The following is a 446,296-nucleotide window of genomic DNA, read 5'->3' as shown; positions in this document are numbered from 1 at the left end:
CAGGGCGACGGCGGACGGGGAGTGCACGTGCACGACGGCCTGGTGTTCGGGGTTCTTGAGGTACATCGCGCGGTGCAGCGCGACCTCCTTCGACGGTGCGGGGCCGGCGAGCAGCGTGCCGTCGGGGGCGAGCACCGACAGGTCGTCGACGGTGAGCGACCCCAGCATCGTGCCCGTGCCGGTCATCAGCAGGCGGTCGCCGTCGCGGACGCTGACGTTGCCCGAGCTGCCGGGGCTGAGGCCGGCGGCGACGAGGGCCCGCCCGGCCTCGACGAGTCGTTCGACCGCGGTCCGTGCGGTCACGTCGGTCACTGCGGTCACGAGAGGGCCTCCCAGGCGGTCGAGAACAGGTCGGCGGCACCGAAGTTGCCGCTCTTCAGGACGAGGGCGACCGGTCGGCCGTCGCTCGTCGTCGCGGCGCTCCAGCAGACGCCCGGGCCCAGCGGTGGCCCGATGACCAGGGCGGGTGCCCCGAGTGCCGTCACGACGGCACCGCTGGTCTCGCCACCGGCGACGACGACCAGCCCGACCGTGCCGTCGGCGACGAGGTCGTGCACGAGGGCCGACAGGACGGACTCGACCACGGACGCGGCGGGCGGAGTCGAGGTCGACGGGCCGCGGGGGCCCGCCGCCACGACGTCGGACGGGTCGCCCACCGAGTAGACGACGGGGACGGAGTCGGCGTCGAGACCGCGCACCCAGTCGGCGAGTGCCGCGATCTCGGCCGCGGGGTCGGTCGTGGCGGCCGAGAGGTCGACCTTGCGCGTGGGGTGGGTGGCCGCCGCGTGGGCGATCTGGCCGCGGGTGGTGGCGGACGCCGACCCGCACACGACGAGGCGACGCCCGGTCACGTGCGAGAACTCGGCGGGCAGGGCGGGTGGTGGGGCGTCGTCGGCACCGACTCCGAGGGCCAGGCCCGCTCCGCCGCTGAGGAGGCGGTGGTGTGCCGTCGCCCGGCCGATCGTCTCGAGGTCGGCGTCGTCCACGGCGTCGACGACGAGGTAGCCCGACGGTGCGTCGTCGAGGGTCGATCGGAGGGCGTCGACCCCGGCGCGGACGTCGTCCAGGTGGATCTCGGTCACGGGGGTCGGTGTCTGGGGTGCGAGGAGGTCGCGCAATCTCGAGCGTGTCATGGGCGTCAACGGGTGGTGACGCATCGACGAGTCCTCGAGGAGGTCGTCGCCGACGAAGAGGCGTCCGTCGCGGACGGTGCGGCCGTTCGCGGGGAACGCGGGGACGACGATCGCCCGGTCGACCCCGAGCCGGTCGCGGAAGGCGTCGAGGACGGGCCCGATGTTGCCCTCGTCGGTCGAGTCGAAGGTCGAGCAGTACTTCAGGGCGAATCGTCCGGCGCCGGCCTCGACCAGCCAGGCCAGGGCGGCGGTCGACCGATCGACGGCCTCGTCGACCGGGGCCGTGCGGGTCTTCAGGGCGACCACGACGGCGTCGACGCCTGCGTACGTCGCCGGCTCGACGGCTGCGGGGGCGACGACGACCACGGTCTCGAGGCCGCGGCGGCGGAACCCCGAGGCGAGATCGGTGGCTCCGGTGAAGTCGTCGGCGACGGCACCTATCAACATGCGGGACCTCTCGGTGGCGGGCGGGCTCACGGTGCCGCCGTGTCGGCGTCGCGAGCACGGACAGTCTATGTGACTATTTGGTGCGATGTTTGACAATTTGATAAGTCTCGCTACAGTTGCCATGCTCGCCCGGGCCGCTCCTGGCCTCTTGAACGAACGGGAACAACGGTGATCCTCCACTCGACGACGTCTCGCGCGACTCCGGTCCGCGTCCTCCTCACCGGTGCGAACGGTGGGTACGGCCGCACACTGCTCGACCAGCTGCGCCGGCTGCCCGACCTGACGGCCACGCAGCTCGTCGACCCCGACGTCGCCGGGGTGACGGCCATGCTCCACGAACTCGGAGTGCCCGCCTCGTCCGTCGCGACGCCGTCCACGGCAGCGGCCACCGCCGAGGCGGTGTCGGCCGGCTCGGTCGCCGTGATCGCCGACGCCTCGGCCGTCGACTGGGACGGTGTCGACGTCCTCGTCGAGGCCACCGGTCGCATCGAGGCCGGGCACCGCTACGCCGACACCGCTCTCGAGCGCGGCGTGCACGTCGTCATGGTCAGCAAGGAGGTCGAGTCGGTCGCCGGCGTGGCGCTGAGCGCCAAGGCCCGGGTGGCCGGCCTGCGGTACCTGCCCGGTGACGGCGACCAGCCCGCGAACCTGCTGCGTCTCGTCTCGTGGGTGCTCGAGTGCGGTTTCGACGTCGTGGCCCTCGGCAAGTCGGGCGAGTACGACCTCGAGTTCGACCCCGCCACGGGCGTCGTCGACCAGGCGGGCACGACCATGGACGCCCCGGCCCTCGCGTCGTTGCTCGACCTGGGCGAGGACCCCCTCGCCACCGTCGAGGCACGTGCCGCCGCGGTCGCCGACCTCAAGCGGGCGGCGGCCGCCGACTCGTGCGAGATGAACGTCGTCTCGCTCTACACCGGCGCCCACGCCGACGTCGAGGCGATGCACTACCCCGTCGCCCGCCCGGACGAGCTCGCCGACCTGTACACGGCACGCGAGGACGGCGGTCTGCTCGACCGCACCGGCGTCGTCGACGTCTTCTCGATGCTCCGCCTGCCGGGCGAGGCCAGCTTCGCCGGCGGCGTCTTCGTGATCGTCCGCACGGGGGACCCCGTCACCTGGGAGACGCTGCGGGGCAAGGGCCACGTCGTCAGCCGCGACGGCCGTCACGCCTGCATCTACTGGCCGTACCACTTCATGGGCGTCGAGACCCCGCTCAGCATCGTCGCCGCGGTCGACGGGACGTCGCGCCTGCCCGAGCCCCGGCAGCACACGGTCCTCGCGGCCCGGGCCGGCGAGGCCCTGTCGGCCGGCACCGCGTTCCGCGTCGAAGGCCACCACCACGAGATCGCCGGTGTCGCACCCGTGATCGTCGATCCCGACGACGACGGGATCGCCCCCTACTACCTGCTCGGCGGCGCGCGACTCGTGGCCGACGTGGCCCCCGGCGCCCTCGTGCGACTGGACGACCTCGCCGACGTTCCCGAGGCGGCGCTGGCGGCCTACCGGGCCGGGCTCGCGCTGGGTCGCTGACCCGCGCCTCCTCGGCCTTCCCCCCCCCGACCCCGTGACACCCCGAACCAGGAGATCGACGACGATGCCCTTCACCCCCGACCCGACCGACCCGACCCCGGCGGCGACCTCATGAGCGTCGAGCTCGTCGCGCTGATCGTCCTCGTCGCCGTCTTCGCCCTCTCGGCGATCCGCAACGTGCACATGGGCGCCCTGGCGCTCGTCGCCGCCCTCCTGGTCGGCGTGCTCGTCGTCGGCGAGAGCCTCGACGACGTCCTCGGCGGCTTCCCGGTCGACGCCCTGCTGATCCTGCTCGGCATCACCTACCTGTTCGGCATCGCCCGCGAGACCGGCGTGGTGGACTGGCTGGTCGACCGCTCGGTCGGACTGATCGGCGACCGCGTGGCACTGATCCCCTGGGCGATGTTCGTCATCGGCACGCTCGTCGCGTGCCTCGGGACGTCGCACGCCGCCTTCACGATCGTGCCGATCGCGATGAGCCTGGCGCACAAGCACAAGATCCACTCGACGATGATGGGCATCGTCATGAGCTCGGCGATCGTCGGCGGCGCCCTGGCCCCGACGAGCATCAACGGCATCACGGTCATGACCGTGGCGCGGGCCTCGGGCATCCCGTACAACCCGGGGCTGATGTTCGGCCTCTCGGTCGGCGTGAACACGCTCGTCGTGCTGGTCGCCTTCTTCCTGTTCGGTGGTCGCGAGCTCATCGCCCGGACCCGGGCGGCGGGCGTCGCCCGGGCCACGGTGGCGGCCGGCGGGACCGACGGCACCGGCACCTCCGTCACCGGTGGTGGGCACGGTCAGGGCGGCACCGCCGTCCTCACGGAGCCGGCCACCGCCACCCGACTCGGCGCCTACCAGCTCGTCGTGCTCGTGAGCATCCCGGTGCTGATCGTCGGCTTCTTCACGATCACGTTGCTCGACGTCGACCTCAACCTCGGTGCGGTCGCGCTGACGCTCGCCGTCTTCCTCGCCTTCCTCAAGCCCGACGTCGGCCGGGCGTCGCTGGCGCGCATCGACTGGAACACCATCCTGTTGCTCGGCGGGATCATCACCTACGTCGGCGTCCTGACGCGGCTCGGCGCCATCGACCAGCTCGGCGAGGTCGCCCGCTCGGTCTCGTCGCCGCTGCTCGCCGCGTTCGTCATCTGCGTGATCGCCGGACTCGTGTCGGCCTTCGCCTCGACCATCGGCATCCTGGGTGCGCTCATCCCGCTCGCCGTCCCCCTGCTCGTCCCGGGCGGCGGACTCGAGATGACCGGCTTCATCTACGCCCTGGCGATCTCCGCCTCGCTCGTCGACTGTGCCCCGTTCGGCACGACCGGCGCGACCATCGTCGCCTCGGGCGTCGAGGAGGACCGACCGCGCCTCTACCGCCACCTGACCCGATGGGGCCTCTCGATGGTGGTCATCGGACCGGTCGTCACGCTGCTGGCGTTCGTGGTGCCGTTCCTCTGGGCCTGACCGGTCGGGCCTGAACGGCCGGGCCTGACGGCCTCGAGGACGCAGGAGGCGCGGGTCGCGTGACCCGCGCCTCCTGCGTCCCCGATTTTCTCGCGACGTCACCCAAACGGGGGAGGCGTGCGGCTCCGAAGACATGCCCGGGTGCCCCTGGGCGCCCCGTGCCCGACCGACCCCGTCGCGGCACGACGTCGGCGGCCCGAACCGCCGGCACCGTCGGGAGCCCGAACTCCCGGCACGGTCGGGAGCCCGAATTCCCGGCACGGACTCTGGTGTCAAGGACGACACCGGGGTCTGCGGGGGTTCGTCAGGCGAAGGCCAGACGCAGCCGGTCGATCACGATCGGGTCGACGTCGGCGACTCGGCAGATGAGCGGGTCCCGCTCGATCAGGCTGAGTGCGGCACGGATGCGACGACGTTCGGTGTCGGTGACGTCCGCCGCCACTCGATCTCGGCGCGAGACGAGCGACCCGAGGGTGGCGATGTCGACGAGGTGTCGCGTGTGGTCGTCTCCCGGGATCTCGACGGCGGCGGCCTTGGCGAGGAGCGCGCCCTGCAGGGTCGGCCGCGGGACGACGCCGTCGCGGCCGTTCACCCGGACCTCGACCGGGAACGTCCGGTGGACGGCACCCTGCGCGCCGGGGGCGGCGAGGGTCGTTCCGCCGGTGACACCGCGACGTGACGACGCCCGTTCGCCGAGGAAGCGGGGGATGAGGACGTCGATCTGCGCATCGCCCCGTACCCAACGGTGCTGATGTCCCTCGAAGCTCTGGCCGTCCGCCACGAATCCGCAGTCGCGGAGGACCGTCGTGAACCGCAGCAACATCGTCGGATGGGCCCGCACGTCGAGCACGGTGTCCGCGTCGTTCGTCGGTCGGGCGGACACGTCGACCCTCGCTCCCAACAGTGCGACTGGACCATCTGGCCGCCGACGACGGCCCAACCGGCCGGCAGGTGGGCATGCACCTCGAAGAGGGCGTGCCACGCCTCGGCTTGGGCGGTGCGTAGCGCAGGGGCGACGATCAGCGTGAGCCCTCGAGGATCAACCTGTCGGCCGCGGCCCGTTCTCGTGGCCCGGTGCTGGTCGCGAGGTCGGCGATGAGGGCACCCAACGGCAGCGGGCGCGGTGCCGCATCGTCGTGGACCCTGAGCGTGACGTTCGGTCGGCGGGACCGGACGAGCAGGTACTCGAGGACCACGGCGTCGAGGTCGGCAGCGGACACGTGCGCCTCGAACCTGCCTCCGTCGTTCATGCCCGATCGGTCGTCGCTGCTGCCCCCGGCAGTCAGTCGGGCGTCCGACCGGAGATCCGGCAGGTCGGCTGCAGGAGCCTCGAACCCGAGGGCGGTCGGGTACGCCGTCCGCAGCCAAGGGGCGAGCCTGGCGGACGGCCTCGCCTCGAGGCGGAGCTCGGCGACACGGGCGGTGGTCCGACGGCGCTCACTCGACGAGAGGCCCTGGGCCCAGCCGGGGTCGTCGGAGAGCCGTGCCACGAGGGCATCCGCGGACCGACGCGAGAGCGGGCGACCGGGGAGGTGCCGATGGGGAAGGGCATCGTCGATCAACCACCGTCCGCCGACCCACCGGGCGTCGAGGAGCCCGGCTGCCGCGGCCGCCTGGGCGCGCCGGATCGAGATGTCGTGCTCTCTCGCGTACTCGGACGCGCTCACCTCGGCCATGGTGACCACAACCATACGTGAACGCGAACCATTGTGGAACCCCGAGCCTCACCGCCGCGGCGGCCCCGTCGTCCCGCGCACCACGAGCCGGGTCGGCAGCTGCACCTCGGGCGCGGCCGGTTCGCCGCCCTCGAGCATCGTGAAGAGCATGCCCGCCGCCGCGCTGCCGAGCCGCTGCATGGGCTGCTGCACGGTCGTCAACGGCGGCGACTCGCGTGACGCCTCGGGGATGTCGTCGAACCCGACGATGCTGAGGTCGTCGGGCACGCGCAGGCCGAGGTCGAGGGCGGTGCGCAGCAGGGCGATGGCCGAGAGGTCGTTCGCGGCGAAGACGGCGGTCGGCCGGTCGGCACTGGTCAGCAGCGAGCGGGCCGCCTGGCGCGAAGCCGTCAACTCGAAGTCGCCGTTGCGGGTCAGGCCCGGGTCCCGCGTGATGCCGGCCGCCCGCAGCGCCTGCACGTAGCCCGCCTCGCGCAACGACGCCGACCGCAGGTCGGGGCGCCCGGCCAGGAAGCCGATGCGCCGGTGACCCAGGCCGAGCAGGTGCTCGACGGCGAGCAACGCGCCGCCGCGGCTGTCGGCCTCGACCGACGGCAGGTCGGTACGCCCGGTGTGCGGGTCGACGGCCACCACGGGGATGCTCGCGGCCGTCGTCAGCACGGACGGCGTGACGAGGATCGCCCCGTCGATCAGCGTGCCGCTCAGCCGACTGAGCGAGCGACGCTCCCAGCCGGTGTTCTCGCCGCGGTGCGCCCCGCTGTAGGCCAGCAGGTCGTACTCGGCGCCCCGCGACCGCACGGCCGCCCCGACGCCCTTGAGGACCTCCGAGCTGAACGGCTCGAAGTCGGCGACCAGCACGCCGATCACCCCGGTGCGGCGGGCCCGCATGCTGCTGGCCACCAAGCTCGACTCGTAGCCGAGCTCGTCGACCGCCGCCATCACGCGCTCGATCGCCCGGGCCGAGACGCCGTAACGGCCGTTGACCGCCTTCGACACCGTCGCGACCGACACCCCGGCCGCCCGTGCCACGTCGTGGATCGTCACCCGTGCCGTCATCACGTCGGCAGCCTAGCCCGACGGAAATGGTTTTCGAAAACGTTTGACACCGTCCCGGACATTTTTGACACTGAGGCCATGCCGCGCATCGGAGCACGGCACGCTCGGCCGACCACGGCCGCTCAACGAAGAGGAAAAGGTGGAACCATGACCACATCTCGACGGCTCCTGGCCGGGTCTGCGGCCCTGCTGATCGGAGCGGGACTGCTGACCGGCTGCAGCACCGGGGGCGGGGGCGGGTCGGACGACGGCACGCTCACCCTCTGGCAGAACTCGACGACCGGCCCCGGCCAGGACTTCTGGACGGCGACCGCGGCCGACTTCGAGAAGGCCAACCCGGACGTGAAGATCGACGTCCAGACCGTGCAGAACGAGGACTTCGACAGCAAGCTGCAGACGGCCCTCAACTCGGGCGACGCTCCCGACGTGTTCCTCCAGCGCGGTGGCGGCAAGCTGCAGGCGATGGTCTCGGCCGGACAGGTCAAGGACCTCACCGACGTCATCTCGGACGACGCGAAGGCCGACATCAGCGAGGGCACCTTCGGATCGGGTTCGGTCGACGGCAAGGTCTACTCGATGCCCGTCGCCGTCCTGCCCGGTGGCTTCTGGTACAGCCAGGACCTCTTCGACGCGGCCGGCATCACCGAGGCCCCGACGACGATGGACGAGCTCGACCAGGCCGTCACCGCCCTGAAGGGCTCGGGCGTCTCGCCCGTGGCGCTCGGCGGCAAGGACGCCTGGCCCGCCGCGCACTGGTACTTCTTCTTCGCGCTGCGCTCGTGCAGCTCGGACGTGCTCGAGCAGGCCGCGACCGACCGCGACTTCAGCGACGACTGCTGGGTCAAGGCCGCCGAGGACCTCGCCGACTTCCGCGACACCGAGCCCTTCAACGACGGGTTCCTCACGACGGCCGCCCAGCAGGGCGCCGGCAGCTCGGCCGGCCTGATCGCCAACCACCAGGCGGGCATGGAGCTCATGGGTGCCTGGAACCCCGGCGTCATCGCCTCGCTCACGCCCGACCAGCAACCGCTGGCCGACCTCGGCTGGTTCCCCTTCCCCGCCGTCGACGGCGGTGACGGCGAGACCGGCGCCATCATGGGCGGGGTCGACGGGTACTCCTGCTCGGCCGGTGCGCCCGACTCGTGCGTCGACTTCCTGAACTACCTGGCGACCCCCGACGTGCAGACGGCGTACTACAAGGCCTTCAACGCGCCTCCCGTCAACACGGTCGCCCAGGAAGCCGTCACCGAGCCCTACCTGCAGGACGTGCTCAGCGCCTACAACGACGCCCCGTTCGTCTCGCAGTGGCTCGACACCGTCTACGGCCTGAACGTCGGCAACGCGATGAACGTCGCCGTGGTCGACCTGCTCTCGGGCGACGGCACGCCGCAGCAGTTCGTCGACGCCGTCGACGCCGCCGCCAAGAAGGCGTAGAGGTCGGATCGTGAGTCTCCGCGAACCCTCCGTGCGGCCCGCCGCACCCTCGCGGCCTCACGCCACCGCCGGGGGCGAGGCACTCGCCTCGCCCCCGGCGGCCTCCCGGGCCGTGTCCCGGAAGGGGCGTGGCGCCCGCGGCCTCGAGATCGCCCTGCTCGTCGGCCCCGCCCTCGTGGTGTTCCTGGCCTTCGTGGTGTTCCCGATCGTGATGGCCGCCTACTACGGCTTCTTCAGCTGGTCCGGCTTCGGCCCGCCGACCGACTTCGTCGGGTTCCGCAACTACGTCACGATCTTCCTGGACCCGACCTTCCTCGACGCGTTGCGGCACAACGCCACGATCGTCGTGCTCTCGCTCGTGCTGCAGGGCCCGGTCGCCATCGGCCTCGCGTTGCTGCTCAACCGCAAGCTGCGCGGTCAGTCGCTGATCCGCGTGCTGATCTTCGTTCCGTACGTCATCAGCGAGGTCGTCGTGGGCACGGGCTGGAGCCTCATGCTCCAGGGCAGCGGCGCCGTCAACGACCTGCTCACCAAGGTCGGCCTCGGTTCGCTCGCGACCGACTGGCTCGCCGACCCCAGCATCGCCATCTGGACGCTGCTGGTGATCATCACCTGGAAGTACGTCGGCTTCGCCGTCATCCTCTTCCTCGCCGGACTGCAGGGCGTGCCCGAAGAGCTCAGCGAGGCCGCGGCGATCGACGGCGCGAGCTGGTGGCAGATCCAGCGCCGCATCACGCTGCCGCTGCTCGGCCCGACCCTGCGCATCTGGGCGTTCCTGTCGATCATCGGCTCGCTGCAGCTGTTCGACCTCGTCTACATCATCTGGGGTCAGTACATCGCGGCGACCGCCGGCACCTCGACCATGGCGACCTACATGGTCGCGAACGGTCGCACCTCGGGCAGCTACGGCTACGGCAACGCCGTCGCGGTCGTGCTGTTCCTCATCTCGCTCGTCGTCGCCCTCGTCTACCAGCGCTTCGTGCTGCGACGCGACACGGCCGGGGCCGTCACGACCTCGGCGACCACCGCAGGAGAAGAACGATGACCGCCTCGACCCTCACCGCGCCTCCTCGGGGCCGCGGGCCTGCCGCCACCGGTGACCGACCGCCGAAGCGCAGGAGGCGCGGCATCGCCGATCCCGGACGCGGCGTCGCGTACGTGGTCGCGGCGGTCGTCATCGTGGCGATGCTCGCGCCCGTCGCGTTCATCGTGATCGGCGGCTTCCGCACCAACGCGCAGATCACGACCGACCCGTCCGGGTTCCCCAGCCCGTGGCAGGTCGGCAACTACCTCGACGTCCTGACCGGCGGCACGTTCTGGCGACAGGTCGGCAACTCGCTGATCTCGGCCGGGGCGACCACGATCGGCACGGTCGCGCTCGGCCTGGCCGCCAGCTACGTGCTGGCCCGGTACCGCTTCGCCGGTCGCGGGGTGCTCTACGCGCTGTTCGCGGCCGGGCTGATGTTCCCGATGACCGTCGCGATCACCCCGTTGTACCTCGTCATCCGCGACCTCGGGCTGACGAACTCGCTGGCCGGCGTCATCCTGCCGCAGATCGCCTTCGCCCTGCCGACGACGATCATCATCCTCGTGCCGTTCCTCCGCGCGATCCCCGACGAGATCGAGGAGGCCGCGTTCATCGACGGCTGCAGCCGCCTCGGGTTCTTCTTCCGCATGGTGGTGCGGCTGTCGCTGCCGGGCGTGATCACCGTGGGCATCCTCGCGTTCATCGGCGCCTGGAACTCGTACCTGCTGCCGCTGTTCATCCTCAACGACCCGTCGACGTTCACCCTGCCGCTCGGCGTCCAGGCGTTCTCGTCGCAGTACTCGGTCGACACGGCCCGGGTGCTCGCCTTCACGGCGTTGTCGATGCTGCCCGCGCTGATCTTCTTCAGCCTCTTCGAACGCCGCATCGTCGGCGGGCTCACCGGGGCGGTCAAGGGATGACCGCCACCGACACCGTCACAGACCAGGAGGCGCGAGCCGAGATGACCGACACCGCCCACCGACCGCAGGCCCTCACGGTCGGCGAACCCCGCGCCTCCGACCGGGTGGCGTCGCTGCTCGCCGAGATGACCCTCGACGAGAAGCTCGGCCAGCTGGTCGGCTGGTGGGTCGACCAGGGAGCCGAGAACGTCGCCCCGATGCAGGGCGAGATGGCGACGTCGGGCGACTACGTCGAGGCGACCCGCCACGGGCTCGGGCACCTGACGAGGGTCTACGGGACCAGGCCGGTGGACCCGGTCGAGCGCGCCTCCTGGTTGTGGCGCGAGCAGCGCCGTCTGCGCGACGAGACCCGGCTGGGCATCCCCGCGCTGGTGCACGAGGAGTGCCTGACCGGACTCGCCGCCTGGCAGGCCGCGACGTTCCCGACGCCGCTCGCCTGGGGTGCGTCGTTCGACCCCGAACTGGTCGAGCGCATGGCCCGGCTGATCGGCGGATCGATGCGCGACCTCGGCGTGCACCAGGGTCTCGCCCCCGTGCTCGACGTCATCCGCGACACCCGGTGGGGCCGGGTCGACGAGTGCATCGCCGAGGACCCCTACGTCGTCGGCACGATCGGCACCGCCTACGTGAAGGGACTGCAGGCGGCCGGCGTTCACGCGACGCTCAAGCACTTCGTGGGCTACTCGACCTCGGCGGCGGGGCGCAACCACGCGCCGGCGCAGGTCGGGCCGCGGTTCGTCGAGGACGTGCTGCTGCCGCCGTTCGAGATGGCCGTGCTCGACGGCGGGGTGCGCTCGGTGATGAACTCGTACGCCGAGATCGACGGGGTGCCGGTCGCCGGGACGCCGTCGTACCTGACCGACGTGCTGCGTCGGCGGTGGGGGTTCGACGGGGTCGTCGTGTCGGACTACTTCTCGGTGGCGTTCCTGCAGGTGATGCACGCGGTGGCGGCCGACCGGGGCGAGGCCGCGGCGCTGGCCCTCGAGGCCGGCATCGACGTCGAGCTGCCCACCGGCGACGCCTACCTCGAGCCGCTCGCCGAGCGCGTGCGGGCCGGGGAGGTCGACGAGGCGCTGGTCGACCGGGCCGTCCTGCGCGTGCTCGCCGAGAAGGAGGAGCTCGGGCTGCTCGACGAGACGTTCGAGACGCCGCCGCCGACCTCGATCGACCTCGACTCGGCCGAGCACCGGGCGGTCGCCCGCCGCCTCGCCGACGAATCGGTCGTCGTGCTGACCAACGACGGGGTGCTGCCGCTGGTGCCGGGCGTCGTCGGTGCGGCCGGTGCCGCTGCCGCTGCAGGTGCCGGCCCGGCCTCGGTCGCGGTGGTCGGCCCGAACGGTGACAGTGCCGAAGCCCTGATGGGCTGCTACTCGTTCGTCAACCACGTGCTGGCGCACCACCCCGGCGTGCCGCTCGGCATCGAGTTGCCGACCGTCGCCGAGTCCCTGCGCACCGAGCTGTCCATGGCCGACGTCGTGGTCGAGGCCGGCTGCGACGTCGAGGGCGACGACCGGACACGGATCGCCGCTGCGGTCGACGCCGCCCGCGGCGCCGAGGTGGCCGTCGTGGTCGTCGGCGACCGGGCCGGCCTCTTCGGGCGGGGCACCGTCGGTGAGGGCAACGACGTCGAGAGCCTCGAGCTGCCCGGGGTGCAGCGCGAGCTCGTCGAGGCCGTCGTCGCCACGGGCACGCCGACCGTCATGGTCGTGCTCTCGGGGCGGCCGTACGCCATCGGCTGGGCGGTGTCGGGTGCGGGGGCACCGGCCGCCGTCGTCCAGGCCTTCTTCCCGGGGGAGGAGGGCGGGGCCGCCGTCGCCGGCGTCCTGACCGGCAGCGTCGAGCCCTCCGGGCACCTGCCCGTGTCGCTGCCGCGGTCGGCCGGGGCGCAGCCGTTCTCGTACCTGCACCCGATCCTCGGCGGACCGTCCGAGGTGACGAGCGCCGACAGCACGCCCGTGCTGCCGTTCGGGCACGGGCTGTCGTACACCTCGTGGCGACGCTCCGACCTGCTCGTCGACTCGGCCGAGGTGCCGGCGGGCGGCTCGTTCGTCGCGTCGGTGACGGTCGCCAACACGGGCGACCGTCCCGGGACCGACCTCGTGCAGCTCTACGCGCACGACGTCGTGGGCTCGGTCACCCGGCCCGTCGCGCAGCTGCTCGGCTACGCGCGCGTCGCGCTCGACCCCGGTCAGGAGGCGCGGGTCGTCTTCCGCGTCCCCACCGCCCGTCTGGCGCTGACCGACCGGCAGCACCGACGGGTCGTCGAGCCCGGTGACGTCGAGCTCTGGGTCGGCGGCTCGTGCGCCGAGCGCGAGACCGAGGCGGCCGTGCGCCTGACGGGCGACACGTACCCGGTGACGATCGCCGACGAGCGCATCGTCGGCGTCGAGATCGAGACGTCCGTCGGGAGCTGACCCGCGCCTCCTCGGGTGGCCGACCCGCGCCTCCTCTGCCCGTGAACCCCGTTCCGTGCGATGAACCACGAACCTTCGTGGTTCATCGCACGGAACGGGGTTCGTCGCGGTGAGGCGGGAGCCGTGGCGGATGGAGGAGCGAGGGGAACGAGACGGGCAGGAGGCGCGGGGCGGCCCCCGCGGTCAGGGGGCAGTAAGGCGACATGTGTAGCCTTACGGCGGTCGCGCACCGCTGCGCGGCCACTGGCCCGGCGCCGCGTCGGGCCCACCGAACGAGAGAACCGGAGCCCGTCCCATGGAGCGTTTCACCGACAAGGTCGTCCTCATCACCGGCGGAGGGTCCGGCCTCGGCCGGGCGACCGCCGTCCGCGTCGCGAGCGAGGGGGCGAAGCTCGCCCTCGTCGACGTGTCCGAGAAGGGCCTCGCCGACTCCCAGGCCGCCGTGCTCGAGGCCGTCCCCGCGGCCGAGGTGCTGACCGTCGTCGCCGACGTGTCGAGCGAGGGCGACGTCGCCCGCTACGTGTCGGCGACGGTCGACCGCTTCGGCCGCATCGACGCGTTCTTCAACAACGCGGGCATCGAAGGCAAGCAGAACCTCACCGAGCGCTTCGGTGCCGACGAGTTCGACAAGGTCGTCTCGATCAACCTGCGCGGGGTGTTCCTCGGTCTCGAGAAGGTGCTCGGCGTCATGCGCTCGCAGGGCGACGGCGGTGCGGTGGTCAACACCGCGAGCGTCGGCGGCATCCGCGGGGTCGGGAACCAGTCGGGCTACGCCGCGGCCAAGCACGGCGTCGTCGGCCTGACCCGGAACTCGGCCGTCGAGTACGGCGAGTTCGGCATCCGCGTCAACGCGATCGCCCCCGGCGCCATCTGGACGCCCATGGTCGAGGCCTCCATGCGACAGATCGACGCCGAGAACCCCGAGAAGGCCGCCGAGCAGTTCATCCAGATCAACCCGACCAAGCGCTACGGCAAGGCCGACGAGATCGCCTCGGTCGTGGCGTTCCTGCTGTCGGACGACGCCACCTACGTCAATGCGGCGGTCGTGCCGATCGACGGCGGGCAGTCCGCGAAGTACTGATCCGTACCCGGCCGGCCGGCCCGCGCCTCCTCGGGGCGCCGCCTCGTGCCTCTCCTGCTCTCGAACCCCGTTCCGTGCGATGAACCCACCTTCTTCGTGGTTCATGGCACGGAACGGGGTTCGTCGCGGAACGGCAGGTCGAGCCGGCCGTGCGGGAGGGTCGGCGCGGGGTGCGGCCCGCGTCAGCGGACGGTGACCTGCACCGGCTTCGAGACGCTGGTCGAGACCGTGCTCGCCCCGGCGTACGAGGCCGACAGCGAGTAGGTGCCCGCCTGCGCGAACTTCGCGACCGCGACGGTCACCCGCCCCGAACCCGTGGCCGACAACGTCGCCGTGCCGACGACCTTGCCGCCGGCGGTCACGGTGACGGTGCCGGTCGGGTTCGGGACGCCCGCGGCCGAGACCGTGACGGTGACGCTCGAGGCGGTGTTCTTCTTGACGGCGGTCGACCCGGGCACGAGGGCGCTGGTCGACGTCGCCTTCGTGACGGTCATGCTGGCCGTGCCGCTCGTCGACGACGTCAGCGAGGCGTCGGCCGGCGTGAAGGTCGCGACGAGGCGGTGGGTTCCCACGGTCGTCGTCGAGGGCAGCGCGTAGCTCGCCTTGCCGCCCGAGACGGCGACCTGTGCCACGCGGGTGCCGTCGAGCGACACCGAGACCGTGCCGGTCGGCACGACCCCGCCGACGCCGGTGACGGCGACCGTCACCGTCACGGGGGTCGAGCCGTAGGCCTGGGTGCTGCGGTTCAGTGTCAGCGAGGCCGTCGTCGCCGCTTTGTCGACCGTGACCGGGACGACCGTCGAGTCCGACGCGGCCTGGGCGGCCGAGTCGGGGACGAAGGAGGCGCGCAGCGAGTGGGCACCCGCGGCCGTCGTCCCCGGCAGGGTCACCGCGGCGCGTCCGCCGGCCCCGACCCGTACGGAGCCGACGACGGTGGTGCCGTCCCGCAGCGTGACCGTGCCGACCGGGGCGGACCCGTCGGCCGTGGTGACCTGCGTGGTGGCCGTGATGCGCGTGGTGGAGCCGTAGGTCTGGCGGGTCCGGTCGACCGTCAGCGCGCTCGTGGTCGTCGTGGCGGGAGCCTTCTTGGCGGCCCCGGCGAGCGTGACGTCGAGCACCGCGCCTCCCGACGGGGTCATGGAGCGGACCGACACGGTGAAGCCGGCGTTCGCACTCGTGAACGACTCGCCCGCGTCGAGGTGGGTGTCGCGACGGCTGGGGTCGCGCTTCGCGTCGAGACCGACGGCCAGGGCGACGGTCGACACCGTGCTGCCCGAGAGGGTGAGCGGTCGGAGCACGCGGACGCTGCCGGTCGCCTTGTCGCTGGTGAGAGCGCACCGGGTGAAGCCCGACGCGACGAGCGCGCAGGACGCCGCCCGGCCGCCGAACTCGGCGCTGGTCGCGTCCGTACCGGTGGCGGTGCGGTACTCGACGTAGTAGTCCTGCCCGCTGAGCGGATCGACGACCTTGAGGGCGCGGCCCTTGGCGGTGCCGTCGAGCGAGGTGACGGTGATCTGCCGGGTGGTGCCGGCCCCGCTGAGCGTGGTGACGTCGGTCAGGAAGCCGGCGCGGACGCGCTGCACGGACGACAGGTGGGGTCGGGCCGACGAGACCGAGTAGCCCATGATGTCGAGGAAGTCGCCGTACTCGAGCACGGGGCAGGCGGCGGGGGTGTCGGTCGACGTGGCGTAGCGGTAGTCGCTGGCGGCCCCGTCGAACGAGGTCGTGCTGCGGCACATTCCGGCGCCGGCGTGGCCGAAGCCGAGGTTGTGGCCGAACTCGTGGAGCAGGACCGGCACGCCGAGCGCGGTGCCCGCGCCGTACGAGCTGAAGACCTCGCCGCCGTCGCCGCCGACCGTGCCGAAGGCCGTCGCCGTCGTGCCGCAGGTCTCGCGGCTGAGGACGATCAGGTGCTCGTTGGTCCCGGCCCAGGCGTACTTCGCGAACCGACCCCCGAAGGCCGAGGTGTGGACCGTGTTGAGGACGGTGGCGGGGACGCACGAGGCCTGGTCGAGCGGACGGGTCTCGATGCCGGCGAGCGTCACGTTCACGGTGTGGCCCGACTCCTCCCACCAGTAGTCGTGCAGCTGCGTGACGGCGGTGCGGACCGAGGCGTCGTCGGGCGGCGTGGCGGAGTCGTCCGAGGTGGCCGCGGTCACCGTGGCGATGCTGACGTAGACCGGGTGGTTCGTCACCCCGGCCGCCGGCGACACGGCGTCGTCGGTCTGTGCCTTGAGGAGGGGCGCGGCGGGCACCTTCACCATGTCGCGGGACAGGTCGGCCGCGACGCCCGCGGTGACCGTCGAGGCGGCGGACGTCGACGCGGAGGTCGAGGCCGCGGCCGTCGTGACCGGGACCGTGCCGGCCGAGACGGACGAGGGGGCGGCTTGGGCCGGTGCGGACACCAGGGCGGTGAGCACGAGGGCCGCGGCGGCGGCGGTGGCCGCGAGACGGCCGGTCGGGAACGAGGGCATGCAGGACTCCAAGAGGTCTCGGAGGCGCGAGTCGTCACCGAGGATGTGCTGCTCCGGCGGACGTCGGGGAACGCCGGAGGTCCTGCCGCCTCGGCGGACGTCGGGGAACGCCGAGGCAGCAGGGCTCGCCGGCGGACGTCGGGGAACGCCGGAGAGGTGACGGCAGCGAGCCGTCGGTGGGGGTTCATACCCACGAATGGAACTCAACCACCCCCGTCCGCCGGCGCGGACCCCCCGTACGAGTGGGCGGGCACCCCCAGAACAGGACCGTTCGGGACTTCCGTGGCCGCGCCTCCTGCCTGGGCGTCAGCCCTGACGAACCGGGGGTTCGGGTATATCGTCCGGGTATCGTTCGACCCCGTTCCACCCTCGAGAAGGAGAACACCATGAGCAGCACGTCAGCACCCGGCACCTTCGGATTCGGCACCGGCCTCGACGGCATGTGGCAGGCCATGGAGCAGCTCCGCTCGACATTCGACCGCCGCGAGGGCACCCGCGCCCCGCGGGGCGAGGTGCGTGCCGCGATCCTCGCGCTGCTGGCCGAACGCCCGATGCACGGCTACCAGATCATCCGCGAGATCGACGAGCGCAGCGGCGGCGACTGGAAGCCCAGCGCCGGGTCCGTCTACCCGACCCTGCAGCTGCTCTCCGACGAGGGGCTCGTCGCCGCGGAGGAGACCGACGGTCGCAAGGTCTATTCGCTGACCGACGCCGGCCGCGCCGCCGCCGGGGTCGACCCGTCGGCACCGTGGGAGCCCGAGCGCTCTGCCACCGGCGACCGCTTCCGCGCCCTGCCGAAGGCCGGCGTCGAGCTGGCCCGCGCCACGGCGCAGGTCGGCCGGACGGGCTCGCCCGAGCAGGTCGACGAGGCGGTGGCGGTGCTCGACGAGGCCCGTCGTCGCATCTACTCGATCCTCGCCCGAGACTGACGAGGGTGGCGTCGACCGACCCCTCCGCGTCCAGTCCTCCGGTGCGTGACCGGGCCGGTCGCGCGCGCTACCGCCGCATCCTGCGGTTCGCCTCGCGGCATCTCGCCGTCACCTGGTGGTTCGAACTCGTCCTGCCCCGCTTCGGTCTGCGGCGTCTGGCCGAGCGGACCCGGGCCCGCCGCATGCGGCGCTTCGCCCGGGGATTCCACGTGCTCGCGCTCGACCTCGGCGGCCTGATGATCAAGGTCGGCCAGTACCTGTCGTCACGCCTCGACGTGCTGCCGCCCGAGATCACGAAAGAACTCGAGGGGCTGCAGGACGAGGTCACACCCGTCCCTTTCGCGGGCATCCGCGCCCTGGCCGAGGCCGAGCTCCGCCGACCCCTCGGGCAGGTCTTCGCGACGGTGGCCGAGTCTCCCATCGCCGCCGCGTCGCTCGGCCAGGCGCACCGCGCGACGCTCGGGCCCGCCGACGCCGCCGACACGGGCCTCACCGCCGTCGTGCTCAAGGTGCAGCGGCCCGGCATCGACGCCGTGGTCGACGTCGACCTGGCGGCACTCCGTCGCGTCGGCGGCTGGCTCAGCCACGTCCGACTGGTGTCGGACCGGGTCGACGCCCCCGCCCTCGTCGAGGAGTTCGCGCGCACCAGCCTCGAGGAGATCGACTACCTCAACGAAGCCGCCAACTCGGCCCGGTTCGCCGCCGACTTCGCCGACGACGACCGCGTGAGCGTGCCCGACGTCGTGTGGGAGCGCACCACGCGTCGCGTCCTCGTGCTGGACGACGTCTCGGCGATCAAGATCACGGACGTCGACGCGCTCGCCGCGGCCGGCATCGACCCGGCCGAGGTCGCGCCCGTCTTCGCCGAGGTGATGTTCGACCAGCTCTTCACCCACGGGTTCTTCCACGCCGACCCGCATCCCGGCAACATCTTCGTGACCCCCGTGCCCGACGCGGTCGACGGACAGCGACCGTGGAAGCTCACCTTCATCGACTTCGGCATGATGGGCGAGGTGCCGACGGGCACCCGGACGGGCTTGCGCAAGCTGCTGATCGCGGCGGCCTCCCGCGACGGCTCCGGCATGGTCGACGCCATGCGCGACCTCGGCGTCCTGCTGCCGAGCGCCGACACGCTCGGACTGGAGCGGGCCGTGACCGCCACCTTCGCCCGGTTCGGCGGCATGGGGTTCGCCGAGCTGCGTCAGGTCGACCCGCGCGAGTACCGCGAGTTCGCCGGTCAGTTCGGCGACCTCATCCGCTCGTTGCCGTTCCAGCTGCCCGAGGACTTCCTGCTCGTCCTGCGGGCGATGACGCTGACCTCGGGTGTGGCCAGCGCCCTCGACCCCGCCTTCAACCTGTGGGACTCGGTCGAGCCGTACGCGGCCCAGCTGATCCGCGACGAACGGGGCAACGCGGTGCAGGACGTCACGCGCCGCACCCTCGACGCCGCGACGGTGGCCGTGCGCCTGCCCGGCCGACTCGACCACCTCGTCACGCGCCTCGAGGACGGCACGCTCGAGGTGGGCAGTCCCCGGATCGAGCGCCAGCTGACTCGCATCGAGCGGACCGCCCGGCGCGTGGTCTCGGCCGTGCTCTTCGCAGGCCTGCTCGTCGCGGGTGCGGTCCTGCGCAGCGGGGACGACGTGGTCGGCACGGTGCTGATGGTCACCTCGGCGGTCCCGCTGCTGCACGCGCTCCTCGCGGGTCGCGGCCGCTGAGCCAGGGTCGGGACGATCCGGCGGGGTACGTGGCGATCCCCCTCACTGGGGACACGACGCCCCTTACCGAGATGACGATCCGTCGGTACCGTCGCCCCATCGGCACCGTGCCGAGACGACCGAGCCCCCTCCCGACAGGCACCACGGGGGCCTCGGCGACCCCCACCCGAAGGACTCCCCGACATGTCCCGATCGATCAGCCGCGCCCGCTGGACGCGCCGTGCCCGCTGGGCCGCCGTGCCCGTCGCCGTCATCGCCTCCGGCGCCATCATCTCGACGGCGTCGTACTCGGCCTTCTCGGCCACCACCTCGAACCCCACGAGCAACTGGTCGACCGGCTCCGTGCAGCTCACGGACGACGACTCCGACGTCGCCCTGTTCTCGGCCTCGAACCTGATGCCCGGCGACTCCGGGACGAGGTGCATCACGGTCACGTCGACGGGCAGCCTGCCCTCGGCCGTCCGGCTCTACGGCACCGCGGCGACCACGACCAACTCGTTGTCGTCGTACCTCGACCTGACGATCCGACAGGGGTCGGGTGCCTCGAACGCTTCGTGTGACGGCTTCACCCCGGCGAGCCAGGGTGCCCAGGTCTTCTCGGGCACGCTGGCCGACTTCGCGAGCCAGCGGACCGGCTACGCGAACGGCGCCCCCACGTGGTCACCGGCCGGGACGGCGACCGAGTCCCGCTCGTTCGAGTTCTCGTACACGCTCGGGCAGGCGACCCCGAACACCGGTCAGGACTCACGTGCGGCGATCGCCTTCACCTGGGAGGCCCAGACCCGCTAGCGCGGGAGTCGACGCCCGAACCGGAACACGCCCTCATGACGACCGTCGCGACCCCCGCCGCCGACATCACCCCGCAGGTCCGCTCCGACCTGTCGTTCTGGGGTGCCCTGTGCCTGGCGACGATCGCGCGGGTCGTCCTGACGACGGCCGTGTGCCTCCTGCTCTGGGCGGCCGTCCCGGCCCTCTGGGGCTGGTCGCCCACGACCGTCGTCTCGGGGTCGATGGCGCCCGCGATCACCCCCGGGGACGTCGTGGTGGCGATGCCCGTCGACACCGCCGACCTCGACGCGGGGCAGGTGCTGCTCGTCGACGACCCGGACCGGGCCGGAGAGCTGCGGTTGCACCGACTGGTCGACACGACCGACGACGGCTCGCTCCGGCTGAAGGGCGACGCCAACGCCGCGGTCGACTCCGGCCTCGTGTCGGCCGACGCGGTGCACGGCGTCGGCGTCCTGCTCGTGCCGTCCGTCGGGGCTCCGATGCTCTGGCACGGCGGTGATCGCGTCGCGGGCGTCCTCGTGGTGTCGCTCGCCGTGCTGCTGCTGCTCGCGGCGACACGGCTCGAACCGGCGGGCGAGGGCGTCGTCGATCCGCTCGCCCTCTCCCGCCACCGCGCACCGACGCCCCCGACGGGTCGGTCCCGCGCGGCCCGCGTCTCGGGCGTCGTGCTCACCGTGGTCGCCGGGGTGGCCGTGCTGTTCCTCGTCGTCGGCTCGAGCCACGCCGCGTTCTCGGCCACGACGTCGACGTCGAGCACCCTCGCCACGTCCCGGTTCACCTGCCTCGACCGTCCGGTGGCGGCGCAGGCGCGGTTCGCCTACCAGTTCAACGACGGCGTCGGCACGACCGCGCGCGACAGCAGCGGCAACGGGCGGTCGGGGACCCTCACCTCCGGGGCCACGATCGCCGGCGGCACGTGCGCCCCCGGTGACGGCCCCTTCCTGCGGCTCGACGGCGTCAGCGGGCAGGTCACGACGGGGCAGAACATCGACGGGCCGCAGATCTTCACCGTCGAGACCTGGTTCCGCACGACCACGACGACGGGCGGCAAGCTGATCGGCTTCGGGAACAGCCAGGCGGGATCGTCGGGTCAGTACGACCGCCATCTCTACCTGACCGACCGGGGCACGCTGATCTTCGGCGTCTACAGCGCCGGGTACTTCAGCGTGCAGAGCCCGGCGGCGTACAACGACGGTGCGTGGCACCTGGCGACGGCGACCTTGAGCCCGTCGGGCATGGCTCTCTACGTCGACGGCACGCTGGTCGGCTCGTCGACCCAGGCGGCCGCCGAGAACGCCCGGGGGTACTGGCGGATCGGATACGACGCGGTGAGCATCTCGTGGCCGTCGTCCCCGACGAGCAAGTACTACCGCGGTGACCTCGACGACACGACGGTCCTGGACGTGGCCTCGACGGCGGCCGAGGTGAGCGCGAGGTACGCAGCCGGTCGGTGAGACCCCCGACCGGGTCGAGCTGTCTCAGGCAGGAGGCGCGGGTCGGTCGGTGGAGGCGCCGTCGGTGTACCCGTCGGTCACGCCCGAGAGCAGGGAGACGACGCGTCGCGACTCCCGGTCGGACAGGCCGAGGACGCCCTCGAGGGCGCCGAGTCGGCCCCCTCCGGCCGCCCGGGCGACCGCGTTGTGCACGGCCTCGGTCAGCTGCAGGTGCTGCCCTCGACCGTCCCGGGGGTTCGTCCGCCGGACGACGTAGCCGCGGGTCACGAGGCGGGCGACGATGATCGACGCGGCCCCGCTGGTCATGCCGAGATGAGCCGCGACGTCCATCGGCCGGGCCGACATGTGGCGGGTCTCGAGCCGGGCGAGGAACTGCACGGTCGTCAGCTCACTGGCCCCGATGCCCAACTTGGACCGCAGTCGGGCCCGGAAGAGGGCCTCGGCATCTTGCAGGGCGTAGATCGCGTCGACGACACGGCCCGAGTTGGAGTCGGGATCGTGGACGTAGTCGACGGGGATCGGCGGGGGTTGGCTCATCAGGACCTCTCATGTGGTCCGCGAGCATCCGTCCGGTGACAGAGAACATCCGCAGGGGACCCATCGAAGCACATCGACGGGGCCCCTGGGGATGTCGGTCAGGAACGGTTCAGGCGACGGCGACGGATCGCCGTGGTGACGACGAGCGTGGCGCCGAGCAGCAGGGCCAGGCCGGCACCGATCGCGGGCAGCGTGGCGTCCGAACCCGTGTAGGCCAGGTCACCGCGGGGGCCGTTGCCGTTCCGGTCGGACACGGGGACCACCGGGGTCGGCGGGATGGTCGTGCCGGGCGGGGTGGTCGTGCCGGGGGGAGTCACGGTGCCGGGAGGGGTGCCGCCCTCACCCGGGGTCGGGGTGACGACGTCGGCCGGGGTGACCGTGATCGTGTAGTCCGCGGTGTCGGGGGGTGTGGTGCCGTTGTCGGCCGTGATGGTGACGGTGGTGTCACCCGGCGTGGTCGGGGTGCCCGAGATCTCGCCCGTGGTGCCGTTCAACGTGAGGCCGGCGGGCAGGGTGCCGGTGGTGACGGTGAACTCCGGTGCCGGGGTGCCGGTCGCGGTGACGGTGAACGAGTACGGGGTGCCTTCGGTCGCGGTCGTCGGGTTGCCCGAGGTGATGGTGGGTGCGACGGTCTCGGACGGGGTGCCGGTCGTGGGGCAGGCCGCGGGGACGGTGATCGTGTTCGTGTCGAGGGTCACGGCGCCGGTGCGGGCGAGGAGGCGTCCGATGACGGTGGCACCCGTGGTGGCGGTGATGGATTCCTGGGCGAGGACGGTCCCGCGGAAGTCCGCGGCAGTGCCGAGGGTGGCCGAGCTGCCGACCTGCCAGAAGACGTTGCAGGCGCTCGCGCCGCCCGAGAAGGTCATGGTGGTGTTCGAGCCGATGGTCAGCGTGCTGGCGGCCTGGATGACCCACACCGACTCGGCGCTGCCGGCGAACGCGAGGGCGCCGTTGTCGGTGACCTGCACCGCGCCTCCGGAGTAGACGCCCGGGGTCAGTGACCGGCCGGCGAGGTCGATGACGTTGCTCTCTTGCGGGGTGAGGCTCGCCGCGACGTCGTAGGCGGTGGTGAGGTCCTGCTGGGCGAGCTGGGCGGGTTCGTCGTTCACGTGCTGCACGCCGCCGACGATCACGCCGGGGCCGCCGGCGTCGAAGCCGACGACCGAGGTGCCCGGGCTGAGGCCGACGTCGCCGTTCACGACGGTGGTCCCGGTGTTCGTGACGGTCGACCCGGCGAGCACACCGTAGGTCGAGGCCGAGCCGAGGTCGACGGGGCCGTCGATCACGGTCGCGGCACTGGCGGGCAGGGCCGAGGCCACCGTGAGCGCTGCGGCGACGCCGAGGACGAGCCCCGAGCGGGCGAGGAGGGAGGTGGACGTCGATCGGGGCATGGAGCGCCACCTGACTGGAAAGAAGAGGAGGCACCTGGACACACGCGTCGGTACGTGCGAGCGTTCCCCGTTACCTGATGTATACGCGGAACAACCTGATAACACAATCTTTAAAGCAGTCCCTGACAATCTGCCCGGCGTCGTGCGGATCGGGGCACGCCTGGCGTACTAATTGGACACGCCACACCGGCCCTCTTCGGGTGAGGACCGGCCACGACCCATCGGGTGTCGTGCGGCGAGGAGGGCGGCGGCGTTCGGGTACGCGCCCCTTCCGGCCCCGTCGGTCGCGTCGCCTCGGTGACGCGGCCGGCGCAGCGGTGCCGATGTGCCCCGGACTGGGCGTCGACCGGTGCCCGTCACGGTCCGTAACGTCGATCCGTGATCCACCAGACCCACCCCGAGCCGGCGGACGCCCCGGCAGCCACCACCGCCCCGGCCATCCCGTTCGGAGCGCCCTCCGTCGCCGTCGAGCGGCGCATCGCCATCGTCGAGGCGGCCATGCGCGTCTTCACCGAGCACGCCTTCCACGAGGCGTCGTTCGCGCTGGTCGCCCAGGCCGCCGGCCTGCCCGTGAAGGTCGTGACCGACGAGTTCACCCACTGGAACGGGCTCGTGCTCGCCACGGTCGACCTCTGGGTCGGCCGCCGCACCCGTCCCCTTCTGCCCCTCGCCCGGACCCACGGCACCATCGCCTTGCTGCGGGCCATCGTCAAGGCCAACGCTGCCGAGCCCGCGCTCATGCGCCTGCTGAGTGCCACGGTCAACGTCGCGGCCACTCCCGGCCACCCGCTCGCGAGGCCCCTGTACGAGCAGTGGTTGCAGTTCTACCGGCTGATCCACTCCTCCCTCGCACAGGACGTCGAACTCGGGCGCGAGCCCGAGACGATGCAACCGGCCCGGGGCGCCGAGCAACTCGTCGCCTTGTACGAGGGGCTGCAGCTCCAGTCGATGGTCCGCCGCGAGATGGACGTGCTCGAGTCGTTCGACCGCGCCGTCACCCGTCTGCGCGCCGGGTGGGGCTCCGCCTACATGCCGCCGGCCTGGGACCTCGAGCTGGTGTGACGCCTGCCCTCGCCTGAAGGAAATCCGGGTGAACGGGGTACATCTGAGGCGTCCTCATGGACAACCCCGGTCGGTCGGCGTAGAAACGACGACACATCGCGTCCTACCAGCGTGATGAGGGGCGAACGCCCCGGTGTCGGGGACCAACCACCCCGACGTGAGACGCGACCGAAGAAGGTGCGCCGTGGATCAGACGGCCGAGACGACGACGAGGCGACCCTCCCCGCTCCGTCTCGTGCGCCTCCTCGGCTTCTCCGGTCTCGCCGCGATCGGCATGGTCGGTCTCGGACTCGTCTTCTCGTCGACGTCGGCCTCGGCCGACGAAGCCCCTTCGTCGCTCCTCGGCGGTGTCACCTCGGCCGTCGGCCAGGTCGCGGGCTCGCTCGACGCCCCCGTGGCCGCCGTCGGTCAGACCGCAGGAGGCGCGGTGTCGCAGGTCACGGACGTCGCCGTCCAGGCAACGGCCGTCGCCCCGCCGGTGCAGCACGTCGTCCAGACCGCCGCCCCCGTGGTGCCGCAGACCGTCCAGCACGTCACGGCCGTCGCGCCCGTCTCGTCCGTCGTGGCTCCCGTCGCGCAGACCGTCGACCAGGTCGTCGCGGCCGTCCCCGTGGTGTCCGCCGTCACCGGCCCGGCACCCGTCTCGACCGTGACCGACCCGGTGACCGGCGTCGTCGACGGTGGCCTCGCCGCCGTCGGCGACTCGGCGGCGGCCCCTGCCGCGCCGATCGCCCCGCCGGTCGTGCCCGAGGGCGTCACGCCCCGGCCCGGCCTCACGCTTCCCGCGAGCGACGCGCTCGGCGGTGCGGCCGCAGACGTCGACGGCCTCGGAGCCGACGTCGTCACGGCTGCCTCCGTCGCCGACGCGGCGACCGAGGCGACCGACGCGACCGACGCGGTCACCAGCCTGCGGGCGCAGATCGCCGCCGGTCCGGCCTCGGCCACCGACGCGACCACCGTGCCCCTCGCGCCCATCCCCGGCCCCACGCCGCGTCCCGCCGGTGACGACCACGGCACGCCCGCCCTGCCGTCGAGCACCGGCGGTGGCGCGAACGGTCAGGCCTCGGGCGGGGGAGCGGCCGGCGGTGCCGTCGCGCTCGACGCGACCCGCGCCTCCCAGCTTCCCGGACTCGCCGTCTCGGCGGGGTCCGCGGACGGCGACGACGACCTCCCGTCGACGCCTGCGTACGACACCGACTCTTCCCCCGACTGAGGCCGGTCGCGTCGCCCTGCAGCGTTCCCGCTGCCGGCGACATCAGCGACCCCGCCGCGACCACGCGGCACCACACACCTCATCTCTTGGAGAAGACCATGAACAAGTACGTCTCGAGAGGGCTCATGGGAGCGCTCTTCGTCGGGGGCATCTGGGCCCTCGGAACGACCGCCGCGAACGCGGCGACCACCACCGGTGACGACGGGCTGCTCTCGAGCACCCAGGTCGGCGCCGTCGTCGAGGCCCCGGTCTCGGCCCTCGGCACCGCCGTCAGCGTCCTCGGCGACTCGAGCAGCACGGCCGCGGCTCCTGTCGCCCCGGCTGCTGCCCCCGCCGAGCCGGCTGCGGCACCTGCCGCACCTGCCGCGCCGGTCACGACGACGAGCGGTGACTCGGGAGTGCTCTCGGGCACCCAGGGCATCGTCTCGGTCGACGTGCCCGTCAGCGTCGGTGGCAACGCCGTCTCGGTGCTGGGCGACTCGGCCACCGCGGCTCCCGTCGCGGCCCCGGCCCCGGCAGCACCGGTCGCTCCCGCGGCGCCCGCACCGTCCACCACGTCGGGCGACGACTCGATCGGCTCGGGCACCCAGGGCCTGGTCGACGTGACCCTGCCGGTCGCGGTCGGCGGCAACGCCATCTCGGTGCTGGGCGACTCGGCCAGCACGGGCACCTCGACCGAGGCCCCCGCAGGAGGCGCGGCTGACGCCGTTCCCGCCGGCTCGGCCACCGGCACCACGAGTGGTGACGACGGCATCCTCGGCGGCACGCAGGTCGTGCCGTCGGTGGGGCTGCCCGTGACCGTGGGCGGCAACGCGATCTCGGTGGTCGGCGACTCGGCCAGCTCCGGCACCACGACCGGCACCGGCACCACCGACGCCGGCACCGGCACCGGCTCGACCGGTGGCACCACGAGTGGTGACGACGGCATCCTCGGCGGCACCCAGATCGTGCCGTCGGCGGGGCTGCCCGTGACCGTGGGCGGCAACGCGCTCTCGGTGGTCGGCGACTCGGCCAGCACCGGCACCACGACCGGCACCGGCACCACCGGCGCCGGCACCGGCACCGGCTCGACCGGCGCCACCAGCGGTGACGACGGCATCCTCGGCGGCACGCAGGTCGTGCCGTCGGTGGGGCTGCCCGTGACCGTGGGCGGCAACGCGATCTCGGTGGTCGGCGACTCGGCCAGCACCGGCACCACGACCGGCTCCGGCACCACCGGCTCCGGCACCGGTTCGACCGGTGGCACCACGAGTGGTGACGACGGCATCCTCGGCGGCACGCAGGTCGTGCCGTCGGTGGGGCTGCCCGTGACCGTGGGCGGCAACGCGATCTCGGTGGTCGGCGACTCGGCCAGCACGGGAACCACGACCGGCTCCGGCACCACCGGCTCCGGCACCGGTTCGACCGGTGGCACCACGAGTGGTGACGACGGCATCCTCGGCGGCACCCAGATCGTGCCGTCGGCGGGGCTGCCCGTGACCGTGGGCGGCAACGCGATCTCGGTGGTCGGCGACTCGGCCAGCACCGGCACCACGACCGGCACCGGCACCACCGACGCCGGCACCGGCACCGGCTCGACCGGTGGCACCACGAGTGGTGACGACGGCATCCTCGGCGGCACCCAGATCGTCCCCTCGATCACGCTGCCGATCGACCTGTCGGGCAACGCCGTCTCGGTGATCGGCGACAGCGACGTCACGGACGGGACGACCGGCACCACGCCGACCGACCCGACCACGCCGACCGACCCGACCGACCCGGCGATCCCCGTCGACCCGGCCGAGCCGTTCGAGCCGACCGATCCGGTCGACCCGACGACGCCCACCACCCCGGATGACGACGGCGCCACCACGCCGGACACCGAGGGCACCGCGGGCATCGGCGGCACCACCGGCGCCACCGGCACCGTGCTCGTGACCGCCGCCTCGGGCGACCGCAGCGTCCTCGCCTCGGGGACCAGCGCCTCCTCGGTCCTCGCCGCCGACTCGTCGCTCGCCTTCACCGGCGGCGACACGACGGCCCCGCTCGCGGGTGGCCTGCTGGTTCTGCTCGCGGGGCTCGGCCTGCTCGTGGCGGCCCGCCGCCGGACGGATCGCGCCTGACGGTCACCCCCGTCGCTCGCTTCTGAGCGACTCCACACCGACGGTGCACCGCAGACCTGGTTCAGGGGCCTGCGGTGCACCGCCGCGTCCGGAATCGACGGGCGCCCTCGCGGGTTGCACGACACATGACGTCCGCACCCACCATCGGCATCCTCGGCGCGGGCAAGGTCGGCACCGTCCTCGCCCGCCTCGTCCACGCCGCCGGCCACCCCGTCCTGCTCGCCGGATCGGGTGACCCCGCACGCATCCGCCTGATCGTCGACGTGATCGCCCCCGGAGCCCGGGCGGCCTGGTCGGCCGACGCGGCGAGGGAGGCCGACATCGTCGTCCTGGCCCTGCCTCTCGGCAAACTCGACTCGGTGCCGGTGGACGCCCTGGCGGGCAAGGTCGTCGTCGACGCCATGAACTACTGGTGGGAGACCGACGGTCTGCGTGACGACCTCTCGGACGTCCGCACCTCGACGAGCGAACTCGTGCAGCAGCACCTCCCCGAGTCACGCGTCGTCAAGGGCTTCAACCACATGGGGTACCACGACCTCGACGAGGGGGCGCTGCCGGCGGGAGACCCCGGGCGGAGTGCGATCGCCCTGGCGTCCGACGACCGCGAGGCGCTCGACGTCGTCGCCGACCTCGTGGACGCCATCGGCTTCGACCCCGTCGCCCTGCCCACCCTGGCCGACGGCATCGCGCTCGAGCCGGGATCGCTGGCCTTCGGTGCGGACGTCGGCGCGACCGAACTCCGCGAGACGGTCCGCGACTTCTGGACCTCGCAACGCGGGCTCGCGGTGGCTCGGGCACGAGGCATGGCGAACCCCGCCGACGGGTCCGCCGAGACGGTCGAGGTCACGGCGGGGTAACGAAGTCGATGCGTTCCAATCCTTTTCGGTGACGGTGGCGAACCCTGTACATCCCCACCGGGACCAACAGACAAGGAGCTTCACCATGAACGCCTTCACTCGCAAGAACATCACCAAGACCACGCTCGGCCTCGTGGCCTCGGGTGCCCTCGTCTTCTCGCTCGCCGCCTGCTCGATGGACTCCGGTTCGTCCTCCGACACGTCGTCCTCGAGCTCGTCCTCGTCCGAGCCGTCGGCCGCCTCGACGCCCGCCGCGTCGATCGCCGACCTCAGCAACGGTGTCGACACCCAGGTCGCCGTCGACCAGTCCTTCGTCGACGCGATCACCTCGCTCGGCCTGACCCCCGGCGTCGTCGGCACCGCGACCTTCACCGACGGAACCTTCTCGTTCCCGATCACCGGCGGCAACGTCGACTACTACGGCCCCGACAGCGACGTCCGCCCCTACGTCCAGGGCGAGATCGACCACGACGGCTCCGGCCTGTCGCTGACCTCCGCCGACGGCACCGTCGTCGAACTCACCGACTTCCGCATCGACCCGGGCGAGAGCAAGCTCTACGGCACCGTCACCGCCAACGGCACCGTCGCCGCCGAGGACGCCTACCTGTTCAACCTCTGGGGCGGCACCCTGAAGCCCATCCAGATGGAAGGCGCCAACGCCGTCCTCGAGGGCACCACCGTCCACATCAGCCCCGACGCCGCCGCGCTGCTGAACCAGACCTTCAAGACCGACGCCGTCCAGGACGAGATGCTCGTCGGCGTCGCGAAGATCACCGCCGCCACGGAGTAGTACCCGTCGGGCCGGCTGCCGCCGGCCCGACCCCCGGGGCCTGGGCGTCGCCCGCCGGTCCGATCCGGTTCGTACCGGATCACGCGCGAACCCCGTTTCGAACCATGCACCCACTTTCTTCTGGGTTCATGGTTCGAAACGGGGTTTTTCGCCGTGCGTCACGAGCGAGCGCGTAGGTCAGGAGGCGCGGTCCGGCGAGAGCGCGACGACCCGACCCAGCGGCCCGGCGACGCCGCGACCCAGCGGCTCGGGCGCTATTCGACCTTCTCGGTCTGCCACTTCTCGGGTGCGCGGTCACCGTTCGGGCGGACCGGGCGGACGTCGCCCACGATGGGGATCGCCCGCTTGCGCAGCGCCCAGAGGTAGCGCACGAAGAAGTGCGTGAGGGTCGAGAGGCGGTTGCCGTTGCCGAGCAGGCTCGTGATGTGGACGAACACCCACAGCAGCCAGGCGACGGGTCCGGTCATCGTGAAGCCGTTGGGCAGCTGCACCACGGCGGCGTTGGTGCCGACCGTGGCCATGGTGCCCTTGTCGTGGTACTTGAACGGCAGGAGCTTCTTGCCGGCGAGCAGACGGACGATCTGCCCACCGATGTGCTCGCCGCCCTGGATCGCGGGCTGGGCGAGCTGCGCGAGAGCGTCGTCGGTCGCGGCGATGTCGCCCGCGGCGAAGATGCAGTCGAGCCCCTTGACCGTGAGGTCGTCGTTGACCTGGATGCGTCCGCCGTGGGTCTGCGGCACGCCCCACGACGCGACCTCGGCGTGCGCGGCGACACCGGTCGCCCAGATGACGAGCTCGGCCGGGATGAACTCGCCGTCGGCGGCGACGACGCCGTCGGGTCGGACCTCTTCGACACCCGTGTCGAGCCGCAGGTCGACGCCGCGCTTGCGCAGCACCTTGGCCGCGTACTTGCGCAGACGGGGGGAGAAGGGCTTGAGCAGCTCGCCGCTGCGGTGCACGAGGGTGATCGTGATGCTCGACGCGTCGATCTCGGGGTAGGCGTCCTTCAACGCCTGGTCGCGCAGTTCGGCCAGCGCGCCCGCCATCTCGACGCCCGTGGCGCCACCGCCGACGATGACGACGCGCACCTCGCCGCTGCCCACCGAGGCCGCCGCGTTCTCGAGCTGCGTGAACAGCTCGTCGCGGATGCGCAGCGCCTGCGAGCGGGAGTACATCGAGTAGGCGTACTCGTACGCGCCCTTGGTGCCGAAGTAGCTGGTGTTGACGCCGTTGGCGAGGACCAGGGCGTCGTAGGCGATCTCCTCGCCGTCGCGCAGGGTGATGATGCGCTCGTCGGCCCGGACCGTCGTGAGCAACCCGTGGCGGAACTCGGCGTTCGACTGCTTGGACCGCAGGCTGCGCAGGAAGTAGGTGACGTCTCCGGCGTTGAGGCCACCCGTGGCGACCTGGTACATGAGCGGCTGGAACATGTTGTAGACGTGGCGGTCGATGAGGGTGATGCGGACGTCGGCGTCTCGCAGGGACCTCATCGCCGCGATGCCGGCGAAGCCGCCGCCGACGATGACGACGTGGGGGCGGGGGTCTGCGGTCATGGGGGGTGCTCCTGCGGTGTCGATCGTGTCGTCGGATCGTCGTCGACCCCGGTTGGCCGGACCCGAGCGGCGAGTCCGCGGCGAGTTTACTCGCCTCGCGAGGCCGCCCGTACCTCCGCGATCGATGCTCCTCGCCCCGGCCGGGGGTCTTGTCGAGACGTCCGTCAGATGTTACGTTCGTCGAACTACTCGCTGATCGAGTTGCTTGTCCAGCAAGTGACACGTGCCCCCGACGGCACGCCGAACCTGATCGCAGTCGTCCCGAACCTCCCGGAGACCCCATGACCCGTACTACCCGGACGTCCCCGTCCGCCGAACCCACCCTCGACGCCCCCACCGAGCCGCAGTCCGGTGACGTCGCCGCCGTGCTCATCGCGCTGCAGCACCTGCGGTCGCAGATCGCGTTCGTCAACGACCAGATGGCCAAGCGCCTCGGCGTCGGTGCGACCGACTTCCTCGCCCTGGTGCACCTCTCGGTGCAGGGCGACACCGCACCGAAGAAGGTCGGCGAGGCGCTGGGGCTCTCGTCGGGTGCGATGACGGCTCTCGCCGACCGGCTCGAGGCCGGCGGTCTCGTGACCAGGCTGCAGCACCCCACCGACCGCCGCAGCTTCGTCCTCGCGCTGACCGACGAGGGGTCGAAGGGGGTCAACGACGCCGGCGCCACCTACGGCCGTGCCGTGCAGGAGGCGCTGCCCGCGTCCCGCAGGTCCGTCGCCGAGGCGGTCTTCCGCGACCTGGGCGACGCCCTGCGGGCGCTGGCCTGGTGACGGCGACCGCCACCGCGCCTCCTCGTCACGGGGTCGGCCGGGGGCGGGGGGCCGACGGCCTCGGCCCTGCTGTCCGGCGACCCGCTAGGGTCGGCTCGTGAGACTCTCGGTGACCTGGACGGCAGGCGACGCGCAGCACGGCATGCAGGTGCATGACGACCGCCTCGTCTACGTCCTCCGCGACACCGCCGGGCGACCCACGACCCGTGAGATCCCGGCCGGATCGCTCGCCACCGTCGACTACTCGACCGTCGGCGACCGGCCCGTCATCACGCTGAACGAGCACGACGGCACGAGCACGTCGTTCCCGTGTCCCCGCAAGATCGCCCGGGTGCTCTACCCGGCGATCAAGTGGCTGACCGTCTGACGGTCAGCGCTACGAGGTGCGCTCGAGGTCGGTGACGTGAGAGCGCCGGCGGATCGCGACCTCGCGCCTCCGGGCCTTGACCGCCCCGCGGAAGCCGACCTCGGCGACGATCGCGCCCGCGATCATCAGCGAGAAGCCGGCGAGACCGGTGGGCAGACCGAACATCGTCGGGGCGTCCCAGTCGAAGGTGAACGCCAGCACGGCCAGACCGATCGCCACGAGGGCGAAACCGGCGACCGACAGGCAGACGCGGCGGGCTCTGGGTGCACTCATCCGGTCAGCGTAGGCAACACCTGCCGCCCGGCGACGGCGTTCTCAGGGGACGCGGATCGTTCTGCCGCGTAGCCCTCAGCCTGTCCCGCGGCTCGGCGGGCCACAGGAAGCAGGATTGCACTCTGGCCGTCAGAGTGCAATCATCGTCTTCGGCCACGAGGCCCCCGGCGACGTCGCCGATCACACCGAGCGACGACACGAGGAGGCACGCGATGGTCACGGCCACGGGCAAGACGGCCCAGCGTCGGACGCGCACCCGGTCCGAGCTGACCGCCGCCGCCCGACGTCTGACAGCCGAGCACGGACTCGCGGGATTCACGATCGAAGAGCTGTGCGCCTCGGTCGGCATCTCACGCCGCACCTTCTTCAACCACTTCGCCTCGAAGGACGACGTCGTGGTCGGCATCGCGCTCGACGAGGACGACGAGACGCTCGACGGCTACGCGTCCTCGCGACGCGACCCGCGCCTCCTGCCCTTGTCGACCGTCTTCGACGATCTCGGCGCCCTCGTCGTCGAGCGGGTCGAGAACGTCGGCCTCACCCGGGGGCGGGCAGCCGACTTCAAGGCCGCCCTCGACCGCGAACCCCGCCTGTTCGGCGCCATGATGCGCCAGGGCGACGAACAGCGCCGGCGCCTCGTCTCGGCCGTGGCCGCGCACGAGGGGCTCGACGAGGGCGACCCGCGCATCGACGTCGCGGTGACGCTGCTCACCGGGCTCGTGCAACGGGCCTTCGAACGCTTCTTCTTCGCCGAGGGGCGGGACGACGAGCGGTTCGAGGCGGTCCTCGACGAGCACCTCGTCATCGCCCGCGACCTGTTCACCACGTCGGCCGCCACGCCTCGAGGCCCCCGCACCCCCTCCGCTTCCCCGACCCTCCCAGCCGACCACGACCGAAAGGCGCTGTGACCCAGCCATGACGACCACCACCGCAGCGAAGGCCGACGCGCCCTTCCTCCTGACCAAGAGGCGCATCTGGATCATCTTCGGCGCCCTCATCTCGGGCATGCTGCTGTCGAGCCTCGACCAGACGATCGTGTCGACGGCCATGCCGACCATCGTCGGCGAGCTCGGCGGCGTCGAGCACCAGGCCTGGATCACCACGGCGTACCTGCTCGCCACGACCATCGTCATGCCGATCTACGGCAAGTTCGGCGACGTCCTCGGTCGACGCAACCTGTTCCTCGCGGCGATCGCCATCTTCACCCTCGCCAGCATCGGCTGCGCCTTCGCCACCGACTTCTGGATGTTCGTCGTCTTCCGCGCGATCCAGGGCCTGGGAGGCGGTGGTCTGATGATCCTGTCGCAGGCGATCATCGCCGACATCGTCCCCGCCTCGGAGCGAGGCAAGTACCTCGGCCCGCTCGGCGCGGTCTTCGGCCTCTCCGCCATCGGCGGGCCCCTGCTGGGCGGATTCTTCGTGGACCACCTCACCTGGCAGTGGGCGTTCTACATCAACATCCCCGTCGGCATCGCCGCGTTCGTCATCACCTGGGCGGCGTTGACGCTGCCGAGCAAGAAGGCCACCGAGCGCATCGACGTGCTGGGCGTGGTGCTGCTGTCGGCGGCCACCACCTGCCTGATCTTCTTCACCGAGTTCGGCGGTCAGGACGACCACGGCTGGGGTGCTCCCGAGACCTGGCTGTGGGGTGCCGGCGTCGTGATCGCGGCGTCGCTGTTCGTGCTCGTCGAGTCGCGCGCGGACGACCCGATCATCCCGCTGTCGTTCTTCCGCAACAAGGTGTTCGTCCTCGCCACCGCCGTCGGCTTCGTGCTCGGCATCGGCATGTTCTCGGCCATCGCGTTCGTGCCGACCTTCCTGCAGATGTCGTCGGGCGCCTCGGCCGCGGTCTCGGGCCTGCTGCTGCTGCCGATGATGGTCGGCCTGATCGGCACCTCGATCCTGTCGGGCAACCTGATCACCAAGACCGGCAAGTACAAGGTCTTCCCGGTCGTCGGCACGATCCTCACCGGCATCGCCATGGCTCTGTTCACGACCCTGACCGCCGACACCCCGCTCTGGCTGATCTGCGTGTTCCTCTTCCTCTTCGGTGCGGGCCTCGGCCTGATCATGCAGGTCGTCGTGCTCGTGGTGCAGAACTCGGTCGACGCGCAGAACGTCGGCACGGCGACCAGCACCAACAACTACTTCCGCGAGGTCGGTGCCGCGCTCGGCGTCGCCATCTTCGGCGCGTTGTTCACGAGCCGGCTCACCTCGAACCTGACGGACGTCTTCACGGGCGCCGGGGCCTCGGCGGGCGACGCCTCTCAGGCCACGGCGACCCTCGACCCGGCGACGCTGAACCAGCTGCCCGAGCAGATCCGTCGCCTGGTCGTCGAGGCCTACGCAGACTCGCTCGCCCCGGTCTTCGCCTACCTGATCCCGTTCATCGCCGTGGCGTTCGTGCTGTCGCTCTTCCTGCCGCAGATCACGCTCTCCGACGTGGCGGGCATGGTGTCGCGCGGCGAGGCGCTGTCGGGCGACGAGGCCGAGCAGCTCGAGGCGGCCGAGCGAGCCGCGCAGGGTCGCGGCGCGGGGCGTGCCGCGAGGCGCGGTGCCGGGACGGCGTCGGAGGCCGCGACCGCCGGTGCGGTCGCGACCGGGGCTCCGGTCGCGCCGCTCGACGGGGCCGACGAGCGGGACGAGCGGGACGAGCGGGACGACGCCGACCGGCGGTAGTCGATCGGATCACGACACCGTCGAGTGGACGGGACACCGCGTTCTGCGACGGTGCCCTGTCCACTCGACGGTGTTCTGCGTTCGGGCAGGGGCGGACGCGGGCGCGGGGCGCCGGGTCAGACGGTGGCGGAGCCCTGGGCGGGCAGGGTCGCGGCCGCGGTCGAGGTGCGGGCGGGGGCGGACGCGAGTCGCGCCTCCTGGGCGGTGTCCCAGACGACGCCGTCGACGTCGTCCTCGCGCAGGCGCGTCGGGGTGTCGTGAGTGCTCATGGATGTCTCCTCGGGCGGGCCCGTCGGGTCGGACGCGTCAGACGATGGTGCGGCACGGTGGGGTCGTGCCGCGGCCCCCAGTTCGTGGGCTGTCGATCGATCACCGTAGCCGATCCGCACGAGGCGACGCGACCGGCCGTCGAGGACCGGCACCGCGCCTCCTCGTCGCCGTTCCCTAGGATCGTGCGCATGAGTGCGCGGGGCGGAGTTCGATGATCCACGACGTGCGGCTGGCCGGTGGCGGCGTGCGGCTCGACCCGCTCGAGGTGGCCGACGCGGCCGCTCTCTGGCCGCTGACCGACGACGCGCTGTGGGCGGGCATGGTGACGCCGCGACCGGCGAGCGTCGAGGCGTACGCCGAGCACGTGGAGGCGCAGCTCGCGAACCCGACGACCCTCGCGTTCACGGTGCGCGGCGCGGACGACGGCGAGGTGAGGGGCACGACGACGCTCTACGACCTCGTGCCGGCGCAGGGGCGGGTCGAGATCGGCAGCACCTGGTACGCCCGCGCGTTCTGGGGCGGACGGACGAACCCTGCGACGAAGCTGCTGCTGCTCGGGCACGCGTTCGACACCCTCGGGCTGAACCGGGTCGCACTGCGCTGCGATGCCCGCAACCTGCGGAGTGCGGCGGCGATCCGCCGGTTGGGCGCCGTGCCCGAGGGGGTGCTCCGGTCGCACCGGGTCGCCGCCGACGGCACCGTGGGCGACACGGCCTACTTCTCGATCGTGCGTGGCGAGTGGCCCGACGTGCGGGCCGGTCTGGAGGCGCGGCTCGCCTGAGCGGGTGGGTCGCGTAGTCGTGCCCGAGGCGGTACCTGTGCTCGTGCCCGCTACCGAGACCGCGACGTTCGCGGCGCGAGTCCGTCGGGGACGTCAGTCGCGGGTGGCCGGCGAGGCGACGCGGAGCGCCTCGAAGAGCTCGTCGGCGACGAGGTGTGCCTCGTTCGACATCAGCGTGATCGAGGCGCCACCGTCGACGTCGACCATCACCCAGCGGCCGCCGCGGCGGCGCCGGCGTTCGTCGACCGGTGTGACACGGACGTCGTGCAGGGCGGTGGCGGGCCACTCCTCGTCCGTCACCCCACGGAGGCGCGAGACCGCGTCCGGCAGGTAGCGCAACCGCGTCGTGGACAGGGCGAAGCGACCGGGGTAGGCCGCGCCTCCGGTCGGCAGGACGCGCTCGGCGAAGGTGCCCCAGAGGAGGCGCTCGCCGGCTTCCACGGGGAGTCGTCGCCAGGACGTGATGGCGAACACGCGGAGGACGAGTCCGACGAGGGCGATGGCGTACATGATGACGAAGACCGCCATCACGTACCAGAGGCCGTCCGGTCCGTCGTTCGCGTGACGCCACGACAACTGGGCGACCAAGATCACGGCCACGAGCACCTGCCAGCCGAGGGTCCACCACTGGCCGCCCTGCAGCTTCTGCTCCGAGCGGCTCCGGGGCGGGTCGGGAACGGCCTTGTCCATGAGGGACTGTCTACACCAGGGGGAGTGGCGAGCCCGTCCCGGTGCCTCCGGAGTCGTCGCCCGGTACCGTGACGGCATGCCCGACGAGACCTGGGTCGTGTTCGACGACGAGCCGAAGCAGCGCGTGCTGGTGCGGGCGATGCGGGTGTTCCTGCCCGCGATCGTGATCTTCGGGACGGCCGGTGCGTTCTTCTCGCGAGGTGGCGAGTCGATGGTCGATCTGTTCGGCCCGATCGCCGTGCCGGTCGCGTTCGTGTTCTGGGCGACCGCGGCCGCCGTCGGGTGGAACGTCGTGCTGTGGCTGAACGCCCCGTTCGCGATCGACCTCGAGGGTCGTCGACTGCGCATCCGCCATCGCGTGGTGCCGTTCGACCAGGTCGAACGGGCCGAGCTCGTGGGGCTGAGTGACGGCGACCGGGCCGGCCTGCTGCTGAAGATCGGCCGTCGTCGAGGGCCGACGGCGTCAGTGCTGCTGCGGGAGCGGTCGACGCCCGTGCTCGACGACGCCCGACGCGACCTGTTGGTCGAGGTGATCCGCGCCTCCTCGATCGCACGCCCGGTCAGCCCGCACGACCCCACCGGGAAGTTCGGGCGGTTCAACTTCCCGGGGACGCTGGACAAGGAGGGGGCCGAACGGGTCGTCCGCGACCCACCGGCGCCGGGTGAGCCCGCGCCGTAACGGCCGGCCGGCCGCCACGACTCACGCCGCCACGACCTACCCCGCCACGACTCACGCCGCCACGACCTACCCCGCCACGAAGTACACAGCCCGCCACGAGATCTCGTGGCGGGCTGTGTACATCGTGGCGGCGTGACGGCGTGACGGCGTGACGGCCGCGGATCGGTCGGACCGGGCTCAGCGGCGACGCGGGCGCAGGCGGCTGGCGACGAGCGCACCGGCCCCGGCGAGAACGGCACCGAGGGCCCAGCTCAGGGCGCCCGAGGGCTCCGACCCGGTGTAGGCGAGCGACGTCGCGCGGGCGGGCGTGACGGCGGCGACCGGACGCACCGGCAGTGCGGCCGGGGCGACCGTGCCCGGGGTCGTGGCGGTGGGCACGGTGACGGCGGGGGCGACCGAGAAGACGACCGTGTTCGAGAAGTCGCTGAACGTCGTCTGGTCGGCGTCGAAGGTCAGGGCGTCGGCCGCGAAGTCGCCCGCGGGCAGGACGAACCGGGCCGAGAACCGGCCCGTCGCGTCGACGGGGACGACCGTCACGGCTCCACCCGTCGTCTCGTAGGGCACGGGGTCGACGTCGACGAGGACGGGCTCGACCTCGTCGCTTTGCTCGTCGGCCGCGGCGGCGAACGGCGTCGGTTCGTCGTCGATCGGGGCGTCCTCGGCGTCGTACAGCTCGACGAGGGCGTAGCCGCCGGGGACGGCGTTCTCGCCGCTCACCGTCACGACGCCCGCGGTCGCGTCGACCGGGGGCTCGAGGTGGGGGGCCGCGGCGAACGGTGTCACGTCGAAGTCGGCCGAGGCCGCGAGCTCGTGGGCGTCCGAGAAGGTGACCGTGACGACACCGCCGACGGGGAAGTCCGCGGGGATGCTCACGAAGGTGCTCGCGCTGCCGTCGTCGAGGCCGTAGACCAGGAACCGGGGGACGGAGGCCCAGTCGGCGTCGCTCGGCACGCCGTCACCGGTCACGGTCACGGTGACGGGGTCCGCCGGCGTGAAGCCCACGGCGCGGACCGTGAGGACGGTACCGGGGTGTGCCTCGAAGTCGTCGCCGAAGACGACCGGCTCCGAGGCGACCGGCGCCTCGTCCGCAGGAGCCACCTCGGCCGGAGCGGCGGTCTCGACCGGCACGGCGTCGGCCGGCGCCGGGTCGTCGACGGGGGCGTCGGTGTCGGCGGGGGCCGTCTCGGACCCGGAGGCGCTGGTCGCGTCCCCGTCGGAGGGGACGGTCTCGTCGGTGCCGGTCGACGGGGCGGAGATGTCCGTCGTCGCAGGCGTCACCGTGGTCTCGGTGGGCGCGACGGCAGTGGTCGCGTCCGTGCCGGCCGTGGCCTCGGTCGCCCCGGCGTCGCCCTCGGCGGCGAAGGCCGTTGCGGGCGTGAGGACGAGGGCCGCGGCGAGGGCGACGGCGGGCAGGGCGGTGGCGGCGCCGAGGCGGCGTGATCTGGACATGGTTCCCCCGGGACGAGTGGTGCCGCGCGTCGGGCGAGCGCGGTCGGTCGACTGTAGACAGCACGGTCGGGCCGGGCGAGGGGGCGGATCGTCCACGGGGTCCGCCGTGATGAGACCGTGATGCCGTTGTCCCCCGTCCCGCGGTGATCGGGTACGAACGATGCACGATCGAGACGGCCCGCGCCTCCTCGGCTCGGTAGCTTCGACGCATGGGGACGACGACGAATCGGGTGGGGGCGGCGTTCGCGTCGGCACTCGCGGCGACGATGCTGCTGGTGGCGTGCACGAGTGGCGGTGCGGGCGGTGACGGCACGAATGCGCCGACTCCGACTCAGACGACGCCGGTGACCTCGGGGCCGGCGGCGACGCCACCGCCGGCCGCCGACTCGCCGGTCACCGAACTCGGGGTGGACTGTGCCGGCCTGCTGTCGGCCGACGTCGCAAGCGCCCTCGACGCGTCGTGGGCCCCGCGGGACTACTACGACCGCGACACCGCCATGCCCTCGGACTACGCGATCGCCCAAGAGGGCGGGCTCTCGTGCACGTGGAACGACGGTTCGTCCTCGGACGGCAAGAACAACGCCACGGGCGAGAGCGGCTACAGCGGCCTGCTCGTCCAGGCGCTTCCGCATGCCGGCGACACCTGGCCGCAGTTCGTCGAGATCTACGGCGACGACCCCGACGGCCGGTGCTACGGCGACGAGACCTCCCGGGGCTGCAGCTTCGACCAGCTGATCGGAGACACCTGGGTGTCGATCATCGCGACGGACTTCGAGTCCTCCACCGAGGCCACACCCGAGCAACGCTTCGCACCGGTCGTCGCCGGGGTGACCGAGGTCGTGTCGTCGGCCGACGTGACCGACGACCCCTGGCCGCTCGGCGGCCCGGCCCGGCCCTGGTCGTGCCTGGCCGACGCCACGCTCGAACGCGACGTCTTCGGCGCGGGCGACGATCTGTTCGTGCTGACCCCCGGCGGCGGCTGGTCGGTGTACGCCGCGGCCTGGAGCCGGGCGGTCGCCACGTCGTGCTCGATCCTCGCCGACACGACGCCCTACAGCGACGAGAGCGTCCTGACCGGTGGGGCCTGGGCCCTCGACCAGCGCCTCGAGTTCGGTCTCGTCGATGCCGACACGGCCGTGACCGTGCCCGGGCTCGCCGACGGCGACCGGGCGTACCGGTCGTGCTCGGCGACCACGTGCGTCACCGACCTCGTGCTGGGCGACGACTGGGCGCGGCTGACCGTGGACACGTCGACGGTGCCCGACGCCGAGGCGGCCGGCGGACGGCTCGCCGAGGGCTACGTCGCCCGCGCGGCGGCCTCGGCCTGACGAGCGCCGGCGTCAGCCTGACGAGCGCCCGCCTCAGCCGCCGATGAGCTCGAGGGTGATGCGGCCGGCCCGCAGGTCGCGGTCGCGCATCACGGTGAGTTCGGTGCGGATCTGGGCCGTGAACGCCGTCGTCATGGGGTTCGGCCGCCCGGAGAGCCAGAGCATCGAGAGGGCCGTGCGGGCCCAGTCCTCGGCGATCGTGACGAACCGGACGCCGGGGATCGGGATGTACGACGACAGGTAGGGCATGAGCGAGACACCGAGGCCGCAGGCGACCGTGCTCAGCATCGAGAGGTCGTTCACCGCGTGGATGGGGATGCGCGGGTTGAAACCGGCCCGGACGCACGACATGACGATGCGGTCGTAGGCCTGGGGTGCGTCCTCGCGGTTGAACATGATGAAGTCGTCGTCGGCCAGCTCGCCCAGGGGCACCGAGGTCTCGCCGGCCAGCCGGTGCGTGTCGGGCAGGGCCACGACCAGGGGCTCGAGCGCCAGCTGCTCGACCTCGAACCGGTCGTCGATCGAGCGCACGCGTGTGAAGCCCAGGTCGACCGAGCCCCGCACGAGGTCGGACAGGATCGCCTGCTCCTCGCTCTCCTCGACGAGCACCCGGGCACCCGGGTGCGACGCCGAGAACGCCCGCACCACGGTCGGCAGCAGCCCGGCGAGCACCGAGCTGATGCTGCCCACCCGCAGCGGCTGCACGTCGGCCACGACCGAGTCGAGCAGCGACTCGGTCTGCTCGATCTGGTGCAGGATGCGCTTGCCCTCACGCTTGAGCAGCTCGCCCGCGGGGGTCAGCCGCGGGGCCGTGCGCGCCTGCCGTTCGAACAACCTCGTCCCGAGCTTGGCCTCGAGCCGCGAGATCGCCTGGCTGAGCGGCGGCTGGCTCATCTGCAGCCGTGCGGCGGCCTTCGTGAACGAGAGGTCATCGGCGACCGCCATGAAGTAGGTGAGCTCTCGGATCTCCATCGTCGGCCTCTCGTCGGTCGCGTCTCATACGCAGCGGGTATCAGATCATCCCTTTTTGGTATTTGAGAGCGCAAGCATCGGCTCGATAGACAGGCTCCATGAACGACGCCACCAGCGCCTCCTCGGCACCCGGACCCCTCGACCCGTCCCTCGACGCCGACGTCATCGTCGTCGGTCTCGGCGCCTGGGGAGCCCAGGCGCTCTGGCGGCTCGCCGAGCGCGGGCAGCGCGTGATCGGCGTCGAGCGCTTCGGCATCGGCCACCCGATGGGCTCGACCCACGGCGCCACCCGGCTGTTCCGCATCGCCTGCATGGAGCACCCGGGGCTCGCCCCGATCGCGACCCGCGCGCGCGACCTCTGGTACGACCTGGGCGAGCGCACCGGACAGACCCTGTTACGTCAGACGGGTGGCGTCATGGTCGGCCCCCGCGACGGCCACGTCGTCGCCGGCACCCTGCGAGCGGTCCACGAGGCCGGACTCGAGTCGACCGTGTTCGAGCACGACGAGCTCGTCGCCCGCTTCCCGCAGTACGCCGGCTTCGGCCCGGACGACATCGGCGTGTGGGACCCCGCCGCCGGCATCAGCTACCCCGAGAAGGGCGTGCGGGCCGCCGTCGAGGTGGCCCGGTCGCTCGGGGCGACGGTGCTGACCGACACCCGGGTGACATCGATCGACCCGATCGACGGGGGAGTCGAGGTCACGGCCGGCGGACGCGTGCTGCGGGCCGCCCGCGTCGTGGTGACGCTCGGGGCCTGGACCCCGCAGTTCGTCGACCACCCGCTCGTCGCCCGCCGCACCCCGCTGTTCTGGTTCGAGGGCACGACTCCCGAGGCGACGGCACCGGGCGGCGACTTCGACCTCGCGGCGTTCCCGGTGTTCATCCGCCAGCTGCCCGACGGCACCACCCTCTGGGGTCACGGCGCGGACCACGGCGACGGCGACGGCTACGCCGTCAAGATCGGGCTCGAGGACTCGGGCGGCGCCTTCGAGGACGCCGAGGCCGACACGGTCGACCGGTACATCCACCCCGCGGCGGACTACGGCATGCTCTCGGCGGCCGTGGCCCGGGCCTTCCCGGGGCTCGACCCGACTCCCGCCAAGGCGATCGCCTGCATGGTGACGAACTCGCCCGACCGCCAGTTCGTCATCGGCCACCCGGGCGGCGACCCCCGCGTCGTCGTCGCCGGCGGCGACAGCGGCCACGGCTTCAAGCACGCCCCCGCTATCGGCGAGCTGCTCGCGCAGCTCGCCGTCGACGAAGAGCCGTTCACCGACATCGACTTCATGAGCCCGGACCGCGGCTACGACGGCACGTCCTGGCTCGACGAGGACGACCACGAGGCGACCCGCGCCGCGACAGCCGGCCCGGCCGCGGCGACCGACGCGACCGAGCGCCTGACGGTGCCGTCCTGACCCGGCCGACCCGCGCCTCCCGAACCCACCCCGCACTCCCCTCGCACCGCACCGCCTCGCACCGCCCTGACAGGAGAGAACCATGACCAGACGAACGACCACCCGCCTCACGGCCGCCCTCGCCGCGGTCGCCGCCCTCGGCCTCGCCCTGACCGCCTGCTCGTCGGGCGGCGCCGAGGCCGGCGCCTCGAACGAGCTGGGCACCATCTCGGCCGGCACGCTGCGCATCGGCACGACCGGCGACACCAAGCCGTACGCCTACACCGAGGACGGCGAGCTGCAGGGCTTCGACGTCGAGATGGCGAAGGAGGTCGCGAAGCGCCTCGGGCTGAAGACCGAGTTCGTCACCCAGGAGTTCTCGGCCCTGCTGCCCGCCGTCGCCAACGGGCAGCTCGACATGGCGGCCGCGTCCATCAGCGACACCGAGGAGCGCGAGAAGACGGTCGACTTCAGCGACCACTACTTCATCGGGTACATCTCGGTGCTGGCCGCCGACGGCTCGGGCATCACCGACGACGAGTCCTCGCTCGACGGCAAGCGGCTCGGCATCGTCCAGGGCACCATCCAGGACAGCTACGCGCAGGAGAACTTCACCGGTGCCGAGCTCGTCCGCTTCCCCGACAACAACAGCGCCGTCGCGGCGCTGAGCTCGGGCACGATCGACGCGCACTTCCTCGACTTCCCCGTGGCCGAGGAGTACGCGGCGGCGTCGAACGGCTCGCAGAGCATCGCGATCAACGTCGCCGTGCCCGAGTTCCCGGTCGGCTTCCCGATCGCGAAGGGCAACGACGCATTGAAGACGGCCGTGGACGGGGCCGTGGCCGACATCGTCGCCGACGGCACCTGGCTCGAGATCGACCAGCGGTTCTTCCCGGACCAGCCCGTGCCCGACGAGTTCCAGCCGAGCGAGTGAGCGGGGTGCGACCGTGAACTTCTCCGACGCGCTGGCCAACATCGGCCGCAGCTTCTTCGACGGCGAGGCGATGATGCGCACCTTGCCCGACATGCTCGCCTACGGGGTGTGGAACACGCTGCTGCTGGCGATCTGCGCCACGGCGATCGGCGTCGTGGTCGGCCTGCTGCTCGCCGTGATGGGCACGAGTCGTCACCTCCTGCCCCGCGTGCTCAGCCGCATCTACACCGACGTGTTCCGTGGGCTCCCCGCCATCCTGACGATCCTGCTGATCGGGACGGGCCTGTCGCCGCTGTTCAACCTGTTCACGCGGGGCAACCCGTACCCGCTGGGCATCCTGGCCCTCAGCCTGATCGCCAGTGCGTACATCGGCGAGATCTTCCGGGCCGGCATCCTCGCGGTCGACCGGGGCCAGCTCGAGGCGTCGCGCGCCCTGGGCATGAGCCACGGGGACTCGATGCGACTCGTCGTGATCCCGCAGGGCGTCCGGCAGGTGCTGCCGTCGCTGGTCAACCAGTTCATCGCCATCGTGAAGGACTCGTCCCTGGTGTACTTCCTCGGGCTGATCACGTCGCAGCGCGAGCTGTTCCGCATCGGCCAGGACGCGGCCATCACGAACGGCAACCTCTCGCCGCTCGTGCTGGCGGGCGTGTTCTACCTGATCATCACGGTGCCGCTCACGCACCTGGTCAACGTCATCGATCGTCGACTCCGCGAGGGCCGCTCGTTCGGACGGCGTCCGTCGGGCACGGTTCCGCCGGGCACCCCGCCGTCGGCCTCGGCCTCGGCATCGCCGGCACCGGCCGCAGACGCCGTGGGCGCCACCTCGGCCACGTCCGCACCCACCGCCGAACCCCTCGCCCCCGCCACGTCAGGAGCCCCTCGATGACCACCCTCACCGCGCCTCCTGCCGTGCCCTCGGTCCAGTCCGCCGGCGACCTCGAGATCCGGGGGCTGACCAAGGACTTCGGGGCCACCCGGGTGCTGCACGGCATCGACCTCGTGGTGCCCGCCGGCACGACGACCTGCATCATCGGCCCGTCGGGCTCGGGCAAGTCCACCGTGCTGCGCTGCGTCAACCGCCTCGAGGAGCCCTCGGGCGGCGAGGTGCTGCTCGACGGGACCGACGTGCTGCACGGCTCCGAGGACGCGCTGCGTCGTCGGGTCGGCATGGTGTTCCAGCACTTCAACCTGTTCCCGCACCGGACGGTGCTCGACAACATCGTGCTGCCGCTGCGTCGGGTCCGTCGGGTGTCGGCGGCCGAGGCTCGTCGGGTCGCGCTCGAACGTCTCACCGAGGTCGGGCTCGCCGAGAAGGCCGACGTCCGCCCTGCGTCGCTCTCGGGCGGCCAGAAGCAGCGCGTCGCCATCGCCCGGGCCCTGGCGCTCGGACCCGAGGTGATGCTCTTCGACGAGGCCACGTCGGCGCTCGACCCCGAGCTGGTGAAGGGCGTGCTCGCCCTGATGAAGGGGCTGGCCGGTGCGGGCATGACCATGGTCGTGGTCACCCACGAGATGGGCTTCGCCCGCGAGGCCGCCGACCAGGTCGTCTTCATGGACCGCGGCGTCGTCGTCGAGGCCGGGCCGCCGGCCCAGCTCTTCGACCACCCGCGCACCGACCGGCTGAAGACCTTCCTCGACCAGGTGCTCTGAACCGAGAGACCCGAGGAGGCGCGGTGTCGGCACGACCGGCACCGCGCCTCCTGCAGTCTCCGCACTTTTCACGTGCCCCCCGTTCGCGTACTGGACAGGGGGGTCTTGTTTCGTCGTCGAGGCGGGCGTAGCGTCCGGAGCGGGTGGCAACGACGCCACCGGAGACGAGAAGATCATGCACAGACGGATGAGGACTCTGATCGCGGCGGGGGTCGCCGCGAGCGTCGTGGGGGCGGTGGTGCCCGCGCTCGCCGCGCAGTCGGCACCGGCCGTGACCACCAGCGACCGGCCGGACTTCGGCCCGAACGTGACCGTGTACGACCCGAGCGTGCCGGCCTCGACCATCCAGGCCGACATCGACGCGGCCTTCGAGGCGCAGCTGCGCAACCCGACGGCGCAGTTCGGAGACCAGCGACACGCCTTCCTGTTCGAGCCCGGCACCTACGGCCGGGTCTTCGCGAACCTGGGCTTCTACACGGCACTGCAGGGGCTCGGCAAGAACCCCGACGACGTCACGATCCAGGGTGCGGTCAACGTCGACTCGGGCTGGAACCACGGCGACGAGAAGAACGCCACGCAGAACTTCTGGCGGTCGGTCGAGAACCTGGCCGTCGAGCCCGAGTCGGGCGTCGACCGCTGGGCCGTGTCGCAGGCGGCCCCCATGCGTCGCGTCCACATCAGGGGCGACCTCACGATGGGCCCGTCGAACCAGGACGGCGGGCAGGGCTACTCGTCGGGCGGCTACATCGCCGACAGCAAGGTCGACGGCACCGTCACCTCGGGTTCGCAGCAGCAGTGGTACACCCGTGACTCGACCCTCGGGTCGTGGCAGGGCGGCAACTGGAACATGACCTTCTCGGGCGTGCAGGGTGCCCCCGCGAACGATTTCTCGAAGAGCTACACGACGCTCGCCACGACCCCGGTCACGCGCGAGAAGCCGTACCTCTACGTCGACGACGCCGGCGACTACCACGTGTTCGTCCCTGCACTGCAGCGGGACTCGGCCGGGGTCAGCTGGCCCGACACGGCCGGCACCGACCTGCCGATGCGCGACTTCTACGTGGCCCACCCGGGGGACTCGGCCGCGACGATCAACGGTGCCTTGGCCCAGGGCCTGAACCTGTTCTTCACGCCGGGCACCTACCGGCTCGACCAGGCGATCGAGGTCACGCGCGCCGACACGGTCGTCACCGGCATCGGCTTCCCGACGCTCGTGCCGACCAGTGGCAACGCCGTGTTGACGACGGCCGACGTGGCCGGGGTGACCGTCTCGGGCCTCGTCGTCGACGCCGGCACGCAGAACAGCGACCAGCTGATGCGACTCGGCACCACGGGCTCGCACGTCGACCACGCGGCGAACCCGCAGAGCGTGCAGGACGTGTACTTCCGCGTCGGCTCGAGCATCCAGGGCAACGCGACCACCACGTTGCAGGTCAACTCGGACGACACGATCGTCGACCACATCTGGGCCTGGCGTGCCGACCACGGCGGCGCCCCCACGGGCTGGACCGTCAACCGCGGTGCGACCGGCGTCGAGGTGAACGGCGACGACGTCCTGGCCACCGGACTGTTCGTCGAGCACTACCAGCAGTACCAGGTGGTGTGGAACGGCGAGCGTGGTCGCACCATCTTCTTCCAGAACGAGCTGCCGTACGACGTGCCCGACAACGCGTCGTGGCGGAGCCCGACCGGCGAGGGCTGGGCGGCGTACAAGGTCGCCGACGGCGTGACCAGCCACGAGATCTGGGGTGGCGGCGTCTACTCGTTCTTCAACGCCAACCCGCAGGTGCGCCTGGCCCAGGCGTTCGAGGTGCCCCACACGGCGGGCGTGAAGGCCCACGGCGTCTTCACCGTCTCGCTGGGTGACGTCGGCACGATCTCGAGCGTCATCAACGGCGTCGGCGACTCGGTGCCGACGCCCGCGGGCAACACCGTCCCGAGCCGGGTGGTGACCTACCCGTGAGCGCCCGCCTCAGCCGCAAGAACCCACGCACGGACACGGATCGACGCACGACGACGAGCGGAGACATCATGAGAACCCACCAGCACCTGACGAGACGCGCCCTGACGCGACGGACCTTGACCGGCGCCGGCCTGGCCGCCGCCGCCGCGCTCGCCGCGACCACGATCGCCGCCGCACCCGCCCCGGCCTCGGCCGAGACCTCGGCCCAGCAGGCGATCGTCTGGTCCCAGGAGTTCGACGGTGGCGCCGGCAGCGCACCCGACCCCTCGGTCTGGAACCTCGAGACCGGAGGGGGCGGCTGGGGCAACGGCGAGTTGCAGAACTACACGAGCTCGCGGGCGAACTCGGCGCTCGACGGCAACGGCAACCTCGTGATCACCGCGAAGCGTGAGGGCGACGGCTCGTACACGTCGGCCAGGCTCACCACGCAGAACAAGTACACGGCGCAGTACGGCCGGGTCGAGGCCCGCATCCAGATCCCGCGGGGTCAGGGCATCTGGCCGGCCTTCTGGATGCTCGGCGCCGACCTGCCGACGAACGCCTGGCCGAGCGCGGGTGAGATCGACATCATGGAGAACGTCGGCTTCGAACCGCATCGCGTGCACGGCACCGTGCACGGCCCCGGCTACTCGGGCGGTGAGGGCCTGACCAGCACGTGGCAGCACCCGCAGGGCTGGTCGATAGCCGACGACTTCCACACCTTCGCGGTCGACTGGGCCCCCGGCTCGATCACGTGGTCGGTCGACGGGCAGGTCTACCACCAGGTCACGCCGGCCAGCACGGGCGGCGACCCGTGGGTCTTCGACAAGCCCTTCTTCATCATCCTCAACGTCGCGGTCGGAGGTGCCTGGCCCGGCTACCCCGACGGCAGCACCCAGCTGCCGCAGCAGATGAAGGTCGACTACGTGCGCGTGTACCGGTAGGCGACGACCCGAGGAGGCGCGGTGTGAGGAGGTCTCGCACCGCGCCTCCTCGCGTGCTCGCGAGACCCCGGAAACTCGCCGAGACACCCGTCCGCGCGGAAGGGTCTCGGCGAGATCCTGGGGTCTCGTCGGCTCAGCGCGAGCCTGGGGCGCCGCCGCCGCCGGGTGCGGCAGCGGCGGTGGGCCTGGTGCCCGTGTCGACGCGGACGGTCAGGGCCAGCGCGTAGCCCGACGTCGCGTCGCCGGTCACCGTAGGCAGCTGCAGCGCCCCGCTGTCGTCGCTGAACACGTTGTCGCTCGCGAGGCTCACCTGGCTCAGGTTCGCCGTCGAGCCGTCGTACTCGCTCAGTGCGTAGACGGTCCGACACGCGTCCTCGGGCAGGGCGAGCTGTGACGTGGCGATCGCGTTCGTCGAATCGGTGATCGACCCCACGTCGGGGTAGACCTCGAAGTGGATGTGCGGCCACCGCCCCGAGTAGCAGGCCGGGAAGACCGACGAGAAGGTCACGGTGCCGGAGGCGTCGGCGACCTGCACGCCGCGCAGGTAGGTCTCGTCCGTGATGCCGTCCGAGTACATCGAGTACCCGCCGGCCGCGTCGCAGTGCCAGACGTAGACGGCGACGTCGGCGAACGGCACGTCACCGTTCGCCATGTCGAGCACCGTCATGCTCAGCGTGATCGGCACCCCCGCCGCGGTGGTGCCGCCGTCGAGGCTCGACCGGATGTCGCTGCGCACGATGCCCGACCGTTCGAGCACGTCGGCCCCGTTCGACCCGTCGCCCGGGTAGGGCCCGGCGGTCTCGTCGGGGATCTCACCCGCCGGCAGCGTGGTCGCCGTGCCCGCGGACGCGCTCGGGCTCGGCGTCGCCGTGGCGGTCGAGGAGGCGCCGGTTCCGCCCGTCCCCGTGGCCGACGTGCAGGCGGCGAGCACGACGCTGCCCGCGCCGAGCCCGATCAGGCTCAGCACGCTGCGGCGCGAGACGAGCGTCCGCAGGTCGAAGGCGACGCCCTGGTCGACGACCTCGTCGTCGACGCGGTCGAGCAGTCGGCCCTCGTAGGCGGGGCCCTCGGGAGTGCGGTCGGGTTCGGGGATGCGGGTGGGACGGGGGTCGCTCATGGTCACGCTCTCGGCTCGGGGCTGGTCGCCTCGGATGGGATCGCCGTCAGCCTGACGCCGGTCCCGATGACCCGGCCCTGCGCCTCCGATGAACCACCCATGAAGGAGGCGCGGTGCGAGACCTCCTCGCACCGCGCCTCCTCCGGTGGTCGCCGAGACCCCGGGAACTCGCCGAGACACCCGCTCGCGCCGCAGGGTCTCGGCGACTTCCTGGGGTCTCGGGCTTCCGTTCGCGGGCCTCCGTCAGCCGGTGAGCGTGCGCCACCGAGACGGACCGCACGCCGTTCCGTGGTCCGGACGCCCCGCGCGGCGGCAGTGAGAACCTGGCCCTGGACGCGGCCGAGCGGGGAGTCCACACGGTGAGCGTCCGCTTCGCACCGACCGTGCACGGGGTGGGCGACCGCGGGTTCGTCGCGGCGCTCGTCGCCGTCGCCCGGGAGAAGGGCGTCTCGGCCTACCCGGGCGACGGGACGAACCGGTGGCCGGCCGTGCACCGGTCGGACGCAGCACGTGCGGTCGCGCTCGGCCTCGACCTGGCCGCGTCGTCGGAGGCCACGCGTCGCCTTCTGGGGTGGGCCCCGACCGGACCGACCCTGCTCGAGGACCTCGACGCGGGGGCGTACGGCTCGAGCCGCTGAGCGTCGCGTCACGTCGGTCGAAGACGAGAGAGGGGCACGGCCGCGGAAGAGTCCGCAGCCGTGCCCCAGATGCCGATGTTGTCGCATGAGCTTCACGGGCAGGGATGCAAGCAACACCGGCCAATGAAGACGCAAGAAACGCCTTCGACTCGTGTGACGCTACCCGCGTGCCGCCGATCGTGTTCTCAGCGTCGACGACACGGCCCGAGAGGTGGCGGGCACCTGGCGGTTCGGGGGCCAGGTGCCCGCCGATGCGCAGCCCCGTCGGGTGGGGCTGCTTGCGTCCACGAGATCAACGGGTGAGACCTCGAGGGCGCAAGTCGTGCGGCCTGATCAGCGAGGTCCGGGCTGAGGGGAGAACTGTGGCGCGGCGGACGGTGGGTGGGATCGGCCCGACGTGTACGAGAAAGATAAGGTGATCATGCCTCGGTTGTCCAGGGGTCGACCCGACCATCGACGTGGCCCCCCGTCGAGGGGGTAGCTGCGAGGCGGGACTCAGGCCGAGTTCTTGCCGCCGGCCGAGCGGGACATGCCGCCCGCTTCGCCGCGAGGGCCCTCGTGCCGGCGCTCGGACTCGGCCTGGGCACGGACGCCGGCCCCGGGGTCCGTGGCGTCGAGGTGGGCGGCGATCGCCCGATCACGGCGTCCGCGCCGGACCACACCGACGGCGGCCACGACGCCGACGGCGACGACCAGACAGACGACGACGACGGTGCTGACGTCCACGATGCTCACGGTGCCGGCACCCCCGACGAGACGACGATGATCATGGCGACGGCGAACCCCAGGACCGTCAGCCCGAGGTAGAGCCAGAGCGGCGCGGCGCTGCCGCCGACCCGGCGGCGCACGACGACGCTGCGACCGATCAGGTAGATGAGCGGGCTGAGGATCGCCCACGCCCATGAGAACGGCCTCTCGAGCCCGCGGGTCCGCAGGGTGCGGTGGTCGAGCCAGGCGAGCAGCACGATGCCGATCCAGAGCACGAGCGAGGCGATCTGGACGACGCCCAGGTCGCCGGCGTCGACGCCCGTCCGGCCCGGGACGGCCAGTTCGAGAGCGCGTCGCAGGGTCACCACCACGACACCCATCGCGACGATCGGCGAGAGCGCGATCGCGGTGACGAACGGCGTGGCCGTGAGGGCGATCCGCGGGTCGACCGCGGCAGCTCCGGTCGCGACGTCGCCCTGGCCCAGTCCTCGGTGGTCGGTCACGATGTCCCCCTCGTTCTCGGGCGGGACCCCGCCCACCCGCGGTCGGCCCGGACGTCTATGCACCGAGCGTTGCTCACCACCCTAGGGCGTCGGCCTCGACGAGGGGCCGTCGGGGGATAACCCCCGCGCGCGTCCGTGGGTTCATGTGATGTTCCGGTACCGGGCCCCGCGGCGAGGATCGTAGACATGACCGACACGACCTCCGCGACCATCGCCACCCGCGCCTCCTCGTCCACCACCATCCGTCGCCGCGGTGCCCTCGCCGCCGGTCTCGGCCTCGCGGCGCTCGCCGCCGTCACGCTCACCGGCTGCTCGGGCATGGCCGACGCCGCGACGAGCGCGCTCGGCGCCGAGCAGGTGCAGGAGCGCCACTTCGACACCGCGGCCGACGCGCCGAGCTCGGCCGACTCGACCGACGTCGCCTGGTTCCTGCCCGAGTGGGTGCCCGCCGACGCCCGCGACATCGACGTGCGCCTCGACACGCAGGAGCCCGGTTACGAGCTCTCGTTCGCGTCGGAGACCGGCCCCGACCTCGCGGGGTGCACGCCCGTCGACGGCGACCTCGGCGGCCCCGCCCTCGACCCGGCCACGCTGCCCGAACCCCTGCCGACCTCGGGGCTCGTCAGCTGCGGCGACGGGCGCGTCGTCGCCCAGGTCGACGGCCGCTGGGCCAGCTGGACCACCGTCGACGCGGTGCCCGGCGACGACGGCAACTCGACGCTGCGCCACTGATCGCCCGACGCACCCCACCGGCTCACGCCTCCCGCTCCCGCCTCCCGCTCCCGCCTCACGAACAGGAAGACCACCATGTCCCGTCCCGACCAGCCCCAGGGCGTCCCGTCCGCCCGTCCCGCCGACCCGACCCGAGGAGGCGCGGGCCCCGTCGCCCGCGTCCGGAACGTCACGAAGTCCTTCGGTCAGGGCGACGGCCGCGTCGACGCGCTGCGCGACGTCTCGCTCGACCTGCCGGCCGGGCAGTTCACCGCCGTCATGGGCCCGAGTGGTTCGGGCAAGTCGACGCTGATGCACATCACCGCCGGCCTCGACTCGGCCACCTCGGGGCAGGTGCTGCTCGGGGACACCGACATCACCGGGCTCGACGACACCCAGCTGACGTTGCTGCGCCGCCGTCGCATCGGCTTCGTCTTCCAGGCGTTCAACCTCGTGCCGACCCTCGACGTGTCGGCCAACATCGAGCTGCCGTTCCGCCTCGACGGCCGCCGTGCCACCGCCGACGAGCGGGCCTGGATCGACTGGCTCGTCGCCACGCTCGGCCTCGGCGCCCGGCTGACCCACCGCCCCCACCAGCTCTCGGGCGGGCAGCAGCAGCGCGTCGCGATCGCCCGCGCCCTCGCCACGAGGCCCGACCTGATCTTCGCGGACGAGCCCACCGGCAACCTCGACTCGAAGGCCGGCCGCGACGTGCTCGACGTGCTGCGCACCGCGTCGACCGACCACGGCCAGAGCATCGCGATGGTGACCCACGACCCGGTCGCGGCGAGCTACGCCGACCGCGTGGTGTTCCTCGCGGACGGCCGCATCGTGCACGAGATCGACCGCAGCAGCGCCGCCGAGATCTCGGGCGTCATGCTCGACCTGGAGCGTGTCGCGTGAGCGCCGGCGACCAGCTGCGTGAGCACCGTCCCAGCATCCTCGTCGCCGGTCTCGGCACGACGTTCGGCGTCGGCCTGCTCGGCGTCAGCCGCGTGCTCGAGCAGGTGATCGGTCAGTCGGCGGTCGCGGCGAGCGGCACCGTCTCGACCATGCTCGACGCCGTCGCCTCGGTCTTCGTCGGCCTCGCGCTCTACGTCGGCGCCATCGTGACGGCCAACACCTTCGCCACCGTGGTCGCCGGTCGCACGCCGACCATCGCCCTGATGCGCCTGCTCGGTTCGTCGGCGCGCGATCAGCGTCGGGCCGTGGCCCGCGAGGGTCTCGTCGTCGGGCTCGCCGGGGCCGTGCTGGGGACGCTCGCGGGTCTGGCGCTCGTCGTCGTCGCCGTGCGGGTGCTCGTGGGTCGGGGGCAGCTGCCCGACCTCGACTACTCGTACCTCTCGGTCGGCGGTCTCGTCCCCGCGGTCGCCGTCGTGCTGACCACGGTCGCGGCCGCCTGGGTGGGCTCGCGCCGGGTGCTGCAGGTGACGCCGTTGCAGGCCACCGACGCCGCTCAGGACGCTCCCGTCGGGCTGCGGTCCCGCCGAGTCGTCCGCACCGTGTTCGCCGTCCTGCTGTTCGTCGGGGGCGGTCTGCTGCTCGTCGCCGGCGTCGCGCTCGGCATGGCCGACGCCTCGGGCGTGCTCGTCGCGTTCGCCGGCGGCGTGCTCTCGTTCACCGGCGTCGTCGTCGGGGCCCACGCCCTGATGCCCGCCGTGCTCAACGCGGTCGGCCGCACGTTCGGCAGCGGTCAGGTGGCGCGCCTCGCCGCAGAGAACGCCCTGCGTCAGCCCGAGCGCAGCACGCGCGCCACGATCGGCGTCGTGATCGGCGTCACGCTCGTCACGACCCTGTCGGTCGCGCTCGAGACCCTGCGCACGTTCATCCACGCGCTCGAGGAGGACCCGTCCTACGCCGCCCAGCTCGATCAGGTCTTCACCACGACGCTGCTGATCGTGGCCGGCCTGGTCGGGTTCTCCGCGGTGATCGCCGCGGTCGGCATGGTGAACGACATGTCGTTGAGCGTGATGCAACGGAGGCGCGAGCTGGGTCTGCTGCGCGCGATCGGCTCGACCGCGGGTCAGGTGCGCCGCATGATCCTGCTCGAGGCGACGCAGATGGCGCTGACGGCGATCGTCGTCGGGGTGGTGCTCGGCGTCGTCTACGGCTGGGCCGGAGCCCAGGCGCTGCTCGGCTCGGCGAACCAGGGCCTGCTGATCGCGCCGACGCTGCCCGTGCCGCTTCTGCTCGGGCTGGCCGTGACGGCCGCCGTGCTCGCCGGGGTCGCTGCCCTCGTCCCGGCTCGCCGTGCCACGTCGGTCACCCCGGTCGAGGCGCTCGCCGCCCGCTGACGCGGGCGCGGCCCGACCGCCTAGGGGTGCATCCGCGGGTCCTCGGTCGGGTCGCGGAACATCGGCGGGCAGCCCTGCTCGACGGCCTCGGGGCGCAGCTCGTAGTGCCACGACTCGTTCTCGTAGATCTGGCAGAGGCCGTACGCGGCGCCGTTCTCCGAGAGCCACGAGGTCGCGTCCCACGAGCCCACGTCGACCGCGTCGCCGTGCACGTGGGCCGACGTCTCGGGCGTCGCCACCCACCGCGCCGCCTCGGTGCGCGAGCCGTACTCGGCCACGGCGTCGTCCAGCAGCTGCTCCTGGTACGCCGCCGACCGCCAGCCGCCGTTCACGACGACCACGACGTCGTCGTCGCCCGCGTCGGTCGTGGCGCGCTGCAGGGCGTCCAGGAGGCGCGGGTCGAGTCCCGAGACGGCCGGTACGTCCTCGTCGAACGGCGAGGTCCCGGGCGGGACGACGCCGCCCGCCTCGCCCGTCGCCTCGTCCCGACCGAGGGCGGCACCGACCGCGGCGGTCCCGAGGAGCCGGCCCGCGCCTCCTGGTCCGTCCACCGTCGCGGCGCGGGAGACCGCGACGGCCACCGCCAGGAGGACGACGAGCGAGAACGCGATCGCACCGGCGACGACGGCCAGGACGACGGCGGGGCGTCGTCGGTGTCGGGCGGGGACGGGACGTGTGGAGGGCGACGGGTCGAGGTTTCGCATGCCCCTCAGTCGACGGGATCCGCCGTTGCCGGCCCGTATGCGTTTCTCGATACGCGGACGATACGGCCCGGCTCGTAGCATCGGGACGTGCGTGTGCTGATCGTCGAGGACGAGCCCCTGTTGGCCGAGGCCATCCGCGACGGTCTCCGTCTCGCGGCCATCGCGTCCGACGTCGCGGGCGACGGCGACACCGCGTTCGAGCTGCTGAGCGTCAACGAGTACGACGTCGCCGTGCTCGACCGCGACGTGCCCGGGCCCTCGGGCGACGAGATCGCCGAGCACCTGGTCGCGACCGGCAGCGGCACGCCGATCCTCATGCTGACGGCCGCCGACCGTCTCGACGACAAGGCCTCGGGCTTCGAGGCGGGGGCGGACGACTACCTCACCAAGCCGTTCGAGCTGCGCGAACTGGTGCTGCGGCTTCGTGCCCTCGACCGGCGTCGGGCGCACCACCGGCCGCCGGTCACCGAGCTCGCGGGCCTGCGCGTCGACCCGTTCCGCCGCGAGGTGCACCGCGACGGCCGCTACGTGGCGCTCACCCGCAAGCAGTTCGCCGTGCTCGAGGTGCTCGTCGGCGCGGGTGGCGGGGTGGTCAGCGCCGAGCAGCTGCTCGAGCGGGCCTGGGACGAGAACGCCGACCCGTTCACGAACGCGGTCCGCATCACGGTCTCGGCGCTGCGGAAGCGGCTCGGAGAGCCCTGGGTGATCGCGACCGTGCCCGGCGTCGGGTACCGGATCGACGCCGACCCGGTCGGGGAGGCGCGGGCCCGTGGGTAGGACGCGCGGCCCCAGCGTCCGCCTGCGTCTGGCGCTCAGCTACGCGGCCGTCGTCGTGGTGACCGGGGCGCTGCTGCTCGGGGTGGTCTGGCTGTTCCTGTTGCGGTACGTGCCGCAGGAGGCGCTCTCGAGCTTCGACGGGTACGCGCCGAACCGAGGAGACCTGGTGCGGGCGTTCGTGCCGCGGGCCTTCGTGGCTCTGGCGGTGCTGCTCGGGGCGGGGCTGCTGGGGGGCTGGTGGCTCGCGGGGCGGCTGCTGGCGCCGCTCGACCGTCTGACCGAAGCCGCCGGCCTGGCCGCGGAGGGGTCGCTGTCGCACCGCATCGCCCTGCCCGGCCGGGCCGACGAGTTCCGTGCGCTGGCCGACGCGTTCGACACGATGCTCGAGCGGCTCGAGGCCCACGTCTCGGCGCAGCGACGGTTCGCGGCCAATGCCTCGCACGAGTTGCGCACGCCCCTCGCCATCTCGCGGACCCTGCTCGAGGTCGCGCACGACGACCCGGAGTCGGACCCGAGGGTGCTCGCAGGTCGCCTGCGTGAGGTGAACGACCGGGCGATCGACCTGACCGAGGCGCTGCTCGTGTTGAGCAGGGCCGACCAGCGGTCGTTCGACCGGTCGTCCGTGGACCTGTCACTGCTCGCGGACGAGGCCGTCGAGGTGCTCTCGCCTCTCGCCGACGCGCGGGGCGTGGCGCTCGAGGTCGAGGGCGACGTGTCGACCACGTCCGGGTCGCCGGCCTTGCTGCGTCAGGTGGTGACGAACCTGGTGCACAACGGCATCGTGCACAACGTGCCCGCAGGGCCGCACGCGGGGACGCGCGACGTCGACGCGTCGGTCGGTCAGCCGGCGGCGTGTGTGTCGGTCTCCACGGCCCCCCGAGGGGCCGGGGCCCTCCTCGTCGTCGAGAACTCGGGCCCGGTGGTTCCGCCCGACCTCGTCGCGACCCTGACGGAGCCCTTCCAGCGCGGCGACGCCCGCGTGCGGGGCGACCACCAGGGCTCCGGGCTCGGCCTGGCGATCGTCGACGCGATCGTGCGCGCCCACGACGGGACGCTCGAGGTGCGGCCCCGGGTCGGCGGCGGCCTCCGGGTCACCGTCGAGCTGCCCGCCCGACCGGGCTGACGGGCCGACGGGCCGGCGCGGTCGGTCCGCACGGCTCGGTCGAGGGGGCGCCGAGCGCCTCGAAGCAGGGCAGGCGGCATGCGGTCGGCTGCGGCGGAGGCCAGGGCCGCCCGAGGACTGAACCGACATCGCGTTTCTGCGTCGCAGAGGACCGCCGTGTGCGAAGGCAGGACCCCGTGCAGCCGCTGTCAGTGGTGGCCTGTACACATGGCGCATGATGGCTTCTCCGGCTCTTCTCGACGTGCGCCGCATCTACGCCGAACCCGCGGCGGCCGCGTCGCCCCGGGGGCAGGACGTCCTCGCGCGCTGGCCCGAGGCGATCGTCGTGCCGGTCGAGTCGCACTGGCGCATCCCCGAGCTCCACGGCGACGAGGCGAACGCCCGTCGCTGGGTGCGCATCAAGACCGAGGCGCTCGTCCTGGGCGAGAAGAAGAGCCTCGTGACGAGGCTCAACGGCCGGTCGGCCGACTTCATCGCGCCGTCGCTGTCGAACGGCTGCGCGATGGCGTGCGTGTACTGCTACGTCCCCCGCCGCAAGGGGTACAGCAATCCGGTCACCGTGTTCACGAACATCGAGCAGATCGGTCGCCACGTCGCCCGTCACGTGCACAAGCAGGGGCCGAAGCTCGAACCCAACCAGTGCGACCCCGACGCGTGGGTGTACGACATCGGCGAGAACAGCGACTGCTCTGTCGACGCGACGATCAGTGACAATGTGCGCGACCTCTGCGACCTGTTCCGCATGACCCCCACGGCCAAGGCGTCCTTCGCCACCAAATGGGTCAACCGCGACCTGCTCACGTGGGATACTCGGGGGCGGTCTCGCATCCGCTTCTCGCTGATGCCGGCCGAGACCGCGAAGGTCACCGACCTGCGCACCAGCCCGATGGCCGACCGCATCGCCGCCGTCAACGACTTCGTGGAGGCCGGATGGGAGGTCCACCTCAACTTCTCACCCGTCATCATGACGCCCACCTGGCTGTCCGACTGGCGGGCGCTGCTGCAGCAGGTCGACGACGTCCTCACGCCGGCCGCCAAACAGCAGGCGGCGGCCGAGGTGATCTTCCTGACCCACAACGCCGCCCTGCACGAGGTCAACGAGCGGTGGCACCCCAAGGGCGAAGAGCTCATCTGGCAGCCACGCCTGCAAGAGGCCAAGATCTCGCAGAACGGCGCCGAGAACGTCCGCTACCGTCGCGATCTCAAGGCCCGGGGGGTCGCGCAGTTGTCGGCCCTCGTGAACGAGATCACGCCGTGGTGCCGCATCCGCTACGCCTTCTGAGCCGGGCACGTCCCTCGTACGGAGGGGCGGGTCGCAGCGGCCGATGATGTGGTTCAGGCGCCGACGCGCCAGTGACGAAGTCGTCGCGGCGATGATGCCGCCGGTGGTGTCGGTCATCCGGTTCCCGGTGTCGCAGGCGCGTCCGATGGCCGGAACGACCGCTCGGCCGAGCTCGACGAGTGCCGGCGCGGCGCTGCCTCCTAGGGCGGCCGCGGCGGGGCGCCGGAAGTGCAGACTCCCTGAGGCTCAGTCCCGAAGGTGGTCGGGGGGTCGGCGGTCCACCCCGTCGCCTGCTCGTGTGATGCCGACTTCGTCGAGAGGGATCGCGCACGCCGAGCACTGGTTCGCCGTGAACCCCCGAGTGGGCACAGCGAGGTCGTCGCGGACAGGGAGGTGAGGCGGCGGCAGCAGAGCGGTCCTCCCGCTACCCGACGGGGAACCGCCATCCGGCCGTCCCGGCGCCACAGGCGACATCGGTCGCCGCATCGTCCGTGAACTGCGCACCCTCGGCGCCGACGTCCGAGTGCTCACCCGTCCCGGTGCCGGCAGCGTCCCGTTCGCCGACGACGATGCCATCCGTGTCGTGGAAGCCGACTACACCGACCCCGATGCCCTGCGGGCCGCGATGGACGGTGTCGACGTGGTCGTCTCCGCCCTGAGCGGTGCACGGCCCGTCATCGTGGACGCGCAACGGGCTCTGCTCGCCGCTGCGGTCGACGCCGGCGTGCCGCGTTTCAGGCCGTCGGACTACTCGGCCGACTACCGATGCATCACCCCGGGCAGCAACCGGAACTTCGAGCTGCGACGCGAGTTCCAGGCCGACGTCGACGCTGCCCCGATCTGCGCCTCCAGCGTTCTCGTCCGTGCGTTCACGGACATGCTGACCGGCCAGGCCCCCTTGGTCGTGCTCGAGCTGAAGCGCGTCCTGTTCTGGTCGGACGCCGACCAGATCCTCGACTTCACGACCGAGGACGACACGGCCCGCGTCACCGCACGGGTGGCCCTCGACGACGACGCATCGCGGTTCGTGGAGGTCGCAGGGGACCGCGTGTCGGCCAGGGACCTCGCGCGCAGCATGACGCGCATCACGGGGGCACCTACCGTGTGCAGTGGGCCGGGACGACGGGGACCCTCGCCGGCATGGCGCGGGTGATGCGCGCCACCGACTCCGTCAACACGAGACCCGGGGCCCGGGGCCCGGGGCCCGGATTCAGTTCCGCGCGTCGTCCGGGGTGCTCGCCTCATCGGCGGGTGTCTCGTCGACGTCGGGGATGACGAGCAGCTCGGAGATGCGGCGCCGGTCCATCGCGGTCACCTGGAGGCGGGCGCCGTCGATCTCGACGACGTCGCCCACGACCGCGAGGCGCCCGAGGGTCTCGATGACGTAGCCGGCGACGGTGTCGGAGGCGCTCTCGGGCAGGTGGATGCCCGTCGCCTCCTCGAAGTCCTGGAAGTTCAGGCGGCCGTCGACGGTCCCGCCACCGGCCTCGAGGTCGGCGGCGGCGAACTCGGTGTCGTACTCGTCGAAGATCTCGCCGACGACTTCCTCGACGAGGTCCTCGAGGGTGACGATGCCGTCGGTTCCGCCGTACTCGTCGACGATGACGGCGATGTGGTGGCCGTCCGCCCGCATCGAGGTGAGCGTCGGGAGGACGCGCGCCGTGGCCGGCAGGTACGAGATCGTCCGCACGATGTCGCGGACCGGCGTCGCCGGGTCCTTGGTGATCGCCTCGAACAGGTCGCGGACGTGCACGAAGCCGATGATGTCGTCGATGGACCGGTCGATGACCGGGTAGCGCGAATAGGGCTGGTCGTGGACCTCGCGGGCGGCGTCGCTGACGCTCCCGGTGCCGTCGACGGCCGTGACCTCGGGGCGAGGACGCATGACCTGGCTCAGCTGGCGGTGCCGGAGGGAGAGCACGTCGTCGAGGATGCGGCGTTCGTCCTCGGGGAGGCCTTCGTGGCTCGAGACGATGTCGCGCAGCTCTTCCTCGGTCATCTCCTCGCCCGTCTTGTGCGGGTCGCCGCCGAGCAGACGGACCACGAGGTTCGTGCTGATCGACAGCAGCCAGATCACCGGACGCATGAGGACCGCGAAGACGGCGAGCACCGGGGCGACGGCGTAGGCGAACGAGGCGTTCCGCTGGATCGCGAGCCGCTTCGGAGCCAGCTCGCCCAGCACGAGCGAGAGGTAGGCGATGAGGAGGGTGAGGACGATGGTCGCGACCGTGGAGGCGGCCTGCTCGCCGAGACCGAATCCGACGAGCACGGGCGTGACGGACGGGGCGATGGAGGAGGCGCCGTACGCGGCGGAGGCGAAGCCGGCGACGGTGACGCCGATCTGGACGGCGGCGAGGAACATGTTCGGGTCGCGCGCCAAGCCCGCGACCTTCTCGCCGCGCTTGCCGCGCGCCGCGATCGCGTTGACCTGGCTCTCGCGGAGGGTGACGAGCGCCATCTCGGTGGCGGCGAAGACGCCGCCGACCAGGACGAAGACGACGACGAGGACGATGTTGAGGAGCAGGTCGCCGTTCATCGGGCCGTGGCGGCGATCGGCCGGGAGGTGCCCGGGGTCTTCCGGGCGCCCGGACTATGGCAGTCGGACGAAGGATCTGAGGTGCGCGTCATGGACGGAGATTACCGGCAAGCCCTCCGCGTTCCCCTGGGCAACCGCCTGACAGGTGGCTAGCTGGTGGGCACCACGTCCCAGTGCTCACGGATGAGGCCGTCGTCGACGCGGAACAGGTCGGCGGCGAGCAGCGGGTCGCCGGGTTTCGCGCCGACCGCCTGGGAGAAGGTCCAGACGATGTCGCCGTCGGAGAGCGAGATGACGGACTGCTGCGCCGGGAACGGCGCGCCGCTGCCGAACAGCTGCTTCAACGCGGCCGTCCCGTTCGGGGCGACCGGGTTGTGCTGCAGGTACGCGGGGTCGAAGGCGCGGTCGAGGATCGACGCGTCGTGGTCGCGGAACAGCGTGTCGTACGCCGACACCACGAGGACGCGATTGCGTTCTTCCTGACGCTCCGACGGCGCGGCAGTCGGACGTGCCGGCCGGTACAGGTCGCTGAACATGGTGTTCGTGTTCCCGCTGGCCGGTGTGCCGGTCGGAACGGGCTGCTCGAGCGACCAGCGCTCGACGATCCGCCCGTGCTCGAGGCGGAACAGGTCGACGGCGGCATCGCCGCGTCGTTCGTCGCGCGGGTCCGGTGTGATCTGCCAGTGCACCGCGACGAGGTCGCCGTCGGCTGCGACGCGCTTGATCACTGCCTGAGCACCGGGGACGCGCGTCCGGTCCGCCGAGAACTGGGCGAGGAGTCCCTCCGGCCCGGCGGTGGTCCCTGCTCCGTGCGCGACGGCGCTCGGTGAGACGAGTTCCGCCGCGAGCCGCTGGGAGGACGTGCTGTCGGGATGGGCGAAGGTCGTGGTGATGAGCGTCCGGACGGCGCAGGCATTGCGGTGTTCGGTGGTGGTGTCCCGTCTGTCCGGGGCGGCCGTCACGGTCGGCTTCAGTGTGGTCCCGGGAGCAGCGGATGCCGGCGTGGTGACGCCGAGTCCGGCGAGGAGGGCGGCTCCGGCGAGGACGGCCGTGCCGCGGGCGAGGCGGCTGGATGCGACGGACATGAAGGCTCCTTCTGCGAGGGTCGGCGGCTGATCGCAGCATCTCAGGAAGCCCCGTCGAACGGAGGTACGCACTTTCTCGTAAGCCACTCACGTCGAGGTCGGAATCGTGGAACCGCCTGCACCGCCCGTGTGGGATCGGGACGCTCGCGGATGCTTCCCTGCGGCGTGTCCTACGCGAGTGGTGCTCACACACATCACGAACCGGTCCGGGAACGCTGCTGGCTTCCCTGCGATCGGTCGTGAGCAACCCCTTCCGTGTCGTGGCCGACGACGAGGGAAGCGAGGCCGTCCCCGCGAGCGGCGAGTCCCGTCTCAGGGGCGCCAGTCCCGGCGCTGCGCGCGGGCGGCCAGCACGATGCCGACGACGGGGAAGACGAGGTAGCCGGCCAGGACGACGAGGTGGGTGCCGTCGAGATCCGCCGAGGCCATCACCGTCGCGGCCGCGACGGCGAGGAGGGCGACGCCCGCGGAGGCGAGCCAGGCGGCTGCCTTCTCCCGCCGGGTCCAGGCCCTGGCCTGGCTGACGAAGAGGAGGCCGGCGAGCGCCCCGAGGACGGGGACCAGGAGCGAGCCGGCGATCAGGACCACGACCGCGATGATCGAGAACGTCCGGCCGGGCGGAGGCGCGTCCGGGCTGACGAGGGGAGCCTCGGTGGTCGTCTCGGCGCGGGCTTCGGCGGCGATGAAGGCCGGATCGCCGAGCTGTCGGATGCGTGCAGCTGCGGCCTCCGCGTCGAGCCCCTGGAGCTCTTCCCGGATTCCGGTGACGATGTCCCGGTGGAGGTCCGCCGGGAGCTGCCCGAGCTCGGTGTCGAGCTGGGCGAGGTAGGCGGTGGTGATGTCGGGCGTGGTGTCAGTCATGGGTGTCTTCTCCGATGAGTAGGTGGACCGAGGCGGTGAACGGGGCCCATTGGAGGCGGAAAGCGCTGAGCTGGGCACGCCCGAGCGGGGTCAGTCGGTAGTACTTGCGGACGGGGCCCGTCGCGGACGGCTGGTCGAAGGCGGTGGCGAGACCTTGGGCCCGGAGGCGTCCGAGGACGGGGTAGAGCGTCCCGATGCTGGCGACGAGACCGGCCTCGACGAGCTGTTCGGAGAGCTGCCAGCCGTACATGGGCTCTCGGTCGAGCAGTCCGAGGATGCAGTACTCGACGACGCCCTTGCGCAGTTGCGCCCCCACGTCTGCTGTCATGCATCACAAGCTACCTTGCGGTGCAAGACAGATCAAGGGGCCCCGGTGCTCGACGGCCGCCGGAGCCGCGGCCCGCGCCACGCCCGTGGAGGAACGCGTCGGAGGCGCGGGTCAGGTCACCGCCCCGTCTCGCCCTGCTGCGCGGGCCGTTCGTCGGCGAGCATCGCGAAGACGAGGGTGTCGGTCCATTCGCCCTTGCTCCAGAAGTCCTGCCGGTGGTGCGCCTCCTGCCGCATGCCGACCCGGGCCGCGAGGCGCGCGGAGGACGTGTTGCGGGCATCCATCTGCGCGGTCACGCGGTGGACGTCGTCGCGCGCGAAGGCGAGCTGCAGCGCGGCCGCGACCGCCTCGCTCGCGTACCCCCGGCCTCCGTGCTCGGGATCGAGCGTCCACCCGATCTCGAGCGTGCGCCGTTCCTGCTCCGTGCGCCACAGCGACACCGTGCCGATCACCGAACCCTCCCGCTCGACGACGAGAGCGAGTGCCCCCACGGGCTCGGCGAGCTCCGTCCGACCCAGGCGTCGTTCGAGCTGTGCCCGCCCGGACTCGATCGTCCAGGGCTCCTCCAGGAGGAACCGCGCGACGTCCGGTCGTGAGTAGATCGAAACGAGTCGACCCAGGTCGTCCTCTCGGTGCAGGCGGAGGGTCAACCGGGGAGTCGACGCCAGCGTGTCCGTGTCCATGGCCTCGATCCTCCCGCAACAGCCACCCGCCCGCCGGCCCGGCGGCCACGGCTGATGCGAGCCCGGGGCGGCCTGCCGTCTACATTGGGCCAGGCCCCCACGGAAGGAACCACCATGAGCATGGAAGGCGCGGCCTGGAGCTCGCTCTACAAGATCTCGTCCGCACGAGACGGCGGCCACGGCATCTCGCGTGAGTCCGTCCGGCGGATCATGACGTTCGCGGTGCCCTACCGGTCCAAGCTGGTGGTCTTCATCGCACTCTCCGTCGTGGGCGCCTTCCTCGCGGTCGCGACGCCGGTGCTGGCCGGCCGGGTGGTCGACGTCATCGTCGCGCGGGGTGAACTCGCGGCCATCGTGCGGCTCGCCGTCCTCATCGCGGCCGTGGCGCTGGCCGACGCCGGCGTCTCGCTCGTGACGCGCTGGTTCTCGGCCCGGATCGGCGAGGGCGTCATCCTGGACCTCCGCACGGCCGTCTTCGACCACGTGCAGAAGATGCCGATCGCGTTCTTCACGCGCACCCGGACGGGCGCTCTCGTGAGCCGCCTCAACAACGACGTGATCGGCGCCCAGCAGGCCTTCAGCGGCACCCTCTCGGGCGTCGTCACGAACGTCGTGGCCCTCGTCCTCACGCTGATCGTCATGCTCAGCACGTCCTGGCTCGTGACCGTCCTCGCCGTCGTCATGCTCCCGATCTTCCTGGTGCCCGCGCGGCGCATGGGCAGCCGTCTCGCCGCGCTGCGCCGCGAGGCCGCCGACCACAACTCCGCGATGAGCACGCAGATGACCGAGCGCTTCTCCGCACCCGGCGCGACGCTGGTGAAGCTGTTCGGCCGTCCCGACGAGGAGGCCGAGGAGTTCCGCGTCCGCGCCGCCCGCGTCCGCGACATCGGGGTCCGGACCGCGCTGCTGCAGTTCGTCTTCGTCACCGCGCTGACGCTCGTCTCCGCCCTCGCCCTCGCGCTCGTGTACGGGCTCGGCGGTGCCCTGGCGCTCGCTGGCCAGCTCGACACCGGGGAGGTCGTCACCCTGGCCCTCCTCCTCACCCGCCTCTACGTGCCGTTGACCGGTCTCGCCAACGCACGGGTCGAGATCATGAGCGCGGTGGTCAGCTTCGAGCGCGTCTTCGAGGTCTTGGACCTCGAACCGCTCATCCAGGAGAAGCCCGCCGCCGCCTCCGTTCCCGAGGGCCCGGTGAGCGTCGAGTTCGACGACGTCCGCTTCGCCTACCCGTCCGCGGACAAGGTGTCCCTCGCCTCGCTCGAGGAGGTCTCCACCCTGGACACCCGTGGCGGCGAGGAGGTGCTGCACGGCGTCTCGTTCAGGATCGAGCCGGGGCAGACCGTCGCGCTCGTGGGCACGTCCGGTGCCGGGAAATCCACGATCGCGCAGCTGATGTCGCGTCTCTACGACGTCGACAGCGGCGCCGTGCGTCTCGCGGGCGCGGACGTCCGCGACGTGACCTTCGCCTCGATGCGTCACACCCTGGGCATGGTGACGCAGGACGGCCACCTGTTCCACGAGACCATCCTCAGCAACCTGCGCCTCGCGAGGCCTGAGGCGACCGATGACGAGGTGTGGGACGCCGTCCGCCGCGCACGGCTCGAGCCCCTCATCCGGTCCCTGCCGGACCAGCTCGACACGATGGTGGGAGAGCGCGGCTACCGGCTCTCGGGAGGCGAGCGTCAGCGGATGACCATCGCGCGCCTCCTGCTGGCGCAGCCTCGCGTCGTCATCCTCGACGAGGCGACCGCCGCGCTCGACTCGACGTCCGAGGCCGCCGTCCAGGCGGCGCTCAGCGAGGCGCTCGAGGGGCGGACGGCCCTGGTCATCGCGCACCGCCTGTCCACGATCCGCAGTGCGGACCAGATCCTGGTCGTCGAGGACGGCTCGATCGTGGAGCGCGGCACGCACGACGAGTTGCTCGCTGCGGAGGGACGCTACGAGGAACTGCACCGCACGCAGTTCGCCGTGCAGAAGGACGTCGCCGCGGACGAGCAGGCGCCGAGCGCGCCGTAGCCCTACTCCGCGGGCGGCCCGTCGACGGGCGCGGTCCGACGTCGCCGCAGCACGAGCGCGGTGCCGCCCGCGAGCAGTCCGGCGGCGAGCGCACCGACCCCGGCGACCTGCCCGCCCGTGAAGGCGAGTGCTCCGTCGGCGGAGGGCCGGGCCGTGGCCGAGGGGCGCGGCGTCGCGCCCGCTCCTGCCCCGGCACCGTCCGTGGGCGCGGGGGAGGGCACCGTGCCGGGGTCGGTCGGCACCGCGGTCGGGTCGTCCGTCGGCGGCGCCGGGTCGACCTCGGCGCCGGGCACCGACCAGGTCCCGGCGGCGAAGGTCACCGGCAGCGTCGCCGCCACGACGACCGTCGACGGGATGCCCGACTCGACGACGAGGCACTCCAGCGAGAGCGTCGCTCCGCCCTCCTCGACGCCGGCGGCGACGACCTCCTCGAACGAGATCGCCATCGGCACCTCGACCGGCTGCCCCGTGGCCACCGCGACGCTCGGGGACGTGACGACGGTCGCGCCTCCCGACGTCACCGAGAGCCGGGCGGCGTCGTCCGCGGCGGCCGGGCAGCCCGCGGCGAACAGGGCCGAGGCGAACGACGGGTCGGCGCGGGCGTCGCCCGACACGATCGCGGTGCCCGCGGCGTCGCGCAGCACGAGCGGCGCGGGGTCGGCGGGCGCAGGGGCGGCGACGGCGGCACCGGGGCCGGCCAGGCCCGCGACCGCGCCGGCGGCGAGGGTCGCCGCGACGACCAGGGCCCGTCCGGAGGAGCGCGACGGGAGACGACGGACGGCAGGGACGGAGGCGCGCGAGGGGAGACGACGGACGGCGGGGACGGAGGAGGGCATCGGGACCTTCGGTGGGTGCGGTGGGCCCCCGCGGCGGGGAGCGCGCGGTGACGCCAGGACTGTCGCGCACCCGGGGGAACGGGTCGTGAACGCCGGGTGTCGTGCACGTCCCCGATCGTTGGCCTGCGGTTCAGACCCGATGCCTACGGTCAGGACGCCCGCCCGACGAAAGTGATGCCATGTCCCTCGACCCCCGCCCCGAGCAGTCCGCCTCGACCGGTGACGCGTCCTCCCTGCCCGAGGTGGACCGGAGTGCAGCCACCCGGTCGGGCGTCTCGCGCCGGACCTTCCTGGGGGCGTCCGTCGCCGCCACCGTCGCCGTCGGGGCGACCGCCCAGGGGCTCCGGGCCGCGACCCCCGCGCAGGCCGCGCCGCTGCCGTCGTCGCCCGCCGCGGTCGACCCGGCCGCGCTCTCGTGGCTGGTGTTCGACCACCACGTGCACTCGGTCTACTCGCACGACGCCAAGTACCCCATGACGACGATCCTCGACCAGGCGCAGCGCTTCGGGGTCGACGCGATCGCCTTCACCGAGCACAGCAACAAGGGCCACGCCAACGTCGGCGGGGTGTTCAACGCCGCCCGCGAGATCGAGACCGCGCGGGCGGCGCGCCCCGACCTGCTCGTGCTGCAGGGGCTCGAGTGGTACATCCCCGGCGCCGAGCACGCCACCGTGCTCGTCGCTCCCGGGCCGGCGACGACCCGCGTGCTGCGCCGTTTCGAGCTCGACCACGACGGCAAGCTCAACGGCTGGGAGAAGCCGCGCGCCGGCACCGACGACGCCGCCGAGTGGCTCGTGCACGCCACCGACGCGATCGCCTGGCTCGGCGCCCAGAAGAGCGCGGGCGTCGTCGACGACGTGATCGTCCTGGCGAACCACCCGAGTCGCCTCGGCATCGACTCGCCCGGCGAGCTCCGTGCCTGGCAGGACGCCGACCCCGAGGTGTTCGTCGGCATGGAGGGTGCTCCCGGCGCCCAGGCGGGCGCGATCGCCGCGAACGCCACCGAGCGCTCGCGGCGGGGCGAGTACGAGAACGCCCCCAGCGAGTTCTCGTTCACCGGCTACCCCGCCGAGGCCTACCTGACCCACGGCGGCTTCGACTGGACGACGGCCGTCGTCGGCGGCGTGTGGGACTCGCTGCTCAGCGAGGGACGCCGCTGGTGGGTCACCTCGAACAGCGACCTCCACCTCAAGGAATCCGACTCGACGCGCGTCGGCGACTTCCCGACCGGGCCCGGCTGGGAGGCCGGCGCGACGCTCGCGAACTTCGACCGTGCCGGCCGCCGACCCGACCCGGTCACCACGGCCACGCCCCAGAACGGCGCCGACTTCTGGCCGGGCGAGTTCAGCCGCAACCACGTCGGGGCCGTCGACCGGTCGTCCGCCGCCCTGCTCGACGCGATCCGTGCCGGACGGCTCTGGGTCGACCACGGGCACCTCGTCGCCGGGCTCTCCGTCGTGCTCCGGGCCGCCGGCGGTCAGGAGGCGCAGGCCACCCTGGGCGGGACCCTCACGGTCCCGCGCGGCACCGCCCTCGAGCTCGTGGTCGACGTCGTGCCCACGACGACGCCCACCTCGCGGGGCACCGTCCCGCGGCTCGCCCACCTGGACGTGATCCGCGGTCGCGTCACCGGGCCCGTGGCCGACCGTGACGAGCAGCGCGCGCCCGGCACCCGGGTCGTCGAGCTGCTCGACGTCGCCGACCGCTCCGCCGCTCCGTTCCGCGTCGTGGTGCCGCTCGAGCCCGCCACCGAGGACGGTTACGTGCGTCTGCGCGGCAGCGACGGCCGGGTGCACGGCGTCGGCCCGTTCGGCGCCGAGGTCGACCCCCGGGCGCCCCAGCCGTACCCGGTCGCCCCGGCCGACCCGTGGGCCGACACCTGGCTGTACGCGAACCCGATCGTCGTCAGCGTGCGCTGAGCCGACCGGGTCCCGTACCTCGGGGAACGTGCTCGTGATCGCCCGAGGTCATGCCGCGGGCTGACACCGCGGGCACCACCAGGCGCGCCGCGTGCGGCCGTCCGGGGTGGGTGGGTCGTCGCGCGCCTCGACGCGGGTGCCGCAGCGCAGGCACGGGCGTCCCGCGCGGCCGACGACCCAGTGCGTCTCGCCGCGGCGGGTCCGGCCCGTCGTGACCTGGTAGGCGCCGGGCGTCGTGGCCGAGAATCGCAGGGCGCGCGCGGCGACGTCGACGAGCTTCACCAGGTCGACCTCGCCGATCGGCGTGGCCGGGTGCACCCCGCGCAGGTAGCCCACCTCGTTGACCCAGAGGTTGCCGAGACCGGCCATCGGACGTTGGTCGAGCAGGGCGGCACGGACCGTCACGCCGGACAGTGCGGCCAGGCGACGTCGCGCCTCCTCGGGGTCCCAGTCGGGGCGCAGCGGGTCGGGGCCCAGATGGCCGGTCAGGGCGTGCTCGTCCCGGGTCGGCACGAGGTCGACGACCGGCAGGTCGACGCCCCAGAGGGTGTGGCCGTCGTCGAGTCGGGCCCGCACGCGGACCTGCCGCTGCAGCCGTGTCGGCAGGACGCGGCCGGGTCGGGTGAGGGTCCACGACCCCTGCATGCGCAGGTGCGTGTGGAGGGTGCTGGCGTCGTCGAAACGGGTCAGCAGGTGCTTGCCGTGGGTGTCGACCTCGACGATGCGTCGACCGGAGAGCGACTCGCCGGCGCGGCCGCCCGACCGCAGCTCGCCGTCGACGACGACGCGGTCGACGAGCGAGGGACGGAGGCGCGCCGCCAGCAGGTGGACGCTGTCACCCTCCGGCATGCCGCGATGCTACCCGGCGTGCCCCGGGGCGACCGCCGCGACGAACTCGATCTCGACCCGGGCGCCCTTGGGCAGGGCGGCGACCTGGTAGGCGGCGCGGGCCGGCAGCACCCCGCCGTGGAACACCTCGGCGTAGGCCTCGTTCACGACGGCGAAGTCGGCGATGTCGGTCAGCAGCACCGTCGTCTTGACGACGAGGTCGATGCCCGACCCCGCGGCCTCGAGCACGGCGGCACCGTTGCGCAACGACCGGGCCGCCTCGTCGCGGACGCCCGGCCCGGCGAACTCGCCCGTGGCCGGGTCGATCGGCAGCTGGCCCGACACGAAGACCAGGTCGCCGACGCGGACGGCCTGCGAGTACGGGCCGATCGCGGCCGGGGCCTCGTCGGTGTGCACGGCGTGGAGGGGGTTCGTGGTCATCGTCGTCCTCCCAGGACGGTCAGGGCCGCGTCGATCGCGGCCGGGGTGGTCGTGGCGTGCACGCTGAGGCGCACGCGGTCGGCGCCGTGGACGGTCGCCGTGACGCCGGCGGCCTCGAGTCGGGCTCCGACGGCGGCGGCCTCACCTGCGGGCACGCCCGCCACGACGAGTCCGGCTCGCCGTGGTCGGTCGACGGGGGAGAGCACGGGCACCCCGGCGGCCTCGAGTCGTCCGATCAGGTCACCCGCCGTGTCCGCCACGCGAGACGCGACGACGTCGACCCCCACCGACTCGAGCTGTTCGAGCGCCGTGGCCAACGCCCCCGACGCGAACGGCGACCCGTTCGTCACCGACAGGCGCTGCGCCCCGGGCAGCGGAGCGTGCGGCAGGCCGTCGTAGCGGGAGGCGCCCTCGACGCCCGTCCACCCCCCGAGGACCGGACGGAGGCGCGCGAGGGCCCGCGAGGACAGCGCCACGAACCCGGTTCCCCAGCCCGCGCGCAGCCATTTCTGGCCGCCGACGACCAAGGCGTCGGCGAGGCTCCAGTCGGCGTCGAGGACGCCGAACCCCTGGATGCCGTCGACGACGAGCAGACGGTCGCCGACGGCCTCCCTCAACCCGGCGAGGTCGGCGACGGTGCCGGTGCGGAAGTCGACCGCGCTCACCGCGACGGCCACGGTGTCGGGCCCGACCGCGTCGGCCACGCGCTCGGGCGTGACGGGCGCGAGCGGCTGCCCCGGGACGGCGGGCAGCGGCCGGACCGTCGTGAGCCCGGCCTCCTCCGAGCGCCACCACGCGTACAGGTTCGACGGGAACTCGGCGCTGCTGACCACGACCTCGCCCCGGGGCAGGCCGAACGCGATCTGCATCAGCCCGAGCGACGTGCTGCCGGTGAGGGCGACCCCGGTGCGGTCGAACCCGGTGAGGCGCGAGACCGCCGCGAGGGCACGCTCGTCCTCGGCGTGCAGGCCGGACGAGGGCACGCCGGCGCTCGCCGCGGAGGCGAGGCGGCCGATCGTCTCGACGACATCCCGCGACGGCGGCCCGTAGCTGCCGAAGTTCAGGTAGCCGACCGGCTCGGCGAACGACGCGAGGTACGCGTCGAGCGCCGAGCCGGGGGTCGTCGCCGTGCCCGAGCACGTCGCCGTGCCCGACGTCACGCCAGCACCCGCTGCAGGAACTGCTTCGTGCGGGCCTCGCGCGGGGCGCCGAGCACCTGCTCGACCGGCCCCTGCTCGACGATGCCGCCGTCGGCCATGAAGACCACGCGGTCGGCGACCTCGCGGGCGAACTGGATCTCGTGCGTCACGACGAGCATGGTCATGCCGTCGCGGGCCAGGTCGCCCATCACCTTGAGCACCTCGCCGACCAGCTCGGGGTCGAGGGCCGAGGTCGGCTCGTCGAAGAGCAGGAACAGCGGCTTCATCGCGACGGCCCGGGCGATCGCCACGCGCTGTCGCTGCCCGCCCGAGAGCTGGCCGGGGTAGGCGTCGACCTTGTCGCCGAGGCCCACCCGCTCGAGGATCTCGACGGCCTCGCGCCGCGCCTCCTTCGCCGACCGGCGCTGCACGCGGACGGGCCCCTCGAGCACGTTGCCCAGCACCGTCAGGTGCGGGAACAGGTTGAAGTGCTGGAACACCATGGCGGTGCGCGCCCGCTGCGCCGACAGGCGGCGCTCGCTCAGCTCGTGCAGCACGCCGTCGCGCAGCTCGAAGCCCATCGGCTCGCCGCCCACCCACACCTCGCCGGCGTCGGGCTCCTCCAGGCGGTTCAGCGTGCGGAGGAAGGTCGACTTGCCGGCGCCGGACGGGCCGATGATGCAGACCACCTCGCCGCTGCGCACCGTCATCGAGACGTCGCGCAGCACCTCGTGGCTGCCGTACGACTTGCCGATGCCGATGGCCTCGAGGACGGGGGCTGCCTCGTCGGCGGGCGCCGCGCCTCCTGCGGTCGTCGTGTCGGTCGTGGTCACGGGGTGCTCCTCACGAGGGGTGCGCGGCCGAGGTCGGCGGCGACTTTGCGGCGGAGGGCGCGGGCGTTCGGCGGCCCGCCGGGGCGGCGGTCCTGCCGGTCGAAGCTGCGCTCGAGGTAGAACTGGCCGACGCTCGCGACGCTGACGATGACCATGTACCAGATGGCCGCGGCGATCAGGGTCTCCATCACCTGCAGGTTGAACGAGGCGATGTTGTTCGCCGCCTTGATCAGCTCGAGGTAGCCGATGACCGACGCCATCGCCGTGCCCTTGAGCATGTTGATGAAGTCGTTGCCGGTCGGCGGGATGATGATGCGCATCGCCTGGGGCAGCACGATGCGGGCCATGCGCTGCATCGGGGTCTGCCCGATCGACTGGGCGGCCTCGATCTGGCCGCGGTCGACGCTCTTCAGCCCCGCCCGCACGATCTCCGCCATGTAGGCGCTCTCGTTGAGGGCCAGGCCGAGGAAGGCGGCGACGAAGGTCGTCATCACGTCGTTCGTGCTGACGTCGAGGAACACCACGTCCGTGAACGGCACCCCGACGGTCAGGCGCGGGAAGATCAGCGCCAGGTTGTACCAGAGCAGGATCTGCAGCAGCACGGGCAGGCCGCGGAACAGCCAGGTGTAGCCGGCCGCGAAGGCCTGCGCCACCGGGTTCTTCGAGATGCGCATCAGGGCGATGACGACGCCGATGATCACGGCGCTCACCTGCGCGACCACGGCGAGCACGATCGTGCCGACGAGGCCCTGCAGGATGATCGGCGACACCAGGTAGTACGGGATGTCGCGGTACGAGATGTCGCCCTGCGACGCCCCGTAGACGAGGGCGACGAGCAACACCACGATGACGACGGCGCTGACCCAGCGGCCCCAGTGCTTCAGGCGGACCTGGGGCAGCGGCTCACGCCCGGGGCGCTCGGGCGGGCGGGACGAGGAGGCGCGGGTCGTGTCGCCCGGGTCGGTTCCCGTCGGTCGTGCGGTCGCCACCTACTTGCCGCCGTTGACGGTGGCCTCGGTGACGCTGCCCGAGGTGATGCCCCAGGCGTCGAGTACCTCGCCGTAGGTGCCGTCGTCGATCAGCGAGTCGAGGGCCGCGGCGATGGCGTCGCGCAGAGCTGCGTCGTCCTTGTTGACGCCGATGCCGTAGGGGGCGCCGTCGATCACGTCACCGGGGACGACCTCGAAGGCCTGGCCGTCCTGGGCGGTCTTCGAGATGTAGACCGCGCTGGGCAGGTCGTTGACGATGGCGTCGATGCGGCCGGTGCGCAGCTGCGTCTGGTTCTGGCTGTCGCTGTCGGTCACCGTGATGTCGAGCGCCTCGTCGCCGTCGGACTCGCACTGCGTGCTGGTCGCCTCGGCGAACTCCTGCTGGCTGGTGCCGGTGACGACGGCGATCGACTTGCCGCAGAGCGCGTCGGGGCCGGTGATGTCGTCGGGGTTGCCCTTCTGCACCATCAGCGTGATGCCCGAGGTCAGGTAGTCGACGAAGTCGATCGCCTGCTGGCGCTCGGCCGTGTCGTTCATCGCGGCGATCGTCACGTCGACGCGGCCGGACTGCAGGCTGGTGATGAGCGAGCCGAAGTCCTGGTTCTGGTACTCGACGTCGAGGCCGAGCTTCTTGCCGACCGCGGTGATGAGGTCGTGGTCCGAGCCGATGACGGTCGAGCCGTCCGCCGCGTAGAAGTTGTTCGGCGCGGACTGGACGTTCGAGCCGACGACGAGCGTGCCCTTGTCCTTGATGTCCGCGGGCACCTGGGCGGCGAGGGCGTCGTCGACCTGGACGGCGTCGAGCAGGGCGCTCGTGTCGGGGATGGTCGACGACGAGGACGACGAGGACGACGAGGCGTCACCGGACGCGTCGCCGGGCTGCGGGGCGCTCGGGCCGCCGCACGCCGTGAGGCCGAGGGTCAGGACGGCGCCCGTGGCGACGGTGCCCCAGAGGGCGGAGCGGGAGCGGGTTCGGGTCATGGTCGAGCCTTTCGTGAGCGTCGTCGGTCATCGCAAGCTAGCCGAATGATCGGCCGGGTGAGAAGAAATTATCACAGTGCGATGATTTCGTTACATGCCGGTAACCTGGACCCATGTCGAGAGCCAGCAGCGCCACCGTGGTCGACGCGAGCCGCGTCCTGCGGGCCGAGTTCGAGCCGTACCTGCCGTTGATGGACTTCTTCGCCGAGTTGCTCGGGCCGCGGACCGAGGTCGTGCTGCACGACACGAGCGACCTGAGCCGGTCGATCGTCGCCCTGACGAACGGCCACGTGAGTGGTCGCAGCGTCGGCGGGCCGGCGACCGACCTCGTGCTCAAGGTGTTGCAGAACCACGAGCACGACGACCGCGACTACCTGGCGAACTACCTGGCCGAGTCCCGCACCGGCGGCACGTTCCGCTCGTCGACCTTCTTCATCCGCGACGCCGGCGGCGACGTCGTCGGCATGTTGTGCCTCAACATCGACGACGAGCCGTTGACCCGGGCCCGAGACCTGCTCGCGGCCATCACGGCGACGACCGGGCTGGTGAAGGGGGCGGCCCCGGGCCCGGGGTCCGACGCGGGCCCTGCCGCGGCGTCGGCAGCCATGCCGGTCGCCGAGCGGCTGAGCATGAACGTGGACGAGCTCGCCCTCGACGGCGTCGCGCGCATCGTGGCCGCCCAGGGCGTCGAGCCGCACCGCATGACGCCCGACGAGAAGGTCGCGGCCGTGCGCGAGATCGAGCGCGCGGGGGTGTTCCTGCTCAAGGGGGCGGTGGCCCAGGTGGCCGAGGCGCTGCACGTGTCCGAGCCGACGGTGTACCGGTACGTGCGACAGGTGCGCCAGGGCGGCTGACGGACGCCGTTCCCACCGAGCGGTCGCCGCCGGATCAGAGCGGGGCGATGCTCTGCAAGAACGCGAAGTGCCCGCGCAGGGCCTGCGAGCCGGCCGAGGTGAGGGCGACCCAGGTGCGCGCCTGTCCCTTGGCTCGCTGCACGCGGCGCAGGTCGACGTAGTCGGCCTCGGTCAGGGTGCGAAGGTGCTTGCTGAGGGTGGCGTCCGAGACGTCGAGGGCCTCGCGCAGCACGCCGAACTCGACCTCGCCGCCCCGCGCCAGCATCGCGCAGATCTGCAGACGCTGGGGGGCGTGGACGACGGGGTCGAAGAGTGGTTCGGGTCGGCTCACCGGGCGCCGCCGAGGGTGAGGTCGCTGCTCAGGCGGGTGCGGGCGGCGTGGTCGGCGACCGGGCCGAGGGCGGCCATGAGGACGCCCGCGACGGCGGCCGCCGTGGCGACCTGCCAGGTGGGGGCGTCGCGGACGGCGACGACGAACACCATGGCCGCGACGACGGCGACGAACGAGACGATCGACCAGGGCGCCCCGAGGGCGATGAATCGCCAGCGCTCGGGGTTGGCGCGGGTCACGCCGACCTGGCGGGTTCGCCAGCGGGCCAGCGTGGCGAGCCCGACCACGCCGAGCAGCACCCAGGCCGAACCCTCGGTGCCGGAGCCGAGACCGCCGACCATCGCGGCCACGAGCAGGCCCCGGGCGACGTGCAGCCACCATGGTGACCGGACACGGGCGGCCATCGCGGCCTGGGCGTCGGTCGCGGCGCGGAACGCCGCGACCGGGTCGACGGGCGAGGACGGGTTGTCGTTCGATTGGCTTTCCATATCGGCAACACTAAGTGTTTCCGACATGGAAAGTCAAGCGAGCCGAGCCAGGATCGCGCCGTGAGGTCTGGGCCCGGAAGCCGATCCCGTCCGCGTGTGGGTCTCGAGCACGTCGAACCCGGAGGCGCGCAGTTCGTCCGCGAGGGGGTCCGGTGCCCAGCGCCACGCGGTCGTGATCGCGTGGCCGAACGGTTCGACGGTCGACCCGGTGAAGAAACCGACGAGCAGCCCGCCGCCCGGCCGGAGGACCCGAGCGAACTCGCGGAGGGGGCTCCGGATGCTGCTCGGATCGTGGTGGATCAGCGAGTACCAGGCGAGGACTCCTGAGAAGGCGTCGGGCTCGTAGGGCAGGGCGTCGACGTCGCCCAGGTCGAACGAGACGCCCGGGTGGGTGCGGTGGGCGTGCTCGACGAAGGCCGGGACCTGGTCGAGTCCGCGCACGGGGACGCTCCGCGCGGCGAGGTGCCCCGACCAGTGGCCCGGCCCACAACCCGCGTCGAGCACAGGGCCCTCGACCGCGGCCGCCCAGGACGCGACCAGGTGCTCGTCGGCCGGGTGCACCGACGACATCGAGCCGAGGTGGTCGACGTACTCATGGGCCCGCGCGGCGTACTGCGTCCCGACCTCCGATGTCATGACCTGCAGCCTAGGAGTCGGAGCCCCGGCCCAGGGTCGCACCACTGATGTGTCGTCGAACCATCGAATGCGGTGGTTCGACGACGCATCGGTGGTGCGACCTCGACCTCGACCTCGACCTCGACGTCGACGTCGACCTCGACCTCGAGGAGGCGCGGCGCGGGTCAGGACGCGGGCTCGCGGGCGGCGGCGTCGAGCGCCGCGGCGATGCTGTCGAGCTGGGGGAGGGCCTCGGCGATCGTCTCGTCCGTGCCCGTGGTCGAGAGGACGTACTGGTACGCCTCGCGCAGCGTGGTCGTGGTGCCTTCGCCCTGGGCGGTCAGGTGCAGGAAGAGGCTGCGGCGGTCACCCGGGTGCCGGCTACGTGTGACGTGCCCCGACTTCTCGAGCCGGTCGACCACGGCCGTCGTCGCCCCCGTGCTGAGCAGCAGTTCTTGGGCGAGCGCGCCCGGGGTGAGCCCCGGGGCGTCGGCGACGGCGAGCAGGGCGGCCAGCTCGGTGTGGCCCATGCCGACGACCTTCGCGGCGTGGAGTCGGTAGCGACGGTGCGCCTCGTCCAGGGTCTGCAGGGTCGCGGCGAGACGCCGGACGGACTCCGGGTGGTTCTCCGGAGTGGCGGGAAGGTCGGGGCTCACGACAGCAGGGTACCGAGCATCGCCCCCGCCGTCGGCGAGGCAGCGCAGAACGGATGACCCAGTTCGGGGCGCGGCCACCCGCTCAGGCGACCTGGTGCACCACGTAGCTCGCGACGAAGCCGAGCACCGTCACCAGTCCCGTCAGCGTCTGCGTCTTGCGGAACGCCTCGGGGATCATCGTGTCGCAGATCATCGCGAGGATCGCCCCCGCGGCGAAGGCCATGACGAACGACTGCCCGGCCTCGGGCACCCCGCCCAGCAGGGCGTACCCGCCGAGGGCGGACAGGGCGCACACCACGGCGATGCCCGACCAGAGACCGAAGACGTACCGAGCGGACCGACCCGACGACTTGAGGTCGGCCGTGCTCGACATGCCCTCCGGGACGTTCGAGATCACGACGGCGACCAGGATCGCGATGCTGAGGGACCCGCCGCCCGTGAGGCTGACGCCTTGGACGGCCGTCTCGGGGACGCCGTCCAGCAGGGCGCCGAGCGCGATGCCCAGGCCGGTGCCCGAACCGGCCGACCCACGACGGTGGTGCTTGCGTCGGAAACCCCCGTGCTCGAGCAGCTGATCCAGGACGACGTACACGATCGCGCCGGCCAGGAAGCCGCCGAGGGTCGGCACGAGACCACCGCTGCTCGTGGCCTCGTCGACGAGGTCGAACGACAGTGCCGAGATCAGGACGCCGGCACCGAACGCCATGACGAGGGCGACGGCCTCGCGGGGCACCCGGACGAACCACGACACCGCCGCCCCGACGACGAGGGAGAGGCCCGAGAGCAGACCGGCGAGGGCGGCGAGGAGGAGCGGTGACGGCACGAGGACAGGTCTAGTCCCTTGCCGTGCAGGAGGCGCGGTGCCGGTCTCGAGGACCGGCACCGCGCCTCCTGCGGTCGCCGCTCAGTAGTCGATGCGGCCCCGGCGGTCGTGGAACTCGCCGGTCGGCCCGTCGGGCCCGAGCAGGGCGAGGGCGACGGTGGCGTCCGTGCCCTCGGTGACCGTCTGGTGGCCACCGTGACCGTTGAAGTCGGTGGCGGTGTAGCCCGGGTCGCTGACGTTCACGCGGAAGGTCGGCAGGTTCTTGGCGTACTGCACGGTCAGCACGATCACGGCCGCCTTCGACGACGCGTAGGGCACCGCGGCGACGGGGTACTCGTCGTGACCCTCCGTGCTCAGCCAGCGCGGCCAGCCGACGCCCGAGGCGACGTTGACGATCACGGGACGGTCGGAGCGGTGCAGCAGCGGCAGCGCGGCCTGGGTGACGCGGACGAGTCCGACGACGTTGACGTCGAGCACATCCTGCATCGTCTCGGGGGTGAGGTCGTCGACGCCGAACGACGAGCCCAGCACGCCCGCGTTGTTGACGAGGACGTCGAGCTCGGGCAGGGAGGCGAGCGCCGCGTCGACGCTCGCCTGGTCGGTGACGTCGAGCTGCACGGCGTGGGCGCCGAGGGCGCGGACGGCGTCGCCCGAGTCGAGGTCGCGCATGCCGGCGTGGACGGTGTGGCCCGCCTCGATCAGGCGGCGGGCGGTCTCGAGGCCGAGGCTCTTGTTGGCCCCGGTGATGAGTGTGGTGGTCATGCGTCCATGCTGCGCCCGACCTCGCCCGGGCACCCAGGCCCCGCACGACGGGAGGACTGCCGGTACCACCCTCGGGCGGCCGGGCCGGGGGAGGATGGGCGCATGAGCGAGTTCGCCGACGTGTTGCGGTCCTGGCGTGACCGGGTCAGCCCGGCCGACGTCGGCCTGCCGGCGGGGGCGGGACGCCGCACGACGGGCCTGCGCCGCGAAGAGCTCGCGGCGCTCGCGGGGGTGAGCGTCGACTACGTCGTCCGCCTCGAGCAGGGGCGGGCGACCAACCCGTCACCGCAGATGCTCCGCGCCCTGGCGGTCGCCCTGCGCCTGAGCGACGACGAACGCGACCACCTCTACCGCTCGGCCGGCGCCGCGCCTCCGTCGGCCGGGGTCGTCCCGCGCCACGTGGGGCCCGGCGTGCAGCGCATCGTCGACCGGCTCGGCGACGTGCCCCTGGCAGTCTTCTCGGCGACCCACGACATCCTGCTCTGGAACCCGCTGTGGGCCGCCGTGAACGGCGACCCGTCGCGCCTCGTCGGGCTCGAGCGCAACCTCGTCTGGCGGCACTTCACGTCCGGCCACGCGGGAACCGACTTCGACGCGCAGCACGAGGAGGACTTCGCGAGCGACCTGGCCGCCGACCTGCGGGCGGCCGTGGGGCGCTACCCGTCCGACCCCTCGCTCGACCACCTCGTGTCGCGCCTGCTCGAGACGTCGCCCGAGTTCGCGCGCCGCTGGGCCGAGGCCAAGGTGGCCGAGCACCGGGCCAGCCGCAAGACGGTGACGAACACGCCGGCCGGCCCGATCACGATCGACTGCGACGTGCTGACCGCACCCGGCGACCTGCGGATCGTCGTCTACACCGTCGCGCCCGGCTCCGACGACGAGGCGCGACTCGACCTGCTGCGCGTCACCGGGCTGCAGACGATGGCGGCGACGTCGGCCGCCTGATGCCTCGGCCCGGCCGACCGCGGCGGCCGTGGCGCGGTCAGCCCTCGCGGGCCGCCTCGCGGGCTGCGTGCCGAGCTGCGCGGGCCCGCGCCTTGATCGCGGTGACGACCTCGGTCTTGGCATCGGCGTAGGCGTTCATGTCGTCCCAGCGGCGACGGAGCAAGTCACGTTTGACGGTCGCGTAGAGCTCGCGGTCGGCGGCGTCGGTGCGCAGGTGGTCGCGCAGCAGCAGGTACTCGTCGATCGCGTCGGCACCCTGCTCGTAGACGTGCACGTGGACGCTGCGCTCGGGCGTCCGGACGAGCCGGTGCCCGGGTTCGCGCACCCGCAGCTCGTAGCCCGCGGCGAGCAGCGGCTCGAGGTAGTCCTCGTCGGCGGTGATGTCGGGCACCGCGACCACGACGTCGACGATCGGCTTCGCCGCCAGGCCGGGCACCGACGTCGAGCCGATGTGTTCGACGTCGACCTCGAGACCCGACGGGGCGAGGGCCTCGAGGACGCGCCGACGGTGCTCGGCGAACAGGGCGGGCCAGCGCTCGTCGTGGTCGTGCAGCCCGACGCGGAGCGGCTCGGGGCCCCCGACGATCTCGGTGGTCGTGACGTCGGGTCGGCGGGGCGTTCGGTCGACAGGCATCAGGAGATCCTGCCAGACGTCGTCACCCCTGGCGGGTGTTCCACCGCGGGTCCTTCTTGTTGATGACGTAGACCCGGCCGCGGCGACGGACGACCTGCGAGCCGGGGATCGCCTTGAGTGCTTTGAGCGAGTTGCGGACCTTCATGCATGCCTCCGGTGTCGGTGTCGGTTGTTAGTGAGAACCATTATCACCTAGCGTAGGGGCATGACCGACGTGACCCGCGCCTCCTCGTCCCCCCGACACCGAGGAGTCGTCCTCGTGACGGGGCAGAGCCCGTCCGCGCTCGAGCACGTGGCCGATCGGCTGGGCGGGCCGACGAGCCGTCGCGTCGCCTCGGGCCCCGACGTGCACGACGCCGCGGACGCGGTGCACCGGCTCGCGCTCGACCTCGCCCACGACCGGCAGCCGATCGACGTCGTCGCCCCGCTCGCGGCCGGAACGCCGAGCCGGGCCGCCGGGCTGCTGCTCGGTTCCCTGCTCGACTCGTCCCTGGGTCGGCCCGACGGCCGCTCGCTGCTGCAGCACGTCGTCTCGGTCGTCAGCGCGGTCGACCTGGCGGACCTCGTGCTCGGCGGCGTCGACGACCGCTTCCTCGCCGCCGAGCACGTCGTCGACCTCGTCGAGTACGCGACCGTGATCGTCCTGGCAGACACGGCCGCCGTGGCCCCGGGCGACCTGCGGACCCTCCGTCGCCTGCTCGCACGACTGGCACCCGAGAGCCGCGTGACGAGCGTCGACGCCGTGCGACGCGAGGCCCTCGAGAGCCCGGGAGGCGCGGCTCAGCTCGGTGGCGCCGCCGGCTGGATGCAGGCCCTCTCGGAACACACCCCCGACCTCGACCACGACGGCGTGATCACGACGTACACCTACCGGGACGAACGCCCGTTCCACCCCGGCCGCCTCGCCGTCGCGGTCGAGCACACCTTCGCCCCGGGCGCCGTCGGCACGGTGCTGCGCTCCCGTGGGTTCACGCAGTTCGCGACGCGCTGCGACCGCGTCGGCTCGTGGTCGAGCGTCGGGCAGATGCTGAGCCTCGACCCGACCTCGAGCCCGTCGTGGCACCCCGACTCGCCCCACGGCCAGCAGATCGCGTTCTTCGGTCTCGACCTCGACGTCGCGACGATCCGTCGAGAGCTCGACACGTGCCTCCTGACCGATGACGAGCTGCTGGGCGACCCCGCCGGCTGGCGCGACTTCGCCGACCCGTTCCCGGTGTGGAGCGGGCCGGGGGCCGGGCCGGGGCACCGGCACTAGGTTCGAGGGACGGCTCGCGGCGGGAGGAGGGGTGGCGATGGAGTTCACGTTCGACGCCGACCTGTGGCGGTGGGAGAGCAGGCGGGCCTTCTACACGTTCGTCAGCCTGCCGCCCGACGTCGAGGACCAGGTCCTGATGGTGGCCGGTGACCTGCTGCGCGGCTGGGGTTCCGTCCGGGTGGAGGCGCGGGTCGGCTCGTCGACGTTCGCCACGTCGGTCTTCCCCCTCGGTGACGAGAACGCCTACGCGCTGCCCGTCAAGCGGGCCGTGCGCGACGCCGAGGGCGTCGGGGTGGGCGACACCGTCGCCGTGAGGTTGCGCCTGCTCGACTTCTGAGCGGTCACGGAGGCCTTGACGGCGCACCCGGGCGGGTCCACTGTGTGGCTCACCACCCGTGGACCGTTCGAAGGAGAACCCCGTGCCCATGATCTTCGTCAACCTGCCCGTGACCGATCTCGGCCGCGCGAAGTCGTTCTACACGGCGCTCGGGTTCACCGTCAACCCGCTCTTCACCGACGAGAACGCCGCCTGTGTGGTCGTGGACGAGGGCCACAGCGCGTTCATGATCCTCACGCGCGACTTCTTCCAGACCTTCACCGACCTGCCCATCGGTGACCCGACCGCCGCGGCCTCGGTCGCTACGGCCGTCATGCTCGACTCGCGGGACGAGGTCGACGCGACGGTCGCAGCCGGCCTCGGCGCCGGAGGCACGGAGGCGCGCCCCGCGACCGACCACGGCTTCATGTACCAGCGCCAGCTGACCGACCCGGACGGCAACATCCTCGAGTTCGGCTGGATGGAACCGGCCGCCGCAGAGCACGGCCCCGAGGCCTACGCCCAGCAGCAGGACGCCCAGCAGCAGGGTGCCGACCCGCAGGGCGCCTGACGATCGAGTGGGCAGGAAACGTCCTTCGTGCGACCGGGAAGGACGATTTCTGCCCACTCGACCACTGCCAGGTCGTGCACTGATGCCGAGGATGGCTCATGATGGCGGCGTGGGCACACTGCGCTACGGCGCCGAGGCGATCTCGATGGACGATCGGACGCTCGGTCACGTCCAACGCGCGATGGCGGGCAAGCTGCGCAACGGTGAGGGCTTCCTGTTGACCTGGCGGCTGAGCCCCGACGAGGGCTCGGGCCGCGTGAGCCTCTGGTGCGCCCCGGGCATCCCGCTGGCGTTCCGGTACGACGAGCCCGTCGGGGCGATCGACTCGTCCGTGGTGCGATCCCTCGTCACGGCGAGCTACGAGGGCCGGGGCCACCTCGACGCTGCCGCCCTGGCCCCCGTGTCGCCAGTCGCCACGACCTGACCGGTCGACGCGGTCCTCAGCGGGCGAGCGTGTCGCGCGGGTACTCGTCGAAGCGCTCGGCGTAGGCGCCGGCGAAGCGGCCGAAGTTGCCGAAGCCCCAGCGCCGTGCGACGTCCGACACGCGGGTCTCGTTCGGCGACGCCGCCAGCAGGTCGTCCCGGACGCGGTCGAGCCGCACCTGGCGCAGGTACGCCGCGGGTGACGTGCCGAGGTGCTCCTTCATCGACGTCTGCAGGGTGCGGGTGTGCATGCCCGACGCCTCGGCGATGTCGGCCGGGGTGAGCGGTTCGGCAGCGTGGGCGTGGATGTACTCGACCGCGTGCCGCACCCGTGCGGCCTCCTGCGTCCGGAGCCCGACCGGCACGTCGACGGCCCGCCACGGGAAGAGGTCGAGCATGGCCCGGGCGAGGGCGAGCTGGGCCTCGAGCCGCACCAGCGGCGAGGCCTGCTCGGCCACGACGGCCGGCGCGCTCGACCCGACGGCGGCGCGCCAGGCCGCGACCGCCTCGGGTCGCGGGGTGACCGCGTAGTCGAACACGATGCGCTGCGACGGTCCGCCGTGGCGTTCGGCGGCGGTCTGTTCGAGGAACGCGCTGCCGACCTGCACCATGCCGTTCTTCCGCGGGGTCGAATCGAACGAGAAGGCCTCCTCGGCCGGCATCAGGAACGGCGTCGACCCCTCGCTCGTGAAGGTGTGGCCCCGCTGGTGCAGGGTGGTCCGGCCGCTGCGGTTCCACGCGACGATGTACTGCCCCGGGAAGGGGATCTCGCCCTGCATGGGGGCGGAGAACGACGAGGTCTGCAGCAGGAGTCGGTGGTCGCCCGCGAGCACGTACGCGTACTCGAACGGGCCGTCGCCCGCCTGGGCCCGGAAGCGTCGGCCCCGGTAGTGCGTCTCGAGACGGCGGGTCGCCTCGCGCAGGTCGGTGCCGCCGTCCTGGACGCGTCGGTAGGTCGACTCGGTGCCGCCCGTCAGGTCGACGGGGTGCGGGGTGACGCCGCCGGCGGGGTCCGACTCGGCATCGGGCTCGCTGGCGTAGAAAGTCGGCATGGTGGTCCTCTCGATCCGTCGTCCTGTCTCACCGCCGCGGTGAAGGACGGCACACGATGAGGACGATGCCCGAGGGCGAAACGTCACGAAATCGTCGGACTCGGGAGATCTTCGGTGCGCCCCGGCACGGCGACGGGCCGGGGAGTGCCCCCAGAAGACGGGGCGGCGGGGGCGCGAGCCGCGCGCAGCCCTCGACGACGAAGGAGGCGCGGTGCCGTCGCACCGCACCTCCTCGTCCCCGGGGTGGTCGCGTCAGTCGGCCGTGGCCACCGCGATCTCGTTCGGCGTCACGTCGAGTTCGCGCGACGACAGCACGTCGCCCGTGGTCAGGTCGACCGCGTGCACGCTGTTCGTGGCCGGCTCGGTGACGTAGCCGACGTCACCCGCGACGACGATCGCGGGGTGGGCGTCCTGCCACTCGGCCGGGCCCTCCCAGGGGGCGACGACGGGCCACGAGGCCGTGAGCTCGTTCGTGGCGGGGTCGAGCACGTGCACGGCGCCGTCGGTGCCGATCAGGTACGCGAGGTCGCCCGGGCCGCGGGCCACGCCGCGGAAGGTGTACTCGACGCCCTCGGGCAGGTCGACCACGTCGAGGGTGTCGGCGGCGGTGTCGATGAGGGTGACGGCGTGCAGCAGGTAGCCCTCGGCGTCGGGGTCGTCCTTGTGGTCGCCGACGACGATCGGGCTGGTCTCGCTGACCCACGCGTTGCCCATGCGGCCGTAGGGCTGCGAGGGGGAGTCGAGCTTGGTGATCGTGCCGTCGTGGTAGACCAGCGCGCCGTCCTCGCAGCCGAACACGACGGCCTCGTCGGCCGCGGTGCCCTCGCCGTGGACGCCCGGGCACTCGTCGCTCTGCGCGACGACCGTGCCGTCCGCGTCGCGGACCTCGATGCCCGTGCGGCCGTCGGAGTCGCCGACCGTCGTCAGGAAGGTGCCGTCCTCGAGCACGACCGAGACGCCGTGGTGCGCCTCGACGCCCTCGATCGTCTCGACCGCGGGCAGTTCGCCGTCCGCGACCGCGGCCGTCAGGTCGGCGGACTCGAACACGCTCGTGTCGCTCGTGCCGTCGGCGTAGAGGATCGTCTTGCCGCCGTGTCGGACGACGTGGCCCGCGGTGTCGGCGTCGAAGACGAGGTCGGTCAGGGCGGGCTCGGCCGAGCTGCCCGCCGCGGTGTCGAGCACCTGGAAGCCCTCGCTCGTCGTCACCATGACGTGACGGCCGTCGCCGGCGGGGTTCAGACGGGTGAACTCCTCGGAGTCGAACTCGCCGACGGTCTCGAGGGTCTCGCCGTCGAGCACGGTGACGCGGCCCTCGGACGAGACCGCGAGGCGGGGGCCGGACGAGGAGGCGTCGGTCGCGTCGGTGCCGTCGGTCGCGGTGCCGGGTCCGCCGGTCGAGCAGGCGACGAGGGTCGCGGCGACGCCGAGGGCGAGCAGCGTGCCGCCCGTTCGTCGCAGGTGGGTGGTGCGCATGGGTGTTCCTCTTTCTGGTGGGCGGGCGCTCACGGGGAGAGCCCGGTGGCGATGCGCTCGGTGTCGACGCGCATCATGGTCAGGTAGTCGGGGGCGTCGCCGTCGGCCGCGGTCAGCGACTCGGTGAACAGCTCGACGACGTCGACGTGGACGTCCGCCTCGCTCGCCAGGGCCTGCACGAGCCGGTCGGGCGACGACGACTCGGCGAACACGGTCGGGACGCCCGTCGTCTCGACGGCGTCGACCAGGTCGGCGAGGTCGGAGGCCGACGGTGCCGCGAGCGTCGTCCCGCCGGGGATCACGGCCCCGACGACGTCGAAGTCGAAGCGGTCGGCGAGGTAGCCGAACACGTGGTGGTTCGTCACGAGCGCACGACGTTCGGCCGGGATCGCGGCGAAGGCCGTGGTCATCTCGGCGTCGAGTCGGTCGAGCTCGGCCCGGTAGTCGTCGGTGCGCGCGGTGAGGGTCGCGGTGTCGACGCCGTCGACCGCGGCGAGTGCCGGCTCGAGGGCGTCGACGACGTCGAGCATGCGTCCGGGGTCGGTCCAGAAGTGCGGGTCGGGGGTGCCGGCGGCGTCGCCCTCGCGGTAGTCGAGCACGTCGATCGCGTCGGCCGCGACGAACGAGGGCACACCGGTGTCGACCGCCGCGTCGAGGTGCTGCTGCAGCCCCTCCTCGAGGCCGAGGCCGTTCGAGACGACGAGGTCGGCCGCCCGCATCCGCGCCGCCTGCTGCGCCGAGATCTCGAACGAGTGCGGGTCGGCGTCCGGCTTCATCAGGGTGACCACCTCGGCCTGGTCGCCGACGAGCTCGTCGACGACGTCGCCGAGGATGTTCGTCGACACGAAGACGACCGGGCGGTCGTCGCCGGCGGGCGCGCAGCCGGTCAGGGCCAGCGCGGCCGCGACGGTCACGGCGGCGATGCGGGCGGCCGCGACGCGGGCGATGGTGGGTCGGGCGGTGGCGAGCCCGGTCCGGTGGCGGGCGGTCGACGCTGCCGTCATCGCCCGGTCTCCGCGACGAAGGCCGGCTCGGTGGCCGTCTCGAAGCTGCGGGCGATCCGGGCGCCGTCGGCGGCGTCGATCTCGTACAGCCGCCCTTCGACCGGAGCCGAGAGGTACGCGCGCTGCTGGTCGGCGACGAGCGTCGGCGTGCGGCCCGCGGCGAGCGAGTCCGCGACGAGCGGCGCGGTCTCGGCCACGACCTGGCCGGTGGTGCCGTCGAGGACGAGCACCCGGCCGTCCTGCGCGAGGGCCAGGAGGCGCTGGTCGGCGTCGTCCACGGCGGTCACCGAGACCAGCGGGGCCGGGGCCGGCAGCAGCGTCCAGGCGCGGGCCCGGGTGTCGAGCAGCCAGACGCCCTCGGAGCCGGCGAGCCCGGCCACGGTGGGTCGCCCCTCCCGGTTGTCGAACGCCGTGGCCGGGGCCGCCGTGCCTCCCGACGACAGGGCCGTGCCGACCGGGTAGGGGATGTGTTCGACGACGAGTTCGTCGTCGTCGACGGTCGCGAGCAGCGCGCCGTCGGAGCAGCCGACGACGGCCCCGACGCGGGTCGTGATCGTGCCGGAGGCGTCCGGGCAGGCCTCGCGCAGGCCCGTCTCGTCGCCGTCGGCGGTGTGCCCGACGAGCGTCGTCGCCTCGCCGCGACCCTCGGTCACCAGGGCGTACGACCCCACGGGGACGACCAGGCCCGGGCCGGGCTCACCGTCGAGGCGGAACCGTTCGCGGAGCTCGCCCCGCGACAGGGCCTCGGTGTCGAGCAGCACCGCGTCGCCCGCGCCGGCGAAGTGCACGCCGGTCGAGCCCGAGGTCGACAGGTTCGTCGTCGCGACGGTCGCCGCGCCGTCGCCCTCGACCGTGCCGAGGAGGCGCGGGTCGGCCCGGTAGTAGTGGAAGTGGTCCACGTGGTCCCACGTCCAGACCCCGCTGTCGACGATCTCGAGGCCGCGAGAGGTCTCAGCGAAGAGGTACCGCCCGTCGGTCTCCACGGCGGTCGGGGCCCCGACCGATCCGAGCTCGACGACGCTCTCGTCGAGCAGGTCGAGGTGGGCGACCGTGCCCGACCGGTCGATCGTGGTGAGGCCGAGTCGGGGCTCGGCGAGTTCTTCGGCGCCGGCGACGGCACCGTGGCCCTCGCCGGTGGTGTCGGCGGTCGCCTCCGCGCCGGTGTCGACGTCGTCCGACGGAGTCCCCGCGGCGCAGGCGGTCAGGCCGAGGGCGAGGGCACCGGCGAGGCAGGTGGAGAGGAGGGGGGATCGCATGCGGTCCTTCCGGGTGGGCGTGGGCGTGGGCAGGGTGCGAGTGGGGGGTGCGGTCGATCAGCGGGCCGCGGCCGCGGCCCGGTCGGGGGTCGGCAGGCCCCCGGCGGCTGCCCGGGACCGACGCGTCCGGCCTCGGCCGACCGCGGCGTGGGCCACGCCCGAGAGGCCGGCGAAGGCGATGGCCGTCGCCGCGATCGAGGCGCCGGCGGCCGTGGCGGCGTGCCACGAGACGAGCAAGCCGACGGCGACCGCGAGCACGCCGATCACGGCGGCGAGGACCATCCGCGGGGGCAGACGCGTCGTCCAGTGACCCGCGGCGACGGCCGGCGCGAGCAGCAGTCCGACGACGAGCAGCGACCCGACGGCCTGGTACGAGGCGACGACGGCGAGCGTGACCAGGCCCACGAGCACGGCCTGGGCCGAGCGCGGGCCGAGCCCCAGCACGGCGGCCAGCCGCGGGTCGAGGGCGAGGGCCAGCAGGGGGCGGTGGAAGGCGGCGGCGAGGCCGACGCCGACGATCGTCGCGCCGGCGAGCAGGCCGAGGTCCGTGGAGGTGATCGCGAGGACGTCACCGAACAGGATCGACGTGGCGTCGGTCGCGAAGCTGCCCGAGTGCGAGATGACGACGACGCCGAGCGCGAGCATCGCGACGAAGAGCAGACCGATGCTCGTGTCGTACGACAGGCGACCGCGTCGCTGCAGCGCCGCGACGCCCAGGCTCATGACGACGGCACTGAGCGCCCCGCCGACGAGGACGGGCACCCCGAGCACGGTCGCGAGGGCGACGCCGGGCAGCATGCCGTGCGCGAGCGCCTCGCCGAGGAAGGCCATGCCGCGCACGACGACCCAGGTGCCGACGACGCCACAGAGGATCGCGACGAGGCCGCCGCCGACGAGGGCGCGCTGGACGAAGTCGAGCGAGAACGGCTCGAGGACGGCGGTGGAGAGGAAGGGCACGAGACACGACCGTAGCTGAGAATGAGAACGCTTATCAACTACAGTGGTCGCATGACGACGACCACCGCCGCCGCTCCCACGACCCTGGTGCGCCTCCTGGGAGTGGGCGTCTCGTTCGGTGAGCGCACGGCCCTGGCCGACGTCGACCTCGACGTGCCCGCCGGTGCCGTCACGGTGGTGGCCGGTCCGAACGGGGCCGGCAAGTCGACGCTGCTCGAGGTCGTCGCGGGCGTCCGGCCGCCGACGTCGGGCACGCGGTCGGTGACCGCGACGATCGCGTTCGTCCCGCAGCGCACGTCGATCCCGGACGGGCTCCCGGTCACCGTGCGCGACGTCGTGACGGTCGGCGCCTGGGGCCGCGTGGGCCGGTGGCGTCCCCTCGACCGTCGAGCCCGCGCCGCCGTCGACGAGGCGCTCGACCGCCTGGACGTCGCCGACCTCGCGCAGCGACCGTTCGCCGCCCTCTCGGGTGGTCAGCGGCAGCGCGTGCTCCTCTCCCACGGACTCGCGCGTGGGGCCGACCTGCTGCTGCTCGACGAACCCACGACCGGGCTCGACGCGGTGAGCGCCGAGCGCATCCGGGTCACGCTGCTCGACGAGGCGGCCCGGGGCACGGCCGTCCTCGGCGTCTCGCACGATCCCCTGCTGCTCGACGCGGCGCACCGCGTCGTCCGGCTCGAGGCCGGTCGCGTCGTGTGCCCCTGACCCGCCGAGAAGTCACGACGCGCCGCTCACGTCCAGAGCTGAGCGGCACGTCGTGCCCTCCCGCCTGGCTGCCGGGCCGCCCGCCACGAGGTGGCGCCGGCGACGAGGCGCTGGCGACGAGGAGGCGCGGTGCGGCACAGTGGCGTCGTGACCGACCGCAGACCCACGCCTCCCGTCAGCCCTGCCGCTCCCTCGTCGTCGGCCGCCCCGACTTCCGGCCCGACCCCCGCCCTGACCGTCGAGGTGCTGCACCTGACGGCCTTCGCCGACGGGCCGGGCGGGGGCAACCCGGCCGGTGTCGTGCTCGACGCGTCGGGCCTGACGGCCGCCGACATGCTGCGGATCGCCGCCGAGGTGGGCCATGCCGAGACGGCGTTCGTGGTCGACGGAGCCGTCGCGGGCGACGAGCGCCGGGTGGCCGTTCGGTACTTCTCGCCCGGTGCCGAGGTCCCGTTCTGCGGGCACGCGACGATCGCCACCGCCGTCGCCCTGGCCGAGCGTCGCGGGGTCGGAGCCTTCACGCTAAACACGGCGGTCGGCCCGGTCGTGATCGAGACGTCGCGCGGCGGAGCTCGGGCCGGTGTCGGCAGCGATGCGGGCGCCGACGCGGATGCGAGCCTCGGTGCGGGCGGCGACGCCGACGCGGGTCCGGTGACGGCGTCGTTCACGAGTGTCGAACCGGTCGTGCGCGACCTGGACCCGGCCGTCGCCGACCGCCTGCTGGCGTTGCTCGGTCTCACGCTCGCCGACCTCGACGAGCGGCGTCCGGTGCGGGAGTCCTTCGCGGGCAACCGGCACCCCGTGGTGGCGGTCCGCGAGCAGCGGGTGTTCGACGAATTCGATTTCGATCCGCTCGCGGTGCGGGCCCTGATGGACGAGCAGGGCTGGGCCGGCACGATCACGGTGATCCACGCGCAGGGTGTCGACGAGTCCGGCTCGTCCGTGGTCGAGGCGCGGAACCTGTTCCCGGTCGGCGCCATCACCGAGGACCCGGCGACGGGTTCGGCGGCCGCCTCGCTGGGCGGCTACCTCCGAGCGCTCGACCTGATCGCGCCTCCTGCTCGCGTCGTGGTGCGGCAGGGTCGGCACGTCGGGCGACCGAGCCTGCTCGTGGTCGACGTCCCGGTCGTCGGTGGCATCACGGTCACCGGCACGGCGACCCCGCTGCCCCCGCGCCGCCCCGCTGACCCGCTGCCGCGCTGACCGTCTGCCGCGCTGACCGTCTGCCGCGCTGACCGTCTGCCCCGCTGACCGTCTGCCGCGCTGACCGTCTGCCCCGCTGACCGGCTGCCGCGCTGACCGTCTGCCCCGCTGACCGTCTGTCCCGCCGCTTCCGCAACGGCGCCGGCCTCCTCCTTTCCCTGATCCGGTACGTACCGGATCAGCGAATGCGGGGGAGTCCCTCGCCGCGCAGCCAGCCGGGCCCCGCACGACGACGAACCCCGTTCCGAACGATGAACCCGGAAGCTTCCGGGTGCATTGTTCGGAACGGGGTTCGAGGGGCGTCGTGCCTCAGTCGCGGGTGAGGCGACGGCGACGGGCGATCAGGGTGCCCGCCCCGGCGAGCACGAGCAGCAGGGCCGCGGCCGCTGCCCACCGGGCGTCCGATCCGGTGAAGGCGAGCTGGCCGTCGACCGCCGCCGGGCCCTGACCCTGACCGATCGGCGTCACGCCCGCGCCGGGGTCGACGGGAGAGCCGGGCGAGCCGGGCGCACCGGGCCCACCGGGTGTCCCGGGGTCACCGGGTGCGCCGGGCTCGGCCGCCACGCCGGGGAAGGTCCCGGCGCGCAGCGAGGACCCGTCCGTGTCGTTGTCGTCCGCGTAGAACGTCTGACGGAACCCGTCGACGCTCGTCGCCGCCGGGGCGATCGCGAAGCCCTCGTTGGCCAACCCCCGGTCGGCGTTCGCCGGCGCCTCGTAGACGACGTCCTCGGCGAACGCCCCCGACTCGTCGACCGAGAACAGGGCCGTGCGGCCCGAGCAGGCCTCGTCGCAGACGACCCAGAGCGCGTCGAGGTCGGCGTCGAACTGCAGGTCGGCGACCAGGGCGAACGACGTCGCGATCGTCGCGACGCGCTCGAACGAACCGTCGTCCATCAGGGCGTACGCGTAGACCCTCGCGGTGCCCTCGACGCCGACGAAGAACAGCCCGTCACCGTGGCCGGCGTAGGTGGCCGGATCGTAGGAGGCGCCGGTCGCCTCGTCGACGAACCCCGCCTCGGTCAGCCACGAGTCGGGCACCCAGGTGATGCCCTCGAGGCCCGCGTTGGCGCCCAGGCCGGGGAAGTCCGCGGCGAGGTTCCACTCGTCGCTCGCGACGAGCGCGGTGGCCGAGCCTGCCGCCGTGGTGTCGTACCGCAGCACCGAGGGGCGGCTGACCGACCCGGACGCGTTGTTGCGCTCGGTCGACACGTAGACGCCACCGGCCGACGAGTCGTCGGCGACCGTGACGCCCTCGGCGTCCACGATGTCGGTCGCGACGCCGCTCGGGTACAGCAGCTTCTTGCCGGCGGCCCAGCCGTCGGTCGTCTGCGGCGCCCAGCCGCCAGCACCGTCGGACACGACGCGGTAGAGCAGGCCGTCGCCGTTCTGCACCGCCCAGAGCGTGCCGGGGGCCGCGGTGCCGGTCGGCTCGTAGTCGAGTCCGCTCAGGTCGCCCGTGAAGGTGTCCTCGTCGTCCAGGGGGACCTCGTCGGGTCCGCCGGGCCAGGCCAGGGGCACCGTGACGCCGGCGAAGGTGTTCGCCGTTCCCTTGGTGGCTGCCGACGTGACGGCGAAGTCGCCCGTGCCGTCCGGACCACGGCCGTAGGTGGTGGCGGCGTGCGAGGTCCACGAGTACTCGTCGGCGACGGTCGAGCCGTCCGCCGCCGTCGTGCCGTCCGGCAGCAGCAGGCGCACCGAGTCGGCGCCGCCCAGCCCGAAGTCGAAGCCGACCGAGGTGGCCGTCTGCTCGTCGAGGACGACGAACCCGCCGGGGGCGACGGTCGTCCCGGCCGGGACGACGTAGCGGTGCGTCGGGTCGGAGTCGGTCAGCACGTAGCCGCCGAGGTCGACCGACGAGGTGCCCACGGTGGTGAGCTCGACCCAGTCGCCGGGCGCGCCTCCCTGGCTCTCGACCTCGTTCACGCGCACGGGCGACGAGCAGTCGTTCGCCGCGCCCTTCGTGGTCGCGGTCGTCGTCGTGAGTGCGCCGGAGCCGTCGGGGCAACGGCCGTAGCTGACGGTGCTGTGGACGGTCCAGGCGTACGACGCCACGAGCGTGCCCGCGGTGTCGAACAGGCGTGCCGAGTCGGGCTGGCCGAGACCGAAGTCGAAGCCGACCGGGTTCGAGCCCGAGGCCTGGTCGATCACGAAGAAGGCGCCGGGCTGCACGACCGAACCGGTGGGCAGGGTGAAGGGGGTGCGGACGTCGTCCTCGTCGCGGAAGGTGTAGCCCGAGATGTCGACGGGCGCCGTGCCCACGTTCGTCAGCTCGACCCAGTCGGTGTCGTCGCCGTTCGACTCGACCTCGTTGATCACGACGTCGGTGGTGGCGGGTTCGGCCGGAGCCGGTGCCGGGGTCGTCGGGTCGGGGTCCGTCGGGTCGGTCGGCGCCGGTGTCGTCGCACACTCGTTGGCGGTGCCCCGCGTTCCCGCGGCCGTCGTCGTGAACTCGCCGGTGCCGTCGGCGCAGCGGCCGTAGGTCGTCGTCGGGAACTCCGTCCAGGCGTACGAGTCGAGCAGGGTCGTGCCGTCGGCGGCGTAGAGGCGGACGGCGTCGGCGCGTCCGAGCCCGTAGGCGGCGGCACCCCAGACGGCGTCGTCGTTCACGTCGACGACGAGGCGTGCTCCGGCGGCCAGGACGGTGCCCGCGGGCAGGGCGAGCGTGCGCGTGTCGTTGTTGTCACGCAGCACGAAACCCGAGACGTCGGTCGGGGTGGCGCCGGTGTTGAGCAGCTCGACCCAGTCGTCGGTCGTGTCGATCTCGTTGACGACGACGTCGGCGTCGGCCGCCAGGGCGGGCAGGGCGCTCGTGGCCACGAGCCCGGCGGCGGCGATCGAGCCGGCCAGGGTCAGGGCGCCGAGGCGGAGCAGGGGGGTGCGCATGCGGGTGTCCGTTTCGTCGGGAGTGGACCGAACCATCCCGGACGGAAGCGACGCCCGGGTGAACACCCCGTGAACGGCGCCGCCCCGATCCGGTCGGTTCAGCCTGACCCGGCAGGATCGGCCCGACCCGCGGGGGCTCGGCAGGACTACCGTCACGCGCATGGCATCCGAGGCGACGACCCTGCGGATGGGCGACCGCGACGTCCGCATCAGCAGTCCGTCGCGCGTCCTCTGGCCCGACCTCGGCGTCACGAAGCTCGACCTGGCCCGGTACCTGGCCGAGGTCGGCACGCCCTTCGTCGCGGCCAACGGCGACCGCCCGATCTCGCTGCAGCGCTTCGGCGGCGACGTCGACGGCGACCAGTACTTCTCGAAGAACCCGCCGCGCGGCACCCCCGACTACGTGCGAGCGGTCGACGTCACCTACCCGAGCGGCCGCGTGCACCCCCAGCTCGTCGTCGACGAGCCCGCCGCCGCGGTCTGGGCCGCCCAGATGAACACCCTGGTCTTCCACCCGTGGGCGTCGCGCGCCGAGCAACCCGATCTGCCCGACCAGCTGCGCATCGACCTCGACCCCCAGCCGGGCACGGGTTTCGGCGACGCGGTGACCGCCGCCCTCGACCTCCGGGCCGTGCTCGACGAGGCGGGCCTCACCGCATTCGTGAAGACGAGCGGCAACCGCGGCCTGCACGTCTTCGCGCCGATCGAGCCGACGCACGAGTTCCTCGAGGTGCGTCACGCCGTGATCGCGGCTGCCCGGGAGCTCGAGCGCCGCACCCCCGACCGCGTCACCACCGCGTGGTGGAAGGAGGAGCGCGGCGACCGCCTCTTCGTCGACTACAACCAGGCCAACCGCGACCGCACCATGGCGGGGGCGTGGTCTCCTCGGGCGCTGCCCCGCGCCTCCGTGTCCCTGCCGGTCACGTGGGACGACCTGCCCGGCGTCGACCCCGCCGAGCACACCGTGCTGACGGTGCCCGAGCGGCTGCAGACGCACGGCGACCCGTGGGCGTCGATGCACGAGTCGCCCGGACGCATCGACACGTTGCTCGCCTGGTGGGAGCGCGACGTCGCCGACGGTCTCGGCGAGCTGCCCTTCCCGCCGGACTTCCCCAAGATGCCGGGTGAGCCGCCCCGGGTGCAGCCCAGCCGGGCCCGCAAGCCCGCCGCCGACTGAGGCGCGAGGGCCGAGGAGGCGCGGGTCGCCACCGCGAGCACGTCGCGCTCGCCGACGCTCGCCTAGGCGAGCACCTCGCCCAGGTCGTACGCCGCCGGCACCTCGAGCTGGTCGAACCCGCACGAGCGGGCCTCGCGGTCGTCGCGCCACCGTTCGACCTGCACGGTGTGGCGGAACCGGGAGCCCTCCATCTGGTCGTACCGCACCTCGACCACGCGCTCAGGACGCAGCGGGACGAACGACACGTCCTTGCCCGACGAGAAGCGGCTGCGCTCGGTCTCGGCGTGCCGCACCTCGCCGTCGTCGTCGCGGTCGACGAACGGTGCCAACTCGTCGACGAGTTCGAGGCGGCGGGCGTCCGAGAACGCGGACGCGCCTCCGACGTTGCGCAGTTCGCCGTCTGCGTCGTACAGACCCAGCAGCAGCGACCCCACGCCCGAGCCGCTCTTGTGCACGCGGTAACCGAGCACCACGACGTCCGCGGTGCGGTGGTGCTTGACCTTGAGCATCGTCCGCTTGCCCGGAGCGTAGGAGGCGCGGGTCGGCTTCGCGACGACCCCGTCGAGCCCGGCACCCTCGAACTCGGTCAGCCACCGACGTGCGGTCGCGACGTCGTCGGTGGCCTGGCTGACGTGCAGGGGGTGACCCGCGCCTCCTGCCGTGCCGACGGCACCGCCGTCGGTGCCGACCGTGTCGAGCAGCAGCGCGCGGCGCTCGGCGAACGGGGTGTCGAGCAGGTCGCGGTCGCCCAGGGCGAGCAGGTCGAACGCGACGAACATCGCGGGGGTCTCGACGCTGAGCTTCGCGACGCGAGAGGCGGCCGGGTGGATGCGCTGGCCGAGGGCCTCCCAGTCGAGGCGTTCGTGGCCGGGCTCGCCGGTGCGCACGACGATCTCGCCGTCGAGCACGCACGGCCCCGGCAGCAGGCGGGCGAGGGCCTCGACCAGCTCGGGGAAGTACCTGGTCAGCATCTTCGAGCCGCGGCTGCCGATCTCGATCGTGAGCGGGGGCGCGGCGTCGGGGTCGTCGGTGTCGGTGTCGGTGTCGGCGGCGGCGGCGGCGCGCTCGGCGTAGACGATGCCGCGGAACCCGTCCCATTTGGGCTCGTAGACGAGCCCGCCCTCGACGGAGTCGGGCTCGGGCACGTCGGCCACGGCCTTGGCGAGCATCGGGACGATCGGTTCGGCGGCGGTCGGGATCATGCGCCGAGTCTGCTCTCGCCGGGCGCACGTGCGGCCAGACCCCGGGAAACCGCCGAGACCCCCGTGCGCGCCGAGGGGTCTCGGCGACTTCCTGGGGTGTGGGCGATCGACGCGACCAGCCGCGACCGGGTTGGATGGGCGGGTGCGTGTCTGTGTGGTCGTCCCCGTCCGAGACGACGGAGCCCTGCTCGACGCGTGCCTTCGGTCGCTCGCGCGGCAGACGCGCGTGCCCGACGAGGTGATCGTCGTCGACAACGGCAGCACGGACGACACCGTCGAGGTGGCCCTGCGGCACGGCGCGCGCGTCGTCACCGAGGCCGAGGTCGGCATCGCCGCGGCCGCCAGCACGGGCTACGACGCCGCCGCCGGCGTGGGTTCCGAGGCGGACACCCCCGCACCCGCCGACCTGATCGGCCGGGTCGACGCCGACAGCGTCCTGCCCCGCACCTGGGTCGCCGACCTCGTCGGCACCCTCGTCGACGAGCCGGACGTGCTCGCCGTCAGCACGAACGCCCGCTTCTACGACGCGCCCGTCGGTGTCGAACGCCTGCTCTCGGCCCTCTACGTCGGCGCGTACCACCTCGTGATCGGGGCCGCCCTGGCGCACTGGCCGCTGTTCGGCTCGACGATGATGATGCGCCGCACCGCCTGGCTCGACGTGCGCGACGAGGTGCACCGGCACGAGACCCTGCTGCACGACGACATGGACCTCGCCCTGCACCTCGGCGACCGCCAGCTCGCCGGCCGGGGCCGCATCGCCTACCGTCGCGACGTCGTGACGGGCATCTCGGCCCGTCCGCTCGACCCGGGCAACGCCCCGTGGCTGCGCACGTACCGGGCGCTGCACTCGTTCACTGTGCACGGCACGGACGGCCTGCCGTGGTCGCGCTGGCTGCGCGCCGACCCGGCCGGCCTCTTCACGCGGCTCGGCTGGGCGCCCTCAGCGGTGGTGGATGCGCGGGCGGCCGTGGCCGACGGCGTCGTCCCCCGGTCCGTCGACCCCGCGCCCGTGGGCACCGTCGACACCGGCTCCGGACGAGGAGGCGCGCGCGCCCCGGCCGCGGACGTCGCCTCCCACGAGGAACGGCAGCGCCAGCCCGGCCAGCAGCGAGCCGAGGCCTCCCGCAGCGAGGTCGCCGATCGTGTCGTCGTAGCCGACGAAGATCGCGGAGTCGACGAGGGTGTGGCCCGCCCACTCGCCCATCTCCCACAGGGTGCCGGCAGCCAGGCCGAAGGCGACCGTCACCAGGACTGAGCCGACGCGGGCCGAGCGACCCGCGCCTCCTCGTCCGTCGCCGTGGCCCGGCGACACGACCCAGCCGGCGCGGTGGGCGAGGACGACGAACACCGCGGCCAGAAGGCCGTTGAGCACGAAGTGCACGACCGTGTCGTAGCCGGTGATGCGGGTGTAGAGCTCGAAGACGCTGCTCCAGGCGGCGCCGAGCGCGGCGACGCCCACCATCAGGTCGAACGTCGCCCGCAGGCCGAGCATGCGGGGCACGAGGGTGCCGAGCAGGGCCAGCATCAGCACGGCGATCTCGACGACGCCCCAGCCGACGCCGACCACGACGACGCTCAGGGCGGCGAGCACGCGGACGGCGTCGGCGGCGTACTCGAGGACTCCGTGCGGGCGGCGGAGGAAGGTCTCGGCGACGGTGGACATCTCAGGACTCCTCGGGGCGGTGCTCGGCAGGACGGCGCTCGGCACGCGCGGACGGCCAGCGCACGACGGCGTGCACCGGGTCGTGGTCGGAGGGGGCGACGCCGCCGGGACGGACCCCGCCGACGCCGGCCCGATCGACGTGGGCGCCGGCGTCGACGAGCAGCCAGTCCAGGCGACGGCCGCCGGTGCGTGGCGGGCCGTAGTTCGAGTACGAGCCCCAGCCGGGGTCGAGGCGCTCGTCGGCGACCTCCCGGCTGTCGACCAGGCGACCGCGGGTCAGCTCGCGGTGCGCGGGGGAGCCGACACCGGCGTTGAAGTCGCCCATCACGGCGACGGGCCCGTCGAGGGCGTCGGTGAAGGTGCGCAGCTGCACGGCGGAGTGCCGCCGCGAGCGGGCCGAGAGGTGGTCGAAGTGCGTGACGACCACGTGCAGCCGGGCCCCGGTCGCGAGGTCGTCGAGCTCGGCGTGGACGGCCGTGCGGGGGATCATGTTGCCGTACGAGCGCGACCCGGGCACCGACGGGGTGGCCGAGAGCCACAGCGCCTCGTGGCCTACGATCTGCAGCCGGGTGGTGTCGACGTGCAGCTCGACGCGCTCGCCGCCGCGGTCGCGGTCGCGGCCCGTGCCGACCGCGGTGTAGTCGGTGCCGAGGGCGTCCGCGAGCTGCGCGGACTGGTCGGGCAGCGCCTCCTGGATGCCCAGCACCGAGGGGCGTTCGGCCTCGAGCAGGAGGCGCAGTGCCGGGAGCCGGGACGACCACCGGTCGGCCAGCGCGTGCCGGGTGCCCAGCACCTGCGGCATGCGCCGCCGCACGTTGTAGGTCATGAGGTGCAGGTCGGGGGCGCCGACCGGGCCGACCGTCGGCACGACCCGGTCGTCACCCGGCCCGGCGCTGGCGGGGGTGGCGGCGGAGGTGTCGGTCGGGGGCGTCATGGCGTGTGCGACGGTAGGCCGTCGCACACGCCACCGCCCGACTCAGCGCACGCGCTTGATGGGGATGACGGCCAGGGCGCCGAGGATCGCCGCGACGCCGGCGGCCCAGAGCATCAGGGTGTAGTTGCCCGAGCCGGCGTTGCCGATGCCGAGGAAGAACAGCGCGATCGCCGGGGCGAGCGACTGCGGCAGGGCGTTGGCGATGTTGATGACGCCGAGGTCCTTGCCCGGACGGTCGGCGTTCGGCAGGACGTCGACGACGAGGGCGGTGTCGACGGCGGCGTAGATGCCGTAGGCGAAGCCCATGACGATCTCGGCGACGTAGAAGCCCGTGACCGTCTCGGCGTGGGCCAGCAGGATCAGGCCGACCGCGAAGAGGGCGGTCGAGCCCCCCACGAAGACCTTGCGCATCTTGAGCTTGTCGCTCAGCCAGCCCGAGAGTGCGGCACTCGCCATCAACGCGATCGTGTAGAGCAGGACGCCGAAGGCGACCGCGGCCGTGGCATCGGCGACGTCCGAGATGCCGAGGTGCTCCTGCATGTAGAGCAGTCGGTAGGTCGTGAACATGAACGTCGCGAGGATGATCAGGAACCGCGACCACCAGGCGAAGGCGAAGTCGCGGTGCTCGAGCGGGTTCGTCCAGAACGAGCTGACCAGGTTGACGAAGGTGAAGGGCTTGAGCTCGTACTCGGGCAGGTCGTCGCGGGCGACGACCGCGTAGACGAGGATCAACACGATCGCGAGGACGCCCGGCGCGATGAAGAGCACCGGCAGGTTCGCGACGAAGAGCACGGCGAGGTAGGTGCCCGCGAGCACGGCGATGTTCTGAGCCAACGCGATCACGCTCGAGGCCTTGCCTCGCTGGAACTGCGGCACGTTGTCGGCGAAGCTCGCGGTCAGGGCGGCGAGCACGGCGTTGGCCGCGACCTGCGCGATGACCCAGGCGATGCCGAGCTGCAGCACGGTGGGGGCGAACGCGAGCCAGGCGAGGGCGAGCGTGAAGACGACGATGCCGCCGACGAGGTAGGGGCGGCGGCGGCCCCACCGGGTGCGGGTGCGATCGCTCAGCGCGCCGACGAGGGGGTTGGCGAGCAGCGCACCGAAGGCGCCGAACGGCAGGACGAGCCCGATGATGCTCGCCGGGTCGTCGGGGTTCAGCTGCTGCGCCTTGAGCTGCATGCTCACGTACACCGGCGAGAGCAGGGCCGCGAACAGCCCGAACTGGGCCAGCCCCAGCGCGATCATGTAGCCCCGCGACACCCTCACGGTGCTGACGGGTTGGGTGAGCACGCCCTGCGTGCCGATGGGGCCTGGGTTGGCCATGACGCCTCCTCGAGTCAAAACCTAGTCGCGCTAGGTGTTCGCAGAATACACAGCGGGTGTCGCCCCGGCAAGCGAATGCGTCGATCTCGGACGAACTTTTGTCATCGGTCGACATAAGTGACAGAGTTGGGCACAGACCACCGGAACCCCTCACGACAAAGGAGTCATTCCATGACCTCGTCACCCTCCGTTCAGCTCTACACGGTCCGGGACGCCGTCTCGGCCGACCTGCAGGGCGCCGTCGCCCGCATCGCCGAGATCGGCTTCACCCAGGTCGAGCCGTACTCGTTCGTCGAGCGCGCCGACGAGTTCGAGAAGGCCTTCGCCGCCTCGGGCGTCACCGCCCCCTCGGGCCACGCCCCCGTGATCGACTCCGACGAGCCCGAGCGCGCCTTCGCCGCCGCGGCCCAGCTCGGCATCGGCACCGTGATCGACCCGTTCATCCCCAGCGACCGCTGGCAGACCGCCGACGACGCCGCGAAGATCGCCGACCGCGTCAACGAGCTGCAGGTGCTCGCCGCCGCGTCGGGCCTGAAGTTCGGCTACCACAACCACCAGTGGGAGTTCGCGAACAAGGTCGACGGCCGTCCCGTCTACGACTTCTTCCTCGAGCGCCTGAACGACGACGTCGTCCTCGAGATCGACACCTTCTGGTCGACCGTCGGCGGCATGGACACCCCGGCGCTGCTGCGTTCGCTGGGTGACCGCGTGCAGTTCCTGCACGTCAAGGACGGCAAGATCTCGGGCGACATCGCGACCGCCCTGCCCAGCAGCGAGAGCGCCCTCGAGGTTCCCGACGCGCTCGCCGCCGCCTTCAAGAACCAGACCCCGGCCGGCCAGGGCGACGTGGACGTCGCCGCCGTGCTCGCCGCCGCGCCGCACGCGCTGCGCGTCGTCGAGTTCGACGACTACGCGAAGGACGTCTTCGACGGCGTCGCCGAGTCCTTCGCCTGGCTGCAGGAGAACGACAAGTGAGCGGCGTCGACACGACCGCCGGTCGCACGGGACGCGTCGGCGTCGGCGTCATCGGCGCGGGCGTCATCAGCGGCACCTACCTCGAGAACATGACGCGGTTCGCCGACCTCGAGGTGCTCTTCGTCGCCGACCTCGACCTCGACCGCGCCAAGGCGCAGGCCGAGACGTACGGGGTCCCGGGGCACGGCACGGTCGACGAGCTGCTCGCGATCGACGAGATCGAGATCGTCGTCAACCTGACGATCCCGGCCGTGCACGCCGAGGTCGGGCGTCAGATCATCGCGGCCGGCAAGAACGTCTGGAGCGAGAAGCCCCTCGCCCTCGACCACGAGTCCGCCCGCGACCTGCTCGCCGCCGCCGAGGCGGCCGGCGTCCGGGTCGCGTGCGCGCCCGACACCGTGCTCGGAGCCGGCATCCAGACCGCGATGCGCGCCATCGCCCGCGGCGACATCGGCCAGCCCCTCACGGCGACCACGATGTTCCACGTGCCCGGGCCCGAGTCGTGGCACCCCAACCCCGACTTCCTGTTCGCGCTCGGGGCCGGCCCGCTCTTCGACATGGGGCCGTACTACGTGACGACCCTGGTGCACGCCTTCGGCTCGGCCAGCCGGGTCAGCGCGGTCTCGTCGAAGTCGTTCGACACCCGCACCATCGGCAGCGGCCCGCGCGCGGGTCAGACCTTCCCGGTCGAGGTGCCGACGCACCACGCGGCGCTCATCGAGTTCGCGGGCGGGCAGTCGGCGCAGTCCACGTTCTCGTTCCAGAACGCGCTGCCCCGCATGGGCTTCGTCGAGATCAGCGGCACCGAGGGAACCCTCGTGCTGCCCGACCCGAACACGTTCGAGGGTGACTCGAGCCTGTGGCGCTTCGGCCAGGACGAGCCCGAGACGCTCACGGCCGCGGGGTCGACCTACGGCCGCGGGTCGGGCGTGCTCGACCTGGCCCGGGCGATCCGGGGCGGCGACGCCGAGCGGGCCAGTGGGGCCGTGGCCTCTCACGTGCTCGACGTGTTGCTGGCGATCTCGTCGGCCGCCGAGCAGGGTGCGCCGGTCGCGGTCGAGTCCGCCGTGCAGCAGCCGGTGCCGCTCGACGAGAGCTGGGACCCCTCGGCCGCGACGCTCTAGTCCGACCGGCGGCCGGGTCGGGCCTGGCCGCCGAGATGTCACGACGTGCCGCTCACCTCCGGAGGTGAGCGGCACGTCGTGTCTGCTCGGTACGGGAACGGGCCCGCCGCGCGGATTCAGGTCGCGCGGCGGGCCCGGGTCTGGTGGGGCAGCCTGTACCGTCCGCCCGGGCGGGGCGGGGCGGGGCGGCCCGGACCGAGCGGTACCGACTACGCGGTGCGGATCGAGCCGGTGGCGGTGTGGATCGAGCCCGTGGCCGTGCGGACGGATGCCGTGACGGCCGAGAGGCGACGCAGCACGCCGGCGGTGTAGCGGCCGATCGACAGGTCGCGGCGAGCCGAGGTGCTGACGTACGAGCCGGGGGCAGCGTCGGCGGCGGGCGAGCCGACGTAGGAACCGACGATCGGGGCGGCGGTCGTGCTGACGTAGCGGCCGCCGAGCGGGGTGACGGCGGTGCGGGTGGTCGTGGCGGTGGTGTTCACGGTGACTCCTCGGGGCTGGGCGGGTCGTGCTGGTCGGGGGCCCGCGATCGCTGGGATCGAGCGGGCGGTGACCGGCGGGGGAGGGCGGCGCCGAGGTGCTCGACGGTGGCCCTGGCCTCCGTCGGCGTTGTCACCACCATACGCCTTATTTTTAGTGATTCAAAACAACGCGGGCCGATCCTCGCTTTCCGGACAGGATGCCGTACCCCGACCCCTCTCAGAGCGAGGCGCCGCCGCAGACGACGAGCGCCTGCCCCGTGATGCTCCGTCCGTGCGGCCCGAGCACGAACGCCACGAGCGCGGCCACGTCGACCGGGTCGACGAGCGCGCCCAGCGGCGGCACGACCGGAGCCGAGGAGGCGCGGGCCGGGTCGGCGAGCATCGGCGTGTCCGTGGGTCCCGGTGCCACGACGTTGGCGGTGACGCCCCGCGGGGCCAGCTCGGCCGCCCAGCTGCGGGCCAGCGCGACCTGTGCCGCTTTGGTCGCCGCGTACTGGCTCTTGCCCGCGACGCCGACGGCCGTGCGGCTGCCGATCAGCACGATGCGACCTCCGTCGGACAGGCGGTCGACGAGCGCGTCGACGAGGGCGGCCGCGGCCCCCACGTGCACGGCGAACATGCCCTCGAGCGCGGCGGGGTCGAGTCGGCCGAGCGGGGCGGTGACCTGGAACCCGGCCGCGTGGACGATCGCGTCGACCGGCCCGACGTCGGTGACCGCCGCCGCGACGTCACCGGGCACCGACAGGTCGCAGCCGAGCCAGGAGAACCCCTCGCCCAGGTCGACCGCGCGCCGGCTGAGCCCGGTCACCCGCCACCCCTCGGCCGACAGGAAGCCGGCGATCGCCCGCCCGATGCCCGAACTGCAGCCCGTGACGAGGGCGTGCCGGTCGGTGCCGGGCCCGCTCCGTGTCCCGTCGTCGGCCACGGCTCAGTCCCTGACGTCCGCGCCGGTCAGCCCGGGCGCGCCGGGCAGGTCGGGCAAGCCGGGCAGGTCGGCGGGCGACAGGCGCACGTGGCGGATCGCCCGTCGGTGCCAGGTGTAGGCCACGTGCACGGCCCCGTCGCGCGTCTGCGTGATGCTCGGGTACGACAGCTCGCGGTTCAGCCCGTCGCGCGAGTTGTTCGAGAGGCACCACCCGTCGCCGTCCTCGAGGTCGATGCGGTGCGGCCAGCTGCGGCCGCCGTCCGTCGACACGGCCAACGACATCGGAGCCCGGGGCGTGCCCCAGAACGCCGTGCGGCCCGAGGCCGTCACGTGGTCCTCGGCACCGACGGCCGAGGAGGCGCGGGTCGACCCGGCCGGGACGCCCGCCGAGGTCGTCGACCCGGCCCGCGCCTCCTGCCCGAAGGTCGCGTCCGAGCCGGGCAGCACGGCCTGCTCGACGATGCCGGACTCGTCGATCTCGTCGTAGAGCCCGAGACGACGTTCGGTCGTGGCGTCGGCCCGGCGGTGGTTGTAGACGATCGCGAGGCGGCCGTCGGCGAGCGGCACCCACTGCACCGACGAGTTGTTGTTGGGCAGCTCCGTCGGTACGGGCGCCGACCAGGTGCGGCCGCCGTCGGTCGAGCGGGACTCGTGGACGGCGTCGGCCCAGCGGCTGCGGAAGAGGGCGAGCAGCGAGCCGTCGGGCAGCTCGTGCACGTTCATGTGCACGGCTCCCGTGCTGCCCGGGACGGCGACCTCACCCCACGTGGCGCCGCCGTCCCGGGAGGTCATCACCGAACTCGTGTCGTGGTCGCCCACCCACGCGTGCCCGGGGGTCGTCACGCAGCGGAAGACCGGCACGAGCAGGTCACCGGCGCGGGTGACGATGGGCGGCTGCCGCACGAAGACGCCCCCGGTCTCGTCGGCCGGGAAGAGCGTCGACGGCTCGCCCCAGGACGCCCCGCCGTCGGTCGAGACCCGGCGGCGGACCTCGGCCGAGTCCTGGTTGCCCGCCCGCTGCGCCGTGTAGAGCAGCCAGACGTCGCCCGAAGGGGCCGTGAAGAGCACGGGGTTCTGCTCGGAGCGGGCGGGGTCGTCGCTGAGCCGCACGGGCTCGGACCACACCTCGCCGTCGAGGGTCGAGAACCAGACGTGGATGTCCGAGACGCCCTCCTGCGTGCCGCCGAACCAGACGCAGGCCAGGCGCCCGTCGGGCAGTTCGGAGAGGTTGGCCGCGTGCGACTGCACCGTGGCCGTGGGCAGGTACGACCACGAGCGTCCCGCCGCATCGGGCCGCAGCCGGCCGTCGGCGACGACGTCGTCGTCCGCGCCCACGGCGCCGACCGGGACCGTGCCGCCCGCACCCGCCGCCGTGTCCTGCCTGCTCACGCCGCGCCTCCTGCGGTCGCGTCGGCGTCGTCCGTCGCGGTCGCCCGCTGCAGGTGGTCGCGCGCGGCGGCCTCGAGGTGGTTGAGGTCACCGGCGACCGTGGCGAACGTGTAGCCCGCGGCGAGCCGCTGTCGGGCGACGTCGCCGTGCGGCGTGTGGATGCCCGCGGCGATGCCCGCCGCCTCGGCCGCCGCCGCGACGCGCACGAGGGCGGCGTCGAAGGCCTCCTGCACGGCCGGGTCGCCCGGGTAGGCCCCGCCGACCGCGATGCACAGGTCGCTCGGCCCGACGTAGAGGCCGTCCAGCCCGGGCGTCGCCGCGATCGCCTCGACGTTCGCGAGACCGTCGGGCGTCTCGATCATCGCGAGCACGATCGTCGTGTCGTTCGCGTCGGCCGGCACGGGGCCGATGCGCAGGCTCGACCGCATGGGTCCGTACGAGCGGCGGCCGTGCGGCGGGTACTTCGCGCTGCGCACGGCGGACGCGGCGTCCTCGGCCGTGTCGACGAGCGGCACGATGATGCCCGCGGCGCCCGCGTCGAGGGCCTTGCCGATCGGCGTGATGTCGTTCGCCTCGACCCGCACCAGGCCGGCCGAGGTCTGCCCGGCGTCGATCGCGAGCAGGCCGGTCATCATGCCCTGGTAGCCGAAGAGGCCGTGCTGGGCGTCGAGGCAGACGTAGTCGTACCCGAGCCGCGCGATGCGCTCGGTCGCGGGCGGGGCGTCGAGGGTGATCCAGTAGCCGACCGCCCTCTCGCGGCGGCGGATCGTGCGGGCGAAGTCGCTGGCGGTGCTCATGGTGCTCTCTCTCGTGCGGTGCGTGCGGTGCGTGCGGTTCGGTCGGGGGAGGTCGGGAGGCGCGGGTCAGCGCGCGTACGGAGGCATCGGCCCCCGCAACGAGCGTCCGACCTCGTCGCAGGCCGCCACGACCTCGTCGGGCAGCGGCCCGCCGGCGATCGCGGCGACGTTGGCGGTCAGCTGCTCGGGACGCGAGCCGCCGAGCAGCACCGAGCCGACCTCGGCGCGGTACGCGACCCAGCGCAGGGCGAGTTCGACGAGGGTCACCCCGGCCTCCGCCGCGACGCCCGACAGCCGGTCGACGGCGGCGAACAGGCCGGCGTCCCAGTAGCGCTTCGTGTACATCTCCGCAAGGGCCGAGTCGCCGAAGCGCCCGTCGGCCGGCATCTCGTCGAAGCGGTGCCTCCCGGTCAGCAGGCCACCGCCGAGGGGGTTGTAGACCATCGTCTCGAGCCCGTGGACGCTCGCGAACTCGAGGTACTCGTCGTCCAGACGGCGGGCGACCAGGTTGCACAGCTGCTGGGCGACGACCGGCCGGGGCGCTCCCACGGCGTCGGCCACGCGCTCTACGTCGCCGATCTGCCAGGCGGCGTGGTTCGAGACGCCGAGCGAGAGCACCTTGCCCTCGGCGACGAGCGAGGCGACCGTCGACAGGGTCTCGTCGAGCGGGGTCAGCCGGTCGGGCTGGTGCAGGTAGAACAGGTCGAGCCGGTCGGTGCCGAGGCGACGCAGGCTGGCCTCGACGCTCGCTCGGAGCGACACGGCCGACAGCGGCGGCAGTCCGCCCGCGTCGGCGTGCGGCATGCCGGCCTTCGAGGCCAGCACGACCTCGTCGCGCCGCCCGGCGAGCAGGCGCCCGAGCAGGGTCTCGGTCACCCCGCCGACGTACGCGTTGGCCGTGTCGATCCAGCGGACGCCCGCGTCGCGCGCGGTGTCGAGCATGCGGCCGGCGGTGGCCTCGTCGACGGTGTCGCCGAAGGTCATCGTGCCGAGCACGAGCCGAGGAGGCGCGGTGCGCGTGGCCGCCTCGTCGGCCGTCTCGGTCCGGGCGGTGTCGGTCCGGGTCATGCGGTGGCTCCCAACGAGAGGCTGCGGACGACGTGGCGTGGCTTCACGCCCGTCATCGTGGCGGGGTCGAGGGCGGCACGGCGCAGCCGCCGCGTGTAGTCCTCCGCGGGCGAGGTGAGCACCTGCGCCGTGGCGCCCTGCTCGACGACGGCACCCTGCTTCATGACGAGCACGCTCTCGCTGATCTGCTGCACGACGCCGAGGTTGTGCGAGATGACGACGTAGGTGATGCCCGTGTCGACCTGGATCTCGCGCAGCAGCTCGAGCACCTGCGCCTGCACCGACACGTCGAGCGCGCTCGTCGCCTCGTCGCAGATGAGCAGGTCGGGGCTCGAGGCGAGCGCCCGGGCGATGCCGATGCGCTGGCGCTGGCCGCCCGAGAACTCGTGCGGGCGACGATCGAGCGCGGTCGAGGGCAGACCGACGCGGTCGATCAGGCGGGCCGCCTCGGTGGCACGGTCCTGCGCCGAGCGCACGCCCTTCAGTCGCAGCGGCTCGGCGACGATGTCCCGGGCGCTCAGGTGCGGGTCGAGCGAGCCGTAGGGGTCCTGGAAGACCATCTGGAACCGGTGCCTCAGGGGCCGCAGCCGCGCCTCCGACAGGGTCGCCAGGTCGGTGCCGTCGAGCACGATGCGCCCGCTGGTCGGCTGCAGCAGGCGCATGACCGCCTTGGCGATCGTGGACTTGCCGCAGCCGGACTCGCCGACGATGGCGAAGGTGCTGCCGCGGCGCACCGAGAACGACACGTGGTCGACGGCGCGGTGCGCGGTCGAGCCGCTGCCGTAGTCGACGACCAGGTCGTCGACCTCGAGGATGGTGTCAGACACGGGTGGCCTCCGGTCGGTCGGTGCTGGTCGTGGCGGGGGTGGACGGGGTCTCGTCCCAGGCGCCCAGGGTGGGCACCGCGGCGAGCAGTCCCTGCGTGTACGGCTCGGCGGGGTGCTCGACGATCTGCCGCACGTCGCCCGACTCGACGAAGACGCCGGCCTTCATGACGTGGATGCGGTCGGACACCAGGCGGGCGACGCCGAGGTCGTGGGTGATCATCAGCAGGCCGATGCCGCGCTGTTCCTGCAGTTCGAGCAACAGGTCGAGGATGCCGGCCTGCACCGTCACGTCGAGGGCGCTGGTCGGCTCGTCGGCGACGATCAGCTGCGGCTCGCAGGCCAGCGCGATGGCGATCAGCACGCGCTGCAGCATGCCGCCCGAGAGCTGGTGCGGGAACTTCTTCAGCTGGGCCGCCGGGTCGGGGATGTGCACCTGTTCGAGCAGCCGCACCGCCCGGGCCGTGACGGCGGCTCGACCGCTGGCGGCCCCGGCGATGCGGATCGCCTCACCGAGCTGCGAGCCGATCGACCGCACGGGGCTGAGCGCCGTCATGGGGTCCTGCGGGATCAGCGCGACGGCCCGACCGCGCACCGTCCGCACGGCCGAAGCGGAGGCGAGCACGTCGAGGCCCGTGATGCGCACGTGGCCCGAGACGACGGCCAGGTCGGCGGGCAGCAGCTGCAGCACACCCATCGCCGTGGTCGACTTGCCCGAGCCGGACTCGCCGATGATCGTGACGGTCTCGCCGCGCGCGATGTGGAACGAGACGCCGTCGACCGCACGCACGATGCCGTTCGTCGTCATCAGCTCGATCTGCAGGTCACGCACCTCGAGCAGCAGGTCGGGGTCGGTCGTGTCGCCGGTCGTGAGGCTCATGCGAGGGGTCCTTCCTGCTGGGCCGAGGCCGACGGGCGCAGCCCGACGAACCGACGGAGGCGCGAGGCCGTCGACCGGCGCGGCCGGTCCCGCAGGGCGTCGCCCAGCAGGTTCACCCCGACGACGAGCAGCACGATGAACAGGCCGGGGATCGTGACCATCCACCAGGCCGTGGTGACGTAGTCCTGGCCGTCCGAGATGATGCGGCCCCAGGTGGCGAACGGTCGTTGCGGGCCCGCCCCGAGGAAGCTCAGGGCGCTCTCGAGCAGCACGGCCTGGGCGAGCAGCAGCAGCACGACGAGCGTCGCCTGCTTGATGACGTTCGGCACGACGTGGCGCAGCAGGATCGTGAAGCGGTTCAGGCCGAGCGTCCGGGCCGACGAGACGTACGGCTTCTCGCGTTCGACGAGCACGAGCGACCGGGTCAACCGGGCCACCTCGGGCCACTGCGCGATCGCGATCACGAAGGTGATGACCGGGATCGACGGGCCGAACAGCGCCACGACGAGCAGCAGCATCATGAGCAGCGGCAGCGACATCTGGGCCTCGAGCAGGCGGCTGATGAGCGTGTCGGCCCAGCGCCCGTAGAAGCCGGCGATCGAGCCGAGCACGACGCCGATCGCGCCCGAGACGAGGACGGCGAGCACGCCGATCGCGAGCGAGACCTGGCCGCCGTGCAGCACGCGCGAGAGCAGGTCGCGGCCGAGTTGGTCGGTGCCGAACAGGTGACCGGCCGTGAACGGAGGCGCGAGGCGGTTGCCGAGGTCCTGGCCGTTCGCGTCGGGCAGCGGCAGGGTCTGCGCCAGCACGATCGGGATGATGACCACGAGGGCGCAGATCGCGCCGACCCAGAGCTTGACGCGTGCGGCGGAGGTCCGTCGGGCCGCCTCCGACCTCTTGAGCAGGCGCGGCGTGACCGCGGTGGGTCGCGCCTCCTCGGGGGTCCGGACGGTCGGGCCGGCGGTCGCCGGGTCGGACGGGCGTCCGGTGGTGTCGGTGCGGGTCATGCGGCACTCGCCTTTCCGAGCCGCACGCGCGGATCGAGCAGGGGATAGGCGAGGTCGATCAGCAGCTGGACGCCGACGGCGAGCAGCGACGTGACCAGCACGGTCGCCTGGATGAGGGGGTAGTCGCGGGTCTCGAGCGCCCGCACGATGAGCGACCCGACGCCGGGCCAGGCGAAGACGACCTCGACCACGACGACGCCGTTGAGCATCGCCGCGAAGCGGGTGCCGAGGGCCGTGAAGACCGGGATCGCCGAGTTGCCCATGGCGTAGCGCCAGGTCAGGGCCCGCTCGGAGACGCCGCGCGACCGGGCCACGGTCAGGTAGGGCGCCGAGAAGTTGGTCGCCATCTCGCGTCGCACCAGCCGCGAGATGAGGGCCACCTGCAGGATGGCGATCGTCACGGTCGGCAGGACGAGGCCGCCCCAGGTCGCGAAGCCCGAGGCCGGGAAGATCGGGATCACGACGGCGAACGCGCTGAGCAGCAGGATGCCGGTCCAGAAGTCGGGCATCGACTGGCCCGCGATCGCGACGACGTTGACGCCGGTCTCGCCGCGGGTGTCGGTGCGGCGGGCCATCCAGACGCCGAGCGGGATCGACACGACCGCCGCCAGCAGGATCGCCGCGAACGACAGGGTCAGCGTGTACGGCAGTCGTTCGAGGACGACCTGCACGGCCGGTGCCTGGAACGAGTACGAGGTGCCCAGGTTGCCCGTGAACAACTGCTGCAGGAACACGCCGTACTGCTGCAGCAGCGGGTCGTCGAGGCCGAACTGCTCGCGCACGGCCGCCAGTTGCTCGTTCGTCGCGAGCGGCCCGGCGTAGGCCACGGCCGGGTCGCCGGGGGCGAGGCGGATCAGCACGAAGACCGTCGACACCGTGAGGAACACGGTGAGCAGGCCCTGGCCGAGGCGTTTGAGGATGTAGGTCGCCATGGTCAGGCCCCCAGTCGGACGCTCGAGAGCGGGTACGAGTTCGACGACGCGAGCGAGAGCCGCTCGACGCGCTCGCGACGGGCGAGCACCGACTTGGGCACGAAGGCCCAGGCGCACGGCCAGGTGTCCCACGCCGCCTGCTGCGCCTCGGCCAGCCGCTGCTGGCGCAGGGTCGCGTCGGGCTCGGTCGACGCGCGGGCGATCGCCTCGGCCACGTCGGGCTGCACGTAGCCCTGGTAGGTGTCGCGGGTCTGCTCCTTCTCGGCGGTGCCCGCGTACATGCCCTGCAAGATGGTCAAGGCGAGGCCGGTGGGGGCCGAGAAGCCGTTGCCGAGCAGGTCCCAGTCGCCGGCCTTGCCCTGGCGCCATTGCAGGATGTCGCCGCCGGGCTCGAACTGCTGCAGCGTGGTCCGCACGCCGATCGCGCCGAACATCTCGACGAGGGCCTCCATGATGAAGGTGTCGCCGGCGAACTCGCCGGTCTCCCAGATGATGCGCAACGTCAGGTCGCTCGCCCCGAGCTCGGCGAGCGTGCGGCGGGCGAGGTCGGGGTCGTACGTGTACTCGCCGGTCTTCGCGTAGCCGAGCAGGCTCGGTGGCACCACCCCGTCGGCCTGCGTGACCGAGTCGGTCAGCACGTCGCGCACGAGGGCGCGGCCGTCGATCGCGTGGCTGAGCGCCTCGCGCACCCGGGCGTCGGCCAGCGGGTGCCCCTCGGGCTTGCGGAAGTTGTAGAAGATCTGGTTGATGCGCAGGCTCGAGGCCTCGTCGAGGGCGATGCCGGGCAGGCCCTGCAGCTGGGTCGCCGAGTCGGGCGTGATGGAGTCGATGACGTCGACCTCGCCGCTGCGCAGGGCGATCACACGGCTGGACTCCTCGGGCAGGAACCGCACCTCGACCCGGTCGACGCCGGGGGCCTCGCCCCAGTACTGCTCGTTGCGGGTCAGGCTGTAGGTGCCGGCGCCGCGGTTGAAGCGCGTGACGACGAACGGGCCGCTGCCCACACCGTCCTGCAGCTCTTCCGGCTTGTTGGCGGCGGCAGGCGTGATCAGGATGTTGCTCATCAATGCGTCGAGCACGGGGATCGGCTGCGACGAGTCGAGCGTGAACGTACGGTCGTCGATCGCGGTCACGGTCGGGAACTCGGGGAAGAAGCTGGCGACGAACGAGCCCTGCACCTGCTCGTACATCTGCAGGGCCGTGGCGACGTCGTCGACCGTGACGGGCGTGCCGTCCGAGTACCGCACGCCCTCGCGCAGTCGGACGGTCCACTGCGTGTCGCTCGTCGGCTCGAAGCTCTCGGCGAGCACGAGCTCGGGCGTGATGTCGGGGCCGATCTGCGTGAGCGCCTGGCGCACCGCCCGCTGCACCGTGACGGCCGCGTCGAACTGGTTCAGCTTGTTGTCGAGGCTGACCAGCGAGCGGTTGAGGGCGAGCGTCAGGGTGCCGGGCCCGGGCAGCCCGGTGGGACCGGCGCAGCCGGCGAGGCTGGTGGCGGTCACGAAGAGGCCGGCCGCGGCACCCCAGCGGAGCAGGGTGCGGCGCGACATCTCGTGGTCCGCGAACGGAACGGTCATCATCGACCTCTCGATCCAGGGGTTCGACGAGGTCGACGGCGCCCGGTCCCGCAGCGCTGCGACGCCCTCGTCCGGGCTGGATGACACTGTGCCATTGCTGCGCGTTCCGCGCAAGACCGTTGGCGCACAACGCGCAGTCGTGTCAGGATGGCCGCATCATGACCCCGATCACCGTCATCGCCGACGACCTGTCCGGCGCCGCCGAGACCGCCGAGCAGTTCCGGCTGCGCGGTCACGAGACCACGGTCTCGCTCGGCGTCCCGTCGGGACGGTCCGCCGGGGTGACGGTCGTCGACGTCGGCACCCGCGCCGGCACCGCCGAGGAGGCGCGGGTCGCGATCGACGCGCTGCCCCTGCCGGTCGGCACCCTCGTCCTGAAGAAGACCGACTCGCTCTGGCGCGGTCACGTCGGGCCCGAGCTCGAGGCCCTGACCGGCCGAGGCTACGACGTCGTCCTGGCGGGGGCGTTGCCCGCCCTCGGGCGCACGGTCATCGAGGGGCGACCCCTGGTCGACGGGCGACCGTTGGCCGAGACGCCCTTCTGGCACCTCGAACCGGACGACGCCCCGTCGAGCCTCGCCGAACTGGTCGACCACCCGTCGGTGCTCGTCGGCCTCGACGTCGTGCGCTCGGACCCGGCCGCCTTCGCCGCCCGCCTCGACGACGCGCTGGTCGGGGGAGCCCTCGCCCTCGTCGACGCCGAGACCGACGACGACCTCGCGGCCGTGGTCGCGGCCGTGCTCCGACTGACCGCTCGCCCCGGGGCCCGTCGGCCGATCGCCCTCGCGGGCAGCGCCGCGCTCGCCGCCGCTCTCGCCGACGCCGTGGCGCCGGCCGCGACCCCTGGGGGCCACGCTCTCGCGCCCGACGACGTCGGGCCCCGTGGCGGGGCCGGGCCCGTGCGACCCGTCCTCGTCGTGGTCGGCTCGGCCGCCGAGGTGGCCCGGGGCCACGCCGACGTGCTCGCCGCGAGCGGTGCGGACGTACACGTGCTCGACCCGGCGGACGACGCAGGCCGCCTCGTCGAGGTGACCCGCGCCTCCTTGTCCCGGTCGTCCGTCGCCGTGCTGACGGTGACCGCCCGGCGCCTGCCCGACCCGCTCGTCGGGTCGGCGGCCCTCGCCGAGGTCGTCGCCCGGATCGGTGCCGACGTCGAGCTCGACCTCGTGCTGACCGGCGGAGAGACCGCCCGGGCCGTGCTCGACCGGCTCGCCACGACCACCCTGCGGCCGCTCGCGCAGGTCGAGCACGGCGCCGTCCTCAGCCTCACCGGCGACGGCCGGGGCCTCACGGGCGACGACCGACTCGTCGCCACGAAGCCCGGCAGCTTCGGCGGCCCGACCGTGCTCGCCGACCTCGTCGACCTGGTGCGCCGCACCCGCTCCGGCGCCGACCCCCACGACCTCACCGCGTCGGCCGCGTCCGGCGCCCCCACGAAACGGAGAACCCCATGACCACGACGACACCCGACACGCGGCCGTTCATCGCCGTCACCATGGGCGACGGCACCGGCGTCGGACCCGAGGTGACCGTCGGCGCGCTGCTCGACGAGGCCGCCTACCGCGACGCCCGCCCGGTCGTCGTCGGCGACGCCCACCGACTGCGGCTGGGGGCCGCCGCGCTCGGCGTCGAGGCGGAGATCGTCGAGGTCGACGGCCCCGCCGGCGCCCTCTTCACCCCCGGCCGCATCAACGTCGTCGACCCGCACCTGCTCTCGGCCGACCTGCCCTGGGGCGCCGTCTCGGCCGAGGCCGGTCACGCGGCGTACGAGTACATCCGCATCGCGTGCGAGCTCGGCATGGCCGGTCTCGTGCAGGGCATCTGCACCGCGCCGCTGAACAAGGCGGCGCTGCACGAGGCCGGTCACGTGTTCCCCGGCCACACCGAGCTGCTGGCGCACTTCATGGGCGTCGGCGAGGTGTCGATGATGCTCTCGACGCCCAAGATCAAGGTGATCCACGTGACCACCCACATCGGGTTGATCGACGCCATCGCGAAGATCGAGCCCGGCCTGGTCGAGCGCACGGTGCGCCGCGGCTGGGAGGCCCTCCGCCGCGCGGGCGTCGACGACCCCCGCATCGGCGTCTGCGCGATCAACCCGCACGCCGGCGAGAACGGCCTGTTCGGCTACGGCGAGGAGGCCGAGAAGATCACGCCCGCCATCGAGGTGCTGCAGGCCGACGGCATCCGCGCCGTCGGGCCGCTGCCGGCGGACACCGCGTTCTTCCTGGGAGGTCGCGGCGATTACGACCTCATCGTGGCGATGTACCACGACCAGGGCCACGGGCCGGTGAAGGTCCTCGGCATCGAGGCCGGCGTCAACATCACCGTCGGGCTGCCCGTGATCCGCACCTCGGTCGACCACGGCACCGCGTTCGACATCGCCGGCACCGGCGTCGTGGCCGTCGGTAGCATGATCGAGGCGCTGCGCCAGGCGGTGGAGATGTCGCCCAGCCCGGCCGACGCCGTCGAGGTCGGTGCGCCGTCGGCGTGACCTCGCCCACCGCACCGAACAGGACGGCCATCGCATGAGCACCAGCGCATGAGCACCACCGCGCGAGAGCGACGCCGCGACATCGTCGAACTGGCCCACACCACGGGCCTGGCGAGCGTCGACGAGTTGAGCCGTCGCTTCGAGGTGACCCCGTCCACGATCCGGCGCGACCTGGCCGAGCTCACCCGTCGAGGGGAGATCGCCCGGACCTACGGCGGGGCCATGCCGATCGGTGCCCCCGGTGCCGAGCCGACCTTCCGCCAGCGCAACAGCGAGGCCGGGGTGGCCAAGGCCGAGATCGCCCGGTACGCCCGCACGCTGGTCCACGACGGCGAGACGCTGCTGCTCGACGCCGGCTCGTCCGTCGCGGCCCTCGCCCGGGAGGCGCGCTCGGGTCTGGTCGCGACGGTCGCCACCACCTCGATCGCCGTCATCCAGCAGCTCGCCGACTCGGACGGCATCCACCTCGAGTGCCTCGGCGGCACGCTGCGCCCGGCCAGTCAGGGCTTCGTCGGGCCACTGGCCGAGGCCGCGCTCGAGCGCCTGACCTTCGACCGGGTGTTCCTCGGCGCCGACGGCGTGCTCGCCTCGGGGCACGTGGTCGAGGCCGACCTCGTGCAGACGCGGCTGAAAGAGCTGATGTGCCGGCAGTCCGAGCGCGTCTACGTGCTGGCGGACGGGTCGAAGCTGGGTCGCGCGACGTTCCACGCCCGGGCGGCGCTGCCCGAGGGGTGGACGCTCGTGACCGACGCCACGGCCGCACCCGAGGCCCTGGCCGAGTTCGCGGACGCCGGCGTCGACGTGGTGGTCGCTCCCGCCGGCTGACGTCGCGCCCGATCCGCGACCCCGTCGGGCAGGATGGGCGCATGCCCGCACCCACCGCGTCCCTGCCCACCGCACTCGTCACCGGCGCGTCCGGCGGCATCGGCGCCGAGTTCGCCCGGCGACTCGCGCCCGACCACGACGTGGTGATCGTGGCCCGGAGCGCCGACCGCCTCGAGCAGGTGAGGGTCGAGCTCGTGGCGACCCGCGCCTCCGGGTCGTTCACGGCCGTGGTCGCCGACCTGTCGACGCCCGAGGGGGTCGAGACCGTCCTGGCGGCGGTCGGCGACCGCACGATCGACGTGCTGGTGAACAACGCCGGCGTCGGCTCGCACGGGGCGTTCGCCGAGTCCGACCCCGCCGCGGTCCAGGCGCAGGTGCACCTCAACTGCTCGCAGGTGGTCGCGCTCACGCGCGCGCTGCTGCCCGGCATGGTGGCCCGCCGACGCGGAACGGTGGTCAACGTCGCGTCGACCGCGGCGTTCCAGCCGATCCCGACGATGGCGGTCTACGGGGCGACGAAGGCGTTCGTGCTCTCGTTCAGCGAGGCGCTGCACGCCGAGGTCCGCGGGTCGGGCGTCACCGTCACGGCGCTCTGCCCGGGGGCGACCGAGACCGGGTTCTTCGCCGCGACCGGAAGCGACTTCCTCACGAGCGGTCGCCAGACGCCCGAGCAGGTCGTCACCGCAGCACTGCGGGCCGTGCGCCGCCGCCGGGCCGTCGTGGTCAGCGGGCTCGGCAACGCGATCGGCGCCCAGGCACACCGCTTCCTGCCCCGCCGGCTCGTGACCGCGGCCTCGGCCCTGATCGTCCGCGAGCGCTAGGCACCGGGCCCGGGTCGCCGGCCGCGCTTGGCCCGCACGGCGAACGCGTCGAGGGCGACGAGCACGTCGGGCGCCTCGTACAGGCGTCCGCGGCGTGCCTCACCGATCGGCCGCACGATGCCGTCGTCGACGAGTCGTTCGATGCCGGCCCGGGCGTTGTTCGTCGCGACCCCGAGTTCGCGGGCGACCGACGGCACGTCGACGACGGGCTGGCGTTGCAGCACGTCGAGCAGACGTCGACCGACCGACCCCGCGCGGGCGGTCGTGAGGTCGTCCCACTGCAGGCGGAGCCGGGTCAGGTCGGTCACGAGCGAACGGCCGTTGTGGACCGCCTCGACGGTCGCGCGGGTGAAGGCGCGGACGATCGGCTCGACGTCGCCGTCGCGATAGGCCCCGAGTGCGTCGAAGTACCCCGAGGCGTCTCGCAGCAGGCCGGCCGAGACCGGCACCGTCACCTGACGCATGACGCCCAGCCGTCGCAGCATCGAGTGGACGATCGCGCGACCCGTCCGGCCGTTGCCGTCGGGGAAGGGGTGGATGGTCTCGAACTGCGCGTGGGTCAGCGCGACGTGCACGAGGGTCGGCAGGTCGTCACGGCGGGCGAAGGCGAGCACGTCGTCCATGGCTCGCGGCACCCTCTCGGCACGGGGCGGCACGAAGTCCGCCCTGTGCGGGCTCGTTCCCGTGCCCCCGATCCACACCTGCTGATCGCGCCAACGGCCCGTGTGATGCGGTTGCTCGTCACCCAGGAGGGCCGCGTGCATCGCGATCACGGCAGCGTCGTCGAGGTCGTCGGCGAGGGCGACGGCGGCCTCCATCGCGTGGGCGTTGGCGATGACGAGCCGGGCGTTCGTCCCCGCCTTGCGGCCGAGGGCGGCGAGGGCGATGCCACGGGGCATGGCCGTGAGGTTCTCGATCTCGGAGCTCGACGCGCTCTCGCTCCGCAGCAGGATCGCCGCGAAAGGGGCGGTGAACGCGCCCACCTCGGCGTCGAAGCGGGCCAGCTCGGCGACGGCGTCCTCGCAGTCGACCACGAGGTCTGCTGGCAGGTTCGGCGCGGCGGCCTCGGCGATGATCGGGGTGACGGCGGCCTCGTACGGCCCGCGTGACCGCAGTCGAGCCCGGCGGGAGAGCGGGGCGTCCTCGTCGTCGTCCCAGGGGTGGCTCTCGTACTCGACCCGAGGCCACGAGGGCGGGGGAACCATGGGCATGCCTCCCAGCTTAGCCATGGTTAGTCGATCAAACGTCCTCTCGGCGAACGAGGGCGGCGTCGCGCGCCGCGACGAGCAGGTCGGTGAGCACCGTGCCGGTCGCCCCGCGGTCTTCGGGGTGCCACTGGACGCACCACACCGGCGCCGTGCCGTGTTCGACGGCCTCGACCGTGCCGTCGTCGGCCCAGGCCACCGCGCGCAGCCCCTCGCCCAGGCGTCCCACCGCCTGGTGGTGCGAGCTGCGCACGACCAGCGACGTCGTGCCGAGCATCGTCGCGAGCGTGCTGCCGACGGCGAGCCGGACCGGGTGGTCGACCATGCTGTCCGAGACGTCGTCCGGGTTCACGTGGCCGGGGTGCTCGAGGTGCTGCACGAGGTCGCCGCCGAGGGCGACGTCGACCACCTGCATGCCGCGGCAGATGCCGACCAGCGGCACCCGCGCCTCCACGGCCCCGCGCACCACCTCGACCTGTACCCGGTCGGCGTCGGCGAAGGTCTGGCCCCGCCCCGGGTAGTCGACGGGCCCGCCGTAGTGGCTCGGGTCGACGTCCTCACCGCCGGTGACGAGCACCGCGTCGGCCTCGTCGAGGGCGGAGCGCACGTCGCCGAGCCGGTTCGCGGGCACCCGGCGCACCGCGAAGCCGACCTGCTCGGCGGCCGCGACCACCGAGGTCGACAGGTCGTCGAGTTCACGTTCGAACGCGGGGTCGTCGCGGGCCTCGTCGGTCACGTCGAGGACCAACAGGTTCAGGAGGTGCGGTGCGGGCGAGTCGCTCATCTCGCCATCCTGGCAGCCCGGCCCGCCCCCTGCGGCGCGTTGCCGCGACGACGCGTCGCTAGTCGGTGCCGTCGATCCCGCCGAGTCGTTCGAGCACGCCCGTGAGGATCGTGCCGGCCGCGTCGGGCAGCACGTGGTGGTTCATGTAGATCGCCTCGAGCCAGGGGAGCACCTCGTCACGACCCCAGCCGACGGCGTCCCAGTCGATGCCGGGCAGGGCCTTCGTGAGCGGCTGGTCGGTCCGCGGGTCGAGCCAGGCCTGGGCGATCGGCACGGCGTCGGACGCGCCTTGGGGCGTCCAGCTCAGCGCGATCGGGTGGTCGTCGCCCTCGATGTGGTCGTGCTCGACGGCGCCCGAGCCGAGCCACGGCAGGGTGAGCAGCTCGCCTTCGATGTCGACCTCGATCAGGTCGAGCTTGCGGGGCTCCTCGACCTCGCAGACGTAGAGGTCGAAGCCGGCGTCGTGCCAGGCGGCGGCCTCGTCGACCTCGTCGAGCAGGTCGGGCATGCGGCCGTGCAGGTCGACGATCAGCCGGGTCGACCACTCGACGAGCACCCGCGTGTCGTCGACGCCGAAGGGGCTGATGTCGCTGTCGTCGCCGTTCGCGAGGTGGAAGTGGTGCTCGACGTCGCCCGAGGGCGTGGTCTCGAGGTGCACCTGACCGGTCTCGTAGCCGACGTACAGCGCGGTGATCAGGTCGTCGTCGTCGTACTCGGCGTAGAGGTTCGGCTTGCCGAGCGCGGTCGGCAGCGGCGTCTGCGCGGCCGGGCGCTGGCCGAGGTCGAGCACGGCACGGAAATGGGTGGTGGGGAGCCTCAGGCTCATGTCGGTCACGGCGTGGGGTCCAATCGGTTGCTCACGCCAGGGTAGAGGACGCGACCGCCCGTCCGCGGCCCGTCCACAGCCGAGGAGGCGCGCTCCGGGACTCCCCGGAGCGCGCCTCCTCGTGTGGTCGCCTCGGCGGCGACGTGCCTACGCGGCGACGGGGCTGCGCTGGCCGACGACCGAACCGGCCTCGGCGGCGTCGGCCGACGCGTCGGCGTCGGCGGCCGTGCTGCGGCGCACGAACTTCTTCAGCAGGACGAGCACGAGCGCGCTCACCACGGTGCCGGCGACGATCGCCAGCGCCCACATGCCCAGGTTGCCGATCGCGAAGAACACGAAGATGCCGCCGTGGGGGGCCTGCGACGTGACGCCGGCGGCCATCGAGATGGCTCCGGTCACCGCGCCTCCGACCATGCTCGCGGGGATCACGCGCAGCGGGTCGGCCGCGGCGAAGGGGATCGCGCCCTCCGAGATGAACGAGGCGCCGAGCAGCCAGGCGGCCGTGCCGTTGGAGCGCTCGACCTGCGAGAAGCCCTTGCGGTAGAGCACGGTCGAGGCGAGGGCCATGGCCAGGGGCGGCACCATGCCGGCGCCCATGACGGCGGCCATGATCATCAGCGGAGCGGGGTTGTCGCTGATGGAGCCCGCCGACAGGCCGGCGACGGCGAACGAGTACGCGACCTTGTTGACCGGGCCACCGAGGTCGATGCACATCATGAGGCCGAGGATGACGCCGAGGACGATCGCCCCGGTGCCGCTCAGGCCGTTGAGGAAGTCGGTCAGGGCGACGGTCAGGGCGGCGATCGGGCCGCCGAGCACGAGCACGAGCAGACCCGAGGCGAAGATCGACGCGAGCAGCGGGATGATCACGACGGGCATCAGGCCGCGCAGCCAGCGGGGCACGTCGGGCTTGCCGATCCAGTAGGCGGCGAAGCCGGCGAGCAGACCACCGACGAGACCGCCGATGAAGCCGGCGCCCATGAAGACGGCGACGGCACCGGCGACGAAACCGGGGGCGATGCCGGGTCGATCGGCGATCGCGTAAGCGATGTAACCGGCCAGGGCGGCGACGAGGAAGCCCATCGACAGGTTGCCGATCTGGAACGCGGCGGCACCGAGGAAGTACTGCAGGCCCTCGGGCGGCAGGTCGAACAGCGAGTAGTCGGTCAGCACCGTCGCGGCGTTGCCGGCGATCTCGTAACCCGAGAGCAGGAAGCCGAGGGCGAGCAGCAGGCCGCCACCGGCGACGAACGGGATCATGTACGAGACGCCGGTCAACAGCCAGCGCTTGAGCGACGAGCCGAAGCCCTGCTTCTCGGCGGTCGAGCCCGTGGCGGCGCCGGCGGCACCGGTCGTGCCGCCCACTCGCGCGGCGTTCGGGTCCTTCGCGGCGGCCAGCGCCTCCTTCACCATGGCGTCGGGGGCGTCGACGCCGCGCTTGACGGGGCCTCGCACGACCGGCTTGCCGGCGAACCGGCCCTGGTCGCGCACGTCGACGTCGACGGCGAAGATCACGGCGTCGGCCTCGGCGATGACGGCCGGGTCGAGCGGGGTGACCGTGCCCGAGCCCTGCGGCTCGATCTGCAGGTCGGCACCGAGGCGCTTCGCGGCGGCGACGAGGGCGTCGGCGGCCATGAAGGTGTGGGCGATGCCGGTCGGGCAGGCGGTGACGCCGACCAGCTTCGGGCGACGGGCTCCGTCGCCCCCGGCGTCGGCCGCGGACGAGGAGGCGCCGGTCGCCCCGGCCGCGGAGGTCGCGGCCGGGCCGCGCGTCTCGGCGACCTCGCCGCTGACCTCGTCGTCGACGAGCTCCACGATGTCGGCGGGCGTCTTCGCGGCGCGGAGGGCGGCGGTGAAGTCGTCGCGGATCAGGGCGCGGGCGAGGGTCGACAGCACCGTCATGTGGTCGCCGTCGGCGCCTTCGGGCACGGCGATCATGAAGACGATGTCGGCGTCGCCGTCGGGGGCGCCGAAGCCGACCGTGCGGGCGAGCCGCGAGAAGGCGAGGGTCGGCTCGGTGACCGAGGCCGACCGGGCGTGGGGGATGGCGATGCCGCCGGGGACGCCGGTGCCGACCGAGGCCTCACGCTTGATGGCGTCGTCGGCGAGCGAGTCGGCCGAGCCGGCGCGGCCCGAGGCGGCGACGCGCGCGGCCAGGGCGCGGATGACGTCGGTCGACGTGCCGCCCAGGTCTTCGTCGAGACCGACGAGGTCGGTGCTGATGAGGGATGACATGCTGTTCTGCTCCTTGGGGTTGGGCGACGCTGCTCAGAGGTGCCCGACGGCCGCGGGGGCCACCGGGACGACGTCGATGTCGTCAGGGAAGGTCTGGTCGAGGCGGGGGACGATGCTGCCGGGCAGGGCCGCGGCGGCGGCCCCGGACGCGACGGCCTGGGCGAGGCGGGCCGGGGCGGGGGCCCCGGCCGTCTCGGCGAGCAGGTAGCCGGACAGCGACGAGTCGCCGGCGCCCACCGTGCTCAGGGCGGTGATGACGGGGGCGGCGGCGAACCACGACCCCTCGTCGTCGATCAACAGGGCGCCCGCGCTGCCGAGGGTGAGCAGCACGGTCTCGACGCCGAGTTCGCGCAGGCGTCGGGCTCCGGCGACGGCCGAGGCCGGGTCGGCCTCGTACGCCTCGGGGTCGCCGCCGACGATCTCGGCGAGTTCGTCGGCGTTGGGCTTGACGAGGTCGATGCCGACGCCCGACGCGATCAGGGCCGCGAACGGCTCGCCCGACGAGTCGACCGCGATGCGCGGGGCGGTGTCACCGCAGGAGGCGCGCACGGCCCGGACGACGTCGGCCAGCCAGGTCGTCGGCAGGCCGGGCGGCAGCGAGCCCGCGAGCACCAGCCACGAGGCGAGGGCCGCGTGCTCGACGACGAGCGCGGTGAGCTCGTCCACGTGGGCGCCGAGGTCGGGGCCGAGCTCGTTGATCTTGGTGGTCGTGCCGCCGGGCTCGGTCAGGGTGACGTTGGCCCGGAGGCGCTGGTCGATCGGCAGGTTGACGGTCGGCACGCCCCGCTCGCGCAGGGCGACGAGGACCGGGTCGTCGAGGGCACCGGGCAGCAGGGCCACGGTCTCGGCACCCGAGGCCGCGAGGGCCCGGGACACGTTGACGCCCTTGCCGCCGGGCTCGTCGGTCGTGCTGACCGAGCGCTGCACCGCGCCCCGCTGCAGGGTGCCCGGCAGCTCGATCGTGCGGTCGAGCGAGGGGTTCGCGGTGACGGTGAGGATCATGCGGGTGCCTCCTGGCAGCGGTGCGGGGTCGAGCGGGGCCACGACGGGGCGGGGCGCGGGGGTCGAGGCGCTCATGCCACGATCACCTCGACGTCGGCGAGCTCGAGCGCCTCGCCCAGGTCGGGGGCGGGGAGCGCGTCGGTGACCACGGTGTCGATCTCGGCCAGGCGCGCGAACCGCACCAGCGCCTCCTCGCCGTGTTTGGTCTGGTCGACCACGGCGACGACACGGCGCCCGGCGCGGACGTAGGCCGACTTGACGGCGCCCTCGAACTCGTCGGGGGTCGACAGCCCGAAGCCGGCGCTGAGGCCGTTCGCGCCGACGAAGACGATGTCGGGCCGCAAGGCCTGGATCTGCTCGACCGTGCTCGTGCCGACGGCGGCGCTGGTCAGGCCGCGGACGCGTCCCCCGAGCAGGTGCAGGTCGACGTGGGGGCTGTGCTGCAGCAAGGCCGCGATCGGGACGGCGTTCGTGATGACGGTGAGGACGGTGCCGGGCGTCGCCGGGGTCCAGCGGGCGAGCTCGGCGGCGACGGCGGCCGTGGTGGTGCCGGCGTCGAGGGCGATCGACCCCGTGAACGTCGGGGGTACGAGGTGCGCGGCGGCCTGGGCGACCGACGTCTTCTCGGGGCTGTGTCGGGTCTCGCGCTCGCTCAGGCTGAGCTCGCTGACGCTGGAGCGGCCCGCGGCGACGGCACCGCCGTGCACGCGTTGCAACAGGCCCGCCTGCTCGAGGGCGTCGAGGTCTCGGCGGACCGTCTCGGCCGTGACGTCGAGGCGCAGGGCGAGATCGCTGACCGACACCCGACCGGCCGAGCGCAGGGCTTCGGCGATCGACTCGTGCCGTTCGGTGGCGTACATGCGACCTCCTCGTCGTCTCGCGGTGCTGCTGGTGCCGGTGCTGCTGGTGTCCGTCCGGCGGTGTCGCGCGCCGGTGTGGGCCGACTGTACGACGGTTCCACAGAGAAAACAAGACAAAGACAGAAAAACGAAGAAGAACGCAGATCGCACACCCGAGCCGGTCCGTCATGTCCGCAATGCGCACTCTTGCCGATCTGGCTAGTTCATCTAGCTATCCACCTGTCACAGTGATGGACGTACCGGTTCACGGCGGTACGGGCACCGACTTCACGGGCGGTGCCGAAGCTCCAGCAAGTTCCTCAGGTGGCGCAGGGTCACCAGAAATGAGAAGAACATGAACACCAGCAGCACCTCGCTCCAGGGCCTCGGCCACGAGCAGCTCGTCTCCCTCGTCCGCGGGACCGTCGGTTCGGCTCGCCCCTCGGTGGTCCGTCCGACCACCGGTCGCGTCGACGCCGGCCTCTACCGCCGCGACCCCCGTGTCCCGGCCGTCCGCATCGAGACCTACCCCCGTCGTCGTCGGGCCCGTGTCGCAGCGGTCGCCCTCGCCGCCCCGATCTCGGCAGCCGTCTCGGCCGTCGCCCGGGTCGACGAGCCCACCTACGCCGACTTCCTCGTGGCCGCCCCGGCCCACGCGATGTCGGCTTGAGGCAGGCACGATGACGTTCGCACAGCGCATCCTCGCCGATCAGGTCGGCGACCACGTGTCCTATTTCGACACGGCCCTCGACGACACCGACGACCTCGACTGAACGGCCCGACCATGACCCCCGCGCTTCCCTCGCTCGACACCCTCGTCCACCCCGACCTCCACGAGTACGTGGCCGACCGCTACCCCTTCGTGGCCGGTCTGGTGGACGACGACCAGATCTGACCGTCCCGGGCCCCGGCCCGGTGCACGACTTCGGACGGGCTGACGCCCGGCCCGTCGACGGTGCGTACCAGCGGCCCGCAGCGCGGGACGCCGACGAGCACCCCACGAGAGCCCCCTCGCCCCCCGGCGAGGGGGCTCTCGCGTGTCCGAGGACGCCACCCGCGGGGGAGGCGGGTGGTCCTCGGGACGGACGCCGCGCCTCCTCGGGGTCCGTAGCGTGGACGAGGTCGCACCCGTGGGGGCGACGGTGCGGCCACCCGGCCCGCGCCGACGACGAACCGAGGAGGCGCGGTGTCCACCGTCGAGATCGTCCCGCGTCACCGCCCGGGTCGCGCCGCCCGCACGCGCGAGTCCCTGCTCGACCTGCTGGCCTTCGGCCGCGCGCAGGCCCTCTCGTGCGCGTTCGCGGTAGCGATCTTCGCGGGGCTCGCCGTGACACGCGTGGTGGACGTGGGCATCCCGCGCTACGACGCCCTGCTGATCTGGTGCCTGCTCGTGCAGGTCGCGCTCGTCGCGACGCGGCTCGAGACCCGGGACGAACTGCTCGTCATCTGCGTCTTCCACGTCCTGGGCCTCGGGCTCGAGGTGTTCAAGGTGGCGATCGGATCGTGGTCGTACCCGGAGCCCGGCGTGTTGCGCCTGGGTGACGTGCCGCTCTACAGCGGATTCATGTACGCGGCCGTCGCGAGCTACATCTGCCAGGCGTGGCGACGACTCGACCTGCGCGTCGACCCGGTGCCGATGGTGGCGACCATGGCCGTCGCGGTCGGTTTCTACGTCAACTTCTTCACGAACCACTGGATCACCGACCTGCGTGGGGTGCTGCTCGGCGTCGCCGCGCTGCTGATCGCCCGGCGGTCGGTGACCTTCCGCGTGCGGGGCGTCGACCGCCGCATGCCGTTGCTCGTCTCGTTCGCCCTGATCGGGCTCTTCATCTGGATCGCGGAGAACGCCGCGACCCTGCTCGGCGCCTGGACCTACGCCTCGCAGGCCGACGGCTGGAGCCTCGTGCACCCCAGCAAGATCGGCTCGTGGATGGTGCTCGTGATCTTCAGCTTCACGCTCGTGCTGTGGCTGAAGCAGCGGAAGGGGCCGCGCCGACGGTGACGGCGTGACGGCGTGACGGCTCGACGGTCGCACCACCGTCGCGTCGTCGAACCACGCTCCCGGATGGTTCGACGACGCGGACGTGGTGCGTCCTCGCCCACGGGTCGCGGTCAGGGGGCGGCGTGACGCCCGACGCGCGTGGGGGCCGGCGCGGCCGCCTGCGGGGCGCGACCCGACACGGCCGCCGCGACCGCCGCCTCCCGGGTCTCGTACATCGTCGGCAGGTCGTGGCCCCCGTCGGCCGTCTCGTAGCTCTGCAGCTCGATCTCGGCCAGGCGGGCGAACTCGGCGAGCTTCTCGGACGACACGCTCTTCGCCTTGCGGGGGCGGGTGTTGTGCAGGCAGAACGTGCCGATCGCCTCGCCCGTCGACGAGTGGATAGGGTGCCCGGCGTAGAAGTACCCGTGGTTGAGGTCGAGGTAGGGGTTGTCCTTGAACCGGTCGTCCTTGCGGGCGTCCTCGACGATCACGGGCGCGTCGGCCGCGACGGTCACGTCGCAGAACGTCAGCTCGCGGGGGATCGACACCGGCAGCAGCTCGGTGTTGACCGCGTAGTACAGCTTCTTGCCGTCGAGCAGCGAGACGACCGCGACGTCGACGCCGAACTCCTTCTCGGCTCGGCGGGCGAGGTCCTGCAGGGTGTCCGACCCGCCGGTGCTGGCGAGCTCGACCAGCGTCTCGGCACCCGACCACTCGAAGGTCGGTTCGGGCAGTGCGCGCCGCGGACGCGCAGGAGGCGCGGTGCCGGTCGGTGGGACGGGCAGGGTTCCGGGGGCACTCTCGGGTGCAGGCGTCGGCGCAGGCGTCGTGGCAGGTGTCGGCAGCGGTGCGGGTGCCGCTGTCGAGCGCGCCGCGTCGGCCTGCTCGGCCTCGAGACGGGCGACGGCCGCCCGCGCGGCCTCGAGCCGTGCGACGACCGGGTCGACCGGAGCCGGCGCGGCCACCGACGCCGCCAGTCGGGCCACCTCGAGCTGGGCCGCGACGCGCTGGGGCACGAGGGGGGCCGCCGAGGTGCGCGGGATGTGCTCGACCGATTCGCCGCGGCGCACCACGTCGAGGGTCGGGGCGACCCGGTCGGCGACCACGGCGCCCCATTGCCGGTACATCGTCTCGCAGCCGTGCGGGCGCCCGGGCTGCAGCTCGCCCGGGGGCAGTCGGAAGTACGAGGTCGACGGGTGCTGCGAGGCGACCCGCTCGGTGATGTCGTTCATGCGCGCGGCGTGCCGGTCGGCGACCGATCCGAACGGGTTGTCGAACCGCGTCACCGAGCGGACGGGCTGCACGCCGACCAGGACGATGCGGGCGGTCGGGTGGACGCGGCGCGTCAGGTCGGTGACGAGCGACGTGACGTCGCGCTGCCAGCTGTCGAGCGGGGTGAGCATGACGGCGTCGTTGAGGCCGAGCATCACGACGACCGTGTCGTACAGGCTGAGGTCGTGGTCGCCGATCCACGAGCGGGCCGACCCGGCGTTCATCATCTCGTCGCCGATGTAGTCCACCGAGCACGCACGTCCGGTGTTCTTCGAGGTCTCCTTGGCGATCTGGCCGGTGAGCGCCTGCTCGTGGCTCGTCACGCCGAAGCCGTGGGTGGGGCCCGTGCCGATCAGCAGCACGGTGTCGGGGTCGGGGGAGTCCGCCCGGTAGGTCGGCCGACCGCGCGGAGACGGCACGTGCCGCGAGCGCGAGAGCGTCCACAGGTAGAACAGGCGCATGGCAGGCCTCAGCCGCTCGTAGCTGCGCGTCGGGTGCGCGGGTGTGTCGACCGTCCTGGTCACGTGGTGCTCCTCGGGTGTCTCTCGGTGTCTCGTCCCCCCGTCCCAGGCTAGGCAGCGGGCGTGCACGGGGCTGCCCCCAGTGCGGGTCCGCGGTGGCCCCCCTTGTGGTCGCACCCCAGCGCCGCCCCGTCGTTCCGGGGAGTGCACCCGAACCTGGACGCAGGAGGCGCGGGGCGAGCAGGCTGGTACGCGTGACTCCCGCAGACAGCACGTCCCCCGACGACGACCACGGTTCCGTCGCCACCGCCCTCGAGCTCGTGGCGGACGAGGTCGACGCCGCCGTCTCGGCGGTCCTCGACGCCGACGCCGGGGGCGATTCGGGCGGGGACGACGACACGTCCGGCCAGCTCGACGCCTTCGCCGACCTGCTCGACGACGCCGAGCGCGTCTTCGTGCACGGGGCGGGGCGTTCGGGTCTCGCCCTGCGCATGACCGCGATGCGGCTGATGCACCTCGGTCTCGAGGTGCACGTCGTCGGCGAGGTGACGACTCCCGCCATCGCCGACGGAGACGTGCTGCTCACCGCGAGCGGCTCGGGCACGACGTCCGGCATCGTCGCCGCGGCCCGCACCGCCGTCGACGCCGGGGCCCGGGTGGCCGCGATCACCACCGCCGCCGACTCGCCGCTGGCCGACCTGGCCGAGGCCGTCCTCGTGGTCCCCGCCGCCGACAAGCAGGACCGCTCGGGAGCCGCCTCGTCTCAGTACGCCGGCGGCCTGTTCGAGCAGACGGTCGTGCTGCTCGGCGACGCCGTCTTCCACGCGCTGTGGAAGCGCTCGGGCGCCGATGCCGACGAGCTCTGGCCCCGCCACGCGAACCTCGAGTAGCCGCCCCCACTTCCGCGCGCGCCGCCCTCCGCGTCGCGCCGTCGATGCGCTGTCGAACCATCCGAATGGATGGTTCGACAGCGCATCGACGGTTCGTCTCTTTCAGAGGGTGGGGGTCCTGTGGAGAACTACGACAGGGCGCGGTCACGACCGGCAAGGTGTGGGGATGATCGATTCCCTACCGCCCGTCATCCGCTCGTCCCAGCTGGGCCACGGGACGCGAGAGTCCTCCTCGGTCCGTCGCCGGATCGACCGTGGTGAGCTCCTCCGGCTGTGCCCGGGTGTCGCCGTCGAGCGGGAGGCCTGGCAGGCTGCCACGCCGAGGCAACGCCATCTCCTGCGCGTGGTCGCGCTCCTGCCCAAGCTGTCGAGCCGGGTCGCCGTCTCACACGCGTCCGCGGCGGCCGTCTGGGGTGCACCGATCTTGGGTGACTGGCCGGACCGCGTCCACGTCGCCGACCCCGCTCGTCGCACGACGCAGTCCACGCCGACGGTCGTTCGTCACGCCGGACTTCTTCTGCCCCAGGAGGCGCGGGAGGAGTCCGGGGTGCTCGTCACCTCGCCGGCGCGCACGGCTGCCGATCTCGCGTTGTCGTGGACCTTCCGGGAGGCCGTCGTCGCCCTCGACCAGCTGCTCCGCCGTCGGTTGACCACGCGGGAGGAGGTCGGTCGGTTCCTGGACGCACGCCCCACGGCTCGGGGCCGCACGGGCGCTCGTCGTGCCGTGGCCTTCGCGACGTCGGCGGCCGAGTCCCCCGGGGAATCGCTGACGCGGGTCGTCCTGCACGAGCTGGGTGCGCCTCCTCCGGTTCTCCAGAAGAGCTTTCGCTGGGGTGATCGCGGTCAGTTCGTGGACGTGGTCGACTTCTGGTGGCCCCGGTTCGGTGTCGTCCTCGAGTTCGACGGGCGGACCAAGTACGCGAAGGGCCGGTGGCGGAAGGGGCGTTCTCCGGAGCAGATCGTCGTGGACGAGAAGATCCGGGAGGACCGCATCCGCAACCGGCCCGAGGTCGACGGATTCGCTCGCACGGTGTGGGACGAGGTCATGCACCCGCCGCGCCTCGCGATGAACCTGCGCGCAGCCGGACTGCCCCTGGGCTGACGCCTCGTCGCCGGTGGTCCTGCGAGTCGGGCACCGTGACGACACCACCGATGCGCCGACGAACCATCCACCTGCGTGGTTCGACGGCGCATCGATGGTTCCGGGGCGGTGCGTCTGCCACACGTTTTACCCGCGCGAAACAATTCGTATACAAAACTGGGGCGTGCGGCAGGATTGTATGCAATCCACGCCGCACAGACCGATACCGCCCGAGCATCGGAGGCCCGATGGCCCGCCCACCCCGCCCGACCCGTTCCGCGAGCGCGTCCCGTGCCGCGAGCGCGAGCGCACCGGACGGCCGTCGCCGCCTGCGCCGAGCCCTCGCGCTCCCGGCCCTCGCCGCCGCCGCGACGCTCGCGCTGACGGCCTGCGTCCCGCAGCAGCCCGCCGGCACGAACCCGCCCGACAAGACCGACGTCACCACCGCCCCGATCGGCGACAAGACGATCGTCGAGGGAGGCGACCTGGTCATGGCGTTGTCGGCCGAGCCGGACGCCCTCGACCCCACCACGTCGTCGTCGCTCTACACGCGGTACGTCATGGAGACGGTGTGCCAGAAGCTGTACGACATCGACGCCGAGGGCGACCTGGTGCCGTTGCTGGCGACCGAGCTGCCGACGCTGTCGGACGGCGGGCTGACGGTCGACATCCCCGTGCGCACCGACGCCGTGTTCGCCGACGGGACCCCGCTCGACGCCGAGGCCGTGGTCACCACGCTGCGCCGCCACCTCGACAAGCCCGACTCGTCGCGGGCCAGCGAACTCGGCCCCGTCACCGGGGTCGAGGCCCTCGACGACGACACGGTGCGCTTGACCTACGAGCGCCCCTTCGCCCCGCTCACCGCGGCCCTCGCCGACCGGGCGGGCATGATCATGTCGCCGACGGCGCTCGAGGCCGAGGGCGACGACTTCGGCGACGCCCCGGTCTGCGTGGGCCCGTTCAAGTTCGTCGACCGGGTGCCGCAGACCTCGATCTCGGTCGAGCGCGACCCGCTCTACTACGACGCCGAGGACGTGCACCTCGACACGATCACCTACCGCATCATCACCGACGCGAGCATCCGGGCCGCGAACGTGCGGGCGGGTGACGTGCAGGTCGCCGACTCGATGTCGACGATGGACGTCGACTCCCTCATGGCCGACGACGGCCTGACGGTGCTGCAGGTCGGCTCGTTCGGCTACCAGGGCATCACAGTGAACATCGGCAACCAGGACGGCGTCGGAACCGACCCCGTGCAGATCGACACCCCCCTGGCGAGCGACGTGCGCGTCCGTCAGGCGCTGGCCATGTCGATCGACCGCGACGCGCTCGTCCAGAGCGTGTTCGGCGGGTGGAACGACACCGCCTGCTCGCCGATCCCGCCGACCAGTCCGTTCGCCACGGACGCCAGCGACGCCTGCCCGGGCTACGACCCCGAGGGAGCGAAGCGCCTCCTCGACGAGGCGGGCGTGGCCACGCCCTACGACATCGAGATCCAGGTTAGCAACAACGCCGACACGTTGCGCCTCGCCCAGGCGTTGCAGGCCCAGGTCGCCGACGGCGGGTTCCGCCTGTCGATCACCCCGGTCGAGTACTCGACCCTGCTCGACGTGCAGTCGCGTGGTGACTTCGACGCGCTGCAGCTCGGCTGGTCGGGTCGTGTCGACCCGAACGGCAACATGGTCAACTTCCTGCGCACCGGTGGCGGCAACAACTACTCGGGCTACAGCAACCCCCGGGTCGACGAGCTGCTGGCCGACGCCGCGGCGTCCATCGACGTCGACGAGCGGGCGGCGCTGTACGGCGAGGCCGTGACGCAGGTCCAAGAGGACGAACCGCTCATCTACCTGTACCGCACCCGCAGCCTGACCGCGCTGACGAACGAGGTCGCCGGGGTGTCCACCTACGCCGACGGCGTCGTGCGCCTCAGCAACGCCGCCTTCGTCGAGGGGGAGTGACCCGATGACCCGTTACCTGTTGACCCGGCTCTGGCAGTCGGCCGTCACCCTCGTGATCGCCTCGATCGTCGTGTTCTGGGGGGTGCGCCAGCTGCCCGGCGACCCGGCCCTGGCGCTCGCCGGAGAAGAGGCGACGCCCGAGCGCGTCGCCGCCATCCGGGCCGACCTCGGCCTCGACGACTCGCTGCTCGTGCAGTACGGCCGGTTCGTCGGCAACTTCGTCCGCGGTGACTTCGGCGAGTCCACCCGCACCGGCACCCCGGTCACCGAGCTGATCGGCGCCACCCTGCCGGTCACGCTGTGGCTCGCCCTCTGCGCGATCGTGGTCGCCGTCGTCGTGGGCGTCGCGCTGGGCGTCGTCGCCGAGCGGTACCGGGGCCGCTGGCCCGAGTGGATGGCCAACGCCGCTGCCCTGGTGGGGCTCTCGGTGCCGAACTTCTGGCTCGGCATCCTCGCGATCCTCTGGCTCGCGGCCGGCCTCGGCCTGTTCCCCGCGTCGGGCTACGTGCCGGTGGCCGAGAACCCTGCGAGCGCGTTCTACCACCTCACCCTGCCCGCGCTGATCCTCGGCACGAGCCTCGCCGCGGTCATCATGCGGCAGACCAGGGCCTCGATGATCGAGACGATGAAGACCGACTACGTGCGCACCGCGCGGGCCAAGGGTCTCGGTCGCGGCCGGGTGCTGATGCGCTACGGCCTGCGCAACTCGATGATCGTGGTCGTCACGATCGTGGGCCTGCAACTCGGCGGCCTGATCTCGGGCGCCGTGGTCACCGAGCGCATCTTCGCGCTGCCGGGCTTCGGCAAGCTCACGCTCGACTCGGTGTTCACCCGCGACTACCCCGTGATCCAGGCCGTCGTGCTGATCATCACGGTCGGCTACATCGTGATCAACCTGGCGGTGGACGTCCTGTACTCCGTCATCAACCCGCGCATCAGGGTAGGAGGCGCATCGTGACCGTCATCGAGACACCCACCGCCGCAGGGGCGGGGCTCGGCTCGGCGCGGGGACGCGTCTGGCGCGGCCTCGTCCGCAACAAGCTGGGCGTCACGGGCGGCGTCATGCTGCTCGTCGTCCTCGTCGCGGGCCTCGCCGCCCCCCTCATCGCCCCGTACGACCCGACCCGGGTGAACTTCGAGCTGCCGTTCCAGGTGCCCGGCACCGTGGGCTACGTGCTCGGCACCGACGACCTCGGCCGCGACATCCTGTCGCGCACCGTGTACGGCATCCGTGTCTCGCTGCAGGTCGGCGTGCTGTCGGTGCTGCTCGCCGTCGTGGTCGGCACGCCCCTCGGGCTGCTGGCCGGCTACTGGCGCTGGCTCGACGGCGTCATCTCGCGCCTGACCGACGTCATGCTGGCGTTCCCGTTCCTGATCATCGCCGTGGCGCTCGCCGCGATCAGCGGTCCGAGCCTGACGAACGCCGTGGTCGCCCTCGGCATCGCCCAGGTGCCGACGATGATCCGCGTGGTGCGCGGCGAGACGCTGCGCGTCAAGTCGACCGACTTCGTCCTCGCCGCGACGACCATGGACGCCACGGGCCTGCGCGTGATCTTCCAGCACGTCCTGCCCAACTGCGTCTCGGCGATCATCGTGCAGGCCACGGTCATCATGCCGGTCGCCGTGATCGGCGAGGCCCTGCTGTCGTTCCTCGGGCTGGGCATCCAGCCGCCGACGGCCAGTCTGGGCATCATGCTCAGCGACGCGCAGCAGTACCTGGCCAAGGCGCCGTTCGCGGCCGTCGTGCCGGGCCTCGCGATCGCCGCGATCTGCCTGGGCTTCAACCTGTTCGGCGACGCCCTGCGCGACGCCCTCGACCCCACCGCCAGCGACCGGAAGTGACCCCCTCGTGACCTACACCACCCCCGACGAGTTCGTCACCCGCCCCGACCTGCGCGGCACCTTCGGCATGACGTCGTCCACGCACTGGTTGGCGACGGCCTCGGCCCAGTCGGTCCTCGAGCGGGGCGGCAACGCCTTCGACGCCGCCGTGGCGGGCGCCTTCGTGCTCCATGTCGTCGAGCCGCACCTCAACGGCCCCGGCGGCGACCTCACAGCGATCTACGCGACGGCCGAGGCCCCCGGCGCGCCGACGGTGCTCGTCGGCCAGGGCCCGGCCCCGGCGGCCGCGACCCGTGAGCACTACCTCGCCGAGGGCCTCGAGCTCGTCCCCGGGTCGGGAGCCCTGGCCGCCGCCGTCCCCGGTGCCGTCGACGCCTGGCTGAAGCTGCTGGCCGAGCACGGCACCTGGTCGCTCGCCGACGTCCTCGCCTACGCGATCGGCTACGCCCGTGACGGCCACCCGATCGTGGCGCGCGTGGCCTCCACCATCGAGACCGTCGCCGACCTCTTCACCGAGCATTGGCCCACCTCGGCCGCGCAGTGGATGCCCGGTGGCGAGGTGCCCCGCGAGGGCGACCTGCTGACGAACCCGGCCTACGCGGCCGTCCTCGACGAGCTGGTCGCGGCCGGCGAGGCCCTCGGCCCCGACGCGTCCCGCGAGGCGAAGATCGAGGAGGCGCGGGTCGAGTGGGGCAGCGGACACGTCGCGCAGGCGATCGACGCGTTCGTCCGCACTCCGCACCGTCATTCGTCGGGCACCGACCACGCGGGTGTCGTCACGGCCGCGGACCTCGCCGCGTTCCGCGCCACGACCGAACCGGCGACGACGATCGAGTTCCGGGGTCACACGATCGCCAAGACCGGCGCCTGGGGCCAGGGTCCCGCCCTGCTCCAGGTCCTGGCGCTGCTCGAGCCGCTGGACGACGAGCTGCTCGATCCCTCGACCGCGGACGGCGCCCACACCATCGTCGAGGCGCAGAAGCTCGCGATGGCCGACCGCGAGGCCTGGTACGGCCCCGGAGACGTGCCCCTCGAGACCCTCTTGTCCGCGGACTACGCCGACGAGCGCCGCGCGCTGATCGGCGAGCGGGCGTCGCACGACCTGCGACCCGGCGACGTCCCCGGGCGCGAGCCGTTCGCCCTGCCCACGATGCGCACCGAGTACCTGCCTCCCGCGCTCAGCGAGGCACCCGCCGGCGTCGGCGAGCCCACGGTCGCGGCCCCCGGGCGGGCGCAGGCATCGGCCGCCGCACCCGCCGCGCCCGTCGCACCGGCCGAGGACGCCCCGCCGACCGGCACCGCGCCTCCTGCCGACCGTCTGGCCGAGCCGTTCACCGAGCCGACCGGCGAGACGCGCGGCGACACCTGCCACCTCGACGTCGTCGACCGCTGGGGCAACGTCGTCTCGGCGACCCCGTCGGGCGGCTGGTTGCAGTCGTCGCCGACCATCCCCGAGCTCGGCTTCTGCCTGGGCAGCCGGCTGCAGATGTCGTGGTTGGACGAGGGCACGGCGTCGACCCTCGAGCCCGGCACCCGCCCGCGCACGACGCTGACGCCCACGCTCGTGCTGAAGGACGGCGAGCCCGTCGTCGCGCTCGGCTCGCCCGGAGGTGACCAGCAGGACCAGTGGCAGCTGCTCTACCTGCTGCGCACGATCGTCGGCGGGTACACCCCGCAGCAGGCGATCGACGCCCCCGCGCTGCACACCACGTCGTTCCCCGGCAGCTTCTGGCCCCGCACCTGGGAGCCCGGAGGCGTCGTCGTCGAGGACCGCCTGGGCGACGACGTCATCGACGCGCTGGTCGCCCGCGGCCACGTCGTCACCCGCGCCGGCGGCTGGTCCCTGGGCCGGCTGTCGAGCGTCTCGCGAGACCCCGAGACCGGCGTGCTCTCCGCCGCCGCCAACCCCCGAGGAGCCCAGGCCTATGCCGCAGGACGCTGAGAACCCGACCTCCCCTCTGCTGAGCGTGCGCGACCTCCGCGTCTCGTTCGGCGACACCCCCGCCGTGCACGGCGTCGACCTCGACGTCCTGCCGGGCGAGCGGGTGGCGATCGTCGGCCAGTCCGGCTCGGGCAAGTCGACGGTGGTCGCGGCCATCCTGCGCCTGCTGCCCGGGGCCGGCCACATCACGGGCGGCACGATCGAGCTCGCGGGCCCCGACGGCAGCACCCTCGACCTCGCGCAGGCCACCGAGGCACCCATGCGCCAGGTGCGCGGCGCGCGCATCGGCCTCGTGCCGCAGGACCCGTCGACCAACCTGAACCCGTCGATGAAGGTCGGCGCCCAGATCGCCGACGCGCTGCGCACCCACGGGCTCCGAGGCCACGACGAGGTGCAGCGCCGCGTCGTCGCGCTGATGACCGAGGCGGGCATCCCCGAGGCCGAGCGCCGGGCGGGGCAGTTCCCGCACGAGTTCTCCGGCGGCATGCGCCAGCGCGTGCTCATCGCGATCGCCCTGGCCCGCGAGCCGCAGCTGCTCATCGCCGACGAACCGACCAGCGCGCTCGACGTGACGGTGCAGCGTCAGATCCTCAACCACCTGCAGACGTTGGTCGAGAGCCGCGGCACGTCGCTGCTCTTCATCACGCACGACCTCGGTCTCGCCGCCGACCGCACCGACCGCATCGTCGTGATGCTCGAGGGTCGCGTCGTCGAGCAGGGCACGCCCGAGCAGATCCTGCGTCGCCCGCAGCACGAGTACACGAAGCGCCTGGTCGCGGCCGCGCCGACGCTGGCCTCGGCCACCGCCCTCCGTCGCGGCGAGGCCGTCCTCGACGACGCGACGGACGCGAAGGAGGCGCGGGTCGACTCGATCCTGACCGTCACCGACCTGGTCAAGGAGTTCCGCCTCCGTGGTCGCCGTGGTGAGCAGGTGCGGGCCGTCGACCACGTCTCGTTCGAGGTGCCGCGCGGCACCACGACGGCGATCGTGGGGGAGTCCGGCTCGGGCAAGACGACCGTGGCCCGCATCGTGCTCGGCCTCGAGTCGGCGACCAGTGGGTCGGCACTGATCGACGGCGAGAGCATCACGGCGAGCCGGGGTGCGTCCCGTCGCGCGCTGCGTCGCCGGGTGCAGCCCGTCTTCCAGGACCCCTACGGGTCGCTCGACCCGTCGTACAGCGTCGAGCGGCTGATCGACGAGCCGTTGCGCATCTTCGGCGTCGGCGACCGGGCCTCCCGCAGGCAGCGGGTCGCCGAGCTGCTCGACCAGGTCGCCCTGCCCCGGTCGGTCGCCCAGAGCCGGCCGAACGAGCTGTCGGGCGGTCAACGCCAGCGGGTGGCCATCGCGCGGGCGCTCGCCCTCGAGCCCGAGCTGCTCATCTGCGACGAGGCCGTCTCGGCGCTCGACGTGCTCGTCCAGGAGCAGATCCTCGAGCTGCTCGGCGACCTGCAGCGTCGGCTCGGCCTGAGCTACCTGTTCATCACGCACGACCTGGCGGTCGTGCGCCAGATCGCCCACGACGTGGTGGTCATGCGCAAGGGAGCCGTGGTCGAGCGCGGTAGCGTCGACGACATCTTCTTGTCGCCCCGTGCCGAGTACACGACCGAACTGTTGGGAGCCATCCCCGGTGCCAGCCTCGCCCTCTGAGGGCCCGCCACCCGTCGTCCTCGTCGACGCCCTGCGTCGCGAGATCGTCGAGGGCACCCTCGTGCCGGGGACGCGCATCACCGAGGCCTCGGTCGCCAGCCGCCACGGCGTCTCGCGCGTCCCGGTGCGCGAGGCGCTGCGGGCGCTCGAGGCCGAGGGGTTCGTCGAGTCGACGCCCCACGTGGGCAGTCGGGTCGCCGCGATCCCGGTCGACGAGGCCGACGACCTCTTCGCCGTCCGCGAGGCCCTCGAGATCTCGACCGCACGGCGTGCCGCCCAGCGGGCGCGCGAGCTGTTCGGCGAGCCCCGCCCGCCCGAGGACTGGTGGCGGACGCGGCGCGTGCTCGGGCAGCTGCTCGACGACGGGGACGCCGCCGTCGAGGCCGGCGACCTCGACCTTCTCGTCGAGCTCAACGACCGGTTCCACGTCGGCGTGGCACACCTGAGCGGGAGTGCCACCCTGGCGACGCTGCTGCGCCAGCTCTCGAACAAGATCGAGTGGCTGTACGCGCTCGACACCTTCTCGCGGGGCAAGCGGCTCTGGCCCGACCACCGCCGCATCCTCGCGGCGATCGACGCGGGCGACGAGGCCGGGGCCGCCGAGCTGATGGGCTGGCACGTCCGCGAGTCGCGCATCGGGTTCCTCGCCCGCACCGAGCCGGCCGACCGGGTGGCCGACCTGCGGGCCACGCCGCCCGCCCTGCCGCCGACGATCCCGACGCCGACGATCCCGACGACCTGACCCGCGCCTCGTCGGGTTCGTCGGCTCAGGCGACGGGGCGGTGCCCGGGCAGGGCGTGGAGGTCTTCGGCGGCGAGTTCGGCCGCGATGGGGTCGCCGGCCTCGGTCGCCTCGCGCAGGGCGACGAACGAGTCGGCCATCGAGTCCCAGTGCAGCACCTGCACGATGTTGGGCACGCGCAGTTTGTAGGCGAGACCGTCGGTGACGTCCGTACAGACCTTGACCAGTGCCGGATTGCCGCAGTGGTCGACGTAGGTCGAGAAGAGCGCGACGGCGTGGGCGTTGAGGGCCGGGCCGTCTTCGCGGTCGAGGTCGGCGAGGCAGACGTCGATCGCCCGGACGATCTCTCGCTTGACGGCGGCCGGCAGGTTGGGGACGGCCAGGCGGACCGCCCCGCCGAAGAGCACGCCGAGGGTCTGGACCGCCTCGACGGCCTCTTCGGCCTTCGGCGTCGCGACCTTCGTGTAGCGGTTCGGGGCCATCTCGACCAGGCCGGCGCGTACGAGGTCGCCGAGGGCCTCGCGGATCGGTGTGCGCGACACCTGCAGCCAGGCGATCAGCTCGTCGTCGTGCAGGCGTTCGCCGGGCTCGAGCGTTCCGTCGATGATCGCGTCGCGGATGCGGCTGCGGACCGTGTCGCGCAGCAGTTGTCGCTCGGCGGCGGGGGGAGTGACGGGAATCGGCATGCGGCCTCCTAGATCCTCACGGGCGGGTGCCCGGCCAGCATCCTAATACGAAAACGTCGCATTTTGCCCGTTGGGCAGCGAAGTTCACATGTCAATTCCAGTGGACCGATCGGGTGCCAGGGACGACGAAGCCCCGCCTCCATGACGGGGGCGGGGCTTCGTGACTCGGGTCGGTGCGGTTACTTCGCGGCGGTGGGGGTCGCTGCGGGCACGTGCTGCGAGGCGACGTCGACCCCGTGCGCGTCGCGCAGGGTCGTCAGGGTCTGCTCGATCTCGTCGTCGCGCTGCTCGGTCGTCCAGCCGAGCGAGCCGGCCATGACGTCGGCGATCTCGGTGAGCAACTCGATGGTGACACCGCCGACGAACGCGAGGTTCGTGCGGCGCAGCACGACGTCGGCCAGGTGGACGGCGTCCTCGTGCTCGGCGAAGTAGGCGATCTCGGCCGTCGTCAGCGTCGAGTCGGCCTCGAGGGCCTGCGACGGCTGGTCGAGCAGCACCTCGATGACGTCGGAGGCGCGGGTGCCGTACCGGGTCAGCAGACGGTCGACCTGATCGCGGTCGAGCCCGTCGGCGTGGGCCGCGATCCAGGTGGTGCGGGCGCCGTCGGTGGTCGGGAAGCCCTTGCCGCCGCCGATCGCCATGCCCGTCGTGTCGACCGACCGCCCCACGCCGAGCTTCGTCGTCGCCTCGGTCGAGAGGTGGGCCGACAGGGCGCGGAACGTGGTCCACTTCCCGCCGACGAGGCTGAGGACGGTCGTTCCGGGCAGCTCGGCGACCTCGGTCTCGACGATGCGGTAGTCGCGCGACACGAAGCCGGCGGCGAGGTCGTCGTGCTTCGGCAACGGGCGGACGCCCGAGTAGCGGTAGACGATGTGGCCACGGTCGAGCTCGATGTCGGGGTAGACGTGCTTGACCAGGTCGAAGAAGTAGTCGACCTCTTCCTCGGTGCAGACCGCAGGCTCGGCCATGTCGGCCTCGAGGTCGGTGGTGCCGATGAGCACGCGCCCCTTGAGCGGGTAGATCAGGACGATGCGGCCGTCGTTGTTCTCGAAGAAGATCTCGCGACCGTTCGTGGCCTCGAGCAGCTCGGGGCTGTCGACGACGATGTGCGATCCCTTGGTGCCGCCCATGTACTGCGACTCGGCGCCGAAGGCCTTGTTGGTGAGGTCGGTCCAGGGGCCTGAGGCGTTGATGACGACGTCGGCCTTCACCGTGAACTCGGTGCCGGTGACGACGTCGCGCAGGGTCACGCCGCCGTCGGCGGTGCCGACGGCCTCCAGGTAGTTGGCGCTGCGGGCGTTGTCGCCGGCGGCCAGGCCGTCCTTCAGCACGTCGAGCGCGAGACGCTCGGGCTCGTGCACCGACGCGTCGTAGTAGGTGCCCGTGTACTTGAGCGCCTTGTTGAGGTGCGGCATCTCGGCGAGGGCCTTCTTGCGACCGAGGAACTTGTGACGCGGCACCGAGCCGCCGTCGCGCGAGAACGAGTCGTACATCGTCATGCCGACCTTGATCAGCAGCGCGCCGCGCTCCTTGGTGGAGCGCTGCTTGTGCGTCAGCATGCGCAGCGGGGCGTTCATGATGCCGCTGAAAGTCGAGAAGATCGGCATCGTCGTCTGCAGCGGCTTGACGTAGTGAGGGGCGATCTTCAGCAGACCGTTGCGCTCCTCGACGCTCTCGCGGACGAGGCGGAACTCGCCGTTCTCGAGGTAGCGGATGCCGCCGTGGATCATGTGCGACGAGGCGGCGGACGCGCCCGACGCGTAGTCGGCACGTTCGACGAGCACGACGTCGACGCCCTGGAGGGCGAGGTCGCGGAAGGTCGCGATGCCGTTGATGCCACCGCCGACGACGAGCACCTGTGCCGTCGGGCGGTCGACGATGCGCTGCACGTTGGGACGGATCGAGTCTGTCTTCTTCGACATGGTCACTGCTTCTTTCGAGATGCGATGTCAGGTGATGGTGACCGACTCGTCCTGCGGGCCGGTAGATTCATCGTCGTCCCGATGCACACACGGTGCAACGGATCTGCACGAACGTGCAAGGAGGTCCCGTTGGTCGCTGGCGACACGTCCGAACGCACGCAGGAGGCGCTGCGTGCCGCGCACCTGTACTACATGCAGGACCTCACGATGGAGGCGATCGCGCACGAACTGCAGACGTCCCGCTCGTCGGTCTCGCGCCTCCTGAAGTCGGCCCGCGAGACGGGCCTCGTCGACATCCAGATCAAGTCGCCGCTCGACCAGCCGACGGCCGTGGGCGAGGGGCTGCACCGGCGGTTCGGTGTCGTCGCCCACGTCGTCCCGGTGCCCGACCAGACGAGCGACGTCGACCGGCTCGACCGGGTCGCGCTCTCGGCTGCACGAACGCTCACGCAGTACGTCGACTCGAACATGGTCGTCGGCGTCGCCTGGGGTTCCACCGTCAGCGCGGTCAGCCGGTACCTGGTGCCCAAGGCCACGCACAACACCGTCTTCGTCCAGCTGAACGGTGCGGCGAACACCCGGACGACGGGCATCGAGTACGCCAGCGAGATCCTGCGGCGGTTCGGTCACGCGTACGGCGCCCTGATCCAGCAGTTCCCCGTGCCGGCGTTCTTCGACGACCCGGCGACCAAGCGGGCCCTGTGGCGGGAACGCAGCACCCGACGCGTCCTCTCGTTGCAGGGCGCCATGGACCTCGTCGTCTTCGGCGTCGGCTCGCGCGAGGCGCACGTGCCGAGCCACGTCTACTCGGGCGGGTACCTCGAGCAGAGCGACCACGACAGCCTCGGCCACGACCACGTGGTGGGCGACGTCGCGACCGTGTTCTTCCGCGAGGACGGCTCGTCGGCCGACATCGAGCTCAACCAGCGCGCCACGGGGCCCGACCTGGCGACCATCCGGCGCACGCCGCGTCGCGTCTGCGTCGTCGCCGGCGAGGCCAAGGTCGTCAGCGTCCGCGGTGCCCTGGCCGCGGGCCTGGTCACCGACCTGATCCTCGACGAGGGCACCGCCAGGGCGCTGCTGGCCAGCTGAGCCGGTGTCGGCCCGGACGAGGAGGCGCGGGTGGGGTACGTCGCACCAGCCGCGACCCAGCCCGCCCGCGTAGACGGGAGCGGTCGCACACCGGGCCCGCGAGGGGCCCCGAGAGGAGCATCACCATGGCAAGCACCGAACTCACCGGACGCCGCGTTCTCGCGATCGTCACCAACTACGGCGTCGAGCAGGACGAACTCGTCGTCCCCGTCGCGAGGCTGCGCGAGCAGGGCGCCACCGTCGTCGTCGCCGGCGTCTCCACCGAGCCGATCGAGACGCTCGTCGGCGACAAGGACCCGGGTCAGACCGTCCGCCCCGACACGACCATCGCCGAGGTCGACGCCGCCGACCACGACCTCCTGCTCGTGCCCGGCGGCACCATCAACGCCGACACCCTGCGCACCGAGAGCGACGCCGTCGACCTGGTCAAGGCCTTCGCCGCGGCCGGCAAGCCGATCGCGGCCATCTGCCACGGCCCGTGGGCGCTCATCGAGGCGGGCCTCGTCACGGGCAAGGAACTGACCTCCTTCGCCTCGTTGCAGACCGACGTCCGCAACGCCGGCGGCACGTGGGTGGACCGCTCGGTCGTGACCGACGTCGAGCAGGGCTTCACGCTCGTCACGTCGCGTGACCCCGACGACCTCGAGGACTTCGTCCGCGAGACCTCGACGGCCCTGGCCGCCACGGCCTGATCCGTCGTCCTCCGTCGCGGCGGGGTCGGTCGTCCCGTTCCGGGGCGACGGACCCCGCCGCGGGTCTTTAATGGGACGTCGGGCCGTCGTCGGTCCGTCCCCGGCGCTCCGGCGCCCATCCGGTCGAGAAGGAGGCGCGGTGAAGCTCGGCAAGACGCGCAAGACCCCCTCGGAACCCGCGACGCCCGATCCCGCGGCCCTCGAGCGGGCGGTCGCCGAGGGTGTCCTCATCTCGCGTGCGGCCGCCGTGGTCTCGGTGGCCAACTCGATCGTCATCCGTGCCCTCCGCGACGACGAGCACTTCGACCACGAGCGCACCCGCGAGGCCGTGCGGACCGTCCTCGGTCGCCTGGCGGCGGAACAACGCGAGCAGAACGAACGCATCGGCGGCGAACGGGCGAAGGCCCTCAAGGCCAAGGGGCGGTCGCGACACCAGCACGACTACCGGCGCGGTGACGACGACACCCTGTGGTTCCGGGAGAAGACCTACACGGCCGTGGCCGAGCGGCTGGACGAACTGCAGTCCGACGACGACTTCGTGGGCGGGATCGTCGCGGCGGCGGTGGATCGCGCCTGGGGCGACGTCGGAGCCGTGATCGTCACGAAGGTGTCGGCGGTCGAGGCGGTCGACCCGGCGTATCCCGACGAACGCGACCAGCGCCTCCGTGATCTCGTCGAGGTGGACCTCGCCGAGCTGCTCGCGCAGCCGCCGCAGGCGTCGGACGCTCCGCGCTCGACCTGACGGGTGCGTTCGTCCGTCGGCCCCCGACCTGGGGCTGTCCCGGCCCGGCGTCGGGACGAGACCATTGAGGGACACCGCTCGGCCCTCACCACGCGGAGCCCTCGTCGATCAGGCCACCGCTGTGGGAGGAACCCGGCATGAACCGTTTCGTGAGCCCGCTCGTGCGCGGGCTGATCCGACAGCGCAACCGCTGGTTCGACCGACGCCTCGGGCTGCCCCGGCCCGAGGGCGTCGCGCGGGCGCACGCCCCCGGCGTCAACCCCGATCGCGTGCTGCTGTTCGGCAGCGGGCCCGCCGTCGGGTGGGGCGTCCGCAGCCACGACCTGGGGCTCGCGGGCCATCTCGCGCGGGCGGTCTCGCAGGCCACCGGCCGTGGGGTCGACGTCGACGTCGTGGCCGACCCCGCCATGCGGACGGCGGACGCCCGGCGGGTGCTCGGGGACCGCGACCTCACGCGCTACGACGCCGTGGTCGTGGTGACCGGCATCAACGACGCCCTCGAGATGACCGACGTCACGAAGTGGCGGCGGGCGTTCGTCGACCTGCTCGTGCACATCGAGACCGAGACCGGAGGCGCGAGCAGCCCCGTGCTCGTCACGGGCGTCCAGGCGCCCAGCGAGGTGACCGTGTTCCACATCGCCGGCGGTGGCCTCGTCGACCGCCACGCGGCCGAGATGAACGCGATCATCCACGACGTCTGCTCGACGCATCCCCGGGTGCACGTGCTCATGCCCCCGTCGCCGCTCTCGGGCCACGACGACCGGGACCAGCTGATCGCCAAGTACGCCCGCTGGGGCGAGGCGCAGGCCGGGATGCTCGCGCCCATGCTCGACGCGCAGATGTCGGCCGGCGGCGGCGTGGCGCGGGCGCGTCGGCACGCCCCGCAGGCCGAGGTCGACCGCGTCGAGGCGATCAGGGCCCTCGGCCTCCTCGACACCGACCCCGAGGAACGCTTCGACGACATCGTCGAACGGGCTCGGACCCTGCTCGGCGCGAGCGGGGCCGCGTTCTCGCTCGTCACCGCCGACCGACACTGGAACAAGGCCCTCGCCGGGGGCGGTGACCGCGAGATGCCCATGGCCCTGTCGTTCTGCGCCCACACGGTCGCCGGCGGCCAGCCGTTCGTCGTCGAGGACGCCTGGGCCGACGAACGCTTCGGCGTCGAGGCGCCGGCCCGGTTCTACGCCGGCTATCCGGTCGAGAGCCCCGACGGCGTCCGCATCGGTGCTCTCTGCGTCGCCGACCCCGAACCCCGGACGGTCGAGAGCGTCGACCTCGTCATGCTCCGCGAGCTCGCCCTCAGCGTGCAGCGCGAGCTCGCGAAGCAGGCCGTCGCGCGGGCGTGACGTTGGATGTACAGAAAGATGTACACGACGTGGCGCTCCGCGCTAGTCTCGTCGTCATGGAGACCTCCATCGGAAGCTCGGACGTCCTCGCCGTGGCCGACGCCCGCAGTGGCCTCAGTCGTCTCATGCGAGACTTCCGGCTCGACCCCGACCGCCCTGCCGTCGCTGTGGGTCCCCACCGACGCCCCGAGGTCGTCATCGTGCCGTGGAGCCGCTTCCTCGAGATGTCCGAGCGCCCGACGTCGGGTCGCGCGGTCGCCTCGGTGCTGGACGAGATCACCTCGCGTGCCGGTCTCGTGCGGCGCCTGGCTGGCCTGAGCCACATCGACGCCGTGAGCGTCTTCGGGTCGGTCGCTCGGGGGACCGAGACCGACGACAGTGACATCGACCTCCTGGTCGACCCGGGGGCCGAGGCGACCTACTTCGACTTCGCCCAGTTCGAACTCGACATGGAAGCCGTGTTCCAGCGTCAGGTCGACGTCGTGTCCCGGCGGGCGCTCGACCCCGAGACCGACCGCGAGATCCTGGCGCAAGCGGTGCCCGTGTGATCTCCTCTCCCGACCGCGCCGAACGCTGGCTGGCCGACCTCGACGCGGCCCTGACGGCCTCGGCCGAGCTCGTGTCCCGGGGGCGCGAGGCGTTCGACGGCGACCCGGCGCTTCCGTTGGCGTTCGAGGCACTGGCCAACCGGGTCGGTGACCTGAGCAAACGCTTGGTCGCGTACGACGGCCAGCGGTTCCATGAGGTCGAGTTCTCACTGGCCGCCAAGAACCGTGACTTCGTCGTGCATCACTACGACCGCCTCGATCGCGAGACCCTCTGGCAGACCGTGACCCGAAGCTTTCCCCTCCTGCATTCCCTCGTGCAGCGTCATCGAGTCGCACCATGAGCGCCGAACCGCTGGTCACGCCCGACGGCCGCTACCTCGTGGTGCGCGGCCGGCTGTGGCGCCGGACCGATCCACGCCTCGACGAGGCGACCCGCGCCTCCTTGGTCCACGAGCTGATGGAGGCGCGGCGCGCGAAGAAGACGGCGCTGGCCGCGGACGACGCTGCCGCCGTCGAGGACGCCCGGGCCCGGGTCGACGCCGCCAAGACGTCGCTCGGCGAACGCGGACCGGTGTGGTGGGACGACGACGCCCCCGACGAGACCCGCCGCATGGCACGGAACACGCGCTACGCCGACTGGTTCGCCACGGCCGGGTCCGACGCCGCCACGAGTTGAACGCCGGGCCGCGAGGTGCCCTCCCCACCACGAAGTGGACACCGCGCCACGAAATGGACACCGCGCCACGACAAAACGCGGTGCAGAGTCCACTTCGTGGTGTGGTGCCGTGTGATGCGGTGGCGGGCGGGCGGCCCGCCGCGGGCTCGGCTAACGGCCTTGGCGCTTCTTGAACGGTTTGGGCTGACCCTTGACGGCGGGAGTGCGGCCCTTGCCCTTGGACGCCTTGGCCTTGCCGCCGGCCGGCGGGGGTGGCGGCGGCGTCGGGGTGGACGGGCTCGCCAACTCGTCCTCGGCGACGACCAGCGCCGCCTTGCCGGCCTTGGTCAGCCGGTAGGGCGTGGCGTCGCGGTCGAACAGCTTCGCACCGAACTCGAGTTCGAGCGCCTCGATCGACGACTCGAGCTTCTGCCGCGAGATGCCGAGCTTGTCGGCCGCGACCGGGAAGTGCAGCACCTCGGCCGCGACGAGGAAGTGTCTCAGGTGGCTCGTCTTCACGCCGTGGCGACCGAACCGGCGGAGGAGCCGCCGACCGAGTCCGCGCGGATGCCGAGGCCGTCGAGGGCCTTCTGGAAGATCGTCAGACCGCTCATGCCCGGCAGGTTCGAGATGTTCTGGTCGAGCTTCACGGCGGCCTTGCGGCCGTCTTCGCCGCTCATCAGCTGGCCGAAGACGAACTTGACGTCGTCGACCTCCATGATCGACGAGCCGACGGGGGCCCAGACCTTGGACAACAGGAAGCGCGTCAGCTTCTGCGCCTTCTTGCTCGCGAGCAGACGCTCACGGGCCTGCGAGACGTAGAACGCGACGTGGCGGGCCTCTTGCTTGGCGATGCGCTTCAGCAACTCGGCGAGGACCGGGTCCTGCTCGAGCTCGGCCATGCGCTTGTAGGCCGACACGGCCGAGTACTCGTTGGCCGCGCCCCACGACATGTGGACGGCGACGAAGTCCGAGCCGACGATCTTGCCGAGCAGGCCCTGCTTGACCGGGTCGAGGCGCTCACGCCAGCCGAGCTTGAGGCGGTTGGCCCGCAGCTGGTCGTAGTCGACCGTGATGCCGTGCACCTCGAGGATGGCGGCGAGGGCCTCGCCGTGCCAGAACTCTTCTCGGTTCCACATCGTCATGAACGTGGTCATCTCGTTCTCTTTGTGAGAAGGAGTCGTGAGCAGGTCACGGGTGTAGCAGACCGTGTGGTATTCGACGTCGGCCATGTAGCGCAGCGTCCGCAGCGAGTCCGCCGACAGCGGGTTCTTGCGGAAGTGGTCGAGGTCGAGGTCGTCCCAGCTCAGTCGTTCGGAGGTCGCGGCGAACTTGTCGATGTCGAAGGCCATGTGATGTCAGGAGGCGCGGGTTCAGACCCTGCCTCCGTCTCCTTTCGCTGTGGTGCTGCTGGTGCCGCTTCTGCCGTGGGGGCCGCTGCGAGTCCAATCGCGGATGCTCCACCTTCTTCGGAGCGCCTCGCGTGCCAGATTGCTGTCGGGGTTGACCGCGTTCGGGTGCCCGACCATCTCGAGCCAGGCGAGGTCGGCGAACGAGTCACCATAACCGTACGACCCCGAGAGATCGATGTCGTTCGCCTGGGCGTACTGGCGCAGCCAGGCGGCGCGCGCCTCGTCGACCAGCGGGGGCTGTGCGAGGTAGCCCGTGTAGACGCCGCTGCGCTGGTGCATCGTGCTGGCGACGACGTCGTCGAAGAGGTGCGCCAGGGGAGTCGTCAAGGTGTCGATCGAGCCCGTGACCAGCACGGTGCGGTGCCCGGCGGCGCGGTGCTCGGCGAGGCGGGCGAGTGCGTCGGGGAGGGTGTGGCGCAGGACCGTGTCGGCGTAGCCGCGCGACCGCACGACGCCCGAGAGCCGCGCGACGGGCATGCCCTCGTACCGCCGCGAGAACGTGCGGATGAACTCGCCGCGGTCGCGACCCTCTGCCCGCAGGTAGCGCGGCAGCGAGGTGAGCAGGCTGGCGACCTCGCCGGGCCAGGCGGCCTTGCGGAACCCGGCCGAGCGCACCCAGAGGTACTGCTCGACGATGTTGCTGTCGAGCACCGTGCCCTCGAGGTCGAACACGGCCACGACGTCGTCGCGCCGCGGCAGGGCCCGCGTGTCGGCGACGGCGGCCGACGCGGTGGGTCGCACCGAGAACGCCCGGGTCATGGCGGTGATCGACGGGAAGTGCACCTCTTGGAAGTAGGCCTCCCAGTCGACGTCCGTGACGTCGAAGCCGATGTCGGCGGGGGAGCCCGACGGGAGTCCGGCGTGCAGGGCCCGCGTGCGGCGGTCGTCGAAGATGATCTCGGACTGCACGTAGTGGCGGTAGAGGTCGGTCAGGCTCTGCAGCGACTCGAGGTCGGCCCGACGGGTCTGCACCCCGGCCAGTGCCGTGCGGGTGCGGAGCGTGCTCGGCAGTCGGGTGAGCACGGCCTCGCGGACGTCGTTGACGCGGTTCGCGGTGCGGATGGCGCCCTCGACCTTGCGCACGCCCGGGAAGTTCCAGTGCGGCGCCTCGATCGACGAGTGCTCGTCGCGGGGCAGCGGGTTCGCCGTGAAGAACGCCTTGAGGTTCTCGAACATGCGCAGGATCGAGAACGGGTTGCTGCCGCCCGAGCTGGCGTGGAAGTACTGGGGGCTGCCGGCCTCGACCGGGTTCGCGGCGACGGCGAGGATGACGTTGACGACGTAGTCGACCGGGATCACGTCGAGCACGCTGTCGGGCACACCGGGGAACTCGGGCAGCAGTCCGCGGGCGTACGACATGATCAGCGGGTCGGCGACCTTGAAGCCGTCGATCCAGCCGGGGTAGGGGTGCCGGTGGGCGCTCTCGACGATCGCCGGTCGGACCACCGACAGACGGTGCCCGGCCTCGGCCCAGAGTTCTTCCGCGGCGCGCTCGGCGAAGGCCTTGGTCAGCGTGTAGACGTCGGTCCAGCCGAGCGTCTCGGCCCGGGTGCGCCCGTAGTCGACGAGACGGGCCTTGACCCAGGCGACCCGCGCCTCCTCGGCGGCCGCGGCGACCGCCTGCGGGCCGGTCTTGCCGTGTGCCGCGCGACCCTGGGCGAGGAAGGTCCGCAGCGTCTCGGGCTGGCGCGAGGCCGCCTCGACGCGGGCGCGGGCGTCGGCCGCGGCGGCGCGTTCGACGCGCCAGTCGACGGTGTGGCCGAGCGACGCCTCGGGGAACACGCCCTTGCGGATGCCGCCGACGTAGGCGGTCGACACGTGGACGACGTGCGGGTCGGTGCCGGTCTTCCGCAGGGCCTCGTACAGCCCGACCGCTCCGCCGACGTTGGTTTCGAAGGCCTGGTCGATCGGCGGATCGAACGACACCGTCGACGCGCTGTGGATGACGACGTCGAGGTCGCCGGGGAGGTCGGGCAGGTCGCCGAGACCGCTCTCGATCACCCGGAGTCGCTCGGCGAGGGCCTTCTCGACGCCCTCGGGCCCGACGGTCTCGCGCCACGACGAGAAGACCGGCTTCTTCAGCAGGTGCCGCAGACGCCCCTCGGCCGAGGTGCCGGCCTTGGGTCGGATGAGGAGGGTGACCGTCGTGCCGGGGTGCGACGAGAGCAGACGCTCGAGGATCGCCTGGCCGACGAAACCGGTTCCGCCGGTCAGCAGGACGTGCGAGCCGCCGAGGTCGACGCGGGTGGCGCCCGGGGTCTGGTCGGGCAGCGCGAGGCCGGGGAGGGAGCTCATGCGGTCAGCTTTCTGGTCACGGCCGCCCCGACGGTGGCGTCCAGGCCCGGCAGGTCGGCCACGAGCGCCCCCACGCGGTCGGCGCGCAGGTGGCCCTCGGCCCCGCCGAACACGGTGGCGTCGAAGAAGGTGCGCTCGGAGTCGGCGCGCTCCACGGCGCCGATCGGCCAGACGGCCGTCAGCAAGGAGGCGCGGGTCATCTTCACCGAGCGGCGCGAGTCGCGCAGACGCCAGTCGGCCTCGCTGGCGAAGAACTGCTCGTGGCGGGCCTTCACGACCCGGGCGCGTTCGACGACGGTGGTCAGCGTGGGGTGTCCCGCGAGCTCGTCGAGGCGGTCGTATGCCTCTCGGAGCACCCACTCGTCGACGGCCCCCGTCGTCGTGTGGACGGCGACGATGGGGGACCCGACGGTGATGGCCTGGAGGGCCCTGGTGATCGGGCCGCGGCGCTCGACGGCCTCGGAGGCGGCATGCCGCTTCGGCCCCTCGGGCACGTCGCGGTTGCGGGGCTCGCCGTGGGCCTCGAGGACGGCGTCGAGGGCGTCGGCCAGCCAGAACTTCTCGAACGCCCACGTCACGAGGAACGCGGTGACCCTCGAGTCTTTGTGGGTGGCCGTGACCAGGAGGTTGCGCAAGTTCTCCATCGTGGCGCTCTCGAGTCGGCCGAGGTGGCGGACGAGGCGCAGGGCGTCGGGGCCGAGGGGCGCGTCGCCGAAGCCGGACAGGTCGAGGTCGGGGCGCCAGTTGCCCTGGGCCGTCCTGGTGAACTCGCGGATGTCGAAGTCGGGGTCGGCGCGCGGGGCATCTCTGGTCGTCATGACAGGTGGACCTCCGGGGCAGAAATGGACGAGGCGAGAAGGGCCTCGAACGGGTCTCGATGCGCGCAGTCTGCTCTCAGCACCGTATCGTAAGCGGCATGGCTGTAGCGCTCGTCACCGGGGGCACGTCCGGCATCGGAGCCGAATTCGCCCGCCAACTCTCCGTGCGCGGCTGGGACATCGTCCTGGTCGCGCGTGACCTCACCCGACTCGACGAGACGGCGACCGCTCTGCGCGCGCTCGGCCGTGACGTCGAGGTGCTCGCGGCCGACCTCGGCGACCGTCGCGACGTCGACCGGGTGGCCGAACGGCTGGCCGATCCGACCCGTCCCGTCGACCTGCTGGTGAACAATGCCGGTTTCGGCATGCACACCCCGCTGACCTCCACCGACGTCGCCGCGCACGACCTCGCGTTCGAGGTCATGTGCCGGGCCGTGCTCGTCCTCTCGGGTGCCGCCGCCCGGTCCATGCGTGAGCGCGGCCGCGGCCGCATCGTCAACGTGTCGAGCACCGCGGGCCTGATGGCCATGGGCAGCTACTCGGCGATCAAGGCGTGGGTGACGTCGTACAGCGAGGGCCTCTCGGTCGAGCTCAAGGGCACCGGGGTGGGCGTGACGGCCCTGTTGCCGGGCTGGGTGCGGACGGAGTTCCATCAGCGGGCCGGCATAAAGTCGTCGTCCATACCCAACGCCCTGTGGCTCAGCACCGAACAACTCGTCGTCGCGTGCCTGCGCGACGTCGACAAAGGCAAGGTGATCTCCATGCCCACGCTTCGGTACAAGGTGCTGATGGGATTGGTCCGGCACGCTCCCAAGGGCGCCGTCCGCGCCGCGTCCGGCGCGATCTCGTCGAGCCGCCGCAAGCCGGTGGAGCAGTGAGCGCGAAGAACGACGGGGAGCGGCGCCGCGAGCACGCCCGCCTCGACGCCGTGGCCCAGCGGGTCGACGACGTCCGCGCCGACGTCGCCCACCGTGCCGGTGACGTCGCCCAGCGCGCCGGCGGTGTGGCCAGCGACGTGCGCGACCGCTTCAGCTCGCGGCGGCACGCGATGGCCCGCTACGTCGCGCAGCGCATGCTGCTCAAGCCGACCATCTGGTCGATCACCGACGTGACGGTCATCGACCGCGACCGGGTCGAGGGGCTCACCGGCGGCTTCATCGTCGTCGCCAACCACTCGAGCCACCTGGACGCCCCGCTCATCCTCGGCGCCCTGCCCCGCAAACTGGCGCGTTACCTCGCCACGGGCGCCGCGGCCGACTACTTCTTCGACGTGCCGTGGCGCCGTCAGCTGACCGAACTGTTCTTCAACGCGTTCCCGGTGCAGCGGGGCTCGGGGACGCCGGCCTCCGCGGTCGACGCGACCCGCGCCTCCTCGTCCGGTGCGTCGGCCGGGTCGACGCCGCAGAGCTCCGCCCGTCGGCGGGCCGCGGCCAAGGCGGCCGCCCGCGGGCGCCAGGGGCAGCCCACCGTCAGTGCTCGGTCGCTGCTGCAACGGGGCTACCCCGTGCTGGTGTTCCCCGAGGGCACCCGCTCGAAGGACGGCACGGTCGCCGCGTTCAAGCCCGGTGCCGCCGCGCTCGCGTCCGCCTGCGGCGTGCCGGTCGTGCCCCTCGCCCTGATCGGTGCGAACATCGCCCAGCCCCGGGGGCGAAGCTGGCCCCGGCCCGGCCGACTCCCCGTCGGTGTCGCGTTCGGCGACCCGATGCGGCCCCACGACGGCGAATCCGTCACCGACTTCTCGACGCGCGTGCGCACCGAGATCCTGCGTCTGAAGGACGCCAACACCGCCCGCATCCTGGGCCCGTCAGACCCGCTCGAAGGAGAACGCCCGTGACCGACGTCCAACAGAAGAAGAGCTCCGCCGTCGACGGCGTCAAGCACATGAAGTGGTGGGGCTGGGGCGTCGAGGGCGTCGCCTTCCACCACGACGACAAGCCCGCCTTCGCCCCCTTCGTCAAGAAGATCGTGGGCGTCGAGCTGTCGCAGGGTCACGACACGGGCCTCTCGTTCGACGACCTCGACGTCCCCGCCTCGCGGGCCGGCACCGAGGTGCTCGACTCGCTCGTCCAGATCGTGGGCGACGGCCAGGTCGTCACCGACGACCACGACCGGGTCGTCCACACCTACGGCAAGAGCATCCGCGACCTGATCCGCATCCGCGCGGGGCGTCTCGACCGCGTGCCCGACGTCGTCGTCTACCCGGCCGACGAGGACGAGATCCAGCAGATCGTCGACCTGGCCGTCGCCAGCGACGTCGTGCTCATCCCGTTCGGCGGCGGCAGCAACATCGTCGGCAGCCTCGAGCCCCTGCCCGCGGAAGAGCGCACGGTCGTCTCGCTCGACATGGGCCGCCTCGACAAGGTGCTCGACATCGACGAAGACGGTGGGCTCGCGCGCATCCAGGCCGGTGGCCAGGGCCCCGACCTCGAAGAGCAGCTGAACGCCCGCGGCTGGACCCTCGGCCACTTCCCGGACAGCTTCACGCACTCGACCATGGGCGGCTGGGTCGCCACCCGCTCGTCGGGCATGCAGAGCGACAAGTACGGCGACATCGCCGACATCACGAAGGGCCTGCGGGTCGTGCGCCCCGGGGGCGTGCTCTCGATCCGCGCCGTGCCGAGCGCGTCGACCGGCCCGTCGCTGCGCGAGATGATCATCGGCAGCGAGGGGCGTCTCGGCGTCATCACCGAGGTCACCGCCCAGGTGCACCGCCTGCCCGAGAAGCGCGAGATCCTCGCCTACCTGTTCCCGTCGTGGCACGACGGCCTCGCCGCCATGCAGGCCATCGCCGAGAGCGACGCGCACCCGTCGGTCACCCGCGTCAGCGATGCACACGAGACGGCGTTCTCGTTCGCCACCTCGAAGCCGGGCAAGGGCATCTCGCAGAAGGTCACCGACCTGCTGCCGACGATCCTGAAGGCCAAGGGCTGGGACGTCGACGCCATGTGCCTGTCGTTCATCGGCTACGAGGGCAGCCCCGAGCACGTCGCCCACACCCAGAAGGCCGTCGCCAAGATCGTCAAGGCGAACAAGGGCATGAGCGTCGGCAAGGGGCCGGGCAAGCTCTACGACCAGAAGAAGTTCGACACGCCCTACCTGCGCGACTTCTTCATGGACCACGGAGGCGCGGCGGACGTCTCCGAGACCGCCGCCCCCTGGTCGAAGCTGCGCCTCGTCTCGTCGCGCGTCTACGCCGCGGCGAACCAGGCGTTCGACAGCATCGGCAAGCAGGGCTGGATCATGGGCCACCTGTCGCACTCGTACCACTCGGGGGCGTGCCTGTACTTCACCTTCGCCTTCGAGCACGGTGACGACGCCGAGGCCGAGTACGACGTGGTCAAGCACGCCATCCAGCAGGCGTTCATCGACACCGGGGCGACCGTCTCGCACCACCACGGCGTCGGGCTCGAGCACCAGCCGTGGCTCGCGCAGGACGTCTCGCCCGAGGGCGTGGCCGTCATGCAGGGGCTGTTCGACTCGGCCGACCCGGGACGCGTGTTCAACCCCGGGAAGGTGACGGGCGCGTAGTCCCGCGCCGCGCCTCCTGCGCTGCCGCCGCCCCCGGCACCGCGCCGCCGCGCCGGCCCACCCCGCCACGAGATGGTCACAGCACCGCGACTAGTCGTGGTGCTGTGACCATCTCACGGTGTTTTGCGACCGATCGTGTCTCGTGCCCAGGGGTGGCCACGCAGACGCCGTCCACAGGGAGGCGCGGGTCGGGCCCCGTGGGCGGAGGGCGCGGACAGGGTGGGGGCGTGACCACAGCGCTCCCGCCCCTCGTCTTCGCCGCGACCTACGGTTCCCAGAGCAGGCACGGCACCGCTCTGAGGCGCGATGCGCAACGCGGCCTGCTGCATCGGGTGCACCCCGGGGCTTACGTCGAAGCGGCCGACTGGGCGCGTCTCGACCGACGTGAACGGCACGTCCTCACGACGAAGGCGGTGATGGCCGGCCTGTCACCGCGGGTCGTCGTGTCGCACGCCTCGGCCGTCGCCCTCCACGGGTTGCCCAGCGTCGACTGGCCGTGGGGGCCGGTGCACGTGATCGACCCCGGCCGCGACCGCACGCAGGCGACCGCGCGAGTCGTGCGGCACCCGGGCCCGATCGATGCACGTGACACGGTCGAGGTCGACGGGATCGCGGTGACGAGTGAGGCGCGGACGGCCGTCGACAGGTCGAGGACGGGGTCCTTCGCCGACGGCGTGCTCTGTGTCGACGCCGTGCTCCGGCGCGCCGCGGCCCGGGCGGGGTGTTTCGCGGTCCCCGCGCGACGTGACCTGCGTTCGTCCGCCGGTCACCGGTCGCGCGTGGACGCGGCGGCCGACGCCACGCGCCGCCTGCTGTCCGAGCGCCTGGACGGCGAACCCGGAACCCGAGGACTCTCGAAGGCCCGCCAGGTCACGGCATTCGGCACTCCGTGGGCGGAGAACGGCGGCGAATCGCTCTGTCGTCTCGCGCTCCTCGAACTCGGTGCTCCCGAGCCCGTGATGCAGGTCGAGTTCTTCGACGGCGAGGGGCTGGCCGGTCGATGCGACTTCGTGATCGGTGACGCGGCGCTCGAGTTCGACGGCAAGGCCAAGTACGACGACGATGCGATGCGTGCGGGCCGGGTGCCGTCGGCGGTGGTGAAGGCCGAGAAGGCCCGCGAACGGCGTCTCGTACGATCAGGTGGGATCAAGGCGATCGGTCGATGCGACGCCGAGGACGTCGCGCTGCGCCTTCCCCTCGCCCGGACACTCCGAGACCTCGACGTCGAGCTCAGGCCACGGCAGAACGCCAGGATGTGGCCACACCGCCAGATCTAGGCATGGCGCCGTGACCACATCCTGGCGGCGTGCTCACATCGTGGCGGGGTGGCGGGGTGGCGGGGCAGGGACGGGGGCGCGGGGGCGGGCGTCGCCGGGGACGCACAGGGGGACGGCGCAGGGGGGCTGCCTAAGATGAGCATCGATCCGTCCGCACAGACCCCGTTCACGGAAGAGACCCGCGCATGCCCGGAATCCACGCCGACATCACCTCGGCCTTCGGCAACACCCCGCTCGTCAAGCTCAACTCGCTGCCCGCCGAGGGCGGTGCCGAGGTGCTGGCCAAGCTCGAGTTCTACAACCCGGGTGCCAGCGTGAAGGACCGCCTCGGCGTCGCCATCGTCGACGCGGCCGAGGCGTCCGGCGACCTGAAGCCCGGCGGGACGATCGTCGAGGGCTCGAGCGGCAACACCGGCATCTCGCTGGCCCTGGTCGGCGCCGCCCGCGGCTACCAGGTGATCGTCACGATGCCCGAGACGATGAGCGTCGAACGACGCACCGTCATGAAGGCCTACGGCGCGAAGATCGTCCTGACCCCCGGTCCCGAGGGCATGAAGGGCGCCGTCGAGCGAGCGAAGCAGATCGCGGCCGAGACCGAGAACGCGATCTGGGCGCAGCAGTTCGAGACCCGGGCCAACGCCGAGATCCACCGCCGCACGACCGCGCCCGAGATCCTGCGCGACACCGACGGGAAGATCGACTTCTTCGTCGCGGGCGTCGGCACCGGCGGCACGATCACGGGCGTCGGGCAGGTGCTGCACGAGAAGGTTCCCGGCGTGAAGGTCGTCGCCGTCGAGCCCGCCGACTCGCCCTTGCTGAGCGAGGGCAAGGCCGGGCCGCACAAGATCCAGGGCATCGGGGCGAACTTCGTGCCCGAGGTGCTCGACCGCTCGCAGATCGACGAGGTCTTCCCCGTCCAGCTCGACGACGCCCTGCGCGTCGCGCGCGACCTCGCCACGAGAGAGGGCATCCTCTCGGGCATCTCGTCCGGCGCGATCATCCACGCCGCACTCGAGATCGCGAAGCGGCCTGAGAACGCCGGCAAGCGCATCGTCGCGATCGTCTGCGACACCGGGGAGCGCTACCTGTCGACGGTGCTCTACCAGGACCTCGCGGACGCCTAGGGTGCAGCTGGTCGCCCGCCTCCGCGAAGACCTCGACACCGTCCGGAGGCGCGACCCGGCTGCCCGAGGACGCCTCGAGACCGCTCTGGTCTACTCGGGCCTGCACGCGGTGTGGGCGCACCGCGTGACCTCGCGACTGTGGCGTGCGGGGCCGGCACCGCGCCTCCTCGGCTCACGGTTCGCCGCGCGTGTGCTCTCGCAGGTGGCCCGCACGCTGACCGGTGTCGAGATCCACCCCGGGGCGCGCCTCGGGGCCCGCCTGTTCATCGACCACGGCATGGGCGTCGTGATCGGCGAGACGGCGGTGGTCGGTGACGACTGCACGATCTTCCACGGCGTGACCCTCGGGGGCAAAGGACGAGGAGGCGCGCTCGGCCGCCGGCACCCCACCGTCGGTGACGGCGTGATGATCGGTGCCGGGGCCGCCGTGCTCGGCGGCGTCACCGTGGGCAGCGGCAGCGTCGTCGGAGCCAACGCCGTCGTGACGAAGGACGTCCCGCCCGGGTCCGTCGCGGTGGGCGTGCCCGCGATCGCCCGGCCGCGCGCCGAGGCCTGAGCCCACCTCAGTGGCGAGGCTCCCAGCGGAACAGGCGCATCCCGGCGACGACGGCCACTGCGGCCCAGACCAGCGTGGGGGCGAGCAGCACCGGGACGACCGACAGGTCGCCGCCGTTCCAGGCGAGGACGGCGAGTTCCATGAGTCCGCCACCGGGCAGCAGACGCTTCAGCCAGAGCAGGCCGTCGGCGCCGGTGATCGTCCACCAGATGGCGACGCCGAGCGTGACCATGAAGATCGGCATGGTCGTGTACTGCGCGTGCTCGGGTGAGGTGCTGAAGCCGGCCGTCGCGAACGCGAATCCGGCGAACATGATCTCGGCGATGACCACGGCGGTGATCACCAACACCGGGCTGACCGGTGGTTCGCGCACGGCGAGGATGCCGAGCACGATCACGATCTGCGCCAGGCTGACCGCCATGGCGGGGAGCACGAGTCCCGCGATGATCCCGGTGTCGCTCACCGAACCGCTGCGCAGCCGCTTCAAGTAGAGGGACTGTCGACGGGCCGCCAGCGTCGTCGTCGCGGTGATGTAGACCCCGAGGCCCACCATGCCCACGATCTGTACGCCCGCGAGCATGCCGCCCGTGCCGTAGAGGTCGAACAGGAACGCGCCGGCTCCGAACGCGAGGGGCAAGAGCAGGGCCGAGAGCGCGACGGTGCGGTTGCGCACCAGCATCCGCAACTCGGCGACGCCGATGGCGACGGGACCCGACCTGTTCGAGGCGGAGGAAGACGTGCCGACGGGTCCGGTCGGCCCCGTCGAGGCGGGGGAGGCGGTGGTCACGGAAGTCATGAGGGGTCCTTTCGAGGACGGCGGATCGAGGGGGTCAGGAGGCACGGCTGAGGTCGCGGAACACGTCGTCGAGTCCCGACTCGTGCACGGTGAAGCGGGCCAGGGTGTGGTCGGCGTCAGCCGCCCAGCGCAGCAGCGTCGCGACGTCGCGCTGGGCGTCGTCGGTCTCGACGACCACGAGATCGTTCTCGGTGCGGGTGATCGGCAACGGGAGGTCGTCGATCGCGGCAGGGGCGACGAACCGGATGCTCGTCGTGCTCCCGGCCGTCAGGTCGGCGACCCTGCCCTCGCGGCGGATCGTGCCCGCGTGCATCAGGCCGATGCGGTCGGCGTTCTCGGCCGCCTCCTCGAGGTAGTGGGTCGTCAGGACGAAGGTGACCCCCGCCTCCCGCAGCTCGGCGACGACGGCCCAGAGGGCGTCGCGGGCAGCCGGGTCGAGGCCGGTCGTCGGCTCGTCGAGGAAGACCAGCTCGGGGGTGCCCCAGACCGCGGCGGCGAAGTCGACGCGGCGGCGCTCGCCGCCCGACAGCTGGGCGACCCGGGCGCGGGCCTTGTGGTGGATGCCGACCAGGCCGAGCACCCGGTCGACGTCGTCGTCGCGGCGCGAGACGGCGCCCGCGAGCCGCACGCTCTCGCGCACGGTCAGTTCGGGGGCGAGGCCGGAGTCCTGCAGCATCATGCCGATGCGGGGGCGCGTCCGGCGGCGATCGGTCGGGTCGCTGCCCAGCACCCGCACGGTGCCGCCGGTGGCCTCTCGATGGCCCTCGAGCACCTCGAGGGTCGTGGTCTTGCCGGCTCCGTTGGTACCGAGCAGCGCGTAGAGCTCGCCCCGGCGCACCGTGAGATCGACGCCGTCGACCGCGGTGAACGACCCGTACGAGCAGGTGAGGCCCCGTGCCGAGATCACGGTGTCGGCCTCGTCGGCCGGGTGACGGGTGACGGCCGGGCGGGGCGTGGTGTCGATGGAGTTCGTCATGGTTCCGACGATCTCGCGTCCGGCGCCGCCGTCGTAGTGCCACGGCGCCACCAGTTCGACGTGACATCGGTCACGCACAGGCGTGACATCGGGCGGGTCCGTCCGCGAGGACGCTCCGTTAGCGTGGGGTCATGTCCCGCCGCACGCTGACCGCTCGTACCGCGAGCCTCGTCACGGGCTCTCGACTCCCACCACTGGCACGCATGCGGCGCTACGTGACCTGGTCGTTCGTCGGGTTGGCAGCGTTCTACACGGTGGTCTTCGGCGCGATGCTGATCGCCGAGGGGGCGTCACCGGTGCTCGTGGTCGTCGTCGGCGTCGTGGGCGCGCTGGTCACGGCCCAGTCGTTCTTCTGGGAGCGGCGAGGCCCGTGGTGGCTCACCGTCACCACCCTGGCCGCTTCGTACGGTCTCTGGCTGACGGTGCCCTTCGGCGAGCAGAATCCCGTGGTGCTGTTCTTCTTCGGGATCACGCTCGGCTACGTCACCACGACGGCGCCGCTCACCGCCCCGCGGTGGCTGGTCGTCGGCCTCGTGCTCGCCCTGGTGCCGATCGCGCTCACCTCGGCCGACGATCCGCGCGCGGCGGTGGCCCAGCTCGTGGCCGTCGCGATCGCCGTGCTCGCGATGTACGGCGTCTGTCGGCTCAACCGGTACGCCTTCGACCTCTACCTCGAGATCGACCTCGCCCGCGAGACGCAGTCCGAGCTCGCCGTGATGCAGGAGCGCTACCGCTTCTCGGTCGATCTCCACGACATCCAGGGGCAGGCCCTGCACGTCAGCCGCCTGCAGCTGCAACTGGCCGACAAGACCCTCGACCGCGACCCCGTCGCCGCGCGCCAGCACCTCCGCGAGGCCGAGCAGTTGATCGTGCAGACCATCGCCGAGACCCGCCGTCTGGCCTACGGCGAACGCACCCTCACGCTCGCCGGCGAACTGGCCAACTCGACCGAGCTCATCCGCGCTGCGGGCATCGAGCTCGAGGTCACGGGCGTCCCTCCCGTCGGGCACCCGGCCGACGACCTGTTCGGTCACGTCGTGCGCGAGGCCACCACGAACCTGCTGCGGCACGCCCAGGCCGAGCGGGTCACCATCGTGCTCGGCCCCGAGTCGGTCCAGGTGGTCAACGACGGCGCGGCCGAACCGATGCGAGGGCTCAGCGGCCTGGCCCGCCTCGGCGAACGGTTCGGCGAGGTCGGCGGCACCGTGACCACCCGGCAGGTCGACGCCGAGTTCCGGGTCGAGGCCCGCGCGGCCGGGACACCCGCTGCGGCGCTGCGTGGGGGTGCGGCGTGATCCGGGTGCTGCTCGCCGACGACGAGACCCTGCTCCGCCGGTCGATCGCCGCCCTGCTCGACCTGAGCGACACCGTCGAGGTCGTCGCCCAGGCCGCCGACGGCACCGAGGCGGTGGCGCTCGCAGCCCTCCACCAGCCCGACGTGGTGCTGCTCGACCTCGAGATGCCCGGCATGGACGGCATCGACGCGGCGATCGCCATCCTGGGCGGACGACCCGACCAGGCGGTCGTGCTGCTGACCCGTCACGGTCGCCCGGGCGTGCTCCGGCGGGCTCTCCGAGCCGGGGTGCGAGGATTCCTGCCGAAGTCGGTCGACCCCGACGAACTCGAGAGGGTGATCGTGCAGGTGCACGGCGGCCGTCGCTACATCGACGCCGACATCTCGGCGTCGGCGATGATGGACGACTGCCCGCTGACCGAGCGCGAGCTCGACACGCTGCGCCTGACGACCGACGGGTTCTCGGTCCGCGAGATCAGCGCCCGGCTGCACCTCGCCTCGGGCACGGTGCGCAACTACCTGTCGTCGGCCATGCAGAAGACCGGCAGCTCGTCGCGTCACACCGCCGCCCGGGTCGCTCGCGAACGCGGCTGGCTCTGACGCCGGGTCCGTCGAGCGTCAGGCGTTCGTGAGCTCGCGGTCGCGCGCGACGGACGAGGAGGCGCGGCGCGGCTCCCGGGGCTCGAAGCGCCCCTTGAGCTTCAGGGCGGGCTTCTCCACGACGTGGTGCGAGAGCACCGACGTGCCGATCGCCGCCGCGAGCACGAGGACGACGCCGAGGGCACCCTGGACGTACGGCTCGAGGAGCGCGATGAAGACGACGTGCCAGAGGTAGAGCGGGTACGAGACGGCCCGTCCGAACCAGGCGACCGGGGCGAGGGACAGCACCCAGGCGACCGGCGACGACGCCGTGACGAGCCCGCCGATCAACAGCATCGAGGCGAGGCCCACCGCGGGCAGCGCGACCGCGAAGGTCACGACGCTCTGCTGCCAGCCCGATCCGATGGCGAACAACGAGCCCACGACCCCGGCGAGCCCGAGCCAGGTGGCCAGCGCGCCCCATCGGCCGGCCAGGGCGGCCCGCACGCGGTCGGACCGCAGGACGATCGCCAGCACGCAGCCCATCAACAGGGGGGCCACGTTGAGGACGGGGCTGAAGTAGACGTCGGGCGTCGCGCTGCCCGAGGGACGGTCGTACAGGAACCAGGTCGCGACGGCCGAGGCGACGACGACGACCGAGAGTCCGGCGACCAGGGCCTTGCGCTTGACCGCGACGGCGAGCAGCAGGACGAGCACCGGCGGCCAGACGAGGTAGAACTGCTCTTCCATCGACAGGCTCCACATCGGGGCGAAGACGCCCTGCGAGGTGTCGAAGAAGGCCCGGGCGATGTTGCCCGAGTAGGTCAGGGCGATGACGGCGGCCCCGACGGGGCCGAGCGTCGAGCCCTGGTAGTCGCCGACGAGCCACCACAGCGAGACTCCGACCACGACGACGGCGAGCAACGTCGGGTACAGCCGGAGCAGGCGACGGACCCAGAACCGGCCGAGCCGGATGCGTCCCGTCGAGGCGTGCTCGCGCAGCAGCAGGGTGGTGATCAGGTAGCCCGACAGCACGAAGAACACGTTGACGCCCACGAACCCGCTGCCGAAACCCGGCACGTGCAGGTGGTACAGCACGACGAGCGCGATGGCCAGGGTGCGCAGGCCGTCGAGCGGCAGGACCCGGTCTCGACGGGTGGTCGAGACGGGGCGGACGGTCGGCTCTGTGGTCGGCAGGGCTGAGGGCATCGTTGCAGTGTGCCTCACGTTTCTTGGTGCCGCCCGAACGAGGAGGCCGGGTTCGCATCCCGGCCCCACCCGCTCGTGGGCGGCATCAGGAGGGCGCTACCCGCGCTGCTGCGGGACGCGACGCGGCAGGGCGAACACCAGCACGAACGAGGCCAGGGCGAAGATCGCGCTCACGAGCATGGCGTGGGCTGCTGCGTCGGTGAACCCGGTGGCGACGTCGGCCGGCGTCCGACCCGAGATGGTCAGCGTCCCGAAGAGCACGCTGCCGATGATCGCGATGCCGACGGCCGAGCCGATGCGCTGGATGGCCGAGATGACGGCGCTGGCCGAGCCGGCGTCCTGCCGGTCGACCGTCGCCACGATGAACTGCACGTTCGGCGCGATGAAGAAGCCGTTGCCGAGGCCGGCGAGCAGCAGCGGCACCAGCAGCATCCAGTTGGTCAGGTCGGAGGCGTCGACCGTCACGAGCACGAGCCACATCCAGGTGAGGCCGACGGTGACGAGCGCCGTGCCGAGGATCAGCACGCCGCGCCCGAGCCGGGCCGCGATGCGGTTGCTCTGCGACGAGCTGATGATGCTGCCGACCGCGAACGGGATCGCCACGGCGCCCGAGGCCAGTGCGCTGTGGCCGAGTCCGGACTGCCAGAGCAGCGAGATCGTGAAGAAGATGCTGGTGAAGGCCGCGAAGTAGACGAGCGCGAGCACGACGCCCCCGGTGAACGACGGGTGGGCGAAGAGCTTCGGCGGGACGAGGGGGGTCTTGCCGCGCTTCGTGTACGCGACCTCCCACAGCCCGAACAGGGCGAGCAGCACGACACCGGCGGCGATGGTCAGGTAGGTCCACAACGGCCAGCCCTCGTCCTGCCCCTGGATCAGCGGCACGAGCAGGGCGACGAAGGCGCCCGAGACCAGCACGAGGCCGATCCAGTCGAGCCCGCGGTCGGGGCGGGGCACCGATTCGTCGCGCTTGGGCAGCAGTACCGCGGCGGCGATCAGGGTGATGATGCCGAACGGCAGGTTGACGTAGAACACGAGACGCCAGCCGTTCTCGTCGCCGAACGCCTGGATGATCAGACCGCCGATGATCGGGCCGAGCGCCGACGAGACGCCGATGACGGCACCCATGATGGCGAAGGCCTTGCCGCGCGAGCGACCGGGGAACAGCAACTGGATGAACGCCGTCACGGCGGGCACGAAGATTCCGCCGGCCAGTCCCTGCACGACGCGGAACACGACGAGCTGGGTGTCGTCCTGGGCGAGGCCACAGGCGAGCGAGGCGAGCGTGAAGAGCAGCACGCCCGTGAAGTAGACCCACTTGTGGCCGATGCGGTCGCCGATGCGTCCGGCGGGGATCAGCGCGAGGCCGAAGGCGAGCGCGTACCCCGAGATGATCCACGACAGGGTCGACTCCGAGGCGTCGAGCGTCGTGCGGATCGTCGGCAGGGCGACGTTGACGATCGTCGTGTCGAGCAGGGCGATGAACATGCCGAGCAGCAGGGCGACGAGGGCGTACCAGGCGTGACGCGGCACGCCGGCGGGCTGGCCGGGGCCGGGCCCGGGGGAGGACGCCGAGGAGGCGCGGGTCGAGGGGGCGGCGGAGGCGTCGGTCATGGGGGAGCCTTTCGGGCAGCGGCACGGGCCGTGAGGCGAGGCGAGGGGTGTGGGGCGGCACGGGGCCGGAGCGCGTGACGGCGGCGTCGGGGCGAGCGCGGGACGCAGGAGGCGCTGGTCACCGACCAGCGCCTCCTGATTTTTGCACGTTCTGCACTCGAGTGCGCACCGCCGTCACCACGGACGCCGAAGGGCCCCGCCGACTCGGCGGGACCCTTCGGGCGGAGACGGTGCCGCGGTCAGCGGCGGCCGAGGCGGCGTTCGCCTGCGGCACCGGTCTGGTACACGAGGCCGTAGTGCTCGAACACGGCGGGCTCGCGGGCGGCCTCGAGCTCGCCGTCGGTCTCGATCGACGGGGCGTCCTTGACGAGCTTCTTGGCGAACTGCACCTTGAGGTGCTTGGGGGCGACGACCGCGCCCTGCAGCGGGACGAAGACCAGGCGCGAGCGGCCGAGCAGGCCGGCCGTCACCGTGGCGAAGGCGGGCTGGTCGGCGGCGGTGTCGAAGTAGATGCTCTCGAGCGAGCCGACCTTGTCGCCGTCGGGGTCGACGACGGGCATGCCGATCCAGTCGCGGATGTTCTCGGCTTCGAACATGGGGTGCCTCCTCTGGCGCGGGCCCCGTCCGGGCCCTCGTCGTCGAGGTTAGTGGAGCGCGTCCCCCCGCGCTCAGGCGGGGACGCGCCCTCGCAGGGCCTTCTCGGCGAAGCCCCGGACCTCGTCGGTGAGCCTCAGGCGATCGGGCCCGTCGACGGCCGCGAGCAGGGCCTCGGCCCGGTCCGGATCGAGCCCGGTGAAGGCCTCTCCGATCGTCACCCCGTGCGACGGGCGCGACAGCACGGTCACCGGGTCACCGGCCTCGACGGGCCCCGCCTTCACCACCCGCAGGTACGTGCCGGGACGCCCTTCGGCGAAGAACCGCTTGACCCACTGCGTCTCGCCGAGCCGCCGGGCGAACGTGCCGCACGGGATGCGCGGCTTGGTGACCTCGAGCACGAGGGTCTCGCCCACGGCCCAGCGCTCGCCGATCACGGCGCCGGTGACGTCGATGCCCGACGTCCGCAGGTTCTCGCCGAACAGCCCCGGCGTCACCTCGCGTCCGAGCAGGTCGGCGAAATGGGACGCGTCCTCGTCGGCGAAGACGTACACCGCCTGGTCGAGGCCGCCGTGGTGCTTGCGGTCGGCCTGGACGTCCGCGCGGAGGCCGAGCGGGCGCACGTGCACGGGCCCGTCGACGGGGCGCTTGTCGATCGCGGTCACGCCGATCGTGCCCGAGTCGGGCAGCAGGGCGGACACCCGGCAGACGGCCGTGACGGAGGCGGTCGCGGCGGTGACGAGGGCGGGGGCGGCGGTCATGCCCACCATCGTGGCGGACGAGGCGACCGACGGGAAGCGCCGACCCGCGCCTCCTGAGCCCGCGTCCCCCGACCGCCCCACGACGGGTGTCACCCGATTGCGGGCTGGCTGCCCATCGGGCAACCTGCCAGGCTCGGCGCGACGAAAGGGATGACATGGTTCACGGCGGCTACGCGGTCATCGACGTCGAGACGACCGGTCTCTGGCCCGGGCGGCACCACCGGGTCATCGAGATCGGCATCGTGCACCTCGACGCCCACGGTGAGGTCGAGGCATCGTTCGAGACCGTCGTCGACCCCTCGCGCGACCTCGGACCCATCCACGTGCACGGCCTCCGAAGCGCCGACGTGCGCGGCGCGCCCCGGTTCGAGCACATCGTCGACGAGCTCTGCGACCGTCTGCGCGGACGGGTCGTCGTCGCGCACAACGCCCGCTTCGAGGCGCAGTTCCTCGCCGCCGAGTTCGCGCGCCTCGGACTGGTCTCGCCGCTCGGGCCCGACGGTGCGGGCGCCCTCTGCACGATGAAGCTCGCCCCCACGTACCTGCCCGGTAGCGGTCGGACGCTCGCCGACTGCTGCGCGGCCCTCGACGTCGACCTCTCCGTCGCCCACGAGTCCCTGGCGGACGCGACCGCGACGGCCCGCCTGCTGTCCGCGTACCTGCGCATGGGCGACGCCCAGTCGGGCTGGTGGCAGGACTGGGGCCGCTACGCCGCCCTGCAGCAGTGGCCGACCGCCGAGACCCCGCGGACCACCCCGCACCCCGGGTTCGCAGGAGGCGCGGGCGGCGCCGACGACGGAGGCCACGGTCCCGGCCGCGCGGCCTGGCGGTCCCGTCGGCGCGTCGCCCGGGTGCCCGAGCTCACACCCGACCCCTCGGCAGGCGCGGAGCCGAGGTTCCTCGAGCGGGCGACCGAACTGCTGCCCCGACTCGACCTCGGTCGTCGGCAGGACCAGTACGCGGCCATGCTCGACAAGGCCTTGTCCCACGGGTACCTGTCGACGGCCGAGGGGGGCAACCTCACGACCCTCGCCGCCCAACTCGACCTCGACGAGCCGTCGCGGGTCGTGCTGCACGACCGCTACTTCGCCTCGCTCGTCTCGACCGTGTGGGCGCACGACGTGCTCTCCGACGACGAGCGTCGGCAGGTGGACGCGGTGGCCGAGATGCTCGGCATCGCCCCGCACCGACGCGACGCGGCCCTCGTGCCGTCGGTGCTCGAGCGCGCACCCCGTCCGGCGGACGACGACGAGCTCGACGAGTTCGAGGTCATCGAGGGACTCGACGAGTCCCTCGGGGCTGCGTCCGAGCCCCGGACGCCGACCCTCGCCCGCCCCGACGTCGGTCCGCTGGCACCCGGCGCGCACGTCGCGCTCACGGGATCGCTCAGTCAGGGGCGGGACGCACTGGCGCGCACGCTCGAACGGGCCGGACTGGTGGTCTGGCCGGCGGTCACGACCGAGACGTCCCTGGTCGTCGCGGCGGACGTCGCCTGTCCGTCGGGCAAGGTGCGGAAGGCCCTGCGCTACGGCGTCCCCGTGGTCGACGAGACGCAGCTGCCGTTCGTGCTGGCCCGTTCGCGGCGTTCGCGCACCGCGGCCTGACGCCTGGGCTCGCGCACTTCGGCTCGATGCTCGGGAGCCACGAGACCCTTCCTAGAGGGCGGGATCGTCCTCGAGATGGTCTTCGGTGTCGAGTGACGGCCACCCGGGTAGCTGGTCGGTGGCTGTCTCGTCGAGCGGGTTGCGGGGCATCGGTTCCATCGGATCAGGGTTCACGGGGGGCTCCAGTCAGGCCGCCTCCGCGAGGTGCGAGAGGAGGGCGACCGGGGTCTGGGGCTGCCGGGGCCCACCGTACGCGCCTCGGGGGGCTGCGCCTAGCGCATCGGTCAGACGGTCAGGCGCTGCGCCACGACGTCGGCCGCGACCTCGACCAACGGGAGGCGGTTCGCCCGGGCGTACCGCCGGATGCGCTGGAACGCCTCGTCCATGTCGACGGACTGCGTGTACGACACGACGCCCTTGGCCTGCTCGATCACGATGCGACTGTCGAGGGCCCGCTGCAACTGGTCCCTCGTGGAGTCGATCTCGCGAAGCGCGCGCTCCTGCAGGATGCTGATCGTCGCGACGTCGGCCAGCGCCTGGGCGGCCGTCGCGTCGTCCTCGTTCAGGACGCCGGTCGTGTCGCGGAAGAGGTTGAGCGAGCCCAACGTCTGGTCGCGAAGCCGCAGGGGGATGGCGTGCACCGAGCCGTAGCCCGAGTCGCGTGCGAGGTCGGCGAAGACGGGCCAGCGCTCGTCGATTTCGCCGAGGTCGGGGACCGAGACGACCGAGCCCGTCGTGTACGACTCGACGCAGGGGCCCTCGCCGGCACGGAGTTGCAGCAGCCCGAGGAGCTTGCTGCGTTCGTTGGTCGAGGCGATCACCTCGAGCTCGCCGGTCGAACCGGCGAGGATGATGCCGGCGTCGGCGGCGTCGAAGAGGGCCGTGGTGCGCTCGACGAGCATCTGCAACACGTCGATGGTGTCGAAGCCGGTCACGAGCGAGTCCGCGAGCGTGACGAACGTCTGCAGGAGCTGGGTCTCTCTGTCGCGGTCGGTCACGGGCGTCAGCCTAGGCCGTGTCGCCGACGACCGTCGTCGTGCCTCACGAGAAGTCCAGTCGCCGCAGCACGATCTCACTGGCGATCTCGCGCAGCGCTCGACCGCTCGACCAGGCGTGGCCGCGGATGACGAGCAGGGCCTCGTCGACGCTGACGCCGAGCTGGACCATGACCATGCCCGAGGCCTGGTGCACCTCACGGGGGAAGGTGGTGGGGAAGAGGCTGTCGTCACCCGCCTCGAGGGCCTCGAGCGCCCGGGTGAGGACGCTCTTGCCGGCGATGCAGGCGAGCGTCGTGGCCTGGTCGACCTCGTCGTCGGTCAGTTCGCGGCGGTCGTCGCTGTAGAGGTCGACGGCCCCGAGGTCGAGTCGACCGTACGAGAGGGGGAAGGCGGCGACGCTCGCGACGCCGGCTCCGCTCAGGGCGGTGGCGGCGGCGGGCCACGCCTGTGGTGGGGCGGTCGCGAGATCGGGTTCGATCACCGGACGGTTCGTGCGGTGGGCCTGCCAGCAGGGCCCCTCGCCGAGGTCGAACTGGATCTCGTCCCGGCGGGCCGAGGGGGGGTCGCTCGCGCAGACCGCGCCGGTGCCCAGGGGGCCACCGAGGGTGGAGACGGCCGCTCCGGTCACGCCGAACGTGTCGAGGAAGGGCCGACACAGGTCGCTGCCCACGCCGGTGGCCCGGGCGAGCAGGGCGGCGGCCGCACGGACGGCGCTCGCCTCAGCCACGTCGGGCCTCGTGCGCGTCGCGCGTCGAGGGATGAGGTGGAGACGGGTACACGGGTTCCTCCACTAAGGCCCAGGGGCCATCGGCACGACTCTAGCGGGTCGTCGCTCCGGCAGGCGGGGGTTGGATGACGCCATGAGCGACCCCATCGTCACGCCCCGCGGCTTTTCACACGTCCGACTCACCGTGACCGACATCCACCGCAGCAAGGCCTTCTACCAGGAGCTGTTCGGGATGCGCCCGGGCAGCGACTTCAGCGACCAGATCGACGACCCGACGATCCACGACGACCCGCAGCGCACCTACGGCGGCTGCTCGTTCAGGTTCGCGGACCAGACGCTCGGGCTCCGACCCGTCGCGCCCGCCGGGGACCGCTTCGATCCCGACCGCGTCGGGCTCGACCACCTGAGCTTCTCGGTGGGATCGGTCGACGAGCTGCACGAGGCCGTCCGGCGCCTGGACGAGCTGGGCGTCGAACACGGCGAGGTGACGCCGTTGCCGGCCTTCGGGCTGGTGATCCTGTCCCTGCAGGACCCCGACGACGTCAACCTCGAGCTCGCCGCACCGCACCCCGACGGCAGGTCGTGAGCCCCCCGGGTCGATTTGCATGATGTGCAAGATTCTTTCGTCGTTCACTTTCCCCCTCGTCCGGGAGGCCTAGCGTCACATCGGGGCGATCGTGCCGCGGTCACCGATCGGCGACCGACGGTCCTCCAGGAGGGCGGTACCGATGGACGTGTTCGTCACCGTGATGCTCGTGATCGTCATCGCGCTGGTCTTCGACTTCACGAACGGCTTCCACGACACGGCGAACGCCATGGCGACCTCCGTCGCCACCGGCGCCCTGAAGCCCAAGGTCGCCGTCCTCATCTCGGCCGTGCTCAACCTGGTGGGCGCGTTCCTCTCCACCGAGGTCGCGAGCACGGTCTCGAACGGCATCATCCGCGAGGGCGACGGAGGGGTGCAGGTGACGCCCGTCATGATCTTCGCGGGTCTCGTGGGCGCCGTCATCTGGAACCTCGCCACCTGGTACCTCGGACTGCCGTCCAGCTCGTCCCACGCACTCTTCGGCGGCCTGATCGGTGCGGCCGTCATCGGTGCCGGGGTCGGTGCGGTCGACTTCGACGTGGTCCTGTCGAAAGTCGTGCTGCCGGCCCTGATCTCGCCCGTCGTGGCCGGCGTCGTCGCGCTGGTCGCCACGTACGCGGCCTACCGGGTCACCAGACAGGCCACCCTGCGGGGGTCGACCGCCGGATTCCGGCACGGACAGACCGTCAGCGCCTCCCTGGTCTCGCTGGCGCACGGCACCAACGACGCCCAGAAGACGATGGGTGTCATCACGCTGACCCTGATCGCCGCCGGCTACCAGGGAGCCGGCACCGCCCCGCCGCTGTGGGTGGTCCTCGCCTGCGGCCTAGCCATCGCGCTCGGCACCTACCTCGGCGGCTGGCGCATCATGCGGACCGTCGGGAAGCGGATCACCGACGTGCAGGCGCCGCAGGGGTTCGCGGCCGAGACGAGTTCGGCGGCGACCATCCTGATCTCGTCCCACCTCGGCTTCGCGTTGTCGACGACCCAGGTGACGTCGGGGTCGATCGTCGGGGCGGGGCTGGGCAAGAAGCTCGCCACGGTGCACTGGGGCGTCGTGGGCAAGATCGCCTCGGCCTGGGTGCTCACCCTGCCGGCCGCCGCGCTGGTCGGGGGGCTCTCGGCCTGGCTCGCGAGTTCGAGCACGGCGGGCCTGGTGGTGGTCGCGGTGCTCGCCCTGGCCGGCGGACTCGCCTTCGCCTTCCTCGCTCGACGGCACCCGGTGACGCACGAGACCGTGAACGACAGCGACGACGCTCCGGCCGCCGAGCAGGTCGGCGCGAGCCGCGGACGAGGGGAGTGACCATGTTCTTGGGAATCGACTGGGGCGCCTTCGTGGTCGTTTTCGTGACCGCGCTCGCCGTGACCGCCGTCATCGTGACCTCGTTCGCGCTGGGCATCCGTCTGTTCGCCGACGGCGCCGTGGAGTCCGACGGCGGGTCCCGTGCCGTCGCGTCGAACACGCACCCGTCGCGGTCGAGACCACTGACGGCCACGGTCGGCGGCGGGCTGTGCTTCGCCGTGGGGACGGCTGCCGTGCTCTTCGGGCTCTGGATGATCGTTCCCCAGTTCCATTGACACCCCGGGCGGCGGGCTCGGAGTAGCGTGCGGGCATGACCAACGACAACGGCATCCCCGACGGCTCGACCGACATCACCGAGGACGACAAGAAGTACACGGAAGACCTGGCCGACGGGTCGAAGCAGGGTCTCGTCGACGACTCCGAGGAGAGCGACGACAGCGAGGTCTCGGACGGCAAGGACAGCTAGCCACCCGGGCTCCGGCCCCGAGAAGTCACGACATGCCGCTCACGTTCGTCCGTGAGCGGCATGTCGTGTCTTGCCGACGAGGTCGGTCAGCGACGGTTCAGCAGACCGGCGAGGGGCCGCTGCTGCTCGCCCTGCTGGGCGCCGAGGACGACGAGAACACCCGTCAGCACGGGCGTCACCCACTGCAGGACCTTCTGCTGGCGCTGGGCGCTCGCCAGCGCCTTCGACGAGTCCGCCCCGGGCTCGGTCGTGCCCTCGGCGCCCTCGGACGCGTGCTTCGCCATGCGGGCGCCGGCGAGGGCGGACCACACGGTGGTGCCGGCGGCCGCGACGGTCAGCGCGAGCTTGACGCCCGTGTTGGCCCGCCCCTCCTTCTGGGTCGCGAGGCGGCCCTTGTTCGAGACGATCAGTCCGGCGCCGCCGATGCCGTGCACGACGATCGCGGTGACCTGCAACGGGGCCCACTTGGCCCAGCCGAGCGACGACAGGGTCAGGCGTTCGACGGGGTCCTTCGCGCCGGCCGCGGCGCCGTTGAGGCCGACGGCGCCCATCAGGCTGCCTCCGAACCAGGCGGCCATGCCGAGGTCGTGCATGCTGCGGATGACGGTGTCGCGTCCTGCCGTGGTGTTCTCCTTGAGGTGGATTCGGGGGAACGGACACGCGACGTCAGGGTCACGAGCCGGTCCTCGTGGACCGTACGCCGCGTGGCCTGGGGCAGATGCGCCCGGTGGGCCCCGTCGGCCGTCGGTCGGAACGGGCTTCGCGTCCCGTCCGCGCGTTCGACGGCAGGCCGCGGATGTCAACCCCCTGAGCCGTTCTCGGAATCTCCGGCCACCGTCCCCCGACAGGGGGACAGAGTGACAGGTCCGACCCCGATCCCGACCGTCACCAGGCGGTCGCCGACGATCCGAGAGGCACGACATGAGCGACGACAAGCGCTACGACGGAGACCCGTCCACCCCGGTCTACGACCGCACCACCGGAGGGCAGCCGCAGCCCGGTGTCGCGTCCGGCCACGACCACCTGCGCCGCGACGACGCCGTGACCGATCTGGGTGACCAGGTCGGCGCGTACGCCGACATCACGGACCCCGACGCCACCGCCAGCGACTTCAGCGCCACCGGTGCCCCGGTCGTCGTGGAGCACCCCGCGCACGACCACACCGGACCCGATGCCGGATCCGGCGCCGCCGACACCGCGAAGGCCAAGGCCGGCGCCGCGAAGGACGAGGCGGCAGGCGTCGCCGACGACGCGAAGTCCGCGGCCTCCGACGTCGCCGGCAGCGCCAAGGAGCAGGCCTCGAAGGTCGCCTCCGAGGCCACCGGCCAGGCGAAGCAGCTCTTCGGCCAGGCGACCGGTGAGCTCAAGGAGCAGGCCGGCGCCCAGCAGGAGAAAGCTGCGGCGGGCCTCCGTCAGGTCGGCGAGCAGCTCGGCTCGATGGCCGACTCGGCCGACAGCGGTGTCGCGGGCGAGCTCGTCCGCACCCTGTCCGGTCGCGCCCACGGCGTCGCCGGCTGGCTCGAAGGTCGCGACCCGGGCAGCCTGCTCGACGACGTGAAGTCGTACGCGGCCCGCAAGCCCGGCACCTTCATCGCCATCGCCGCGATCTCGGGCCTGCTCGCCGGACGCGTCGTGAAGTCGCTGACGGCCGAGGCCAAGGACGAGCACGCTGCCACGACCGAGACGGCAGGAGGCGCGGCGAGCCAGCCCGCGCCTCCTGCGTCCGATCCCGTGCCGAGCCGTCTCGTCGGTGACGTCGGCCCCGTGGCGGGCGAGTACGACGTCGTCACCGAGGGCGACGTCCCCGGCTTCGGGAAGCAGACGCCGGACACCAGCGTGCCCACCACGTGGCCCGGCACCTCGGGGACGCGCGCGTGAGCGACCCGTTCCTCGAGCCGGTGTCGACGTCGCCCGCCCCCGAGGAGAAGGCCGCGACGACGTCGCTCGGCGACCTGCTCACCGGCGTGACCGGCGACATCTCGACGCTCTTCCGCCAGGAGGTCGAGCTGGCCAAGGCCGAGCTGACGGAGTCGGCCAAGAAGGCCGGCAAGGGCGCGGGCATGTTCGGCGGAGCCGGGCTCACGGCCCTCTTCGCCCTGCTGTTCGTCTCGCTGGCCGCCATGTGGGGCCTGGGCGTGCTGATCGGCCTCGGCTGGTCGTCCCTGATCATCGCGGTCGTCTACGCGATCGTCGCCCTCGTGCTGTTCCTGCGCGGGAAGAAAGAACTGAAGAGCATCAAGGGGGCACCGAAGACGGTCGACTCCCTCAAGAAGATCCCCGAGACCGTGACGCCTGGAGGCACCGCATGAGCACCACCGACCAGAACGGCAGCAGCCGGACGCCCGACGAGATCCGCGCCGAGATCGAGCGCACGCGCGCCGGCCTCAGCTACGACGTCGACGCCCTCGCCGACAAGGTGAACCCGTCGAGCATCGCCCACCGTCAGACCGAGAAGGTGAAGAGCCGCTTCTCGGGCGTCAAGGAGTCCGTCATGGGCGCGGCGCACGACGCGGCCTCGACCACCCAGGGTGCCGGTCACGACGCCGCGGGCAGCGTCTCGGACGCCTCGTCGGCGGCCGTGCGGAAGGCCAAGGGCAACCCGCTCGCCGTCGGCCTGATCGCCTTCGGCGCGGGCTGGCTCGTGTCGTCGCTGATCCCCGCCACGGAAAAGGAGAAGGAGCTCGTCTCCGACGCCAAGGACGCGGCGGGCCCGGCGCTCGACTCGGTCAAGGGAGCGGCGCAGGACGTGGCGTCGAACCTGAAGGAACCGGCTCAGGAGGCGTTCGCGTCGGTCAAGGGCACGGCGCAGGACGCCGCCTCGACCGTGAAGGACGACGCCTCGAGCGCCGCGGGCGACGTGAAGGACAGCGCCCAGCAGTCGAAGGAGAACGTGCAGGGGGCCTGACCTCACCCGCACGCGTCCCCACGGACGCAGGAAGGCCCGCCCCGACGAGAGTCGGGGCGGGCCTTCCTCTGTGACGGGTCGGGTCAGCTCGCGGTAGGACCGTAGTACGACTCGATCTCCTGCAGCTCGAGGTCGGCCGTGGCCTGGATGAGCTCGAGCAGGTCGGCGTCGAGGCCGGGCGAGAACTCCTCGAGGCGCTCGGGGCTGATCGTCGACGGCACGCCCTGCGGGGCCTGCTCGGTGGCGGTCAGCTCGGTGCCGTCGTTCGAGGGCGACGGGCCACGGAAGATCTTGCTCGCCTCGCTCTTGCCGTCGAGGTCGAAGCTGTACTGCTTGCTCTGCAGACCGAGGTCGAGCAACTTCTTCACCTCGGGGAACTTCTCGGCGTTCGTCTTCGGGATCGGCAGCAGCTTGTTCCAGTTCACCCCGAGCGACTCGAGCGCCTTGGCGTAGGCGTTCTCGTGTGCCTGGTCGCGGACGATCAGGTACGCGAGGGTGCTGCGGGCGACCGCGTTGTCGGTCATCTCGTAGATGCGGCACTTCTGCAGACGGCCCGTCGACTCGAGCATGACGTTGTACAGCAGGTCGAGCGGCAGGTTGCCCGAGTTGTAGACGTAGCTGCCGCTCCACGGGTTGCCGACCGAGTCGACCGGCAGCGCGCCCTGGGCGCCCACGAGGTAGTGGTGGATGTTGCCCGTGTCGAGCGCGATGTTCAGCGGGGTCGCTCCACCGGCACCGGGGGTGTCCAGCGGGTCGGTCAGCTTGCCGGTGTACTCGGGGCTGCCGTCGAGCAGACGCGAGATGGTCGTGCCGATCAGCTCGACGTGGCTGATCTCCTCCGTGCCGACGCCCTGGATCAGGTCGCGGTAGGGCTTGGCCGACGGGCCCCGGAAGTTCATGGCCTGGAAGAGGTACTGCATCATGGTGCGCATCTCGCCGAACTGGCCGCCGAGCCCCTCTTGCAGGGCGTTGGCGGCGGCGGGGTCGGGCTCGCCGTCGGCGATCTCGTTGATCCAGGTCTGTGCGTGGAAGTACATGGAGCCTCCTCGGTGTTCTGGCGACGCGTTGCCGTCTCCCTCAGCCTGCGCCCCGTCCGGGGGTCCGGTGACGGGTTGACGACCTTGCCAGCTGTCGTGTACCCCTCTGTCTGCACCCGCGCCTCCTCGGCGGTGTCGGCCCTCGGCGCGCCCGACGCGTCAGGATGGTCGGATGCCCTCGTCACCCCGCGCCCGTCTCGTGCGTCGATCGGCCGGCACCGCCGCGCCGAGCGACACCCCGCCCAGTCCGATGCAGCGCCCCGGGGCGTTCCGGTTCGGGCTCATCGCGACCCTCGGTGGCGGGCTCGGCGTCGGGATCATCGTCGCCCTGATGGCGTTGTCGACGATCCTCGTCTACATCGGGCTGGCGTTCTTCCTCGCGCTCGCCTTCGAGCCGGTCGTCCGACGCCTCGCCCGTGCCGGCGCCCCGCGGTGGGTCGGCGTGATCGTCGCCGTCGTGCTGGTCGTCGGGATCGTCGTGGGCATCGTCGCGGCCGTGGTGCCCGCGCTGATCGAGCAGATCGGGCACGTCGTGCAGACCGCACCCGGCGCCCTGCAGGACCTGTCGCGCCAGCCGTGGGTGCAGCAGGCCGTCGAGACCGTCGGGTTCGACGTCGACGTCGACGACGCCGTCGGGGCCGTCACCTCGTACCTGCTCGACCCCGACCAGCTGCTCGCCCTCGGCGGCGGACTGCTCGCCGTCGGCCAGGGGATCACCAACGCCATCACCGCGGTGATCGTCGTCGCGATCCTCACCCTCTACTTCGCGATCACGCTGCCGCAGATGCTGCGCTCTCTCAGCCGTGCCGTGCCGCGCAGCCACCGCGAGAACGTCATGAGCATCTCGGACGAGATCTTCCTGTCGGTCGGCCGCTACGTCGCCGGGCAGGTGGCGCTCGCCGCCGTCAACGCCGTGTTCGTCTTCGTCGTGCTGACGATCGCCGGCGGGCCGGTCCCGGTGCTCTTCGCGACCCTCGCCTTCCTGGGAGCCTTGATCCCCGTTGTCGGCACCGTCGTGGCCTACGTGATCATCATCGCCGCCACGATCACCGTCTCACCGGTCACCGCGGTCGTCGTCGGCATCGTGCTGCTCGTCTACGCCCAGGTCGAGGCCTACGTGCTGACCCCGCGGGTGATGTCGAAGGCCGTCGCGGTGCCGGGGGCCCTCGTCATCGTGGCCGCGTTCGGCGGAGGGGCGCTGGGCGGCGTCCTGGGTGCCCTCGTCGCCATCCCGATCGCGACGGCCGGAGTGGTCGTCTTCGAGCGGGTCGTCGTGCCCCGGCAGCAGCGCGTCTGACCGTCTCGCCGGCCGCCGCGAGCGACCACGTGGAGAGCTCTGCCGGGTGGGAGCCCGGCGGATTCAGGTCGCCGAGCCCCCAGGGCCACGGCGGGGGTCGTCGGTCGCTCGGACGACGGCGCAGGGCAGGGTCGGCGGGGTCTGGGCCTGCGATGACTGTAACCAGTTCGAGGCAGGATGTGAAGGCGTCGACGTCACCCGCGCCTCCTCGACGTCAGACGACGGGCCCCGATGGTCCGCCGGAGGGCGCTGGAGGGGTGGGCGCAGCCGGATCGTCGTCGCTGGCGAGCAACAGGTCGATGCGCAGCTCGCGCTCGCGTGTGTAGACCGTCAAGGCCCGGATCACCCAGAGCAGGGTGCGGATGAGGAGCACGCCCAGCGTGACGGCCAGGGCGAACACCACCACGAGGAAGACGGGGTAGAGGACACCGACGAGGGAGAAGCCGTTGGAGTACATCACTCGACGCTAGATCAGGACCGAGGCCTGGGGCTCCACCTCGCGGTGGAGCCCGGGGGCTCACTCCTCGGCGTCGGCCGGGCTCTCGTCGGCCTGGGCGGTCTCGTCCATGCGGTCGCGGAGGTGGTCGGCCATCGAGGCCGCACCTTCGTCGCCGTGGTCGGCCTCGACCTGTTCGATCAGGCCGCTCAGCTTCTCGTGGTCGGTGGCCTCGGTGGCGCCGTCCATGACGGGTTCGGTCTGCTTCTCGTCGCTCATGGACGGGACGCTACGCCCCGGGGGTCCGCGACGGCTGGACCCGCGCCTCCCGTCGTGACCGACGACTCGCATCGTGCGGCGAGGGGTACCATGCCCGTCCCGCGGCGGGTGGGGTACGCGAGGGCCGGGCATCGGCTGGCAGGCCTGCGCGTGTCGCTCCGCACGTGCCTGGGATGGACCTCTGCCCCACCGGAACGAGGACCACATGAGCACCACGAAGCGCCCCGCACGCAGCCGCACGAACCGCACCGACCGCACCGACGACATCACCCGTGCCGCCGCCGACCTCTTCGGTTGGAGCGACCTGCACCCCGCCCAGCTCGAGGCCCTCGAGGCGGTGGTCGCCGGACGGGACACCCTCGCGGTCATGCCCACCGGCTTCGGAAAGTCGGCGATCTACCAGGTGGCCGGCGCCGTGCTCGACGGGCCGACGGTCGTCGTCTCGCCCCTCATCGCGTTGCAGGCGGACCAGGTCGCCGGGCTCGTGGGTCGTCCCGACGCGCCGCCGGCCGTCGCCATCAACTCGGGCCACACCGACGCCGAGAACGAGGAGGGCTGGAGCCGTCTCGCCGCCGGCGAGGTCACCTACGTCTTCCTCGCCCCCGAGCAGCTCGCGCGGGACGAGACCGTCGACCGCCTGCGCGAGGCCGGGGTCGCCCTCGTCGTCGTCGACGAGGCGCACTGCGTGTCGTCGTGGGGCCACGACTTCCGGCCCGACTACCTGCACCTCGGCGAGGTCGTCGAGCGCCTCGGCGGCCCGACCGTGCTGGCGCTGACCGCGACCGGGTCGGGCCCGGTGCGCGACGAGATCGTCGAGCGACTGCGCCTCGACGACCCGCTCGTCCTGAGCCACGGCTTCGACCGCCCCAACCTCTCCCTCGAGGTCGTGCGGCACGAGGACGACGACGAGAAGGCCCGCGCCGTGGTCGAGCAGGTGGCCGCCTCCACGACGCCGGGCATCGTCTACGTCGCCACCCGCAAGGCGACCGAGCACTACGCCGCGGCGATCGCCGAGCGCTGCCCCGACCGCACCGTCGTCGGCTACCACGGCGGCCAGCGGTCGGCCGAGCGGGGAGAAGCTGCACGAGCGGTTCCACGCGGGCGAGGTCGACGTGGTCGTGGCGACGAGCGCGTTCGGCATGGGCATCGACAAACCCGACGTCCGGTTCGTCGTGCACGCCGACGTGCCCGACTCGCTCGACTCGTACTACCAGGAGATCGGTCGGGCCGGTCGCGACGGCGACCCCGCCACGGCGACCCTGCACTACCGGCCCGAGGACCTCTCGCTGAGGACGTTCTTCGCCTCGGGGCTGCCCGGGCGGGCCGACTTGCGTGGCGTCTTCACCGCGCTCTCGGCGGCGGGCCGGCCGGTCCGCCGGTCGGAGGTGGCGGACCAGCTGGCCCTCGGGGCGCGGACGGTCTCGCGTCTCATCGACCTGCTGCTCGAGGGTGGCGCGCTGTCCGAGTCGACGAAGGGGTTCGAGCCGGTCGACGGGTTCGACGCCCGGAGCGCGGCCGAGGCGGCGCGTGGGGTCGCCGAGACGCGCGACCGGGTCGAGCGCTCGCGCATCGAGATGATGCGCACCTTCGCCGAGGCTCCCGGCTGCCGGCGGCACTTCCTGCTCGGCTACTTCGGTGAGGAATCGCCCGAGCGGTGCGGCAACTGCGACGGCTGCCGGGCCGCCGAGAGGGCCGGTGACCCCGAGGAGGCGCGCGAAGGCGGGCAGGACGACGCCACCGACACCGCGCCTCCCGCGTTCGCGGCCGACGCCCGGGTCGTGCACGCGACCTGGGGCGAGGGCACCGTGATGAGCACGGACGCCGACCGCATGACGGTGTTCTTCGAGAGCGAGGGCTACAAGGTGCTGGCCGTGGCCGACGTGCTCGAGCGCGAGCTGCTCACGCCGGCCTGACCTGCTCGGCGGGTCCGGCCGTCAGGCGGGGTCGGCCGTCAGGTGGGACGGGCCGTCAGGCGAGCCCGGCGGCGGCGGCGAGCACGGTCGCGATCGTGCGGGGGTGGGCCAACACCCGGAAGTGCCCGCCCGTCTGGAGGCGGACGTTGATGGCGCCGGGCAGCTCGCTGCCCTCGGGGATGTGCGGGTCGAACTCGCCGAAGACCGAGGTGATGCGGCCGTTGACCGACTCGTCCCGGGCGAGCAGCATCGTCGTCGCGTCACGGGGCGAGAAGGCGCGGAGGGCGGGCAGCACCAGCCAGGTGGCGTAGCGCGACCCCGAGAACGGCGAGCATACGGCGACCATCGAGCGCACCCGGCGGGTCTCGTCGAGCAGCGCCATGAGGTACTTGCCGATCAGGCCCCCCTTGCTGTGGGCGACGATCACGACGTCGGTGAGTCCGTGGGCGAGCAGGTACGCGGCGACGTCGCGCGCGGTGGCCTCGACCGGACGGCTGTTCCAGCGGAGGTCGTCCAGCACGTGCACGGGATGGCCCTCGGCGTGGAGGCGTTCGATCATCGGCCGCAGGAAGGACCAGGTCTCCCACACGCCCGGGATCACGAGCACGGGCCGACCGGTGCCGCCCAGGTAGCGGTCGGGGTCGCGCGGACTCGTGACGGCGCGCACCTGCCAGACGGCGGCGTAGGCGTAGTCCTGCACCCACCACGCGGCGTGACGGACGAGCCGGCCGGGGGCGAGGTGGAGTCTCACCACTCGACCCTAGGCGTCGCCGTGCGGGACGTCCCGGGTCAGACGCTGTCGGGGTCGAGGACGAGCGTCGTGCCCTCGAACAGGTGCTGCGCGTCGTCGATGACCTGGAGGCCCTGGTTCATGTAGAGGAGCGCCGAGACCGAGATGCCGAAGCGCTGGGCGACGACGTCGATGAGGTCGTCGGGTGCGACGGTGTACCGCTTGGGGGCCCCGGACGCCGTGGTCGCCTCGAGCGTCCCCGAGGCGAAGGCCACCGCACCGGAGTCGACCGGGACGATGTTCGTCTGCCGCGGCGGCACCGACCAGGCGACCGACGAGACCGCGAGCACCTTGCCGGCCGAGATCTCGACGGGGACGTCCGAGGAGGTGCTGGTCGAGTGGACGACGAGCGCCGAGAGGTACGAGGGCTGGCTGATCGAGCCGAAGCTTCCCGAGGCCGCCGTCGGGGTCGTGACGGACGCTCCGAGCTCGACACCCCCGTCGCCGCCGTACGTGATGCCGTCGCCGACGGACGGGGCGACCTGGTAGAACGCGATCCCCACCGGGACGGGCAGGCTCGAGGTGGCGTTCGTGAGCTCGGTCGCGTAGGTGTCGTCGCCCCCGGCCACCACGCGGTAGTGCAGGTGGATGCTGCCCTTGGGGGAGGCGAGGTCGCCCTCGGCGACGACCGTGCCGGCCGCGACCGGGGTGATGAAGGGCGCCGGCACGGCGGCGTCCTGCGGCGGAGGGGTGGCCGCCCGGGGCGAGGGTGTCGCGGGGGTGGTCGGCGTCGGCGAGGGGGTCGCGCTCGGGGTGGGCGTCGAGGTGCGGGCGACCGTGGTCGGGCGCGCGGACTCCGTCGAGGCACCGGCCGCGAGCGGGGCCGAGTCGCTCGTGAAGAGGACTGCGCTCACGACGACGGAGACGAGGGCCGCGGCAGCGACGACGCCTCCGACGATCGCGAGGCGGCGGCGGCCGGACCGGGGTGCGGGTTCGTCGTCCTGGTCGTCGTCGGTCGCGCTCGCCGGGTCGGCCGACGACGCGGCCGCGGCACCGGCCGTGCCTGCGACGCCGCGGTGCGACCATGCGACGAGCCGGGGTCCGGTGCCGTCGGGCGCGTGGTCCGCCGCGGGGTCGTCGCCCGTGTCGGACGCGCGGGGCGCGAAGAGTTCGTGACCGGGCGTGACGTCGTCGTCGTCGCCCGCCCCTGGTGCGTGTCGTGCCATGGTGCCCCCTCGGCGATGATCCTAGGGGACGGGGTGGGCCGGGTCGAGACCGATCGGTCCGGTACCGGGGCGGGTACGAGCCTGGAACAGCCTGTGAACCCCGGCGGTGGGCGGACACCCGGCCTACCGTCACGGGAGTACCGGGTCAGTCCGGTCGACCCCACAACCAGGAGGTACGTCATGTCCGTTGGCGACAAGGCAAAAGATTTCGTCCAGAAGGCCGCCGGCAAGGCCGAAGAGGCCGTCGGCAAGCGCACGGACGACGAAGAGCTCACCAAGCAGGGCCACAAGGACCAGCACATGAGCGAAGAGCGTCTCGAGACCGAGAAGGCCAAGGACGACCTCGGCCAGAGCTGATCGTCCCGCCGACCCCGGTCGGCACCCCGGAGGGCCCGACATCCGCGGATGTCGGGCCCTTCGTCGTCCCCCCGGTCCCGACCGGGCGGGAACTCAGCCGCCGTCCGGCTCGTGCCGGAAGAGGTGCCGCTGCACCGCGAGGGCGAGCGCCCTCAGGGCCGTGGCGTCCTCGGTCGAGAAGCGCCGCGCCTCCGTGTCCATGACGCACAGCGCGCCGACGCGCTGACCGTCCGGGGCCTCGAGGGGGTAGCCGGCGTAGAACCGGATGCCGGGTTCGCCTGCGACGACCGAGTAGTCGGCGTAGCGCGAGTCCAGGCTGGCGTCCTCGATCACCAGGTGGCCGGTGCGGCGGATGGTCGTGTCGCAGAACGACTCGGAACGGGGCACGGACAGGGCGTCCGTCCCCGACACCGACCTCATCTCCTGGGTGTCGCGGCCGATCAGGGTGACCGCCGCGAGGGTCGTGCCGAAGAGCTGTCGGGCCCGGTCGGTGAGCTGGTCGAGTTCGGGGTCGTCGTCGGTTCCGCGGAGTCGCTCGAGTCGGTCGAGTGAGCGGAGGCGTGCCTTCTCGTCCGCCTGCACGGTGTCCTCGGCCGCCGGGCGGGCCGGGTCGAGCCCGTCGCTGATGTGCAGGGCGATCGGGGCGGCCCACCGGGCGTAGACGGGAGCGCTCTCGGCCTCGAAGGCGTGGCCCTCGGCCTCGGGCACGAAGACCATCGAGGGATGACCGGACACGACCCGCCGCATCACGTCGTTGAGGCGGACCGAGTTCCGGTCGACGAGCCGACCGAGTCGCGACGGGAAGTGCGGGTTCACGGTGAAGGACGGGATGCCGAGCACGTAGGTGGTGGTCGCCACGGGAGCACGGCTCGCCACGTCCGTCAGCAGGGCCGACAGGTCGTCGGCCCAGGTCGCGACGTCGATCAGCGACAGGGCTTCGTTCGCGCCGAACGACAACACGATGGCGTCGAAGCGCGCGAGGTCGATCTCGGCGACGGCCGCCGGGCCCTGCCGGACGGTCATCCGACCGTCGACGACGATGTCGACGTCCGTCGCCCGCCCGGTCAGCGCCGTCAGGCTGCGGGCGAGATGACCGGGGAGGCCGAGCTCGTGCGTCCGGACGCCGCGGCCCGTGGCCACTCCGTCACCCACCAGCAGCACGCGGTCGGGGTCGGTGCCCGACGCGTGCAGGTGGGGGGAGTCGGTCGCGACGACGTGGCGTTCCCACGAGTGGGGGCTCGCGGTGAGCCAGGTCCGGATCAGCGGGCGGGCGAGCGCGTGGGTGACGGCGGACAGCATGGAGGCCTCGCATCGGCGGGAGAGATGCCGTCACGGGGACGGCTCGAAGAAACCCCCGTCACGCGATCGACGATGCTGGCCTGGTGCGATGGAGCCTAGGCAGGGACCGCCCCCCGCGCATCCCGACGGCGGGGGGCTTGACAACGCGGTTCGCAGAGAGTTTTGCAGACTGTGCAAAAAGGGTGTTGATCGTGATTCGGTAGAAGCATGAACAGCTCGTTCCGTTCCCTCGTCCCCGCCGCGATCGTCGTGGCGTCCCTCGCCGTCGTCGTCTCGGGCTGCTCGTCGTCGGGCGGCTCCGAGACGACGGCGGCCCCCACCGTGACCGTCTCGGCCTCGCCGTCGACCGGGACGCCCACGCCGACCGCTGCCGCCACGGCGACGCCGGGCCCCGACGGGGCGTCCGGAGGCGGTGGTGACCTGGGCGACGGTGCCCCCGGTGACGCGTCCTCGCGGTGCACCGTGGGCGAACTCACCGCCGAGATCGCCGACGGAGGCGGGGGCGCGGCCGGCAGCTACGGCGTCGCGATCGTCCTGACGAACAGCGGCCAGCGGTCCTGCACCCTGCAGGGCTGGCCGGGCGTCTCGCTCGTCGGCGACGGGAACGGGACCCAGATCGGTGCCTCGGCCGCGCTCGACCGGTCGTCCTCACACGAGACCCACACGCTCGCCCCCGGTGGCGAGGTGCAGACCATCGTGCAGATCGCCCAGACGGGGAACTACGACGCGGCCGAGTGCCGGCCGCAGGCGACGGACGGGTTCCGCGTCTACCCGCCCGGCTCGCTCGAATCGATCTTCGTGCCCGCCTCGGGGTCGAGCTTCGAGGCGTGCGCGAACGCCCAGGTGCAGCAGATGACGGTCAGCGCGCTGGCCACCTTCTGACGCTGCGGACCGCGACGGGGCGGGTCGTCCTCGGGACGTGCGGGACGTGCGGGACGTGCGGGGCGGGCCGCCCCGCCGGACTCGACGACGGCCCGGCCCTCGGCGACCCGGTTTCGACGTCAGTGTCCGAGGCGCCGTGGGAGGCGGCGTGGGAGTCGGCAAGTCCTGGTCGGTGCGGCAGCGCTGTTCCGGGATCGGCCTGGAAAGGGAGCGGCCGCGACAGGGGTCAGGAGATGCCGACGCGCTTCGGGGTGGGGGCTTGCTCGTGACCCCGTTCGATCCCCGTGGTCGGGCCGCGCCTGCCGGGCCTAGAGACGGGCCTCGGTGCGTCTCGGCTTCAGCCGGGCGGGCGCGTCGGCGGCCGCCACCCACTCGCAGGTGAACGTGCCGCGGTAGCCGAAGAGGAACCCGAGACGGTGGTTGTGCACCTCGAGGTCGACGTGGAACGACCCGTCCTCGTCCGACCACCACTCGTGCAGCTCGGCCCGGCCGCTGAAGAGCATCGGGAAGCGGAACGAGACGGGGCCCTCGTGGAAGCGCTGCGCCTCCGAGCGGAGCACGAGGCCGCCGCGGTCGTCGACCGTCAGGTCGAGGTCGACCGCGAGGTGCTGGTGCGTGCCGAGGTAGTCGAGCACCCGCCCGCGGTCGAGCACCATCGTCGCGTCGAAGCGGACCGGGCGTCGGCCAACGCGGCGGCGCGGCACGGTGTACGAGCGGACGAAGGTGACGGTCTCGCGGCCGAGCCCGTCTCGGTACGGGTAGTTCTCGATGACGAAGGGCACGTCGTGGCCCACGTCGGGCACCAGGATGTTGCGCAACCGCCCGATCTGCAGGAACGGCACCGTCCACCACGGGCCCCGCCGGATCGACGACATGACGCCCCGGCCCACGCAGGCCTCGCCCGAGTCCAGACCGACGCCGAATCGGCGCTGCATCATCGGGTGCAGGCGCGCGAACTCGTCGCCGAGGGCCTGCTCGAAGATCGACGTCATCGGGGTGACCGCCTCGCGGGGTCGGGCAGCGTGGCCAGGGTGACCGGCGCCTCCCGCAGGTGGTCGCCCGACCGCGTGCCGCCCGCGGGCGCACGCAGGGTGCGGGAGGCGCGGGGCCGGTCCCGACGCCAGAACGCGAGGGCGCTGGCGAGCGGCCACCGCTCCGGCTCGCGGCCGGTCTCGAGCCAGAGGCGCAGGCGGTCGAAGCTGAACGCCGTCGCCCAACCGAGCAGCGGACGCACGACCAGGTCGAGCGGACCCCAGCCCGAGTCGTAGTCGTACCCGGTGACGAAGCGGGTCCGTCCGTCGGCGGTCGGCAGGTAGCGCCAGTACCCGCGCCCGGCCCGGATCGGCGAGAGGACGTCGTCGGTCGCGAAGCGCAGGGCGGACGTGCGCGAGCCGTCGGCGCCGTGGCGCTCGCCGATGCTGACGCCCGTGCCCTCCACGGTGTGGACGGGCGTGCGACGGACGTAGCGGAACGGTGTCGCCCCGTGGGCGTCCGGCGGCCCGGGGGTGATGTTCGAGAAGCGGACGTCCCAGCGGACGTGCTGCGTGGGGTCCTGCGTGGCGGCCCAGACCCGGTCGAGGTCGGCGTCGATCACGGTCTCGACGTAGATCTGACGTTTCCCCACGAGGGCGAGGCTAGGGCATGGTGACGGCCGGCGGAACGCCCTGGAACGCGGGTCGTGGCCGGATCTAGGCTCACCCCATGGACGAGCGCTTCGAGACGGTCCGCGACGCGTTCGGGGCGGCGGCGCGATGGTTCGCCGAGACGGTGCACGAGCTCGACCGGCCCCCGGCCCCGTGGGAGGCCCCGGCCCTCGGCGCGTGGAGCCGCCGTGACCTCGTCGGGCACACCTCGAGGGCCCTGCTCACGGTCGAGCAGTACCTGCGGCCGGGGTCGTCGGAGTCCGACCACCTCATCGTCGACTACTACCGGGCGGTCCGGGGCGGCCGCGCCGATCCGGACGAGGTCGCCGAGAGGGGGAGGCAGGCGGGACACGACCTCGGCGCCGACCTGCCCGAGAGCGTCGATGCCGTCGTGCGACGGGTGACCGGCGTGGTGGCCGGACGGACCGCGGACGCGCGGGTGGAGACGCCGGTCGGCGAGTGGCGGCTCGAGGAGTACCTGCCGACGCGCGTCCTCGAGCTCGTGGTGCACACGGGCGATCTCCGGACGGCCGGCGGGCTCGACGGGCAGGCTCCCGAGGTCGCGGGTCGTCAGGCGCTGGTCGTGCTCGGCGCCCTCGTGGCCGATGCTCCGGCGGCTGACGCACCGCGCCTCCTGTCGGCCCTGACGGGCCGCTCGGCGCTCGCCGCCGGGTACACGGTGCTCTGACGGGGCTGCCTCACCTGCCGTCGAACGACGGCGCGGGCCCTCAGTGGTTCGGGTTCTCCGCCGGTGTCGGTGTCGGCAATTCCGGGCTGGCGTTGCGGCCGGGTGCCGGGATCGGCGTGGGACGGGCGCGGCCGCGACAGGAGTCAGGATTTGCCGACGGGACGACCCGGCAGCCGCGCGGGGTTCGCCGCACGTGCGGTGGGTCGGTGACTACGGTGGCCGCATGACCTACCCGCCGCACGACCCGTATCGGACGGGTTTCCTCGAGACGACGGACGGCGCCTCGCTCTACGTCGAGGAGTCGGGGTGTGCCGACGGCGTCCCCGCCCTCTGGTTGCACGGCGGACCCGGCGGTTCGCTCGGTCGGGGCGGCTACCGACGATACTTCGATCCAGGGGCCTTCCGGTTGGTCGGCATCGACCAGCGCGGGTCCGGGCGCAGCACCCCCAACGTCGTCGACGACCTGGCCGGGCTCGAGCGGCACACGACACCGCGGCTCGTCGCCGACCTCGAGGAGGTCCGCGAACGGCTCGGCATCGAGCGCTGGGTGGTCGGCGGGGTCTCGTGGGGAACCACGCTCGCGCTCGCCTACGCCGAGGAGCACCCGGACCGCGTCCGAGCCCTGGCGCTCATGGCGGTCACGACCACGAGCCGCGAGGAGGTCGACTGGATCACCGAGGGGGTCGGACGGCTGTTCCCCGAGGAGTGGGCCGTGTTCGACCGCGAGAGCAGGAGGCGCGACGACGAGAGACCGGTCGACGCGTACGCGAGACGGCTGGCTTCCGACGACGAGGCCGATCGTGCGGCCGCCGCGGCGAGTTGGGACCGGTGGGAGAGCGTCCACGTCAGCCTCGACGACCCGGACTCCCGCGCGCAGGGGCACCTGGGGCCCGGGCGACGGGAGGCGTTCGCCACGCTCGTCACCCATTACTGGAGCAACGACGGCTTCTTGTCGGGCGAGCGGTCGGTCATGGCGCGGCTGCCACGGATCGATCGCGTTCCCGCCGCGCTCGTGCACGGCCGCCGCGATGTGAGCGGCCCCGCAGCCACTCCGTGGCGTTTGCATCGCGCCTGGCCGGCGAGCAGCCTCACCGTCGTCGAGGACGAGGGGCACGGCGGTCCGCGTCAGGTCGAGGTGCTCAGTGCAGCACTCGACGGGTTCGCTCGGCTGTGACGGCCCCGCCCGCCGTGCCCGGCCTCCGTCGGATCGACCTCGTCCGGCCCGACGGGGTGCGCTGGGTGCCCGAGCACCACTCGGGCGACGGCGTCCTCGTGCTGGCGGGATCGAGTGGGCGGGTGGACGTCGAGCGTGCTCGGCTCTTCGCGTCGCAGGGCTGCCTGGCCGAGTCGATCCGGTGGTTCGGGGGTGAGGGACAGAGTGTCGGGCCGTGGGACGTCCCGCTCGAGGCGTTCGTGGACCGGGTGGACGCCCTCGCGAGCGAGAGCGACCGGGTCTGGATCGTCGGGACGTCGTTCGGGGCCGAGGCCGCCCTGGTGACCGCCGCCCGAGCCCCGGAGGTGTCGGGTGTGGTCGCGTTCGCCCCGTCGGACGTCGTGTGGGCGGGCTACGACCCGGCCGGTGCCGAACGCTCGCACTGGTCGTGGGGTGGGGCACCCGTGCCGTTCGTGCCGGTCGACCAGGACGACTGGGGGACGGACGCGCTTCCTCACTTCTTGCCGGTGTACGAGCGGTCGCGACGGATGTTCGCGGACCGAGTGGCCGCGGCGGTGATCGCGGTCGAGCGGATCGCCGACGTCGTCGTGGTCGCGGGAGGTGACGATCAGGTGTGGTCGAGCGCGCAGCATGCGGAGAACATCCGGCGTCGGCGGGCGGAGCACGGTGCCGACACCGTCGTGGTGGCGGGCGCCGCTGCCGGGCACCGGACGATCCTGCCCGGGGAGTCGGTGGTGTGGGGCGGCTCGACCATGCGGCGGGGCGGCACCGAGGCCGCGGACCGAGAGCTCGGCGCGCGGGCGTGGACTGCGATCACCGCGTTGCTCGCGACGCCCTGAACCGCGACTGCCCGTCCACCCGCGTCTGCTCTTCCATCAGGGGGACCTCGCTCATCACTCGATCCGGTACCTACCGGATCAGGCGGGCGAACGGCAGCAGGGGTCTCGTCCTCGGAGGGAACAGCAGGGACCGTCTCGACGGATCACCGGCCTGTCGAGTCGTCGATCCGCTGGAACAGCACGTGGTCCTGCCAGCGTCCCGCGATCTCGAGGTAGGACGGCGCGATGCCGTACTGCTCGAAGCCGGCCTTCCGCAGGACACGTTGCGAGGCGACGTTGTGACGGAGCGTCCCCGCCTGGACGCGGTGGAGGCCGGCCTCGCCGAATGCCCAGTCGACGGCCTCGCCGACGGCCGACGTCATGATGCCCCGCCCGTTGCGGTCCTCCGACAGCCAGTAGCCGAGGTCGCAGGACCGGAACGGGCCCCGGGCGATCCCGCTCAGGGTCAGCCTGCCCACCACGGCGCCCTCGTCGACGATGACGAACGGCTGCGCCTCGCCCCGGGACCGTTGCGCCAGCAGCGACGAGATGACCGACAGTTGCCCCTCGGGCGTGAAGTAGGCGTCACCGCGCACGGGGTCCCAAGGAGCCAGGAACTCACGGTTGCGCGTCAACGCTCGTGCCAGCTCGGGGGCGTCTCGCGGGTCGATCAGGCGGAGGTGGGAGGACACCGGTTCACGCTACCGCCGGAGATGCACCTCGATGCGGCCGGAGTCGACGTGCTACGAGCGCCCTTGAGGCCACGGCCCCACCGCGTTCAACCGGGCGAGGAACGCCTCGAACCGGGACGGGTCCGTGCGCCCGCTCAGCGTCTCGCCGAACCATGCCGTCCAGATCGCGTCGACCCGGTCGCCGGTGATGCCCCCGGCCGAGATCAGCTCACGCACCATCGGGACGGCCTCGAGCTCGTACTCGTCCCACGGGGCGCCGTCCTCGGCACCGGGCTCGAGCCCGTACGGGTCGAGTGCGTTCAACTCGACGAGCACCCGATCGACGAGATCCCGCCGGGCCTGACTGCGGCGCGGTTCGCCGACGGTCACGTCCCGTCGACGCAAGACTCCGCGGAAGCCCCTGACCACGGTCGACGCATTCGGCCCTCAGGCTCTGGGCCGGTCGAACCGGGCACCGGCGGGCTTCGGGCCGAGCAGCGACAGGATGAAGAGGACGAACCCGCCGAGGTAGGGCACGAGGTTGATCAGCTGCAACCACCCGCTGAGGTCGATGTCGTGCAGTCGTCGGGCTCCGAGAGACAGGAACGGCACGATCGTCCCGAAGAGCAGGACCGCGAGGACGAAGCCGAAGGGGATGAAACCCGGTCCGGGCTCGAGGGTGCCGTCGTAGTCCGTCGTGCTCCCCGGGAGGCCCGCGAGGAACCCGACGATGCTGAGCACGAACCAGATCACCGTGTTCGCCAGGACGACCCACCAGTACTCGCTGCGACTCGCCCGCCCCGTGAAGTCGGCGTACTTCTTGAAGAACCGCTTCACCGCGGCGACCGGACCCGCTCCGTACAGCGGCGCCCAGAGGGGAACGGCCCCGCCCTGGCCGGAGGCGGGCCCCTGCGGCGTCTGGCCGTACGGCGCCTGGCCGTACGAGGGCTGGCCGTACGAGGGCTGTGCGGACCCGGGCTGCTGCGGGTAGTTCATGGGCGGTGGCAGGGGGTGCCCGGACGGCGCCTGCTGCCCGTACGGCGGAGGCGTCGGCTGCCCGTACGGCGGCTGCTGGGGCTGCCCGCCCTGCGGCTGTCCGCCCTGCGGCTGCCCGCCCTGCGGAGGCCGCCCGTACGGCGGCACCGCGCCACCCTGCTCGTCCGCTCCGTCGTTCCGATCGGTCATGAGATCCCCCTCGTCCGTGCCGCCCACCGCGACCCCGCCACCCTATCGAGGCACCCCCGTGCCCCGTCGCCCCTCCGGCCGACGGTCGAGTGGTCCCGAATCGTCCTCCGTGGTCCGACGAAGGACGATTCGGGACCACTCGACGCGGTGGGGGCGAGCGGAGCGAGCCCGGGGTCAGCCCCAGCCGCCGAGGTACGCGGCCACGCTGGGCTCGCCCGTCACGGGCGTGAGCCAGTCCACTGAGGCGCGGTGCGAGACGAACGCGACGCCCGCCCCCCAGCGTCGGGCGCGAAGGGCGGCGCGACGCGACTCCACCGTCACGAGCACGCGGCCCGACGAGTCCACCAACTCGACCGTGCCGAGCGACCCGACGCCGACCGCGTCCGTCGCCGCCCGGAGGTCGCGCACGACGTCGTCCCCGAGCCCGACCGCCGCGGCCAGCGCCTGCACCCGGGCGTCGTCCGAGCCGCCGGCCTCCATCGCGGGCAGCACCCGGACGGGCCCGTCGAACGTCACGACCACCCGGGCACCGCCCAGCGCCGTTTCGGCAGCCTCCGACGACCGGCTGAGCACCCGCTGATCCGCCTCGAACACCGGCGCCACGTCGTCCGGCACCACGACCGTCACGTCCGGCATCGCCGCCAGCACGCTGTCCACCGCCACGAACGCCGCCCCGGCCGAGATCGGCGTCCCGGCGGTGCCGTCCAGCTCGACGCAGACGTCGACGGCGCGACTCCGCACCCCGAACCCGCGGGAGCCGCGCACCGCGATCAGGTCGGCGAGGCGCAGGGTCTCGCCGTTCTTCTCGGCCTGGCGCCGCGCCTCCTCGTCCTCGCGGGCGGCCCGCTCGGCCGCGGCGTCGGCCCCGGCCGCCGAGACCGACCCGGAACCGGCACCCGCCGCGCGCCCCGCCCAGTCCGGCCCGTCGTGCCACGCGACGGCACCCGGCACGTGCGCGAAGACGCCGCCGGCGAGCCACGCGCGGTGCGCCCATTCCCAGTCCTCGCCGCCGTAGCTCGTGAACGACTCGTCGAAGCCGCCGACCTGGTCGAAGAACCAGCGGGTGCAGCAGGTGACCGCACCGATCAGGTGGCGGTACGACCGGTCGTCGGCGTGCAGCAGGTCGGCCGACCAGCCGTAGGCCTGCTGCAGCCAGCGCGGCTGCTCGAGTTCGTGGGCGGGCCCCGCCACCTCGACCGGTTCGGAGACCGGCACGGCGCCGTCCCCGCCCAGCACCCCCGCGAAGTCCGCGTGCTTCCGCTGCCCGACCGTGACGGCCTCGGGGACGAGCGCCGGCAGCCGGGTCAGTCGCAGCACGTAGTCCGGCTCGGGCGACGTGTCGGCGTCGACGAAGCAGAGCACCGACCCCGACGACGCGGTGACCCCGACGTTGCGGGCGGCCGAGAGTCGGAACCCGCGGTCCTCCTGAACGATCAGCCGCACCCCGTCGGGCACCGTGGGCGCCGTCGGCGATCCGTCGTCGACGACGATCACCTCGAGCCGTTCGGCCGGGTAGCTCTGTCGCGCGAGCGCCGCCAGCGTCCGGTCGAGCTCGGCCTGCTGTCGGTAGTGCACGACGACCACCGAGACGAGCGGCGGCAGCTCGGGCCACACCCCGTCGAGGGCGTCCCACGCGTTGCCGACGACGAACCGCCCGCCCGCAGGAGGCGCGGTGCCGGTCGCGTCGGACACGCGCGACCCGGCGTCGCGGCTCACCAGCGCACCCCCTCGGCCCACCACGCCGCGTAGGCGTCGGCGACCTCGTCGAGGCCGGGCAGGGTGCGGGCGTCGTCGTCGAGCCAGGTCGACGCCGGGTCGGCCAGGGCGGTGGCGATCGCGTCCGCCAGGCCGCCGTCGGGGTAGAGCGTCAGCGTGCCCGGCCGGAGCGTCGCCATCTCGCGCGAGTACCTCGTGTCGGGCACCAGCGGGCGTCGCCCCGCCGCGATCCAGGTCGCGATCGATCCGGAGGCCGACACGTGCTGGTGCGCCGCCACGGGCACCGACGTGCGCCGGGCCCGGTCGAGCAGCGTCGCGTCGTCGAGGTAGCCCGTCGCGCCGAACGGCACGCCGAGCGCGGCGGCCTCGTCGACCAGCTGTCGCAGTTCGGCTTCGTGACCCGAGGAGGCGCGGCCCAGCGCCACGACGCCCGTCGCCTGCGCGTCCGGTCGCGTCGCCCCGTCGCCGTCCCGGTGACCGTCGGCGTCGGGCCGCACGGCCGCGAGTCCGGCCACGGCCGCCACGACCTCGGCGTGCCCCTTGCCCGGGTAGAAGAACCCGATGACCGCCACGTCGCCGTCGGGCTCGGGTCGCCCGGCCGGCCCGGTCTGCCCCGCCGGCAGCGGATGCCGGTCGACGGGCAGGGGGATGACCTCGACCGGACCGTCGAAGCCGACCCACTCGCGCAGGAGGGCGCGCTCGTGCTCGCTGTTGACGACCACGCCCCGCGCGGCGGCGACCACGCGACCGTAGGCCTCGCCGCGCCTCCTCAGGTTGCGCTCGCCGTCCGAGGCTTGGGGCAGGTCGTGCAGGGTGACGGTGAGGGCCGTCGTGTCGGCCAGGTGCTCGACGACGTCGGCCGCGGCCGACGGAGAGGGGCCCCAGAGCCGGTCGGTGAACTGCAGGTGCGCCCGCGGCACGCTGACGTCGACGGAGTCGTCGTCCGGCACGTCGAGCAGGTCGGCGACGTCGAGGGCGAGGTGCCGCCCGGTGCGGGCCTCGACCGTCGCAGCGATCTGGGCCGCGTAGGTCGCGACGCCGTGCTGCGGGTCGTGGTGCGTGACCACCACGGGCAGCTCGGCGAGGTCGATCGTCGCCGCCGCACCGTCCCGCGCGGTCGAGCGGGCCGCGTCCCGAGCGGTCGCCTCGCGGGCCGAGGGGTCGACCGCCGCCCCGCTCACGCCGCACCCCACAGCGCGAACGTGTCGGCGTGGCGGGCCAGCGCGGCCTCGACCGCGTCCGGGTGCTCGGCGTACCAGGCGAGGTGCGCCCGGCGGACCTCGTCGGCGTCGACGCGCTCGCCGCCGACGACCCAGTGGTCGGTCGGCTCGTCGTCGAGGCCCCAGGCGTCCATCACGGCCTGCTCGCGCGGGGCGTGCACGCTCGCCAGCACCGGCCGGCCCGGATCGACGACGTGCGCGGGCAGGCCGAGCCGTTCGCGGACGCGCGAGGCGAGGGCCGTCCAGACCGGGTTGCCGGGGTGGTTCAGGGTGCGCATCTGGTCGAAGCGAGGCGTGCCGGTCCCGTCGGTGCCCGCGCCGACCTCGAACAGGTCCGAGGCGACGACGGTGTCGTGGGCGGCCTCGCGCTTCCGCAGTTCGGCCAGCGACAGCTCGGCGGCCGACCGCACGACGGCCGGCGTCAGGGCGTCGGTCGGGAGCGGCCGCCCGGCGGCTTCGGCGATCAACCGGACGTCGTGGTACTCGACCACGGGCGGCACGAGCGAGACGTCACTCGGCGGTCGGACGATGACGTGCGCGGGGTAGAGGCCCGCGAACCGGACGACGGGCACCCGGACGACCCGCGCCTCCCGGGGCAGAATCGCGGCCAGCTGGGCCGTGCCGAGCGGGAGGTCGTGGTAGTCGTCGCGCACCGGCTGCGAGACGAGCAGACCGGCCCGGCCGAGCCACCGCTCGAGCTGCGGCAGGTCGGCGGCCGTGAGTTCGTGCACCGGGGGCATGCGGACGGTCGTGAGGCCTGCGCCGTCGAGGAAGATGCGCAGCGACTCGGCCTGGCAGTTGCCCACGACGAGGGCGATCGCCCCGTCGCCCTCGGGCTCGCTCAGACCGTAGAAGTCGCCGTAGTGACGGGTGCGGCCGTCGGGTTCGGTTCGCTGTTCGGACATGCTTCCCTCCGGCCCGCACTCGGAACGGACAAAGGGGGTCGCGCGGGCCTATGTTGAGTCAACAGCGACTTCCCCGGTCGCGTCATCCTTTCCCGCCGCCAGCCCCGGCACCCCTCACCCGCATCGTCGCGGGTGCTCGTCGTCCCGCGAGACAGGCCCTGTGCCGGTCCGGCACGGCGAGCGACCTGATCACGCCGAGGAGGCCCCGATGACCCATGACGCCCCGACGTCGCCGTCGACCACGGCCCCGACGTCCTCCGTCGTCGCCCCCGTCGCCCCGATCCGCGTCGCGTCGGTCCCGGCCGGCCACCCCTACGTCCGTTCGCTGCTCGACCCGACGGGTCGCGTCGTGCACCTCGCCGACCCGCTGCCCGACCCCGCCGAGCCGGCCCGCTGGTGGCCCCCGGTCGTGCTCGACGCCGCCTGGCTGCGGGCGCACGCCCCCGAGATCGACCTGCTGCACGTGCACTTCGGCACGGAGTCGTACCCGACCCAGCATCTCGTCGCCGTCGTCGAGACCTTGCGTGACCTGCGCCTGCCGCTCGTGTACACGGTGCACGACCTGACGAACCCGCAGCTCGTCGACCAGGCGCCCCACGTCGAGCACCTCGACGTGCTCATCCCGGCCGCCGACGAGCTGATCACCCTGACCGACGCCTCCGCCGACGAGGTCGAGGCCCGCTGGGGGCGCCGCCCGACCGTCATCGCGCACCCGGCCATCGCCGACCCCGACGCCGAGCTGCCGGTCGGCACACCCGGCGACACGGTCGTCGTCGGCGTCCACCTGCGCGACCTGCGGCCCAACGTCGCGGGCGTCGAGACCGTCCGCACCCTGCTCGCCGCGGTCGGGGCCCTGCGCGCCACCGGTGCCGCCGTGGAGGCGCGGGTCGACCTGAACGAGCGCGTGCGCGACCCCGAGCAGGCCGACCGCATCCGCGAGCTCGTCCGTGCCGCCGGCCCGTCGGCGACCCTCGCCGAGCACCCGCGCCTGACCGACGCCGAACTCGAACGGTCGCTCGCCGACCTCGACGTGTCGGTGCTGCCCTACCGCCACGGGACGCACTCGGGCTGGGTCGAGCTGTGCTGGGACCTCGCCGTGCCGGTCGCCGCGCCCCGCGTCGGCCACGCCGCCGCACAGCACCCCGAGCCCGGCACGACCGCCTCGTTCGACCTCGACGACCCCGCGTCGCTCGCCGCCGCCGTGATCGCCCTGGTCAGCCCGCACGCCGTGGACGAGACCGCCGACGCGCACGACGACCCGGCCCGCGTGCCGGCCTCCCGCCGCGGCACCCCGCACCGCGCCGCGCTGCAGCACCAGCGTCGTTCCGTGCGACGACGACAGCGCCACGAGGTGTCCGCCGCCCACCTCGCCGTGTACGAACGGGCCCTCGCGACGGTCGCGGCGGTGACGGCGTGACCCGCGCCTCCCGGCCCCTGCGCATCGTCGTGGTGGCGCCGCTGCGCTACCCGATCCGCGAGCCGTTCGCCGGCGGCCTCGAGTCGTCGGTGCACCACCAGGTGCGCACCCTGCGCGAGCGCGGTCACCGCGTCTCGCTGATCGCGACCGAGGGCTCGGACCACCTCGACCAGAGCCCGCCCGAATTCGTGCTGCCCGCCGTGGTCTTCGACGACCCGGCCGAGGCGACGGACACGACCTACCCCGACGGCTACCTCGAGCGTGCGCTGCCGGCCCTCGAACGCGCCCTGCAGTACGTCGCCGACCACGCCGACGACTACGACCTCGTCGACAACCACAGCCTGCACGGCGTGCCGCTCGCCCGGGCCGACCGCATCGGCGTGCCGATGGTCAGCACCCTGCACACGCCGACCCTGCCGGACATGCTCGCCGCGCACCGCTCGTCCGACGGCCCGCGCAGCCGCTTCGTCGCCGTCAGCGGTCACACCGCGGCCGCGTGGGCGACCGAGGGCGTCGAGGCGACCGTGTTGCCGAACGGCGTCGACACCGACCGCTGGGGCTTCGGCCCGGGCGGCGACGACCTCGTCTGGTCGGGACGCGTCGTGCCCGAGAAAGGCCTGCACCTCGCCCTCGAGGTCGCCCGTCGTGCCGGGCGCCGCCTCGTCATCGCGGGTCGCATCGGCGACGTCGACTACTTCGAGACCGAGGTCGCCCCGCACCTCGGCGTCACTGCCCACTACGTCGGCGAGCTGCGGCAGCCCGAGCTCGCGGCCCTCGTCGGCCACAGCGGCTGCGCCCTCGTCACGCCCGTGTGGGAGGAGCCCTTCGGCCTCGTCATCGCGGAGGCGCTGGTCACCGGCACGCCGGTCGTCTCGTTCGCCGTCGGGGGAGTCCCCGAGGTCGTGGCGGGTTCGGTCGGGGCCGCCCTGGTCCCCGCCGGCGACCTCGACGGCATGGCGCGCGCGGCCGACGACCTGCTGCGCCGGGTCGGGACGGACGCCGAGTCCCGCCGCACGGTGCGGCAGGACGCCGTCGACCGGTTCTCGCTGCGCACCCGGGCCGCCGTGCTCGAGCAGTTGTACGCCGACGCCGTCGCCTCGGACGTCCGCGTGCCGGTCACGCCTGCCGTCTCCGTGACCGAGGCGACCGTCGGGGGCGGCCGACACCGCGCCTCCTCGGCCCTCGCCGGCGGTCTCTCGACCGTGCGACCGGCCGGCACGGGACGACGGGTCGTGACGGCGTGACCTCGACGGTCGCTCGCCCGCTCGTCGGTTGGTACGTGCACCACCACGGTGCCGGGCACCGCACCCGCTTCTCGGCCGTCCGACCGCACCTCGACGCCGACGTCGTCGTCTTCAGTTCGCTCGCCGCTCCCGTCGACCTGCCGGCCGACACCACCTGGGTCGAGCTCGAGCGGGACGACGCCCCGACCACGGGCCCGGACGGCGTGGTCCGTCACCCGGCCGACGCGTCGCCGACCGTGGGCGGCCTGCTGCACTGGGCTCCGGTGGGGCACCCCGGGCACACCGCCCGCCTGGGTCGCATCGCCGCCGCGATCGCCGGGGCCGCGGCCGCCGGGCGTCCCCTCGACGCGATGGTCGTCGACGTCTCCGTCGAGGTGACGCTGTTCGTCCGGCTGCTCGGTGTCGAGGTCGTCGTCGTCTCGCAGCCCGGCGACCGCACCGACGAACCCCACCGACTCGCGTACGACGCGGCGTCGCGCGTGATCGCCCCGTGGCCCGCCGGGACGCACGTCTCGTCGGCGCTCGACCGGGTCGCCGAGAAGGTGCGCTGGGTCGGCGGGATCTCGCGGCAGGACGGGCGGGAGGGCGCGTCGCCCACGCCCGCCGTCGTGCCCGGCAGCGTCCTCTTCGTCGGCGGTGCCGGCGGCAGCGACCACGACGACCTCGCGGCCGCGGTCGCCCGGGCGGCCCGGGCCACACCCGGCACGACCTGGTCGGCCCTCGGGCTCGACACCTGGGTCGACGACCCGTGGGCGGCCATGGCCTCCGCTGAGGTGGTCGTGACCTGGGCCGGTCAGAACACCGTCGCCGACCTGGCCGCCCTCGGTGCCCGCGCCGTGGTCGTGCCGCAGACCCGACCCTTCGACGAACAGCTCACGACCGCCCGCGCGCTCGACCGGGCGGGCCTCGTCGTCGTCGCGTCGTCCTGGCCGGCCGACGACGAGTGGCCGGCGCTGATCGAGCACGCCCGGAGCCTCCAGCCCGACTGGTCCGCGTGGCAGGTCGAGGGTGCTGCTGCCCGCGCCGCCGCGGTGGTCGCCGAGGTGGCCGGTCGTGGCGCGCGCGGCGTCGGCCCCGCACGCGACGACCTCGCCGTCGGCACCGACCTCGCAGGAGTCGCGTCGTGACCGTCGTCGTCGTGACCCTCGCGTCCGCCACCCGCATGAAGCACGTCGCGAACCAGCTGCGGTTCGTCCGGCAGGTCGCTCCCGACGCCGGCCACGTGGTCGTCTGGCTCGACGAGACCCCCGCCCCCGACGTGCCCGCCCTGGTCGGCGCGACGACCGTGCACGTGCCGCCCGGCCCCCACGGCCTGCGCCTCGCCGCGGGGCGCAACCGCGGAGCAGACGCGGCCGTCGGCCTCGGCGCGACGCTGATGGTCTTCCTCGACGCCGACTGCGTCCCGGGCCCCGACCTCTTCCGCTTCTACGAACAAGCGGCCCTCGGCCACCCGGGGGCGCTGTTGAGCGGGCCCGTCACGTACCTGCCCGAAGGGTTCGTGCTCGGATCGGGCGAGGGGCTCGAGGGGGCGACCGCTCCGCACGCGGCGCGACCCGCGCCTCCTGCCGGCTCGACCGTCGTCGCCGAGGCCGCGGACTACCCGCTGTTCTGGTCGCTCTCGTTCGCGGTGACGATGGACACCTGGGCGCGGCTCGGCGGCTTCGACGAACGCTACGAGGGCTACGGCGGTGAGGACACCGACTTCGCGTTCACCGCCCGCTCGCTCGACGTGCCGCTCGTCTGGGTCGGCGGCGCCCACGCGTACCACCAATACCACCCGACGTCGTCGCCGCCGTGGCGGCACCTGGCCGACGTCGTGCGCAACGGAGGCCTGTTCGCCGAGCGCTGGGGCGAGTGGCCGATGGGTGGCTGGCTCGACGCGTTCGAGCGGGCCGGTGCGGTGCGCCGTACGGCCGACGGCGGCTGGGCGCTCGTCGAGGGCGCGCCCGTCCCGGGCTGACGTGCCGCGCCCGGCCGACCGGCCGGGGTCGCACCGCCCACCGAACAGCGCACCGCCCACATCGACGGTGCGACGTTCATCCGGCGGCGCGACGGCACCCCGAGGAGGCGCGGCGCGGTCGGGTCAGTCGAGCTTGCCCTGGTCGGACGACTTCTTGTGGGCGATGGCGTCGCGTTCGGCGGCGAGCGACGCGACGGTGGCCGGGTCGAGGGCGTCGTAGTCGACGAACGGGTCGGGCTGGCCCGTCTTGTCGGCGACGACCGCCGAGTACGCCGAGACGGCGAGACGCAGCTTGGCGGTGGCCCGCCCCGCACGCTTGCTCGACAGCGGTTTCTCCTGCATGACCTTGAGGTGGTGGTCGAGCGCCTCGACGAGGTCGCGGTGGGCAGTCTTGAGCTTTTTCGCCATGTGACGATCATGCCCACACCGGGCCGATCTGCCAACACGGTCACGGCGGCGGGGGACCGGCCGGGGGACCCGTCGGGGGACGAGCCTCGAGCCGGGAGGAGGCGCGGCCCGGTGCTTTCACAGCGGGCGGCCACACTGCCGTAACCTCCCGGGCGGACCATCAGGCATGATCTCGCTGACCGGAGTGATCCACCCCACCGACGAGGTGGCCGTGCTGCACGTCGTCGAGCAGAAGCTCCGGCGGCACTTCCCGGCGTTGAGCGCCGCGTCCGAGGTGCTCGTGGTGCAGGCCTGGGGCCTGCCCGTCCGCGTCACCGAACAGTTGGCGCGGCTGCGGCTCGACGTCGTCGTGGGCGACCGCGACGAGGCCGCCACGTTCCGGGACACGGTCGGTGCCGAGCTGCGCGGCTGGTCGGGGTCCGGCTCCCTGCGGGTCGACTGGACCGAGGACGTCCTGCCCGCCGTCGCACCCGCCACGCTCGGCGAGACCGTCTGACCGCGTCGTCCGGGGCGCCGACGAGGCGCCGTCCGCGGTTTCCCGGCCCGCGCCTCCTATGCTTCCCCTCGAGAGGGGCCGCCTGGGCCGCCGATCGCCGAGGGAGCGCGCATGACCGACGACGGACGCACCGAGCGGGCACCCGACGCCCGCGACGGCGCGGCGAGCCGAGGAGGCGCGGTGCGCGAGGGCGGGATCGCCCGCCACGGTCGCCTCCGCCGAGGGCACCCCGCGGCGTTCGTGGCGAAGGTGACGGCGGCCGCGCTGGCCGTGGTCTTCGTCAGCACGACGTCCGTGGCGGCCATCGCCACGTGGCAGGTGCTGCAGGGTGCGTCGCCCACGGTGAGGCTGGCCGGACCCGACGGGTCGACGGCGTCGCCGGTGCCACAGCTGACGGCCCAGACCGGCGAGGTGAACCTGCTGCTGATCGGGACGGACACGCGGGAGGGGCTCGGTGAGGGGTTCGACGACGCGGCCAACCAGCGGGCCAGCTCGGGAGCGGGCAAGAACGACTCGACGGTGCTCGTCCACATCTCCGAGGACCACACGAACATGGCGGTCGTGAGCTTCCCGCGCGACCTGATCGTGCCGATGCCCGCCTGCCAGAACGACGACGGGACGGTGCGCCCGGCGACCTCGGGGGCCATGCTCAACACCGCGCTGGAGCGTGGCGGGCAACGGAACGGCCTGTCGTGCGTCGCGCAGACGATCGGCCAGCTGACCGGGCTGCAGATCGACTACGCGGGGTCGATCACGTTCGAGGGGGTCGTGTCGATGGCCGACGCCATCGGCGGGGTCGAGGTGTGCCTGGCGACGCCGATCCGCGACACCGAGGTGAAGCCCGCACTCGACCTGCCGGCCGGCACGCGGACGCTGTCGGGGGCCGAGGCCGGGGCCTTCCTCCGGTCGCGCTACGGGGTCGGCGACTCGAGCGACCTGGGGCGCATCAGCAACCAGCAGACGTTCCTCTCGGCGCTCGCCCGGCAGACGGTCTCGGCGGGAACGCTGACCGACCCGACCAAGGTGCTGGCGATCGCCCGGGTGGCCTTCGCGAACATGACGCTGAGCGACACCCTGGCCGACGCGTCGACGCTCGCGAAGCTCGCCTTGGCCGTGAACACGGTCGGGCTGTCGAACATGGTGTTCGTGCAGTACCCGGCGGTGGACGACCCCGCGGACCGCAACCGGGTGCTGGTCGACGAGGCGTCGGCGTCCATCCTGAACGAGGCGTTGCAGCGCGACCTGCCGCTGACCCTGTCGGCGGACAGCCTCGGGCGGTCGGCTGTGCTCGACCCGGACGCGGCGGTCCCGAGCTCGCCGGCGGCGCCGTCGACCGTGGCCCCGGGCGAGCCCGCGACCCCCGCGGCGGACGCCGTGCCGACGGACGGCGCGGCTCCGGTGCCGGCGTCGGCCGCCCCCACGGCCGCGGCACTGCCCGACAACGTCTCGGGTCAGTCCGCCGACCAGGTCACCTGCGCCGCGAAGCGCTGACTCCGGCCGTCCCGTCCCGTCCCGTCCCGTCCCGTGTCGCGGTCCGGTCGGACGGGAGTTCCGCCGATGATCCGGGAACGAGGTCGCGGTGTCGCCCTCGATCGTGCCGTGGGCGATCCCAGAAGACGTGTCCCCACTCCTGCAGGCGTGTCTCGCCGTCGGTCGGGAGATCGCCCGCGGGTCCACGGGGTCGGGGCGGGCGCCGCGGCTCAGAGCTCGCGGGCGAAGCAGTCCGACTCGGCCGACCCGACGTACGGGCCGAAGAGGGGGATGCTCTCGTAGCCCTCCCGTTCGTAGAAGCGGATCGCGTCCGGCTGGAGGATGCCCGTCTCGAGCACGATCCGCCGGGTGCCCAGGTCGCGAGCGGCGTCCTCGAGGGCACGCAGGACGGCGACCGCCACCCCTGACCCCCGGGCGTCGGGTGCGACGTACATCCGTTTGACCTCGACCGTGGCCGGCCCGAGCACCGTGTCCGCCAGGGGGCGCAGGCCACCGCAGGCGATCGCGCGGCCGTCGTCCGCCCGGGCCACGAGGAACACCGGGACGTCGACTGCCGACGGCGGCGTGCCGGGCTCGTGGTCGTCGCTTCCGTACCGGGCGTCCAACTCGACACGTTGGGCGCGGCGGAGGCGGTCGGCATCCGGGTGGTCGAAGGGGGTCGCAGTGATCGTCCAGCTCATGGGGGTCCTTTCGTGACAACCGTTACGGTAACAGGCGTTACGATCTGGGGATGAGCAGGACGCGAGATGTGACCGACACCCGACGGCGTCTCTCGGACGCCGTCTTCACGACCCTCGCCGAGCGGGGGCCGACGGGCCTCACGCTCCGGGCGGTCGCCGAACGAGCCGGATGCACGACGGGCCTCGTCCTGCACACCTTCCGCGACAAGCGGGCCCTGCTCCTCCATGCCCGAGACGTGCTCCACGAGCGCACCCGCGAGCGCTCGGACGCCCTCGAGGGCGATGCGGACGATCCGGTCGCGGCCGTTCGTGCCGTCGTCCTGGGGACCCTGCCGACCGATGACGAGCGGCTCGCCGAGGCGCGCGTGTGGGTCGGGTTCCTGGCAGCAGCGCTCGACGATCCCGTCCTGGCCGAACGGCACGCCCGCAACAGCCGCGCCTTCGCCGATCGCCTGACCCGGTTGCTCGAGATCGGTGATCCCGGCCGTCACGACGAGGCGGTCACCCGGGCGGCGGCCCTCGTCGCGGCCGTGGAGGGGGTCTCGAGCCTGGCGGCGGGCGACCCCGACCGGTGGACCACGGCGCGTCAGGTGCAGGCGCTCGAGTTCGTCCTTGCCGCCGCCGCGCCGTCGGGCCCGCCGCGATGACCGGTCAGCGTCGCCGGTAGCGGCTGCCGTCGCAGGTGTGGACGGCCGAGTCGTCCGAGAGCATGTGCAGGTTGTACGTGGCGCAGTCGACGAACGTCCCGATGCTGATGATCGAGGGCGAGCGGTGCAGTTCGCCCTTGGAGGGGCCGTCGGAGCCGATGCCCGCCCGGTGGACCATCCACTCGATGTCTCGGGCGTCCTGGTCGAGGTAGCGCATGACGGCCTCGTTGTCCTCGTGTTGCCCGATGTACGCGCGGGCGATCGTGCTGCGGACGATCCGCAGCGCCGGTGCGAGCGGCTTTCCCGGCGCCGCGCTCAGGCCTCCCGCCTGGTACAGGAGCCGTCGCGTGCCGCTGCGGCGCATGGCGGGGACGAGCGATCGGACGAAGGTCGTGTTCACCTGCCGCTCGCGCTGGGCGGCCGCGTCCCCGAGCATCATCACGACGGCGTCGACGCCCTCGAGCAGGGCGTCGAGGTCGAGGTCGTCGTCGAGGGAGCCCTGCACGACCTCGAGGTCGTCGTGCTCGATCGCGAGCTTGCCGGGCGTCCGCGCCAGGGCGCGGAGCCGGTGTCCGGCCTCGAGGGCTAGTCGAGTGAAGTGTTGCCCGGTCTGCCCCGTGGCGCCGAGGACCAGGAAAGTTTGTCGATGCGTCATGGCCTCAATGTAGGCGGTGTCTAGAAAGTAGTCAATGACTAGTCGCGGACTAGGATGAGGGCATGAGCCCACGGCCCTTCCACCACGGGAACCTCCGGGCCGTGCTGCTCGACGAGGCGATCGACGCCGTGCGCGAGTCCGGCGTCGACGGGCTGTCGCTCCGCGACCTCGCGCGCCGGGCCGGCGTGAGCCACGGTGCGCCGCGGAGCCACTTCGTCGACCGACAGGCGCTGCTCGACGCGCTCGCGGAGGCCGGGTTCGAGCGGCTCACTGCCGCGGTCCGGCGCGCACTCGACGGCGGAGGAGGTCGAACGGAACGCCTCCACCGTGTCGCCCGTGCCTACGTCGACTTCGCCGTCGACGACGCCGCCCTCATGGAGCTCATGTTCCAGGCCAAGGCGACCACGAAGCCCGAGGCCGTCCACGAGGCGGCGGGCGCTCTCTTCGCCACACTCGACGGCGCCGTGGGGCCCGCCGTGTCCGAGGCGGGGGCCGAGGACTCGCGTGACCTCTTCAAGATGCTCTTCGCGGCGACGATGCAGGGGATCGCGGCGCTCGTCGCCTCCGGTCGCATCGAACGCCCCCTCGGGGACCGCCTGGTGGGAACGGCCATGGACACGATGCTCGACTCCGAGCTGGGGCGCCGCGTGGTCACCGTTCGCTGATCCACCACATGCGCCGGGCGGCCTGGGCGAGGGGTGGCCAACCCTCTTTTTCATGGTGAAGTGACTTCACAGTGAAGTAAATGGGGTAGGTTGACCGGACGGCACCACCGACGGAAGGCATCCATGTCCCTGACCCCGCGTCCCACCCCGCATCGCATTTCTCGCGTCCTCGTCACCGGGGCGAGCATCGCCGGTCCCGCACTCGCCTGGGGGCTGGCGAAGTCCGGCTTCGACGTCGTCCTGCTCGAGCGATCCGCCGCTCCTCGCGAGACGGGCCAGAACATCGACGTGCGCGGCCTCGGTCGCGAGATCCTGACGCGCATGGGCGTCGAGGAGACGGTGCTCGCGAACCTCACCGGCGAAGAGGGGACCCGCTTCGTCGACGAGGACGGACGCCCCTACGCCGTGTTCCCCCGAGAGGAGGGGCAGGACGGGCCGACGGCGGAGGTCGAGATCCTGCGCGGTCGCCTCGCCGGCATCCTCGTCGACGTCGTCCCGGCCGAGGTGGAGCGCCGCCACGGCGACTTCGTCACCGGGGTCGAGCAGGACGGGACCGGTGTCGACGTCACGTTCGACAGCGGCGCCCAGGAGCGCTTCGACCTGCTCCTGGTGGCCGAGGGGCGCAGCTCACGTACCCGGCGCCTCCTCTTCTCCGAGGAGACCGAGCTGCGCGACTTCGGCGTCAGCATCACCTACGGCACCCTCGACCGGCACCCGGACGACGTCGACACCTGGGACTGGTTCACGGGCACACGGGGACGCGTCGCCTCCGTGCGGCCCGACAACGAGGGGACGATCCGGGCGAGCATGTCGTTCGAGTCCGAGCCGATGGGCTTCGAGAAGCTGCCCGTCGAGGCCCAGCTGCACCTGCTCCGGGCACGTTTCCGAGGTGCCGGCTGGCGGACCGAGCGGATACTCGACGGCTTCTCGGCACGCCCCGACGAGTTCTACACGCAGCGCATGGAGCAGGTCGTCATGTCGACCTGGAGTCGGGGGAGGGTCGCGCTCGTCGGCGACGCCGCCTGGGGGTCGGGCCCGACGGGCATGGGCACGACGCTGTCGCTGGTCGGCGCACACATCCTCGCCGGAGAGCTCGCCGCGACCCCCGACCAGCCCGAGCGCGCCTTCGCGAGCTACGAACGGCAGATGCGCCGCTACGCCGACAGCGCCCAGGGCCTGCCGCGCGGCGGGGCCCGAGCGTTCCACCCCTCGTCGACCGTGGGTCGGAAGGCGGTACGGGTGGCCCACCGCGTCGCGGCGTCGAGGCCGGTGCGGACGTTCTTCCAGGCGAACCTGCTGACGAGCGAGAAGCACGTCCCGGTGTTGGCGGACTACCCGCACCTCCGGGCCTGACCCCCGACGGGGCAGCCGGCCCCGCCCGTCGATGAGAGGATCGAGCATGACGACCCCGAGACGGCACCTGCTCGAGGCCCTCCGGCACTACGCCCTGAGCTACCAGGAGTCCACCCGTGAGCTCGCGCGTCGGATGGACCTGCCGACCGTGGACGGCACCGCCCTCGGCGAGATCCTCTGGGCCGAGTACGACGGCGCCCCCCTCTCGCCCGGTCGACTCTCGACGCGCGTGGGCCTCACCTCGGGCGCGACCAACGCCCTGGTCAACAGGCTCGAGGCGCTGGGGCTCGTCTCGCGCAGTCGGGAGAGCGACGACCGCCGCGTCGTCACGCTCCGCACCACCGAGGTGGCCCGGGAGCGTGCGGCGGTCTTCCTCGACCCCTCTGCCGCGGCGCTCGAGGCGGCCCTCGACGAGTACGACGACGTGACCCTCGAGACGGTCGGTTCGGTGCTCGTACGACTGGCCGCGGTCCTACCGGGCATCGATCAGGACGGTGCCCGACACCCCCGGTGAGCCGCTCGGGTCCGGCAGTGTCGGTGGGGTGTCGTAGCGTCCTCGGTGGGAGGCGTGATGAGAGACCACCGGCAGTCGTCCGCGCGAACCGGCGCGCGCCTCCTCGGCGACCCTCGGGCAGGGCGCGAGGGCGCACGGTGACCGCCGTCATCGGTCCCGTCGGCGGCGACGAACGCCCCGACCACCTGCTGCCGCAGCAGGCCGCCGAAGCCGTCCACGCCGGTTTCCCCTCGCCGGCGCAGGGGTACTACAACGGGCCGGTCGACCTCAACCGGCATCTGATGCGCGACCCGACCGCGACGTTCCTGGTCCGGGTGAGCGGCGACAGCATGACCGGCGCCGGCATCTTCGACGGTGACGAGCTCGTCGTCGACCGGGGCCTCGACGCGCACGACGGGCACGTGGTCGTCGCCGTCGTCAACGCCGAGCTGACGGTCAAGCGCCTCTCGTACCGGCAGGGGCGGATGGTGCTCAGCCCCGAGAACCCGGCCTACCCCGAGATCGTCCTGTCCGAGCTCGACGAGGCGACGATCTGGGGCGTCGTGACGAGGTGCCTGCACCGTGTCTGAGTCCGCCACGACATCCAGGTCCACCACGTCCGAGCGCAGCGTCGCCATCGTCGACGCCAACAACTTCTACGTCTCGTGCGAGCGCGTCTTCAACCCGGCGCTCGAGGGCAGGCCGGTCGTCGTGCTCTCGAACAACGACGGCTGCGTCATCGCCCGCTCGCAAGAGGCCAAGGCGCTCAACGTCGACATGGCCGCGCCGTGGCACAGCATCGCGCCGATCGCGGCGATGCAGGGCGTGGTCGCGGTGTCGAGCAACTACGAGCTCTACGGCGACATGTCGGCGCGGTCGGCCGAGATCCTCAGCCGCTACACCAGCGACCAAGAGGTGTACTCGATCGACGAGTCGTTCATCGAGCTGACCGGTTCGCTCGACGACACGATCGCCCAGGCCCGCGAGATCCGCCGCGCCCTGCGCAAGCTCATCGGCCTGCCCGTCAGCATCGGCATCGCGCCGACCAAGACCCTGGCCAAGTTGGCCAACCGCGGCTCCAAGCAGAACGCCGCCCTCGCCGGTGTCTGCCACCTGGGCAGCTACGCCCCCGAGCAGCAGACCGCGATCCTCGCGAGCGTCGACGTGGGCGACGTCTGGGGCATCGGCCGCCGCACGGCGAAGAAGCTCGCGCCGCTCGGCATCCACACCGCGGCCGACCTCCGCGACGCCGACGCCGCCCGCATCCGGACGCGCTTCGGCGTCGTGCAGGCCCGGGTCGTGCACGAGCTGCGCGGCGTCGACTGCCTGCCCATCGAGCAGGTGCAGCCCGACCGCGAGCAGATCTACCACTCGAGGTCGTTCGCGGTGCCCATCACGACCGTCACCGAGCTCGAAGAGGTGCTGTCGGTCTACACGCAGCGAGCCGCCGCCCGGTTGCGGAAGCAGGGCTCGTTGACGCGCATGATGCGGTGCTTCACCGCGACCTCGCCGTTCTCCGACAGCGCCGCCCACACGAACCACTCGGTGTCGGTGGCGTTCCCCGAGCCGACCGACGACGCCGCCCTGCTGTACCGCTCGGCCATCGCCGCCCTCGGCCCGCAGCTCGAACCCGGCAAGCGCTACGTCCGGGCCGGTGTCACCCTCATGGAGCTCACGCCGCGCGACGAGCACGCCAGTCTCGACGTCTTCGACGAGGCCGACGCGTCGCCGCCCGCCTACGGTGCCGTCATCGACCGCATCGCGGGCAAGTTCGGCGAGGACACCCTGGGGCTCGGCATCGCGGGTCTCCGCCACCGACGCGGCTGGTCCATGAAGCGTGACATGGTGTCGCCCCGCGCCACCACCCACTGGGACGAGCTGGCGACCGTCACGGCCCGGTGACCCGGTCGGTCGTGGCCCCGGTCGGCACCTCGGTCGTCAGGCGGCGGACGCTCGGCGTCGAGACGGCCGCGAGCGTGGCCGCCGCGATGATCGCGGCGCAGACGAGCAGTGTCGGCCGTGTGCCGAACTGGTGCGCCGCCGGGCCGGCGAAGACCTCGCCGAGCGGCACGGCGACGAACGAGCCGACCATGTCGTACGAATAGACCCGGGCCAGGGAGGCGCGGGGCACGTGGCTCTGCAGCGACTGGTCCCACGAGATGGCGAAGATCTCGAGGGCGACCCCGCCCAGCAGGAAGGCCACCACCAGCGCGGGCACCACCGGAGCGAGCCCGAGCGTCGCCACCGGCACCGCTGTCACGGCCATCAGCCCCACGCCCACGGCGAGGCCGTGCCGGGGCCGCCAGCGCATCGCGACGACCGCACCGACGCCGAGTCCGACGGTCTGGGCCGCGACGACCAGCCCCCACGCCGCCCGCCCGAACGACCCGTCGGCCACGACGGGCCCGAGCACCGTGGTCGCCCCCACGAACGCGGCGTTCAGCACGGCGAACTGCGCCACCACGGTCCACACCCACGAGCGCCGGGTGAACTCGTGCCACCCCTCGCGCAGGTCGGCGACCACCGACGAGCCCGAGCCCGAGCCCGGCCCCGGCCCCGGCCCCTCGTCGGCGGGCGACGGGGTGCCCGGCCGGATCGGCAGTCGCAGACGCGAGTACAGGACCCCCGCGAGCGCGAAGCCCGCTGCGTCGATCACCAGACCCCATCCCGGCCCGACGACCGCGACGACGCCCGCCCCGGCCGATGCCCCGACGACGCTGCCGCCGTTCAGGCCCAGGCGCAGCAGGGCGTTGGCGGGCCGCAGCAGGGCAGCCGGCACCGTCTCGGGCACGAGGGCCGCCGCCGCGGGCAGGCTCACCGCCGCTACCGCCCCGTTCAGCACGCTCAGCACGACGAGCAGCGGGATCGTCGCCGACCCCGTGACGACGAGCGTCGCGACCACGGCCTGTGTCCCGGCGGCGGCCAGCGACGTCCCGACGAGCACGACGTCGCGCCGCAGCCGGTCGGCGATCACACCTCCGAACAGCAACACGGCGACGTTGGCGATCGATCGGGCGGCCACCACCAGTCCGAGGTCCGCCGCCGACCCGGTCAGGTCGAGCACGGCGAACGCGAGCGCGATCGGGGCGACGGCGTTGCCGAGCACGCCCGTCGTGCGAGCCGCGAGCAGCCAACGGAACGGGCCGTGCGCGAGGGGGCCGCGGTGGTCGCTCGTGGACTGCGGGACAGGGGAGGCGCCTCCTGCGTCCCCGGTCACGGTCGCCTCATCGGGAACAGCGCGGCCGTCATCGACACCGGGCGCGTGCCCGGCGTCCGGGGGCGCTGTGCGGCGGCGTGAAGCAGGGCGGCGGCGTGGCCCACGTGGCGGACGACCCGCTGCCAGGTCTCGGCGTCGACCCAGAGCTCGGCGTCCGTCGAGACCTGGGGGCCCGCCACCCGCCGGGGGGAGCGGCGGCGCAGTTCGTCGGCCAGGGCCTCGACGTAGCGGGCGCGCTCGGCGTCGGCGTCATCGTCGGCGCCCTCGACGGGCGAGGGGACGACCGGGAACGGCTGGGCCGACGACAGGTGCCGGTAACGCTTGGCCTCGCCGCCGCGGATCGTGACGACCTCGACGACCTCGACGAGGCCCACCCGCTCGAGCACCCGCAGGTGGTAGCTCGCGGTGGCCTGCGACAGCCCGAGTTCGCGACCGGCCTCGGCGGCGCTCATCGCGACGCCCGTCAGGAGCGACAGGAGGCGCAGCCGGATCGGGTGGGCGGTGGCGCGGAGTTCGTCGAGTGTGGACACGAGGTCATCGTGCAGGCCTCCGACCCCGACCGTCAAACGGCTCTTTGGGGGTCGGCTTCGCACCCTCACGGCACGGCCGAGCCCTCATGGGGAGGGGTTAGTGGTCGAGGTCCCAGACCTGCTCGGCGTAGGCCTGCGACCATCCGGCCCGGAGGCGTGTGACGGCCCGGTCGTACGAGGCCAGGAGGTCCATGCGCGGCCGGACCATGGACTGCATCTGCAGGCCCTCGTAGAGGGCGATGAGCTGCTCGGCTCCGCGTTCCGGTTGCATGGTCGCCGGTTCGCGACCGAGGGCGACGTCCTGGACGAGTCCTCGCTGGACGAGGGCGTGGAACTTCTGCCATTCGTGTCGCAGGGTCGGAGCCATCGGGTGGCCCGGTGTCGCCGCCACGTTCAGCAACGACGTGAGGAGGCGCATGAGGGAGGGGTCGAGGACGTTCTGCTCCACGATGCCCCGGAGGAACCGCACGGTGCCGTGGCTCTGCATGAGCGGGATCACCGGCTCCATGCGCTCGGCGTTCCACCGGTCGACCGCGGCCATGACGAGGCCGTCCCATCGCGGGAAGTGGCGTTCGACGGTGTCGACCGGCAGGTCGGCGATCTCGGCGACGACGGCGGAGGTGGTCTCGTGGAAGGCCCTCGTGCGGAACGCCGTGATGACGGCCCTCACGATGCGGACCCGGGTCTCGGTGTCGTGGCTCGGGCGGGCGGTGTCGTGCGGGGTGTCGGGTGTTTCGATCACTGCCTCATCCGACCATCCGCGGGCTCGGGTCGTCCAGACCCCGTTCGGGCGGTACCGACGGCGGCTACTTCGAGGTGGCGAGACCCACGAGCGCGGCCGAGATCAGGCCGGCGCCGACGACCGAGATGGCGATGATGAGGACGTGGAAGAACAGGACCATGGGGGCGTCGGTCTCTCTGTGAGCAGGTGCGGCGGGTCGGAGCGGAACAGGCGCCCATCGTATCGAGCGCCCCTGGGCGCGGCACGTCCGGCGGGATGCCCGGGCCGCGGCTTACGCTCGGACGATGACGACCCACCGCCTCGACCCCGGCACCGACACCGCCCACGAGGTCTTCTCGCGCGACCACGCCCCCGTGCTGACGATCGACCCCGGTGACACCGTCGTCGTGCGCTCGCTCGACGCCTCGGGCCATCTCGAGCCGCAGACCGTGCCCGGCGAGGTCACCCCGTACCTCTTCCCGACCCGGCGCGGCCATGCCCTGACCGGTCCGATCGCCGTCCGCGGGGCCCGTCCGGGCGACATGCTGCAGCTCGACCTGCTCTCGCTCACCCCCGACGACTGGGGCTTCACGGTCGCCGCGGCCGCCGACACCCCGATCACCCGTCACCTCGGCCTGCTCGACGCCGACGCGGCTCACCTGCTCTGGAGCATCGACCGCGAGGCCGGTACCGCCACCGAGAGCCGGGGCCTGCGTCGCCCGATCGCCCCCTTCCTCGGCGTGATGGGACTCGCCCCCGCCGAGGCCGGAGAACATTCGACCATCCCGCCGCGCGCCTCCGTGGGCGGCAACATCGACTGCCGCGACCTCGTCGCGGGCACGACCCTCTGGTTGCCGGTCGCGGTCGACGACGCGCTGCTCTACCTCGGCGACGGGCACGCGGCCCAGGGCGACGGCGAGGTCGGCGGCACCGCGATCGAGACCGGCATGACGACGGAGGCGCGGGTCGGCCTGGCGACGGACCGCCCGATCACGACGATCCACGCCGAGACCCCCGAGGCCCGCATCACCTTCGGCTTCGACGCCGACCTCAACGTCGCCAGCGGGGACGCGCTCGCCGCGATGGTCGAGTGGATGCGTCAGCTGTACTCGCTCGACGCCGCCACGGCCTTGGCCTTCGCGAGCACGGTCGTCGACCTGCGCGTCACCCAGGTCGCCAACCGCACCTGGGGCGTGCACGCGGTGCTGCCCCGGGACGTGCTCGTCCCCGCCTGAGCGGCGCCGCGCCTCCTGACCGTCGACCGGCGGTCGGCGGCCGGTGGTCGGCGTTCGGCTCGCAGCGCCCCGCGCGACGGTTCGCCGACACCGCGAATTCGGCGTGCCGAATACCTCTGATCAGGACTTTTCCGATCGAGGAGGCGCGCTCGGCATGCCAGGATCGTCAGGTTCCGAGACACCGGCGTCTCCACCCGACCGTCTCGAAAGGCGCTGCCCCCATGTCGTTCTGGGCCCTCTTCCTCATCGCGCTCGGCGTCTCCGCGGACGCCTTCGCCGTCGCCCTCGGCAAGGGCCTGCACATGACGCGCTTCACCGCGCGCCACGCGGTCGTCATCGCCCTCACCTTCGGTGCGTTCCAGGCGCTGATGCCGCTGCTGGGCTGGCTGCTCGGCTCGACCTTCGCGCAGTACATCGCGCCGTTCGACCACTGGGTCGCCTTGGGTCTGCTCGCCCTCATCGGCGGCAAGATGCTCTCCGAGGCGTTCTCGTCGCACGAGGACAGGGAGAAGGACACCGACCGCCTGAACCTCCGCGAGCTCGCCGTGCTCGCGATCGCCACGAGCATCGACGCCCTCGCGGTCGGCGTGACCCTGGCGTTCCTGCCGGTGTCGATCGGCTGGGCGATCCTGCTGATCGGCGTGACGACCGCCGTGCTGACCTTCGTCGGCGTGCTCGTCGGGCGCCGGGTGGGTGCGAGGTTCGGCAAGCCGGCCGAGATCGCCGGTGGCGTGATCTTGATCCTGATCGGCGTGGACATCGTGCTCGAGCACACGGGCGTCCTCGGCTGATCCCCGCGCTGCGTTCGGCGTGCCCCGCTGCGTCAGTCGCGCGGCATGCGCAGTTCGGCCAGTCGAGGCGCGTGCAGCGGCTGGGTCTCCCACAGGGCGGTGAAGGTCGCGTCGGCCTCGTCGAGCGTGAGGTGTAGGCGGTGCGGCGTCTCGACGAAGACGAGGTCGACGTGCAGCAGGTCCGCCGACCGGGTGGCGCTCGCGGCGACCGGTGTCGCAGGCGGGTGGTCGCCGACACCGACGCCCTCACCGGAGCCGTCCTCGGAGCCGTCGGTGACGACCCAGTCCTCGGCCTCGACGCGGGCCACGAGGCGGGAGTCGCCCTCGACGAGGGTGAGCGTCGTCGCGGCGTCGGCCGAGGCGCGCAGTTCGACCAGGGTGAGGTCGGGCTGGTCGTTGCCGTCGGCCGCGGTGAACGAGACGAGCCGCTCGGTGCCGGGGGAGTGCTGGTCGCCGACCCGCGCCTCCTCGTCCGCCGGTCGGACCGGTGCGGCGTCGTGCTCGGTCGGACCGGCCACCCCGGGCAGCGTCAGGTCGGCGAGGCGGGTCGCCAGGGCGGCGTCGGCCGCGGCATCACCGACCTGTGCCGCGTCCCTGCCGAAGGCGGGCAGCAGGTGCGCCCACGCCGCGTCGAGCACGGCCTGCATGTCGAGCGACTGGCCGGTCAGGGCGAGCACGACGTCGTGCTCGGGCAGCACCACGGCGAACTGGCCGTAGGCGCCGTCGCCGCGGTAGCCGTGGCGAGCCATCCAGAACTGGAAACCGTACCCCTGGGCCCAGTCGGGGTTCGACTCGCCCGCGTTCGAGACGTGCGAGCGCGTGGCCTCGGCGACCCACTCGCGCGGCAGCAGCTGCGTGCCGTCCCACTCGCCCTGCTGCAGGTACAGCTGACCGAGGGCGGCGATCGCGTGGCTCGTGGCGTGCAGCCCGCTGAAGCCGAGTTCGCGGCCGGACTCGTCACGCTGCCACCCGACCTCGCCGATGCCGAGCGGGTCGAGCAGGCGGGGGCGCAGGTACTCGCTGAGCGACTGGCCCGTGACGCGCTGGACGATCGCGCCGGCGGTGAAGGTGCAGGGCTGGTTGTACGCGAACACGGTGCCGGGCTCGTCGTCGGGCGGGGTGAGCAGGAAGCCGCGGACGACGTCGACCGGGTCGATCGCGAGCGCCCGGTCGAGGGTCTCGGCGCGGTGTCCGCTGGCCATGGCGAGCACGTGGCGGACGCGCATCGACCGGCTGCGCGGGTCGGTCACCTCGGCGTCGAGCTCGGGGAAGTGGCCGAGCACGGTGTCGTCGAGCCCCATCAGCCCCTCGGCGACGGCGAACCCGACCGCCGACGAGGTGAAGCTCTTGCTCAGCGAGTAGAGCAGGTGGGCGCGGTCGGCCGAGTACGGAGCCCACCAGCCCTCGGCTATGACCTGCCCGTGGCGAAGCAGCATGAGGCTGTGCGGCTCGACGCCGGCGGTGGTCTCGAGGGCGTCGACGAACGCGGCGATGCCCGCCGCGTCGACGTTCCGGTCGGAGGGCGTGCTGTGCGGCAGCGTCGTCGGGGTCACCCCCCGACCCTATGCCCGGCCCCGGCTCGTTCGGCCTCGCCCAGCCCCCGTGTGCACATCGCGACAACTGCCAGCGCACATCCCCTGATCGACTGAGGTGAGCGGCGTGTCGCACGGGTTCTGTCGGGTTTGGTACGCCTGCCAGGCTCTCGAAGGTCGGGTTCGGCCCGCCGAGCGCCCTCGGGGTAGGCCGAACCCGGCGCCTTGCCGCCGTCGGGCGTCCGCGGGGTGCGGGAGGGGAAGCCGAGGAGGCGCGGGTCAGGTCGCGAGGGACGTCAACCGGAGGTCGACCAGCGGCACGAGGTCCCGCGGCAGCACCACGAGCACGATCGAGCCGTCGACCTCGGCGCCCCAGCCGACCAGGTCGGGATCGGTGTCGATGAGCACGGCGCCGCGCTCGACGCCGTCGACGACGAGCACCGCTCCCGGCTGCGCATGCCGGGCGGTGACCGGAGCGTCCAGCACAGGTACGGCGCCGTCGGGTCGGGTGCTCCGCCCCTCGGCCGTGTTGATCAGCACGTGGTTGACGTGCCGGGCGAGATGTTCCGCCGCGGAATCGCGCTCGCCCGACCGTTCCGGGTCGTCGGGCGCGACTGTCGTGACCACCGCCTCCCACAGCATCGGATACCGGAACGCCCGCACTCCGGCCACGAACCATTCCGGCTGCCCGGTGGCCAGGGCATCCGCCAGGTGGCCGTCGATCTCGGCGACGTTCTCGACCAGGTTGGACGGAGCCTCGGGGTCGGACGGGTCGGCGACGAACACGTAGGTGAGGGCGACGGTGTCCAGCACGTCGTCGTGCGCGATCGTGCTGGGCTGCGTGAGATCGAGGCGGGGCTGCTCGACGAACGTGTAGACGGGGCGACCGAACGTCGCCGCGATCTCGGAGGCCGTGCCCGGGCGCGGGAGGTCGTGCAGGCTGGCGTTCTCGGCGAAGTCCATCACCCCATGGTCGCACCCCGGCCCGCGGCCACCGCGTCGGCGAGGGGCGTCTCGGCCACCGCGTCCGCCACGACCGCGGCCTCGCGGGTGCGCTCGGCCCGGACGAAGCCGATGCCGACGACGATCAACAGGCCGCCGCCGAGCTGCAGCGGGGTGAGGGCCTCGCCGAGCAGCAGCCAGGCGTAGAGCGCGGCGGCCGCGACCTCGAGCAGGCCGACGAACGACGCCAGGCGCGAGCCGAGCATGCTGCTGGCCGTGATGCTCGTGGCGTAGGCGACCGCGGTCGCGACGACGCCGACCACGAGCATCGGCACCCACCACGGCACGACTGCGTCGAAGAGCGGCACGTCGGCGGCCGACATCGTGAACGGCACCAGACCGGTCAGCCCCAGCAATCCGAGCAGGGCGGAACCGACGAGCAGGCCCGACGCCGCCAGTGCGACCGGGGGCAGGTCGCCGCTCGGCCGGGCGGCGATCACGAAGTAGGCGGCACAGCAGACCATGGCCGCCCCGGCCAGGGCGAGCCCGACCGGGTCGAGGGCCACGCCGCCGCTCGGGGCGACGACCAGCAGGAGGCCCGCGAAGGCGATCACGGAGCCCACGAGGACGACGGCCTGCGGCACACGCCGCGTGGTCGCCCAGGCGACGCCGACGAGCAGCAGCGGGGCGAGGTACTCGACGAGGATCGCCGTGCCGACCGGGATGCGCACCACGGCGGCGAAGTAGAAGACCTGGGTGCCGGCGACACCGATCACGGCCATGCCGAGCACGCGCCGCCGGGCCCGCCAGATCGGGCCGAGCCGTCCGCGGAGGGCGACGAGTGCGACGGGTGCGAGCACCACCCCGCCGATCAGGGCGCGGACGGTGACGGCGGCCACGGGACTCCAGCCCGACTCGAGCAGCGGCTTGACGAAAGGCCCCGAGAAGCCGAACGACGCCGCGGCGAGCAGTGCGACGAGCAGGCCCGCGGTGGTCGAGCCGGGGCGCCCCGCGGCGAGGGGCGTCGTCGTGGACGGGGTCGTGGTCGCACCGGTGCTCACGAGGACTCCTTCTGTCAGGGCCGTCGTGCACAATGGGTGGTGACGCGCCGCTTCTGTCGCGAGCGTACGACCGCGTCTGACAAGGAGTCAACTTGCATTTCGCCCCTGACACCGAAGACGTCCTCGAGTTCAACGTCGCCCTGGTCAACACCGGTGCCGGGGCGAGTCGATCCGGTGACGACGAGCTCTCGACCCGGGCCGAACTCAAGGACCTGCTCGACTCGTTCGCCTTCTCGGGTCGCTTCGACCGGGACGACGCCGAGCTGGCCTCGGTGCAGGGTGTCCGGGCCGAGCTGCGACGAATCTGGACCCTCGAGCGCGACCTGCTCGCCGCCGAGGTCAACCGCATGCTGGCCGACAGCGTCTCGTCGCCCCGGCTCGTGCGGCACGACGCCCTCGATTGGCACCTGCACGCGACGAGCGACGACGCGCCCCTCGCCGACCGCATCCGCGTCGAGTCCGCGCTCGCCCTGGTCGACGTGATCCGCACCGACGAGACCGGCCGGCTGCGGGCCTGCGCGGCGGACGACTGCGACGGCGTCTTCGTCGACCTGTCGCGCAACGGGTCGAAGCGGTTCTGCAGCGTCCGCTGCGGCAACCGGGTCAACATGATCGCCTTCCGCGAGCGCCGGGCCGACGCCGTCTGACGCCGGATCGTCGCTGTCTGCCCGGGGCAGCGGGAGGCAAAGTGGGTTGTGCGCAACTCAATCGGGCACAACGTGCTACAGTCACAGACATGACCGCAGCAGCCGACACGACGACCCCGGGCCCGACGCCCGTGCTCGACGAGCAGATCTGCTTCGCGCTCTACAACGCCTCCCGCGCCGTCACGGCCCGCTACCGCGACCTGCTCGCCCCGCTCGGCCTCACCTACCCGCAGTACCTCGTGCTGCTCGTCCTCTGGCAGGGCGGCCCGACGACCGTCTCCGAGCTCGGCCACCAGTTGCAGCTCGAGTCGGGCACGCTGTCACCCCTGCTCAAGCGGCTCGAGGCCCACGGGCTGCTGACGCGCACCCGGTCGGTCGCCGACGAACGCACGGTCGACGTCGCCCTGACCGAGGCGGGGGTCGCGCTCCGCGGGCAGGCCGCGGGCTTCGCCGACCAGATCTGCGGCGCCACCGGTCTCGAGCTGACCGACCTGCAGACCCTGCGGGCCGACATCGCCGCGCTCGCCGCCGCCGTCCGGGCGAACACCGCCGCCCTCACCGACCAGCACCACTGACCGACCAGAACACTCCCGAACACCCGACCGGCGCCGATCCCGACGTCGGCCCCCTCCACGAAAGAGAGCACCTCATGCCCACTCGCACCTCACGCACCGCCTGGAACGGCAGCCTCGAGACCGGCGAAGGCCAGGTCGAACTGTCGAGCTCCAAGCTCGGCACCTACGACGTCTCGTTCCCCAAGCGTGCCGCCGACGACGCCAACGGCTCCACCAGCCCCGAAGAACTGCTCGCCGCGGCCCACTCGGCCTGCTACGCGATGCAGTTCTCGGCCGTCCTCGGCCAGGCCGGCGGCACCGTCGAGGCCCTCGACGTCAAGGCCGACGTCTCGCTCGGCCCGGACTCGGCCGGCGGCTTCAAGCTCACCGGCATCGCCCTCACCGTCCGCGGCGAGGTCTCCGGCATCGACGAGGCCGCCTTCCTCGAGGCCGCCCAGAACGCCAAAGAGACCTGCCCGGTCTCGAAGGCCCTCACCGGCGTCGAGATCACCCTCGACGCCGCGCTCGAGGCCTAGGCCCGAGCCGCAGCACCGCACCCCCTCGAGAACGCAGGAGGCGCGGGTCACCCGACCCGCGCCTCCTGCGTTCTCCGCGTCACCGGCCCGACAGCGTCAGAGCCACTTCTTCCACTTGAAGACGCCCCAGATGCTCGCGCCGACCGCGACCATCGCAGCGACCGCCATCGGGTAGCCGAACTGCCAATGCAGCTCGGGCATGTTGTCGAAGTTCATGCCGTAGACGCCGCCGACCAGGGTCGGGGCGAACAGGATGGCCGCCCAGCCCGAGATCTTCTTGACCTCGTCGTTCTGCTGCAGGCCGACCTCGGACAGGCGTCGGGTCTCCTCGTTCTGGGCGAGCCCGGCCTCGGACAGGCGCCGCATCTCGTCGTTCTGCGCCTGGGTCACGAGCGTCGAGTGCACCGTCAGGGCGTTCTCGAGCAGCGCGCGGAACGTGTCCGCGCGCTCTCCGATGCGCAGCACGTGGTCGAGCACGTCGCGCAGCGAGCGCTGCAGCTCGACGTCGACGCCGTACTTGTCCGACCCGCGCAGCAGGTTCTCGAGCATGCCGCGCAGCGGGCTCGTCGCGCGCTGGAAGCTGATCACCTCGCGCAGCAGCTCGTAGATGCGCCGTGACACCTCGGGGTCGCCGCCGAAGAGCTCGTCCTCGATCTCGTCGATGTCCTTCTCGATGCCGGCGACGACCGGGCCGTAGCCGTCGACCACCTGGTCGAGCACGGCGTAGAGCACGGCCTCGGGCCCGAGCGCGAGCAGCTCGGGGTTCGACTCGAGGCGGCGGCGCACCCGGCCGAGGTCGGGGTTCTCGGCGTGCCGGATCGTGATGACGAAGCCCGGGCCGACGAACACGTGCACCTCGCCGAACTCGACCGTCTCCTCGGCGTCGAGGTAGCGGGCCGAGCGCAGCACGACGAAGAGCGTCTCGCCGAAGCGCTCGAGCTTCGCGCGTTGGTGACCCTTGAGCGCGTCCTCGACGGCGAGCGGGTGCAGCTCGAACTCCTGCGCGATCGAGCGCACCTCGTCGGGGTCGGCGCGGTACAGGCCGATCCAGGCCATGCCCTGGTGTTCGTGCAGCAACTCGAACGTCTCGTCGAGGTTCGCCGGGCTGTCGGTGCGGTGCCCCGCGACGTAGATGCCGTTGTCGATGAGTGCCATGGTCTGCGCTCCTGCCGTTCGTGGTGCGACGACCGTCCGTCGAGGGACGGTGTCGTGCCGGGTGGTGGTCACGGCAGCCGTGCGGACGGCGGGTGTGCGGTGGGGCCGGGCCGACGCACACGGGCGACGACGCGACACCGGGGGTGCTGGGTCGTCGACGACGTGCGTCGACGGGAGACGTCGGTGCCCGTGGGCATCGCTCGTGGTCGGTCGGGCCCGGTGCTCAGACGAGCGGGGCGGACGGCGCGACCACGGAGGGATGCCGCGGGGCGCCAGTACTGTCACCAGCCATCGCCGCTCACCTGCCTTCCGTCGTGCTGCCGCCGGGCCCGGTGGGGCCGTGGGCCCGCCTGGGCCGTGGGACAGCGTACCCCTGGGGGAACCCGGGGTCGACCGGGGGCCGCCGGGCGGCCGGGGGAGTCGAAGGGAAGGAGGCGCGTGTCGCCGTTGACCCGTGCCTCCCGCGTCCACGATCGGGTTTCGCGACCGGCAGACGGCGTCACTCTGCCACCGGTCCGACGGGGACACGAGCCTGAGTCGCTTTCGTGACCGGATCGATACGGTGGACGGATGAGCACCGTCGCCGTCACCGTCCTCCCCGCCGCCTCCGCCACCGCCGACTCCGAGGGGTCGTCGGGCGACACATGGGGCGTCGCGCCCGCGAAGCGGGCGGTGGACGCGGCCGACGCCCGCCTCGTCGAGCTCGGCGACGAGACCGAGATGATCGTCGTCGGTGGGCGCATCGACCAAGGCGAGCTGCGATCCGCCGTCGAGCAGCACCCCGGCGTCCGCATCGTGCAGCTGCCGAGCGCGGGCGTCGACGCCTACGTCGAGACCATGCAGGCCACCGCCCACGACGGTCTGGTCTTCACCAGTGCGAAGGGCGCCTACAGCGCACCCGTGGCCGAGCACGCCCTGGCGCTGACGCTGGCGACCCTGCGCTCCCTGCAGATCAGGGCCCGCGCCTCCTCGTGGGAACGTGAGCAGCGGGGCATCTCGCTGAACGGGGCGACCGTCACCATCGTCGGTGCCGGCGGCATCGGGACCGAACTGCTGCGCCTGCTGCAGCCGTTCGACGTCGAGGTGACGATGGTGCGCCGCACCGACGAGGCCGTGCCCGGCGCCGCCCGGACTATCACGGTCGACCGCCTGGCCGAGGTGCTGCCGACGAGCGACGTCGTCGTGGTCGCCGCGGCGCTCACCGGCGGCACCCGCAGCCTGCTCGGTGCCGACCAGTTCGCCGCCATGAAGGACACGGCCGTGCTGGTCAACATCGCCCGCGGGCCGCTCGTCGACACCGACGCGCTCGTCACGGCGCTCGCCGAGGGACGGATCGGGGCGGCGGGCCTCGACGTCGTCGACCCCGAGCCGCTGCCCGACGGCCACCCGTTGTGGGCCGAGCCCCGCGCCCTGATCACCCCGCACCAGGCCAACACGAACGCGATGACCGAGCCGCTCTTCCAGGCCCGGGTCGAGGCGAACATCCGGGCGCTCGCCGAGGGTGGCGAGCCCGAGGGCGTCGTCGACGTCGAGCAGGGCTACTGATCGTGCACCTGGGAACGAACCCGCCCCCGACGCGTTAGACCTGGGTAGTCGCCGCGCCGACCCGACGCGACGTTCGCGAAAGGAACCCCCGCATGCCCCTCATCGGAACATCCGACCTCGACGTCTTCCCCCTCGCCCTCGGCGGCAACACGTTCGGCTGGACCAGCGACGAGGCCGAGTCGCACTCGGTGCTCGACGCCTTCGTCGCCGGCGGCGGCAACTTCGTCGACACGGCCGACGTGTACTCGGCCTGGGCCGACGGCAACTCGGGCGGTGAGTCCGAGACGGTCATCGGCACCTGGCTCGCCCAGGGCGGCGCCTCCCGTCGTGACCAGATCGTCCTCGGCACCAAGGTCAGCCAGCACCCCGACTTCCCCGGGCTCGGTGCCGCCAACGTCGCGGCCGCCGCCGACGCCTCGCTCACCCGCCTGCAGACCGACCACATCGACCTGTACTGGGCGCACTTCGACACCGGCGACGACCTCGCCGAGACCCTCGGCGCCTTCGACGCGCTGCAGAAGGCCGGCAAGGTGCGGCACGTCGGCATCTCGAACTTCTCGCCCGAGCGCATCACCGAGTGGGTGGAGATCGCCCGGCGCGAGGGATTCGCGGCCCCGGTCGCCCTGCAGCCGCACTACAACCTCGTGACCCGGAAGGCCTACGAGCGCGACCTGGCCCCGCTCGCCGCCTCGAACCAGCTCGGCGTCACGCCGTACTTCTCGCTCGCCGCGGGCTTCCTGACCGGCAAGTACCAGACCCGCGACGACATCGCCGGGGCGCGCAGCGGCAACATCGAAGGCTACTTCAGCGACGAGGGGCTCGAGGTCGTGGCCGCCCTGCGCGACATCGCCAGCGCCCACCAGGTCGAGATCGCCACGGTCGCCCTCGCCTGGCTGCAGGCCCAGCCCCGCGTCGTCGCCCCCATCGCCAGCGCCCGCACCCTCGAGCAGTTGCCCGCGTTGCTGGCCAGCGCGAGCGTGGCCCTCAGCGCCGACGAGCTCGCCGCCCTCGAGGCCGTCTCGGCCCGGGTGGCCGAGTAGCGACGATGAGCAGCGCGACCCCCGACCAGCGGTTCCACGGACGCATCGCCGGCTTCGGCACCGAATCCGGCACGCGCGTCGTCGTCGGGCTGTGGAACCGTTCGCCGCTCGGCCGTTTCGTCGACGTGATGGTGGAGGACGCCGACGGTCACCGCACCTTGCTGGCACCGTCGCAGGCCGTCGCCGACTACGTCTCGTCGACCTACACGTTCGACGAGGTGCGGGTGCAGCCCGTCTCGTGGCGCGGCGTCGACCGGACGCTGCGGGTCTCGGCCGGCCCGGACGACGCGGGCGGCGACGTGCTCGACCTGTCGCTCGAGATCGGGCCCGTGTCGCCGCTCGGGTGGCTGCTGCGGCTCGTGCCCCGGGCGTTCGCGACCCGGCCCGGCTGGCTCACGCTGATCGACCCGGTCGCACGGCTGATCGTGCGGGGTGCCCGCACGGCGGGCACGGCCGGCGGAGGCCGTCGCGAGTACTACGGCGTGACGCTGGCCCGCCGCATCGTCGCGGTCGACGCCCGTCTCGACGGCCGCGCTCTCGGGGCGTTGGCCCTGCTCGACCCGCCCGTGCGGTTCGGCTTCGGCTCGGCGCCCGCGGACCCCAGCCTCGTCGACGTGACGACCACGATCCGCGAGCGCTGACCCGCCGCACCGCACCGCGTTCCGTGCACCGCACCCCGTCTCGTCACGGTGTCGTGCACGAAACGCGGTGTGGTGTGGTTCCGCCCGGCCTTCCCGTCGTGCAACACGGCGTCACCGCCCGGTGGACGAGGAGGCGCGGTGCGGCACAGTAGGACGCGTGAGCACCGCAGACACCCCCGCGCCCGTCCCGTCCGCCACCGTCCCCTCCGTCGCCGTCGACTCCGGGGTTCCCGCCTCGAAGAAGAAGCTGATCCTCAACCTCTTCGAGATGAACTGCGTCGGGCACATCACGCACGGTCTCTGGCGGCTTCCCCACAACCACCGCAGCGAGTACAAAGACCTGGCGTACTGGCTCGAGCTGGCCCGCCTGGCCGAACGCGGCGGTTTCGACGCGATCTTCATCGCCGACGTGCTGGGTGCCTACGACGTGTTCGGCGACAGCCCGGCGCCGGCCCTGCTCGAGGGCATCCAGGCGCCGAACAACGACCCGATGATGGTCGTGCCGGCCATGGCCGCGGTGACCGAGCACCTCGGTTTCGGCATCACGTTCTCGACGAGCTACGAGCCGCCGTTCGCCTTCGCGCGCCGCATGTCGACCCTCGACCACCTCACGAAGGGACGCGTCGGCTGGAACGTCGTGACGTCGTACCTGCCGAACGCCGCGCGCAACTTCGGCCTCGACGCCGAGATCCCCAAGGCCGAGCGCTACGCCCGTGCCGCCGAGTACCTCGACGTGCTCTACAAGCTGTGGGAGGGCTCGTGGGAGGACGACGCCGTCGTCGCCGACCCCACCGCCGACGGGCTCGAGCCCGGTTCGGGCGTCTACACCGACCCGGCCAAGGTGCACGCGATCGACCACGTCGGCGAGCACTTCCGGGTCGCCGGCCCGCACCTCAGCGAGCCCTCGCCGCAGCGCACGCCCGTGCTCTTCCTCGCGACCGCGTCGCCGAAGGGCGTCGAGCAGGCGGCCCGCAACGCCGAGGTCGTCTTCACCGGCGGGCCCGCCGTCAAGGCGGTCGGCGCCGCCACGCGCGAGGCGGCCGTGGCGGCCGGACGCTCGGCCGACGACGTGTCGTTCATCGTGCAGGCCGGCGTCATCACCGGCGAGACCGACGAGGTCGTCGCCGAGAAGCTCGCGCTCTACCGCTCGTTCGCCAGCGAGCAGGGCAAGCTGATCCACCGCAGCATCCCGTTCGACGCCCCGTCCCACCCCCGCGACCGCACCGTGCGCGAGGCGCTCGAGGCCGAGGGGCGGCTCGACCACCCGGGAGCCGCCGCACTGCCGCTCGACATCACGGTGGGCCAGCTGATCGACTCGGTCGACGAGGCCTGGGGTGGCACGTTCTTCGTCGCCGGCACCCCGACGGTCGTGGCGGACGCCGTCGAGCGCTGGCTCGACGACGAGGGAATCGACGGCATCAACCTGCGCCAGTACCACTCGTTCGACACGCTGACCGACTTCGTCGAGCTGATCGTGCCCGAGCTGCGTCGTCGCGGTCGACTGCGGGAGGCGTACGTGCCCGGCGAGACGCTGCGCGAGCGGCTGACCGGCGGTGGGCCCCGGCTGCCCGAGACGCACCCGGCGGCGGCCTACCGCCGCTGAGCCCGGGAGGCGAGGGGCGGCCCGATGCGTCGCTCGCGTCCTCCCGGGGGAGGGCCCGGCTCAGAGCGACGCGCCGACGAGATCAGCGAGCGGCGGGACTGCGGTACCGCGCCGGGACCGGCGGGACGCGGAGCCAGGTGGTCCGGCTGACGCCGCGGCCGTCCGACCACTCGACGAAGACGGTGCCGAGGGCGACCACCGCGTCGAGTTCGACGGGGGTCGCGATGCCGAGCGGGGCACCGGGTCGCAGCTTGTCGCGACCACGGACGGGCCCGCCGGGCAGGTCGACGAGCACGTCGCGGGCGGGTCGTCCGACCGTGCGGAGCACCAGGCAGGTGCCGAGGGGCAGCGTGGGGTCGCTGCCGTCGTTCGGCAGGTCGAGCCAGGACAGCACGAAGGTGGCGGGTCGGCGCAGGCGCGTGGCGCGTTCGCGGCGGAGGCGCGTCGGTCGGGTCGACGTCGCCGGGGCGACCTCGACGGTCGTGGCGGGGTCGAGCGTGGTCGCGGCGTCCGACGGGTCGGTCGGGCCCGGGCGTCCGGTGTCGGGCTCTGCGGTGTCCATCGTGTTCTGTTCCCCTGAAGTCGTGGTGTCGTGCGTGGTCGCGTCGTCGTCGACGTGACTCTCGAACGGCTCCGTCCAGCGAACCGCATCCGGGCCCGGGGGACAACGGGGGACGGCCACCCAGTACGGGGGTGGGGTGGTCCCCAGTCCGGGGGACTCCGGTCGGGGGACACGGGCCGGGAGCGCGGACCGGGGGACGCAGGCCGGGGCCTCGCGTCGTCTGGCTAGGCTCGACCGGTGACCACCGCCTCCTCGTCGCCCGCTCCGTCCGCCACCGCGAGGCCGCTGCGCCGTCTCGGTTTCCTCACCATCGGCGCCTTCGAGGGCGACGACCCGACCGTCGGCCTCGAGCAGGGGCTCGAGTTGTTCGAGCGGGCCGAGGCGCTGGGTCTCGACGGCGGCTGGACCCGCACGCGGCACCTCCAGTTCGGCATCTCGTCGCCCGTCGCGTTCCTCTCGGCCGCGGCGCAGCGCACCTCGCGCCTGACCCTCGGCACGGCCGTGATGCCGCTCGGCTGGGAGAACCCGTTCCGCCTCGCCGAGGACTGGGGCACGGTCGACGTGCTCTCACGCGGGCGACTGCAGCTCGGCGTCAGCGTCGGCGAGCCCCGCGGCTACGACGAGATCGCCCCGCACCTCTACGGCGACGCCGCCGACCACCAGGATTTCTCGTACGGCCGGGTCGAGAAGTTCCTCTCGCTCGTACGGGGCGAGCAGGTCAGCACGTTCGAGGGCACCGAGGGCATCGAGGTCTACACCGGGCGGGTGCAGCCACAGAGCCCCGGTCTCGCCGACCGCGTCTGGTACGGCGCGGGCAGCCCGCGGTCGGCCGGGTGGGCGGGTCGGCAGGGCCTCGGCATGCTGATCAGCAACGTCAGCTTCGCCGGTGGGCCCGGGCCGATCGAGCCCACCCGCTTCGCCGCGTCGCAGTTCGAGCAGATCCGCGCCTTCCGCGCGGTCCACCCCGCGGGTCAGGAGGCGCGGGTCGCCAAGGGCGCGGTCGTCCTGCCCACCGACACGGCCACCGCCGAGCAGCGTGCGGCCTACGAGGCCTACGCGTCGTCTCGTCGCGACCGCACGACCGTGGCCCACGGGCCCCGGGGCATGATGTTCGACCGCGACCTGGTCGGCCCGTCCGAGTGGATCGCCGAGCAGCTGCACGAGAACGCTGCGATGCGCGAGGTGGACGACCTCATCGTCGAGCTGCCGTTCGACTTCGGCCTCGCCGAGTACACGCAGGTGCTGACCGACGCCGCCGAGCGCCTCGGTCCCCTGCTCGGCCGGCAGGCCAGCGCCCGAGTCGAGTGAGCGCTCACTCACCGTCAGGCCGCTCGCCTAGACTCGACGCAGCACCCCGAGCCGAAGGAGTCTCCATGCAGAACTGGGCCGCCAACGTCGAGTACTCGACGACCGACCTGCGTCGCCCCACGAGCCTCGACGAGCTGCGTGACGTCGTCACCGGCAGCCGTCGCGTCAAGGCCCTGGGCTCGCGTCACTCGTTCAACCGCGTCGCCGACACCGACGGCACCCTCGTCTCGCTCGACGCACTCGTCACCCCGGTCGAGATCGACTCGGCCACCGGCACGGTCCGCGTCGGCGCGGGCACGACGCACGCCGCCCTCGCGGCCGAGCTGCAGCGTCACGGGCTCGCCCTGCACAACCTCGCCTCGCTGCCGCACATCTCGGTCGCCGGTGCGGTGCAGACCGGCACGCACGGCTCCGGGGTCGGCAATCCCGCCCTGTCGGCGGGCGTCCGCGCCGTCGAGCTCGTGCGCGCCGACGGCAGCCTCGAGACCGTCCGCCGAGGTGACGACGCGTTCGGCGCCTCCGTCGTCTCGCTCGGCGCCGTGGGCGTCGTCACGACCCTCGAGCTCGAGACCGTGCCGACCTTCGACGTCGAGCAGACCATCCACGAGCACCTGCCCTGGGCGGCCGCCCTCGAGCACCTCGACGCCGTGCTCGCCGGCGCCTACAGCCTGAGCTTCTTCACGCGGTACGACGGCGACGGGGTGGACCAGGTCTGGTCGAAGCACCGGGTCGGCGACGAGGTCGGTCTCGACCTCCGCGACCTCGGTGCGGTGCGGGCCGACGCCACCACGCACATGATCCCCGGGGCCGAGACCGCGGCCGTGACGCAGCAGGGCGGCGTGGCCGGCCCTTGGCTCGAGCGCCTGCCGCACTTCCGGTTCGACTTCACGCCGAGCGCCGGCGAAGAGATCCAGAGCGAGTTCCTGATCCCCGCCGAGCACGCCGCGGCCGCGATCGAGGGGCTGCGGGGCATCGCGCACACCTTCGCCGACGTCCTGATGGTCAGCGAGATCCGCACGATCGCCCCCGACGACGCCTGGATCAGCCCGAGCGGTGGACGTCAGAGCGTTGCCTTCCACTTCACCTGGCACCGCCGTCCCGACGAGGTGCTCGCCGTCCTGCCCGAGATCGAGCGGGTGCTCGGCGCGTTCGACGCCCGCCCGCACTGGGGCAAGGTCTCGACCGCCACGCACGCCGAGCTGCGCCGGGTGTTCCCGCGTCTCGGCGACTTCGCCGCCCACGTCGAGTCGGTCGACCCCGAGGGTCGCTTCCGCAACCCGTTCCTGTCCGCGTCCGTCCTCGGAGAGCCCGCGCATGTCTGAGCCCACCCCCGTCGCCTCCGTGCCGCCGCCCGGCACCACGCCCCCCGTCGTCGAGCCCGCGCCGGGTGCACCGCCGACCGCGAGGCTCGTCACGTCTCCGGTGCCGGTCTCGGGCGCGCAGGTCGTGCTCGAGCGGGCCGGTTACCGGGCCGAGATCGCCGGTGTCGGCGCCACGCTTCGCACGCTCACCTTCGAGGGCCGCGACCTGGTCGTGCCGTTCGCCGCCGACGAGGTGCGGCCCGGCTTCCGCGGGGCCCTGCTCGCCCCGTGGCCCAACCGCGTGACCGACGGACGCTACGAGCGCGACGGCGTCGAGCACCAGCTGCCGCTCAACGAGGTCGAACGCGGGCACGCCCTGCACGGCCTGGTGCACTGGGCCGACTGGACGATCGAGCAGGCCCAGGCCGCGCGGGCCTCGGCCTCGTTCGTGCTCGTGCCGAGCGACGGCTACCCGTGGCGGCTGGCGCTCTCGGTCGTCTACGAGCTGGGCGAGGCCGGGCTCACCACGACCGTCACGGCCCGCAACGCGGGCACGGGCGTCGCCCCGTACGGCACCGCACCCCACCCCTACCTCGTCGCCGGCGAGGGCCGCGTCGACGACTGGTCGTTCACGCTGCCCGCCGCGAGCTACCTCGAGGTGACCGACGACCGCCTCGTGCCCGTCGGCACGCGGCCGGTCGGCGACCGCGACGGCTTCGACTTCCGCGACGGGCACCCGATCGACGACCTCTTCGTCGACCACGCCTTCACCGATCTCGCGTTCGTCACGGCCGACGGCGTCGACGGCCCGGGCGACCCCGGTCAGGAGGCGCGGGTCACCGCCACGGTCACCGCGCGCGACGGCCACGGAGTCACCATGTCGTGGGGTCGCGAGCTGCCCTGGGTGCAGGTGCACACCGCCGACCGGCCCGAGCCCGAGAACGACCGTGTCGGGTTGGCCGTCGAGCCGATGACCTGCCCGCCGGACGCGTTCAACTCGGGCGACGACCTCGTGCTGCTCGCTCCGGGCGAGGCCCACACGGCGAGCTGGACCATCACGGCCTTCTAGCCCCACGGTGCCGAGGCGTCAGGCCACGCCGGCCTCGGCGCCGAGCGGCTCGGTCTGCCAGGTCATGGCCGAGACGGTGCCGGGCAGACAGCGCTCCAGGGCGGCCTCGAGGGCGCGGCGCGTGCGGCGTGCGGTCAGCTCGTCCCGGACGACGACGTCGAACCTCAGGGCCTCGGGCAGCTCGGTCAGCAGCACCGTCCCGGCGTCGGCGAGCTGCACGAGGTACTGGCCCACCTCGACCCGCGCCGCCCGGTGCTCGGCCAGCAGGCGACGCGACAACCAGAACAGGCCGGCGGCGTCGTGGGCCGTGTGGACGGTCGCGGTCGCGGTGATCATGGCCACACTGTGACGTGACGACCGCTCACGCGCGTGAACGGCGTGTGGCGAACGTGTAAATCATGCGGCGACACGCCGGACGCGATCCGACTTGACAAGCACCTGGACCTCGTTCAGTATTGCCCAGCACCACCCGATGTGAGCGCTCACATTCTCAGGTCAGCGCTCGACCGTCCCCGCGACGGGCCATCCCGCTCCACTCTGCGACACCCCAGCCACACGATTCCTGACGAAGAGGTCAACCGTGAACAGCTCCTCCCTCCGCCGCCCGGCCGCCCACCGGGCCGTCCGCACGTCGCCCGCCCCGCGCCTCCTCGCGGTCGCCCCGGCCTGACGTCCCCCAGCCCCGACGGGCAGGCCTCGCGCACCCGTCGGCCCGGCGCGTCCCCGGCCACCCGAGCCGTCGAGCGCCAGCACCACAGAGATCCCCTCACAGCACCATCACCCGTCATCGACGACGCCGTCGAGATGACACCTGACACGAATGGAACAACCGTGAAGAAAAAGCTCCTCGTCGGCATCGTCGCCGTCGGCATGGCATTCTCCCTGGCCGCCTGCTCCGGCGGCGGCGGCGGACGCGGCGGTGACGCCGGCGGCAGCAGCAGCGGCGACAACGCCGGTGCGCTGGTCGGCGTCGCGATGCCCACCAAGGTGTCCGAGCGTTGGATCAAGGACGGCGACGCCGTCAAGAGCGCCCTCGAAGACAAGGGCTACAAGGTCGACCTCGAGTACGCCGACAACAAGATCCCGCAGCAGGTCCAGCAGATCAGCAACATGATCACCAAGGGCGCCAAGGTCCTCATCGTCGCCTCGATCGACGGCGGCTCGCTCAGCGACCAGCTCGACTCGGCCGCCAAGGCCGGCATCAAGGTCATCTCGTACGACCGTCTGCTGACGGGCAACGAGAACGTCGACTACTACGTGTCGTTCGACAACTACAAGGTCGGCGTCGACCAGGGCACCAGCCTGCTGACCGGTCTCGGCCTCGCCGACGCCGACGGCAAGAAGGTCGACGGCGCCGCGCCCAAGACCATCGAGGTCTTCGCCGGCAGCTCGGACGACAACAACGCGACCTTCTTCTTCAACGGCGCGATGGACACCCTCAAGCCCTACATCGAAGACGGCTCGCTGACGATCGGCTCCGGCCAGGACCAGTTCACGCAGGCCGCCACCGCGGCATGGGACCCGGCCACCGCCAAGGCCCGCATGCAGAACCTGATCGCCTCGACCTACTCGGGCGGCACCAAGCTCGACGGCGTGCTCTCGCCCTACGACGGCATCTCGATCGGCATCATCTCGGCGCTCGAGGGTGCCGGCTACTCCAGCGACGCCCTGCCGGTCATCACCGGCCAGGACGCCGAGGCCGCCTCGGTCAAGTCGATCATCGAGGGTCAGCAGTACTCGACCATCTACAAGGACACCCGTCAGCTCGCCGACCAGTCCGTGGTGATGGCCGACGACCTGCTCACCGGCAAGACGCCCGAGACGAACGACGACAAGACGTACGACAACGGCGTGAAGGTCGTCCCGACGTACCTCTTCCAGCCGACCATCGTCACCAAGGACAACTACAAAGAGGTCCTGATCGACAGCGGTTACTACACCGAGGCCGACCTCAAGTAGGTCCCTCTCCGAGAACCGAGGAGGCGCCGGTCGCCGACCAGCGCCTCCTCGCTTCTCTGCTCCCCAGCGGCACCCACCCGACACACGGAAGAAGGAACACGTGGCGAACACGATCCTCGAGATGCGGGAGATCACCAAGACGTTCCCCGGCGTCAAGGCCCTGCAGGACGTCACGCTCGAGGTCGAGCGCGGCCAGGTCCACGCGATCTGCGGCGAGAACGGCGCCGGCAAGTCGACGCTGATGAAGGTGCTCTCGGGCGTCTACCCGAGCGGCTCGTTCGACGGCCAGATCCTGCTCGACGGCCAGCCCGTCGACTTCAAGAACATCAACGACTCCGAGGCCGCGGGCGTCGTCATCATCCACCAGGAGCTGGCCCTCAGCCCGTTCCTGTCGATCGCCGAGAACATCTTCCTCGGCAACGAGCAGTCGAAGAACGGCTTCATCGACTGGAACAAGACCAACCTCGACGCCGCCGGCCTCCTGGCCCGCGTCGGCCTGCGCGACAACCCGATCACCAAGGTGGTCGACATCGGAGTCGGCAAGCAGCAGCTGGTCGAGATCGCCAAGGCGCTCTCGAAGCGCGTGAAGATCTTGATCCTGGACGAGCCGACGGCCGCCCTGAACGACGACGACTCGGCGCACCTGCTCGACCTGATCAAGAGCCTGCAGGGGCAGGGCATCACGTCGATCATCATCAGCCACAAGCTGAACGAGATCAAGGCGATCGCCGACAAGGTCACGATCATCCGCGACGGCAAGACGATCGAGACGCTCGACATGCACGCCGACGAGGTGTCCGAGGACCGGATCATCAAGGGCATGGTCGGGCGTGACCTCGAGAGCCGGTACCCGGCCCACGACTCGAAGGTCGGCGGAGAACTGCTGCGCATCGAGGACTGGACAGTCCACCACCCCCTCGACTCGACGCGCGAGATCATCCACCAGGCCAACCTCACGGTGAAGGCCGGCGAGATCGTCGGCATCGCCGGGCTGATGGGTGCCGGACGCACCGAGCTCGCGATGAGCGTCTTCGGCAAGAGCTACGGCACCGGGATCTCGGGCACCGTCTACAAGCGGGGGCAGAAGATCGACACGTCGACGGTCAGCAAGGCCATCGCCGCGGGTCTGGCCTACGCCACCGAGGACCGCAAGAAATACGGCCTGAACCTGATCGACGACATCACGCGCAACGTGTCGGGTTCGGCCCTCGGCAAGCTCGCGAACTGGGGCTTCGTCAACCGGTCCGAAGAGAGCACCGTCGCCGAGCGCTTCCGCAAGAGCATGAACATCAAGGCGCCCACCGTGGCGTCGGTGACGGGCAAGCTCTCGGGCGGCAACCAGCAGAAGGTCGTGCTGTCGAAGTGGATGTACGCCGACCCCGACGTGCTGATCCTCGACGAGCCCACCCGTGGCATCGACGTCGGGGCCAAGTACGAGATCTACACGATCATCAACCAGCTCGCCGACGCGGGCAAGGGCGTCATCGTCATCTCGTCCGAGCTGCCCGAACTGCTCGGCATCTGCGACCGCATCTACACCCTCTCGGAGGGACGCATCACGGCCGACGTGCCGATCGCCGAGGCGACCCCCGAATTCCTCCTGAAGTACATGACCCTCGAACGAGAGAGCCCCGTCAATGAGCGCGCCTAGCCCCACCCAGGCCACCGACCCGAAGCCCACGGGCGGGTCGCCCACCTCCCGTCAGCCGCAATCCGGCTCGGGCGGCAACCCGATCGTCGGTGCGGTCTCGTACCTCGGCGGTCAGCTGCGCCAGATCGGCCTGTTCATCGCGCTGATCGTCATCGTGCTGTTCTTCCAGATCACCACGAACGGCATCACGTTGGCGCCGATCAACGTGTCGAACCTGGTCGTGCAGAACAGCTACATCCTGATCCTGGCCATCGGCATGGTGATGGTCATCATCGCCGGCCACATCGACCTCTCGGTCGGGTCCATCGTCGCCTTCACCGGCGCGATGGCCGGCGTCATGATCACGCAGTGGGGCCTGCCCTGGCCGCTCGCCGTGGTGCTCTGCCTGGTGCTCGGCGCCCTGGTCGGGGCCTGGCAGGGCTTCTGGATCGCCTACTTCGGCATCCCGGCGTTCATCGTCACCCTGGCCGGCATGCTCGCGTTCCGCGGTGCCGCCCAGATCGCCCTCCAGAGCCAGCAGATCTCGCCCTTCCCCCAGGGGTTCCGCGACATCGGATCGGGCTTCCTGCCCGCCTTCGGCACGACCGGTTACGAGCCGCTCACGCTCGTCCTCGGCGCCGTCGCCTCGCTGGCCCTGATCGGCACCGGCCTCCGCGGACGTGCGACGCGTCGCAAGTACCAGCTCGAGGACGAGCCCTTCCTGTGGTTCATCACGAAGATGGTCTTCACGGTCGCCCTCGTCATGTACGTCGGATTCCTGCTCGCCAGCTACTCGGGCACCCCGATCGTGCTGGTCGTGCTCGCCGTGCTCGTCGTCGCGTACTCGATGGTCATGAAGAACTCGGTGTTCGGTCGTCACGTCTACGCGATCGGTGGCAACCTGCACGCCGCCGAGCTGTCCGGCGTCAAGACGAAGCGCGTCACGTTCCTCCTGTTCGTCAACATGGGCGTCATCGCGGCCCTGGCCGGCGTCGTCTTCACCGGTCAGCTCAACCTCGCCAGCCCCAGCGCCGGCAACGGGTTCGAGCTCGACGCCATCGCGGCCGTGTTCATCGGTGGCGCCGCCGTCACCGGTGGCATCGGCACGGTCACCGGCGCCATCGTCGGTGGTCTGATCATCGGCATCCTGAACAACGGCATGTCGATCCTCGGTGTCGGCACCGAGTACCAGTCCCTCATCAAGGGCCTCGTGCTGCTCGCCGCGGTCGCGTTCGACGTCTTCAACAAGCGTCGCGCCGCCTCGTCCGGCAAGTAACGGGTCGCGACCATCCGCGAGAGGCGCGGTTCCCGGTCACGGGAGCCGCGCCTCCTCGTCTCTCCGCCCTCGGGCGGGCATCCGGTCGACCGCAGGAGGCGCGGGTCGGCCGACCAGGACACCGTCGTCCGAAAACCGAACCGAACTAGGATCACCTCGTGGCAACCCTCTTCGACGTCGCGGCCGCGGCCGGCGTCTCGCACCAGACCGTGTCGCGGGTCGTCAACGGCGATCCCACCGTCCGTCCCGCCACCAAGGCCAAGGTCGACGTCGCCATCGACGAGCTCAACTACCGGCCCAGCCTGACCGCCCGCGCCCTGGCCAGCCGCAAGACGAAGTCGCTCGGCGTGATCAGCACGGGGTTCCCGTTCTACGGGCCGTCGAGCACCATGCACGGCTTCAACGGAGCGGCCCGTCGCGCCGGGTACCAGGTGTCGATGGCCACCCTCGACGTCGACGACCGGCAGGGCATGCGCCAGGCGCTCGACTCGCTGGTGGGCCAGAACGTGGCGGCCATCGTGCTCATCGCGCCCGACGCCGAGGCGCTCGAGGTGTTGCGTCGCTCCGGGGTCTCGGTGCCGCTCGTCACCGCCGACAGCGAGGCCGAGGACGGCCACCACACGGTGTCGTTCGACCAGGCCGCCGGGGCCGAGGCCGCCGTCGAGCACCTCGTGTCGCTCGGGCACCGCCGCATCGCCCACGTGGCCGGGCCCGACGGGTGGATGGACGGCCGCGACCGCGAGCGGGGCTGGCGCGAGGCCTGCGCCCGGCTCGGCGTCGACTCGACGGTGCTGCTCCGCGGCGACTGGACTCCGGGCTCGGGTCATCGCATCGGTCGCGAGCTCGCCGTCCGCGACGACGTGACGGCCGTGTTCTGCGGCAACGACCAGATGGCGCTCGGCGTCGTGCACGCCTACGTCGACGCCGGTCGCGTCGTGCCGCGCGACGTCAGCATCGTCGGCTTCGACGACATCCCCGAGGCCGAGCACTTCGTCCCGCCGCTGACCACCGTGCGGCAGGACTTCGAGGCGCTGGGACGCCGGCTCATGACGACCGTCGAGGCCGTGCTCGCCGGCGACGAGGCGCCCGTGGCGGCGCTCGACCCCGAGCTCGTCGTCCGCCGGTCGACGGCGGCCCCCGCCCGCTGACGGGCTCCGACCCGGCCGTGCGAGATTGCACGGTCGCACCCGCTCATGTGAGAATGTGAGCGCTCACTTTCGCATCAGGACAAGGACGTTCCATGGCCGAGACCGCCATCCCCTCCGACTCGTCGACCGGGGTCCCCGATCCCGCCGGCAGCTCGGCCGACACGTACGTCGTCGGCGTCGACTACGGCACGCTCAGCGGCCGGGCCGTCGTCGTCCGTGTCCGTGACGGTGCCGAACTGGCCAGCGCCACGTTCGAGTACCCGCACGCCGTCGTCGACCGCACCCTGCCCGGCACGGGCGAGCGTCTGCCCGCCGACTGGGCCCTCCAGGTGCCGTCCGACTACGTCGACGTGCTGAAGAACGCGGTGCCCGAAGCCCTCCGTGCGTCGGGCGTCGACCCCTCCGCGATCGTCGGCATCGGCACCGACTTCACGGCCTGCACCATGGTGCCGACCACCGCCGACGGCACCCCGCTGAACGAGCTCGACCGCTTCGCCGACCGACCGCACGCCTTCGTCAAGCTGTGGCGTCACCACGCCGCCCAGGGGCAGGCCGACCGCATCAACGAGCTGGCCGCCGAACGCGGCGAGTCGTGGCTCCCCCGTTACGGCGGGCTCATCTCGAGCGAGTGGGAGTTCGCCAAGGGCCTGCAGCTGCTCGAAGAGGACCCCGAGGTCTACGCCGCGACCGAGCACTGGGTCGAGGCCGCCGACTGGATCGTCTGGCAGCTCAGCGGGCGCTACGTGCGCAACGCCTGCACCGCCGGGTACAAGGGCATCTACCAGGACGGCGAGTACCCCAGCCGCGAGTTCCTCGCGGCGCTCAACCCCGACTTCGCCGACTTCGCCGAGACCAAGGTCGTGCACGAGATCGGCGCCCTGGGCGACGTCGCGGGCACGCTGACCGCCGAGGCCGCCGGCTGGACGGGCCTGCCAGAGGGCATCGCCGTGGCCGTCGGCAACGTCGACGCGCACGTCACGGCCCCGGCCGCCAAGGCCACCCAGCCCGGTCAGATGGTCGCCATCATGGGCACGAGCACCTGCCACGTCATGAACGGCGACAAGCTGGCCGAGGTGCCCGGCATGTGCGGCGTCGTCGACGGCGGCATCGTGGACGGGCTCTACGGCTACGAGGCGGGCCAGTCCGGTGTCGGCGACATCTTCGCCTGGTACGTGAAGAACCAGGTGCCGCAGTCGTCGGTCGACGCCGCCGCGGCGGCCGGCAAGAGCGTGCACCAGCACCTCACCGACCTCGCCTACGAGCAGCCCGTCGGGGCCCACGGCCTCGTCGCGCTCGACTGGCACAGCGGCAACCGCTCGGTGCTCGTCGACCACGAGCTGAGCGGCGTCATCGTCGGCCAGACGCTCAGCACGACGCCCGAAGAGGGCTACCGCGCGCTGCTCGAGGCCACGGCCTTCGGCACCCGCCGCATCGTGCAGGCCTTCGAAGAGTCCGGCGTGCCGGTCACCGAGTTCATCGCCGCGGGCGGTCTGCTCAAGAACGCCCACCTGATGCAGACCTACAGCGACGTGCTGCGCCTGCCGATCTCGACCATCACGAGCGAGCAGGGTCCCGCCCTCGGGTCGGCCATCCACGCCGCCGTCGCCGCGGGCGCCTACCCCGACATCCGGTCGGCGGCCGAGGCCATGGGCAGCGTCGACCGGGCGACCTACGTGCCCGACGAGGCGGCCGCCGACGCGTACGACGCGCTCTACGCCGAGTACCTCCTGCTGCACGACTGGTTCGGTCGGGGCGGCAACGACGTGATGCACCGCCTGCGCGCGATGCGTCGTGAGGCGACCCGTGCCTCCTCGGGTCCCTCGGCGACCGCCGAGAGTGCCCGGGGTGCGGACGCGGTCGAGCAGGATGCCACCGCCTCGGCCACGAGCGACGCGCAGGTGACCGCATGACCGGCTGGATCGACCGCTCGACGCAGGCGGCCATCGACGCGACGCGAGAAGACGTCGCGACCCTGCACGCCGAGCTCGTGCGTTACGGACTGGTCGTCTGGACGGGTGGCAACGTCTCGGGTCGTGTGCCCGGCACCGACCTCTTCGTCATCAAGCCGAGCGGCGTGCTCTACGACGACCTGACGGCCGAGAACCAGATCCTCTGCCGTCTCGACGGCACCGTGGTCGAGGGCACGCCGGGCAGCGACCGCAGCCCGTCGAGCGACACCGCCGCTCACGCCTACGTGTACCGCACCATGCCGCACGTCGGGGGAGTGGTGCACACGCACTCGACCTACGCCACGGCCTGGGCCGCTCGCGGCGAGGCGATCCCGTGCGTCATCACGGCGATGGCCGACGAGTTCGGCGGCGAGATCCCCGTCGGGCCGTTCGCGATCATCGGTGACGACTCGATCGGCCGCGGCATCGTCGCGACCCTCGAGGGGCACCGCAGCCGGGCCGTGCTGATGCAGAACCACGGCGTCTTCACCATCGGCAAGGACGCGCGCGACGCGGTCAAGGCCGCCGTCATGACCGAGGACGTCGCGCGGACCGTCCACATCACCCGCCAACTCGGCGAACCCATCCCCATCCCGGCAGAGAGCATCGACGCCCTCTTCGACCGGTACCAGAACGTCTACGGCCAAGCGCCGGCAGGAGAGTTGAAATGACCAGTGACACCCTCGACCCCACCGCCTTCCTCGCCTCGCGAGAGGTGTGGTTCCTCACCGGCAGCCAGGGCCTCTACGGCGAAGAGACCCTCAAGCAGGTCGCCGACCAGTCGCGTGCCATCGCCGACGAGCTCGCCGCGGCCTCGGACGTGCCCGTGCGCCTCGTCTGGAAGCCCGTGCTGACCGACGCCGACGCGATCCGCCGCACCATGCTCGAGGCGAACCTCGACGACTCGGTCATCGGCGTCACGGCCTGGATGCACACGTTCAGCCCGGCCAAGATGTGGATCGGCGGCCTCGACGCCCTGCGCAAGCCGCTGCTCCACCTGCACACGCAGGCGAACGTCGCCCTGCCCTGGGCCGACATCGACTTCGACTTCATGAACCTCAACCAGGCCGCCCACGGCGACCGCGAGTTCGGCTACATGCAGACCCGTCTCGGCGTGCCGCGCAAGACGGTCGTCGGCCACGTCAGCGACCCGCGCGTGCAGCAGCAGGTGGGCACGTGGATGCGCGCCGCCGCAGGGGCCTCGGCCATGCGCTCGCTCAAGCTGGCCCGCTTCGGCGACAACATGCGCTTCGTCGGCGTGACCGAGGGTGACAAGACCGAGGCCGAGCTGGCCTTCGGCGTCCAGGTCAACACCTGGGGCGTCAACGAGCTGGCCGAGGCCGTCGCGGCGGCGTCCGAGTCGGCGATCGACGAGCTCGTCGCCGTGTACGAGGCCGAGTACGACGTCGTGCCCGCGCTGCGTGCGGGCGGCGAGCGTCACCAGTCGCTGCGTGACGGCGCGGCGATCGAGATCGGTCTGCGGTCCTTCCTCGAGGCCGGCGGGTTCAGTGCGTTCACCACGAACTTCGAAGACCTGGGCGCACTGAAGCAGCTGCCCGGCCTCGCGGTCCAGCGTCTGATGGCCGAGGGCTACGGCTTCGGGGCCGAGGGCGACTGGAAGACCTCGGTGCTGGTGCGTGCGGCCAACGTGATGGGCGCCGGGTTGCCGGGTGGCGCCTCCTTGATGGAGGACTACACGTACCACCTCGTGCCCGGCGAGGAGAAGATCCTCGGGGCCCACATGCTCGAGGTCAGCCCGGCGCTGACGTCGGGCCGCGCCTCGCTCGAGGTGCACGCACTCGGCATCGGCGGCAAGGACGACCCGGTGCGCCTGGTCTTCTCGGCGGACCCCGGCCCGGCCGTCGTCGTCGCGATGAGCGACGTGCGCGACCGGTTCCGCCTGACGGTCAACGTGATCGACGTGGTCGACCCCGACGAGGACCTGCCGAACCTGCCGGTGGGGCGCGCGGTGTGGAAGCCCCGCCCGTCGTTCGCCGTGTCGGCCGAGGCGTGGCTGACGGCCGGAGCCGCGCACCACACGGTGATGTCGACCGCGGTCGGGCTCGAGGCGTTCGAAGACCTCGCGCGCATCGTCGAGACCGAGCTGCTCGTCATCGACGAGGACACCCGCATCCGCGACTTCCGTCACGAGGTCGCCTGGAACGCCGCGTACCACCGCCTCGCCCGCGGCCTGTAGGCCTCGCGGCCGGCTCGCGCGTCTCGCGCGGTTCGCACAACGAGTGGTCCCGGATCGTCCTTCGCCCGTCGGCGAAGGACAGTTCGGGACCACTCGTTTCCGGTCTCGGGGCATACGGCGACGCCCGTCGTTGTTCACCCCCGCATGAGCATTCCCCTCTCGATCCTCGACCTCGCCCCCGTCGCACCCGGTCAGACCGTGCGCGAGAGCTTCGCGGCCTCCGTGGCCCTGGCGCAGCAGGCCGAGGCGAGCGGGTACCGGCGGGTCTGGTACGCCGAGCACCACAACATGGCGTCCATCGCCTCGAGCGCGACGTCGGTGCTCATCGCCCACATCGCGAGCCAGACCTCGACGATCCGTCTCGGCTCCGGAGGCGTCATGCTGCCGAACCACTCGCCACTGGCCATCGCCGAGCAGTTCGGCACCCTCGAGACCCTGCACCCGGGCCGCATCGACCTCGGCCTCGGCCGCGCCCCCGGCAGCGACCAGGCCACGTTCCGCGCCATGCGCCGCGACCCCTCGTCGTCCGAGCGCTTCCCGCAGGACGTCGTCGAGTTGCAGGCCTTCCTCGCGGGGGAGTCCCGCGTCGCCGGCGTCCAGGCCGTCCCCGGTGCCGGTACGAACGTGCCGCTGTACATCCTCGGCTCGTCGCTCTTCGGCGCGAAGCTCGCCGCCGCCCTCGGTCTGCCCTACGCCTTCGCCTCGCACTTCGCGCCCGGCGACCTGATCGACGCCGTCTCGGCCTACCGCCGAGATTTCCAGCCGTCCACCCAGCTCAGCGAGCCGTACGTGCTCGCCGCCGTCAACGCGGTCGTCGCCGACGACGCGGACGAGGCCGACGCCCAGTTCGCCACCATGAAGCGTCAACGTCTGATGATGCTGCTGCGCCAGAGCGGCCAGATCGACCCGACGCGCGAGTTCGGTGACGACGAACTCGACCACCTGCTGCGCACCCCGGTCGGCCAGCACGTCCAGACCATGACGACCTACACCGCCGTCGGCACGCCCGGCGACGCCCGAGAGTACATGGAGCAGTTCGCCCGCACCGCCCAGGCCGACGAGCTGATCGTCGCGCACGCGGCCTCGTCGACGGAGGCGCGCCTCCGGTCGGTCGCGCTCCTCGCCGACGCGATGCAGCTGGTCCCCGCCGCCGCGTAGCACGCCGCGCCATCGGGGGAGACGCGCTGCGCCCTGCCCGCCGGACACCGCCGAGTGGACGAGACACCGTGACATGCGACGGTGCCGAGTCTGCTCGGCGGTGCTCTCGTCGTCGCAGCCCGTGGCTACGCCACGACGGCTACGGCGCGGTGAAGAGGAAGACGAGGACGACGGCGACCGGCTGCAGCGCCGCACCGCCGAGCAGCATGGTCCGGCGCAACCACGGCCGCGACGAGATCGCGGGCGTGCCGAGCACGGGGCTGAGTGGCATGAGCAGCCGGAAGAGGCTCTGCTGCGGCAGGAACACCGCGACGAGGTAGGCGAAGAAACCCGCGACGAAGGCGACGACCTCGTGGCCGAGCCGCAGGGTCGAGCGGCGGGTCATCCAGAACGTGAACGACGCGACGATGGCCAGTACGAGCACGACGCCCCCGATGCCCAACCAGCGGCCCGCCAGCAGGAACCACGGCGTCAACGGCACGAACGCCGGGCGGCCGACGTAGTCGACCCACCAGGCCATCTCGGTCTCGAGGTAGGCGTCCGACTGGCCCGTGACCACGTGGGCGACGACCGGCCAGGCGAGTCCCGCCGCGGCCATCGCCAGCCCCGCCACGACGATCGTCGTCAGCTCGTGCTTGGGCATCCGACCGCCGACGACGAACTCGCGCAGCCCGGCCCAGGCGCGTCGGGCCGACGTGCGGGCGGCGAGGACGAGTGCAGGAGGCGCGGTGTCGATCCCGGCGATCCGCGGCGTCCCGGCGTCCTCGGCCGACCGCGTCGTCGCCCCGGTCGGCGCGGCGGCGGCAGCGGCGGTGGCACGGCCCGCGCCCGCGCCCGCCGGCGGGCCCTCGGGCCGCTCCCGCTCGGTGTGCCAGCGCACGATCAGGTGGATGCCCAGCGCCAACGCCAGGGCGAGCGCCCCGGGTCGGACGAACGACGCCACGATGCCCGCCGCCGCCACGAGTGGGTAGTTCCGTCGCTGCATGGCGAGAAGGCCGCCGAACATCAGCAGCAGGAAGAGGCTCTCGGCGTAGCCGACCGACATGACGAAGGCCATCGGCCCGAAGCAGAACAGCAGCACGGCCCAGAGGGCGCCGGTGTGTCCGACCTTCGTCACGAGCAGGCGGTGGAGGACGATCGCCGCACCGGCACCGAACACGGTGGCGAGCAGCGGGGCGGCGACGATGAAGTCCATGCCCGTGGCCACCATCAGCAGGTGGCAGAGGTACGGGAAGACCGGCAGGAACGCCCACTCGTTCGGCAGCACCTCGCCGGTCGCGTCGGTGGGCAGGGTCGACGGGTAGCCGTGCAACGCGATGGTGCGGTACCGGTCGGCGTCCCACGACGACGTGAAGTCGAGGAAGCTGCGGTCGCTTCCCGGCGTGATGAAGGTCGCACCGGCCAGTTTCGCGACCTCGTAGACGGCGAAGAGGACGCTCGTCGAGAACAGCCGCGACGCGAGGTAGACGACCAGCACGCTGCGCCAGCTGCCCGAGAACCGACCGGCGAGATCGACCGAGAAAGCGGGTCGGCGCAGCCTCGCCGCCGACGGCGACGCGATCGTCTCGCGGCTCACCGCCCCGCCCCGTGTCCGGTCATCTGGACGACGCTACCAAGAGTCGGCTGGGACGGGGCAAGATCGACACGTGCCCCTTCCGTCCTTCGCCGCCCTCGGGATCGACGACGTGGCGGTCGCGGTCTACCGTCATGTCGTCGCCGGGGCCGGGGTGGCGGACGCCGCGGGAACGGCGGCCGGGCCGACGCCCGAGGCCGTGGCACGGGCCGTGCACCTCGACGAGGCGACGGCCCTGGCCGCCCTGGAGCGCCTCCGTTCGCTCGGGCTCGTCCAACGGTCGGCGGGTGGCGAGGGCTACGGGGCCGTCGACCCGCGCGTGGCCGTCCCGGCCGTCGTCGCGGCGCGAGCCGACGCACTCGTCGAGGTGCGGGCGGCGGTGCCCGAGCTCGGGGCGCTCTTCGACGAGGGTCGCCGCCCGCACGACGCGGACGAGCTGACCCGGGTCGTCGTCGGTCACGCGGCCGTGGGCGACTGGTACTCGCGGCTCGAGCACCGCGCGACCACCGACTTCGTCGCCTTCGACCGTCCGCCTTACGTGGTCGCGTCGAACGAGTCCACCCAACGGGTCGCCCTCGGGCGCGGGGTGCGCTGGCGGGCGGTCTACACGGTCGCCAGCATCTCGGCCGACGGCAGCTGGCAGGGCGTGCACCGCCTCGGCGCCGACGGCGAAGAAGCCCGCATCACCCACGACCTGCCGGTCAAGCTCGCCGTCGCCGACCGCCGCGTCGCCCTCGTCTCGATCGGCCACGACCCCGACCGGCCCGAGGCCCTCGTGACCGAGTCCGAACCGCTCGTCGCCGCGCTCCACGACCTGTTCGAGGCCCGGTGGCGCAGCGCGTTGCCCGTGCCGGGCACCCCGGGTGCCGGTCGCGCCGCGGTCGACTGGGCTTCGGTGGCCGCGCGACTGGCGGCGGCGTCGTCGACCATGACGTCGCCGTCCGGCGTCGCCACCCCGACCCCGGACCAGGAGGCGCGGCTCGCGATGCGACCTCCCACCCCCGCCGAGCGCGACCTGCTCGCCCTCGTGGCGGCGGGGGCGACCGACGAGGTGATCGCGGGTCAGCTCGGCATCTCGTCCCGCACGCTCCGGCGGCGCCTCCACTCCCTCTTCGACGAGCTCGGCGCGAGCAACCGGTTCCACGCCGGAGTCGAGGCCGCCCGTCGGGGCTGGGTCTGAGTCAGGCGACTTCCAGCCTGCTCACGGCTCACCCATCGAGTCGCCTCGGTAGCGTCCCGGACGTGACCGTCCTGCCCCGTCTCGAGCCGTCGTGCTGAGGTTCTCGCTGGTGTCCGCCGGCACCCTCGCCGTCGTCTACGCGGTGGCCGGGACGCTCGTGGTCCTGACGCTGCGTCGCCCACGCCGGGCGCGCAGCTGGTGGCGGTGGGTCGTCGGGGCCGCAGCCCTGGGGGCCGGGCTGGGCGCGCTGGTCACCTGGTGGCTCGGAGACGTCGAGGACGTCCTCGACGTCCCGCCCACCTGGGTCGACCGGCTCTGGGTCGGGGCCCTGCTGGTGGTCGTCAGCACGGCCGTGGTCGCCGTGGTCCGTGGAGGCGCCGGCCGCCGAGTGCTCGCCGTGTCGACGGTCGTCGTGACGGCCCTCGCCACGGGACTCGCGATCAACCGGGACGGGGGGCTCTTCCCGACCGTGGGAGCGTTGCTCGGCATCTCGGACGTCCCGGCGCTCGTCGTCCCGGCCGCGCAGACGGCGGCGGTGCGGGCCGGCCGGACGTCGACCCCGGCCGCCCCCGACCTCGGTCGCACCTGGCGGGCACCCGCCGACCTGCCGTCGCGGGGACGGCTCGGCAGCGTCGCCATCCCGGCGACCGTGTCCCACTTCGACGCGCGGGACGCCCTCGTGTACCTGCCGCCCGCCGCGCTCGTGGCCGATCCGCCGCCCCTGCCCGTCGACGTCGTCCTGTCCGGACAGGGCCCGGGTGCCGCCCCCGAGAACCTCGTCGACGCGGGGCGGATGGTCGAGACGCTCGACACCGTCGCCCACGCGCACGACGGCCTCGCGCCGATCGTCGTCATGCCCGACCAGCTCGAGCGACCGACGAACAACCCGATGTGCGTCGACGGCCCGCTCGGGCACAGCGAGACCTACCTGACGGTCGACGTGCCCCGGTGGATCACGAGCCACCTCTCGGTCCAGGCACCCGGCCGGGCCTGGGCGGTCTCGGGCTTCTCGCAGGGCGGCACCTGCTCGCTCCAACTGGCGGCGGGGCACCCCGAGCTCTTCGCCTCGTTCGTCGACGTCTCGGGCCAGATCGGGCCGCGGCTCGACGGGGGAGCGTGGGCGACGGTGGAGCGCGGCTTCGGCGGCGACCGGGCGGCCTACTCCGCGGCCCAGCCGCTGGCCGTGCTGGCCGCACGAGCCCCCTACGCCGACAGTGCCGGGTTCTTCGCGGTCGGCGGGACCGACTCTCGCTACGGGCCCGTGATGCCCGTCGTCTCGGCGGCCGCCCGGGCAGCGGGCATGGACGTCACGCGCGAGGTGGTACCCCGCAGCGGCCACGACTGGGCCACGGCGTCGCGCGGGCTCGGCACGGGGACCGCGTGGGTGGTGGCTCGGCTCGGGCTGACGAGGCCGTAGCGGGGTGCGGCGAGGCGACCGTCCGCCGAAGGGGGGACGGCGTCGGTGCCCCACCCGCGCCTCCTCGTGTGAACTCTCTGGCCGAAGCCGGTCAGTGGCCGGTTTCGGCCATGCCCCCCACTAGAGGGTCACGGACATTCACAGGTAGTTCTTATGGATCGACCGCGGCCCGGGGCCGCGGCGCACCACCGACAGCACGTCCCGGACGACGTGCATCGAAAGGCGATCCGTGATCACACCATCCGGCCGACGCAGGCCGACCGCTCCGCCCCGCACCCGTCTCCGTGGCGGTTTCGCCACCCTCCTGGCCACCGGCGTCGTCGCCGCGGGCCTCGTCGCGGTGCCGGCCACCGCCTCCTTCGCCGCGGACGGCCCGGCCGTCGTGGGCGACAGCCAGTTCGCCGACGGCAAGTACATCGTCACGCTGCGCGAGCCGGCGGCCGCGACCTACGAGGGCGGGCAACCGGGCCTCGCCCGCACCGCCGTGCCCGAGGGCAGCGACCTCGACGCGCAGAGCGCTCCCGTGCAGGACTACGCCGAGCACCTGAAGGGTGTCCAGCAGGACGTCGCTGCGGCGGCCGGCGCGACGGTCGAGGCGAGCTACGCCATCACGACGAACGCCTTCGCGGCCGACCTCACGGCCGCCCAGGCCGCGAAGCTCGCGAGCGACCCCTCGGTCGCCGCCGTCTCGAAGAACGAGCTGCTCAAGCTGCAGGCGACACCGTCGACCGAGTTCCTCGGCCTCGGCGACGCCCAGGGGAACGGCGGCGTCTGGGACGCCGTCGGCGGACGCGAGAAGGCCGGCGAGGGAGTCGTCGTCGGCATCATCGACTCGGGCATCGCGGCGGGCAACGCCTCGTTCGCCGGTGACCCCCTGGGGTCGGCCAGCGACACCGAGCCCCACCTCGACGGCGACCGGACCGTCTTCGCCAAGGGCGACGGGGGCACCTTCACCGGCGTGTGCCAGACCGGCGTGCAGTTCGACGCGGGCGACTGCAACACGAAGCTGATCGGTGCGCGCTACTTCGTCGACGGCTTCGGCGTCGGCAACATCGGCACCGAGGAGCAGGGCGAGTACCTGTCACCCCGTGACGGCAACGGCCACGGCTCGCACACGGCGTCGACCGCCGCGGGCAACGCCGACGTCGAGGCCACCATCGGCGACCGCTCGTTCGGCACCGTCTCGGGCGTCGCCCCAGCCGCCAAGATCGCGGCCTACAAGGTCTGCTGGGACGGCCCCGACCGCGTCGCCACCGACGACGACGGCTGCGCCACGCTCGACCTGATCGCCGCCATCGAGGCCGCGGTCACCGACGGCGTCGACGTCATCAACTACTCGATCGGCGGAGGCGGGGCCACGAGCACCTTCTCGGCCACCGACCAGGCGTTCCTCGGCGCGGCCTCGGCCGGCGTCTTCGTGGCGGCCTCGGCCGGCAACGACGGCCCGACCGCGACGACCGCCGACAACGCTGCGCCGTGGATCACCACGGTCGCGGCGTCGACCATCCCCAGCTACAGCGCGACGGTCCAGACCGCCGACGGCACGGACTACCTGGGCGGCTCGATCACCGTGCCCACCGGCACCGACGGCCTGACGGGCGACTTCGTCTCGTCGACCGCCGTCGCGGCCGCCGGGGCCGACGCCACCGCGGTGACCCTCTGCGCGCCGGACACGCTCGACCCGGCGAAGGCCGCCGGCACGATCGTGCTCTGCGACCGCGGCGTCTACGACCGCACGGCCAAGTCGGCCGAGGTCGAGCGCGCCGGCGGCATCGGCATGGTGCTCGTCAACCCGACGAGCAGCTCGGTCGACCTCGACGAGCACGCCGTCCCCACCGTCCACCTCAACGCCGACGACTACGACGCGATCCACGCGTACGCCGACACCGAAGGTGCCACCGTCACCCTGCTCGACGGCAATCCGGGCGCACTGCCCGAGCCCGCCACCCCCCAGATCGCCGGCTTCTCGTCGCGCGGACCGGTGATCGCCGACGGCGGCAACCTGCTGAAGCCCGACATCTCGGCGCCCGGCGTGGCGATCCTCGCCGACGGCGCCAACGCGAAGGGTGAGCCCGGCACGTACGAGTTCCTCTCGGGCACGTCGATGTCGTCCCCGCACATCGCCGGTCTGGCCGCGCTCTACCTCTCGAAGAGCGTGCACCCCGACTGGACCCCCGACGAGGTCAAATCGGCCATGATGACGACCGCCTACGACCTCGTCGGCGAGGACGGCGCTCCGAGCCAGGACGTCTTCGCCCAGGGCGCCGGGCACGTCGACCCGACCGCGTTCCTCGAACCGGGGCTGCTCTACGAGAACGGGCCGGCCGACTGGCAGGCCTACGTCGACTCGATCGACACCGTCGAGGGCACCGACTCGTCGCTCAACCTCGCGTCGATCAGCGTCGGCTCGCTGGCCGGCACCGCCCAGGTCACCCGCACCGTCACCTCGACCGAGGCGGGCACCTACACGGTCGCCCCGATCGAGATGGACGGCGTCACGGCCACGGTCGAACCCTCGACGTTGACGTTCGGCGCCGCGGGCGAGGAACAGGACTACACGGTCACCTTCACCCGCACGACGGCCGCGCTCGACCAGTTCGCCACCGGCTACCTGACCTGGTCCGACGGAACCCACGACGTGCGCAGCCCGCTCGCCGTGCGCCCCGTCCAGCTGCAGGCCCCGGCCGAGGTGACCGGTGAGGGCGCCACGGGCGAGAAGGCGTTCGACGTCACGGCCGGAGACGCCCTCGAGCTGCCGCTCACCACCGAGGGCCTCGCCGCCGGGCAGGTCACGACCGGTTCGGGCACGGCGGGCACCGCGGCGGCCGAGACGCCGGTCACGATCGCCGAGGGCACCACCCACGCGCGCTTCGTGCTCGACAGTGCCGACGACACGGCCGACCTCGACCTGCTCCTGTACACGGCCGGCGCCGACGGTGCGCCCGACCAGCTCGCGGCCTCCTCGGCGACGGGTTCGGCGGACGAGCAGATCGACCTCGACGCCCCCGCGGCGGGCGAGTACGTCCTGCTGGTCGACTTCTACAGCGGTGCCGGTCAGCTCGACTACACGCTGACCTCGTACCTGCTCGACCCGGCGTCGGCCGTCGGCGGCCTCACGGTCGACCCGGCCACCCTCTCGGCCGGACTGGGCGAGACGGCGACGCTGACCGCGTCCTGGACGGGCCTGCCCTACGAGCAGACCTTCCTCGGTCGCGTCGCGTACGGCGACACCGGGCAGGTCACCTACCTCACGGTCGCCTCGGGCGAAGAGCCCGAGACGCCCACCGAGCCGGGCCCCGGCCCGGGCCCCGGCCCGGGTCAGCCCGGCCACCCCGGCGGCTGGAGCCTCGGCGACATCCTGCAGTGGATCTGGAACGCCCTCGGCGACCTCTTCCACGGCTGGTTCCCGTGGCGCGGGTAGCACCCGCGGCCTGACGGCCTGACCCACCCCGAGGCGGTGGTCACCTTCCCTGGCGAAGGCGACCACCGCCTCCTCTCGTCCCCGACCGTCGGCAACTCCTGCCCGGTGCGGCGGCGCGGCTCGCCTGTCCGGGTGTCCCGGCCCGTGGTGCGGCGGGAGGCAGGAGTTGCCGACGGGGTCGCGTCCGTGTCGGCAACTCCTGCGCCGTGCGGCGGCGCGGCTCGCCTGTCCGGGTGTCCCGGCCTGTGGTGCGGCGGGAGGCAGGAGTTGCCGACGGGGTCGAACGCGGGGCACCGCATGTCGGTCGTCCCCCCGGTACGGGTCGATCGTCCCCCGCAGCGGGTGGCTCGGGGGACCTTCGGCGTCGCCCGTTCCTCGTCCGGGTGATCTGTCCCCCGAATGGTGGACACTGTCAGGACCCCGGCCCTAGTTTGGGTGTCACCCGAGACGTGACGATCCCTGTTCACCCGACCCCGGCGCCGTACCCGAACACGGCGCCGGGGGAGCAGGTCGAGGCGCGCGTCTACCCCACCCGAAAAAGGCACCACCATGCATTCGCTCACCCTCGCGGGGTCTCCCCGTCGCGGGCGGAGGGCCCTGCGCCTGTCCGCCGCGCTGCTCGCCACCCTCGCCCTCGCCGGCACCGCCGCCCTGACCGGCACCGCGGCTCCGGCCCGGGCCGCCGAGATCGACGGCGCCATCACGGACGTGACGGTCACCCCGACGACGCCGAAACAGGGGACCCAGCTCACCACGACGATCGCCTGGCAGGTGCCTGACGACACCATGGCCGGTGACACCTTCACGCTGACGCTCAGCGAGCACCTGAAGAACCTGCCCACCGACTTCGCGCTCCGCGACCCCGCCACCGGTGCAGTCGTGGCCGACGCCACCGTCGTCGGGACGCGCCCCTACGTGATCACCTTCACGATGACCGCCTACGCCGAGGATCACCTCAACGTCAGCGGCCAGGCCTTCGTCACCTCCGACTTCGAGGGACGCACCACTCCCTCGGGCGTGCCCACCCCCTTCACGTCGACCACGAACGACGGACGCGACTTCACGACCGTCGTCACCCCGACCGGTGTGATGCGAGGCCTCGACCAGCCCACCAAGTACGGCACGTACACCGCCGCCGACCAGGGACGGTCCACGGCCGCCCGCTTCCTCACCTGGCACGTGCTCACCCCGCTCGGAGCCTTCGACTCGGCCACGACCACGGACGTCGTCCCCGCCGGCCAGGCCTGGACCTACGACTGCGACACCGCCGTCTTCGACTCCGTCCGCGTCAAGGCCGACGGGAGCTTCGCCGCCCCTGTCACGGTCACGCCCACGTCGTTCAGCTGCTCGCCCGCCGGCTTCACCGTGAACTGGGGTGCACAGGTCGTGAACGTGCAGGATCGCGTCAACATCGCCGTGAGCCTCCCCGCGCCGACCGGCACCGCGACGCCCGCCCAGACGTTCACCAACCGCGCGACGGTGTCGACCGTCGTCGGCGGCGTCACCACCACCGGCGCGGTCAGCTCGTCCAAGACCCAGGCTTCCGCCGGTGGTGAAGGCAGCGGCGACGTCCCCGTCCCCGCCGTGACCATCACCAAGGGTGACGCCGGGGGCAACGCGGCCGACACGGCCGCCGCCGCCGTCGTCCTCTCCGACGGGACCGCCTCGCTGGCCTACCGCGTGACCAACACGGGTGCCGACGCTCTTGCCGACGTCACGGTCTCGGACGAGGTCCTGGCCAACGGCACCGTCGACGGACTCAGCTGCGACTTCGCGCCCCTCGGCGGCCCGGCGACCGGTGTCACGTGGGCCGGCCCGTTCGCGGTCGGAGCCTCCTTCGACTGCACCGCCGCTCTGACGGGCGTCACTGCCGGTGACGTCGACCACCACGACGTCGGCACCGTGACGGCCCGTGGCATCGAGTCCGGCGAGGCCGTGTCCGCCTCGAACGCCTGGTTCGCCCGAGTCGCCGCCGCGGCAGGCACGCCCACCACGCCGTCGGCCTCCCCGACGACGAACCCCGCAGCGCTCGCCGCTCCCGTGGCGGGTCCCACCGCCCCGGCCGCATCCGCCCCGGCCGTGTCGACGCCTCGCCCCGCCGCCGCAGCCGCGACGACCGGTCTCGCCTTCACCGGAGCCGAGCTGGCCGGCCCGGTCGCGCTGGCCGCCCTGCTCACCCTGCTCGGTGCCGCGCTCGTCGTCTCCACCCGTCGCCGCGCGGCCCGCGCAGCGCTCACCGGTGACGCCGACCGCACCCACCGCGGCGAGTAACCGTTCGACGGGGGGTGCCGGGTGCGGCGGACGTCCTGTCCGCCGCACCCGGCACCCCCCGTTCGTCCAACCTGCACATGCCCGAAACAGACGTGGACTAGGTTCGCTACTCGTGACAGAACACAACGGACACACGATGCGCGTCGTCAGCTACAACCTGCGCGAGCACACGGCCAAGGGCGAGATCCGGTCGCTCGCCGAGGACAACGACGCCGACGTGCTCTGCCTGCAAGAGGCCGACACCAAGGACATCCCCGACGAGTTCGGCGAGTTCGCCCTCGCGGCGTCGACGCACAACAACCGTCTCGGGCTCGCGGCCTACTACCGCCGCTCCCGGTTCGAGTTGTTGGGGACGAACGTCTACGCGCTCAAGAAGTCGATGCACGACCGCGTCATGTCGCCGGCGCACGAGCGACTGCTGGCCATGCACCTGGCCGACCGACAGAGCGGACGTGACGTGCTGATCGGCTCGTTCCACGCCGCCCCGCTCACGGCCACGAACTCCCTGCGCAAGAAGCAGGTGGAGTCGGCGCACCGCCTGATGCGCGCATTGGCGCCGGGCGTGCCGATGCTGATGGTGGGCGACTTCAACTACCCGTGGTTCCACGGCGGTCTGCGCAAGCACATCGAGCGCGACGGCTTCGTGCTGACCCGCAGCTCGACCCCGACCTACCTGGGCTACAAGTACGTCAAGGGCCACTTCGACTTCGCGACGAGCTACGACCTCAAGATCGAGGACGTCGTCACGCTCCCGGCCGGCGTCAGCGACCACCGGCCGATCCTGGTCCGCGCCCAGGGTCTCTGACCCCGCAGCCCTCGGACGGCGCGCGACGGGCCCGGTCACCTCTCGGTGGCCGGGCCCGTCGTCGTGGTGCCGGGGACCGCAGGAGGCGCGGTGCGGCTCACAGCCTCACCGCGCCTCCTCGGGTCGTCGCGCCCGGAGGCGCTGCGAACTAGGCCGCGAGTGCGAGCTCGCGGGCCTCGACCGAGGAGGCCTGCACGATGGTGCGGCTCGGCTCGTGACGCCAGCTGCGGCCGGGGATGACCCAGCCGGCGGCGCCGTCGACGACGACGGACGCACCGACGCGCACGGCGGTGGTGACGTCGTCGCGCCAGGCGCGGACGGCGAACTCGGTGCCGCGGTCGTCGACGACGACGAACTCGACGAGGCGGGCGGTGGTCAGGGTGGGCGCGGTCGTGACCGTGCCGGTGATGCTGATGATGTCGTTCATGATGCTCGATTTCGATGTGTGCTCTGTGTTGCGACAGAATCCGTGGCACGAGGCGCCGGATGGGCGGTCGTGGTCCGCCTGACGGCGGTGGTCGGGCCTGCGGTGACGGCGGCCGGAGAAGTAGGGCAACGATGATCGGTGGTCGTCGTGCGCATCCGGCGAGGTCGTCTCGCGAGGCTTTTCGGGCGGTGCACCGGTGTGGACTCGGTCGGCACCGCACGGGGACTCTGTGAGAAGAGAGCCCCAAGCGACTCATGACTGTAACACGCCCGGGGTACGCGCACCAGTGCTTCCTCGGAAGAAGTGACGGGGGTGAGTGGTTGGCTCTACACATGACCACGATCCCCACCATCACCCTGAACAACGGAATCCAGATCCCCCAGCTCGGGTTCGGCGTCTACCAGGTCGACCCGGCCGAGACCAAGGACGCCACCCTCACCGCGTTCGAGGTCGGCTACCGCCACATCGACACCGCCGAGATGTACGGCAACGAGGCGGGCGTGGGCGAGGCGATCGCCGAGAGCGGCATCGACCGCAGCGAGATCTTCGTCACCTCGAAGCTCAACAACGGCTTCCACAAGCGTGACGACGCCCTGAAGGCCTTCGACGGCACGCTCGACGCCCTCAAGCAGGACTACGTCGACCTGTTCCTCATCCACTGGCCGCTGCCCGGCATCGACGTCGACTACGTCGAGACCTGGAAGGCCCTCGAAGAGATCCACGCCAGCGGTCGCGCCAAGTCGATCGGCGTCTCGAACTTCCAGCAGCCCCACCTCGAGCGCATCCTCGACGAGGGTTCGGTCGTCCCGGTCGTCAACCAGATCGAGGTGCACCCGTACCTGACGCAGGACGCGCTGCGTGAGTTCGGTGTCTCGAAGGGCATCCACACCGAGGCCTGGTCGCCCATCGCCCAGGGCGGCGTGCTGAAGGACGAGACCATCACCGAGATCGCCGAGCGGGTCGGCAAGTCGACCGCCCAGGTCACGCTGCGCTGGCACATCCAGCGGGGCGACATCGTCTTCCCCAAGTCGGTCACCCGGTCGCGCGTGGAAGAGAACTTCGACCTGTTCGACTTCGAGCTGACCGACGCCGACGTGGCCGCGATCACCGCCCTCAACAAGGACGAGCGCACCGGCCCGAACCCGGACGAGTTCAACTACATCCCCAGCTGATCCCCTGATCGGCACGGTGTCGCGCTGCGGTGCGACGCCGAGGCACCGAGGCCGGGCCCGCACGTCGTCACGACGCACGGGCCCGGCCTCGTCACGTCGAGCGTCCGGTGGGCGCCTAGTACGATCGACGTTTCCCCAGACCGCAGCCGACCAGATCCGGAGGGCGTGACACGGTGCGACGGATCGTCGGCGTCCTACGCCTGCTCGCGGCCGCCGTCGGCGTCGTCGCTCTCGTCGCCGACTTCGTCTACGTGCTCGGGTTCAGCACCTTCAGCTCGATCAACTACTTCAGCTACTTCACCCAGCAGAGCAACATGGCGAACGTCGTCGTGCTCGCGATCGCGGCAGTCATGCTGCTGCGCGGGCGCCAGGAACCCGGCTGGTTCGCGGGAGTGCACGCCCTGGTCAGCACCTACGTCATCGTGTCGGGCATCGTGTTCGGCATCATCGTCGCCGAGTCGGCGAGTCACAACTACCGCATCGAGGTGCCCTGGTCGAGCCAGCTGCTGCACTTCGTCATCCCGACGTTCGTGCTCGTCGACTGGGTTCTCGGGCCCGACCGGCCACGGGTGCGCTGGCGGGTGCTGTCGGTCGTGCTCGTCTTCCCGCTCGTGTGGGGCGTGTTCACGATCGTCCGTGGAGCCGACGTCGGCTGGTACCCGTACTTCTTCCTCGACCCGGCCCAGGTGACCTGGCCGGGCGAGTTCCTGCTCTACAACGGCATCGCGCTGGGCACGATCGTCGGCGTGCTCGTCGCGCTCGTCGCGCTCAGCCACGTGCGGCCGCACGCACGGGCCCGGCAGGGTCGCGGGGCCGCGTCGACGACACGCACCGCGCCTCCTGCCGTCGAGGGACCAGGAGGCGCGGGTCAGGACGTCGGGTCGGCCGTCGGCTCGTCGGTGGGCGCGGGGGACCCGGCGGCCACGAGGTCGAGGTAGGGCGCCAGGCTCCGCATGGCCGCCGCCACCGCCGCGTCGTCGTCGAGGGCGTCGACCTCGGTCGCCGCGTCGCCACCCGTCAGCGCGACCAGCACGGGGGCTCCCGTGGCCGGCATCAGGTTGACGAAGAGCCGGTAGGGCGCGTCGTCGTCGATCACGGCCCAGACCGTGGCCTGGGTGGACCAGAAGGCCTCGTCGAAGCGCAGCCAGAGCACCTCGCGCGTGCCGACGCCGAGGGCCTCGATCGCGTCGGTGTGGGTGGACGGCAGCTCCGGTGAGAACTCGGGGACGCCGGTCTTCAGCACCCCCAGGGGGATCGTCGACACGGCACGGTCGACCGAGAGCGACTCGCCCGTGGCGAGTCGCAGCCCGACGCCCTGGTCGCCGTACTGCACGCGGACGACGTTGCTGTCGCGGAGGACGTCCAGGCCGTCGAGCAGGCCCGCCACGAAGCCCGACAGGCCACCCGTCACCACGGAGGCACTGGTGGGCAGCAGGTCGCGTGCGGGGTCGTCGCCGAGGGCCGAGACCGCGAGGTCGTCGGCCTCGGCGCCCCAGCGAGCCGGGAGGAGGTCGTCGAGCACGAGGGCGAGACGGTCGGCGTCCGAGACGCCGTCGGGACCGGGCAGAGCCGAGACCTGGTCGGCCCCGGACCCGGCGAGGGCGTCGGCGACGCTCGTGCCGGAGTCGGCGTCGGTCGTGGTGGAGCGAGCGTCTGCCCAAGACGCGGCCTGGTCGAGTCGGTCGGCGGCGTCGCCGAGCGAGTCGACCGCGCCGTCGGACGTCCGCACCTCGACCGTGTCGTCGAGCGGACGGGTCCGGACGCGGGCGAGGGCGAGGGCGGCCTGGAGGGCCACCGACTCGGGGCCCTCGAGCAGACCGACGCCGAGCTCGACCGGGTAGGGCCAGTCGTCGTCGTGCACGCTGTGCACCCGGCCGCCGACCCGTCCGCGGGCCTCGACGACGACGACGTCGTAGCCGCGCTCGACCAGGGAACGCGCCGCGGTCGCCCCCGCGATGCCGGCGCCGATCACGGCGATGCGCTCGTCGGCCGCGGCGACCTCGGCGACCTGTGCCGCGACGTCGAAGCCCGACTGGCGGGCCCCGTAGACCGTGCCACCCATCGTCGAGGCGACGGCCTCACCGGCGAAGAAGAGCCGGTCGTCGAGCGGGGTGCCGAGCAACCGGCGGCCGGCGTCGGACGTGCCGGGGGTGAGGTGGCTCGTCGCCCCGAGCGAGTAGGGGTCGTCGCTCCACGAACTCCGGCGGAAGGCGGCGGGGACGACCGTGCCGGACCCGGTCGGCGTCGGAGTCGGGGTGGGGGTCGGCGTGGTGGCGGACGGGGTGGGGCTGGCCGTCGGCGCGGGGGGCCCCGTCGTGCAGGCGGACAGCACGAGGATCGCGGCCCCCGAGACCGACCCCGTCAAGAACGCTCGCCGACTGATGCCCATGGTGCGTCCATTCTCGCAGCCGCCGCGCGCGGGCGCGCGCCGGGGGCCGTTCCCGGGGCGTCCTGCGTTCTCGTGCCGCGCCTCCTCGGGCGTCCTGCGTTCTGGCGCCGCGCCTCCCGGGGCGTCCTGCGCTCTGGCGCCGCGCCTCCTGGTCGACGACCCGGCAGGGCGGGCGTCAGGCGTCGACGGTCTCGAGGAAGGTGCGCAGCAGGTCGGTCACCTGGTCGACGGGCAGGAGCGACGAGGCGTGGTCCTGGCCGACGAGCGAGTAGAAGACGGCGGCGGGCATGCGGCGGGCGGCCTCTTGCGACTCGCGGTGGCGGTCGACGTCGCGCGTGCCGGCCAGCAGCAGCGTGGGGACCTCGACCGAGTCGAGCTGGGGGATCGTGAGTCCGCCACCCGTCTCGGCCGCGGTGAAGAAGGCGGCCAGGGCGATCGGGTCGTCCTGCATGAAGGCCAGACGGGTCTCGGGGTCGATCGGGCGGCCGATCGTCTCGCCCCAGCGGTCGACGAAGCGGGCCATGCCGCCCGTCGTCAGGGCGTCGTGCCAGTCGGGCGTGAAGGTCGCGCCGATGTTGCCGTTCATCGGGGCCCAGCTGCCGCCGATCGTGGTCAGCGTGCGGAGGCGCTCGGGCTCGTGCGCCGCGATCGACAGCCCGATGCGGGCGCCGAACGAGTACCCGACGTAGTGCGCGGGCTCGAGGCCGGTCGCGTCCAACACGGCGCCGACGTCACCTCGGTGCAGGTCCATCGCGTACGACCCGGGGTCGTGGGGCTTGCCGCTCTTGCCGTGGCCGCGCATGTCGAGGGCGACCACCGTGAAATCGCGCTGCAGGTCGCGCAGGTAGCCGAGGCCCCGCCAGGTGCCGCGCGAGAGGCCCGAGCCGTGCACGAGCAGCAAGGGCGGGCCCTCACCGTCGACCTCGTAGGCGATCTCGGTGCCGTCGACGGGGTTCGGGGTGGTCGCACGCATCCCGACAGTCTGGCAGCGCCGTGCGGCCCGTGCAGGTTGTGGTCGTAGTGCTCGCTGCGCTCGTTCTGCTCGTTCTGCTCGCGGGGCGGCGTCTCGATGCTGCTCGCCGTGGGGTTCGTCCGAGGAGTCGTGGTCCGTGTCTCGTGGGCCGTGGGCCGAGTCTCGTGTCTCGTGTCTCGTGTCTCGTGTCTCGTGTCTCGTGTCTCGTGGTCCGTGGTCCGTGGTCCGTGGTTCGTGGTTCGTGGGGCGTGTCTCGTGGGTCGTGTTTCGCTCGGTGTCGGCAACTCCTCCTCGGCGCCGCCCGTGCCTGCCGAGTTCGGCTCGGCCGGTCGCGGCTGCATCTCGGCTCAGGAGTTGCCGACTCGGTCTGTGCCGCACGGGCGGGTCCCGCGTCGGGCACGAAGCGGACGGAGATCGGCGGCGTGGGGTTCGAAGGGTGACCAGGACTCGGCTCGGTCGGAGGTGGGCCACGACCACGCAGGCCCGGTCCCTCGGCGGGGGAGGAGAGGAGGCTGGACGCATGGTCGAGGCATGGACGGCGGCACAGATCCGCGAGGCGGAGCGCCCGCATCTGGAGGCGGGGGAACCCCTGATGCGGCGGGCTGCCGACGGACTCACGGGCGTCGTGCGCGAGATGGTGCGCGCCTCCTCGCGTTCTCGGGACGGTCGTGCGGGTCGGGTCCTGCTGCTCGTCGGAAGCGGCAACAACGGGGGTGACACCCTCTACGCCGGGGAGTCGCTCGCTCGCGAGCTCGTGCCGCAGGGCGGCACGGTGACCGTGGTGCCGGTGGGGTCGCGGGTGCACGAGGCCGCCCTCGCCGCGGCGCTCGCGGCAGGGGCCGTCCTCGACGACGCCGAAGCGTGGTGCGATCCTGCCGTCGTGGCGGCAGCTCTGCCCGGGTACGACGTGGTGCTCGACGGGCTGGTGGGGACGGGCTCGAGGGGTGCGGGGCTGCGGGGAGACGCGTTGCGCGTCGTGCGGGCGGTGCTGCCGGTGGTCGCGGATGCGACGCAGGGTGCGGGTGCGGGTGCGACGGGGAGTGGAGGCACGGCTCTGGCGTCGGGGACGGGCGCAGGGACTGATGCGGCATCGCATCCGGGTGGAGGTGCAGCCCCGGCGGGCGCCTCTGCGGCGCTCGCTCCACGCGTGGTCGCCGTCGACGTTCCGAGCGGCATGGGAGTGGACGACGGGGCGCTCCCTGATCCGCCCTTCGTGCTTCCGGCGGACGTCACCGTCACGTTCGGTGGCCACAAGGTCGGGCTGCTCGTGAGCCCGGGCGCGGAGCGGGCCGGGCACATCGTCCTCGTCGACATCGGCATCGGCGCCGACCTCGCGCGCATGCCCCCCGCGGTGTCGATCTCCTGATCTCCGCCCCTGTCCCGTCCCGTCCCGCCCCTGTCACCCCTCCCGCCCCTGTCACGCCTTCCTCCTGTCACGCCTCGTCTCGCCTCCCGCCCCGTCGTGAGGTGCATCCTGGACACTGCGGCCGCCACCACCCCCCCGGCCCTTGGTGGCAACTCCTGCCTGCTGCAGTCCCCAGGCCGTCCCGTCGCGATCTGGTCACGATGGGCGCGCGCCCTGCAGGAGTTCCCGGCGCCTCACCAGCACGGTCGACAACTCCTGGCGACGGGCGGGTGCCGGCCCGCCGCCTCCCGCGGGCCGCACGCGGGCAGGGCAGGGGCCAGGAGTTCGCGACGACGTGCCCGCCGAGACCGTGGAAGGTTGCACCGGCTCGAAGTCGTCTCGTCCACAGGGGGCTGGACCCGCCGACCGTCCCCGACACGAGGCATCCGGACGGGACGGTGACCGAGACTCGGCCACGCTCGTGGACATGACCACCATCGCCGAACTGGTGTCGTCCGCCGGAGGGGTGCTCCACAAACGCGACCTGGTGGCCCACGGGGCGACCGACCGACACCTCACCGCCGCCGTTCGATCCCGCAGCGTGAGCCGACCCCGGCGGGGGTGGTATTCGACGTGGCCGACCCACGACCCCCGCTACATCGCGGTGGCCGTCGGCGGCCGGCTCACGGGTGCGTCCGCCCTCCACCTGCTCGGAGCGTGGTCGTGGTCGTCGCGCCGACCACCCGTCACGGTGTCGGTGCCCGAGACGGCCTCGCGCCTCCGGAGGCGTCGTGGGGTCCGAGTCGTGTGGGACCCCGTCGAGCTGAGCGGCCGGGGTTCGACATGGGCGGTCGATCCTCGCGACGCCCTGGCTCGGGCGGTCGTCGAGGCACGATCCTTCGAGGACGCGGTGATCCTCGTCGACTGGGCGAGGGATGCGGGCATCCTCCATGACGATGACGACGCCGCCGAGGTGCTGTCCCGGAAGAGGGCGGACGCTGCCGGCCTCGTCGCGTGGAGTGGAGGAGGCGCGGAGAGCATCCTCGAGAGCGCCGCCGGAACGAGACTCCGGCGCGCAGGACGCCATGTCGTGCGTCAAGTTCCCATCGCGGGGACGAGCAAGATCATCGACATGGTGGTCGACGGGATTATCGGCTTCGAGACCGACGGTCGAGCACACCACGAGCGGCGCTTCCACGAGGACCGGGTCAAGGACGCCGACATCGCCCGTGACGGTCGGGTCCCGTTCCGGGCGAGCGCCGAGATGGTGCGGGACAGGTGGCGGTCGACGGCCGAGGCGATCGACGCACTGGTCCACACGGCGGGCGGTCCACGTCCGGTCGAGGATGCCGGCAACTCCTCGTTGCCGCGGGTGCTCGGGCCCCGGGGTCGCAGACTCTGGCGGCTGGCGCTTCCTCGACGGCTCACCGGTCAGGACATGCCGAAGGGGTGAAGTGGGGGACGGCCGGGCTCGGCCCCTCCGGGCCCCGCCCGACCCGACCCAGCCACGTCAGCGCCGCGGCGACTCCTTCGACGAAGGGACGACAGAGAGGGGCGTGGTGATCGTCTCGAGCGACTTGCGGGCCGCGTCGACACCGAAGATCAGTGCGATGACACCGCCGACCAACATGACGCCGGCGCCCAGGAAGTACCCGCCCGTCAGCGGCCCTCGATCGCTGCCGTCCCCGACGAGGGCGCCGTACAAGCTGGGAGCGACGGCACCGACGATCTGCCCGAGGGCGAAGAAGTACCCGATCACCTGGCTCCGCAGTTCGAGCGGGAAGATCTCGCTCACGGTCAGGTACGCCGATGAGGCCCCCGCCGAGGCGAAGAAGAACGAGACGCTCCAGAACGCGGTCTGCGTCGCGGCGTTCAGCACGTCCGCCTGGAAGAGGATCGCCGACACGGCCAGCACGGCGGCCGACACGGCGTACGTCAGGAAGATCATCTGACGCCGACCCCAGCTGTCGAACAGCGGGCCCAGCACGAGCGGTCCGAGCAGGTTGCCCACGGCGAAGATCAGGAAGAAGTACTGCGTGCTGCTGGGACTCGTGCCGTAGAAGTTCTGCAGCACGAGCGCGTAGGTGAAGAAGATCGCGTTGTACAGGAACGACTGCGTGATCATCATCGCGGCGCCGACGAAGGTGCGCTTCGGGTAGTCGTGCACCAGGGTCCGGATGATGGTCCCGAACCCGATCCGCCCTGCGGCGACCACCTCGATGGCCTGGTCGTCCGACACGGGCTCGAGGTGGTCCGTGCCCTTGTCGCGTTCGACCCGGGCCTCGATGTCGTCGACGGTCGCCTCGGCCTCTTTCTCGCGTCCGTGCGTCATCAGCCACCGCGGGCTCTCGGGGATGTGGCGGCGCAGGTAGATGATCGCGAGCCCGAGCACCGGGCCGATGAAGAACCCGATGCGCCAGCCGACGTCCTCGGCGAACAGGTCGGGGTTCAGCAGGAAGATGTTGGCCGTCGCACCGAGGGCCGCACCGCCCCAGTACGTCCCGTTGATGGCGATGTCGACCCGACCCCGGTACTTCGACGGGATGAGCTCGTCGATCGCCGAGTTGATGGCGGCGTACTCTCCACCGATGCCTGCCCCGGCGAAGAACCGGAACACGGCCAGGAAGACGAAGTTCGGCGACAGTCCCGCGATGGCGCTCGCCACGAGGTAGATCGCCAGGGTCAGGATGAACAGCTTCTTGCGCCCGAGGCTGTCGGCCATGCGTCCGAAGATCAAGGCCCCGAAGACCTGGCCGACGAGGTAGATCGTGCCCAGCAGACCGACCTCGGCTGCGGTGAGCCCCAGGTCGGCCTGGAACCCGGCCGACGCGACGATCTGGATCTCGAGCCCGTCGAGCACCCACGAGAACCCCAGGCCCACGACGATCGACCAGTGGAACCTCGTCCACGGCAGACGGTCCATCCGGGCCGGGACGAGGCTGCGCGTGCCTCCGACCGGGGCGCCGCTCGGTGTGGTGGTGGGTGAGCTGGTCATGGGTCGGCCTCCCGGTGGTGCGTGACGACGAGTGCGCAGTCTGCAACTCTGCATGATCTGCACGTCCACGGACGCTACCCCCGCTCGAAGTCCGTGTCCGGGTCGGCCCGCACGTCGAGGAACCAGCCAGCTCGAGGAGGCGCGTGCTGGGAACTCAGGACTCCGGGGAGGTGCGGGCCGAGAAGACCGGGACCTGGACGCGGGGCGCACCCCAGGGCAGGAGTTGCCTGCACCCGCGGAGGTGAAGGAGGCGCGGGTGGCGGAGAGCCCACTCCCGGTGCCATCGCGCAGTCGCCCTCGCAGAACCACCCGTCGGTGACGCGACGGCCCACGACCTCACTGCCGACCGACACGGCGATCAACTGCCGATGGTCGGTGCCTCCCGGAGTGGGAGGCACCGACCATCGGCCATTCGTCAGCCAGGACGCAGGACGCAGGACGCAGGACACACGACGCACGACGCGCGGCACATTGCGCGCGTCGCACAGCCGCGTTGCACGGCCGCGTCGCACAGCCGCGTCGCACGGCCGCGCCGCGACCGGCTAGTGCGCGACGACCGGCTCGGCCCCCTCGACGACCGGCGGCCGCCGCACGAAGAACGACCCCACGACGGCGAACACCGAGATGATCGCGCCGACCAGGAACGCGGCGCGCACGCCGGCTCCGGTCGCGGCGGCTCCGGCGCCCGACTGACTGGCGGCCGCGGTGGCGGCGAGGGTCATCACGGTGACGAACACGGCCGTGCCGGCGGCACCGGCCAGCTGCTGCACCGTGCCGACGATGGCACTGCCGTGCGAGTACAGGTGGGACGGCAGCGACCCGAGGCCCGACGTGAACAGCGGCGTGAACATGAAGGCCAGGCCGATGCTGAGGGCGACGTGGGCGCCGAGCACCATCGGGATCGGCGTGGACTCGGACACCGTCGACATGAACCACAGCACGGCGCTGACGAGGGCGGTGCCGGGCACGAGCAGCACGGTCGGGCCGTACTTGTCGAACAGACGTCCCACGACAGGTGACAGCAGGCCCTGGACGAGACCGCCGGGCAGCAGCAGCAACCCCGTGGCGAGCGGGTCGAGGCCGTGCACGTTCTGCAGGTAGATCGGCAGCACGATCAGGGTGCCGAAGAGGGCGATCATGCCGACGCCGAGCACCGACGCCGAGATCGTGAAGGTGCGCGACGAGAACGTACGCAGGTCGAGCAGGGCGCGGTCGCGACGCTGCAGCGAACGCTGACGCAGCACGAACGCGACGAGGGCGACGACGCCGACGGCGAGCGGCACCCAGGCGGGCACGGCGGCCTCGGCCCCCTCGCCGATCGAGCTGAGCCCGAAGACGATGCCGCCGAAGGCGAAGGCCGACAGGATCACCGAGGTGACGTCGAGCGGCACCTTCTTCGGTGTGGTGACGTTCTTGACGCGGGCGGCGCCCAGCGCGAGCGCGGCGAGGGCGATCGGCAGGACGAGGATGAACATGAAGCGCCACTCGAGCACGCTCAGGATGACGCCCGAGATCGTCGGACCGATGGCCGGGGCGACCGAGATGACGATCGAGATGTTGCCCATCGTGCGTCCGCGCGTGGCCGGCGGCACGAGGGTGAGCACGGTGGTCATCAGCAGCGGCATCATGATCGCCGTGCCCGAGGCCTGCACGACGCGTCCGAGCAGCAGCACGCCGAAGCCGGGAGCGATCGCCGAGATCGCCGTGCCCAGGCTGAACAGGCTCATCGCGGCGATGAACACCGGGCGGGTGTTGAAGCGCTGCAGCAGGAAACCCGTGATCGGGATGACCACGGCCATGGTGAGCATGAAGCCCGTGGTCAGCCACTGGCCCGCCGTGACGGTGATGTCGAGGTCGCGCGTGAGGCTCGGCAGGGCGACGCCCATGATCGTCTCGTTGAGGATCACCACGAAGGCGGAGACGAGCAGCAGCCCGATGACGAGCTTGTTGCGGGCCTCGGTGCCGGCCTGGTCGTGGTCGGCGCCCGCTGTCGCGGTCACGCCGGATCGGCTGTCGCCGACGGTCGTCGGGGGAGAGGGGTCGATGCTCAAATGGGGCTCCTCGGAGGTGACGGCGGGTGTGCCTGTGCGACCGAACGTACGAGACGGTCCGGTTCTTCCCGATCCGTCACGAACGTCCCGCCGTCACCCCGAGGAGGCGCGGTGCGGGTCGGTCAGACGTCGCGTCGCTTCACGAAAGCGAGCGCCAGGCCGAAGAGCACCACGACCCACCCGACGAGCACCAGCAGGGCGCTCCACGGTTCGAGGACGAGGGCTCCGTCGGGGCTCGGCAGCGTCATCGCCGACTGGCCGGAGACCACGTAGTCGTAGAGTCGGGCGGCGGCGTTCGGCGGGATGATCTCGGCCAGGGTGTAGACCCACGCGGCGTCGACGAACGCCGTGAAGATCTGCACGATGATCGGCAGCACGAAGACCAGGCCGACCGAGGCCGCGATGGCACCGGCACCGTTGCGGATGATCGCACCGAGCGAGAAGGCGATCATGCCGGTGAAGGCGATCGACGCCGCGGCGCCGAGCACGCTCCGCCAGAGGGCGCCGTCGCCGAAGTCGACCGTGATGTCGTTCGACGGCAGGATCGCGCTGTTGATCAGCAGGGTCAGGACGAGGGCGACCAGTGACACCACGAAGAGCGTCACCGCGATGACCACGAGCTTGGCGATCACCGCGGGCAGGCGCTTGGGAACCGTCGAGAAGGTCGACCGGATCATGCCCGTGCCGAACTCGCCGGTGATCACCAGGGCACCCAGGATCGAAGCGACGAGCTGGCCGAAGACCACGCCGACCGAGACGGACTGCGCGACGATCTGCTGCTGTTGCTCGGTGCTGGCCTCACCGGCCTGGAACAGGCCCGCGCTGAGGGCGAACAAGGCGCCGAAGCCCACGATGATGACGACCATGATCGACAGGCACCACCAGGTCGAGCGCAGCGTGCGCAGCTTGATGACCTCGCTGCGCAGCACTCCGCCGAAGGTGAGCTTCGAGGTCGGGCGAGCCGGCCGGTCGCGGTGACGGGTGGGGGTCGTGGCGGTCATCGGGTCGCTCCCTGGGGGGTCTGCGTGTCGGGGGCGACGTGGCTGCCTCGCGCCGCGCCTCCTGCGTGGTATTCGACGGAGTCCTGCGTGAGGGTCATGTACGCGTCCTCGAGCGAGCGGACCAGCGGGGTGAGCTCGTGCAGCACGACTCCGGACGAGGCGGCGAGGTCGCCGACCCGCTCGGCGGTGATGCCCCGCAGCTCGACGACGCCGGGCTCGACGGCCGTGACGGCGACGTCGGGCCCCTGCAGCAGCGAGACGAGGTGGTCGGCGTGCGGGCTGCGGACGCGGACGGCGTCGCCCGAGGCCTGCGAGATGACGTCCGAGATGGGGGAGTCGGCGAGCACCTTGCCCCGCCCGAGCACGATGAGGTGGTCGGCGGTCTGCGCCATCTCGCTCATCAGGTGCGAGGAGAGGAACACGGTGCGGCCCTCGCTCGCGAGGAAGCGGGCCAGCGTGCGCACCCAGACGACGCCCTCGGGGTCGAGGCCGTTGACGGGCTCGTCGAGGATGACGGTGGCCGGGTCGCCGAGCAGCGCGGCGGCGATGCCGAGGCGCTGGCCCATGCCGAGCGAGAACCCGCCGACGCGCTTCTTCGCGACCGACTCGAGGCCGGTCAGGGCGATCACCTCGTCGACGCGCTTCTTGCCGATTCCGTGGGTGGCGCCCATGGCCAGCAGGTGGTCGTGCGCGCTGCGACCGGTGTGCACGGCCTTGGCGTCGAGCAGGACGCCGACCTCGTGCAGGGGGGCGACGTGGTCGGCGAACCGCTTGCCGTTGACCGTGACGCTGCCGCTGGTGGGGCGGTCGAGCCCCACGATCATGCGCATGGTGGTGGACTTGCCGGCGCCGTTCGGGCCGAGGAACCCGGTGACGAGACCGGGGCGGACCGTGAAGGTGGCGTCGTCGAGCGCGCGCTTGTCTCCGTAGATCTTGGTGAGGTTCCGGGCTTCGATCATCGCGTGCGTCCTGTCGTCGGCATGCTGAGGGGTGTCCGCATCGCCCCAGGCTAGGGGCGTGGGGTGTCCGGGGGCATCCCCCGCCCGGCCGAGACCTGCGGATGACGGCATGGTCCGCTCGGTGGACGCCTCGTCCCGGGGTCGACCCGTTACAGTCGTCCCTCGTGATCGCCGACACCCTGCTCGCCGCCCTGCCCGCCTCGACCGGCGGGGGGTTCGTCCTCTTCAACCCCGACGAGCTGCTGCCCGCCCTGGGCCCCTGGGCCCTGGCCGGCATCTCGCTGATGGTCTTCATCGAGTCGGGCGTGCTGTTCCCCTTCCTGCCCGGCGACTCGCTGCTCTTCACCGCCGGCGTGCTGCACGAGGCGCTGGGGCTGCAGGTCTGGGTGATCGCGCTCTGCGCCTTCGTCGCCGCGGTGCTGGGCGACCAGGTGGGCTACTTCCTCGGCAACCGTTTCGGCCGCCGCCTGTTCACGGACGATGCGCGCATCCTCAAGACGGCCTACCTCGAGCGTGCCGAGGCCTTCTTCGCGAAGTACGGCGGCACGAGCCTGATCCTCGGTCGGTTCGTCCCGATCGTCCGCACCTACGTCCCGCTGGCGGCCGGGACCGCGGGCTACCGGTACCCCAAGTTCCTGCTCTTCAACGTGACGGGCGCCTTCCTCTGGGCCGTGGGCATGACGGTGCTCGGCTCGCTGCTCGGTGGCATCCCGTTCATCCGCGACCACATCGACGTGCTCGCCGTCGTGCTCGTCGTGCTGTCGGTCGTGCCGATCGCCCTGCACGCGCTGCTCGCCTGGCGCCGGTCGCGCCGCGAGGCCGCCCTGACCGAGCTGCGCACCGCCGACGTCGGTGACGACGCGGGCACCCGTCCCGGCTCGGCCGGCCGCCCCGAGTGACCGGTACGCCGCTCGGCTCGGTCGACGAGCTCGTCGCCCGGGCCCTGGCGGTCCACGCCCGGACGCAGGAGGCGCGGCTCGGCTCCTCCGCAGGCCTCGCGTCTGCCGTCGGCTCGGCCCCGACGCCCGTCCGCACCCTGATCGGCGTCGCGGGTGAGCCCGGCGGCGGGAAGAGCACGGCGGCCGCGTCCGTCGTCGAAGGCCTCACGCGGGTCGGGGTGCGCGCCGTCGTCGTCCCCATGGACGGTTTCCACCTCGCCGGTGCCACCCTCGCCCGACTCGACCGCCTCGACCGCAAGGGAGCCGTCGACACCTTCGACGCCGACGGCTACCTCGCCCTGCTCCACCGGCTGCGGTCCCGGGCGACGACGGTGTGGGCCCCCGAGTACGTCCGCGGCGTCGAGGAGTCGATCGGCGGCGCGGTCGAGGTCGACCCGTCCGTCGAGGTCGTGGTCAGCGAGGGGAACTACCTGCTGGCCGAGCTCGCGCCGTGGCCCGGGGTGCGCTCGGCGTTCGACGAGGTGTGGTTCGTCGACACCCCGGCCGAGCAGCGGCACCGCTGGCTCGTCGCCCGGCACGTCCGGTTCGGCATGACGCCCGAGGCCGCCGAGGACTGGGCCGCCGGTCCCGACGAGGCGAACGCTCGGCTCGTCCGGGCCACCCGCGCCCGGGCCGACGTCGTCGTGGACGCCGGCCGCCTCTGGCCCGACGCCTGACCGACCGGCCGCACCGCAGCTCCTCGACCCGCACCTCCTCGACCCCCGCCTCCCTGCCCCCGCCGCCGCCCGCGCGCTGTGCAATTCGCGACAGAGGCGCTGCGACATGCCGGTGTGCGACCAAGGTGAGCGGCGTGTCCCGGGGGAAATGTCGGGTTCGGCACGTCGACGCGGCCGGCGACGGTCGGGAATTGCACGGGCGCGCGGGAGGTGCGGGTCGGGATCTGCACGCCGAGCCCAGGAGGCGCGGGTCGGGATCAGGACGGCGGCTCGGGAGGTGCGGCTCGGGCACTGTGCAAATCGCGACAGAGGCGCTGCGACATGCCGGTGTGCGACCAAGGTGAGCGGCGTGTCCCGGCGGAGTTGTCGGGTTTGGCACGTCGACGAGGCCGGCAGCGGTCGGGAATTGCACGGGCGCGCGGGAAGTGCGGGCCGGGATCTGCACGCCGAGCCCAGGAGGCGCGGGTCGGGATGCGCACAGGGGGTGCGGAAGGCGCGCGTCGCGTTCGTCGACCAGCCCCCCCCGGTGTCGGGGGTCCGTCCTAGGGTGGTGGATCATGCGCCTGTTGTTGATCCGCCACGGTCAGACCCCCGACAACGTCGAGGGCAAGCTCGGTACCGTCGCCCCCGGCGTCGGGCTCACCGATCTCGGTCGGCGGCAGGCCGAGGCGCTGCCCGCGGCCCTAGCCGACGAGACGATCGGTGCGCTCGCGGTCAGCACGCTCGTGCGCACGCAGCTCACCGCGGCTCCTCTGGCCGCCGCCAGGGGGGTGACGCCGACGGTGCTCGACGGGCTGCGCGAGGTGAAGGCAGGCGACCTCGAAGACCGCAGCGACGCCGACGCGGTCACGGCCTACGTCGGCTGCGTCTTCTCCTGGGCGGCGGGCGACCTCGACGCGCGGGTGCCCGGTTCGGAAGACGGGCACGAGTTCTTCGCCCGCTACGACGCGGCGCTGGCCGACCTGATCGCCGCGGGCGAGCGCGACGGTCACGAGACGGTCGCCGCCGTCAGTCACGGCGCGGCCATCCGCGCCTGGGCCGGGTCGCGGGCGGTCAACGTCGACGACGAGTTCATCCGGCACCACCTGCTCGAGAACACGGGCGTCGTCACGCTCGAGGGCACCCTCGACCGCGGCTGGCGCCTCCAGACCTGGCAGGGCCTGCCCGTCGGCGGTGCCGAGCTGCTCGACCTCGACGCGGCCGACCCCACCGGCGAGTCCTACTGACGCTCGGCCCGACCCTCGATCGGGCGGCCGCCCGGTCCGGCTGAGCCAGCAGGTCCCGGTCCGGCTGAGCCAGCAGGTCCCGGTCCGGCAAGAAGAACAGCCCCCGGGCACGGCTCTATGCGAGCAGTCGCTCGAGTGCCGGGCCGCCGAACTTGCCGTCGGGGTCGACCTCGTGGACGAGGGCGGCGAAGTCGGCCAACCGGGGGTACGCCTCGACGATCGCCGCGTGGGGCAGGGCCGACAGCTTGCCCCAGTGGGGGCGCGGGGTGAAGGGGGCCAGCGCCTCCTCGACGCGGGGGATGAGGGCGGCGACATCGGCGGGGTGCTTCTTCCAGGTGAAGGCGATGCCCAGGCTGTCCTGCGGCGTCGGGCTCAACCACAGCGGGTCGCCGGCGACGGTGCGGGTCTCGCAGGTGTGGAGGTGCGGGCGCAGATCGTCGCCGAGGCGCTGCACGGCGCGGAGTGCGGCCGGGCCGTCCTCGAGGGCCACGAAGTGCTCGCTCTGCAACTCGGAACCCACCGACGGGGTGGCGTCGATGCGGAAGTGCGGCAGCCGGTCCGCCCACGACCCGACGCTGCCGTCCATCGGCGTCGACTTCGTGCCGGTGACCTCGGCGTGTTCGTCGACCGGGGCGGGGCGGGCGCCCCACAGGTCACGGGGCATCGACACGTCGGCGAGGCCCTCGGGCACGCGCGACTTGACGAGCACCTCGCGGATGCGGTGGTCGAACTCGTGGAAGAAGCTGACGCTGTAGCCGGCTCCCATGACGTCGAGCAGGTGGTCGTCGACGCTCGACCAGGGCAGGTCGACGTACGTGTCCTGCCGCATGCGGAACCCGGGCTGCACGTCCAGGGTCACCCGGACCACGACGCCGAGGGCGCCCAGGGCCACGACGCTGCCGTCGAACCCCGGCTGACCGCGACGCACGGTCCGGACGGACCCGTCGGGGCCGACGATCTCGAGGGCCGAGACCGCACTCGACAGGCTGCCGAGGCCGAGCCCCGAGCCGTGGGTACCGGTGGCGATCGCGCCGCCCACCGAGATGTGCGGCAACGACCCCATGTTCAGCAGGGCGAGTCCGTGCCGGTCGAGGCGCTGCGCGACGACGGCGTAGTTCGTGCCGGCGCCGACGGTGACGCTGTGCCCGTCGTCTGCGATCACCGGGTCGGCGGGCAATGCCGTGGTCGACACCAACAGGCCCGGGCCGTCGGCCACGTCGCTGAACGAGTGGCGCGTCCCCAGGGCCCGGATGCGGGGAGCCGCGGCGACGAGTTCGCTCAGCTCGTCGACCGTGGTCGGCTGCACGACCCGGGTCGCTCCGTAGCTGAAGCTGTCGGCCCAGTTGCGCTCGTCGCGTCGGGGTGGACGGAGGGTCTCGTGCGTCGTCGTCACCGGTCGAGTCTCGCACGCGCCCGGATCGAGGAGGCGCGGGGCGCGATCGTCGCGCCCCGCGGCTCCTCGGGGTGGCCGGCCGGCGGCCGGGGGTCAGGCGGCGATGCCCTCCTCGTCCTCGCGGACGGCCACGAGTTCGTTCGCGAGCCGGGTGCGGCGCACGCTCCAGAGGTGGGTGAGTCCGGCGAGGGCGAGCCCGGCGGCGAGCCAGAGCGAGAGCGTCAGGCCGGCCCGGCCCCAGCCCTGGCCGGGGAAGTACACGATCGACTGCGTGGCGTGCAGCCAGGCCGAGCCGTTCCAGAAGGCACCCAACGCCCCGAAGAAGGGCGGCACGAGCTGCGACGAGAAGACGCCGCCCGAGCTGGTGAAGTTCAGCATGACGAAGAGCATGGTGAGGGCGGGCGTCGTCCAGTGGCGCAGCAGGGGGTGCAGGCCGATGCCGATCACGACGACGGTGGTCACGTAGAGCCAGCTGACGAGTGCCACGCCCCACAGGCCGGTCGTGACGATGCCGTAGACGGGGCCGACGACGACGGTGCCGATCGCCGCGATGACCGCGGCCGTGACGACACCGGCGAGGAGGCGCGAGCCGAGTCCCAGCCGGGCGCTCGCCGCCGAGATGGCCGCGGCACTCGCGTACGCGCCGACGCTCAGGGCGACGAGCAGGAAGAACAGCCCCTGTCCCGTCGGGTCGCCCTCGCCGCTCGGCACGACGTCGTCGACCTCCAGGGGCAGCCCGAGCCGGTAGGCGACTGGGCCGAACACCTTCTGCAGGACGCTCGCGGTCGTGTCGGACGCTGCGGACGAGACGTACAGGGTCGCGTCGGTCGCGCCCACCTCGAACGCACCCGAGATCTCGCGGTCGGTGATGAGCCTGCGCGCCGCGTCGGCGTCGGCGACGGTGCGCACGTCGAGGGCGTCCGGGTCGGCGTCGTTGAGCTGCTGGGCGAAGACCTCGCTCTGGGCCGAGCTGCCCACGACGGCGACGGGCACGTGGTGGGGTGTCGGGTGGCCGAAGGCGCCGAGGTAGGCGAGGGCCATGCCGGTGGCCAGGAAGAGGGGGATCAGCACGTGCAGGCCGAGGGACCGCCAGGCCGCGGCGTCCGGGCGCGGGCGGCGCGCGGCCGTGGGTCCGGCGTGCTGGTGACCGCGTCGGAGGCGCGGGTCGGGTCGGTCGTCCCGCCCCCGGAGCGGGTCGTCGCGGAACGAGTCGTGGTCGGGGCGCGCGCCGTCGTCCGGGCGGTGCAGGGTCAGGTCGGTGGTCGTCACGGGGCTCCTCGTGGTCGGGGGCGCCGTTGCCCGTCGGTCTACAGTTGCATTATGCAACACAAACCGCCCCCTCGGTGTTCCCGACCGCCCGCCGTTAGGCTGACCCCGTGACGGACCAGCGGGGGCAGCGAGGAATCGACACGGTCTACTCGGAGCTCGAGACCGTGTCGCGGCGGGCCGTCGCCCGCGCCCGGCACAAGAGCGCCCCGTTGTCGTTCGTCGAGCACTCGCTCGTCACCTTCATCGCGGCCCACCCCGGCTGTCGAGCCACCGACATCGCGGCGGACTTCGGCCTCAACCGCTCGACCGTCTCGCGCCAGCTCGGCGGACTCGTCGAGCTGGGCCTGGTCGAGCCCGGCGAGGGTGGCGCGGTCGAAGGACGACGAGGGCAGGCCCTCGCGCTGACCGCCCGCGGCCGTGAGCTGCTCGCCCGATCGGTCGACGCCAACCGGTCCGCCCTGGCCGACCGGCTCGAGGGGTGGACGGTCGCCGAGGTCGACGCGCTCGCCGCGGCGTTGCACCGTCTCAACTCGGCCTTCGTCGACTGACCCCGACGACGTGTCCGAGACTCGTCCCGTGTGGCGGGTCCCGGCCCGCGAGGGCGATGCCTGTCGTCGTGGGCGACAGGTGTCGCAGACCCGCGCCTCCTCGTCCTTCGGGGTACAGATCGTGTGACTCGTGTGACTGGAGTCATGTCGTGAACACCCCTGTGAACCCCTGACTGGGGACAAGCCGATGCCGAGAAAGCTTGATGTCCGGGTTTACCCTTCCCGGTTCCGCCCGTAGGCTGATCAGGTTCCCCACCCCCCGACGGCCGTCGATCCGACGCGTCCTGCGGGCTCGGGGCCGACCAGAGATAGGTGCTCTTCCGTGACTTCGCCCGTGACCCTGCCCCGCCGACAGGGCGTCGCCGCCGCCGTGGCGACGGTGCTGCTCAGCCTCACGCTCGTCGTGTCGGGCACGGTGCTCGGGGCCTCGCCCGCGCAGGCCGCCTCGTACCCGTCGTGGGACGACGTCCAGGCCGCACGGTCGAGCGAGTCGTCCAAAGCCGCCGAGGTCAGCCGCATCCAGGGGCTGCTCGACCAGCTCGCGAGCGACGCCACCACCGCCCAGGCCGAAGCCGAGCGTCTCGGTGCCGAGTTCGAGCAGGCCCAGGCCGACGCCGACGCCGGTGCCGCCAAGCTCGCCGAACTGCAGTCGCAGGCCGACGAGAAGGCCGCGGTGGCCGACGCCAGCGAGCAGCGCGCGGGCCAGGTCTCGGCCCAGCTCGCCCGCACCGGTGGCGGCAACGTGTCGTCACAGCTCGTGGGTGACACCGAGCAGGCCGACGACCTCCTCTACCGACTCGGCGCGATGAGCAAGCTCACCGAGCAGACCGACGGCATCCGCCAGCAGGCCGTGAACGACCGCAACGTCGCGCAGTCGCTCTCCGACCAGGCCAAGGTCGCCTCGGACGCGCTCGTGAAGCTGCAGGGCGCCGCCCAGGTCTCGATGGACGAGGCGCAGGCCGCGTCCGACGCCGCCGCAGCCGCCGTCGCCGCCCAGCAAGAGAACGAGTCGCGCCTCCAGGGTCAGCTCGCCGTGCTGCAGGACCAGAGCCTGCAGACCGAGGCCGACTACGCCACCGGCGTCGAGGTCGCACGTCAGGCCGAAGAGGCCCGCAAGGCCGCGGCGGCTGCCGAGGCCGCCCGCCAGGCCGAGGCCCTCCGTCAGCAGCGCGCAGCGGCTGCTGCGGCCGCCGCTGCCCGGCCCTCGACGCCTTCTGCTCCCGCTCCCGCCCCGTCCACAGGCGGTGGTTCGTCCGGTGGTGGCGGTGCCTCGACCGGCTCGGGCTGGGTGCGACCTAGCGCCGGCTACATGTCGAGCGGCTACGGCATGCGCGTCAACCCGGTGACCGGCGTCTACCGCATGCACGACGGCATCGACCTGGCCCCCGGCTGCAACAGCCCCATCTACGCCGCGACCTCAGGCACCGTGACGTTCGCCGGTCAGGCGAGCGGCTACGGCAACTACATCCAGGTCAGCCACGGCGGCGGCGTCTCGACCGCGTACGGCCACATCGTCAACGGCGGCATCAAGGTGTCCCGCGGGCAGAGCGTCGTCGCGGGCCAGTTGATCGCGCTCGTCGGGTCGACCGGCAACTCGACCGGCTGCCACCTGCACTTCGAGACCCGCGTGGGCGGCGCCTCGACGAACCCCGTGCCGTTCATGTCGGCACGCGGCGTCCGTCTGTAGCACGTCCGCCGGGTCCCGCCCGAGGGGGCAGAATCGTCTGGTGACGAACACCGCTCCCTCCGCCCTGCCCCCGCTGCACCTCGAACGCGTCGCCTTCGACGACCCCCGTGCCGTCGCCCTGCGCGACGCCATGGACGCCGAGATGACCGTCCGCTACCACCGCGACGTCGTCGAGCCCGTCGCCGTCGTCGAGGCCCGGAACGCCGCCCTCACGGTCCACCCGTCGAACGTGCTGGCCACCGTGCTGGTCGTGGCCGACGACGATGCCGACGGCGGCACGCCCGTCGGCCACGCCCTCGTGCAGAGCCGGGACGGCGAATGGGAGGTCAAGCGCGTGATCGTCTCGGACGGTCAGCGCGGCCGCGGCATCGGCCGACTGCTGATGGCCGAGCTCGAGGCGGTCGCCCGTGAGGGCGGTGCGCGCCGACTCATCCTGCAGACCGGGGACCGCCAGCCCGACGCCGTCGCCCTCTACGAGAAGATCGGTTTCACCCGCATCCCGACCTACGAGCCCTACGTCACGACCATCCCGCAGTCGATCTGCTTCGAGAAGCCGATCGTCTGACGTCCCGCGGCCGACGCCCTCGAGGAGGCGCGGGTCGCCACGACGACGGAGGCGCACCCCGGTCGCGTGACCGGGGTGCGCCTCCTACGCTCCGTGGGCGGGCGGGGCCGTGTGGCCGGGCGTCCGTGGTAGCCCGGAGCCGGCGGACCGGCCCGTTCGCGGACTAGAGGCCGGCCGTCGAGCGGATCCAGCTCGCGCTCTGCGACAGCACCGCGTAGTTCGACCCGGCGCGGGTGTTCGCGCCCGGGTCGGCCTCGTCGCCGGTCGAGCAGACGGCCACGATCTGGCCGTTCACGATCAGCGGTCCGCCCGAGTCGCCGTGGTTCGCCGCGCCGGTGGTGCCGTTCAGGTGCTGGGCGACCCCGCCGTAGGCGTCGGTGCTGCGGCCGGTCAGGCCGACCGTCGCTTGATACAGACCGTCGGACTGCACCGAGTTCGCGCGCAGGCCGTACCCCATGATCGTTCCGCTGCCCGTCGAGGTCGCCTGGAACCCCAGGTTCAGCGTCGGGTAGCTGCCGAGGGTCTTCGACTGGCTCAGGTGCACGAGTGCGATGTCGCCCACGGGGGCGGCGGCGACGCGGTCGACGGCGATCGCGGTGCCCGGGTTCGTCGTGCTGTTCGAGTGGTAGACCTGCATCGAGGTGACGCCGTCGATGCAGTGGCGGGCGGTCAGCACCCAGCTGGCGTTGATCTGTTCGCCGGTGCAGGCGTAGCTCGCGGTGCCGCCGGTCTGGAAGACCAGTTGCACGGCCCACGGCGTCGTGGGTGCCTTCTCGCCGCCGACGATGTCCGTCGACCGGATGGTGTTGTCGGGGCCGGCGGCGACGGCCGAGGTCGAGACCCCGAGCGATCCGACGGCGAGGGCCGCAGCGGTCAGGGCGGCGGCGACGAAGGTCTTCATGTGGTTCCCCTTGGTTCGGGTGGTGCGTGTCGGGTGGTGCCGACCGGGTGGTGCCGGCCGGGCGGTCCGGTGATCGCCCGACCCGGTGGATCGGGCACGTCCCGCCTGGGTCGAGCTTCCGCCTGGCCCTCGTCCGGGGGCAAGTCGGCACTCTGGCCGACTTGACGCCGAGTGTTGCTCGTGGCAACAGATGTGCTGCTCGCGGCGGATGCGGGCGGGCGGGTAGCGTGTGCGGGTGATCACGCGACGAGACGCCGCCCTGCGACTGGACATCCCCCTCGAGATGGCCAAGCGCCACGGACTGCCGCCGAAGATGACGGTCGACGAGCTCGTCGCGATGGAACGGACTCCGCCGGCCTGGCTGGTGCAGTCCCGCGCGAACCGCACGGGCAAGCCGGTCTGGGTCGAGCTGGAGTGCGTCGTCTGCGGCTACCACGAGGCGGCGCGCCCCAAGAAGTGGTGGCCCGAGTACACCTACCTCAGCTGTGACGACCACGGCGCGGACGAGCTGCCCGAGCCCGAGCCGGGCGTCGTGCGCGCCGAGGTCGACGGCGTCGGCACCCGCTTCGTCGCCATCGTCGACGTCGCCCCCTGACCCGCGCCTCCCGGCCTCTGCCCCCACCCCCCGGCTTCTCGTGCAGATCGCGACACCCGGGACCCGACACGCCGTCCGGGTGAACAGATGAGCGGCGTTTCGTCGCGCCGATGTCGGGTTCGGCACGTCCGGCGGGCCGCCCGAGGTCGCGAAAGGCACGCCGCCGCAGCTCGGACAGGTCGCGAAAGGCACGCCGCCGCGGCTCGGACAGGTCGCGGGATGCACGCCGCCCTGGGTTCGGACGGGTCGCGAACGGCACGTCGCCCGCGCGATGGGCCCGTCGCGATGAGCGCGGGGACGCACCGGGTCGGTCGGGGAGGCGACCAGGAGGCGCGGGTCGGGTCGGTCAGACCGTGTACTGCACCGAGACGGGCGGCTCCAGCCCGGCCAGCAGGTGGACGTAGGCCTGGCGTGCGTCCTCGACCAGGAGTTGTCGCTGGATGTGCTGGTCGTGCCAGTCGACCAGGTCGTCGAGCGTGACGTCGTCCACGTCGTCGGCCACCAGGTAGCTGAAGGCGTAGGCGTTGCCGTCGTCGTCGAGGGTGCGGCGGTAGCCGAGGGTCTGACGGGTCGTGGCGTCGACGAAGACCTCCCAGCCGGGGTCGCTCGCGTCCGGCAGGGTGACGTCGACCACGGGGTGAGGGGCTCCGGCGGCGGGGGAGGCGAGTCTCGTGCCGAGGGTGGCCGCCCGCATCGTCGTGGCGGCCGGGCCGGCCGTCGCGAGATCGTCGGATCGGGCGCCCCCGGGCCGCGGGTCGTCCGGACCGGACGCGCTCGCCACCGCATCTGCTGCCCGCGCCACGGCCGCGGCGCCGGCCAGCGAGGACTCGGGAGAGCTCGTGTCGATGCCACGCACCACGTCGTGGTCGACCCGGGCGACGGCTCGCGCGAGCGCACCCTCGAACAGCTGCAGCCGTCGGGCCGTCGCCCGCAACCAGGCCTCGAGGGCGTCCCGTTCGTCGGGCGTGAAGGGCTCTGGCTCGAAGGAGTTCACGGAGAAGGACGCCGCCTCGACCGACCACTCCCACTCGAGCACCACGCGGAGGAGCGCCGATCGGCGGGGCATCAGCGCGAGCGTCCCCTGGCGCAGCCCGGGAGAGAAGTGCAGTTCGGGTTCGTCGAGCAGGTGCCTGACACCGGAGGCCGCATCGATCGAGGTGGTCGGCACCAGGAAGGCCACCCGGACCTCGCGCCAGGGCGCGGCCCGGACCGGAGGGGCGTCCTCGTCGCGCAGGATCGTCAGGCTGCGTGGCATCTCGGGCGGCAGGGGTGACGGGATGTCTGCGGGGTCGACGGGGTCTCGGTCGTTCGGTGCCATGGCCAGAGAATGCTGGCACGGCTCGATGCGAGCCGCCTGGACGAGCCGGGGTCGCGGGGTCGTCAGAACGACAGCTGGTCGACCGACGTGAGCGGCACCCACCCCGCGCGGATGCCGTCCGGCGGCTCGATCGTGGGCACGGGCCGCAGGGTGTCGGCCTCGGCGAGTTGCGCGAGGTCGAAGCCGGTCATCTCGGCGATGTCGCGGACGGGCACCTGGTAGGTGCGGTACGGCCCGAGCGGCGGTGGGTCGCCCTGCTCGTGCGAGCGGGCGAACGCGGCCTCGAGGTCGACGCCCTCGAGCTCGGGGGACTGATCGAGCAGGTACGCCGCCGTGCGCAACGAGCCACCGTCCGACGTGGTCCACGCCGCGATCTTGAAGAACCGGCGCGGCAGGCGGATGCCGCGGTAGGGCGCGTCGTCGTCGAGCAGCACGGGCGCCGTGAAGACCGTCAGCCGCTGCCGGTGCGTGGAGGCGTACTGCAGCACCCGGTCTTCGAGGCCGAGCCAGAGCTCTTTCGACTGGTTGAACTCGGCGGCTTGCGGTGCGGCGTTGGTGAAGCTGAACGTGTCGACGTTCGCCGCGGCCGCGACGACCGGCTCGCCCCAGACCGGGTCGCGTCGGCGGACCAGGTGCCCCCGGTCGAGGTCGTTCGAGGCGTACACCTCGGGACCCGTCTGCTCGTCGTCGGGTACGCGTTCGTCGAGGTGCCAGTCGTCGCCTCGGCCCAGGTCGAGCAGCGACGACCCGTCGACGTTGACCGCCGTCAGAGCGGCCAAGCGCCGGAGGGGGTCGAGCAGCACCGTGAAGTGGACGTAGGGCAACTCGCGCACGGTGGTGTGGACTGCCGGCAGGGGCACGTGGACCGTGAGGAACGACGGATCGTACCCCGCGCGGTCGAGCCCGACGGTGCTCGCGGTGGTGGGGTCGTCTGTGGTGCTCATGGGCGCCTCCGGCAGGTCGTCGTTCTCGTGGGGCCATCCTGCCCACGACCCCTGACATCGGTCCGGGCGGCGCCGCGACCACGCGAAGGAGGCGCGGTGCGGGGATTCCCGCACCGCGCCTCCTCGGTGCTCACGTCGGCCGCCGGGCCGGTGCCGACCGGCGAGCGCTCAGCCCGCCGAGGCTCAGCCCGCCGAGGCTGAGTCCGCCAGGGCTCAGTCCGCCAGGATCGTGTAGAGCGCGCGGCGGGCTTCGTCGAGCTTGGCGGTGGCGGCGGCCCGCTGGGCCTCGCTGCCGTCGTGGTGGAACTGCTTCACGACGCCCATCAGCTTCATGAGGCTGGTCTGGAACTCGCGGTCGGTGTCGCTCGCGTCGTCGGCCGTCGCTGCCCAGGCCTTCTCGATCTCGTCGGCGTGCTCGGCCACATGGGCCCGGCCCGCCTCGGTCAGCGTGAAGACGCTCTTGGTCGCGGCCTCGTCGGACGAGATGAGTTCTTCGTCGACGAGCTGCTGCAGCGTGGGGTAGACCGAGCCGGGGCTGGGCTTCCACGCGCCGTCGGTTCGCTCGGCGATCGCCTTGATCAGGCCGTAGCCGTTCGACGGGGCGTCGGACAGCAGCGAGAGGATCGCGAGGCGCACGTCGCCGCGTCGGGCCCGGCCGCGTCCTCCGCGGCCCGGCCCGAAGCCGCCGGGGCCGAAGCCCGGGCCGCCGGGGCCGAAACCGGGGCCGAAGCCGCCGAACCCGGGGCCGGGGCGGAACCCGCGGCCGAACGGACGGCCGAATCGGCCGTGACCCTCGCCGCGGCCGAAGGGGTCGCGGCGGGCGTCGGGGGAGTCGTGGTGCTGGCGACGGGGGTCGCCGTGGTTCTCGGGGGTGAAGTCGGTACCCATGGGGTACTCCTTTGGGGTCGAGGGAAGAAGTCGAGATCACGACGTCCTGTCGCGATGTGTCAAAGATATGTCGTTGACTATCGCGAGTCAAGACCGCGACAAGAAATCGGGCAAGAAAAAAAGGAGGCGCATCCCCGGTGGGATGCGCCTCCTTCCGTCGAGGGGTCAGCTGGCGGGCTGCACCCCGAACGCCGAGGCGAGCTTCTCGATCTTCTGCGCCCGGCCGAGGCGGGGCAGGTCGCTGCCGTCGCGGATGACCCGGCCGCGGCCCTCGAAGTCGGCCAGGAAGTCCTGGGCCCAGGCGACGTCGGACGGGGTCGGGCTGATGACCTCGTTGATCACGGGCAACTGCTCGACGTCGAGGCAGAGTTTGCCGGTCAGGCCGAGGGCGACCGCGACCCCGGACTGCTCGCGCAGGACGGGGTGGCTGCTGCCCACCGTCGGGCCGTCGATCGGGCCGGGCAGTCCGCCGATGCGGCTGGCCACGACGAGGCGCGAGCGGGGGTAGGCCATGGCCAGGTCGTCGGCGCTCGTGCCGGTGTCGCGGCGGTAGTCGCCGCTGCCGAACGCGAGACGGAACGCCCCGCGGGCCTTGGCGATGGCGGGGCTCTCCTCGATGCCGAGGGCCGACTCGACGAGGGCGAGCACCGGCACCGCGCCTCCGAGCCGGTCGAAGGTCTCGGTGACGTGCTCGGGGGCCTCGGTCTTGGCGAGCATGACGCCGTGCAGTCCGGGCAGGCCCAGGAGGGCGTCGACGTCGCCGGACCAGAAGTCGGTCGAGCGGTCGTTGATCCGCACCCACGCCTCGCCGCCGCCCGTCAGCCAGGCGACGACGTCGTCGCGTGCGGCGGGCTTGCGGGCCGGGTCGACCGCGTCCTCGATGTCGAGGACGATCTGGTCGGCGCGTGACGCCTGCGCCGAGTCGAAGCGGTCGGGCGCGGTGCCGGGGACAAGCAGCCACGATCGGGCGATGTCGGCCTTGGGTCGCGTGCGGCCGGCCGCCGGGGCCCGGCGGGCCGTCGCCGCGGGGTCGGTCGCGGTCGGGTCGGAGGGGATCTGGCTGGTGTCGGTCATGACGTCGTCGTCCTTCGTCGCTCGGCGGTCCCGTCCACGCTACCGGCTCGTCCGGGCCCGTGAGTCCTCCGGGTGAGGGCGGGGGCTCCCGGCCCGGGGTGCCGTTCGGGCGTAACGTTCAGGAGGATCACAGATCCAGGGAACGACCCCACCGACAGGAGTGAGCCATGACCGACGCGAACGATCCGCGGCGCGACCGCCCCGACCACGAGGGACGCGATCCCCGGCACGGCGACGAGAACGACGCCCCGCGGTCCGACGAGACCGGTGAGTCGACCGAGGTGCCCTACGGCTCCGAGGTGCCGACGCAGCAGCCCCCCGCCGTCGACTTCGGCGGCGACGCCCCGACGCAGCAGCAGCCCGCCGTCGACTTCGGTTCCGACGCCCCCACGCAGCAGGCCCCGATCGCCGACGCCGAGGACCGCCCGGTCGTGGCCGAGACCCGTGCGACCGGCGACGCGTCCGGCGCTCCCGCCCCGTCCGACGAGGAGGCGCTGCCCGAGTCGGTGCCCGCCGAGTACGTCCCCGGCGACACGGCGTCCGACCGACCCGCCGACGCCGACTCGTCGACCGACGCCGACGGGCGCGACACCGAGGTCCTCTCGGAGTCCGACCGGGACGCGGCCTCGGCCGGCCGTCCCACCGAGGCCATCCCCATGGTGGCTCCGACCGAGCCCGCCCAGCGGGCCTGGTCCGCCTCCTCCGACGGCACGCGCCGTCCGCTGCACGACGACGAGGCCCTGCGCGCGGCCGAGGCCGCCCGCGCCGGAGACCCCGCCACGGGTGACCGGGGTGACGACACGGCCACCGCGGCGTCCGCGACCGCGGCGACCGGCGCCTCCTCGTCCTCGCGCGACGGGTGGGTCGACGACCGCTCGGACGCCGAGCGCGACGCCACCGACCGCGCCGCGGCCGAGCGTCAGCCCTCGTTCGGCCAGGACGCCCCCACCGCCGTCGCGCCCACCGCGGCAGCGGCAGGAGGCGCGGCTGCAGGTGCCGCCGCCGGTCGCGACACCGGCTCCCACGCCTACCCCCTGATCAAGGACTCCGGCATCGACCACGTGTCGGTGCGCCGTGAGCTGCTCGCCCAGCAGAAAGAGGAGTTCGGCGGCATCCGCTTCGGCGCCGGTCTGCTCGGCTGGTTCGCCGCGACGGGCTTCGGCCTCGTCATGATCACGATCTTCGGCGGCGTCCTCGCGGCCTGGGGCGGGGTCGCCTCGGGCTCGACCGCCATGACCGACCTGCGCAGCTTCACGGCCGACAACGCCGACGTGCTGGCGCTGACGTCGGGCATCGTGGTGCTCGCGATCATCTTCTTCGGGTACCTCGTCGGCGGGTACACGGCGTCGCGCATCGCCCGCTTCAGCGGCTTCAAGCAGGGGCTCGCGACCTGGCTCTGGGGCGTCGTCATCACGATCGTCCTGGCGATCGTCGTGGGCGTCGTCGGCACCCAGTCCGGTGACTCGTCGTCGCCGAACCCGTTCGTGCCCTCGATGGACGACCTGCAGTCGTCGTCCCTCGCCGGTCTGATCGGCCTCGCCCTCGTGGTCGTGTTGAGCTTCGCCGGTGCCGTCCTCGGCGGCCTGCTGGGTCAGCGGTACCACCGCAAGGTCGACCGCTTCTTCTCCGAACAGGACTGAGCGCCGCGAGGGGGCGTCCCGGCCGGGTCGCCCCCTCGCCCGCTCGCCCCATCCGACGCGGCCCGGGCGTCGAACACCGATCAACCCCACCGGGCAGCACAGACAAGGACCACTCATGCGCACCCCCCTCCGTTCCCCCCTCGGCCGCGGCGTCCTCGGCGTCGTCGCCACCGGAGCCCTCGTGTTCTCGCTCGCGGCCTGTGCCTCGACCTCGGACTCCGAGAGCAACAACACGGCCCCGACGCACCCCGTGAACCAGACCCGCGAACCGGGTCCGGGCGAGAGCCTGCTGCCCCAGGCGACGATCCCGGACCTGTCGAACGGCGTCGACACCCAGGTCGCCGTCGACGCGTCGTTCGTCGAGGCCCTCACGACCCTCGGCCTCACGCCGGGCGTGGTCGGCACCGCGACGTTCACCGACGGCACGTTCTCGTTCCCGATCACGGGCGGGCACGTCGACTACTTCGGCCCCGACAGCGAGATCCGTCCCTACGTGCAGGGCGAGATCGACCACGACGGCTCCGGCCTGTCGTTGACCGCGGCCGACGGCACCGTCGTCGAACTCACCGACTTCCGCATCGACCCGGGCGAGAGCAAGCTCTACGGCACCGTCACCGCCAACGGCACCGTCGCCGCCGAGGACGCCTACCTGTTCAACCTCTGGGGCGGCACCCTCAAGCCCCTCGAGGTCGTCGACGGCAACGCCGTGCTCGAGGGCACGACGGTCCACGTCAGCCCCGACGCGGCCGAGTTGCTGAACGAGACCTTCGGGACGGACGCCGTCCAGGACGAGATGCTCGTCGGCGTCGCGAAGATCACCGCCGCGACGGAGTAGTACCGAACTACGGCGTGATCCGGTACGTACCGGATCAGCCTCGAACCCCGTTCCATGTGATGAACCACGAACCTTCGTGGTTCATCACACGGAACGGGGTTCTTCTCGTCTCCGCAGTGTTGAGGCGCTTCGATACCAGGATTTCGGCACGCCGAAACCTTGCTAAGGTCGAGGCATGAGCTCGACCGACACCCGCCGCGCCGACGCCGAACCGCCCCGTGACGGCCGCCCCCCGCAGGTCGTCCACGCGCGGCCGCGCGGCACCCTGCTGGGCCCGGCGTTCGTCGCCGCGATCGCCTACGTCGACCCGGGGAACGTCGCCGCGAACCTCACGGCGGGGGCGTCGTACCAGTACACGTTGCTCTGGGTGCTCGTGCTGGCCAACGCCATCGCCGTGCTGGTCCAGTACCTGTCGGCCAAGCTGGGCATCGTCACGGGGCGGTCGTTGCCCGAGGTGATGGGCACGCGCCTAAGTCGTCGGCCCCTCCGGCTCGCGTACTGGGGGCAGGCCGAGCTGGTGGCGGCCGCGACCGACGTCGCCGAGATCATCGGTGGTGCCCTCGCCCTGCAGCTGCTCTTCGGCGTGCCGCTCGTCGTCGGCGGTCTGATCACCGGCCTCGTCTCGCTCGGCCTGCTCATGCTCACGAGGTACCGCAGCGGCCGGGTCTTCCAGACCGTGGTCATCGCCCTGCTGGCCGTCCTCACGCTGGGGTTCTGCGCCGGCCTGCTCTTCTCCCCGCCCTCGGCGGGCGGCATGCTCGCCGGCCTCGTGCCCCGCTTCGAGGACAGCACGGCGGTGCTGCTGGCCGCCTCGATGCTCGGCGCGACCGTCATGCCGCACGCGGTCTACCTGCACTCCGCGCTGACCCGGGACCACCACGGCGTCGTCGCCGAAGGGGCTGACCGGGCCCGCGTGCTGAAGGCCACGCGGTGGGACGTCGTCCTCGCGCTGCTGGTCGCCGGTGGCGTGAACGTCGCCATGCTCGTGCTCGCGGCCTCGACCCTCGCGGGCCAGGACGGCACCGACACGATCCCCGGGGCGCAGCAGGCGATCGCCGCCGCTCTCGGGCCGGTGATCGGGGTGCTCTTCGCCGTGGGCCTGCTCGCCTCCGGCCTGGCGTCGACGTCGATCGGGGCGATGGCGGGCGCCGAGATCATGAAGGGTCTGCTGCACGTGCAGGTGCCGCTCATGGTCCGGCGGGTCGTGACGCTGATCCCTGCCCTGGTGCTGCTCGCCACGGGCATCAGCCCGACCTGGTTGCTCGTCCTCAGCCAGGTGGTGCTGAGCTTCGGCATCGCCTTCGCGCTGGTGCCGCTCGTCGTCGCGACGAGCGACCGGTCCCTCATGGGCACGGGCGTCAACGCCGTGGGGACTCGCGTGGCCGGATGGGCGGCCGTGGTGGTCGTCGTCGCGCTCAACCTCGTGCTGATCGGGCTGACCGTCTCGGGGGCGTGAGGGGGAGGGCGTGAGGGGCGGGTCGACGCGACCCGCGCCTCCTGCGTCCTCGACCCGACCGCCGCTCTCAGCGGCGGGCGTCGCCGGTGGTGGGCTCGATGTGCGGGCCGTCGTCGGGCTCGTCGCCGGCCGCGACCTTCTCGGCCTGACGACGGTCGAATGCCGCCTGCATCGACTCGGCGTGGTCCGTCTTGGCCTCGGCGAGGGCCTCGTCGTCACCGCGCATGGTCGCCGCGGTCGAGCGCAGGCGCGCCCCGACGGCCGTGACGAAGTCGGCGGGGCTGGGACTGAAGTCGTCGCTCTCGTCACCGTCGCCCGCGTCGACGTAGTGGTGCAGCTCGTCGCCCTCGTCGTGTGTGATCGGCTGCTGGGCGTGCTCGACGCAGAGCTTGGCGACCTCCTCGGCGTGGGCGTGCATGACCGAGTGGGCGGCGCCGGGCATCTCCCAGAGGCGGGACGAGGGCAGCAGCTCGCCGACGCGGCGCACCCACTCGCGCGGGGCGACGGCGTCGTGCTCACCTCGGATGACCAGGGTGTCGGCGGCGATCTGAGGCAGGTGCTGCTCGATCGGGTACGTCATCATCTTGGGCAGGATGCGCGAGAACCAGCGCACCCCACAGAGCACGTAGGCGCTCAGGGCCAGGAACTTCACCCGGCCGGGTTCGTGCCAGGCGGCACGGGCGAACCGCACCGCCTGCTCGAGCACGTGACGATGGGCCGGATCGATCACGGGCCCGATCAGCACCACGGTCGACAGGTCGGGCCGGCGGGCGGCGAGGTCGACGACGATCTGCGTGCCCATCGAGTGCCCGACGACGACCGGGTCGTCGAGCCCGAGTTCGTCGATCGCCGTGCCGACCAGGTCGGCGTACTCACGGATGGTGAGGGCGTGGCCCGGGTGCGGGACCCCGGCGAAACCCGGCAGGTCGAGGGCGTGGACGGGGCCGAACTCGTTGAGGTTCGGCGCGAGGCGTTCGAAGTAGTCGGACGAGACGCCGATGCCCGGCACCAGCAGGAACGCACGCTCGCCGGTGTCACCGATCGTGTTGACCCGCACGTAGAGGTCGCCCCGTTCGACGCGGCGGACGGTCACGTTCGTGTCGACGTCGCCCGAGCGCGAGGCGTCGCGGGCGGCGGCGCTGCGGGCCGAACCGGCGTGGCGACGTCGAGGACTCATCGGATCAGTGTGGCACGGCGGGCTCGGAGCCCGGCGCGGTGGCGTGGCACCCGCTCCCGTGCCGAGCGGGCGCGTCGGGTCGGCACCGCCTGCCCGAGTCTCGTCAGACGGAGGCCACGACGCCGTCCAGCGCACGCAGGTTGCGCCGCAGGATCAGCGAGAGGGCGAGCGCCGATGCGGGCCCGGCGGCACGCATCCACCAGGCGGCGGGACGCCAGACGACACGGATGTCGAGCGTCACGCTGTCGTCGTCGTGGTGGCGCACGCGGTAGCTCTCCCAGCCGCGCTGGGGGTGGCCGACCAGGGCGGCGTGACCGAAGCCGATCTCGGTCTCGGACCGTACGACGGCGAACACCCGGCAGGCGACCGGTGGGTGCAGGGGGCCGAAGGTGACGCCCCAGACGCTCGTCGCGCCGACGGTCACCCGGGCGGGCACCTCGAGCGGCACGAAGCCCGAGCCGCGATGCACCTGCCAGTGCAGCACGGCGTCACCCGCGGCGTCGAAGGCGGCCCGGCCGTGGCCGATCACCCGGCTGCGGGTCGTGACGTGGAACCCGGCGGGCGGCGGGCCGTCGAGGGTCGGCTCGCCGTCGAAGGCGTATCCGTCGCCGAACCGGGCCCGGGGCGAGCGGGTCGGGCGCGGCCGGGGTGATCGCGACCGGGGTGGTCGCGACCGCGACGGGTGTGACGTCATGGGTCGACCCTGCCACGTCATGACGCTCGGCCGGGGCATGATCGGACCGTGACCGAAGCGACCGCCCCGACGCCGACCCCGCTCTCGACTCCGCCCACGGCCTACCTGATCCTGCACGGCTGGCAGAACCACCGCCCCGAGGGCCACTGGCAGCGGTGGCTCGCCGGCGAGCTCGAGGCCCGGGGGCACGTCGTGCGCTACCCGCAGCTGCCCGACGCCGACGAGCCCTCGCCCGCCGCCTGGGACGCCGCGGTGCGACGCGAGCTCGACGGCCTCCCCGGGGACCTGCCGCTGACGGTGTTGTGCCACAGCCTCTCGTGCCTGCTCTGGCTGAGGCTGCAGGCCGGTGACGCACCTCCGCGGGTCGACCGGGTCGCGCTCGTCGCGCCTCCTTCGCCCGAGCTGATCGCCGGGCAGCCGATCCACGCCTTCGTGGCCGGCGACCTGTTCGACGGCCGTCGGCTCTCGCCCGGCGGGTCCGCCGCGGCGGTCGTCGTCGCCGGGGACGACGACGAGTGGCTGCCGCTCGGCCCGGTCGACACCTGGGAGGCGCGGGTCGACGCCCCGGTCGTCGTCGTGCCCCGAGGCGGTCACCTCACCCCTGACTCGGGCTACGGCGAGTGGCCGGCCGTGCTGGCCTGGGCGCTCGGGGTGCCCGCGGCGGAGGCGTTCGGCTGATCGGCCGTGCGGTCACGACCGGCGGCCGACGGAGCGGTCACGACCGGCGGCCGACGGAGCTGCCGGGCCTACGCGTCCGGCGCGAGGAAGGCGGCGGCCGCGCGAGACAGGTAGGCCGGGTCGTCGGCGCCGCAGAGCTCGCGGGCCGAGTGCATTCCGAGCAGCGGGATGCCGACGTCGATCGTGCGGATGCCGAGCCGCGTCGCCGTGATCGGCCCGATGGTCGAACCGCAGGGCACCGAGTTGTTCGAGACGAACTCCTGGAACGGCACGCCGGCCTGCTCGCACGTCCGTGACCACTCGGCCGCGCCGAGCCCGTCAGTGGCGTAGCGCTGGTTGGCGTTGATCTTGAGCAGCGGTCCGCGGTTCACGACCGGCTGGTTGACCGGGTCGTGCCGCTCGGGGTAGTTCGGGTGCACGGCGTGCCCGGCGTCCGCGCTCAGGCACCACGACCCGGCGAGGGCGCGGCGGTGGTCGGTCGTCGTCGCCCCGAGACCGGCCGAGACGCGGGCGAGGACGTCCTCGAGTAGCGGACCGGCGGCACCCGACGGCGTGGCCGACCCGACCTCTTCGTGGTCGAACGCCGCGAACACGGCGACGTGGTCGAGCTCGACGCCCGCCGTCGCGGTCTCGATCAACGCGACGAGACCGGCGTGGGTCGACGACAGGTTGTCCATGCGCCCGGCGGCGAACAGTTCGCCGGAGAGCCCCAGGACCGCAGGAGGCGCGGTGTCGGCCACGACCACGTCGTACCCGGTCACGTCGGCTCCGGTCAGCCCGGCCAACCCGGCGAGGTGGCCGAGGACGTCGGCCTCGTCGAGCGGACCCGCCCCGACCACGGGGTTCAGGTGACGCTGGGGGTCGAGCTTGAGGCCGTCGGCGTTGACGCCGCGGTCGAGGTGGACGGCGAGCTGCGGGAAGCGCAGCAGCGGCCCGGTGCGAACCAGGTGCGTCTCGCCCATGCGGGTGACCAGTCGACCGGCGAACTCGAGGTCGCGGTCGAGCCACGAGTTGAACAACGGGCCGCCGTAGACCTCGACACCGGCCTGCAGCCAGCCGCGGGTGCCGGTCGTCGGCTTGGGCTTGAGCTTGAAGCCGGGGGAGTCGGTGTGCGCCCCGACGACGCGGAACGGCGTCGTGGCCGTCGCCGTGGCGGGCTCGATCCAGGCGATGACCGCGCCGTCGCGCACGACGTAGCGACGCCCCGGGCCGGTGGGCCACTCGGCGGTCTCGTCGAGGGCGGTGAACCCGGCGTCGTCGAGCCGGCGGGCGGCCTCGGCCGCGGCGTGGAAGGACGAGGGCGAGGCCTGGATGAAGCGGGCGAAGTCGTCGAGGTGGGGGCGCGTGTCAGTCATCCCCACCAGCATGCACCACCCCGTCGTCGCTGAGACCCCACGAAGTCGCCGAGACCCCGGCGCGCGCACGGGGGTCTCGGCGACTTCCTGGGGTCTCACACCGGGTCAGCGGCCGCCGCTGCCGCCGCGGTTCGCGCCGATGTCGCCGCGGTGGGCGTTCGCCTCGGGGTCGGCCGAGTGCGGGTCCTCGTCGTCGACGGTCAGGGCGGCGTCCTGCTCGCCCGAGACGCCGCCGGGGCTCACGGCGACGTATCCGTCCTCGCCCGAGTGGCTGCCGTCCAGCGGCTGCGTGACGTCGCCGTCGGGAGTCGCGTCGCCCGACCCGGCGGGCTCGCCTTGCGTGTCGGTCGGGCCCGACCCGTGGGTCGCCCGGTGCGTCTCGATCGCGGCGGCCTCGACGGCCGCCTGGTCGAGCGCGTCGCCGTGGCCGAGCTCGTCGTCCGGTCCGTGCGGGTCGGGGTTCGTGCGGGCGTCGCTCATCGGGGAGTCCTCTCGTGGTGGGCCTCCGAGGCTAGGCGCACCGCGCCTCCTCGTCCGGACGGCGTCGGCAGGCGGCGCCGGAGGCGTCACGGCGCGGTCGGCAGCACCGCGGCCCAGAGGTGGAAGAGGGCGTAGGCGCGCCAGGGCGACCACGCCGCTCCGGCGGCCTCGGCCTGCTTCGTCGTCAGGCCGCCCATCACGCGCCGCAGCACGAGGTCGCCCGCGGGCCAGGCGTCCCGGTCGCCGAGGGCACGTACCGCGAGGTACTCGACCGTCCACGGGCCGATGCCGGGCACGGCGAGCAGGCGTCGACGCGCGTCGGCGTGGTCGACGTCGGGCGCGATCACGAGCCCGTCGGCGACGACCTCGGCCAGGGCGTGGATCGTCCGCGCCCTGCTGTTCGTCACCCCGACCGCGGCCCGCAGCTCGTCGACGTCGGCGGACGCCAGGCGCTCGGCACGGGGGAACCGCGCGAGGCCCGTCCCTGCGACCGGATCGCCGTAGGCCGCCACGAGTCGCCCGGTGAAGGTGCGCGCCGCGGCGAGCGAGACCTGCTGCCCGAGCACGGTCATCGCGGCCGTCTCGAACCCGTCGGGGTTGCCCGTCACGCGGATGCCCGGTCGCGCCGCGACGAGCGGCCCGAGCACCGGGTCGTCGGCGAAGCCCCGCTCGACGTCGTCGAGGTCGGTGTCGAGGTCGAGCCACGTCCGCACGACGCGTCGGGCCTCGTCGACCGTCTCCTCCGTCGGCGGCACGCCGTCGGGTCCGGTCATCGCCACGTCGACCCCGGTCGACGCGAACGACAGGTCGAGACGGTAGGAGGCGCGCGCGGCCCCCGAGCCCAGCTCGACCAGTCGCGCGTGCGACGCCGCGGCGACGTCGGTGGCTTCGGCTCCCGGCACGCTGTGCGCGGCCAGCAACCCCACGGCGTGCGCGTGGTCCCAGGCTCCGACGGGTTCGACGACGAAGCGCGAGGCCGCCTCGCCGGGCGCAGCCGCGTCCGAGGCCGCCGGGTCGAGCGGGTCCGCCCTCACGACCGGGCCGCCCGGCCGCCGCCGGCCGCCACGGGCCGACCGTCGTCGCCCCACACCCCCGACGACCCGCGGCGGTGGCTGTCGACGAGGTGCGTGTCGACGATGCCCGCGGCCTCCATCAGGGCGTGCATGGTGGTCGGCCCCACGAACGTGAACCCCTTCGCCTTGAGAGACTTCGAGAGCGCGAGCGACTCGGGCGACATCGTCGGCACCTCCGCCATCGTGCGGGGCCGGGGCGTCTCGGCGGGCCGGAACGACCAGACGAAGTCCACGAGCCCACCGTCGGCGCGCAGGTCGAGCGTCGCCCGCGCGTTGCGGATCGTCGCGTCGACCTTGAGCCGGTTGCGGACGATCCCCGCGTCGGTCATCAGGCGCTCCCGGTCGGCGTCGTCGAAGCGGGCGACCACCTCGGGGTCGAAGTCGGCGAACGCGGTGCGGAACGCCGGCCGCTTGCGCAGGATCGTCGCCCACGACAGCCCCGACTGGAACGCCTCGAGGCTCAGCCGCTCGAACAGGCCGCGCTCGTCGCGGACCGGCAGACCCCACTCGGTGTCGTAGTAGTCGCGCAGCAGCGGGTCGGTCGACGCCCAGACCGGCCGGGCCAGCCCGTCGTCACCGACCACGACGCCCGTGCCTGCCGGACCCGACGGCACCGCACCCGACGGCATCGGCTTCGAAGGCACCAGGCCGGGGCGCACCACGTCGCTCACGCGCGTGCCTCGAGGTCGATCAGGATCTGCTTGGCCGCCATGCCCCCACGGTAGTTGCCGGCGGTCCCGTCGCTCCGCACCACCCGGTGGCAGGGCACGACGACCGGCAGCGGGTTGGTCGCGCAGGCCGTGCCGACGGCCCGCACCGCACGGGGGCTGCCCGAGGCGAGGGCGACCGAGGCGTAGCTCGCCGTCGCGCCGTAGCCGATGTCGGGCAGGTGCTCGAGCACCGTCCGCTGGAAGCCCTTCGACAGACGCCGGTCGAGCGGCAGGTCGAACGCGCGGCGCTCGCCGCGGAAGTACTCGTCGAGCTCGCGTGCCACGGCGTCGAGCCGCGACGGAGCCTCGACGATGCGGGGGCTGACGGTCGAGGCCAGGCGGTCGAGCACCGTGTCGTGCCCCTCGATCTCGAAGGCGACCCGCAGCACGCCCACGTCGGTCGCGCAGACGAGCAGCCGCCCGACGGGGGAGTCGAGGGTGCGGTAGGCCACGTCGACCGCTCCGGCGTCGAGGGCGGCCTCGGCGAAGCGGGCGTGCAGGGCGGCGAGACGGTCGTCGGCCGGGTCGAGACCGGTCAACAGGACGCGCGGGTCTGTCGACGCGTCGGCGGGGGAGGCGGTCATCGCGTGCCCTTCGGCTCGGGGGAGGCGGACGGGACGGAGGTGGACGGGACGGCGGTGGGCGGGGCGGAGGCGCGGCGGGCGACCCGCCCCGAGGTGCCGGTCGGTCGGGGCGTCGCCGGTTCGGCCAGCAGTCGGCGCAGCGCCGCGATCCCGTCGGCGGACGCGCGCCGGGCCGCGTCCGCGCTGATGCCGGTCACCTCGGCGACCTCGCGGTGCGACAGCCCGACGAGGTGGTGGTAGACCACGGCCCGGCGCTGCCCCGGCGGCAGGGTCCGCAGCGCCCCGTCCAGTTCGTCCGTGCGAGCCATGGCCTCGTCGTGAGGAGGCGCGGGCTGCGGTTCGGGCACCGTCTCGACCGGGCGGGGGCGGCGGTCCCGCGCCCGCAGCACGTCGATCGCCTTGCGGTGCGCGATGGTCACCAGCCACGCCTCGAGGTTCGTCGACGCGGGCAGCGACGGATAGGCGACGAGGGCCGCCACGAACGTCTCGCTCCACGCGTCGTCGGTGTCGTGCTCGTCGAGCACGGCCCGGCACACGCGCCACACCGTGCGACCGTGCCGGGCGACCACGCGCTCGAAGGGTTCCACGTCAGAACAGCCGACCGGACTCGGGGCCCGACGGCTGGTCGGCCTCGAGCCCGAGCAGGAACCGTTTGCGGTCGAGCCCGCCGGCGTAGCCGACGAGCGCTCCGCCCGAACCGACCACGCGGTGGCAGGGTACGACGATGCTCAGCGGGTTGAGCCCGTTGGCGGCGCCGACCGCCCGGGCCAGGCCGACGCCGCCGAGCGCGGTCGCGAGCTGCCCGTAGCTGCGCGTCTCGCCGAAGGGGATGTCGCGCAGCAGGTCCCACACCCGCACCTGGAAGCCGTTGCCACGCGGTGCCAGCGGCAGGTCGAAGGAGCGGCGCTCGCCGCCGAAGTACCCACCGAGCTGGCGTTCGACCTCGGCGAAGTCGCTCAGCCCGACGCCGTCCCGCGAGACCGGGCCGAAGCCGGTCGGATCGGGCAGGTGGCGGTGCTCGTCGAAGTAGAGGCCGACGAGGCCCGCCTCGGCCCCGACGACGGTCAGCGTGCCGACGGGGGTGTCGACGGTGGTGTGGACGCTCACGGTGCCTCCTGGCTCTCGGCGATGGTACTCACCCCGTAGACGCGCCAGCGCGACCGGATGTGAGGTCGCCGACCGGACCGGGCCGCGTGATCGGGGTGGGCCGTCGACCAGGTACCCTTGAACGCCCGGTCCGGGCACTCCACGCTGTCGGGTGTGTGTGAGCGTCCGGGTCGGGTCTTCTCGTCTCCGGCGACCGGCTTCCCGTCCGTGTCCGCCCCGGGCTCAGTGGCGGGTGCTGAACTCGCTCTCGCCCACGGGGGCGAGCTCGCTCACGTCGACCCGGTCGACCCGGGCCCCGCGGGGTCCCTCGTCGAGCCACTCGAGCAGCAACGCCACCCGGTCGGGCCGTCCCTCGACCTCGACCTCGACCGTCCCGTCGGGCAGGTTGCGGACGAAGCCGCCGACGTCCAGTCGGTCCGCCTCGCCCTCGGTCGAGAAACGGAAACCCACGCCCTGCACCGAGCCGTGCACGAGGGCCCGGCGTCTGATCACGTCGTCCATCGCTCGACCGTACCCGCGCCTCCTCGGCCTGGCCCTCACGCGCTACGAGATCGCCCCCCAACCGCCGAGTGGACGGAACACCACGCGTCGCCGCGGTGTCCCGTCCACTCGACGGTGTGGTGCCGGTGGCCTACTTGTCGACCGTCGACATGTCGGCGTAGCGGGCGCCCTTCGGCGCGGCCACGTCGTCGAGCTGGTACATCTGCTCGGCGTCGAGCACGACGTCGTCGGCCGCGACGTTCTCGTCGAGGTAGGCGCGGCGCTTCGTGCCCGGGATGGGCACGATGCCCTCGCCCTTGGCGAGCAGCCAGGCGAGTGCGACCTGACCGGGCGTGGCTCCGACGGCCCGGGCGACCTCGTCGACCTGCTGCACGATGCGGATGTTCGCCTGCAGGTTGTCGCCCGAGAAACGGGGCGCGAACCGGCGGAAGTCGTCGTCGGCGAGCTCGTCGACCGAGCGGATGGTGCCGGTGAGGAACCCGCGACCGAGCGGCGAGTAGGGCACGAAGCCGATGCCGAGCTCGCGGACGGTCGGCAGGATCTCGGCTTCGGGCTCGCGACTCCACAGCGACCACTCGGTCTGCAGGGCGGTGATCGGGTGCGTGGCGTGGGCGCGGCGGATCGTCTCGGGTGCGGCCTCGGACAATCCGAGGAACCTCACCTTGCCGGCCGTCACGAGTTCGCCCATCGCGCCGACGGTCTCCTCGATCGGCACCTGCGGGTCGACCCGGTGCTGGTAGTAGAGGTCGATGTGGTCGATGCCGAGACGCTGCAGCGACCCGTCGACCGAGCGGCGGACGTACTCGGGCCGACCGTCGACCGTGCGCTCGGCACGCGCCTCGGGGTCGGTGACGTTGCCGAACTTCGTCGCGACGACGGCCTGGTCGCGGCGGCCCTTGAGAGCGCGTCCGAGCAGCTGTTCGTTCGTGTGCGGGCCGTACATGTCGGCGGTGTCGAGCAGGGTGACGCCGACGTCGAGCGCCCGGTGGATCACGCGCACCGACTCGTCGTCGTCGGTGCTGTTGCCGGTGTAGAAGGCGGACATGCCCATCAGGCCGAGGCCGAGACGGCCGACGTCGAGTCCGCCGTCGACCTGGCCGAGTGTGGTGTTCTTCATGGCTCCGAGCCAACTCCCTCGCACCCGGCGACGGCCCAGGCCCGGTGCGCGGCCCGGCGGACCGCAGGAGGCGCGGTGCCCGTCGGACGGACACCGCGCCTCCTCGGCCTGCCGGGTTCAGGACCCGGCGCCCGCCGCCGTCAGCGGCGCTCCACCCGGCGCCGGACGACGGCCGAGCCGGTGACGAGGGCGAGGCCCAGGGCCAGCGCGGCGGCGCCGAGGCCGAGCGGCAGGCCGGGCTCGCTGCCCGTGTAGGCGAGTGGTCGGCCCGAGTCGCCGCTACCCGATCCGCCCGTGCCGGACCCACCGGCCGCGGGCACGACGGGTGCCGGTGACACGGTGGGGTCGGGGCTCGGGTCGGGGTCGGGCACGGGCGTCACGACGGGAGGCGCGGCGAGGGTGATCGTCGGCACGGTGCCGTCGGCGAACGGTGCGGCGAAGGTGCCGACGACGTCACCGTCGAGCACGACCGCGTAGTCCGTCCCGGGGACGAGCGCCTCGGCGCGGTAGAGGCCGGCCGCGTCGGTGGTCGGGGTGGCGACGGGCTCGGGCTCGGCGGCGTCGGCCTCGATCACCTGCAGCGGCAGGCCCACGGCGGGGGTGCCGTCGGCGTTCACGACCGCGCCCTCGACGCTGACCGTGTCGGGAGCGGCGATCTGCACGGGCGGGATGGTCCCGCTCGTCGCGGGTGCGGTGATCGTGACGGCCGAGTCGACGTCCTCGTCCAGGATCACCTCGTACTGCTCACCCGGGGTCAGGCCGTCGGCCGTGAACGAGCCGCCCGCGCCGGTCTCGACGCTCGCCACGGGCGTGGTCTCGCCGACCGGCACGATGTCGACCGTCGACCCGGTCGCGGGTGCCGAGCCGTCGGGGTTCACGATGCTCGTGGTGATCTCGACGGTCGGGTCGAGCGTGATCGAAGCGCCCGAGGACGTGGTGACCGGACCCCGGGCGATGCCCGTGACCTCGTCGACCACGTCGTACTCCGCGGCGGGATCGAGCCCCTCGAAGGTGATCGAGCCGTCGGTGCCGGTCGTCCCGGATGCGACCGGGTCGATCTGGCCGGGCACGACGATGCTCACCGGACGGTCGGCGACGGGCGTGCCGTCGGCCTGCACGACCGTGACCGTGAGGGGAGCGGTGTCGACCGGGGCCACGGCACCCGTGAAGGCGAAGTCGAGGCCGGGCGAGTCGTCGCCGGTCACGGTGAAGGATCGGGCGGGCAGGTCGGTGGCACCGTCGGGCGTCGTGACGTCGACCTCGTAGGGCGTGCCCGAGACGAGGCCGGGGACCGACCAGGTGCCGTCGGGGCCGACCGTCGTCGTGGTCCCGACGACCTCACCGGTCGCCGGGTCGACCACCGTCACGACCGCCCCGGGGTAGGCCGTGCCGTCGTTCGTCACCGTGCCGCTCGCCGTGAACGTCTTGGTCACGAACCACGTCTGGTACACCGGGAACCCGGCCCGCTGCTGATACGTGAAGGTCAGCGTCGAGAGCGGCACGGTCGGGCTGAACCAGGCGGCGGCACCCTCGGTGTCGGCCGCGGTCGCGTTGCCGGTCAGAACGCCCGAGCCGGCGTTCCACGAGGGCACGTCGCGCAGCCCGGCGGCGTCGCACGACGGCGACGGGCCGCCGGTCGCGGTGCGGCAGGAGTTGTAGGTGCTCCGGAAACCGAGGGCGCTCGCGGGCACGGCCGCGCCGGCGGCGTCGGTGGCCGAGACGGTCACCTGGTCGGCGTCGACGTCGCCGAGCACGAACGACCAGTCGCTCGTGGGTGTGGCCCGGTCGAAGGTGTAGGTCGTGACCGAGGCGGCGGCAGCCGTCGGGGAATCCTGGGCGGGACGCAGGTTGAGGTAGGGGCGACCGCGGCTCGAGTCGTACTCGGCGCCGACCGGCGTGCCCGTGCCCTGCCAGGTGCTCGACCCGCTGGGGATGGTGGCCTGGCGTGAGGTCGACGTGAACGTCGCCTGGGGGAAGTCGCCGGGCAGTGTCATCGTGCCCGTGTACGCCCGAGCCGTCCCGTCGACGGTGAAGTCGGCCCAGCCGACCGTTCCGGGGCCCGCGGCGGACGCACCCGTCGCACCACCGAGTGCCAGGGCACCGGCCAGGACGACCGTCACCCCCGCCGCCGCCCACGTCCTGACACGCCTGTCGACCATGTTGTCGTCCCTCCGGGCCCCCGCCTGATCGGGGGCCACGAGGTCGAGGTTATTTCAGGTCTGCGTCGCGTCACAAACCGGTACGGCTCGAGGCGTCGTCACGGGCCGGGACGACGACGGGGCGCCGCCTCGCGACCGGGATGCCCGGTGCGGAGGTCGGCGCCCCGTCGGGGACGTCGCGCGTCAGCGCTTCTTGACGTTCGAGACGATGTCCTCCGAGTGGCTGCCCGTCGCTCCCTTGGCCTTCTTGTCGGCGCGCTTCTCCTTCAAGGAGCGCACGGCGACCTTCGCGGTGGTCTTCTTCGCTGATTTCTCTGCCATGGTGGTGCCTCCGTCGCGGACCCAGATGATCCGGTCCGCCCGAGGCTACGGTGCCGCGGCCCCGGTGTCTGTAGTGGCGACCATCTTCACGGCTCCTACACTGCCCAGTGGCCCGATCCGCCTCGCCCGAGGTGCCCGTGCCCGCCCCACACCCGCCCGACCCCGACCACCCGCCCGACCCCGACCACCAGCGAGACGACAGGCCCCGATGACCCCCGTCCCCACCCCGACCCCGGTCGCCCCGACGCGCAGCGAGCGTCTCGACGAGCTGCCGTTCACCTCGAAGCACCGCCGACTGCTCGCCGGCTCGGGCATCGGCTGGGCCCTGGACGCGCTCGACGTGGGTCTGCTCTCGTTCGTCATCGCCCAGCTGATGACCGTGTGGAGCGACCAGGCCGGCCAACTGGCCTGGGTCGCCTCGGCCGGATTCGCGGGCATGGCGATCGGCGCGGCCGTCGGCGGCTCGTTGGCCGACCGCCTGGGCCGCAAGACCGTCTTCGCCCTCACCCTGCTGCTCTACGGTCTCGCCACCGGTCTCTCGGCCCTCTCGTGGTCGGTCGGCGTGCTGCTCGTCCTGCGCTTCGTCGTCGGTCTCGGCCTGGGCTCCGAATTGCCCGTCGCGTCGACCCTGGTCAGCGAGTTCTCGCCCCGGCGCATCCGCGGTCGCGTCGTCGTGTTGCTCGAGGCGTTCTGGGCCGTGGGCTCGATCGGGGCGGCCCTCGTCGGGTACCTCGTGATCCCGACCAGCGACGACGGCTGGCGCTGGGCCCTGCTGATCGGTGCGGCCCCCGCGCTCTACGCCGTCTTCGTGCGGCTGAGGATGCCCGAGTCGGTGCGCTTCCTCGAGTCGAAGGGTCGTCACGACGAGGCCGAGCGCACCGTCCGCGGCTTCGAGCAGGCCGCCGGCGTCGCCGCCCCGACCGTCGTCGCCGAGGAGGCGCGGGTCGTCGAGGAGCCGGCCCGCGCCTCCGTCGGTCGGTTGTTCGGTGCCGGCATGGCGCGCCGCACGGTCGCGATCTGGGTGGTCTGGTTCATGACCAACTTCTCGTACTACGGCGCCTTCGTCTGGCTGCCGTCGCTGCTCGTGGCGGCCGGGTTCCCGCTCGTGCGCTCGTTCGAGTACGTGCTGATCATCACGCTGGCCCAGCTGCCGGGTTATGCGGCCTCGGCCTGGCTGATCGAGACGTGGGGCCGCCGGGGGACGCTCGCGACCTTCCTGCTCGGGTCGGCCGTCGCGGCCGTGTTCTTCGGCTTCGGTGCCGTCAGCGGCAGCGTGGCGCAGATCCTCGTCGCGGGCATGGCGCTGTCGTTCTTCAACCTCGGCGCGTGGGGGGCGCTCTACGCCGTGACGCCCGAGCTCTACCCGACGCCGCTGCGGGGCACGGGGGCGGGGTGGGCCGCCGGCGTCGGCCGCATCGCCTCGATCGCCGCCCCGCTGTCGGTGCCGCCGCTCATCGCCCTCGGCGGGCCGCCCACCCTCTTCGTCGTCTTCGGCGCGGTCTTCGTCGTGGGGGCCGTCGCCGCCACGATGCTGCCCGAGCTCCGCGGCACGCGGCTCGCCGAGTGAGCGCGCGCCGTCGCCCGTCGCGTCGTCGCCTCACGCCGCGTCGTCTGCTCGGGATCGTCGTGGTGCTGGTGGCTGGGGCCGTCCTCGTGGCGTTCCCGCGCCTCCTCGGCGACGGGTCCGGGGGCGGAGACCCGGGAGGCGCGGGTGCGGTTCCCGTGCCCACGAGCGTCCCGGCCGCGGCGGCCGAGGCCGTCGTCGAACGCGTCGTCGACGGCGACACGGTGATCGTCACCGTCGCGGGGGAGCGCGAGCGCATCCGCCTGATCGGCGTCGACACCCCCGAGACCGTGAAGCCAGACGCTCCGGTCGACTGCTTCGGCCCGGAGGCCAGCGCCTTCATGACGGCCACCCTGCCCGAGGGGGCGACGGTCTGGCTCGAGGACGACGCCTCGCAGGGCGACGCCGACCGCTACGACCGGCTGCTGCGCTACGTCTGGTCGCCGGACGGCACGATGCTCAACGAGCGACTGGTCGCCGAGGGCTACGGGCGTGAGGACACCTACGACGACGCGTACCGCTACCGCGACCGGTTCGTCGCCGCCGAGGCGTCGGCCGAGGCCTCGCGGGCCGGGCTCTGGGCGGCCTGCGGCTGACGCGCTACGGATCACGGCAGATCACAGGGGCATCCACCAGAATCATGGGGCAGGAGGTTCCATGCCCACCCCGAGAGACCCGGCCCCCACGGCCCCGTCGACCCGTCCGCCGCGCTCGCCGCAGGCCGACGAGATCGTCACCCACATGCAACGGCTGACCACCGAGTCGCAGAAGGTCGCCCAGGCGTTCGCCTCGCGGCACGGTCTCGGCCACATCGACCTCGAGGCGCTGCTGCACGTCATGCAGGCCGAGCGCGACGGCGACCCCGTGACCGCCGGTGGACTCGGCGAGCTCCTGGGCGTCACCTCGGGGGCGGCCACGGGCGTCATCGACCGCCTCGAGAAGGTCGGCCACGTGCAGCGCAGCCGTGACGAGGCCGACCGACGCCGGGTGCTCCTCCGCTACTCCGACCGCGCCCGCGAGGTCGCGGGGGCGTTCTTCGGGCCGCTCGGCGTGATGAGCGACCGGGTCATGGCCGACTTCGACGAGGCCGAGCTCGAGACCGTCCGACGGTTCCTCGAGGGCATGTCGGGCGCGATGGCCGAGCGGGCCCGCGAGGTGGGGCGTCCCGCCTGAGGCGACCCGCGCCTCCTCGGTGCCCCGCCCGTGACCGTCGGCGGCAGCGGGTAACGTCGTCGTGACCCCGGAAGGCAGGTGGCACGTGACCGACCACGTCTCGGCCCTCGATCTCTTCTCGATCGGCATCGGCCCGTCGAGCTCGCACACCGTCGGCCCCATGCGGGCCGCCCGCGAGTTCCTGCTCGGCGTCGAGGCCGACGGCCGGTTGGCCGACGTCACCCGGGTCGAGGCCGTGCTCTACGGCTCGCTCGCGGCGACCGGCCTCGGCCACGGCACGCCCTCGGCCGTCCTCGCCGGCCTCGCGGGCATGCAGCCCGAGACCTGCGACCCCGCGGTCGTCTCGGGCATGCAGCAGGCGGTCGAGCAGGGCGGCGGCCTGCGGTTGCTCGGGCGACACCAGATCGCCTTCGCCCCCAACGACCTGCGGATGGCGCCGCTGACCCGCATGCCGCGGCACCCCAACGCGATGAGCGTCGAGGCCTTCGACGTCGACGGAGTGAGTCTCGCGCGCGAGGTCTACTTCTCGGTCGGCGGCGGCTTCGTGGTGCGCGACGGCGACGACGAGCAGGCCGTGCCCACCGCCGAGGCGCCGTTCGCCTTCGCCGACGCCGACGACCTGTTGCGCCTCTGCGACGCCGAGGGCGTGTCGATCGCCGGGCTCGCCTGGCGCAACGAGGTCGCGCTGCACGGCGAGGCCGACGCCGCGGCGGGCCTCGACGCGCGCTGGGCCGCCATGCGGGCCTGCGTCGACGCGGGACTCGAGGCCACGGGCGTGCTGCCCGGGTGGATGAAGGTGCCGCGGCGTGCCCGCCAGTTCGCGACCATGCTGCGTCAGCAGGACGAGCGGGCGACCGCCTACGCGCTCGGCGGCTCCGCGGTCGACCAGGGCCGCGCCTCCTCGCTGCTGGCCTCCGACCTGCCGGCCCAGTGGCTGCAGGCCTACGCGATGGCCGTCAACGAAGAGAACGCGGGCGGCGGGCGCGTGGTCACGGCACCGACCAACGGGGCCGCCGGCATCATCCCGGCCGTGGGCTACTACGCGATGCGCTTCCACGGTGCGACCGAGGACGAGCTGGCCCGCACCTACCTGCTGACGGCCGCGGCGATCGGTTCGCTCTACAAGCGCAACGCGTCGATCTCGGGGGCCGAGGCCGGCTGCCAGGGCGAGGTCGGCTCGGCCGCGTCGATGGCCGCGGGGGCGCTGACCGCGCTGCTCGGCGGGACGCCCCGCCAGGTCGAGAACGCCGCCGAGATCGCCATGGAGCACCATCTCGGCCTCACCTGCGACCCCGTGGGCGGCTTCGTCCAGGTGCCCTGCATCGAGCGCAACGCCATCGCGGCGGGCACGGCGGTCGCCGCGACCCGCATGGCCCTGCTCGGCGACGGCAGCCACGTCGTCAGCCTCGACACCGTCATCGAGACGATGCGTCAGACCGGCCGCGACATGAAGGACAGCTACAAAGAGACCAGCCGCGCCGGGCTCGCCGTCAACGTCATCGAGTGCTGACCGGGGTCGCGGCAGGCCGACCCGAGGAGGCGCGGGTCGTGTCGGACGCCGCCGCTAGCCTCGTCGCATGACCCCGCCGCGCCGCCCCACGCCGTCCCGCCCCGCGACCCCGGGCGGCACCGACGCCCCACGGCTCGACCCCGTCGATCCGCAGGGGCTCGTCGTCCTCGGCACCGACCTGCTGGGTCCGCGCGACACCCGAGAGCTCGAGCGCTACGTCGACGCCGACCTGACCGACCGCGACCTCGAGGGGGCCGAGTTCACCGAGTGCGTCTTCGAGGCGCCCCGGCTCGGATCGGCCCGACTGCGCGGTGCGCGCCTGGTCGAGTCGGTGCTGTCCGATTCGTTCGCCCCCGAGCTGGCCGCCGCGCGCAGCACCTGGCGTGACGTCCGCGTCGAGCGGCCCCGGTGGGGGTCGGCCGAGCTGTTCGACGCCGAGCTGCGGTCGGTGCACGTGGTCGGCGGCAAGATCGACTTCCTCAACCTGCGCGGGGCGCGACTCACCGACGTCGTGATCGAGGGGTGCACGATCGGCGAACTCGACCTCGGGGGCGTCCAGGCCCTGCGGGTCGCGCTGGTCGACTGCCGCATCGGCACGCTCGACGTGACCCGCGCCTCCTTGTCGCACACCGACCTGCGCACCAGCGACTTCTCGCGCATCGACGGCTTCGAAGGGCTTCGCGGCGCGACCATCGACGAGCTGCAGCTGGCGACCTTCGCCCCGACGATGGCGGCTCACCTCGGGCTCGTGGTCGGCTGAGCCCGGGCCGCCCGTGTTGCGCCCGGCTACGCCCTGGCCGAACACGTCGGGGTTGCACGAGGCGGCGGTGCTATCGTCGCCGACAGAGCAACGCGCTCCGGGGTCAGTGAAAATCTGAGCCGGCGGTCACAGTCCGCGACCCGTGTCGTCACCGAGAGGTGCCGGCCCGGTTGAACCGGTGGAACTCCGGTACCGACGGTCATAGTCCGGATGAGAGGTAGCGCGGGCCCGGTCGTCCGTCCGCGGACCCCGGGCCGATGCCGACCCTCGCGTCGCGCACCCCCGGAGAGCCCTCGGCACACAGCCAGGCAGACCGGAGGACGACATGACGACGCAGGCGACCACGCCCCGCGGGCCCGACGCACGGACGCGCCGACCCATCGACGCGACGAGCACGGCGGTGCGCTGATGTTCACCGGTCTCGTCGAAGAACTCGGACGCGTCGAGCGCGTCGACGACCAGGGCGACAGCGTCCGACTGACGGTCCACGGCCCGGCCGTGCTGACCGACGCCGCGCACGGCGACTCCATCTCGGTCAGCGGCGTCTGCCTGACGGTGGTCGCGCAGCAGGGCGACACGTTCACGGCCGACGTCATGCGGCAGACGCTGGCCATGAGCACGGTCGGGGCGTTCGGCCCCGGCACGCCCGTGAACCTCGAACGCGCCGCACGTGTCGGCGACCGCCTCGGCGGTCACATCGTGCAGGGCCACGTCGACGGCACGGCCACGGTCGTCGAGATCGAGCAGGGCGACGCCTGGCGTCGGGTCCGCTTCGACCTCGCCGACGACCTCGCGCCCCTGCTCGTCGACAAGGGCTCGGTGACGCTCGACGGCGTGAGCCTCACGGTGAGCGCGATCAGCGAGCCCGGCGAGGCTCCGGGGTGGTTCGAGGTCAGCCTCATCCCCGAGACGCTCGCCGTGACGACGCTCGGCGCCAAGGCCGTCGGCGACCGGGTCAACGTCGAGACCGACGTGCTCGCCCGCCACGTGCGCCGCATGCTGCGGCTGGACGCGCTCGACGCCGACGGCCCTCGTGGTGCGACCGGCCGGGTCGACGCGCTGGACGCGCTCGACGCGGCCGTGACGGGTCGCCCGTGACCGTGTCGACACCCGCCGAGGAGGCGCGGGTCGACTCGCGCCTCGCGCCGATCGAGCTCGCTCTCGAACACCTGCGTCGGGGCCGACCCGTCGTGGTGGTCGACGACGAGTCCCGCGAGAACGAGGGCGACGTCGTCCTGTCGGCCGAGTTGGCCTCGCCCGAGTGGATCGCCTGGACGGTGCGGGTGTCGTCGGGTTTCGTCTGCGCGCCGATGACGAACGAGATCGCCGACCGACTCGACCTGCCGCCGATGGTCGCCCACAACGAGGACGCCCGCGGCACGGCCTACACGGTGAGCGTCGACGCGGCGGCCGGTGTGACGACGGGCATCAGCGCCTCCGACCGGGCGACGACCCTGCGCACGCTCGCGTCGCCCACCAGCGTGCGCGACGACCTGCACCGCCCCGGGCACGTCCTGCCGCTGCGGGCCCGCGAGGGCGGAGTGCGTGAGCGCGACGGCCACACCGAGGCCTCCGTCGACCTGATGAAGGCCGCGGGGCTGCGACCCGTCGCCGTGATCAGCGAGATCGTGGGCGACGACGGCGAGATGATGCGCCTGCACGGACTGCTCGACTTCGGTGGCCGCGAGGGAGTGCCGGTCGTGACGATCGCCGACCTCGTCACCTGGTTGGGCGACCGCGACCTCGACGATCCCGCCCCCGCCCCCGTGCCCGGCTCCCCGATCATCGACACCACGACCACGACCACGACCCCCGAAGGAGACCCCGCATGAGCGGAGCAGGAGCCCCCACCGAACTCGACGTCGACGGCACGGGAGTCCGCGTGACGATCGTCGCCGGCACCTGGCACGAGACGATCACCGACGGACTGCTGGCCGGAGCGTTGGCCACCGTCGAACGCCTCGGCGCCACGGCCACGGTCGTGCGCGTGCCCGGCAGTTTCGAACTGCCCGTCGTCGCGAAGGCCGCGCTCGAGGCCGGGGCCGACGCGGTCGTCGCCCTCGGAGTGATCATCCGTGGCGGCACACCGCACTTCGAGTACGTGTCCGACGCCGCGACCTCGGGCCTGCTGCGGGTGACCCTCGACACGGGCAAGCCCGTCGGGTTCGGCGTGCTCACGCTCGACGACGAGCAGCAGGGCCTCGACCGCGCCGGCCTGCCCGGCTCCAAGGAGGACAAGGGCGCCGAAGCGGCACACGCCGCCGTCGCGACGGCCGTCCAGCTGCGCGACATCGCCCGAGCCGGCTCGGGCCGCGTCATCGGCTTCTAGGACCTGCGCTGCGCCGGTCCCTCGACCCGCGCCTCCCCGGGTCCGCGACCCGCGCCTCCTCGCCCCGCGCCTCCCCGGGTCCTCGCCTCCCCGGGTCCCTCGACCCGCGCCTCCTCGTCCCGCGCCTCCCCGGGTCCCTCGACCCGCGCCTCCTGCCGGGCGGTTCGCGACCTCTCCGGCAACCCGACCGTGCCGAACCCGACCGCGTTGAAAGCTCTTGGCGTGCCGAACCCGACCATGGGACGACGACACGCCGCTCATCTCGAGAGTTGAGCGGCGTGTCGGATCTCCGGTGTCGCGAATTGCACAGGCAACTGACCCGGGCGGGTGGGGGCCCCGGGCGGGCGCGGGGAGGCTCCGACCGGCTAGGCGAAGACCTCGGCCAGGAAGGCCTCGAGCTGCTGCCACGAGCGGCGGTCCGCGCGGGCGTCGTACTGCGCGCCGTGGTCGGGTGCGTCGGTGCCGGGCACGGCGAAGGCGTGCATGACGCCGCTGTAGCTCAGCACCTGCCAGTCGGGTGCCTCGGCGGCGCGCATCTCGTCCTCGAACGCGACGACCGCCTCGTCGGGGACGACCGGATCGGCCGCGCCCGTCATGACGAGCAGCGGGGCGGTCACGGCGCCCTTCTCGGCGGGCATGCCCGTGCCGAGCCCACCGTGGAACGACACGACGCCGGCGACGTCGGCGCCCGCGCGAGCCAGCTCGAGGGCCCCCGAGCCGCCGAAGCAGTAGCCCATCACGGCGATCCGCGACGGGTCGACGCCGGGTTCGGCCCGCAGTCGCTCGAGGTTCGCGAGCAGCCGCGACCGGAAGAGCGCGACGTCGCCGTAGTACTTGCCCGCCTCGGCCGCGGCGTCCTGCGGCGAGGGTCGGACGCCCTGCCCGTAGACGTCGCCGGCGAGGGCGACGTATCCGAGTCGTGCGAGCATCTGCGCGCGCACCTCGACGTGGTCGATGACGCCCATCCAGTCGTGCAGCACGAGGACGCCGGGCACGAGCTCGGACGAGGAGGCGCGGGCCGGCTTCGCGAGGAACCCCTCGAGATCGACGTCGGTCGCCGCGTAGACCTCGTCCGACGTCGCGACGCCGCCCGGGTCGGGCACGCTGTCGAGGACGCGCTGCAGGTCGGGGGAGAGGGCGGGAGCGGGTTCGGTCGTGGTCACACGGGGACGCTACTCCCGACCGGTCGGACGGCGCCGACCGGTCTCGGCCGCGGTCTCGCCCAAAACTCGGGCCTGGTCTCAGCCCGGGTCGACGATCCGTGCCACGGCCTGTCGCACGACGTCGCACCGCCTCTGTTGGGGGCCGGTGTGCATGTTGGTGGCCTCGGGCGTGACGAACCAGGCCAGCACGACGCCGAAGACCATGGTCAGCAACTCGTCGGCGTCCCAGCCGGACGAGATGTCGCCGGCGTCTTGCGCCGCGCGCACCGAGTCGCGGCGCGCCTCGAGCTGGCCGTGGTCGAGCACGCCGGGGCTCGGCAGTGCGACGCCCTCGATCTGACCCCAGAGCAGCAGTCGGGCGTCGTCGGGGTTCGAGGCCAGGTGGTCGTAGAGGGCGCTCGCCCACCCCGGCAGGTCGTGGGCGTCGAAGGGGACGACCGCGACCCAGCGACCGATGCTCTCGCCGAGCGCGGCGTCGAAGAGGTCACGCTTGGTCGAGAAGTGGGCGTAGAGGCGCTCTTTGCTCGCCTCGGCGTCGCGCGCGATCGTGTCGACGCGGGCCCCGGCGAGGCCGCGGGCCGCGAACTCGGTCCTCGCTGCCTCGAGCAGCCGTTCCCGCGGAGGGGTGGGTCGTCGTGCCATGCCCAGAGCATAGGGGCTGGACCCCACCGGACCACCCGGTTCGGACCGAGGTCTTCGCTGACCGGGCCGAACGGTTCGCTCGTTGTCCCGACGGGCGCCGTCGGGCGCTGTCGGTTCGTCGGACGGTCAGAGGGTGCGGGCATCCGCCAGGTCGACGCCGGCCGCGGTCGCGACGCCGGCGTTGGTGATGCGCCCGGCGACCGCGTTGACGCCCCGCGCCAGCGACGCGTCGACGGCGATCGCGTCCCGCCACCCCCGGTCGGCCAGGGCCAGCGCGTAGGGCATGGTCGCGTTGGTCAGGGCCCGGGTCGAGGTCTGGGGGACGGCCCCGGGCATGTTGGCGACGCAGTAGTAGACGCTGTCGTGCACGGCGAAGGTCGGGTCGTCGTGCGTGGTCGCGTGCGATCCCTCGAAGCAGCCGCCCTGGTCGATGGCGATGTCGACGAGCACCGACCCGGGACGCATCGACGCGACCATGTCGTCGGTGACGAGCTTGGGGGCCTGGGCGCCGGGGATCAGCACGGAGCCGATCACCAGGTCGGCCGCCGCGACCTGGGCGCCGATCTCGTACGCCGTCGAGGCGCGGGTCTGCACCCGGCCGCCGAACTGCACCTCGAGGGCACGGAGACGCGGCAGTGACACGTCGATCACGGTCACGTCCGCGCCGAGGCCGAGGGCGTTCGCGGCGGCGTGCTCGCCGGCGACGCCGCCGCCGATCACGACCACCTTCGCCTTCGGGGTGCCGGGGACGCCACCGAGCAGCACGCCCGTGCCGCCGATCGGCTTCATGAGGTGGTAGGCCCCGACCATCGTGGACAGGCGGCCGGCGACCTCGCTCATCGGCGAGAGCAGCGGCAGGCTGCGGTCGTCCCGCTGGACCGTCTCGTACGCGATCGCGGTAGTGCCGGAGGCGAGGACGGCCTCGGTGCACTCGGGCGACGCCGCGAGGTGCAGGTAGGTGAAGAGGGTCTGGTCGGCCCGCATCAGCGGGTACTCGGCCGCGATCGGCTCCTTGACCTTCATGAGCAGGTCGGACTCACCCCAGACGGTGGCCGCGTCGTCCACGACCGTCGCGCCCGCGGCGACGAACTCGTCGTCGGAGAACCCCGAACCCCGCCCGGCACCCGCCTGCACGATCACGTCGTGTCCGCGGCGCGAGAACTCGTGGACGCCGGCCGGGGTCGCGGCGACGCGGTTCTCGTTGTTCTTGATCTCGGTGGGGATGCCGACGCGCATGGTTCGTCCTCTCGGGAGTGGCCTCGACGACGGGCGGCCGGTGCACGCCTCTGTTCGCCGAACTGAGGTCAGTGTGCTGTTTCGTGCCGATGCGTGCCAAGCTCTCCGCACGAGATTCTGTGCGGGGCCCTTGTCGCCGCACGATCGACGACGAGGGGGCGACTGGACATGGCTGCGACGAACGACGTTCGGCTCGACGAGATCGACCGGCAGCTCGTGCGCCTGTTGGTCGCGAACAGCCGCACCCCGAACGCCACCCTGGCCGCGCAGGTGGGGATCGCTCCGTCGACGTGTCTCGCGCGCCTCCGGTCGCTCGTCGAGCGCGGCGTCGTCGCCGGCTTCGGGGCCGACGTCGACCTCTCGGCCCTCGGACTCGACCTGCAGGCGCTGATCAGCGTGACGATCCTCGCCTCGGCCCGGCAGCGCATCGCCGCCTTCTCGGCCGAGATCCGGGCCCTGCCGCAGGTGGTGCAGCTGTTCTTCCTGGGCGGGTCCGAGGACTTCATCATCCACCTGGCGGTCCGCGACACGAACGACGTGCGCGAGTTCGTGCTCGACCACCTCTCGGCGCACCCGGCCGTCGCCTCGACCCGCACCAGCCTGGTCTTCGAGCACCACCACCCCGGCCCGACCGTCTGACCGTCTGACCCGCTGACCCGCCGACCGGCTGGTCGGCTGGTCGACGACGCGCCGGCGGGCGGGGCCGACATCAGCGCGAGGCGACGAGCGTCATCGGCAGGTGGGGGATGCCGTCCTCGAGGAACTCGTCACCGTCGACCACGAAGCCGAACCGTGCGTACCAGCCCGAGAGGTGGGCCTGGGCGTCGAGTCGGATCAGTCGGCCCTCGCACGCGGTGACGGCCGCTCGCATCAGGTCGGCTGCGAGCCCACGACCGCGAGCCGCCGCCGCCGTCGCCACCCGGCCGATGCGACGGTCGTCGCCGTCGTGCAGCACGCGGAGCGTCGCCAGGACGTGGGCATCGTCGTCGGTGAACCAGAGGAGGCGCGCGGTCGGTTCGAGGTCGCGCCCGTCGAGCTCGGGGTAGGGGCACTCCTGTTCGACGACGAAGACGTCGACCCGGAGGCGGAGGATCTCGTAGAGGACGACGGGGTCGACCTCTGCGACGGACGACGAGTGCAGGGTGGGGTTCACGGAGCCACGCTATCGGCCTCGCGGGCGTGCCCGGATGCCGCCGCCGGGCCGGTCACCACGCCTCACCCAGCGGCATGGTCGTGAAGGCGCCGCCGACGGGTGCGTCGGGTGGCTGCACCTGACCCGCGAAGCGGTCGGCGAACGCCTCGGCGTCGTCCTCGGGGTGGTAGCCGATGGCCTCGCCCGCGGCGAGCGACACGACGCGACGGGTGTTCCGGCTGACGCCCCAGACGACGTGGTGCCCGGCCGGGGCCGTCGTGAGGGTGGCCAGGATCAACCGGGTCGCGTCGGCCGGCGACAGCCACGTGCCGAGGCTGCGGACGTCGTGCGGCTCGACTTCGGCCGTCATGATGCGCGCCGACACGACGGTCGAGCCGAAACGGTCGGCGTACAGGCTGCCGACGGCCTCGAGCAGCACCTTGCTGACGCCGTAGAACGAGTCGGGGCGAGGGGCGGGGACGTCGTGGTCGGCGGCACTCGAGCCGGGTTCGAAACCGACGGCGTGCACCGAACTGGCCGCGAGCAGGCGGGCGACACCGGCGCGACGGGCGGCCTCGTGCACGACGTACGCGCTCTCGACGTTGAGGTCGCGGATCTCGTGCCACGTGCGCTCGCTGGCGTGGGACGCGAGGTGGACGACCAGGTCGGCTCCGCCGAGCGAGACGGTGAGGGACTCGAGGTCGGTCACGCCGACGTGTTCGAACGTCTCGCGTGCCCGGAGGTCGTCGGGCGGCGCGACCACGTCGAGCAACCGTAGGTCGTGGCCGGCCTCGAGCAGCAGGGGGCGGACCCAGGTGGCGATGCGCCCCGAGCCCCCCGTGATCGCGATGGTCGCCATGCGTGCCGCCTCTCGTCGTGGGGCCGTCGGCCCGTCTCGTCATCCGCTCCGATCCTGCCCGAGACCACCGACACCGTCCCTCGGGGCACGTCAGGCGTCCACCGAACGGCCCTCGCGAGGCGTCCCCGCGTCCCCCGGATGCCCCACCCGAGCCTGGCAGGGTTCTGGCGAAGGCCTGGCAGGGCGCTCCACGGCCCGGGTCGGTGACGCGTCACCTCATACCGTGACGGAGTGCCCGACGACGTGCCACGACCCCGTCCCCGACCGAAAGGCACCTCCATGTCGTCAGTTCCCTCGTCCCTCGGACTCTTCCTGGTCCGCGTCGTCCTCGGGGTCGTCTTCGTCGCGCACGGGTGGCAGAAGCTCGCCGTCGACGGCCTCGCCGCGACACAGGGTGCCTTCGGCGGCATGGGCATCCCGCTCGCCGAGGTGGCCGCCCCGGTCGCGGCCGTCACCGAACTGGCCGCCGGTGTCGCGCTCGTCGTCGGCTTCGCCACCCGCGTCGCCGCCGCCCTCCTGGCGGTCACGGCGGTCGTCGCCCTGGTCGCCGTCCACCTGCCGAACGGCTTCTACTCGACGACCGGCGGCTTCGAGTACGTCCTCGTCCTCGCGGTCGCCTCGATCGCGATCGTGCTCACCGGGCCGGGCCGCCTCGCCCTCGACGCCCTGGTCGTCCGAGGACGGCGTGCCCGTCGCGAGGCCCCGGCCTCGCAGCCCGTCACCGTCTGACCGACGAATCCCGGCGCGGCCGGTCGGCGGGGCCGGGACGGGTGAACGTGACGTGCCCTCGAGGGTGATTTGCGCCTCCTCGTCCCGTCCCCGCCCCCGATCCGTGGTCGGGTGGATGCCGATGACCCTCGCCACCGACCGCCTCCGCCCTTCGGGCGACCGACCCCGCACCGGGTCGCCCGTGCTCGTCTTCGGGGACGTCCTCGACGACATCATCGTCAGCCCCCGGACGGGCGGCGACCCCGGAACCGAGACGGTGGCCACCATCCGGCACCGGGCCGGGGGATCGGCGGCGAACACGGCGGCGTGGCTCGGGTCCCTGGGGGTCGACGTCTCGTTCGTCGGGCGGGTGGGCACGGCCGACCTGCAACGTCATTCGCAGCTGCTCGCCAACGCCGGGGTCGTGGCCCGCCTGGCCTACGACGCGCACGACCCGACGGGGACGGTCGTCATCACGGTCGACGGCTCGTCGCGCACCATGTTCACCGATCGGGGCGCAGGTGCCTCGCTGGGTCCGGACGACGTCCCGGACGACCTCGTCGCCGGGGCCGGTCTCGTGCACTTCACGGGCTACACGGTCGCCCAGTCCCGCAGCCCCGTCGCCCTCCGACGCCTGGTGGGCCGGGCTCGGGAGGCCGGAGCGCTCGTCTCGGTCGCCCCGGGCAGCGCCTCGATCGTCCGCCGGTTCGGGGTGTCCGCCTTCCTCGCGGCCGTCCACGGGGCCGATCTCTTCTTCCCGTCGGACGAGACGGCTCGCGAGCTGACCGGGCTGGACGAGCCGATCGCCGCGGCGGCGGCCCTCGCCGAACACGTCGGCGTGGTCGCTCTCGTCGCCGACGACGGGGGAGCCGTCGTGGTCTCGCGGGGGCAGCCGCCGGTCGTGGTCGACGGGGTCGTCTCGCGCTGGGTCGACTCGGTGGGTCTGGTCGACGCGTTCTCGGCCGGGTTCATCGCCACGTGGGCGACGTCGCGCAGCCTGGGGGTCGCGGGACGCAGCGGGGCCCGCGCCGCCGCCCGGGCCGCCGGGGTGGCCGGAGGGCGGCCGCCCGCCTGACGACGTCGGACCGGTCGAGCGCTGGACGAGCCCTGGGTCAGCGCGGACTCTCGGCGCTCACCAGCACGGTCTGGACCCGGGGCGGGCGCTCGGGGGTGAGCCGGATCTCGAACCGGACGACACCGCGGGCACCGCGTCGACGCCAGACCAGGTGCGACGGTGCCGACGACTCGTCGGCCGGGAGCGGATCACCGTCGCCGGAGTCGTCCCAGCCCCCCACCGACTCGACGAGAGCGGCCCAGGAGGCGCGGCGTCGGTCGAGCGGGAGGTCCAGTTCGACGTTCTCGCTGAACAACCCGTCGGGCACCGTCCCGCCGCGGACCACGGCCTCGACCGCGTCCCGCGCGCTCGACGTCTCGGGCCACGGGCGGACGACGACCCGGGCGTCGGCGCGGTCGGCCATCATGCCGTCGAGTGCGAGCCCGATCGGCTCGGAGACCTTCGAGTAGGTCGCGTTCTCGAACCCGATGGCGCCGAGGCCGGTCGCGGTCTGCCAACGCATGTGGGCCGAGAACCCGGGGTAGCCCCCGCTGTGCGACACCACGGGGCCGTGGTCGGGGTAGTGCTCGACGAACAGGCCGAACCCGTAGCCGCCGGGGTGACCGGCCCGGGCGGGGACGAACCGCTGCACCTGCTGCATCTCGCGTCGGGAGGCGCGCGAGAGGATGCCGTCGAGGTCGCCCCGGCCCTCGGGGTCGAACGCCGAGCCGAGCCAGCGCGCCCAGCGCGTGAGGTCGGTCACGGTGCTGAACAACCCGCCGATCGGCGAGAACGCGCCCGGGCCCGAGAACGGCAGGGCGTCACCCCCGTCGGAGGCGCGGCGGTGGCCGATCGCGACGCCACCGGTGGCCGACACGGTCACCTCGAACCCGGTGCTCGTCAGACCGAGCGGCTCGAGGACGGTCGACTCGACGACCTCGCGGTAGGGCCTGCCGGCGACGGCCGCGATCGCCCGGCCCACGAGGGCGAAGCCGAGGTTGGAGTAGGCGAAGGTCGTGCCCGGCACGCTGTCGAAGCTCAGCCCGGCCCGCAGCAGGGCGTCGAGTTCGTCGTCGGTGAGGGATTCTTGCCGGTCGCCCCACGGATCGTCGGTGGGGAAGCCGGCCGACATGGTCAGGAGCATGCGCAAGGTCGGCACGGGGGAGTCGGCCGTCGGGAGGGCCACCTCGCCGAACGCCGGCACGAAGTCGGTGATCGGTGCGTCGAGCGACACGAGCCCGGCGTCGCGCTGGGCGAGCAGGGCCGTCGCGGTGAAGCTCTTCGTGCACGAGGCGATGCGGTACGCCGTGTCGACGCCGGGTGCGGTGCCGGGGGCGATCTCGCCGTACGAGCCGTCGTGCACGAGGCCCGTGCGGTCGAAGGTCGCCCAGACGGCGCTCGGACCGCGACGCTCGGGCGGACGCGCGGCGAACACGGCGTCGATCCCCGCGGGTGGGCTGGTGCGGGCGGGGTGTGATGACGTCGTCACGGAGGTGGTCCTCTCGGGGGGCGGGGTCATTCGGTGCGGGTGGTGCGGCGCATCGCCTCGTAGGCGTCGAGCGCGGCCCGGCGCGAGGCCTTGAGGTCGACCATGGGCTCGGGGTACGAGTCGTCGTCGACCTCGGGAACCCAGCGGCGCACGTAGTCGCGCTGCTTGTCGAACTTGTCGGCCTGCAGCACGGGGTTGAACACCCGGAAGTACGGGGCCGCGTCGGCGCCCGAGCCGGCCGTCCACTGCCAGTTGGCGGGGTTGTTCGCCTCGTCCGCGTCGACCAGGGTGTCCCAGAACCATTGCTCGCCGACCCGCCAGTCGGCCAGCAGGTTCTTGACGAGGAAGCTGGCCGTGACCATGCGCACCCGGTTGTGCATGTACCCGGTGGTCCACAGCTCGCGCATGCCGGCGTCCACCAGCGGGATGCCGGTCGTGCCCTGCTGCCACGCCTCGAGTTCGCCAGGCTCCAGTTCGTGCCACGGGAACTCGTCGAACTCGGGTCGGTAGTTCGTCGTGGCGAGGTGCGGGTTCGCGAAGAGGACCGTGTGGTTGAACTCGCGCCAGACGAGTTCGCGGAGGAAGCCCGAGGCCTGCTCGCGGGCATCGGGCGAGAGGTCGCCCCGCATGCGGTGCCAGACCTGGAACGGGCTGACCTCGCCGAACCGGAGGTGGGGCGAGAGGTGGCTCGTCGCCTCTTGAGCCGGTTCGTCGCGCAGGCCGTAGTCGGCCAGGTGTCCCGTGGCGAAGCGTTCGAGCGTGTCGAGGGCGGAGGCCTCGCCCGGGGTCCAGGAGTCGCGGAGTCCACCGGCCCAGTCGGGTGCCGTGGGCAGGAGGGCCCACGAGTCGAGGTCGTCGCTGTCGGGCGTCGTGCGGGGCCCGTGCAGTTCGTCGGGGGCCGCCTCGGGGTGGCGCGGCTCGGGCCGGTCGAGGCACGCGCGCCAGAACGGCGTGAAGACCTTGAACGGTTGGCCCTGCCCGGTCTGGATCGTCCACGGTTCGAACATGAGGTTCGCCTGGAAGCTGCGCACGTCGAGCCCGCGCTCGCGCAGGGACGACTTGAGCTCGGCATCCGCGTCGCGGGCGGCGAGGCCGTACCGGCGGTTCCAGAAGACGGCGCCGGCGCCGACCTCGTCGACGAGGCGGGGGAGTTCGCGCGCCTGAGGGCCCCGGCGCAGGGTCAGTCGGCCGCCGATGGCCTGGAGCGAGTCGGCGAGGGCGGCCAGGCTGTGGTGCAGCCACCAGCGCGAGGCGCCGCCCAGGGGGCGGATGCCGTCGGTCTCGTCGTCGAGCAGGAAGAGGACGACGACCGGCTCACCCCTCTCGACGGCGGCCACGAGGGCGGGGTTGTCGGCGAGGCGCAGGTCGTCGCGCAACCAGACGATCGAGGGCGACGTCATGCGTCCGCCCCGACCGGCGTGCCGAGGCGCAGCTTGGTGCAGAGCTCGGCCAGGGAGGCCAGCTCGTCGTCGTCGAGCGCACCGCCCACCCGCCGGCGGATCGCCTCGGCGTGGCTGATCGCCGTGCGTCGGTAGAGGTCGTAGCCCTCGTCCGTCATGGTCACGATGATGCCTCGCCCGTCGCCGGGGTCGGAGGTCTTCTCGACGATGCCCTTCGAGGCGAGTCGGTCGACCAGGCGGCTGATGCTCGGCTGTGTGAGCAAGAGGTGACGGGTCAGGTCGCGGATGCGAGCCCGCCGATCGGGCTGGTTCGACAGGTTGAACAGCACGTCGTACTCGTTGAACGAGATCTCGCTGGTCGGAAAGCACTCGGTCAGTTCACGCATGACGCTGACCTGGGCCCGGAACAGGGCTTCCCAGGCCCCCACGGCCATCGATGTCTCGCTCATGTCGTACCTCACGTTCGTCGAGGACGAGTCTACGAAAGGCCACCGTCCTCGGGCCGACACGGGTGGGGACGCGATGCGGGCACCGTGCCGTCGGGACAGGAGATGGGTCGCCCGGGCACACGACAGAGGGCCGGTCGCCCGATGGCGACCGGCCCTCTTCCCTTGCACCAGGAGTGTCCTGCAATCACATTCCGCCTCGGTCGCCACAGCAAACGACGTCGGCGAGACACAATCTATAACGGATCGGTAACGGTGGTCCAGGGGTGAACCCGATGAATTCCTGGGAACTCGGACCGATCCGGCACCGCGGCCGTCGTGTGATGCGAGCCGGGCTCAGAACACGTCCGGCGACGGTGTCGACGCGTGGCGGATCGAGACGTCCGCGTGGCGGTCGAAGCGGTAACCGACACCGCGGACGGTGCGGACGATGTCCTCGAAGGCGCCGAGCTTGGACCGCAGCCGGCGGACGTGGACGTCGATGGTGCGTTCGTTCGGCACCTCGTCGTCGCCGTCGGCCCAGAGGCTCGAGATCAGCTCGGCTCGTTCGATGGTGCGGCCCTCGCGCAGGACGAGGTACTGCAGCAGCTCGAACTCCTTGTACGTCAGGGGGGCCACGTCGCCGTCCAGCAGCAGGCGCTTGCGCGAGATGTCGACGACGACGCCGCCACGGGCGCCGGGCTCGTCGTCCTCGGTGACCTGCCGGCGCTTCGCCAGGGCGGCCGGGTCCTGCAGGGCCAGCCGGACCACGTCGACGTCGCGGCCGCCCGCCCCCTCTGGAGCGAGCGCCACGGCGGCGTGCGTCTCGGCCGACGGGGCGATCCGACCGACCAGCTCTTTGATCTGCGAGACGACGTCGCCGAGCGAGGTGCCGTCGGCGGCGGCCTTCAGCTCGTCGAGTCCGACGTAGAGGACGAAGCCGCGGGCCTCGGTGCCTTCGGGCACGGCGCGAGGGCGAGGTGCCGCGGGAGCCGCGGGGAGCGAGGCGACGGGCGCGGCGGTCGGGGCGGCCGAGCGGGCGGGCGCGATCTCGCGGAGTGGAGTCGGCGCGGCGGAGCGGGCGGGCGAGACGGTGCGGGTGGCGGTGACGGGGCGGTCGAGGATGAGGGACATGACAGGCGGGGTCCTTGCGTGACGGCGGCGGTCCCTCGGCCGACGGGTCGCCGGGATGCGGAGGGACTGCTCGATGTGTGTCGGTGCTCGATCCCGCCGGCGATGGTGCCGAACGTCACGAGCAGTCGGTGCGATGCACCGTTCGGGATGCGCGTCGAGGGTGGCGACGCGGAGCATCCTGGAGTCGGTGGCTCAGTGACCGGGTGGGGCCACGAGCTCAGCTGGCGGTGTCAGCAGCTTCGACTCGGCGAGGTGTGTGACCGGATCAGGCACACATTCGACACGTGACAGCGTGCATCGGCATCATCATGCCGGTGCTCCCGAGGGCCTCACGAGAGGTCGGGGCGAGCACACTGTTAGTCATGGGGTCGATCTTGTTACACCCCGCGTCCCGATGTCAAGCGACGTTCGCGTTCCGACGGCGTGGGCGGCCCGGAAACGCCGAACCGCGCCTCCTGCGGTCAGGAGGCGCGGCCCGGGTCGTCGAGATGGCGTGCGTCAGGCGAGCCCGTACAGGCGGTCACCCGCATCGCCGAGGCCCGGCACGATGTAGCCCTGCTCGTTGAGCCTCTCGTCGACGGCGCCGAGCACGACGTGGACGTCGCGGCCCTCCATCGCCTTCTCGACGGCGGCGAGGCCCTCGGGTGCGGCCAGGATGCAGACCGCCGTGACGTCGACGGCGCCGCGGTCGAGCAGGTAGTCGATGGCGGCGATCAGCGAGCCACCGGTCGCGAGCATCGGGTCGAGCACGAAGCACTGGCGGTTCGACAGGTCGTCGGGCAGACGCTCGGCGTAGGTCGTGGGCTGCAGGGTCTCTTCGTCGCGCACCATGCCGAGGAAGCCCACCTCGGCCGTGGGCACGAGCTTGGTCATGCCCTCGAGCATGCCGAGGCCGGCGCGCAGGATCGGCACGACGAGCGGTCGCGGCTGGCTGATCTCGAGACCCGTGGTCGGGCCGACCGGGGTCTCGATGTCGACGGGGCTCGTGCGGACGTCGCGCGTGGCTTCGTAGGCCAGCAGCGTGACGAGCTCTTCGGTCAGCGCCCGGAAGGTGGGGGAGGGTGTGCTCTTGTCGCGGAGCACGGTCAGCTTGTGGGTGATCAGGGGGTGGTCCGCTACGTGCACTCGCATAGGCTCAACGGTAGCGGAGTCGACCGGTTCCGCGAGCCGTCCCGACCCCGCAGAGGCCCCGTGATCGCCGTCCCGCCCGAGTTCGACGACTGGATGTCGCTCGCCCTCGCCGAGGCCGCCGCCTGTCGCGTCTCGGCCGACGTGCCGGTCGGTGCCGTGGTGGTCGACGCCGACGGTGTGGTGATCGCGACGGGCCGCAACGAACGCGAACTTCGCCAGGACCCGACGGCCCACGCCGAGGTGATCGCGCTGCGGGCCGCCGCCGCGCACACGGGCGACTGGCACCTCACCGGCACGACGCTCGTGGTCACCCTCGAACCGTGCCCCATGTGTGCCGGGGCACTGCTCGCCGCGCGGGTCCCGCGGCTCGTCTACGGCGCCTGGGACGACAAGGCAGGAGGCGCGGGCAGCGTCTACGACATCGTCCGCGACCGCAGGCTGCCGCACCGCGCCGAGGTCTACGCCGGCGTGCGCGAGGCGGAGTGCCGGGCGCAGCTCGACGCGTTCTTCGCCGAGCGACGCTGAACCGAGCGACGCCGGACCGAGCACCGCGGGACCGGGCCGGCGCGCGTGGCCGACCCGCGCCTCCTCGGGTCAGTCGGCGGCGCGGATGACGATCGCGTCGGTCGGCGGGTCGACCTGGCCCGGCTTCACCCAGACGTCGGGTTCGACGTAGATGACGCGGGCGATCGGCACGGCCTCGCGGATGCGCGACTCGACGGCGTTGATCGCGCTGGCGACGTCGGCCAGCACGGTGCGGCCGGGCATCGCGACCTTGACGCCGACGAGCAGCTCGTCGGGGCCGAGGTAGAGCGTCTTCATGTGGATGATCGACTCGACCTCGGGGCCGCCGGTGACGGCCGCGCGGATCTTCGCGACGTCGTCGGCCGAGGCGCCCTCGCCGACGAGCAGGCTCTTCGTCTCGATGCCGAGGACGATCGCGACGGCGACGAGGAGCACGCCGATCGCGAGGGTGCCGATCGCGTCGAACACGCCGTCACCGGTGATCCAGGTCAGCACGACGCCGACCATGGCGAACGACAGGCCCAGCAGGGCGGCGGCGTCCTCGAGCAGCACGACCGGCAGCTCGGGGGCCTTGGCGCGGCGCACGAACGAGACCCAGCTCTGCTGGCCCTTGCTCGGTCGGGACTCGCGGATCGCCGTGCGCAGCGAGAACCCCTCGAGGGCGAGCGAGATCGCGAGCACGAGCACCGGCAGCCAGGGCACCTCGAGCGGGTGCGGCTCGCGCAGCTTCTCGACGCCCTCGTAGAGCGAGAAGACACCGCCGACGCTGAACAGGATGATCGACACGACGAAGGCGTAGACGTAACGCTCCCGGCCGTAGCCGAACGGGTGCTCGGCGTCGGCCGCCTTCTTGGACTTGCGGCCGCCCAGCAACAGCAACACCTGGTTGCCCGAGTCGGCCAGCGAGTGGACGCCCTCGGCGAGCATCGACGACGATCCCGAGAAGGCCCAGGCGATGAACTTCGTCACCGCGATGCCCAGGTTCGCGCTGAGTGCGGCGATGATCGCCTTGTTGCCGCCGTGACTGCTCATCGGTTCCGATCCCCTCGTGTGGTCCTGGTCGATCCTAGGATGGCCGGATGGTCACCACCCTCCCCACCACAGCGATTCTCGGAGCCGGCTCGATGGGCGGCGCGATCCTGCAGGGCCTGTTGCGCCCCGAGGTGTCGGTCGACGGGGGCGTGCGGGTGACGAACCGCACCGAGGTCAAGGCCCGGGCGCTGCGGCACGGCGCCGTCACCTCGCTCGCGACCGAGACCGACCCGAGCGCCAACTCCTCGGCGGTCGTCGGTGCGCGGCTCGTCCTGATCGGCGTGAAACCGCACATGGTGGTCGACCTCCTGCACGAGATCGGTCCGGCGCTCGACGCGGGCGCCGTCGTGGTGAGCCTCGCCGCCGGCGTCACGACCGCCACGATGGAGGCCGCCCTGCCCGAGTCGGTCTCGGTGCTGCGCTCCATGCCGAACACCCCGTCGCACGTCGGCCTCGGGGTGACCGGGCTCAGCGCCGGCTCGCGCTCGACCGACGCCGACCTCGACCTGGCCCGGTCGCTCTTCGCGGTGGTCGGCGACGTCGTCGTCGTCCCCGAGTCGCAGATCGACGCGCTCAGCACGATCTCGGGTTCGGGACCCGCCTACGTCTTCTACCTGATCGAGCAACTGCAGGAGGCGGCGGTCGCCTTGGGCTTCACCCGCGCGCAGGCCGCCACCATGGTGCAGGGCACGTTCCGCGGTGCGAGCGAGCTGCTCGCGACGAGTGACGTCCTGCCGACCGACACCGCGCCCGCCGAGCTGCGTCGTCGGGTCACCAGCCCGGGCGGCACGACCGAGCGCGCCGTCGCCGAACTCGCCGACGGCGGTCTGCTCGAGCTGTTCGAGCGGGCCACACAGGCCGCCCTCGCCCGCAACCGCGAGATCGCCGAAGGTCGCTAGCCGCGGTCAGCCCTCGAGGGCGGCGAAACGTTCGATCGCGCGGCTGTCACCCGACACGATGATCAGGTCGTGGTTGCTGATGACCGTGTCGGGGGTGGCCTCGACGAACGCGCCCCCGGGGCTCTTCACCCCGACGATGGTGATGCCGTACTTCTTCCGGATGTTCGACGCGGCCAGCGAGGCACCGCGGACGGGCTTCGGCGGGTACATCTTGACGATGGCGAAGGCGTCATCGAACTCGATGTAGTCGAGCATGCGACCCGAGACGAGGTGCGCGACGCGCTCGCCGGCCTCGCGCTCGGGATAGATCACGTGGTTGGCACCGATGCGGGCGAGGATCTTGCCGTGCGACTGGCTGATCGCCTTCGCCCAGATCTGCGGCACCTTGAGGTCGACCAGGTTGGCCGTGATGAGCACGCTGGCCTCGATGGACGAGCCGACCGCGACCACGGCGATCGAGAAGTCCTGCGCACCGATCTGCTTGAGTGCGTCGATGCTCCGGGCGTCGGCCTGCACCGCGTGCGTCACGCGGTCGGCCCACTTCTGCACGAGCCCGGCGTCGGTGTCGACGGCGAGCACGTCGCGGTCCTGCCGTTCGAGCTGCCCGGCGGTGGCGGCGCCGAAGCGGCCGAGGCCGATGACGAGCACCGGGGCGTCGTGCTTGATCTTGTCAACCAACGATCGGTCGCTCCTCGGCTCGGGTGAACAGCTGGCGTCGTTGGCTGGCGGCCAGGGCGACGGAGAGTGTCACTGTACCAACGCGGCCCATCCACATCGTGACCGCCAGGATGTACTTCGCCGAGTCCGGGAGCCGGTCGGTCAGCCCCGTGCTGAGGCCTGACGTCGCGAAGGCCGAGATGGTCTCGAACAACACGTGGTCGAGCGGCTCCTTGGTGATGTGCATGATCAGGATGCTCGACACCGCCACGATCGTCGCGCCCCACAACACGACGCTGACGGCCAGGCGCAGGACGTCGCTGGGGATGCGACGGCCGAAGGCCTCCATCGACAGCTGACCGCGCGCCTCGGCGAACGCGGCGAGGAACAGGACGGCGAGCGTCGTGACCTTGATGCCGCCGGCCGTCGAGGCCGAGCCGCCGCCGATGAACATGAGCATGTCGGTGACGAGCAGGGACGAGCCGTTCAGGTCGGAGATCTGGATCGTCGAGAAGCCGCCCGACCTCGTCATCATGCTGAGGAAGAGCGACTGGAACACCGTCGGTCCGGCCGCGATGCCGCCGAACGTCTTCGGGTTGTCGAACTCGAGGACGATGTAGAGCACCATGCCGAACACGATCAGGATCGCGGTCGTGACGAGGGTCAGCTTCACGTGGACCGACCAGCGACGGGGGTTGCGAGGGTTGCGGGCGAGGGCGTAGATCACCGGGAACCCGATGCTGCCGAGGAACACCCCGACCATGATCAGGCTGAGGAACCAGTAGTCGTTCTCGAACGCGGCGAGTCCCTCGGCGTTCGGCGTGAACCCCGTGTTCGTGAAGGCCATGGCCGAGTAGTAGAAGCTGTCGAGCACGGCGTCGCCGACGGGGATGCCGTCGATCAGCATGCGGGGGATCATCAGCACGGCGATCACGAGCTGGATCACGAACGAGCTGAGCGCCACCGTCGTCAGCAGGCCACCGATCTCGCCGAGACGCACCGCCTGACCCTCGGGCACCGGGCCGGCGTGCACGCGCAGCGGGTTCTGGTCGCCGGCGGCCATCAGTCGGGCGCGGAGGCCGAGCTTCCGCGAGACGACGAGACCCATGATCGAGGCCAACGTGAGCACACCGATCGCACCGATCTGCACGCCGACGAAGATGACGACGTGGCCGAACAGGGACCAGTGGGTGGCCATGTCGACAGTCGCGAGGCCGGTCACGCAGATGACCGAGACGGCCGTGAAGACGGAGTCGGCCAGCGGGGTGATCGTCCGGTCGGCGGACGAGATCGGCAGCGAGAACAGCAGCGTGAAGACGACGATCAGGCCGGTGAAGATCAGGATGGCGAAGCGCGCGGGAGACTTGCGACCGATGTCGTCGATCGCGTCGCTGAGTCTGCGCCAGGGCGAGCGGCCGGGGTCCGAGGGGCGGCGTCGACCGGCGACGGGGGCGCGAGTCACGACGGTCATGCTATCCCGGGTCACTACGCTGGTCGCATGCCGGACATCTTCGCCGTGATCGCCGACGCCACCCGCCGAGACCTCCTGAAGGTGCTGCTCGACGCGTCGCTGTCGACCGACTCCGCCAACGCCGACATCAGCGTGGGCGAGATGGTCACGTCGCTCGGGGTCAGCCAGCCGACGGTCTCGAAGCACCTTCGGGTGCTGCGCGAGGCCGGTCTCGTGCGGGTCCGTGAAGAGGGACAGCACCGCTACTACTCGCTCGAGCCGGGGCCGCTCGAGGTCGTCGAGGACTGGTTGATCCCCTTCGTCAGCGCCGACTCCTTGACCTCCGAGGCCTTGGCCAGCACTCCGTTCGCGGCCTGGGCCGGGGCCACCGTGCCCGCCCCGCTCCGGAGGGCGGCCGAGAACCTGCCCGACGCCGGGGACGTCGGGAGCACGCTGGGTCGCTACGCGGCCGGGGCGCAGTACCGCGCCTCCTCGGCCCTGCACGACGCGCAGAGCGCGCTCGGTGCCCTCGACGAGCGCGTCATCGATCCCGTGCGCAAGCGCCTTGGACGCACCGGGCAGTAGCGTCCGACCGACCTTTACACCGAGTCACACGCGCCCCTAGAGTTGCCCCCAGGCACACGGGAAACACCCGTCTGCTCCACAGCCCCGCCCCGGGGCCCGAGTCGAGGCAGGGTCATGTCGCAGGATCTGTCGGATGTGCGGTTCCTCACGGTCGCCGAGGTGGCCGACATGATGCGCGTGTCGAAGATGACCGTCTACCGCATGGTCCACTCGGGCGAGCTCCCGGCGATCCGCTTCGGGCGGTCTTTCCGCGTGCCGGAATCGGCCGTCGCGGCCGTGTTGCGCATCGGCATCGCCGACGTCGGCTAGGCCGCTTCGACTTTCTCGGGCCGTCCTAGTAGACTGACCCGAGGCATTTTTCCGCGGTTCTGTTTCGGACCCGGTCGGTCCAATCCAGAAATCAGTGAGGTCCTCTATGGGTTCTGTCATCAAGAAGCGTCGCAAGCGCATGGCGAAGAAGAAGCACCGCAAGCTGCTCCGCAAGACTCGTCACCAGCGTCGCAACAAGAAGTAGTCGCTCGACACGAAGGCCCCCGCCGACCACCGGTCGCCGGGGGCCTTCGTCGTGCCCGGGGGCATTCGGCCCTCGCTACCCTTGAGGGCATGGCCGAACCGCGAATCACCCTCCTGACCAAGCCGGGCTGCCACCTGTGCGACGACGCCCGGTCCACGCTGCACGACGTGCTGGCCGAGGCCGAGTTCGCCGATGCCGCTCTTCCCGTCGACGAGAAGAACATCCTCGACGACGCCGAGCTCACCGCCGAGTACGCGGAAGAGATCCCCGTCGTGTTTATCGACGGTCGCGTGCACACCATCTGGCGGGTCGAGCCGGAGCGCCTGCGGACGGCGCTCCGCGCTTCTCTCGCATGATTCGCATGATTCGCATGATTCGCATGATTCGCATGCTCAATATTTCTTCTTCCAATCAACCGTTTCAGATGGCACGCTCTTCCTGAGTGCAAAGATGCACAGATTGGAAGAGGACATGACCTGGAAGAACAGGACGACCAGGCCGTCGATTGCTGTAGTGCTCATGCTGGTGATGACGTCGATCGCCGGAACAGGGAGTGGGGCATTTGCTGCTGATCAGCCCGACGAAGCAGGGGTCGTCATGTCCGTTGAGAGCCAGGGGCACGTGGTTTCTTTCGTGTCGGGCGAAAACCCGCGAGGGTTGTCGTCCTCGCGCCGAACGCGTCAAGGTGTGAGCAACGCGGAGGCAGGCGCGGACGGGCAGTACATCCGTGTTCTGAGCGAGCAAGAGCTAGTCGACTTTGGTTTCGAGGTCCTGATCGACGGGCGTCCGGCTCGTCTCGAACTCGACGAACGGGGAGGCGTGCGGATCTTGGACGACAACGGATCTGCCATCAACTCGCTCGCACCACCCGTGGCCATCGACGCGGACGGGCGAGATCTTCGTTCGTCCTACGAGATAGACGGCAACATTGTCCGGCAGCGCTTGGACGATGTGCCAACGACGTTCCCCGTGACGATCATGGCGCGACTCGAGTGCAACTTTCAGTTCTGCACCGTCATGTACAGCCGGAACGAGACGAGGCAGCTGACCAATTCAGGTCTTGTGGCAGCACTCATCGCCGCAGCGTGAGGGCCTGTCGGATGGGCCTGCGGAATCGCGACGGCGGCGATGGTGCAGACTGCGAATTCGGCGGTGGCCCAGGGGCGGTGCGTGGGTATCAGGCGCACGACGTTGCCAAGCCTGGTCACTTGGCCCGTCATCGAGAATTGCCGTCAATGAATCAACGAGGAAATGATCGTGTTGTTCCTCGTCGGTCAGTGACAGTCAGCTATGCCCCTCCGACTCGTGGAGGGCTGTTGCTCGCCATCGTCATGATGGCCGGGGGGCTTGAGTTGCACGCCACGGGCGTGCTGGGGCGGTTCGATCAAACGGTGGTGCTACTCGTGTTCTTGGTGCTGATCGGCGGCTTGCCGCGAGTAGTCGCCAGTGGCAGCGGGTGGTGGCGGACGCGAGCGAAGGAAGTCCCGGCGGCGGTCGTTTTCGGTCTGGGCCTTCTCGTCACGATCACAGCCGTCTCATTGACTGAATCGACGTCGTCGCCCGTGCCGACCGTCGAGGCTCTGGTGGTGTTGGGTCTCTTCGCCCTCGTCGCTTGTTCGAGGGCCGTCGCCGTCGGTCCCATTCGCCGCACAATCCAGGACTAAAGAAAAGGGGGCGGTCAGGTCTCAATCGAGACCGGACCGCCCACCAACCGATTCGTGCGGCGGGCCTACGGCTGGAGGCGCGTGGGGCCGCGGAAGAGGAAGGTCACCTCGCGCAGGTTGGCCTGGTGCAGCATGAGCATCAACACGCGGGCGAGGCCCATGCCGAAGCCACCGTGCGAGGGGGCGCCGTAGCGGAAGAAGTCGAGGTAGCTCGAGAGCTCTTCGGGCTTCATGCCCTTCTCGCGGATCTGCTGCTCGAGCACCTCGATGCGGTGCTCGCGCTGCGCACCCGTGGTGATCTCGGTGCCGCGGTAGATCAGGTCGTAGCTCTTGGTGAGCTGCGGGTCGTCGTCATGACGCATGTGATAGAACGGGCGGATCGAGGCGTCGTAGTCCGTCAGGTACACGAAGTCGTGGCCGAACTGCTCCGCGACGTACTCGGCGATCCGGCGCTCGCCCTCGGGGTCCATGTCGGCGTCGGCGCGGGGCACCTCGTAGCCGCGCTCGGCCACGATGCGCTTGGCCTCGGCGAGGGGGATGCGCGGGAACGGCACGGTGGGCACCACGACGTCGACGTCGAACAGCTCCTTGATCTCGGCGCCGTGCTTGTCGGCCACGGCCTGGAAGGCGAAGGCCAGCAGCTGCTCCTGCATCTGCATGACGTCCTCGTGGCTCTCGACGTAGCTGATCTCGGCGTCGACGCCCGTGAACTCGGTCGCGTGACGCGACGTGAACGACGGGTCGGCGCGGAACACCGGGGCGATCTCGAAGATCTTGCCGAAGCCGGCCGACTGGGCCATCTGCTTGAAGAACTGCGGGCTCTGCGCCAGGTAGGCGACACCGTCGAAGTAGTCGACCTTGAACAGCTCGGCGTTCGACTCGCTCGGGGTCGCCATGAGCTTCGGGGTGTGGATCTCGACGTAGTCACGCTCGATCCACCAGGTGCGCAGGGCGTGTTCGAAGGTCGTCTGCACGCGGAAGATCAGGGCGTTGCGGGGGACACGCAGGTCGAGGAAGCGCCAGTCGAGGCGCTTGTCGATGCTGCTGTCGGCGGCGATCGGGGTCTCGGGGTCGGCCAGCGAGTCGATGACGAGCGTCTCGACCTTGACCTCGATGCCGCCGAGCTTGACGCGCTCGTCGTGCTTGAGTTCGCCCGTGACGGTGACGAAGCTGCCCTGCGACAGCGACGAGATGGCGTCGGCGACGTCGTCGGTCTCGCCGGCGGCCTCGAGAACGTCCGCGGCCGTGCGGGGGCGGACCAGCTGGAGGGCGCCGGACTCGTCGCGGAGGACGACGAACTGCACCTTCTTCTGGTCACGCACGGTCTCGACCCAGCCGGTCACGGTCACGGGTCCGTCGGGCAACGCGGACAGGTCTTTGATGAGGGTGCGTTCGATCACGAGGCCCGAGTTTACAGTCACCGCCTCCCACGGCCCGCCGGACGGTCCGCCCGGGCACCGGCGAGCTTGGGGGTTCCCGTGTGGGAGGTGTGCAGGCGGTCCCGACCTAGACTCGTCCGCATGCCCGCGCAGCAGATCCACCTCGTCCGGCACGGTGAGGTGCACAACCCCGAGCACGTGCTCTACGGCCGCCTCGACGGGTTCGGCCTGAGCGATCTCGGCCACCGCATGGCGGCCGCCTCGGCCGACGCCTTCCACGAGCAGGGCGTTCCCGTCCGAGCCGTCTTCGCCTCACCGCTGCAGCGCACCCGCGAGAGTGCGGCGCCGTGGTCGTCGGCCTTCGGGCTCGAGACGCAGGTCGACGAGCGGCTGGTCGAGCCGAGCAACAAGTACGAGGGGCGCCGCAGCGACTTCAGCATCGCCAAGCAGCTCAAGGTGCCGGCCGAGTGGCCGTGGATCGTCAACCCCCTGAAGCCCAGCTGGGGCGAGGCCTACGTCAGCATCGCCGCCCGCATGCTCTCGGCGATCGACGAGGCCTGGTCGAGCGTCGACGAGGGCGACGTCGTGCTCGTCAGCCACCAGCTGCCCATCTGGATGGTCCACCGGAGCGTCACCGGCGCCCGCCTGTTCCACGATCCGCGCCGCCGCCGCTGCACGCTCTCGAGCATCACCACGCTCGAGCGCCGCGAGGGGGGCTTCGTCGAGGTCGGCTACCAGGAACCCGCTGCACACTTGAACCAGTCCGCCGTCGACCTGGGAGCAGTGTGAGCCAGACCATCCGCCCGACCCGTGCCCGTCTCGTGACCCGCGGCCTCGCCCTGGCCGGCGTGGTCGCCCTCGCCGCCACGGGGTGCTCGTCCACGGCCGACGACCTCGCGACGCAGTACGGCAACGGCACCACCGAGAACTACATCTCGGGCAACGGCACCGTCACCGAGATCGCGCCCGAGGACCGCACCGACCCGGTCGCGTTCACCGCCGAGACCGACGCCGGCGAGACCGTCTCACGGTCCGACCACGAGGGCGAGGTCGTCGTCCTCAACTTCTGGTACGCCGCGTGCCCGCCCTGCCGCCTCGAGGCGCCCGAACTCGAGAAGCTCAACCAGTCGTACGCCGACAAGGGCGTCGAGTTCCTCGGCGTCAACGTGCGTGACCAGGCCGACACCTCCCTGGCCTTCGCGCGCACCTTCGACGTCACCTACCCGTCGGTCGTCGACGCCAACGACGGGGCCGTCCAACTCGCCCTCGCGGGCACGATCGCGCCCAACGCCGTCCCGACCACGATCGTCCTCGACAAGCAGGGCCGCATCGCGGCGCGCATCCTCGGCGGTCTCGACGGGCCGAGCATCCTCGACACCCTGATCTCCGACACCCTCGCCGAGACGTCCTAGGTGTACCAGGGCAATCCCTTCTTCGACGCGGTCGTGGGCGGTCAGCTCGCGGTCGGCCTGCCGGTGGCCTTGCTGGCGGGGCTCATCTCGTTCCTGTCACCCTGCGTGCTGCCTCTCGTGCCGGGGTACCTCGGTTACGTCGGCGGTCTGACCACCGGGGCGACCGAGGCAGGGGCCAAGCGTCGCGACCGCCGCCGGCTCGTGCTCGGCGTCGTCCTGTTCATCCTCGGCTTCTCGGTCGTCTTCGTCGGCACCTCGCTCGCCTTCGCCTCGGCGGGGTTCTGGCTGATCCAGTGGCGCGAGGTCGTCACGCGCGTCATGGGCATCGTGGTGATCCTGCTCGGCCTCGTCTTCATCGGACAGTTCACGTTCCTGCAGCGCACCCTGAAGCCCGGGTTCCTCCCGAAGACGGGCCTCGCCGGGGCGCCGCTGCTCGGCATCGTCTTCGGGATCGGGTGGACGCCGTGCATCGGCCCGACCCTGGCCGCGGTACAGGTGCTCGCCCTGGGTTCGGGCTCGGCCTGGCAGGGCGTCCTGCTCGGGGCCTTCTACTGCATCGGCCTCGGTGTGCCGTTCCTGCTCGTCGCGCTCGGCTTCGGCTGGGCCTCGCGGTCCATCTCGTTCGTCAAGCGGCACATCCGCGTCGTCAACATCGTCGGAGGGTCACTGCTCGTGCTCATCGGTCTGCTCATGGTCACGGGCCTCTGGTCCAGCCTCATGTCGCACGTCGGGGCGGTGATCGCGACCTATGGCACGATCGTCTGACCGCGACGGGGGCGACGCGACCCGCGCCTCCTCGGCCGCCGCCGGCACCGACACCGGGGTGACCGACACCGAGCTGACCGACGCCGACGCGACCGACGTCGGCGGCGACCCGTTGCGCCCGAGCGACCACATCGACTCGGTCCGCCCGGGGCCTTCCGACGGTGCGGGCATCACGCAGCCCAAGCTCGGCCCCCTGGGCTACCTGCGCTTCTTCTGGCGGCAGCTGACCAGCATGAAGACCGCGCTCTTCCTGCTGATGCTGCTCGCCGTCGCGGCGATCCCCGGCTCGCTCGTGCCGCAGCGCACCTCCGACCCCAACGGCGTCGTCCAGTACCGCACCGACCACCCCGACCTGTTCCCCGTGCTCGACAAGCTCGGCGTCTTCGACACCTACTCGTCGCCCTGGTTCTCGGCCGTCTACCTGTTGCTCTTCATCTCGTTGATCGGCTGCATCATCCCGCGCACGCGGCACCACTTCGAGGCGCTGCGGGCCCGCCCGCCGAAGACCCCCGCGCGGCTGTCGCGCCTGGCCGGCTACCGGTCGATCACCCTCGAGACCGCAGGAGGCGCGGGTGACGACGCGATCACGGCCGCCCGTGCCGTCGACGCGGCCCGTGCCCAGCTGAAGCGCTCCGGCTACCGCACACAGGTCTTCGGCGACTCGGTCAGCGCCGAGCGCGGTTACCTGCGCGAGACCGGCAACCTGGTCTTCCACTCGACCCTCGTCGGGGTGCTGCTGACCGTCGGGGTCGGCGGCGGTTTCGGGTACTCGGGCCAGCGCGTCGTCGTCGAGGGGCAGACGTTCTCGAACGTGCTCGGCTCGTACGACTCCTTCAACCCGGGACGATGGTTCGACGAGACACAGCTCTCGCCGTTCTCGATCGCGCTCGACGAGTTCTCGACGGAGTACGCGCCCGACACCGCGGGTGCCGCCGGCATGGCCACCGACTTCACCGCCGACGTCACCGCCCAGGCGCGGGGCGGCAACGCCGAGAAGACGCAGATCAAGGTCAACTCGCCCCTGTCGATCGGCGGCTCGAACGTCTACCTGCTGGGCAACGGCTACGCGGTCGACGTGACGGTGCGCGACGGCGAGGGCAACGTCGCCTTCCGCGACACGGTGCCGTTCCTGCCGCAGGACACGAACCTGACCTCGCTCGGCGTCATCAAGGTGCCCGACGCCCTGCCCGACCAGCTCGGCATGATCGGGTTCTTCTACCCCACGGCGGCGGACAACGGCACGGGGGCCCTGACGTCCACCGATCCGGACACCACGAACCCCGTGCTCAGCCTGAACGTCTACTCGGGCGACCTCGGGCTCGACGCGGGCGTGCCGACGTCGGTCTACACGCTCGACACCGACGGTCTCACCCCGTTGGCCGGCACCGACGACGACGCGCGAGAGAAGGCCGTCCAGCTGACCCCGGGCGAGACCGCGACGATCCCCGACGGTCTGGGCACGATCACCTTCGACGGCGTCAAACGGTTCGCCTCGTTCGACATCCACCACGACCCGTCGCAGGTCTGGGTGCTGCTCTTCGCCGGGCTCTCGTTCGCCGGTCTGCTGACCGCGCTGTTCGTGCCGCGCCGCCGGGTCTGGGTCAAGGCGACCGAGACCGACGACGGCGTCCGGCTCGAGTACGCCGGGCTCGCCCGCGGCGAGGACCCCACGCTCGGACGCGCCGTCGGCGACATCGCCAAGACGCACCTCGGCGGTCTGGGCGTCCCGGCCGACGTCGCCCGCGAGGTGGCCGACGACCCGGCCCGTCACGACGTCGAGAAACCCGGCCCCGCTGCTGGCGGACGCGGACGTAAGATCTGATGGTGACTGCCGACCTCGCCTACTACTCGCTCGTCGCCGTGTACTCGGCGATGGCCATCTACACGATCTCGTTCGTGGCCTTCGCCCTCGACCTGGCGAAGCGGTCCGGTGACGCCCAGCAGGCGGCGGCCCGTGCCGCCAAGGCCGAAGCCCTCGCGACGGCGTCCGTCTCGCGCTCGGCATCGGGTGGCAGCACGGTCGTCCTTGACCGACCGTCGGGCGGGGCGGGTGGCGTGGCCCCCACCGGTTCGCCCGCCAAGGCCTCGAGCTTCGAGCGCGTCGCCATCGCGATGATGCTGCTCGGGTTCGTCGTTCACGTCGCCTCGGTCGTGCTGCGCGGTCTCGCCGCCGGTCGCGTGCCGTGGGCCAACATGTTCGAGTTCTCGCTCACCGGCACCGCGATCATCGTCGGCGTCTACCTGGCCGTGCAACTGGTGGTCAACCTGCGGTTCCTCGGCGCGTACGTCATGGGCCTCAACCTGGTGCTGCTCGCCATCGGCACCGTCAACTACTACGTGGCGGTCTCGCCGCTGCCGCCGGCGCTCCAGTCGGCGTGGTTGGTGATCCATGTCTTCGTGGCCATCCTGGGCACGGCGTTCTTCGCCATCGCCGCCGGGCTCTCGGCCGCGCAGCTCGTACAGACGAGACGTGAGCAGTCCAAGCTCGCCGGTCTGCGCTTCCTCGACACCCTCCCCGGTGCCGAACGCCTCGAAGACCTGGCCTACCGCATCGCTCTCGTCGGCTTCGTCCTCTGGACCTTCACCCTCATCGCCGGCGCCATCTGGGCCGAGCGGGCCTGGGGTCGCTACTGGGGCTGGGACACCAAAGAGGTCTGGACCTTCATCATCTGGGTGCTCTACGCCGGGTACATCCACGCGCGGGCGACCCGCGGGTGGCGTGGGGCCCGCTCGTCGTGGTTGTCGATCATCGGGTTCGCCGCCGTCATGTTCAACTTCTCGGTCGTCAACGTCTTCTTCAAGGGCCTGCACGCCTACTCGGGTCTCTGACCGACCGGCTCTTCGGTGCCGCCCGGCGAGCCGCGTGAACCGACGTCAGTCGGTGAGCACGGCGTAGGAGGCGCGAAGCCGCTCCAGCCACATCCCGCGTCGGTCGTCGTCCACCGCGTGACGGCGGAGCAGGTCGACGTCGACGTCGACACGGCGTACGTCGATCGCCCCGTCGACGGGCAGCAGCGGATCGCGCGTCACGTCGGCCCCGAGCAGGGCGGCCGTGCCGAGGCCGCAGTCGTGGCGGAGGTCCGTCACGGCAGCGGCGAGGTGCGCGCCCATGCTGAGCCCGACCGACGTGTCGAGGGCGCTCGAGACGACGACGGGCAATCCGGCCGCGGCGACGATCCGGAGTGCGGCGGTGACGCCGCCGAGCGGTTGGGCCTTGATCACGAGGAGGTCCGCGGCGCCGGCCCGGGCGACGGCCAGCGGGTCGTCGGCCTTCCGGACGCTCTCGTCGGCCGCGACGAGCACCCCCAGCCCCGAGACGCGGCGTCGCAGCTCGGCGAGCTCGGGCACCGTGGCGCAGGGTTGTTCCGCGTATTCCAGGGCGTACGGTGCCAGGCCGACCAGCGCCTCCTCGGCCGATTCGACCGACCAGCCCCCGTTGGCGTCGACGCGGACGCGGCCCTCGGGGCCGACCCAGTCCCGGGCCGCGGCGACACGGGCGATGTCGTCCGCGAGCGTCTGCCCGCGCTCGGCGACCTTGACCTTGACCGTCCGGCAGCCGCGGTAGCGGGCGAGCACGTCGGGCACCCGGTCGGCGGCGACCGCCGGCAGGGTGGCGTTGACCAGCACCCGACGGGCACGCACGTCGGGGAGTCGGCCCCAGCCGAAGTCGATCGTGGCCGCGAGCCAGGCGGCCGACTCGGCGGGCCCGTACTCGAGGAAGGGGCTGAACTCGGTCCAACCCGACGGGCCCTCGACCACCAGGGCCTCACGCTCGTCGAGCCCGCGGAAGCGCGTGCGGAGCGGGAGGCGGACGACGTGGGCGTCCTCGACCAGGTCGGCCAGGGGAGGCAGCGGGGGAGTGGTGGACGGCTCACGGTCGACGGTCGGCATCCGCTCAGTGTCGCACCGGCGACCCCGGTAAGGTCGTGCGTCATGGTCGACCGCGAACCCGTACCCGCCCGAGAACCGGAGTGGTCACCCGACGAGCGTGCCGCCCGGGGGAGTGACGGCAGCGGCCGCGACGCGTCGGAGCCCGACGACCTCCAGGTCTTCGACGGCCCCGGTCACGACGAGGTCGACCGGCCCCCGCGCAGCCGACGGCTGGGCGTCGTCACGTTCGTGCTGGCGATCGTGCTGCTCGCCCTCGACGGACTGGCCCTGGGCCTCCTCGCCGCGGACGCCGTCAGCCCGGCCGCCGTCCTCGCCCTCGTCACCCTGTTGGCCTCGATCGTCGTCGGGGTCGTCGGGCTGATGGCCGTCGTCATGCGCCGTGGTCGCTGGTGGGGGGTGGCCGCCGTGATCCTCAGCTCGCTGTCGAACCCGTTCGTGCTCGTCTGGCTGATCGGGCGGTTCGTCTCGACGGTCTGACCCCGGTCGTGGCGAGGTCGGACCCCGTCGGTAGGCTGGCGACATGGCTTCCGAGGTGTCCGACCTGTTCGATCCGACCGAGTGGCGCAGCGTCGAGGGCTTCGACTCCCTGACCGACGTCACCTACCACCACAGCGTCGACGGCCGCGTGGCCCGCGTGGCCTTCGACCGTCCCGAGGTGCGCAACGCGTTCCGGCCGCACACGGTCGACGAGCTCTACCGGGTGCTCGACGACGCCCGCATGAACAGCCGCATCGGGGTCGTCCTGCTCACCGGCAACGGTCCCAGCCCGAAGGACGGCGGCTGGGCGTTCTGCAGCGGCGGGGACCAGCGCATCCGTGGTCGTGACGGCTACAAGGCCGAGGGCGACCAGGCGAACGTGCCCGACCCGGCGTCGGCGGGACGGCTGCACATCCTCGAGGTGCAGCGGTTGATCCGGTTCATGCCCAAGGTCGTCATCGCCGTGGTGCCCGGATGGGCCGCCGGGGGTGGGCACTCCCTGCACGTGGTCTGCGACCTGACCGTCGCGAGCCGGGAACACGGCAGGTTCAAGCAGACCGACGCCGACGTGGGCTCGTTCGACGCGGGGTACGGCAGCGCCTACTTCGCCAAGCAGATCGGGCAGAAGTTCGCACGCGAGGTGTTCTTCCTCGCGGAAGAGTACAGCGCCGATCGCGCCTACGAGATGGGGGCCGTGAACCGCGTCGTGCCGCACGCCGACCTCGAACGCGAGGCGCTCGCCATGGCCCGCACCATCCTGACGAAGTCCCCGACCGCCATCCGCATGCTCAAGTTCGCCTTCAACGCGACCGACGACGGCATCGTCGGCCAGCAGGTCTTCGCGGGCGAGGCGACCCGTCTCGCCTACGGCACCGACGAGGCCGTCGAGGGGCGCGACTCGTTCCTCGAGAAGCGCGCGCCCGACTGGTCGCCCTTCCCCTGGCAGTACTGATGTCCGCGTCCGCGAGTCCGACGGGGCCGGTCGACCGCTCCGGTCGCCCCCGACGGTCCGTCCGGAGGCGCGGCGCGTGACCCGCCCCCTGCTCGCCGTCGACGCCCGTGACCCCGGTGCCGTGCTCGACGCGCTCCGGGTCGCGCTCGAGGGTGGTCCCGCCGTCGCCCCCCGGACCGACGACCGCGTGCCCGGCGACCTGCCCGGTGTCGTGCCTCAGGCGGTGTCACTGGTCGTCGAGACCAGCGGCTCGAGCGGTCGCCCGAAGCGCGTGGCGCTGTCCTCCGACGCCGTGCTGGCCGGTGCCGCCGCGGCCGACGGCGCCCTGGCCGGGCCGGGGCAGTGGGTGCTCGCCCTGCCGGCGCACTACGTCGCGGGCCTGAACGTGCTGGTCCGCTCGCTCGCCGCGGGCACGGAGCCGGCCCTGCTCGCGCCGGGGCACTTCGACGTCGGTGCCTTCTCCGCCGCCGCCGAGCGTCTGGATCACCCCGTCCGGTACTCGTCCCTCGTCCCGGCCCAGCTCTCGGCGGCGTTCGACGTCGCCGAGGCCGACCCCGTCGTCGCCGACGTGCTGCGCCGCTTCGACGCCCTGTTGGTGGGCGGGCAGGCGACCCCCGCCGCCCTCGTCGAGCGGGCTCGTCGCCTCGGCGTCACCGTCGTGCGCACCTACGGGTCGAGCGAGACCAGCGGCGGGTGTGTGTACGACGGCGTGCCCGTGGGCCGCACCCGCGTCGAGGTCGTCGACGGCCAGGTCGAGCTGGCCGGGCCGTCGCTGGCCGAGGGGTACCTCGACGATCCCGAGCGCACGGCCGCCGCCTTCGTCACGCGCGACGGCCTGCGGTGGTACCGCACGGGCGACGCGGGCACGGTGTCGTCCGACGGGGTGCTGACCGTCAGCGGCCGGCTCGACGACGTGATCGTCTCGGGCGGTGAGAAGGTGTCGCTCGGCGTCGTCGAGCGGGTCGTGCGCGAGCAGCCGGGGCTCACCGACGCCGTGGTCGTCCGCGCGGCGCACGCCCGGTGGGGCGAGGTGCCCGTCGTGGTCACCGGCACCGCACCTCCTGCGCCGACGGTGGCCGACGACCTGGCCGCCTTGCGAGCCGCGGTGGCGGCCGTCGTCGGTCGTGCCGCGGCACCCGACCGCATCGTCCGGGTCGACACGGTGCCCCTGCTCGCGAGCGGCAAGCCGGACCGGGTGGCCCTGACCCGCCTGGTCGCCGACCTCGCGGCAAGCTGATAGCCGGCTGCGAACTAGACTCGACCCCGTGGCGAAGACGAAGACCTCGACCCCCAAGCGCAGCGGCCGCCCCGGTGGCCGACCCGGCGGGCGGCCCGGCAAGCAGCCGGCCCGTCGCGTGACGGCCGGCGACTGGATCGGCGGTGCGCGCCTGCGCACCCTGCCGCTGGGCATCGCCCCGGTCGCCCTCGGCACCGGCGTCGCCCGGGCGAACGGCGGCTGGGACCTCACCCTGGCGCTGCTCTGCCTCGCCGTCGCGGTGTTCCTGCAGGTCGGCGTCAACTACTCGAACGACTACTCGGACGGCATCCGCGGCACCGACGACTTCCGGGTCGGGCCCTCGCGCCTGACCGGTTCGGGCAGCGTCCGCCCGAAGACCGTGCTGAAGGTGGCGCTCGCGTTCTTCGCCCTCGCGGCCGTCGCCGGTGTCGTCGTCGTCGTCATCACCCAGATCTGGTGGCTGCTCGCGGTCGGTGCCGCCGCGGTCGTCGCCGCGTGGTTCTACACGGGTGGCAAACGGCCCTACGGCTACAACGCCCTGGGCGAGCTCTTCGTCTTCGTGTTCTTCGGGCTCGTCGCGACCGTGGGCACGACGTTCGTGCAGCTGCGGGAGTTCCCGTTCGACGCCTGGGTGGCGGGCGTCGCCGCCGGGCTGTTCGCCTGCGCGGTCCTGATGATCAACAACGTGCGAGACATCCCGCAAGACACCGCCGCCGGCAAGCGCACCCTCGCGGTCGTCGTCGGCGACCCGGTGGCGCGGGCGCTCTACGCGCTCTTCCTGCTGCTGCCGTTCTTCATCCTCGTGTACTTCGCGTTCCTGTACCTGCACGCGCCCTACGTCTACTTCACGCTGATCGTCGCGGTGCCCGCCGCGGTCATCGGCGTCACGGGCAAGACCCCGCGTGAGCTCATCCTCGCCCTGCAGCTGTCGTCGTTGACGGCCCTGGTCTGGGCCCTGGCCCTGTCGGCGGCGCTCTTCTTCTAGGAGGCTGCCCTTCCGGGACCTGCCCCGGGCGTTCGGCCCGGGAGGGTCAGGCCTGGTCGTCGGTGCGGCGCGCGCGATCGGCGTCGGCTTCGTCGGCGATCGCCTCGTCCTCGGCGACCGAGTCGTCGTCGAGCTTCGCCGGTCGCGACCGGCGGTCGGCGAGGTCGAGGGCGACCTTGCGGCGCAGCGGGGCGAAGAACAGGTACGAGACGCAGAAGCCGACGACCGCCGCGATCAGCGTGGCCCAGAAGGGGTCGAACCTCAGCACCAGCAGGAGGCCCAGCACGACGGCGAACAGGCCGAGGCGGACGATCGAGTACTTGAGCCAGGGTTTCACGACGAGGAGTCTACGGTCCGCGAGGTGTGCACCCGCCGCGCGACGGACGGCCCGTACGGACACGACCCGCAGGGCCGAGGAGGCGCGGCGCAGCACCGCCGGGAGTCGTACGTCACAGCTCCGCAACGGCCGACCGACCATCAGGCGTTGCACCGGATCGAGAACTAGGCTCGGTCCATGGTCAGGCTCTTCATCGTGGGCATCGTCGCCGCGGCGGCATTCGTCATCTTCGCGCTCATCGACTGCCTGTTCGCCGACGCCTCACGGTTCCGGGCGCTGAACAAGCCGCTCTGGGCCGTCATCATCGTCCTCCTCCCCGTCATCGGGGCCGTGCTGTGGTTCGTGCTCGGGCGGGCCCGCAAGAGCGGTCGCCCCGCCGCCGTGCGCACCGTCGCCCCCGACGACGATCCCGAGTTCTCGGGGACGTCCTGGCGCACGACGAGCGATCTCGACCGCGAGACGACCGACGAGCGCATCCGTCGACTCGAGCAAGAGCTGCTCGACCTCGACAACGACGACAAGACCGGCAAGCAGTAAGTGACCAGCCCGTCGACCGAGTACGCCCTGTCGCTCCTCGCGTCCCTCGCCGACGCCGGTGTCCGTGACGTCGTGCTCAGCCCCGGCTCCCGCAGCCAGGCCCTGGCCCTCGCCGCCGCCGAGTTCGAGACGGCCGGCCGGCTGTCGGTCCACGTCCGCATCGACGAGCGCTCGGGTGGCTTCCTCGCGCTGGGGCTCGCCGCCGAGACGGGCGTCCCGAGCGTCGTCGTCACCACATCGGGCACGGCCGTGGCGAACCTCCACCCCGCCGTCCTCGAGGCGCACCACTCGGGAGTGCCGATGATCGTGCTGAGCGCCGACCGTCCCCTCGAGATGCGCGGGATCGGCTCGAACCAGACCACCGTGCAACCGGGTCTGTTCGCGAGCGCCGTCGGCTGGGTGCGCGACGTCGAGGCACCGCGCTCCGGCCCGGTCGACCACGAAGCCGTCCGCACCCTCGCCCGCGAGGCCCTCGCCGAGGCCCTCGGCGGCGACTCCCACGGCGCCCTCGGGCGGTCGCGCGGTCCGGTCCAGCTGAACGTCGCGTTCCGCGAGCCCCTGTCGTCCGGCGAGCAGTCGCTGCCCGTCGCCCACCCCGAGCCCGTCGAGATCGCGCCCGCCGCGGCTCCGGTCGCCCTCGAGGTGGACGTCGACCCCGCGACCCTGGTCGTCGCCGGGCACGCCGCCGGCCCCGTGGCCGAGGCCGTGGCCCGGGCACTGGGCGCACCGCTCGTGGCCGAGGTGTCGAGCGGGGCACGTTTCGGGCCGCACCTGGTCTCGTCCTACCGTGCCCTGCTCGACGACGCCGACTTCGGCGGACGCGTCCGTCGAGTGGTGGTCTTCGGTCACCCGACCCTCAGTCGCCAGATCCCGTCGCTGCTCACCCGCGACGGGGTCGAGGTCGTCGTCGTCCGCGCGGCGGGGGCCGAGGCCTACGACCCGAGTCGCTCGGCCCGCGTGGTCGAGGCCGTCGAGGTGACCCGCGCCTCCTCGGGGTCCGGTTCGACCGACGACGCCGTCCATCGTGCGTGGGTGGGGCGCTGGGTGCACACCGGCCGTCGGCTGCTCGAGGCCGGGGCCGAGGCCGACGCTGCCCGGCCGGACGCCGACGACACCGACGCCACCACGGTCGAGGGTGCGTCCGATCGCAGCGAGGCGGCAGAGCAGGCCGAATTCCTGCGGCGCGAGGTCCAGCTGCTGCGTCGGCCGGTCACGCGTCGAGCCCTGGCCGAGGCCCTCTGGCGCGTCAGCTGGCCGCACGACCGCCTCGTGCTGGGGGCGTCGCGACTGATCCGCGAGCTCGACCAGGTCGTGCCCGGCAAGAAGATCCCCGTGCACGCCAACCGGGGGCTGGCCGGCATCGACGGCACGATCGCCACCGCCACGGGCATCGCACTCGCCAGCCAGCGTGACGACCCCACCGCCGGCACCACCCGGGTGCTCGTCGGCGACCTGACGTTGCTGCACGACGTCGGTTCGATGCTCCTCGGCCTCGGCGAGACGAGGCCCCGGCTGCAGGTGGTCGTCGGCAACGACGGTGGCGGCACCATCTTCGACGGGCTCGAGGTCGCGGCCACGGCGTCGCCCGAGGCGATGACCCGTGTGCAGTTCACCCCGCACGAGGTCGACCTCTCGGCCCTCGCCCTCGCCTACGGCTGGCAGTACGTCGAGGCGGCCACGCGGGCCGAACTCGATCAGGCTCTCGTGGCCCGGTACGACGGCCCGGTGCTGATCGAGGTGCCCCTCTCGCTGACCGTCCGCCCCACGGCGGCCCGGACCGGGGCGCTCGGCCGTAGGGTCGAGGGCATGGCCAAGACGTGGACGACCTCGCCCTCCCAGTCCCTCCGAGCCGGAGAGGGCTTCGTGCTCGCCGACGTCGACACGTCGTCGACGCCCGGCTTCGCCGGTGACAAGGCGTACGCGCAGCAGGCGTTCGAGGCGGGCCGCGAGACCCTGGGCGAGCTCCAGGAGAAGCTGTTCGCCCAGAGCCGGAGCGGGGGCAGCACCGGCAACGTGTTGCTCGTCCTGCAGGCGATGGACACCGCAGGCAAGGGCGGCATCGTCCGGCACGTCGTGGGAGCCGTCGACCCCCAGGGCGTCGCGCACCACGCGTTCAAGGCGCCGACCCCCGACGAGCTCGCGCACGACTTCCTCTGGCGGGTGCGGCGCGAGCTGCCGGGCCCCGGCATGATCGGGGTCTTCGACCGGTCGCACTACGAGGACGTCCTGATCGGCAAGGTGCGTCGCCTGGCCCCGCCCGAAGACATCGAGCAGCGGTACGCCGACATCGTCGCCTTCGAGGACGAGCTCGTCGCGAACGGCACCACCCTGGTCAAGGTGATGCTGCACATCTCGTCCGACGAGCAGAAGGAACGCCTCGCCGACCGGCTCGACCGCCCCGACAAGCACTGGAAGTACAACCCCGGCGACCTGGAAGAGCGCCTCGTGTGGAACGACTACCAGGACGCGTACGAGACGGCGATCCGTCGCACCTCGACCGAGACCGCCCCGTGGTTCGTCGTGCCGGCCGACCGCAAGTGGTACGCCCGGATCGCCGTGCAGAAGCTGTTGACCGACGCCCTCGCGTCGCGCGGACTCGACTGGCCCGTCGCGCAGTTCGACGTCGAGCTCGAGAGGACCAAGCTCGCCACCTCGTAGCCAGCACCCGGCGACGGGACGAGCCTAGGAGGCGCGGGTCCGCAGCGCGTCGCCCGTCCCCTTGGGCAGCCGCAGCCCCTCGATCAGGCTGAGCAGGGCCAGCACGGCCAGGACGATCAACGCGGCCTGGTAACCGGATGCCGCGGGTGCCGGGCCGTCGGTCGAGGCCACGAGGTCGGCCACGCGGACGGCCAGCGCCGTCGCGGCGACGCCGAGTCCGACGGCGAGCTGACTCGTGATGGACGCGATGGCGTTGGCCGGGCCGATCATCTCGGCCGGGACGTCGGCGAACTGCAGGGTGTTGTAGGCCGTGAAGCCGACGGAACGGAAGACGCCGCTGAGCAGCAGCACCCCGGCCACGACCACCGGCGAGGTCTCGGGACCGACGAGCGCGGCCGCGACGAAGGTCGCCGCGAGGGCCACCGTCGCGACGACGATGATCGGGACGACGCGGAACCTCTGCAACAGGGGCGTCGTGAACGGCTTCACGGCCAGGTTGCCGACGAACACCCACATGAGCATGAGGCCCGCTTCGACGGGCGACCAGCCGAAGCCGTCCTGCAGCAGCAGCGGGACGACGAAAGGGATGCCGTTCACGACGGCCCGGTAGAGCGATCCGCTGAGGTTGGTCACACGGAACGACCCGATGCGGAACGCCGCGAGGTCGAGCAGCGGGTGCGCCGCCCGGCGGAACCACCGCACGGCGACGAGACCGAGCACGACCGCGGCGACGACCAGCAGCACGCCGGGCAGGAGCGTCGTGGGTTCGCCGAGCAGCTCGAATGCCAGGACCAGCGCCACGATCGAGCCGGCCACGAGCGCCAGGCCCACCAGGTCGAGCGGTCGGCGGTCGCCGACCTCGGGGGAGGGGACGACCCGCCAGGCGACGACGAGCAGCGCGAGGCCGACCGGGACGTTGACGAGGAACACCCACTGCCAGCCGAGGTGCTCGGTCAGGAGCCCGCCGAGCAGCGGCGCGACGACCGGCGCGACGAGTGCGGGCCAGGTGAGATAGGCGATGGCCCGGATCAGCTCGGACTTCTCGGTGCTGCGCAGGACGATCAGCCGGCCGATGGGCACCATCATGCTGCCCGCGAGACCCTGCACGACCCGGGACGCCGTGAGGGCGACCAGGTCGGTGCTCGCGGCACAGGCCACCGAGGCGAGGACGAACAGCACGACCGCCGCGAGGAACACCCGACGGGCGCCCCAGCGTTCGGCGAGCCAGGCTCCCAGCGGGATGAACGCCGCCACGGCGACGAGGTAGCCGGTCACGGCGAGCCCGAGTTGGGCGGGCTGGACCGCGAAGTCGCTCGCGATCGTCGCGGTGGCCGTCGACAGGATGGTGGCGTCGAGGTTCTCCATGAAGAACGCGGCCGCCACGACGAGGGCGACCGGACGCGACCACGTCGGCGCGGGCGCGGGCCCGGCTGCGGGCGTGGGTACGGACCCGGTCATCGGCTGAACGCGTCGACCACGGGGCGGAACTTCATGGCCGTCTCGGCGACCTCGCGCTCGGGCACGGACTCGGCGACGACGCCGGCCCCCGCGAACGCCCGCACCGATCCGTCTCGATCGACCTGGGCGCAGCGCAGGGCGATGGCCCACTCGCCGTCGCCGTCGGCGCCGACCCAGCCGACCGGGCCGGCGTAGCGACCACGGTCGAACGGTTCGAGCTCTCGGATCAGGGCCAGCGCCTCCTGCGTCGGCGTGCCGGCGACGGCCGCCGTCGGGTGCAGCGAGGCGATCAGGTCGAGCGAGCTCGAGCCGTCGGTGAGGCGGCCGCGGACGTCGCTCGCGAGGTGCCAGAGATTCGGGAGGCGCAGGGTGAAGGGCTGCTCGCCGGTCACGACGTCGCGGGCGTGCGGCCCGAGCGAGAGCAGCAGGCTGCGCAGGGCGAAGGCGTGCTCGTCGAGGTCCTTCGGTGACGTCGCCAGCGAGAGGGCGGCCTGCTCGTCGGTCGTCGCGTCGACGCCGCGAGCCGCGCTGCCGGCGAGCACCCGGGCCGACACCTCGCCGCGCTCGGACTTGACGAGCGTCTCGGGACTGGCCCCGATCAGCCCGTCGACGGCGAACGCGTAGCAGTCGGGGTAGGCGGTGAGCAGGGTGGCGGCGACGAGGCGCAGGTCGGCCTCGGGTGGCAACGTGCCCACGAGGTCGCGGGCGAGCACGACCTTGCTGACGCGGCCGTCGCCGATGGCGTCGACGGCCCGCGCCACGGCCTGCCCGTAACCGTCGGCACCCAGGGCGCCGTCGACCAGCGAGAGGCGGACGGAGGCGCCGACCGGCTTCCCCGCGGGCAGCTCGGCCCCGTCCACCCGCGTGATCCAGGCGACCCCGTCGCGCCGTCCGATGACGATGCTCGGGACGATCAGCACGCTCGTCTCGGCGGACTCGTCGTCGAACGCGAACGAGCCGAACGCGACCAACCCGGTGCCGGGCACGCCGACCTCGTCGTGGACCGTGGCGGCGGCCGCCACGGCGCGCCAGGCATCGGCGGCCTCGGTCATGCGGCCGGGCCCGGAGAACTCGAGACGGAGGGCCTCGCCGACGCCCGCCATGCCCGCCCCGCCGCGCACGAAGACCAGCGGACGCGCCCGGTCGACGACGTCGAGCAACGGGCTGACGTGGTCGATGCGCGTGGTGCGGACGGCGAGTGACGGAACGCGGGACGCGGGGGACTTCACTCGTCGACCCTACTCGGGACACCCCCAGTGCTTGACGGTAGGATCCACCATCGTGACCAAGGCCGACATGAACAAGCAACCCGACGAGGTCGCCTCGATGTTCGACGGCGTCGCGCGCCATTACGACCGCACGAACGACGTGCTCTCGGCGGGCAACGCCGTCCTGTGGCGCATCGCCACCGTCAAGGCGATCGGCGCCGGTCCGGCCGACAAGGTCCTCGACATCGCCGCGGGCACGGGCACCAGTTCGGCGGCCATCGCGCAGCGGGGTGCCGAGGTCGTCGCCCTCGACTTCTCCAAGGGCATGGTCGAGGTCGGCCGCGAACGCCACCCAGAGCTCGAGTTCGTCGAGGGCAACGCCGAGTCGTTGCCCTTCGACGACGACACCTTCGACGCCGTCACCATCTCGTTCGGGCTGCGCAACGTCAACCGGCCCAAGGTCGCACTCGCCGAGATGAACCGCGTGCTCAAACCCGGTGGTCGCCTCGTCGTCTGCGAGTTCTCCACCCCGCCGTTCGGTCTGCTGCGTGCCGCGTACCGTGCCTACCTCCGTTACGGCATGCCCCTCGTCGCCAAGCTCACGAGCAGCAACGGTCCGGCCTACTCGTACCTCGCCGAGTCCATCGAGCAGTGGCCCGAGCAGCAGGTCCTCAGCCAGTGGCTCCGCGGCGCCGGGTTCACCCGCGTCGCCCACCGCGACCTCAGCTTCGGCATCGTCGCCCTGCACCGCGGACGCAAGCCGGCCTCGGCTGCCGCGCGCGCCTCCTCGCGGTCGAAGTGGGCCTCGTCGTGAACGCCGGTGCACCTCCCGCGCAGCGCAACTCGCTGGGTCGATCGCTCGGTCTCGGCGAGAAGCTCTTCGCGACGCCGACCGAGCGTCGCTTCGTCGCCGCCGTCGACGACGGCCTCGAGCTCGTCGAAGAAGGGTTGCTGCGAGAGATCGCCTTCGCCGACGACATCGCCGACGCGACGACGCGGTACCTGCTCGCCGCGGGCGGCAAGCGCGTCCGACCGACGCTGACCCTGCTCATCGCCCAACTGGGCGACGGCGCGACGCCCGGCATCGTCGCCTCGGCGCAGGCCACCGAGATCACCCACCTCGCCTCGCTCTACCACGACGACGTCATGGACGAGGCGCAGATGCGTCGTGGCGTCCCCAGCGCCCAGACCGTGTGGGGCAACAACGTCGCGATCCTCGCCGGCGACCTGCTGTTCGCCCGCGCCAGCACGATCGTCTCGGGGCTCGGCCAAGAGGCCATCCTGCTGCAGGCCGAGACCTTCGAACGGCTCTGCCTCGGGCAGCTCCACGAGACGGTCGGTCCGCGCGAGAGCGACGACCCGATCGCCCACTACATCGACGTGCTCGCCGACAAGACGGGGTCGCTCATCTCGACCGCCGCGCGTGCCGGCGTCATGTTCAGCGGGGCACCGCGTGAGTACCTCGCACCCGTCGCCGAGTTCGGCGAGAAGATCGGCATCGCCTTCCAGCTGATCGACGACGTCATCGACCTGTCCGACCAGCCCGCCGAGACCGGCAAGAAGGCCGGCACCGACCTGCGGGCGGGTGTCGTCACGCTCCCGGTGCTGTACCTGCGTCAGCAGGCGCAGACCGACCTCGAGGCGTCGTCCCTCCTGTCCGAGATCGACCGCATCGTCGACGCCACGCGTGCGGCGGCGCAGCGGTCGAGCGTCGAGCCGACCGCCGAGGGCGGCTCGTCCGCACCGCTCGCCGACGCGACGGCCCACCTCGACGACGAATTCGCCGACCTGGTCCGACGGGTCCGCGAGCACGAGGTCACCGAACGCACCCGGGTCGAGGCCCACCGCTGGGCCCGCGAGGCCCTCGACGCCCTCGCGCCGTTGCCCGACGGGCCCGTCAAGAAGGCGCTCACCCGCTTCGCCGACCGCGTGGTCGAGCGCTCCGCCTGACCGGCGCCGCGCCTCCTCGTCCGTCTCGTCCTCGAGCACCATCGTCCAACCGGCCGGCCCCGCCGAGCCACCCCAGATCTAGGGAGAACCCGTGACCACCTTGCGACTGGCCATCGTCGGCGCCGGACCGGCCGGCATCTACGCCGCCGACATCCTCGCGAAGGCCGAGAAGGCCTTCGACGTCTCGATCGACCTCTTCGAGCAGCTGCCGGCCCCCTACGGTCTCGTGCGCTACGGCGTGGCTCCCGACCACCCCCGCATCAAGGGCATCGTCAACGCCCTGCGCGACGTCCTCGACAGCGGTGACATCCGGGTCTTCGGCAACGTCCGCTACGGCGTCGACATCGGGCTCGACGACCTGCGCAAGCACTACAACGCCGTCATCTTCTCGACCGGTGCCATCAAGGACGCCGACCTCGACATCCCCGGCATCGACCTCGAGGGCAGCTACGGCGCTGCCGACTTCGTCAGCTGGTTCGACGGTCACCCCGACTTCCCCCGCACCTGGCCGCTCGACGCGACGTCGGTCGCCGTCGTCGGCGTCGGCAACGTCGCCCTCGACGTGTCGCGCATCCTGGCGAAGCACGCCGACGACCTGCTGCCCACCGAGATCCCCGACAACGTCTACGCGGGTCTCAAGCAGTCGTCGATCACCGACGTGCACGTCTTCGGTCGCCGGGGCCCCGCACAGGTCAAGTTCACGCCGCTCGAGCTGCGCGAGCTCGGCGAGGTGCGCGACGTCGACATGATCGTCTACGACGAGGACTTCGACCACGACGAGGCGTCGAAGACGGCCATCGCGACCAACAAGCAGGTCTTCGTCATCGACAAGGTGCTGAACCAGTGGCGGCAGCGCGAGGTCGGCACGGCGTCGCGTCGCCTGCACCTGCACTTCTACGCCAAGCCCGTCGAGGTCGTCGGCGACGCCGACGGTCGTGTCGCGGCTTTCCGGTACGAGCGCACCCGGCCCGACGGCCAGGGCGGCGTCGAGGGCACCGGCGAGCTCCGCGACGTGCCGATCCAGGCCGTCTACCGCGCGGTCGGCTACTTCGGCTCGCCCCTCGACGGCATCCCCTTCGACGAGCGCCGCGGCGTGATCCCGAACCACGAGGGCCAGGTGATGGACGACGACAACCAGATCGTCCCCGGCGTCTACGCCACCGGGTGGATCAAGCGCGGCCCCGTCGGCCTTATCGGTCACACGAAGTCCGACGCGATGGAGACCGTCAAGCACCTCATCAACGACCAGGCCAGCTGGTGGCAACCGGTCGACCCGTCCGACGAGGCCATCCCGGCCCTGCTCGAGCAGCGAGGCGTCGAGTACACCGACCTCGAGGGCTGGCACCGGCTCGACGAGCACGAGATCGCTCTCGGCGGTTCGCACGAGCACGAGCGTGCCCGGGTCAAGGTCGTCGAGCGTGACGAGATGGTGCGCGTCTCGCGCGCCGTCGAAGCGGAGTCCACGCCGGCCTGACCTCCCCGGTCGCCCGCACCGCGCCTCCTCGGCTCCCCTCGACGGGGGAACCGAGGAGGCGCGCGGTCGTCACCGACCTCGGTGGTCGTCGGTAAGGTGGTCCCCATGGCAGACAGTTCCTTCGACGTGGTCAGCAAGGTCGACAAGATGGAGGCCGACAACGCCCTCCACCAGGCCCAGAAAGAGATCGAGCAGCGGTACGACTTCAAGGGCGTCGGCGCCTCGGTCGACTGGAGCGGCGAGAAACTGCTGCTGAAGGCCGCCACCGAAGAGCGCGTCAAGGCCGTGCTCGACGTGCTCGAGTCGAAGTTCATCAAGCGCAGCATCAGCCTCAAGCACCTCGACGTCGGTGAGCCCTTCGCCAGCGGCAAGGAGTACCGCATCGAGGCGTCCCTCAAGCAGGGCATCGAGCAGGACGCGGCGAAGAAGATCGGCAAGATCATCCGCGACGAGGCCCCCAAGAGCGTGAAGAGCCAGATCCAGGGCGACGAGCTGCGCGTGCAGTCCAAGAGTCGTGATGACCTCCAGGCCACCATGGCGCTGTTGAAGAAGGCCGACCTCGACGTCGACCTGCAGTTCGTCAACTTCCGCTAGTCACCCGCGGCACACGGCTCCGAGGTCCCGTCCATGGTCGAACCCGCCTGGGTGGCGCCGACGATCGCCGTGCTGGGCATCGTGCTCGACATCGCGATCCGGGTGTTCGCGATCGTCTACGTGCCGATCAACCGGCGGCCGCAGACGGCCACCGCCTGGTTGCTCGCGATCTTCCTGATCCCGTACGTCGGGTTCGTCCTCTTCCTGTTGATCGGCAGCACCAAGTTGCCCGCGCGGCGTCGTGAGAAGCAGAGCGAGATCAACAAGTACATCATCGAGACGACCGAGGGCATGGAGCGCGTCAAGCGCGACCACCCGTGGCCGGCCTGGCTCGACTCGGTGGTCGAACTCAACCGCACGCTCGGTGCCATGCCCCTGGTCGGCGGCAACACCGGCGAGATGCACACCGACTACGACGAGTCCATGGCGGCCATGGTCGAGGCGATCGACGAGGCCCACCGCTACGTCCACGCCGAGTTCTACATCACGAGCCTCGACCGCACGACGGAGCCGTTCTTCCTCGCGCTCGAGAACGCCCGTCGACGGGGCGTCACGGTCCGAGTGCTGATGGACCACATCGCCAGTCGGGGGTACCCGGGTTACCGCAAGGCGCGACGACGGCTGGACGCGATGGGCGTGCAGTGGCAGCTCATGCTGCCCGTGCTGCCGTTGCGGGGCAAGTACCAGCGGCCCGATCTGCGCAACCACCGCAAGCTGCTCGTCATCGACGGCCGCGTGGCCTTCACGGGCTCGCAGAACATGGTCGACAAGAGCTACCAGAAACGCAAGAACAAGCGACGCGGCCTCGAGTGGAAGGACTTCATGGTCCGATTCGAGGGCCCCATCGTCGCGGGCATCAACGCCCTGTTCGTCACCGACTGGTACAGCGAGACCGACGAGCTGCTCCTCCGCGAGACCGACCCCGTGCACACGGCCGACCGGCTCGAGACGATCGACTGCCAGGTGGTGCCGAGCGGGCCGGGTTTCGACGGCGAGAACAACCTGCGGCTGTTCAACTCGCTGCTCTACAGCGCGCAGGAACGCATCATCATCACGAGTCCCTACTTCGTGCCCGACGAGTCGATGCTCTACGCCGTCACGACGGCAGCCCAGCGGGGGCTCGAGGTGCAGCTCTTCGTCAGCGAGATCGGCGACCAGCCGGTGGTGTACCACGCGCAGCGCTCCTACTACGAGGCCCTGCTGCGGTCGGGGGTCCGCATCTTCCTCTACCGCTCGCCGACGGTGTTGCACGCCAAGCACTTCTCGATCGACGACGAGGTCGCCGTCATCGGCTCGAGCAACATGGACATGCGGTCCTTCAGCCTCAACCTCGAGATCTCGGTCATGGTGCGCGGACGCGAGTTCGTCGACCGGTTGCGTGAGGTCGAGCAGACGTACCGCGACTCGAGCCGCGAACTGTTCCTCGACGAGTGGCTCGCGCGCCCCTTCCGCTCGAAGGTCCTCGACAACGTCGCCCGCCTCACCTCCGCCGTCCAGTGACCGCCCCGCTCCGCCCCTGACCCACGTGTGCAAATCGCGACAACTCCGTCGGGACACGCCGACAGAACGTGGTGCGACGCGGCGCGAGGCCAGTGATTGTCGGGTTCGGTCCGCCCCGGTGAGCGGGCGAGGTCGGGTTCGGCCCGCAGGGGTGTCTCGACGCTGCTGCGCCCGGCGCGCCACCGACGGGAGATGCGGGCCGGCCGACGTGAGAGATGCCGCCCCGGCTAACGCCCGAGGGTCATGCGGACGGCCTGGCGAACAGAGGGCCAGTCGAAGAGCACCTGCGGGTACGTGACCTCGAGGACGACGAAGCCGAGGCCGGTGATGTGCACGATCCGTTCACGGTCGCGGTTGTAGACACTCGGCGAGGAATGGTGTTCCTTGCTCACGCACTCGAGCACGAGCCAGCCGTCGATCAGCAGGTCGACGCGCGTGTGGTCGTCGACCCACACCTGCGGCTCGGCCCGGATGCCGTCACGAGCGAGAAGGAGGCGCGCGATCGATTCGGTCCCGGACTCGGCTCGGGGATCGATCATGGTGACGAGCCCCTGGGCCGAGCGTCGCGTCGCCAGGAGGCGTGAGACCTCGTCGAGGTCGGGTCGCTGCATCGGCGACAGCCTGAGGGCGGAGTCGACGATGGCTGCGGCATGCTCCGGTGGCTCGTGGAGCAGGACCTGGGCCGCCGCCCGGCTCGGCGAGGCCATCAGTCGTTCCGCGCGGCGATCGAACCGCGACAGGTCTCGCAGGACGAGCACGTCGTCCCGGTCCGGGTCGAGTCGTTCCCCGGCGTCGTCCGGGTCCCGGAGATCGCGGGCGTTGTGCGGAACGGAGACGACCAGGCGCGGGCTCGGGGGAACCCAGGCGCCTCGATGCGCGAGAGACGAGGCTCCCGCCAACGCGCCTCCTACCCGTGCCGCCCGGATGACGCCGACCGGGAGGTCGACGAGCCCGTACAGCCCGTGCCGGATGCGAAGGATCTCGCCGGCGCGCCACGACGACTCCACCTGGCGTCGGGTCAGCCCGGTCGCGAGCAGTTCCCGCCGGTGGGCCAGGGAGCCCAGGCGCCGTACGGTGGCCGCGACAAGGGGGGTCATGTGAGCAGCTTGGTCGTGACGGCGCCGCCGGAAGGCCGGGCGCCGGGGGATGTGGATGACGAGCAGGTCGAGACTGCTGTGGGGGAGACGAACGACGGCGTCTGCGCGCCCGCAGGTGGATGCGGGCCGATCCCGACCTCCCGAGCCGCTCACGGGGTGCCGAACCCGACCATCCAGTCGCCGAACGGCTCGTCGCACCACCGGGCATCGGCGTGTCGGCGGCATGTTGTCGCGATTTGCACAGTGGGCCGGGGCGGAGCGGGGCGTGACGGGGGAGTGGTCGTGAGGGGGCTCGGGAGGCTGTATATTTGTCTGGCGCCTCCGGTCGGTGATCACACGGGCTGGGCGTGCATGGCAAGTTACCCAAGCGGCCAAAGGGATCTGACTGTAAATCAGCCGGCGTAGCCTTCGGGGGTTCGAATCCCTCACTTGCCACGGTTGCCCCACAAGAACGGACTCGCTCGTCGAGTCCGTTCTTGCGTTACCGGGCGCCTCACCCCCAGGAGGACCCGTGTCCATCACCCCGACCCCCGCCGAGTTGCTCGAGATCGCCGCCGTCGTCGCGCACGAGGCCGCCGAACTGGCAGCCCGCCGTCGATCCGAGGGGGTCGAGGTCGCCGAGACCAAGAGCAGTGCCGTCGACGTCGTGACGCACACCGACCGGGAGGTCGAGGCATTCGTCCGGGGTCGTCTGGCCGAGCTGCGTCCCGGCGACGGCTTCTTCGGTGAAGAGGGCGAAGCCGACGATTCGACCACGGGTCTCACCTGGGTCGTCGACCCCATCGACGGCACCGTCAACTTCCTCTACGGCATCCCGCAGTGGGCCGTGAGCATCGCCGTGGTCGAGGGCGGCCCCGATCCGCTCACCTGGCGCGCCCTCGCGGCGGTCGTCGCCAACCCGACGTCGGGCGAGACCTTCACGGCGTCGGCCGGCGGCGGTGCGTGGTTGGACGGGCATCGTCTCGGGGTCGCCGCACCGGCGTCCCTCGAGCTGTCCCTCCTGGCGACCGGGTTCTCCTACGACGCCGCCCGCCGTGTCGAGCACGCGGAGGCGTTGGTCCGGATGGTCGGGCGCGTCCGTGACCTGAGGCGCCTGGGGGCGGCCTCGCTCGACCTCTGCGCCGTCGCGGCGGGGCGTGTCGACGCCTACGTCGAGCGAGGGCTCAAGCCCTGGGATCACGCGGCGGGTGCGCTCGTGGCCGCTGAGGCAGGCGCCGTCGTCCGCGGAGAGGTCGGCGAGGCCCCCAGCGAATCGCTGACCTTCGTGGCGGCCCCCAGCATCGCCCGCGACCTCGCCACCCTCGTCGTCGAGGCCGGCATCTGACGGGGAACACCCTCGTCGCGCACACGTCGTCGCACGTTGTCATACTGTGTTTCAACTGTACATATCCACATTGACACCCGAACACGGGTAGCCATTCGTTCACCGACCGGCTACCCTGGTGAGGTCGTTACTGATCCGTGATCATCGCGTGATGCACTCCTCGGCGGCCTCCTCCGAAGGTCCGCATCGAGACCGTGCCACGATCACCAGTGACGGCCGTGAAGACGACGGTGCACCCACCGTCCGATCCCGATCACCCCGAGGACCCATCACACGTGACGAAGTACCAGCAGATCGCCGAGCCCGACGGCGACGGAACCCCGTCGCGTCGCGCCACCGACGACCTCACGGGCACCGGTTCGCTGAGCGTCGCTCCGACCGTCCCCGCCGTGGCCGACGCCCCCGTCTACCTCACCCGTCGTGAAGCCCGCGAGGCCGAGCGCCGCGCCGCCCAGGTCGCCGTGACGACGAGCGCCGCAGCGGCGGAGGTCCCTGCCGCGCCGACTCCTCCGGCCGCCGTCGTCGAGCACGTGGCCGAGGCCCCGACGCCGACGGCCCCGACAGCGGCGACCGAGCCCGTCTCGCCGAGGCGTGCCGCGCGGCTCGCCGCCGAGTCCGGCACCCGTCCTGCTGCCGCCGGACGCACCAAGGCGGCCCGCACACAGCGCCCCGCCGCTCGCCGCGAGGCACCCGTCCGCGCACCCCGCACGGCCGGGGCGACGTTCCGTCGCAACACCAAGCGGGTCACCGTCGTCGGAGCGATGCTCTTCGCCGGGTCGATGCTCGTGGCCACCTCGGTGCCCGCCAACGCCTTCTTCGTCGACACCCCCACGCAGACGGCCGCCAAGAAGGCCGCCGACTCGCAGAGCTACACGGCAGCAGCGCCCTCGGCAGACGGTACGGCCGGCATCTCGCGGGACGGCTACTCGGTCACCGAGATGAAGGCCGTCTCCGAGTACGCCTCGACGAGTGCCAGCACGTTCTCCAACGACGTCAACGGCACGGTGCAGTGGCCGTTCCAGACAGGTGTGCCGATCAGCAGCGGTTTCGGTGCCCGTCAGGTCGCCAACTGCGGCTTCTGCTCGACATTCCACCAGGGTCTCGACTTCGTCCCCGGTGCCGGCTCGCCGATCCAGTCGATCGCCGACGGCGTCGTCAGCAAGGTCGACGGTCCCTCCGGTGCCCTGGGCAACAACGTGTGGATCGACCACGTCGTCAACGGCCAGAAGGTCACCAGCGTCTACGCGCACATGCAGACCGGTTCGGTCGAGGTCCGCGAGGGCGAGACCGTCACGGTCGGCACCATCATCGGCAAGGTCGGCAGCACGGGCAACAGCACCGGGGCCCACCTGCACTTCGAGATCGTGATCGGCGGCGTGCCCGTCGACCCGTATCCCTGGCTCCAGGCCAACACGAACTGACCCCCGCGCCCCCGCGACCGCGGTGAGCACGAGAAGAGCCCCACCTGGTGCCAGGTGGGGCTCTTCGGTTGTCGCGTGCCTACGACGTGGTCGCGAGCCAGACCGTCGCATTGGGCGGCAGGGCCGGCCCGTCGACGACCATGGTGGCCAGCAGCACCTCGGCCACGGGCAACTCGACGGGGACGTCGCCCATGTTGGTCACGACGGTGACGCCCTGGCTGCGGAACGCGACCACGTCGGGCCCGAAGCCGTCGAGCCAGGTCAGGGTGCCCGCACCGAGCTCGTGGTCGGCCCGGAGGCGCAGTGCCCGCGTGTAGAGCTCGAGCGTCGAGCCGGCCACGCCCCGCTGCTCGTCGCGGGCGTACGTCGACCAGTCGGCGGGCTGGGGCAACCAGGAGGCGCCGGTCGCGTTGAAGCCGAAGGCCGGCTCGGTCGCGGACCAGGGCAGCGGCACGCGGCAGCCGTCCCGGCCGTAGCGCTCCCCGTCCGTGCGGAACCACGTGGGGTCCTGTCGGGAGTCGTCGGGCAGGTCGATCGCCTCGGGCAGGCCGAGTTCTTCACCCTGGTAGACGTAGGCGCTGCCGGGGAGGGCCAGCATGAGCGCCGACGCGGCTCGGGCCCTGGCCAGCCCGAGCTCGGGGACGGGAAGCCCCTCGCTCTTCGGTCCGATGCCGTACCCCTGCGGGTTCTCGGCCGTGAGGGCGAGCCGGCTGGCGTGCCGGACGACGTCGTGGTTGCTCAGCACCCAGGTGCTCGGGGCCCCGACGCTCGAGAACGTCTGGATCGACGCGTCGACGACCTCACGGACGGCCGGGGCCGACCATCCGGTCTCGAGGTAGGCGAAGTTGAAGGCCTGGTGCATCTCGTCGGGGCGCACCCAGTCGGCGAGACGCGAGAGCGGTTCGACCCAGGCCTCGGCGACGAGCACCCGGTCGCCCGGGTACTCGGCGAGGACCGTGTGCCACTCGCGGTAGATCTCGTGCACGCCCTCCTGGCCCCAGTACGGCGGGGGAGCGGAGTCGCCCTGACCGCCGCCCATGCTGCCGGAGTCGGCGGGAGGCGTGTAGTCGGGCAGGCCCTCGGCCTTGACCATGCCGTGTGCGACGTCGACCCGGAATCCGTCGACGCCGCGGTCGAGCCAGAAACGCAGCACGTCGACGAACTCGTCGCGCACGCGGCGGTTCGTCCAGTCGAGGTCGGGTTGCGACGAGTCGAACAGGTGCAGGTACCACTGACCCGGTCGGCCGTCGGCCTCGGTCACGCGGGACCAGGCCGGGCCGCCGAAGATCGACTGCCAGTTGTTCGGCGGAAGGTCGCCGTCGGGGCCGCGACCGTCACGGAACAGGTAGCGGCCGCGGGCGGCCGAACCCGGAGCCGAGGCGAGGGCCTCGCGGAACCACGCGTGGTCGCTCGAGGTGTGGTTCGGCACGACGTCGACGATCACGCGCAGGCCCAGCTCGGTGGCCCGGGCGCGGAGGGCGTCGAAGTCGTCGAGGGTGCCGAACAGCGGGTCGACGTCACGGTAGTCGGCCACGTCGTAGCCCGCGTCGCGCTGCGGCGAGGTGTAGAACGGCGACAGCCAGACCGCGTCGACGCCGAGCTCGCCGAGGGCGTCGAGGCGCGACGTGATGCCGGGGAGGTCTCCGACGCCGTCGCCGTCGCCGTCGGCGAACGACCGCGGGTAGACCTGGTAGATGACGGCGGTGCGCCACCATTCGTGGCCCTGGTCGGCGGTCGTCGCGGTGCCCTCGAGCGGGGCGGTCGGGGTCAGCGTGTCGGTCTCGGCCGGTTCTCGTGTGGACATGCGGCCACGATACGGCAGGCCCCCGACGCGGCATCGGCTACGGTCGTGGTCAGAGCACCCGGGGCGCGAGCTCCCGGGCACGAGCACCCGCGACACGATTGGCACGATCCTGAACCCTGCGACCGACCTCGTGACGGCCGACCTGCCCGCCGGCACCCGGCCGTTCCCGCTCGCGCTCGGGACCAACGTCTTCGGTTGGACGGTCGGCGCCCCCACCGCCCTCGAGGTGCTCGACCTCTTCGCCGACGACGGCGGTCGCGTCGTCGACACGGCCGACGTCTACTCGGCGTGGCTGCCGGGCAACTCCGGGGGCGAGTCCGAGGCGATCATCGGTCGCTGGCTCGCCCGACCGGGCAACCGCGACCGGGTCGTGCTGAGCACCAAGTGCGGGCAGCACCCCGACGCCCCCGGCCTCTCACGCGCCAGCATCCGCGCGGCGGTCGAGGCGTCGCTGCGCCGTCTGCGCACCGACCACGTCGACTTCTACTTCACGCACTTCGACGACGACGAGACGCCGCTCGACGAGACCGTGGGCGCGCTCAGCGAGCTCGTCGACGAGGGCAAGATCCTCTGCGCCGGGGCGTCCAACTACACCGGAGCGCGCCTCCGTCAGGCCCTCGCGATCGCCGACCGCGACGGACTGCACCCGTTCCGGTTGGTCCAGGTCGCGTACAACCTGGTGCGTCGCGCCGAGTACGAGAGCGACGTCGCGGCGATCGTCGACCACTACGACCTCGCCGTGCTGCCGCATTCGTCCCTGGCGAGCGGGTTCCTGACGGGCAAGTACCGGCACGAGGCCGGTCGCGGGGACTCCCCTCGGGGCAGCCGGGCCCTCAGCTACATCACCCCGCAGAACCAGGGCACCCTCGAGGTCGTCGTCGAGATCGCCGAGCGGCTCGACGTCCAACCGGGCGCCGTGGCCGTGGCCTGGCTGGCGTCACGCGACAACGTCATCGGCGCCCTCGGCAGCGCCCGCACCCCCCGACAGCTCGAGGGCCTGCTCGACGCCGCCCGGGTCGAGCTGACCGAGGGCGATCTGGCGTCGCTCGAGGCCGTCTCGCGTCCGCTCGACTGACGCTCGTCCGGCCCACGGCCTCAGCGGCCGGCGACGTCCGACACGCCCGCGCCCTCGGGGGCGGGCCCCAGCGGCACGACCGTCCCCGTGCTCGGGTCCCAGCGTCTCAGCTGCGACAGCACGACCGGCCGGGTCGACGGGGCGTCGGCGTCGGCGAGGGCGTCGACGGCCCGGGCCACCTGGTCGGGAGTCAGGCGCGACGCGAGCGTGACGTGGGGGGTCCACCGACCGGGGGTGGTGTGCGGGACGTCCCCCGCGCCTCCCAGGCTCTCGTGCACGCGCGCGTGGAGGTCCAGCAGCTCGCCGGTCACGACCACCGGCCGCACCAGCACGAGCCCGCGTGGAGGAGCGCCGAAGAGCAGCAGCCCGCCGAGCTCGGCCGGCAGCGGCAGCGCCGCCGACAGGGGCAGGAGGCGCGGGTCGGCTGCCGGGTCGAGGCCGGGTCGTGCCACCAGGGTGACGTGGGGCGCGTTCGACGTCCCCGCGTGGTCGCCCTGCGACGGCAGACCCGCCGCGGACAACACGCTCCATTCGTCACGGACGGCCTCGTCGGAGGTCGGGTCGAGCAGGAGTTCGAGGCTGTGCACCCGTCGATCCTGCCCCGGACACGCTTCGCCGGGCCGGGTCGGCACGTGGCGTCAGCACCCCGTTCGCTCTGCTACCCTTGTCTGGTGCCAATCGGCAGCGGCCTGGGTCGCTCGCCTGGTGGTCACGCCCCGATAGCTCAGTGGTAGAGCACTTCCATGGTAAGGAAGGGGTCGTCAGTTCAATCCTGACTCGGGGCTCTGGCTGTCTCGGTCCCGTCCCGGTGTGATGCCGGCAGGGCCCGCAGCTTGCGGCGGGGTAGCTCAGTTGGTTAGAGCACACGGCTCATAATCGTGGTGTCGCGGGTTCAAGTCCCGCCCTCGCTACCGCAGGCCCGGATCTCTCACGAGTTCGGGCCTTCGTCGTCGGTGCCCGTCGATCGGGGCCCGTCGATGCGTGCCGGTCGTCGCGACCCGCCGATCGGCCCTGGTCCGCCAGGGGCGAGGCCGGTGCGCCACGCCCAGGCGCCGGGCCTACGATGAGGCATGGCCGTGAGCATCCGCAGCATCGGCACCGCGGTGCCCCCGACCGTCATCCGACAAGACGACGTCCGCGAGATCTTCGCCACCCAGCCCGGCCTCGGCCGCCTCGGGCAGCGCATCGTCGGCGCCGCGTTCGGCGCCTCGGCCATCGAGACCCGGCACACCGTCGTCGACGAGCTCGACCGGCAGCCGCGCGAGGGCGAGCCGACGTTCTACGACGCCGCGTCGAACGAGATCCTCCGACCCGGCACCGGCGCGCGCAACCAGGTCTACGTGGACCGGTCGCCCGAGCTCTTCCTCGACGCCGCTCGTGCCGCCCTCGCGGGGGCGCCCGACCTCGGTCCCGACGGCGTCACGCACGTGATCAGCGTCTCGTGCACCGGCTTCTTCGCCCCCGGGCCCGACTACCTGCTCGTGCGGGGACTCGGGCTGTCGCCGTCGACGCGTCGCCACCACCTGGGCTTCATGGGCTGCTACGGCGCCTTCCCGGCCCTCGCCGCGGCACGGGACTTCTGCCTCGCCGACCCGGAGGCGGTCGTGCTCGTCGTCTGCGCCGAACTCTGCACGCTGCACCTGCGCAGTTCCGACGACCCCGACTCGATCGTCGCCTCGTCGGTGTTCGCCGACGGTGCCGCCGCCGCGGTGGTGACCGCCCGTCCGGCGCCGTCGGGCTCCGTCGTGCTCGACCTCGACGTGCTCGAGACGGTGCTCACCCCGGTCGGCGAGACCGACATGGCGTGGACCATCGGCGACCTGGGCTTCGACATGGTGCTCAGCAGCTACGTGCCGCAGATCATCGAGCTGCACATCGACTCGGCCCTGGCACCGCTCTTCGAGGCCGGCGGTGTCGGCGTCGGCGACGTCGACCTCTGGGCCGTCCATCCGGGCGGGCGCAGCATCCTCGACCGGGTGCAGCAGCAGCTCGGGTTGACGGACGCCCACCTGGCCCCTTCGCGCGACGTCCTGCGCGACTACGGCAACATGTCCAGCGCGACCGTCCTCTTCATCCTCGCCGAACTGCTGGCCGGCCCCGCCGCCCCGTCGCAACGTGTGGGTGCGATGGCGTTCGGCCCCGGGCTGACCGTCGAGACCGCGCTGATGACGCGACGCGCGGTCTCGTGAGCGCGACCCGCACCTCCTCGGCTCCGTCGATCGCGGTGCGGCCGCCCTGGTGGCCCGACCTGTCGCGACGGGGCGTCGACCTCGTCGAGCTCATGGACGACCCGGGCTGCGACCTCGGGCTGCTGAACGCCACCTACCGGGCCTTCCCCGTCGTGAACGGTCTCGTCGCGGGGTGGCGTGGGGTGTACCTCCGCCGCCTGCGCCCGGTGCTGTCCGCCGAGAAGGTCACACGGCTGCTCGACCTCGGGTCCGGCGGCGGCGACCTGGCCCGTGCCCTGGCCGGCTGGGCCCGCCGCGACGGCTTGGCGCTCGAGGTCGTGGCCGTCGACCCCGACGACCGGGCCCACGCCTTCGCGGTGTCGCGCCCCGTGCCGGCCGGTGTCGAGTTCCGGCGGGCGTCGAGCACCGAGCTCGTCGCGGCGGGCGAGACCTTCGACGTGGTCGTGTCGAACCACGTGCTGCACCACCTCGACGACGAGGCCCGGGCGGCCGTGCTCGACGACAGCTCCCGGCTGGCCACCCGCCTCGTGCTGCACGCCGACATCGAGCGGGCCCGCGGGGCGTACCTCGCCTACCGGGCCGCGACCTGGCCGTGGCGGACACGATCGTTCGTCCACGTCGACGGACTGTTGTCGATCCGGCGCAGCTTCACCCCGGGCGAGTTGGTCGACGTGGCTCCCCGCGGCTGGCACGTCGTCCGGCAGTGGCCCTTCCGTCTGCTGCTCGTCCGCGAGAACGACGCCGACGTCCCCGGAGGTGCCGACCGTGCGGACGCATGACGTCCTGATCGTCGGTGGCGGACCCGTCGGGGTGATGCTCGCCGTCGCACTGGCGGATCGCGGCCTCGACGCCGTCGTCTGGGAGGCGCGGGTCGACGACCCGGCGCACTCTCGCGCCCTCGGCGTGCATCCGCCCTCGATCGACCTGTTCGACCGGCTCGGCCTCGCGGACGACCTGCTCGCCGACGCCGTCCGCATCCGCAAGGGGATCGCCCGCAGCGGCACCCGGACGGTGGGCGTCGTGCCGTTCGACCGGGCGTCGTCCCGGTGGGCGTTCGTCGCCGCCGTGCCGCAGGACCGCACCGAGGCCGTGCTGCGGACGGGGCTCGCCGCGCGGCGGGACGACGCCCTGCGCCGGGGTGTGCGGTTCGTCGGGCTCGAGCAACGCGACGAGGACGTCGTCGTCCGGGGAGTCGACGACGAGGGTCCGGTGGTCGTCGCCGCCCGGTTCGTCGTCGGGGCCGACGGCACGCGCAGCGCCGTCCGCGCTGCCCTGGGCGTCGACACCAGGGACCGGGACCTGCTCGACCGCTACGTCATGGGCGATTTCGCCGACACGACCGGCCACGGCCCCGACGCGGTGATCCACCTCGAGCGCACCGGGGTGGTCGAGTCGTTCCCGTTGCCCGCGGGGAGGCGACGGTTCGTGGTCCACGCCGGGTCGGCGCACGGGCCGTCCGCCCCGGTGACCGCGGACGACGTCGCGCGCCTCGTGTCGGATCGCACCGGGTCGCCCGTCGACCCGGCGACCTCGACCATGAGCAGCGCGTTCGGCGTCCGACGACGGCTGGCCACCCGGACGGTCGTCGGCCGCGTCGTGCTGATCGGTGACGCCGCCCACGAGATCAGCCCCATCGGCGGCCAGGGCATGAACCTCGGCTGGCTCGACGGTCACGCGCTCGAGACCGTGATCGCCGCGGCGGTCAAGCGGAGGGGCGGCCGGGTGCTCGACCCGACGACGTTCGCCCGCTTCGAGGCCGGCCGCGCCCGCGCCGCCGTCCGCGCCGCCCGTCAGGCCGAGTGGAACACCGCCCTCGGTCGACCCGTCGGCGGGGGCACGGCGCGGGCCCGCGACCTGGTGCTCGGGGCCGTGCTGCGGGCCCCGAGCCGACACGTGCTCGCGTCGGTCTACGCGATGCGCTGGGCCTGACGCGTCCGGGCCCTGCCCGGCCCGCTCCGGCTCCCGCCCACCCCCGCCCACCCCGGCCCCTGCCGGGCCCGCCGCGGCGCGTGGGTCTCAGGCGACGATCGTGCCGCCGCTGAGGGCGAGCTGCACCACGAGCAGAACGGCCGCGACCATGATCAGCCGGAAGAGGGTCCGGTCGACGCGTCCCGCGAGCACGAGGCGCACGCCGACGACGGCGATGACGAGGGTCACGACGGTGCCGATCACCGCAGCCGTGAGGCTCGGCGTCGACGAGCTGCCGGTCAGCTGGCCCGAGAGCAGCAGGACGGCCGCGACGGCCAGGGCCGCGAACGCGGTGATCCCCGACACCGTGCGTCCGAGGCGGTGCGGCAGCCCCGCGATGCCGGTGCGCGCGTCGTCGTCCAGATCGGGCAGCACGTTGGTGAAGTGGATCGCGACGCCGAACACCGCTCCGACGGCCACGGCCCAGGCGGCGGACGGCGACGGCGGGACCGCGGCGAGGGTGGCGACGGCGGGCAGCAGGCCGAAGCTGACGACGAACGGCACCACCGAGACCGGTGTGCGCTTGAGCCCGAGGTCGTACGCCCACCCCGAGGCCACGAGCACCAGGTGCGCCGTGCCGGCGGCCGGCCCCAACGCGTACGACGGCACGAGCATCAGGACTCCGCAGACCACCGCGGCGGTGCGGACGGCCGACACGCTCACGCGGCCCTGGGCGACCGGCTTGTCGGTGCGCCCCACGGCGCGGTCGCGTCCGGCGTCGAGCCAGTCGTTGGCGAAGCCGATCGAGGCCTGGCCGAGCAGCACCGCGAGGGCGAGCACCACGAGCCGACCGAGGGGCAGCCCCGAGGAGGCGCCCAGCACGACCGCGAGGAGGGTCACCACGAGCGTCGGCCCGGGGTGCGTCGACCCCAGCAGGGCGGTGGTCCACGAGGCCGGTCCGTCGCGGCGTCCGGAGCGGGAGCCGGCGGCGGAGACCGGAGGCTCGGGGGAGGTCATCCGCTCACCCTAGACGGGCGGAGCCGGTCGGCCCCGGACTCGGACCCGGACCCGGACCCGGACCCGGACGACCGTGGTCGGACCCGGGTGGCAGGTCCGACGACGAGAAGAGGTGCACCCGAGTCGGGGGAGGACTCGGATGCACCCCGTCGCACCCTCGGCGCTCGAGGTGCAGGTGGATCAGTACCGGCACGCGCCAGAGGAGGGTGCCCACGTCGAGTTACCATCCCAGACGTGACTGGAGTGTACGACTGCGCGGCCAGGATCGGAAGAGGCCCGGGACCGTCTTTCGTGGAACGGCCCGGGCCTCGTCGGATGGTGGGGCGTCAGGCCCCCCGGCCGGTCTTCTGCTGGAGGCGGTCGATGTGCTCGCTGGCCTCGGCCTTGGTCATGTCGGCGGGCAGCTCTTCGCCGGCCTCGCGGGCGAGGGTGTCGAGGTAGCTCTTCTGCGGGCCGGTGATGGGCTCGTCGCCGGTGACCCAGTCGTCGGGGTCTTTCGAGGCGGTGCTGCCGGCGTCGGGGCGGGCTCCGCCGAGGGTCTCGCCGTGTGCGGGGTTCGAGTTCTCTTCGCGGGCCGTGGCGGCCTGGTCGGTCTGCTCGGTGCTCGTCGTGTCGGTGGTCGTCGCCTCGTCGGACTCGGCCGCTGCCGGGTCGACGGGAGTGATGTCGGGGTCGATGTTCGCGTCGCTCATGCCGTGACCGTACGCCGTGCCCCCGACACCGGGCCGGGCGTCGTACCCCGCTGGTTAGACTCGACCGCGTGTCCGTGAACCCTGATCTGCAAGGGCGGGTCTTCCCGCCGGCCCCGCCCTACCTCGTGGGCCGCGAGAAGGTGCGCGAGTTCGCCCGTGCCACCGGCTCGACGAGCCCCCTGTCGCTCGACGTCGAGGCGGCCCGCGCGGCCGGCCACGGCGACCTCGTCGCCCCGCCGACCTTCGCCGTCGTCGTGCAAGAGGCCACCCTCGCCCAGTTGCTCGCCGAACCCGACGCCGGCATCGACTTCTCCCGCGTCGTCCACGGCGAGCAGCGCTTCTCGCTCTCGCGTCCCATCGTCGCGGGCGACGAGCTCACGGCGACCCTGACCGTCACGAGCGTCAAGACGCTGGGCGGCAACGCGATGGTCACGGCGTCCTCCGACATGCGCGACGTCGAGGGGCGACACGTGGTCACCGCCGTGTCGACGCTCGTCGTCCGCGCCGACGACGAGGCCGCCGCATGAGCGCCCTCGAGGTCGGCCAGGTCGTGGCCGAGAAGACCTACCCCCTGACGCGTGACTCGCTGGTCCGGTACGCCGGGGCGTCGGGCGACTTCAACCCGATCCACTACCGCGACGACGTGGCGGCCGAGGTCGGTCTGCCCGGCGTCCTGGCCCATGGCATGCTCACGATGGGCACCGCCGTGCAGCCGGTCGTCGACTGGCTCGAGGGCGCGGGCGACGACGGCGGCGTGCTCGGCTGGGTGTCGGACTACCAGGTGCGCTTCACGCGTCCCGTCGTGGTCGACCCGACCGCCGGGGCCGAGATCGTCGTCGTCGCGAAGGTGGGCAAGCTCGACGACGAGGCCGGCACGGCGCGCATCGACCTGACCGTCACCTCCGGCGGCCAGACGGTGCTGGGCAAGGCCCAGGTCGTGGTGACGCTGGCGTGACGACCTTCGCCGAGCTCACGACGATGCAGGTGGGTGGCGAGCCCGCCCGCCTCGTCGAGGCGACGACGACCGACGAACTGCTGGCGGCCGTCCGCGAGGCGTCGCTCGGCGACGACCCCTGGTTCGTCCTGGGCGGCGGGTCGAACACGGTCGCCTCCGACGAGCCGTTCGACGGCACGGTCGTCCGTGTGGCCACGCGCGGTGTCGAGCGCGTCGAGTCCGACGACGACCGCGTCCACCTGCGCGTCGCCGCCGGCGAGCCCTGGGACGACCTCGTCGCGTACACGGTCGAGCAGGGCTGGTCGGGGCTCGAGGCGCTGAGCGGCATCCCCGGCTCGACGGGCGCCTCGCCGATCCAGAACATCGGCGCCTACGGCCAAGAGGTCGCCTCGACGCTCGTGGCCGTCGACTTCCTCGACGACGACTCCGGTGAGTTCGTCCGCGTCCCCGCGGCCAACCTCGACCTCGGCTATCGCACGAGCGTGTTCAAGCAGGGCCGCCGGGGCGTCGTCACGGCGGTCGAGTTCGCCCTGACGGACCACGGAGGCGCGAGCGAGCAGGTCGCGTACCCGCAGCTCGCGAAGGCCCTCGGCGTCGAACTCGGGGCCCGGGTCTCGGTGGCCGACGTGCGGTCGAGCGTGCTGGCCCTGCGGGCCGCCAAGGGCATGGTGCTCGACCCCGACGACCGGGACACCGCGTCCAGCGGCTCGTTCTTCACGAACCCGATCGTGTCGCGGGCCGATGCGTCGACCCTGCCGGTCGACGCACCGCGGTGGCCGACCGGCCCCGAACCCGAGCGTCGGGTCGTGCCGCTCGGCGAGGAGCCGGCGGCCCCGGCACCCCGGGCGCCCGCCGAGGTCAAGCTCAGCGCGGCCTGGCTGATCGAGCACGCCGGCATCGCCAAGGGCTTCCGACTGCCCGGCTCCCGAGCCGCCGTCTCGTCCAAGCACACCCTCGCCCTGACCAACCGTGGCGGTGCCACGGGCGACGAGGTCGCCGAGCTCGCCCGCTACGTGCAGCAGCGCGTGCAGTCCGAGTTCGGCGTGCTGCTGCACCCCGAGCCCGTCCTCCTCGGCCTCTCGCTCTAGCGACGCGGTCGCGTGCGACGCGGTCGCGTGCGCCACGTCGGCCACGCGCGACGTCAGCCGCGCGGCAGGTGGCCGAGCTCGAGGGCCAGCGTGACGGCGCGCGTCCGGTCGTTGACGCCGAGCTTCTCGAACACGTGCAGCAGGTGCGTCTTGACCGTCGCCTCGCCGACGAAGAGCCGACGTCCGATCTCGCGGTTCGAACACCCCTCGGCCACGAGGGCGAGCACCTCGGTCTCGCGGGGACTCAGCGGGCTCACGCGCGACGCGGGCTGACCGCCGGTGCGCGCCCGGCCGACGAGTCGGGCCGCCATCGCGGGGGCGAGGGCCACCTGCCCCGCGGCCACGGCTCGGAGACCCGCCACCAGCTCGTCCTCGGGTGAGGCCTTGAGCAGGTAGCCGCTCGCCCCCACCTCGATCGCCCGCAGGATGCTGTCGTCGGACTCGTAGGTGGTGAGCACGACGACGCGGGTCGACGGGCGTCGCGCCAGGACGGCCTCGGTCGCCTCGACCCCGTCGAGGCCCGGCATGCGGAGGTCCATCACGATCAGGTCGGGCTCGAGCGACTCGGCCAGGGCGACGGCCTCGTGGCCCTCGCTCGCCTGTCCGACCACGACGAAGTCGTCCGTCGTCGCGAGGAGCGCGGCGATGCCCTGCCGCACGATCGGGTGGTCGTCGGCCACGAGGGTGCGGTGGACGGGCGATTCCGTCGGCGAGGTCCCGCCGACGGCTGGCGTCGCGCCGTCGTGTGCGGGCCCGGTGGCGGTCACGGGGTCGTCACCGCCGCCCGGGGCACCTGCGCGGTGACGATCGTGCCGTCGTCGCCGGACGAGATGTCGAGCCGACCGCCCGAGAGGTGGAGCCGCTCGCGCAGACCGTCCAGGCCGAAACCGGTCGAGGCGACCGTCGGGTCGAACCCACGGCCGTCGTCGGCGACGACCAGCGCCACCGTCCCGGCCGTGGCCGTGAGCGTGACCCGCGCGGCGGTCGAGGCACTGTGCTTGCGGACGTTGGCCAGCGCCTCCTGGGTGCACCGCACCAGCACGACCTGCAGGTCGCGGGGCAGGTCGACCTCGTCCGCGTCGACCGTCACGTCGATGCCGCTCTCGCGCTCGAACCGCTGCCCGAGGCGCCGCAGGGCCGCCGCGACGTCGGTGCCGGCCGGTCCGGCGGACGCGGTCGCGGCGACGAGGGTGCGGGCCTCGGTGAGGGCCTCGCGAGCCGCGGTCTCGATCACGTCGAGCCGTTCGCGGGTCGTCGTCAGGTCGCCGGCCGCGAGGGCGCCCCGGGTCTGCTGGGCGAGCATGACGACCCCGGTCAGGCTCTGGGCGATCGTGTCGTGGATCTCGCGGGCCAGCCGCTCGCGTTCGGCGCTCGTGCCGGCGTCGCGGTGGCGGGCGGCGAGTTCGGCCTGGGCCTCGCGCAGCTCGTCGAGCAGGCGGCCGCGCTCGGCCCCGACGCGGGCGATCGTGGTGATCCACAGTCCGAGCGCGATGCTGAACACCAGCGAGAGGCCCTCGCTGGTGGCGGCCGTCGCGAGCGCCTCGGCCGACCAGCCGAGGCTGACGACGAACCCGACCGAGATGGCGAGGCACAGGCAGACGTTGGCGACGATCGCGGCCCGGGTGCCGGGCAGCAGCGTCCAGATCAGCGGCATGAGGAAGGCCTGCACGACCGCGAGCTCGGGTGTGGTTCCGACGGCGAGGCCCCCCACGGCCACGACGGCGGCCACCGCCGTGACGGCCGCCGGCGACAGCAGGTCGTCGTCGCGACGGACCACGGGGCGGGCGAGGACGACCCAGACGAGCGTCAGCACGCCGACGGCGACGAACGACGCCGTCACCCGTCCGCTCGACGAGGTCGTGGCGAGCACGACCATCACGACGACGGTGACCGCCAGGCCGGCGTCCCACCAGCGCATCGAGATCGCGGTGCCCGACCGGGCGGATGCCCCGGTCTCGGCCCGGTCGCCGGTGTCGTCCATGCCGCTCACGCTAGCGGCAGGCGCCGGTCGTCGGGACCGAGGCCGGTCGGCGGGGATCGGTGCCCGTCCGCGGGTCACGTGTCCTTCCTGATCCAGCGGAAGGTCAGCAGTGAGGCGACGGCACCGGCGACGAGCCAGACCGCCAGCCAGAGGGCGACGCCGGGCAGGTCCCACGAGCCGCCGGCCTCGGTGGCCGAGAACGTGTCGGGCAGGAACACGCTGCGCATGCCCTGGGCCAGCCACTTCAGCGGGAAGACCGAGGCCACCGACTGCAGCCAGTCGGGCAGCTGGGTGAACGGCAGGTAGACCCCCGAGATGAACTGGAGCACCAGCGTGATCGGGACGATCACGGCCGTGGCGCTCTTGCCGCTGCGGGGCACGCGAGAGAGGGCGATGCCGACCAGCGCCGAGGTCGCGATGCCGAGCAGGTAGACCCAGGCGAGCGTCAGCCACGACCCGGCGTCGGTCGGCAACGGCACGCCGAACGCCACGCGCGCGACCACCACGAGCAGCGCCACCTGCAGCAGGCTCGTGACGAGCACCTGACCGAACTTGCCCACTAAGTACGACCCGACCGGCAGGGGAGTCCCCGAGAGCCGTTTGAGGGTGCCGTCGCCGCGCTCGAGGGCGATGTCGACGGCGAGGTTCTGCACGCCCGAGAGCAGGATGCCGGCCGCGATCATGCCCGGCAGGTAGAACGCGGCGGCCCCCACCTCGGAGCCGTCCGGCTGGGTGCCGAACGAGCCCGACGCGCTGAAGGCCGTCGAGAAGATCGCGAGCATCACCACCGGGAACAGGAACGTGAAGAAGACGGTGTCGCCGGCCCGGAAGTACCCCCGGACCTCGTACCGGGTGCGGCTCAGGCCGAGCGCGAGGGTCCTCACGCGATCACCCCGGACGAGGAGGCGCGGTGCCCGTCCCCGGCGCCGGTCGCGTCCGGGGTCCCGTCCGCGGCCCGCTCGGCGGTGGCGACCAGCCCGAGGTACACGTCCTCCAGCGACGGCCGGATCACCTCGAGCGAGCGGGGTTCGCCTCCGCGGGCGTGCAGGTCGGCGACCAGGGCGCCCGGTTCGGGGGTGCGGACGTCGTGCCGTCCGTGCTCGTCGAGCCAGGTGACGTGAGGCGTGCGCGCCTCCTCGTCCCCGAGCTCGTCGGGTCGCCCCTGGGCGACGAGCCGACCCTGGGCGATCACCGCGACGCGGTCGCTCAGCTGGGCCGCCTCGTCGAGGTAGTGCGTGGTGAGGACGATGCTCGTGCCGTCGTCCGACAGCGACCGGATCAGCTGCCAGAACTGTCGCCGGGCCTCGGGGTCGAAGCCCGTGGTCGGCTCGTCGAGGAAGAGCAGCTCCGGACCACCCACGACACCCAGCGCGACGTCGACGCGGCGCCGCTGCCCACCCGACAACGACCGGATGCGGGCGCCCGCCTTCGCCTCGAGGCCGACCGCCGCGATGACCTCGTCGACGTCGCGCGGGTTCGGGTAGAAGCCCGCGAAGTGGGCGATCTGCTCGCGCACCGTGGCCGTCCCCTGTTCGCCGGACGTCTGCAGCACGATGCCGAGGCGTGCCTTCCAGTCGAGACCGCCGTGCTGCGGGTCGGCGCCCAGCACCGACACGTCGCCGCCGGACCGGTCGCGGTAGCCCTCGAGGATCTCGATGGTGGTCGACTTGCCGGCACCGTTGGGACCGAGCAGGCCCAGGGTCTCGCCTGCGGCGACCTCGAACGAGAGGCCGTGCAGGGCGGTGGCGGTGCCGTAGGTCTTGGTGAGCTCGTGCACTCGCACGACGGGATCGGGGGTCATGGCTCCAGCGTGCGCCGTGGCGGCCCCGTGCACCAGGCCCGACCGGTCGAGGCCGGGTCCACCGATCGGTGGACCCGGCCTCGGGGTGGTGCGGGAGGGGTCAGGCGAACAGGCGCTGGAGGCGACGGACGCCCTCGAGCAGCTCGTCGTCGCCGAGCGCGTACGACAGGCGGAGGTAACCGCTGGGGCCGAAGGCCTCGCCGGGCACGGTGGCGACGTCGGCCTGTTCGAGGATGAGGTCGGCCAGCTCGAGCGACGTGGTGGGCGTCACTCCGCCCCACTCGCGACCGAGCAGGCCCTGCACGTCGGGGTAGACGTAGAAGGCGCCCTCGGGAGTCGGGGTGACGACACCGTCGATCCGGTTGAGCTCGCGCACGATCGTGCCGCGGCGGGCGTCGAAGGCGACGCGCATGGCCTCGACCTCGTCCTGTGGGCCGGTGAGCGCCGCCAGGGCCGCGCGCTGCGACACGTTCGAGACGTTCGAGGTGAGGTGCGACTGGAGGTTCGCGGCACCCTTGATCACGTCGGTCGGGCCGATCATCCAGCCGACGCGCCACCCGGTCATGGCGTAGGTCTTGGCGACGCCGTTGACGAGGATCGCCCGGTCGGCCAGGTCGGGCACGGCCTCGGTGATGGAGGTGGCCGTCACGCCGTCGTAGGTGAGGTTCTGGTAGATCTCGTCGGTGATCACCCAGACGCCGGCCTCGAGGGCCCATCGACCGATCGCCTCGACCTCGTCGGGCGAGTAGACCGCGCCGGTCGGGTTCGACGGCGAGCAGAACAGCAACACCTTGGTGCGCTCGGTGCGGGCGGCCTCGAGCTGGTCGACGGTGACCTTGTAGCCCTGGTCGGCGCCGGCGAAGACCTCGACGGTGACGCCGCCGGCCAAGGCGATCGCCTCGGGGTAGGTCGTCCAGTAGGGCGCGGGCAGGAGGGCCTCGTCGCCGTCGTCGAGCAGTGCCTGGAAGGCCTGGTAGACGGCCTGCTTGCCGCCGTTCGTGACGATCACCTGCGACGTCGACACCGTGGTGCCGCTGTCGCGGAGGGTCTTCTCGACGATCGCCTCGCGCAGCTCGAGCAGGCCGGCCGCCGCCGAGTAGCGGTGGTTGCGTGGGTCGCGGGCGGCGACGACGGCCGCCTCGACGATGTGGTCGGGCGTGGGGAAGTTGGGCTCGCCGGGGCCGTAGCTGATGATCGGTCGGCCCTGGGCCAGCAGGGACTTGGCCTTCGCGTCGACGGCCAACGTGGCCGATTCGGCGATCGACGAGATACGGGACGAGAGACGGCGCACGGTCGGGGTCACGCGGGTCAGCCTAGCGGGGGCGCCACCGGCCGGACAGGGCCGGTCCGGGCAGGGGCGCCGGGTGCGGCACGGCCCGGCTTTGCACGCGCCCGCCGCTTCGCCTACACTTGACGAGGCGATCGAATGCGCCAAGCTTCAGCGCGCCTCTGCAGTCCGGTTCACCAACAGCCGGCTACGAGAGGCAGGGCCTCCGGGTCCGGCCGAGAGGTCATCTGAACGGCGTCGATCCCATAGGGCGGTGGCTCAATTGGTAGAGCAGCGGTCTCCAAAACCGCAGGTTGCAGGTTCGAGTCCTGTCCGCCCTGCAGCCCGGCTGTGTTCTTCATGACACGGTGATCACACACAGATACGGACACAGGCCCTCGGGCCGAGCTCGGAAGGTCGGAACAGTGGCGAGAAAAGACGTTGACGTCCCCAGTGAAGACGTCGTCGAGAAGGCGAAGAGCGACGGTGCGACGCGCCGCAGCCCCTTCGCCCGCATCGCGTTGTTCATCCGCCAGGTGATCGCCGAGCTCAAGAAGGTCGTCACCCCGACCCGCAAAGAGCTGCTGAGCTACACCGGCGTCGTGCTGGTGTTCGTGGTCATCATGATGGCCCTCGTCTCCTTGCTCGACCTGGTCTTCGGCACCGGTGTCGGCTACGTCTTCGGCAACGGCCCCACCGGCAGCTGACACGCCACCCACCGGCCGACTCCCCGAGCACCACGTGAGCGGGTCCCGTGCCACCGAGCACGTGCACCCGACAACCCCGATCGAAAGAAGAACCCTTGCCTGACAACGAGCGCGACGACATCGACCTCGCCACCGCTGCCGAGCAGTCCTCCGAGGTCGAAGAGGCCCAAGAGGGCGGCACGCTGGCCGCCGACGAGGACGCCGTCGAGCCCGCCGAGTCCGAGGCCCTCTCGGTCGTCGACGAGGGCGACGCCGGTTCCACCGACACGAGCGACCTCGACGGTCTGCTCGACACGCTGGCCGAGGCGCGCGACCCCGAGGCCGACGCGATCGTCGACGACGCCCTCGACATCGACGACGCCTTCGAGGCCGAGGCCGCCGTCGAGGCGACCGACGACGAGGCCGACTCCGAGGCCGAGCAGGCCGCCGACGAGGGCGACGCCGCCGGCGCGAACGCCGTCATCGCCGAGGCCGAGCAGTCCGTCCAGGACGCCGACGCCGAGATCGCCCACGACGACGTCGACGTCGACGTGTCGGCCACCGAGGTCGAGGACGACGAGCCCGCCGAGGTCGACCCCTACGAGGCCTTCCGCTACGAGCTGCGCGGCAAGCCCGGCAAGTGGTACGTCATCCACTCGTACGCCGGCTTCGAGCGTCGCGTGAAGCAGAACATCGAGAACCGCATGGTCTCGATGACCATGGAGGACTACATCTACCAGGTAGAGGTCCCGATGGAAGACGTCGTCGAGATCAAGAACGGGCAGCGCAAGCTCGTCACCCGCGTCCGCATCCCCGGTTACGTGCTCGTGCGTCTCGACCTCAACGAGGACAGCTGGTCCGTCGTCCGCCACACACCCGGCGTCACCGGCTTCGTGGGCAACGCCCACAACCCGACGCCGCTGCGTTTCGAAGAGGCCTTCAACATGCTGAAGAGCCTCGTGCAGGTCGACACGACCCCGGCCCCCGCCAAGGGCGGCGCCAAGGGCGGCAAGCAGGCCCAGCGGGTCATCCCCGCCGAGGTCGACTTCGAGATCGGCGAGACGATCACGATCAAAGAGGGGTCGTTCGCCGGACTTCCCGGTACGATCAACGAGATCAAGCCCGAGAGCGGCAAGCTCACCGTGCTGGTCTCGCTGTTCGAGCGCGAGACGCCGGTCGAGCTCAGCTTCGACCAGGTCACGAAGCTCTAACAGGCACACACCCCCCCCAGGTTTCAAGATCACCGGAGTCCGCGCCGCGGGCCACCGGGAGAGCAGGTCGCGACCGCGATCGGCTCGAACCCCACAAGAAGGAAAAGAACAATGGCACCGAAAAAGAAGGTCACGGGTCTGATCAAGCTTCAGATCAACGCCGGCGCCGCGAACCCCGCCCCGCCCATCGGCCCGGCCCTGGGTCAGCACGGCGTGAACATCATGGAGTTCTGCAAGGCGTACAACGCGGCGACCGAGTCGCAGCGCGGCAACGTCGTCCCCGTCGAGATCACGGTCTACGAAGACCGCTCGTTCACGTTCATCCTGAAGACCCCGCCCGCCGCCGAGCTCATCAAGAAGGCCGCCGGCGTCGCCAAGGGTTCGGGTACCCCGCACACCACCAAGGTCGGCAAGTTGACCATGGACCAGGTGCGCGAGATCGCGACGACCAAGCAGGCCGACCTCAACGCCAACGACATCGACGCCGCGGCGAAGATCATCGCCGGCACCGCCCGTTCCATGGGCATCACGGTCGACGCCTAAGCAGCACCCCTCCGTGCAGGCGACCCGCCTGCGCGACCCTGACATCAGTGGGAGAGCCGGCCAGGCTCGCAACCACGTCCCCAGTACGAAGAGGTCCAACATGGCTCAGAAGTCCAAGGCGTACCGCGCCGCTGCCGAGAAGATCGAGGCAGGCAAGTTCTACAGCACCAGCGAGGCCGTCGCCGTCGCTCGCGAGACCGGCTCGAAGAAGTTCGACTCGACCGTCGAGGTCGCGTTGAAGCTCGGCGTCGACCCCCGCAAGGCCGACCAGATGGTGCGCGGCACCGTCATCCTGCCGCACGGCACGGGCAAGACCGCCCGCGTCATCGTCTTCGCGACGGGTGCTGCCGCCGAGGCCGCCATCGCGGCCGGCGCCGACGAGGTCGGTGGCGACGAGCTCATCGAGAAGGTCGCCGGCGGCTACACGTCGTTCGACTCGGCCGTCTCGACCCCCGAGCTCATGGGCAAGGTCGGTCGTCTCGGCAAGGTGCTCGGCCCCCGTGGCCTCATGCCCAACCCGAAGACCGGCACCGTGACCCCCAACGTCGCGCAGGCCGTGAACGACATCAAGGGCGGAAAGATCGAGTTCCGTGTCGACAAGCACAGCAACGTGCACTTCGTCATCGGCAAGGCCGGCTTCTCGGAAGAGCAGCTGAACACCAACCTCGACGCCGCCCTCGAAGAGGTCGTCCGTCTGAAGCCGTCCTCGTCCAAGGGCCGCTACATCACCAAGGGCACGCTGTCGACGACCTTCGGTCCCGGCATCCCCCTCGACATCAACGTCTTCTAGGTCCACCCGACCCCGAAGACCTCGCGTCGCCCGAAGGCCGTCCCACTCTCGAGTGGGGCGGCCTTCGTCGTCCTCACCCGGTCGGTGGTCGGGTGAGGAGGCGCGGGTGGGGCACCATGGGCAGATGACCGTCACCGTGCGCCCCGCCCTCCCGACCGACGCCGCCCTGCTCGCCGAGGTCGCCGCGGTGACCTTCCCGCTCGCGTGCCCGCCCGGGTCGGACCTCGCCGACATCGCCCGGGTCGTCACCACCGTGCTGTCGGAGGACGCCTTCACGAGGTACCTCGCCGACGACACCCGCATCGTCCTGCTGGCCGTGGACCCCACGGCCCGGGGCGCCCTCGGCTACAGCATGACGGTCGCGGGCGATCCGGACGACGCCGACGTCGCGGCGGCCGTCTCGTCCCGTCCGACCGTCGAGCTGAGCAAGTTCTACGTCATGCCCCAGGGCCACGGCACCGGTGCGGCCTCGACCCTGATGGCCGCGACCCTCGAGGCAGCCCGCGCGACCGGCGCCTCCTCGGTGTGGCTCGGCGTCAACCAGCAGAACGAGCGTGCGCTGCGCTTCTACGCCAAGCACGGACTCGTGCGGGTCGGGACGAAGACGTTCGCCCTCGGCGACGACCTGCAGCAGGACTTCGTCCTCGAGCGTCGGATCTAGGCGCACCCACGCCGGTCCACGGCGTCCGCTCCGGGAGCCGGGTCAGGCGGCCTCGGTGTCGTCGGCGACGCGCAGCACGAGCTTGCCGCGGGTGTGCGACCGTTCGAGGCGCGTGTGGGCGTCGCGGGCGTCGGCCAGGTCGTAGACCTCGTCGACGTAGACCCGGACGTCACCCGAGTCGAGGAGTCGCGAGATGACCGCGAGCGTGGCCCCGTCGGGGGAGACGGCGAACCCGGTTGACCGGATGCCGGCCTGCGCGGCCTTCCCGGCGAAGGCGGCACCCGAGGCGAGCGGTGCATGGACGGCGAGTCCTCCGGGGCGGAGCAGCCGCAGCGACCGGTCGGCCTCGACGTCGTCGTCGACCAGGTTGATCACGACGTCGACCTGGCGGACGCTCCGGTCGACGTCGGCCGCGCCGTAGTCGACGACCTCGGCGGCGCCGAGCTCGCGCAGCCAGGCCGAGTTGCCCTGCGAGCCGGTCGCGACGACGTGCGCGCCGAAGTACGAGGCGAACTGCACGGCGAAGTGGCCTACGCCGCCCGCGCCGGCGTTGATCAGCAGGCGTTGGCCCTCGTGGGCCTTGGCGACGTCCACGACCATCCCCCAGGCCGTGAGCGCCGCGAGCGGCACGGCGGCGGCCTCGAGGTGCGAGAGGGCCGTGGGCTTCCGGGCCACCGAGAGCGACGGGACGCTGATGTACTCGGCGTAGCTGCCGCCCGAGCGTGGGCACGGGGCCATGCCGTACACGGCGTCGCCCGGACTCAGCGGATGGGCCGCGTACGGCGTCTCGACGACGATCCCGCTGAAGTCGTGGCCGAGCACGGCCGGGAACGCCGGGATGGCGTCGCTGTCGCCGCGACCGGCCCGGGTCTCGAGGTCGAAGCGGTTGACGCCGGCGGCGACGACGCGCACGAGCACCTCGGCGTTCACCCGCCGCGGGTAGGGCACGTCGGCGGCCACGAGCTGTTCGGGACCCCCGGTCCGCTCGATCACCATCGCACGCATCGTCGTGTGCATCGTCCTGTCCATCGGCAGCCCCTGTCGGCTCGTGCGCGCCGTGGCTCGGGCGCGGTGGTGACGCCAGTCAACGGGACGGATGAGTCACCCGTGTTTCGCGGGTGTCACCGACCGGGAAACGATGGGTACGGTGTGGTCATGAGAGCATCGGTCGCCGTCCTGCGCGTCGCGGCTGCGGTCGCGGTCCTCGTCGCCGTCGTCGCCCAGTGGGAGAACAGCCTGCGCGACCCGGGGTACCGGTTCGTCGACTTCTTCGGGTACTTCACGATCCAGAGCAACCTGATCGTGCTGCTCGCCCTGCTGGTCGGCGCGTTCACGGTCCTGCGTCGCGCGACGCCGCCCCGCTGGGCGGTCGCCCTGCGGGCCGGCGCCACCACCTACGTCGCTCTGACCGGGCTGGTCTTCAACCTGCTGCTGGCCGGGTTGCCCTCGGACGACCCTTACACGCTGGGGTGGGCGAGCGACGTCTTCCACCGGGTGATCCCGCTCTACGTGGTGCTCGACTGGGTCGTCTTCGCCGACCGCGACCGTCAGCCCTGGCGGCGGGTGTGGCAGTTCCTGGCCTTCCCGCTGGTCTGGGTGGTCGTCGTGCTGGCCCGTGGCGCCGACTTCGTGCCGTACCCGTTCTTGGACGTGGCGAGCCTCGGCGGGGGTGTCGTGGCCCTCTGGTGTGCGGGCATCGCCGTCTCGGTCACGGTGATCGGGGCGCTCGTCGTGGCGGCGTCACGGCTGCGCCTGCTCGACCCGGACCGCCCCGTGCCTCAGCGCAGCGGGTCGTAGGGCGGGGGTTCGTAGGCCTCGTAGGCGTCGGGCGGCGGCGGCGCCGAAGCCCGGCCGCCCGGGGCGAAGGGGTCGACGGGTGCCTGCCGCGCGAGCGTGTCGAGCACCTGGTCCGCGAGGGCCACGAGGCGGTGGATCTCGTCCTCGTCGCGCTCGACCCAGCGGCACTGCGGGTCGCCGTGCACGGGCACGAAGTCGGTGTGCTGCTCCCACACCACGAGGGTGCGCTCGGCGCCCAGCACGTACTGCTGCCACGCGACCTGACGCAGGTACGAGCGGGGGATCGACGACCAGGCCTTCTTCGTCGTCTTGATCTCGCAGAGCTCGACGGTGCCGTCGGTGCGGACGGTCACGCCGTCGGGGGTGGCCAGGTGGCGGCGCTGACCGGCGGCGTGGAAGAGTTTCTGGCTGGACTCGATGCCGTGCCGCTGCAGCACCCACCGGGCGATCTCGGGCTCACGCGCCCGCCCGTGGTCGGTGTAGGCGTTGCCGCCGAAGCCGTTGCCGTAGAGCTTGTCGAGCACGACGGCCTGCACGGCCCGCGGGCTCGAGAGCCGGGCGACGTCCGTGGCCGTGATGCCCTGGCTGCGGGCCCGGAGCCACGCGATGCGGTCCGACGAGTCGGCCAGCACGCGCGTCAGGTGCGCAGGAGGCGCGGCGGGGGTCTCGGGCTCGTCGTCGTCCCACAGGGCGAGCATGGGTTGGACGACGGTCATGGTGACCATTGTCCCTCGCGACGGGCGTGGGGACGACACCCGCGCCTCCTCGTGTCGTGGACCAGGAGGCGCGCGCCGGGTGTGCGTGCTCAGACGGCGGCGGCGAGCTCGTCGATCGCGGCGGGGGAGAGGGCGTGGTGGATGGCGAGCATGCTCGCCCCCATGAGCCCGGCCCGGTCGCCCGCCCGGGACGGCACGATGGTCAGGTGCTCGGTCGCGAGCGGCATCGAGCGCTGGTAGACGACCTCGCGCACGCCGGCCAGGAGGTGCTCGCCGGCTTGCGCCATCGATCCGCCGATCGCGATGACCGAGGGGTTGATCATGTTGACGCAGGCGGTCAGCACCTCGCCGAGGTCGCGACCCGCCTGCCGCACGGCCTGCACCGCGTCGAGGTTGCCGGCCCGGACGAGCTCGACGACCTGGCGGCCCCCCTCGCAGTCGTGGCCGAGGGCCCGCAGCGAGCGGGCGAGGGCCGGGCCCGAGGCGACGGCCTCGAGGCAGCCGACGTTGCCGCAGTGGCAGACGACGCCGGCCCCGCGAGGGATCTGCACGTGGCCGATGTCGCCCGCGATGCCCTGGGCGCCACGCTGCAGGCGGCCGCCCGAGATGATGCCCGAGCCGATGCCGGTGGCGACCTTGACGAACAGGAAGTGGTCGGTGCCCGGCCACGCGTGGCTGCGCTCGCCGAGGGCCATGATGTTGACGTCGTTGTCGACGAGGACGGGGACGTCGAGGTGGCGTCTGACCCACCCCGGTACGTCGAAGCCGTCCCAGCCGGGCATGATCGGCGGGTTGACCGGTCGCCCCGTGCTGAACTGCACGGGGCCGGGCAGGCCGATGCCGATGCCGATCAGGTCGTCGCGGGTGCGACCGAGCCGGTCGAGCAGGGCGTCCGCCCCGGTGACCATGCCGCCGAGGGTCGTCTCGGGCCCGTCGGCGATGTCGATCAGGCGACGGTCGCTGGTCAGTTCGACGCCCATCAGGTCGGTCAGGGCGAGGTTGACGTGGCCGGCTCCGAAGTCGGCGGCCAGGACGACGCGGGCCGACGGGACGAGGGCCACGCGCGACGGCGGACGACCGCCGGTCGACACGGCGTCGGCATAGGGGCCGACGAGACCGAGTTCGGCGAGCACGTCGAGCCGGAGGCCGATGGTCGACCGGGCGAGGCCGGTCATCGCCGCGAGCTCGGCCCGCGTGCGTGGCGCGCCGTCGCGGAGCAGCTGGAAGATCTCGCTGGCTCCCGTGCTGCCGAGGGCGGACGACCGCGTCGTGTCGGACATGGCAGCAGTAAACCACAGCCCCCGACGACGGCCGAGAGAACCTCGCCGAAAAATCGTCGACTTTTGCTTGCGGGTCGACAGAAGCGGTCCTATGGTGAGTCTCGGTCGACGCCGACCGCCACTCTTCCGGGGGTGACCGGTCGACGGCTCGACCGCTGAGAGTCCCCGACGGTGCCCGTCACCGTCGCACATCCACTCGGAAGAGGAGACACCCCTGGTGACCACCGCAAGCCCGATCTCGGTCCAGCTGTACACGGTCAGAGACGCCATCGCCGCCGACCTGCCCGGCACCCTGAAGCGCATCGCCGACCTCGGCTACACCCAGGTCGAGCCCTACGCGTTCGTCGACCGCGTCGACGAGTACGCCGAGGCCCTGCCCGCCGCCGGGCTCACGGCGCCCAGCGCGCACGTCGGCCTGATCGGCAAGGACCTCGAGCCGATCTTCGCCGCCGCCACCCGTCTCGGCGTCGGCACGATCATCGACCCGCACATCGACGAGACCCGCTGGGTCACCCGCGAGGACGTCGAGGCGATCGCGAAGGAGCTCGGCGAGATCGCCGACGCGGCCGCCGCCCACGACCTCACCATCGGCTACCACAACCACGCCTTCGAGCTCGAGAACCTGATCGACGGCACCCCCGCCCTCGAGGTGTTCGCCGCGGCCCTGCCGGCGAACGTCGTGCTCGAGATCGACACCTACTGGGTCGAGGTCGGCGGCGTCGACGCCGCCGAGCTGCTCGCCCGCCTCGGCGACAAGGTGCAGTTCCTCCACGTGAAGGACGGCCCGAAGAACAAGAACGACGTCGAGCAGGTCGCCGTCGGCCGCGGCTCCATGCCCGTGCGCGACATCCTGCAGGCGGCCCGCCAGGCCACACCCGTCGTCGAGCTCGACGACCATGCCGGTGACGTGTTCACCGCCCTCGCCGACAGCCTCGAGTTCCTCCAGGGGGTCCGCGCATGAGCGACGTGACCACGGCCTCGCGCCCCGCCGTCGCCTCCGACGGCAAGACCGGCCCGGTCGGCGTCGGGGTCATCGGCGCCGGCGTGATCAGCGACCAGTACCTCGGCAACCTCACGCAGTTCCCCGACCTGAAGGTCCTCTTCATCGCCGACATCGACCAGGACCGCGCCGCGGCCCAGGCCGAGAAGTGGGGCGTCCCCGCCAGCGGCACGGTCGACGAGCTGCTCGCCCTCGACGACGTCGAGATCGTCGTCAACCTGACGATCCCGGCGGCCCACGTCGACGTGGCCCTGCAGGCCGTCGCCGCCGGCAAGCACGTCTGGGGCGAGAAGCCCTACGCGCTCGACCGCGAGAGCGGCGCCCGGCTGCTGGCGGCCGCGAAGGAGGCCGGCGTCCGCGTGGCGGTCGCCCCCGACACCTTCCTCGGCGCCGGTCTGCAGACCGGCCTGCGGGTCGTGAAGCGCGGCGACATCGGCACGCCCCTGACCGGTCTCGCGCTCTTCCAGGTGCCCGGGCCCGAGTCGTGGCACCCGAGCCCCGAGTTCCTCTTCGCCTACGGTGCCGGCCCGATGTTCGACGTCGGCCCGTACTACCTGACCACGCTCGTGCAGGTCTTCGGACCCGTCGCGAAGGTCACGGCCACGGCGTCGAAGGCGCGCGACAGCCGCGTCATCGGCTCGGGACCCAAGGCCGGCACGGTCTTCCCCGTCGAGGTGCCCACGCACGTCAGCGCCCTGCTGCAGTTCGAGAGCGGTGCCAGCGCGCAGGCCGTCTTCAGCTTCGACTCGAAGCTGGCGCGCGCCGGCTTCGTCGAGATCGCCGGCACCGAGGGAACGGCCGTGTTCCCCGACCCCAACGAGTTCGAGGGCGACACGACGGTCCACACCGGTACCGACGAGCCGGCGGTCGTCGCGGCCACGGGCTCGACCTTCACCCGCGGCACCGGCGTGGCCGAACTCGCCCAGGCGATCCGCGAGGGCCGCCGTGAGCGCGTTCCCGGGGAGCTCGCCTTCCACGTCCTCGACGTCATGGTCTCGCTCGCCGAGTCCGCCGAACGCGACGAGAGCGTCCGTGTCGACTCGACCCTCGAGCCGACACCCGAACTGCCCGAGAGCTGGGACCCCTCGGTCCCGACCCTCGGCTGACCCGGTGCGGTGCCGACGCCTCCTCGACGCCGGCACCGCGCCTCCTCACCCGTCCACCCCCGAGCGCACCACCCGCACCACCGGAGTCACCACAGCACCACGAACCCCCTGCACCACCCCTTCCCTCACTCGATGAAGAGAAATCTCGAAGAAGAGACACCAGGAGAAGTCATGCAAACGAAGTTCCGTTGGCTCGCCGCCCTCGCGGTCGGAGCCCTCTCGGTCGGATCGATGACCGCCTGCAGCGCCTCGGGCGGCAGCGGCGACGCCGACACCATCACCTACTGGGCCAGCAACCAGGCCCCCACCGTCGAGAAGGACGCCGAGGTCCTGCAAGAGAGCATCGACCGGTACACCGAGGAGACCGGCGTCAAGGTCGACCTCGAGGTCATCCCGTGGTCCGACCTCTACAACCGCATCCTCACCGCCGTCTCGAGCGGAGAGGGCCCCGACGTGCTCAACATCGGCAACACCTGGGCCGTCTCGCTGCAGTCCAGCGGCGCGTTCGTGCCGTGGGAGGGCGACGCCCTCGAGCAGATCGGCGGCAAGGAGCGCTTCGTGCAGTCGAGCTTCGCCACCGGTGGCGCCGAGGGCCAGGCCCCGACGTCGGTGCCGATCTACGGCCTGTCGTACTCGCTGTACTACAACACGGCGATGTTCGAGGCGGCGGGCATCACGGAGCCGCCGGCGACCTGGGACGAGTTCGTCGAGGACGCCAAGAAGCTGACGATCGACACCGACGGTGACGGCTCCATCGACCAGTGGGGCGTGACGATGGCCGGGTCGAGCATCTCGAACAACGCCCACCAGGCGTTCGTCCGAGGCCTGCAGAACGGCGGCTCGCTGTACGACGACGAGGGCAACCCCGACTTCGGCAACGACGGCGTCGTGGCGGGCGTCAAGCAGTGGGTCGACCTGATGGCCGTCGACAAGGTCGTCTCGCCCTCGGACGCCGAGAGCGTGAACGGTGCCGACATGGCCGCCACGTTCGCGGACGGCCAGGCCGCGATGTTCTTCGACCAGGCCCCCGGCGACAACCTGAAGTCGCGCGACTTCACGGACTACGCCGCGGCCCCCGTCCCGATGGAGACCGCCGACGCCACCGGGCTGCTCGGCACCCAGAGCCACGTGGCGGGCATCAACGTCAGCGTGTTCGAGAACTCGGGCAACAAGGACGCGGCCATCGCGTTCGTCAAGCACCTGACGAGCGACGCCGAGCAGAAGTACCTGAACGAGTCGTTCGGTGCGCTGCCGGTGGTCACCGCCGCCTACGACGACCCGGCGTTCCAGACCGACGTCATCAAGCTGAAGCAGGTCACGCTCGCCGACCACGCCCAGCCCATGCCCCTCTACCCCTCCGAGGGACAGATGGAGACCCTGGTCGGCACCGCGATCAAGAACCTCCTCGCCACCGCAGCCCAGGGCGGTTCCGTCAGCGAGTCCGACGTCAAGTCGGCCCTCGAGGACGCGAACAGCCAGATGAGCTCGGGTCAGTAGCCCGTCCCACCGCCCGTGGCGGGGGCGGTCGGTCCAGCCGACCGGCCGCCCCCGCCGCCCAGGCCCCGAGAGGACCCTCATGACCGTCAACGTCCTGCCCCCCGCCACCGCCGTGGAAGACGTCCCGCCCGACCCGCACCAGTCGGCCCCGATCGAGCCGGCCAAGCGCAAGAAGCACCGCTCGCCCCTCGCGTACTTCCTCGTGGGTCCCGCCGCCCTGGCCGAGCTGCTCGTCCACATCATCCCGATGGTGCTCGGCGTCTGGATCGCGTTCATCACGCTCAACCAGCTCAGCATCGCCAACTGGGTCAACGCGCCCTTCGTCGGCCTGCAGAACTTCGTCACGGCCCTCGACCCGTCCTCGCCGATCGCCGGGCAGCTCTACGGAGCCCTGGGGCGCACGCTGATGTTCACCGTCATCGTGGTGGCCATCGCCTGGAGCATGGGCATGCTGGGCGCCGTGCTGCTCACCAGCTCGTTCAAGGGCCGTGGCATCCTGCGCACGCTCTTCCTGGTGCCCTACGCCCTGCCGTCGTACGTCGGCACGATCGCCTGGGCCTTCATGTTCAACCAGCGCGACGGCGCCATCAACCGCTTCCTGGTCGACGACCTGGGCATCCTGCAGGACCGCCCGTTCTGGCTGCTCGGCGGCAACTCGTTCTGGGCGATCGTCATCGTGACGGCCTGGCAGTTCTGGCCGTTCGCCTTCCTGATGCTGCTCGCCGCGTTGCAGAACATCCCGGGGGACGTCTACGAGGCCGCGAGCCTCGACGGCGCGAGCCTCTGGAAGCAGTTCACGCTGATCACCCTGCCCATGGTCAAGCCGGCCAACGCCGTGCTGCTGCTGATCATGAGCCTGTGGATCTTCAACCAGTTCAACGTGCCCTACGTGCTCTTCGGCCCCGCGTCGCCCGAGCAGGCGACGCTCATCTCGCCGCTGATCTACCAGCAGTCGTTCAACAACTGGAACTTCGGCCTCGGCGGTGCCATGAGCGTGATGCTCCTGGTCGTGCTGCTGATCGCGTCCGCGTTCTACATCCGCATGGTTCTGCCGAAGGGACAACACGATGATTGAGACCCGTGGGTTCAAGGTCTTCCGCTTCTTCGGGCTGGCCTTCCTGTCGCTCGTGGTGGTCGTGCCGCTCTACGTGGTGCTGACCACCTCGATCAAGCCGCTCGCCGACGTGCAGGGCCTGTTCACCTGGATCCCCAGCCGGGTGACGCTCGAACCGTACGTGCAGATCTGGCAGACGGTGCCGCTGGCGTCGTACTTCAAGAACAGCCTGATCGTCACGATCTCGGCCACGGTGCTCTCGGTGGCCATGGCCGTGCTCGCCGCGTACTCGCTGGCCCGCCTGCGGTTCAAGGGGCAGCGCAGCTTCAGCCTGGTCGTGCTGTCGACGCAGATGTTCCCGGGCATCCTGTTCCTGCTGCCGCTGTTCCTGATCTTCGTGCAGATCCAGCGCACGATCGGCGTGCAGCTGACCGGCAGCTACCTCGGCCTGATTATCACGTACATGACGTTCTCGCTGCCGTTCTCGATCTGGATGCTGACGGGGTACTTCGCCTCGATCCCGAAAGAGCTCGAAGAGGCGTCGATGATCGACGGCACGGGTCGCCTCGGTGCCCTGTTCCGTGTGATCATCCCGGTCGCCAAGCCGGGCATCATCGCCGTCGCGGTCTACGCCTTCATCACGGCCTGGGGCGAGGTGCTCTTCGCCTCGGTGCTCACGAGCAAGGACACGCGCACGCTCTCGATCGGCCTGCGCGCCTACGCCTCGCAGCAGGACGTCTACTGGAACCAGCTCATGGCCGCCTCGGTCGTCGTCTCGCTGCCCGTGCTCATAGGCTTCATGCTCGTGCAGAAACACTTGATCACCGGACTGTCGTCGGGGGCCGTGAAGTGACCGAACCGGCCGTGGCCACGGCGGTGGGGCCGGTGGGCGTCACCGCCGGCCCGGCCGGCCGGGCCGAGCCGAGCCGAGGAGGCGCGGGTCGCGTCGAGCCACTGCGCGTCGGCATCGTGGGCGGGGGCTTCATGGCCCGTGTGCACGCCGGTGCCGCGCTGTCGGCCGGCGCCCGCGTGGTCGCCCTGGCCTCGTCGAGCCCCGCCAGCGCGGCCCGGGCGGCGGCGTCGCTCGGCGTCGACACGGCTCACGAGAGCGTCGACGACCTCGTGACCGACCCCGACGTGGACGTCGTGCACGTCTGCTCGCCCAACGCCACGCACGCACCGGTCGCCCTGGCGGCGCTCGCCGCCGGCAAGCACGTGGTCTGCGAGAAGCCGCTCGCGACCTCGGGCGCCGAGGCCGAGGCCCTGGTCGAGGCCGCCCGGGCCGGGCGGCTCGTCGGTGCCGTGCCCTTCGTCTACCGCTACCACCCGATGGTGCGCGAGGCGCGGGCCCGGGTCGCCGCGGGCGAGGTCGGCCGCGTCTTGAGCGTCCGGGGGTCGTACCTGCAGGACTGGTTGCTCGACAGCGACGACGTCGACTGGCGGGTCGACTCGGCGGCCGGCGGCCCCTCGAGGGCCTTCGCCGACATCGGCAGCCACCTGGTCGACCTCCTCGAATTCGTCCTGGGCGACCGGTTGGCGCGGTTGACCTCGACGACCACCACGGTGCACGCCCACCGTGGTGGCTCGTCGGTCGACACCGAGGACGAGGCGGCCGTCGTGTTCGAGACGGCACGGGGGGCGATCGGCACCCTCTTCGTGTCGCAGGTCGCGCCGGGTCGCAAGAACCGCCTCCTGCTCGACCTGTCGGGCACCGCCGAGAGCCTCGAGTTCTCACAAGAGGAACCCGAGACGCTCTGGGTCGGCCGGCGGTCGGGCACGCAGCTCGTGGCCCGTGACGCCGCCGTGCTCGCGCCCGACGCCGCCCGCCTGTCGACGGTCCCGGCGGGGCACCCGATGGGCTACGTCGACGCGTTCGCGGGGTTCGTCCGCGACGCTCACGACGCCGTCCGGGGCGGCACCCCCGAGGGACTGCCCACCTTCGTCGACGGCCTGCGCGCCGTGCGGGTGACCGAGGCCGTCCTCGCCTCCGCCGCGTCGCGCAGCTGGGTCGACGTGCCCTGACCCGTCGTCCGTCCGCACCGTCCCGTCGTCCGTCCGCACCGTCCGTCCCCACCGTCCCGTCGTCCGTCCGCACCCCCGTCGCCCCGAGAAGGAACCCATGGCCGAGAGCTCCCGCCCCGTCACCCTGTTCACCGGTCAGTGGGCCGACCTGCCCTTCGAGGAGGTCGCGGCGCTCGCGGCCGGCTGGGGCTACGACGGCCTCGAGATCGCGGCGTCGGGCGACCACCTCGACCTCGAGCGCGCCGACCAGGACGACGCGTACCTGCGGTCGCGCCTCGACGTGCTCGAGCGGCACGGCCTGGGGGTCTGGGCGATCTCGAACCACCTGACCGGGCAGGCGGTCTGCGACGACCCGATCGACTTCCGGCACCAGGCGATCGTCCGGCCGTCCACCTGGGGCGACGGCGACCCCGAGGGCGTCCGTCAGCGGGCGGCCGAGGACATGAAACGGGCGGCCCGGGTCGCCCGCAAGATGGGCGTCGACACCGTCGTCGGCTTCACCGGCTCGAAGATCTGGCCCTACGTCGCGATGTTCCCGCCGGTGCCCGCCGCCGTGATCGACGCCGGCTACCAGGACTTCGCCGACCGCTGGAACCCCATCCTCGACGTGTTCGACGCCGAGGGCGTCCGGTTCGCCCACGAGGTGCACCCGAGCGAGATCGCCTACGACCACTGGACGAGCGTCCGCGCGCTCGAGGCCATCGAGCACCGCTCGGCCTTCGGCTTCAACTGGGACCCCTCGCACATGCTCTGGCAGGGCGTCGACACGGTGTCGTTCATCACCGACTTCGCCGACCGGATCTTCCACGTCGACTGCAAGGACACCCGCATCAAGCCCCCCACCGGGCGGTCGGGCGTGCTCGGCTCACACCTGCCCTGGGGCGACCCCCGCCGCGGCTGGGACTTCGTCTCGACCGGTCACGGCGACATGAACTGGGAGGACGCCTTCCGCGCCCTCGACGCCATCGGCTACGACGGCCCGATCTCGATCGAGTGGGAGGACGCCGGCATGGACCGGCTGCACGGCGCCCCCGAGGCGTTGGCCTACATCCGGTCGCTGCTCTGGAAGCGGCCGAGCGCCTCCTTCGACGCCGCGTTCTCGAACCAGTGACGGCAGACTGACCCCATGCCCCGAACCCTGCTGCCCGGCCAACGGAGCCGCCTGCTGGTCGTCGACCCCGCGACCGGTGACGCCGAGGTCGTCCTCGAGAGCGCTCGCGTGCTCGTCGAGGCCCCGAACTGGAGCCCTGACGGCCGCTGGCTCGTGGTGAACGGCGACGGCCTGCTCTGGCGCCTGCCCGCCGACGCGCGTGGGGTCGACGAGACCGCACTCGAGCCGGTGCCGATGGGCGACGTCCCCGAGATCAACAACGACCACGTGATCGCACCCGACCAGGGCGCCGTGATCGTGAGTGCCCGCGACGGCCACCTGTACGAGGTGCCGTGGGACGGCGTGCCCCCGGGCGGCACCGCCCGCCGAGTGACCCGCGACCACCCCGCCGGGCGCAACCACAAGAACTACCTCCACGGCGTCTCGCCCGACGGAGCGTCGCTCAGCGTGATCGTCGGTGCCCTGCCGGCGCCGGTCGACGACCCGGACGACGAGGAGGCGCGGGCCGGCTGGCGCACGAACGTCGCCCTGGTCTCGCGGGCCGACGGCGCGACCACGCCGGTGACCGACGACGAGCACCCCGACGACGGGGCCGAGTTCTCCCCGGACGGCGCCTGGTTGTGGGCCAACTCGGAACGCGCCTCCGCCGGGGTGGCCGGCCACGCACAGCTCTTCCGGAGCCGCCTGGACGGCGGCGACGTCGTACAGGTGACAGACGACGAGCGGGTCAACTGGTTCCCGCACGTGTCGCCCGACGCCTCGACGCTGCTCTGGGTGTCGTTCGAGCCCGGCACGCTCGGCCACCCCGAGAACCGTGACGTGGTGCTGCGCACCCTGCCCCTCGGCGCCGACGGCCTGCCCGTGCCGGGCCGGGCGCCGCACGACGTGCTCGCCCTCTTCGGCGGGCAGGGCACGATCAACGTGCCCTGCTGGGCCCCGGACTCGACGCGCTTCGCCTGCGCCGACTACCCGCGGGCCTGACGCCGACCCTCGCCCTGGCCTTCCCGAACCGATGGACTCGCTGTGGGTCGCCTGTGGGCGATGTGCAGCCTGCTCATCGGTCGGACACAGTCCGTTCATAGGAATCCCTCGATACTGGGGAAGGTGACCACAACGACCCCCGCCACCGCCTCGGCCCCTCGCCTCACCCGTGCCGACGGAACGCCCCTTCGAGTCCTCGTCGTCGACGACGAGAACAGCCTCACCGACCTGCTCTCGATGGCCCTGCGCTACGAGGGCTGGGACGTCAAGGCGGCCTCCGACGGCCAGGCGGCCCTCGCGACGGCGCGCGAGTTCAAGCCCGACGCGATCGTGCTCGACTGGATGCTCCCCGACATCGACGGCATCCAGGTGCTCGGTCGACTGCGGTCGAGCGGCGACGACACCCCGATCCTGTTCCTCACCGCGAAGGACAGCGTCGAGGACCGGGTGTCGGGTCTCACCGCCGGCGGCGACGACTACGTCACCAAGCCCTTCTCGCTCGAAGAGGTCGTCGCCCGCCTCCGCGGCTTGATCCGCCGGTCGGCCTCGGCCATCAGCGAGGCGGGCGACTCGCGCATCGTCGTCGGTGACCTCGTGCTGGACGAGGAGAGCTACGAGGTGACGCGGGCCGGTCGCGAGATCGAGCTGACCGCGACCGAGTTCGAGCTGCTGCGCTTCCTGATGCGCAACCCGCGCCGCGTGCTGAGCAAGGCGCAGATCCTCGACCGGGTCTGGAGCTACGACTTCGGCGGCAAGTCCAGCGTCGTCGAGATCTACATCTCGTACCTGCGCAAGAAGATCGACGTCGGCGAAGAGCCCATGATCCACACCGTGCGCGGCGTGGGTTACGTGATCAAGCCCACGTCGTGAGCGATGCCCTGCCCGCCCGGGTGGGCTCGCGCCTCCGCGGCCTCGTGGGTCGGGCGCCCGGTCTCGCCGGGCCGCTCACGCTGCGCAATCGCTTGATCCTCAGCATCGTCGCGCTCGTCGTGCTGCTGACCATCGTGATCGGCTCGGTCAGCGTGATCGTCCTGCAGGCGTCGCTGATGCGTCAGCTCGACGACGAACTCGAGGGGGCGACCGGTCGCTCGGTGCCCATGGTGAACGCCCAGGGCTCGACGACCCGGCCGTACCTGACGCCCGACGGCGACGACCTCTCGGGCCCGCGGCAGTCGCCCGGCACCTTCACGGCCGTCGTCGTCAATGGTTCGGTCGTCGCGGCGTACCGCGTCGAGCAGTCGGGACGGGTCGTCTCGCCCCGCCTGACCGACGACCTGACGTCGGTCGTGACGACGGTCGCCGGGGCGAACGACCCCGAGACCGTCTCGCTCGGGTCGGACCTGGGCTCGTACCGGGTGGAGTCCCTCGCGGTCGGCTACCAGACGACGACGACGTCGGGCTCGGTCGCCACGACGCCGGCCCACCTCGTCGTGGGTCTGCCGACGAGCAGCGTCGACCGCACCATCACGGTCATGGTGATCACCATCCTCGCCGTGACCCTCATCGGCCTCGCCATCGCGATCGCCGTGGCCTACGGCGTCGTGCGCAGCGCCCTCCGACCGCTCGAGCGCATGTCCGACACGGCGCTGCGGGTCGCCGAGCTGCCGCTGGACCGCGGCGAGGTGGCCCTGGCCGAACGTGTCGACGAAGCCGACGCCGACACCCGCACCGAGGTGGGCCGCGTCGGTGCTTCGCTCAACCGCATGCTGGGCCACGTGGCGGGGGCCCTCGAGGCCCGTCAGCAGAGCGAGAACAAGGTGCGGCAGTTCGTCGCCGACGCCTCGCACGAGCTTCGGACCCCGCTCGCGTCGGTCCGCGGCTACGCCGAGCTGACCCGCCGCATGAACACCGGACTGCCCGACGACGTGGTCTACGCCATGGGCCGCATCGAGTCGGAGTCACTGCGGATGACCTCCCTCGTCGAGGACCTCCTGCTGCTCGCCCGCCTCGACGAGGGGCGCGACCTCGTCACGGGCGACGTCGACCTCACCCGGGTCGTGCTCGACACGGTCAACGACGCCCACGTGGCCGGACCCACGCACGACGTCGACGTGTACGTGCCCGACGAGCCGGTGACCGTGTCCGGCGACGCCATGCGTCTGCACCAGATCGTCGCGAACCTGTTGACCAACGTGCGCACCCACACGCCCGACGGCACGCACGTACACGTCTCGCTCACGATCGACGACGCGTCCGGTCAGGCCGTCGTCTCGGTCGCCGACGACGGGCCGGGCATCGACCCGGCCGTGCTGCCGGTGCTGTTCGAACGGTTCGCCCGCGCCGACAGCTCGCGGTCGCGGAAGGCCGGCTCGACGGGCCTCGGCCTCGCGATCGTGCAGGCCGTCGTCCACTCCCACGGGGGGACCGTCGACGTCGCCAGCTCGGACGACGGGGCCACCTTCACCGTCCGCCTTCCGCTCGCGACGCCCGACGTGGCATCCGACCGGGACGCCGAGGAGGCGCGACTTGCGTGAGCGCGCCTCCTGCGTCTATCCTGATCGAAGCCCAAGACCGCCGGTTGTACACGTCTGCTCGCAGACGGGTGCCGAAGGTTCTCGAGAGAGAGCGACCAGCGCAGGTGTGTGAAGTCGTTCCTCTTCTCGAAGAGATCCAGCTCCGTGCGCTTGCGCCGGAGCTTTTTTCATTGGTGCGGCACCGGTCTCGGTGCGGCCGATTCGAGTGCCCGGGGGCTGCCGGCACACCCACGTTTTAGGAGAGCCATGGCGAACAAGGAAGCATCGGTCGCCGAGCTCACGGACAACTTCCGTGACTCGACCGCCGTCCTGCTCACCGAGTACCGCGGTCTCACTGTTGCCGAGCTGAAAGAGCTCCGCAAGTCCATCAGTGCAGACGCGACGTACGCCGTGGTGAAGAACACGCTCAGCAAGATCGCGGCCAACAACGCCGGAATCAGCTCGTTCGACGACGACCTCGTCGGACCGTCTGCGATCGCCTTCGTGCACGGTGACCCTGTCGCCGTCGCCAAGAGCCTGCGTGACTTCGCCAAGGCACACCCCGCTCTGATCGTGAAGAACGGTTACTTCGACGGTAACCCGCTCACGGCAGACGAGGTCAAGCAGCTCGCCGATCTCGAATCCCGAGAGGTGCTGCTGGGCAAACTGGCCGGCGCCTTCAAGGCTTCGCTGTTCGGTGCTGCCTACCTGTTCCAGGCACCGCTGTCCCAGGCCGTTCGCACGGTCGAGGCGCTGCGTGCCAAGCAGGAAGCCGACAGCTAAACAGCTGTCGTACCAACCCACACTTTAGAAAACCCATAAGGAGAACACCATGGCGAAGCTCACGCAGGACGAACTGATCGAGGCCTTCAAGGAGCTCACGCTCATCGAGCTCAGCGACTTCGTGAAGAAGTTCGAAGAGGTCTTCGAGGTCACCGCTGCTGCCCCCGTGGCCGCTGCCGGTGCCGCCGGTCCCGCCGCCGCCGCTGAAGAGGTCGAAGAGCAGACCGCCTTCGACGTCGTGCTCGAGGCTGCCGGCGACAAGAAGATCCAGGTCATCAAAGAGGTCCGCGCGCTCACGAGCCTCGGTCTCGGCGAGGCCAAGGCCGTCGTCGACGGTGCCCCCAGCACCGTCCTCGAGGGCGCTTCGAAGGAGGCCGCCGACAAGGCCAAGGCTCAGCTCGAGGCCGCCGGCGCGACGATCACCCTCAAGTAGTCGGCGGGCCCTCGCGGCCCTCGGCGCTTGAGCGGCACGTCTGCTCAGCACCATTCGGAAGGCGCCACCCCTCGGGGTGGCGCCTTTCGGCGTTCCCGGTGGTGCGGCCGAGGTGCGTCGCCGGTCCCTCGCGACCCGCGCCTCCTCGGGGGGGTTCGACGGTTTCCGTCGTCCGCTAGGGGTCCGTGCCGACCCGCCGCGGGTGACGCGGACCCGCAGGCCACGCGACGAGGGCGGTCAGGAGGTGCGGGCCAGGACCGAGTGTCGCCGACCGTACCCGAGGTACACCGCCGTGCCCACGGCCATCCAGACGGCGAAGGCCGCCCAGGTGACCCAACCGAGCGTCACCATCAACAGGACGCAGAAGGCGCAGCCGAGGATCGGGGTGAGCGGGTACAGCGGCACCTCGTAGGTGCGGTCGAGCTCGGGGCGGTTGCGCCGGAGCCAGATCACCGACACGTTGACCAGGGCGAACGCGAAGAGCGTGCCGATGCTCGTCGCGTCGGCGAGGGCGCCCAGGGGGATCACCGCGGCGGCCACGGCCACCGCTCCGCCGACGATCAGGGTGCCGGCGACGGGGGTCTGCGTCCGAGCCGAGACGCGGCCGAGGACGCGAGGGACGAGCCCGTCCCGCGCCATCGAGACGAAGATGCGCGTCTGACCGTAGAGCACCGTGAGCACGACGCTGGCGATCGCCGCCACCGCGGTGACGGCGAAGAGGAAGGCGACCCACGGTTGCCCCGTGATGTCGGCGACGATCGTGACGAGGGTCGCCTCGCCGTCGGTGAAAGAGGTCCACGGCCGCGCGCCGATGGCCGCGACGGCCACGAGGATGTACAGCACCGTGATGATCACGATGGAGGCGATGATGGCGCGCGGCAGGTCGCGCTTCGCGTCGCGGGCCTCCTCGCCGGCCGTCGATGCCGCGTCGAAGCCGATGTACGAGAAGAACAGCCGCGAGGCGGCCGCCGAGACGCCTGCCGCTCCCATCGGTGCCAGCGGCTCGAAGTTGCCGACGCTGAAGGCCGTGAAGGCGACGGCGACGAAGAACACGAGCAGCGCCACCTTGACGACGACGAGCAGCGTGTTGACCCAGGCGCTCTCGCGGGCCCCGGGCACCAGCACGAGGGTGGCGAGCAGGACGAGAACCGCCGCGGGCAGGTTGAGCACCCCTCCGGCGCCCGGGGGCTCGGCGATCGCGGCGGGCAGGGCGAGCCCGAACACGTCGAGGGCCTCGTTCACGTACTGGCCCGCACCGACGGCGACGGCCGCGACCGAGACGGCGTACTCGAGCACGAGACACCACCCGCAGACCCAGGCGATGCCCTCGCCGAGCGTCGCGTACGCGTACGAGTAGCTCGAACCCGACACGGGCACGCTGCCCGCCATCTCGGCGTACGACAGGGCCGACAGCAGGGCCGCGACGCCCGCGAGCACGAACGAGATCCAGACCGCGGGGCCGGCCAGCGGGACGGCCGTGCCGAGCACGACCAGGATTCCCGTGCCGAGGGTCGCACCGATGCTGATCGCCGTGAGGTGCCAGACGCCCAGGGTGCGGCGCAGGCGGGGCCCGCCGTCGGCTGTGGCCTCGCTCTCGGCGACGTACGCCTCGAGGGGTTTGCGCGCCCTCAGCTGGGCGACGAGGGACGGGCGGGACGTGACGCGGGACTCGTGGGGCACCGCGAGAGGCTACCGTACGGCCGGCACCGCGCCTCCTCGGGGCACCGCGCCCGTCCGGGGCGCCGCGCCCGTCCGGGCCTACTCGTCGAGGTCGAGGCCGAGCTGCTTGACGCGGGTCATCGCCTCGCGGCGCGACGACGCCTGGAGCTTGCGGTAGATGCTGCGGACGTGGCTCTTGACCGTGTTGACCGAGATGAACAGCTGGCTGCCGATCTGACCGAGGGTCTGGCCCGTGGCCAGGTGTCGGACGATGACGAGCTCGCGGTCGCTCAGCGGTTCGGCGAGCTGCGGCACGACGTCCGCCGAGGTGCCGCGGAGGCGGTCGAGCACGCCGACGATGGCCGGCGGCTGCCGACGGCCGACGGCGCGCTGGACGAGGTGTTCGAGGACGTCCTCGGGCAGGGTGGCGAAGAGCCAGATCGACCCGTTGTGGCCGGCGCTCAGCAACGCCCGGTCGAAGGCGATGTCGCTGTGCGGGCCGTCGCCGAGGGCGAGATGTGCGGCGGCCTGGAGCGCGTGCACCTGGCCCATGGTGCGCTCGCTGTGCAGGTCGCCGATGGCGAGACACTGTTCGAGCGCCTCGAGGGCGTCCTCGGGCTCGCCGGCGGCGAGGTGCACCAGGGCGAGCACGCGAGCGGGACAGCGGATGTGGTGGTGCGAGGGTGTCACCGACGAGGCGAGTCGGCGGGCCTCATGGGGCTGCCCGAGCAGGCGCATGGTCTCGGCCCGCATCACGACGGCCGACTCGGTCAGGGCGCTGTGCCCGGTGAAGCCGTCGATGGTGCGGGTGATCCGGGCCAGCAGGTCGAGGACTTCGATGTAGCGGCTCTCGGCCAGCAGCACGTGTGCTTCGGCGAACAGGCCGAGCGCTTCCCAGTCGCTGCCGCGCGATGCCTGGCGGACGTCGGCGAGCAGGCCCTCGTGGCCGCCCACGGCCTCACCGCGTTCGAGGGCGAGGTGCACGCGGGTGATCTGGGTCAGGGCACCGAACGAGCTGCCCAGCAGGTCGGTGCCGTCGGCGAGCTCGCGGGCGAGGTCGACGTGGCGGTCGGCGAGGTCGAAGTCGCCGATCAGCATCGCGACGAAGGCGAGGGCCGAGAGGCACTCGACGCGCTCGGCGGTGCTGAGGTGGTCCTCGCCGAGACCGTTGGCGAGGCTCAGAGCGAAGCGGGCCTGGTCGATCTCGCCGTAGTGCAGGCGGATCAGACCGAGCTGCAGCGAGAACGAGGCGCTGAGCGAGATGCGCACGCTGATCGACTCGGCCAGATCGTTCTCGATGAGGGTCCGGGCGACCTCGAGGTGCTCGTGGGCCACGACGAAGTTGCCGAGGGTGCGCAGGGACGCACCGAGGTGGACGTGGTAGCCCGCCCGGATGTCGAGCGGCAGGTCGGGGTCGGCGTCGAGCGCCTTGGCGACGCCGCGGAACCAGGGCAGGGCGGCGCTGCGCGAGCGGGAGCCGACCGAGCGGTGGCTCGCGGCCAGGGCGAGCAGGATGCGGGGTCGCCCGCGCCACTCCTCTTCCGGCGTCGAGCGGATGGCCTCGCGCAGGCGTGCTCCCTGCAGGGGGGCGATCTGGGTCCAGCCCTGTTCGATGGCATCGAGAGCAGCCCGGTGGTCGGCGGGCTGCAGTTCGGCACTCGGCGGTTCGACGGCCGTGGGGTTCGACGTGTTCACGATGGTCCTAGCTCCGCCGCTTCGGGAGGCTCGCCCGTCGGGTAGGGGGAGCGCGGCTGCCGGAGCCTGGTCAGGTGCACCGACACCGCCATACTAAACTGAGAGATCATTCCGTCGTATGGTCTGTCGGGCATTGCGCCCACAACTGGGGGACGAACGGTCGTTCTACGGCGTGTCGCGGCGTGTCTCGACGGTGCCGTGGCGATTTCTTGCAGGCGCTGACCCGCACCCCGGCGACGGGCCACCCGTGACGGTGGTCAGGCCTACGCTGACCGGATGAGCTCGATGCATGCCCCCGCTGGCGGTCCCCGGGGCGGGGGCCGACCGGGTGGTTCCGGTCGGGTGTCGAGCGGCGACGCCGACGCCCAGCGTGCGGCGAACGCGACGGCGCCGCGCATCCCCGACCTGCTCGGTCGCATCCGGGGCCTGTTCGTCCCGCACGAGCGTGCCCTCGTCGTCACCGTGGTGCTGGTCCTGATCGGCGCCGCCGTCAGCGTGGCTCCGCCGCTGCTCACCAAGCAGGCGTTCGACCGGGGTCTGTTCCCGCCGGGCGGTCCCGACGTGCCCGTCCTGCTCGAGCTGGTGGGCGCCATGGTGGGGCTGTGGGTGCTGTCGGCCGGCATCGGCGTCTGGCAGACGTACCTGACGGCCACGGTCGGCAACAAGGTCATGGGTGCGTTGCGCATCCGTCTCTTCGGGCACCTCCAGCGCATGGAGCTCGCGTTCTTCACCCGCACCAAGACCGGGGTCATCCAGTCCCGGTTGCAGAACGACGTCGGTGGCGTCGCGAACGTGCTCAGCAACACCATCTCGAGCGTCCTGGGCAACACCGTCACGGTCATCGCCGCCTTCGTGTCCATGCTCGTGCTCAGCTGGCAGATGACCGTCGTCACGGTGATCCTGCTGCCCCTGCTCGTGGTGGCCCAGCGACGGGTGGGACAGGTGCGTGCCCGCATCGCCACCAAGACGCAGGAGTCGCTCAGCGACATGACCGCCATCACGCAAGAGGCGTTGAGCGTCAGCGGCATCCTGCTCGCCAAGAGCTTCAACCAGCAGCACTCCGAGGTCGAGCGCTACGCCGCCGAGAACCGCACGCAGATCGGGCTGCAGGTGCGTCAGCAGATGAGCGGGCAGTGGTTCTTCGCCGTCGTCCAGATCTTCCTCTCGGTCATCCCCGCCCTGATCTACCTGGTCGCGGCCTGGCTGATCCTGCGTGACGTGCCCGTGACCGCGGGCACGATCGTGGCCTTCACGACGGTGCAGGCCCGGTTGACCTTCCCGCTCATGGGCCTGCTGCGGGTGGCCCTCGACCTGCAGACCTCCGGGGCGCTCTTCGCGCGCATCTTCGAGTACCTCGACCTCCACCCGGCGATCACGAACGACCCGTCGGCCGAGGCCGTCGACGAGACGCAGCTCGGCCGGGTCGAGTTCGACGACGTCTCGTTCTCGTATCCCGACGCCGAACCGGGGCAGAAGACCCTCGACGGCGTCTCGTTCGACATCGCGCCCGGCCAGTTCGCCGCCTTCGTCGGCCCGAGCGGTGCGGGCAAGACGACCGTGTCGTACCTGATCCCGCGGTTCTACGAGGCGTCCGGTGGTGCGGTCCGCTTCGCGGGCACCGACGTCCGGCGGCTCGACCAAGAATCGCTGGTCGGCAACATCGGCATCGTCAGCCAAGAGACCTATCTGTTCCACGCCAGCATCGGTGACAACCTCCGCTACGCCCGTCCCGACGCGACCGACGAGCAATTGGTCGAGGCGGCCCGGCAGGCCAACATCCACGAGACCATCGCGTCGTTCCCCGACGCTTACGACACGATCGTCGGCGAGCGGGGCTATCGCCTCTCGGGTGGCGAGAAGCAACGCATCGCCATCGCCCGCGTCCTGCTAAAAGACCCGGCGGTGATGGTCCTCGACGAGGCGACGAGCGCCCTCGACACGGTGTCCGAGCGCGTGGTGCAAGAGGCTCTCGACACGGCGACCCGCGGTCGGACGACGATCGCGATCGCGCACCGCCTCTCGACGGTCCGTGACGCCGACGTCGTGTTCGTCGTCGTGGCCGGCCGCGTCGTCGAGCGCGGCACGCACGACGAGCTGCTCGCGCTCGGCGGGGTCTATGCCGAGCTCTACGGGCAGCAAGTCTCGGCGTAGGTCGTGGCGGTCCGGGCGTCTCGTCAGCCGCGCTCGGCGAGCATCGCCTGCATGGCGTCGACCTCGCTCTGCTGCGTCTGAACCATGCCCGAGGCGAAGGCGCGCACCTGCGGCACCTCGCTGCGTGCCAGGACCGCGTCGGCCATCTCGATGCCGCCCTGGTGATGGGCGATCATCAGCGTCAGGAAGAGCCGCTCGGCCTCGACGCCGCGGGCGGAGTCCAGGGCCGCGAGCTGCTCGTCGGTGGCCAGCCCCGGCATGCGGCCGCCGGGTTCGTGGGTGGCGACGGGCGTGGCCGAGCCGCCCGCGCCTCCGTCGTCGGTCATGTGGTGGCTGCCGTAGTCACCGTCGAGGGTCGGGCGGGTCATCCAGGTCATGGTCGGCTCGGCGGGCGCCTGCGGCAGGCGCCACAGCTCGAGCCAGGCGTACATCTGGCCGGCCTGCTGCGACTGCGTCAGGGCCATGTCGTAGGCCATCGAGCGCACCTCGGGGTCGGTGGTCCGGTCGCGGACCATCATCGCCATCTGCACGGCCTGCTCGTGGTGCACCTGCATGTCGCGCGAGAACCCCGCCTCGACGCTGTCCGTGCCGGGCGTGACCGGGTTGGGCGAGCTGAGCCGGCCGAGCGCGACGCCGACCAGCAGCACGATCGCCACGGTCAGGACCCCCGCGATCACCAGCCGCAGCCGACGACCCGAGGAGGCGCGGTGCGGCCCCGCCCCGTCGGTCACGTCGACGTCGTCACGCCCCGGTGCGGTCACGCGATCTTGCCGGTGCCGTCCACGCCGCCGGTGCAGGGCGCACCGGGCTCGGGGGCGTTCGTGGACTTCCAGTACTTGGTGACGAAGTCCGACACGGTGGCCTCGTCGTCCGTGACGTTCGCGAATGGCAGCTGGGCGCCCCAGGCCGAGACGTACATGGGGGAGTCGAGGCCCTCGTAGGGCGAGACGACCGCGTAGGTGTCGGGGGCGAAGTCGCGCAGCGCCTCGATCTCGCTCTCGCTGACCTGCTCGGGGTCGTAGGTGAACCAGATCGCCCCGTGCTCGAGGTCGTGGACGGCGTTCTCGTTCGGCACCGGCTCGGTGTAGACGCCGCAGTTCAGCCAGATCTGGTTGTGGTCGCCGCCGGCGGGAGGGGTCATCGCGTAGTCGACGCTGCCGCCGACGTGGTTCGCCGTGAGGTCGGAGTAGGTCTTCACGCCGTCGATCTCGATGGCCTGGGGGTCTTGCCGTGGCTGGCCGCTCGTCACGACGAAGGTGACGACCAGCGCGATGGCCGCCGCGCCCGCGACCGAGGCGGTGACGATGCCGATGGTGCGGTTGCGCTTCGCCCGGGCCTGCTGCCGTTTGAGCTCGGCGACCTTCTCCTGACGTCGGGCGTCGCGCTGCTGCTTGACGGTGGGCTTGTCGTCTGCCACGGGGGGAGTCCTGTCGTCCGGGGGATCGATCGGGGCGATCGGTCGAGATCGGGGATGCGTCACCAGTTCTCTCACGGATTACTGGGAGGTCCTCAATATCCTGCACGATCTGCACGATCTGCACGTCGAAGGGCTCGTCCCGCCCCGTAACACGCCAGGGTGCGTCGTTAGACTCGGCCGACGGCGTCGTCACCCGACACCGCCCCTCCCGTCACCCGATCCGCGCCCCACGAGGCCGCGCAGAAACCGGAGCACCCGTGAAGTACGCCGAGACCGTCCTCGACCTGATCGGTGACACGCCGCTCGTCAGACTGAACAAGGTGACCGAGGGCATCACGGCGACCGTGCTCGTCAAGGTCGAGTACGTCAACCCGGGCGGCTCGTCGAAGGACCGCATCGCGACGCGCATCATCGACGCGGCCGAACGCGAGGGCCTGCTGAAGCCCGGCGGCACGATCGTCGAGCCGACCAGCGGCAACACGGGCGTGGGCCTGGCCCTCGTCGCCCAGCAGCGCGGCTACCGCTGCGTCTTCGTCCTGCCCGACAAGGTCGGGGAGGACAAGCGCAACGTGCTCAAGGCCTACGGTGCCGAGATCGTCGTCACGCCGACCGCCGTCGAACCGACCAGCCCCGAGTCGTACTACAGCGTCTCCGACCGCCTGGCGCGTGAGATCCCCGGCGCGTTCAAGCCCAACCAGTACGCCAACCCGAACGGGCCGCTCAGCCACTACGAGACGACCGGCCCCGAGATCTGGCGCGACACCGACGGCCGCATCACGCACTTCGTCGCGGGTGTCGGCACCGGCGGCACCATCAGCGGCACGGGTCGCTACCTCAAAGAGGTCTCCGGAGGCGCCGTGCAGGTCGTCGGCGCCGATCCCGAGGGCAGCGTCTACAGCGGCGGCACCGGCCGCCCCTACCTGCTCGAGGGCGTCGGCGAGGACTTCTGGCCGGCCGCCTACGACCCCTCGGTCGTCGACCGCATCATCGCCGCCGACGACGCCCGTTCGTTCGAGCTGACCCGACGCCTCGCCCGCGAAGAGGGACTGCTGGTCGGCGGCTCGTCCGGGCTCGCCGTCGCCGCCGCCCTCGACGTGGCCCGCGAGCTCGGCCCCGACGACGTCGTGGTCGCCCTGCTGCCCGACAGCGGCCGCGGCTACCTCGGCAAGATCTTCAACGACGCGTGGATGCGGTCGTACGGCTTCGGCGTCAGCCACGACGAGCGGTCGGTCCGCGACCTGATCGCGTCGAAGACGGGGCAGCTGCCCGACCTCGTCCACGCGCACCCGTCCGACACCGTCCACGACGTGATCGGCATCATGAAGACCTACGGCGTCTCGCAGATGCCCGTGCTCTCGGCCGAGCCCCCGGTCGTGATCGGCGAGGTCGTCGGCGCCATCGAGGAGAAGGCGCTGCTCGAGGCGATCTTCCGCGGTGGCGCGACCATGGGTGACGCCATCTCGGCGTACCTCGGCGACCCGCTGCCGTTGATCGGCGTGAACGAGCCCGTGTCGGCGGCCCGGTCCGCGCTCGAGTCGGTCGACGCCCTGCTCGTCACCGACGACGGCCGACCGGTCGGCGTCGTCACGCGCCAGGACGTCCTCTCGTTCCTCTCCTCCTGAGCGGCCGGGGCGGCACCGTGACCCGGTGACCCGACCCGCGCCTCCTCGTCCCCCTCCGTCTGCGCACCATCCGTCCCCTTCGAAAGGACACCCCATGACCCACGGTTTCTCGACCCGGGCGATCCACGCCGGCCAGGAGTTCGACCCCACCACCGGTGCGGTCGTGCCCCCGATCTACCAGTCGTCCACGTTCGTGCAGGACGGCATCGGCGGCTTCCGCGGCGGCTACGAGTACGCCCGGTCGGCGAACCCGACGCGCGACTCGCTGCAGACCCTGCTCGCCGACCTCGAGGGCGGAACCGCCGCGTTCAGCTTCGCGTCGGGCCTCTCGGCCGAGGACGCCCTGCTGCGCTCGGTCCTGGCGCCCGGCACCCGCATCGTCATGGGCAACGACGTGTACGGCGGCACGCACCGCCTCGTCAACCGGGTGTGGGTGCCCTGGGGCGTCACGCTCGACACGGTCGAGATGAGCGACCTCGACGCCGTGCGCGCCGCCGTGCAGGCCGCCCCGACGGCCGTGCTCTGGGTCGAGACGCCCAGCAACCCGCTGATGAAGATCAGCGACATCGCGGCGCTCGCCGAGATCGGGCACGCGGCCGGGGCGGTCGTCGTCGTCGACAACACCTTCGCGTCGCCGTACCTGCAGCAGCCCCTGGCGCTCGGGGCCGACGCGGTCGTCCACTCGACGACGAAGTACATCGGCGGCCACTCGGACGTCGTCGGCGGTGCTGTGGTCGTGCGCGACGACGAGCTCGCCGCGAAGGTCGGCTTCGTCCAGTTCGGCGTCGGTGCCGTCTCGGCGCCCATGGAGGCCTGGCTCACGGTGCGCGGCATCAAGACGCTCGGTGTGCGCGTCGACCGTCACTCGTCGAATGCGCTGGCCATCGCCCGGGCGCTCGAGGGGCACGCGGCCGTCGAGCGCGTCTACTACCCGGGGCTCGAGTCGCACCCGGGGCACGAGCTCGCCGCCCGGCAGATGCGCGCGTTCGGCGGCATGCTCTCGGTGCAGCTGACGGCGGGCGCCGCGGCGGCCCGTCGGTTCGCCGAGTCGACCGAGCTGTTCCAGCTGGCCGAGTCCCTCGGCGGCGTCGAGTCGCTGATCGGCTACCCGAGCGAGATGACCCACGCCTCGGTGCGCGGCACCGAGCTCGAGGTGCCCGACACGATCGTGCGGCTGTCGGTCGGCATCGAGGACGTCGACGACCTGCTCGGCGACGTCACGCAGGCGCTCTCGCGCCTCGACGCCTAGGCGTCCGGGCGACACGACCCGAGGAGGCGCGGTGCAGGGGAGTCCCGCACCGCGCCTCCTCGGGTCGTCCCGTCCCGCCCGGTTCCGCGCCGTGGCACCGTGTCGGTGGCTCGGCCTAGGCTCGTCGCATGACCGACGCCGCCGTGAGCACCCGCCCCGAGGGCGTGCTCAGCGGCCGGTACCGGCTCGCCACGCTGGGCATGTGCGCGCTGATCGGCATCGCGGCGTTCGAGTCGCTCGCGGTCACGACGATCATGCCGATCATCAGCCGCGAGCTCGACGGCGAGGCGCTGTACTCGCTCAGCTTCGCCGCGCCCCTCGCGTCCGGCCTGGTCGGCATGGTGGTGGCCGGCAACTGGGCCGACCGCAGCGGGCCCCGGGTCGTCGTCATCGCGTCGATGCTGCTGTTCGCCGTCGGTCTGCTCGTCGTCGGCACCGCGCCCGACATGGTCGTGCTGCTGCTCGGCCGCCTGGTGCAGGGCGTCGGCTCCGGCGCGGTCATCGTCGGGCTCTACGTCATGGTCGCCCGCCTCTACCCGCCGGGTCTGCACCCGTCGATCTTCGCGGGGTTCGCCGCGGCCTGGGTCGTACCGGGTCTCGTCGGGCCGCTCGTCGCCGGTGTCGTGGCCGAGACGGTGGGCTGGCACTGGGTCTTCCTCGGCGCGGTCGGCCTCGCCGTGCCGGCGTTCTTCGCCGTCCTGCCGAGCCTGCGTCGCGTCCCTCCGCCCGTGGTGGCCGAGGGCGGGCAGCGCGTGCCCTGGAGCATGGGCCGCATCCTCTGGTCGGTCGGCGCGGCCCTCGGCGTGCTGGCCCTCAACCTGGTGTCCGAGTTCCCGACCTGGCTGACCGTCGTCGTCATCGTCGCGGCGGTCGTCGTGCTGGCCGTGGCCCTGAGGCCGCTGCTGCCGGCGGGCACGCTGCGCGCCGCGCCGGGGCTGCCCACCCTGGTGCTGCTGCGCGGTCTCGTCGGGGCGGCGTTCCTCGGCAGCGAGGTCTACATCCCGTACATGCTGTCGGCCGAATACGACTTCAGCGCCTCGGCCTCGGGCGTCACCCTGACCCTCGGGGCGCTCGGCTGGGCGTTCGCCAGCTGGGTGCAGGGGCGGCTCGGCGACCGGGTGGCCCAGCGCGACGGCATCCGCATCGGCATCGTCCTGGTGCTGCTCGGTGTCGTCGTCGCGGCCCTGACGCCCTTGTTCCATCTGCCCCCGGCCTTCCTCATCTCGACCTGGGCCGTCGCGGGGTTCGGCATGGGGTTCATGTATCCGCGCTTCTCGGTGCTCGTCCTCGCCCTCTCGACCGACTCCGAGCGAGGCTTCAACAGCTCCGCGCTGACCATCGCCGACTCCACCGGCTCGGCCGTCGCGCTGGCCCTGACCGGGGCCGCCTTCGGGCTGCTCGGCGGCGCGTCCAGCCCGATCGCCTTCGTGGCCTGCTTCGCGGTCGGCACGGTCGTGGCGGTGCTCGCGCTCGCCCTCAGCGGCCGTGCGGTGCCCCGGGGTCGGTGACCGCGCCTCCTGCCCGCCGATCGCGTCGGCGCTCCGCCGACGGGCGCACGTCACGACCCGGCGGTGGCCCCCGGACGGGACATGGGCGACCACCGGGGAATGCATAATGGTCTCCGGACGACGATGTGTACGGTCACATCACCCGGCCACAGAGCGACGGAGCGACGGTGAAGCCTGACATCGAGAAGGTGCGTGCTCCCAACATCCGCGACGTGGCCGCCCTGGCGGGGGTCTCGTACCAGACCGTCTCGCGCGTGCTCAACGACAGCCCCAGCATCCGGCCGAGCACCCGGCAGAAGGTTCTCGACGTCATCGACGAGATCGGCTACCGGCCGAACCAGGCCGCTCGGGCGCTGGTCACCAGCCGGTCGAAGGCGATCGGCGTGCTCACCCTGCAGAACGTCCACTTCGGGCCGCAGACGATCGTCAACGCCATCGAGGTGGCGGCGCGGACGGCCGGCTACCGGTTGAGCATCGCCAGCACGACCACGGCGTCCGACGACGTCCGGGCCAGCCTGCAGCTGCTGACCAACCAGGCGGTCGAGGCGATCATCGTCATCGCCCCGCAACGCAAGTTCTTCGACGTGATCGACGAGCTCGACCTCGACGTGCCCATCGTCGCGCTCGACTCGACGCAGCGTGCCCGGGCGCACAGCCTCTCGGTCGACCAGTTCGAGGGGGCGCGTCTCGCCACCCGGCACCTGATCGACCTCGGCCACCGGCACATCGTGCACGTCGCCGGTCCGCAGGACTGGATCGAGGCCGACGAGCGCATGCAGGGCTTCCTCTTCGAGATGGGCGAGGCCGAGCTGTCGATCGAGCCGCCGATCCTCGGTGACCTGACCGCCGACTTCGGCTACACGGCCGGGCAAGAGCTCTTGCGACGCCGCGACTTCACCGCCGTGTTCTCGGCCAACGACCTGATGGCGGTGGGTCTGCTGCACGCCTTCCGCGAGGCCGACGTCGACGTGCCGCGCGAGGTCAGCGTCGTGGGCTTCGACGACTCGCCGACCGCGCCGCACCTGTGGCCGCCGCTCACGACCGTGCGTCAGGACTTCGCCCTGATCGGTCGGCGCGCCGTCGAGCTGGTCGTCGCCGAGCTCGAGGGCGGCACGGTCGTCGACCGCACGTTGATCCCCCCGGAACTGGTGGTGCGCGGGTCGACCTCGCGCCCCTGGTTCCTCTGACCGGCCCCGCGCCACACGGCGAGACGGCTGTCAGGAGGCGCGACGAGCGTCGGTCGGGCCGGGTTCGATAACGGATCCGCATCGGCATTTGACAGCACCCCCTCTCGGGATTAGCTTTGCTCCAGTCGCAGTGTGAACGGTCACATTCGGCGGGTCCGGCACCTTCGTCCGGCTCGACGAACGGTCCGGCACGGCGGCGACGAATCACAGGATGCCCGTCGGTGCACATCACCGGCGGACGACGACGAGGTCGAAGGTCGAGGACGACGTGCCCAGTGCCGTGACGCAGAGCGAGCAGCTCGCGAGCAGCCACATCCCCGGGGGTGCCCCGCATGGGCGTTGACTCTCCCGTCATCCTCGAGATGCGCTCCATCACGAAGGAGTTCCCGGGCGTCAAGGCGCTCGACGACGTGTCGATGCAGGTCCGCGCCGGTGAGGTGCACGCCATCTGCGGTGAGAACGGCGCCGGCAAGTCGACGCTGATGAAAGTCCTCTCGGGTGTCTACCCGTTCGGCACCTACACCGGCGACATCGTCTACCAGGGCGACGTCATGCGCTTCCGCGACATCCGCTCGAGCGAGTCGCAGGGCATCGTGATCATCCACCAAGAGCTGGCGCTGATCCCCGAGCTCTCGATCACCGAGAACATCTTCCTCGGCAACGAGCCGACCCGCTTCGGCGCCATCGACTGGCGCGCGGCGAAGACGAAGGCGATCGACCTGCTCGCCCGCGTCGGTCTCAAGGACGACCCCGACACCGCCATCAAGAACCTCGGCGTCGGCAAGCAGCAGCTCGTCGAGATCGCCAAGGCGCTGAACAAGAACGTCAAGCTGCTGATCCTCGACGAGCCGACCGCCGCCCTGAACGAGGCAGACTCGCAGCACCTGCTCGACCTGATCCGCGGCCTCAAGGGTCGGGGCATCTCGTCGATCATGATCAGCCACAAGCTCAACGAGATCGAGGCCATCGCCGACTCGATCACGATCATCCGTGACGGCAAGACCATCGAGACGCTCGACGTGAAAGAAGACGGCGTCAACGAGGACCGCATCATCCGCGGCATGGTCGGCCGCAACCTGGCCAGCCGGTTCCCCGACCGCACCCCGAAGATCGGCGAGGTCTTCTTCGAGGTGAAGGACTGGTGGGTCCGCCACCCGCAGACCGCCGAGCGCTTCGTCTGCAAGGGTTCGTCGATCACCGTGCGCAAGGGCGAGATCGTCGGCCTGGCCGGCCTGATGGGCGCCGGTCGCACCGAGCTCGCGATGAGCATCTTCGGTCGCTCGTACGGTCAGTTCGTCTCGGGCGAGATCGTCAAGGACGGTCGGAAGATCGAGATCAAGAACGTCTCGGACGCGATCGACAACGGCCTCGCCTACGTGTCCGAAGACCGCAAGGTGCTCGGGCTCAACCTGCTCGACGACATCAAGCGCTCGACGGTCGCGGCCAAGCTGACCAAGATCTCGAAGGCGTCCGTGGTCAACACGTACGAAGAGCACTCGATCGCCGAGGACTACCGCAAGAGCCTGCGCGTCAAGACCCCCACGGTCGACGAGGGCGTCGCCAAGCTGTCGGGCGGCAACCAGCAGAAGGTCGTCCTGGCCAAGTGGATGTTCACCGACCCCGACCTGCTCATCCTCGACGAGCCCACGCGAGGCATCGACGTGGGCGCCAAGTTCGAGATCTACAACATCATCAACCAGCTCGCGGCCCAGGGCAAAGGCGTGATCGTCATCTCGTCCGAGCTGCCCGAGCTGCTGGGGCTCTCCGATCGCATCTACACGATCTTCGAGGGCACCGTCACGAACGAGATCGAGGCCTCCGAGGCCGACGCCGAGACGCTCATGCGAACCATGACCTCGAAGAAGAAGGAGCAAGCCGCATGAGTGGCATCAAAGACCTGAAGAAGGTGTTCGGCGGCAACACGTCGAACGCGCGCCAGTTCGGCATGATCGCGACGCTGGTCGTGGCCATCCTGATCTTCCAGGTGCTGACCGACGGGCTCACCCTGCAGCCCACCAACCTCATCGCGCTGGTCAGTCAGTACTCGTACATCCTGATCCTCGCCATCGGCATGGTCATGGTCATCGTGGCCGGCCACATCGACCTCTCGGTCGGTTCGGTCGCGGCCTTCAGCGGCATCGTCGTCGCCAAGGCGATGGACAGCTGGGGCCTGCCCTGGGGCGCCGCGATCCTGCTCGGCCTCGTCGTCGGCGTCGTCATCGGCGCCTGGCAGGGCTTCTGGGTCGCCTACGTCGGCGTCCCCGCCTTCATCGTGACGCTGGCCGGCATGCTGCTCTTCCGCGGTGCCAACCAGTTCGTCGGCAACGCCGACACCATCCCCGTGCCCGAGGGCTTCACGGTCATCGGTGCCGGTTACCTGCCCGAGTTCGGGCCGAACACCGGCTACAACAACGCCACCCTGCTGCTCGGCCTCGTCATCATCGTCGCCGTCGTCTACAACGAGTTCCGCCTGCGCCGCATCCAGCAGAAGATGGGCTCCGAGCGGGCCCCCCTCTGGGTCAGCGCTGTCAAGCTCGTCGTGCTCGTCGCGATCGTCGCCTACGCCGCCACGCTGTTCGCCGGGGGCCGCGTCGGCACGTCCTTCCCGATCTCGGGCATCATCCTCGGCGTGCTCGTCCTGGTGTACGGCTTCGTGACGCAGAACACGATCTTCGGACGCCACATCTACGCGGTCGGCGGCAACTCGCACGCCGCCGAGCTCTCGGGCGTCAAGGCGAAGCGGATCAACTTCTTCGTCATGATGAACATGTCGGTGCTCGCGGCCCTGGCCGGGATGATCTACGTCGCTCGTGCCGGAGCCTCCGGCCCGCAGGACGGCCTGAACTGGGAGCTCGACGCCATCGCCTCGGTCTTCATCGGTGGTGCCGCCGTCGCCGGCGGCATCGGCACCGTGACCGGGTCGATCGTCGGTGGTTTCGTCATCGCCGTGCTGAACAACGGCCTGCAGCTCATGGGCGTCGGCTCCGACAAGGTGCAGATGATCAAGGGCCTCGTGCTGCTGATCGCCGTCGCCGTCGACGTCTACAACAAGAGCCAGGGCCGTCCGTCCATCACCGGGTTCCTCACCCGGGGCCTGCGCCGCGACAAGAACGGCATCGCCGCCTCCGACCTGCCCCCGGGCGCCCAGAGCGGCGTCGGCCGCGATGCCGAGACGACCGAGCCCGCCCTCACCCCGAACGGCGACATCTCGGACGTGCAGCGTCCCAAGGCCACCACGCCCAACTAGACCCACCACCCGCGCGCCCGTCCATCGACGGCCGGGCGCGCCTCCACCGGGAGTCCGCACCGCGGGCACCCACACGGCACCACCCCTCACAACGAGAAAGTAGACACAGCATGCGCAAACTCGCGCTGACGACCTTCGCGGTCGCCGCAGCAACGACGCTGATCCTGAGCGGCTGCTCGAACTCGGCCCGCACGGACGCGGGTTCGGGCGACGCGGCCTCGGGCTTCGAGTCCGGCTCGACCATCGGCGTGGCCCTGCCCGCCAAGACGAGCGAGAACTGGGTCCTCGCCGGTGACCTGTTCACCAAGGACCTCACCGACGCCGGCTTCAAGCCCGACGTGCAGTACGCGGCCGCCAGCGGCACCGTGGCGAACCAGCAAGACGAGATCCAGTCCATGGTCACCAAGGGCGCGAAGGTCATCATCATCGGCGCGGCCGACGGTGGCCAGCTCGGCACCCAGGTCAAGGCCGCCCACGACGCCGGCGCCGTGGTCATCGCCTACGACCGTCTGATCCTCAACACCGAGGACGTCGACTACTACGTCGCGTACGACAACTTCAAGGTCGGCGAGCTCCAGGGCCAGGCCCTGCTCGACGGCATGGCCGCCAAGAAGGCCGACGGCCCGTACAACGTCGAGCTGTTCTCCGGTTCGTCCGACGACGCCAACTCGAAGGTCTTCTTCGACGGCGCCATGAGCGTCCTGCAGCCGAAGATCGACGACGGCACCCTCGTCGTCGCCTCGGGTCAGACCGACATCAAGCAGACGGCGACCGACGGCTGGAAGCCCGAGAACGCCCAGCGTCGCATGGACTCGCTGCTCACCAGCACCTACGGCGACAAGGAGCTCGACGGCGTCCTGAGCCCGAACGACACCCTGGCCCGCGCCATCATCACCTCGGTGAAGCAGGCCGGCAAGCCGATCCCGGTCGTCACCGGTCAGGACTCCGAGGTCGAGTCGGTCAAGTCGATCATGGCCGGCGAGCAGTACTCCACCATCAACAAGGACACCCGCAACCTCGTGAAGCAGGCCGTCGCGATGGTCAGCTCGCTGAGCAAGGGCGACAAGGCCGAGACGAACGACGACAAGTCGTACGACAACGGCAGCAAGGTCGTCCCGGCCTACCTGCTGCCCCCGCAGATCGTGACCAAGGAGAACGCCGCCGAGGCGTACGCCAACGACACGACTCTCGAGCCGCTCACCAAGTAGCACCCCCGCTGCCCTCCGGCAGCACCGGCACCGGCCGGGCATCCCGCGCGGGGTGTCCGGCCGTCGTCGTCGGTGGGCGGTATCGTGCGTCCGTGGACACCGACCGACGAGCGCAGGAGGCGCGGGTGGCGTCCGAGACGCCGGTCACCGTCGAGTTGCTGCTCGCGTCGCCCCGGTCCCGCTACGTGGGCCGCCCCGCCGACGGCCCGGCCCCGGCTCCGACCACGGGTCCCGAGTCGCACGACACCGTCACCGTGCGCGCCCACCTCGGCATCGTGGGTGATCGTTACTTCAACGCCCCGGCGCACCGCGGGGCCTCGGTCACCCTGTTCGCCGCCGAGCAGCTCGAGCACGTGGCTCGCGAGCTCGGCCTGCCCGCGGGCACGGTGCTCGACGCCGCCCTCACGCGGCGCAACGTGGTCGTGCGCGGCGTCGACGTCGATGCCCTCGTGGGCCGCGAGTTCGACCTCGACACGGGCGCCGGCCCGGTGTCGTTCCGGGCGAACCGTGCGGCGAACCCGTGCGCCTGGATGGACGTCGTCTTCGACACGGGGGCGTTCCGCGCCCTTCGAGGGCGTGGGGGAGTCCGCTGCGAACCGCTCACCGACGGGGTGCTGCGCGTGGGGCCGGGACTGCTGCGCGCCTCCTAGGCCGCTCGGCGTCCCGCCGATCCGTCGTTGCGGGGACCGATGCGGGTCAGCCCCACCAGGTGGGCAGCATGAGGTTCATGGTGTCGAGCAGGGCGCGTCGGCTCGTGCGCTTGCCACCGAGCCAGGCCTCGATGGCGCCCACGAGCCCGTGCGCCAGGTGACCGGCGGCGATGTGCACCGCGAGCCCCTCGGGCAGGCTGCCGACGGGCAGGGTGCCGAGGTGCTGCACGCTGGACTCCTCGAAGTGGCGGGCCAGCGCCTGGTGGATCGAGGCGTCGAGCGGGTCCGGCAGGGCGAGGCGGTAGATCTCGCGGTAGCGCACGACGTGGTCGACGACCTTCTCCATCGCACGACGCGTCGCGTCGGAGCCGTCGGCCCGCCCCTCGAGCCGCAGGGCGTGGTCCTCGTCGCGGATGGCGTCGAGCTCGGGGGTGAGGACCGCGGTCAGCAGGCTTCCGGGCGAGGTCGCGTGACTGTAGAACGTCGCGCGGTTGATGCCCGCGGCCCGGGTGACGTCGGCGACGGAGATGCTCGACACGGCGCGGGTCGAGGCGAGCTCGACGATCGCGGTGTGCAGCGCCTTCGTGGTCTGGACGATGCGCGCGTCGACCATGGACGTTCCTCCTCGGGCACTCCGGACGGACGGTCGCGTCCGAGGCCGCTCCGAGCCTAGACCGGGTGGGGGAGGTGCCACCGCACGGCGCGAGGGGGGCTGTCGCGGGAGCGCGGCGCGGAGATAGGCTGGGAGGCGACGGGTGTCGTGCACCGGCGCCGTCCTCCCATCCCCCTCGAACCACGTGGTGGTCGTGCGCGTCGGCGCGGTCGCATCGATTCGACCCGCGAGCCGTCCCGCCCGCCGGGGCCGCGCCTCCTCGCGTGCGCCGAGCCCGACCACCCCACCGTGACCACCCCCTCAGACAGGACCTGCCTCGTGACCACCGTCGTCCACCCGGGTGACTCCCTGACCCGCCGCCAGCGGCTCGTCTACGTCGTCGTGCTCGGCGCGCTCACCGCGCTCGGGCCGTTCACGATCGACCTCTACCTGCCGGCGTTCCCGGAGCTCAGTCGTGACTTCTCGGTCGACAGCGGGGTCATCCAGCTGACCCTGACGGCGACCACGATCGGCTTCGGCGTGGGCCAGCTGCTGGTCGGTCCGTGGAGCGACAAGGTCGGCCGCCGCACGCCGTTGATCGTGGCGACCGCCGTGCACATCCTCGCCAGCATCGGTGCCGCCAGCGCTCCGACCATCGAGCTGCTCGCGGTGTTCCGGGTGCTCCAGGGCATGGGGGCCGCCGCCGGTGGCGTCGTCGCCATGGCGACGGTGCGCGACCTGTTCGGTGGGTTGCCACTCGTGCGCATGCTGTCGCGCCTCGCCCTGGTGAACGGGCTCGCCCCCATCGTCGCGCCCGTCATCGGCTCGCAGCTGCTGGCCTTCACCAGCTGGCGGGGCATCTTCGTGTTCCTGGTGGCCTACGGCGCGTTCGTGATCATCGCCGCGATCTTCCTGATCGTCGAGACCCTGCCGCCCGCGCGACGGCACGAGGCCGGGCACACGACCCTCGGGCAGCGATACAAGGTGCTCTTCAGCGACCGGATCTTCGTCGGCGTCGCCCTGATCGGGGCGATGGTCTTCTCGGGCCTGTTCTCGTACCTCTCGGCGTCGTCGTTCCTGTTCCAAGAGGTCTACGGCTTGAACGCCCAGCAGTACGGTTACCTGTTCGCGATCAACTCGCTCGGGATCGTCGCCGGCGTCCAGATCAGCTCGCGGCTGGCGCGCCGGGTCGGGCCGCAGTGGATCCTCGCCTGCTCGACGATCGTGCTGCTGCTCGCGGCCGCCTCGATCGTCGTGCTCGACTCGCTGGGCGCCGGGCTCGTGGGCATCCTCGTGCCGTTGTGGTTCTTCATCGCGGCCTGCGGGTTCTCGTTCCCGCAGGTCCAGGTGCTCGGCCTCGCCAACCACGGGAAGGAGGCGGGCACGGCGGCGTCGCTGCTCGGCGCGCTGAACTTCGGCCTGGCCGGGCTCATCTCGCCCGTGGTCGGGTTCCTCGGCATCGGCTCGGCCGTGCCGATGGGCAGCGTCATGGTCGCCACCTCGTGCGTGGCCATCGCGAGCCTGTGGCTGCTGGTGCGCCCGCGGACGGTGCCGGCGCTCGGTCGCTGACCCGCGCCTCCTGCTCGTCGGTCGCCGAACCGCCCGTCGCGGTCGTCGACCCGCGCGTCGTGGTCGGCGGTCGTCGACCCGCGCCTCCCGGTACCGTCTGGGGATGCGCACCGACCCGCTCGCCCCGACGCCCGCCTCCCCGTCCGAAGAACGGGTGGCCCGCCGTGTGCAGCGACGGTGGTGGGTGTTCAGTGCGCTCGGCGCCATCGGCGTCGTGCTGCTGCTGGGCGTCGTGATCACGGCCCGCGCCGGCGTGATCGGCGTCGACGAGCGCTTCATGGGCGAACTCGTCGAACACCGCAGCCCGTTCTGGGACGTCCCCTCGTTGATCTTCAACTCGATCGGCGCCGGGGTGGTCGGCGTCTTCGTCGTCCCGCTGGGCGTCACCGCGGTGTTCCTGTTGCGCCGACGCCCGTGGGCCGCGCTCTACTGGATCGCCGCCTGCGCGGTCAGTGCCGGGGTCGTCCAGGTCGTCAAGCACACGTTCGGCCGCGCCCGCCCCGAGGACATCCTCGTGGTGAGCGACTACGGCTCGTTCCCCTCGGGGCACACGTCCAACGCCGCGACACTGGCCGTCGTGCTCGGAGTGATCCTTCGACGCGTCTGGGTGTGGGTCGCGGGTGTGGTCTACACGGTGCTGATGCTGCTCAGCCGCACGTACCTCGGGGCGCACTGGCTGACCGACACGATCGGCGGGCTGCTGATCGGCGCCGGGGTCGCGGTGGTGCTCTGGGCCCCGGTCGCGCACCGGTTGCTCGACGAGCAGGAGCGCGTGCGCGGTCGCGGCTGGATCTGGGAGGGACGCATCGAGGGTGCCTAGGCTGGCCGCATGACGGACGCGCTCGAGCAGGCCAGGGCGGAGGCCGCCGCAGCGGTCGCCGCCGCCGAGAAGGCGAAGCAGGACGCGGAGGCGGCGCTCGCGAGGGCAGAGCAGCTCGCCGCCGAGGCGGTCGGGTCCGAGCAGGCGCAGGCCGAGGCCGGGCAGGCGGACGCCGAGCAACTCGCGGCCGAGGCGGATGTCGCCGACGCCGCGGCCGACGCCGGGCTCACCGAACCCGAGCCGGTCGCGGGCGCCCCGGTCGAGGGGCTGCCCACCCCGCCCGGAGGGCCCCTCGACGAGGCCGCGGTCGACGTGGTCCGAGCGGGTTACGGCTTCGACGGGCCCGCCCTCGAGCTCGGCGCCCTCGTGAACGGCGAGGCGCGGGTCGATGTGCCCGTGCGCATCCCGCTGGCGATGCTCAACCGGCACGGGCTCGTGGCCGGGGCGACCGGCTCGGGCAAGACCAAGACCCTGCAGGTGCTCGCCGAGCAGCTCTCGGCGGCCGGGGTGCCGGTGTTCGCCGCGGACGTCAAGGGCGACCTCTCGGGCATCGCGACCCCGGGCGAGGCGAGCGACAAGCTGTTGGCCCGTACGCGGGGCATCGGCCAGGACTGGTCGCCGCAGGCCGCACCGACCGAGTACTTCGCCCTGGGAGGCAAGGGCACCGGCGTGCCGGTCCGCGCCACGGTCAGCGGTTTCGGGTCGCTGCTTCTCAGCAAGGTGCTCGGCCTCAACGACACCCAGGAGAGCAGCCTCGGCCTGGTGTTCCACTACGCCGAGCGGGCCGGGCTGCCGCTGCTCGACCTCGCCGACCTGCGGGCGGTGCTGACCTGGCTGACCAGCGACGAGGGCAAGGGCGAGCTCGACGGACTCGGCGGGCTGAGCAAGCAGACCGTCGGGGTCATCCTGCGCGAGCTGATCACCTTCGCCGACCGCGGGGCCGACGCGTTCTTCGGCGAGCCCGAGATCGACACCGCCGAGTTCCTCCGCACGGCAGACGACGGTCGCGGCATCGTGAGCCTGCTCGAGGTGCCCGGGGTCCACGACCAGCCGGCCCTGTTCTCGACCTTCCTGATGTGGCTGCTCGCCGACCTCTACAACGACCTGCCCGAGGTGGGCGACCTCGACAAGCCCAAGCTCGTCTTCTTCTTCGACGAGGCGCACCTGCTGTTCACGGATGCGTCGAAGGAGTTCCTGGCCCAGATCACGCAGACCGTGCGGCTGATCCGGTCGAAGGGCGTCGGCATCGTCTTCGTGACGCAGACCCCCAAGGACGTCCCCGGCGAGGTGCTCGCGCAGCTCGGGTCGCGCGTGCAGCACCAGCTGCGCGCCTTCACGCCCGACGACGCGAAGGCCCTGCGGGCGACGGTGTCGACGTACCCGACGAGCGACTACGACCTCGCCGAGGTGCTCACCACCCTGGCCACAGGGGAGGCGGTGGTGACGGTCATGAACGAGAAGGGGGCTCCCAGCCCGGTCGCGTGGACCCGCCTCCGCGCCCCGCGCGGCTCGATGTCGCCGACCCCCGCCGACGTCATGACGGCCGCCGTCGCCGCCTCGCCGCTGACCGCCGCCTACGGGGCGTCGATCGACCGCGACTCGGCCCGCGAGATCCTGGCCCGCAAGCTCGAGGCCGCCGCGCTCGACCAGCGCGAGCGGACCGACGCCGCGGCACGTCAGGCCACGATCGACGCCCAGCTGAAGGAGGCCGCGGCCCGCGAGAGGGCGGACGCGAAGGCGGTCACCGCCGCGGAACGCGAGCGGAAGGCCGCCCAGGCCGAGTACGAACGTCAGCAGGAGGAGTTCGAGCGGGCCGAGCGGGCGGCCGCGAAGGCCCGTGCCGGACGCGGGGCGACGACCCGCGCCTCCTCGGGGTCCCGCTCGTCGCGGGCCGGGTCGACCGGGGGATTGCTCGGTGAGGTCCTCGGGTCGAGCGCCGGCAAGGCGGTCGTGCGCGAGGTCGTCAAGGGCATCTTCGGCACGCTGCGCCGGCGCTGATCCCCGAGCCGGCCCCGCCCGTTTCCGGCGGACGGGGTCAGGCGCCGCTGCCGAACGCCTGGAAGAGCACCACGAGGGTGCCGGTCGCCAGGGCGAACAGGGTGCCCGCGACGGTGACGCCGATCCACGGGCGGCTCTCGTACCAGTAGGGGCTGTCGGGGTAGGCGGCGAAGAACTCACGGCGGGTCAACGGATGCGGCAGGACGGCGGTCGGGATGCCGAGCGCGTCGACGACGGCCTCGACGGACGCCTCGGACCAGTAGGTGCCGCGCATGCGGAACAGGCGACGCCCCTCGTCGTCGAGGGCGAGCAGCTGCGTGACGGTCTCGGTCGAGTGGTCACGGTAGGTGCGGACGAGCACGAGAGAGTCGATCTCGTCGCGGCGCAGCCGCACGAAGCCGGGCAGCCAGCCGCGCTTGACGAACTCGGTGCGGGTGACGGCGGCGTACGAGAGGCGGTAGCGCCAGTACATGAGCAGCCCCATGACCACCACGCCGCAGGTCACGGCCAGGACGCCGCTCTGGTGACCGGTCGGCAGGGTCAGCCAGAGCACCGCGACCAGCACGGGCGACAGGCTGAAGACGCCGGTGAGCGTGGCACCCCGCGCGATCTCGCGTCGCGGCAGCACGGTGACGGCGCCGCGCTCGGTCGGCATCGCCGCGTCGGTCGTGCTCATGTCGTCCCCCAGGGTTCGGCGTGACCCCGAGTCCCCCGACCCGAGGCTGCTGCTGTCGGGGCAGCGCCGTGCCCTCAGCGTAGACGATGCGTTCGCACAGATACCGGACCCGTCCACCCCAGTGCGGGGAGCCCGCGATCGGGTGGGGTGAGCGGGTGTCAGCTCTCGGCGCGGTCCCGGAGGCGCTCGATCTCGCGGCGATCGCGCTTGGTCGGGCGGCCTGCGCCGCGGTCGCGGACCGGCACGGCGGCGACCTCTTCGCGCGGCGGTGGCGGGGGAGTGAGGTCGGTCAGGGCCTCGGCCGCGGCCGGTGCGCCGACGCGTTTCACGAGGCAGGTCTTGACGACGACGATGCGCTCGAAGCCCGCGATGCGTGCCCGGACCTCGTCGCCGGGGCGCACGGCCTGGGCGGCTTTCACGCGTTCGCCGTTGACCCGCACGTGACCGGCCCGGCAGGCGGCGTTGGCGGCCGAGCGGGTCTTGTAGAGCCGGACGGCCCAGGGCCAGGCGTCGACGCGGGCGGACGTGAGGGGCGGCATGCGTCGATGCTACGGGTGACCGCCGACCTCGACGACCGGGGGCCTGGGCTCAGAGGTGGTCGGCGGCGACGCGCACCGGGGTGCCGCCGGTCACGCGGACGAGCTCGTCGAACGTCGTGGCGAAGACCGTGTTCGCGGTGCCGGCGCTCGCCCAGAGCACGTCGTGGGCCTGCAGCGCGGTGTCGACGAGGGTCCGCACCGGGCTGGGGTGGCCGACCGGGGCGACGCCGCCGATCACCTGTCCGGTCGCGCGCTTCACCTGGTCGGCGTTGGCCCGCATGATCGGGCCGTGGCCGAGCGTCGACGCCACGAGGTCGGTGTCGACGCGGTGGGCACCGCTGGTGAGCACGAGCAGGGCTTCGTCGCCGGTGCGGAACACCAGGCTGCTGGCGATCGCCCCCACGTCGCAGCCGAGGGCGGCGGCGGCCTGGGCGGCGGTGTGGGTCGACTCGTCGAACTCGCGGACCTCGCCTTCGGCGCCGGCGGCGCGGAGGGCGGCGACGACGGTGCGGGCGCGCGGCGGCAGGGCGGCGGCGTCGAGGTGCTCCGAGGAGGGGCGGTGCGCGTCGGTCATGCCCCCGACGGTAGCCATGAGGGAGCCTCAAGCTCAGCAGCGACACGGGGGCGTCCGCCGGGCCCCGCGGAGTCCGGTACGCTGGTCTCGGTCGTGCGCCGGTTCACCGTGTGCCCGCCCTGGAGGATTCGCCTAGTGGCCTATGGCGCACGCTTGGAAAGCGTGTTGGGTGCAAGCCCTCAGGGGTTCGAATCCCCTATCCTCCGCGACAGAATGGCCCTTCCCTTCGGGAGGGCCATTCGTCGTTCTGTGCTGGTCTGGCGCCCTCCGGGCGCGTGCGGCTTCGCCGCGGGCGGCAGGCGTGACTTCGGGCGCGGTGGCTCGTCGACGTTGATGCGGCCGCAGCCTCGTCAGCGGCCGACACGACGTCGCTCGCCGATGAGGGTGGCCCTCGCCGGCGCAGAGTGCCGCTGATGAGCTGTCCGGCGTCGAGCGCCACCGACGCGCGGCCACGCCGACCGCGACCGCCGCCGATCGGACGGCGATGCGCTCGAAATTGTTCGAGCCTGCCCACGGGGTCTTCTTGTGCTGACGGAGGCGCCACCGGGAGACATATCCATGAGCCCCTTCGTCGGAGGAATCCCTCTCCCGTTCTCGAGACCCGCAGGTGGCCCGACAGACGGTCGTTCACCGGGACACCTGCTCGAGCTGTTCTCGGCGGGCTGAGGTCAAGTGGCGCCTGGCCTGGGAATTCGCGTATGCCTGTCCCGCAAAAATGCCCGGTGATGGGTGTCTGAACGCTACAGTCGTCGGATGCTCGTCGGATACGCCCGCGTGTCGACCTCGGGCCAGGATCTCGCAGCGCAATGTGACGGTCTTGCAGCACTCGGTGTTGACGATCAACACGTGCATGTTGACCACGGCCTCTCGGGCACCAGTCGAGCGCGGCCAGGTCTCCGAGAAGCGCTTGCCGCATGTCGTGCTGGCGACGTTCTGGTCGCCACGAAGCTCGACCGTCTCGCTCGGTCGTTGCGTGACGCCACCGACATCGCGGATGAGCTGACGAAGAAGGGCGTTGCGCTGAACCTCGGGGGAGCGGTCTACGACCCCACCGACCCGGTCGGCCGGCTCCTGTTCAACGTCCTCGGCATGGTGGCCGAGTTCGAAGCTGACCTCATTCGTGCTCGCACCCGAGAAGGCATGGCGATCGCCAAGGCCGCCGGCAAGCTCCGCGGCCGCAAGCCCAAGCTCACCGCGTCGCAGGAGAAGCACCTCGTGCAGCTGCACCGCACCGGCGAGCACACGACCAGTGAGATCGCCGAGCTGTTCGACGTGGCGCGATCGAGGGTCTACCGAGCGATCCAAAGAGCCGAGCAGGCCTAGATGGCACCCGAAAGAAGGGAGCCGCCCCGCCGAGAGCGCCTGAGGAACGGCCGCCGCCGTCCAGCACCACCGCGGACACGCGCTGAACTAGACGAGTGGCGACGGGATCGCGCCAACAGTGGAGCTCCTACATGGTGGCCTCGATCGTCATTATGGCTTTGGAGGTGGCTTGTCCGGCCCGTCCTGCGCTTCCTACGCTTCGTGTTCAATGGCCTGTAGGACCCAACACTGTTCCATTAGCCGATCGAGCAGCGGGCGCGAGTCGACTAGGTCAGTGGGTCCGGAGCTGATCTGACTACTTTCGAGTCATGCCCGATCGCCCGCTACCGCCCGCCCCAAGTGAGCAGCATCAACTGCGGCGGTACCTGGAAGCTGCCGTCCAGGAGTGGGGCGTGACGTACTGGCACGAAGACCGAAACTGGACCTCGGCTAATGGTCGCGAAGTCGTCTGCGGATGGGGGACCTACATCGACCGGGGGTCCCAGCGGGTGCCGATCAAGGTCTGGTTCGACGGACTTGACCATGACATCGCGATCTACGGTGAGCATCGGCGCAAGGACGAGTACGCCGAGTGGCAAGACCTCGCGGTCATGTCCACCGTGCTTGACGAAGTGATCAATGTTCTCGATCGGATGCGGCAGCCCGTCCGGTAGGGGATCGGTCAGGGAGACAAGTGCCAGAGCGTCAAGCAGGGTTGCAAACGGACCCTTGCTTTCCACATGGTTAAGTGAATAACTTGTCCACATGGAAAGCAATCATGCTCAGAGTCCTGCCTCTGCTCGCGACGCCCTGCATGGTCTCGAGCGTGACAGACTCGAACTGGCGCGAAGAACGCGTTCACCACGCTGGTATTACCCGGGGCTGGCACTGTTCACGGCGGCGATACCCCTGGCTCCCCTTGCTGGAGGCGTATGGGTCTTCGTTGTCATTGCTTTCGCTTGTCTCGGGATCGTCGGCCTCGAGCGGGCCTTCGTGCTCACAACGGGGATCTCCACGAACAGGGTCCCTGGCCCCAGATCGCTGATCGTCCTCGTCGTAATGGGCATCGTGGTGATCACGATGGTCTTCGTTTCCGGCCTCGCCGTGAATGCGGACTCCACGGAATGGGCGTTGATGGCCGGTACGGTGAGCTTCCTCGTCATGTTCCCGGGCGGATACGTCTATGACCACTTCTATGGCCAGGAGCTGCGGCGTGGCGTCTAGAGCACAATTTGACGAATCGATCCATGCTCCGACGAGGCTCCGCCTTTGCGCTCTTCTCCGCCCCGTCGACCACATCGATTTCTCGGTCCTCGCCATGACTCTAGGGCTGAGCGACGCGAACCTGTCCAAGACCGTCCGCGCGCTCACGGAACTCGGATACATGAGTACGACAAAAGAAGCCTCCACGACCAGGCGGGACGCGCGTCGAACCACCCGCATCGCACTCACGCCCGCGGGCCGGGACGCAATCGACGGGCACCTCGCCGCCCTCCAAGACCTCGCATTAGCCAAGGACCTGAGCGCTACAGCAATCGACCGTTGACTGCCCGATAGCCGATCGGCCAGCGGTCACTGTAGGTCGGCATGGCCGGGTGCGCCCCTCGCGAGAGGCGCACCCGTGGTCGCCGGCTCAGGCCTTGACCTTGAGTTGCCTTGCGGGGGCGGTCTTTGCGTGGGTGGCGTAGATGACGAGGCCGACGAAGGTCAGCCCGCCGACGAGGTTGCCGAGAACGGTCGGGATCTCGTTCCACACGAGGTAGTCGCCGAGCGTGAAGTTGCCGCCGAGCATGAGTCCGATGGGGAAGAGGAACATGTTGACCACCGAGTGCTCGAAGCCCATGTAGAAGAAGAGCATGATCGGCATCCACATGGCGATGACTTTGCCGGGGAGGCTGTCGGACATCATGGCGCCGACGACCCCGGTGGAGACCATCCAGTTGCACAGGACCCCGCGGACAAAGAGGGTGAGCATCCCGGCAACCCCGTGTTCTGCGTAGCCCAGGGTCCGGCCTTCGCCGATGTGTCCGATCGCTTGTCCGACCTCGCTGACGTCGGAGGAGAAGCCGAAGGTGAAGACGATTGCCATGAGAAGTGCTGTGGTGAGGGCGCCGGCGAAGTTGCCTAGGAAAACGAGCCCCCAGTTTCGCAGGACCGCACCGAGGGTCACGCCGGGTCGTTTGTCGAGCCAAGCGAGAGGAACCAGGGTGAAGACCCCGGTGAGCAGGTCGAAGCCCATCAGATACAAAAGGGAGAACCCGACGGGGAACAGGACTGCGCCCAGCAAGGGGGAGCCGGTTTGCACGCTGATGGTGACGGCGAAGACTGCCGCGAGAGCCAGGATCGCCCCGGCCATGTAGCTGCGGATGAGAGTGTCTCGGGTTGAGAGCAAGGCTTTGGCGTGGCCGGCGTCGATCATGCGGGCCGCGAAGTCTTTGGGGGCGATGTACGTCATGAGTATGTTCTCTCCGCCGTCACCACTGGTACTTCAGGAACTTGCCGTCGATGACGATCCGAACACGGTCGCCCTCGGGGTCTGCGCGGCGAGCGAGTTCGATGTTGCAGTTGATCGCGCTCATGATTCCGTCACCGAATTCTTCGTGGATGGCTTCCTTGAGGGCCGGGCCGTAGACACCGAGAAGTTCGTAGAAGCGGTAGATCGTGGGGTCGGACTTGAGTTCGTCGCCCATCACTCGGTATGGCTGTTCCTGCAGCGCGGCTACGGTCTCCTCGTCCAGGTCGAGCAGCTCGCCGGCCTTCGCTGCCAGCTCCTTGGGGAGGGCGTGAGAGCCGAGCAGCGCGGCGATCGTCCAGAGGAGTGGGCGGTCGAGTTCGTGGGCGAGCTCGGCCCACGTTCGACCAGACGTCGCGGCAGCCTTCCTGACTGTGCTCGTTGCCTCGTCGCGTCTGTCGTTCCATGCGGTCATGTCGGTCTCCTTCGGATAAGCGATCGAATCTCGCCAGATCACTGTCGAGGTCGCAAGTCTTGGCGGACAGGCTTTCCGCGAAGTTGACCCGGCAGATCGCGCAGACCGGGGCAGCTTTTACATGCTTGAAATAACGCCGCAATCGGCGTTCATGTGTCCTCGCTTAGCGTGAAGTTCGGGAGGCCCTCATGGCTGGCGGCGAGATGATGAACGACGTGACGCTCCTCGCGGCGGTCGTTCAAGATGCGCCCGTACCGCTGTGGGTCATCGATGAGAAAGGCTTGTTGTCGCTGGCTAACGACTCCGCGGCCCGCTTCCTCGGGTACCGCCGAGGCGCTGACCTGCAGGGCGGGCCAAGCCACGACCTGCTGCACAGACACCGTCCGGATGGTTCGCCGTACCCGTCTCACGAGTGCCCAATCATCAGCCTAGGCAGCGCGAAGGCCTCAGCTGAGTGGTTCGTCACGCTCGCGGGCGACGTCCGGGAGGTGTGCTGGACGACCAAGCCCGTCGGCACGTCCGGGCACGTACTCCTGACCTTCGCGCAGCCGCACCGCCGGCACCACGAGACGATGAACAGCCACCGCCCGCTGGTCCGTCAGATGTCGACGGCTGGGTCCCACACGCGGCTCCACCGCGAGTTAAGCCAGGTAATAGATGAGCGCTTCGTCGATCCGTCGTTCTCGACCGCGTCACTAGCTGACGCTGCCCACTTGTCGGTCCGATCGGTTCAGGTCATCTTCGCCGCGAGAGGTCGGTCACCGGCCGCGGAAATTCGTCGACGACGGCTGGATCATGCTCGATATCTTCTCGAGCGCGGGATGACAGTGCAAATGGCCTGCCACGAGTCCGGGTTCCTCGACGCCAGCACGTTCGCCCGTGCGTATCGGCAGCACTTCGGCTTCCCTCCTAGCCGTACATTGCGCGTCAACGAACTACCATCGCCACCGCTGTCGGGCTGATCCAACCCCAAACGCGACGCAGCGTCCCGATAGACGATCGCCAAGAGGGACGTGGTCTATGCCGTCGTGAGGACGGCCAGTCCTGGGGACGCTTCCCTCGACGAGGCGCCATTGAGGGGGCCGTTGGATTATCGGCCTCAACGGTGGGCTCTCGAGGGCTATTCTTCCGACCGTGAACGAGTACGCCCGTCCTGTCTTTGAAGGCGTCCGCGAAGTGATGCGTTCCCACAACATGGGCGACCAGCCGACCTGGGATTCTGGGGAGCGGTTCCGCCCCGTCGGTGCTGTTGCGCAGGCTCTCATCGAGTATGTCGATCGGGAGTACGACGTCGTCATTGATGCTCCGGTCGTGCTGCCGCCCACATACGCGCGTTGGCTCGGCCACGACGTGTCACGCATTGTTCGCATCTCGTCGGGTCGCTCCGGCGAGGTCACGGTGTGGCTGGTATTCCGTTCGGAGCCAGGAGTCATCTCTGTTTTCGCCGGGCTCTTCAGCCAGTTCGACATGTGGTTCTGCGGTTGTGACTTTTGCGATGAGACCTGGCAGGAGGTCGCCGACGCTCTGGAGGAAGTGTTCCTGCAGCTGGCCCGCGGTGGCGTCGCTGAGAGCCTCGAGCATGGACGGTCCCGACGAGCTCGGTGGTCTCTGACTAGCTCGAGCAGGGACTGGTCAGGCGTCATGCCGCTCAAGGGCGTTCGCAGGCGTGAGCGACGCCTCTGGGCTGAGCAACTTACTGAGTTGCCCGAAGGTCGTTGGTCCGGGTGGACCCCACGCCCGCCGGCCCTGCGTCACACCGATCGAGACCGCGCCACCTAACGCGAGGTGCTCCGTCCCGATAGGGGATCGGTGGCCGGCCGCTTGAGCGGGAGTGCAAGACTGGCTCAAATGGATTAGCGCCTGTCAGGATGACGGCATGGGAAAAGCCGTCGTCTTGCTCCTGGACGATCCGCGTCGTGCCGTCCTCGAGGTGGAAGGCTGGAGCGTTGCAGCCCGGTCGTTCGGGGCGCAGCTGGATGCGCTGCGCGTCGACCGGCAGCGATTGCAGCAACTGGTGGCCGGGGTGGAGCGCTCCGGTTCCCTTCGCGAGCTGACGGTGGCTGACGTCGATGCCGTACTGAGCCTGGACGCGGCGACCTTTGACGACTATCCCGGGAGCGTTGCGACACGTCATGAACGACTCGACAGGCTCCGAGCGACTCCTTCCGTCTCTCGACGCGCCTTTGGGGTGTTCCTGCCGGCCGGGGAGCTGGTCGCCATGACCTTCGTCGATGTCGAGGGGGTCACAGCCGAGACCAATTTCACAGTCGTCCGTCGCGATCAGCGGGGGCGGGGGCTCGGTCTCGCCGTGAAGGCTTGCTCAGTCCTCGCGCTCCTCTCGTACGGCGTGACCCGGTTCCGAACGGGAGGGTCGGCCGACAACGCGGTCATCCTGCGAGCGAACGATGCCATGGGCTACATCCGCGACGAGGAGTGGGTCACCCTCGAACAGGACGCCCGATAGGGGATCGGCCACCGGGGCGAGGTCCAGTAGCTAGCCTGAGCGCGTGAGAGGTGTCGGCAAGCTGAGATGGCTCGGGGTCGTTGTGTCGGTTCTGGGCCTGGTCTTGGCGACCTTGTCCTTTGCGTTAGCGGACGGCGACGGGGCCGTGATTCTCGTCGGTGTACTTGCCGCTGCGTCAGGCCTGCTCGGGTTCGCGACGTTCTTTCTGAGCAAAAGGCCTAGATCGCCGTCCGATGACATCGATGAGACTGCCCGGTAGCCAATGACTCCCGGGCTATGCGCCGACGGGGTGAGCTAGAAGCAGGTGGAACGAGGGCGGGCACGCGAGGTCAGGCGAGATGGGAGGGCAAGATGAGTGCCATGGCACCCGCAGACCTTCTTCTTGCGATCGGGCTTGTGTGCGTCGTCGTCGCCGTTGGGATGAACATAGTCACGGCCGCTCGTTTAAGTGGTGGCAAGGCGATGTCGAAAGAGCGTCGCATCCGCTCTGCTGTGCTCACGGTCTCTATTGCTGTTGTGGGGCTGGTTTGCATGGTCGCTTGGTTCGTGCAGTCTTAGTTGCTCTGCCGAGCAAGCACGGGGCCGTCGTGTGCCCGTTAGTCGATCTATGCGCGGAGAGTCTTGCTGGTACGTCGTCATCTCGCAGTCGTTGCTGGCTGGAGCTGGGACCGCAAATCGTCGACCTGGTGGCTCTGGACGCCGAGCTGCAGGGTGCCCCGGTCGGTCTTAACGTCGATCACGTGCAGGGACGGGTTCACCGACCACATCTGTTTCTTTGACGGGCGTGCTCCGGAGTCGGCACCTACCTCATCCACCAAGTAGTCGACCGGTTCGCCAGATATGAACCGCGGCTGCCACTTGTAACGGCGGAAACGCATGCGTCCCGGGGACGCTTCGACTCGACCGTGCTGCCATTGCGTCTCTCCCGCGGTGCGGAGGGCGATCTCGAGTCGCTGCCCGAAGATCTTGCGACCCAGCAGAAGGCCGACGACAACGGCGACTACCGCGATGATCAGCACGGCGGCTCCGCCGCCTAAGAGGAAGCCACTCGAGAGCGGTGCATTTGATGTAGCTGCCCGCACGACGAGGACGATGCCCAGACCTATGACCAGCCCGACGCCGATGCTGGCTAGGCGGAAGCCTTGCCCTTTGAAGAGTGGTGTCTTCTGGCTCATAGCGGTCTCCTTCGATCACGTAAGCGCGTGAACACTGGCTGATCCTATTCACGACTGAGCAACCTGATGGTCTCGGTCGGCAGGTGACTGAAACGGCCGCGGTCGTCTCGATAGGGGATCGGTCATCGGTGATCGGTTGACCGCAAGGGAGACGCTGGCTGACGTTGGCTGGTAGTGCCCTTGGGCAGCCCGGCGCGACTGTCCGTGACAACATTCGTTCCTCCGGCTCTGGCCTAAACCCTCTCCAATCACACCTCCCCGCGAGGAAGTTGATCCCAGGGTTCCGAAGCTTGTGGACTGGGATCAGCACGGCATCGTCGGCACAATTGGCTCAGGACCTGCTGCGGGAACGACCGTGGTCGCCCACAGCTACAGGACAGAGACCGGTGGCCTTGACTTCCATGAATTGGAGTTCTGGGACGGCCCCGACCAGGTCTTCGATGCGGCCGGTCGGTTCGTCATGAGCGATTGGGTTACCGACAATCGAGTGCCCGGCGAAGAGGGTGGCCTCATCGACGCGCTGACCCGTGAGGTCGATGTCACCTGGTGGACCGACCGGGAACGAATCGACGCATTCTGGTCGATGCACTGGGACCCACGTTAGGGACTCGCCTTATCAGCTTCGGCGTATCACTTGGCGATCGGTCAGCGGTCGGTGCCCGAGGGGCCCGTCCCGCGGATCGTCCCTCCGGCTCAGGCCCCTAACAGAGAGAAGTGCAGGGGAGGCTTGCTGTGAGCACAAACATGCTCGCGTGGAAGGCCACAGCGGCAGCGCCATTCAGCCAGAGCGCCGGAACAAGTGCGCGGTGGCCACGCAGCATGCGGCGCCCAGAAAGTGCAGACGCCAGGAGCCACAGCGACAACTGCACGCCTACCAGAATTGGCCTAGCCCACAGGAAAACGTCGCCCATGATGTCGCGCCAGAGAACTGCGACGACGATGACGACCAAGGTCGCTGCGAAGCCGACGATCAGGACCATGATCGCTCCCGCGTCGACCCTGGCTGAGAGTCGCGGCGGCGCCAGCGGCTCGGCGGTGCTCATGACCCGAGCCTAGACGGCTCGTCAACGTCGCCGACAGCCCCGCAGAGCCTCACAAGAAGGTGCCCGTTAAACGATCCTCTTCCGTGCGAATGGAAGTGGCGCGGACGCCCAGTTGCCCTCAATGGTGCCGGGAAGGCTCAGTATCAGCGTCTCAAGCTGGTGAGCCACCGCACGAACCGTCCCGACTCTTCCTTCGGGGGATTTGGCTTCACTTCCCAGCTGAACGGCGGCAAGCCTTTCTGCTCCCGTTGCTCGTCTACTTCTCGCTGGAACGCCTCATTCCACGCGGCGTCAGCGGCCAGGAAGTCGTCGTGGTCGATGCTCCAGGTCACGTCCAGCTCTTCGGTCAGGAGGTCGATCAGGCCCCCTCCGTCAGATCTCTCTTCGTCGCTGCATCCTGAGACGAGAAGAGGTGACCCGTCATCTCGGAGCAGCTCATCTTCCAGCGCGATCAGGTGGTAGCCGAATGGTGGAACGAACGGGGTGTCATCACACCAGGCGATGACCCACTCGCCTGCGTGATCCCCACGTCCGATCCGTCCGGCGATACCGTCAGCTGGCCAGGTCGCAAAGCTAGGAACGCTGGTGCTTCGGGGAATGACTGGTTCGGGGGGACGGGCATAATGGGGCGGGGCTTGCGGAAGATCAAGGTTCATGATGCGTTACCAAGCCGGAGAACCGCGGCGCAGGGGACAAAGCCGTCCCGTTGGACGATCGTTCTACGGGCCGGACAAGGCCGGGCTAGAGGTCCCGAACCGATAGCAGTGAGCGAAGCGTGAGGGATCGACGAAGAGATGTCCTTTCGAGGCCGTCTACGACAACCGCTGCCCCGACCCACGACGCGCCGCTCATCTTGACCAGGCGGTGGCACGCTTCGGCCTGTGCCCCCGTCGCGATCCAGTCGTCGACAAAGAGCACCCTGTCGCCGGCTTTGAGAAGGGCCCGGCGCACTCCGAGGTGGAGGTTTCGATCTTGGTAGTCGGGGCCCGCGACGGTCTCCCACCAGGCGTCGCTGTCCGCTGATCTTTCCGGGTTCTTTCGGACCTCGGCGAAGCCGGTGTGAAGGTGCCGGGCAGTGAGGACCCCGAGCAGACTGCCTCTGGATTCGGTCCCCATGACGACGGTCGGAGAAGCGTCAGAGAAGAGCTGTGCCAGATCTGGCCCCAGTTCGTTGAGTATGTCTGCATCGCGCCACCATCGCGTGACATCGGCCCGAGAAACAGAGTCTGTTCGATCACCTCGCCACGCGAAAGCGTGCTTGAGTCGCTTAATGACAGGGGGCTCGGCATGCACACAATGATCATGCCAGTGAGCTGTGGCGACCTCGCTCGAGCCGTCCCGATAGAGGAGCGGTGACTGTAACGCGAGTCGACTCTAGAGGCGAGGCAACAACACCATGCCGACGACAAAGGTTGCGATCACCGCTAGGGCAGACAGGGCTAGGACAATCCTGCTGTCTCGAACGAACTTCTTGTCCGGCGTTTGGCCGGCTGCTCGGGACCTGCGAACGTGAACCAGTCGAACTATGGACCACACGAAGAATCCCAGCGACACGATGGCAACACTGCTCAGCATCTGTTGAGAATGGCAGACGCAGAGATGCGCAGCCGCAGAATGCCTGTCGAGTAGCCCGATAGGGAATGGTGCAGCGGCCATTTCGGCTCATGGGGGACGCGAAGGAGTCCGGTTCGGTGGCCTTAGGGATTGCTTGGATTCTCTAGTGTTGCGGCATGGCTGACCTCCCTTCGATGGAAACACTCGCGGAGCTATCCACACATTGGGGTCAGCGTTGGTCGCCGGCGCCGCCTGGTTCGGTGGAGGACTACCGCTTCGGCAGTGGGGTCCTCCTGGAGTTCGACAGGCTCCCGACCTTGCATCAGCATGCCGAGCAGGCCATGCAATACGCCGAGATCATCTTCCGCGACCTGACGCTTCTTCGAGCCCTGAGGCAAGGCGCAACCGACGCCAGCGTCTTCGTCTCGACCTTTGCATGGTCTCGTGGACCGGAGCCTGGAGATCGTGACTCGTGGCTCAAGCGTTTCTTCCCGGCACGCCTATGGCACTCGGACATCAGCGCGACGTGGATGGCCGATCCAGACTGTCCCGAAGAGCTTCCTATCTACGAGCACGCGTACGTTACCCAGCTCGGACTAGACGATCCTGGCCTTGCAGCCGCGTTGGCGCTTTCCTCAGGGAAGGATGGGGAATCGTTGGCGATCTACCCGTCAGATGCCTCGTGGGTGTTCACCCTTAAGGAGGACGGGGCCTTTGTCCGGACTGACGGGGACAGAGCTGCCGAATTGGTGGCTCAGTTCCCTGAATGGGTCGGGCGGGCAACCCGCGTGAGGCCATCGAATGCCCGCTTGGAAGACCAACGCGACTGGCAGATCGATTTCTCGTATCTCGACGAGCGGACTGCTTCGCGCATCTTGGACATGGCAGAGACCCAGGGGCTTCTGGAATGGCCAGCAGGTGGACGCCTCGTTGATCCTCGAGACGATCACATGCTGACCCTGTCTCGAGAGCAGGGGCAACGCCTCCGAGTGCTCGCTACTGACGCGCCGGGCCTCGTCGTGGACGACTTCACGGGCGAAGGTCGCGAGATGACCCCGGCCATGGTGCGGGAGGAAATCGAAGAGGGACAGGACCCCTTGGCGGGTCTCGATGAGTTCATCGACGAAGAGGCCTACCGTCATCCCGCCGAAGCCAAAGACGGCCATCTTCCGAAGCGTTTCTGGAGCCCACGGCACAGTTACGACGGCATCGACGGATCGGATCTCGCGTCTACCTGAAACCCGCAAAAGTTTGAAGGCCCGCCGTCCCAAAAGGGGATCGTTCATCGGCAGCCTTGGCGGTCGTAGTCGCGGAAGTTACGGTCGCTCCATGAAAGCTGTCCCAATTGATCCGCGAGATCAGACCTCGCAATTGGATGACCCGACCTATCGCGTGTACTTCTGGTCGGCAGATGGCGCGGCGAAAGAGGAGTGGGAACTCTCGGAGGCTGACCTGGGAGAGGTTTTGGATTGGGTCGCGACAAGTTCAGGTGGCCGTCGACACAGCCTTTGGGCCGTGACAAGCACCATGATCAACGTCACTCTCATTCGCCTCGAAGGTATCGACCTCGATGCGGACGCTGAGGCCTGGCCAGCATGGGCTCAAGAGGTGCGCCGCTAGCGGAAGGCGAGGCAGCCAGCAAGGCTTGCGCGCCTCGGTGCTCCTAGGCTGGGGTCATGCCATTCCGGTGCGATCAATGCTTGAAAAGCCTGCCTGGATTGCCCCGCCAGACAGCCACACGGAGCTTGTGCGACGACTGCTTCGAGGCTTACCAAGGTCACGCCGCCGGCCTTCTAGCTGGAGGTGGGGTCCCGGCTGCCATCGCTACCGCTGGTTGGCTTAGGCGTGTTCGGGGTTGGCGCAAGCGGGGGCGTCAAGACACCTGAGCACCGACGAGTTAGGGGACATGGTGCCACCGCCGCTATGGTGCGCCGAAGAGGTCGATGCCAGTCCCAATAGGCGGTCGCTTATAGGGCCGCGGTTACGGTCGCCGGGAGCTCAGCCAGCCCTGCCACCAGTGGCCCTGTCTGCGTGCCCCCTCGGGGGTGGTCCAGTCGAAGGGTCGGAGGCCCTGCTGCTTCCTCTCCTCGTCGATGCGATGCTCCAAGTCTTCGGACAAGGCGTCGAGGGCAGCGAGGTAATCAGCGCGTTCAGTGCTCCAGGCCACGTCCAGCTCGTCGGTGAGGAGGTCGATGAGACCGCCGCCGTCTGGATGCAGTTCGTCCTCGCATCCAAAGACGAGGAGAAAGGAACCGTCTTCTTTGCGGAGCTCGTTGGCCGGCAACATCAGGTGATACTCGAACGGCGGAAGAAACGGGACCTGGTCGCACTCCGCGACAACCCAGCAGCCCGTGTAGTCACCCCGCCCGATGCGTCCGCCGATACCTGCGTCAGGCCATGTCTCGAAACGTGGCACGGCCGCGCTTCGCGGGATGCCCGGCCCTGGGTCAGCTGACCTGGGCGGGCTTCCCGGGTTCGGGTGCCGTCTGCGGAAGATCACGTCTCATCTTCATCTATCCCGTGGGACGAGCTGCAACTCTGGACCTGCTCGCGCTGCCCGGTAGGGGATGGACGATCGGACAGGACTAGGCCGACTGGGCCAATGCTCAGCTGTGCCCACTGAATAGGCTTGAGCCAGAGGCAGCCCTCGACAGGGTCGCCGGGATAAGGGGAAATGAGGCCAGAAACGTCCCGGAGCAAAGCTGAGACCACTGATATGCGATCTCTGCGGCTGTCCGTTGTGGGTGACCTAGCTGCCACCGTGGAGGAGTCTCCTCAGAGCGGAGGGCGCTCCTGGCGGCTGTTTGGGCGTGCAACTCAAGTTTCTCTTGAATTCGAGTGCCTGCGGGGGCCATACCTGCTGATCACACTGGCAAACTCGCTCGTCGTCGAATCTGCTGCCGGATTCGATGGCCTGCACGACCTGTTCCGTCACTTTGATCGAGACGAGGCCTTTGTGGTCCTGTCGTCCACCACAGGAGGCCACGTCTATTGGTGGCTTGAGATCGGTGATCAGCAGGTCGTCCCGCGGCAGTACGTCGAATGGTCGTGGCGATCACGCGGCGCTCGAACGCAGGAGAGAACACTGTTGCGCGAAGACGGCGTCTACTTCTGATTCCATCACGCTCGAGTGCCGCATCAGACGTTGTGCGTAATGCGAATGCGTCAGAGTTGCCTTTGACGTCTGTCACGGGGAAATCTGAACGGCGAAGGGGAGTGCCCGGTAGGGAATCGATGGCCGGGCCCTCGCAGTGGGGCGTCGCGACGAAGTGCGCTTCATGCCATCCTTCGACCGTGCGCCCTCGATCGCTCTCCCTAGTCGTCGTGACCCTCTGTGCTGTCAGCCTCGTCGGGTGCTCCGAGGACGATCCCGGTGAGCAGGCCGGGGATATCGCTCTGTGGCTTGACCAGGCGCCTTCAGCAGTGCAGGACGACGGCGACGAGCTGGCCGTCTTGGCATCGCTTGTCGAGCAGGGCGAGGAAGCAGCCGGCGACGATATCTCGGCGACCTTCAAGGAGCCCGCGACGATCAGGCGAGTCGAACTTGAGTGTTTCGGCGACGGACTTGTCGAGGGGCTGTTCGGTCTGACGTCGGCTGCGGGTGCGGTCGACACGACGCCCGCCCGTGCGAGCTGCGCCGAGGGCGTGCTCGAGCTGGACATCCCGGAGTCGTCCCGCGAGGGCGTGACGAAAGTCAGCTTCTCCTCGGTGGCGAGCACCGAGAAAGGCGCTTGGCGCGTCACCGTCCGATAGGGGATCGGCTAATAGGAGGGAGCCAATCCCTTGACGGCTCCTGGGTCTCGATTGAGACGATGCCGGCATGGGGACCTTCGTGCTTCGACTCGCGGCGATCGCAGCATGCGGGCTCGCCGCGACATGGCTTGCGACGGGCGCAGAACAGATCTGCCCAGCGATCTACCCGGCACCCGAGTCGTGCAGAGCCGGAGCGCGAATCGCCCCCGCCACGACTTGGACCGTCATCCTCACTGCGCTTTCCGCCCTCACCATCGTTCTCGACGCGCTGAGGAACGAACGTGCGGTACGCGTCGTGGCGGTAACGCTCCTCGGACTGAGCTGCACTGTCGCACCGCTTTGGACGCTCTTCGCGAGCGGATTCGCCGCTGACGAGCGCGTCCTCCTCATCGCGTTACTCATCCTCCTCGTCGTGACGATGACCGGCGTGACGAGCCGCGCCCTACGAAAAGGGCGATGGGAGCGCGTCTGATGGCCTGGTGCTGAGTCGTCTCATATGACGATCGTTGACCGCGACCTCTCCGGCTGAGATGTTTCCTGGGACCGATGGAGGTCGTCATGTTCGAAGAACGCGGGTGGTTCGCTGAGGCTGACGCGAGAGCGCTTAGGCCCGCCGACTCGGTGAACGATGTGGATCATCGTGGAGATGCTCCCCGAACTGAGCACCGGCCTGAACCGGTCCGCCTTCGTCCACTCGACCGCCTCATGCGCGGTTTTCCTTGGCACGACCGGACTAAGCGACCGCGTCGTTAGGTAGCAACCGGCGTCTGCCCGGTAGACGATCGGCCATCGACCACATCCATCAGTCTTTTGGACGGCGGGCAACTCTCGGGAAATCCTGGTGCACGGACCGGCGCGCTATGGTCCAGGCATGATGCGTCGCGCCGGCCTGACTTCCCGCCTCGTTCTTACTGCCGGTTTGGCCGCGTTGGCTGTGGGCGTCGTCGTTGTTGCCATCGCCGCGGCGCAGCCGGTGTCTTTCGGGTGGTTCGCCTATGCGCCCCTGTCGGACACGACGTTCACCGCCGAGGGTGTGCACGTGTTCTCGACCGACAGCCTTGTGGGCGCCGTCATCTTCGTCATCGGTTTGCTCGTGCTGGCAGCATGGCTCGGCTACCGAAAGGGTGTGCGGGCAAGCCTTGACGAGGCGTCTCGCTAGGCGATGGTCCAGAGGGACCTGGAGGAGAGACCCGACGTTCATCGAGCGCGACCTCGACTTCGACTTCGTCCATCGGCGTGCCGTTCCGCCGTGGCCTAGCGCTACCTGTGCTGGTTGCGTCTGTGCATGGCAATTGTCACGAAGCCCATCGCGGCCAGTGTGACGGCGATCCCGGCTGCTGTGAAGGTCACGGCGTCGGGGTGAATGAGCGATTGTCCGCGCAACGCCTGCCACAGGGCGATCGCCGTGACGGCAGCGTACGTCGCTCCGGCCACGACGACGATGCGGAGCCGATCGGCGTCACGGAGTGTCCGGGGGAGCGCGATCGCGAGGATCGGCAGGACCTGTAGTGCGTGCATGCCGATGAAGTGGGACACGCGGAGATCTCCATGGGAGGTGTTCCAGCCGAGGAAGAAGATGCCGCCGGTCGCGTCGTCGCCGCCGACGGAGTGGGAGCCGTAGGTCGACGATGTCGGGTCGGCTAGCTGGCCCGCGGTGGGGATCACCATGAGGAACCCCACGGACAGGCCGACCAGGGCGATGATCAGTCCGAGCCTCAGGGACCACGCCAGCGCCCTGTCCTCGTTCCGGGAGAACATGGTCAGAAAGGCTCCGATGACCAGTGTCGCGCAGTACATGAGGGTGACCCCACCGGCCATGAGCTGGTAGAAGAGCTGGTTCGTCGGAGTCGAGACGTTGAAGTGGCTTCCCACGCCGCGAATCACTTGGATCGAGATGACGACGATCTCCAAGAGAGACGCGGCTGCGCCGATGGTTCCGGCCCACCAACCGATCCGACGCAGGACGGGCCGCTGCACCATCGAGAGCATCCACGCAAGGGTGATCGCGTAGAGCGCGAGGGAGATCGAGAACTTGAGAGGTTTGGCCCAGATCGGGTCTCCTGCCAATGTCCGCGGATCGAGGATCAGCCCGACCAGACACACCACAGCCCAGAAGCACATCACTGTGGTGAAGGCGACGAGCGGTCGGTGCCATCCGCGTACGCCGGTCCAGAGTGCGCGGGGACGATCCTGGACGAGGCTCACGGGCGGGTGCCCGCTGCCGTCATCCGCTCGGAGATGGACCAGAGTCTCGCTGCGGTCTCCGAGTTCCGGGCCTGCTTCGACTGGCTGATCACCTCAGCTCCGCCTCGCATGTGCATCATCCGCTGGGGTCCGACGAAGGTGCCGCCGGGGAGGTCGGCGGAGGCAGCGAACAGCGACGGCAGCGCACCGTCTTCCGGCTCCTGCCCCAAGATCGGGACGAGCCGGTCCCAGAGGTTGGGGCGCTGACCGGCCGGCCGGTCGTAGATGGCTGTTTTGACCAACCCCGGATGGGCGGCCAGCGCCCGCACTCGAGAGCCCGACGTCTGCAGCCGCCGGTCCAGCTCCGACGTGAACAGCAGGTTGGCGAGTTTGGAGTCCGCGTACGCCCGGCTCGCATGGTACGGGCGCCTGTGCCAATCGAGGTCGTCGAGGTCGAGCCGAGCCATGCGCTCCGCCTGGGAGGCGACGGTGACGACGCGGTCGGTGATGTGCGGCAGAAGCAGCGTCGTCAGGAGGAAGTGCCCCAGGTGGTTCGTACCGAACTGGAGCTCGTGACCGTCGGCCGTCCGCTGGAGGTCCTTGGACTCGACGCCTGCGTTGTTGACGAGGATGGCGATCGGTTCGTCGATAAGGTCTGCGAAGTCCGGCACCGTCTCAAGCCGCGCGAGGTCGAGTGGCAGGACGCGGTGCGTCCCCGGAGTGCCCGGGAGGGTCGCTGCCACTGCTTGCCCCTTCTCCTGGTTCCGGACAGCGAGGATGATGCGTGATCCGGACTTGGCCAGGGCGACCGCGGTCGCTCGGCCGATGCCGCTGGTGCCGCCGGTGATGATGACGGTCTCGTTGGTCGGCGCTTGGCCTGCTCTGGTGTCGTCCATGCCCCCAATGTAGACAGTGGCCACATTGTTGTCAACGTCTACACTGATGGAATGGCACAGCAGGCACGCTCCTATCACCATGGGTCGCTGCGTGAGGAGCTCGTGCGAGAGGGGCGCGCACTTCTGATCGAAGAGGGGCGGCAGGCGGTGACGGTGCGGGAGCTCGCGCGCCGCGTCGGCGTCAGCCATGGTGCGCCGCTCCGTCACTTCCGTGACCGAGATGCCGTCCTCGCCGCGATCGCGGCGGACGGTTTCGATGAGCTGCGTGGCTATCTCGAGGCCGCGCGGCAAGTAGGCACCCTCGAGCGCCGGCTTACGGAGTACATCCGCGCTCATGCTCGCTTCGCGCAGCGAAACGGCCCCCTGATGCAGCTGATGTTCGCGTCGACCGGCGACGGCACGAATGCGGGGCGCGACCCCGAGGCGCAGTCTTCGGCCGAGCGCTTCTTCGCCTTGGGCGCGGAGTTGCTCGGGGAGCGCAGTTCGGAGTCGATGGGTCCGATGCCGTTCCTGGTCGCGGCGACGACGGAGGGCATCAGTGCGTTGACGGCCACCGGCCGGCTTCCCGAGGATCGTGTGGACGAAGTCGTCGTCGCGGCGGTGCGGGCGCTCCTGCCGCAGATCGAGCAGCAGCTCGGCACGGCCGCCCACGGGCCGGTTACCGCCCCCGACGGGTGAACAGGGACCGGCGCGCTTGAGTCGCGGCAGGCTCGGTGCCGCGAACAGGATGAGGGGCCCGGTCGCCCGGGCCCCTCATCCTGTGACATGCGCTACTAGACGCGGCCGAGCATCGCTTCGTCGAGGATGGTGCCGCCGAGCATCCAGCCGCCGTCGGCGACCTCGTCGAGGATGACGAGGGTCGTCGGGCGTGCTCGTTCTCCGTAGACGTCGACGATGGCGTCCGTGACGGCGTCCTGCAGCTTCTTCTTGGACTCAGGCGTGAGGGTGTCCGCGGGGACCTTGAGGTTGGCGAAGGGCATGGTGTTTCCTTTCGGTGGTGGCCCGGACGTTCCGGGGGTCAGAGGGCGGCGTTCGAGGGCAGGAGGTCCTCGATGCCGACGCGGCGGTAGAACTCGGCACGGATGCGGTCGGCGACCGCGGACACGACTTCGCTGCCGTCGCGGGATGGGTCGACGTGCGACCGGAACGGGCGCGTCCCTTGGGGCAGGCCGACCAGGCGCACGATCTCGTCGGCGACGTCCTGTACGTCGGCCTCGGGCGGCACGATCGCGGCGAGGCGGTCGGTCAGCTCGCGGCGGAGCGTGCCGTACTCGGCGTCGTGGTCGGTCACCCGCGCCTCGTCCGCCGGGGTGGAGGCGTTGGTGAAGTGGTTCGTGCCCGAGGTGAACGCTCCGGGGACGACGATCGAGCTGTCGATGCCGAACCGGATCGTCTCGGCCGCGTAGCTCTCGGCGAGAGCGTCCATGCCGGCCTTGGCGGCGAAGTACGGGGCGAGGAACGGAGGGTGCCCGCCGCGGGTCGAGGAGCTGCCCACCCACACGACGAAGCCCGAGCGCTGGGAGCGCATGTGCGGCAGGGCGGCGCGGGCTACCCGGTGGCCGCCGATCACGTTGACGTCGTACAGGTGCGCGAACTGTTCCGGTGTGAAAGCCTCAGCGGCACCGAAGGCCATGTGGCCGGCGTTCTGCACGACGACGTCCATGCGGCCGTGCGCCTTGATGACGGTGTCGACAGCAGCGTCCACGGATTCCTGCGACTGGACGTCGAGCTCGACGGCGCCAAGCGTCAGCCCCTCACGAGAGGCGAGGTCGGCCAGGGCGTCGCGATGAGCCGCGTTCCTCCCGTCGACGGCGCGCATGCCCGCCGCGACGACGTGGCCTGCGCGTGCCAGCGACTCTGCCGTGAGCCGACCGAATCCTGTGGAGGCGCCGGTGACGAGGATGACCGGTGGTGTCGTCATCAGACCATGCCGCCGTTGACACGGATGGTCTGGCCATTCACCCAGCGCCCGTCCGGCCCGGCAAGGAACGCCACCACGCCGGCGATGTCCTCCGGGGTGCCGAGGCGCTCGAGCGGCGGGACCTTGGCCAGGGCGTCGATCTGCTCCTGCGTCTTGCCGTCGAGGAACAGCTCCGTCGCGGTCGGGCCCGGAGCGACCACGTTCACCGTGACGTCCCGGCCACGGAGCTCCTTCGCCAGGATCAGCGCCATGCCCTCGACCGCGCTCTTGCTCGCGACGTAAGCGCCGTAGGTGGGGAACTGCGTTCCGACGACGGAGGTCGACATGCCGACGAAGGCACCCCCGGGGCGCAGTCGACGTGCTGCCTGCTGTGCGACGACGAAGGTGCCGCGGACGTTCGTCCTGTGCAGGTCGTCGAGGGCCTCGAGGTCCTGCTCGGCGATGGTCGACAAGCCGAGGCGTCCGGCCGAGTGCACCACGACGTCGACGCCCCCGAAGTCGTTCGCGACCCTGTCGAAGATCGCCGCCACGGCATGCTCGTCGGCGACGTCGGCCTGCATGGCGACAGCGTGGCCGCCGGCAATCTCGATCTCGTCGATGGTCGCGGCGGCCGCGGCACCCCCGCTGGCTGATGCGACGACGACCGTGAACCCGTCACGGGAGAGTCGGGTGGAGATGGCGCGGCCGATGCCGCGGGAGCCACCCGTGACGACGGCGACGCGCTGGGAATCAGTGCTCATGATCTGCCTTTCGTTGCTATTGCTCAGCAGTTTCGCCGATACGTAAGAACTATCACAGATACGACAACTGATAGCAAGTGCCCTAAGCTGAGGGCATGATCCGATCCGACGACGACCTCCGGAGCGCGCTGCTCGCGGCGGCCGAGGAACAACTGGTCGCCGCGTCCGACGGCGAGATCGCCACACGAGCGGTCTGTGAGGCCGTCGGTGTGACCCAGCCGGTGCTGTATCGGGTGTTCGGCGACAAGCGGGGTCTCCTCGACGCCCTGGCCGAGACGGGCCTGCAGCGCTACGCCGCCCGCAAGGCCGAGCTCGAGGCCACCGACGACCCGGCGGCGGACCTGCGCCGCGGGTGGGGTGACCACCTCGATTTCGCGAGGGAGAACCCCGCCCTCTATCGCCTGATGTTCGCGCCGCGACCCTGGGCGGGCGGTCGCGCAGCGGACGGTGTGAGGGCGCTGCTCGAGCGGACGCTCTCTCGGTGCGCGGCCGCGGGGCTTCTCCGTCTCGAAGTCGACGTCGCATCGGGGATGATCTTGGCGGCCAACATCGGGTTCGCCCTCGACGAGATGACGGCCCCGCGTCCCGCGCGACAGGCGGATGCGGTCGCTGACGCGCTCCGCGACGCCGTTCTCGGTGCCGTCCTCGTCGCGGGTTCCCCGCCGGCGTCGTTCGACGCCGCCACAGCCGCCCGGCGGCAGCTCCGTGCGCAGCTCGCCGAGGGCGGGTCTGGCGCCCTCCTCCCCGAGGAGTCCGCGCTCATGAACGTCTGGCTCACGCGCCTCGACCGAGAAAGCGACGGCCCCCGGTGATTTCCACGTTCCTCGTCGAACACGCGCCCCTCGTCCGCATCGGGTTCTGGGTCGCCGTCGCGGCCGCCACCCTGCTCGCCTGGGGCCTGCTCCGGTTCCGGCTCCGGCGTGTCCTCCTCGGCCTCTCTGCCGTGGCACTCGCCGCGGTGCTCGTCCTGACCCTGCTGCCCGACGGGGCTCGGCCCGGCGGTGTCACCTGCACCGTGCAGTTCAGCGTTCCGTTCCGGGGGATCGACACGCTCGCCAACGTCGCGATGCTGCTGCCGCTCGTGCTCTTCCTCGGGACGGCAACGAACCGGCCGCTCACAGTCCTCACCGGTGCGGTCGCCCTCTCCGCCGTCGTCGAATTCGTACAGGCCCTGGCACCCGTCCTCGGTCGCCGCTGCGACACGAACGACTGGTTCATGAACACCGTAGGAGCGGTCCTGGGCGCGGTCATCGCTCTCGTCATCTGCGCGCTCGAGCGGCGCCGCAGGCCCATCGCGGTCTCCGGGTGAGCCACTGGCCACCAGCGGTGCACGCGACCAGTGGCCTGTATGCCTACTGGCGATCTGGGCGCGATGTGCACGGGCTCATCGGCCACGGTGAGGATGGTGGTCTTTCCTCTGCAAGTGGGGCGCTCGATGTAGGAAGGACCTAGTACGGCTCCCAGGCAGGACCGCGTCACGATGACGGTGGCCCGATAGGGAATGCCTTGCCGCAGGCCTCGCGCTGGGTCTAGGGCTGGAGGTTCTCCAGGTCGGCGAGGAGGCTGGGGTGTTTCGGCTTCCAGCCGAGCGCCTTGCGTGTGTACGCGCTCGACGACGGCTGGTCGGCTGCGAAGATCGGACCGAACGGTCCGAACGTCTCATCCGGGACGTGCTCCACCGGCAGGCGGAGGCGACGCCCGACGACCGTCGCGATGTCGATCACGGCGTCGCCCTCGTCGGCCACGGCGTGCCAGACGGTCCCGGCCGGAGCCTTCTCGAGCGCGAGCCTGAACAGCACCGCGGCATCACGGGCGTGCACGGCTGGCCAGCGCTGGGTACCGGTGCCGGGATAGCCGGCGACCCCAGCTGCACGGGCCGCCTGCGCGAGCAGGCCGGCGAACCCGCCTTCGCCGTCCTCGTGGACGGTGCGCGGCATCCGCACGGCGGACGAGCGGACGCCGCGTGACGACAGGGCCAGGGCAGCCTCGACCGACAGTGCCCGGCCAGCCACCGGCCCCTCGTGGGGCAGCGGGTCGGACTCGATGGACGGCCGACCGGCAGTCGACGGCGTGCCCGAGACGACGACGTACGGCTTGTCGGTGCCGACGAGGGCCTCGCCGAGGGTGCTCATGGCGGTCGCCTCTTCCGCGATGCTCAGCATCAAGGCATCGGCGGTGCTGTAGTCGCTGCCGAAGGCCAGACTGATGACGCCGTCCGCCTGCGCAGCGCCTTCGCGGAGCGCGTCGAGGTCGGCGAGGCCGCCCCGGATGGTCGTCGCGCCAGCCTTCTCCAGTGCTGCCGCGGAAGCCTCCGAGCGAGCCAGTCCGACGACGGTGTGGCCGTTGGCCAGCAGCTCGGCGACGACGGGCGTGCCGATGGTGCCGGTACCTCCGGTGACGAAAACGTGCATGGGGTGCTCCTCGTAGGTCGTTCGGCCCCTGATGGGACTCATGTCCCATCACCGTAGCACCTCTGATGGGACAAGTGTCGCATCACGTAGGATGGCCTCATGTCCAGATGGGAACCGGGAGCACGCGAGCGGCTCGTCGTCGCCGCGGTCGACCTCTTCGTCGAGCGCGGCTACGACGACACCACGGTGGCTCAGATCAGCGAGCGGGCCGGGGTCACCAAGAGCACGTTCTTCCGTCACTTCCCGGACAAGCGAGAGCTGCTCGTCGCCGGGCAGGAGAGTCTCAGCAAGCTCTTGGCGGACGGCATCACCGAGGCGCCGGCCGACGCGACTCCTCTCGAGGCCGTCGCTGTCGGACTCGAGCGCGCTTCCGCCGAGATGGGGCCACGCAACCGCGCCCTCGGTCCCCGCTTGAAGGCAGCCGTCGCGGCGAGCAGTGAGCTGCAGGAGAGGGATGCGCTCAAGAGTGTCGGCATGGCCGCGGCGATGACGGCCGCCCTCGAGACTCGCGGAGTGCCCGAGGCGACGGCGCACCTCGCGAGCGAGATGGGCGTGCTGGCGTTCAAGCAGGGATACGCCCGGTGGTCGGACGAAGACGGGTCCGAGGACGCAGGGCTCGCGCCCCATGTGCTGACAGCACTCGAGGGTCTGCGCAGCGCGGCGGCATCGCTCGCCTGAGCTGCTACGGGTACCCGTTCTCGCGTGTCCGATAGCGGATCGGTGATCAAGACGGCCGGCGGGAAGCAAGGCCCGGTTTTGTCTAGGCGGTGACGCCTTCGTCGATGTTGATGACGCTGCCGGTGATGTAAGAGGACTGCTCGGAGGCGAGCCAGGCGACGAGGTTGCCGACCTCGTCGGGTGTGCCGTACCGGCCGAGGGCGGTGAGCGCGGCCTTGCTCATCCCGTCGGCGGTCTGGCCGGGGAACGGGCTGATCTGCGCGCTGAGCGAGCTGATCAGGATGATGCGGCCCCCATCGCTGATGTGTCGGAGCGCTTCCTGGACGGTGTACGCGGGACCGCGGAGGTTGAGGTCGAGGGTCTTCTCGATGTGCTCGGCGCTGGCGTCTGCGAAGGCTTCGTTCCATGCGGTGGCAGCGTTCGGGACGACGATGTCGAGGCCGCCCAGGATCTCCACTGCGCGCTGGACGCTGCGGACGGCGTCTGCGGCATCGCCGGCGTCTGCACGGATCGCGTCGGCGTGGCCGCCGGCGTTGCGGATGCCCCGGACGAGCTCGTCGGCGGCGTCGGCAGAGGACCAGTAGGTGATGACGACGGACGCGCCGTCGGCCGCGAGGGCTCGGGCGATGGCCGCGCCGATGCCGCGGGATGCACCGGTGACCAGGGCGCGTCGACCGGCGAGGCAACCGGTGGTGGAGGTGGTGTTCATCGGATGCCTTTCGCGGGGCGGTGCCCCGACGTTCTCGTGCGGAGGGAGGCCGGAGGTGCGGGTCGAGCCCTGCACCTCCGGCCGGGAGGTCGTCGGACCGGTGAGGGTCCGGACGTGTCAGAAGGTGGGGAGTTCGCCGCCGCCGACGACGAGGTTCGCGCCGGTGACCCATTGGGCGCGGTCGGAGGCCAGGTACGCCACCGCTTCGGCGACGTCGCGCGGATCGCCGGGGCGGCCGAGGGGAACGCCCGCGGTCGTCGCTTCGAGGGGCACCCCCATCGCGTCGGCGATCGTCTGACGAAGAGCGTCGGCGCCCGGGGTGAGGACGTTGCCGGGAGTGACGGTGGTGACCCGGATGCCGGCTGGGGCGAGCTCGGAGGCTAGCGCCTTGCCGTAGCCGGCGAGGGCGGCCTTGGCGGCACCGTAGTGCGCCATCGGGCCCTGCGGGGTGACTGCGGCGCCGGAAGAGATGTTGACGACCGCGCTGCCGGCGCCGGCCTCGCGGAGGGCGGGCAAGAGAGCGCCGGTGAGGCGGACGGCGGAGAGGTAGTTGAGGTCGAGGGCATCGATCCATTCCTCGTCCGGCTGCCTCCTTGCGAAGGGGACCGCTGAACTCGCCTCCGAGGATGAAGACATCGCCGCTCGTTCGTCAGCCGCGTACGACACACTGCTCGACAGCTGCCGGCAGCTCGTGGAACAGGCGCAGCGCGCCGGACTCGTCGATCCGGAGGCGGAGGCGGCGGCCCTGGGTGGCCTCATCCTGACGACACACCGTGGTCTGGAAGCGCTCGCGAAAGCCGGGGTCGACCCGGCCACCCGGAACCGCATCGCCGACGCAGCGATCACCAGTATCTCCGTCTACGTCCTCGCTGGATACGATCGCTGACGTCGAAGTAAGGCCCGGAAGGGCATCGTTGAGCGGGCCCTGAGGGAAAGTGGGGGCTCGGGAGGTGAGGCTTACGGATTCTGCGACCGTTGCGTTCCGCAGCTGAGTGCGGCGGGCGGTACATCGTCCATGTCGGTCGGTCCCACGTAGGCCGGCTCGAGAGGTGGGAGGTTCGTCACCCCGGTTGCGGCGCCCAGTGCGAATACTGCCCCGTCGAATGCAGCTGAGGTGGGGTCGTCCGCCGTGGCGAAGACGACGAAGTATCCGCCCTCGGTGCCTTGGGTGGTCTCGACCAGGCCGGTGAGGGTCCATGTCCCGAGGTCAGGATCGGGGTGGGCGCTCAGCCAGGGCAGTGCGGACATGACGGTGCCGTTCGAGGAGGCCGTCTGGAGCAATGAGTCGTTGACCACTGCGAGGACGGCCGACGAGGCGTCCTGGCACGACGGGGTGTCGGTGTCGGCGCCTGCCGGCCACTCCTCGGTACCGTCGCTCGGTTGCGCGGCGGACGTCGCGCTTGCTTCTTCTGACGGCGTCCCGGTCGCTGGCGCGGTCGACGCGCAACTGGACAGCAAACCTGTGACGGCCACCAGTGCGACGAGGGTGGCCAACGCCTTCTTCTGCATCCCCATGCCATCAGGTTAGGGCTCGGTACATCGACACGGGTTCTTGATGATGTTTCCGCGGCCCGGAGGTCGGCAGTGTTCGACACCACCAGCCGACGTCGTGCGAGTCCCGTGAGCCGATGGCTATCCGGCCGCAGCCGGGGCGGGCGCGTCCAGGGCGAGCCTGACGCCCACGGCGCCGAGAAGGGTGCCGGTGGCCCACCGCTGCCAGCGCATCCAGCTCGGTCTGCGGCGGAGGAAGACCGCGATGGACCCGGCGGCGACGATGATGCCGGCGTTGACGGCGAGGCTCACGGCGATCTGGACCGCGCCGAGCTGGAAGCCCTGGGCGACGACACTGCCGGCGCTCTGGTCGACGAACTGGGGGATGAGGGCGAGGTACATGATCGCCGCCTTCGGGTTCAGCAGGTTCGTCACGAGCCCCATGCGGAAGAGCTCGGCCGTGGAGTCGCGGGGCAGATCACGGGTGTCGAAGACGGAGGCGCCTCCGGGTCGCAGCGTCTTGTAGGCCAGCCAGAGCAGGTAGGCGGCGCCGGCGACCTTCAGTGCCGTGTAGAGCCAGGGAACCACGAGGAACACCGCGGCGAGGCCGACGTTGGCCATCGTCATGTAGACGACGAAGCCGACCGCGGTGCCGGCGAGCGAGACGAGGCCCGCGCGGCGGCCCTGACTGATGCTCCGCGAGACGAGGTACATCATGTTCGGGCCCGGGGTGAGCACCATGCCCAGGGCGACGAGGGCCATGGCGGAGGCGGCGGTCAGCGACATCATGCCGGTGTCTTTCTCGAGGGTGTGGAGGTGGCGTCGGCGGCACCCGTCGTGCTCCTAGCTTGGTGCATGCGCGACCACAACTCCTGGCGTCCGGAAGCGAACCCCTGGCGGGCGCGTCGCACGGCCCTCAGGCGAGGCGGCGGGTCATGTACCTCAGGTCGAGCCACTCGCCGAACTTCGTGCCGACCTCGCGCAGCACGCCGGCGTCCTCGAAGCCGAGCGACGCGTGCAACCGCACCGACGCCTCGTTGCCCGCCTCGATCAGCGCCACCATGACGTGCAGGTCGTCCCGCGTCGCGCGCTCGATCAGCTCGGTCATCAGCGCGCGGCCGAGGCCCTTGCCCTGCTGCCCCGGCCGGACGTACACCGAGTTCTCGCAGGTGTGCCGGTAGCCGTCCTTCGCGTGGAACGGCCCGTAGCTGCCGTAGCCGACCACCTCGTCGCCGTCCACCGCGACGATCGCGCTGCGCCGCGCCTCCTGATGGCCGGTCAGCCACTCTCGTCGGCCCTCGAGGGTCGGGGTGACGTCGGTCCAGATGGCCTTCGAGTGCGCGACGGCGTCGGCGTGGATCTCGAGGACGCCGGGCAGGTCGGCTTCGGTCGCGGTGCGGATCGGCATGCCGACGAGCCTAGGAGAGGGGCCGCGTGTTGCGGAAGCACGCTTCCCCGGCGGCTCGAAGGCTGCCGCCCTAGGCTGGCGAGCGTGTCGACACGCATCTACATCACCTCTGCCGAAGGCCACACGGGCAAGTCCACGATCGCCCTGGGCGTGCTCGACACGCTCAGTCACGAGGTGGGCCGCGTGGGGGTGTTCCGCCCCGTCGCCCGGTCGACCGACGAGCGCGACTACGTGCTCGAGCTGTTGCTGTCGCACGACAGCGTCGACCTCGCCTACGACGAGTGCGTGGGCGTCAGCTACGACGCCGTCCACGCCGACCCCGACGCGGCGCTCGCCACGATCGTCAGCCGCTTCGCCGCCGTCGAGCGGCAGTGCGACGCGGTCGTCGTGATCGGCTCCGACTACACCGACGTCGGCAGCCCCACCGAGCTCTCGTACAACGCCCGCATCGCCGCCAACCTCGGCGCGCCCGTGCTGCTCGTGCTCGGCGGCCGCAGCGCCGACGGCCAGACGCGGCGCTCGGGTGCCGACATGCGCCAGGTCGCCGAGCTCACCACCGCCGAACTGCGCTCCGAGCACGCGAGCCTGCTGGCCGTCGTCGCGAACCGGGTGGACCCCGACCACCTCGACGAGGTCGTCGACGGCATCGGGCACGCCCTCGAGGCGTCGCCGACCGGTCGCGTCCCGATCTGGACGCTGCCCGAGGACCGTGTGCTCGTCGCCCCCACGATGCGCGCCGTGCTGCAGGCCACCGGCGCGACCCTGCTGCGCGGGGACGACGCCCTGCTCGACCGCGAGGCGCTCGGGGTCGTCGTGGCCGCCATGTCCATGGAGAACGTGCTGCCGCGCCTCACCGAAGGCGCCGTCGTCGTCGTGCCAGGCGACCGCTCGGACGTGCTCGTCGCCACCGTGCTCGCGCACGCCTCCGAGACCTTCCCGTCACTCGCCGGCATCGTGCTCAACGGCGGGTTCGCCCTCGCCCCCCAGGTCGAGCGCCTGCTCGAGGGGCTCGACAGCCCCCTGCCGATCGCCACCACGAGCACCGGCACCTACGACACCGCCCTCGCCATCACCCAGACCCGCGGTCGACTCGCCGCCGACTCGCCCCGCAAGTACGACCTCGCCCTCGCCCTCTTCGAGACCCACGTCGACGGGGCCGAGCTGCTGCGCCTGCTGCAGGTCAGCCCGTCCGGCGTCGTCACCCCGCTGATGTTCGAGTACCAGCTGCTCGAGCGGGCCCGCGGGGCGCAGAAGCACATCGTCATGCCCGAGGGCGACGACGACCGGGTGCTCCGGGCCGCGTCGACCCTGCTGCAGCGCGGCGTCGCCGCCATCACGCTGCTCGGCGACGAGACGGCCATCCGCGCCCGGGGGGCCGAGCTCGGTCTCGACCTCGCCGCCGCCCGCGTGCTCGACCCGTTCGACCCCAGCCTGCAGGTGCTCTTCGCGACCGAGTACGCCAAGCTGCGGGCGCACAAGGGCATCGCGGTCTCGCAGGCGATGGACACGGTCACCGACGTCTCGTACTTCGGCACCATGATGGTGAAGCTCGGCCTCGCCGACGGCATGGTGTCGGGTGCCAAGCACACCACGGCGCACACCATCCGGCCCGCGTTCGAGGTCATCAAGACGCTGCCCGACGTCGGCGTCGTGTCGAGCGTGTTCCTCATGGCGCTCGCCGACCGGGTGCTCGTCTACGGCGACTGCGCCGTCATCCCCGACCCCACCGCCGAACAGCTCGCCGACATCGCCATCTCGTCGGCGCAGACCGCGCAGCAGTTCGGCATCGAGCCGCGCGTCGCGATGCTGAGCTACAGCACGGGCGACAGCGGCTCCGGTGCCGACGTCGAGAAGGTCCGCGCCGCCACGGCCCTCGTCCGCGAACGCCGACCCGACCTGCTCGTCGAGGGACCGATCCAGTACGACGCCGCGGCCGACCCGACCGTGGCCGCCGCCAAGATGCCCGAGTCCGAGGTCGCCGGCCGGGCGACGGTGTTCATCTTCCCCGACCTCAACACGGGCAACAACACCTACAAGGCCGTGCAGCGCAGTGCGGGCGCCGTCGCGATCGGCCCCATCCTGCAGGGCCTCCGCAAACCGATCAACGACCTGTCGCGCGGGGCGCTCGTCGGCGACATCGTCAACACCGTCGCCATCACCGCCATCCAGGCCGGCACGCAGGCCGCCGCAGCCGAGGCCGCCACCGCCACCAGCACCGAAGGAGCCTCCTCGTGAGCACCGTCCTCGTCGTCAACTCCGGCTCGTCGTCGTTCAAGTACCAGCTGATCGAGCTCGAAGGCGAGCGCACTCTCGCCAGCGGCCTCGTCGAGCGCATCGGCGAGGCGGTCGGGTCGACCCGCCACCGCAACGAGGTCACCGGCGACGAGACGCGCAACGACACGCAACCGATCGCCGACCACGCCGCCGGCTTCGCCGCGATGCTGACCGCGTTCGACGCGCACGGTCCGTCGTTCGCCGAGTACCCGCCCGTCGCGGTCGGCCACCGCGTCGTCCACGGTGGAGAAGAGTTCGACCGCGCCACGGTCGTCACGGCCGACGTCGAGAAGGCGATCGAGCGTCTGTCGGCCCTCGCCCCGCTGCACAACCCGGCCAACCTGCAGGGCATCCGCGCGGCGAAGGAGGCCTTCCCCGGCGTGCCCCACGTCGCGGTCTTCGACACGGCGTTCCACCAGACGCTCGCCCCCGCGGCCTACACGTACGCGATCGACGCCGAGCTGGCGAAGAAGCACCACGTGCGCCGCTTCGGGTTCCACGGCACGTCGCACAAGTACGTCAGCGAGAAGACCGCCGAGTTCCTCGGCCGCCCCCTCGCCGAGCTGAAGACCATCGTGCTGCACCTCGGCAACGGTGCCTCGGCCGCCGCGATCGACGGCGGTCGGTCGATCGACACGAGCATGGGCATGACGCCCCTCGAAGGGCTCGTCATGGGCACGCGCTCGGGCGACATCGACCCCGCCGCCGTCTTCCACCTGCACCGCGAGGCCGGTCTCGACTTCGCCGAGCTCGAGACGCTGCTCAACAAGGGGAGCGGGCTGCTCGGGCTGACCGGCAGCGGCGACATGCGCGACGTGCAAGACAGCGCCTCCCGCGGCGACGCCGTCTCCGAGGCGGCGCTCGCCGTCTACCGGCACCGCCTGCGGCACTACATCGGGGCCTACGTCGCCCAGCTCGGCGGCCTCGACGCCGTGGTCTTCACGGCGGGTGTGGGGGAGAACAACGCCCTGCTGCGTCGGCGCACGTTGATGGGCCTCGAGTTCTTCGGCATCCACGTCGACGACGACCGCAACGAGCTCGCCTCCCGCGACGCGCGCTACATCTCGCCCGAGGGCTCGAAGGTCTCGGTCCTCGTCGTCCCGACGAACGAAGAACTCGAGATCGCCCGGCAGGCCGCCGCCGTCAGCTGAGACGTCGGGCCGGGTGGACGACCCGGCCGCTCCGACGACGCGAGAGAGCCCCGGTGCGCAGGTCGCGCCTCCGGGGCTCTCGTGTCTCGGTCTGCAGCCTCCGGGCCGTCGGACGACGACCAGGAGGCGCGGGTCAGTACTTGATGGTCGCCAGCGCGTCCGAGACGGTGACGTCACCCGAGACGGCCTCGAACTGCGTCTTGACGGCGGTGCCCTCGATCAGCGCGGTGGCGATGATCTCGGCCACGTCGGCGCGGGGGATGCTGCCACGCTCGACGGTCGTGCCGACCGTGACCTGGCCGGTGCCGGCGTCGTCGGTCAGGCCACCGGGACGCACGATCGTCCAGTCCAGGCCCTCACGACGGCGCAGGTCGGCGTCGGCCTCGCTCTTCGCGCGCATGTACACCTGGTACACGTCGTCGTCGTTCGCGGCGGGGAGCTCGGCGCGGGCCGGGTCGAAGTCGTCCGTGCCGATGGCCGAGACCATCACGTAGCGCGTGACGCCCGCCTTCTCGGCGGCGTCGGCCAACAGGACGGCCCCGTCGCGGTCGATGGTCAGCTTGCGCTCGGCACCGCTGCCGCCGCCACCACCCGCGGCGAAGACGACGGCGTCGGCTCCGTCGAGGTGGCCGGCGAGCGTGTCGACGTCGGTCTTCTCGAGGTCGAGGACGAGGGCACGGGCCCCCGCGGTCTCGAGGTCGGCGGTGTGGTCGGGGTTGCGGACGATGCCGACGGGGTCGTGCCCGGCGTCGGCGAGTCGGCGTTCGAGGAGCTGGGCGATCTTGCCGTGTCCTCCGGCGATGACGATTCTCATGACCCCAGGCAACACCCCGGGTCGCGGCGACCACTCAGTTGCCGCTAAACTCGTCGAGGCTCCTCACGTGGCGTCATCCAGGCCAACTCCCCCAGGGCAGAAATGCAGCAAGGGTAACCGGGCTCTGGCGGGTGCGTGAGGGGTCATTCCTCTTTCTGGGGCCTGAGTTCCTGGGCCCGAGGCCTCGAGGCCTCCCTCCGTGTCCCCCCTTCGTGGGGGTGCGCGATCCGGGCGCTGGCCGTCTATGCTCGGCAGCACGACGAGACCGAACCAGCTCGTCGGGAGCGACCAACCACCGCTCCGGCCGCACCCCTCACCACGGTGCGACCCCGCGCGACGGCGCCGTCGCACCCGCAGCACACGATCAGGATCAGGACCGATGAGCCCCTCACCACGGCACGTCAGCAGCACCCGCACCAGGCGAACGAGCCCGCGCACCGCGCGGTAGTCCCGTTCGCCTCGTCGTCGTCCCCGGACAGCGACACCGCGGCACACAACAGAACAGCAGCACCTCCCGCCTCACCAGCGGGAGTTCTTCGGATCAGGCGGCGGGCTCGTCCCGTCAGGAAGAGGCACACCCATGCGAAGCCAGGCGATTGAGCGTCCCCGGCGCTCCCACGCGTCCCGGGCACTGAAGGCGACGGCCGCGGCCGTCGTCGCGGCGGTGGTCGGCGCGCTCGTCGTCGTCGTCCCCGCCCAGGCGGCCACGACCGACCGCAGCGAGGCCGAGGCCTCGCTGGTCGGGGGCTCGGGCATCGTCTCGCTCGACCAGGTCGCCGCCCTCGGCGGGGCCTACTCGGCCTTCGGCACGACGCAGAACCCGCCGACGTCGGTCAACCCGCTGAACCTCCAGGCGCTGCAGCTGTTGGACGTCGGGCTCGGCAACGGCATCCGCCTCCTCGGCGGCAACGGACTGCTGACCCTCGGCGTGAACGGGCAGTACGCGAACGCCACCGCGACCGGTGCCACGGCCTCGGCCGGCCTCATCGGCGCCGACGGTTCGATCGCCGCGGGCAATGGCAGCGCGGGGCAGCAGACGACCCTGCGCCTCCAGCCTCTGCTCGCCCAGGTGCCGGCCACCCAGGGCGTCGTCAGCGACGTCACCCTGCAGCTCGGTGCGCTCTCGTCGCAGATCACCCAGCAGCGCGGGGCCACCGCGGGCACACCCACGACGGCCTACCAGGTCGCCGGAGCCCGGTACACGCTCACCAGCCCCGCGGTCGCGGGAGTCACCTCGTCGCTGCGCACCACGGTCACCGGTCTGGGCACCACGGTCAACGGCGTCACCGGCAGCGCGGCCGTCAGCGGCCTCGCGACCTCGATCACCGGTCCGCTCACCACGGCCGTGAACGGCCTGCCCCTCGGCGGCGCCGTCACCCTCGGCCAGCCCACGGTGGGCGCGCGGGCCACCGTCGACCTCGACTCCACCATCAGCACGGAACTCGCCCGCCCCCTGACGAGCGGGCCGGTCACCATCACACCGAGCACGGGTCAGGTCGTCATCGACCTCGGTGCCCTCAACGGCCTGCCCGCGAACAGCGACCTCCTGCGGCCCGCGACGATCACCGCCATCACGAACGGCATCACCGACATCCTGCAGAACCAGCTGCCGACGAACCTCGTCGCGGCCGCGAACGCGGCCATCCGGGCCACCGCCGTGACCGTCGACCTCAGCGTCCCCGTCCGCATCGACCTCGGACTCGCGACCGCGAACGAGACGCTGACCACCCGCACCGTGACGACCATCGGCCAGCTGCTCGACGGCACGACGCCCGCCGCCTCGACGACGGTCCAGGGCACCGGCCTCGTCGGCGCACTCGGCGTCACCGTCCTCCGGGGAGCCCTCCTGCCCGTCGTCGGCACCCTGCTCACCTCGGTCGGCGGTGTGTACTCGCCCCTCGTGAACGGCACGGCGCTCGCCGCGACGACGACCACCCTGCGCACCACCACCGCCGCCGTCGTCACGACCCTCGCTCCGCTGACCACCCTGCTGAACCAGCTCGTCCGCGTCACGATCAACGCCCAGGACGGCGACGGTTTCCGTGACGGGCGGGGCACCGACGCGGGCTCGAGCTCCGTCCACGCGGTCAGCCTCTCGGTCCTGCCGCTCGTGAACGCGTCCCGGGTCGACCTCGCCACCTCCACCGTCCGGGCCTCGGCCCTCGTCCCCCTGAGCATCGCCACGCCCACCGCCGGTCAGGTGTTCGTCGTGCCGAACGCTCCCGGAGCCACCCGCAGCGTCGTGCTGACCGGTGCCGGCGAGCCCGGCGCCACCGTCAGCGTCGACCTGGGCGCCGGTCTCACGGGCACCGGCACGGTGGCCGCGGACGGCAGCTGGAGCGTGACCGTCGCGACCGTGCCCGCGGGAGCGTACAGCGCCTCCGTGACCCAGGCCCTCGGCACCGCGACCACCGGTCCGGTCACGCGCGACTTCACCGTCGTCGCCCAACAGCCGCTCGTCGTCACCGCACCCACCGCCGGACGCGTCTTCACCGTCCTCGACGCCGACTCCACGACCCCCGTGATCGTCTCGGGCACCGCCACCCCCACGGCCACCGTCGCCGTCGACCTGGGTGGCGGCCGCACGGCCACCGCGCTCGTCGCCGCGGACGGCACCTGGACGACGACCGTCCCGGGCGTGCCCGTCGGCGGCTACACCGCGTCCGTGACGCAGGCCGTCGGTGCCGACGTCTCCGCCGCCGTGACGCGGGCCTTCAGCGTCGTCGCCGGCGCGGGCCTCACGATCACGAGCCCGACCTCCGGCACGCAGTACCGTCTGCCCGGCGCCGACTCGACCCGTGACGTCACCGTCTCGGGCACCGGTCAGGCCGATGCCCCCGTCGCCGTCTCGCTCGGCGGCGGCCGCGACCTCACCGCGACGGTCGCCGCCAACGGCACCTGGTCCGTGACCTTCCCGGCCCTGCCGGTCGCCGCCTACACGGCCAGCGCGACGCAGACGGTGGGAGGCGCGGTGTCCGCCCCGCAGACCACCGACTTCACCCTCGTGGCCGCGACCGGCGTGACGATCTCGACGCCTGCGCCCGGTGCGACCCTCACGGTCGCCGACGCCACCTCGACCACCCCGGTCACGGTGACGGGAGCCGCCGAGCCGAACGCCCCCGTCCGGGTCGACCTGGGCGACGGCTACGTGGCCACGACGACGGCCGACGGCACGGGCGCCTGGTCGGCGACCGTCTCGTCCGTGCCCGTCGGGCCCCGGACGATCAGCGTCACGCAGACGGTCGCCGGCGTCGTCTCGGTGCCGGTCACGCAGCCGCTGACGGTCGCCGCCGGTGCGCCGCTCGTCATCGACGCCCCGGCCGAGGGCACCACGGTGCGCGTGGCCGACAGCGCCTCCTCGACCACCCTGACCGTCTCGGGCACCGCCCAGGCCGGCGCCGACGTCCGCGTCGACCTCGGCGACGGCCTGACCGGCCGGGTCACGGCGGACGCCACGACCGGCGCCTGGTCGGTGGACGTCGCCGGCGTGCCCGTCGGTCAGCGCGCGATCTCGGCGACGCAGACCGTCGGCGGCACCGTGTCGCCTGCGCAGACGCGCGTCGTGACGATCGTCGCCGGGACCCCGGTCGCCATCTCGACGCCGGCCCCCGGGGCCACGATCCCGATCGTCGGCGGCACCACGGCCGACGTGACCGTCACCGGCACGGCCGACCCGGGGGCGACCGTCACGGTCGGCCTCGGCGCCGGCTTCGAGGTGCCGGCCACGGTCGACCCCGCCACGGGCGCCTGGACCGTCGTCATCCCGGACGTCCCCGCCGGTGTCCGCACGCTCGGTGCGACGCAGACCCTCGGCGGAACCACCTCCGCGCCGGTGACCCAGCCGCTGACGATCGCGCAGGGCACGCCCCTGGCCGTCACGGCACCGCTCGACGGCGCCGAGTACTTCGTCCCGGGACCGCAGGACACGACGCCCGTCGTCGTCTCGGGCACGGGCCAGGTCGGGGCGACCGTCGCGGTCGACCTCGGCGACGGGCTCGTCGGCCAGGTGGTCGTCCCGGCCTCGGGCCAGTGGTCCGTGACCGTCGCCGGCGTCCCGGTCGGTCCGCACACGGTCTCGGTGACCCAGAGCGTCAACGGCTCCACCTCGGACGCCGTCACGCGGGACATCCAGGTCGGCGTCGGCGGCGACGTCGTCATCACGGCGCCCGTCCCCGGCACCCAGCTGGTCGTCGCCGACGACCAGGGGACCGCTCCGGTCACCATCGCGGGCACCGGCGTGGCCGGTCTGCCCGTCACCGTGACGGTGGACGGCGTCGACCAGGCCCCGGTCGCCACCGACCCGCAGGGCGCCTGGTCCCTCGTCCTGACCGGGGTCGCCGTCGGCGACCACGTCGTGGGCGCGAGCCAGCAGCAGGGCCCCGACCTCCTCGAGGCCGAGCCGACGGACTTCTCGGTGGTCTCGGCCGAGGCCGACCTCACCATCACCGCACCCGGTGACGGCGACGTCATCACGGTCGCCGGCACCGGCAGCACCACCGCCGTCGTCGTGACCGGCACGGCCTACCCCGGTGCGTCCGTCGTGGTCACGCTGGCCGGTGTGAGCACCCCGACGACCGCCGGGGCCGACGGGCTCTGGACCGTCACGGTCCCCGGCGTCCCCGTCGGTGACCAGGTCGCTTCCGCCACCCAGACGGTCGGCGGCACGACGAGCACCGAGCCCGTGACCCGGGCCTTCGAGGTCGTCCCCGGAGCGGACGTGGTCATCACGACGCCTGACGCCGACGTCCGCTACGTCGTCGCCTCGCCCGCGGCCACGCAGGACGTCCCGGTCGCCGGGACCGCCCAGCCGGGCGCTCGGATCACCGTGACCCTCGACGGCGTCGAGGTCGGCAGCACCCTCGCCGACCCCACGACGGGCGCCTGGGCGGTCACCCTCGTCGGCATCGGCGTCGGCGAGCGGGTCCTCGGGGCCTCTCAGACGGTGCGGGACACCGTCCAGCAGGCCGACACGCGCGTCGTGACGATCGACCCGGCCGCCCCGCTCACCATCGTGGCCCCGGCCGACGGCGTCCCGATCGTCCTCGCCGACCCGACCTCGACCACGACCCTCGTCGTGTCGGGCCAGGCCGAGCCGGGCGCGGTCGTCCGCGTCGACCTCGGCGACGGCGTCTCCGACACGGTCACGGCCGGCACCACGACCGGCGCCTGGTCGATCTCGTTCGACGACGTCCCCGTCGGCACACGGACGATCGTCGCGACCCAGACGGTCGGCAACTCGGTCTCGGCCCCCGAGACGCGGGTGGTGCAGATCCTCGCCGGTGCCCCCCTCGTCGTCGTCGCTCCCGCCGACGGTTCCGTCGTCGACGTGGCCGGACCGGACGTCGTCTCGACGGTGACGGTCTCGGGAACCGCGGCCGCGGGTGCCACCGTCGACGTGGTCCTGGACCCCGTGACCGGTGCCGACCTCGTCGCGACCGTCGCGGCGGACCCCACCACCGGCGCCTGGTCGGTGGACGTGGCCGGCGTGCCCGTCGGTGCGGTCGGCCTGTCGGCCACGCAGAGCATCGGCGGGACCACCTCGCCGGCGCAGGAGAGCTCGTTCGAGGTCCGCGCGGCCGCCCCGGTCGTCATCGTCGACCCGGACGACTCCGTCTTCACCGTGCTCGACCCGGCCGGCACCATCGACGTCCCCGTCTCGGGTACGGCGTCCCCGGGTGCCGAGGTCTCGGTCCGGCTGAACGGGGGAGCGGCCGTCACCACGACCGCCGACCCCGCCTCGGGTGACTGGTCCGTCGTCTTCGCCGACCTGCCCGTCGCCACCTACCAGGTGACGGCCTCGCAGGCCGTGGCCGGCACGACCTCGACCCCGGTCCTGGCGACCTTCGAGATCGTGGTCGGCGACGAGCTGACCGTGCTGCAGCCCACGCCCGGTGCCGTCGTGACGGTCGCCGACGCGACCGCCTCGACCGCCGTCACGGTCAGCGGCACGGCCGAGCCGGGGGCGACCGTCCGCGTCGACCTCGGCGACGACCTCGTGGCCTCGACGACCGCCGACCCGACCACCGGCGCCTGGAGCGTCGTCGTGGCGGGCGTCACGGTCGGCGAGCGCACGCTCACCGCCACCCAGGCGCTCGGCACCTCGGTGTCGCCCGCCGTCACGCAGCCCCTCTCGGTGGTCCCCGCCGCCGCGGTCGTCATCGAGGCCCCCGCCGTCGGGACCGTCGTGGCGGTGGCCACGCCGGACGCCACGACCGACCTGGTCGTCTCGGGCACGGCCGAGCCGGGCGCCTCGATCGGCGTCGACCTCGGCGACGGCCTGACCGCCACGACCACGGTCGACGGAACGACCGGCGCGTGGAGCGTCACCGTGCCGGGAGTCCCGGTCGGCGACCGCACCATCGCGGTCACCCAGACCGTCGACGGCTCGACCTCGACCCCGGTCACGCGGGACGTGTCGATCGTCGTGGCCCCCGCCGCGCCCACGATCGTCACCCCGACCCCGGGTGCGACGGTCTCCCTGCTCGACCCGGCCGGCACCACGTCGGTCGTCGTCTCGGGCACCGGTGAGCCCGGCGCCACCATCGCCGTCTCGCTCGGCACGGGCCTTACGGCCGGTGCCACCGTCGGGCCCGAGGGCGACTGGCAGGCGACCGTCGACGGAGTCCCCGTCGGCGACCACACCCTGACCGCCACGCAGACGATCCGGGGCGCGACCTCGGCCGCAGCGACGCAACCGTTCACGGTCGCGGCGGCGGCGGGTCTCGTCGTCGACCGGCCCACCGACGGCACGACGGTCGTCGTGCTCGCCGCGGGCGACACGGCCCCGGTGGTCGCGTCCGGCACGGCCCAGCCCGGAGCGACCGTCACGGTCGACCTCGGTGACGGCCTGGTCGGGACGGTCGTGGCCGACCCGACGACCGGTGCCTGGAGCGTCACGGTCGACGGCGTGCCGGTCGGCGACCGCACCGCCTCGGTCACCCAGACCATCGACGGCGCCGTGTCGACCCCGATAACGCGGGACGTGTCGGTCGTCGTGGCCGCTCCCGTGACGATCACCTCGCCGCCCGCCGGGTCGTCGATCGTCGTGGAGGACGCCGACGACACCACGGACGTCACGGTCGTCGGCACGGGTCAGCCCGGTGCGACGGTCGTGGTCGCGGTGGGCGACGACCTCTCCGAGACGACCACGGTGACCCCCGAGGGCACCTGGACCGTCACGGTGGGCGACGTGCCCGTCGGCTCGTACCCGGTCGTCGTCACGCAGACGGTCCCGGCCGGTTCGACGACTCCCGCCACCCAGCAGCTCGACGTCCTGGTCGGCACGCCGGTCTCGATCACCGAGCCCGCCCCGGGTGCCACCGTCGTCGTCCTCGACGGTCAGACGACGCCGGTCACGGTGTCGGGCACCGCCCAGCCCGGCGCGACCGTCACGGTCTCGCTCGGCGACGACCTGACCCAGGCCGTCCCGGCCGACCCGACGACGGGGGCGTGGACCGCGACCTTCGACGCCGTGCCGGTGGGCGCCGGACCGATCTCGGTGGTGCAGCAGTACGGCACCGTCACGACGGTCCCCGTGACCCAGCCGTTCGCGGTGGTCGCGGCAGACCCGATCGAGATCACCGACCCGGCGACGGGCACGCGCCTCCTCGTGCTGTCCGCCGACTCGACGGTGGACCTGCCGGTGACCGGTTCGGCGCAGGTCGGCGCGACCGTCGCGGTGACGCTCGACGACGGCACGGCCGTCACGGTCGACGTCGACGACGACGGCACCTGGACGACCAGCTTCGCGGGGGTCGGCGTGGGCGAGCACGTGGTGTCCGCGACGCAGACCGTCGCCGGGGCCGAGTCGGCTCCGGTGACGACCACGGTCGTCGTCGAGGCCGCCGCCGCGCTGACCGTCACGGCACCGACCGACGGGCAGCAGTACCAGGCGGGCGACTCCGGCACCGCGCCGGTCGTCGTCCGCGGCCAAGGACAGCCGGGCGCGCCCGTCGCCGTCACGGTCGACGGGGGAGACCCCGTCACCACGACGGTCGACGACGCGGGCTCGTGGCAGGTGCCGGTCGTGCTCGCCACCGGGACGCACACCGTCTCGGTCGTGCAGACCGTCGGCGACGAGACCAGCGTCCCGGTCGAGGTGCAGGTCGTCATCGTGCCCGCCCCGGCCGACCCCGCCGTCGCCCCGACCATCACCTCGCCCGCCGACGGGCAGCTCGTGACCGACGCCGACGGTGACGGCTTCGTCGACCTGCCGGTCACCGGCACGGGCGAGCCCGGAGCCACCGTCACGGTCTCCGTCGGCGGCACCACGCGGACGGCGATCGTCACGGACGGCGGCACCTGGTCGGTGACCCTGCCGGCGGTCCCGGTCGGCACGCGCACCGCGATCGTCGAGCAGAGGGTCGCAGGCGTGGTCACCGGCAGTGCGTCGGTGGACGTCGTCCTCGCCCCCGCCGCCGAGGTCGCCCCGCTCGTGGTGACCTCGCCCGAGCAGGGGTCGATCCTGCCCTCGGGCACGGAGGGCACGGCCGACGTCCTGGTCGACGGTTCGGCCCAGTCGAACGCCTCCGTGGCCGTCAGCCTGGACGGCGGTCTGCCGGTCACGGTCGACGTGGACGCCGACGGCGTCTGGTCGACCACGCTGGTGGGCGTCGAGCCGGGGCAGCACAGCCTGTCCGTGACCCAGACCGTGGGAGGCGCGGTGTCGGCACCCGAGACCGTCGTGTTCACGGTCACCGCGGCCGCGAACACCGACGCCGTCGTCATCACCTCGCCCGCTCCGGACGCGTTGATCGCCGACGCCGACGACGACGGCGTCGAGGACGTCACGGTGACGGGCACCGGCACACCCGGTGCGCTCGTCACGGTCGACCTCGGAGAGGGGACGACGCAGATCACGATCGTCGCCGACGACGGCACCTGGACGGTGACGTTCGCGGGCGTCCCGGTCGCCGCCTACGTGCTCACCGCCACGCAGACCGCGGACGCGGGCACGACGACGGCCACCCAGGACCTCGTCATCGCCGCGATCGATCCGATCGTGATCACGAGCCCGCTGCCGGGCTCGGTGTTCCCGGCCGGTCAGGACGGCACCGCGACCGTGACGACCACGGGTACGGCTGAACCCGGCGCGACCGTCACGGTCCAGCTCGACGCGGGGGACGCCGAGGGCGTCACGGTCGACGACGTCGCCGCGGCCGCTATCCTCGCCGCGGATCGCGTCCTGGTCGTCACGGCGGACGCGGCGGGTGACTGGACGGTCGTCTGGGAGGACGTGGCCGTCGGGCCGCACGTGGTCGACGCGACGCAGACCGTGGCGGGAGCCACCTCGGCCCCGGTCACGACCGGCTTCACGGTGACGGCGGCGGCCAGCACGCCGGGCACGCCGGGCACGCCGGGCACGCCGGGCACGCCGGGTACGCCGGGTACGCCGGGTACGCCGGGCACGCCCGGGACCCCGGGCTTCCCGGGTCTGCCCGGTGCGGGCGGCGGCTCCGGCGACGGGATCGGCGGGGTCGCGACCACGGGCGTCACGGGGCTCGCGTACACGGGCTCCGACGTCCTCGGTGGGTTCTCGCTCGGGGCCTTCGCCCTCCTGCTCGGGCTGGCGCTGGTGCGTCTGCGTCGACGGGGGAGGAACGTGGCGGAGTAGCCGGAACGGCGCGTCACACCGGAGGGTCCGTCGTCTCGACGGGCCCTCCGGTGCGTCCGGGCGGGCCCCGCACCGGACCGGGCGGAGCAGGCCGGCGCCGTCGACCGTTGTCGGTCGCCCCGACTACTCTTGCTCTGTGGTCACCGCCCTGTATCGCCGTTACCGGCCAGAGAACTTCGCCGAGCTCATCGGGCAGACGCAGGTGACCGATCCGCTCCGCACGGCGCTCCGCACCAACCGCGTCAACCACGCCTACCTGTTCAGCGGCCCCCGCGGCTGCGGCAAGACCACGTCGGCCCGCATCCTGGCCCGCTGCCTGAACTGCGCCCAGGGCCCGACCGACACCCCGTGCGGCGTCTGCGCGTCGTGCGTCGAGCTCTCCCGCGACGGCGGCGGCTCGCTCGACGTCATCGAGATCGACGCGGCCAGTCACAACGGTGTCGACGACGCCCGCGACATCCGCGACCGGGCCGTGTTCGCCCCGGCCCGCGACCGGTTCAAGATCTTCATCCTCGACGAGGCCCACATGGTCACCCCGCAGGGCTTCAACGCCCTGCTGAAGGTCGTCGAAGAACCGCCCGAGCACGTCAAGTTCATCTTCGCGACCACCGAGCCCGACAAGGTGATCGGCACGATCCGGTCGCGCACGCACCACTACCCGTTCCGACTCGTGCCCCCGGCCCAGATGCTCGAGTACGTCCACGAACTCTGCGAGAGCGAGTCGGTCGAGGCGGCCCCCGGCGTGCTCCCGCTCGTGGTCCGTGCCGGCGGCGGGTCGGTGCGCGACACCCTCTCCCTCCTCGACCAGCTGATGGCCGGCAGCGAGAACGGCGCGATCGAGTACGAGCGCGCCGTCGCCCTGCTCGGGTACACCCACGCCTCGCTGCTCGACGACGTCGTCGAGGCGCTCGGCGCCCGCGACGGTGCCGCGGCCTTCGCGGCCGTCGACCGTGTCGTCCAGACCGGGCAAGACCCTCGGCGGTTCGTCGAAGACCTGCTCGAGCGCCTGCGCGACCTCATCGTCGTCGGGGCGACCGTCGAGGGCGCGTCGGCCGTGCTGCGGGGCGTCACCGCCGACGAGCTCGACCGTCTCGTGCACCAATCGCACGCTTTCGGTGCCGCCGAGCTGTCGCGATCGGCAGACGTCGTCAACCGCGCCCTCACCGACATGACCGGGGCGACGTCGCCTCGCCTGCACCTCGAACTGATGATCGCGCGCGTCCTCGTCCCCGAGAGCGACCAGACGGGCCGGGGTGCCCTCGCCCGGGTCGAGCGTCTCGAACGACGCGTCGGCGTCGAGGGTCCCGGCTCCGCCTCGTCGTCGGCATCCGGTCCGTCGACCGCGGCACACCCGACCGAGGTCGGGCCCGCCTCGGGTCGATCGGCGCCCGCCGTCGTGTCGTCGGCTCCGGTCTCGACCGCTCCTGCCGTGACGTCTCCTTCCGCAGCGCCCGTAGAGGCCACTCCGTCGACCGAGGCGGCCGGTGGTCCGTCGGCCGTCGAGAGCGCGACCGCGTCCTGGGCGACGGCGGCCCCGTCGGCCCCTGTCGAGCCCGTCGGCTCCGCAGCTCCGGCGACGACCGAACCCGCGCCTCCGTCCGCGCCGCACTCGGCCGCCTGGGCACAGACCCCCGACTCCGGCCAGGGCGCCGGGTCCGGCGCGGCCCCCGTCACGCTCCAGCAGATGCGCGACAGCTGGCCCGAGATCGTCGAGGTCGTCCAGAAGGCGAGGCGCACGGCCTGGATGGTCGTCGTCACGGCCACCGTCGTCGACTTCGCCGACGACGTGCTCACGCTGGCCTTCCCCAGCGCCAACGACGTCGAGAGCTTCAAGCGTCCCCAGGGGGCGGCCGAGGGCGTCAGCGAGTACCTGCGACGGGCGATCGTCGACGTGCTCGGCGTCAAGGTCAAGTACATCGCCCGGGTCGAGGGTGACGGGCCCGCGGGGCCCACCCCCACCGGTGCGCCGCCCGTCGACGCGTCCGTCCCGACCGCTGCGTCGACCCCCCGACGAGACACCGGCCGGTCGGCCGCACCGGCGACCGACGGCGGGCGGCAGGCTTCCGCTCCGTCACCTCAGGGGTCGACGCCGGCCGAGACGGGCCGCACGACGGCCGCCGCCGCAGAACCGGCAGCGCCCGACGACTCCGCGGCGCCGGCCGCGAGTCCTCCCCGCACGCCGGCACCGGCCACGAGGTCTGCGTCCGCCGAGCGGTCCAGCGCCCCGGCGTCCGCGTCCGTCGCTCGGCCCGGCGCCCCGGCGCCCGTCACCGGGTGGGACGTCGCCACCATCCCGCAGACCCCGCCTCCCGAGCCCGACGAGCCCGAGCACATCACCGAAGAGCCACCGGGGGGCGTCCCGACGGTCGACGCTGCGCCTCCGCCGCCCGAGGCCGACGCGTCCCCGGTCGGCCGCTCCGTCGCCGGTGCGCCGTCTTCCGCAGCCACGGCCTCGACCCCGGCGCCGGCGGCTCCGGCCGCCTCCACGAGTGCCGGCCCGTCGGTGGCCGAGCGTCGCGCGGCCACCGGCGACCCGCGTCGGGGCATCCCCACCGGGTCGCGCTACGGCGAGGCCGTCGTGCGCGAGATCCTCGGCGCCCAGTTCATCGAAGAAGAGACGATCGCCCCCCGGGTCACGCCTCAGAGAAGCGAGTAGCGCGTGTACGAAGGCATCGTCCAAGAGCTGATCGACGAGTTCGGTCGCCTGCCGGG

435 protein-coding genes, 5 tRNA genes, 1 other RNA gene, 5 pseudogenes and 1 riboswitch (2 of these 447 running past the window's edge) are annotated in these 446,296 nt (G+C 72.0%); of the genes and pseudogenes, 254 read left to right on the top strand and 192 right to left on the bottom strand.

All coding sequences use genetic code 11. The features are described 5' to 3' along the window. Together AC1MBW_RS04330 and otnK are read right to left on the bottom strand one after the other, a co-directional pair. Positions 1-321 carry the 5' portion of a class II aldolase/adducin family protein gene (locus AC1MBW_RS04330; protein WP_235451118.1) on the bottom strand. 357 nt of this gene lie to the left of the window's left edge, so the window shows 321 of its 678 coding nt (coding positions 1-321); it begins with the start codon at positions 319-321; its stop codon lies off the left edge, out of view. Next, positions 318-1,580: a 3-oxo-tetronate kinase gene (otnK, locus tag AC1MBW_RS04325; protein ID WP_480025581.1), complete on the bottom strand. Its 1,263-nt coding sequence runs from the start codon at positions 1,578-1,580 to the stop codon at positions 318-320. The genes AC1MBW_RS04330 and otnK overlap by 4 nt, the downstream gene beginning before the upstream one ends. 168 nt (positions 1,581-1,748) lie before the next feature. Here otnK and AC1MBW_RS04320 point away from each other — a divergent pair, with 168 nt between their 5' ends. Both AC1MBW_RS04320 and AC1MBW_RS04315 read left to right on the top strand, forming a co-directional pair. Beyond that, a complete protein-coding gene (locus AC1MBW_RS04320; RefSeq protein ID WP_480025580.1) occupies positions 1,749-3,110 on the top strand; it encodes a homoserine dehydrogenase in 1,362 nt (453 codons plus the stop codon). Positions 3,111-3,221: 111 nt separating this feature from the next. Beyond that, positions 3,222-4,574: an SLC13 family permease gene (locus AC1MBW_RS04315; protein ID WP_480025579.1), complete on the top strand. Its 1,353-nt coding sequence runs from the start codon at positions 3,222-3,224 to the stop codon at positions 4,572-4,574. A gap of 304 nt (positions 4,575-4,878) precedes the next feature. Here AC1MBW_RS04315 and AC1MBW_RS04310 read toward each other — a convergent pair whose 3' ends face one another. From AC1MBW_RS04310 to AC1MBW_RS04300, 3 genes are all read right to left on the bottom strand, one after another. Continuing rightward, positions 4,879-5,457, bottom strand: coding sequence for a hypothetical protein (locus AC1MBW_RS04310; RefSeq protein WP_480025578.1), 579 nt, complete (start codon positions 5,455-5,457; stop codon positions 4,879-4,881). Between the two features lie 136 nt (positions 5,458-5,593). Then, positions 5,594-6,265 (bottom strand): hypothetical protein, encoded by a 672-nt coding sequence (locus AC1MBW_RS04305; protein ID WP_480025577.1) that lies wholly within the window; start codon positions 6,263-6,265, stop codon positions 5,594-5,596. Between the two features lie 33 nt (positions 6,266-6,298). Further along, positions 6,299-7,306: a LacI family DNA-binding transcriptional regulator gene (locus AC1MBW_RS04300; RefSeq protein WP_480026072.1), complete on the bottom strand. Its 1,008-nt coding sequence runs from the start codon at positions 7,304-7,306 to the stop codon at positions 6,299-6,301. 147 nt (positions 7,307-7,453) lie between these two features. Here AC1MBW_RS04300 and AC1MBW_RS04295 point away from each other — a divergent pair, with 147 nt between their 5' ends. The 5 genes from AC1MBW_RS04295 (at position 7,454) to AC1MBW_RS04275 (ending at position 14,182) form a co-directional block, all read left to right on the top strand. Continuing rightward, complete coding sequence (locus tag AC1MBW_RS04295) at positions 7,454-8,740, top strand: ABC transporter substrate-binding protein (protein WP_480025576.1); 1,287 nt, start codon at positions 7,454-7,456, stop codon at positions 8,738-8,740. A gap of 10 nt (positions 8,741-8,750) precedes the next feature. Next, positions 8,751-9,785: a carbohydrate ABC transporter permease gene (locus AC1MBW_RS04290; protein WP_480025575.1), complete on the top strand. Its 1,035-nt coding sequence runs from the start codon at positions 8,751-8,753 to the stop codon at positions 9,783-9,785. After that, the gene (locus AC1MBW_RS04285; RefSeq protein ID WP_054147387.1) at positions 9,782-10,687 is read left to right on the top strand and encodes a carbohydrate ABC transporter permease; all 906 of its coding nucleotides are present in this window, start codon (positions 9,782-9,784) and stop codon (positions 10,685-10,687) included. The genes AC1MBW_RS04290 and AC1MBW_RS04285 overlap by 4 nt, the downstream gene beginning before the upstream one ends. A 41-nt stretch (positions 10,688-10,728) precedes the next feature. Continuing rightward, positions 10,729-13,101 (top strand): beta-xylosidase/alpha-l-arabinosidase, encoded by a 2,373-nt coding sequence (locus tag AC1MBW_RS04280; protein WP_480026071.1) that lies wholly within the window; start codon positions 10,729-10,731, stop codon positions 13,099-13,101. A 295-nt stretch (positions 13,102-13,396) separates the two neighbouring features. Further along, positions 13,397-14,182 carry an SDR family oxidoreductase gene (locus AC1MBW_RS04275; RefSeq protein ID WP_480025574.1) on the top strand — a complete coding sequence of 262 codons (786 nt, stop codon included), beginning with the start codon at positions 13,397-13,399 and terminating at the stop codon, positions 14,180-14,182. Positions 14,183-14,364: 182 nt separating this feature from the next. On the opposite strand, the gene AC1MBW_RS04270 is transcribed toward AC1MBW_RS04275, so the two are convergent. Next, positions 14,365-16,656, bottom strand: coding sequence for an Ig-like domain repeat protein (locus tag AC1MBW_RS04270; protein ID WP_480025573.1), 2,292 nt, complete (start codon positions 16,654-16,656; stop codon positions 14,365-14,367). Between the two features lie 386 nt (positions 16,657-17,042). On the opposite strand from AC1MBW_RS04270, the gene AC1MBW_RS04265 reads away from it, so the two are divergent. From AC1MBW_RS04265 to AC1MBW_RS04250, 4 genes are all read left to right on the top strand, one after another. After that, positions 17,043-17,585: a PadR family transcriptional regulator gene (locus AC1MBW_RS04265; RefSeq protein ID WP_054147384.1), complete on the top strand. Its 543-nt coding sequence runs from the start codon at positions 17,043-17,045 to the stop codon at positions 17,583-17,585. 41 nt (positions 17,586-17,626) lie between these two features. After that, positions 17,627-19,303, top strand: coding sequence for an ABC1 kinase family protein (locus AC1MBW_RS04260; protein WP_480025572.1), 1,677 nt, complete (start codon positions 17,627-17,629; stop codon positions 19,301-19,303). 183 nt (positions 19,304-19,486) lie between these two features. After that, the gene (locus AC1MBW_RS04255; protein WP_054147382.1) at positions 19,487-20,092 is read left to right on the top strand and encodes a M73 family metallopeptidase; all 606 of its coding nucleotides are present in this window, start codon (positions 19,487-19,489) and stop codon (positions 20,090-20,092) included. Positions 20,093-20,127: 35 nt separating this feature from the next. Next, the gene (locus AC1MBW_RS04250) at positions 20,128-21,546 is read left to right on the top strand and encodes a LamG-like jellyroll fold domain-containing protein (protein WP_480025571.1); all 1,419 of its coding nucleotides are present in this window, start codon (positions 20,128-20,130) and stop codon (positions 21,544-21,546) included. A gap of 24 nt (positions 21,547-21,570) precedes the next feature. Here the strand turns inward: AC1MBW_RS04250 and AC1MBW_RS04245 are convergent, their stop codons facing one another. Both AC1MBW_RS04245 and AC1MBW_RS04240 read right to left on the bottom strand, forming a co-directional pair. Beyond that, the gene (locus AC1MBW_RS04245; protein WP_054147380.1) at positions 21,571-22,083 is read right to left on the bottom strand and encodes a MarR family winged helix-turn-helix transcriptional regulator; all 513 of its coding nucleotides are present in this window, start codon (positions 22,081-22,083) and stop codon (positions 21,571-21,573) included. A gap of 98 nt (positions 22,084-22,181) precedes the next feature. After that, positions 22,182-23,474: an ice-binding family protein gene (locus AC1MBW_RS04240; protein WP_054147379.1), complete on the bottom strand. Its 1,293-nt coding sequence runs from the start codon at positions 23,472-23,474 to the stop codon at positions 22,182-22,184. 378 nt (positions 23,475-23,852) lie between these two features. Between AC1MBW_RS04240 and AC1MBW_RS04235 the strand changes: the two genes are divergently transcribed. From AC1MBW_RS04235 to AC1MBW_RS04215, 5 genes are all read left to right on the top strand, one after another. Further along, positions 23,853-24,536 carry a TetR/AcrR family transcriptional regulator gene (locus AC1MBW_RS04235; RefSeq protein ID WP_480025570.1) on the top strand — a complete coding sequence of 228 codons (684 nt, stop codon included), beginning with the start codon at positions 23,853-23,855 and terminating at the stop codon, positions 24,534-24,536. 184 nt (positions 24,537-24,720) lie between these two features. Further along, complete coding sequence (locus tag AC1MBW_RS04230; RefSeq protein WP_480025569.1) at positions 24,721-25,749, top strand: hypothetical protein; 1,029 nt, start codon at positions 24,721-24,723, stop codon at positions 25,747-25,749. A 98-nt stretch (positions 25,750-25,847) separates the two neighbouring features. Continuing rightward, entirely contained in the window at positions 25,848-27,851 is a 2,004-nt protein-coding gene (locus AC1MBW_RS04225) for a chaplin family protein (RefSeq protein ID WP_480025568.1), read from the top strand. 74 nt (positions 27,852-27,925) lie between these two features. After that, positions 27,926-28,708 carry an NADPH-dependent F420 reductase gene (locus tag AC1MBW_RS04220; RefSeq protein WP_480025567.1) on the top strand — a complete coding sequence of 261 codons (783 nt, stop codon included), beginning with the start codon at positions 27,926-27,928 and terminating at the stop codon, positions 28,706-28,708. Between the two features lie 85 nt (positions 28,709-28,793). Beyond that, a complete protein-coding gene (locus AC1MBW_RS04215) occupies positions 28,794-29,498 on the top strand; it encodes a hypothetical protein (protein ID WP_480025566.1) in 705 nt (234 codons plus the stop codon). A gap of 254 nt (positions 29,499-29,752) precedes the next feature. Here the strand turns inward: AC1MBW_RS04215 and AC1MBW_RS04210 are convergent, their stop codons facing one another. Further along, complete coding sequence (locus AC1MBW_RS04210; protein WP_054147532.1) at positions 29,753-31,051, bottom strand: NAD(P)/FAD-dependent oxidoreductase; 1,299 nt, start codon at positions 31,049-31,051, stop codon at positions 29,753-29,755. Positions 31,052-31,332: 281 nt separating this feature from the next. Here AC1MBW_RS04210 and AC1MBW_RS04205 point away from each other — a divergent pair, with 281 nt between their 5' ends. Both AC1MBW_RS04205 and AC1MBW_RS04200 read left to right on the top strand, forming a co-directional pair. Then, the gene (locus tag AC1MBW_RS04205) at positions 31,333-31,821 is read left to right on the top strand and encodes a MarR family winged helix-turn-helix transcriptional regulator (protein ID WP_480025565.1); all 489 of its coding nucleotides are present in this window, start codon (positions 31,333-31,335) and stop codon (positions 31,819-31,821) included. 97 nt (positions 31,822-31,918) lie between these two features. Next, on the top strand, positions 31,919-32,188 hold the full coding sequence (locus AC1MBW_RS04200) for a hypothetical protein (protein WP_152970420.1): 270 nt from the start codon (positions 31,919-31,921) through the stop codon (positions 32,186-32,188). Positions 32,189-32,197: 9 nt separating this feature from the next. On the opposite strand, the gene AC1MBW_RS04195 is transcribed toward AC1MBW_RS04200, so the two are convergent. Then, positions 32,198-32,461, bottom strand: coding sequence for a hypothetical protein (locus AC1MBW_RS04195; RefSeq protein WP_054147529.1), 264 nt, complete (start codon positions 32,459-32,461; stop codon positions 32,198-32,200). Positions 32,462-32,673: 212 nt separating this feature from the next. On the opposite strand from AC1MBW_RS04195, the gene AC1MBW_RS04190 reads away from it, so the two are divergent. Together AC1MBW_RS04190 and AC1MBW_RS04185 are read left to right on the top strand one after the other, a co-directional pair. Continuing rightward, complete coding sequence (locus AC1MBW_RS04190; protein ID WP_480025564.1) at positions 32,674-33,369, top strand: TetR/AcrR family transcriptional regulator; 696 nt, start codon at positions 32,674-32,676, stop codon at positions 33,367-33,369. Between the two features lie 7 nt (positions 33,370-33,376). Then, positions 33,377-35,140, top strand: a complete 1,764-nt coding sequence (locus AC1MBW_RS04185) for an MDR family MFS transporter (RefSeq protein ID WP_480025563.1) — start codon at positions 33,377-33,379, stop codon at positions 35,138-35,140. Between the two features lie 116 nt (positions 35,141-35,256). Here AC1MBW_RS04185 and AC1MBW_RS04180 read toward each other — a convergent pair whose 3' ends face one another. Further along, on the bottom strand, positions 35,257-35,409 hold the full coding sequence (locus AC1MBW_RS04180) for a hypothetical protein (protein ID WP_480025562.1): 153 nt from the start codon (positions 35,407-35,409) through the stop codon (positions 35,257-35,259). Positions 35,410-35,621: 212 nt separating this feature from the next. On the opposite strand from AC1MBW_RS04180, the gene AC1MBW_RS04175 reads away from it, so the two are divergent. Continuing rightward, entirely contained in the window at positions 35,622-36,191 is a 570-nt protein-coding gene (locus AC1MBW_RS04175; protein ID WP_054147366.1) for a GNAT family N-acetyltransferase, read from the top strand. A gap of 93 nt (positions 36,192-36,284) precedes the next feature. Here AC1MBW_RS04175 and AC1MBW_RS04170 read toward each other — a convergent pair whose 3' ends face one another. Further along, positions 36,285-36,881 carry a hypothetical protein gene (locus AC1MBW_RS04170; protein ID WP_480025561.1) on the bottom strand — a complete coding sequence of 199 codons (597 nt, stop codon included), beginning with the start codon at positions 36,879-36,881 and terminating at the stop codon, positions 36,285-36,287. A gap of 76 nt (positions 36,882-36,957) precedes the next feature. On the opposite strand from AC1MBW_RS04170, the gene AC1MBW_RS04165 reads away from it, so the two are divergent. Next, a complete protein-coding gene (locus AC1MBW_RS04165; protein WP_480025560.1) occupies positions 36,958-37,560 on the top strand; it encodes a hypothetical protein in 603 nt (200 codons plus the stop codon). Positions 37,561-37,737: 177 nt separating this feature from the next. Here AC1MBW_RS04165 and AC1MBW_RS04160 read toward each other — a convergent pair whose 3' ends face one another. Continuing rightward, entirely contained in the window at positions 37,738-39,009 is a 1,272-nt protein-coding gene (locus AC1MBW_RS04160) for a hypothetical protein (protein WP_480025559.1), read from the bottom strand. A gap of 209 nt (positions 39,010-39,218) precedes the next feature. On the opposite strand from AC1MBW_RS04160, the gene AC1MBW_RS04155 reads away from it, so the two are divergent. Beyond that, complete coding sequence (locus AC1MBW_RS04155; protein WP_480025558.1) at positions 39,219-40,337, top strand: hypothetical protein; 1,119 nt, start codon at positions 39,219-39,221, stop codon at positions 40,335-40,337. Positions 40,338-40,370: 33 nt separating this feature from the next. On the opposite strand, the gene AC1MBW_RS04150 is transcribed toward AC1MBW_RS04155, so the two are convergent. Further along, positions 40,371-41,309, bottom strand: coding sequence for a LysR family transcriptional regulator (locus tag AC1MBW_RS04150; RefSeq protein ID WP_480025557.1), 939 nt, complete (start codon positions 41,307-41,309; stop codon positions 40,371-40,373). Positions 41,310-41,407: 98 nt separating this feature from the next. Between AC1MBW_RS04150 and solA the strand changes: the two genes are divergently transcribed. The 6 genes from solA (at position 41,408) to AC1MBW_RS04120 (ending at position 48,176) form a co-directional block, all read left to right on the top strand. After that, complete coding sequence (solA, locus tag AC1MBW_RS04145; protein WP_480025556.1) at positions 41,408-42,724, top strand: N-methyl-L-tryptophan oxidase; 1,317 nt, start codon at positions 41,408-41,410, stop codon at positions 42,722-42,724. 82 nt (positions 42,725-42,806) lie between these two features. Beyond that, on the top strand, positions 42,807-43,637 hold the full coding sequence (locus AC1MBW_RS04140; RefSeq protein ID WP_054147551.1) for an ABC transporter substrate-binding protein: 831 nt from the start codon (positions 42,807-42,809) through the stop codon (positions 43,635-43,637). Positions 43,638-43,707: 70 nt separating this feature from the next. Then, a complete protein-coding gene (locus AC1MBW_RS04135) occupies positions 43,708-44,526 on the top strand; it encodes an amino acid ABC transporter permease (RefSeq protein WP_480026070.1) in 819 nt (272 codons plus the stop codon). Further along, positions 44,523-45,290, top strand: coding sequence for an amino acid ABC transporter ATP-binding protein (locus tag AC1MBW_RS04130; protein WP_054147552.1), 768 nt, complete (start codon positions 44,523-44,525; stop codon positions 45,288-45,290). The genes AC1MBW_RS04135 and AC1MBW_RS04130 overlap by 4 nt, the downstream gene beginning before the upstream one ends. A 187-nt stretch (positions 45,291-45,477) precedes the next feature. After that, positions 45,478-47,253, top strand: a complete 1,776-nt coding sequence (locus AC1MBW_RS04125; RefSeq protein WP_054147553.1) for a hypothetical protein — start codon at positions 45,478-45,480, stop codon at positions 47,251-47,253. Positions 47,254-47,321: 68 nt separating this feature from the next. Then, the gene (locus AC1MBW_RS04120; protein ID WP_480025555.1) at positions 47,322-48,176 is read left to right on the top strand and encodes a glycoside hydrolase family 16 protein; all 855 of its coding nucleotides are present in this window, start codon (positions 47,322-47,324) and stop codon (positions 48,174-48,176) included. A gap of 133 nt (positions 48,177-48,309) precedes the next feature. On the opposite strand, the gene AC1MBW_RS04115 is transcribed toward AC1MBW_RS04120, so the two are convergent. Beyond that, a complete protein-coding gene (locus AC1MBW_RS04115) occupies positions 48,310-49,293 on the bottom strand; it encodes an intradiol ring-cleavage dioxygenase (protein WP_054147554.1) in 984 nt (327 codons plus the stop codon). 359 nt (positions 49,294-49,652) lie between these two features. On the opposite strand from AC1MBW_RS04115, the gene AC1MBW_RS04110 reads away from it, so the two are divergent. Beyond that, complete coding sequence (locus AC1MBW_RS04110) at positions 49,653-49,931, top strand: Rossmann-fold NAD(P)-binding domain-containing protein (RefSeq protein WP_054147555.1); 279 nt, start codon at positions 49,653-49,655, stop codon at positions 49,929-49,931. Positions 49,932-50,426: 495 nt separating this feature from the next. Here AC1MBW_RS04110 and AC1MBW_RS04105 read toward each other — a convergent pair whose 3' ends face one another. Together AC1MBW_RS04105 and AC1MBW_RS04100 are read right to left on the bottom strand one after the other, a co-directional pair. Beyond that, positions 50,427-50,657, bottom strand: coding sequence for a hypothetical protein (locus tag AC1MBW_RS04105; protein ID WP_152970423.1), 231 nt, complete (start codon positions 50,655-50,657; stop codon positions 50,427-50,429). Positions 50,658-50,662: 5 nt separating this feature from the next. Beyond that, positions 50,663-51,142: a hypothetical protein gene (locus tag AC1MBW_RS04100; RefSeq protein ID WP_480025554.1), complete on the bottom strand. Its 480-nt coding sequence runs from the start codon at positions 51,140-51,142 to the stop codon at positions 50,663-50,665. Between the two features lie 186 nt (positions 51,143-51,328). Between AC1MBW_RS04100 and AC1MBW_RS04095 the strand changes: the two genes are divergently transcribed. The 3 genes from AC1MBW_RS04095 (at position 51,329) to AC1MBW_RS04085 (ending at position 54,147) form a co-directional block, all read left to right on the top strand. Then, positions 51,329-51,874: a hypothetical protein gene (locus AC1MBW_RS04095; RefSeq protein WP_480025553.1), complete on the top strand. Its 546-nt coding sequence runs from the start codon at positions 51,329-51,331 to the stop codon at positions 51,872-51,874. Positions 51,875-51,949: 75 nt separating this feature from the next. Then, entirely contained in the window at positions 51,950-52,756 is an 807-nt protein-coding gene (locus tag AC1MBW_RS04090) for an ABC transporter ATP-binding protein (protein WP_480025552.1), read from the top strand. Beyond that, the gene (locus AC1MBW_RS04085) at positions 52,753-54,147 is read left to right on the top strand and encodes an ABC transporter permease (protein ID WP_480025551.1); all 1,395 of its coding nucleotides are present in this window, start codon (positions 52,753-52,755) and stop codon (positions 54,145-54,147) included. Before AC1MBW_RS04090 ends, AC1MBW_RS04085 begins: the two co-directional genes overlap by 4 nt. A 20-nt stretch (positions 54,148-54,167) precedes the next feature. Here AC1MBW_RS04085 and AC1MBW_RS04080 read toward each other — a convergent pair whose 3' ends face one another. Beyond that, entirely contained in the window at positions 54,168-54,851 is a 684-nt protein-coding gene (locus AC1MBW_RS04080; protein WP_480025550.1) for a M15 family metallopeptidase, read from the bottom strand. A gap of 87 nt (positions 54,852-54,938) precedes the next feature. Here AC1MBW_RS04080 and AC1MBW_RS04075 point away from each other — a divergent pair, with 87 nt between their 5' ends. From AC1MBW_RS04075 to AC1MBW_RS04060, 4 genes are all read left to right on the top strand, one after another. Next, complete coding sequence (locus AC1MBW_RS04075) at positions 54,939-55,628, top strand: response regulator transcription factor (protein ID WP_480025549.1); 690 nt, start codon at positions 54,939-54,941, stop codon at positions 55,626-55,628. After that, the gene (locus AC1MBW_RS04070; RefSeq protein ID WP_480025548.1) at positions 55,621-56,751 is read left to right on the top strand and encodes a sensor histidine kinase; all 1,131 of its coding nucleotides are present in this window, start codon (positions 55,621-55,623) and stop codon (positions 56,749-56,751) included. The genes AC1MBW_RS04075 and AC1MBW_RS04070 overlap by 8 nt, the downstream gene beginning before the upstream one ends. Positions 56,752-56,968: 217 nt before the next feature. Next, entirely contained in the window at positions 56,969-58,033 is a 1,065-nt protein-coding gene (locus AC1MBW_RS04065; protein WP_480026069.1) for a spore photoproduct lyase family protein, read from the top strand. 472 nt (positions 58,034-58,505) lie between these two features. Continuing rightward, positions 58,506-59,186: an NmrA family NAD(P)-binding protein gene (locus tag AC1MBW_RS04060; protein ID WP_480026068.1), complete on the top strand. Its 681-nt coding sequence runs from the start codon at positions 58,506-58,508 to the stop codon at positions 59,184-59,186. Positions 59,187-59,243: 57 nt separating this feature from the next. On the opposite strand, the gene AC1MBW_RS04055 is transcribed toward AC1MBW_RS04060, so the two are convergent. From AC1MBW_RS04055 to AC1MBW_RS04035, 5 genes are all read right to left on the bottom strand, one after another. Then, complete coding sequence (locus AC1MBW_RS04055) at positions 59,244-60,569, bottom strand: hemolysin family protein (RefSeq protein WP_480025547.1); 1,326 nt, start codon at positions 60,567-60,569, stop codon at positions 59,244-59,246. Between the two features lie 149 nt (positions 60,570-60,718). Beyond that, positions 60,719-61,654: a nuclear transport factor 2 family protein gene (locus AC1MBW_RS04050; RefSeq protein ID WP_480025546.1), complete on the bottom strand. Its 936-nt coding sequence runs from the start codon at positions 61,652-61,654 to the stop codon at positions 60,719-60,721. A 312-nt stretch (positions 61,655-61,966) separates the two neighbouring features. Next, the gene (locus tag AC1MBW_RS04045; protein ID WP_480025545.1) at positions 61,967-62,515 is read right to left on the bottom strand and encodes an HAAS signaling domain-containing protein; all 549 of its coding nucleotides are present in this window, start codon (positions 62,513-62,515) and stop codon (positions 61,967-61,969) included. Next, positions 62,508-62,843 carry a PadR family transcriptional regulator gene (locus AC1MBW_RS04040; protein WP_054145190.1) on the bottom strand — a complete coding sequence of 112 codons (336 nt, stop codon included), beginning with the start codon at positions 62,841-62,843 and terminating at the stop codon, positions 62,508-62,510. Before AC1MBW_RS04040 ends, AC1MBW_RS04045 begins: the two co-directional genes overlap by 8 nt. A 116-nt stretch (positions 62,844-62,959) precedes the next feature. Then, positions 62,960-63,526 (bottom strand): GNAT family N-acetyltransferase, encoded by a 567-nt coding sequence (locus AC1MBW_RS04035; RefSeq protein ID WP_480025544.1) that lies wholly within the window; start codon positions 63,524-63,526, stop codon positions 62,960-62,962. Between the two features lie 114 nt (positions 63,527-63,640). Between AC1MBW_RS04035 and AC1MBW_RS04030 the strand changes: the two genes are divergently transcribed. Continuing rightward, positions 63,641-65,542, top strand: coding sequence for an ABC transporter ATP-binding protein (locus AC1MBW_RS04030; RefSeq protein ID WP_480025543.1), 1,902 nt, complete (start codon positions 63,641-63,643; stop codon positions 65,540-65,542). Between the two features lie 2 nt (positions 65,543-65,544). On the opposite strand, the gene AC1MBW_RS04025 is transcribed toward AC1MBW_RS04030, so the two are convergent. Then, the gene (locus AC1MBW_RS04025; protein WP_480025542.1) at positions 65,545-66,378 is read right to left on the bottom strand and encodes a hypothetical protein; all 834 of its coding nucleotides are present in this window, start codon (positions 66,376-66,378) and stop codon (positions 65,545-65,547) included. Positions 66,379-66,557: 179 nt separating this feature from the next. Here AC1MBW_RS04025 and AC1MBW_RS04020 point away from each other — a divergent pair, with 179 nt between their 5' ends. Next, a complete protein-coding gene (locus tag AC1MBW_RS04020; protein WP_480025541.1) occupies positions 66,558-68,297 on the top strand; it encodes a PHP domain-containing protein in 1,740 nt (579 codons plus the stop codon). 48 nt (positions 68,298-68,345) lie between these two features. On the opposite strand, the gene AC1MBW_RS04015 is transcribed toward AC1MBW_RS04020, so the two are convergent. The 6 genes from AC1MBW_RS04015 to AC1MBW_RS03990 are packed head-to-tail and all read right to left on the bottom strand — an operon-like array spanning position 68,346 to position 73,508. Further along, the gene (locus AC1MBW_RS04015) at positions 68,346-69,146 is read right to left on the bottom strand and encodes an Fpg/Nei family DNA glycosylase (RefSeq protein ID WP_480025540.1); all 801 of its coding nucleotides are present in this window, start codon (positions 69,144-69,146) and stop codon (positions 68,346-68,348) included. Positions 69,147-69,155: 9 nt separating this feature from the next. Continuing rightward, positions 69,156-69,566 carry a Rid family detoxifying hydrolase gene (locus AC1MBW_RS04010; RefSeq protein ID WP_480025539.1) on the bottom strand — a complete coding sequence of 137 codons (411 nt, stop codon included), beginning with the start codon at positions 69,564-69,566 and terminating at the stop codon, positions 69,156-69,158. Continuing rightward, positions 69,563-70,726, bottom strand: coding sequence for an aminotransferase class V-fold PLP-dependent enzyme (locus tag AC1MBW_RS04005; RefSeq protein ID WP_480025538.1), 1,164 nt, complete (start codon positions 70,724-70,726; stop codon positions 69,563-69,565). The genes AC1MBW_RS04010 and AC1MBW_RS04005 overlap by 4 nt, the downstream gene beginning before the upstream one ends. Then, positions 70,723-71,538 carry an amino acid ABC transporter ATP-binding protein gene (locus AC1MBW_RS04000; RefSeq protein ID WP_480025537.1) on the bottom strand — a complete coding sequence of 272 codons (816 nt, stop codon included), beginning with the start codon at positions 71,536-71,538 and terminating at the stop codon, positions 70,723-70,725. The genes AC1MBW_RS04005 and AC1MBW_RS04000 overlap by 4 nt, the downstream gene beginning before the upstream one ends. Then, positions 71,535-72,527 carry an amino acid ABC transporter permease gene (locus tag AC1MBW_RS03995; protein ID WP_480025536.1) on the bottom strand — a complete coding sequence of 331 codons (993 nt, stop codon included), beginning with the start codon at positions 72,525-72,527 and terminating at the stop codon, positions 71,535-71,537. Before AC1MBW_RS03995 ends, AC1MBW_RS04000 begins: the two co-directional genes overlap by 4 nt. Then, positions 72,528-73,508, bottom strand: coding sequence for an ABC transporter substrate-binding protein (locus AC1MBW_RS03990; protein WP_480025535.1), 981 nt, complete (start codon positions 73,506-73,508; stop codon positions 72,528-72,530). Between the two features lie 113 nt (positions 73,509-73,621). Here AC1MBW_RS03990 and AC1MBW_RS03985 point away from each other — a divergent pair, with 113 nt between their 5' ends. Further along, complete coding sequence (locus AC1MBW_RS03985; RefSeq protein WP_480025534.1) at positions 73,622-74,362, top strand: helix-turn-helix transcriptional regulator; 741 nt, start codon at positions 73,622-73,624, stop codon at positions 74,360-74,362. A 34-nt stretch (positions 74,363-74,396) separates the two neighbouring features. On the opposite strand, the gene AC1MBW_RS03980 is transcribed toward AC1MBW_RS03985, so the two are convergent. The 6 genes from AC1MBW_RS03980 to AC1MBW_RS03955 all read right to left on the bottom strand — a co-directional run bounded on the left by AC1MBW_RS03980 (position 74,397) and on the right by AC1MBW_RS03955 (position 78,037). Then, a complete protein-coding gene (locus AC1MBW_RS03980; protein ID WP_082383160.1) occupies positions 74,397-74,693 on the bottom strand; it encodes a transcriptional regulator in 297 nt (98 codons plus the stop codon). Further along, positions 74,690-75,181: a hypothetical protein gene (locus AC1MBW_RS03975; protein ID WP_054145180.1), complete on the bottom strand. Its 492-nt coding sequence runs from the start codon at positions 75,179-75,181 to the stop codon at positions 74,690-74,692. Before AC1MBW_RS03975 ends, AC1MBW_RS03980 begins: the two co-directional genes overlap by 4 nt. 33 nt (positions 75,182-75,214) lie before the next feature. Next, entirely contained in the window at positions 75,215-75,817 is a 603-nt protein-coding gene (locus AC1MBW_RS03970) for a class I SAM-dependent methyltransferase (RefSeq protein ID WP_480025533.1), read from the bottom strand. Positions 75,818-75,981: 164 nt separating this feature from the next. Next, positions 75,982-76,452, bottom strand: a complete 471-nt coding sequence (locus tag AC1MBW_RS03965; protein ID WP_054145178.1) for a MarR family transcriptional regulator — start codon at positions 76,450-76,452, stop codon at positions 75,982-75,984. A gap of 82 nt (positions 76,453-76,534) precedes the next feature. Then, positions 76,535-77,275, bottom strand: coding sequence for a ZIP family metal transporter (locus AC1MBW_RS03960; protein WP_480025532.1), 741 nt, complete (start codon positions 77,273-77,275; stop codon positions 76,535-76,537). Between the two features lie 81 nt (positions 77,276-77,356). Next, complete coding sequence (locus AC1MBW_RS03955; protein WP_480025531.1) at positions 77,357-78,037, bottom strand: SDR family NAD(P)-dependent oxidoreductase; 681 nt, start codon at positions 78,035-78,037, stop codon at positions 77,357-77,359. Positions 78,038-78,139: 102 nt separating this feature from the next. Here AC1MBW_RS03955 and AC1MBW_RS03950 point away from each other — a divergent pair, with 102 nt between their 5' ends. Next, a complete protein-coding gene (locus tag AC1MBW_RS03950) occupies positions 78,140-78,982 on the top strand; it encodes a helix-turn-helix transcriptional regulator (RefSeq protein WP_480025530.1) in 843 nt (280 codons plus the stop codon). Positions 78,983-79,019: 37 nt separating this feature from the next. Here the strand turns inward: AC1MBW_RS03950 and AC1MBW_RS03945 are convergent, their stop codons facing one another. Then, positions 79,020-79,616, bottom strand: coding sequence for a GrpB family protein (locus tag AC1MBW_RS03945; protein ID WP_480025529.1), 597 nt, complete (start codon positions 79,614-79,616; stop codon positions 79,020-79,022). Between the two features lie 22 nt (positions 79,617-79,638). Beyond that, positions 79,639-79,761, bottom strand: coding sequence for a type B 50S ribosomal protein L36 (gene ykgO / locus AC1MBW_RS03940; RefSeq protein ID WP_055970826.1), 123 nt, complete (start codon positions 79,759-79,761; stop codon positions 79,639-79,641). Between the two features lie 60 nt (positions 79,762-79,821). Here ykgO and AC1MBW_RS03935 point away from each other — a divergent pair, with 60 nt between their 5' ends. The 4 genes from AC1MBW_RS03935 (at position 79,822) to AC1MBW_RS03920 (ending at position 82,182) form a co-directional block, all read left to right on the top strand. Then, entirely contained in the window at positions 79,822-80,871 is a 1,050-nt protein-coding gene (locus AC1MBW_RS03935; protein WP_480025528.1) for a GTP-binding protein, read from the top strand. A 37-nt stretch (positions 80,872-80,908) separates the two neighbouring features. Further along, complete coding sequence (locus tag AC1MBW_RS03930; protein WP_071254856.1) at positions 80,909-81,208, top strand: DUF1905 domain-containing protein; 300 nt, start codon at positions 80,909-80,911, stop codon at positions 81,206-81,208. A gap of 82 nt (positions 81,209-81,290) precedes the next feature. Next, positions 81,291-81,758 carry a VOC family protein gene (locus AC1MBW_RS03925; RefSeq protein ID WP_480025527.1) on the top strand — a complete coding sequence of 156 codons (468 nt, stop codon included), beginning with the start codon at positions 81,291-81,293 and terminating at the stop codon, positions 81,756-81,758. 109 nt (positions 81,759-81,867) lie between these two features. After that, on the top strand, positions 81,868-82,182 hold the full coding sequence (locus AC1MBW_RS03920) for a DUF7882 family protein (RefSeq protein ID WP_054145169.1): 315 nt from the start codon (positions 81,868-81,870) through the stop codon (positions 82,180-82,182). A gap of 16 nt (positions 82,183-82,198) precedes the next feature. On the opposite strand, the gene AC1MBW_RS03915 is transcribed toward AC1MBW_RS03920, so the two are convergent. The 5 genes from AC1MBW_RS03915 to aztB all read right to left on the bottom strand — a co-directional run bounded on the left by AC1MBW_RS03915 (position 82,199) and on the right by aztB (position 87,923). Further along, entirely contained in the window at positions 82,199-83,233 is a 1,035-nt protein-coding gene (locus tag AC1MBW_RS03915; RefSeq protein ID WP_480025526.1) for a helix-turn-helix transcriptional regulator, read from the bottom strand. Between the two features lie 252 nt (positions 83,234-83,485). Further along, positions 83,486-84,706 (bottom strand): zinc metallochaperone AztD, encoded by a 1,221-nt coding sequence (gene aztD / locus AC1MBW_RS03910; RefSeq protein WP_480025525.1) that lies wholly within the window; start codon positions 84,704-84,706, stop codon positions 83,486-83,488. 29 nt (positions 84,707-84,735) lie between these two features. Next, the gene (gene aztC, locus AC1MBW_RS03905) at positions 84,736-85,710 is read right to left on the bottom strand and encodes a zinc ABC transporter substrate-binding protein AztC (protein WP_480025524.1); all 975 of its coding nucleotides are present in this window, start codon (positions 85,708-85,710) and stop codon (positions 84,736-84,738) included. After that, positions 85,707-86,966 carry an ABC transporter gene (locus AC1MBW_RS03900; RefSeq protein ID WP_480025523.1) on the bottom strand — a complete coding sequence of 420 codons (1,260 nt, stop codon included), beginning with the start codon at positions 86,964-86,966 and terminating at the stop codon, positions 85,707-85,709. Before AC1MBW_RS03900 ends, aztC begins: the two co-directional genes overlap by 4 nt. Before the next feature lie 57 nt (positions 86,967-87,023). Then, positions 87,024-87,923, bottom strand: coding sequence for a zinc ABC transporter permease AztB (aztB, locus tag AC1MBW_RS03895; RefSeq protein WP_480025522.1), 900 nt, complete (start codon positions 87,921-87,923; stop codon positions 87,024-87,026). A gap of 51 nt (positions 87,924-87,974) precedes the next feature. On the opposite strand from aztB, the gene aztA reads away from it, so the two are divergent. Continuing rightward, entirely contained in the window at positions 87,975-88,628 is a 654-nt protein-coding gene (gene aztA / locus AC1MBW_RS03890) for a zinc ABC transporter ATP-binding protein AztA (RefSeq protein ID WP_480025521.1), read from the top strand. Positions 88,629-88,775: 147 nt separating this feature from the next. Further along, positions 88,776-89,831 carry a PhzF family phenazine biosynthesis protein gene (locus AC1MBW_RS03885; protein WP_480025520.1) on the top strand — a complete coding sequence of 352 codons (1,056 nt, stop codon included), beginning with the start codon at positions 88,776-88,778 and terminating at the stop codon, positions 89,829-89,831. 309 nt (positions 89,832-90,140) lie between these two features. On the opposite strand, the gene AC1MBW_RS03880 is transcribed toward AC1MBW_RS03885, so the two are convergent. Beyond that, complete coding sequence (locus AC1MBW_RS03880; protein WP_480025519.1) at positions 90,141-92,714, bottom strand: lamin tail domain-containing protein; 2,574 nt, start codon at positions 92,712-92,714, stop codon at positions 90,141-90,143. 160 nt (positions 92,715-92,874) lie between these two features. On the opposite strand from AC1MBW_RS03880, the gene ligD reads away from it, so the two are divergent. After that, a complete protein-coding gene (gene ligD / locus AC1MBW_RS03875; RefSeq protein WP_480025518.1) occupies positions 92,875-93,891 on the top strand; it encodes a non-homologous end-joining DNA ligase in 1,017 nt (338 codons plus the stop codon). Between the two features lie 62 nt (positions 93,892-93,953). Here the strand turns inward: ligD and AC1MBW_RS03870 are convergent, their stop codons facing one another. Continuing rightward, positions 93,954-95,093, bottom strand: a complete 1,140-nt coding sequence (locus AC1MBW_RS03870) for an ATP-dependent DNA ligase (protein WP_480025517.1) — start codon at positions 95,091-95,093, stop codon at positions 93,954-93,956. Between AC1MBW_RS03870 and AC1MBW_RS03865 the strand changes: the two are divergent. After that, positions 95,092-95,808, top strand: a pseudogene (locus tag AC1MBW_RS03865) (glycosyltransferase family A protein); the annotation flags it as partial. The gene AC1MBW_RS03870 and the pseudogene AC1MBW_RS03865 overlap by 2 nt on opposite strands. Positions 95,809-96,033: 225 nt before the next feature. On the opposite strand, the gene AC1MBW_RS03860 reads toward AC1MBW_RS03865, so the two are convergent. The 3 genes from AC1MBW_RS03860 to AC1MBW_RS03850 are packed head-to-tail and all read right to left on the bottom strand — an operon-like array spanning position 96,034 to position 99,013. Then, the gene (locus tag AC1MBW_RS03860) at positions 96,034-96,756 is read right to left on the bottom strand and encodes a DUF2238 domain-containing protein (RefSeq protein ID WP_480025516.1); all 723 of its coding nucleotides are present in this window, start codon (positions 96,754-96,756) and stop codon (positions 96,034-96,036) included. A 1-nt stretch (position 96,757) separates the two neighbouring features. Then, positions 96,758-97,690: an endonuclease/exonuclease/phosphatase family protein gene (locus tag AC1MBW_RS03855; RefSeq protein ID WP_480025515.1), complete on the bottom strand. Its 933-nt coding sequence runs from the start codon at positions 97,688-97,690 to the stop codon at positions 96,758-96,760. 42 nt (positions 97,691-97,732) lie between these two features. Further along, positions 97,733-99,013: an MFS transporter gene (locus AC1MBW_RS03850; RefSeq protein ID WP_480025514.1), complete on the bottom strand. Its 1,281-nt coding sequence runs from the start codon at positions 99,011-99,013 to the stop codon at positions 97,733-97,735. 171 nt (positions 99,014-99,184) lie between these two features. Between AC1MBW_RS03850 and AC1MBW_RS03845 the strand changes: the two genes are divergently transcribed. Then, the gene (locus AC1MBW_RS03845; RefSeq protein WP_054147129.1) at positions 99,185-99,988 is read left to right on the top strand and encodes a sugar phosphate isomerase/epimerase family protein; all 804 of its coding nucleotides are present in this window, start codon (positions 99,185-99,187) and stop codon (positions 99,986-99,988) included. Then, positions 99,985-101,112 carry a Gfo/Idh/MocA family protein gene (locus AC1MBW_RS03840; protein ID WP_480025513.1) on the top strand — a complete coding sequence of 376 codons (1,128 nt, stop codon included), beginning with the start codon at positions 99,985-99,987 and terminating at the stop codon, positions 101,110-101,112. The genes AC1MBW_RS03845 and AC1MBW_RS03840 overlap by 4 nt, the downstream gene beginning before the upstream one ends. Positions 101,113-101,321: 209 nt before the next feature. Here the strand turns inward: AC1MBW_RS03840 and AC1MBW_RS03835 are convergent, their stop codons facing one another. From AC1MBW_RS03835 to AC1MBW_RS03790, 10 genes are all read right to left on the bottom strand, one after another. Continuing rightward, complete coding sequence (locus tag AC1MBW_RS03835; RefSeq protein WP_480025512.1) at positions 101,322-101,594, bottom strand: hypothetical protein; 273 nt, start codon at positions 101,592-101,594, stop codon at positions 101,322-101,324. A gap of 217 nt (positions 101,595-101,811) precedes the next feature. Continuing rightward, on the bottom strand, positions 101,812-102,519 hold the full coding sequence (locus tag AC1MBW_RS03830) for an SDR family NAD(P)-dependent oxidoreductase (protein WP_480025511.1): 708 nt from the start codon (positions 102,517-102,519) through the stop codon (positions 101,812-101,814). Positions 102,520-102,522: 3 nt separating this feature from the next. After that, entirely contained in the window at positions 102,523-103,908 is a 1,386-nt protein-coding gene (locus AC1MBW_RS03825; RefSeq protein WP_480025510.1) for a sialidase family protein, read from the bottom strand. Continuing rightward, positions 103,905-104,705: an HpcH/HpaI aldolase family protein gene (locus tag AC1MBW_RS03820; protein WP_480025509.1), complete on the bottom strand. Its 801-nt coding sequence runs from the start codon at positions 104,703-104,705 to the stop codon at positions 103,905-103,907. Before AC1MBW_RS03820 ends, AC1MBW_RS03825 begins: the two co-directional genes overlap by 4 nt. A 66-nt stretch (positions 104,706-104,771) precedes the next feature. Continuing rightward, positions 104,772-105,773: an aldo/keto reductase gene (locus AC1MBW_RS03815; RefSeq protein WP_480025508.1), complete on the bottom strand. Its 1,002-nt coding sequence runs from the start codon at positions 105,771-105,773 to the stop codon at positions 104,772-104,774. Continuing rightward, positions 105,770-106,600 carry an ABC transporter ATP-binding protein gene (locus tag AC1MBW_RS03810; protein ID WP_071254904.1) on the bottom strand — a complete coding sequence of 277 codons (831 nt, stop codon included), beginning with the start codon at positions 106,598-106,600 and terminating at the stop codon, positions 105,770-105,772. Before AC1MBW_RS03810 ends, AC1MBW_RS03815 begins: the two co-directional genes overlap by 4 nt. Beyond that, positions 106,593-107,477 carry an ABC transporter ATP-binding protein gene (locus tag AC1MBW_RS03805; protein ID WP_480025507.1) on the bottom strand — a complete coding sequence of 295 codons (885 nt, stop codon included), beginning with the start codon at positions 107,475-107,477 and terminating at the stop codon, positions 106,593-106,595. The genes AC1MBW_RS03810 and AC1MBW_RS03805 overlap by 8 nt, the downstream gene beginning before the upstream one ends. Next, a complete protein-coding gene (locus AC1MBW_RS03800; protein WP_480025506.1) occupies positions 107,474-108,484 on the bottom strand; it encodes an ABC transporter permease in 1,011 nt (336 codons plus the stop codon). Before AC1MBW_RS03800 ends, AC1MBW_RS03805 begins: the two co-directional genes overlap by 4 nt. Further along, a complete protein-coding gene (locus AC1MBW_RS03795; protein WP_480025505.1) occupies positions 108,481-109,416 on the bottom strand; it encodes an ABC transporter permease in 936 nt (311 codons plus the stop codon). The genes AC1MBW_RS03800 and AC1MBW_RS03795 overlap by 4 nt, the downstream gene beginning before the upstream one ends. 2 nt (positions 109,417-109,418) lie before the next feature. Further along, positions 109,419-111,080 carry an ABC transporter substrate-binding protein gene (locus AC1MBW_RS03790; protein ID WP_480025504.1) on the bottom strand — a complete coding sequence of 554 codons (1,662 nt, stop codon included), beginning with the start codon at positions 111,078-111,080 and terminating at the stop codon, positions 109,419-109,421. 71 nt (positions 111,081-111,151) lie between these two features. Between AC1MBW_RS03790 and AC1MBW_RS03785 the strand changes: the two genes are divergently transcribed. From AC1MBW_RS03785 to AC1MBW_RS03770, 4 genes are read left to right on the top strand one after another with little or no spacing between them, the layout of a single operon-like run. Then, on the top strand, positions 111,152-112,447 hold the full coding sequence (locus AC1MBW_RS03785; RefSeq protein WP_480025503.1) for a four-carbon acid sugar kinase family protein: 1,296 nt from the start codon (positions 111,152-111,154) through the stop codon (positions 112,445-112,447). Further along, positions 112,444-113,487, top strand: coding sequence for a 4-hydroxythreonine-4-phosphate dehydrogenase PdxA (gene pdxA, locus AC1MBW_RS03780; protein WP_480025502.1), 1,044 nt, complete (start codon positions 112,444-112,446; stop codon positions 113,485-113,487). The genes AC1MBW_RS03785 and pdxA overlap by 4 nt, the downstream gene beginning before the upstream one ends. Positions 113,488-113,535: 48 nt before the next feature. Beyond that, positions 113,536-114,312: a DeoR/GlpR family DNA-binding transcription regulator gene (locus tag AC1MBW_RS03775; protein WP_480025501.1), complete on the top strand. Its 777-nt coding sequence runs from the start codon at positions 113,536-113,538 to the stop codon at positions 114,310-114,312. Between the two features lie 41 nt (positions 114,313-114,353). Continuing rightward, positions 114,354-115,133 carry an SDR family NAD(P)-dependent oxidoreductase gene (locus AC1MBW_RS03770; protein ID WP_480025500.1) on the top strand — a complete coding sequence of 260 codons (780 nt, stop codon included), beginning with the start codon at positions 114,354-114,356 and terminating at the stop codon, positions 115,131-115,133. On the opposite strand, the gene AC1MBW_RS03765 is transcribed toward AC1MBW_RS03770, so the two are convergent. The 6 genes from AC1MBW_RS03765 to AC1MBW_RS03740 form a co-directional block, all read right to left on the bottom strand. Beyond that, positions 115,130-116,344, bottom strand: coding sequence for a Fic family protein (locus AC1MBW_RS03765; protein WP_480025499.1), 1,215 nt, complete (start codon positions 116,342-116,344; stop codon positions 115,130-115,132). The genes AC1MBW_RS03770 and AC1MBW_RS03765 overlap by 4 nt on opposite strands. Before the next feature lie 28 nt (positions 116,345-116,372). Further along, a complete protein-coding gene (locus AC1MBW_RS03760) occupies positions 116,373-117,122 on the bottom strand; it encodes a gamma-glutamyl-gamma-aminobutyrate hydrolase family protein (protein ID WP_480025498.1) in 750 nt (249 codons plus the stop codon). A gap of 58 nt (positions 117,123-117,180) precedes the next feature. Continuing rightward, positions 117,181-117,957 carry a hypothetical protein gene (locus AC1MBW_RS03755; RefSeq protein WP_480025497.1) on the bottom strand — a complete coding sequence of 259 codons (777 nt, stop codon included), beginning with the start codon at positions 117,955-117,957 and terminating at the stop codon, positions 117,181-117,183. A gap of 138 nt (positions 117,958-118,095) precedes the next feature. Continuing rightward, a complete protein-coding gene (locus tag AC1MBW_RS03750) occupies positions 118,096-120,183 on the bottom strand; it encodes a PTS fructose transporter subunit IIABC (protein ID WP_480025496.1) in 2,088 nt (695 codons plus the stop codon). A 33-nt stretch (positions 120,184-120,216) separates the two neighbouring features. Further along, positions 120,217-121,185 (bottom strand): 1-phosphofructokinase family hexose kinase, encoded by a 969-nt coding sequence (locus tag AC1MBW_RS03745; protein ID WP_396600282.1) that lies wholly within the window; start codon positions 121,183-121,185, stop codon positions 120,217-120,219. 71 nt (positions 121,186-121,256) lie between these two features. Beyond that, complete coding sequence (locus tag AC1MBW_RS03740; RefSeq protein ID WP_480025495.1) at positions 121,257-122,045, bottom strand: DeoR/GlpR family DNA-binding transcription regulator; 789 nt, start codon at positions 122,043-122,045, stop codon at positions 121,257-121,259. Between the two features lie 334 nt (positions 122,046-122,379). Here AC1MBW_RS03740 and AC1MBW_RS03735 point away from each other — a divergent pair, with 334 nt between their 5' ends. Together AC1MBW_RS03735 and AC1MBW_RS03730 are read left to right on the top strand one after the other, a co-directional pair. Further along, a complete protein-coding gene (locus tag AC1MBW_RS03735; RefSeq protein WP_480025494.1) occupies positions 122,380-122,694 on the top strand; it encodes a hypothetical protein in 315 nt (104 codons plus the stop codon). A gap of 516 nt (positions 122,695-123,210) precedes the next feature. After that, positions 123,211-124,026 carry a DUF817 domain-containing protein gene (locus AC1MBW_RS03730; protein WP_480025493.1) on the top strand — a complete coding sequence of 272 codons (816 nt, stop codon included), beginning with the start codon at positions 123,211-123,213 and terminating at the stop codon, positions 124,024-124,026. A gap of 110 nt (positions 124,027-124,136) precedes the next feature. Here AC1MBW_RS03730 and AC1MBW_RS03725 read toward each other — a convergent pair whose 3' ends face one another. Next, entirely contained in the window at positions 124,137-125,801 is a 1,665-nt protein-coding gene (locus tag AC1MBW_RS03725; RefSeq protein ID WP_480025492.1) for a GAF domain-containing protein, read from the bottom strand. A gap of 191 nt (positions 125,802-125,992) precedes the next feature. Here AC1MBW_RS03725 and hxlB point away from each other — a divergent pair, with 191 nt between their 5' ends. From hxlB to AC1MBW_RS03685, 8 genes are all read left to right on the top strand, one after another. Then, positions 125,993-126,628, top strand: a complete 636-nt coding sequence (gene hxlB, locus AC1MBW_RS03720; RefSeq protein ID WP_054147144.1) for a 6-phospho-3-hexuloisomerase — start codon at positions 125,993-125,995, stop codon at positions 126,626-126,628. A gap of 166 nt (positions 126,629-126,794) precedes the next feature. After that, positions 126,795-127,730 carry a hypothetical protein gene (locus AC1MBW_RS03715; protein ID WP_480025491.1) on the top strand — a complete coding sequence of 312 codons (936 nt, stop codon included), beginning with the start codon at positions 126,795-126,797 and terminating at the stop codon, positions 127,728-127,730. Between the two features lie 227 nt (positions 127,731-127,957). After that, positions 127,958-129,667 (top strand): ABC transporter substrate-binding protein, encoded by a 1,710-nt coding sequence (locus AC1MBW_RS03710; protein ID WP_480025490.1) that lies wholly within the window; start codon positions 127,958-127,960, stop codon positions 129,665-129,667. Between the two features lie 4 nt (positions 129,668-129,671). Continuing rightward, on the top strand, positions 129,672-130,625 hold the full coding sequence (locus AC1MBW_RS03705) for an ABC transporter permease (RefSeq protein WP_480025489.1): 954 nt from the start codon (positions 129,672-129,674) through the stop codon (positions 130,623-130,625). Further along, a complete protein-coding gene (locus AC1MBW_RS03700) occupies positions 130,622-131,509 on the top strand; it encodes an ABC transporter permease (protein WP_480025488.1) in 888 nt (295 codons plus the stop codon). Before AC1MBW_RS03705 ends, AC1MBW_RS03700 begins: the two co-directional genes overlap by 4 nt. A 7-nt stretch (positions 131,510-131,516) precedes the next feature. Then, positions 131,517-133,451, top strand: a complete 1,935-nt coding sequence (locus AC1MBW_RS03695; protein ID WP_480025487.1) for a gamma-glutamyltransferase family protein — start codon at positions 131,517-131,519, stop codon at positions 133,449-133,451. Next, on the top strand, positions 133,435-135,099 hold the full coding sequence (locus AC1MBW_RS03690) for a dipeptide ABC transporter ATP-binding protein (RefSeq protein ID WP_480025486.1): 1,665 nt from the start codon (positions 133,435-133,437) through the stop codon (positions 135,097-135,099). Before AC1MBW_RS03695 ends, AC1MBW_RS03690 begins: the two co-directional genes overlap by 17 nt. Continuing rightward, positions 135,080-135,841: a GntR family transcriptional regulator gene (locus AC1MBW_RS03685; protein WP_480025485.1), complete on the top strand. Its 762-nt coding sequence runs from the start codon at positions 135,080-135,082 to the stop codon at positions 135,839-135,841. Before AC1MBW_RS03690 ends, AC1MBW_RS03685 begins: the two co-directional genes overlap by 20 nt. Positions 135,842-135,866: 25 nt before the next feature. On the opposite strand, the gene AC1MBW_RS03680 is transcribed toward AC1MBW_RS03685, so the two are convergent. Both AC1MBW_RS03680 and AC1MBW_RS03675 read right to left on the bottom strand, forming a co-directional pair. After that, positions 135,867-136,526 carry a GntR family transcriptional regulator gene (locus tag AC1MBW_RS03680; RefSeq protein ID WP_054147150.1) on the bottom strand — a complete coding sequence of 220 codons (660 nt, stop codon included), beginning with the start codon at positions 136,524-136,526 and terminating at the stop codon, positions 135,867-135,869. Positions 136,527-136,705: 179 nt separating this feature from the next. Further along, a complete protein-coding gene (locus tag AC1MBW_RS03675; RefSeq protein ID WP_480025484.1) occupies positions 136,706-138,448 on the bottom strand; it encodes a glycerol-3-phosphate dehydrogenase/oxidase in 1,743 nt (580 codons plus the stop codon). Positions 138,449-138,640: 192 nt separating this feature from the next. Here AC1MBW_RS03675 and AC1MBW_RS03670 point away from each other — a divergent pair, with 192 nt between their 5' ends. The 7 genes from AC1MBW_RS03670 (at position 138,641) to AC1MBW_RS03640 (ending at position 143,544) form a co-directional block, all read left to right on the top strand. Next, positions 138,641-139,540, top strand: a complete 900-nt coding sequence (locus tag AC1MBW_RS03670; RefSeq protein ID WP_235477807.1) for a sugar-binding transcriptional regulator — start codon at positions 138,641-138,643, stop codon at positions 139,538-139,540. 125 nt (positions 139,541-139,665) lie between these two features. Next, positions 139,666-140,232 (top strand): type 1 glutamine amidotransferase domain-containing protein, encoded by a 567-nt coding sequence (locus AC1MBW_RS03665; RefSeq protein WP_480025483.1) that lies wholly within the window; start codon positions 139,666-139,668, stop codon positions 140,230-140,232. A 139-nt stretch (positions 140,233-140,371) separates the two neighbouring features. Continuing rightward, positions 140,372-140,974 (top strand): hypothetical protein, encoded by a 603-nt coding sequence (locus tag AC1MBW_RS03660; RefSeq protein WP_054147154.1) that lies wholly within the window; start codon positions 140,372-140,374, stop codon positions 140,972-140,974. A 137-nt stretch (positions 140,975-141,111) separates the two neighbouring features. After that, positions 141,112-142,320, top strand: a complete 1,209-nt coding sequence (locus AC1MBW_RS03655) for a GAF domain-containing protein (protein WP_480025482.1) — start codon at positions 141,112-141,114, stop codon at positions 142,318-142,320. A 56-nt stretch (positions 142,321-142,376) separates the two neighbouring features. Then, positions 142,377-142,868: a nucleotidyltransferase family protein gene (locus tag AC1MBW_RS03650; RefSeq protein ID WP_054147156.1), complete on the top strand. Its 492-nt coding sequence runs from the start codon at positions 142,377-142,379 to the stop codon at positions 142,866-142,868. Further along, positions 142,865-143,209 carry a HepT-like ribonuclease domain-containing protein gene (locus AC1MBW_RS03645; protein ID WP_054147157.1) on the top strand — a complete coding sequence of 115 codons (345 nt, stop codon included), beginning with the start codon at positions 142,865-142,867 and terminating at the stop codon, positions 143,207-143,209. Before AC1MBW_RS03650 ends, AC1MBW_RS03645 begins: the two co-directional genes overlap by 4 nt. Then, positions 143,206-143,544, top strand: coding sequence for a biopolymer transporter Tol (locus AC1MBW_RS03640; RefSeq protein WP_480025481.1), 339 nt, complete (start codon positions 143,206-143,208; stop codon positions 143,542-143,544). Before AC1MBW_RS03645 ends, AC1MBW_RS03640 begins: the two co-directional genes overlap by 4 nt. 150 nt (positions 143,545-143,694) lie before the next feature. Here AC1MBW_RS03640 and AC1MBW_RS03635 read toward each other — a convergent pair whose 3' ends face one another. Genes AC1MBW_RS03635 through AC1MBW_RS03620 form a run of 4 tightly spaced genes read right to left on the bottom strand, consistent with a single transcriptional unit; the run spans position 143,695 to position 148,048 of the window. Beyond that, positions 143,695-144,042, bottom strand: a complete 348-nt coding sequence (locus AC1MBW_RS03635; RefSeq protein WP_480025480.1) for a LysR family transcriptional regulator — start codon at positions 144,040-144,042, stop codon at positions 143,695-143,697. After that, positions 144,039-144,875, bottom strand: a complete 837-nt coding sequence (locus AC1MBW_RS03630; RefSeq protein WP_043595701.1) for a ferritin family protein — start codon at positions 144,873-144,875, stop codon at positions 144,039-144,041. Before AC1MBW_RS03630 ends, AC1MBW_RS03635 begins: the two co-directional genes overlap by 4 nt. Before the next feature lie 21 nt (positions 144,876-144,896). Beyond that, positions 144,897-147,230 carry an SDR family oxidoreductase gene (locus tag AC1MBW_RS03625; protein WP_082383568.1) on the bottom strand — a complete coding sequence of 778 codons (2,334 nt, stop codon included), beginning with the start codon at positions 147,228-147,230 and terminating at the stop codon, positions 144,897-144,899. Next, positions 147,227-148,048 carry a hypothetical protein gene (locus AC1MBW_RS03620; protein ID WP_480025479.1) on the bottom strand — a complete coding sequence of 274 codons (822 nt, stop codon included), beginning with the start codon at positions 148,046-148,048 and terminating at the stop codon, positions 147,227-147,229. Before AC1MBW_RS03620 ends, AC1MBW_RS03625 begins: the two co-directional genes overlap by 4 nt. 98 nt (positions 148,049-148,146) lie before the next feature. Between AC1MBW_RS03620 and AC1MBW_RS03615 the strand changes: the two genes are divergently transcribed. The 6 genes from AC1MBW_RS03615 to epsC all read left to right on the top strand — a co-directional run bounded on the left by AC1MBW_RS03615 (position 148,147) and on the right by epsC (position 154,533). Beyond that, a complete protein-coding gene (locus tag AC1MBW_RS03615; protein ID WP_054147162.1) occupies positions 148,147-148,926 on the top strand; it encodes an SDR family NAD(P)-dependent oxidoreductase in 780 nt (259 codons plus the stop codon). After that, positions 148,923-149,882, top strand: a complete 960-nt coding sequence (locus AC1MBW_RS03610; RefSeq protein ID WP_480025478.1) for a lysophospholipid acyltransferase family protein — start codon at positions 148,923-148,925, stop codon at positions 149,880-149,882. The genes AC1MBW_RS03615 and AC1MBW_RS03610 overlap by 4 nt, the downstream gene beginning before the upstream one ends. After that, positions 149,879-151,576, top strand: a complete 1,698-nt coding sequence (locus AC1MBW_RS03605; protein ID WP_369825287.1) for an FAD-binding oxidoreductase — start codon at positions 149,879-149,881, stop codon at positions 151,574-151,576. Before AC1MBW_RS03610 ends, AC1MBW_RS03605 begins: the two co-directional genes overlap by 4 nt. A 227-nt stretch (positions 151,577-151,803) precedes the next feature. After that, a complete protein-coding gene (locus AC1MBW_RS03600) occupies positions 151,804-152,853 on the top strand; it encodes a hypothetical protein (RefSeq protein ID WP_054147163.1) in 1,050 nt (349 codons plus the stop codon). Between the two features lie 185 nt (positions 152,854-153,038). Continuing rightward, the gene (gene cysK, locus AC1MBW_RS03595) at positions 153,039-153,977 is read left to right on the top strand and encodes a cysteine synthase A (protein WP_480025477.1); all 939 of its coding nucleotides are present in this window, start codon (positions 153,039-153,041) and stop codon (positions 153,975-153,977) included. Position 153,978: 1 nt separating this feature from the next. Then, positions 153,979-154,533: a serine O-acetyltransferase EpsC gene (epsC, locus tag AC1MBW_RS03590; protein WP_480025476.1), complete on the top strand. Its 555-nt coding sequence runs from the start codon at positions 153,979-153,981 to the stop codon at positions 154,531-154,533. A 7-nt stretch (positions 154,534-154,540) separates the two neighbouring features. Here epsC and AC1MBW_RS03585 read toward each other — a convergent pair whose 3' ends face one another. Continuing rightward, positions 154,541-155,329: an ABC transporter permease gene (locus tag AC1MBW_RS03585; protein WP_480025475.1), complete on the bottom strand. Its 789-nt coding sequence runs from the start codon at positions 155,327-155,329 to the stop codon at positions 154,541-154,543. Positions 155,330-155,363: 34 nt separating this feature from the next. Continuing rightward, complete coding sequence (locus tag AC1MBW_RS03580; RefSeq protein WP_480025474.1) at positions 155,364-156,305, bottom strand: ABC transporter ATP-binding protein; 942 nt, start codon at positions 156,303-156,305, stop codon at positions 155,364-155,366. A gap of 131 nt (positions 156,306-156,436) precedes the next feature. Here AC1MBW_RS03580 and AC1MBW_RS03575 point away from each other — a divergent pair, with 131 nt between their 5' ends. Both AC1MBW_RS03575 and AC1MBW_RS03570 read left to right on the top strand, forming a co-directional pair. Beyond that, positions 156,437-157,600: a sensor histidine kinase gene (locus AC1MBW_RS03575; protein ID WP_480025473.1), complete on the top strand. Its 1,164-nt coding sequence runs from the start codon at positions 156,437-156,439 to the stop codon at positions 157,598-157,600. Then, positions 157,597-158,199: a response regulator transcription factor gene (locus tag AC1MBW_RS03570; protein ID WP_480025472.1), complete on the top strand. Its 603-nt coding sequence runs from the start codon at positions 157,597-157,599 to the stop codon at positions 158,197-158,199. Before AC1MBW_RS03575 ends, AC1MBW_RS03570 begins: the two co-directional genes overlap by 4 nt. Positions 158,200-158,217: 18 nt before the next feature. Here the strand turns inward: AC1MBW_RS03570 and AC1MBW_RS03565 are convergent, their stop codons facing one another. The 4 genes from AC1MBW_RS03565 to AC1MBW_RS03550 all read right to left on the bottom strand — a co-directional run bounded on the left by AC1MBW_RS03565 (position 158,218) and on the right by AC1MBW_RS03550 (position 162,353). Then, positions 158,218-159,387 (bottom strand): acyltransferase family protein, encoded by a 1,170-nt coding sequence (locus AC1MBW_RS03565; protein ID WP_054146256.1) that lies wholly within the window; start codon positions 159,385-159,387, stop codon positions 158,218-158,220. A 96-nt stretch (positions 159,388-159,483) separates the two neighbouring features. After that, positions 159,484-160,998 (bottom strand): MFS transporter, encoded by a 1,515-nt coding sequence (locus tag AC1MBW_RS03560; protein WP_480025471.1) that lies wholly within the window; start codon positions 160,996-160,998, stop codon positions 159,484-159,486. A gap of 239 nt (positions 160,999-161,237) precedes the next feature. Next, positions 161,238-161,594 (bottom strand): PRC-barrel domain-containing protein, encoded by a 357-nt coding sequence (locus AC1MBW_RS03555; RefSeq protein ID WP_043596802.1) that lies wholly within the window; start codon positions 161,592-161,594, stop codon positions 161,238-161,240. A gap of 72 nt (positions 161,595-161,666) precedes the next feature. Continuing rightward, positions 161,667-162,353 carry an MOSC domain-containing protein gene (locus tag AC1MBW_RS03550; RefSeq protein WP_480025470.1) on the bottom strand — a complete coding sequence of 229 codons (687 nt, stop codon included), beginning with the start codon at positions 162,351-162,353 and terminating at the stop codon, positions 161,667-161,669. A 155-nt stretch (positions 162,354-162,508) separates the two neighbouring features. Between AC1MBW_RS03550 and AC1MBW_RS03545 the strand changes: the two genes are divergently transcribed. Further along, positions 162,509-163,957: an exonuclease domain-containing protein gene (locus tag AC1MBW_RS03545; RefSeq protein ID WP_480025469.1), complete on the top strand. Its 1,449-nt coding sequence runs from the start codon at positions 162,509-162,511 to the stop codon at positions 163,955-163,957. Between the two features lie 284 nt (positions 163,958-164,241). Here the strand turns inward: AC1MBW_RS03545 and AC1MBW_RS03540 are convergent, their stop codons facing one another. After that, a complete protein-coding gene (locus tag AC1MBW_RS03540; RefSeq protein ID WP_480025468.1) occupies positions 164,242-164,955 on the bottom strand; it encodes an ANTAR domain-containing protein in 714 nt (237 codons plus the stop codon). A gap of 43 nt (positions 164,956-164,998) precedes the next feature. After that, entirely contained in the window at positions 164,999-165,682 is a 684-nt protein-coding gene (locus AC1MBW_RS03535; protein WP_480025467.1) for a GAF and ANTAR domain-containing protein, read from the bottom strand. Positions 165,683-165,815: 133 nt separating this feature from the next. Between AC1MBW_RS03535 and AC1MBW_RS03530 the strand changes: the two genes are divergently transcribed. From AC1MBW_RS03530 to AC1MBW_RS03515, 4 genes are all read left to right on the top strand, one after another. After that, entirely contained in the window at positions 165,816-166,268 is a 453-nt protein-coding gene (locus AC1MBW_RS03530; protein ID WP_054146262.1) for a VOC family protein, read from the top strand. A gap of 142 nt (positions 166,269-166,410) precedes the next feature. Further along, complete coding sequence (locus tag AC1MBW_RS03525) at positions 166,411-167,571, top strand: inorganic phosphate transporter (protein WP_480025466.1); 1,161 nt, start codon at positions 166,411-166,413, stop codon at positions 167,569-167,571. 2 nt (positions 167,572-167,573) lie between these two features. Beyond that, positions 167,574-167,846, top strand: a complete 273-nt coding sequence (locus tag AC1MBW_RS03520) for a hypothetical protein (RefSeq protein ID WP_480025465.1) — start codon at positions 167,574-167,576, stop codon at positions 167,844-167,846. A gap of 35 nt (positions 167,847-167,881) precedes the next feature. Beyond that, entirely contained in the window at positions 167,882-168,037 is a 156-nt protein-coding gene (locus AC1MBW_RS03515; RefSeq protein WP_157485592.1) for a hypothetical protein, read from the top strand. 86 nt (positions 168,038-168,123) lie between these two features. On the opposite strand, the gene AC1MBW_RS03510 is transcribed toward AC1MBW_RS03515, so the two are convergent. Beyond that, positions 168,124-168,615: a hypothetical protein gene (locus AC1MBW_RS03510; RefSeq protein WP_480025464.1), complete on the bottom strand. Its 492-nt coding sequence runs from the start codon at positions 168,613-168,615 to the stop codon at positions 168,124-168,126. A gap of 343 nt (positions 168,616-168,958) precedes the next feature. Between AC1MBW_RS03510 and AC1MBW_RS03505 the strand changes: the two genes are divergently transcribed. The 3 genes from AC1MBW_RS03505 to AC1MBW_RS03495 are packed head-to-tail and all read left to right on the top strand — an operon-like array spanning position 168,959 to position 170,942. Then, positions 168,959-169,915, top strand: a complete 957-nt coding sequence (locus AC1MBW_RS03505) for a hypothetical protein (RefSeq protein WP_480025463.1) — start codon at positions 168,959-168,961, stop codon at positions 169,913-169,915. After that, positions 169,912-170,346: a phage holin family protein gene (locus AC1MBW_RS03500; RefSeq protein WP_480025462.1), complete on the top strand. Its 435-nt coding sequence runs from the start codon at positions 169,912-169,914 to the stop codon at positions 170,344-170,346. Before AC1MBW_RS03505 ends, AC1MBW_RS03500 begins: the two co-directional genes overlap by 4 nt. Further along, positions 170,343-170,942 carry a DUF3618 domain-containing protein gene (locus AC1MBW_RS03495; protein ID WP_480025461.1) on the top strand — a complete coding sequence of 200 codons (600 nt, stop codon included), beginning with the start codon at positions 170,343-170,345 and terminating at the stop codon, positions 170,940-170,942. Before AC1MBW_RS03500 ends, AC1MBW_RS03495 begins: the two co-directional genes overlap by 4 nt. 83 nt (positions 170,943-171,025) lie before the next feature. Here AC1MBW_RS03495 and AC1MBW_RS03490 read toward each other — a convergent pair whose 3' ends face one another. Next, entirely contained in the window at positions 171,026-171,979 is a 954-nt protein-coding gene (locus tag AC1MBW_RS03490) for a manganese catalase family protein (protein WP_054146268.1), read from the bottom strand. Positions 171,980-172,151: 172 nt separating this feature from the next. On the opposite strand from AC1MBW_RS03490, the gene AC1MBW_RS03485 reads away from it, so the two are divergent. Beyond that, positions 172,152-173,276, top strand: coding sequence for an AI-2E family transporter (locus AC1MBW_RS03485; protein ID WP_480025460.1), 1,125 nt, complete (start codon positions 172,152-172,154; stop codon positions 173,274-173,276). Positions 173,277-173,490: 214 nt separating this feature from the next. Here AC1MBW_RS03485 and AC1MBW_RS03480 read toward each other — a convergent pair whose 3' ends face one another. Continuing rightward, positions 173,491-173,733 (bottom strand): hypothetical protein, encoded by a 243-nt coding sequence (locus AC1MBW_RS03480; protein ID WP_480025459.1) that lies wholly within the window; start codon positions 173,731-173,733, stop codon positions 173,491-173,493. 60 nt (positions 173,734-173,793) lie between these two features. Then, complete coding sequence (locus tag AC1MBW_RS03475; RefSeq protein WP_054146271.1) at positions 173,794-173,991, bottom strand: hypothetical protein; 198 nt, start codon at positions 173,989-173,991, stop codon at positions 173,794-173,796. Positions 173,992-174,196: 205 nt separating this feature from the next. On the opposite strand from AC1MBW_RS03475, the pseudogene AC1MBW_RS03470 reads away from it, so the two are divergent. Both AC1MBW_RS03470 and AC1MBW_RS03465 read left to right on the top strand, forming a co-directional pair. Further along, positions 174,197-174,721: pseudogene (locus AC1MBW_RS03470) on the top strand (DEAD/DEAH box helicase); the annotation flags it as partial. Positions 174,722-175,103: 382 nt separating this feature from the next. Next, entirely contained in the window at positions 175,104-175,904 is an 801-nt protein-coding gene (locus tag AC1MBW_RS03465; protein ID WP_480025458.1) for a RecQ family zinc-binding domain-containing protein, read from the top strand. 55 nt (positions 175,905-175,959) lie between these two features. Here AC1MBW_RS03465 and AC1MBW_RS03460 read toward each other — a convergent pair whose 3' ends face one another. Together AC1MBW_RS03460 and AC1MBW_RS03455 are read right to left on the bottom strand one after the other, a co-directional pair. Then, positions 175,960-176,655, bottom strand: coding sequence for an esterase/lipase family protein (locus tag AC1MBW_RS03460; RefSeq protein ID WP_480025457.1), 696 nt, complete (start codon positions 176,653-176,655; stop codon positions 175,960-175,962). 38 nt (positions 176,656-176,693) lie between these two features. Continuing rightward, entirely contained in the window at positions 176,694-177,860 is a 1,167-nt protein-coding gene (locus AC1MBW_RS03455) for a LysM peptidoglycan-binding domain-containing protein (RefSeq protein ID WP_480025456.1), read from the bottom strand. A gap of 180 nt (positions 177,861-178,040) precedes the next feature. On the opposite strand from AC1MBW_RS03455, the gene AC1MBW_RS03450 reads away from it, so the two are divergent. Beyond that, positions 178,041-178,217 (top strand): CsbD family protein, encoded by a 177-nt coding sequence (locus AC1MBW_RS03450; protein ID WP_123518567.1) that lies wholly within the window; start codon positions 178,041-178,043, stop codon positions 178,215-178,217. 93 nt (positions 178,218-178,310) lie between these two features. On the opposite strand, the gene AC1MBW_RS03445 is transcribed toward AC1MBW_RS03450, so the two are convergent. After that, positions 178,311-179,516 (bottom strand): GDSL-type esterase/lipase family protein, encoded by a 1,206-nt coding sequence (locus AC1MBW_RS03445; protein ID WP_480025455.1) that lies wholly within the window; start codon positions 179,514-179,516, stop codon positions 178,311-178,313. A gap of 207 nt (positions 179,517-179,723) precedes the next feature. On the opposite strand from AC1MBW_RS03445, the gene AC1MBW_RS03440 reads away from it, so the two are divergent. Beyond that, on the top strand, positions 179,724-180,398 hold the full coding sequence (locus AC1MBW_RS03440; protein WP_480025454.1) for a DUF4232 domain-containing protein: 675 nt from the start codon (positions 179,724-179,726) through the stop codon (positions 180,396-180,398). A 308-nt stretch (positions 180,399-180,706) separates the two neighbouring features. Here AC1MBW_RS03440 and AC1MBW_RS03435 read toward each other — a convergent pair whose 3' ends face one another. Next, positions 180,707-181,390: a DUF4166 domain-containing protein gene (locus AC1MBW_RS03435; RefSeq protein ID WP_480025453.1), complete on the bottom strand. Its 684-nt coding sequence runs from the start codon at positions 181,388-181,390 to the stop codon at positions 180,707-180,709. Next, positions 181,387-182,022: an SRPBCC family protein gene (locus AC1MBW_RS03430; RefSeq protein WP_480025452.1), complete on the bottom strand. Its 636-nt coding sequence runs from the start codon at positions 182,020-182,022 to the stop codon at positions 181,387-181,389. Before AC1MBW_RS03430 ends, AC1MBW_RS03435 begins: the two co-directional genes overlap by 4 nt. A gap of 77 nt (positions 182,023-182,099) precedes the next feature. Here AC1MBW_RS03430 and AC1MBW_RS03425 point away from each other — a divergent pair, with 77 nt between their 5' ends. The 3 genes from AC1MBW_RS03425 to AC1MBW_RS03415 all read left to right on the top strand — a co-directional run bounded on the left by AC1MBW_RS03425 (position 182,100) and on the right by AC1MBW_RS03415 (position 184,742). Beyond that, complete coding sequence (locus AC1MBW_RS03425) at positions 182,100-182,729, top strand: maleylpyruvate isomerase N-terminal domain-containing protein (RefSeq protein WP_480025451.1); 630 nt, start codon at positions 182,100-182,102, stop codon at positions 182,727-182,729. Positions 182,730-182,952: 223 nt separating this feature from the next. Next, positions 182,953-183,903 (top strand): alpha/beta fold hydrolase, encoded by a 951-nt coding sequence (locus AC1MBW_RS03420; RefSeq protein WP_480025450.1) that lies wholly within the window; start codon positions 182,953-182,955, stop codon positions 183,901-183,903. Beyond that, a complete protein-coding gene (locus tag AC1MBW_RS03415) occupies positions 183,900-184,742 on the top strand; it encodes an acyl-CoA thioester hydrolase/BAAT C-terminal domain-containing protein (protein ID WP_480025449.1) in 843 nt (280 codons plus the stop codon). The genes AC1MBW_RS03420 and AC1MBW_RS03415 overlap by 4 nt, the downstream gene beginning before the upstream one ends. 143 nt (positions 184,743-184,885) lie before the next feature. On the opposite strand, the gene AC1MBW_RS03410 is transcribed toward AC1MBW_RS03415, so the two are convergent. The 6 genes from AC1MBW_RS03410 to AC1MBW_RS03385 all read right to left on the bottom strand — a co-directional run bounded on the left by AC1MBW_RS03410 (position 184,886) and on the right by AC1MBW_RS03385 (position 190,418). Further along, the gene (locus AC1MBW_RS03410; RefSeq protein ID WP_480025448.1) at positions 184,886-185,413 is read right to left on the bottom strand and encodes a GNAT family N-acetyltransferase; all 528 of its coding nucleotides are present in this window, start codon (positions 185,411-185,413) and stop codon (positions 184,886-184,888) included. Positions 185,414-185,464: 51 nt separating this feature from the next. Continuing rightward, complete coding sequence (locus AC1MBW_RS03405) at positions 185,465-185,782, bottom strand: hypothetical protein (protein WP_054146281.1); 318 nt, start codon at positions 185,780-185,782, stop codon at positions 185,465-185,467. A 57-nt stretch (positions 185,783-185,839) separates the two neighbouring features. After that, a complete protein-coding gene (locus tag AC1MBW_RS03400) occupies positions 185,840-186,577 on the bottom strand; it encodes a DUF805 domain-containing protein (RefSeq protein WP_480025447.1) in 738 nt (245 codons plus the stop codon). Between the two features lie 174 nt (positions 186,578-186,751). Next, positions 186,752-188,293, bottom strand: a complete 1,542-nt coding sequence (locus AC1MBW_RS03395; protein ID WP_480025446.1) for a glycosyltransferase family 2 protein — start codon at positions 188,291-188,293, stop codon at positions 186,752-186,754. Next, positions 188,290-189,474: a hypothetical protein gene (locus tag AC1MBW_RS03390; RefSeq protein WP_480025445.1), complete on the bottom strand. Its 1,185-nt coding sequence runs from the start codon at positions 189,472-189,474 to the stop codon at positions 188,290-188,292. The genes AC1MBW_RS03395 and AC1MBW_RS03390 overlap by 4 nt, the downstream gene beginning before the upstream one ends. Beyond that, the gene (locus tag AC1MBW_RS03385; protein ID WP_480025444.1) at positions 189,471-190,418 is read right to left on the bottom strand and encodes a WcbI family polysaccharide biosynthesis putative acetyltransferase; all 948 of its coding nucleotides are present in this window, start codon (positions 190,416-190,418) and stop codon (positions 189,471-189,473) included. The genes AC1MBW_RS03390 and AC1MBW_RS03385 overlap by 4 nt, the downstream gene beginning before the upstream one ends. A 208-nt stretch (positions 190,419-190,626) precedes the next feature. Here AC1MBW_RS03385 and AC1MBW_RS03380 point away from each other — a divergent pair, with 208 nt between their 5' ends. Genes AC1MBW_RS03380 through AC1MBW_RS03365 form a run of 4 tightly spaced genes read left to right on the top strand, consistent with a single transcriptional unit; the run spans position 190,627 to position 195,039 of the window. After that, positions 190,627-191,835 (top strand): glycosyltransferase, encoded by a 1,209-nt coding sequence (locus tag AC1MBW_RS03380; protein ID WP_480025443.1) that lies wholly within the window; start codon positions 190,627-190,629, stop codon positions 191,833-191,835. Beyond that, a complete protein-coding gene (locus AC1MBW_RS03375; RefSeq protein ID WP_480025442.1) occupies positions 191,832-193,079 on the top strand; it encodes a glycosyltransferase in 1,248 nt (415 codons plus the stop codon). The genes AC1MBW_RS03380 and AC1MBW_RS03375 overlap by 4 nt, the downstream gene beginning before the upstream one ends. Beyond that, positions 193,076-194,206 carry a glycosyltransferase gene (locus AC1MBW_RS03370; RefSeq protein WP_480025441.1) on the top strand — a complete coding sequence of 377 codons (1,131 nt, stop codon included), beginning with the start codon at positions 193,076-193,078 and terminating at the stop codon, positions 194,204-194,206. The genes AC1MBW_RS03375 and AC1MBW_RS03370 overlap by 4 nt, the downstream gene beginning before the upstream one ends. Further along, entirely contained in the window at positions 194,203-195,039 is an 837-nt protein-coding gene (locus AC1MBW_RS03365) for a glycosyltransferase family 2 protein (RefSeq protein WP_480025440.1), read from the top strand. The genes AC1MBW_RS03370 and AC1MBW_RS03365 overlap by 4 nt, the downstream gene beginning before the upstream one ends. Before the next feature lie 123 nt (positions 195,040-195,162). On the opposite strand, the gene AC1MBW_RS03360 is transcribed toward AC1MBW_RS03365, so the two are convergent. Further along, on the bottom strand, positions 195,163-195,447 hold the full coding sequence (locus AC1MBW_RS03360) for a hypothetical protein (protein ID WP_071255032.1): 285 nt from the start codon (positions 195,445-195,447) through the stop codon (positions 195,163-195,165). A gap of 166 nt (positions 195,448-195,613) precedes the next feature. On the opposite strand from AC1MBW_RS03360, the gene AC1MBW_RS03355 reads away from it, so the two are divergent. Both AC1MBW_RS03355 and AC1MBW_RS03350 read left to right on the top strand, forming a co-directional pair. Beyond that, entirely contained in the window at positions 195,614-195,943 is a 330-nt protein-coding gene (locus AC1MBW_RS03355) for a hypothetical protein (RefSeq protein WP_480025439.1), read from the top strand. A 111-nt stretch (positions 195,944-196,054) separates the two neighbouring features. Then, entirely contained in the window at positions 196,055-197,434 is a 1,380-nt protein-coding gene (locus AC1MBW_RS03350) for an LCP family protein (protein WP_480025438.1), read from the top strand. Positions 197,435-197,643: 209 nt separating this feature from the next. On the opposite strand, the gene AC1MBW_RS03345 is transcribed toward AC1MBW_RS03350, so the two are convergent. Further along, a complete protein-coding gene (locus AC1MBW_RS03345; protein ID WP_480025437.1) occupies positions 197,644-198,114 on the bottom strand; it encodes a GNAT family N-acetyltransferase in 471 nt (156 codons plus the stop codon). 68 nt (positions 198,115-198,182) lie between these two features. On the opposite strand from AC1MBW_RS03345, the gene AC1MBW_RS03340 reads away from it, so the two are divergent. After that, positions 198,183-198,761: a TetR/AcrR family transcriptional regulator gene (locus AC1MBW_RS03340; RefSeq protein ID WP_480025436.1), complete on the top strand. Its 579-nt coding sequence runs from the start codon at positions 198,183-198,185 to the stop codon at positions 198,759-198,761. Between the two features lie 4 nt (positions 198,762-198,765). On the opposite strand, the gene AC1MBW_RS03335 is transcribed toward AC1MBW_RS03340, so the two are convergent. Further along, positions 198,766-199,416, bottom strand: coding sequence for an NAD(P)-dependent oxidoreductase (locus AC1MBW_RS03335; protein ID WP_480025435.1), 651 nt, complete (start codon positions 199,414-199,416; stop codon positions 198,766-198,768). Between the two features lie 62 nt (positions 199,417-199,478). Here AC1MBW_RS03335 and AC1MBW_RS03330 point away from each other — a divergent pair, with 62 nt between their 5' ends. The 5 genes from AC1MBW_RS03330 (at position 199,479) to AC1MBW_RS03310 (ending at position 203,829) form a co-directional block, all read left to right on the top strand. Then, the gene (locus AC1MBW_RS03330) at positions 199,479-200,081 is read left to right on the top strand and encodes a TetR/AcrR family transcriptional regulator (protein WP_480025434.1); all 603 of its coding nucleotides are present in this window, start codon (positions 199,479-199,481) and stop codon (positions 200,079-200,081) included. Between the two features lie 123 nt (positions 200,082-200,204). Then, positions 200,205-201,434: an FAD-dependent monooxygenase gene (locus AC1MBW_RS03325; RefSeq protein WP_480025433.1), complete on the top strand. Its 1,230-nt coding sequence runs from the start codon at positions 200,205-200,207 to the stop codon at positions 201,432-201,434. A 46-nt stretch (positions 201,435-201,480) separates the two neighbouring features. Then, positions 201,481-201,948, top strand: a complete 468-nt coding sequence (locus AC1MBW_RS03320; RefSeq protein WP_054147345.1) for a MarR family winged helix-turn-helix transcriptional regulator — start codon at positions 201,481-201,483, stop codon at positions 201,946-201,948. 137 nt (positions 201,949-202,085) lie between these two features. Further along, positions 202,086-202,517: a LexA family protein gene (locus AC1MBW_RS03315; protein ID WP_143048573.1), complete on the top strand. Its 432-nt coding sequence runs from the start codon at positions 202,086-202,088 to the stop codon at positions 202,515-202,517. Then, positions 202,510-203,829: a Y-family DNA polymerase gene (locus AC1MBW_RS03310; RefSeq protein ID WP_054147344.1), complete on the top strand. Its 1,320-nt coding sequence runs from the start codon at positions 202,510-202,512 to the stop codon at positions 203,827-203,829. The genes AC1MBW_RS03315 and AC1MBW_RS03310 overlap by 8 nt, the downstream gene beginning before the upstream one ends. On the opposite strand, the gene AC1MBW_RS03305 is transcribed toward AC1MBW_RS03310, so the two are convergent. From AC1MBW_RS03305 to AC1MBW_RS03295, 3 genes are all read right to left on the bottom strand, one after another. Then, on the bottom strand, positions 203,816-205,144 hold the full coding sequence (locus AC1MBW_RS03305; protein ID WP_480025432.1) for an MFS transporter: 1,329 nt from the start codon (positions 205,142-205,144) through the stop codon (positions 203,816-203,818). The two genes, AC1MBW_RS03310 and AC1MBW_RS03305, sit on opposite strands and share 14 nt — an antisense overlap. Beyond that, positions 205,141-205,674, bottom strand: a complete 534-nt coding sequence (locus AC1MBW_RS03300; protein WP_480025431.1) for a helix-turn-helix domain-containing protein — start codon at positions 205,672-205,674, stop codon at positions 205,141-205,143. The genes AC1MBW_RS03305 and AC1MBW_RS03300 overlap by 4 nt, the downstream gene beginning before the upstream one ends. 97 nt (positions 205,675-205,771) lie before the next feature. After that, complete coding sequence (locus tag AC1MBW_RS03295; RefSeq protein ID WP_480025430.1) at positions 205,772-206,416, bottom strand: TetR/AcrR family transcriptional regulator; 645 nt, start codon at positions 206,414-206,416, stop codon at positions 205,772-205,774. Between the two features lie 284 nt (positions 206,417-206,700). Here AC1MBW_RS03295 and AC1MBW_RS03290 point away from each other — a divergent pair, with 284 nt between their 5' ends. Both AC1MBW_RS03290 and AC1MBW_RS03285 read left to right on the top strand, forming a co-directional pair. Next, positions 206,701-207,630, top strand: a complete 930-nt coding sequence (locus tag AC1MBW_RS03290) for an acetamidase/formamidase family protein (protein WP_480025429.1) — start codon at positions 206,701-206,703, stop codon at positions 207,628-207,630. Between the two features lie 221 nt (positions 207,631-207,851). Continuing rightward, positions 207,852-208,421, top strand: a complete 570-nt coding sequence (locus AC1MBW_RS03285) for a manganese efflux pump MntP (protein WP_480025428.1) — start codon at positions 207,852-207,854, stop codon at positions 208,419-208,421. 32 nt (positions 208,422-208,453) lie between these two features. On the opposite strand, the gene AC1MBW_RS03280 is transcribed toward AC1MBW_RS03285, so the two are convergent. From AC1MBW_RS03280 to AC1MBW_RS03270, 3 genes are all read right to left on the bottom strand, one after another. Continuing rightward, entirely contained in the window at positions 208,454-209,974 is a 1,521-nt protein-coding gene (locus AC1MBW_RS03280) for a serine hydrolase domain-containing protein (protein WP_480025427.1), read from the bottom strand. A 258-nt stretch (positions 209,975-210,232) separates the two neighbouring features. Then, complete coding sequence (locus AC1MBW_RS03275; RefSeq protein ID WP_480025426.1) at positions 210,233-210,916, bottom strand: hypothetical protein; 684 nt, start codon at positions 210,914-210,916, stop codon at positions 210,233-210,235. Next, the gene (locus AC1MBW_RS03270) at positions 210,916-211,956 is read right to left on the bottom strand and encodes a DMT family transporter (protein WP_480025425.1); all 1,041 of its coding nucleotides are present in this window, start codon (positions 211,954-211,956) and stop codon (positions 210,916-210,918) included. The genes AC1MBW_RS03275 and AC1MBW_RS03270 overlap by 1 nt, the downstream gene beginning before the upstream one ends. A 92-nt stretch (positions 211,957-212,048) precedes the next feature. Between AC1MBW_RS03270 and AC1MBW_RS03265 the strand changes: the two genes are divergently transcribed. From AC1MBW_RS03265 to AC1MBW_RS03255, 3 genes are all read left to right on the top strand, one after another. Then, positions 212,049-212,603: a CGNR zinc finger domain-containing protein gene (locus AC1MBW_RS03265; RefSeq protein WP_480025424.1), complete on the top strand. Its 555-nt coding sequence runs from the start codon at positions 212,049-212,051 to the stop codon at positions 212,601-212,603. An 89-nt stretch (positions 212,604-212,692) separates the two neighbouring features. Then, on the top strand, positions 212,693-213,178 hold the full coding sequence (locus AC1MBW_RS03260; RefSeq protein ID WP_480025423.1) for a MarR family winged helix-turn-helix transcriptional regulator: 486 nt from the start codon (positions 212,693-212,695) through the stop codon (positions 213,176-213,178). Positions 213,179-213,252: 74 nt separating this feature from the next. Next, entirely contained in the window at positions 213,253-213,693 is a 441-nt protein-coding gene (locus AC1MBW_RS03255; RefSeq protein ID WP_056258068.1) for an OsmC family peroxiredoxin, read from the top strand. Positions 213,694-213,789: 96 nt separating this feature from the next. Here AC1MBW_RS03255 and AC1MBW_RS03250 read toward each other — a convergent pair whose 3' ends face one another. Then, complete coding sequence (locus tag AC1MBW_RS03250) at positions 213,790-214,848, bottom strand: magnesium and cobalt transport protein CorA (protein WP_054147535.1); 1,059 nt, start codon at positions 214,846-214,848, stop codon at positions 213,790-213,792. 570 nt (positions 214,849-215,418) lie between these two features. Between AC1MBW_RS03250 and AC1MBW_RS03245 the strand changes: the two genes are divergently transcribed. The 4 genes from AC1MBW_RS03245 to AC1MBW_RS03230 all read left to right on the top strand — a co-directional run bounded on the left by AC1MBW_RS03245 (position 215,419) and on the right by AC1MBW_RS03230 (position 219,677). Next, complete coding sequence (locus AC1MBW_RS03245; protein WP_480025422.1) at positions 215,419-216,393, top strand: D-isomer specific 2-hydroxyacid dehydrogenase family protein; 975 nt, start codon at positions 215,419-215,421, stop codon at positions 216,391-216,393. A 92-nt stretch (positions 216,394-216,485) separates the two neighbouring features. Continuing rightward, positions 216,486-217,433, top strand: coding sequence for an aldo/keto reductase (locus tag AC1MBW_RS03240; protein ID WP_480025421.1), 948 nt, complete (start codon positions 216,486-216,488; stop codon positions 217,431-217,433). A gap of 5 nt (positions 217,434-217,438) precedes the next feature. Then, complete coding sequence (locus AC1MBW_RS03235) at positions 217,439-218,074, top strand: hypothetical protein (RefSeq protein ID WP_480025420.1); 636 nt, start codon at positions 217,439-217,441, stop codon at positions 218,072-218,074. Between the two features lie 157 nt (positions 218,075-218,231). Beyond that, a complete protein-coding gene (locus AC1MBW_RS03230; RefSeq protein ID WP_480025419.1) occupies positions 218,232-219,677 on the top strand; it encodes an NtaA/DmoA family FMN-dependent monooxygenase in 1,446 nt (481 codons plus the stop codon). Between the two features lie 82 nt (positions 219,678-219,759). Here AC1MBW_RS03230 and AC1MBW_RS03225 read toward each other — a convergent pair whose 3' ends face one another. Beyond that, a complete protein-coding gene (locus tag AC1MBW_RS03225) occupies positions 219,760-220,239 on the bottom strand; it encodes a hypothetical protein (RefSeq protein ID WP_054147533.1) in 480 nt (159 codons plus the stop codon). A gap of 237 nt (positions 220,240-220,476) precedes the next feature. On the opposite strand from AC1MBW_RS03225, the gene AC1MBW_RS03220 reads away from it, so the two are divergent. From AC1MBW_RS03220 to AC1MBW_RS03210, 3 genes are all read left to right on the top strand, one after another. After that, complete coding sequence (locus tag AC1MBW_RS03220; protein WP_480025418.1) at positions 220,477-221,547, top strand: LLM class flavin-dependent oxidoreductase; 1,071 nt, start codon at positions 220,477-220,479, stop codon at positions 221,545-221,547. A 65-nt stretch (positions 221,548-221,612) separates the two neighbouring features. Next, positions 221,613-222,869: an FAD-binding protein gene (locus AC1MBW_RS03215; protein WP_480025417.1), complete on the top strand. Its 1,257-nt coding sequence runs from the start codon at positions 221,613-221,615 to the stop codon at positions 222,867-222,869. Then, positions 222,862-223,917 carry an aldose 1-epimerase family protein gene (locus AC1MBW_RS03210; protein WP_480025416.1) on the top strand — a complete coding sequence of 352 codons (1,056 nt, stop codon included), beginning with the start codon at positions 222,862-222,864 and terminating at the stop codon, positions 223,915-223,917. Before AC1MBW_RS03215 ends, AC1MBW_RS03210 begins: the two co-directional genes overlap by 8 nt. Positions 223,918-223,935: 18 nt before the next feature. Here the strand turns inward: AC1MBW_RS03210 and AC1MBW_RS03205 are convergent, their stop codons facing one another. Next, positions 223,936-224,253 (bottom strand): hypothetical protein, encoded by a 318-nt coding sequence (locus AC1MBW_RS03205; RefSeq protein ID WP_054147479.1) that lies wholly within the window; start codon positions 224,251-224,253, stop codon positions 223,936-223,938. 468 nt (positions 224,254-224,721) lie between these two features. Here AC1MBW_RS03205 and chvE point away from each other — a divergent pair, with 468 nt between their 5' ends. From chvE to AC1MBW_RS03165, 8 genes are all read left to right on the top strand, one after another. After that, a complete protein-coding gene (gene chvE / locus AC1MBW_RS03200; protein ID WP_054147478.1) occupies positions 224,722-225,876 on the top strand; it encodes a multiple monosaccharide ABC transporter substrate-binding protein in 1,155 nt (384 codons plus the stop codon). A 100-nt stretch (positions 225,877-225,976) separates the two neighbouring features. Continuing rightward, positions 225,977-227,527: a multiple monosaccharide ABC transporter ATP-binding protein gene (mmsA, locus tag AC1MBW_RS03195; protein ID WP_480025415.1), complete on the top strand. Its 1,551-nt coding sequence runs from the start codon at positions 225,977-225,979 to the stop codon at positions 227,525-227,527. Further along, the gene (mmsB, locus tag AC1MBW_RS03190) at positions 227,514-228,782 is read left to right on the top strand and encodes a multiple monosaccharide ABC transporter permease (protein WP_082383656.1); all 1,269 of its coding nucleotides are present in this window, start codon (positions 227,514-227,516) and stop codon (positions 228,780-228,782) included. The genes mmsA (AC1MBW_RS03195) and mmsB (AC1MBW_RS03190) overlap by 14 nt, the downstream gene beginning before the upstream one ends. Before the next feature lie 158 nt (positions 228,783-228,940). Continuing rightward, entirely contained in the window at positions 228,941-229,930 is a 990-nt protein-coding gene (locus tag AC1MBW_RS03185; RefSeq protein WP_480025414.1) for a LacI family DNA-binding transcriptional regulator, read from the top strand. A gap of 92 nt (positions 229,931-230,022) precedes the next feature. Then, on the top strand, positions 230,023-231,840 hold the full coding sequence (araB, locus tag AC1MBW_RS03180; protein WP_480025413.1) for a ribulokinase: 1,818 nt from the start codon (positions 230,023-230,025) through the stop codon (positions 231,838-231,840). Continuing rightward, positions 231,837-232,550: an L-ribulose-5-phosphate 4-epimerase gene (locus AC1MBW_RS03175; RefSeq protein WP_043595113.1), complete on the top strand. Its 714-nt coding sequence runs from the start codon at positions 231,837-231,839 to the stop codon at positions 232,548-232,550. The genes araB and AC1MBW_RS03175 overlap by 4 nt, the downstream gene beginning before the upstream one ends. Next, positions 232,547-234,076 carry an L-arabinose isomerase gene (gene araA, locus AC1MBW_RS03170; protein ID WP_480025412.1) on the top strand — a complete coding sequence of 510 codons (1,530 nt, stop codon included), beginning with the start codon at positions 232,547-232,549 and terminating at the stop codon, positions 234,074-234,076. The genes AC1MBW_RS03175 and araA overlap by 4 nt, the downstream gene beginning before the upstream one ends. A gap of 144 nt (positions 234,077-234,220) precedes the next feature. Then, on the top strand, positions 234,221-235,234 hold the full coding sequence (locus tag AC1MBW_RS03165) for an LLM class flavin-dependent oxidoreductase (protein WP_480025411.1): 1,014 nt from the start codon (positions 234,221-234,223) through the stop codon (positions 235,232-235,234). A 139-nt stretch (positions 235,235-235,373) separates the two neighbouring features. Here AC1MBW_RS03165 and AC1MBW_RS03160 read toward each other — a convergent pair whose 3' ends face one another. Further along, positions 235,374-236,810 carry a mannosyltransferase family protein gene (locus tag AC1MBW_RS03160; protein ID WP_480025410.1) on the bottom strand — a complete coding sequence of 479 codons (1,437 nt, stop codon included), beginning with the start codon at positions 236,808-236,810 and terminating at the stop codon, positions 235,374-235,376. Positions 236,811-236,880: 70 nt separating this feature from the next. Here AC1MBW_RS03160 and AC1MBW_RS03155 point away from each other — a divergent pair, with 70 nt between their 5' ends. From AC1MBW_RS03155 to AC1MBW_RS03135, 5 genes are all read left to right on the top strand, one after another. Further along, entirely contained in the window at positions 236,881-237,987 is a 1,107-nt protein-coding gene (locus tag AC1MBW_RS03155) for a helix-turn-helix transcriptional regulator (RefSeq protein ID WP_480025409.1), read from the top strand. Between the two features lie 109 nt (positions 237,988-238,096). After that, positions 238,097-239,404 carry an alpha/beta hydrolase gene (locus AC1MBW_RS03150; protein ID WP_480025408.1) on the top strand — a complete coding sequence of 436 codons (1,308 nt, stop codon included), beginning with the start codon at positions 238,097-238,099 and terminating at the stop codon, positions 239,402-239,404. A 229-nt stretch (positions 239,405-239,633) separates the two neighbouring features. Continuing rightward, a complete protein-coding gene (locus AC1MBW_RS03145; RefSeq protein WP_480025407.1) occupies positions 239,634-242,825 on the top strand; it encodes a S8 family serine peptidase in 3,192 nt (1,063 codons plus the stop codon). Between the two features lie 549 nt (positions 242,826-243,374). Next, positions 243,375-245,096, top strand: coding sequence for an Ig-like domain-containing protein (locus AC1MBW_RS03140; protein ID WP_480025406.1), 1,722 nt, complete (start codon positions 243,375-243,377; stop codon positions 245,094-245,096). A 136-nt stretch (positions 245,097-245,232) separates the two neighbouring features. Next, the gene (locus AC1MBW_RS03135) at positions 245,233-245,901 is read left to right on the top strand and encodes an endonuclease/exonuclease/phosphatase family protein (RefSeq protein ID WP_054147012.1); all 669 of its coding nucleotides are present in this window, start codon (positions 245,233-245,235) and stop codon (positions 245,899-245,901) included. 148 nt (positions 245,902-246,049) lie between these two features. Here AC1MBW_RS03135 and AC1MBW_RS03130 read toward each other — a convergent pair whose 3' ends face one another. After that, a complete protein-coding gene (locus tag AC1MBW_RS03130; protein WP_054147011.1) occupies positions 246,050-246,328 on the bottom strand; it encodes a hypothetical protein in 279 nt (92 codons plus the stop codon). A gap of 332 nt (positions 246,329-246,660) precedes the next feature. Between AC1MBW_RS03130 and AC1MBW_RS03125 the strand changes: the two genes are divergently transcribed. Continuing rightward, positions 246,661-247,500, top strand: coding sequence for an aldo/keto reductase (locus AC1MBW_RS03125; protein WP_054147010.1), 840 nt, complete (start codon positions 246,661-246,663; stop codon positions 247,498-247,500). Positions 247,501-247,673: 173 nt separating this feature from the next. Next, the gene (locus AC1MBW_RS03120; RefSeq protein WP_480025405.1) at positions 247,674-248,438 is read left to right on the top strand and encodes a Pr6Pr family membrane protein; all 765 of its coding nucleotides are present in this window, start codon (positions 247,674-247,676) and stop codon (positions 248,436-248,438) included. Here AC1MBW_RS03120 and AC1MBW_RS03115 read toward each other — a convergent pair. Both AC1MBW_RS03115 and AC1MBW_RS03110 read right to left on the bottom strand, forming a co-directional pair. After that, positions 248,369-249,889 (bottom strand): flavin monoamine oxidase family protein, encoded by a 1,521-nt coding sequence (locus AC1MBW_RS03115; RefSeq protein ID WP_480025404.1) that lies wholly within the window; start codon positions 249,887-249,889, stop codon positions 248,369-248,371. The genes AC1MBW_RS03120 and AC1MBW_RS03115 overlap by 70 nt on opposite strands. Before the next feature lie 175 nt (positions 249,890-250,064). Continuing rightward, the gene (locus tag AC1MBW_RS03110; protein WP_480025403.1) at positions 250,065-250,862 is read right to left on the bottom strand and encodes an alpha/beta fold hydrolase; all 798 of its coding nucleotides are present in this window, start codon (positions 250,860-250,862) and stop codon (positions 250,065-250,067) included. A 520-nt stretch (positions 250,863-251,382) separates the two neighbouring features. Here AC1MBW_RS03110 and AC1MBW_RS03105 point away from each other — a divergent pair. Both AC1MBW_RS03105 and AC1MBW_RS03100 read left to right on the top strand, forming a co-directional pair. Next, positions 251,383-252,228: an NAD(P)H-hydrate epimerase gene (locus tag AC1MBW_RS03105; protein WP_480025402.1), complete on the top strand. Its 846-nt coding sequence runs from the start codon at positions 251,383-251,385 to the stop codon at positions 252,226-252,228. Between the two features lie 466 nt (positions 252,229-252,694). Continuing rightward, positions 252,695-253,660, top strand: coding sequence for a hypothetical protein (locus tag AC1MBW_RS03100; protein WP_480025401.1), 966 nt, complete (start codon positions 252,695-252,697; stop codon positions 253,658-253,660). Between the two features lie 57 nt (positions 253,661-253,717). On the opposite strand, the gene AC1MBW_RS03095 is transcribed toward AC1MBW_RS03100, so the two are convergent. The 4 genes from AC1MBW_RS03095 to AC1MBW_RS03080 form a co-directional block, all read right to left on the bottom strand. Beyond that, a complete protein-coding gene (locus AC1MBW_RS03095) occupies positions 253,718-255,202 on the bottom strand; it encodes an MFS transporter (RefSeq protein WP_054147275.1) in 1,485 nt (494 codons plus the stop codon). 542 nt (positions 255,203-255,744) lie between these two features. Further along, a complete protein-coding gene (locus AC1MBW_RS03090) occupies positions 255,745-257,253 on the bottom strand; it encodes a DHA2 family efflux MFS transporter permease subunit (RefSeq protein ID WP_369813665.1) in 1,509 nt (502 codons plus the stop codon). 122 nt (positions 257,254-257,375) lie between these two features. Beyond that, complete coding sequence (locus AC1MBW_RS03085) at positions 257,376-258,254, bottom strand: ABC transporter permease subunit (RefSeq protein WP_480025400.1); 879 nt, start codon at positions 258,252-258,254, stop codon at positions 257,376-257,378. Further along, positions 258,251-259,213, bottom strand: a complete 963-nt coding sequence (locus tag AC1MBW_RS03080; protein ID WP_480025399.1) for an ABC transporter ATP-binding protein — start codon at positions 259,211-259,213, stop codon at positions 258,251-258,253. Before AC1MBW_RS03080 ends, AC1MBW_RS03085 begins: the two co-directional genes overlap by 4 nt. A 164-nt stretch (positions 259,214-259,377) precedes the next feature. On the opposite strand from AC1MBW_RS03080, the gene AC1MBW_RS03075 reads away from it, so the two are divergent. From AC1MBW_RS03075 to AC1MBW_RS03065, 3 genes are all read left to right on the top strand, one after another. Next, positions 259,378-260,112 carry a DedA family protein gene (locus AC1MBW_RS03075; protein ID WP_480025398.1) on the top strand — a complete coding sequence of 245 codons (735 nt, stop codon included), beginning with the start codon at positions 259,378-259,380 and terminating at the stop codon, positions 260,110-260,112. After that, entirely contained in the window at positions 260,109-260,828 is a 720-nt protein-coding gene (locus AC1MBW_RS03070) for a nucleoside/nucleotide kinase family protein (protein WP_480025397.1), read from the top strand. The genes AC1MBW_RS03075 and AC1MBW_RS03070 overlap by 4 nt, the downstream gene beginning before the upstream one ends. A gap of 557 nt (positions 260,829-261,385) precedes the next feature. Continuing rightward, a complete protein-coding gene (locus tag AC1MBW_RS03065; RefSeq protein ID WP_480025396.1) occupies positions 261,386-262,054 on the top strand; it encodes a histidine phosphatase family protein in 669 nt (222 codons plus the stop codon). 115 nt (positions 262,055-262,169) lie between these two features. Here AC1MBW_RS03065 and AC1MBW_RS03060 read toward each other — a convergent pair whose 3' ends face one another. Together AC1MBW_RS03060 and AC1MBW_RS03055 are read right to left on the bottom strand one after the other, a co-directional pair. Next, positions 262,170-263,447, bottom strand: coding sequence for an FAD-binding protein (locus tag AC1MBW_RS03060; protein ID WP_480025395.1), 1,278 nt, complete (start codon positions 263,445-263,447; stop codon positions 262,170-262,172). 93 nt (positions 263,448-263,540) lie between these two features. Further along, positions 263,541-264,716, bottom strand: coding sequence for a hypothetical protein (locus AC1MBW_RS03055; protein ID WP_480025394.1), 1,176 nt, complete (start codon positions 264,714-264,716; stop codon positions 263,541-263,543). Between the two features lie 107 nt (positions 264,717-264,823). On the opposite strand from AC1MBW_RS03055, the gene AC1MBW_RS03050 reads away from it, so the two are divergent. From AC1MBW_RS03050 to AC1MBW_RS03040, 3 genes are all read left to right on the top strand, one after another. After that, a complete protein-coding gene (locus AC1MBW_RS03050) occupies positions 264,824-265,264 on the top strand; it encodes a MarR family winged helix-turn-helix transcriptional regulator (protein ID WP_480025393.1) in 441 nt (146 codons plus the stop codon). Positions 265,265-265,586: 322 nt separating this feature from the next. Next, positions 265,587-266,951 carry a peptidoglycan DD-metalloendopeptidase family protein gene (locus AC1MBW_RS03045; protein ID WP_480025392.1) on the top strand — a complete coding sequence of 455 codons (1,365 nt, stop codon included), beginning with the start codon at positions 265,587-265,589 and terminating at the stop codon, positions 266,949-266,951. Between the two features lie 40 nt (positions 266,952-266,991). Then, on the top strand, positions 266,992-267,516 hold the full coding sequence (locus tag AC1MBW_RS03040) for a GNAT family N-acetyltransferase (RefSeq protein WP_235450974.1): 525 nt from the start codon (positions 266,992-266,994) through the stop codon (positions 267,514-267,516). A 163-nt stretch (positions 267,517-267,679) separates the two neighbouring features. Here the strand turns inward: AC1MBW_RS03040 and AC1MBW_RS03035 are convergent, their stop codons facing one another. Then, positions 267,680-268,417 carry a S1 family peptidase gene (locus tag AC1MBW_RS03035; RefSeq protein ID WP_480025391.1) on the bottom strand — a complete coding sequence of 246 codons (738 nt, stop codon included), beginning with the start codon at positions 268,415-268,417 and terminating at the stop codon, positions 267,680-267,682. A gap of 235 nt (positions 268,418-268,652) precedes the next feature. Here AC1MBW_RS03035 and AC1MBW_RS03030 point away from each other — a divergent pair, with 235 nt between their 5' ends. Continuing rightward, positions 268,653-269,012 carry a hypothetical protein gene (locus tag AC1MBW_RS03030; protein WP_480025390.1) on the top strand — a complete coding sequence of 120 codons (360 nt, stop codon included), beginning with the start codon at positions 268,653-268,655 and terminating at the stop codon, positions 269,010-269,012. Positions 269,013-269,358: 346 nt separating this feature from the next. On the opposite strand, the gene AC1MBW_RS03025 is transcribed toward AC1MBW_RS03030, so the two are convergent. The 4 genes from AC1MBW_RS03025 to AC1MBW_RS03010 form a co-directional block, all read right to left on the bottom strand. Then, complete coding sequence (locus AC1MBW_RS03025; RefSeq protein ID WP_480025389.1) at positions 269,359-270,330, bottom strand: hypothetical protein; 972 nt, start codon at positions 270,328-270,330, stop codon at positions 269,359-269,361. 62 nt (positions 270,331-270,392) lie between these two features. After that, positions 270,393-271,274, bottom strand: a complete 882-nt coding sequence (locus AC1MBW_RS03020; protein ID WP_480025388.1) for a DNA/RNA non-specific endonuclease — start codon at positions 271,272-271,274, stop codon at positions 270,393-270,395. A gap of 213 nt (positions 271,275-271,487) precedes the next feature. Then, positions 271,488-272,162 (bottom strand): PadR family transcriptional regulator, encoded by a 675-nt coding sequence (locus tag AC1MBW_RS03015; RefSeq protein WP_480025387.1) that lies wholly within the window; start codon positions 272,160-272,162, stop codon positions 271,488-271,490. A 165-nt stretch (positions 272,163-272,327) separates the two neighbouring features. Next, complete coding sequence (locus AC1MBW_RS03010; protein WP_480025386.1) at positions 272,328-273,236, bottom strand: HpcH/HpaI aldolase/citrate lyase family protein; 909 nt, start codon at positions 273,234-273,236, stop codon at positions 272,328-272,330. 167 nt (positions 273,237-273,403) lie between these two features. Between AC1MBW_RS03010 and AC1MBW_RS03005 the strand changes: the two genes are divergently transcribed. The 3 genes from AC1MBW_RS03005 to AC1MBW_RS02995 all read left to right on the top strand — a co-directional run bounded on the left by AC1MBW_RS03005 (position 273,404) and on the right by AC1MBW_RS02995 (position 277,167). After that, complete coding sequence (locus AC1MBW_RS03005) at positions 273,404-274,876, top strand: CvpA family protein (RefSeq protein ID WP_480025385.1); 1,473 nt, start codon at positions 273,404-273,406, stop codon at positions 274,874-274,876. Positions 274,877-274,991: 115 nt separating this feature from the next. Then, positions 274,992-275,711, top strand: coding sequence for a hypothetical protein (locus AC1MBW_RS03000; RefSeq protein ID WP_054144925.1), 720 nt, complete (start codon positions 274,992-274,994; stop codon positions 275,709-275,711). A 175-nt stretch (positions 275,712-275,886) separates the two neighbouring features. Then, positions 275,887-277,167: an Nramp family divalent metal transporter gene (locus AC1MBW_RS02995; RefSeq protein WP_480025384.1), complete on the top strand. Its 1,281-nt coding sequence runs from the start codon at positions 275,887-275,889 to the stop codon at positions 277,165-277,167. Positions 277,168-277,234: 67 nt separating this feature from the next. On the opposite strand, the gene AC1MBW_RS02990 is transcribed toward AC1MBW_RS02995, so the two are convergent. Continuing rightward, positions 277,235-278,344, bottom strand: coding sequence for an alpha/beta fold hydrolase (locus AC1MBW_RS02990; protein ID WP_480025383.1), 1,110 nt, complete (start codon positions 278,342-278,344; stop codon positions 277,235-277,237). Between the two features lie 103 nt (positions 278,345-278,447). After that, positions 278,448-279,038, bottom strand: a complete 591-nt coding sequence (locus AC1MBW_RS02985; RefSeq protein WP_480025382.1) for a DUF1990 family protein — start codon at positions 279,036-279,038, stop codon at positions 278,448-278,450. 48 nt (positions 279,039-279,086) lie between these two features. Between AC1MBW_RS02985 and AC1MBW_RS02980 the strand changes: the two genes are divergently transcribed. After that, the gene (locus tag AC1MBW_RS02980; protein ID WP_480025381.1) at positions 279,087-279,716 is read left to right on the top strand and encodes an RBBP9/YdeN family alpha/beta hydrolase; all 630 of its coding nucleotides are present in this window, start codon (positions 279,087-279,089) and stop codon (positions 279,714-279,716) included. Positions 279,717-279,784: 68 nt separating this feature from the next. Here AC1MBW_RS02980 and AC1MBW_RS02975 read toward each other — a convergent pair whose 3' ends face one another. From AC1MBW_RS02975 to AC1MBW_RS02925, 11 genes are all read right to left on the bottom strand, one after another. Next, positions 279,785-281,071: a M18 family aminopeptidase gene (locus AC1MBW_RS02975; RefSeq protein WP_480025380.1), complete on the bottom strand. Its 1,287-nt coding sequence runs from the start codon at positions 281,069-281,071 to the stop codon at positions 279,785-279,787. A 105-nt stretch (positions 281,072-281,176) separates the two neighbouring features. Further along, positions 281,177-281,551, bottom strand: coding sequence for a hypothetical protein (locus AC1MBW_RS02970; protein ID WP_480025379.1), 375 nt, complete (start codon positions 281,549-281,551; stop codon positions 281,177-281,179). Between the two features lie 86 nt (positions 281,552-281,637). Further along, positions 281,638-282,585 (bottom strand): DNA-3-methyladenine glycosylase family protein, encoded by a 948-nt coding sequence (locus tag AC1MBW_RS02965; protein WP_480025378.1) that lies wholly within the window; start codon positions 282,583-282,585, stop codon positions 281,638-281,640. Next, positions 282,582-283,253, bottom strand: a complete 672-nt coding sequence (locus tag AC1MBW_RS02960) for a DNA-3-methyladenine glycosylase I (RefSeq protein ID WP_480026067.1) — start codon at positions 283,251-283,253, stop codon at positions 282,582-282,584. The genes AC1MBW_RS02965 and AC1MBW_RS02960 overlap by 4 nt, the downstream gene beginning before the upstream one ends. A 38-nt stretch (positions 283,254-283,291) precedes the next feature. Continuing rightward, positions 283,292-283,918 carry a methylated-DNA--[protein]-cysteine S-methyltransferase gene (locus AC1MBW_RS02955; RefSeq protein WP_480025377.1) on the bottom strand — a complete coding sequence of 209 codons (627 nt, stop codon included), beginning with the start codon at positions 283,916-283,918 and terminating at the stop codon, positions 283,292-283,294. Continuing rightward, entirely contained in the window at positions 283,915-284,505 is a 591-nt protein-coding gene (locus tag AC1MBW_RS02950; RefSeq protein ID WP_480025376.1) for an RNA polymerase sigma factor, read from the bottom strand. Before AC1MBW_RS02950 ends, AC1MBW_RS02955 begins: the two co-directional genes overlap by 4 nt. Before the next feature lies 1 nt (position 284,506). Further along, positions 284,507-285,025 (bottom strand): methylated-DNA--[protein]-cysteine S-methyltransferase, encoded by a 519-nt coding sequence (locus tag AC1MBW_RS02945; RefSeq protein WP_480025375.1) that lies wholly within the window; start codon positions 285,023-285,025, stop codon positions 284,507-284,509. Between the two features lie 222 nt (positions 285,026-285,247). Continuing rightward, the gene (locus AC1MBW_RS02940) at positions 285,248-285,526 is read right to left on the bottom strand and encodes an acylphosphatase (protein WP_055971148.1); all 279 of its coding nucleotides are present in this window, start codon (positions 285,524-285,526) and stop codon (positions 285,248-285,250) included. 130 nt (positions 285,527-285,656) lie between these two features. Beyond that, positions 285,657-286,643 (bottom strand): aldo/keto reductase, encoded by a 987-nt coding sequence (locus AC1MBW_RS02935; RefSeq protein WP_480025374.1) that lies wholly within the window; start codon positions 286,641-286,643, stop codon positions 285,657-285,659. A gap of 140 nt (positions 286,644-286,783) precedes the next feature. Further along, on the bottom strand, positions 286,784-288,841 hold the full coding sequence (locus tag AC1MBW_RS02930) for a hypothetical protein (RefSeq protein ID WP_480025373.1): 2,058 nt from the start codon (positions 288,839-288,841) through the stop codon (positions 286,784-286,786). Positions 288,842-288,985: 144 nt separating this feature from the next. After that, a complete protein-coding gene (locus AC1MBW_RS02925; RefSeq protein WP_167599047.1) occupies positions 288,986-289,123 on the bottom strand; it encodes a hypothetical protein in 138 nt (45 codons plus the stop codon). A gap of 208 nt (positions 289,124-289,331) precedes the next feature. Between AC1MBW_RS02925 and AC1MBW_RS02920 the strand changes: the two genes are divergently transcribed. The 8 genes and pseudogenes from AC1MBW_RS02920 to ribH all read left to right on the top strand — a co-directional run bounded on the left by AC1MBW_RS02920 (position 289,332) and on the right by ribH (position 296,459). Then, positions 289,332-290,690 (top strand): MFS transporter, encoded by a 1,359-nt coding sequence (locus tag AC1MBW_RS02920; RefSeq protein WP_480025372.1) that lies wholly within the window; start codon positions 289,332-289,334, stop codon positions 290,688-290,690. Further along, positions 290,687-291,283: a thermonuclease family protein gene (locus tag AC1MBW_RS02915; protein ID WP_480025371.1), complete on the top strand. Its 597-nt coding sequence runs from the start codon at positions 290,687-290,689 to the stop codon at positions 291,281-291,283. The genes AC1MBW_RS02920 and AC1MBW_RS02915 overlap by 4 nt, the downstream gene beginning before the upstream one ends. Before the next feature lie 61 nt (positions 291,284-291,344). Continuing rightward, positions 291,345-291,860, top strand: a complete 516-nt coding sequence (locus tag AC1MBW_RS02910; RefSeq protein WP_480025370.1) for a MarR family winged helix-turn-helix transcriptional regulator — start codon at positions 291,345-291,347, stop codon at positions 291,858-291,860. An 85-nt stretch (positions 291,861-291,945) separates the two neighbouring features. Further along, positions 291,946-293,370 carry an L-serine ammonia-lyase gene (locus AC1MBW_RS02905; RefSeq protein WP_480025369.1) on the top strand — a complete coding sequence of 475 codons (1,425 nt, stop codon included), beginning with the start codon at positions 291,946-291,948 and terminating at the stop codon, positions 293,368-293,370. A gap of 67 nt (positions 293,371-293,437) precedes the next feature. Next, the gene (locus AC1MBW_RS02900) at positions 293,438-294,130 is read left to right on the top strand and encodes a pentapeptide repeat-containing protein (RefSeq protein WP_480025368.1); all 693 of its coding nucleotides are present in this window, start codon (positions 293,438-293,440) and stop codon (positions 294,128-294,130) included. Between the two features lie 89 nt (positions 294,131-294,219). After that, positions 294,220-294,357: riboswitch (FMN riboswitch) on the top strand. A 181-nt stretch (positions 294,358-294,538) separates the two neighbouring features. Beyond that, positions 294,539-295,228, top strand: coding sequence for a riboflavin synthase (locus AC1MBW_RS02895; RefSeq protein ID WP_480025367.1), 690 nt, complete (start codon positions 294,539-294,541; stop codon positions 295,226-295,228). Positions 295,229-295,278: 50 nt separating this feature from the next. Further along, positions 295,279-295,849: pseudogene (gene ribB / locus AC1MBW_RS02890) on the top strand (3,4-dihydroxy-2-butanone-4-phosphate synthase); the annotation flags it as partial. 109 nt (positions 295,850-295,958) lie between these two features. Then, complete coding sequence (gene ribH, locus AC1MBW_RS02885) at positions 295,959-296,459, top strand: 6,7-dimethyl-8-ribityllumazine synthase (protein WP_055971173.1); 501 nt, start codon at positions 295,959-295,961, stop codon at positions 296,457-296,459. 365 nt (positions 296,460-296,824) lie between these two features. Here ribH and AC1MBW_RS02880 read toward each other — a convergent pair whose 3' ends face one another. From AC1MBW_RS02880 to ald, 3 genes are all read right to left on the bottom strand, one after another. Beyond that, a complete protein-coding gene (locus AC1MBW_RS02880; protein ID WP_054146321.1) occupies positions 296,825-297,622 on the bottom strand; it encodes a dienelactone hydrolase family protein in 798 nt (265 codons plus the stop codon). Between the two features lie 78 nt (positions 297,623-297,700). Further along, complete coding sequence (locus AC1MBW_RS02875) at positions 297,701-298,264, bottom strand: TetR/AcrR family transcriptional regulator (RefSeq protein WP_054146322.1); 564 nt, start codon at positions 298,262-298,264, stop codon at positions 297,701-297,703. Between the two features lie 126 nt (positions 298,265-298,390). Continuing rightward, the gene (gene ald / locus AC1MBW_RS02870; RefSeq protein WP_054146323.1) at positions 298,391-299,500 is read right to left on the bottom strand and encodes an alanine dehydrogenase; all 1,110 of its coding nucleotides are present in this window, start codon (positions 299,498-299,500) and stop codon (positions 298,391-298,393) included. A gap of 168 nt (positions 299,501-299,668) precedes the next feature. On the opposite strand from ald, the gene AC1MBW_RS02865 reads away from it, so the two are divergent. Beyond that, positions 299,669-300,139: an Lrp/AsnC family transcriptional regulator gene (locus AC1MBW_RS02865; RefSeq protein WP_054146324.1), complete on the top strand. Its 471-nt coding sequence runs from the start codon at positions 299,669-299,671 to the stop codon at positions 300,137-300,139. A 70-nt stretch (positions 300,140-300,209) separates the two neighbouring features. On the opposite strand, the gene AC1MBW_RS02860 is transcribed toward AC1MBW_RS02865, so the two are convergent. Both AC1MBW_RS02860 and AC1MBW_RS02855 read right to left on the bottom strand, forming a co-directional pair. Continuing rightward, the gene (locus AC1MBW_RS02860) at positions 300,210-300,653 is read right to left on the bottom strand and encodes a GNAT family N-acetyltransferase (RefSeq protein ID WP_480025366.1); all 444 of its coding nucleotides are present in this window, start codon (positions 300,651-300,653) and stop codon (positions 300,210-300,212) included. A gap of 52 nt (positions 300,654-300,705) precedes the next feature. Continuing rightward, positions 300,706-301,491 (bottom strand): NAD-dependent epimerase/dehydratase family protein, encoded by a 786-nt coding sequence (locus tag AC1MBW_RS02855; protein ID WP_480025365.1) that lies wholly within the window; start codon positions 301,489-301,491, stop codon positions 300,706-300,708. 279 nt (positions 301,492-301,770) lie between these two features. Here AC1MBW_RS02855 and AC1MBW_RS02850 point away from each other — a divergent pair, with 279 nt between their 5' ends. Further along, complete coding sequence (locus AC1MBW_RS02850; RefSeq protein WP_054146327.1) at positions 301,771-302,220, top strand: DoxX family protein; 450 nt, start codon at positions 301,771-301,773, stop codon at positions 302,218-302,220. Between the two features lie 121 nt (positions 302,221-302,341). Then, positions 302,342-303,274, top strand: coding sequence for a carbohydrate kinase family protein (locus AC1MBW_RS02845; protein ID WP_480025364.1), 933 nt, complete (start codon positions 302,342-302,344; stop codon positions 303,272-303,274). Positions 303,275-303,311: 37 nt separating this feature from the next. Here the strand turns inward: AC1MBW_RS02845 and AC1MBW_RS02840 are convergent, their stop codons facing one another. From AC1MBW_RS02840 to upp, 5 genes are all read right to left on the bottom strand, one after another. Then, a complete protein-coding gene (locus tag AC1MBW_RS02840; RefSeq protein WP_480025363.1) occupies positions 303,312-304,742 on the bottom strand; it encodes a serine hydrolase domain-containing protein in 1,431 nt (476 codons plus the stop codon). Between the two features lie 26 nt (positions 304,743-304,768). Further along, positions 304,769-306,142 (bottom strand): cryptochrome/photolyase family protein, encoded by a 1,374-nt coding sequence (locus AC1MBW_RS02835; RefSeq protein WP_480025362.1) that lies wholly within the window; start codon positions 306,140-306,142, stop codon positions 304,769-304,771. After that, positions 306,139-306,591, bottom strand: a complete 453-nt coding sequence (locus AC1MBW_RS02830) for a MarR family winged helix-turn-helix transcriptional regulator (RefSeq protein ID WP_480025361.1) — start codon at positions 306,589-306,591, stop codon at positions 306,139-306,141. The genes AC1MBW_RS02835 and AC1MBW_RS02830 overlap by 4 nt, the downstream gene beginning before the upstream one ends. 333 nt (positions 306,592-306,924) lie before the next feature. Then, positions 306,925-307,701 (bottom strand): winged helix-turn-helix domain-containing protein, encoded by a 777-nt coding sequence (locus tag AC1MBW_RS02825; RefSeq protein WP_480025360.1) that lies wholly within the window; start codon positions 307,699-307,701, stop codon positions 306,925-306,927. A gap of 498 nt (positions 307,702-308,199) precedes the next feature. Continuing rightward, positions 308,200-308,832 carry a uracil phosphoribosyltransferase gene (upp, locus tag AC1MBW_RS02820; RefSeq protein ID WP_054146332.1) on the bottom strand — a complete coding sequence of 211 codons (633 nt, stop codon included), beginning with the start codon at positions 308,830-308,832 and terminating at the stop codon, positions 308,200-308,202. A gap of 93 nt (positions 308,833-308,925) precedes the next feature. On the opposite strand from upp, the gene AC1MBW_RS02815 reads away from it, so the two are divergent. Next, positions 308,926-309,357 carry a nucleoside deaminase gene (locus AC1MBW_RS02815; RefSeq protein ID WP_054146375.1) on the top strand — a complete coding sequence of 144 codons (432 nt, stop codon included), beginning with the start codon at positions 308,926-308,928 and terminating at the stop codon, positions 309,355-309,357. 69 nt (positions 309,358-309,426) lie between these two features. Here AC1MBW_RS02815 and AC1MBW_RS02810 read toward each other — a convergent pair whose 3' ends face one another. Continuing rightward, positions 309,427-310,389: a cation diffusion facilitator family transporter gene (locus tag AC1MBW_RS02810; protein WP_054146333.1), complete on the bottom strand. Its 963-nt coding sequence runs from the start codon at positions 310,387-310,389 to the stop codon at positions 309,427-309,429. Between the two features lie 47 nt (positions 310,390-310,436). On the opposite strand from AC1MBW_RS02810, the gene proC reads away from it, so the two are divergent. After that, complete coding sequence (gene proC, locus AC1MBW_RS02805; protein ID WP_054146334.1) at positions 310,437-311,288, top strand: pyrroline-5-carboxylate reductase; 852 nt, start codon at positions 310,437-310,439, stop codon at positions 311,286-311,288. Between the two features lie 6 nt (positions 311,289-311,294). Here the strand turns inward: proC and AC1MBW_RS02800 are convergent, their stop codons facing one another. Together AC1MBW_RS02800 and AC1MBW_RS02795 are read right to left on the bottom strand one after the other, a co-directional pair. Next, positions 311,295-311,966 carry a potassium channel family protein gene (locus AC1MBW_RS02800; RefSeq protein ID WP_054146335.1) on the bottom strand — a complete coding sequence of 224 codons (672 nt, stop codon included), beginning with the start codon at positions 311,964-311,966 and terminating at the stop codon, positions 311,295-311,297. Next, on the bottom strand, positions 311,959-313,416 hold the full coding sequence (locus tag AC1MBW_RS02795) for a TrkH family potassium uptake protein (RefSeq protein WP_480025359.1): 1,458 nt from the start codon (positions 313,414-313,416) through the stop codon (positions 311,959-311,961). The genes AC1MBW_RS02800 and AC1MBW_RS02795 overlap by 8 nt, the downstream gene beginning before the upstream one ends. A 27-nt stretch (positions 313,417-313,443) precedes the next feature. Between AC1MBW_RS02795 and AC1MBW_RS02790 the strand changes: the two genes are divergently transcribed. The 6 genes from AC1MBW_RS02790 to AC1MBW_RS02765 all read left to right on the top strand — a co-directional run bounded on the left by AC1MBW_RS02790 (position 313,444) and on the right by AC1MBW_RS02765 (position 316,158). Continuing rightward, entirely contained in the window at positions 313,444-313,980 is a 537-nt protein-coding gene (locus tag AC1MBW_RS02790; protein WP_082383388.1) for an ArsR/SmtB family transcription factor, read from the top strand. A 114-nt stretch (positions 313,981-314,094) separates the two neighbouring features. After that, positions 314,095-314,289: a helix-turn-helix domain-containing protein gene (locus AC1MBW_RS02785; protein WP_043593002.1), complete on the top strand. Its 195-nt coding sequence runs from the start codon at positions 314,095-314,097 to the stop codon at positions 314,287-314,289. Between the two features lie 106 nt (positions 314,290-314,395). Continuing rightward, a complete protein-coding gene (locus AC1MBW_RS02780; RefSeq protein WP_003792170.1) occupies positions 314,396-314,494 on the top strand; it encodes a 30S ribosomal protein bS22 in 99 nt (32 codons plus the stop codon). A gap of 89 nt (positions 314,495-314,583) precedes the next feature. After that, entirely contained in the window at positions 314,584-314,850 is a 267-nt protein-coding gene (locus AC1MBW_RS02775; protein ID WP_480025358.1) for a glutaredoxin family protein, read from the top strand. A gap of 115 nt (positions 314,851-314,965) precedes the next feature. After that, complete coding sequence (locus AC1MBW_RS02770; RefSeq protein ID WP_480025357.1) at positions 314,966-315,583, top strand: hypothetical protein; 618 nt, start codon at positions 314,966-314,968, stop codon at positions 315,581-315,583. A 227-nt stretch (positions 315,584-315,810) separates the two neighbouring features. After that, positions 315,811-316,158 (top strand): hypothetical protein, encoded by a 348-nt coding sequence (locus tag AC1MBW_RS02765; protein WP_480025356.1) that lies wholly within the window; start codon positions 315,811-315,813, stop codon positions 316,156-316,158. 65 nt (positions 316,159-316,223) lie between these two features. Here AC1MBW_RS02765 and aspS read toward each other — a convergent pair whose 3' ends face one another. After that, the gene (gene aspS / locus AC1MBW_RS02760; protein WP_054146340.1) at positions 316,224-317,558 is read right to left on the bottom strand and encodes an aspartate--tRNA(Asn) ligase; all 1,335 of its coding nucleotides are present in this window, start codon (positions 317,556-317,558) and stop codon (positions 316,224-316,226) included. 120 nt (positions 317,559-317,678) lie between these two features. On the opposite strand from aspS, the gene AC1MBW_RS02755 reads away from it, so the two are divergent. Genes AC1MBW_RS02755 through ccsB form a run of 5 tightly spaced genes read left to right on the top strand, consistent with a single transcriptional unit; the run spans position 317,679 to position 322,543 of the window. Continuing rightward, on the top strand, positions 317,679-318,326 hold the full coding sequence (locus tag AC1MBW_RS02755) for a histidine phosphatase family protein (RefSeq protein WP_480025355.1): 648 nt from the start codon (positions 317,679-317,681) through the stop codon (positions 318,324-318,326). Beyond that, positions 318,323-318,949, top strand: coding sequence for a TlpA disulfide reductase family protein (locus AC1MBW_RS02750; RefSeq protein ID WP_054146342.1), 627 nt, complete (start codon positions 318,323-318,325; stop codon positions 318,947-318,949). The genes AC1MBW_RS02755 and AC1MBW_RS02750 overlap by 4 nt, the downstream gene beginning before the upstream one ends. Further along, positions 318,950-319,714 carry a cytochrome c biogenesis CcdA family protein gene (locus AC1MBW_RS02745; protein ID WP_480025354.1) on the top strand — a complete coding sequence of 255 codons (765 nt, stop codon included), beginning with the start codon at positions 318,950-318,952 and terminating at the stop codon, positions 319,712-319,714. After that, a complete protein-coding gene (gene resB / locus AC1MBW_RS02740; protein WP_480025353.1) occupies positions 319,698-321,536 on the top strand; it encodes a cytochrome c biogenesis protein ResB in 1,839 nt (612 codons plus the stop codon). Before AC1MBW_RS02745 ends, resB begins: the two co-directional genes overlap by 17 nt. Further along, a complete protein-coding gene (gene ccsB / locus AC1MBW_RS02735; RefSeq protein WP_480025352.1) occupies positions 321,536-322,543 on the top strand; it encodes a c-type cytochrome biogenesis protein CcsB in 1,008 nt (335 codons plus the stop codon). Before resB ends, ccsB begins: the two co-directional genes overlap by 1 nt. Before the next feature lie 45 nt (positions 322,544-322,588). Here the strand turns inward: ccsB and AC1MBW_RS02730 are convergent, their stop codons facing one another. Continuing rightward, complete coding sequence (locus AC1MBW_RS02730) at positions 322,589-323,605, bottom strand: o-succinylbenzoate synthase (protein ID WP_480025351.1); 1,017 nt, start codon at positions 323,603-323,605, stop codon at positions 322,589-322,591. A gap of 42 nt (positions 323,606-323,647) precedes the next feature. Between AC1MBW_RS02730 and AC1MBW_RS02725 the strand changes: the two genes are divergently transcribed. The 4 genes from AC1MBW_RS02725 to AC1MBW_RS02710 all read left to right on the top strand — a co-directional run bounded on the left by AC1MBW_RS02725 (position 323,648) and on the right by AC1MBW_RS02710 (position 327,256). Then, positions 323,648-324,082, top strand: coding sequence for a hypothetical protein (locus AC1MBW_RS02725; protein WP_054146345.1), 435 nt, complete (start codon positions 323,648-323,650; stop codon positions 324,080-324,082). Positions 324,083-324,125: 43 nt separating this feature from the next. Beyond that, entirely contained in the window at positions 324,126-325,034 is a 909-nt protein-coding gene (locus tag AC1MBW_RS02720) for a 1,4-dihydroxy-2-naphthoyl-CoA synthase (RefSeq protein ID WP_480025350.1), read from the top strand. Positions 325,035-325,110: 76 nt separating this feature from the next. After that, positions 325,111-326,271, top strand: a complete 1,161-nt coding sequence (locus AC1MBW_RS02715) for an AMP-binding protein (RefSeq protein ID WP_480025349.1) — start codon at positions 325,111-325,113, stop codon at positions 326,269-326,271. A 28-nt stretch (positions 326,272-326,299) separates the two neighbouring features. Beyond that, positions 326,300-327,256, top strand: coding sequence for a 1,4-dihydroxy-2-naphthoate polyprenyltransferase (locus AC1MBW_RS02710; RefSeq protein ID WP_480025348.1), 957 nt, complete (start codon positions 326,300-326,302; stop codon positions 327,254-327,256). 46 nt (positions 327,257-327,302) lie between these two features. Here the strand turns inward: AC1MBW_RS02710 and AC1MBW_RS02705 are convergent, their stop codons facing one another. Beyond that, positions 327,303-327,593 carry a DUF4229 domain-containing protein gene (locus tag AC1MBW_RS02705; protein WP_480025347.1) on the bottom strand — a complete coding sequence of 97 codons (291 nt, stop codon included), beginning with the start codon at positions 327,591-327,593 and terminating at the stop codon, positions 327,303-327,305. 177 nt (positions 327,594-327,770) lie between these two features. Between AC1MBW_RS02705 and AC1MBW_RS02700 the strand changes: the two genes are divergently transcribed. From AC1MBW_RS02700 to AC1MBW_RS02690, 3 genes and pseudogenes are all read left to right on the top strand, one after another. After that, positions 327,771-328,130 (top strand): PLD nuclease N-terminal domain-containing protein, encoded by a 360-nt coding sequence (locus AC1MBW_RS02700; RefSeq protein WP_480025346.1) that lies wholly within the window; start codon positions 327,771-327,773, stop codon positions 328,128-328,130. Continuing rightward, a pseudogene (gene menD, locus AC1MBW_RS02695) lies at positions 328,131-329,858 on the top strand (2-succinyl-5-enolpyruvyl-6-hydroxy-3-cyclohexene-1-carboxylic-acid synthase); the annotation flags it as partial. 78 nt (positions 329,859-329,936) lie between these two features. Beyond that, positions 329,937-330,788: a PPK2 family polyphosphate kinase gene (locus AC1MBW_RS02690; RefSeq protein WP_480026066.1), complete on the top strand. Its 852-nt coding sequence runs from the start codon at positions 329,937-329,939 to the stop codon at positions 330,786-330,788. Between the two features lie 24 nt (positions 330,789-330,812). Here the strand turns inward: AC1MBW_RS02690 and AC1MBW_RS02685 are convergent, their stop codons facing one another. Together AC1MBW_RS02685 and AC1MBW_RS02680 are read right to left on the bottom strand one after the other, a co-directional pair. Further along, the gene (locus tag AC1MBW_RS02685; RefSeq protein ID WP_480025345.1) at positions 330,813-332,246 is read right to left on the bottom strand and encodes an MFS transporter; all 1,434 of its coding nucleotides are present in this window, start codon (positions 332,244-332,246) and stop codon (positions 330,813-330,815) included. Beyond that, positions 332,243-333,475, bottom strand: coding sequence for an isochorismate synthase (locus AC1MBW_RS02680; RefSeq protein ID WP_480025344.1), 1,233 nt, complete (start codon positions 333,473-333,475; stop codon positions 332,243-332,245). Before AC1MBW_RS02680 ends, AC1MBW_RS02685 begins: the two co-directional genes overlap by 4 nt. 52 nt (positions 333,476-333,527) lie before the next feature. On the opposite strand from AC1MBW_RS02680, the gene ubiE reads away from it, so the two are divergent. From ubiE to cls, 5 genes are all read left to right on the top strand, one after another. Then, the gene (gene ubiE / locus AC1MBW_RS02675; protein ID WP_480025343.1) at positions 333,528-334,268 is read left to right on the top strand and encodes a bifunctional demethylmenaquinone methyltransferase/2-methoxy-6-polyprenyl-1,4-benzoquinol methylase UbiE; all 741 of its coding nucleotides are present in this window, start codon (positions 333,528-333,530) and stop codon (positions 334,266-334,268) included. Further along, complete coding sequence (locus AC1MBW_RS02670; RefSeq protein WP_480025342.1) at positions 334,265-335,404, top strand: polyprenyl synthetase family protein; 1,140 nt, start codon at positions 334,265-334,267, stop codon at positions 335,402-335,404. The genes ubiE and AC1MBW_RS02670 overlap by 4 nt, the downstream gene beginning before the upstream one ends. Positions 335,405-335,495: 91 nt before the next feature. Continuing rightward, positions 335,496-336,878, top strand: coding sequence for an FAD-dependent oxidoreductase (locus AC1MBW_RS02665; RefSeq protein ID WP_054146356.1), 1,383 nt, complete (start codon positions 335,496-335,498; stop codon positions 336,876-336,878). A 105-nt stretch (positions 336,879-336,983) separates the two neighbouring features. Beyond that, positions 336,984-337,472 carry a YajQ family cyclic di-GMP-binding protein gene (locus AC1MBW_RS02660; protein WP_043592964.1) on the top strand — a complete coding sequence of 163 codons (489 nt, stop codon included), beginning with the start codon at positions 336,984-336,986 and terminating at the stop codon, positions 337,470-337,472. 33 nt (positions 337,473-337,505) lie between these two features. Then, on the top strand, positions 337,506-338,972 hold the full coding sequence (cls, locus tag AC1MBW_RS02655; RefSeq protein WP_480025341.1) for a cardiolipin synthase: 1,467 nt from the start codon (positions 337,506-337,508) through the stop codon (positions 338,970-338,972). A 227-nt stretch (positions 338,973-339,199) separates the two neighbouring features. Here the strand turns inward: cls and AC1MBW_RS02650 are convergent, their stop codons facing one another. Further along, positions 339,200-340,069, bottom strand: a complete 870-nt coding sequence (locus AC1MBW_RS02650) for an endonuclease domain-containing protein (RefSeq protein WP_480025340.1) — start codon at positions 340,067-340,069, stop codon at positions 339,200-339,202. A gap of 353 nt (positions 340,070-340,422) precedes the next feature. Between AC1MBW_RS02650 and AC1MBW_RS02645 the strand changes: the two genes are divergently transcribed. The 3 genes from AC1MBW_RS02645 to AC1MBW_RS02635 all read left to right on the top strand — a co-directional run bounded on the left by AC1MBW_RS02645 (position 340,423) and on the right by AC1MBW_RS02635 (position 342,814). Continuing rightward, positions 340,423-340,504: transfer RNA gene (locus tag AC1MBW_RS02645), tRNA-Tyr, on the top strand. Between the two features lie 76 nt (positions 340,505-340,580). Beyond that, positions 340,581-341,393, top strand: coding sequence for an inositol monophosphatase family protein (locus AC1MBW_RS02640; RefSeq protein WP_480025339.1), 813 nt, complete (start codon positions 340,581-340,583; stop codon positions 341,391-341,393). Between the two features lie 275 nt (positions 341,394-341,668). After that, entirely contained in the window at positions 341,669-342,814 is a 1,146-nt protein-coding gene (locus AC1MBW_RS02635; RefSeq protein WP_152970252.1) for a M23 family metallopeptidase, read from the top strand. A gap of 79 nt (positions 342,815-342,893) precedes the next feature. Here the strand turns inward: AC1MBW_RS02635 and AC1MBW_RS02630 are convergent, their stop codons facing one another. After that, on the bottom strand, positions 342,894-344,618 hold the full coding sequence (locus AC1MBW_RS02630; RefSeq protein ID WP_480025338.1) for a glycoside hydrolase family 13 protein: 1,725 nt from the start codon (positions 344,616-344,618) through the stop codon (positions 342,894-342,896). Positions 344,619-344,748: 130 nt separating this feature from the next. On the opposite strand from AC1MBW_RS02630, the gene AC1MBW_RS02625 reads away from it, so the two are divergent. Then, positions 344,749-345,693, top strand: a complete 945-nt coding sequence (locus tag AC1MBW_RS02625; protein ID WP_200908351.1) for an aldo/keto reductase — start codon at positions 344,749-344,751, stop codon at positions 345,691-345,693. A gap of 20 nt (positions 345,694-345,713) precedes the next feature. On the opposite strand, the gene AC1MBW_RS02620 is transcribed toward AC1MBW_RS02625, so the two are convergent. Beyond that, on the bottom strand, positions 345,714-346,280 hold the full coding sequence (locus AC1MBW_RS02620; protein ID WP_480025337.1) for a 2'-5' RNA ligase family protein: 567 nt from the start codon (positions 346,278-346,280) through the stop codon (positions 345,714-345,716). 126 nt (positions 346,281-346,406) lie between these two features. On the opposite strand from AC1MBW_RS02620, the gene AC1MBW_RS02615 reads away from it, so the two are divergent. The 5 genes from AC1MBW_RS02615 (at position 346,407) to AC1MBW_RS02595 (ending at position 349,811) form a co-directional block, all read left to right on the top strand. Further along, positions 346,407-346,478: transfer RNA gene (locus tag AC1MBW_RS02615), tRNA-Thr, on the top strand. Positions 346,479-346,530: 52 nt separating this feature from the next. Further along, a tRNA-Met gene (locus AC1MBW_RS02610) sits at positions 346,531-346,604 on the top strand. A 159-nt stretch (positions 346,605-346,763) separates the two neighbouring features. Then, the gene (locus AC1MBW_RS02605) at positions 346,764-347,882 is read left to right on the top strand and encodes a type III polyketide synthase (RefSeq protein WP_480025336.1); all 1,119 of its coding nucleotides are present in this window, start codon (positions 346,764-346,766) and stop codon (positions 347,880-347,882) included. Then, a complete protein-coding gene (locus AC1MBW_RS02600; RefSeq protein WP_480025335.1) occupies positions 347,879-348,661 on the top strand; it encodes a class I SAM-dependent methyltransferase in 783 nt (260 codons plus the stop codon). Before AC1MBW_RS02605 ends, AC1MBW_RS02600 begins: the two co-directional genes overlap by 4 nt. Continuing rightward, entirely contained in the window at positions 348,648-349,811 is a 1,164-nt protein-coding gene (locus AC1MBW_RS02595; RefSeq protein ID WP_480025334.1) for an FAD-dependent oxidoreductase, read from the top strand. The genes AC1MBW_RS02600 and AC1MBW_RS02595 overlap by 14 nt, the downstream gene beginning before the upstream one ends. 87 nt (positions 349,812-349,898) lie before the next feature. Here AC1MBW_RS02595 and AC1MBW_RS02590 read toward each other — a convergent pair whose 3' ends face one another. Together AC1MBW_RS02590 and AC1MBW_RS02585 are read right to left on the bottom strand one after the other, a co-directional pair. Next, positions 349,899-350,807 (bottom strand): UbiA family prenyltransferase, encoded by a 909-nt coding sequence (locus AC1MBW_RS02590; RefSeq protein WP_480025333.1) that lies wholly within the window; start codon positions 350,805-350,807, stop codon positions 349,899-349,901. Between the two features lie 326 nt (positions 350,808-351,133). Beyond that, positions 351,134-351,349 (bottom strand): annotated as a pseudogene (locus AC1MBW_RS02585) (DUF3072 domain-containing protein); the annotation flags it as partial. Between the two features lie 218 nt (positions 351,350-351,567). Here AC1MBW_RS02585 and AC1MBW_RS02580 point away from each other — a divergent pair. The 3 genes from AC1MBW_RS02580 to AC1MBW_RS02570 are packed head-to-tail and all read left to right on the top strand — an operon-like array spanning position 351,568 to position 353,542. Continuing rightward, positions 351,568-352,026, top strand: coding sequence for an FAS1-like dehydratase domain-containing protein (locus AC1MBW_RS02580; RefSeq protein ID WP_043592955.1), 459 nt, complete (start codon positions 351,568-351,570; stop codon positions 352,024-352,026). Beyond that, positions 352,023-352,454, top strand: coding sequence for a MaoC family dehydratase (locus AC1MBW_RS02575; protein WP_054146364.1), 432 nt, complete (start codon positions 352,023-352,025; stop codon positions 352,452-352,454). Before AC1MBW_RS02580 ends, AC1MBW_RS02575 begins: the two co-directional genes overlap by 4 nt. Beyond that, on the top strand, positions 352,451-353,542 hold the full coding sequence (locus tag AC1MBW_RS02570) for a UDP-N-acetylmuramate dehydrogenase (RefSeq protein WP_480025332.1): 1,092 nt from the start codon (positions 352,451-352,453) through the stop codon (positions 353,540-353,542). The genes AC1MBW_RS02575 and AC1MBW_RS02570 overlap by 4 nt, the downstream gene beginning before the upstream one ends. A gap of 53 nt (positions 353,543-353,595) precedes the next feature. On the opposite strand, the gene AC1MBW_RS02565 is transcribed toward AC1MBW_RS02570, so the two are convergent. The 5 genes from AC1MBW_RS02565 to AC1MBW_RS02545 all read right to left on the bottom strand — a co-directional run bounded on the left by AC1MBW_RS02565 (position 353,596) and on the right by AC1MBW_RS02545 (position 358,627). Continuing rightward, complete coding sequence (locus AC1MBW_RS02565; RefSeq protein WP_480025331.1) at positions 353,596-354,309, bottom strand: response regulator; 714 nt, start codon at positions 354,307-354,309, stop codon at positions 353,596-353,598. Then, positions 354,306-355,523, bottom strand: a complete 1,218-nt coding sequence (locus AC1MBW_RS02560; RefSeq protein WP_480025330.1) for a sensor histidine kinase — start codon at positions 355,521-355,523, stop codon at positions 354,306-354,308. The genes AC1MBW_RS02565 and AC1MBW_RS02560 overlap by 4 nt, the downstream gene beginning before the upstream one ends. A 74-nt stretch (positions 355,524-355,597) precedes the next feature. After that, the gene (locus tag AC1MBW_RS02555) at positions 355,598-356,407 is read right to left on the bottom strand and encodes an ABC transporter permease (protein ID WP_480025329.1); all 810 of its coding nucleotides are present in this window, start codon (positions 356,405-356,407) and stop codon (positions 355,598-355,600) included. Continuing rightward, the gene (locus AC1MBW_RS02550; protein ID WP_480025328.1) at positions 356,404-357,324 is read right to left on the bottom strand and encodes an ABC transporter ATP-binding protein; all 921 of its coding nucleotides are present in this window, start codon (positions 357,322-357,324) and stop codon (positions 356,404-356,406) included. Before AC1MBW_RS02550 ends, AC1MBW_RS02555 begins: the two co-directional genes overlap by 4 nt. 100 nt (positions 357,325-357,424) lie before the next feature. Next, positions 357,425-358,627, bottom strand: a complete 1,203-nt coding sequence (locus tag AC1MBW_RS02545; protein WP_480025327.1) for a pyridoxal phosphate-dependent aminotransferase — start codon at positions 358,625-358,627, stop codon at positions 357,425-357,427. Positions 358,628-358,859: 232 nt separating this feature from the next. Here AC1MBW_RS02545 and AC1MBW_RS02540 point away from each other — a divergent pair. The 6 genes from AC1MBW_RS02540 to AC1MBW_RS02515 all read left to right on the top strand — a co-directional run bounded on the left by AC1MBW_RS02540 (position 358,860) and on the right by AC1MBW_RS02515 (position 362,482). Further along, positions 358,860-358,932, top strand: a tRNA-Trp gene (locus AC1MBW_RS02540). Positions 358,933-359,016: 84 nt separating this feature from the next. Next, positions 359,017-359,298, top strand: coding sequence for a preprotein translocase subunit SecE (gene secE / locus AC1MBW_RS02535; protein ID WP_043592949.1), 282 nt, complete (start codon positions 359,017-359,019; stop codon positions 359,296-359,298). 95 nt (positions 359,299-359,393) lie between these two features. After that, a complete protein-coding gene (gene nusG, locus AC1MBW_RS02530; protein WP_054146368.1) occupies positions 359,394-360,488 on the top strand; it encodes a transcription termination/antitermination protein NusG in 1,095 nt (364 codons plus the stop codon). A 111-nt stretch (positions 360,489-360,599) separates the two neighbouring features. Continuing rightward, positions 360,600-361,031 carry a 50S ribosomal protein L11 gene (rplK, locus tag AC1MBW_RS02525; protein ID WP_043592945.1) on the top strand — a complete coding sequence of 144 codons (432 nt, stop codon included), beginning with the start codon at positions 360,600-360,602 and terminating at the stop codon, positions 361,029-361,031. Between the two features lie 100 nt (positions 361,032-361,131). Further along, complete coding sequence (gene rplA, locus AC1MBW_RS02520; RefSeq protein WP_043592944.1) at positions 361,132-361,821, top strand: 50S ribosomal protein L1; 690 nt, start codon at positions 361,132-361,134, stop codon at positions 361,819-361,821. Between the two features lie 124 nt (positions 361,822-361,945). Next, positions 361,946-362,482 carry a GNAT family N-acetyltransferase gene (locus AC1MBW_RS02515; protein ID WP_480025326.1) on the top strand — a complete coding sequence of 179 codons (537 nt, stop codon included), beginning with the start codon at positions 361,946-361,948 and terminating at the stop codon, positions 362,480-362,482. Between the two features lie 42 nt (positions 362,483-362,524). Here the strand turns inward: AC1MBW_RS02515 and AC1MBW_RS02510 are convergent, their stop codons facing one another. Next, positions 362,525-363,478 carry an NADP-dependent oxidoreductase gene (locus AC1MBW_RS02510; RefSeq protein WP_369813620.1) on the bottom strand — a complete coding sequence of 318 codons (954 nt, stop codon included), beginning with the start codon at positions 363,476-363,478 and terminating at the stop codon, positions 362,525-362,527. Positions 363,479-363,637: 159 nt separating this feature from the next. On the opposite strand from AC1MBW_RS02510, the gene AC1MBW_RS02505 reads away from it, so the two are divergent. After that, entirely contained in the window at positions 363,638-364,279 is a 642-nt protein-coding gene (locus AC1MBW_RS02505; RefSeq protein ID WP_480025325.1) for a Pr6Pr family membrane protein, read from the top strand. Here AC1MBW_RS02505 and AC1MBW_RS02500 read toward each other — a convergent pair. Beyond that, positions 364,261-364,995: a YqaJ viral recombinase family protein gene (locus AC1MBW_RS02500; RefSeq protein ID WP_235451041.1), complete on the bottom strand. Its 735-nt coding sequence runs from the start codon at positions 364,993-364,995 to the stop codon at positions 364,261-364,263. The genes AC1MBW_RS02505 and AC1MBW_RS02500 overlap by 19 nt on opposite strands. An 89-nt stretch (positions 364,996-365,084) precedes the next feature. Beyond that, positions 365,085-366,275 (bottom strand): ROK family transcriptional regulator, encoded by a 1,191-nt coding sequence (locus AC1MBW_RS02495; RefSeq protein WP_480025324.1) that lies wholly within the window; start codon positions 366,273-366,275, stop codon positions 365,085-365,087. A 217-nt stretch (positions 366,276-366,492) separates the two neighbouring features. Here AC1MBW_RS02495 and AC1MBW_RS02490 point away from each other — a divergent pair, with 217 nt between their 5' ends. The 12 genes from AC1MBW_RS02490 (at position 366,493) to rplL (ending at position 378,715) form a co-directional block, all read left to right on the top strand. Further along, positions 366,493-367,236, top strand: coding sequence for a sugar phosphate isomerase/epimerase family protein (locus tag AC1MBW_RS02490; RefSeq protein WP_152970255.1), 744 nt, complete (start codon positions 366,493-366,495; stop codon positions 367,234-367,236). Next, positions 367,233-368,381 carry a Gfo/Idh/MocA family protein gene (locus AC1MBW_RS02485; RefSeq protein WP_071255225.1) on the top strand — a complete coding sequence of 383 codons (1,149 nt, stop codon included), beginning with the start codon at positions 367,233-367,235 and terminating at the stop codon, positions 368,379-368,381. The genes AC1MBW_RS02490 and AC1MBW_RS02485 overlap by 4 nt, the downstream gene beginning before the upstream one ends. A 171-nt stretch (positions 368,382-368,552) precedes the next feature. Further along, positions 368,553-369,878, top strand: a complete 1,326-nt coding sequence (locus AC1MBW_RS02480) for an ABC transporter substrate-binding protein (RefSeq protein WP_480025323.1) — start codon at positions 368,553-368,555, stop codon at positions 369,876-369,878. A gap of 79 nt (positions 369,879-369,957) precedes the next feature. After that, positions 369,958-370,953 carry a carbohydrate ABC transporter permease gene (locus AC1MBW_RS02475; RefSeq protein ID WP_480025322.1) on the top strand — a complete coding sequence of 332 codons (996 nt, stop codon included), beginning with the start codon at positions 369,958-369,960 and terminating at the stop codon, positions 370,951-370,953. Continuing rightward, on the top strand, positions 370,946-371,785 hold the full coding sequence (locus AC1MBW_RS02470) for a carbohydrate ABC transporter permease (protein ID WP_054146733.1): 840 nt from the start codon (positions 370,946-370,948) through the stop codon (positions 371,783-371,785). Before AC1MBW_RS02475 ends, AC1MBW_RS02470 begins: the two co-directional genes overlap by 8 nt. Further along, positions 371,782-372,954 carry a Gfo/Idh/MocA family protein gene (locus tag AC1MBW_RS02465; protein WP_480025321.1) on the top strand — a complete coding sequence of 391 codons (1,173 nt, stop codon included), beginning with the start codon at positions 371,782-371,784 and terminating at the stop codon, positions 372,952-372,954. Before AC1MBW_RS02470 ends, AC1MBW_RS02465 begins: the two co-directional genes overlap by 4 nt. A 97-nt stretch (positions 372,955-373,051) precedes the next feature. Then, positions 373,052-374,065 (top strand): sugar phosphate isomerase/epimerase family protein, encoded by a 1,014-nt coding sequence (locus tag AC1MBW_RS02460; RefSeq protein ID WP_071255229.1) that lies wholly within the window; start codon positions 373,052-373,054, stop codon positions 374,063-374,065. A 15-nt stretch (positions 374,066-374,080) separates the two neighbouring features. Beyond that, complete coding sequence (locus tag AC1MBW_RS02455; RefSeq protein ID WP_480025320.1) at positions 374,081-375,046, top strand: biopolymer transporter Tol; 966 nt, start codon at positions 374,081-374,083, stop codon at positions 375,044-375,046. A gap of 111 nt (positions 375,047-375,157) precedes the next feature. After that, positions 375,158-375,916 (top strand): response regulator transcription factor, encoded by a 759-nt coding sequence (locus AC1MBW_RS02450; protein ID WP_480026065.1) that lies wholly within the window; start codon positions 375,158-375,160, stop codon positions 375,914-375,916. Continuing rightward, positions 375,913-377,520, top strand: a complete 1,608-nt coding sequence (locus tag AC1MBW_RS02445; RefSeq protein ID WP_480025319.1) for a sensor histidine kinase — start codon at positions 375,913-375,915, stop codon at positions 377,518-377,520. The genes AC1MBW_RS02450 and AC1MBW_RS02445 overlap by 4 nt, the downstream gene beginning before the upstream one ends. A gap of 246 nt (positions 377,521-377,766) precedes the next feature. Further along, a complete protein-coding gene (gene rplJ / locus AC1MBW_RS02440) occupies positions 377,767-378,282 on the top strand; it encodes a 50S ribosomal protein L10 (RefSeq protein WP_054146730.1) in 516 nt (171 codons plus the stop codon). A 49-nt stretch (positions 378,283-378,331) separates the two neighbouring features. Then, positions 378,332-378,715 carry a 50S ribosomal protein L7/L12 gene (rplL, locus tag AC1MBW_RS02435; RefSeq protein WP_043592924.1) on the top strand — a complete coding sequence of 128 codons (384 nt, stop codon included), beginning with the start codon at positions 378,332-378,334 and terminating at the stop codon, positions 378,713-378,715. 237 nt (positions 378,716-378,952) lie between these two features. On the opposite strand, the gene AC1MBW_RS02430 is transcribed toward rplL, so the two are convergent. Together AC1MBW_RS02430 and AC1MBW_RS02425 are read right to left on the bottom strand one after the other, a co-directional pair. Then, positions 378,953-380,395 carry an APC family permease gene (locus tag AC1MBW_RS02430; RefSeq protein WP_480025318.1) on the bottom strand — a complete coding sequence of 481 codons (1,443 nt, stop codon included), beginning with the start codon at positions 380,393-380,395 and terminating at the stop codon, positions 378,953-378,955. Positions 380,396-380,473: 78 nt separating this feature from the next. Beyond that, positions 380,474-382,069 carry a LuxR C-terminal-related transcriptional regulator gene (locus AC1MBW_RS02425; protein ID WP_480025317.1) on the bottom strand — a complete coding sequence of 532 codons (1,596 nt, stop codon included), beginning with the start codon at positions 382,067-382,069 and terminating at the stop codon, positions 380,474-380,476. Between the two features lie 276 nt (positions 382,070-382,345). On the opposite strand from AC1MBW_RS02425, the gene AC1MBW_RS02420 reads away from it, so the two are divergent. Beyond that, positions 382,346-384,220, top strand: coding sequence for an ABC transporter ATP-binding protein (locus AC1MBW_RS02420; RefSeq protein WP_480025316.1), 1,875 nt, complete (start codon positions 382,346-382,348; stop codon positions 384,218-384,220). Between the two features lie 23 nt (positions 384,221-384,243). On the opposite strand, the gene AC1MBW_RS02415 is transcribed toward AC1MBW_RS02420, so the two are convergent. Together AC1MBW_RS02415 and AC1MBW_RS02410 are read right to left on the bottom strand one after the other, a co-directional pair. Beyond that, the gene (locus AC1MBW_RS02415) at positions 384,244-384,981 is read right to left on the bottom strand and encodes a DUF305 domain-containing protein (RefSeq protein WP_480025315.1); all 738 of its coding nucleotides are present in this window, start codon (positions 384,979-384,981) and stop codon (positions 384,244-384,246) included. Beyond that, positions 384,978-385,637 (bottom strand): DUF3105 domain-containing protein, encoded by a 660-nt coding sequence (locus AC1MBW_RS02410; RefSeq protein ID WP_055971358.1) that lies wholly within the window; start codon positions 385,635-385,637, stop codon positions 384,978-384,980. Before AC1MBW_RS02410 ends, AC1MBW_RS02415 begins: the two co-directional genes overlap by 4 nt. 257 nt (positions 385,638-385,894) lie before the next feature. Between AC1MBW_RS02410 and AC1MBW_RS02405 the strand changes: the two genes are divergently transcribed. From AC1MBW_RS02405 to AC1MBW_RS02370, 8 genes are all read left to right on the top strand, one after another. Beyond that, positions 385,895-387,259, top strand: coding sequence for a cystathionine beta-synthase (locus AC1MBW_RS02405; RefSeq protein WP_480025314.1), 1,365 nt, complete (start codon positions 385,895-385,897; stop codon positions 387,257-387,259). A gap of 94 nt (positions 387,260-387,353) precedes the next feature. After that, positions 387,354-388,508: a cystathionine gamma-synthase gene (locus tag AC1MBW_RS02400; protein WP_480025313.1), complete on the top strand. Its 1,155-nt coding sequence runs from the start codon at positions 387,354-387,356 to the stop codon at positions 388,506-388,508. A 128-nt stretch (positions 388,509-388,636) separates the two neighbouring features. Next, entirely contained in the window at positions 388,637-390,016 is a 1,380-nt protein-coding gene (locus AC1MBW_RS02395) for an MFS transporter (protein ID WP_480025312.1), read from the top strand. A gap of 167 nt (positions 390,017-390,183) precedes the next feature. Then, complete coding sequence (locus tag AC1MBW_RS02390; RefSeq protein ID WP_480025311.1) at positions 390,184-391,203, top strand: LacI family DNA-binding transcriptional regulator; 1,020 nt, start codon at positions 390,184-390,186, stop codon at positions 391,201-391,203. Between the two features lie 332 nt (positions 391,204-391,535). Next, the gene (gene mmsA, locus AC1MBW_RS02385) at positions 391,536-393,086 is read left to right on the top strand and encodes a multiple monosaccharide ABC transporter ATP-binding protein (protein ID WP_054146723.1); all 1,551 of its coding nucleotides are present in this window, start codon (positions 391,536-391,538) and stop codon (positions 393,084-393,086) included. Further along, on the top strand, positions 393,083-394,450 hold the full coding sequence (gene mmsB / locus AC1MBW_RS02380; protein ID WP_054146722.1) for a multiple monosaccharide ABC transporter permease: 1,368 nt from the start codon (positions 393,083-393,085) through the stop codon (positions 394,448-394,450). Before mmsA (AC1MBW_RS02385) ends, mmsB (AC1MBW_RS02380) begins: the two co-directional genes overlap by 4 nt. Positions 394,451-394,560: 110 nt before the next feature. Then, the gene (locus AC1MBW_RS02375) at positions 394,561-395,658 is read left to right on the top strand and encodes a substrate-binding domain-containing protein (protein ID WP_480025310.1); all 1,098 of its coding nucleotides are present in this window, start codon (positions 394,561-394,563) and stop codon (positions 395,656-395,658) included. Between the two features lie 92 nt (positions 395,659-395,750). Further along, positions 395,751-396,308: an MOSC domain-containing protein gene (locus AC1MBW_RS02370; protein ID WP_480025309.1), complete on the top strand. Its 558-nt coding sequence runs from the start codon at positions 395,751-395,753 to the stop codon at positions 396,306-396,308. A gap of 46 nt (positions 396,309-396,354) precedes the next feature. Here the strand turns inward: AC1MBW_RS02370 and AC1MBW_RS02365 are convergent, their stop codons facing one another. Then, on the bottom strand, positions 396,355-396,921 hold the full coding sequence (locus AC1MBW_RS02365) for a TetR/AcrR family transcriptional regulator (protein WP_480025308.1): 567 nt from the start codon (positions 396,919-396,921) through the stop codon (positions 396,355-396,357). A gap of 318 nt (positions 396,922-397,239) precedes the next feature. On the opposite strand from AC1MBW_RS02365, the gene AC1MBW_RS02360 reads away from it, so the two are divergent. The 3 genes from AC1MBW_RS02360 (at position 397,240) to AC1MBW_RS02350 (ending at position 401,287) form a co-directional block, all read left to right on the top strand. Next, complete coding sequence (locus AC1MBW_RS02360) at positions 397,240-398,469, top strand: multidrug effflux MFS transporter (protein WP_056046500.1); 1,230 nt, start codon at positions 397,240-397,242, stop codon at positions 398,467-398,469. 103 nt (positions 398,470-398,572) lie between these two features. After that, a complete protein-coding gene (locus AC1MBW_RS02355; protein ID WP_480025307.1) occupies positions 398,573-399,289 on the top strand; it encodes a phosphatase PAP2 family protein in 717 nt (238 codons plus the stop codon). A 9-nt stretch (positions 399,290-399,298) separates the two neighbouring features. Further along, entirely contained in the window at positions 399,299-401,287 is a 1,989-nt protein-coding gene (locus AC1MBW_RS02350) for a helicase HerA-like domain-containing protein (protein WP_480025306.1), read from the top strand. A 37-nt stretch (positions 401,288-401,324) separates the two neighbouring features. On the opposite strand, the gene AC1MBW_RS02345 is transcribed toward AC1MBW_RS02350, so the two are convergent. The 3 genes from AC1MBW_RS02345 to AC1MBW_RS02335 form a co-directional block, all read right to left on the bottom strand. After that, complete coding sequence (locus AC1MBW_RS02345) at positions 401,325-401,963, bottom strand: hypothetical protein (protein ID WP_480025305.1); 639 nt, start codon at positions 401,961-401,963, stop codon at positions 401,325-401,327. 158 nt (positions 401,964-402,121) lie between these two features. After that, positions 402,122-402,502, bottom strand: coding sequence for an RNA-binding S4 domain-containing protein (locus AC1MBW_RS02340; protein ID WP_480025304.1), 381 nt, complete (start codon positions 402,500-402,502; stop codon positions 402,122-402,124). Positions 402,503-402,551: 49 nt separating this feature from the next. Then, positions 402,552-403,076: a YbaK/EbsC family protein gene (locus AC1MBW_RS02335; protein WP_480025303.1), complete on the bottom strand. Its 525-nt coding sequence runs from the start codon at positions 403,074-403,076 to the stop codon at positions 402,552-402,554. A gap of 121 nt (positions 403,077-403,197) precedes the next feature. Here AC1MBW_RS02335 and AC1MBW_RS02330 point away from each other — a divergent pair. From AC1MBW_RS02330 to AC1MBW_RS02310, 5 genes are all read left to right on the top strand, one after another. Continuing rightward, a tRNA-Ser gene (locus AC1MBW_RS02330) sits at positions 403,198-403,282 on the top strand. Positions 403,283-403,829: 547 nt separating this feature from the next. After that, entirely contained in the window at positions 403,830-404,399 is a 570-nt protein-coding gene (locus AC1MBW_RS02325) for a recombinase family protein (protein WP_054146714.1), read from the top strand. 308 nt (positions 404,400-404,707) lie between these two features. Continuing rightward, positions 404,708-405,052, top strand: coding sequence for a hypothetical protein (locus AC1MBW_RS02320; RefSeq protein WP_152970269.1), 345 nt, complete (start codon positions 404,708-404,710; stop codon positions 405,050-405,052). Positions 405,053-405,143: 91 nt separating this feature from the next. After that, positions 405,144-405,602, top strand: coding sequence for a hypothetical protein (locus tag AC1MBW_RS02315; RefSeq protein WP_480025302.1), 459 nt, complete (start codon positions 405,144-405,146; stop codon positions 405,600-405,602). Further along, entirely contained in the window at positions 405,562-405,924 is a 363-nt protein-coding gene (locus AC1MBW_RS02310) for a transcriptional regulator (RefSeq protein WP_369813635.1), read from the top strand. Before AC1MBW_RS02315 ends, AC1MBW_RS02310 begins: the two co-directional genes overlap by 41 nt. 87 nt (positions 405,925-406,011) lie before the next feature. Here AC1MBW_RS02310 and AC1MBW_RS02305 read toward each other — a convergent pair whose 3' ends face one another. Next, positions 406,012-406,833 carry a formate/nitrite transporter family protein gene (locus AC1MBW_RS02305; protein ID WP_354594497.1) on the bottom strand — a complete coding sequence of 274 codons (822 nt, stop codon included), beginning with the start codon at positions 406,831-406,833 and terminating at the stop codon, positions 406,012-406,014. A 19-nt stretch (positions 406,834-406,852) separates the two neighbouring features. Continuing rightward, entirely contained in the window at positions 406,853-407,305 is a 453-nt protein-coding gene (cynS, locus tag AC1MBW_RS02300) for a cyanase (protein ID WP_054146748.1), read from the bottom strand. A gap of 188 nt (positions 407,306-407,493) precedes the next feature. Between cynS and AC1MBW_RS02295 the strand changes: the two genes are divergently transcribed. The 4 genes from AC1MBW_RS02295 (at position 407,494) to AC1MBW_RS02280 (ending at position 410,327) form a co-directional block, all read left to right on the top strand. Beyond that, positions 407,494-408,267, top strand: a complete 774-nt coding sequence (locus AC1MBW_RS02295) for a helix-turn-helix domain-containing protein (RefSeq protein ID WP_054146711.1) — start codon at positions 407,494-407,496, stop codon at positions 408,265-408,267. A gap of 172 nt (positions 408,268-408,439) precedes the next feature. Further along, on the top strand, positions 408,440-409,084 hold the full coding sequence (locus tag AC1MBW_RS02290; RefSeq protein WP_054146710.1) for a DUF6226 family protein: 645 nt from the start codon (positions 408,440-408,442) through the stop codon (positions 409,082-409,084). 97 nt (positions 409,085-409,181) lie between these two features. Beyond that, complete coding sequence (locus tag AC1MBW_RS02285) at positions 409,182-409,769, top strand: GNAT family N-acetyltransferase (protein WP_054146747.1); 588 nt, start codon at positions 409,182-409,184, stop codon at positions 409,767-409,769. 360 nt (positions 409,770-410,129) lie between these two features. After that, complete coding sequence (locus AC1MBW_RS02280) at positions 410,130-410,327, top strand: hypothetical protein (RefSeq protein WP_152970327.1); 198 nt, start codon at positions 410,130-410,132, stop codon at positions 410,325-410,327. Positions 410,328-410,404: 77 nt separating this feature from the next. On the opposite strand, the gene AC1MBW_RS02275 is transcribed toward AC1MBW_RS02280, so the two are convergent. Next, entirely contained in the window at positions 410,405-410,944 is a 540-nt protein-coding gene (locus tag AC1MBW_RS02275) for a hypothetical protein (protein WP_054146709.1), read from the bottom strand. Between the two features lie 292 nt (positions 410,945-411,236). On the opposite strand from AC1MBW_RS02275, the gene AC1MBW_RS02270 reads away from it, so the two are divergent. Further along, positions 411,237-411,548, top strand: coding sequence for a hypothetical protein (locus AC1MBW_RS02270; protein ID WP_152970326.1), 312 nt, complete (start codon positions 411,237-411,239; stop codon positions 411,546-411,548). Positions 411,549-411,645: 97 nt separating this feature from the next. Here the strand turns inward: AC1MBW_RS02270 and AC1MBW_RS02265 are convergent, their stop codons facing one another. The 3 genes from AC1MBW_RS02265 to AC1MBW_RS02255 form a co-directional block, all read right to left on the bottom strand. After that, entirely contained in the window at positions 411,646-411,987 is a 342-nt protein-coding gene (locus tag AC1MBW_RS02265; RefSeq protein WP_054146707.1) for a hypothetical protein, read from the bottom strand. Positions 411,988-412,130: 143 nt separating this feature from the next. Continuing rightward, positions 412,131-412,643 carry a hypothetical protein gene (locus AC1MBW_RS02260; protein WP_152970325.1) on the bottom strand — a complete coding sequence of 171 codons (513 nt, stop codon included), beginning with the start codon at positions 412,641-412,643 and terminating at the stop codon, positions 412,131-412,133. Between the two features lie 85 nt (positions 412,644-412,728). Further along, positions 412,729-413,280, bottom strand: coding sequence for a phosphoribosyltransferase family protein (locus AC1MBW_RS02255; protein WP_082383456.1), 552 nt, complete (start codon positions 413,278-413,280; stop codon positions 412,729-412,731). 437 nt (positions 413,281-413,717) lie between these two features. On the opposite strand from AC1MBW_RS02255, the gene AC1MBW_RS02250 reads away from it, so the two are divergent. Both AC1MBW_RS02250 and AC1MBW_RS02245 read left to right on the top strand, forming a co-directional pair. Next, positions 413,718-414,779 carry a hypothetical protein gene (locus AC1MBW_RS02250; protein ID WP_152970324.1) on the top strand — a complete coding sequence of 354 codons (1,062 nt, stop codon included), beginning with the start codon at positions 413,718-413,720 and terminating at the stop codon, positions 414,777-414,779. Between the two features lie 91 nt (positions 414,780-414,870). Then, on the top strand, positions 414,871-415,161 hold the full coding sequence (locus tag AC1MBW_RS02245) for a hypothetical protein (protein WP_152970323.1): 291 nt from the start codon (positions 414,871-414,873) through the stop codon (positions 415,159-415,161). A 361-nt stretch (positions 415,162-415,522) separates the two neighbouring features. Here the strand turns inward: AC1MBW_RS02245 and AC1MBW_RS02240 are convergent, their stop codons facing one another. Further along, a complete protein-coding gene (locus AC1MBW_RS02240) occupies positions 415,523-415,957 on the bottom strand; it encodes a hypothetical protein (protein ID WP_054146704.1) in 435 nt (144 codons plus the stop codon). Between the two features lie 345 nt (positions 415,958-416,302). On the opposite strand from AC1MBW_RS02240, the gene AC1MBW_RS02235 reads away from it, so the two are divergent. From AC1MBW_RS02235 to AC1MBW_RS02220, 4 genes are all read left to right on the top strand, one after another. After that, positions 416,303-416,656 carry a hypothetical protein gene (locus AC1MBW_RS02235; RefSeq protein WP_152970322.1) on the top strand — a complete coding sequence of 118 codons (354 nt, stop codon included), beginning with the start codon at positions 416,303-416,305 and terminating at the stop codon, positions 416,654-416,656. Between the two features lie 209 nt (positions 416,657-416,865). After that, positions 416,866-417,294 carry a hypothetical protein gene (locus tag AC1MBW_RS02230; RefSeq protein ID WP_054146703.1) on the top strand — a complete coding sequence of 143 codons (429 nt, stop codon included), beginning with the start codon at positions 416,866-416,868 and terminating at the stop codon, positions 417,292-417,294. Between the two features lie 67 nt (positions 417,295-417,361). Continuing rightward, positions 417,362-417,766 carry a hypothetical protein gene (locus AC1MBW_RS02225; protein ID WP_054146702.1) on the top strand — a complete coding sequence of 135 codons (405 nt, stop codon included), beginning with the start codon at positions 417,362-417,364 and terminating at the stop codon, positions 417,764-417,766. Positions 417,767-418,165: 399 nt separating this feature from the next. After that, entirely contained in the window at positions 418,166-418,453 is a 288-nt protein-coding gene (locus AC1MBW_RS02220; protein WP_480025301.1) for a hypothetical protein, read from the top strand. A 101-nt stretch (positions 418,454-418,554) separates the two neighbouring features. On the opposite strand, the gene AC1MBW_RS02215 is transcribed toward AC1MBW_RS02220, so the two are convergent. Both AC1MBW_RS02215 and AC1MBW_RS02210 read right to left on the bottom strand, forming a co-directional pair. Next, entirely contained in the window at positions 418,555-419,499 is a 945-nt protein-coding gene (locus AC1MBW_RS02215; RefSeq protein ID WP_152970321.1) for a hypothetical protein, read from the bottom strand. Then, positions 419,496-420,374 carry an SDR family NAD(P)-dependent oxidoreductase gene (locus tag AC1MBW_RS02210; RefSeq protein ID WP_054146745.1) on the bottom strand — a complete coding sequence of 293 codons (879 nt, stop codon included), beginning with the start codon at positions 420,372-420,374 and terminating at the stop codon, positions 419,496-419,498. Before AC1MBW_RS02210 ends, AC1MBW_RS02215 begins: the two co-directional genes overlap by 4 nt. A 51-nt stretch (positions 420,375-420,425) precedes the next feature. Here AC1MBW_RS02210 and AC1MBW_RS02205 point away from each other — a divergent pair, with 51 nt between their 5' ends. Beyond that, entirely contained in the window at positions 420,426-421,052 is a 627-nt protein-coding gene (locus tag AC1MBW_RS02205; protein WP_082383455.1) for a TetR/AcrR family transcriptional regulator, read from the top strand. Positions 421,053-421,147: 95 nt separating this feature from the next. On the opposite strand, the gene AC1MBW_RS02200 is transcribed toward AC1MBW_RS02205, so the two are convergent. The 3 genes from AC1MBW_RS02200 to AC1MBW_RS02190 are packed head-to-tail and all read right to left on the bottom strand — an operon-like array spanning position 421,148 to position 423,035. Beyond that, entirely contained in the window at positions 421,148-421,354 is a 207-nt protein-coding gene (locus AC1MBW_RS02200; RefSeq protein ID WP_054146698.1) for a tautomerase family protein, read from the bottom strand. 38 nt (positions 421,355-421,392) lie between these two features. Continuing rightward, positions 421,393-422,295 carry an SDR family oxidoreductase gene (locus tag AC1MBW_RS02195; protein ID WP_054146697.1) on the bottom strand — a complete coding sequence of 301 codons (903 nt, stop codon included), beginning with the start codon at positions 422,293-422,295 and terminating at the stop codon, positions 421,393-421,395. After that, a complete protein-coding gene (locus AC1MBW_RS02190) occupies positions 422,295-423,035 on the bottom strand; it encodes an SDR family oxidoreductase (RefSeq protein ID WP_152970320.1) in 741 nt (246 codons plus the stop codon). The genes AC1MBW_RS02195 and AC1MBW_RS02190 overlap by 1 nt, the downstream gene beginning before the upstream one ends. A 95-nt stretch (positions 423,036-423,130) precedes the next feature. Here AC1MBW_RS02190 and AC1MBW_RS02185 point away from each other — a divergent pair, with 95 nt between their 5' ends. Together AC1MBW_RS02185 and AC1MBW_RS02180 are read left to right on the top strand one after the other, a co-directional pair. Then, the gene (locus AC1MBW_RS02185) at positions 423,131-423,847 is read left to right on the top strand and encodes a TetR/AcrR family transcriptional regulator (RefSeq protein ID WP_054146696.1); all 717 of its coding nucleotides are present in this window, start codon (positions 423,131-423,133) and stop codon (positions 423,845-423,847) included. Then, entirely contained in the window at positions 423,844-424,344 is a 501-nt protein-coding gene (locus tag AC1MBW_RS02180; RefSeq protein WP_480025300.1) for a VanZ family protein, read from the top strand. Before AC1MBW_RS02185 ends, AC1MBW_RS02180 begins: the two co-directional genes overlap by 4 nt. A 220-nt stretch (positions 424,345-424,564) precedes the next feature. Here the strand turns inward: AC1MBW_RS02180 and AC1MBW_RS02175 are convergent, their stop codons facing one another. Next, complete coding sequence (locus AC1MBW_RS02175; RefSeq protein WP_480025299.1) at positions 424,565-425,446, bottom strand: SDR family oxidoreductase; 882 nt, start codon at positions 425,444-425,446, stop codon at positions 424,565-424,567. A 99-nt stretch (positions 425,447-425,545) separates the two neighbouring features. On the opposite strand from AC1MBW_RS02175, the gene AC1MBW_RS02170 reads away from it, so the two are divergent. Next, positions 425,546-426,124 carry a TetR/AcrR family transcriptional regulator gene (locus AC1MBW_RS02170; RefSeq protein ID WP_054146693.1) on the top strand — a complete coding sequence of 193 codons (579 nt, stop codon included), beginning with the start codon at positions 425,546-425,548 and terminating at the stop codon, positions 426,122-426,124. An 82-nt stretch (positions 426,125-426,206) separates the two neighbouring features. On the opposite strand, the gene AC1MBW_RS02165 is transcribed toward AC1MBW_RS02170, so the two are convergent. Further along, positions 426,207-426,833: an SDR family NAD(P)-dependent oxidoreductase gene (locus AC1MBW_RS02165; protein ID WP_054146692.1), complete on the bottom strand. Its 627-nt coding sequence runs from the start codon at positions 426,831-426,833 to the stop codon at positions 426,207-426,209. Positions 426,834-426,950: 117 nt separating this feature from the next. Continuing rightward, positions 426,951-427,469, bottom strand: a complete 519-nt coding sequence (locus tag AC1MBW_RS02160) for an SDR family oxidoreductase (RefSeq protein ID WP_235451065.1) — start codon at positions 427,467-427,469, stop codon at positions 426,951-426,953. On the opposite strand from AC1MBW_RS02160, the gene AC1MBW_RS02155 reads away from it, so the two are divergent. Next, the gene (locus tag AC1MBW_RS02155; protein ID WP_480025298.1) at positions 427,384-427,719 is read left to right on the top strand and encodes a TetR family transcriptional regulator C-terminal domain-containing protein; all 336 of its coding nucleotides are present in this window, start codon (positions 427,384-427,386) and stop codon (positions 427,717-427,719) included. The genes AC1MBW_RS02160 and AC1MBW_RS02155 overlap by 86 nt on opposite strands. 71 nt (positions 427,720-427,790) lie before the next feature. On the opposite strand, the gene AC1MBW_RS02150 is transcribed toward AC1MBW_RS02155, so the two are convergent. The 3 genes from AC1MBW_RS02150 to AC1MBW_RS02140 form a co-directional block, all read right to left on the bottom strand. Then, a complete protein-coding gene (locus AC1MBW_RS02150; protein WP_054146691.1) occupies positions 427,791-428,348 on the bottom strand; it encodes a hypothetical protein in 558 nt (185 codons plus the stop codon). Positions 428,349-428,465: 117 nt separating this feature from the next. After that, positions 428,466-429,113, bottom strand: a complete 648-nt coding sequence (locus tag AC1MBW_RS02145; RefSeq protein ID WP_054146690.1) for a LysE family translocator — start codon at positions 429,111-429,113, stop codon at positions 428,466-428,468. A gap of 127 nt (positions 429,114-429,240) precedes the next feature. Beyond that, positions 429,241-429,732, bottom strand: a complete 492-nt coding sequence (locus tag AC1MBW_RS02140; RefSeq protein WP_054146689.1) for a GNAT family N-acetyltransferase — start codon at positions 429,730-429,732, stop codon at positions 429,241-429,243. Between the two features lie 84 nt (positions 429,733-429,816). On the opposite strand from AC1MBW_RS02140, the gene pta reads away from it, so the two are divergent. Both pta and AC1MBW_RS02130 read left to right on the top strand, forming a co-directional pair. Beyond that, complete coding sequence (pta, locus tag AC1MBW_RS02135) at positions 429,817-431,967, top strand: phosphate acetyltransferase (RefSeq protein WP_054146688.1); 2,151 nt, start codon at positions 429,817-429,819, stop codon at positions 431,965-431,967. Beyond that, entirely contained in the window at positions 431,964-433,157 is a 1,194-nt protein-coding gene (locus tag AC1MBW_RS02130) for an acetate/propionate family kinase (RefSeq protein WP_480025297.1), read from the top strand. The genes pta and AC1MBW_RS02130 overlap by 4 nt, the downstream gene beginning before the upstream one ends. Positions 433,158-433,290: 133 nt before the next feature. Here AC1MBW_RS02130 and AC1MBW_RS02125 read toward each other — a convergent pair whose 3' ends face one another. Next, positions 433,291-433,971 carry an SDR family oxidoreductase gene (locus tag AC1MBW_RS02125; protein ID WP_480025296.1) on the bottom strand — a complete coding sequence of 227 codons (681 nt, stop codon included), beginning with the start codon at positions 433,969-433,971 and terminating at the stop codon, positions 433,291-433,293. Positions 433,972-434,025: 54 nt separating this feature from the next. Here AC1MBW_RS02125 and ffs point away from each other — a divergent pair. The 4 genes from ffs to recR form a co-directional block, all read left to right on the top strand. Beyond that, positions 434,026-434,122, top strand: an RNA gene (gene ffs / locus AC1MBW_RS02120) — signal recognition particle sRNA small type. Positions 434,123-434,551: 429 nt separating this feature from the next. Continuing rightward, on the top strand, positions 434,552-443,584 hold the full coding sequence (locus AC1MBW_RS02115) for a hypothetical protein (protein ID WP_480025295.1): 9,033 nt from the start codon (positions 434,552-434,554) through the stop codon (positions 443,582-443,584). 136 nt (positions 443,585-443,720) lie between these two features. Further along, positions 443,721-446,240, top strand: coding sequence for a DNA polymerase III subunit gamma and tau (locus AC1MBW_RS02110; protein WP_480025294.1), 2,520 nt, complete (start codon positions 443,721-443,723; stop codon positions 446,238-446,240). A gap of 3 nt (positions 446,241-446,243) precedes the next feature. Further along, a protein-coding gene (gene recR, locus AC1MBW_RS02105; RefSeq protein WP_043595550.1) for a recombination mediator RecR crosses the window boundary here: on the top strand, positions 446,244-446,296 show its beginning. 547 nt of this gene lie beyond the right edge of the window; the window shows 53 of its 600 coding nt (coding positions 1-53); the start codon lies at positions 446,244-446,246; its stop codon lies off the right edge, out of view.

Source organism: Frigoribacterium sp. AP1 (assembly GCF_056680555.1).
Note: the sequence above shows the minus strand (reverse complement) of the source record. Positions and strands in the feature narration are given on the sequence as shown.

What these genes read in the sequence shown, in the direction of transcription:
- otnK (WP_480025581.1), bottom strand. Translation starts at nt 1,580, where the DNA reads ATGTTGATAGGTGCCGTCGCCGACGACTTCACCGGAGCCACCGATCTC.
- AC1MBW_RS04315 (WP_480025579.1), top strand. Translation starts at nt 3,222, where the DNA reads ATGAGCGTCGAGCTCGTCGCGCTGATCGTCCTCGTCGCCGTCTTCGCC.
- AC1MBW_RS04305 (WP_480025577.1), bottom strand. Translation starts at nt 6,265, where the DNA reads ATGGTTGTGGTCACCATGGCCGAGGTGAGCGCGTCCGAGTACGCGAGA.
- AC1MBW_RS04300 (WP_480026072.1), bottom strand. Translation starts at nt 7,306, where the DNA reads ATGACGGCACGGGTGACGATCCACGACGTGGCACGGGCGGCCGGGGTG.
- AC1MBW_RS04295 (WP_480025576.1), top strand. Translation starts at nt 7,454, where the DNA reads ATGACCACATCTCGACGGCTCCTGGCCGGGTCTGCGGCCCTGCTGATC.
- AC1MBW_RS04285 (WP_054147387.1), top strand. Translation starts at nt 9,782, where the DNA reads ATGACCGCCTCGACCCTCACCGCGCCTCCTCGGGGCCGCGGGCCTGCC.
- AC1MBW_RS04280 (WP_480026071.1), top strand. Translation starts at nt 10,729, where the DNA reads ATGACCGACACCGCCCACCGACCGCAGGCCCTCACGGTCGGCGAACCC.
- AC1MBW_RS04275 (WP_480025574.1), top strand. Translation starts at nt 13,397, where the DNA reads ATGGAGCGTTTCACCGACAAGGTCGTCCTCATCACCGGCGGAGGGTCC.
- AC1MBW_RS04270 (WP_480025573.1), bottom strand. Translation starts at nt 16,656, where the DNA reads ATGCCCTCGTTCCCGACCGGCCGTCTCGCGGCCACCGCCGCCGCCGCG.
- AC1MBW_RS04265 (WP_054147384.1), top strand. Translation starts at nt 17,043, where the DNA reads ATGAGCAGCACGTCAGCACCCGGCACCTTCGGATTCGGCACCGGCCTC.
- AC1MBW_RS04255 (WP_054147382.1), top strand. Translation starts at nt 19,487, where the DNA reads ATGTCCCGATCGATCAGCCGCGCCCGCTGGACGCGCCGTGCCCGCTGG.
- AC1MBW_RS04250 (WP_480025571.1), top strand. Translation starts at nt 20,128, where the DNA reads ATGACGACCGTCGCGACCCCCGCCGCCGACATCACCCCGCAGGTCCGC.
- AC1MBW_RS04245 (WP_054147380.1), bottom strand. Translation starts at nt 22,083, where the DNA reads ATGAGCCAACCCCCGCCGATCCCCGTCGACTACGTCCACGATCCCGAC.
- AC1MBW_RS04240 (WP_054147379.1), bottom strand. Translation starts at nt 23,474, where the DNA reads ATGCCCCGATCGACGTCCACCTCCCTCCTCGCCCGCTCGGGGCTCGTC.
- AC1MBW_RS04225 (WP_480025568.1), top strand. Translation starts at nt 25,848, where the DNA reads ATGAACAAGTACGTCTCGAGAGGGCTCATGGGAGCGCTCTTCGTCGGG.
- AC1MBW_RS04215 (WP_480025566.1), top strand. Translation starts at nt 28,794, where the DNA reads ATGAACGCCTTCACTCGCAAGAACATCACCAAGACCACGCTCGGCCTC.
- AC1MBW_RS04210 (WP_054147532.1), bottom strand. Translation starts at nt 31,051, where the DNA reads ATGACCGCAGACCCCCGCCCCCACGTCGTCATCGTCGGCGGCGGCTTC.
- AC1MBW_RS04205 (WP_480025565.1), top strand. Translation starts at nt 31,333, where the DNA reads ATGACCCGTACTACCCGGACGTCCCCGTCCGCCGAACCCACCCTCGAC.
- AC1MBW_RS04195 (WP_054147529.1), bottom strand. Translation starts at nt 32,461, where the DNA reads ATGAGTGCACCCAGAGCCCGCCGCGTCTGCCTGTCGGTCGCCGGTTTC.
- AC1MBW_RS04190 (WP_480025564.1), top strand. Translation starts at nt 32,674, where the DNA reads ATGGTCACGGCCACGGGCAAGACGGCCCAGCGTCGGACGCGCACCCGG.
- AC1MBW_RS04185 (WP_480025563.1), top strand. Translation starts at nt 33,377, where the DNA reads ATGACGACCACCACCGCAGCGAAGGCCGACGCGCCCTTCCTCCTGACC.
- AC1MBW_RS04180 (WP_480025562.1), bottom strand. Translation starts at nt 35,409, where the DNA reads ATGAGCACTCACGACACCCCGACGCGCCTGCGCGAGGACGACGTCGAC.
- AC1MBW_RS04175 (WP_054147366.1), top strand. Translation starts at nt 35,622, where the DNA reads ATGATCCACGACGTGCGGCTGGCCGGTGGCGGCGTGCGGCTCGACCCG.
- AC1MBW_RS04170 (WP_480025561.1), bottom strand. Translation starts at nt 36,881, where the DNA reads ATGGACAAGGCCGTTCCCGACCCGCCCCGGAGCCGCTCGGAGCAGAAG.
- AC1MBW_RS04165 (WP_480025560.1), top strand. Translation starts at nt 36,958, where the DNA reads ATGCCCGACGAGACCTGGGTCGTGTTCGACGACGAGCCGAAGCAGCGC.
- AC1MBW_RS04160 (WP_480025559.1), bottom strand. Translation starts at nt 39,009, where the DNA reads ATGTCCAGATCACGCCGCCTCGGCGCCGCCACCGCCCTGCCCGCCGTC.
- AC1MBW_RS04155 (WP_480025558.1), top strand. Translation starts at nt 39,219, where the DNA reads ATGGGGACGACGACGAATCGGGTGGGGGCGGCGTTCGCGTCGGCACTC.
- AC1MBW_RS04150 (WP_480025557.1), bottom strand. Translation starts at nt 41,309, where the DNA reads ATGGAGATCCGAGAGCTCACCTACTTCATGGCGGTCGCCGATGACCTC.
- solA (WP_480025556.1), top strand. Translation starts at nt 41,408, where the DNA reads ATGAACGACGCCACCAGCGCCTCCTCGGCACCCGGACCCCTCGACCCG.
- AC1MBW_RS04140 (WP_054147551.1), top strand. Translation starts at nt 42,807, where the DNA reads ATGACCAGACGAACGACCACCCGCCTCACGGCCGCCCTCGCCGCGGTC.
- AC1MBW_RS04135 (WP_480026070.1), top strand. Translation starts at nt 43,708, where the DNA reads ATGATGCGCACCTTGCCCGACATGCTCGCCTACGGGGTGTGGAACACG.
- AC1MBW_RS04130 (WP_054147552.1), top strand. Translation starts at nt 44,523, where the DNA reads ATGACCACCCTCACCGCGCCTCCTGCCGTGCCCTCGGTCCAGTCCGCC.
- AC1MBW_RS04125 (WP_054147553.1), top strand. Translation starts at nt 45,478, where the DNA reads ATGAGGACTCTGATCGCGGCGGGGGTCGCCGCGAGCGTCGTGGGGGCG.
- AC1MBW_RS04120 (WP_480025555.1), top strand. Translation starts at nt 47,322, where the DNA reads ATGAGAACCCACCAGCACCTGACGAGACGCGCCCTGACGCGACGGACC.
- AC1MBW_RS04115 (WP_054147554.1), bottom strand. Translation starts at nt 49,293, where the DNA reads ATGAGCGACCCCCGTCCCACCCGCATCCCCGAACCCGACCGCACTCCC.
- AC1MBW_RS04095 (WP_480025553.1), top strand. Translation starts at nt 51,329, where the DNA reads ATGACCGACACGACCTCCGCGACCATCGCCACCCGCGCCTCCTCGTCC.
- AC1MBW_RS04090 (WP_480025552.1), top strand. Translation starts at nt 51,950, where the DNA reads ATGTCCCGTCCCGACCAGCCCCAGGGCGTCCCGTCCGCCCGTCCCGCC.
- AC1MBW_RS04080 (WP_480025550.1), bottom strand. Translation starts at nt 54,851, where the DNA reads ATGCGAAACCTCGACCCGTCGCCCTCCACACGTCCCGTCCCCGCCCGA.
- AC1MBW_RS04065 (WP_480026069.1), top strand. Translation starts at nt 56,969, where the DNA reads ATGGCTTCTCCGGCTCTTCTCGACGTGCGCCGCATCTACGCCGAACCC.
- AC1MBW_RS04055 (WP_480025547.1), bottom strand. Translation starts at nt 60,569, where the DNA reads ATGAACGGCGACCTGCTCCTCAACATCGTCCTCGTCGTCGTCTTCGTC.
- AC1MBW_RS04050 (WP_480025546.1), bottom strand. Translation starts at nt 61,654, where the DNA reads ATGTCCGTCGCATCCAGCCGCCTCGCCCGCGGCACGGCCGTCCTCGCC.
- AC1MBW_RS04045 (WP_480025545.1), bottom strand. Translation starts at nt 62,515, where the DNA reads ATGACTGACACCACGCCCGACATCACCACCGCCTACCTCGCCCAGCTC.
- AC1MBW_RS04040 (WP_054145190.1), bottom strand. Translation starts at nt 62,843, where the DNA reads ATGACAGCAGACGTGGGGGCGCAACTGCGCAAGGGCGTCGTCGAGTAC.
- AC1MBW_RS04035 (WP_480025544.1), bottom strand. Translation starts at nt 63,526, where the DNA reads ATGGACACGGACACGCTGGCGTCGACTCCCCGGTTGACCCTCCGCCTG.
- AC1MBW_RS04030 (WP_480025543.1), top strand. Translation starts at nt 63,641, where the DNA reads ATGAGCATGGAAGGCGCGGCCTGGAGCTCGCTCTACAAGATCTCGTCC.
- AC1MBW_RS04025 (WP_480025542.1), bottom strand. Translation starts at nt 66,378, where the DNA reads ATGCCCTCCTCCGTCCCCGCCGTCCGTCGTCTCCCCTCGCGCGCCTCC.
- AC1MBW_RS04020 (WP_480025541.1), top strand. Translation starts at nt 66,558, where the DNA reads ATGTCCCTCGACCCCCGCCCCGAGCAGTCCGCCTCGACCGGTGACGCG.
- AC1MBW_RS04015 (WP_480025540.1), bottom strand. Translation starts at nt 69,146, where the DNA reads ATGCCGGAGGGTGACAGCGTCCACCTGCTGGCGGCGCGCCTCCGTCCC.
- AC1MBW_RS04010 (WP_480025539.1), bottom strand. Translation starts at nt 69,566, where the DNA reads ATGACCACGAACCCCCTCCACGCCGTGCACACCGACGAGGCCCCGGCC.
- AC1MBW_RS03990 (WP_480025535.1), bottom strand. Translation starts at nt 73,508, where the DNA reads ATGACCCGAACCCGCTCCCGCTCCGCCCTCTGGGGCACCGTCGCCACG.
- AC1MBW_RS03985 (WP_480025534.1), top strand. Translation starts at nt 73,622, where the DNA reads ATGTCGAGAGCCAGCAGCGCCACCGTGGTCGACGCGAGCCGCGTCCTG.
- AC1MBW_RS03975 (WP_054145180.1), bottom strand. Translation starts at nt 75,181, where the DNA reads ATGGAAAGCCAATCGAACGACAACCCGTCCTCGCCCGTCGACCCGGTC.
- AC1MBW_RS03970 (WP_480025533.1), bottom strand. Translation starts at nt 75,817, where the DNA reads ATGACATCGGAGGTCGGGACGCAGTACGCCGCGCGGGCCCATGAGTAC.
- AC1MBW_RS03955 (WP_480025531.1), bottom strand. Translation starts at nt 78,037, where the DNA reads ATGACCACCACACTCATCACCGGGGCCAACAAGAGCCTCGGCCTCGAG.
- AC1MBW_RS03950 (WP_480025530.1), top strand. Translation starts at nt 78,140, where the DNA reads ATGAGCGAGTTCGCCGACGTGTTGCGGTCCTGGCGTGACCGGGTCAGC.
- AC1MBW_RS03945 (WP_480025529.1), bottom strand. Translation starts at nt 79,616, where the DNA reads ATGCCTGTCGACCGAACGCCCCGCCGACCCGACGTCACGACCACCGAG.
- ykgO (WP_055970826.1), bottom strand. Translation starts at nt 79,761, where the DNA reads ATGAAGGTCCGCAACTCGCTCAAAGCACTCAAGGCGATCCCCGGCTCG.
- AC1MBW_RS03935 (WP_480025528.1), top strand. Translation starts at nt 79,822, where the DNA reads ATGACCGACGTGACCCGCGCCTCCTCGTCCCCCCGACACCGAGGAGTC.
- AC1MBW_RS03930 (WP_071254856.1), top strand. Translation starts at nt 80,909, where the DNA reads ATGGAGTTCACGTTCGACGCCGACCTGTGGCGGTGGGAGAGCAGGCGG.
- AC1MBW_RS03915 (WP_480025526.1), bottom strand. Translation starts at nt 83,233, where the DNA reads ATGCCGACTTTCTACGCCAGCGAGCCCGATGCCGAGTCGGACCCCGCC.
- aztD (WP_480025525.1), bottom strand. Translation starts at nt 84,706, where the DNA reads ATGCGCACCACCCACCTGCGACGAACGGGCGGCACGCTGCTCGCCCTC.
- aztC (WP_480025524.1), bottom strand. Translation starts at nt 85,710, where the DNA reads ATGACGGCAGCGTCGACCGCCCGCCACCGGACCGGGCTCGCCACCGCC.
- AC1MBW_RS03900 (WP_480025523.1), bottom strand. Translation starts at nt 86,966, where the DNA reads ATGCGATCCCCCCTCCTCTCCACCTGCCTCGCCGGTGCCCTCGCCCTC.
- aztA (WP_480025521.1), top strand. Translation starts at nt 87,975, where the DNA reads ATGACGACGACCACCGCCGCCGCTCCCACGACCCTGGTGCGCCTCCTG.
- AC1MBW_RS03880 (WP_480025519.1), bottom strand. Translation starts at nt 92,714, where the DNA reads ATGCGCACCCCCCTGCTCCGCCTCGGCGCCCTGACCCTGGCCGGCTCG.
- ligD (WP_480025518.1), top strand. Translation starts at nt 92,875, where the DNA reads ATGGCATCCGAGGCGACGACCCTGCGGATGGGCGACCGCGACGTCCGC.
- AC1MBW_RS03870 (WP_480025517.1), bottom strand. Translation starts at nt 95,093, where the DNA reads ATGATCCCGACCGCCGCCGAACCGATCGTCCCGATGCTCGCCAAGGCC.
- AC1MBW_RS03860 (WP_480025516.1), bottom strand. Translation starts at nt 96,756, where the DNA reads ATGTCCACCGTCGCCGAGACCTTCCTCCGCCGCCCGCACGGAGTCCTC.
- AC1MBW_RS03855 (WP_480025515.1), bottom strand. Translation starts at nt 97,690, where the DNA reads ATGACGCCCCCGACCGACACCTCCGCCGCCACCCCCGCCAGCGCCGGG.
- AC1MBW_RS03850 (WP_480025514.1), bottom strand. Translation starts at nt 99,013, where the DNA reads ATGGCCAACCCAGGCCCCATCGGCACGCAGGGCGTGCTCACCCAACCC.
- AC1MBW_RS03845 (WP_054147129.1), top strand. Translation starts at nt 99,185, where the DNA reads ATGACCTCGTCACCCTCCGTTCAGCTCTACACGGTCCGGGACGCCGTC.
- AC1MBW_RS03820 (WP_480025509.1), bottom strand. Translation starts at nt 104,705, where the DNA reads ATGAGCACCGCCAGCGACTTCGCCCGCACGATCCGCCGCCGCGAGAGG.
- AC1MBW_RS03815 (WP_480025508.1), bottom strand. Translation starts at nt 105,773, where the DNA reads ATGACCCGGACCGACACCGCCCGGACCGAGACGGCCGACGAGGCGGCC.
- AC1MBW_RS03805 (WP_480025507.1), bottom strand. Translation starts at nt 107,477, where the DNA reads ATGAGCCTCACGACCGGCGACACGACCGACCCCGACCTGCTGCTCGAG.
- AC1MBW_RS03800 (WP_480025506.1), bottom strand. Translation starts at nt 108,484, where the DNA reads ATGACCCGCACCGACACCACCGGACGCCCGTCCGACCCGGCGACCGCC.
- AC1MBW_RS03795 (WP_480025505.1), bottom strand. Translation starts at nt 109,416, where the DNA reads ATGGCGACCTACATCCTCAAACGCCTCGGCCAGGGCCTGCTCACCGTG.
- AC1MBW_RS03785 (WP_480025503.1), top strand. Translation starts at nt 111,152, where the DNA reads ATGACCCCGATCACCGTCATCGCCGACGACCTGTCCGGCGCCGCCGAG.
- pdxA (WP_480025502.1), top strand. Translation starts at nt 112,444, where the DNA reads ATGACCACGACGACACCCGACACGCGGCCGTTCATCGCCGTCACCATG.
- AC1MBW_RS03775 (WP_480025501.1), top strand. Translation starts at nt 113,536, where the DNA reads ATGAGCACCACCGCGCGAGAGCGACGCCGCGACATCGTCGAACTGGCC.
- AC1MBW_RS03770 (WP_480025500.1), top strand. Translation starts at nt 114,354, where the DNA reads ATGCCCGCACCCACCGCGTCCCTGCCCACCGCACTCGTCACCGGCGCG.
- AC1MBW_RS03765 (WP_480025499.1), bottom strand. Translation starts at nt 116,344, where the DNA reads ATGCCCATGGTTCCCCCGCCCTCGTGGCCTCGGGTCGAGTACGAGAGC.
- AC1MBW_RS03760 (WP_480025498.1), bottom strand. Translation starts at nt 117,122, where the DNA reads ATGAGCGACTCGCCCGCACCGCACCTCCTGAACCTGTTGGTCCTCGAC.
- AC1MBW_RS03750 (WP_480025496.1), bottom strand. Translation starts at nt 120,183, where the DNA reads ATGTCATCCCTCATCAGCACCGACCTCGTCGGTCTCGACGAAGACCTG.
- AC1MBW_RS03745 (WP_396600282.1), bottom strand. Translation starts at nt 121,185, where the DNA reads ATGATCCTCACCGTCACCGCGAACCCCTCGCTCGACCGCACGATCGAG.
- AC1MBW_RS03740 (WP_480025495.1), bottom strand. Translation starts at nt 122,045, where the DNA reads ATGTACGCCACCGAACGGCACGAGTCGATCGCCGAAGCCCTGCGCTCG.
- AC1MBW_RS03735 (WP_480025494.1), top strand. Translation starts at nt 122,380, where the DNA reads ATGAACACCAGCAGCACCTCGCTCCAGGGCCTCGGCCACGAGCAGCTC.
- AC1MBW_RS03715 (WP_480025491.1), top strand. Translation starts at nt 126,795, where the DNA reads ATGATCGATTCCCTACCGCCCGTCATCCGCTCGTCCCAGCTGGGCCAC.
- AC1MBW_RS03710 (WP_480025490.1), top strand. Translation starts at nt 127,958, where the DNA reads ATGGCCCGCCCACCCCGCCCGACCCGTTCCGCGAGCGCGTCCCGTGCC.
- AC1MBW_RS03705 (WP_480025489.1), top strand. Translation starts at nt 129,672, where the DNA reads ATGACCCGTTACCTGTTGACCCGGCTCTGGCAGTCGGCCGTCACCCTC.
- AC1MBW_RS03690 (WP_480025486.1), top strand. Translation starts at nt 133,435, where the DNA reads ATGCCGCAGGACGCTGAGAACCCGACCTCCCCTCTGCTGAGCGTGCGC.
- AC1MBW_RS03680 (WP_054147150.1), bottom strand. Translation starts at nt 136,526, where the DNA reads ATGCCGATTCCCGTCACTCCCCCCGCCGCCGAGCGACAACTGCTGCGC.
- AC1MBW_RS03675 (WP_480025484.1), bottom strand. Translation starts at nt 138,448, where the DNA reads ATGTCGAAGAAGACAGACTCGATCCGTCCCAACGTGCAGCGCATCGTC.
- AC1MBW_RS03670 (WP_235477807.1), top strand. Translation starts at nt 138,641, where the DNA reads ATGCAGGACCTCACGATGGAGGCGATCGCGCACGAACTGCAGACGTCC.
- AC1MBW_RS03665 (WP_480025483.1), top strand. Translation starts at nt 139,666, where the DNA reads ATGGCAAGCACCGAACTCACCGGACGCCGCGTTCTCGCGATCGTCACC.
- AC1MBW_RS03655 (WP_480025482.1), top strand. Translation starts at nt 141,112, where the DNA reads ATGAACCGTTTCGTGAGCCCGCTCGTGCGCGGGCTGATCCGACAGCGC.
- AC1MBW_RS03650 (WP_054147156.1), top strand. Translation starts at nt 142,377, where the DNA reads ATGGAGACCTCCATCGGAAGCTCGGACGTCCTCGCCGTGGCCGACGCC.
- AC1MBW_RS03640 (WP_480025481.1), top strand. Translation starts at nt 143,206, where the DNA reads ATGAGCGCCGAACCGCTGGTCACGCCCGACGGCCGCTACCTCGTGGTG.
- AC1MBW_RS03630 (WP_043595701.1), bottom strand. Translation starts at nt 144,875, where the DNA reads ATGGCCTTCGACATCGACAAGTTCGCCGCGACCTCCGAACGACTGAGC.
- AC1MBW_RS03625 (WP_082383568.1), bottom strand. Translation starts at nt 147,230, where the DNA reads ATGAGCTCCCTCCCCGGCCTCGCGCTGCCCGACCAGACCCCGGGCGCC.
- AC1MBW_RS03620 (WP_480025479.1), bottom strand. Translation starts at nt 148,048, where the DNA reads ATGACGACCAGAGATGCCCCGCGCGCCGACCCCGACTTCGACATCCGC.
- AC1MBW_RS03615 (WP_054147162.1), top strand. Translation starts at nt 148,147, where the DNA reads ATGGCTGTAGCGCTCGTCACCGGGGGCACGTCCGGCATCGGAGCCGAA.
- cysK (WP_480025477.1), top strand. Translation starts at nt 153,039, where the DNA reads ATGCCCGGAATCCACGCCGACATCACCTCGGCCTTCGGCAACACCCCG.
- AC1MBW_RS03585 (WP_480025475.1), bottom strand. Translation starts at nt 155,329, where the DNA reads ATGACTTCCGTGACCACCGCCTCCCCCGCCTCGACGGGGCCGACCGGA.
- AC1MBW_RS03580 (WP_480025474.1), bottom strand. Translation starts at nt 156,305, where the DNA reads ATGACGAACTCCATCGACACCACGCCCCGCCCGGCCGTCACCCGTCAC.
- AC1MBW_RS03575 (WP_480025473.1), top strand. Translation starts at nt 156,437, where the DNA reads ATGTCCCGCCGCACGCTGACCGCTCGTACCGCGAGCCTCGTCACGGGC.
- AC1MBW_RS03565 (WP_054146256.1), bottom strand. Translation starts at nt 159,387, where the DNA reads ATGCCCTCAGCCCTGCCGACCACAGAGCCGACCGTCCGCCCCGTCTCG.
- AC1MBW_RS03560 (WP_480025471.1), bottom strand. Translation starts at nt 160,998, where the DNA reads ATGACCGACGCCTCCGCCGCCCCCTCGACCCGCGCCTCCTCGGCGTCC.
- AC1MBW_RS03555 (WP_043596802.1), bottom strand. Translation starts at nt 161,594, where the DNA reads ATGTTCGAAGCCGAGAACATCCGCGACTGGATCGGCATGCCCGTCGTC.
- AC1MBW_RS03550 (WP_480025470.1), bottom strand. Translation starts at nt 162,353, where the DNA reads ATGACCGCCGCCCCCGCCCTCGTCACCGCCGCGACCGCCTCCGTCACG.
- AC1MBW_RS03545 (WP_480025469.1), top strand. Translation starts at nt 162,509, where the DNA reads ATGGTTCACGGCGGCTACGCGGTCATCGACGTCGAGACGACCGGTCTC.
- AC1MBW_RS03530 (WP_054146262.1), top strand. Translation starts at nt 165,816, where the DNA reads ATGAGCGACCCCATCGTCACGCCCCGCGGCTTTTCACACGTCCGACTC.
- AC1MBW_RS03525 (WP_480025466.1), top strand. Translation starts at nt 166,411, where the DNA reads ATGGACGTGTTCGTCACCGTGATGCTCGTGATCGTCATCGCGCTGGTC.
- AC1MBW_RS03520 (WP_480025465.1), top strand. Translation starts at nt 167,574, where the DNA reads ATGTTCTTGGGAATCGACTGGGGCGCCTTCGTGGTCGTTTTCGTGACC.
- AC1MBW_RS03515 (WP_157485592.1), top strand. Translation starts at nt 167,882, where the DNA reads ATGACCAACGACAACGGCATCCCCGACGGCTCGACCGACATCACCGAG.
- AC1MBW_RS03510 (WP_480025464.1), bottom strand. Translation starts at nt 168,615, where the DNA reads ATGGCCGCCTGGTTCGGAGGCAGCCTGATGGGCGCCGTCGGCCTCAAC.
- AC1MBW_RS03505 (WP_480025463.1), top strand. Translation starts at nt 168,959, where the DNA reads ATGAGCGACGACAAGCGCTACGACGGAGACCCGTCCACCCCGGTCTAC.
- AC1MBW_RS03495 (WP_480025461.1), top strand. Translation starts at nt 170,343, where the DNA reads ATGAGCACCACCGACCAGAACGGCAGCAGCCGGACGCCCGACGAGATC.
- AC1MBW_RS03490 (WP_054146268.1), bottom strand. Translation starts at nt 171,979, where the DNA reads ATGTACTTCCACGCACAGACCTGGATCAACGAGATCGCCGACGGCGAG.
- AC1MBW_RS03485 (WP_480025460.1), top strand. Translation starts at nt 172,152, where the DNA reads ATGCCCTCGTCACCCCGCGCCCGTCTCGTGCGTCGATCGGCCGGCACC.
- AC1MBW_RS03480 (WP_480025459.1), bottom strand. Translation starts at nt 173,733, where the DNA reads ATGTACTCCAACGGCTTCTCCCTCGTCGGTGTCCTCTACCCCGTCTTC.
- AC1MBW_RS03475 (WP_054146271.1), bottom strand. Translation starts at nt 173,991, where the DNA reads ATGAGCGACGAGAAGCAGACCGAACCCGTCATGGACGGCGCCACCGAG.
- AC1MBW_RS03455 (WP_480025456.1), bottom strand. Translation starts at nt 177,860, where the DNA reads ATGGCACGACACGCACCAGGGGCGGGCGACGACGACGACGTCACGCCC.
- AC1MBW_RS03450 (WP_123518567.1), top strand. Translation starts at nt 178,041, where the DNA reads ATGTCCGTTGGCGACAAGGCAAAAGATTTCGTCCAGAAGGCCGCCGGC.
- AC1MBW_RS03445 (WP_480025455.1), bottom strand. Translation starts at nt 179,516, where the DNA reads ATGCTGTCCGCCGTCACCCACGCGCTCGCCCGCCCGCTGATCCGGACC.
- AC1MBW_RS03440 (WP_480025454.1), top strand. Translation starts at nt 179,724, where the DNA reads ATGAACAGCTCGTTCCGTTCCCTCGTCCCCGCCGCGATCGTCGTGGCG.
- AC1MBW_RS03435 (WP_480025453.1), bottom strand. Translation starts at nt 181,390, where the DNA reads ATGACGTCGATCTTCGAGCAGGCCCTCGGCGACGAGTTCGCGCGCCTG.
- AC1MBW_RS03425 (WP_480025451.1), top strand. Translation starts at nt 182,100, where the DNA reads ATGGACGAGCGCTTCGAGACGGTCCGCGACGCGTTCGGGGCGGCGGCG.
- AC1MBW_RS03420 (WP_480025450.1), top strand. Translation starts at nt 182,953, where the DNA reads ATGACCTACCCGCCGCACGACCCGTATCGGACGGGTTTCCTCGAGACG.
- AC1MBW_RS03400 (WP_480025447.1), bottom strand. Translation starts at nt 186,577, where the DNA reads ATGACCGATCGGAACGACGGAGCGGACGAGCAGGGTGGCGCGGTGCCG.
- AC1MBW_RS03385 (WP_480025444.1), bottom strand. Translation starts at nt 190,418, where the DNA reads ATGTCCGAACAGCGAACCGAACCCGACGGCCGCACCCGTCACTACGGC.
- AC1MBW_RS03380 (WP_480025443.1), top strand. Translation starts at nt 190,627, where the DNA reads ATGACCCATGACGCCCCGACGTCGCCGTCGACCACGGCCCCGACGTCC.
- AC1MBW_RS03360 (WP_071255032.1), bottom strand. Translation starts at nt 195,447, where the DNA reads ATGGCGAAAAAGCTCAAGACTGCCCACCGCGACCTCGTCGAGGCGCTC.
- AC1MBW_RS03355 (WP_480025439.1), top strand. Translation starts at nt 195,614, where the DNA reads ATGATCTCGCTGACCGGAGTGATCCACCCCACCGACGAGGTGGCCGTG.
- AC1MBW_RS03350 (WP_480025438.1), top strand. Translation starts at nt 196,055, where the DNA reads ATGACCGACGACGGACGCACCGAGCGGGCACCCGACGCCCGCGACGGC.
- AC1MBW_RS03345 (WP_480025437.1), bottom strand. Translation starts at nt 198,114, where the DNA reads ATGAGCTGGACGATCACTGCGACCCCCTTCGACCACCCGGATGCCGAC.
- AC1MBW_RS03335 (WP_480025435.1), bottom strand. Translation starts at nt 199,416, where the DNA reads ATGACGCATCGACAAACTTTCCTGGTCCTCGGCGCCACGGGGCAGACC.
- AC1MBW_RS03330 (WP_480025434.1), top strand. Translation starts at nt 199,479, where the DNA reads ATGAGCCCACGGCCCTTCCACCACGGGAACCTCCGGGCCGTGCTGCTC.
- AC1MBW_RS03325 (WP_480025433.1), top strand. Translation starts at nt 200,205, where the DNA reads ATGTCCCTGACCCCGCGTCCCACCCCGCATCGCATTTCTCGCGTCCTC.
- AC1MBW_RS03320 (WP_054147345.1), top strand. Translation starts at nt 201,481, where the DNA reads ATGACGACCCCGAGACGGCACCTGCTCGAGGCCCTCCGGCACTACGCC.
- AC1MBW_RS03290 (WP_480025429.1), top strand. Translation starts at nt 206,701, where the DNA reads ATGACGACCCACCGCCTCGACCCCGGCACCGACACCGCCCACGAGGTC.
- AC1MBW_RS03285 (WP_480025428.1), top strand. Translation starts at nt 207,852, where the DNA reads ATGTCGTTCTGGGCCCTCTTCCTCATCGCGCTCGGCGTCTCCGCGGAC.
- AC1MBW_RS03275 (WP_480025426.1), bottom strand. Translation starts at nt 210,916, where the DNA reads ATGGACTTCGCCGAGAACGCCAGCCTGCACGACCTCCCGCGCCCGGGC.
- AC1MBW_RS03260 (WP_480025423.1), top strand. Translation starts at nt 212,693, where the DNA reads ATGACCGCAGCAGCCGACACGACGACCCCGGGCCCGACGCCCGTGCTC.
- AC1MBW_RS03255 (WP_056258068.1), top strand. Translation starts at nt 213,253, where the DNA reads ATGCCCACTCGCACCTCACGCACCGCCTGGAACGGCAGCCTCGAGACC.
- AC1MBW_RS03250 (WP_054147535.1), bottom strand. Translation starts at nt 214,848, where the DNA reads ATGGCACTCATCGACAACGGCATCTACGTCGCGGGGCACCGCACCGAC.
- AC1MBW_RS03245 (WP_480025422.1), top strand. Translation starts at nt 215,419, where the DNA reads ATGAGCACCGTCGCCGTCACCGTCCTCCCCGCCGCCTCCGCCACCGCC.
- AC1MBW_RS03240 (WP_480025421.1), top strand. Translation starts at nt 216,486, where the DNA reads ATGCCCCTCATCGGAACATCCGACCTCGACGTCTTCCCCCTCGCCCTC.
- AC1MBW_RS03235 (WP_480025420.1), top strand. Translation starts at nt 217,439, where the DNA reads ATGAGCAGCGCGACCCCCGACCAGCGGTTCCACGGACGCATCGCCGGC.
- AC1MBW_RS03225 (WP_054147533.1), bottom strand. Translation starts at nt 220,239, where the DNA reads ATGGACACCGCAGAGCCCGACACCGGACGCCCGGGCCCGACCGACCCG.
- AC1MBW_RS03215 (WP_480025417.1), top strand. Translation starts at nt 221,613, where the DNA reads ATGCAGAACTGGGCCGCCAACGTCGAGTACTCGACGACCGACCTGCGT.
- AC1MBW_RS03210 (WP_480025416.1), top strand. Translation starts at nt 222,862, where the DNA reads ATGTCTGAGCCCACCCCCGTCGCCTCCGTGCCGCCGCCCGGCACCACG.
- AC1MBW_RS03205 (WP_054147479.1), bottom strand. Translation starts at nt 224,253, where the DNA reads ATGATCACCGCGACCGCGACCGTCCACACGGCCCACGACGCCGCCGGC.
- chvE (WP_054147478.1), top strand. Translation starts at nt 224,722, where the DNA reads ATGACACCTGACACGAATGGAACAACCGTGAAGAAAAAGCTCCTCGTC.
- mmsB (WP_082383656.1), top strand. Translation starts at nt 227,514, where the DNA reads ATGAGCGCGCCTAGCCCCACCCAGGCCACCGACCCGAAGCCCACGGGC.
- araB (WP_480025413.1), top strand. Translation starts at nt 230,023, where the DNA reads ATGGCCGAGACCGCCATCCCCTCCGACTCGTCGACCGGGGTCCCCGAT.
- AC1MBW_RS03175 (WP_043595113.1), top strand. Translation starts at nt 231,837, where the DNA reads ATGACCGGCTGGATCGACCGCTCGACGCAGGCGGCCATCGACGCGACG.
- araA (WP_480025412.1), top strand. Translation starts at nt 232,547, where the DNA reads ATGACCAGTGACACCCTCGACCCCACCGCCTTCCTCGCCTCGCGAGAG.
- AC1MBW_RS03165 (WP_480025411.1), top strand. Translation starts at nt 234,221, where the DNA reads ATGAGCATTCCCCTCTCGATCCTCGACCTCGCCCCCGTCGCACCCGGT.
- AC1MBW_RS03140 (WP_480025406.1), top strand. Translation starts at nt 243,375, where the DNA reads ATGCATTCGCTCACCCTCGCGGGGTCTCCCCGTCGCGGGCGGAGGGCC.
- AC1MBW_RS03135 (WP_054147012.1), top strand. Translation starts at nt 245,233, where the DNA reads ATGCGCGTCGTCAGCTACAACCTGCGCGAGCACACGGCCAAGGGCGAG.
- AC1MBW_RS03130 (WP_054147011.1), bottom strand. Translation starts at nt 246,328, where the DNA reads ATGAACGACATCATCAGCATCACCGGCACGGTCACGACCGCGCCCACC.
- AC1MBW_RS03125 (WP_054147010.1), top strand. Translation starts at nt 246,661, where the DNA reads ATGACCACGATCCCCACCATCACCCTGAACAACGGAATCCAGATCCCC.
- AC1MBW_RS03115 (WP_480025404.1), bottom strand. Translation starts at nt 249,889, where the DNA reads ATGGGCATCAGTCGGCGAGCGTTCTTGACGGGGTCGGTCTCGGGGGCC.
- AC1MBW_RS03110 (WP_480025403.1), bottom strand. Translation starts at nt 250,862, where the DNA reads ATGCGTGCGACCACCCCGAACCCCGTCGACGGCACCGAGATCGCCTAC.
- AC1MBW_RS03105 (WP_480025402.1), top strand. Translation starts at nt 251,383, where the DNA reads ATGGTCGAGGCATGGACGGCGGCACAGATCCGCGAGGCGGAGCGCCCG.
- AC1MBW_RS03100 (WP_480025401.1), top strand. Translation starts at nt 252,695, where the DNA reads ATGACCACCATCGCCGAACTGGTGTCGTCCGCCGGAGGGGTGCTCCAC.
- AC1MBW_RS03095 (WP_054147275.1), bottom strand. Translation starts at nt 255,202, where the DNA reads ATGACCAGCTCACCCACCACCACACCGAGCGGCGCCCCGGTCGGAGGC.
- AC1MBW_RS03085 (WP_480025400.1), bottom strand. Translation starts at nt 258,254, where the DNA reads ATGACCGCCACGACCCCCACCCGTCACCGCGACCGGCCGGCTCGCCCG.
- AC1MBW_RS03080 (WP_480025399.1), bottom strand. Translation starts at nt 259,213, where the DNA reads ATGATCGAAGCCCGGAACCTCACCAAGATCTACGGAGACAAGCGCGCG.
- AC1MBW_RS03065 (WP_480025396.1), top strand. Translation starts at nt 261,386, where the DNA reads ATGCGCCTGTTGTTGATCCGCCACGGTCAGACCCCCGACAACGTCGAG.
- AC1MBW_RS03035 (WP_480025391.1), bottom strand. Translation starts at nt 268,417, where the DNA reads ATGAAGACCTTCGTCGCCGCCGCCCTGACCGCTGCGGCCCTCGCCGTC.
- AC1MBW_RS03025 (WP_480025389.1), bottom strand. Translation starts at nt 270,330, where the DNA reads ATGGCACCGAACGACCGAGACCCCGTCGACCCCGCAGACATCCCGTCA.
- AC1MBW_RS03020 (WP_480025388.1), bottom strand. Translation starts at nt 271,274, where the DNA reads ATGAGCACCACAGACGACCCCACCACCGCGAGCACCGTCGGGCTCGAC.
- AC1MBW_RS03015 (WP_480025387.1), bottom strand. Translation starts at nt 272,162, where the DNA reads ATGGGTACCGACTTCACCCCCGAGAACCACGGCGACCCCCGTCGCCAG.
- AC1MBW_RS03010 (WP_480025386.1), bottom strand. Translation starts at nt 273,236, where the DNA reads ATGACCGACACCAGCCAGATCCCCTCCGACCCGACCGCGACCGACCCC.
- AC1MBW_RS03005 (WP_480025385.1), top strand. Translation starts at nt 273,404, where the DNA reads ATGACCGACGCGAACGATCCGCGGCGCGACCGCCCCGACCACGAGGGA.
- AC1MBW_RS03000 (WP_054144925.1), top strand. Translation starts at nt 274,992, where the DNA reads ATGCGCACCCCCCTCCGTTCCCCCCTCGGCCGCGGCGTCCTCGGCGTC.
- AC1MBW_RS02995 (WP_480025384.1), top strand. Translation starts at nt 275,887, where the DNA reads ATGAGCTCGACCGACACCCGCCGCGCCGACGCCGAACCGCCCCGTGAC.
- AC1MBW_RS02990 (WP_480025383.1), bottom strand. Translation starts at nt 278,344, where the DNA reads ATGAGTCCTCGACGTCGCCACGCCGGTTCGGCCCGCAGCGCCGCCGCC.
- AC1MBW_RS02985 (WP_480025382.1), bottom strand. Translation starts at nt 279,038, where the DNA reads ATGACGTCACACCCGTCGCGGTCGCGACCACCCCGGTCGCGATCACCC.
- AC1MBW_RS02975 (WP_480025380.1), bottom strand. Translation starts at nt 281,071, where the DNA reads ATGACTGACACGCGCCCCCACCTCGACGACTTCGCCCGCTTCATCCAG.
- AC1MBW_RS02970 (WP_480025379.1), bottom strand. Translation starts at nt 281,551, where the DNA reads ATGAGCGACGCCCGCACGAACCCCGACCCGCACGGACCGGACGACGAG.
- AC1MBW_RS02960 (WP_480026067.1), bottom strand. Translation starts at nt 283,253, where the DNA reads ATGCCGTCGGGTGCGGTGCCGTCGGGTCCGGCAGGCACGGGCGTCGTG.
- AC1MBW_RS02955 (WP_480025377.1), bottom strand. Translation starts at nt 283,918, where the DNA reads ATGACCGCCTCCCCCGCCGACGCGTCGACAGACCCGCGCGTCCTGTTG.
- AC1MBW_RS02940 (WP_055971148.1), bottom strand. Translation starts at nt 285,526, where the DNA reads ATGGACGACGTGATCAGACGCCGGGCCCTCGTGCACGGCTCGGTGCAG.
- AC1MBW_RS02935 (WP_480025374.1), bottom strand. Translation starts at nt 286,643, where the DNA reads ATGAAGAACACCACACTCGGCCAGGTCGACGGCGGACTCGACGTCGGC.
- AC1MBW_RS02925 (WP_167599047.1), bottom strand. Translation starts at nt 289,123, where the DNA reads ATGGCAGAGAAATCAGCGAAGAAGACCACCGCGAAGGTCGCCGTGCGC.
- AC1MBW_RS02920 (WP_480025372.1), top strand. Translation starts at nt 289,332, where the DNA reads ATGACCCCCGTCCCCACCCCGACCCCGGTCGCCCCGACGCGCAGCGAG.
- AC1MBW_RS02910 (WP_480025370.1), top strand. Translation starts at nt 291,345, where the DNA reads ATGCCCACCCCGAGAGACCCGGCCCCCACGGCCCCGTCGACCCGTCCG.
- AC1MBW_RS02900 (WP_480025368.1), top strand. Translation starts at nt 293,438, where the DNA reads ATGACCCCGCCGCGCCGCCCCACGCCGTCCCGCCCCGCGACCCCGGGC.
- AC1MBW_RS02895 (WP_480025367.1), top strand. Translation starts at nt 294,539, where the DNA reads ATGTTCACCGGTCTCGTCGAAGAACTCGGACGCGTCGAGCGCGTCGAC.
- ribH (WP_055971173.1), top strand. Translation starts at nt 295,959, where the DNA reads ATGAGCGGAGCAGGAGCCCCCACCGAACTCGACGTCGACGGCACGGGA.
- AC1MBW_RS02875 (WP_054146322.1), bottom strand. Translation starts at nt 298,264, where the DNA reads ATGGCACGACGACCCACCCCTCCGCGGGAACGGCTGCTCGAGGCAGCG.
- ald (WP_054146323.1), bottom strand. Translation starts at nt 299,500, where the DNA reads ATGCGCGTCGGCATCCCCACCGAGATCAAGAACAACGAGAACCGCGTC.
- AC1MBW_RS02865 (WP_054146324.1), top strand. Translation starts at nt 299,669, where the DNA reads ATGGCTGCGACGAACGACGTTCGGCTCGACGAGATCGACCGGCAGCTC.
- AC1MBW_RS02855 (WP_480025365.1), bottom strand. Translation starts at nt 301,491, where the DNA reads ATGGCGACCATCGCGATCACGGGGGGCTCGGGGCGCATCGCCACCTGG.
- AC1MBW_RS02850 (WP_054146327.1), top strand. Translation starts at nt 301,771, where the DNA reads ATGTCGTCAGTTCCCTCGTCCCTCGGACTCTTCCTGGTCCGCGTCGTC.
- AC1MBW_RS02845 (WP_480025364.1), top strand. Translation starts at nt 302,342, where the DNA reads ATGACCCTCGCCACCGACCGCCTCCGCCCTTCGGGCGACCGACCCCGC.
- AC1MBW_RS02835 (WP_480025362.1), bottom strand. Translation starts at nt 306,142, where the DNA reads ATGACGTCGCCCTCGATCGTCTGGTTGCGCGACGACCTGCGCCTCGCC.
- AC1MBW_RS02830 (WP_480025361.1), bottom strand. Translation starts at nt 306,591, where the DNA reads ATGAGCGAGACATCGATGGCCGTGGGGGCCTGGGAAGCCCTGTTCCGG.
- AC1MBW_RS02825 (WP_480025360.1), bottom strand. Translation starts at nt 307,701, where the DNA reads ATGTCCCTCATCCTCGACCGCCCCGTCACCGCCACCCGCACCGTCTCG.
- upp (WP_054146332.1), bottom strand. Translation starts at nt 308,832, where the DNA reads ATGCGAGTGCACGTAGCGGACCACCCCCTGATCACCCACAAGCTGACC.
- AC1MBW_RS02815 (WP_054146375.1), top strand. Translation starts at nt 308,926, where the DNA reads ATGTCGCTCGCCCTCGCCGAGGCCGCCGCCTGTCGCGTCTCGGCCGAC.
- AC1MBW_RS02810 (WP_054146333.1), bottom strand. Translation starts at nt 310,389, where the DNA reads ATGAGCAGTCACGGCGGCAACAAGGCGATCATCGCCGCACTCAGCGCG.
- proC (WP_054146334.1), top strand. Translation starts at nt 310,437, where the DNA reads ATGGTCACCACCCTCCCCACCACAGCGATTCTCGGAGCCGGCTCGATG.
- AC1MBW_RS02795 (WP_480025359.1), bottom strand. Translation starts at nt 313,416, where the DNA reads ATGACCGTCGTGACTCGCGCCCCCGTCGCCGGTCGACGCCGCCCCTCG.
- AC1MBW_RS02790 (WP_082383388.1), top strand. Translation starts at nt 313,444, where the DNA reads ATGCCGGACATCTTCGCCGTGATCGCCGACGCCACCCGCCGAGACCTC.
- AC1MBW_RS02785 (WP_043593002.1), top strand. Translation starts at nt 314,095, where the DNA reads ATGTCGCAGGATCTGTCGGATGTGCGGTTCCTCACGGTCGCCGAGGTG.
- AC1MBW_RS02780 (WP_003792170.1), top strand. Translation starts at nt 314,396, where the DNA reads ATGGGTTCTGTCATCAAGAAGCGTCGCAAGCGCATGGCGAAGAAGAAG.
- AC1MBW_RS02775 (WP_480025358.1), top strand. Translation starts at nt 314,584, where the DNA reads ATGGCCGAACCGCGAATCACCCTCCTGACCAAGCCGGGCTGCCACCTG.
- AC1MBW_RS02770 (WP_480025357.1), top strand. Translation starts at nt 314,966, where the DNA reads ATGACCTGGAAGAACAGGACGACCAGGCCGTCGATTGCTGTAGTGCTC.
- AC1MBW_RS02755 (WP_480025355.1), top strand. Translation starts at nt 317,679, where the DNA reads ATGCCCGCGCAGCAGATCCACCTCGTCCGGCACGGTGAGGTGCACAAC.
- resB (WP_480025353.1), top strand. Translation starts at nt 319,698, where the DNA reads ATGGCACGATCGTCTGACCGCGACGGGGGCGACGCGACCCGCGCCTCC.
- ccsB (WP_480025352.1), top strand. Translation starts at nt 321,536, where the DNA reads ATGGTGACTGCCGACCTCGCCTACTACTCGCTCGTCGCCGTGTACTCG.
- AC1MBW_RS02730 (WP_480025351.1), bottom strand. Translation starts at nt 323,605, where the DNA reads ATGCCGACCGTCGACCGTGAGCCGTCCACCACTCCCCCGCTGCCTCCC.
- AC1MBW_RS02725 (WP_054146345.1), top strand. Translation starts at nt 323,648, where the DNA reads ATGGTCGACCGCGAACCCGTACCCGCCCGAGAACCGGAGTGGTCACCC.
- AC1MBW_RS02720 (WP_480025350.1), top strand. Translation starts at nt 324,126, where the DNA reads ATGGCTTCCGAGGTGTCCGACCTGTTCGATCCGACCGAGTGGCGCAGC.
- AC1MBW_RS02700 (WP_480025346.1), top strand. Translation starts at nt 327,771, where the DNA reads ATGGTCAGGCTCTTCATCGTGGGCATCGTCGCCGCGGCGGCATTCGTC.
- AC1MBW_RS02690 (WP_480026066.1), top strand. Translation starts at nt 329,937, where the DNA reads ATGGCCAAGACGTGGACGACCTCGCCCTCCCAGTCCCTCCGAGCCGGA.
- AC1MBW_RS02685 (WP_480025345.1), bottom strand. Translation starts at nt 332,246, where the DNA reads ATGACCGGGTCCGTACCCACGCCCGCAGCCGGGCCCGCGCCCGCGCCG.
- AC1MBW_RS02660 (WP_043592964.1), top strand. Translation starts at nt 336,984, where the DNA reads ATGGCAGACAGTTCCTTCGACGTGGTCAGCAAGGTCGACAAGATGGAG.
- cls (WP_480025341.1), top strand. Translation starts at nt 337,506, where the DNA reads ATGGTCGAACCCGCCTGGGTGGCGCCGACGATCGCCGTGCTGGGCATC.
- AC1MBW_RS02650 (WP_480025340.1), bottom strand. Translation starts at nt 340,069, where the DNA reads ATGACCCCCCTTGTCGCGGCCACCGTACGGCGCCTGGGCTCCCTGGCC.
- AC1MBW_RS02630 (WP_480025338.1), bottom strand. Translation starts at nt 344,618, where the DNA reads ATGTCCACACGAGAACCGGCCGAGACCGACACGCTGACCCCGACCGCC.
- AC1MBW_RS02605 (WP_480025336.1), top strand. Translation starts at nt 346,764, where the DNA reads ATGGCCGTGAGCATCCGCAGCATCGGCACCGCGGTGCCCCCGACCGTC.
- AC1MBW_RS02590 (WP_480025333.1), bottom strand. Translation starts at nt 350,807, where the DNA reads ATGACCTCCCCCGAGCCTCCGGTCTCCGCCGCCGGCTCCCGCTCCGGA.
- AC1MBW_RS02575 (WP_054146364.1), top strand. Translation starts at nt 352,023, where the DNA reads ATGAGCGCCCTCGAGGTCGGCCAGGTCGTGGCCGAGAAGACCTACCCC.
- AC1MBW_RS02560 (WP_480025330.1), bottom strand. Translation starts at nt 355,523, where the DNA reads ATGGACGACACCGGCGACCGGGCCGAGACCGGGGCATCCGCCCGGTCG.
- AC1MBW_RS02550 (WP_480025328.1), bottom strand. Translation starts at nt 357,324, where the DNA reads ATGACCCCCGATCCCGTCGTGCGAGTGCACGAGCTCACCAAGACCTAC.
- rplK (WP_043592945.1), top strand. Translation starts at nt 360,600, where the DNA reads ATGGCACCGAAAAAGAAGGTCACGGGTCTGATCAAGCTTCAGATCAAC.
- rplA (WP_043592944.1), top strand. Translation starts at nt 361,132, where the DNA reads ATGGCTCAGAAGTCCAAGGCGTACCGCGCCGCTGCCGAGAAGATCGAG.
- AC1MBW_RS02515 (WP_480025326.1), top strand. Translation starts at nt 361,946, where the DNA reads ATGACCGTCACCGTGCGCCCCGCCCTCCCGACCGACGCCGCCCTGCTC.
- AC1MBW_RS02510 (WP_369813620.1), bottom strand. Translation starts at nt 363,478, where the DNA reads ATGGTGATCGAGCGGACCGGGGGTCCCGAACAGCTCGTGGCCGCCGAC.
- AC1MBW_RS02505 (WP_480025325.1), top strand. Translation starts at nt 363,638, where the DNA reads ATGAGAGCATCGGTCGCCGTCCTGCGCGTCGCGGCTGCGGTCGCGGTC.
- AC1MBW_RS02500 (WP_235451041.1), bottom strand. Translation starts at nt 364,995, where the DNA reads ATGACCGTCGTCCAACCCATGCTCGCCCTGTGGGACGACGACGAGCCC.
- AC1MBW_RS02495 (WP_480025324.1), bottom strand. Translation starts at nt 366,275, where the DNA reads ATGTCCGACACGACGCGGTCGTCCGCCCTCGGCAGCACGGGAGCCAGC.
- AC1MBW_RS02485 (WP_071255225.1), top strand. Translation starts at nt 367,233, where the DNA reads ATGAGCGACGTGACCACGGCCTCGCGCCCCGCCGTCGCCTCCGACGGC.
- AC1MBW_RS02480 (WP_480025323.1), top strand. Translation starts at nt 368,553, where the DNA reads ATGCAAACGAAGTTCCGTTGGCTCGCCGCCCTCGCGGTCGGAGCCCTC.
- AC1MBW_RS02475 (WP_480025322.1), top strand. Translation starts at nt 369,958, where the DNA reads ATGACCGTCAACGTCCTGCCCCCCGCCACCGCCGTGGAAGACGTCCCG.
- AC1MBW_RS02470 (WP_054146733.1), top strand. Translation starts at nt 370,946, where the DNA reads ATGATTGAGACCCGTGGGTTCAAGGTCTTCCGCTTCTTCGGGCTGGCC.
- AC1MBW_RS02460 (WP_071255229.1), top strand. Translation starts at nt 373,052, where the DNA reads ATGGCCGAGAGCTCCCGCCCCGTCACCCTGTTCACCGGTCAGTGGGCC.
- AC1MBW_RS02455 (WP_480025320.1), top strand. Translation starts at nt 374,081, where the DNA reads ATGCCCCGAACCCTGCTGCCCGGCCAACGGAGCCGCCTGCTGGTCGTC.
- rplJ (WP_054146730.1), top strand. Translation starts at nt 377,767, where the DNA reads ATGGCGAACAAGGAAGCATCGGTCGCCGAGCTCACGGACAACTTCCGT.
- rplL (WP_043592924.1), top strand. Translation starts at nt 378,332, where the DNA reads ATGGCGAAGCTCACGCAGGACGAACTGATCGAGGCCTTCAAGGAGCTC.
- AC1MBW_RS02420 (WP_480025316.1), top strand. Translation starts at nt 382,346, where the DNA reads ATGAGCTCGATGCATGCCCCCGCTGGCGGTCCCCGGGGCGGGGGCCGA.
- AC1MBW_RS02400 (WP_480025313.1), top strand. Translation starts at nt 387,354, where the DNA reads ATGACCCACGGTTTCTCGACCCGGGCGATCCACGCCGGCCAGGAGTTC.
- AC1MBW_RS02395 (WP_480025312.1), top strand. Translation starts at nt 388,637, where the DNA reads ATGACCGACGCCGCCGTGAGCACCCGCCCCGAGGGCGTGCTCAGCGGC.
- mmsA (WP_054146723.1), top strand. Translation starts at nt 391,536, where the DNA reads ATGGGCGTTGACTCTCCCGTCATCCTCGAGATGCGCTCCATCACGAAG.
- mmsB (WP_054146722.1), top strand. Translation starts at nt 393,083, where the DNA reads ATGAGTGGCATCAAAGACCTGAAGAAGGTGTTCGGCGGCAACACGTCG.
- AC1MBW_RS02375 (WP_480025310.1), top strand. Translation starts at nt 394,561, where the DNA reads ATGCGCAAACTCGCGCTGACGACCTTCGCGGTCGCCGCAGCAACGACG.
- AC1MBW_RS02365 (WP_480025308.1), bottom strand. Translation starts at nt 396,921, where the DNA reads ATGGTCGACGCGCGCATCGTCCAGACCACGAAGGCGCTGCACACCGCG.
- AC1MBW_RS02355 (WP_480025307.1), top strand. Translation starts at nt 398,573, where the DNA reads ATGCGCACCGACCCGCTCGCCCCGACGCCCGCCTCCCCGTCCGAAGAA.
- AC1MBW_RS02350 (WP_480025306.1), top strand. Translation starts at nt 399,299, where the DNA reads ATGACGGACGCGCTCGAGCAGGCCAGGGCGGAGGCCGCCGCAGCGGTC.
- AC1MBW_RS02345 (WP_480025305.1), bottom strand. Translation starts at nt 401,963, where the DNA reads ATGAGCACGACCGACGCGGCGATGCCGACCGAGCGCGGCGCCGTCACC.
- AC1MBW_RS02340 (WP_480025304.1), bottom strand. Translation starts at nt 402,502, where the DNA reads ATGCCGCCCCTCACGTCCGCCCGCGTCGACGCCTGGCCCTGGGCCGTC.
- AC1MBW_RS02335 (WP_480025303.1), bottom strand. Translation starts at nt 403,076, where the DNA reads ATGACCGACGCGCACCGCCCCTCCTCGGAGCACCTCGACGCCGCCGCC.
- AC1MBW_RS02325 (WP_054146714.1), top strand. Translation starts at nt 403,830, where the DNA reads ATGCTCGTCGGATACGCCCGCGTGTCGACCTCGGGCCAGGATCTCGCA.
- AC1MBW_RS02320 (WP_152970269.1), top strand. Translation starts at nt 404,708, where the DNA reads ATGCCCGATCGCCCGCTACCGCCCGCCCCAAGTGAGCAGCATCAACTG.
- AC1MBW_RS02315 (WP_480025302.1), top strand. Translation starts at nt 405,144, where the DNA reads ATGGAAAGCAATCATGCTCAGAGTCCTGCCTCTGCTCGCGACGCCCTG.
- AC1MBW_RS02310 (WP_369813635.1), top strand. Translation starts at nt 405,562, where the DNA reads ATGACCACTTCTATGGCCAGGAGCTGCGGCGTGGCGTCTAGAGCACAA.
- AC1MBW_RS02305 (WP_354594497.1), bottom strand. Translation starts at nt 406,833, where the DNA reads ATGACGTACATCGCCCCCAAAGACTTCGCGGCCCGCATGATCGACGCC.
- cynS (WP_054146748.1), bottom strand. Translation starts at nt 407,305, where the DNA reads ATGACCGCATGGAACGACAGACGCGACGAGGCAACGAGCACAGTCAGG.
- AC1MBW_RS02295 (WP_054146711.1), top strand. Translation starts at nt 407,494, where the DNA reads ATGGCTGGCGGCGAGATGATGAACGACGTGACGCTCCTCGCGGCGGTC.
- AC1MBW_RS02285 (WP_054146747.1), top strand. Translation starts at nt 409,182, where the DNA reads ATGGGAAAAGCCGTCGTCTTGCTCCTGGACGATCCGCGTCGTGCCGTC.
- AC1MBW_RS02280 (WP_152970327.1), top strand. Translation starts at nt 410,130, where the DNA reads ATGGCACCCGCAGACCTTCTTCTTGCGATCGGGCTTGTGTGCGTCGTC.
- AC1MBW_RS02275 (WP_054146709.1), bottom strand. Translation starts at nt 410,944, where the DNA reads ATGAGCCAGAAGACACCACTCTTCAAAGGGCAAGGCTTCCGCCTAGCC.
- AC1MBW_RS02265 (WP_054146707.1), bottom strand. Translation starts at nt 411,987, where the DNA reads ATGAGCACCGCCGAGCCGCTGGCGCCGCCGCGACTCTCAGCCAGGGTC.
- AC1MBW_RS02260 (WP_152970325.1), bottom strand. Translation starts at nt 412,643, where the DNA reads ATGAACCTTGATCTTCCGCAAGCCCCGCCCCATTATGCCCGTCCCCCC.
- AC1MBW_RS02250 (WP_152970324.1), top strand. Translation starts at nt 413,718, where the DNA reads ATGGCTGACCTCCCTTCGATGGAAACACTCGCGGAGCTATCCACACAT.
- AC1MBW_RS02245 (WP_152970323.1), top strand. Translation starts at nt 414,871, where the DNA reads ATGAAAGCTGTCCCAATTGATCCGCGAGATCAGACCTCGCAATTGGAT.
- AC1MBW_RS02225 (WP_054146702.1), top strand. Translation starts at nt 417,362, where the DNA reads ATGGGGACCTTCGTGCTTCGACTCGCGGCGATCGCAGCATGCGGGCTC.
- AC1MBW_RS02220 (WP_480025301.1), top strand. Translation starts at nt 418,166, where the DNA reads ATGATGCGTCGCGCCGGCCTGACTTCCCGCCTCGTTCTTACTGCCGGT.
- AC1MBW_RS02210 (WP_054146745.1), bottom strand. Translation starts at nt 420,374, where the DNA reads ATGGACGACACCAGAGCAGGCCAAGCGCCGACCAACGAGACCGTCATC.
- AC1MBW_RS02205 (WP_082383455.1), top strand. Translation starts at nt 420,426, where the DNA reads ATGGCACAGCAGGCACGCTCCTATCACCATGGGTCGCTGCGTGAGGAG.
- AC1MBW_RS02200 (WP_054146698.1), bottom strand. Translation starts at nt 421,354, where the DNA reads ATGCCCTTCGCCAACCTCAAGGTCCCCGCGGACACCCTCACGCCTGAG.
- AC1MBW_RS02195 (WP_054146697.1), bottom strand. Translation starts at nt 422,295, where the DNA reads ATGACGACACCACCGGTCATCCTCGTCACCGGCGCCTCCACAGGATTC.
- AC1MBW_RS02190 (WP_152970320.1), bottom strand. Translation starts at nt 423,035, where the DNA reads ATGAGCACTGATTCCCAGCGCGTCGCCGTCGTCACGGGTGGCTCCCGC.
- AC1MBW_RS02185 (WP_054146696.1), top strand. Translation starts at nt 423,131, where the DNA reads ATGATCCGATCCGACGACGACCTCCGGAGCGCGCTGCTCGCGGCGGCC.
- AC1MBW_RS02175 (WP_480025299.1), bottom strand. Translation starts at nt 425,446, where the DNA reads ATGCACGTTTTCGTCACCGGAGGTACCGGCACCATCGGCACGCCCGTC.
- AC1MBW_RS02170 (WP_054146693.1), top strand. Translation starts at nt 425,546, where the DNA reads ATGTCCAGATGGGAACCGGGAGCACGCGAGCGGCTCGTCGTCGCCGCG.
- AC1MBW_RS02165 (WP_054146692.1), bottom strand. Translation starts at nt 426,833, where the DNA reads ATGAACACCACCTCCACCACCGGTTGCCTCGCCGGTCGACGCGCCCTG.
- AC1MBW_RS02160 (WP_235451065.1), bottom strand. Translation starts at nt 427,469, where the DNA reads ATGTCTTCATCCTCGGAGGCGAGTTCAGCGGTCCCCTTCGCAAGGAGG.
- AC1MBW_RS02150 (WP_054146691.1), bottom strand. Translation starts at nt 428,348, where the DNA reads ATGGGGATGCAGAAGAAGGCGTTGGCCACCCTCGTCGCACTGGTGGCC.
- AC1MBW_RS02145 (WP_054146690.1), bottom strand. Translation starts at nt 429,113, where the DNA reads ATGATGTCGCTGACCGCCGCCTCCGCCATGGCCCTCGTCGCCCTGGGC.
- AC1MBW_RS02140 (WP_054146689.1), bottom strand. Translation starts at nt 429,732, where the DNA reads ATGCCGATCCGCACCGCGACCGAAGCCGACCTGCCCGGCGTCCTCGAG.
- AC1MBW_RS02125 (WP_480025296.1), bottom strand. Translation starts at nt 433,971, where the DNA reads ATGAGAATCGTCATCGCCGGAGGACACGGCAAGATCGCCCAGCTCCTC.
- AC1MBW_RS02115 (WP_480025295.1), top strand. Translation starts at nt 434,552, where the DNA reads ATGCGAAGCCAGGCGATTGAGCGTCCCCGGCGCTCCCACGCGTCCCGG.